398 protein-coding genes, 1 tRNA gene, 1 other RNA gene, 15 pseudogenes and 3 riboswitches (1 of these 418 running past the window's edge) are annotated in these 455,450 nt (G+C 72.0%); of the genes and pseudogenes, 191 read left to right on the forward strand and 224 right to left on the reverse strand.

Going from position 1 to position 455,450, the window contains the following annotated elements:
- Positions 1-96: 96 nt before the first annotated feature.
- On the reverse strand, positions 97-1,050 hold the full coding sequence (locus tag ACIQ1J_RS00835) for a heme o synthase (protein WP_403552931.1): 954 nt from the start codon (positions 1,048-1,050) through the stop codon (positions 97-99).
- Positions 1,051-1,423: 373 nt separating this feature from the next.
- On the opposite strand from ACIQ1J_RS00835, the gene tkt reads away from it, so the two are divergent.
- From tkt to pgl, 5 genes are read left to right on the forward strand one after another with little or no spacing between them, the layout of a single operon-like run.
- A complete protein-coding gene (gene tkt / locus ACIQ1J_RS00840) occupies positions 1,424-3,526 on the forward strand; it encodes a transketolase (RefSeq protein WP_403552933.1) in 2,103 nt (700 codons plus the stop codon).
- Between the two features lie 34 nt (positions 3,527-3,560).
- Positions 3,561-4,679 carry a transaldolase gene (tal, locus tag ACIQ1J_RS00845; RefSeq protein ID WP_403552935.1) on the forward strand — a complete coding sequence of 373 codons (1,119 nt, stop codon included), beginning with the start codon at positions 3,561-3,563 and terminating at the stop codon, positions 4,677-4,679.
- Positions 4,680-4,683: 4 nt separating this feature from the next.
- Complete coding sequence (zwf, locus tag ACIQ1J_RS00850) at positions 4,684-6,207, forward strand: glucose-6-phosphate dehydrogenase (RefSeq protein WP_403552937.1); 1,524 nt, start codon at positions 4,684-4,686, stop codon at positions 6,205-6,207.
- A complete protein-coding gene (gene opcA, locus ACIQ1J_RS00855; RefSeq protein ID WP_403552939.1) occupies positions 6,204-7,259 on the forward strand; it encodes a glucose-6-phosphate dehydrogenase assembly protein OpcA in 1,056 nt (351 codons plus the stop codon). Before zwf ends, opcA begins: the two co-directional genes overlap by 4 nt.
- Positions 7,256-8,038: a 6-phosphogluconolactonase gene (gene pgl, locus ACIQ1J_RS00860; protein WP_403552941.1), complete on the forward strand. Its 783-nt coding sequence runs from the start codon at positions 7,256-7,258 to the stop codon at positions 8,036-8,038. Before opcA ends, pgl begins: the two co-directional genes overlap by 4 nt.
- A 136-nt stretch (positions 8,039-8,174) precedes the next feature.
- On the opposite strand, the gene ACIQ1J_RS00865 is transcribed toward pgl, so the two are convergent.
- The 5 genes from ACIQ1J_RS00865 to ACIQ1J_RS00885 form a co-directional block, all read right to left on the reverse strand.
- Positions 8,175-9,014, reverse strand: a complete 840-nt coding sequence (locus ACIQ1J_RS00865) for a carbohydrate ABC transporter permease (RefSeq protein ID WP_403552943.1) — start codon at positions 9,012-9,014, stop codon at positions 8,175-8,177.
- A gap of 10 nt (positions 9,015-9,024) precedes the next feature.
- A complete protein-coding gene (locus tag ACIQ1J_RS00870) occupies positions 9,025-10,392 on the reverse strand; it encodes a carbohydrate ABC transporter permease (protein ID WP_403552945.1) in 1,368 nt (455 codons plus the stop codon).
- Between the two features lie 6 nt (positions 10,393-10,398).
- On the reverse strand, positions 10,399-11,727 hold the full coding sequence (locus tag ACIQ1J_RS00875) for an ABC transporter substrate-binding protein (RefSeq protein ID WP_403552947.1): 1,329 nt from the start codon (positions 11,725-11,727) through the stop codon (positions 10,399-10,401).
- Between the two features lie 35 nt (positions 11,728-11,762).
- Positions 11,763-13,427, reverse strand: coding sequence for an alpha-amylase family glycosyl hydrolase (locus ACIQ1J_RS00880; RefSeq protein ID WP_403552949.1), 1,665 nt, complete (start codon positions 13,425-13,427; stop codon positions 11,763-11,765).
- A gap of 147 nt (positions 13,428-13,574) precedes the next feature.
- Positions 13,575-14,846, reverse strand: a complete 1,272-nt coding sequence (locus ACIQ1J_RS00885) for an ABC transporter substrate-binding protein (protein WP_403552951.1) — start codon at positions 14,844-14,846, stop codon at positions 13,575-13,577.
- A gap of 160 nt (positions 14,847-15,006) precedes the next feature.
- Here ACIQ1J_RS00885 and ACIQ1J_RS00890 point away from each other — a divergent pair, with 160 nt between their 5' ends.
- Both ACIQ1J_RS00890 and ACIQ1J_RS00895 read left to right on the forward strand, forming a co-directional pair.
- Positions 15,007-15,522 carry a PadR family transcriptional regulator gene (locus ACIQ1J_RS00890; RefSeq protein ID WP_403552953.1) on the forward strand — a complete coding sequence of 172 codons (516 nt, stop codon included), beginning with the start codon at positions 15,007-15,009 and terminating at the stop codon, positions 15,520-15,522.
- Positions 15,523-15,542: 20 nt separating this feature from the next.
- Positions 15,543-16,298, forward strand: a complete 756-nt coding sequence (locus ACIQ1J_RS00895; protein WP_210963224.1) for an ABC transporter ATP-binding protein — start codon at positions 15,543-15,545, stop codon at positions 16,296-16,298.
- Here the strand turns inward: ACIQ1J_RS00895 and ACIQ1J_RS00900 are convergent.
- The gene (locus tag ACIQ1J_RS00900) at positions 16,288-16,452 is read right to left on the reverse strand and encodes a hypothetical protein (protein WP_403552955.1); all 165 of its coding nucleotides are present in this window, start codon (positions 16,450-16,452) and stop codon (positions 16,288-16,290) included. The two genes, ACIQ1J_RS00895 and ACIQ1J_RS00900, sit on opposite strands and share 11 nt — an antisense overlap.
- Before the next feature lie 23 nt (positions 16,453-16,475).
- On the opposite strand from ACIQ1J_RS00900, the gene ACIQ1J_RS00905 reads away from it, so the two are divergent.
- Entirely contained in the window at positions 16,476-19,103 is a 2,628-nt protein-coding gene (locus ACIQ1J_RS00905) for an FtsX-like permease family protein (protein WP_403552957.1), read from the forward strand.
- Between the two features lie 36 nt (positions 19,104-19,139).
- Here the strand turns inward: ACIQ1J_RS00905 and pgi are convergent, their stop codons facing one another.
- The 11 genes from pgi to uvrC all read right to left on the reverse strand — a co-directional run bounded on the left by pgi (position 19,140) and on the right by uvrC (position 33,532).
- Complete coding sequence (gene pgi / locus ACIQ1J_RS00910) at positions 19,140-20,816, reverse strand: glucose-6-phosphate isomerase (RefSeq protein WP_403552959.1); 1,677 nt, start codon at positions 20,814-20,816, stop codon at positions 19,140-19,142.
- 116 nt (positions 20,817-20,932) lie between these two features.
- Entirely contained in the window at positions 20,933-21,268 is a 336-nt protein-coding gene (locus tag ACIQ1J_RS00915; protein ID WP_003976875.1) for an RNA polymerase-binding protein RbpA, read from the reverse strand.
- A gap of 207 nt (positions 21,269-21,475) precedes the next feature.
- On the reverse strand, positions 21,476-21,712 hold the full coding sequence (gene secG, locus ACIQ1J_RS00920; protein ID WP_210963221.1) for a preprotein translocase subunit SecG: 237 nt from the start codon (positions 21,710-21,712) through the stop codon (positions 21,476-21,478).
- Positions 21,713-21,849: 137 nt separating this feature from the next.
- Positions 21,850-22,626, reverse strand: a complete 777-nt coding sequence (gene tpiA / locus ACIQ1J_RS00925) for a triose-phosphate isomerase (RefSeq protein WP_121746420.1) — start codon at positions 22,624-22,626, stop codon at positions 21,850-21,852.
- 5 nt (positions 22,627-22,631) lie between these two features.
- Positions 22,632-23,843 (reverse strand): phosphoglycerate kinase, encoded by a 1,212-nt coding sequence (locus ACIQ1J_RS00930; protein WP_403552962.1) that lies wholly within the window; start codon positions 23,841-23,843, stop codon positions 22,632-22,634.
- Positions 23,844-23,982: 139 nt separating this feature from the next.
- A complete protein-coding gene (gap, locus tag ACIQ1J_RS00935) occupies positions 23,983-24,990 on the reverse strand; it encodes a type I glyceraldehyde-3-phosphate dehydrogenase (protein WP_210963219.1) in 1,008 nt (335 codons plus the stop codon).
- Between the two features lie 227 nt (positions 24,991-25,217).
- Positions 25,218-28,172, reverse strand: coding sequence for a M14 family zinc carboxypeptidase (locus ACIQ1J_RS00940; RefSeq protein ID WP_403552964.1), 2,955 nt, complete (start codon positions 28,170-28,172; stop codon positions 25,218-25,220).
- A 191-nt stretch (positions 28,173-28,363) separates the two neighbouring features.
- Entirely contained in the window at positions 28,364-29,356 is a 993-nt protein-coding gene (gene whiA, locus ACIQ1J_RS00945) for a DNA-binding protein WhiA (protein WP_210963217.1), read from the reverse strand.
- Positions 29,347-30,438: a uridine diphosphate-N-acetylglucosamine-binding protein YvcK gene (yvcK, locus tag ACIQ1J_RS00950; protein WP_403552966.1), complete on the reverse strand. Its 1,092-nt coding sequence runs from the start codon at positions 30,436-30,438 to the stop codon at positions 29,347-29,349. The genes whiA and yvcK overlap by 10 nt, the downstream gene beginning before the upstream one ends.
- Positions 30,435-31,451, reverse strand: a complete 1,017-nt coding sequence (gene rapZ / locus ACIQ1J_RS00955) for an RNase adapter RapZ (RefSeq protein WP_210963215.1) — start codon at positions 31,449-31,451, stop codon at positions 30,435-30,437. Before rapZ ends, yvcK begins: the two co-directional genes overlap by 4 nt.
- Positions 31,448-33,532, reverse strand: a complete 2,085-nt coding sequence (gene uvrC, locus ACIQ1J_RS00960) for an excinuclease ABC subunit UvrC (protein ID WP_403552969.1) — start codon at positions 33,530-33,532, stop codon at positions 31,448-31,450. The genes rapZ and uvrC overlap by 4 nt, the downstream gene beginning before the upstream one ends.
- A gap of 381 nt (positions 33,533-33,913) precedes the next feature.
- Here uvrC and ACIQ1J_RS00965 point away from each other — a divergent pair, with 381 nt between their 5' ends.
- A complete protein-coding gene (locus tag ACIQ1J_RS00965) occupies positions 33,914-34,864 on the forward strand; it encodes a hypothetical protein (protein ID WP_210963213.1) in 951 nt (316 codons plus the stop codon).
- Positions 34,865-35,184: 320 nt separating this feature from the next.
- On the opposite strand, the gene ACIQ1J_RS00970 is transcribed toward ACIQ1J_RS00965, so the two are convergent.
- Complete coding sequence (locus ACIQ1J_RS00970; RefSeq protein ID WP_210963212.1) at positions 35,185-35,610, reverse strand: Rieske (2Fe-2S) protein; 426 nt, start codon at positions 35,608-35,610, stop codon at positions 35,185-35,187.
- A 258-nt stretch (positions 35,611-35,868) separates the two neighbouring features.
- On the opposite strand from ACIQ1J_RS00970, the gene ACIQ1J_RS00975 reads away from it, so the two are divergent.
- From ACIQ1J_RS00975 to ACIQ1J_RS00985, 3 genes and pseudogenes are all read left to right on the forward strand, one after another.
- Positions 35,869-36,933: a LacI family DNA-binding transcriptional regulator gene (locus tag ACIQ1J_RS00975; protein ID WP_403553778.1), complete on the forward strand. Its 1,065-nt coding sequence runs from the start codon at positions 35,869-35,871 to the stop codon at positions 36,931-36,933.
- Entirely contained in the window at positions 36,930-37,838 is a 909-nt protein-coding gene (locus tag ACIQ1J_RS00980; protein ID WP_403552971.1) for a carbohydrate kinase, read from the forward strand. The genes ACIQ1J_RS00975 and ACIQ1J_RS00980 overlap by 4 nt, the downstream gene beginning before the upstream one ends.
- Positions 37,839-37,959: 121 nt before the next feature.
- Positions 37,960-38,472: pseudogene (locus ACIQ1J_RS00985) on the forward strand (YceI family protein); the annotation flags it as partial.
- A gap of 67 nt (positions 38,473-38,539) precedes the next feature.
- On the opposite strand, the gene uvrA reads toward ACIQ1J_RS00985, so the two are convergent.
- A complete protein-coding gene (gene uvrA / locus ACIQ1J_RS00990; RefSeq protein ID WP_403552973.1) occupies positions 38,540-41,581 on the reverse strand; it encodes an excinuclease ABC subunit UvrA in 3,042 nt (1,013 codons plus the stop codon).
- Between the two features lie 223 nt (positions 41,582-41,804).
- Between uvrA and ACIQ1J_RS00995 the strand changes: the two genes are divergently transcribed.
- The 4 genes and pseudogenes from ACIQ1J_RS00995 to ACIQ1J_RS01010 form a co-directional block, all read left to right on the forward strand.
- Positions 41,805-42,491 (forward strand): maleylpyruvate isomerase family mycothiol-dependent enzyme, encoded by a 687-nt coding sequence (locus ACIQ1J_RS00995; RefSeq protein WP_403552975.1) that lies wholly within the window; start codon positions 41,805-41,807, stop codon positions 42,489-42,491.
- 49 nt (positions 42,492-42,540) lie between these two features.
- A complete protein-coding gene (locus tag ACIQ1J_RS01000) occupies positions 42,541-43,194 on the forward strand; it encodes an MBL fold metallo-hydrolase (protein ID WP_210959193.1) in 654 nt (217 codons plus the stop codon).
- A gap of 322 nt (positions 43,195-43,516) precedes the next feature.
- On the forward strand, positions 43,517-43,816 hold the full coding sequence (locus tag ACIQ1J_RS01005) for a DUF6342 family protein (RefSeq protein ID WP_403552977.1): 300 nt from the start codon (positions 43,517-43,519) through the stop codon (positions 43,814-43,816).
- 284 nt (positions 43,817-44,100) lie between these two features.
- Positions 44,101-44,290: pseudogene (locus ACIQ1J_RS01010) on the forward strand (MBL fold metallo-hydrolase); the annotation flags it as partial.
- A gap of 75 nt (positions 44,291-44,365) precedes the next feature.
- Here the strand turns inward: ACIQ1J_RS01010 and aroQ are convergent.
- Positions 44,366-44,839, reverse strand: a complete 474-nt coding sequence (gene aroQ, locus ACIQ1J_RS01015) for a type II 3-dehydroquinate dehydratase (RefSeq protein ID WP_210959185.1) — start codon at positions 44,837-44,839, stop codon at positions 44,366-44,368.
- 104 nt (positions 44,840-44,943) lie between these two features.
- Between aroQ and ACIQ1J_RS01020 the strand changes: the two are divergent.
- Positions 44,944-45,990 (forward strand): annotated as a pseudogene (locus ACIQ1J_RS01020) (S66 peptidase family protein).
- A 372-nt stretch (positions 45,991-46,362) separates the two neighbouring features.
- On the opposite strand, the gene ACIQ1J_RS01025 reads toward ACIQ1J_RS01020, so the two are convergent.
- From ACIQ1J_RS01025 to ACIQ1J_RS01045, 5 genes are all read right to left on the reverse strand, one after another.
- The gene (locus tag ACIQ1J_RS01025) at positions 46,363-47,361 is read right to left on the reverse strand and encodes a TerC/Alx family metal homeostasis membrane protein (protein ID WP_210959183.1); all 999 of its coding nucleotides are present in this window, start codon (positions 47,359-47,361) and stop codon (positions 46,363-46,365) included.
- A 254-nt stretch (positions 47,362-47,615) separates the two neighbouring features.
- Positions 47,616-49,658 carry a TerD family protein gene (locus ACIQ1J_RS01030; protein WP_403552980.1) on the reverse strand — a complete coding sequence of 681 codons (2,043 nt, stop codon included), beginning with the start codon at positions 49,656-49,658 and terminating at the stop codon, positions 47,616-47,618.
- Between the two features lie 92 nt (positions 49,659-49,750).
- Positions 49,751-50,329: a TerD family protein gene (locus ACIQ1J_RS01035; protein WP_121746441.1), complete on the reverse strand. Its 579-nt coding sequence runs from the start codon at positions 50,327-50,329 to the stop codon at positions 49,751-49,753.
- A gap of 140 nt (positions 50,330-50,469) precedes the next feature.
- Positions 50,470-52,614: an excinuclease ABC subunit UvrB gene (gene uvrB / locus ACIQ1J_RS01040; RefSeq protein ID WP_403552983.1), complete on the reverse strand. Its 2,145-nt coding sequence runs from the start codon at positions 52,612-52,614 to the stop codon at positions 50,470-50,472.
- 40 nt (positions 52,615-52,654) lie between these two features.
- The gene (locus ACIQ1J_RS01045) at positions 52,655-53,530 is read right to left on the reverse strand and encodes an MHYT domain-containing protein (protein WP_403552985.1); all 876 of its coding nucleotides are present in this window, start codon (positions 53,528-53,530) and stop codon (positions 52,655-52,657) included.
- Between the two features lie 293 nt (positions 53,531-53,823).
- Here ACIQ1J_RS01045 and ACIQ1J_RS01050 point away from each other — a divergent pair, with 293 nt between their 5' ends.
- Both ACIQ1J_RS01050 and ACIQ1J_RS01055 read left to right on the forward strand, forming a co-directional pair.
- Positions 53,824-54,717, forward strand: coding sequence for a glycerophosphodiester phosphodiesterase (locus tag ACIQ1J_RS01050; protein ID WP_403552987.1), 894 nt, complete (start codon positions 53,824-53,826; stop codon positions 54,715-54,717).
- Positions 54,718-54,796: 79 nt separating this feature from the next.
- Positions 54,797-55,351, forward strand: coding sequence for a methylated-DNA--[protein]-cysteine S-methyltransferase (locus ACIQ1J_RS01055; RefSeq protein ID WP_403552989.1), 555 nt, complete (start codon positions 54,797-54,799; stop codon positions 55,349-55,351).
- A gap of 26 nt (positions 55,352-55,377) precedes the next feature.
- On the opposite strand, the gene ACIQ1J_RS01060 is transcribed toward ACIQ1J_RS01055, so the two are convergent.
- A complete protein-coding gene (locus tag ACIQ1J_RS01060) occupies positions 55,378-55,806 on the reverse strand; it encodes a VOC family protein (RefSeq protein ID WP_403552991.1) in 429 nt (142 codons plus the stop codon).
- Between the two features lie 121 nt (positions 55,807-55,927).
- Between ACIQ1J_RS01060 and ACIQ1J_RS01065 the strand changes: the two genes are divergently transcribed.
- Positions 55,928-56,836, forward strand: a complete 909-nt coding sequence (locus ACIQ1J_RS01065; RefSeq protein ID WP_403552993.1) for a pseudouridine-5'-phosphate glycosidase — start codon at positions 55,928-55,930, stop codon at positions 56,834-56,836.
- Positions 56,833-57,750: a carbohydrate kinase family protein gene (locus tag ACIQ1J_RS01070; RefSeq protein ID WP_403552995.1), complete on the forward strand. Its 918-nt coding sequence runs from the start codon at positions 56,833-56,835 to the stop codon at positions 57,748-57,750. Before ACIQ1J_RS01065 ends, ACIQ1J_RS01070 begins: the two co-directional genes overlap by 4 nt.
- An 80-nt stretch (positions 57,751-57,830) precedes the next feature.
- Here the strand turns inward: ACIQ1J_RS01070 and ACIQ1J_RS01075 are convergent, their stop codons facing one another.
- Positions 57,831-58,625, reverse strand: coding sequence for a methyltransferase (locus tag ACIQ1J_RS01075; protein ID WP_403552997.1), 795 nt, complete (start codon positions 58,623-58,625; stop codon positions 57,831-57,833).
- Positions 58,626-58,858: 233 nt separating this feature from the next.
- Between ACIQ1J_RS01075 and ACIQ1J_RS01080 the strand changes: the two genes are divergently transcribed.
- A complete protein-coding gene (locus ACIQ1J_RS01080; protein WP_403552999.1) occupies positions 58,859-59,986 on the forward strand; it encodes a magnesium and cobalt transport protein CorA in 1,128 nt (375 codons plus the stop codon).
- Between the two features lie 58 nt (positions 59,987-60,044).
- Here ACIQ1J_RS01080 and ACIQ1J_RS01085 read toward each other — a convergent pair whose 3' ends face one another.
- Positions 60,045-60,677 carry a uridine kinase gene (locus ACIQ1J_RS01085; protein WP_403553001.1) on the reverse strand — a complete coding sequence of 211 codons (633 nt, stop codon included), beginning with the start codon at positions 60,675-60,677 and terminating at the stop codon, positions 60,045-60,047.
- A gap of 163 nt (positions 60,678-60,840) precedes the next feature.
- On the opposite strand from ACIQ1J_RS01085, the gene ACIQ1J_RS01090 reads away from it, so the two are divergent.
- A complete protein-coding gene (locus ACIQ1J_RS01090) occupies positions 60,841-61,320 on the forward strand; it encodes a DUF1772 domain-containing protein (RefSeq protein WP_403553003.1) in 480 nt (159 codons plus the stop codon).
- A 166-nt stretch (positions 61,321-61,486) separates the two neighbouring features.
- The gene (locus ACIQ1J_RS01095) at positions 61,487-62,977 is read left to right on the forward strand and encodes a glutamate synthase subunit beta (RefSeq protein WP_403553005.1); all 1,491 of its coding nucleotides are present in this window, start codon (positions 61,487-61,489) and stop codon (positions 62,975-62,977) included.
- 185 nt (positions 62,978-63,162) lie between these two features.
- Here the strand turns inward: ACIQ1J_RS01095 and ACIQ1J_RS01100 are convergent, their stop codons facing one another.
- On the reverse strand, positions 63,163-63,438 hold the full coding sequence (locus ACIQ1J_RS01100; RefSeq protein ID WP_210959159.1) for a DUF397 domain-containing protein: 276 nt from the start codon (positions 63,436-63,438) through the stop codon (positions 63,163-63,165).
- A complete protein-coding gene (locus ACIQ1J_RS01105; protein WP_210959158.1) occupies positions 63,439-64,299 on the reverse strand; it encodes a helix-turn-helix transcriptional regulator in 861 nt (286 codons plus the stop codon).
- A 223-nt stretch (positions 64,300-64,522) separates the two neighbouring features.
- On the opposite strand from ACIQ1J_RS01105, the gene ACIQ1J_RS01110 reads away from it, so the two are divergent.
- The 3 genes from ACIQ1J_RS01110 (at position 64,523) to ACIQ1J_RS01120 (ending at position 67,736) form a co-directional block, all read left to right on the forward strand.
- On the forward strand, positions 64,523-65,170 hold the full coding sequence (locus ACIQ1J_RS01110; protein WP_403553008.1) for an ATP-binding protein: 648 nt from the start codon (positions 64,523-64,525) through the stop codon (positions 65,168-65,170).
- Positions 65,167-65,613: a hypothetical protein gene (locus tag ACIQ1J_RS01115; RefSeq protein ID WP_210959156.1), complete on the forward strand. Its 447-nt coding sequence runs from the start codon at positions 65,167-65,169 to the stop codon at positions 65,611-65,613. Before ACIQ1J_RS01110 ends, ACIQ1J_RS01115 begins: the two co-directional genes overlap by 4 nt.
- A 161-nt stretch (positions 65,614-65,774) precedes the next feature.
- Positions 65,775-67,736: an ABC transporter ATP-binding protein gene (locus tag ACIQ1J_RS01120; RefSeq protein ID WP_403553010.1), complete on the forward strand. Its 1,962-nt coding sequence runs from the start codon at positions 65,775-65,777 to the stop codon at positions 67,734-67,736.
- A gap of 21 nt (positions 67,737-67,757) precedes the next feature.
- Here the strand turns inward: ACIQ1J_RS01120 and ACIQ1J_RS01125 are convergent, their stop codons facing one another.
- From ACIQ1J_RS01125 to ACIQ1J_RS01145, 5 genes are all read right to left on the reverse strand, one after another.
- Positions 67,758-67,943 (reverse strand): hypothetical protein, encoded by a 186-nt coding sequence (locus tag ACIQ1J_RS01125; RefSeq protein WP_121746457.1) that lies wholly within the window; start codon positions 67,941-67,943, stop codon positions 67,758-67,760.
- A 155-nt stretch (positions 67,944-68,098) separates the two neighbouring features.
- Complete coding sequence (locus ACIQ1J_RS01130; protein ID WP_403553012.1) at positions 68,099-68,788, reverse strand: DUF899 domain-containing protein; 690 nt, start codon at positions 68,786-68,788, stop codon at positions 68,099-68,101.
- 166 nt (positions 68,789-68,954) lie between these two features.
- Positions 68,955-70,328 carry an amidohydrolase gene (locus ACIQ1J_RS01135; RefSeq protein WP_403553014.1) on the reverse strand — a complete coding sequence of 458 codons (1,374 nt, stop codon included), beginning with the start codon at positions 70,326-70,328 and terminating at the stop codon, positions 68,955-68,957.
- Positions 70,328-72,370, reverse strand: coding sequence for an FUSC family protein (locus tag ACIQ1J_RS01140; RefSeq protein WP_403553016.1), 2,043 nt, complete (start codon positions 72,368-72,370; stop codon positions 70,328-70,330). The genes ACIQ1J_RS01135 and ACIQ1J_RS01140 overlap by 1 nt, the downstream gene beginning before the upstream one ends.
- 237 nt (positions 72,371-72,607) lie before the next feature.
- Complete coding sequence (locus tag ACIQ1J_RS01145; protein ID WP_403553018.1) at positions 72,608-73,429, reverse strand: nucleotidyltransferase domain-containing protein; 822 nt, start codon at positions 73,427-73,429, stop codon at positions 72,608-72,610.
- Between the two features lie 182 nt (positions 73,430-73,611).
- On the opposite strand from ACIQ1J_RS01145, the gene ACIQ1J_RS01150 reads away from it, so the two are divergent.
- On the forward strand, positions 73,612-74,025 hold the full coding sequence (locus ACIQ1J_RS01150; protein ID WP_403553020.1) for a RidA family protein: 414 nt from the start codon (positions 73,612-73,614) through the stop codon (positions 74,023-74,025).
- The gene (locus tag ACIQ1J_RS01155) at positions 74,022-74,489 is read left to right on the forward strand and encodes a GNAT family N-acetyltransferase (protein ID WP_403553022.1); all 468 of its coding nucleotides are present in this window, start codon (positions 74,022-74,024) and stop codon (positions 74,487-74,489) included. The genes ACIQ1J_RS01150 and ACIQ1J_RS01155 overlap by 4 nt, the downstream gene beginning before the upstream one ends.
- A gap of 213 nt (positions 74,490-74,702) precedes the next feature.
- On the opposite strand, the gene pip is transcribed toward ACIQ1J_RS01155, so the two are convergent.
- Together pip and ACIQ1J_RS01165 are read right to left on the reverse strand one after the other, a co-directional pair.
- Positions 74,703-75,668, reverse strand: coding sequence for a prolyl aminopeptidase (gene pip, locus ACIQ1J_RS01160; RefSeq protein WP_403553024.1), 966 nt, complete (start codon positions 75,666-75,668; stop codon positions 74,703-74,705).
- A gap of 55 nt (positions 75,669-75,723) precedes the next feature.
- Positions 75,724-76,437 carry a uracil-DNA glycosylase gene (locus tag ACIQ1J_RS01165; protein WP_403553027.1) on the reverse strand — a complete coding sequence of 238 codons (714 nt, stop codon included), beginning with the start codon at positions 76,435-76,437 and terminating at the stop codon, positions 75,724-75,726.
- A gap of 167 nt (positions 76,438-76,604) precedes the next feature.
- Between ACIQ1J_RS01165 and ACIQ1J_RS01170 the strand changes: the two genes are divergently transcribed.
- Positions 76,605-77,201 carry an RNA-binding S4 domain-containing protein gene (locus ACIQ1J_RS01170; RefSeq protein WP_403553029.1) on the forward strand — a complete coding sequence of 199 codons (597 nt, stop codon included), beginning with the start codon at positions 76,605-76,607 and terminating at the stop codon, positions 77,199-77,201.
- 22 nt (positions 77,202-77,223) lie between these two features.
- On the opposite strand, the gene ACIQ1J_RS01175 is transcribed toward ACIQ1J_RS01170, so the two are convergent.
- The 3 genes and pseudogenes from ACIQ1J_RS01175 to ACIQ1J_RS01185 form a co-directional block, all read right to left on the reverse strand.
- Entirely contained in the window at positions 77,224-77,703 is a 480-nt protein-coding gene (locus tag ACIQ1J_RS01175; protein ID WP_403553030.1) for a DoxX family protein, read from the reverse strand.
- Between the two features lie 66 nt (positions 77,704-77,769).
- Positions 77,770-78,286 (reverse strand): annotated as a pseudogene (locus ACIQ1J_RS01180) (class I SAM-dependent methyltransferase).
- Positions 78,287-78,376: 90 nt separating this feature from the next.
- The gene (locus ACIQ1J_RS01185) at positions 78,377-79,285 is read right to left on the reverse strand and encodes an acyltransferase domain-containing protein (protein ID WP_403553780.1); all 909 of its coding nucleotides are present in this window, start codon (positions 79,283-79,285) and stop codon (positions 78,377-78,379) included.
- 78 nt (positions 79,286-79,363) lie between these two features.
- Here ACIQ1J_RS01185 and ACIQ1J_RS01190 point away from each other — a divergent pair.
- Positions 79,364-79,622, forward strand: a pseudogene (locus ACIQ1J_RS01190) (DUF6343 family protein).
- Positions 79,623-79,625: 3 nt separating this feature from the next.
- Here ACIQ1J_RS01190 and ACIQ1J_RS01195 read toward each other — a convergent pair.
- From ACIQ1J_RS01195 to rpsA, 4 genes are all read right to left on the reverse strand, one after another.
- The gene (locus ACIQ1J_RS01195) at positions 79,626-80,006 is read right to left on the reverse strand and encodes a tetratricopeptide repeat protein (protein ID WP_210959139.1); all 381 of its coding nucleotides are present in this window, start codon (positions 80,004-80,006) and stop codon (positions 79,626-79,628) included.
- A gap of 101 nt (positions 80,007-80,107) precedes the next feature.
- Positions 80,108-80,713, reverse strand: a complete 606-nt coding sequence (coaE, locus tag ACIQ1J_RS01200; RefSeq protein WP_403553032.1) for a dephospho-CoA kinase — start codon at positions 80,711-80,713, stop codon at positions 80,108-80,110.
- Positions 80,714-80,784: 71 nt separating this feature from the next.
- Entirely contained in the window at positions 80,785-81,723 is a 939-nt protein-coding gene (locus ACIQ1J_RS01205; RefSeq protein ID WP_403553034.1) for a PAC2 family protein, read from the reverse strand.
- Positions 81,724-81,900: 177 nt separating this feature from the next.
- Entirely contained in the window at positions 81,901-83,415 is a 1,515-nt protein-coding gene (gene rpsA, locus ACIQ1J_RS01210; RefSeq protein WP_403553036.1) for a 30S ribosomal protein S1, read from the reverse strand.
- Between the two features lie 225 nt (positions 83,416-83,640).
- Here rpsA and ACIQ1J_RS01215 point away from each other — a divergent pair, with 225 nt between their 5' ends.
- Together ACIQ1J_RS01215 and ACIQ1J_RS01220 are read left to right on the forward strand one after the other, a co-directional pair.
- Positions 83,641-84,621 carry a class I SAM-dependent methyltransferase gene (locus ACIQ1J_RS01215; RefSeq protein WP_403553038.1) on the forward strand — a complete coding sequence of 327 codons (981 nt, stop codon included), beginning with the start codon at positions 83,641-83,643 and terminating at the stop codon, positions 84,619-84,621.
- A gap of 70 nt (positions 84,622-84,691) precedes the next feature.
- Positions 84,692-87,397: an ATP-dependent RNA helicase gene (locus tag ACIQ1J_RS01220; protein WP_403553040.1), complete on the forward strand. Its 2,706-nt coding sequence runs from the start codon at positions 84,692-84,694 to the stop codon at positions 87,395-87,397.
- A gap of 61 nt (positions 87,398-87,458) precedes the next feature.
- Here the strand turns inward: ACIQ1J_RS01220 and ACIQ1J_RS01225 are convergent, their stop codons facing one another.
- Positions 87,459-89,294, reverse strand: a complete 1,836-nt coding sequence (locus tag ACIQ1J_RS01225) for a lytic murein transglycosylase (protein WP_403553042.1) — start codon at positions 89,292-89,294, stop codon at positions 87,459-87,461.
- Positions 89,295-89,547: 253 nt separating this feature from the next.
- Here ACIQ1J_RS01225 and ACIQ1J_RS01230 point away from each other — a divergent pair, with 253 nt between their 5' ends.
- The gene (locus ACIQ1J_RS01230; RefSeq protein ID WP_403553044.1) at positions 89,548-90,399 is read left to right on the forward strand and encodes a DUF4184 family protein; all 852 of its coding nucleotides are present in this window, start codon (positions 89,548-89,550) and stop codon (positions 90,397-90,399) included.
- Here ACIQ1J_RS01230 and ACIQ1J_RS01235 read toward each other — a convergent pair.
- Together ACIQ1J_RS01235 and polA are read right to left on the reverse strand one after the other, a co-directional pair.
- Positions 90,350-90,667 carry a hypothetical protein gene (locus ACIQ1J_RS01235; RefSeq protein ID WP_403553046.1) on the reverse strand — a complete coding sequence of 106 codons (318 nt, stop codon included), beginning with the start codon at positions 90,665-90,667 and terminating at the stop codon, positions 90,350-90,352. The two genes, ACIQ1J_RS01230 and ACIQ1J_RS01235, sit on opposite strands and share 50 nt — an antisense overlap.
- Positions 90,668-90,913: 246 nt before the next feature.
- Positions 90,914-93,640 (reverse strand): DNA polymerase I, encoded by a 2,727-nt coding sequence (polA, locus tag ACIQ1J_RS01240; protein ID WP_403553048.1) that lies wholly within the window; start codon positions 93,638-93,640, stop codon positions 90,914-90,916.
- 317 nt (positions 93,641-93,957) lie between these two features.
- On the opposite strand from polA, the gene ACIQ1J_RS01245 reads away from it, so the two are divergent.
- The 9 genes from ACIQ1J_RS01245 to ACIQ1J_RS01285 all read left to right on the forward strand — a co-directional run bounded on the left by ACIQ1J_RS01245 (position 93,958) and on the right by ACIQ1J_RS01285 (position 104,284).
- Positions 93,958-96,237, forward strand: coding sequence for an FdhF/YdeP family oxidoreductase (locus ACIQ1J_RS01245; RefSeq protein ID WP_403553050.1), 2,280 nt, complete (start codon positions 93,958-93,960; stop codon positions 96,235-96,237).
- Between the two features lie 79 nt (positions 96,238-96,316).
- Positions 96,317-96,805 (forward strand): hotdog fold thioesterase, encoded by a 489-nt coding sequence (locus ACIQ1J_RS01250; protein ID WP_345630633.1) that lies wholly within the window; start codon positions 96,317-96,319, stop codon positions 96,803-96,805.
- A gap of 308 nt (positions 96,806-97,113) precedes the next feature.
- The gene (locus tag ACIQ1J_RS01255; protein ID WP_403553052.1) at positions 97,114-97,632 is read left to right on the forward strand and encodes a hypothetical protein; all 519 of its coding nucleotides are present in this window, start codon (positions 97,114-97,116) and stop codon (positions 97,630-97,632) included.
- Positions 97,629-98,228 (forward strand): Tat pathway signal sequence domain protein, encoded by a 600-nt coding sequence (locus ACIQ1J_RS01260; protein ID WP_403553054.1) that lies wholly within the window; start codon positions 97,629-97,631, stop codon positions 98,226-98,228. Before ACIQ1J_RS01255 ends, ACIQ1J_RS01260 begins: the two co-directional genes overlap by 4 nt.
- 287 nt (positions 98,229-98,515) lie before the next feature.
- On the forward strand, positions 98,516-99,754 hold the full coding sequence (locus tag ACIQ1J_RS01265; RefSeq protein ID WP_403553056.1) for a branched-chain amino acid ABC transporter substrate-binding protein: 1,239 nt from the start codon (positions 98,516-98,518) through the stop codon (positions 99,752-99,754).
- A 120-nt stretch (positions 99,755-99,874) separates the two neighbouring features.
- Positions 99,875-100,807 (forward strand): branched-chain amino acid ABC transporter permease, encoded by a 933-nt coding sequence (locus ACIQ1J_RS01270; protein WP_403553058.1) that lies wholly within the window; start codon positions 99,875-99,877, stop codon positions 100,805-100,807.
- Positions 100,808-100,812: 5 nt separating this feature from the next.
- Positions 100,813-102,636 carry a branched-chain amino acid ABC transporter permease gene (locus tag ACIQ1J_RS01275; protein ID WP_403553060.1) on the forward strand — a complete coding sequence of 608 codons (1,824 nt, stop codon included), beginning with the start codon at positions 100,813-100,815 and terminating at the stop codon, positions 102,634-102,636.
- Positions 102,637-102,641: 5 nt separating this feature from the next.
- Positions 102,642-103,571 (forward strand): ABC transporter ATP-binding protein, encoded by a 930-nt coding sequence (locus tag ACIQ1J_RS01280; RefSeq protein ID WP_403553062.1) that lies wholly within the window; start codon positions 102,642-102,644, stop codon positions 103,569-103,571.
- Positions 103,568-104,284, forward strand: coding sequence for an ABC transporter ATP-binding protein (locus ACIQ1J_RS01285; protein WP_403553064.1), 717 nt, complete (start codon positions 103,568-103,570; stop codon positions 104,282-104,284). The genes ACIQ1J_RS01280 and ACIQ1J_RS01285 overlap by 4 nt, the downstream gene beginning before the upstream one ends.
- A gap of 74 nt (positions 104,285-104,358) precedes the next feature.
- Here ACIQ1J_RS01285 and ACIQ1J_RS01290 read toward each other — a convergent pair whose 3' ends face one another.
- Positions 104,359-105,015, reverse strand: coding sequence for an ANTAR domain-containing response regulator (locus ACIQ1J_RS01290; RefSeq protein WP_210959105.1), 657 nt, complete (start codon positions 105,013-105,015; stop codon positions 104,359-104,361).
- A gap of 101 nt (positions 105,016-105,116) precedes the next feature.
- Between ACIQ1J_RS01290 and ACIQ1J_RS01295 the strand changes: the two genes are divergently transcribed.
- Both ACIQ1J_RS01295 and ACIQ1J_RS01300 read left to right on the forward strand, forming a co-directional pair.
- Positions 105,117-105,191: transfer RNA gene (locus tag ACIQ1J_RS01295), tRNA-Leu, on the forward strand.
- A 106-nt stretch (positions 105,192-105,297) separates the two neighbouring features.
- On the forward strand, positions 105,298-106,074 hold the full coding sequence (locus ACIQ1J_RS01300; protein ID WP_403553066.1) for a transcriptional regulator: 777 nt from the start codon (positions 105,298-105,300) through the stop codon (positions 106,072-106,074).
- Between the two features lie 8 nt (positions 106,075-106,082).
- Here the strand turns inward: ACIQ1J_RS01300 and pyk are convergent, their stop codons facing one another.
- Positions 106,083-107,519 carry a pyruvate kinase gene (gene pyk, locus ACIQ1J_RS01305; protein ID WP_403553068.1) on the reverse strand — a complete coding sequence of 479 codons (1,437 nt, stop codon included), beginning with the start codon at positions 107,517-107,519 and terminating at the stop codon, positions 106,083-106,085.
- Positions 107,520-107,733: 214 nt separating this feature from the next.
- Between pyk and ACIQ1J_RS01310 the strand changes: the two genes are divergently transcribed.
- Complete coding sequence (locus ACIQ1J_RS01310; protein ID WP_403553070.1) at positions 107,734-109,539, forward strand: bifunctional metallophosphatase/5'-nucleotidase; 1,806 nt, start codon at positions 107,734-107,736, stop codon at positions 109,537-109,539.
- A 24-nt stretch (positions 109,540-109,563) separates the two neighbouring features.
- Here the strand turns inward: ACIQ1J_RS01310 and ACIQ1J_RS01315 are convergent, their stop codons facing one another.
- The 5 genes from ACIQ1J_RS01315 to ACIQ1J_RS01335 all read right to left on the reverse strand — a co-directional run bounded on the left by ACIQ1J_RS01315 (position 109,564) and on the right by ACIQ1J_RS01335 (position 116,030).
- Positions 109,564-110,976, reverse strand: coding sequence for a lysine N(6)-hydroxylase/L-ornithine N(5)-oxygenase family protein (locus ACIQ1J_RS01315; protein WP_403553072.1), 1,413 nt, complete (start codon positions 110,974-110,976; stop codon positions 109,564-109,566).
- The gene (locus ACIQ1J_RS01320; RefSeq protein ID WP_403553074.1) at positions 110,973-112,352 is read right to left on the reverse strand and encodes a pyridoxal phosphate-dependent decarboxylase family protein; all 1,380 of its coding nucleotides are present in this window, start codon (positions 112,350-112,352) and stop codon (positions 110,973-110,975) included. The genes ACIQ1J_RS01315 and ACIQ1J_RS01320 overlap by 4 nt, the downstream gene beginning before the upstream one ends.
- A gap of 136 nt (positions 112,353-112,488) precedes the next feature.
- Positions 112,489-114,987, reverse strand: a complete 2,499-nt coding sequence (gene pepN, locus ACIQ1J_RS01325; RefSeq protein ID WP_403553076.1) for an aminopeptidase N — start codon at positions 114,985-114,987, stop codon at positions 112,489-112,491.
- Positions 114,988-115,131: 144 nt separating this feature from the next.
- Entirely contained in the window at positions 115,132-115,494 is a 363-nt protein-coding gene (locus tag ACIQ1J_RS01330) for a chorismate mutase (RefSeq protein WP_403553078.1), read from the reverse strand.
- Positions 115,495-115,538: 44 nt separating this feature from the next.
- Positions 115,539-116,030, reverse strand: coding sequence for a GNAT family N-acetyltransferase (locus tag ACIQ1J_RS01335; RefSeq protein ID WP_403553080.1), 492 nt, complete (start codon positions 116,028-116,030; stop codon positions 115,539-115,541).
- A 138-nt stretch (positions 116,031-116,168) separates the two neighbouring features.
- On the opposite strand from ACIQ1J_RS01335, the gene ACIQ1J_RS01340 reads away from it, so the two are divergent.
- A complete protein-coding gene (locus ACIQ1J_RS01340) occupies positions 116,169-117,068 on the forward strand; it encodes a hypothetical protein (RefSeq protein ID WP_403553082.1) in 900 nt (299 codons plus the stop codon).
- Positions 117,069-117,155: 87 nt separating this feature from the next.
- Positions 117,156-117,791, forward strand: coding sequence for an SIMPL domain-containing protein (locus ACIQ1J_RS01345; RefSeq protein ID WP_210959087.1), 636 nt, complete (start codon positions 117,156-117,158; stop codon positions 117,789-117,791).
- A gap of 148 nt (positions 117,792-117,939) precedes the next feature.
- Here the strand turns inward: ACIQ1J_RS01345 and ACIQ1J_RS01350 are convergent, their stop codons facing one another.
- The gene (locus ACIQ1J_RS01350; RefSeq protein WP_403553084.1) at positions 117,940-118,665 is read right to left on the reverse strand and encodes a vWA domain-containing protein; all 726 of its coding nucleotides are present in this window, start codon (positions 118,663-118,665) and stop codon (positions 117,940-117,942) included.
- A 153-nt stretch (positions 118,666-118,818) separates the two neighbouring features.
- Between ACIQ1J_RS01350 and ACIQ1J_RS01355 the strand changes: the two genes are divergently transcribed.
- Entirely contained in the window at positions 118,819-119,754 is a 936-nt protein-coding gene (locus ACIQ1J_RS01355) for a rhomboid family intramembrane serine protease (RefSeq protein WP_403553086.1), read from the forward strand.
- A 13-nt stretch (positions 119,755-119,767) separates the two neighbouring features.
- Complete coding sequence (locus ACIQ1J_RS01360; protein WP_403553088.1) at positions 119,768-120,670, forward strand: chitosanase; 903 nt, start codon at positions 119,768-119,770, stop codon at positions 120,668-120,670.
- Positions 120,671-120,786: 116 nt separating this feature from the next.
- Here the strand turns inward: ACIQ1J_RS01360 and ACIQ1J_RS01365 are convergent, their stop codons facing one another.
- The 3 genes from ACIQ1J_RS01365 to ACIQ1J_RS01375 all read right to left on the reverse strand — a co-directional run bounded on the left by ACIQ1J_RS01365 (position 120,787) and on the right by ACIQ1J_RS01375 (position 127,946).
- Entirely contained in the window at positions 120,787-122,250 is a 1,464-nt protein-coding gene (locus tag ACIQ1J_RS01365; protein ID WP_337303686.1) for a glutamate synthase subunit beta, read from the reverse strand.
- On the reverse strand, positions 122,243-126,787 hold the full coding sequence (gene gltB / locus ACIQ1J_RS01370; protein WP_403553090.1) for a glutamate synthase large subunit: 4,545 nt from the start codon (positions 126,785-126,787) through the stop codon (positions 122,243-122,245). The genes ACIQ1J_RS01365 and gltB overlap by 8 nt, the downstream gene beginning before the upstream one ends.
- 427 nt (positions 126,788-127,214) lie before the next feature.
- Positions 127,215-127,946, reverse strand: coding sequence for a VIT1/CCC1 transporter family protein (locus tag ACIQ1J_RS01375; RefSeq protein WP_403553092.1), 732 nt, complete (start codon positions 127,944-127,946; stop codon positions 127,215-127,217).
- Positions 127,947-128,180: 234 nt separating this feature from the next.
- Here ACIQ1J_RS01375 and ACIQ1J_RS01380 point away from each other — a divergent pair, with 234 nt between their 5' ends.
- Genes ACIQ1J_RS01380 through ACIQ1J_RS01405 form a run of 6 tightly spaced genes read left to right on the forward strand, consistent with a single transcriptional unit; the run spans position 128,181 to position 135,348 of the window.
- Positions 128,181-129,395, forward strand: a complete 1,215-nt coding sequence (locus ACIQ1J_RS01380) for an ADP-ribosylglycohydrolase family protein (RefSeq protein ID WP_403553094.1) — start codon at positions 128,181-128,183, stop codon at positions 129,393-129,395.
- Positions 129,392-130,771: an ADP-ribosylglycohydrolase family protein gene (locus ACIQ1J_RS01385; RefSeq protein WP_403553096.1), complete on the forward strand. Its 1,380-nt coding sequence runs from the start codon at positions 129,392-129,394 to the stop codon at positions 130,769-130,771. Before ACIQ1J_RS01380 ends, ACIQ1J_RS01385 begins: the two co-directional genes overlap by 4 nt.
- Complete coding sequence (locus ACIQ1J_RS01390) at positions 130,768-131,961, forward strand: ADP-ribosylglycohydrolase family protein (RefSeq protein ID WP_403553098.1); 1,194 nt, start codon at positions 130,768-130,770, stop codon at positions 131,959-131,961. The genes ACIQ1J_RS01385 and ACIQ1J_RS01390 overlap by 4 nt, the downstream gene beginning before the upstream one ends.
- Complete coding sequence (locus ACIQ1J_RS01395) at positions 131,949-133,307, forward strand: ADP-ribosylglycohydrolase family protein (protein ID WP_403553100.1); 1,359 nt, start codon at positions 131,949-131,951, stop codon at positions 133,305-133,307. Before ACIQ1J_RS01390 ends, ACIQ1J_RS01395 begins: the two co-directional genes overlap by 13 nt.
- Positions 133,304-134,527, forward strand: coding sequence for a CaiB/BaiF CoA transferase family protein (locus tag ACIQ1J_RS01400; RefSeq protein ID WP_403553102.1), 1,224 nt, complete (start codon positions 133,304-133,306; stop codon positions 134,525-134,527). The genes ACIQ1J_RS01395 and ACIQ1J_RS01400 overlap by 4 nt, the downstream gene beginning before the upstream one ends.
- Complete coding sequence (locus ACIQ1J_RS01405) at positions 134,524-135,348, forward strand: HpcH/HpaI aldolase/citrate lyase family protein (RefSeq protein ID WP_403553104.1); 825 nt, start codon at positions 134,524-134,526, stop codon at positions 135,346-135,348. The genes ACIQ1J_RS01400 and ACIQ1J_RS01405 overlap by 4 nt, the downstream gene beginning before the upstream one ends.
- 102 nt (positions 135,349-135,450) lie before the next feature.
- Here ACIQ1J_RS01405 and lgt read toward each other — a convergent pair whose 3' ends face one another.
- From lgt to hisI, 11 genes are all read right to left on the reverse strand, one after another.
- On the reverse strand, positions 135,451-136,464 hold the full coding sequence (lgt, locus tag ACIQ1J_RS01410) for a prolipoprotein diacylglyceryl transferase (RefSeq protein WP_403553106.1): 1,014 nt from the start codon (positions 136,462-136,464) through the stop codon (positions 135,451-135,453).
- 126 nt (positions 136,465-136,590) lie between these two features.
- A complete protein-coding gene (locus tag ACIQ1J_RS01415; RefSeq protein ID WP_210959063.1) occupies positions 136,591-137,364 on the reverse strand; it encodes a thioredoxin domain-containing protein in 774 nt (257 codons plus the stop codon).
- A gap of 86 nt (positions 137,365-137,450) precedes the next feature.
- A complete protein-coding gene (trpA, locus tag ACIQ1J_RS01420; protein WP_210959061.1) occupies positions 137,451-138,266 on the reverse strand; it encodes a tryptophan synthase subunit alpha in 816 nt (271 codons plus the stop codon).
- Positions 138,263-139,546 (reverse strand): tryptophan synthase subunit beta, encoded by a 1,284-nt coding sequence (gene trpB / locus ACIQ1J_RS01425; RefSeq protein WP_403553109.1) that lies wholly within the window; start codon positions 139,544-139,546, stop codon positions 138,263-138,265. The genes trpA and trpB overlap by 4 nt, the downstream gene beginning before the upstream one ends.
- 114 nt (positions 139,547-139,660) lie before the next feature.
- Positions 139,661-139,855 (reverse strand): tryptophan biosynthesis modulator TrpM, encoded by a 195-nt coding sequence (gene trpM / locus ACIQ1J_RS01430; protein WP_210959057.1) that lies wholly within the window; start codon positions 139,853-139,855, stop codon positions 139,661-139,663.
- 21 nt (positions 139,856-139,876) lie between these two features.
- Positions 139,877-140,686: an indole-3-glycerol phosphate synthase TrpC gene (trpC, locus tag ACIQ1J_RS01435; RefSeq protein WP_403553112.1), complete on the reverse strand. Its 810-nt coding sequence runs from the start codon at positions 140,684-140,686 to the stop codon at positions 139,877-139,879.
- A gap of 117 nt (positions 140,687-140,803) precedes the next feature.
- A complete protein-coding gene (locus ACIQ1J_RS01440; protein ID WP_403553782.1) occupies positions 140,804-141,262 on the reverse strand; it encodes a DUF2752 domain-containing protein in 459 nt (152 codons plus the stop codon).
- 98 nt (positions 141,263-141,360) lie between these two features.
- On the reverse strand, positions 141,361-141,612 hold the full coding sequence (locus tag ACIQ1J_RS01445) for an HGxxPAAW family protein (protein WP_121746508.1): 252 nt from the start codon (positions 141,610-141,612) through the stop codon (positions 141,361-141,363).
- A gap of 180 nt (positions 141,613-141,792) precedes the next feature.
- The gene (locus ACIQ1J_RS01450) at positions 141,793-142,434 is read right to left on the reverse strand and encodes a TIGR02234 family membrane protein (RefSeq protein ID WP_403553114.1); all 642 of its coding nucleotides are present in this window, start codon (positions 142,432-142,434) and stop codon (positions 141,793-141,795) included.
- A gap of 96 nt (positions 142,435-142,530) precedes the next feature.
- The gene (locus tag ACIQ1J_RS01455; RefSeq protein ID WP_210959245.1) at positions 142,531-144,030 is read right to left on the reverse strand and encodes an anthranilate synthase component I; all 1,500 of its coding nucleotides are present in this window, start codon (positions 144,028-144,030) and stop codon (positions 142,531-142,533) included.
- Between the two features lie 29 nt (positions 144,031-144,059).
- A complete protein-coding gene (gene hisI / locus ACIQ1J_RS01460; protein WP_403553116.1) occupies positions 144,060-144,497 on the reverse strand; it encodes a phosphoribosyl-AMP cyclohydrolase in 438 nt (145 codons plus the stop codon).
- Positions 144,498-144,578: 81 nt separating this feature from the next.
- Here hisI and ACIQ1J_RS01465 point away from each other — a divergent pair, with 81 nt between their 5' ends.
- A complete protein-coding gene (locus ACIQ1J_RS01465) occupies positions 144,579-145,214 on the forward strand; it encodes a TIGR03085 family metal-binding protein (protein WP_210959046.1) in 636 nt (211 codons plus the stop codon).
- Between the two features lie 144 nt (positions 145,215-145,358).
- Here ACIQ1J_RS01465 and ACIQ1J_RS01470 read toward each other — a convergent pair whose 3' ends face one another.
- From ACIQ1J_RS01470 to hisD, 9 genes are all read right to left on the reverse strand, one after another.
- Positions 145,359-146,645, reverse strand: coding sequence for an MFS transporter (locus ACIQ1J_RS01470; protein WP_403553118.1), 1,287 nt, complete (start codon positions 146,643-146,645; stop codon positions 145,359-145,361).
- A 254-nt stretch (positions 146,646-146,899) separates the two neighbouring features.
- Entirely contained in the window at positions 146,900-147,655 is a 756-nt protein-coding gene (gene hisF, locus ACIQ1J_RS01475; RefSeq protein ID WP_403553120.1) for an imidazole glycerol phosphate synthase subunit HisF, read from the reverse strand.
- Complete coding sequence (locus tag ACIQ1J_RS01480) at positions 147,652-148,056, reverse strand: RidA family protein (RefSeq protein ID WP_121746514.1); 405 nt, start codon at positions 148,054-148,056, stop codon at positions 147,652-147,654. Before ACIQ1J_RS01480 ends, hisF begins: the two co-directional genes overlap by 4 nt.
- Positions 148,053-148,778, reverse strand: a complete 726-nt coding sequence (gene priA, locus ACIQ1J_RS01485; RefSeq protein ID WP_210959043.1) for a bifunctional 1-(5-phosphoribosyl)-5-((5-phosphoribosylamino)methylideneamino)imidazole-4-carboxamide isomerase/phosphoribosylanthranilate isomerase PriA — start codon at positions 148,776-148,778, stop codon at positions 148,053-148,055. Before priA ends, ACIQ1J_RS01480 begins: the two co-directional genes overlap by 4 nt.
- A 2-nt stretch (positions 148,779-148,780) precedes the next feature.
- Positions 148,781-149,431: an imidazole glycerol phosphate synthase subunit HisH gene (hisH, locus tag ACIQ1J_RS01490; RefSeq protein WP_403553122.1), complete on the reverse strand. Its 651-nt coding sequence runs from the start codon at positions 149,429-149,431 to the stop codon at positions 148,781-148,783.
- The gene (locus ACIQ1J_RS01495) at positions 149,422-149,586 is read right to left on the reverse strand and encodes a hypothetical protein (RefSeq protein WP_031031034.1); all 165 of its coding nucleotides are present in this window, start codon (positions 149,584-149,586) and stop codon (positions 149,422-149,424) included. Before ACIQ1J_RS01495 ends, hisH begins: the two co-directional genes overlap by 10 nt.
- Positions 149,587-149,590: 4 nt before the next feature.
- A complete protein-coding gene (hisB, locus tag ACIQ1J_RS01500) occupies positions 149,591-150,184 on the reverse strand; it encodes an imidazoleglycerol-phosphate dehydratase HisB (RefSeq protein WP_210959041.1) in 594 nt (197 codons plus the stop codon).
- On the reverse strand, positions 150,181-151,296 hold the full coding sequence (locus ACIQ1J_RS01505) for a histidinol-phosphate transaminase (RefSeq protein WP_403553125.1): 1,116 nt from the start codon (positions 151,294-151,296) through the stop codon (positions 150,181-150,183). The genes hisB and ACIQ1J_RS01505 overlap by 4 nt, the downstream gene beginning before the upstream one ends.
- On the reverse strand, positions 151,293-152,618 hold the full coding sequence (gene hisD, locus ACIQ1J_RS01510; protein ID WP_403553127.1) for a histidinol dehydrogenase: 1,326 nt from the start codon (positions 152,616-152,618) through the stop codon (positions 151,293-151,295). The genes ACIQ1J_RS01505 and hisD overlap by 4 nt, the downstream gene beginning before the upstream one ends.
- A gap of 212 nt (positions 152,619-152,830) precedes the next feature.
- Between hisD and ACIQ1J_RS01515 the strand changes: the two genes are divergently transcribed.
- The 4 genes from ACIQ1J_RS01515 (at position 152,831) to ybaK (ending at position 156,956) form a co-directional block, all read left to right on the forward strand.
- Positions 152,831-154,408, forward strand: a complete 1,578-nt coding sequence (locus tag ACIQ1J_RS01515; RefSeq protein ID WP_403553129.1) for an oxidoreductase — start codon at positions 152,831-152,833, stop codon at positions 154,406-154,408.
- 193 nt (positions 154,409-154,601) lie between these two features.
- Positions 154,602-155,687 carry a hypothetical protein gene (locus ACIQ1J_RS01520; RefSeq protein WP_403553131.1) on the forward strand — a complete coding sequence of 362 codons (1,086 nt, stop codon included), beginning with the start codon at positions 154,602-154,604 and terminating at the stop codon, positions 155,685-155,687.
- A gap of 11 nt (positions 155,688-155,698) precedes the next feature.
- Complete coding sequence (locus ACIQ1J_RS01525) at positions 155,699-156,439, forward strand: LON peptidase substrate-binding domain-containing protein (RefSeq protein ID WP_403553132.1); 741 nt, start codon at positions 155,699-155,701, stop codon at positions 156,437-156,439.
- A 13-nt stretch (positions 156,440-156,452) separates the two neighbouring features.
- Positions 156,453-156,956 carry a Cys-tRNA(Pro) deacylase gene (ybaK, locus tag ACIQ1J_RS01530; RefSeq protein ID WP_403553134.1) on the forward strand — a complete coding sequence of 168 codons (504 nt, stop codon included), beginning with the start codon at positions 156,453-156,455 and terminating at the stop codon, positions 156,954-156,956.
- Positions 156,957-157,323: 367 nt separating this feature from the next.
- Here the strand turns inward: ybaK and ACIQ1J_RS01535 are convergent, their stop codons facing one another.
- The 4 genes from ACIQ1J_RS01535 to ACIQ1J_RS01550 all read right to left on the reverse strand — a co-directional run bounded on the left by ACIQ1J_RS01535 (position 157,324) and on the right by ACIQ1J_RS01550 (position 161,342).
- A complete protein-coding gene (locus ACIQ1J_RS01535; protein WP_403553136.1) occupies positions 157,324-158,031 on the reverse strand; it encodes an AAA family ATPase in 708 nt (235 codons plus the stop codon).
- A gap of 34 nt (positions 158,032-158,065) precedes the next feature.
- On the reverse strand, positions 158,066-158,890 hold the full coding sequence (locus ACIQ1J_RS01540) for an ABC transporter permease (RefSeq protein WP_403553138.1): 825 nt from the start codon (positions 158,888-158,890) through the stop codon (positions 158,066-158,068).
- A gap of 113 nt (positions 158,891-159,003) precedes the next feature.
- A complete protein-coding gene (locus ACIQ1J_RS01545) occupies positions 159,004-159,978 on the reverse strand; it encodes an ABC transporter ATP-binding protein (protein WP_210959239.1) in 975 nt (324 codons plus the stop codon).
- A gap of 143 nt (positions 159,979-160,121) precedes the next feature.
- Positions 160,122-161,342, reverse strand: a complete 1,221-nt coding sequence (locus tag ACIQ1J_RS01550) for an NYN domain-containing protein (RefSeq protein WP_403553140.1) — start codon at positions 161,340-161,342, stop codon at positions 160,122-160,124.
- A 237-nt stretch (positions 161,343-161,579) separates the two neighbouring features.
- On the opposite strand from ACIQ1J_RS01550, the gene ACIQ1J_RS01555 reads away from it, so the two are divergent.
- Positions 161,580-161,744, forward strand: coding sequence for a hypothetical protein (locus ACIQ1J_RS01555; protein ID WP_403553142.1), 165 nt, complete (start codon positions 161,580-161,582; stop codon positions 161,742-161,744).
- A gap of 83 nt (positions 161,745-161,827) precedes the next feature.
- Here the strand turns inward: ACIQ1J_RS01555 and dnaE are convergent, their stop codons facing one another.
- Positions 161,828-165,367, reverse strand: a complete 3,540-nt coding sequence (gene dnaE, locus ACIQ1J_RS01560) for a DNA polymerase III subunit alpha (RefSeq protein WP_403553144.1) — start codon at positions 165,365-165,367, stop codon at positions 161,828-161,830.
- 300 nt (positions 165,368-165,667) lie between these two features.
- Here dnaE and ACIQ1J_RS01565 point away from each other — a divergent pair, with 300 nt between their 5' ends.
- The 4 genes from ACIQ1J_RS01565 (at position 165,668) to ACIQ1J_RS01580 (ending at position 170,459) form a co-directional block, all read left to right on the forward strand.
- The gene (locus ACIQ1J_RS01565; RefSeq protein WP_403553146.1) at positions 165,668-167,005 is read left to right on the forward strand and encodes a DUF2252 domain-containing protein; all 1,338 of its coding nucleotides are present in this window, start codon (positions 165,668-165,670) and stop codon (positions 167,003-167,005) included.
- Positions 167,006-167,091: 86 nt separating this feature from the next.
- The gene (locus ACIQ1J_RS01570; protein WP_403553148.1) at positions 167,092-167,799 is read left to right on the forward strand and encodes a hypothetical protein; all 708 of its coding nucleotides are present in this window, start codon (positions 167,092-167,094) and stop codon (positions 167,797-167,799) included.
- Positions 167,800-167,893: 94 nt separating this feature from the next.
- Complete coding sequence (locus ACIQ1J_RS01575; protein ID WP_403553150.1) at positions 167,894-168,694, forward strand: DsbA family protein; 801 nt, start codon at positions 167,894-167,896, stop codon at positions 168,692-168,694.
- Between the two features lie 79 nt (positions 168,695-168,773).
- Positions 168,774-170,459, forward strand: coding sequence for an alkaline phosphatase D family protein (locus tag ACIQ1J_RS01580; RefSeq protein WP_403553152.1), 1,686 nt, complete (start codon positions 168,774-168,776; stop codon positions 170,457-170,459).
- Here ACIQ1J_RS01580 and ACIQ1J_RS01585 read toward each other — a convergent pair.
- Positions 170,444-171,055, reverse strand: coding sequence for a dienelactone hydrolase family protein (locus tag ACIQ1J_RS01585; RefSeq protein ID WP_403553154.1), 612 nt, complete (start codon positions 171,053-171,055; stop codon positions 170,444-170,446). The two genes, ACIQ1J_RS01580 and ACIQ1J_RS01585, sit on opposite strands and share 16 nt — an antisense overlap.
- Positions 171,056-171,160: 105 nt before the next feature.
- Between ACIQ1J_RS01585 and ACIQ1J_RS01590 the strand changes: the two genes are divergently transcribed.
- The gene (locus tag ACIQ1J_RS01590; RefSeq protein ID WP_210959015.1) at positions 171,161-172,285 is read left to right on the forward strand and encodes a mechanosensitive ion channel family protein; all 1,125 of its coding nucleotides are present in this window, start codon (positions 171,161-171,163) and stop codon (positions 172,283-172,285) included.
- 24 nt (positions 172,286-172,309) lie between these two features.
- Here the strand turns inward: ACIQ1J_RS01590 and ACIQ1J_RS01595 are convergent.
- The 5 genes and pseudogenes from ACIQ1J_RS01595 to ACIQ1J_RS01615 all read right to left on the reverse strand — a co-directional run.
- A pseudogene (locus tag ACIQ1J_RS01595) lies at positions 172,310-172,648 on the reverse strand (Na+/H+ antiporter); the annotation flags it as partial.
- A gap of 17 nt (positions 172,649-172,665) precedes the next feature.
- On the reverse strand, positions 172,666-173,151 hold the full coding sequence (locus tag ACIQ1J_RS01600) for a GNAT family N-acetyltransferase (protein ID WP_403553156.1): 486 nt from the start codon (positions 173,149-173,151) through the stop codon (positions 172,666-172,668).
- Positions 173,148-174,092 (reverse strand): RluA family pseudouridine synthase, encoded by a 945-nt coding sequence (locus tag ACIQ1J_RS01605; RefSeq protein ID WP_403553158.1) that lies wholly within the window; start codon positions 174,090-174,092, stop codon positions 173,148-173,150. Before ACIQ1J_RS01605 ends, ACIQ1J_RS01600 begins: the two co-directional genes overlap by 4 nt.
- A gap of 146 nt (positions 174,093-174,238) precedes the next feature.
- Complete coding sequence (gene lspA / locus ACIQ1J_RS01610) at positions 174,239-174,832, reverse strand: signal peptidase II (RefSeq protein WP_210959012.1); 594 nt, start codon at positions 174,830-174,832, stop codon at positions 174,239-174,241.
- A 68-nt stretch (positions 174,833-174,900) separates the two neighbouring features.
- Positions 174,901-175,710 (reverse strand): TraR/DksA C4-type zinc finger protein, encoded by an 810-nt coding sequence (locus ACIQ1J_RS01615; protein WP_403553160.1) that lies wholly within the window; start codon positions 175,708-175,710, stop codon positions 174,901-174,903.
- A 595-nt stretch (positions 175,711-176,305) separates the two neighbouring features.
- On the opposite strand from ACIQ1J_RS01615, the gene ileS reads away from it, so the two are divergent.
- The gene (gene ileS / locus ACIQ1J_RS01620; RefSeq protein WP_403553162.1) at positions 176,306-179,461 is read left to right on the forward strand and encodes an isoleucine--tRNA ligase; all 3,156 of its coding nucleotides are present in this window, start codon (positions 176,306-176,308) and stop codon (positions 179,459-179,461) included.
- A 345-nt stretch (positions 179,462-179,806) separates the two neighbouring features.
- On the opposite strand, the gene divIVA is transcribed toward ileS, so the two are convergent.
- The 16 genes from divIVA to rsmH all read right to left on the reverse strand — a co-directional run bounded on the left by divIVA (position 179,807) and on the right by rsmH (position 197,769).
- On the reverse strand, positions 179,807-181,015 hold the full coding sequence (gene divIVA, locus ACIQ1J_RS01625; RefSeq protein WP_403553164.1) for an apical growth/hyphal branching protein DivIVA: 1,209 nt from the start codon (positions 181,013-181,015) through the stop codon (positions 179,807-179,809).
- Positions 181,016-181,070: 55 nt separating this feature from the next.
- Complete coding sequence (locus tag ACIQ1J_RS01630) at positions 181,071-181,355, reverse strand: YggT family protein (protein ID WP_007448661.1); 285 nt, start codon at positions 181,353-181,355, stop codon at positions 181,071-181,073.
- A gap of 80 nt (positions 181,356-181,435) precedes the next feature.
- Positions 181,436-182,077, reverse strand: coding sequence for a cell division protein SepF (locus tag ACIQ1J_RS01635; RefSeq protein WP_403553167.1), 642 nt, complete (start codon positions 182,075-182,077; stop codon positions 181,436-181,438).
- 129 nt (positions 182,078-182,206) lie between these two features.
- Positions 182,207-182,926, reverse strand: a complete 720-nt coding sequence (locus ACIQ1J_RS01640; protein WP_403553169.1) for a YggS family pyridoxal phosphate-dependent enzyme — start codon at positions 182,924-182,926, stop codon at positions 182,207-182,209.
- Between the two features lie 6 nt (positions 182,927-182,932).
- Entirely contained in the window at positions 182,933-183,661 is a 729-nt protein-coding gene (gene pgeF, locus ACIQ1J_RS01645) for a peptidoglycan editing factor PgeF (RefSeq protein WP_210959001.1), read from the reverse strand.
- The gene (gene ftsZ, locus ACIQ1J_RS01650; RefSeq protein WP_210958999.1) at positions 183,658-184,866 is read right to left on the reverse strand and encodes a cell division protein FtsZ; all 1,209 of its coding nucleotides are present in this window, start codon (positions 184,864-184,866) and stop codon (positions 183,658-183,660) included. Before ftsZ ends, pgeF begins: the two co-directional genes overlap by 4 nt.
- A gap of 286 nt (positions 184,867-185,152) precedes the next feature.
- Positions 185,153-185,947 carry a cell division protein FtsQ gene (ftsQ, locus tag ACIQ1J_RS01655; RefSeq protein ID WP_403553172.1) on the reverse strand — a complete coding sequence of 265 codons (795 nt, stop codon included), beginning with the start codon at positions 185,945-185,947 and terminating at the stop codon, positions 185,153-185,155.
- 25 nt (positions 185,948-185,972) lie between these two features.
- Positions 185,973-187,067, reverse strand: a complete 1,095-nt coding sequence (gene murG / locus ACIQ1J_RS01660) for an undecaprenyldiphospho-muramoylpentapeptide beta-N-acetylglucosaminyltransferase (protein ID WP_210958995.1) — start codon at positions 187,065-187,067, stop codon at positions 185,973-185,975.
- A 6-nt stretch (positions 187,068-187,073) separates the two neighbouring features.
- A complete protein-coding gene (gene ftsW, locus ACIQ1J_RS01665; protein WP_403553174.1) occupies positions 187,074-188,444 on the reverse strand; it encodes a putative lipid II flippase FtsW in 1,371 nt (456 codons plus the stop codon).
- 76 nt (positions 188,445-188,520) lie between these two features.
- Complete coding sequence (gene murD / locus ACIQ1J_RS01670; RefSeq protein ID WP_403553785.1) at positions 188,521-189,936, reverse strand: UDP-N-acetylmuramoyl-L-alanine--D-glutamate ligase; 1,416 nt, start codon at positions 189,934-189,936, stop codon at positions 188,521-188,523.
- Positions 189,937-189,947: 11 nt separating this feature from the next.
- Entirely contained in the window at positions 189,948-191,039 is a 1,092-nt protein-coding gene (mraY, locus tag ACIQ1J_RS01675; protein ID WP_121746548.1) for a phospho-N-acetylmuramoyl-pentapeptide-transferase, read from the reverse strand.
- Positions 191,039-192,469 (reverse strand): UDP-N-acetylmuramoyl-tripeptide--D-alanyl-D-alanine ligase, encoded by a 1,431-nt coding sequence (gene murF, locus ACIQ1J_RS01680; protein WP_403553176.1) that lies wholly within the window; start codon positions 192,467-192,469, stop codon positions 191,039-191,041. The genes mraY and murF overlap by 1 nt, the downstream gene beginning before the upstream one ends.
- Before the next feature lie 36 nt (positions 192,470-192,505).
- Positions 192,506-194,026, reverse strand: coding sequence for a UDP-N-acetylmuramoyl-L-alanyl-D-glutamate--2,6-diaminopimelate ligase (locus tag ACIQ1J_RS01685; protein WP_403553788.1), 1,521 nt, complete (start codon positions 194,024-194,026; stop codon positions 192,506-192,508).
- A gap of 216 nt (positions 194,027-194,242) precedes the next feature.
- On the reverse strand, positions 194,243-196,207 hold the full coding sequence (locus ACIQ1J_RS01690) for a peptidoglycan D,D-transpeptidase FtsI family protein (RefSeq protein ID WP_403553178.1): 1,965 nt from the start codon (positions 196,205-196,207) through the stop codon (positions 194,243-194,245).
- On the reverse strand, positions 196,204-196,752 hold the full coding sequence (locus tag ACIQ1J_RS01695) for a septum formation initiator family protein (RefSeq protein ID WP_403553180.1): 549 nt from the start codon (positions 196,750-196,752) through the stop codon (positions 196,204-196,206). The genes ACIQ1J_RS01690 and ACIQ1J_RS01695 overlap by 4 nt, the downstream gene beginning before the upstream one ends.
- 60 nt (positions 196,753-196,812) lie before the next feature.
- A complete protein-coding gene (rsmH, locus tag ACIQ1J_RS01700; RefSeq protein WP_403553182.1) occupies positions 196,813-197,769 on the reverse strand; it encodes a 16S rRNA (cytosine(1402)-N(4))-methyltransferase RsmH in 957 nt (318 codons plus the stop codon).
- 428 nt (positions 197,770-198,197) lie between these two features.
- Between rsmH and ACIQ1J_RS01705 the strand changes: the two genes are divergently transcribed.
- From ACIQ1J_RS01705 to ACIQ1J_RS01720, 4 genes are all read left to right on the forward strand, one after another.
- A complete protein-coding gene (locus ACIQ1J_RS01705) occupies positions 198,198-198,746 on the forward strand; it encodes a beta-class carbonic anhydrase (RefSeq protein WP_403553184.1) in 549 nt (182 codons plus the stop codon).
- A gap of 270 nt (positions 198,747-199,016) precedes the next feature.
- A complete protein-coding gene (locus tag ACIQ1J_RS01710; protein WP_403553186.1) occupies positions 199,017-200,090 on the forward strand; it encodes an AAA family ATPase in 1,074 nt (357 codons plus the stop codon).
- Positions 200,090-201,454 carry a DUF58 domain-containing protein gene (locus ACIQ1J_RS01715; RefSeq protein WP_403553188.1) on the forward strand — a complete coding sequence of 455 codons (1,365 nt, stop codon included), beginning with the start codon at positions 200,090-200,092 and terminating at the stop codon, positions 201,452-201,454. Before ACIQ1J_RS01710 ends, ACIQ1J_RS01715 begins: the two co-directional genes overlap by 1 nt.
- Positions 201,455-201,596: 142 nt before the next feature.
- Positions 201,597-203,987 (forward strand): DUF3488 and DUF4129 domain-containing transglutaminase family protein, encoded by a 2,391-nt coding sequence (locus ACIQ1J_RS01720; RefSeq protein WP_403553190.1) that lies wholly within the window; start codon positions 201,597-201,599, stop codon positions 203,985-203,987.
- Positions 203,988-204,216: 229 nt separating this feature from the next.
- Here the strand turns inward: ACIQ1J_RS01720 and ACIQ1J_RS01725 are convergent, their stop codons facing one another.
- The 3 genes and pseudogenes from ACIQ1J_RS01725 to ACIQ1J_RS01735 form a co-directional block, all read right to left on the reverse strand.
- Positions 204,217-204,618: a spore wall synthesis complex protein gene (locus ACIQ1J_RS01725; protein WP_403553192.1), complete on the reverse strand. Its 402-nt coding sequence runs from the start codon at positions 204,616-204,618 to the stop codon at positions 204,217-204,219.
- Between the two features lie 278 nt (positions 204,619-204,896).
- On the reverse strand, positions 204,897-205,724 hold the full coding sequence (locus ACIQ1J_RS01730) for a methyltransferase (protein WP_403553194.1): 828 nt from the start codon (positions 205,722-205,724) through the stop codon (positions 204,897-204,899).
- Positions 205,725-206,160: 436 nt separating this feature from the next.
- Positions 206,161-206,730, reverse strand: a pseudogene (locus tag ACIQ1J_RS01735) (SAV_6107 family HEPN domain-containing protein); the annotation flags it as partial.
- Between the two features lie 234 nt (positions 206,731-206,964).
- Between ACIQ1J_RS01735 and ACIQ1J_RS01740 the strand changes: the two are divergent.
- Positions 206,965-207,594 carry a TetR/AcrR family transcriptional regulator gene (locus ACIQ1J_RS01740; RefSeq protein ID WP_403553196.1) on the forward strand — a complete coding sequence of 210 codons (630 nt, stop codon included), beginning with the start codon at positions 206,965-206,967 and terminating at the stop codon, positions 207,592-207,594.
- 488 nt (positions 207,595-208,082) lie between these two features.
- Positions 208,083-209,582 carry a phytoene desaturase family protein gene (locus ACIQ1J_RS01745; RefSeq protein WP_403553198.1) on the forward strand — a complete coding sequence of 500 codons (1,500 nt, stop codon included), beginning with the start codon at positions 208,083-208,085 and terminating at the stop codon, positions 209,580-209,582.
- Between the two features lie 36 nt (positions 209,583-209,618).
- On the opposite strand, the gene ACIQ1J_RS01750 is transcribed toward ACIQ1J_RS01745, so the two are convergent.
- The 6 genes from ACIQ1J_RS01750 to ACIQ1J_RS01775 all read right to left on the reverse strand — a co-directional run bounded on the left by ACIQ1J_RS01750 (position 209,619) and on the right by ACIQ1J_RS01775 (position 215,018).
- Positions 209,619-210,653, reverse strand: a complete 1,035-nt coding sequence (locus ACIQ1J_RS01750; protein ID WP_403553200.1) for a hypothetical protein — start codon at positions 210,651-210,653, stop codon at positions 209,619-209,621.
- 70 nt (positions 210,654-210,723) lie between these two features.
- Positions 210,724-211,647, reverse strand: a complete 924-nt coding sequence (gene metF / locus ACIQ1J_RS01755) for a methylenetetrahydrofolate reductase [NAD(P)H] (RefSeq protein WP_210958965.1) — start codon at positions 211,645-211,647, stop codon at positions 210,724-210,726.
- A gap of 106 nt (positions 211,648-211,753) precedes the next feature.
- On the reverse strand, positions 211,754-212,410 hold the full coding sequence (gene thiE / locus ACIQ1J_RS01760; protein WP_210958963.1) for a thiamine phosphate synthase: 657 nt from the start codon (positions 212,408-212,410) through the stop codon (positions 211,754-211,756).
- A gap of 490 nt (positions 212,411-212,900) precedes the next feature.
- On the reverse strand, positions 212,901-213,266 hold the full coding sequence (locus tag ACIQ1J_RS01765) for an Rv2175c family DNA-binding protein (protein ID WP_055416498.1): 366 nt from the start codon (positions 213,264-213,266) through the stop codon (positions 212,901-212,903).
- Positions 213,267-213,343: 77 nt separating this feature from the next.
- A complete protein-coding gene (locus ACIQ1J_RS01770; protein WP_403553790.1) occupies positions 213,344-214,558 on the reverse strand; it encodes an NAD(P)/FAD-dependent oxidoreductase in 1,215 nt (404 codons plus the stop codon).
- 109 nt (positions 214,559-214,667) lie between these two features.
- Positions 214,668-215,018: a hypothetical protein gene (locus ACIQ1J_RS01775; RefSeq protein ID WP_403553203.1), complete on the reverse strand. Its 351-nt coding sequence runs from the start codon at positions 215,016-215,018 to the stop codon at positions 214,668-214,670.
- Positions 215,019-215,070: 52 nt separating this feature from the next.
- A riboswitch (TPP riboswitch) is annotated at positions 215,071-215,182 on the forward strand.
- Between ACIQ1J_RS01775 and thiO the strand changes: the two genes are divergently transcribed.
- The 4 genes from thiO to pknB all read left to right on the forward strand — a co-directional run bounded on the left by thiO (position 215,180) and on the right by pknB (position 219,560).
- Positions 215,180-216,412 (forward strand): glycine oxidase ThiO, encoded by a 1,233-nt coding sequence (thiO, locus tag ACIQ1J_RS01780; RefSeq protein ID WP_403553205.1) that lies wholly within the window; start codon positions 215,180-215,182, stop codon positions 216,410-216,412. Its footprint overlaps the riboswitch before it by 3 nt.
- On the forward strand, positions 216,409-216,609 hold the full coding sequence (gene thiS / locus ACIQ1J_RS01785; RefSeq protein ID WP_121746565.1) for a sulfur carrier protein ThiS: 201 nt from the start codon (positions 216,409-216,411) through the stop codon (positions 216,607-216,609). The genes thiO and thiS overlap by 4 nt, the downstream gene beginning before the upstream one ends.
- A 2-nt stretch (positions 216,610-216,611) precedes the next feature.
- The gene (locus tag ACIQ1J_RS01790; RefSeq protein ID WP_403553208.1) at positions 216,612-217,409 is read left to right on the forward strand and encodes a thiazole synthase; all 798 of its coding nucleotides are present in this window, start codon (positions 216,612-216,614) and stop codon (positions 217,407-217,409) included.
- Positions 217,410-217,604: 195 nt separating this feature from the next.
- A complete protein-coding gene (pknB, locus tag ACIQ1J_RS01795) occupies positions 217,605-219,560 on the forward strand; it encodes a Stk1 family PASTA domain-containing Ser/Thr kinase (protein WP_403553210.1) in 1,956 nt (651 codons plus the stop codon).
- A gap of 352 nt (positions 219,561-219,912) precedes the next feature.
- Here pknB and ACIQ1J_RS01800 read toward each other — a convergent pair whose 3' ends face one another.
- A complete protein-coding gene (locus ACIQ1J_RS01800; RefSeq protein ID WP_403553212.1) occupies positions 219,913-220,089 on the reverse strand; it encodes a hypothetical protein in 177 nt (58 codons plus the stop codon).
- Positions 220,090-220,185: 96 nt separating this feature from the next.
- On the opposite strand from ACIQ1J_RS01800, the gene ACIQ1J_RS01805 reads away from it, so the two are divergent.
- On the forward strand, positions 220,186-221,070 hold the full coding sequence (locus ACIQ1J_RS01805) for a deoxyribonuclease IV (RefSeq protein ID WP_403553214.1): 885 nt from the start codon (positions 220,186-220,188) through the stop codon (positions 221,068-221,070).
- Positions 221,071-221,096: 26 nt separating this feature from the next.
- Here the strand turns inward: ACIQ1J_RS01805 and ACIQ1J_RS01810 are convergent, their stop codons facing one another.
- Positions 221,097-221,744 carry a sulfite oxidase-like oxidoreductase gene (locus tag ACIQ1J_RS01810; RefSeq protein ID WP_403553216.1) on the reverse strand — a complete coding sequence of 216 codons (648 nt, stop codon included), beginning with the start codon at positions 221,742-221,744 and terminating at the stop codon, positions 221,097-221,099.
- Positions 221,745-221,936: 192 nt separating this feature from the next.
- Here ACIQ1J_RS01810 and bfr point away from each other — a divergent pair, with 192 nt between their 5' ends.
- Complete coding sequence (bfr, locus tag ACIQ1J_RS01815; RefSeq protein ID WP_121746574.1) at positions 221,937-222,440, forward strand: bacterioferritin; 504 nt, start codon at positions 221,937-221,939, stop codon at positions 222,438-222,440.
- Between the two features lie 36 nt (positions 222,441-222,476).
- Here bfr and ACIQ1J_RS01820 read toward each other — a convergent pair whose 3' ends face one another.
- Positions 222,477-222,710, reverse strand: coding sequence for a bacterioferritin-associated ferredoxin (locus tag ACIQ1J_RS01820; RefSeq protein ID WP_210958947.1), 234 nt, complete (start codon positions 222,708-222,710; stop codon positions 222,477-222,479).
- A gap of 163 nt (positions 222,711-222,873) precedes the next feature.
- On the reverse strand, positions 222,874-224,226 hold the full coding sequence (locus ACIQ1J_RS01825; protein ID WP_403553219.1) for a class II 3-deoxy-7-phosphoheptulonate synthase: 1,353 nt from the start codon (positions 224,224-224,226) through the stop codon (positions 222,874-222,876).
- Positions 224,227-224,512: 286 nt separating this feature from the next.
- Between ACIQ1J_RS01825 and ACIQ1J_RS01830 the strand changes: the two genes are divergently transcribed.
- Positions 224,513-224,569 carry a trp operon leader peptide gene (locus tag ACIQ1J_RS01830; RefSeq protein ID WP_071528813.1) on the forward strand — a complete coding sequence of 19 codons (57 nt, stop codon included), beginning with the start codon at positions 224,513-224,515 and terminating at the stop codon, positions 224,567-224,569.
- A gap of 116 nt (positions 224,570-224,685) precedes the next feature.
- Complete coding sequence (locus ACIQ1J_RS01835; protein WP_403553221.1) at positions 224,686-226,569, forward strand: anthranilate synthase family protein; 1,884 nt, start codon at positions 224,686-224,688, stop codon at positions 226,567-226,569.
- Here ACIQ1J_RS01835 and ACIQ1J_RS01840 read toward each other — a convergent pair.
- The 5 genes from ACIQ1J_RS01840 to ACIQ1J_RS01860 all read right to left on the reverse strand — a co-directional run bounded on the left by ACIQ1J_RS01840 (position 226,521) and on the right by ACIQ1J_RS01860 (position 231,535).
- Positions 226,521-227,516, reverse strand: coding sequence for a 2-hydroxyacid dehydrogenase (locus tag ACIQ1J_RS01840; protein WP_210958941.1), 996 nt, complete (start codon positions 227,514-227,516; stop codon positions 226,521-226,523). The two genes, ACIQ1J_RS01835 and ACIQ1J_RS01840, sit on opposite strands and share 49 nt — an antisense overlap.
- Before the next feature lie 184 nt (positions 227,517-227,700).
- The gene (locus ACIQ1J_RS01845) at positions 227,701-228,729 is read right to left on the reverse strand and encodes a 6-phosphofructokinase (RefSeq protein WP_210958939.1); all 1,029 of its coding nucleotides are present in this window, start codon (positions 228,727-228,729) and stop codon (positions 227,701-227,703) included.
- 52 nt (positions 228,730-228,781) lie between these two features.
- The gene (locus tag ACIQ1J_RS01850; protein ID WP_210958937.1) at positions 228,782-229,459 is read right to left on the reverse strand and encodes a response regulator transcription factor; all 678 of its coding nucleotides are present in this window, start codon (positions 229,457-229,459) and stop codon (positions 228,782-228,784) included.
- The gene (gene macS, locus ACIQ1J_RS01855; protein ID WP_403553224.1) at positions 229,456-230,700 is read right to left on the reverse strand and encodes a MacS family sensor histidine kinase; all 1,245 of its coding nucleotides are present in this window, start codon (positions 230,698-230,700) and stop codon (positions 229,456-229,458) included. Before macS ends, ACIQ1J_RS01850 begins: the two co-directional genes overlap by 4 nt.
- Positions 230,701-230,746: 46 nt before the next feature.
- Positions 230,747-231,535: a lysophospholipid acyltransferase family protein gene (locus tag ACIQ1J_RS01860; RefSeq protein WP_403553792.1), complete on the reverse strand. Its 789-nt coding sequence runs from the start codon at positions 231,533-231,535 to the stop codon at positions 230,747-230,749.
- A 223-nt stretch (positions 231,536-231,758) separates the two neighbouring features.
- Between ACIQ1J_RS01860 and ACIQ1J_RS01865 the strand changes: the two genes are divergently transcribed.
- Both ACIQ1J_RS01865 and ACIQ1J_RS01870 read left to right on the forward strand, forming a co-directional pair.
- Entirely contained in the window at positions 231,759-232,562 is an 804-nt protein-coding gene (locus tag ACIQ1J_RS01865; protein WP_403553226.1) for an alpha/beta hydrolase, read from the forward strand.
- On the forward strand, positions 232,555-233,259 hold the full coding sequence (locus ACIQ1J_RS01870; RefSeq protein WP_403553228.1) for a hypothetical protein: 705 nt from the start codon (positions 232,555-232,557) through the stop codon (positions 233,257-233,259). Before ACIQ1J_RS01865 ends, ACIQ1J_RS01870 begins: the two co-directional genes overlap by 8 nt.
- A 38-nt stretch (positions 233,260-233,297) precedes the next feature.
- On the opposite strand, the gene ACIQ1J_RS01875 is transcribed toward ACIQ1J_RS01870, so the two are convergent.
- From ACIQ1J_RS01875 to ACIQ1J_RS01900, 6 genes are all read right to left on the reverse strand, one after another.
- Complete coding sequence (locus ACIQ1J_RS01875; protein ID WP_403553230.1) at positions 233,298-234,053, reverse strand: endonuclease/exonuclease/phosphatase family protein; 756 nt, start codon at positions 234,051-234,053, stop codon at positions 233,298-233,300.
- Between the two features lie 152 nt (positions 234,054-234,205).
- Positions 234,206-235,159 carry an ROK family glucokinase gene (locus ACIQ1J_RS01880; RefSeq protein ID WP_210958928.1) on the reverse strand — a complete coding sequence of 318 codons (954 nt, stop codon included), beginning with the start codon at positions 235,157-235,159 and terminating at the stop codon, positions 234,206-234,208.
- 54 nt (positions 235,160-235,213) lie between these two features.
- Positions 235,214-235,768 carry a DUF5304 domain-containing protein gene (locus ACIQ1J_RS01885; RefSeq protein ID WP_403553234.1) on the reverse strand — a complete coding sequence of 185 codons (555 nt, stop codon included), beginning with the start codon at positions 235,766-235,768 and terminating at the stop codon, positions 235,214-235,216.
- Between the two features lie 57 nt (positions 235,769-235,825).
- Complete coding sequence (locus ACIQ1J_RS01890) at positions 235,826-237,010, reverse strand: ArsA family ATPase (protein ID WP_403553236.1); 1,185 nt, start codon at positions 237,008-237,010, stop codon at positions 235,826-235,828.
- A 328-nt stretch (positions 237,011-237,338) separates the two neighbouring features.
- The gene (locus ACIQ1J_RS01895; RefSeq protein WP_121746587.1) at positions 237,339-237,773 is read right to left on the reverse strand and encodes an SRPBCC family protein; all 435 of its coding nucleotides are present in this window, start codon (positions 237,771-237,773) and stop codon (positions 237,339-237,341) included.
- A gap of 164 nt (positions 237,774-237,937) precedes the next feature.
- Positions 237,938-238,735 (reverse strand): metallophosphoesterase, encoded by a 798-nt coding sequence (locus tag ACIQ1J_RS01900; protein ID WP_310873764.1) that lies wholly within the window; start codon positions 238,733-238,735, stop codon positions 237,938-237,940.
- Between the two features lie 332 nt (positions 238,736-239,067).
- Here ACIQ1J_RS01900 and ACIQ1J_RS01905 point away from each other — a divergent pair, with 332 nt between their 5' ends.
- The gene (locus ACIQ1J_RS01905; RefSeq protein ID WP_403553239.1) at positions 239,068-240,864 is read left to right on the forward strand and encodes an AMP-dependent synthetase/ligase; all 1,797 of its coding nucleotides are present in this window, start codon (positions 239,068-239,070) and stop codon (positions 240,862-240,864) included.
- Positions 240,865-241,015: 151 nt separating this feature from the next.
- Here the strand turns inward: ACIQ1J_RS01905 and ACIQ1J_RS01910 are convergent, their stop codons facing one another.
- Entirely contained in the window at positions 241,016-242,158 is a 1,143-nt protein-coding gene (locus ACIQ1J_RS01910; protein ID WP_403553241.1) for a glycosyltransferase family 4 protein, read from the reverse strand.
- A 121-nt stretch (positions 242,159-242,279) separates the two neighbouring features.
- On the opposite strand from ACIQ1J_RS01910, the gene ACIQ1J_RS01915 reads away from it, so the two are divergent.
- Positions 242,280-243,518: a glycosyltransferase 87 family protein gene (locus ACIQ1J_RS01915; RefSeq protein WP_403553794.1), complete on the forward strand. Its 1,239-nt coding sequence runs from the start codon at positions 242,280-242,282 to the stop codon at positions 243,516-243,518.
- A 48-nt stretch (positions 243,519-243,566) separates the two neighbouring features.
- Here ACIQ1J_RS01915 and ACIQ1J_RS01920 read toward each other — a convergent pair whose 3' ends face one another.
- From ACIQ1J_RS01920 to ACIQ1J_RS01940, 5 genes are all read right to left on the reverse strand, one after another.
- Positions 243,567-244,760, reverse strand: a complete 1,194-nt coding sequence (locus tag ACIQ1J_RS01920; RefSeq protein WP_403553243.1) for a hypothetical protein — start codon at positions 244,758-244,760, stop codon at positions 243,567-243,569.
- Positions 244,761-244,826: 66 nt separating this feature from the next.
- Positions 244,827-245,840, reverse strand: a complete 1,014-nt coding sequence (locus ACIQ1J_RS01925; RefSeq protein WP_403553245.1) for an NlpC/P60 family protein — start codon at positions 245,838-245,840, stop codon at positions 244,827-244,829.
- Between the two features lie 214 nt (positions 245,841-246,054).
- Positions 246,055-247,098, reverse strand: coding sequence for an NlpC/P60 family protein (locus ACIQ1J_RS01930; RefSeq protein ID WP_403553795.1), 1,044 nt, complete (start codon positions 247,096-247,098; stop codon positions 246,055-246,057).
- Between the two features lie 243 nt (positions 247,099-247,341).
- A complete protein-coding gene (locus ACIQ1J_RS01935; protein WP_403553247.1) occupies positions 247,342-248,685 on the reverse strand; it encodes an NYN domain-containing protein in 1,344 nt (447 codons plus the stop codon).
- Positions 248,686-248,747: 62 nt separating this feature from the next.
- A complete protein-coding gene (locus ACIQ1J_RS01940; RefSeq protein ID WP_043373838.1) occupies positions 248,748-248,987 on the reverse strand; it encodes a hypothetical protein in 240 nt (79 codons plus the stop codon).
- 157 nt (positions 248,988-249,144) lie between these two features.
- Here ACIQ1J_RS01940 and ACIQ1J_RS01945 point away from each other — a divergent pair, with 157 nt between their 5' ends.
- The 7 genes from ACIQ1J_RS01945 to ACIQ1J_RS01975 all read left to right on the forward strand — a co-directional run bounded on the left by ACIQ1J_RS01945 (position 249,145) and on the right by ACIQ1J_RS01975 (position 255,953).
- Entirely contained in the window at positions 249,145-249,918 is a 774-nt protein-coding gene (locus tag ACIQ1J_RS01945; protein ID WP_403553250.1) for a rhomboid family intramembrane serine protease, read from the forward strand.
- Positions 249,915-250,196 carry an Lrp/AsnC family transcriptional regulator gene (locus ACIQ1J_RS01950; protein WP_055416531.1) on the forward strand — a complete coding sequence of 94 codons (282 nt, stop codon included), beginning with the start codon at positions 249,915-249,917 and terminating at the stop codon, positions 250,194-250,196. The genes ACIQ1J_RS01945 and ACIQ1J_RS01950 overlap by 4 nt, the downstream gene beginning before the upstream one ends.
- A 264-nt stretch (positions 250,197-250,460) precedes the next feature.
- The gene (locus ACIQ1J_RS01955; protein WP_403553252.1) at positions 250,461-250,772 is read left to right on the forward strand and encodes a small secreted hydrophilic protein; all 312 of its coding nucleotides are present in this window, start codon (positions 250,461-250,463) and stop codon (positions 250,770-250,772) included.
- Positions 250,702-252,195, forward strand: coding sequence for an ATP-binding protein (locus ACIQ1J_RS01960; RefSeq protein WP_403553254.1), 1,494 nt, complete (start codon positions 250,702-250,704; stop codon positions 252,193-252,195). The genes ACIQ1J_RS01955 and ACIQ1J_RS01960 overlap by 71 nt, the downstream gene beginning before the upstream one ends.
- Positions 252,192-252,854: a response regulator transcription factor gene (locus tag ACIQ1J_RS01965; RefSeq protein ID WP_210958908.1), complete on the forward strand. Its 663-nt coding sequence runs from the start codon at positions 252,192-252,194 to the stop codon at positions 252,852-252,854. Before ACIQ1J_RS01960 ends, ACIQ1J_RS01965 begins: the two co-directional genes overlap by 4 nt.
- Positions 252,855-252,951: 97 nt before the next feature.
- Positions 252,952-254,367, forward strand: coding sequence for an SLC13 family permease (locus ACIQ1J_RS01970; RefSeq protein ID WP_403553257.1), 1,416 nt, complete (start codon positions 252,952-252,954; stop codon positions 254,365-254,367).
- A 317-nt stretch (positions 254,368-254,684) separates the two neighbouring features.
- Positions 254,685-255,953 carry a glycerate kinase gene (locus ACIQ1J_RS01975; RefSeq protein ID WP_403553797.1) on the forward strand — a complete coding sequence of 423 codons (1,269 nt, stop codon included), beginning with the start codon at positions 254,685-254,687 and terminating at the stop codon, positions 255,951-255,953.
- Here ACIQ1J_RS01975 and ACIQ1J_RS01980 read toward each other — a convergent pair.
- The 6 genes from ACIQ1J_RS01980 to ACIQ1J_RS02005 form a co-directional block, all read right to left on the reverse strand.
- Positions 255,842-257,290, reverse strand: a complete 1,449-nt coding sequence (locus ACIQ1J_RS01980) for an aminotransferase class V-fold PLP-dependent enzyme (protein WP_403553259.1) — start codon at positions 257,288-257,290, stop codon at positions 255,842-255,844. The genes ACIQ1J_RS01975 and ACIQ1J_RS01980 overlap by 112 nt on opposite strands.
- 146 nt (positions 257,291-257,436) lie before the next feature.
- Positions 257,437-257,553, reverse strand: a riboswitch (SAM riboswitch).
- 172 nt (positions 257,554-257,725) lie between these two features.
- The gene (gene trpD / locus ACIQ1J_RS01985; RefSeq protein WP_403553261.1) at positions 257,726-258,790 is read right to left on the reverse strand and encodes an anthranilate phosphoribosyltransferase; all 1,065 of its coding nucleotides are present in this window, start codon (positions 258,788-258,790) and stop codon (positions 257,726-257,728) included.
- 131 nt (positions 258,791-258,921) lie between these two features.
- Entirely contained in the window at positions 258,922-260,559 is a 1,638-nt protein-coding gene (locus tag ACIQ1J_RS01990) for a cytochrome bc complex cytochrome b subunit (protein ID WP_210958900.1), read from the reverse strand.
- Positions 260,556-261,620 carry a ubiquinol-cytochrome c reductase iron-sulfur subunit gene (locus tag ACIQ1J_RS01995; RefSeq protein ID WP_210958898.1) on the reverse strand — a complete coding sequence of 355 codons (1,065 nt, stop codon included), beginning with the start codon at positions 261,618-261,620 and terminating at the stop codon, positions 260,556-260,558. The genes ACIQ1J_RS01990 and ACIQ1J_RS01995 overlap by 4 nt, the downstream gene beginning before the upstream one ends.
- Positions 261,617-262,426, reverse strand: a complete 810-nt coding sequence (locus ACIQ1J_RS02000; RefSeq protein WP_210958896.1) for a c-type cytochrome — start codon at positions 262,424-262,426, stop codon at positions 261,617-261,619. The genes ACIQ1J_RS01995 and ACIQ1J_RS02000 overlap by 4 nt, the downstream gene beginning before the upstream one ends.
- Positions 262,427-262,492: 66 nt before the next feature.
- On the reverse strand, positions 262,493-263,113 hold the full coding sequence (locus ACIQ1J_RS02005) for a heme-copper oxidase subunit III (RefSeq protein ID WP_064727486.1): 621 nt from the start codon (positions 263,111-263,113) through the stop codon (positions 262,493-262,495).
- 188 nt (positions 263,114-263,301) lie between these two features.
- Between ACIQ1J_RS02005 and ACIQ1J_RS02010 the strand changes: the two genes are divergently transcribed.
- A complete protein-coding gene (locus ACIQ1J_RS02010; RefSeq protein ID WP_210958894.1) occupies positions 263,302-263,703 on the forward strand; it encodes a hypothetical protein in 402 nt (133 codons plus the stop codon).
- A gap of 18 nt (positions 263,704-263,721) precedes the next feature.
- Here ACIQ1J_RS02010 and ACIQ1J_RS02015 read toward each other — a convergent pair whose 3' ends face one another.
- The 4 genes from ACIQ1J_RS02015 to coxB all read right to left on the reverse strand — a co-directional run bounded on the left by ACIQ1J_RS02015 (position 263,722) and on the right by coxB (position 268,216).
- The gene (locus ACIQ1J_RS02015) at positions 263,722-265,002 is read right to left on the reverse strand and encodes an Ig-like domain-containing protein (RefSeq protein ID WP_403553265.1); all 1,281 of its coding nucleotides are present in this window, start codon (positions 265,000-265,002) and stop codon (positions 263,722-263,724) included.
- Between the two features lie 129 nt (positions 265,003-265,131).
- Entirely contained in the window at positions 265,132-265,530 is a 399-nt protein-coding gene (locus tag ACIQ1J_RS02020; RefSeq protein WP_403553267.1) for a cytochrome c oxidase subunit 4, read from the reverse strand.
- Positions 265,527-267,260 (reverse strand): cytochrome c oxidase subunit I, encoded by a 1,734-nt coding sequence (gene ctaD / locus ACIQ1J_RS02025; protein ID WP_210958888.1) that lies wholly within the window; start codon positions 267,258-267,260, stop codon positions 265,527-265,529. Before ctaD ends, ACIQ1J_RS02020 begins: the two co-directional genes overlap by 4 nt.
- The gene (gene coxB, locus ACIQ1J_RS02030; protein ID WP_210958886.1) at positions 267,257-268,216 is read right to left on the reverse strand and encodes a cytochrome c oxidase subunit II; all 960 of its coding nucleotides are present in this window, start codon (positions 268,214-268,216) and stop codon (positions 267,257-267,259) included. Before coxB ends, ctaD begins: the two co-directional genes overlap by 4 nt.
- A 325-nt stretch (positions 268,217-268,541) precedes the next feature.
- On the opposite strand from coxB, the gene ACIQ1J_RS02035 reads away from it, so the two are divergent.
- On the forward strand, positions 268,542-269,924 hold the full coding sequence (locus tag ACIQ1J_RS02035; RefSeq protein ID WP_403553270.1) for a cysteine desulfurase/sulfurtransferase TusA family protein: 1,383 nt from the start codon (positions 268,542-268,544) through the stop codon (positions 269,922-269,924).
- A 21-nt stretch (positions 269,925-269,945) separates the two neighbouring features.
- Here ACIQ1J_RS02035 and ACIQ1J_RS02040 read toward each other — a convergent pair whose 3' ends face one another.
- Positions 269,946-270,920 carry a carbohydrate kinase family protein gene (locus ACIQ1J_RS02040; protein WP_403553272.1) on the reverse strand — a complete coding sequence of 325 codons (975 nt, stop codon included), beginning with the start codon at positions 270,918-270,920 and terminating at the stop codon, positions 269,946-269,948.
- A gap of 133 nt (positions 270,921-271,053) precedes the next feature.
- On the opposite strand from ACIQ1J_RS02040, the gene ACIQ1J_RS02045 reads away from it, so the two are divergent.
- Together ACIQ1J_RS02045 and ACIQ1J_RS02050 are read left to right on the forward strand one after the other, a co-directional pair.
- Positions 271,054-271,266, forward strand: coding sequence for a hypothetical protein (locus tag ACIQ1J_RS02045; protein WP_121746606.1), 213 nt, complete (start codon positions 271,054-271,056; stop codon positions 271,264-271,266).
- Positions 271,267-271,379: 113 nt separating this feature from the next.
- Positions 271,380-272,912 carry a hypothetical protein gene (locus ACIQ1J_RS02050; protein WP_403553274.1) on the forward strand — a complete coding sequence of 511 codons (1,533 nt, stop codon included), beginning with the start codon at positions 271,380-271,382 and terminating at the stop codon, positions 272,910-272,912.
- Positions 272,913-273,026: 114 nt separating this feature from the next.
- Here the strand turns inward: ACIQ1J_RS02050 and ACIQ1J_RS02055 are convergent, their stop codons facing one another.
- Positions 273,027-273,383, reverse strand: coding sequence for an iron-sulfur cluster assembly accessory protein (locus tag ACIQ1J_RS02055; protein ID WP_053129615.1), 357 nt, complete (start codon positions 273,381-273,383; stop codon positions 273,027-273,029).
- 264 nt (positions 273,384-273,647) lie between these two features.
- On the opposite strand from ACIQ1J_RS02055, the gene nadA reads away from it, so the two are divergent.
- Complete coding sequence (nadA, locus tag ACIQ1J_RS02060; protein ID WP_403553276.1) at positions 273,648-274,832, forward strand: quinolinate synthase NadA; 1,185 nt, start codon at positions 273,648-273,650, stop codon at positions 274,830-274,832.
- Positions 274,833-274,939: 107 nt separating this feature from the next.
- Here nadA and ACIQ1J_RS02065 read toward each other — a convergent pair whose 3' ends face one another.
- The 5 genes from ACIQ1J_RS02065 to ACIQ1J_RS02085 all read right to left on the reverse strand — a co-directional run bounded on the left by ACIQ1J_RS02065 (position 274,940) and on the right by ACIQ1J_RS02085 (position 281,406).
- Positions 274,940-278,059 (reverse strand): efflux RND transporter permease subunit, encoded by a 3,120-nt coding sequence (locus tag ACIQ1J_RS02065; protein WP_403553278.1) that lies wholly within the window; start codon positions 278,057-278,059, stop codon positions 274,940-274,942.
- Positions 278,060-278,215: 156 nt separating this feature from the next.
- Complete coding sequence (locus ACIQ1J_RS02070; RefSeq protein ID WP_121746610.1) at positions 278,216-278,899, reverse strand: response regulator transcription factor; 684 nt, start codon at positions 278,897-278,899, stop codon at positions 278,216-278,218.
- Complete coding sequence (locus ACIQ1J_RS02075) at positions 278,896-280,125, reverse strand: sensor histidine kinase (RefSeq protein ID WP_403553281.1); 1,230 nt, start codon at positions 280,123-280,125, stop codon at positions 278,896-278,898. The genes ACIQ1J_RS02070 and ACIQ1J_RS02075 overlap by 4 nt, the downstream gene beginning before the upstream one ends.
- Before the next feature lie 172 nt (positions 280,126-280,297).
- Positions 280,298-280,582 carry a hypothetical protein gene (locus tag ACIQ1J_RS02080; protein ID WP_210958872.1) on the reverse strand — a complete coding sequence of 95 codons (285 nt, stop codon included), beginning with the start codon at positions 280,580-280,582 and terminating at the stop codon, positions 280,298-280,300.
- 20 nt (positions 280,583-280,602) lie between these two features.
- Complete coding sequence (locus ACIQ1J_RS02085) at positions 280,603-281,406, reverse strand: PspA/IM30 family protein (RefSeq protein ID WP_403553284.1); 804 nt, start codon at positions 281,404-281,406, stop codon at positions 280,603-280,605.
- A gap of 259 nt (positions 281,407-281,665) precedes the next feature.
- Between ACIQ1J_RS02085 and ACIQ1J_RS02090 the strand changes: the two genes are divergently transcribed.
- From ACIQ1J_RS02090 to ACIQ1J_RS02100, 3 genes are all read left to right on the forward strand, one after another.
- Positions 281,666-282,304, forward strand: a complete 639-nt coding sequence (locus tag ACIQ1J_RS02090; protein WP_403553799.1) for a DUF3043 domain-containing protein — start codon at positions 281,666-281,668, stop codon at positions 282,302-282,304.
- 83 nt (positions 282,305-282,387) lie between these two features.
- Positions 282,388-283,089 carry a methyltransferase domain-containing protein gene (locus ACIQ1J_RS02095; RefSeq protein WP_403553286.1) on the forward strand — a complete coding sequence of 234 codons (702 nt, stop codon included), beginning with the start codon at positions 282,388-282,390 and terminating at the stop codon, positions 283,087-283,089.
- Positions 283,090-283,156: 67 nt separating this feature from the next.
- The gene (locus tag ACIQ1J_RS02100) at positions 283,157-284,239 is read left to right on the forward strand and encodes a S1C family serine protease (RefSeq protein WP_403553288.1); all 1,083 of its coding nucleotides are present in this window, start codon (positions 283,157-283,159) and stop codon (positions 284,237-284,239) included.
- A 43-nt stretch (positions 284,240-284,282) separates the two neighbouring features.
- Here ACIQ1J_RS02100 and ACIQ1J_RS02105 read toward each other — a convergent pair whose 3' ends face one another.
- A complete protein-coding gene (locus ACIQ1J_RS02105) occupies positions 284,283-284,519 on the reverse strand; it encodes a hypothetical protein (protein ID WP_210958866.1) in 237 nt (78 codons plus the stop codon).
- Between the two features lie 183 nt (positions 284,520-284,702).
- Between ACIQ1J_RS02105 and ACIQ1J_RS02110 the strand changes: the two genes are divergently transcribed.
- On the forward strand, positions 284,703-285,902 hold the full coding sequence (locus ACIQ1J_RS02110) for a bifunctional adenosylcobinamide kinase/adenosylcobinamide-phosphate guanylyltransferase (protein ID WP_210958864.1): 1,200 nt from the start codon (positions 284,703-284,705) through the stop codon (positions 285,900-285,902).
- Here the strand turns inward: ACIQ1J_RS02110 and ACIQ1J_RS02115 are convergent.
- Entirely contained in the window at positions 285,891-286,643 is a 753-nt protein-coding gene (locus ACIQ1J_RS02115) for a class I SAM-dependent methyltransferase (RefSeq protein WP_210958862.1), read from the reverse strand. The two genes, ACIQ1J_RS02110 and ACIQ1J_RS02115, sit on opposite strands and share 12 nt — an antisense overlap.
- A 161-nt stretch (positions 286,644-286,804) precedes the next feature.
- Between ACIQ1J_RS02115 and cobT the strand changes: the two genes are divergently transcribed.
- Positions 286,805-287,878, forward strand: coding sequence for a nicotinate-nucleotide--dimethylbenzimidazole phosphoribosyltransferase (cobT, locus tag ACIQ1J_RS02120; protein ID WP_403553291.1), 1,074 nt, complete (start codon positions 286,805-286,807; stop codon positions 287,876-287,878).
- 517 nt (positions 287,879-288,395) lie between these two features.
- Here cobT and ACIQ1J_RS02125 read toward each other — a convergent pair.
- Positions 288,396-289,172, reverse strand: coding sequence for a hypothetical protein (locus ACIQ1J_RS02125; RefSeq protein ID WP_403553293.1), 777 nt, complete (start codon positions 289,170-289,172; stop codon positions 288,396-288,398).
- Positions 289,173-289,232: 60 nt separating this feature from the next.
- Here ACIQ1J_RS02125 and ACIQ1J_RS02130 point away from each other — a divergent pair, with 60 nt between their 5' ends.
- Complete coding sequence (locus tag ACIQ1J_RS02130) at positions 289,233-290,015, forward strand: adenosylcobinamide-GDP ribazoletransferase (RefSeq protein WP_403553295.1); 783 nt, start codon at positions 289,233-289,235, stop codon at positions 290,013-290,015.
- 8 nt (positions 290,016-290,023) lie between these two features.
- Here ACIQ1J_RS02130 and ACIQ1J_RS02135 read toward each other — a convergent pair whose 3' ends face one another.
- On the reverse strand, positions 290,024-290,806 hold the full coding sequence (locus ACIQ1J_RS02135) for an endo alpha-1,4 polygalactosaminidase (protein WP_403553297.1): 783 nt from the start codon (positions 290,804-290,806) through the stop codon (positions 290,024-290,026).
- Positions 290,807-291,111: 305 nt separating this feature from the next.
- Between ACIQ1J_RS02135 and ACIQ1J_RS02140 the strand changes: the two genes are divergently transcribed.
- From ACIQ1J_RS02140 to ACIQ1J_RS02170, 7 genes are all read left to right on the forward strand, one after another.
- A complete protein-coding gene (locus tag ACIQ1J_RS02140) occupies positions 291,112-292,650 on the forward strand; it encodes a leucyl aminopeptidase (protein ID WP_403553298.1) in 1,539 nt (512 codons plus the stop codon).
- A gap of 374 nt (positions 292,651-293,024) precedes the next feature.
- Positions 293,025-294,413, forward strand: coding sequence for a dihydrolipoyl dehydrogenase (gene lpdA, locus ACIQ1J_RS02145; protein ID WP_210958850.1), 1,389 nt, complete (start codon positions 293,025-293,027; stop codon positions 294,411-294,413).
- Between the two features lie 63 nt (positions 294,414-294,476).
- Positions 294,477-296,327 (forward strand): 2-oxoglutarate dehydrogenase, E2 component, dihydrolipoamide succinyltransferase, encoded by a 1,851-nt coding sequence (gene sucB / locus ACIQ1J_RS02150; RefSeq protein ID WP_403553300.1) that lies wholly within the window; start codon positions 294,477-294,479, stop codon positions 296,325-296,327.
- Between the two features lie 207 nt (positions 296,328-296,534).
- Positions 296,535-297,158: a GntR family transcriptional regulator gene (locus ACIQ1J_RS02155; RefSeq protein ID WP_121746623.1), complete on the forward strand. Its 624-nt coding sequence runs from the start codon at positions 296,535-296,537 to the stop codon at positions 297,156-297,158.
- Positions 297,159-297,563: 405 nt separating this feature from the next.
- Complete coding sequence (gene aceE / locus ACIQ1J_RS02160) at positions 297,564-300,266, forward strand: pyruvate dehydrogenase (acetyl-transferring), homodimeric type (RefSeq protein WP_403553302.1); 2,703 nt, start codon at positions 297,564-297,566, stop codon at positions 300,264-300,266.
- A gap of 71 nt (positions 300,267-300,337) precedes the next feature.
- A complete protein-coding gene (locus tag ACIQ1J_RS02165) occupies positions 300,338-301,417 on the forward strand; it encodes a helix-turn-helix transcriptional regulator (protein WP_403553304.1) in 1,080 nt (359 codons plus the stop codon).
- A 56-nt stretch (positions 301,418-301,473) separates the two neighbouring features.
- Entirely contained in the window at positions 301,474-301,995 is a 522-nt protein-coding gene (locus ACIQ1J_RS02170) for a DUF4240 domain-containing protein (RefSeq protein WP_210959223.1), read from the forward strand.
- 44 nt (positions 301,996-302,039) lie between these two features.
- On the opposite strand, the gene ACIQ1J_RS02175 is transcribed toward ACIQ1J_RS02170, so the two are convergent.
- Entirely contained in the window at positions 302,040-302,876 is an 837-nt protein-coding gene (locus tag ACIQ1J_RS02175; RefSeq protein WP_403553306.1) for a peptidoglycan recognition protein, read from the reverse strand.
- A 244-nt stretch (positions 302,877-303,120) separates the two neighbouring features.
- Between ACIQ1J_RS02175 and ACIQ1J_RS02180 the strand changes: the two genes are divergently transcribed.
- Positions 303,121-304,305: a MarP family serine protease gene (locus tag ACIQ1J_RS02180; protein ID WP_403553308.1), complete on the forward strand. Its 1,185-nt coding sequence runs from the start codon at positions 303,121-303,123 to the stop codon at positions 304,303-304,305.
- A 3-nt stretch (positions 304,306-304,308) separates the two neighbouring features.
- On the opposite strand, the gene ACIQ1J_RS02185 is transcribed toward ACIQ1J_RS02180, so the two are convergent.
- On the reverse strand, positions 304,309-304,803 hold the full coding sequence (locus tag ACIQ1J_RS02185; RefSeq protein ID WP_210958840.1) for a GNAT family N-acetyltransferase: 495 nt from the start codon (positions 304,801-304,803) through the stop codon (positions 304,309-304,311).
- A gap of 72 nt (positions 304,804-304,875) precedes the next feature.
- Between ACIQ1J_RS02185 and ACIQ1J_RS02190 the strand changes: the two genes are divergently transcribed.
- Positions 304,876-305,793: a TIGR01777 family oxidoreductase gene (locus ACIQ1J_RS02190; protein WP_403553311.1), complete on the forward strand. Its 918-nt coding sequence runs from the start codon at positions 304,876-304,878 to the stop codon at positions 305,791-305,793.
- A 339-nt stretch (positions 305,794-306,132) separates the two neighbouring features.
- The gene (locus ACIQ1J_RS02195; protein WP_403553313.1) at positions 306,133-307,536 is read left to right on the forward strand and encodes an NAD(P)/FAD-dependent oxidoreductase; all 1,404 of its coding nucleotides are present in this window, start codon (positions 306,133-306,135) and stop codon (positions 307,534-307,536) included.
- A 12-nt stretch (positions 307,537-307,548) separates the two neighbouring features.
- Here the strand turns inward: ACIQ1J_RS02195 and ACIQ1J_RS02200 are convergent, their stop codons facing one another.
- On the reverse strand, positions 307,549-309,012 hold the full coding sequence (locus ACIQ1J_RS02200) for a regulator (protein WP_403553315.1): 1,464 nt from the start codon (positions 309,010-309,012) through the stop codon (positions 307,549-307,551).
- A 236-nt stretch (positions 309,013-309,248) separates the two neighbouring features.
- On the opposite strand from ACIQ1J_RS02200, the gene lipB reads away from it, so the two are divergent.
- From lipB to ACIQ1J_RS02220, 4 genes are all read left to right on the forward strand, one after another.
- The gene (gene lipB, locus ACIQ1J_RS02205; RefSeq protein WP_403553317.1) at positions 309,249-310,046 is read left to right on the forward strand and encodes a lipoyl(octanoyl) transferase LipB; all 798 of its coding nucleotides are present in this window, start codon (positions 309,249-309,251) and stop codon (positions 310,044-310,046) included.
- A gap of 170 nt (positions 310,047-310,216) precedes the next feature.
- Complete coding sequence (gene lipA / locus ACIQ1J_RS02210) at positions 310,217-311,170, forward strand: lipoyl synthase (protein ID WP_210958830.1); 954 nt, start codon at positions 310,217-310,219, stop codon at positions 311,168-311,170.
- A gap of 232 nt (positions 311,171-311,402) precedes the next feature.
- Positions 311,403-311,618, forward strand: coding sequence for a hypothetical protein (locus tag ACIQ1J_RS02215; protein ID WP_121746633.1), 216 nt, complete (start codon positions 311,403-311,405; stop codon positions 311,616-311,618).
- A gap of 80 nt (positions 311,619-311,698) precedes the next feature.
- Positions 311,699-312,403, forward strand: coding sequence for a DUF4191 domain-containing protein (locus ACIQ1J_RS02220; RefSeq protein WP_210958828.1), 705 nt, complete (start codon positions 311,699-311,701; stop codon positions 312,401-312,403).
- 201 nt (positions 312,404-312,604) lie between these two features.
- On the opposite strand, the gene ACIQ1J_RS02225 is transcribed toward ACIQ1J_RS02220, so the two are convergent.
- Entirely contained in the window at positions 312,605-313,072 is a 468-nt protein-coding gene (locus tag ACIQ1J_RS02225; RefSeq protein ID WP_403553320.1) for an RDD family protein, read from the reverse strand.
- Between the two features lie 253 nt (positions 313,073-313,325).
- Here ACIQ1J_RS02225 and glnA (ACIQ1J_RS02230) point away from each other — a divergent pair, with 253 nt between their 5' ends.
- The 3 genes and pseudogenes from glnA (ACIQ1J_RS02230) to ACIQ1J_RS02240 form a co-directional block, all read left to right on the forward strand.
- The gene (gene glnA / locus ACIQ1J_RS02230) at positions 313,326-314,735 is read left to right on the forward strand and encodes a type I glutamate--ammonia ligase (protein WP_210958826.1); all 1,410 of its coding nucleotides are present in this window, start codon (positions 313,326-313,328) and stop codon (positions 314,733-314,735) included.
- Between the two features lie 201 nt (positions 314,736-314,936).
- A complete protein-coding gene (locus ACIQ1J_RS02235; protein WP_193776219.1) occupies positions 314,937-315,200 on the forward strand; it encodes a hypothetical protein in 264 nt (87 codons plus the stop codon).
- Positions 315,201-315,293: 93 nt separating this feature from the next.
- A pseudogene (locus ACIQ1J_RS02240) lies at positions 315,294-315,608 on the forward strand (DNA glycosylase AlkZ-like family protein); the annotation flags it as partial.
- 145 nt (positions 315,609-315,753) lie between these two features.
- Here the strand turns inward: ACIQ1J_RS02240 and ACIQ1J_RS02245 are convergent.
- Positions 315,754-316,068: a hypothetical protein gene (locus tag ACIQ1J_RS02245; RefSeq protein ID WP_055417700.1), complete on the reverse strand. Its 315-nt coding sequence runs from the start codon at positions 316,066-316,068 to the stop codon at positions 315,754-315,756.
- Positions 316,069-316,241: 173 nt separating this feature from the next.
- Between ACIQ1J_RS02245 and ACIQ1J_RS02250 the strand changes: the two genes are divergently transcribed.
- The 5 genes from ACIQ1J_RS02250 (at position 316,242) to ACIQ1J_RS02270 (ending at position 322,508) form a co-directional block, all read left to right on the forward strand.
- On the forward strand, positions 316,242-316,601 hold the full coding sequence (locus tag ACIQ1J_RS02250; RefSeq protein WP_403553323.1) for an arsenate reductase family protein: 360 nt from the start codon (positions 316,242-316,244) through the stop codon (positions 316,599-316,601).
- A 590-nt stretch (positions 316,602-317,191) separates the two neighbouring features.
- Positions 317,192-318,223, forward strand: a complete 1,032-nt coding sequence (gene glnII, locus ACIQ1J_RS02255; RefSeq protein ID WP_210958821.1) for a glutamine synthetase — start codon at positions 317,192-317,194, stop codon at positions 318,221-318,223.
- Between the two features lie 719 nt (positions 318,224-318,942).
- Entirely contained in the window at positions 318,943-320,220 is a 1,278-nt protein-coding gene (locus tag ACIQ1J_RS02260; protein ID WP_403553325.1) for a sensor histidine kinase, read from the forward strand.
- Positions 320,205-320,858 carry a response regulator transcription factor gene (locus ACIQ1J_RS02265; protein WP_210958815.1) on the forward strand — a complete coding sequence of 218 codons (654 nt, stop codon included), beginning with the start codon at positions 320,205-320,207 and terminating at the stop codon, positions 320,856-320,858. Before ACIQ1J_RS02260 ends, ACIQ1J_RS02265 begins: the two co-directional genes overlap by 16 nt.
- Before the next feature lie 144 nt (positions 320,859-321,002).
- Positions 321,003-322,508, forward strand: coding sequence for a DUF1996 domain-containing protein (locus ACIQ1J_RS02270; RefSeq protein ID WP_403553328.1), 1,506 nt, complete (start codon positions 321,003-321,005; stop codon positions 322,506-322,508).
- Positions 322,509-322,582: 74 nt separating this feature from the next.
- Here the strand turns inward: ACIQ1J_RS02270 and ACIQ1J_RS02275 are convergent, their stop codons facing one another.
- Complete coding sequence (locus ACIQ1J_RS02275) at positions 322,583-323,032, reverse strand: hypothetical protein (RefSeq protein WP_403553330.1); 450 nt, start codon at positions 323,030-323,032, stop codon at positions 322,583-322,585.
- A 132-nt stretch (positions 323,033-323,164) separates the two neighbouring features.
- Between ACIQ1J_RS02275 and ACIQ1J_RS02280 the strand changes: the two genes are divergently transcribed.
- The 5 genes from ACIQ1J_RS02280 to ACIQ1J_RS02300 all read left to right on the forward strand — a co-directional run bounded on the left by ACIQ1J_RS02280 (position 323,165) and on the right by ACIQ1J_RS02300 (position 327,729).
- Entirely contained in the window at positions 323,165-323,674 is a 510-nt protein-coding gene (locus ACIQ1J_RS02280; RefSeq protein ID WP_403553332.1) for a tetratricopeptide repeat protein, read from the forward strand.
- A gap of 44 nt (positions 323,675-323,718) precedes the next feature.
- On the forward strand, positions 323,719-325,650 hold the full coding sequence (locus ACIQ1J_RS02285; protein ID WP_403553334.1) for a hypothetical protein: 1,932 nt from the start codon (positions 323,719-323,721) through the stop codon (positions 325,648-325,650).
- A 76-nt stretch (positions 325,651-325,726) separates the two neighbouring features.
- On the forward strand, positions 325,727-325,888 hold the full coding sequence (locus ACIQ1J_RS02290; RefSeq protein WP_403553336.1) for a hypothetical protein: 162 nt from the start codon (positions 325,727-325,729) through the stop codon (positions 325,886-325,888).
- Positions 325,889-325,899: 11 nt separating this feature from the next.
- Positions 325,900-326,982, forward strand: coding sequence for a PDR/VanB family oxidoreductase (locus ACIQ1J_RS02295; RefSeq protein WP_403553801.1), 1,083 nt, complete (start codon positions 325,900-325,902; stop codon positions 326,980-326,982).
- Between the two features lie 81 nt (positions 326,983-327,063).
- Positions 327,064-327,729: a TetR/AcrR family transcriptional regulator gene (locus ACIQ1J_RS02300; RefSeq protein ID WP_403553803.1), complete on the forward strand. Its 666-nt coding sequence runs from the start codon at positions 327,064-327,066 to the stop codon at positions 327,727-327,729.
- On the opposite strand, the gene ACIQ1J_RS02305 is transcribed toward ACIQ1J_RS02300, so the two are convergent.
- The 6 genes from ACIQ1J_RS02305 to ACIQ1J_RS02330 all read right to left on the reverse strand — a co-directional run bounded on the left by ACIQ1J_RS02305 (position 327,726) and on the right by ACIQ1J_RS02330 (position 339,171).
- A complete protein-coding gene (locus ACIQ1J_RS02305) occupies positions 327,726-328,082 on the reverse strand; it encodes a 5-carboxymethyl-2-hydroxymuconate Delta-isomerase (RefSeq protein ID WP_403553338.1) in 357 nt (118 codons plus the stop codon). The two genes, ACIQ1J_RS02300 and ACIQ1J_RS02305, sit on opposite strands and share 4 nt — an antisense overlap.
- 65 nt (positions 328,083-328,147) lie before the next feature.
- Complete coding sequence (pulA, locus tag ACIQ1J_RS02310) at positions 328,148-333,565, reverse strand: pullulanase-type alpha-1,6-glucosidase (RefSeq protein WP_403553340.1); 5,418 nt, start codon at positions 333,563-333,565, stop codon at positions 328,148-328,150.
- Positions 333,566-334,055: 490 nt separating this feature from the next.
- Positions 334,056-335,738, reverse strand: coding sequence for a glycoside hydrolase family 13 protein (locus ACIQ1J_RS02315; RefSeq protein WP_403553342.1), 1,683 nt, complete (start codon positions 335,736-335,738; stop codon positions 334,056-334,058).
- Between the two features lie 118 nt (positions 335,739-335,856).
- On the reverse strand, positions 335,857-336,768 hold the full coding sequence (locus ACIQ1J_RS02320; RefSeq protein WP_403553344.1) for a sugar ABC transporter permease: 912 nt from the start codon (positions 336,766-336,768) through the stop codon (positions 335,857-335,859).
- Between the two features lie 13 nt (positions 336,769-336,781).
- Positions 336,782-337,786, reverse strand: coding sequence for a carbohydrate ABC transporter permease (locus ACIQ1J_RS02325; protein ID WP_403553346.1), 1,005 nt, complete (start codon positions 337,784-337,786; stop codon positions 336,782-336,784).
- A gap of 113 nt (positions 337,787-337,899) precedes the next feature.
- Entirely contained in the window at positions 337,900-339,171 is a 1,272-nt protein-coding gene (locus ACIQ1J_RS02330; protein ID WP_403553348.1) for an extracellular solute-binding protein, read from the reverse strand.
- Positions 339,172-339,549: 378 nt separating this feature from the next.
- Here ACIQ1J_RS02330 and ACIQ1J_RS02335 point away from each other — a divergent pair, with 378 nt between their 5' ends.
- Both ACIQ1J_RS02335 and ACIQ1J_RS02340 read left to right on the forward strand, forming a co-directional pair.
- Positions 339,550-340,581 (forward strand): LacI family DNA-binding transcriptional regulator, encoded by a 1,032-nt coding sequence (locus ACIQ1J_RS02335; protein ID WP_403553350.1) that lies wholly within the window; start codon positions 339,550-339,552, stop codon positions 340,579-340,581.
- 94 nt (positions 340,582-340,675) lie between these two features.
- Complete coding sequence (locus tag ACIQ1J_RS02340; protein ID WP_403553352.1) at positions 340,676-341,539, forward strand: phosphatase PAP2 family protein; 864 nt, start codon at positions 340,676-340,678, stop codon at positions 341,537-341,539.
- Between the two features lie 229 nt (positions 341,540-341,768).
- Here the strand turns inward: ACIQ1J_RS02340 and ACIQ1J_RS02345 are convergent, their stop codons facing one another.
- The gene (locus ACIQ1J_RS02345) at positions 341,769-344,774 is read right to left on the reverse strand and encodes a bifunctional [glutamine synthetase] adenylyltransferase/[glutamine synthetase]-adenylyl-L-tyrosine phosphorylase (protein WP_403553354.1); all 3,006 of its coding nucleotides are present in this window, start codon (positions 344,772-344,774) and stop codon (positions 341,769-341,771) included.
- Positions 344,775-344,942: 168 nt separating this feature from the next.
- Between ACIQ1J_RS02345 and ACIQ1J_RS02350 the strand changes: the two genes are divergently transcribed.
- The 3 genes from ACIQ1J_RS02350 to ACIQ1J_RS02360 all read left to right on the forward strand — a co-directional run bounded on the left by ACIQ1J_RS02350 (position 344,943) and on the right by ACIQ1J_RS02360 (position 345,995).
- Positions 344,943-345,206, forward strand: a complete 264-nt coding sequence (locus ACIQ1J_RS02350) for a type II toxin-antitoxin system Phd/YefM family antitoxin (protein ID WP_210958775.1) — start codon at positions 344,943-344,945, stop codon at positions 345,204-345,206.
- Entirely contained in the window at positions 345,203-345,457 is a 255-nt protein-coding gene (locus ACIQ1J_RS02355) for a Txe/YoeB family addiction module toxin (RefSeq protein ID WP_121746670.1), read from the forward strand. The genes ACIQ1J_RS02350 and ACIQ1J_RS02355 overlap by 4 nt, the downstream gene beginning before the upstream one ends.
- Positions 345,458-345,548: 91 nt before the next feature.
- Positions 345,549-345,995: a VOC family protein gene (locus ACIQ1J_RS02360; protein WP_121746671.1), complete on the forward strand. Its 447-nt coding sequence runs from the start codon at positions 345,549-345,551 to the stop codon at positions 345,993-345,995.
- Between the two features lie 19 nt (positions 345,996-346,014).
- Here ACIQ1J_RS02360 and ACIQ1J_RS02365 read toward each other — a convergent pair whose 3' ends face one another.
- The 3 genes from ACIQ1J_RS02365 to ACIQ1J_RS02375 form a co-directional block, all read right to left on the reverse strand.
- Entirely contained in the window at positions 346,015-347,769 is a 1,755-nt protein-coding gene (locus ACIQ1J_RS02365; protein WP_403553357.1) for an NAD+ synthase, read from the reverse strand.
- Positions 347,770-347,831: 62 nt separating this feature from the next.
- Complete coding sequence (locus ACIQ1J_RS02370) at positions 347,832-348,458, reverse strand: DUF305 domain-containing protein (RefSeq protein ID WP_403553359.1); 627 nt, start codon at positions 348,456-348,458, stop codon at positions 347,832-347,834.
- On the reverse strand, positions 348,455-349,123 hold the full coding sequence (locus ACIQ1J_RS02375; protein WP_403553361.1) for a DUF3105 domain-containing protein: 669 nt from the start codon (positions 349,121-349,123) through the stop codon (positions 348,455-348,457). Before ACIQ1J_RS02375 ends, ACIQ1J_RS02370 begins: the two co-directional genes overlap by 4 nt.
- 276 nt (positions 349,124-349,399) lie before the next feature.
- On the opposite strand from ACIQ1J_RS02375, the gene glnA (ACIQ1J_RS02380) reads away from it, so the two are divergent.
- From glnA (ACIQ1J_RS02380) to ACIQ1J_RS02390, 3 genes are all read left to right on the forward strand, one after another.
- On the forward strand, positions 349,400-350,761 hold the full coding sequence (gene glnA, locus ACIQ1J_RS02380; RefSeq protein WP_055416613.1) for a type I glutamate--ammonia ligase: 1,362 nt from the start codon (positions 349,400-349,402) through the stop codon (positions 350,759-350,761).
- A 426-nt stretch (positions 350,762-351,187) separates the two neighbouring features.
- Positions 351,188-351,472 carry a WGxxGxxG family protein gene (locus ACIQ1J_RS02385; RefSeq protein WP_403553363.1) on the forward strand — a complete coding sequence of 95 codons (285 nt, stop codon included), beginning with the start codon at positions 351,188-351,190 and terminating at the stop codon, positions 351,470-351,472.
- A 466-nt stretch (positions 351,473-351,938) separates the two neighbouring features.
- Positions 351,939-352,172 carry a hypothetical protein gene (locus tag ACIQ1J_RS02390; protein WP_403553365.1) on the forward strand — a complete coding sequence of 78 codons (234 nt, stop codon included), beginning with the start codon at positions 351,939-351,941 and terminating at the stop codon, positions 352,170-352,172.
- A gap of 54 nt (positions 352,173-352,226) precedes the next feature.
- On the opposite strand, the gene ACIQ1J_RS02395 is transcribed toward ACIQ1J_RS02390, so the two are convergent.
- From ACIQ1J_RS02395 to ACIQ1J_RS02410, 4 genes are all read right to left on the reverse strand, one after another.
- Positions 352,227-352,433, reverse strand: coding sequence for a DUF397 domain-containing protein (locus tag ACIQ1J_RS02395; RefSeq protein WP_403553367.1), 207 nt, complete (start codon positions 352,431-352,433; stop codon positions 352,227-352,229).
- Complete coding sequence (locus ACIQ1J_RS02400) at positions 352,430-353,281, reverse strand: helix-turn-helix domain-containing protein (RefSeq protein WP_403553369.1); 852 nt, start codon at positions 353,279-353,281, stop codon at positions 352,430-352,432. The genes ACIQ1J_RS02395 and ACIQ1J_RS02400 overlap by 4 nt, the downstream gene beginning before the upstream one ends.
- A 112-nt stretch (positions 353,282-353,393) precedes the next feature.
- The gene (locus ACIQ1J_RS02405) at positions 353,394-354,620 is read right to left on the reverse strand and encodes an MFS transporter (RefSeq protein WP_403553371.1); all 1,227 of its coding nucleotides are present in this window, start codon (positions 354,618-354,620) and stop codon (positions 353,394-353,396) included.
- A gap of 145 nt (positions 354,621-354,765) precedes the next feature.
- On the reverse strand, positions 354,766-355,818 hold the full coding sequence (locus ACIQ1J_RS02410; RefSeq protein ID WP_403553373.1) for an endonuclease/exonuclease/phosphatase family protein: 1,053 nt from the start codon (positions 355,816-355,818) through the stop codon (positions 354,766-354,768).
- 352 nt (positions 355,819-356,170) lie between these two features.
- Here ACIQ1J_RS02410 and panB point away from each other — a divergent pair, with 352 nt between their 5' ends.
- On the forward strand, positions 356,171-357,046 hold the full coding sequence (gene panB, locus ACIQ1J_RS02415; protein ID WP_403553375.1) for a 3-methyl-2-oxobutanoate hydroxymethyltransferase: 876 nt from the start codon (positions 356,171-356,173) through the stop codon (positions 357,044-357,046).
- Between the two features lie 123 nt (positions 357,047-357,169).
- On the opposite strand, the pseudogene ACIQ1J_RS02420 reads toward panB, so the two are convergent.
- Positions 357,170-357,934 (reverse strand): annotated as a pseudogene (locus tag ACIQ1J_RS02420) (BTAD domain-containing putative transcriptional regulator); the annotation flags it as partial.
- Between the two features lie 192 nt (positions 357,935-358,126).
- On the opposite strand from ACIQ1J_RS02420, the gene ACIQ1J_RS02425 reads away from it, so the two are divergent.
- Complete coding sequence (locus ACIQ1J_RS02425; protein ID WP_403553377.1) at positions 358,127-358,924, forward strand: site-2 protease family protein; 798 nt, start codon at positions 358,127-358,129, stop codon at positions 358,922-358,924.
- Here ACIQ1J_RS02425 and ACIQ1J_RS02430 read toward each other — a convergent pair.
- Together ACIQ1J_RS02430 and npdG are read right to left on the reverse strand one after the other, a co-directional pair.
- Positions 358,914-359,105, reverse strand: coding sequence for a hypothetical protein (locus ACIQ1J_RS02430; RefSeq protein WP_210958746.1), 192 nt, complete (start codon positions 359,103-359,105; stop codon positions 358,914-358,916). The two genes, ACIQ1J_RS02425 and ACIQ1J_RS02430, sit on opposite strands and share 11 nt — an antisense overlap.
- 86 nt (positions 359,106-359,191) lie before the next feature.
- Positions 359,192-359,899, reverse strand: coding sequence for an NADPH-dependent F420 reductase (npdG, locus tag ACIQ1J_RS02435; protein ID WP_403553379.1), 708 nt, complete (start codon positions 359,897-359,899; stop codon positions 359,192-359,194).
- 142 nt (positions 359,900-360,041) lie between these two features.
- On the opposite strand from npdG, the gene ACIQ1J_RS02440 reads away from it, so the two are divergent.
- A complete protein-coding gene (locus ACIQ1J_RS02440; protein ID WP_310873669.1) occupies positions 360,042-360,644 on the forward strand; it encodes a hypothetical protein in 603 nt (200 codons plus the stop codon).
- A 63-nt stretch (positions 360,645-360,707) separates the two neighbouring features.
- Here ACIQ1J_RS02440 and ACIQ1J_RS02445 read toward each other — a convergent pair whose 3' ends face one another.
- A complete protein-coding gene (locus ACIQ1J_RS02445; protein WP_403553381.1) occupies positions 360,708-360,941 on the reverse strand; it encodes a hypothetical protein in 234 nt (77 codons plus the stop codon).
- A gap of 58 nt (positions 360,942-360,999) precedes the next feature.
- Between ACIQ1J_RS02445 and map the strand changes: the two genes are divergently transcribed.
- Together map and ACIQ1J_RS02455 are read left to right on the forward strand one after the other, a co-directional pair.
- A complete protein-coding gene (gene map, locus ACIQ1J_RS02450) occupies positions 361,000-361,857 on the forward strand; it encodes a type I methionyl aminopeptidase (protein ID WP_121746690.1) in 858 nt (285 codons plus the stop codon).
- Between the two features lie 129 nt (positions 361,858-361,986).
- Entirely contained in the window at positions 361,987-362,634 is a 648-nt protein-coding gene (locus ACIQ1J_RS02455) for a heme oxygenase (biliverdin-producing) (protein ID WP_403553383.1), read from the forward strand.
- Positions 362,635-362,739: 105 nt separating this feature from the next.
- On the opposite strand, the gene ACIQ1J_RS02460 is transcribed toward ACIQ1J_RS02455, so the two are convergent.
- Both ACIQ1J_RS02460 and ACIQ1J_RS02465 read right to left on the reverse strand, forming a co-directional pair.
- Entirely contained in the window at positions 362,740-362,952 is a 213-nt protein-coding gene (locus ACIQ1J_RS02460) for a hypothetical protein (protein ID WP_210958736.1), read from the reverse strand.
- 90 nt (positions 362,953-363,042) lie between these two features.
- On the reverse strand, positions 363,043-363,726 hold the full coding sequence (locus tag ACIQ1J_RS02465) for a PhzF family phenazine biosynthesis protein (protein WP_403553385.1): 684 nt from the start codon (positions 363,724-363,726) through the stop codon (positions 363,043-363,045).
- Between the two features lie 140 nt (positions 363,727-363,866).
- Here ACIQ1J_RS02465 and ACIQ1J_RS02470 point away from each other — a divergent pair, with 140 nt between their 5' ends.
- A complete protein-coding gene (locus ACIQ1J_RS02470) occupies positions 363,867-364,868 on the forward strand; it encodes a hypothetical protein (protein ID WP_403553387.1) in 1,002 nt (333 codons plus the stop codon).
- 20 nt (positions 364,869-364,888) lie between these two features.
- Here the strand turns inward: ACIQ1J_RS02470 and ACIQ1J_RS02475 are convergent, their stop codons facing one another.
- Both ACIQ1J_RS02475 and ACIQ1J_RS02480 read right to left on the reverse strand, forming a co-directional pair.
- On the reverse strand, positions 364,889-365,620 hold the full coding sequence (locus tag ACIQ1J_RS02475) for a bifunctional DNA primase/polymerase (RefSeq protein ID WP_403553389.1): 732 nt from the start codon (positions 365,618-365,620) through the stop codon (positions 364,889-364,891).
- A gap of 106 nt (positions 365,621-365,726) precedes the next feature.
- Positions 365,727-366,377, reverse strand: coding sequence for a TetR/AcrR family transcriptional regulator (locus tag ACIQ1J_RS02480; protein ID WP_403553391.1), 651 nt, complete (start codon positions 366,375-366,377; stop codon positions 365,727-365,729).
- Between the two features lie 100 nt (positions 366,378-366,477).
- Here ACIQ1J_RS02480 and ACIQ1J_RS02485 point away from each other — a divergent pair, with 100 nt between their 5' ends.
- On the forward strand, positions 366,478-366,687 hold the full coding sequence (locus tag ACIQ1J_RS02485) for a DUF6243 family protein (RefSeq protein ID WP_403553393.1): 210 nt from the start codon (positions 366,478-366,480) through the stop codon (positions 366,685-366,687).
- 34 nt (positions 366,688-366,721) lie between these two features.
- On the opposite strand, the gene ACIQ1J_RS02490 is transcribed toward ACIQ1J_RS02485, so the two are convergent.
- The 3 genes from ACIQ1J_RS02490 to ACIQ1J_RS02500 all read right to left on the reverse strand — a co-directional run bounded on the left by ACIQ1J_RS02490 (position 366,722) and on the right by ACIQ1J_RS02500 (position 370,694).
- Positions 366,722-367,786, reverse strand: a complete 1,065-nt coding sequence (locus ACIQ1J_RS02490) for a small ribosomal subunit Rsm22 family protein (RefSeq protein WP_403553395.1) — start codon at positions 367,784-367,786, stop codon at positions 366,722-366,724.
- Between the two features lie 434 nt (positions 367,787-368,220).
- Complete coding sequence (locus ACIQ1J_RS02495; protein ID WP_403553805.1) at positions 368,221-369,345, reverse strand: serine hydrolase domain-containing protein; 1,125 nt, start codon at positions 369,343-369,345, stop codon at positions 368,221-368,223.
- A gap of 11 nt (positions 369,346-369,356) precedes the next feature.
- Positions 369,357-370,694, reverse strand: coding sequence for a multidrug effflux MFS transporter (locus ACIQ1J_RS02500; protein WP_403553397.1), 1,338 nt, complete (start codon positions 370,692-370,694; stop codon positions 369,357-369,359).
- A gap of 105 nt (positions 370,695-370,799) precedes the next feature.
- Between ACIQ1J_RS02500 and ACIQ1J_RS02505 the strand changes: the two genes are divergently transcribed.
- Complete coding sequence (locus ACIQ1J_RS02505; protein ID WP_403553399.1) at positions 370,800-371,816, forward strand: Gfo/Idh/MocA family protein; 1,017 nt, start codon at positions 370,800-370,802, stop codon at positions 371,814-371,816.
- Here ACIQ1J_RS02505 and ACIQ1J_RS02510 read toward each other — a convergent pair.
- On the reverse strand, positions 371,803-373,455 hold the full coding sequence (locus ACIQ1J_RS02510; RefSeq protein ID WP_403553401.1) for an alkaline phosphatase D family protein: 1,653 nt from the start codon (positions 373,453-373,455) through the stop codon (positions 371,803-371,805). The two genes, ACIQ1J_RS02505 and ACIQ1J_RS02510, sit on opposite strands and share 14 nt — an antisense overlap.
- Before the next feature lie 132 nt (positions 373,456-373,587).
- Here ACIQ1J_RS02510 and ACIQ1J_RS02515 point away from each other — a divergent pair, with 132 nt between their 5' ends.
- On the forward strand, positions 373,588-374,379 hold the full coding sequence (locus tag ACIQ1J_RS02515) for an SDR family oxidoreductase (protein ID WP_403553403.1): 792 nt from the start codon (positions 373,588-373,590) through the stop codon (positions 374,377-374,379).
- Between the two features lie 273 nt (positions 374,380-374,652).
- Here ACIQ1J_RS02515 and ACIQ1J_RS02520 read toward each other — a convergent pair whose 3' ends face one another.
- A complete protein-coding gene (locus tag ACIQ1J_RS02520) occupies positions 374,653-374,979 on the reverse strand; it encodes a nuclear transport factor 2 family protein (RefSeq protein WP_210958711.1) in 327 nt (108 codons plus the stop codon).
- A gap of 120 nt (positions 374,980-375,099) precedes the next feature.
- On the opposite strand from ACIQ1J_RS02520, the gene ACIQ1J_RS02525 reads away from it, so the two are divergent.
- Both ACIQ1J_RS02525 and ACIQ1J_RS02530 read left to right on the forward strand, forming a co-directional pair.
- The gene (locus tag ACIQ1J_RS02525; protein WP_210958709.1) at positions 375,100-375,642 is read left to right on the forward strand and encodes a DoxX family protein; all 543 of its coding nucleotides are present in this window, start codon (positions 375,100-375,102) and stop codon (positions 375,640-375,642) included.
- Positions 375,643-375,686: 44 nt separating this feature from the next.
- On the forward strand, positions 375,687-376,031 hold the full coding sequence (locus ACIQ1J_RS02530) for a MazG-like family protein (protein ID WP_403553405.1): 345 nt from the start codon (positions 375,687-375,689) through the stop codon (positions 376,029-376,031).
- 163 nt (positions 376,032-376,194) lie between these two features.
- Here the strand turns inward: ACIQ1J_RS02530 and ACIQ1J_RS02535 are convergent, their stop codons facing one another.
- Positions 376,195-377,196, reverse strand: a complete 1,002-nt coding sequence (locus ACIQ1J_RS02535) for a polysaccharide deacetylase family protein (RefSeq protein ID WP_403553407.1) — start codon at positions 377,194-377,196, stop codon at positions 376,195-376,197.
- A 34-nt stretch (positions 377,197-377,230) separates the two neighbouring features.
- Positions 377,231-378,244, reverse strand: a complete 1,014-nt coding sequence (locus ACIQ1J_RS02540; RefSeq protein ID WP_403553409.1) for a glycoside hydrolase family 11 protein — start codon at positions 378,242-378,244, stop codon at positions 377,231-377,233.
- A 281-nt stretch (positions 378,245-378,525) separates the two neighbouring features.
- Here ACIQ1J_RS02540 and ACIQ1J_RS02545 point away from each other — a divergent pair.
- Positions 378,526-378,908, forward strand: a pseudogene (locus ACIQ1J_RS02545) (5,10-methylene tetrahydromethanopterin reductase); the annotation flags it as partial.
- Between the two features lie 87 nt (positions 378,909-378,995).
- Here ACIQ1J_RS02545 and ACIQ1J_RS02550 read toward each other — a convergent pair.
- The 10 genes from ACIQ1J_RS02550 to ACIQ1J_RS02595 all read right to left on the reverse strand — a co-directional run bounded on the left by ACIQ1J_RS02550 (position 378,996) and on the right by ACIQ1J_RS02595 (position 393,902).
- Positions 378,996-381,314 (reverse strand): UvrD-helicase domain-containing protein, encoded by a 2,319-nt coding sequence (locus tag ACIQ1J_RS02550; RefSeq protein ID WP_403553411.1) that lies wholly within the window; start codon positions 381,312-381,314, stop codon positions 378,996-378,998.
- On the reverse strand, positions 381,311-388,426 hold the full coding sequence (locus ACIQ1J_RS02555; protein WP_403553413.1) for a DEAD/DEAH box helicase: 7,116 nt from the start codon (positions 388,424-388,426) through the stop codon (positions 381,311-381,313). Before ACIQ1J_RS02555 ends, ACIQ1J_RS02550 begins: the two co-directional genes overlap by 4 nt.
- Before the next feature lie 143 nt (positions 388,427-388,569).
- Positions 388,570-388,716 (reverse strand): hypothetical protein, encoded by a 147-nt coding sequence (locus ACIQ1J_RS02560; protein ID WP_403553415.1) that lies wholly within the window; start codon positions 388,714-388,716, stop codon positions 388,570-388,572.
- A 107-nt stretch (positions 388,717-388,823) separates the two neighbouring features.
- A complete protein-coding gene (locus ACIQ1J_RS02565) occupies positions 388,824-389,357 on the reverse strand; it encodes a hypothetical protein (protein WP_403553417.1) in 534 nt (177 codons plus the stop codon).
- Positions 389,358-389,429: 72 nt separating this feature from the next.
- Positions 389,430-390,200, reverse strand: coding sequence for a hypothetical protein (locus ACIQ1J_RS02570; protein ID WP_403553419.1), 771 nt, complete (start codon positions 390,198-390,200; stop codon positions 389,430-389,432).
- Positions 390,197-390,931, reverse strand: coding sequence for a hypothetical protein (locus tag ACIQ1J_RS02575; RefSeq protein ID WP_403553421.1), 735 nt, complete (start codon positions 390,929-390,931; stop codon positions 390,197-390,199). Before ACIQ1J_RS02575 ends, ACIQ1J_RS02570 begins: the two co-directional genes overlap by 4 nt.
- A 69-nt stretch (positions 390,932-391,000) precedes the next feature.
- Entirely contained in the window at positions 391,001-392,272 is a 1,272-nt protein-coding gene (locus tag ACIQ1J_RS02580) for a putative T7SS-secreted protein (RefSeq protein WP_403553423.1), read from the reverse strand.
- Positions 392,269-392,580, reverse strand: a complete 312-nt coding sequence (locus ACIQ1J_RS02585; RefSeq protein WP_403553425.1) for a hypothetical protein — start codon at positions 392,578-392,580, stop codon at positions 392,269-392,271. The genes ACIQ1J_RS02580 and ACIQ1J_RS02585 overlap by 4 nt, the downstream gene beginning before the upstream one ends.
- Positions 392,581-392,714: 134 nt before the next feature.
- The gene (locus tag ACIQ1J_RS02590) at positions 392,715-393,266 is read right to left on the reverse strand and encodes an ATP-binding protein (RefSeq protein WP_403553427.1); all 552 of its coding nucleotides are present in this window, start codon (positions 393,264-393,266) and stop codon (positions 392,715-392,717) included.
- 336 nt (positions 393,267-393,602) lie between these two features.
- Positions 393,603-393,902 (reverse strand): NIPSNAP family protein, encoded by a 300-nt coding sequence (locus ACIQ1J_RS02595; protein ID WP_403553429.1) that lies wholly within the window; start codon positions 393,900-393,902, stop codon positions 393,603-393,605.
- Positions 393,903-394,165: 263 nt separating this feature from the next.
- On the opposite strand from ACIQ1J_RS02595, the gene ACIQ1J_RS02600 reads away from it, so the two are divergent.
- Positions 394,166-395,080 carry a helix-turn-helix domain-containing protein gene (locus ACIQ1J_RS02600; RefSeq protein WP_403553431.1) on the forward strand — a complete coding sequence of 305 codons (915 nt, stop codon included), beginning with the start codon at positions 394,166-394,168 and terminating at the stop codon, positions 395,078-395,080.
- A complete protein-coding gene (locus ACIQ1J_RS02605) occupies positions 395,077-395,292 on the forward strand; it encodes a DUF397 domain-containing protein (protein WP_403553433.1) in 216 nt (71 codons plus the stop codon). The genes ACIQ1J_RS02600 and ACIQ1J_RS02605 overlap by 4 nt, the downstream gene beginning before the upstream one ends.
- 70 nt (positions 395,293-395,362) lie before the next feature.
- On the opposite strand, the gene ACIQ1J_RS02610 is transcribed toward ACIQ1J_RS02605, so the two are convergent.
- From ACIQ1J_RS02610 to ACIQ1J_RS02625, 4 genes are all read right to left on the reverse strand, one after another.
- Positions 395,363-400,927: an Eco57I restriction-modification methylase domain-containing protein gene (locus ACIQ1J_RS02610; protein WP_403553435.1), complete on the reverse strand. Its 5,565-nt coding sequence runs from the start codon at positions 400,925-400,927 to the stop codon at positions 395,363-395,365.
- Positions 400,928-401,033: 106 nt separating this feature from the next.
- Positions 401,034-404,108, reverse strand: coding sequence for an SNF2-related protein (locus ACIQ1J_RS02615; protein ID WP_403553437.1), 3,075 nt, complete (start codon positions 404,106-404,108; stop codon positions 401,034-401,036).
- Positions 404,109-404,451: 343 nt separating this feature from the next.
- Complete coding sequence (locus ACIQ1J_RS02620; RefSeq protein WP_403553439.1) at positions 404,452-405,846, reverse strand: protein kinase; 1,395 nt, start codon at positions 405,844-405,846, stop codon at positions 404,452-404,454.
- A gap of 317 nt (positions 405,847-406,163) precedes the next feature.
- The gene (locus tag ACIQ1J_RS02625) at positions 406,164-406,592 is read right to left on the reverse strand and encodes a tyrosine-type recombinase/integrase (RefSeq protein WP_403553441.1); all 429 of its coding nucleotides are present in this window, start codon (positions 406,590-406,592) and stop codon (positions 406,164-406,166) included.
- Positions 406,593-406,732: 140 nt separating this feature from the next.
- Between ACIQ1J_RS02625 and ACIQ1J_RS02630 the strand changes: the two genes are divergently transcribed.
- The 5 genes from ACIQ1J_RS02630 (at position 406,733) to ACIQ1J_RS02650 (ending at position 409,485) form a co-directional block, all read left to right on the forward strand.
- On the forward strand, positions 406,733-406,975 hold the full coding sequence (locus tag ACIQ1J_RS02630; RefSeq protein ID WP_403553443.1) for a hypothetical protein: 243 nt from the start codon (positions 406,733-406,735) through the stop codon (positions 406,973-406,975).
- On the forward strand, positions 406,972-407,871 hold the full coding sequence (locus ACIQ1J_RS02635; protein WP_403553445.1) for a NucA/NucB deoxyribonuclease domain-containing protein: 900 nt from the start codon (positions 406,972-406,974) through the stop codon (positions 407,869-407,871). The genes ACIQ1J_RS02630 and ACIQ1J_RS02635 overlap by 4 nt, the downstream gene beginning before the upstream one ends.
- Positions 407,872-407,890: 19 nt before the next feature.
- Positions 407,891-408,418: a hypothetical protein gene (locus ACIQ1J_RS02640; RefSeq protein WP_403553447.1), complete on the forward strand. Its 528-nt coding sequence runs from the start codon at positions 407,891-407,893 to the stop codon at positions 408,416-408,418.
- Positions 408,419-408,586: 168 nt separating this feature from the next.
- Positions 408,587-408,970, forward strand: a complete 384-nt coding sequence (locus tag ACIQ1J_RS02645) for a hypothetical protein (protein ID WP_403553449.1) — start codon at positions 408,587-408,589, stop codon at positions 408,968-408,970.
- Between the two features lie 20 nt (positions 408,971-408,990).
- Positions 408,991-409,485, forward strand: coding sequence for a hypothetical protein (locus ACIQ1J_RS02650; RefSeq protein WP_403553451.1), 495 nt, complete (start codon positions 408,991-408,993; stop codon positions 409,483-409,485).
- Between the two features lie 3 nt (positions 409,486-409,488).
- Here the strand turns inward: ACIQ1J_RS02650 and rnpB are convergent.
- The 3 genes and pseudogenes from rnpB to ACIQ1J_RS02665 all read right to left on the reverse strand — a co-directional run.
- An RNA gene (gene rnpB / locus ACIQ1J_RS02655) (RNase P RNA component class A) lies at positions 409,489-409,890 on the reverse strand.
- Positions 409,891-410,015: 125 nt separating this feature from the next.
- Positions 410,016-410,132, reverse strand: a pseudogene (locus tag ACIQ1J_RS02660) (AraC family ligand binding domain-containing protein); the annotation flags it as partial.
- Positions 410,133-410,193: 61 nt separating this feature from the next.
- Positions 410,194-410,307 (reverse strand): annotated as a pseudogene (locus ACIQ1J_RS02665) (Uma2 family endonuclease); the annotation flags it as partial.
- Positions 410,308-410,432: 125 nt separating this feature from the next.
- On the opposite strand from ACIQ1J_RS02665, the gene ACIQ1J_RS02670 reads away from it, so the two are divergent.
- The 4 genes from ACIQ1J_RS02670 to eda all read left to right on the forward strand — a co-directional run bounded on the left by ACIQ1J_RS02670 (position 410,433) and on the right by eda (position 413,398).
- Positions 410,433-411,194, forward strand: coding sequence for a MerR family transcriptional regulator (locus ACIQ1J_RS02670; RefSeq protein ID WP_403553453.1), 762 nt, complete (start codon positions 410,433-410,435; stop codon positions 411,192-411,194).
- Positions 411,191-411,805, forward strand: a complete 615-nt coding sequence (locus tag ACIQ1J_RS02675; RefSeq protein WP_403553455.1) for a hypothetical protein — start codon at positions 411,191-411,193, stop codon at positions 411,803-411,805. The genes ACIQ1J_RS02670 and ACIQ1J_RS02675 overlap by 4 nt, the downstream gene beginning before the upstream one ends.
- A 59-nt stretch (positions 411,806-411,864) precedes the next feature.
- Positions 411,865-412,647, forward strand: a complete 783-nt coding sequence (gene yaaA, locus ACIQ1J_RS02680) for a peroxide stress protein YaaA (protein WP_403553457.1) — start codon at positions 411,865-411,867, stop codon at positions 412,645-412,647.
- Positions 412,648-412,738: 91 nt separating this feature from the next.
- Positions 412,739-413,398: a bifunctional 4-hydroxy-2-oxoglutarate aldolase/2-dehydro-3-deoxy-phosphogluconate aldolase gene (gene eda / locus ACIQ1J_RS02685; protein WP_403553459.1), complete on the forward strand. Its 660-nt coding sequence runs from the start codon at positions 412,739-412,741 to the stop codon at positions 413,396-413,398.
- On the opposite strand, the gene ACIQ1J_RS02690 is transcribed toward eda, so the two are convergent.
- From ACIQ1J_RS02690 to ACIQ1J_RS02700, 3 genes are read right to left on the reverse strand one after another with little or no spacing between them, the layout of a single operon-like run.
- The gene (locus tag ACIQ1J_RS02690; protein ID WP_403553461.1) at positions 413,373-415,106 is read right to left on the reverse strand and encodes a bifunctional RNase H/acid phosphatase; all 1,734 of its coding nucleotides are present in this window, start codon (positions 415,104-415,106) and stop codon (positions 413,373-413,375) included. The two genes, eda and ACIQ1J_RS02690, sit on opposite strands and share 26 nt — an antisense overlap.
- Before the next feature lie 10 nt (positions 415,107-415,116).
- Positions 415,117-415,860: a zinc ribbon domain-containing protein gene (locus tag ACIQ1J_RS02695; RefSeq protein WP_403553807.1), complete on the reverse strand. Its 744-nt coding sequence runs from the start codon at positions 415,858-415,860 to the stop codon at positions 415,117-415,119.
- Complete coding sequence (locus tag ACIQ1J_RS02700) at positions 415,857-416,723, reverse strand: Nif3-like dinuclear metal center hexameric protein (protein WP_210958697.1); 867 nt, start codon at positions 416,721-416,723, stop codon at positions 415,857-415,859. The genes ACIQ1J_RS02695 and ACIQ1J_RS02700 overlap by 4 nt, the downstream gene beginning before the upstream one ends.
- Positions 416,724-416,923: 200 nt before the next feature.
- On the opposite strand from ACIQ1J_RS02700, the gene ACIQ1J_RS02705 reads away from it, so the two are divergent.
- Entirely contained in the window at positions 416,924-418,090 is a 1,167-nt protein-coding gene (locus ACIQ1J_RS02705) for a hypothetical protein (protein WP_403553464.1), read from the forward strand.
- 97 nt (positions 418,091-418,187) lie between these two features.
- Complete coding sequence (locus ACIQ1J_RS02710; RefSeq protein WP_403553466.1) at positions 418,188-418,355, forward strand: hypothetical protein; 168 nt, start codon at positions 418,188-418,190, stop codon at positions 418,353-418,355.
- Positions 418,356-418,450: 95 nt separating this feature from the next.
- Here the strand turns inward: ACIQ1J_RS02710 and ACIQ1J_RS02715 are convergent, their stop codons facing one another.
- Positions 418,451-419,452, reverse strand: a complete 1,002-nt coding sequence (locus ACIQ1J_RS02715; protein ID WP_403553468.1) for a MaoC/PaaZ C-terminal domain-containing protein — start codon at positions 419,450-419,452, stop codon at positions 418,451-418,453.
- 62 nt (positions 419,453-419,514) lie between these two features.
- Between ACIQ1J_RS02715 and ACIQ1J_RS02720 the strand changes: the two are divergent.
- A pseudogene (locus ACIQ1J_RS02720) lies at positions 419,515-419,805 on the forward strand (response regulator transcription factor); the annotation flags it as partial.
- 63 nt (positions 419,806-419,868) lie between these two features.
- On the opposite strand, the gene ACIQ1J_RS02725 reads toward ACIQ1J_RS02720, so the two are convergent.
- A complete protein-coding gene (locus tag ACIQ1J_RS02725) occupies positions 419,869-421,311 on the reverse strand; it encodes an MFS transporter (RefSeq protein WP_403553470.1) in 1,443 nt (480 codons plus the stop codon).
- 362 nt (positions 421,312-421,673) lie between these two features.
- Here ACIQ1J_RS02725 and ACIQ1J_RS02730 point away from each other — a divergent pair, with 362 nt between their 5' ends.
- The 5 genes from ACIQ1J_RS02730 to ACIQ1J_RS02750 all read left to right on the forward strand — a co-directional run bounded on the left by ACIQ1J_RS02730 (position 421,674) and on the right by ACIQ1J_RS02750 (position 426,838).
- Positions 421,674-423,443 carry an MFS transporter gene (locus ACIQ1J_RS02730; protein ID WP_403553472.1) on the forward strand — a complete coding sequence of 590 codons (1,770 nt, stop codon included), beginning with the start codon at positions 421,674-421,676 and terminating at the stop codon, positions 423,441-423,443.
- A gap of 267 nt (positions 423,444-423,710) precedes the next feature.
- A complete protein-coding gene (locus ACIQ1J_RS02735; RefSeq protein ID WP_403553474.1) occupies positions 423,711-424,361 on the forward strand; it encodes a class I SAM-dependent methyltransferase in 651 nt (216 codons plus the stop codon).
- A 22-nt stretch (positions 424,362-424,383) separates the two neighbouring features.
- Positions 424,384-425,373, forward strand: coding sequence for an N-acetylmuramoyl-L-alanine amidase (locus tag ACIQ1J_RS02740; RefSeq protein ID WP_403553476.1), 990 nt, complete (start codon positions 424,384-424,386; stop codon positions 425,371-425,373).
- 158 nt (positions 425,374-425,531) lie between these two features.
- Positions 425,532-426,422 carry a hypothetical protein gene (locus tag ACIQ1J_RS02745; RefSeq protein ID WP_403553478.1) on the forward strand — a complete coding sequence of 297 codons (891 nt, stop codon included), beginning with the start codon at positions 425,532-425,534 and terminating at the stop codon, positions 426,420-426,422.
- Positions 426,423-426,544: 122 nt separating this feature from the next.
- Positions 426,545-426,838, forward strand: a complete 294-nt coding sequence (locus ACIQ1J_RS02750; RefSeq protein ID WP_210958681.1) for a hypothetical protein — start codon at positions 426,545-426,547, stop codon at positions 426,836-426,838.
- 13 nt (positions 426,839-426,851) lie between these two features.
- Here the strand turns inward: ACIQ1J_RS02750 and ACIQ1J_RS02755 are convergent, their stop codons facing one another.
- Genes ACIQ1J_RS02755 through ACIQ1J_RS02765 form a run of 3 tightly spaced genes read right to left on the reverse strand, consistent with a single transcriptional unit; the run spans position 426,852 to position 430,038 of the window.
- On the reverse strand, positions 426,852-427,922 hold the full coding sequence (locus tag ACIQ1J_RS02755; RefSeq protein WP_403553480.1) for a prenyltransferase: 1,071 nt from the start codon (positions 427,920-427,922) through the stop codon (positions 426,852-426,854).
- Positions 427,919-428,653 carry a class I SAM-dependent methyltransferase gene (locus ACIQ1J_RS02760; RefSeq protein WP_210958677.1) on the reverse strand — a complete coding sequence of 245 codons (735 nt, stop codon included), beginning with the start codon at positions 428,651-428,653 and terminating at the stop codon, positions 427,919-427,921. The genes ACIQ1J_RS02755 and ACIQ1J_RS02760 overlap by 4 nt, the downstream gene beginning before the upstream one ends.
- A complete protein-coding gene (locus ACIQ1J_RS02765) occupies positions 428,647-430,038 on the reverse strand; it encodes a glycosyltransferase family 4 protein (RefSeq protein ID WP_403553482.1) in 1,392 nt (463 codons plus the stop codon). The genes ACIQ1J_RS02760 and ACIQ1J_RS02765 overlap by 7 nt, the downstream gene beginning before the upstream one ends.
- Positions 430,039-430,198: 160 nt before the next feature.
- Here ACIQ1J_RS02765 and ACIQ1J_RS02770 point away from each other — a divergent pair, with 160 nt between their 5' ends.
- From ACIQ1J_RS02770 to ACIQ1J_RS02795, 6 genes are all read left to right on the forward strand, one after another.
- Entirely contained in the window at positions 430,199-430,900 is a 702-nt protein-coding gene (locus ACIQ1J_RS02770; protein WP_403553484.1) for a TetR family transcriptional regulator, read from the forward strand.
- A 30-nt stretch (positions 430,901-430,930) separates the two neighbouring features.
- Positions 430,931-431,024: riboswitch (cobalamin riboswitch) on the forward strand.
- Between the two features lie 129 nt (positions 431,025-431,153).
- A complete protein-coding gene (locus tag ACIQ1J_RS02775; RefSeq protein ID WP_403553486.1) occupies positions 431,154-432,422 on the forward strand; it encodes a prenyltransferase/squalene oxidase repeat-containing protein in 1,269 nt (422 codons plus the stop codon).
- Entirely contained in the window at positions 432,419-433,087 is a 669-nt protein-coding gene (locus ACIQ1J_RS02780; RefSeq protein WP_403553488.1) for an SCO2322 family protein, read from the forward strand. Before ACIQ1J_RS02775 ends, ACIQ1J_RS02780 begins: the two co-directional genes overlap by 4 nt.
- A gap of 103 nt (positions 433,088-433,190) precedes the next feature.
- Positions 433,191-434,369 carry an energy-coupling factor transporter transmembrane component T gene (locus ACIQ1J_RS02785; RefSeq protein ID WP_403553490.1) on the forward strand — a complete coding sequence of 393 codons (1,179 nt, stop codon included), beginning with the start codon at positions 433,191-433,193 and terminating at the stop codon, positions 434,367-434,369.
- On the forward strand, positions 434,366-436,054 hold the full coding sequence (locus tag ACIQ1J_RS02790; RefSeq protein WP_403553492.1) for an ABC transporter ATP-binding protein: 1,689 nt from the start codon (positions 434,366-434,368) through the stop codon (positions 436,052-436,054). The genes ACIQ1J_RS02785 and ACIQ1J_RS02790 overlap by 4 nt, the downstream gene beginning before the upstream one ends.
- The gene (locus ACIQ1J_RS02795; RefSeq protein ID WP_403553494.1) at positions 436,051-436,884 is read left to right on the forward strand and encodes an ECF transporter S component; all 834 of its coding nucleotides are present in this window, start codon (positions 436,051-436,053) and stop codon (positions 436,882-436,884) included. The genes ACIQ1J_RS02790 and ACIQ1J_RS02795 overlap by 4 nt, the downstream gene beginning before the upstream one ends.
- Before the next feature lie 122 nt (positions 436,885-437,006).
- Here the strand turns inward: ACIQ1J_RS02795 and ACIQ1J_RS02800 are convergent, their stop codons facing one another.
- Positions 437,007-437,777: a calcium-binding protein gene (locus tag ACIQ1J_RS02800; protein ID WP_403553496.1), complete on the reverse strand. Its 771-nt coding sequence runs from the start codon at positions 437,775-437,777 to the stop codon at positions 437,007-437,009.
- A 440-nt stretch (positions 437,778-438,217) separates the two neighbouring features.
- Between ACIQ1J_RS02800 and ACIQ1J_RS02805 the strand changes: the two genes are divergently transcribed.
- Positions 438,218-438,823, forward strand: a complete 606-nt coding sequence (locus ACIQ1J_RS02805; RefSeq protein WP_403553498.1) for a lytic polysaccharide monooxygenase — start codon at positions 438,218-438,220, stop codon at positions 438,821-438,823.
- Positions 438,824-438,971: 148 nt separating this feature from the next.
- Here the strand turns inward: ACIQ1J_RS02805 and ACIQ1J_RS02810 are convergent, their stop codons facing one another.
- Positions 438,972-439,973 (reverse strand): GlxA family transcriptional regulator, encoded by a 1,002-nt coding sequence (locus tag ACIQ1J_RS02810; RefSeq protein WP_403553500.1) that lies wholly within the window; start codon positions 439,971-439,973, stop codon positions 438,972-438,974.
- A gap of 146 nt (positions 439,974-440,119) precedes the next feature.
- Between ACIQ1J_RS02810 and ACIQ1J_RS02815 the strand changes: the two genes are divergently transcribed.
- The 3 genes from ACIQ1J_RS02815 to ACIQ1J_RS02825 all read left to right on the forward strand — a co-directional run bounded on the left by ACIQ1J_RS02815 (position 440,120) and on the right by ACIQ1J_RS02825 (position 442,699).
- Positions 440,120-440,710, forward strand: coding sequence for an isochorismatase family protein (locus ACIQ1J_RS02815; RefSeq protein WP_403553502.1), 591 nt, complete (start codon positions 440,120-440,122; stop codon positions 440,708-440,710).
- On the forward strand, positions 440,710-441,438 hold the full coding sequence (locus ACIQ1J_RS02820; protein WP_403553504.1) for a cysteine hydrolase family protein: 729 nt from the start codon (positions 440,710-440,712) through the stop codon (positions 441,436-441,438). The genes ACIQ1J_RS02815 and ACIQ1J_RS02820 overlap by 1 nt, the downstream gene beginning before the upstream one ends.
- A 121-nt stretch (positions 441,439-441,559) precedes the next feature.
- Complete coding sequence (locus ACIQ1J_RS02825; protein ID WP_403553506.1) at positions 441,560-442,699, forward strand: hypothetical protein; 1,140 nt, start codon at positions 441,560-441,562, stop codon at positions 442,697-442,699.
- Here ACIQ1J_RS02825 and ACIQ1J_RS02830 read toward each other — a convergent pair whose 3' ends face one another.
- Complete coding sequence (locus ACIQ1J_RS02830; RefSeq protein ID WP_403553508.1) at positions 442,700-443,179, reverse strand: ATP-binding protein; 480 nt, start codon at positions 443,177-443,179, stop codon at positions 442,700-442,702.
- A gap of 94 nt (positions 443,180-443,273) precedes the next feature.
- Here ACIQ1J_RS02830 and ACIQ1J_RS02835 point away from each other — a divergent pair, with 94 nt between their 5' ends.
- From ACIQ1J_RS02835 to ACIQ1J_RS02865, 7 genes and pseudogenes are all read left to right on the forward strand, one after another.
- Positions 443,274-444,122 carry a helix-turn-helix domain-containing protein gene (locus ACIQ1J_RS02835; RefSeq protein WP_403553510.1) on the forward strand — a complete coding sequence of 283 codons (849 nt, stop codon included), beginning with the start codon at positions 443,274-443,276 and terminating at the stop codon, positions 444,120-444,122.
- On the forward strand, positions 444,082-444,363 hold the full coding sequence (locus ACIQ1J_RS02840; RefSeq protein WP_403553512.1) for a DUF397 domain-containing protein: 282 nt from the start codon (positions 444,082-444,084) through the stop codon (positions 444,361-444,363). Before ACIQ1J_RS02835 ends, ACIQ1J_RS02840 begins: the two co-directional genes overlap by 41 nt.
- Before the next feature lie 252 nt (positions 444,364-444,615).
- A pseudogene (locus ACIQ1J_RS02845) lies at positions 444,616-444,804 on the forward strand (hypothetical protein); the annotation flags it as partial.
- Between the two features lies 1 nt (position 444,805).
- Positions 444,806-444,973 (forward strand): glycoside hydrolase domain-containing protein, encoded by a 168-nt coding sequence (locus tag ACIQ1J_RS02850; protein WP_403553809.1) that lies wholly within the window; start codon positions 444,806-444,808, stop codon positions 444,971-444,973.
- Positions 444,974-445,526: 553 nt separating this feature from the next.
- Positions 445,527-445,973 carry a hypothetical protein gene (locus ACIQ1J_RS02855; RefSeq protein WP_403553514.1) on the forward strand — a complete coding sequence of 149 codons (447 nt, stop codon included), beginning with the start codon at positions 445,527-445,529 and terminating at the stop codon, positions 445,971-445,973.
- Positions 445,974-446,102: 129 nt separating this feature from the next.
- Complete coding sequence (locus ACIQ1J_RS02860) at positions 446,103-446,486, forward strand: hypothetical protein (RefSeq protein WP_403553516.1); 384 nt, start codon at positions 446,103-446,105, stop codon at positions 446,484-446,486.
- 116 nt (positions 446,487-446,602) lie between these two features.
- The gene (locus ACIQ1J_RS02865) at positions 446,603-448,243 is read left to right on the forward strand and encodes a hypothetical protein (RefSeq protein WP_403553518.1); all 1,641 of its coding nucleotides are present in this window, start codon (positions 446,603-446,605) and stop codon (positions 448,241-448,243) included.
- Here ACIQ1J_RS02865 and ACIQ1J_RS02870 read toward each other — a convergent pair.
- Positions 448,197-450,479: a bifunctional glycosyltransferase 87/phosphatase PAP2 family protein gene (locus ACIQ1J_RS02870; RefSeq protein WP_403553520.1), complete on the reverse strand. Its 2,283-nt coding sequence runs from the start codon at positions 450,477-450,479 to the stop codon at positions 448,197-448,199. The two genes, ACIQ1J_RS02865 and ACIQ1J_RS02870, sit on opposite strands and share 47 nt — an antisense overlap.
- Before the next feature lie 455 nt (positions 450,480-450,934).
- Between ACIQ1J_RS02870 and proP the strand changes: the two genes are divergently transcribed.
- From proP to ACIQ1J_RS02885, 3 genes and pseudogenes are all read left to right on the forward strand, one after another.
- A complete protein-coding gene (proP, locus tag ACIQ1J_RS02875) occupies positions 450,935-452,317 on the forward strand; it encodes a glycine betaine/L-proline transporter ProP (protein WP_403553522.1) in 1,383 nt (460 codons plus the stop codon).
- Positions 452,318-452,584: pseudogene (locus ACIQ1J_RS02880) on the forward strand (GNAT family N-acetyltransferase); the annotation flags it as partial.
- Between the two features lie 86 nt (positions 452,585-452,670).
- Positions 452,671-453,342 carry an O-methyltransferase gene (locus tag ACIQ1J_RS02885; protein ID WP_210958641.1) on the forward strand — a complete coding sequence of 224 codons (672 nt, stop codon included), beginning with the start codon at positions 452,671-452,673 and terminating at the stop codon, positions 453,340-453,342.
- 28 nt (positions 453,343-453,370) lie between these two features.
- Here the strand turns inward: ACIQ1J_RS02885 and ACIQ1J_RS02890 are convergent, their stop codons facing one another.
- Complete coding sequence (locus ACIQ1J_RS02890) at positions 453,371-453,763, reverse strand: hypothetical protein (protein ID WP_403553524.1); 393 nt, start codon at positions 453,761-453,763, stop codon at positions 453,371-453,373.
- Positions 453,764-453,857: 94 nt separating this feature from the next.
- Here ACIQ1J_RS02890 and ACIQ1J_RS02895 point away from each other — a divergent pair, with 94 nt between their 5' ends.
- The gene (locus ACIQ1J_RS02895) at positions 453,858-454,265 is read left to right on the forward strand and encodes a DUF1992 domain-containing protein (RefSeq protein ID WP_403553526.1); all 408 of its coding nucleotides are present in this window, start codon (positions 453,858-453,860) and stop codon (positions 454,263-454,265) included.
- Between the two features lie 10 nt (positions 454,266-454,275).
- Here the strand turns inward: ACIQ1J_RS02895 and ACIQ1J_RS02900 are convergent, their stop codons facing one another.
- The gene (locus ACIQ1J_RS02900) at positions 454,276-454,842 is read right to left on the reverse strand and encodes a hypothetical protein (RefSeq protein WP_403553527.1); all 567 of its coding nucleotides are present in this window, start codon (positions 454,840-454,842) and stop codon (positions 454,276-454,278) included.
- Positions 454,843-454,847: 5 nt separating this feature from the next.
- On the reverse strand, positions 454,848-455,450 hold the 3' portion of the coding sequence (locus ACIQ1J_RS02905) for a hypothetical protein (protein WP_403553529.1). Its footprint extends 69 nt past the window's final position; the window shows 603 of its 672 coding nt (coding positions 70-672); its start codon lies off the right edge, out of view; its stop codon occupies positions 454,848-454,850.

The following is a 455,450-nucleotide window of genomic DNA, read 5'->3' on the forward strand; positions in this document are numbered from 1 at the left end:
CATGTTTGCAGCGGCCGGGTATATCGCCGGGCGCCGGGGGGGGTGCGTGGCCTGGGCCCCCCACCCCGCCCGTCGGAGCCTTTTACGAGGAGATGCTCAGCGCAGGAAGGGGTCCACCGCGATCGCCAGGAACAGCACCGACACGTAGGTGATGGACCAGTGGAAGAGCCGCATCTCCTTGAGCTTGCCGCCCGTCGCCTCGGACTTGGCGCGGTTCTGCAGACCGTGTGCCTCCCACAGCCACATGCCGCCGGCCAGCAGGGCAACCGCCGTGTAGAACCAGCCGGTGTAGCCGAGCGGCGTCAGCAGCAGCGACACGACGACCATCACCCAGCTGTAGATGACGATCTGCCGGGCGACGACCTTGTTGGAGGCGATGACCGGGAGCATCGGCACGCCGACGCGCGCGTAGTCCTCCTTGACCTTCATGGACAGCGGCCAGTAGTGCGGCGGCGTCCAGAAGAACATCACCCCGAAGAGGATGACCGGCGCCCAGGACATCGAGTCGGTGACGGCCGACCAGCCGATGAGTACCGGCAGACAGCCGGCGATGCCGCCCCAGACGATGTTCTGCGAGGTGCGGCGCTTGAGGATCATCGTGTAGACGACGACGTAGAAGAGGAGTGCACCGAGCGAGAGCCAGGCCGACAGCCAGTTGACGGTGAGGCCGAACAGCAGCGTCGAGACGATGGCCAGGGCGATGCCGAAGACGAGGCATTCGGCCGGGCTGACCATGCCGGTCACCAGTGGCCGCTGCGAGGTCCGGTCCATCAGCGCGTCGATGTCGCGGTCGATGTACATGTTCAGGGCGTTGGCGCCGCCCGCGGACAGGTAACCGCCGACACAGGTCAGCAGCACCAGCTTCAGGTCCGGAACACCCTGCTCGGCCAGGAACATCACCGGAACGGTGGTGATCAGCAGAAGCTCGATGATCCGCGGTTTGGTCAACGCCACGAACGCCTTGACACGGGCCCCGAACGGCCGGTGACTCGGGCTCTGGCTCGTCCCGATAACCCCCGCAGGACGGGATTCAACGGCCGTCACGCACACCCCTGACAGAGACTCCCAGCAAGCCCGACCGTGTGAAGTGGCGGTAAAGGCTCGCGCGTACCACGCCACTTTAGACGTTGCCCATACCTCGGCCTTCGCGGGGGTGGGGTCGTGTTGAAGAGGGTGCTCCGACGTGCGTTCGGACGGTCGATTGAGCGGTCAGATGAGCGGCTCCGTATTCACTTGCCGAATGCGGTTTCACCCAGTCGACAGGCGGATCCAAGAGAGTCCCGGCAGTCTGGTTTCCAGCGGAAAAACGCACGTACTTACGGGGGTAGGCTCAACAACGGCCGGCCGACTCAGGACGCGCCGGCAGCCGGTGGGCGCCCACGTGCACCGGCATCCGACATGTGGAGAGGAGCCCTGACTCAGGGTGAGCACCAAGCCGACCACCACAGACCTCGAGTGGACCGAACTGGACCAGCGGGCCGTGGACACCGCCCGCGTCCTGGCCGCCGATGCCGTACAGAAGGTTGGCAACGGCCATCCGGGTACGGCGATGAGCCTGGCGCCCGCCGCCTACACCCTCTTCCAGAAGGTGATGCGGCACGACCCCGCCGACGCGGACTGGGTCGGACGCGACCGTTTCGTGCTGTCCGCCGGCCACTCGTCCCTGACCCTCTACACGCAGCTGTACCTGGCCGGCTTCGGCCTGGAGCTGGCGGACCTGGAGTCCTTCCGGACGTGGGGCTCCAAGACCCCGGGCCACCCCGAGTACGGCCACACCACGGGCGTGGAGACGACGACCGGCCCGCTCGGCCAGGGTGTCGCCAACGCGGTGGGCATGGCGATGGCCGCCCGCTACGAGCGCGGCCTGTTCGACCCGGAGGCCGCCGAGGGCGAGTCCCCGTTCGACCACTTCATCTACTGCATCGCCGGTGACGGCTGCCTCCAGGAGGGCATCTCCGCCGAGGCCTCCTCCCTCGCGGGCCACCAGAAGCTCGGCAACCTGGTCCTGCTCTGGGACGACAACCACATCTCGATCGAGGGCGACACCGAGACCGCCGTCTCCGAGGACACCTGCAAGCGCTACGAGGCGTACGGCTGGCACGTGCAGCGCGTCGCCCCGAAGCCCGACGGCGACCTGGACCCGAACGCGCTCTACGACGCGATCGAGGCGGCGAAGCAGGTCACCGACCGGCCGTCCTTCATCGCGATGCGCTCGATCATCGCCTGGCCCGCCCCGAACGCCCAGAACACCGAGGCCGCGCACGGCTCGGCGCTCGGCGACGACGAGGTCGCGGCGACCAAGCGGGTCCTGGGCTTCGACCCGGAGAAGTCCTTCGACGTCTCCGACGAGGTCATCGAGCACACCCGCAAGGCCCTGGAGAAGGGTCGGGCGGCCCGCGCGGTGTGGGAGAAATCCTTCCAGCAGTGGCGGGACAACAACCCCGACCGCGCCGCCGAGTACGAGCGGGTCGCCAAGGGCGAGCTGCCCAAGGGCTGGGAGGAGAAGATCCCGGTCTTCGAGACCGGCAAGGGTGTCGCCACCCGCGCCGCGTCCGGCAAGGTGCTCCAGGCGCTCGGCGCGATCGTCCCCGAGCTGTGGGGCGGCTCCGCCGACCTGGCCGGCTCGAACAACACGACGATCGACAAGACGTCCTCCTTCCTCCCGGCGGACAACCCGCTGCCCGAGGCGGACCCGTACGGCCGCACGATTCACTTCGGCATCCGCGAGCACGCGATGGCCGCCGAGATGAACGGCATCGCGCTGCACGGCAACACCCGCATCTACGGCGGAACGTTCCTGGTCTTCTCCGACTACATGCGCAACGCCGTGCGGCTGTCGGCGCTGATGCACCTGCCGGTGACGTACGTGTGGACGCACGACTCCATCGGTCTGGGCGAGGACGGCCCGACCCACCAGCCCGTCGAGCACCTCGCCGCGCTGCGCGCCATCCCGGGTCTGAACGTGGTCCGCCCGGCGGACGCCAACGAGACGGCCGTCGCCTGGCGCGAGATCCTGCGCCGCTGGACGAAGGAGTTCGGCAAGGGCCAGCCGCACGGTCTGGCGCTGACCCGCCAGGGCGTGCCGACGTACGAGCCGAACGAGGACGCGGCCAAGGGCGGCTACGTGCTGTTCGAGGCGGAAGGGCCCGAAGGGCGGAGCACCGAGGCCGAGGTCGTCCTCATCGCCACCGGTTCCGAGGTGCACGTCGCCGTCGAGGCGCGCGAGCGGCTCCAGGCCGACGGTGTGCCGACCCGCGTGGTGTCCATGCCGTCCGTCGAGTGGTTCGAGCAGCAGGACCAGGGGTACCGGGACAGCGTCCTGCCCCCGTCCGTGAGGGCCCGCGTCGCGGTCGAGGCCGGGATCGGCCTCACCTGGCACAAGTACGTGGGGGACGCCGGCCGCATCGTTTCCCTGGAGCACTTCGGTGCTTCGGCGGACGGCAAGGTGCTCTTCCAGGAGTTCGGCTTCACTGCCGAGAACGTGGCCGCCGCCGCCCGGGAATCGCTGACCGCAGCCCAGCGCTGACGCTCACACACGACACGTAGGAGATGCATTTTCCATGACAGACGCACTCAAGCGCCTCTCCGATGAAGGCGTCGCGATCTGGCTGGACGACCTGTCGCGCAAGCGGATCACGTCCGGCAACCTCGCCGAGCTGATCGACCAGCAGCACGTCGTGGGCGTCACCACCAACCCGACGATCTTCCAGAAGGCGATCGCCCAGGGCGACGGCTACGACCAGCAGCTGTCGGACCTGGCCGCCCGCAAGGTGACCGTCGAAGAGGCCGTCCGGATGATCACCACGGCGGACGTCCGCGACGCCGCCGACATCCTGCGCCCCGTCTTCGACGCCACCGGGGGCAAGGACGGCCGGGTCTCCATCGAGGTCGACCCGCGTCTCGCGCACAACACCAAGGCGACGGTCGCCGAGGCCAAGCAGCTGGCCTGGCTGGTGGACCGGCCGAACACCTTCATCAAGATCCCGGCCACCGAGGCGGGTCTGCCGGCGATCGCCGAGACCATCGGCCTGGGCATCAGCGTCAACGTCACGCTGATCTTCTCGCTGGAGCGCTACCGCCTGGTCATGGACGCCTTCCTGACCGGCCTGGAGAAGGCCAAGGAGCGCGGCCTGGACCTCTCCCGGATCCACTCGGTGGCGTCCTTCTTCGTGTCCCGCGTGGACACCGAGATCAACAAGCGGATCGACGCCCTCGGCACCGACGAGGCCAAGGCGCTGCGCGGCAAGGCCGCCGTCGCCAACGCCCGTCTGGCCTACCAGGCGTACGAGGAGGTCTTCGCCTCCGACCGCTGGGCCGCCCTGGAGAAGGCCGGCGCCAACAAGCAGCGCCCGCTGTGGGCGTCGACCGGTATGAAGGACAAGGCGTACAGCGACACCCTGTACGTCACCGACCTGGTCGCGCCGAACACGGTCAACACCATGCCGGAGGCGACGCTGCTCGCCACCGAGGACCACGGCGAGATCACCGGCAACACCGTCGCCGGCGGCTACGAGCAGGCCCGCGCCGACCTCGACGCGGTCGGGAAGCTCGGGATCGGCTACGACGAGGTGGTCCAGCTGCTGGAGAAGGAGGGCGTCGACAAGTTCGAGGACTCCTGGACGGACCTGCTGAAGTCGACCGAGGCGGAGCTGAAGCGCCTCGCCCCCTCGGAGGGCTAAGACATTGTCAAGCAGCAACCCGCTGCGTGACCCCGCAGACCGACGGCTCCCGCGTATCGCGGGGCCGTCGGGTCTGGTCATTTTCGGCGTCACCGGCGACCTCTCCCGCAAGAAGCTCATGCCCGCCGTGTACGACCTCGCCAACCGGGGTCTGCTGCCGCCGGGCTTCTCGCTCGTCGGTTTCGCCCGCCGCGACTGGGAACACGAGGACTTCGCCCAGGTCGTGCACGACGCCGTCAAGGAACACTCGCGAACCCCCTTCCGTGAGGAGGTCTGGCAGCAGCTCAGCCAGGGCATGCGCTTCGTCCAGGGCACCTTCGACGACGACGAGGCCTTCGAGCGGCTGCGCGGCACCATCGACGAGCTGGACAAGGCACAGGGCACGGGCGGCAACTTCGCCTTCTACCTGTCGGTGCCGCCGAAGTCCTTCCCGGTGGTCATCCAGCAGCTGAAGAAGCACCAGCTGGCCGACCAGTCGAGCGGCTCCTGGCGCCGCGCGGTGATCGAGAAGCCGTTCGGCCACGACCTGAAGTCGGCCGAGGAGCTCAACGGAATCGTCCACGAGGTCTTCGCCCCGGACCAGGTCTTCCGTATCGATCACTACCTGGGCAAGGAGACCGTCCAGAACATCCTGGCGCTCCGCTTCGCCAACACGATGTTCGAGCCGATCTGGAACCGGTCCTACGTCGACCACATCCAGATCACGATGGCCGAGGACATCGGCATCGGCGGCCGGGCCGGCTACTACGACGGCATCGGCGCCGCCCGCGACGTCATCCAGAACCACCTCCTCCAGCTGCTCGCGCTGACCGCGATGGAGGAGCCCGCCTCCTTCGACGCGGACGCGCTGGCGGCGGAGAAGACCAAGGTGCTCGGCGCGGTCCGGCTCCCCAAGGACCTGGGCCGGGACACCGTGCACGCCCAGTACGCGGCGGGCTGGCAGGGCGGCGCGAAGGCCGTCGGCTACCTCGAAGAGGACGGCATCGACCCGAAGTCGAAGACCGACACCTATGCCGCGATCAAGGTCGGCATCGACAACCGCCGCTGGGCGGGCGTCCCCTTCTACCTGCGCACCGGCAAGCGTCTCAGCCGCCGGGTCACCGAGATCGCGGTCGTCTTCCAGCGCGCGCCGCACTCCCCCTTCGACTCCACGGCCACCGAGGAGCTCGGCTCGAACGCGATCGTCGTCCGCGTCCAGCCCGACGAGGGCGTCACCGTCCGCTTCGGCTCCAAGGTGCCGGGCACGTCGATGGAGATCCGGGACGTGTCCATGGACTTCGCGTACGGCGAGTCCTTCACGGAGTCCAGCCCGGAGGCGTACGAGCGCCTCATCCTCGACGTGCTCCTGGGCGACGCCAACCTCTTCCCGCGCACCGAGGAGGTCGAGCTGTCCTGGAAGATCCTCGACCCGATCGAGCAGTACTGGGACGAGCACGGCACTCCGGCCCAGTACCCGGCCGGCACCTGGGGACCCGTCGAGGCGGATCACATGCTCGAACGAGACGGACGGAGCTGGCGCCGCCCATGAAGACGGACCTCACGGACACCACGGCCAGCAAGATCAACAAGGCGCTGGTGCTGGGCCGCCGGGCGATCGGCACCCCGGCCATCGGCATGGTGCTCACCCTGGTCATCGTCACCGACGAGGAGAACGCCTACGACGCGCTGAAGGCCGCGAGCGACGCCGCGCACGAGCATCCCTCGCGCACGCTCGTCGTCATCAAGCGCGTCTCGCGGTCGCCCCGGGACCGAACGAAGTCCCGGCTGGACGCGGAGGTACGGCTCGGCGCCGACGCGGGCACCGGCGAGACGATCGTGCTCCGCCTGTACGGCGACGTCGTCGACCACGCCCAGTCGGTGGTCCTGCCGCTGCTGCTGCCGGACGCGCCGGTCGTGGTGTGGTGGCCGGTGCACGCGCCGCTGGACCCGGCCGGGGACCCGCTGGGCGCCCTGGCCCAGCGCCGGGTCACCGACACCTACGCCTGCGAGGAGCCGGTACGGGAGCTGGCCGCCCGCGCCGACGCCTACACGCCGGGCGACACCGACCTGTCCTGGACCCGCATCACGCCGTGGCGCTCGATGCTCGCGGCGGCCCTGGACCAGGTCGACTGCAAGGTGCAGGCGGTCGAGGTGGAGGGCGAGGAGTACAACCCGAGCTGCGAGCTGCTCGCGATGTGGCTCGCGGACCGGCTGGACGTGCCGGTGAAGCGCACCGCTTCCAACGGACCGGGTCTGACGGCGGTCCGGATGGACACCGACTGCGGCCCGGTCGTCCTGGACCGGGCCGACGGCTCGCTGGCCAACCTGTCCATCCAGGGCCAGCCGGCCCGCGCGGTGGCGCTCAAGCGCCGCGAGACGGCCGAGCTGATCGCGGAGGAGCTGCGGCGCCTCGACCCGGACGACACGTACGCCTCGGCTCTGCGGTACGGGGTGGACCGGCTGAACGCGCCGGACGCCTCGGATGCCTCGAGCAAAGGGGGCGCCGTCGCGGTCCCCGCTCCCGTCGAGACGGCTGCGAAAGCTCCCGCGAAGGAAGCGGCGCAGGAGAAGACCCCGGTGAAGAAGGCGGCGGCGAAGTGAGCACTCCCCAGCTGGTCGTGCACCGTGACAAGGAGCTGATGGCCGAGGCCGCGGCGGCACGGCTGATCACGAGGATCGTGGACGCGCAGGCTTCCCGGGGCAGCGCGTCCGTGGTCCTGACCGGCGGCCGCAACGGCAACGGCCTGCTGGCCGCTGTCGCCAAGTCCCCGGCCCGGGACGCCGTCGACTGGGCCCGTCTGGACCTGTGGTGGGGCGACGAGCGTTTCCTGCCGGAGGGCGACCCGGAGCGCAACGTCACCCAGGCCCGCGAGGCGCTGCTCGACTCGGTGCCGCTGGACCCGAAGCGAGTACACGCGATGCCGGCGTCGGACGGCCCGCACGGTGCGGACGTGGAGGCCGCGGCGGCGGCCTACGCGCGGGAGCTGGCCGGGGCGTCCGTCCCCGAGGACCACGCCGCGGTGCCGTCCTTCGACGTCCTGCTGCTGGGCGTGGGCCCGGACACGCACGTGGCGTCGCTCTTCCCGGAGCACCCGGGCGTACGGGAGACGGAACGCATGGTGATCGGCGTCCACGGCTCCCCGAAACCGCCGCCCACCCGCATCTCCCTGACCCTGCCGGCGATCCGCGCGGCCCGTGAGGTGTGGCTGCTCGCGGCGGGCGAGGACAAGGCGAACGCGGTCGCGATGGCCCTCTCGGGCGCGGGCGAGATCCAGGCCCCGGCGGCCGGCGCACAGGGCCGCGCCCGCACCCTGTGGCTCCTGGACACGACGGCGGCATCGCAGTTGCCGAGATCCCTCTACCCCCCGGCGTCGGCCTGATTCAGCCCGTCCGGCGCTTGCGGACGAGGCCGTTCAGGCCGAAGCGGGGGTCTGGGGCGGCAGCGCCCCCGGGAACGGGAACGGGCAGGGGCGGCGGGGGCGGCGGGGCGAGAACCCTCCCCCGCCGCCCACCCCGTCACTTCACGGACCCCGCCATGACCCCCTGCACGAAGTGCCGCTGGAAGGCGAAGAACACCACCACCGGCACCACCAGCGACAGGAACGCCCCCGGTGCCAGCACATCGATGTTGCTGCCGAACTGCCGGATCTGCGACTGGAGTTCCACCGTCAACGGCTGCGACGAACTGTCCGCGAACAACAGCGCCACCAGCATGTCGTTCCACACCCACAGGAACTGGAAGATGGCGAGGCTGGCGATGGCCGGCTTCCCCACCGGCAGCACCAGCCGCGTGAAGATCCGCCACTCGTCGCCGCCGTCCATCCGCGCGGCCTCCAGCATCTCCTTGGGCATCTCGGCGAAGTAGTTCCGCAGCAGGAACACCGCGAACGGCAGCCCGTACGCCACGTGGAAGAGCACGACACCCGGGATGGTCCCGAACAGGCCCAACTGCCCGAAGAGCTTGGCGACCGGCAGCAGCCCGATCTGCACGGGCACCACCAGCAACGCCACGACCAGCAGGAAGATCGCCTCGCGCCCCGGGAAGTCCAGCCACGCGAAGGCGTACCCGGCGAGCGCCCCGACGACCACGACGAGCAGCGTCGTCGGCACGGAGATCAGAACCGTGTTCCAGAAGGCCTGGGTGATGCCCGAGTTGCCGAGCAGCGCGGAGTAGTTGTCGAGGGACAGCTGCCCGGGGCCGGCGAGCGCCGTCCACCAGCCGCCCTCTGCCGTGTCCTCGGCCGACCGGAGCGAGGACAGGAACAGCCCGGCCAGCGGCGTCATCCACACCAGGCCGATGAGCACGAGGAATGCCTGAACGACCCCGTTGCCCAGATACCGCCGCACGGCGTTCATCGCTTGCTCCTCATCGCTGACTCCTCTTGAAGCGGCGGACGTTGAAGACCATGGCCGGGACGACGAGCAGCAGGAGCAGCACGCCGAGCGCGCTGCCGAGCCCCTGGTTGTTGCCGCCGCCGAACGACACCAGCCACATCTGCGTCGCGAGCACCGTCGCGTCCTCCTGCACGGGGCCGGGCGCGATGATGTAGACGAGGTCGAAGACCTTCATCACGTTGATCACGAGGGTGATGAAGACGACGGTCAGCACCGGTGCCAGCAGCGGCACGGTGATCCGCCGGAAGATCTGCCACTCGTTCGCGCCGTCCATCCGCGCCGCCTCCAGCGCGTCGCGCGGCAGCGACGACAGCCCGGCGCCGATCAGGACCATGGCGAACCCGGTCCAGATCCACAGGTACGCCCCGATGATCGCGGGCGTGACCAGCGCGGGTCCGAGCCAGGAGACGCCCTCGTAGGGCGGGGCGAAGTTCGACGCGGGCAGCTCGACGGCGTACGAGCCCTCGGCCAGGTCCTCGAAGCGGAAGGAGCCGTCGGCCGCTGTGGTCGTGGTGGCGACCGTACGGCCGTCGCGCACGGCCTCGACCGTCATCTCGGGCAGCCCGTTCTCGCGCCGGTCGACCCGGCCCTGCTCCCCTCCCCCTCCCGGCGTGAAGTCCAGGTAGACGACACCGCTCACCTCACCGGCCGCCGCCTCGCGCCCAGCCGCGTCGTACGCGGGCTTCGTGCCGGACGGCAGGTCGTCGGGGAGTACGCCGACCAGGCCGAGCGCCACCGTGTCGCCGGGGGACACGCCCGCACTCGTCCGGTACGACCCGTCCGCCGCCTTGACCAGGCCGCCGCCCTCCTGTCCCTCGCGGGCGCGGGCGCCCGGGTAGGTCGACGTGCCGGCGAAGGCGTCGTGCACGCCGGTCACGGCGGCGTTGAGGACGCCCTTGTCCGGGTCGTGGTCGTAGGCGAGCCGGAAGATGATGCCGGCGGCCAGGAAGGACACCGCCATCGGCATGAAGAGGAGCAGTTTGAAGGCGGTGGCCCAGCGGACCTTCTCGACCAGGACGGCGAGGATCAGGCCGAGGCCGGTCAGCAGCGTGGGGGCGATCACGACCCAGATGGCCGTGTTGCGGACGGCCTTGAGGGTGGCCGGGTCCCTGAACATCTCGGTGTAGTTGTCGCCGCCCACGAAACGGGTGCCCGAGGCGTCGAAGAAGCTGCGCCCGACGGAGAACAGCACGGGGTAGACGACCAGCGCGCCCAGCAGGAGCAGCGCGGGCAGGACGAAGAGCAGGGCGACGGCCGCCCGGCGCCGCCGGGGGCGCCGTACGGGCGCCGGGCCGGGGGCGGTGGGCCAACTCGCCTCTTTCACCAGGGTCGAGGTCATGGCCGGTCAGTCCTTGTAGGCCTTGGCGGCCGCGGTCTCCAGCTGCGCGGCGGTGGCCTTCGGGTCGGACGGGTCGCGCAGGAAGTCCTGGAGGATCTTCCACTCGCCCGTGCCCTTGGTGCCGCCGAAGGCCGCCGGTGCCTGGTCGGACATGTCGAAGCGGACCGAGTCGCCGGCGTCCACGAGGGACTTGGCGGTGGCCCGGCTGACGTCGTTCCCGTAGGAGGCCAGGTCGAGCTTCTTGTTCGGGGAGAGGAAGCCGCCCGCCTCGGCCCACACGGCCGCGGCCTCGGGGGTCGCGAGGTACTCCAGGAGTGCCATGCCGGCCTTGGAGTTCTTGCCGTCCTTCAGGACGACGGCCGCGTCACCGCCGCTGACCACGGGCGCCTCGCCGTCCTCGACCGCGGGGAACGGGAAGAAGTCCGCGTCCTTGCCGATCTCCTTGCCGAACTGGTCCTTGGCGACCCCGGCGACGAAGTCGCCCTCGTAGACCATGCCGGCCTCGGGCTTCGGGCCGAAGACCTTCTCCACCGAGCCCGGGAAGTCGGTGTTCAGGGCGCCCTTCCGGCCGCCCTCGATGAGCTGCTTGTCCTCGAAGAGCTTGCCGAGGGTGGTGAGCGCCTCGACCACGCTCGGGTCGGTCCACTTCAGTTCGTGGGCGGCGAGGGCGTCGTACTTCTCGGGTCCGGCCTGGGAGAGGTAGATGTTCTCGAACCAGTCGGTCAGCGTCCAGCCGTCCTGTCCGGCGACCGAGAAGGCGGCGAGCCCGGAGTCGGAGACGGTCTGCCCGGCCTTCAGCATCTCGTCGTACGTCTTCGGCGGCTCGACCCCGGCCTGGGCGAGGGCGTCGGGGCTGTACCAGACGGTCGACTTGTGGGCGGCCTTGAAGTACAGGCCGTAGAGGGTGCCGTCGACGCTGCCGTACGACTTCCAGACGTTCGCGAGGTTGGCGTCCACGGACTTCTGCGCCGTCCTGGACAACGGCTTCAGCCAGCCCTTGCCGGCGAACTGCTGGAGCACGCCGACCTGCGGGACCATCACGACGTCGGGGGCGTTGCCGCCCTCGATCTTGCTGCCGACGACGGTGGAGACGTTGTCGCCGGTGGAGACGAAGGACGTCGTGGCGCCGGTCTTCTCGGAGAAGGCGTCCAGCACCTTCTGGAAGTTCTCCTGCTCGGTGCCGGACCAGACACCGGCCACGGTGACGGACTGTCCGCCGAGCGCCTTGTCACCGCCGCCGGCCGTGACGGGTCCTGAGCCGCCGCACGCGGTGGCGCCGAGGGCGAGGACGAGGGCGGTGCAGCCGGTGAGCAGAGGGGTGCGTCGTCGCATCATCGTTGATGTCCCTTCGAGAGTCGGGAAAGCAAAGGTCAGAGGTCGGCGATCCACCAGGCGGCGGTGGAGCCGGTCAGTACGCCGGGCGGGCAGGGGCCGCTGGTGAGCAGCGGGGTGCCGGGGACCGGCGCGGGTGCGGGGGCGGTGCCGAAGTTGACGGCGCAGACCAGGCCGTCACCGCGGACGAAGGCCAGGACGCCGGGCGGGGTCTCCAGCCAGCTCAGGGTGCCCTCGCCCAGCTGGGGCAGGCCGCCCCGGAGCTGGAGGCCGTCTCGGTAGAGGTGCCAGAAGGAGCGGGTGTCGGCGAGGGCGCGGTCGGTGGCGTGCTCGGCGAAGTACTCCGGCTGCGGCAGCCAGGGTTTGGCGCTGCCGTCGCCGGAGGTGAAGCCGAACGGGGAGGCCTGTCCCGACCAGGGCAGCGGCACCCGGCAGCCGTCGCGGACGCGGGCGCGGCTGCCGGTGCGGTGGAAGACCGGGTCGGTGAGCACGTCGTCGGGCAGGTCGACGACCTCGGGCAGGCCCAGCTCCTCGCCCTGGTAGATGTACGCGGCACCGGGCAGCGCCAGCATCAGCAGGGCGGCGGCGCGGGCGCGGGCGGTACCGAGGCCGCTGCCGTCGGTGGCGGGTTCGCCGTAGCGGGTGACGGTGCGGACCTGGTCGTGGTTGTTGAGGACCCAGGTGACCGTGGAGCCGGTGCCGGCGATGTCCTGCATGGCCTCGGAGATGACCTTGCGGAAGGCGTCGGGGTCCCAGGGGGCGCCGAGCAGGTCGAAGAAGAAGGCCTGGTGGAGCTCGTCGGGGCGGACGTAGCGGGCGTGCTCGCGGGCGCTGGGGACCGAGACCTCACCGACCAGGAGGCGCTCGCGGCCGTCGCGGTCGGCGTACTCCTCGCACACCGCGCGCCACTGCCGCCACACGTCGTGCACCTCGGGCTGGTTCCAGGCGAGCGGGTTGACCGAGTCGCGGGTGCGGGCGTCGGCCTCCGGGTCCGGGGAGTCGGGCAGTTCGGGGTGCTTGTAGAGGCCGGCGGCCACGTCGATGCGGAAGCCGTCGACGCCCCGGTCGAGCCAGAAGCGGAGTATCCGGTCGAACTCGGCGGCGATCTCGGGGGTGCGCCAGTTCCAGTCCGGCTGCTCGGGCGTGAACATGTGCAGGTACCACTGGCCGGGGCAGCCGTCGGCCTCCGTCACCCGGGTCCAGGCCGGTCCGCCGAACATGGCGTGCCAGTTGTTGGGCGGTTCGTCGCCGTCCGGGCCACGGCCGTCGGCGAAGTGGAAGCGGGCGCGGGCCGGGCTGCCGGGCCCGGCGGCGAGGGCCTCGCGGAACCACGGGTGCTCGCTGGAGCAGTGGTTGGGGACGATGTCCAGCAGCACCCGGATGCCGAGGCGCCGGGCCGCCGCGACCAGCGCGTCGAACTCGTCGAGGTCGCCGAAGAGCGGGTCGACGCCCCGGTAGTCGGCGACGTCGTAGCCGTGGTCGTGCTGCGGCGAGGGGTAGAAGGGGCTCAGCCAGATCCCGTCCACGCCGAGCTTGCGCAGATACGGCAGCCCGGCCCGGACGCCGGCGAGATCGCCGACCCCGTCGCCGGTGCTGTCGAGGAAGCTGCGGACGTAGACCTGGTAGATCACCGCGTCACGCCACCAGTGGTGCCTGTTCACCCCGTAGACCTGTCTGTAGAGCCGCCGTTGTTGTGCATGCATGTTAGGTAGCGGTGTCGCGAGGGTGTCAACGAACAGAACAGAAGCTACTGAGCAGTTGGTAGTTTATATGCCGACTTTTCTCCACAACGAGCACACAGATGAGACGTCGGCGTTACCTAACGAGTAACTAGAGACGCTGGAAAGGGTTCAGCGCCGCGAGATCGCGGCCAGCTCGCGTGCCAGCCGGCGCACCGCCGCCTCGGACGTCTGCCGCCCGGTCATCGCGTCGCGCACGACCGCCTGCACCGCCAGGCTGACCTGGCCGTAGCGCGGGCTCTTGGGGCGCGGCGCGGCGGCGAGCACGCTCTCGCGCAGGGTCGGCAGGTACGGGAACGCCTCGGTGAGTTCGGGATCCTCGTAGAGGTCGGCCCGTACGGGCGGCAGCGCGCCGCGGGTGAGCACCCGGCGCTGGACGCGCTCGCTGGTGAGGTACGCGATGAGACGGGCGGCCGAGTCGGGGTGCCGGGCATGGGCGCCGACGGCCAGGTTGGAGCCGCCGAGGACGCTCGTACCCGGCCCGCCGGGTCCCGGCAGCGGCACGGCGCCGACCTTGCCGGCGACCTTCGAGTCCGCGGCGGAGGCGCCGACGTAGGCGTAGGGCCAGTTGCGCAGGAAGAGCAGGCGGCCGTCCTGGAAGGCCTGCTTGGACTCCTCCTCCTTGTAGGTGAGCGCGTCCTCGGGTATCCAGCCCTCGCGCACCCCGCGCGCCAGGAATCCGATGCCCTCCCGGGCCGCCGCCGAGTCCACGGTGACGCGTTCGCCCTCGTCGCCGAGGATGCTGCCGCCGGCCGAGTAGACGGCCTCGGCGGCGTTGACGGTGAGGCCCTCGTAGGGCAGGAACTGGCCCGCGTAGCCGCCGAGTCCGTGCTTCGGGGCGATGGTCTCGGCGTACCGCTCCAGCTCGGCCCAGGTGCGCGGCGGCGGGACGCCCTCCTCGGCGAGGACGTCCTTGCGGTAGAGGAGGAGGCCCGCGTTGGTGACGTACGGGACGGCGTACAGCCGCCCGTCGTACGTCGCCGTGTCGACGACCGGCGGCAGGAAGGTGTCGAGCGGGAACCGGTCGCGGGGCAGCGGGCGTATCCAGCCCGCCGCGGCGAACTCGGGGGTCCAGTTGACGTCGATGTTGAGGACGTCGAAGCGGTGCCGGTCGCCGTCGCGCAGGTCGGTGGCCATCTGCGCGCGGGTCTCGTCGGCGGAGTCGGGCAGTTCGACGAGGGTGACCTTCTCGTCGGGATGGTCTCGGTTCCAGCCCTCCAGCAGCGGGCCGAGGTAACCCGTGAGGTCACCGGCGGTGGCCAGGGTGAGCGGCCCGCGCCCGCTCGCCGCGCCCTCGCCGGCACGGGCGCCGGAGGCGGCGTAACCGGTCAGGATCACGACGAGGACGAGGAGGCCCCTACCGGCGGCATGGATCCACCGCATAGGTTCCTCCCTGTACGACCTGTACGACCTCGCACGCCGGCCGGCACTCGCGCGCGCACCGGCACCGGGCTTCCTTGCCCGGGTCAGGGGCCATGTATACCTGTTAGGTATGCGCGATACTAGGGCCTGGAGCACATGACTAGAAGGGGAGGACGGCTGAGTGCGCCTGCACCTCCTGGCTCTCCTGGCCCGCGGTCCGGCCCACGGCTACGAGCTGAAGCAGGACCTTGAGCAACTGCTGGGCTCCGCGTACCCTCAGCCGAACGTCGGCCAGATCTACGTCACCCTCGGCCGCCTCGAGAAGACGGGGCTGATCGAGGGCGAGGACATCGAGCAGTCGAGCCGGCCCAACAAGAAGGTCTACCACCTCACCGGCGCCGGGCGCGACGAGCTCCGGGCCTGGTACGAGGAGACGGCGGACGAGCCGCGGGTGCGGGACGAGTTCTTCATGAAGCTCGCCCTGGCCCCGCAGACCGGGCTCGCCGACCAGATCGCCCTCATCAACAAACAGCGGCGGCAGTACCTGAACACCATGCGGCAGCTCTCCAAGCTGGCCGCCGCCGAAGACCGCGACAACCGCGTCGCCCACCTCCTCATCGAGGGCGCGATGCTGCACCTGCAGGCCGACCTCGACTGGCTGGAACGGTGTCAGGAAGAGCTGGAGGAGCTGGAGTGAGTGCTGGCGTGAGTGCTGGCGTGAGTGCCGATCCCGCTCCCGTGCTGCGGGCCGAGGGCCTGGTCAAGACGCATCACGGCGAGGGTGCTCCGGCGCATGCCGTGCGCGGGGTCGACCTGTGTGTGCGGCGGGGCGAGTTCGTGGCGATCACCGGGCCGTCCGGCGCCGGCAAGTCGACGCTGCTGCACCTGCTCGGCGGCCTCCGGCGGCCGGACGCCGGCAGCCTCTGGCTGGACGGCGCGTGCACGGACGCGTACAGCGAGGCGCGCTGGGCGGTCGAGCGCAGGAAGCGCATCGGCATCGTCTTCCAGTTCTTCAACCTCGTCTCCGACCTGTCCGTCGCGGACAACGTCGAGCTGCCCGCCCTGCTCGCCGGACTGCCGCCGAAGCGGGCGCGCGCCGAGCGGGCGGAGCTGCTGGCCGAGCTGGGCCTCGTGGGCAAGGAGCGCAGCATGCCCGGTGAGCTGTCCGGCGGCGAGCAGCAGCGGGTGGCGCTCGCCCGGGCCCTGGTCAACCATCCGCCGCTGCTGCTGGCCGACGAACCCGCGGGCAGCCTGGACAGCAAGGGCACCCGCGAGGTGATGCGGCTGCTGTCCCGCTTCCACCAGCGCGGCCAGACCATCCTGCTGGTCACCCACGACGCCCGGCTCGCGAGCGCCGCGGACCGGGTGATCAGCTTCTTCGACGGGCGCATAGCCGACGACGCCGAACTGGACGCCGGCACGCCGCCGGGCCGCCGTTCCGGGGCGTCCGCCGTGCTGGAACTCAAGGACTGACATGCGGGCGTACGACCACCGCGAGCACCGTGAGCACCGCGAGCACCGCGAGCACCGTGAGCACCGTGAGCACCGCGAGCACCGCGAGCACCGCGAGCACCGCGAGCACCGCGAGCACCGCGAGCACCGCGAGCACCGCGAGCACCGCGAGCACCGCTCACCGGAGGGCTGAGGCCCGTGCGAGCCACCCTGCGCTGGGCCCACTCCGATCTGCGCACGCACCGGGGCGAGGCGCTGTTCCTCGTCCTCGCCACCGCCGGCATCGTCGCCTCGCTGCTGCTGGCCACGGCCCTGTTCGGGTACGCGACCAACCCCTGGCAGCGCGTCTTCACGCAGGCCCGTGGCGCCCACGTCTGGCTGCACACCGACAGCGCCGCCGACACCGGCGAGCTGGCGGGCCTGGCCGGCGTCCAGTCCGTCGCCGGGCCCTACCCCACCGCCGACGCCACCGTCGCCGTACGCGGCACCCGCGCCTCCGTCGAGTTGCGCGGCACCGCCGAGGAACCCGATGTGGGGCGCCCGCTGCTCACCGCCGGGCACTGGCTCGACCCGGCCGACCCCGACGGGGTGGTCCTGGAGAGCCGCCTCGCCCGCGCGCTGCTGGCCCAGCCCGGCGACACCCTCACCCTGCCGGGCGCCGCGCGCACCCTGACGGTGCTGGGCATCGCCGACAGCCCCGAACGCCGCTACCGGCCGGGCGAGCAGCCGGGCCTGGTGTGGGCACCGCCGGCCGCCGTGGCCGACCCGGGCGGCCAGGTGATCGGGCTGCGGCTGACGGACCCCGGGGACACCGACTATGCCGTGCAGCGTGCGGTGACCGTGCTGGGCGCCGGTGCGATCGGGCAGGTATCCACCTGGCAGCAGGCCCGCGCGGAGGCCCAGGGCGACAACCGGCTGCTCGGCCAGGTCCTCGGCCTGTTCGGACTGGGCGCGCTGCTCGCCGCCGGGCTGGCCGTGCACGGGGCGATCGGCACCCGGATCCGCGGCCATCTGAGAGACATCTCCGTCCTGAAGGCGATCGGCTTCACGCCGGGCCAGGTCGTCCGGGTCTTCCTGCTCCAGCACCTCGCCTACGCCCTGCTCGGCGCGGTGGCCGCCGCCGTGCTCACGCAGGCGCTCGGCAGCCTCGTCCCCGGGCGGCTCGGCGACGCGGTCGGCGTGTGGCAGGGGCTGCCCGGGCACACCGTCGCGCTGTTCGCCGTACCGGCGGCCGCGGTGCTGTTCATCGGCGCCACCACCGGGCTCGCTGCCTGGCGGGCGGGCCGGGTGCCGCCGGTTCCGGTGCCGCGCCCGGCGGCGGCGCAGGGCAGCCGGCTGTCCGGCGCGGCACGGAGGGCGCTGGGGCTGCGGGTGCTCAGGGTGCGGGTGCGGGTGCGCGGGCGTGGGGTTCGGGTGCGCGGGCGTAGGGTTCAGGGGCCCGGTGAGCCCAGTGTGTCCGCTGTTTCCACGGCGTCTGGTGTGCCGGGTGTATCCGGGGGGTCCGGTGAAACTGGTGTGCCCGGTGAACCAGGTACGCCCGGCGAAACGGGTGTGCCCGCTGTACCGGGTGCGTCCGGTCAACCGGGTGTGCCCGCGGTGCCGGATGCGTCCGGTCAACCGGGTGTGCCCGCGGTGCCGGATGCGTCCGGTCAACCGGGTGTGCCCGCGGTGCCGGGTGCCACGGCGTCGCCCGGTGTGCGGGAGGTGGAGGTGCGGGTACCGCCCGCGCTCGTCCTCGGCTGGCACAAGGCGTTCACGCGCCGCCCGCGCTCGCTCGCCACGGTCGCCCGCCTCACGCTGCCGCTGCTGCTGATCGTGGTGGCGATGAGCGCGTGGACCACCATCGACCGCTTCCAGAGCCGCCCCGAGCAGCTCGGTCTGCCCACCGCCCTCACCGTCCGCGCCGACGCCGGTCTCGGCGACCGCGGCACTCGCACCCTGCTGGAAGGCGACCCCCAGGTCGCCGCCGCCTACCCGGGCGTCGAGGTGGCCGCCCTGGTGCCGGGCCAGACCGCGACCATCGCGCTGCGCGGGCTCGGCACCCGCGCGGGCCCCTACCCGTACGCCCTGGCCGAGGGCCGCCGCGCGCACGGACCGGACGAGGCGGTGGCGGGGCAGGGACTGCTCGACCTGCTGGAGGTGCGGGTCGGCGACTGGGTGCGGATGACCGTCGGCGACCAGCCGCAGATCCTGCACATCGTGGGCCGCAGCATCGAACCGGAGAACGGGGGCCGGGTCATCTCCACGTCCCTCGACACCCTCCGGGAGAACGACCCGCGGCTGAGTCCGACCCTCTACCAGCTCCGCCTGCACCCCGGCGCCGACCCGGGCGAGGTCGCCGGGCGGCTCGCGGAGGCCGGGCACGGACGGTTCGACGTGCACTCAGTGACGAACCCCGCCGACGGGCTCTCCCCGCTGCGTGGAGTCGTCCTCGGCCTGATCGCCGTCCTCGCCCTCATCGGGCTGATCGAACTGCTCACCGCCATCGGCGGCACCGTCCGGGAGAGCGAACGGGACCTGCTCGCCCTCAAGGCGATCGGCCTGTCCCCACGCCAGATCACCGGCATCACCGTCACGGCCACCGCGTGCACCGCCCTGGCGGCCGTGCTCCTCGCCACCGCTCTCGGGCTGCCGCTCGCGCACTGGCTGATCGACGCCCAGGGCGCCTCCAGCGGCATCGGCGCGGGCATCGCCCAGGCCCCCTCCCCCGTTTTCCTCACCCTGCTGGGCGGGACCGCGGTGCTCGGTGCCGCCGCGCTGGCCGCCGTACCGTCGGCACGGGCGGCCCGGCGCCGCCTCGCGGACACCCTGAGCGCGGTGGCCTGACCGGACGACCGGCCGGGCCACCGTACGCCCCGTCCCTCACTGCCGGCCGCGCAGCTCCCGGTAGGCGGCGACCAGCGCCTTGGTGGAAGCGTCCAGGCCGGGGACCGAGCCCGCCGCGGCAGCGGCTGATGAAAACGTCTCGGTGAGGGCGGGTTCGACGCGCTTGGCGAGCACCTTGCCGAGTTCGACGCCCCACTGGTCGAAGGAGTCGATGTTCCACACCGCGCCCTGGACGAACACCTTGTGCTCGTAGAGGGCGACGAGCTGGCCGAGTACCGACGGGGTCAGCTCACGGGCGAGGATCGTGGTCGTCGGGTGGTTGCCCCGGAACGTCTTGTGCGGGACCAGTTCCTCCGGCACGCCCTCGGCCCGCACCTCGTCCGGCGTCTTGCCGAAGGCGAGCGCCTGGGTCTGCGCGAAGAAGTTCGCCATCAGCAGGTCGTGCTGGGCCTTCAGCTCGTCGCTCAGCTCGGCCACCGGCTCGGCGAAGCCGATGAAGTCCGCCGGGACGAGCTTGGTGCCCTGGTGGATGAGCTGGTAGTAGGCGTGCTGTCCGTTGGTGCCGGGCGTGCCCCAGACGACCGGGCCGGTCTGCCAGTCCACTTCGCGTCCGTCCCGGTCGACGGACTTGCCGTTGGACTCCATGTCGAGCTGCTGGAGGTACGCGGTGAACTTCGACAGGTAGTGCGAGTACGGCAGCACCGCGTGCGACTGGGCGTCGTGGAAGTTGCCGTACCAGATGCCCAACAGGCCCATCAGCAAGGGCACGTTGGACTCCGCGGGGGCGGTGCGGAAGTGCTCGTCGACGAGGTGGAACCCGTCGAGCATCTCGCGGAACCGGTCCGGGCCGATGGCGATCATCAGGGAGAGGCCGATCGCCGAGTCGAACGAGTAGCGGCCGCCGACCCAGTCCCAGAACTCGAACATGTTGGCGGTGTCGATGCCGAAGTCGGCGACCTTACCGGCATTCGTCGACAGGGCGGCGAAGTGCTTGGCGACGGCCTCCTCGTCACCGAGCGCGTTCAGCAGCCAGGTCCGGGCGGAGGTGGCGTTGGTGACCGTCTCGATGGTGGTGAAGGTCTTGGAGGCGATGACGAACAGGGTCTCGGCCGGGTCCAGGTCGCGGGTGGCCTCGTGCAGGTCGGCGCCGTCGACGTTGGAGACGAAACGGACCGTCAGCTCGCGATCGGTGAAGGCGCGCAGCACCTCGTAGGCCATGGCGGGGCCGAGGTCGGAGCCGCCGATGCCGACGTTGACGACGTTCCTGATGCGCTTGCCGGTGTGGCCCTTCCACTGCCCGGAGCGGACGCGGTCGGCGAAGCCGGCCATCCTGTCGAGCACGGCGTGCACCTTGGGGACGACGTTCTCGCCGTCGACCTCGATCACCGCGTCCCGCGGGGCGCGCAGCGCGGTGTGCAGCACCGCCCGGTCCTCGGTGGTGTTGATCCGCTCGCCGCGGAACATGGCGTCGCGCAGCCCGAACACGTCGGTGGCGGCGGCCAACTCCCGCAGCAGCCGCAGGGTCTCGTCGGTGACGAGGTGCTTGGAGTAGTCGACGTACAGGTCTCCCACCCGGAGCGTGCAGCCGGTGCCGCGACCGGGGTCGGCGGCGAACAGCTCTCGCAGCCGCACCTCGCCGAGCTCCTCGCGGTGCTTGGCCAGCGCGGTCCATTCGGGCGTCTGGTTGAGCCTGGTACGGCCGTCTGCGTTCATGTCGGACTTCAGCCTTCTTCCTTCGGTGTCCCAGCTGTCCCGGCTGGTCCAACCTAATTGATCAGCCCGCGAGAAGACTGGCTGACAAAGACGGAAGGGGCTTGAAGGAGGCCGGTCTAGATCTCGCCCCGCAGTTTGGCGAGCGCCTCGGCGAGAATCGCCTCACCGTCCGCGTCGCTGCGGCGCTCGCGCACGTAGGCGAGATGTGTCTTGTAGGGCTCGGTGCGCGGCGGGTCCGGCGGATTGTCCCGGTCCTGTCCGGCGGGGAAACCGCATCGCGGGCAGTCCCAGGTCTCGGGGACCTGTGCGTCGCTCGCGAAGCTCGGCTGCGTCTCGTGTCCGTTGGAGCACCAGAAGGAAATGCGCAGGCGCGGCGCGGACTCGCCACGCTCGGCCTCGCCCATCGGCCCCGCCCCGACCCGGCTTCCCCGGATCGCGTTGCCACTTGCCACGGTCGTAACTCCCTGCGTGATGGTGCCGCAAAGCGAGTCGGCGTTCGCTTCACTGCGAGCGCCTCAGTCTACGTAAGGCCCAACGCGCGTCCAGTGATTGGAGTTACAAGCCCAAGCGCCCAGACGCAAGCCCCATGATAGGCGGCGCCGTGGGGCGCGTACCGGACATGGGGCTTTACGTGCTCGAGTGCGGGGTGTGTCAGTTGTTCAGTTGTTCGCCTTCACCAGCAGGCCGAGCACCATGATGCACGCGAACCACAGCAGACCGACCACCACGGTGATCCGGTCGAGGTTGCGCTCGGCGACCGAGGAGCCGCCGACGGACGACTGCATGCCGCCACCGAACATGTCGGAGAGGCCGCCGCCCTTCCCCTTGTGCATCAGCACCAGCAGCATCAGCAGCAGGCTGAAGACGATCAGGGCGATCGAGAACCCCAAAACCACGGCTGGACCAACTTCCTCGGATTCGGATGAACGACGGGGGCACGGTGACAGCAGGCCACCATGCCCCCGCAAGGGTACGACGTATCGCCGCCGACGCATACTCACCGGTCGACCCGCTGATCGACCTGGTGGGCAGGCTACTGGTCGCGGAAGCGGACGATCTTGACGAACTCGTCCGAGTCCAGCGAGGCACCGCCGACCAGCGCGCCGTCGATGTCGGCCTGCGACATGATCTCGGCGACGTTGCCGGACTTGACCGAGCCGCCGTACTGGATGCGGACCTTGTCGGCCAGCTCCTGCGAGTACAGCTCGGCGACCTTGCCGCGGATGGCCGCGCAGACCTCCTGGGCGTCCTCGGCGCCGCAGACCTTGCCGGTGCCGATGGCCCACACGGGCTCGTAGGCGATCACGACGGTCTCGGCCTGCTCGGCCGGAAGGTCCTTCAGGCCGCCCTCGACCTGCGCGAGGGTGTGGGCGACGTGGTTGCCCGCCTCACGGACGTCCAGCTCCTCGCCGACGCACAGGATCGGGGTGAGACCGTGCTTGTAGGCGGCCTTGACCTTGGCGTTGACCAGCTCGTCGGTCTCGGCGTGGTACTGGCGGCGCTCGGAGTGGCCGATCGCGACGTAGGTGCAGCGCAGCTTGGCCAGCATCGGGCCGGAGATCTCGCCGGTGTAGGCGCCGCCGTCGTGGGCGGAGACGTCCTGGGCGCCGTACTTGATCTTGAGCTTGTCGTGCTCGACCAGGGTCTGCACCGAGCGCAGGTCGGTGAAGGGGACGAGGACGGCGACCTCGACGGCGTCGTAGTCCTTGTCCGCGAGGGCGAAGGCGAGCTTCTGGACGTGGGCGATGGCCTCGAGGTGGTTGAGGTTCATCTTCCAGTTGCCCGCCATCAGCGGCGTGCGGGTGGTCATTGAGGTCAGTCCTCCAGTGCGGCGAGGCCGGGGAGCGTCTTGCCCTCGAGGTATTCGAGGGAGGCGCCGCCGCCGGTCGAGATGTGGCCGAATGCGTTCTCGTCGAAGCCGAGCGTACGGACGGCCGCGGCGGAGTCGCCGCCGCCGACCACGGTGAAGCCCGGGGCGTCGAGGAGGGCCCGGGCGACCGCCTTGGTGCCCTCGGCGTAGTCGGGGTGCTCGAAGACGCCCATGGGGCCGTTCCAGAAGACGGTGGCCGCGTCGGCGAGCTTCGATGCGTACAGCTTGCGGGTCTCGGGACCGATGTCCAGACCCTCCTGGTCGGCCGGGATGGCGTCCGCGGCGACGGTGGCGGGGTTGGCCGGGGCCTTGGTCTTCAGGTCCGGGAACTCGGACGCGACCAGGACGTCGACGGGGAGGACCAGCTCGACGCCGTTCTTCTCCGCGCGCTCCATGTACTCCTCGACCGTCGGGATCTGGTCCTCCTGGAGGAGGGAGATGCCGACCTCGTGGCCCTGGGCCTTGAGGAAGGTGTACGCCATGCCGCCGCCGATGAGGAGCCGGTCGGCCTTGCCGAGCAGCTGGTCGATGACGGCGAGCTTGTCGGAGACCTTGGCGCCGCCGAGGGCGACGACGTACGGGCGCCGGACGTCGTCGGTGAGCTTCCTCAGGACGCCGACCTCGGTGGCGATGAGGTAGCCGGCGTAGTGCGGCAGGCGCTTGGGAAGGTCGAAGACCGAGGCGTGCTTGCGGTGCACCGCGCCGAAGCCGTCGCCGACGTAGACGTCCGCGAGGCCGGCCAGCCGGTCGGCGAAGGCGGCGCGCTCGGTGTCGTCCTTGCTGGTCTCACCCGCGTTGAAGCGCAGGTTCTCGATGACCGCGACCCGGCCGTCGGCGAGGCCGGCGACCGTGGACTGGGCGGCGGTGCCGACCGTGTCCTCGGCGAAGGCGACGTCGGCACCGAGCAGCTCACCGAGGCGGGCGGCGGCCGGGGCGAGGGAGAAGGCCGGGTCCGGGGCGCCCTTGGGGCGGCCCAGGTGCGAGGCGACGATCACGCGCGCGCCCGCGTCGGCCAGGGCCTTGACGGTGGGCACCACGGCGCGGATGCGGCCGTCGTCGGTGATGGTGGTGCCGTCCAGCGGCACGTTGAGGTCGGCGCGGACGAAGACGCGCTTGCCCGCGACGCCTTCGGAGAGCAGTTCGTCGATCGTCTTCAAGAGGGCTCCTGGGTTCTCGTGATCGCTCGTGATCCTACGAGGGCTGGTCGCTGCGGACGCGACGCAGGGCTCGGACAGCGCGGCCTTGCGCTGCCCGAGCCCTGCCACCGCATCGCGGTGCCTGCTGAGTCCGAGTCGATCAGAGCTGGTTGCCGATGAAGACCGTGAGGTCGACGAGGCGGTTCGAGTAGCCCCACTCGTTGTCGTACCAGCCGATGACCTTCACGCTCTTGCCGTCCTGGACCATGGTCAGGGACGAGTCGAAGGTGCAGGACGCCGGGGCGTTGACGATGTCCGAGGAGACGATCGCGTCCTCGGTGTACTCCAGGATGCCCTTGAGCTCGCCCTCGGCGGCCTTCTGGAAGGCGGCGTTGACCTCTTCCTTGGTGACCTCGCGGCTGAGCTCCAGGACGAGGTCGGTGACCGAGCCGGTCGGGACCGGGACGCGCATCGCCATGCCGTCCAGCTTGCCCTTGAGCTGCGGCAGGACCAGCGCGGTGGCCTTGGCGGCACCCGTGGTGGTCGGGATGATGTTCTCCGCGGCGGCACGGGCGCGGCGCAGGTCCTTGTGCGGGAAGTCCAGGATGCGCTGGTCGTTCGTGTACGCGTGCACCGTCGTCATCAGGCCCTTGACGATGCCGAAGTTCTCGTCGAGGACCTTGGCCATCGGCGCCACGCAGTTGGTGGTGCAGGAGGCGTTGGAGATGACGTGGTGGTTCGCCGCGTCGTACTTGTCCTGGTTGACGCCCATCACGATGGTGACGTCCTCGTCCTTGGCCGGGGCCGAGATGAGGACCTTCTTCGCGCCGCCCGCGATGTGCTTCTCGGCGTCGGCCTTCTTGGTGAAGATGCCGGTCGACTCGATGACGATGTCGACACCCAGCTCGCCCCACGGGATGTCGGCGGGGTTGCGCTCGGCGAGGACCTTGACGGTCTTGTCGCCGACGGTGATGGTGTCCTCGGTGTGCGAGACCTCCTGCTTGAGGCGGCCGAGGATGGTGTCGTACTTCAGCAGATGTGCGGTGGTCGCGGTGTCACCCAGGTCGTTGACAGCCACGATCTCGATGTCTGCACCCTGCTCCAGCAGCGCGCGGAAGTAGTTACGACCGATGCGGCCAAAGCCGTTGATGCCTACGCGGATCGTCACGAACCGATCTCCTCGTTGGTACGCCGGCCCGATGTGCCGGCGAGCTGTGTTTGGGATGTCCCCGACCACCTCCGACCCTACCTCTCCGGGGCCTCGGGGGTGACATCGAGACGACCCATACCCGGCAGGGCGGTCCGTACCCGCCAGTAGGGGTACGGACCGCCCTCGGCCACGGGGACCGATCACCCGATTTCGCTACACCGTGTCAGTCCCCAGCGGCCCGGGATTCACTCGTCCAGGGCACGCAGCGCCTGCCGGAGCAGAGCCGCCCGGGCGGCCGGCTCGGTGAGGTGCTCCAGGCCGAAGCCCAGCAGGACGGTGTCGTCCGTGGTGACCGCGCCGTACGTCTGGAACAGGGTCCCGGTGCGGGCCCAGTCCTTCAGGACGGCGGGGCTGCCCGCGGGCGGCCCGGAGACCTCCCAGGCGCCGAGCGCGGTCTCGAAGCCCTCGGTCTCGGTCGCCGTACCGCCGACGACCAGCGAGGCCTCGTCGGCGAGGACGCCGCGTCCGCCGCTGCCGGGGTCGGTGACGTAGGCGATCGACACCTCGACGGACTTCCCGGCGTAGGCGCTCAGGTCGAACTCGACCTGCCGCCAGCCCCCGGAGGAGCCGGTGAGGCTGTTCCACTGCCCGGTGGTGCCGGTCGCGGTGCAGCCGTCGTCGGACAGCGTCAGGTAGCGCTCCAGCCAGGGGTGCTCGCCCATGTAGAACCCGGCCGCGCACTCCGCCGGTACGGCCGTGCCGGTGGCGCCGCCCGTCTCGGGGAGCGTGGTCCAGTCGTCGGCGCCGGTGGTGTGCGCCTCGGCCAGGGCGTGGTCGTAGCCGCTCTCGGTGTCCCACAGCAGCTGGGTGCGGAGCGTGGGCCGGTCGGCGGCGGTGACACCGGTGAGGTCGACGGTGCGGGTGAGCCGCTTGTAGGCGTCGTCGGTGTGGACGGCGGCGGCCATCCACTCGCCCGCGTAGGGCCCGTACGGATTGACGGTGCCGGCGAACTTCCCGGCGCCCGCGCTCGCGAACTGCGGGTAGGTGTCGGTGGGCAGCTGGTCCGAGGTGACGCTGTAGGTTCCGGCGGTGTCCAAGGGGTTGCCGGGGGCGTCGCCGAGTGTGCCGGTGGTTCCGCCGAGCTTGCCGGAACCGGTGAATCCGGTGGCCCCGGGGGTCGAGGTGCGGGTGTAGGCGCCCAGGTAGTACTGGCTGAAGTCGTTGGACATGGTGCCGTCGCCGAGGTCGACGCTGCCGCCGGCCCGCTCACCCGCCTCGATCAGCCTGCCGCCCTCGTTGAGGAAGGCACGCAGCTGGAGCTGGGTGGCGTCGCCGGGCACCGCGGCACCGGTGTGGTGGACGACGGTGTGGAAGTGGTCGAGGACGCCGAGCGCGTCGGGCGCGCCCTGGGTGGCGACGTCCCAGACGGCCGCCCGCCGGCCGTTGGCCTTCAGGGCGTCGACGTACTTCTGGGTCTGCGTGGCCTTCGCGCCCTCCTCGGCGACGACGAGGACGTCCGCGCGGGGCCGCTCGGCGATCGTGTACGTGAAGTGCTCGCTCTCGGTCCGCTTGCCGTGCTTCGTCTCGCCGGCGAACCAGACCTCGACCCGGTCTCCACGGTCGCCGTCCTTGACCTTGGCCCGGTACTCGTCGAAGTAGAGGTTGTCCTCGCCGCCGTACGTCTCGCCGCCCCGCCAGGGCCGCAGTTTCATGTCGTGGACGCGTCCGCCGTTGACGCGGTACTTCAGCTCCTTGTCGCGCACCGACTTGCGTACGACGACGGAGACCTCCTGGTCGGCGCCGCGCGAGTAGGAGGTGGTGAAGGGGGCCGGGGTGAAGTCGGCGGCCTTGAGGCCGACCGCGGAGGACGGCCGGTCGGGGTGGGCGGCGCTCTCGGCGACGGAGAGCGCGAAGGGGATGTTCTTCGCGAACTCCTGCTGGATCAGTTTCTCGTCGTCGGGGAAGTTGAAGCCCGACTGGCAGTCGCCCGCGTTCCACTCGTCGTCGGGGTCCTGCTCGGAGATGGTCTGGCAGGTCGACATCTCCGGGGTGAACATCGCCATGCCGTTGACGTTGGCCGCGTGGCCGTCCGCCTCGCCGTTGGTGGTGTACAGCTCCGAGGAGACCTGCGGGTGGTAGCCGGGGATCGCGGAGTTGTCCGGCGTGCCGGCGAGCGCCTCGTAGAGGACGTCGTCCGGGGTGTTCGTGGCCACCTGCCAGCCGACGCCGTAGAGGAGGAGCTCGGCCGCGGAGTGGTAGTTGATGCCGTAGGTGAAGCCGATCCGCTTCTGGAAGGCGTCCAGGGCCTTGGTCTCGGGCTCGGAGTTCGGGCCGGTGCCCCGGTAGGTCTGGCTGGTGGGGCTGGGGGACGAGCCCTCGTCGTCGTAGCCCCACTTGTAGGCGAAGTTGCGGTTGAGGTCGACGCCGTCGCCGGTGCCGATGGCGCCGTCACCGTTGTTGTCGCGCAGGTTCTTGCGCCACAGGCGGTTGTCGGTGTTCTCGAACGTGTAGTCGTAGCCGTCGGGGTTGGCCGACAGGAGGAACCACAGTTCGGTGGAGTCGACCAGCTTCTTGATCCGCCGGTCCTTGTCGTACTTGTCCAGGTAGTGGTGCATCAGCCGCCGGGTCATCTCCGGGGTGATCCACTCGCGCGCGTGCTGGTTGGACATGTAGAGGACGGAGGGCTTGGAGCCGTCCTTCGACTTCTTCGCGTTCCTGGTGAGCTTGAGCGCGAGGATGTCCTGACCGTTCACCGTCTTGCCGATGGAGACGACCTTGGTGAGGCGGGGGTTCTCCTGCGCGGTCCGCAGGAGCTCCTCCTTGAGGCCGCCGCTGCCGCCGTACGGGCGGAAGACGCCCTCGGCGGCGTCCTCGACGCGCTTCTCGGCGCGGGTGGAGAGGGTGTGCTCCTTGAGGTCGACGCCCTGTTTCTCCAGCTTCCCGGCCTGCTGGTCGGTGAGGTAGACCTCGACGGTGGCCGTCCCCTTGCCGGGGACCTGCTCACCGAGTTCGTGGCCGTCCTGGCCGGCGGCCAGCAGCAGGGGTACCTGCTCCTGGGTCACGTCGGCGCGGAAGACCTTCACCTCGTCGGTGTCCGCGGTCGCGGGGCCGGCGGGTTGTGCCCGGGCGATGGGCGCGAAGCCCGCTCCGCCGATCAGGAGCGCGCCGACGGCGAGGATCGATCTCGCTCTTCGTCTCATGAACCCCCCTAGATGGGGCCTGTCCGACAGGCCTGTGTTCGCCACAGCAGCGAACAGATGCCAGGCTCATGACAGCTCATGATCGAGTCAAGAGCACGGCAAGGACACGCGAAAGCCGGTGCCGGTCACCCAAGCGGGCGCCCGCACCGGCTCGTTGGCGGCCCGTGTGCGGTGGGCCGACGCGCGTTCGGTCAGCCGACGAGGTTGTCGGCCAGCTCCTCCTCGCCGAGGTTGGCGTCCGTGCCGGGAATGCCGAGGTCCGAGGCCCGCTTGTCGGCCATGGCCAGCAGGCGGCGGATGCGGCCGGCGACGGCGTCCTTGGTCAGCGGCGGGTCGGCGAGGGCGCCCAGCTCCTCCAGCGAGGCCTGCTTGTGCTCCATGCGGAGCCGGCCCGCGGCGGCGAGGTGCTCGGGCACGTCGTCGGCGAGGATCTCCAGGGCGCGCTGGACCCGGGCCCCGGCGGCGACGGCCGCGCGGGCCGAGCGGCGCAGGTTGGCGTCGTCGAAGTTGGCGAGGCGGTTGGCGGTGGCGCGGACCTCGCGCCGCAGCCGCCGCTCCTCCCAGGCCAGCACAGCGTCGTGGGCGCCGAGCCGGGTGAGCAGGGCGCCGATCGCGTCGCCGTCGCGGACCACGACCCGGTCCACGCCGCGCACCTCGCGCGCCTTGGCGGGGATCGACAGCCGGCGGGCGGCGCCGACCAGCGCGAGCGCCGCCTCGGGGCCCGGGCAGGTCACCTCCAGGGAGGAGGAGCGGCCGGGCTCGGTGAGTGAGCCGTGCGCCAGGAAGGCTCCGCGCCAGGCTGCCTCGGCGTCGCAGGTGGCCCCCGAGACCACCTGCGGCGGCAGGCCGCGGATCGGGCGGCCGCGGCCGTCCACCAGGCCGGTCTGGCGGGCGAGCTGGTCACCGCCCGCGACCACCCGGACGACGAAACGCGAGCCGCGGCGCAGCCCGCCCGGCGCCATCACGATCAGCTCGGAACTGTGTCCGAAGATCTCCAGGATGTCCTGCTTGAGGCGCCGGGCCGCCCTCGCGATGTCCAGCTCCGCCTCGATCACAATGCGCCCGCTCACCAGGTGGAGGCCGCCGGCGAACCGCAGAATGGCGGATACCTCCGCCTTTCTGCAGCAGGTCCGGGTGACGGGAAGCCGGGAGATCTCGTCCTTCACCGCTGCCGTCATCGCCATGGGCCGATCCTTCCATGCATCCGAAAAATACGGTCGTACGCGGCGGCCAGCAGCTCCGGGTCGTGCCTCGGGGTCCCGTCGGTCCGGGCGACCGGAGCCAGTTCGACAGCGGCGCCGAACCGTTTCGCGGCGTCGGTGAGCGAGTCACGGTCGGGCACGGCGGCCTCGTCGGCCAGCACCACGTCCAGGGCGAGTTTAGGGGCGTGTCGTCCCAAAACCTCCAAATGACGCTGCGGTGAGAAGCCCTCGGTTTCTCCGGGTTGCGGAGCGAGGTTCAAGGAGAGCACCCGGCGGGCCTTCGTCTCGACGAGCGCGTCCAGCAGATCGGGCACGAGCAGGTGCGGGATGACCGAGGAGAACCAGGAGCCGGGGCCGAGCACCACCCAGTCCGCGTCCAGGACGGCGTCGACCGCCTCGGGGACGGCGGGCGGGTCGTTCGGCACCAGGTGGACGGACTGCACCTCGCCGGGCGTGAGCGCCACGGTGGCCTGCCCGCGCACGGTGTCCACCTCGTCGGGACGGTCCGGGTCGTGCCCCCTGACCAGGGCCTGGAGCTCCAGCGGCACGGCGGACATGGGCAGCACCCGTCCGTGGGCGCCGAGCAGCTTGCCGACCAGGTCCAGCGCCTGGACGTGGTCGCCCAGCTGCTCCCACAGGGCGACGATCAGCAGATTGCCGACCGCGTGCTCGTGCAGGTCGCCCTGGGACTGGAAGCGGTGCTGGATGACGCGGGCCCAGGTCTGGCCCCAGTCGTCGTCGCCGCACAGCGCGGCCAGCGCCTTGCGCAGGTCGCCGGGCGGCAGGACGCCCAGCTCGTCACGGAGGCGCCCGCTGGAGCCGCCGTCGTCGGCCACGGTGACGACGGCGGTGAGGTCGCCGGTGATCCGGCGCAGTGCGGCGAGCGAGGCGGACAGGCCCATGCCGCCGCCGAGGGCGACGACCTTGGGCTGGGCGCCCCGGCGGCGCGGCTTGCCGCCGCGCGCCTGTTCGGGCCGGGCGGCGCGGGCTTCGGCGGACCTGCCGCCGCGCCCCTCGGGCACCACCCGGCGCAGCCTGCTCAGCCGCGGAGTACGTCCTGTCATTCCCGTCCCATGTCCCGGTGGACGACCACCGTCTCCACGCCCTCGGCGACGAGCCGGGCGGCGAGCTTCTCCGACATGGCCACGGACCGGTGCTTGCCGCCGGTGCAGCCGACGGCGACGGTCACATAGCGCTTGCCCTCCCGACGGTAGCCTGCGGCGATCATCTGGAGCAGCTCGGTGTAGCGGTCGAGGAACTCCTTGGCCCCCGGCTGGTTGAGGACGTACGAGGACACCTCCTCGTTCAGGCCGGTGAAGGGGCGCAGCTCCGGGACCCAGTGCGGGTTGGGCAGGAAGCGCATGTCCACGACCAGGTCGGCGTCGACCGGGAGGCCGTACTTGAAGCCGAAGGACATGACGGTGGCCCGCAGCTCGGGCTCCTCGTCGCCGGCGAACTGGGCGTCCATCTTGGCGCGCAGCTCGTGCACGTTGAGGCTGGAGGTGTCGATCACCAGGTCGGCGTCGCCGCGCAGCTCACGCAGCAGTTCCCGCTCGGCGGCGATGCCGTCGACGATGCGGCCGTCGCCCTGGAGGGGGTGCGGGCGGCGCACCGACTCGAAGCGGCGCACCAGTGCCTCGTCGGAGGACTCCAGGAAGACGATCCGGCGGGTGACGCCGCGGGAGTCGAGATCCGCGAGGGATTCACGCAGATTGTCGAAGAAGCGCCGGCCGCGGACGTCGACGACGACCGCGATCCGTGCCACGTTGCCCTGGGAGCGGGCGCCGAGCTCCACCATGGTGGGGATCAGCGCGGGCGGGAGGTTGTCGACGACGAACCAGCCCAGGTCCTCCAGACACTTGGCCGCCGTCGAGCGGCCGGCCCCGGACATACCGGAGATGATCACCAGCTCGGGGATGGCCGCCTCGTGCGCCCCGGCTGTTTCCTTGCCCGTACTCACCTGTGCTCCGTCGTCCTGGCGCTGTTCGGAAGCGGCCGTCTGCGGGCCCGTCCCCTCGCCGGTCGTGCCGTGGGCCTGTTCTCGCCCCACTGTGGGCTGTGCCTCGTGCTCGGTCATCTCTCCTGCCCCCGTCGTTCGTCCTGGGTGCCCGCGGTCACGGGCTCCCCAGGGGCATCCGCCGTCGTCTCGGGTGCCCCGTCCTCGTCATCAATGATCTCTCCGGTCGCCGTGTTCACGGCGGGCGCGGCCGGGGTGGCCCGGGCGAGGGCCACGGCCACGGTCTCGGCCGTCTTGCGGCCTATGCCGGGCACCTCGCAGATCTGGTCGATCGTCGCCGACCGCAGCTTCTTCACCGAACCGAAGTGCTTGATCAGCGCCTGCCTGCGGGTCTCCCCGAGGCCCGGCACGTCGTCCAGCGGGCTGGAGCGGAAGCGCTTGGCGCGCTTGGCCCGCTGGTAGGTGATCGCGAAGCGGTGCGCCTCGTCACGGACCCGCTGCAGCAGGTACAGGCCCTCGCTGGTGCGGGGCAGGACGACCGGGTCGTCCTCGCGGGGCAGCCAGACCTCCTCCAGGCGCTTGGCGAGTCCGCAGACGGCGATGTCGTCGATGCCCAACTCGTCCAGGGCCCGCTGCGCCGCCGCGACCTGCGGCTGCCCGCCGTCGACGACGACGAGCTGGGGCGGGTAGGCGAAGCGCTTGGGCCGGCCGTCGTCGTCCTTCAGGGCCGGGCCGTCCGTGAGCTGCTCGCCGCCGCCCGCCTCCGTGCCGTCCTCCCCGTCCGCCCACTCGCCGGTCTTCTCCTTCTCGGCGAGGTAGCGGCGGAAGCGGCGGGTGATGACCTCGTGCATGGAACGGACGTCGTCCTGTCCGGCGAAGCCCTTGATCTGGAACCGGCGGTACTCGCTCTTCCGGGCCAGCCCGTCCTCGAAGACGACCATGGAGGCCACGACGTCGTCGCCCTGGAGGTGCGAGATGTCGTAGCACTCGATCCGGAGCGGGGCGCTGTCCAGGTCGAGGGCGTCGGCGATCTCCTCCAGCGCGCGTGAGCGCGTCGTCAGGTCGGAGGCGCGCTTGGTCTTGTGCAGGACGAGCGCCTGCTGGGCGTTGCGCTGGACGGTCTCCATCAGCGCCTTCTTGTCGCCGCGCTGCGGGATGCGCAGCGACACGCCCGACCCGCGGCGCTCCGTCAGCCACTGCTGGACCGGCTCCACCGGGTCGGGCAGGGCGGGGACCAGGACCTCCTTGGGGACCGCGTCCCCGGTCTCCTCGCCGTACAGCTGCTGGAGGGCGTGCTCGACGAGGGCGCCGGTGGTGATCTCCTCCACCTTGTCCGTGACCCAGCCGCGCTGGCCGCGCACGCGTCCGCCGCGCACGTGGAAGATCTGGACGGCCGCCTCCAGCTCGTCCTCGGCGACCGCGATCAGGTCGGCGTCGGTCGCGTCGGCGAGCACCACCGCGCTCTTCTCCATGGCCTTCCTCAGGGCCCCGATGTCGTCGCGCAGGCGCGCCGCCCGCTCGTACTCCATCTCGTCGGCCGCCTCGGCCATCTGCCGCTCCAGGCGGCGCAGGTAGGTGCCGGTGCGGCCGGCCATGAAGTCGCAGAACTCGTCGGCCAGGTCCCGGTGGTCGTCCGGGGAGATGCGCTCGACGCAGGGCGCCGAGCACTTGCCGATGTAGCCGAGCAGACAGGGGCGGCCGGTCCGGGCGGCGTTCTTGAAGACGCCGGCGGAGCAGGTGCGCACCGGGAAGACGCGCAGCAGGAGGTCGACCGTGTCGCGGATCGCCCAGGCGTGTCCGTACGGCCCGAAATACCGCACGCCCTTCTTCTTGTGGCCGCGCATCACCTGCACGCGCGGGAACTCCTCGTTCATCGTCACCGCGAGGTAGGGGTAGCTCTTGTCGTCGCGGTACTTCACGTTGAACCGGGGGTCGTACTCCTTGATCCAGGAGTACTCCAGCTGCAGCGCCTCGACCTCCGTGGACACCACGGTCCACTCCACGGACGCGGCCGTGGTGACCATGGTGCGGGTGCGGGGGTGAAGGCTCGCCAGGTCCTGGAAGTAGTTCGCCAGGCGCTGGCGCAGGCTCTTCGCCTTTCCGACGTAGATCACCCGGCGGTGCTCGTCGCGGAACCTGTACACCCCCGGGGAGTCCGGGATCTCACCCGGCCTGGGGCGGTAGCTGGAGGGGTCGGCCATGACTCACACCCTACTGGCGGGGGCCGACACTCCGGCGGGGCTGTGGACGACGGGCCGGGGCCCTGTGGACGACCGGAGGAAGGGCCGGAGGCGGAGACGGTCCGGGGCCGTTCGGTCACGCCGAGTGCCCTCGGGGCGGCGGGCCGGTGCGTTCTCGGCCAGGAGCGTGTCGAGGTCGGGCGCCAGGTGTTGTCGGGGCTTGGTCAACACGCTTCAATGCGGGGGGACTCGGGGCCCTGGAGCGCGGCGTACGGACATGTGAAGACCCTCTGTGCCGCAACGGGGGCGGCGGCCCCGACCCATCCCCCCGACGGGTCCTCTGGACGGATCCGCGTCGAACGGTCTGACCAGCCGTTGTGGACTTCACAGAAAGGCCCCTGCATGCCGCACGCCACCCAGCACGCGGACGTCGTCACCGCGGAACTCGACTCGGCCCTGCGCGGCGGCCCCTTCCACGTCGCGCTGCGCGCCGCGATCGCCGCTCGCGGACTGCCGCTGCAGCGCGTGCAGCACCACCTGACGCGCCACGGGGTGAGAGTGGGCGTCACGAGTCTGAGCTACTGGCAGCAGGGCGCCCGGCGGCCGCAGCGCCCGGAGTCGCTGCGGGCCGTGCGGGCGCTGGAGGAGATACTCCAACTGCCCGAGGAGTCACTGATACGCCTGCTGGCCGAGGCCGACGAGGACACCTCGGCCAAGCGGCCCGCGGCCCGTTCCTACCGCTCCTATGTAGAGGCCTCGGGCGTACTCGACCAGCTGCTGGCCGAGCTGGACCATCCGCCGTCGGACGGCGGGGTGTACACCCTCGGGCACCACGAACTCATCCGGGTCGGGCCCCGCCGCGAGCTGGCGGGCCGCGAGTCGCACCACATCGTCCGCGCCCACCGCGACGGCGTCGACCGCTTCGTCGCCGTCCACCAGGGCGACCCGGGATGCACTCCCGCGCGGATGACCGTCCACGCGCTGGAGAACTGCCGTACGGGACGCGTCCGCACCCATCACGACACCGGCGTGCTCGTGACCGAGTTGCTCTTCGACACGCGCCTGCGGGCCGGGGAGACCCACCTCTTCCGGTACGGCGTGGAGGACGGTACGGCGGGGGCTTCGCGCGAATACGTCCGCGGATTCGGTTCGGCGAGCGGACAGTACGCGCTCCAGGTGCGGTTCGACGCCGCGGCCCTGCCGGTGCGCTGCCACCGGTTCACGCAGCACTCGCCGGCGGCACCGCGCGGCGGCCGGCAGGAACTGACCCTCAGCGGGCGGCACCGCTCGGTGCATCTCGTGGAGCCGCGAGTGCGGTCGGGGATGCTGGGGATCGGGTGGGACTGGGAGTGAGCGGGGGGTAGCGGGCGGGGCCCGGGGCGAGCGGAGGGCTGAGGTGATCGGACGGGCCCGGGGTGAGCCGGCGGCCCGGAACGATCGGCAGGGCCTGAGGTGATCGGACGGGGCCCGGGGCGAGCCGGGGGCCCGGAACGATCGGCAGGGCCTGAGGTGATCGGACGGGGCCCGGGGCGAGCCGGGGGCCCGGGAATGACCGGCAGGGCATAGGGCGAGCGGGCGAGGCCCGGGGCGAGCCGGGGCCCGGGAATGACCGGCAGGGCCTGGGGCGAGCGGGCGGGGCCCGGGAATGAGTGGATGGCGTCGGCCCGTGCCGGTCAGATCCCGGGGCTCGCGACGATCCGGCCCTGCTTCACCTCGACCGGCAGTTCGATGAGCGGAGCGGTCGCCGGGGCGTGCAGCACCTCGCCGGTCAGGGCGTCGAATTCGCTGCCGTGGCAGGGGCAGACGAGTTTCGTTCCCTGCAGCTTCTTGATGGGGCAGCCCGCGTGCGTGCAGACCGTGCTGAACGCTTTCAGGGAGCCGTCCTCGGCCCGGCTGACCACCACGTTCGCGTCCCGGTAGAGCTTGGTCGCGCCCGTGGCGACCTCGCCGTCCGTACCGAGGTCGACGGGTGCGGTCGGCCTGGCCGGCGCGGCTCCGTCGTCGCCCGGTGAGCAGGCTGCCGGACCGAGTCCGGCGACAGGCGTGAGGGCCGCCGAGCGCAGGACGGTGCGGCGGCTCGGGACGGTACGGCCGGGCATGCGTTCTCCACTGGTCGGGGGCGTGCAGGGCGACGATATCCGGCGGCCGTGGCCGCGACGGATGGCGGGTGGCGAGTGGCGGGCTGCGGGCTACGGGCTGCGGGTGGCACCGACGCGGTGGTACCGCGCGAAGGTCGCGTAAACGCTTGCGCAAGCGCTTACGCGACCTTCGCGAATGGGGTACGGTCCCGGCCAGTACACGCGGGCGGTCCGCGATCCGGAGACGGACGGATGGCAGTACGGGAAGGGGGCACCCCGATGGCGACCATGGCCGATGTCGCACGCAGCGCCGGGGTCTCCGTGGCGACCGTCTCGCACGTGCTCAACGACACCCGTCCCGTGCTGCCGCGCACCCGCCAGGCGGTGCTGGACGCCATCGAGGAGCTCGGCTACACCCCGAACACCCTCGCCCGCTCCCTGGTGACCTCCCGGACCCGCTCCATCGGGCTCGCGGTGTCGGCGATCAGCAACCCGTATTTCACGGAGATCCTCCAGGGCGTCGAGGCCGCCGCCCTGGAACACGGATACAGCCTGCTCATCGCAGACCCCCACGACGATCCGGGGCACGAGCGCAAGGTCGTCCAGCTACTGCACGAACGACGCGTGGACGGCATGATCGTCGCGCCCTCCGCCGATCCGCGCGACCTCGTCGCCTACCTCGGCCGTCACCGCGTGCCGGCCGTGTTCCTCGACCGGATCCTGGACGTGCCGGAGGGCGGGGAGGCCCCGCGCTTCGACCAGGTGTGCGCCGAGAGCGCCGAGCCGACGACCCGGCTGGTCACCCATCTCTCCGGGCTCGGCCACCGCAGGATCGGGCTGGTCGCGGGCCGGCCGGGGCTCAGCACGACGCGCGAGCGGATCACCGGCTACCGGCACGGCCTCGCCGCCGCCGGACTGCCGTACGACGAACGGCTCCTGGTCCACGGCGACTCCGAGGCGGCCGGCGGGGAACGGGCCGCGGCGGCCCTGCTGTCCCTGGCGGTGCCGCCCACCGCGCTGGTCACCGCCAACAACGCGATGACCATCGGCGCGCTGCGCGCCCTGCGGGACCGCGGTCTGTCCGTGCCCGGTGACCTCGCGCTGTGCTGCTTCGACGATTTCGCCTGGGCCGACCTCTTCTCCCCCGGGCTCACCGCCGTCGCGCAGCCCAGCAGGGAGCTCGGCACCGAGGCCGTGCGCCTGCTGCTGGAACGCCTCGCCGCGCCGGACCGGCCGGTGCGGGCCCTTCGGCTGCCCTGCGCCTTCGTCCACCGCACCTCGTGCGGCTGCCCCGAGCAGCCCCGGCAAGCCTCCGCAAGGGCTCACGAAAGGAATCTCCCGTGATCGTCGTCGCCGGTGAGGCACTGATCGACCTGGTACCGCAGGGCACGGGTGCCCTCGCCGCGCTACGGCCGGCCCTCGGCGGCGGACCGTACAACACGGCCGTCGCGCTGGGCCGACTCGGCTCGCCCGCCGCCTTCTGCTCCCGGGTGTCGCACGACGCCTTCGGCGAGGCGCTGCTGGACCGGCTGCGGGAAACGGGCGTGGACGTCACGCCGGTGCAGCGCGGGGCCGAGCCGACGACGCTCGCCGTGGCCTCGGTGGGCGCGGACGGCTCGGCGGCGTACTCCTTCTATGTGGACGGGACGGCGGACCGGCTGTTCTCGGTGCCCGCCGCGCTGCCGTCCGGAACCCGGGCGGTCTCCTTCGGGACCTGCTCCCTGGTGCTGGAGCCGGGGGCGAGCGCGTACGAGGAACTGCTGCGCGAGACGGCCGCGCGGGGGGTCTTCACGGCTCTGGACCCGAACATCCGGGCCGGGTTGATTCCGGACCCGGACGCCTACCGGGCCCGGTTCAGGAGCTGGCTGCCGTCGGTGTCGCTGCTGAAACTGTCCGCCGAGGACGCCGAGTGGCTGGGCGGCACGCCCCGGGAGTGGCTGGCGGCGGGCCCGGCGGCGGTCGTGATCACCCGGGGCGGTGCGGGACTGACGGCGTACACCCGTGACGGGGGCGAGTACGCCGTGCCGGGCGAGCGGGTCGACGTGGTGGACACGATCGGCGCGGGCGACACGGTGAACGCGGCGCTGCTGCACGGCCTCGCGGTACGGGACGCCCTCGACGACGAGGCCGTGGCCGGTCTGGGGGCGGAGGGCTGGGCGGAACTGCTGGGGTTCGCCGCCCGCGCGGCGGCGGTCACCTGTTCGCGGGCGGGCGCGGAGCCGCCGTACGCCCACGAGGTGGCCGTCTGAGCCGTATCGGCGCGGGCTCCGGGCCCGGGGGTGTGGCTCAGCCCGCCGGCCGTACGGCACGCAGGGCGCCGGGGCGGCGGCCGTCGAGGCGGTCCAGCGCCGCGGCCGCGGCGTCGTCCGCGGGCAGTGGGCGATGGACCCGTTCCACTCCGCCGTGAACTTCACCATCCGCCACCTGGGCATCGCGAAGGTGCGGGGGCGCTTCGGCGGGGTGCGGGCCGAGCTCTTCGTCGGGGAGCGGATCGAGGACGTCCGGGTGTCCGCGACGATCGATCTGGCCTCCATCGACACCGGGAACGCCGACCGGGACGCACACGTACGCGCCTCCGACCTGCTCGACGTGGCCAAGCGGCCGACGATGACCTACCGCTCGACCCGGGTGTGGGGCGAGGGCGAGGACTGGACCATGGCCGGCGAGCTGACGATCGGTCACGCGACCCGCCCGGTGACGCTCGCCGTGGAGTTCGGCGGGCTGGGAGCCATGACCGCCGGCGGCGACGGCCGGCACGCCGGGTTCGAGGCGACGGGTGAGATCCGGCGCAGCGAGTTCGGCCTGGACTTCGCTCCGGGGCTGCTCGGGGAGGTGGTGAAGATCCAGCTCGACATGCAGTTCGTGGAGCCGGCGACCGCCTGAGCGCGTCGGCCGTGTGAACGCCGCGCCGGCCCCACGGGACCGTCCGTGGGGCCGGCGCGGTTTCGGCTCAGGCCTTGCTCGTCCGCGTCGTCTTCTTCGCGGCGGGCTTGGTGGCCTTCGCGGGGGCCTTCTTGGCCGCCTTGGCGGCGGTCTTCTTCGCGGCCGTGCCGGTGACCGACTTGGTGGCGGTCTTCTTGGCGGTGGTCTTGGCCGCCACCGTCTTCGCCGCCTTGCGCGGGGTCTTCACCGTGACCGCGTCGCTGATCCGGTCGGCGCCGAGGACCTCCTGGAGGAACTTGCCGGTGTGGCTGGCGGGAACGCCGGCCACCTGCTCGGGCGTGCCCTCGGCGACCACCAGGCCACCACCGGCGCCGCCCTCGGGGCCCATGTCGACGACCCAGTCGGCGGTCTTGATCACGTCGAGGTTGTGCTCGATGACGATGACCGTGTTGCCCTTGTCGACCAGGCCGGACAGGACGGTCAGCAGCTTGCTGATGTCCTCGAAGTGCAGACCGGTGGTCGGCTCGTCGAGGACGTAGACCGTGCGCCCGGTGGAGCGGCGCTGCAGCTCGCTGGCGAGCTTGACGCGCTGGGCCTCGCCGCCGGACAGGGTGGTCGCGGACTGGCCGAGCCGGACGTAGCCGAGGCCGACGTCCTTCAGCGTCTTCATGTGCCGGGAGATGGCGGGGACCGCCTCGAAGAAGTCGGTCGCCTCCTCGATCGGCATGTTCAGGACGTCGGCGATGGACTTGCCCTTGTAGTGGACCTCCAGGGTCTCCCGGTTGTACCGGGCGCCGTGGCAGACCTCACACGGGACGTAGACGTCCGGCAGGAAGTTCATCTCGATCTTGATCGTGCCGTCGCCCGCGCAGTTCTCGCAGCGGCCGCCCTTGACGTTGAAGGAGAACCGGCCGGGCATGTAGCCGCGGACCTTCGCCTCGGTCGTCTCGGCGAACAGCTTGCGGACGTGGTCGAAGACGCCGGTGTACGTCGCCGGGTTCGATCGCGGGGTGCGGCCGATGGGCGACTGGTCGACGTGGACGACCTTGTCGACGAGGTCGTCGCCGTCCACGCTCGTGTGCCGGCCGGGAACGCTCCGGGCGCCGTTCAGCTCGCGCGCCAGGTGCGTGTACAGGATGTCGTTGACCAGGGTCGACTTGCCGGAGCCCGAGACGCCGGTGACGGCCGTGAACACGCCCAGCGGGAAGGACACGTCGATGTCCTGGAGGTTGTTCTCACGGGCGCCGTGCACGGTGAGCTGCCGGGAGGGGTCGCGCGGGCGCCGGATGTCGGGCAGCGGGATGGCCTTCTTGCCGGACAGGTACAGGCCGGTCTGCGACTCGGCGTTGTCGAGCAGCTCCTTGAGGGAGCCGCTGTGCACGACCTTCCCGCCGTGCTCGCCGGCGCCGGGGCCGATGTCGACGATCCAGTCGGCGACCTTGATGGTGTCCTCGTCGTGCTCGACGACGATGAGGGTGTTGCCCATGTCGCGGAGCCGGACGAGGGTCTCGATCAGCCGGTGGTTGTCGCGCTGGTGCAGGCCGATGGACGGCTCGTCGAGGACGTACAGCACGCCGACGAGTCCGGAGCCGATCTGGGTGGCCAGGCGGATGCGCTGGGCCTCGCCGCCGGAGAGGGTGCCGGCCGCGCGGTTCAGCGAGAGGTAGTCCAGGCCGACGTCGACCAGGAACCGCAGCCGCTCGTTGACCTCCTTCAGCACGCGCTCGGCGATCTTCTTGTCGCGGGCGCTGAGCTTCAGCTCGCCCAGGAAGTCCGCGCAGTCGCTGATGGACATCGCCGAGACCTCGGCGATCGACTTGCCCATGACGGTGACCGCGAGGACGAGCGGCTTCAGGCGGGTGCCCTCACAGGTGGGGCAGGGCACCTCGCGCATGTAGCCCTCGAAGCGCTCGCGGCTGGCGTCGCTCTCGGCCTCGCTGTGCCGGCGCTTGACGAAGGGGATCGCGCCCTCGAAGGCCGTGGTGTACCGGCGCTCGCGTCCGTACCGGTTGCGGTAGCGGACCTCGACCTGGGTCTTGTGGCCGTACAGCAGGGCCTTGCGGGCGCGCAGCGGCAGGCCCGCGAAGGGGATGTCCGTACGGAAGCCCAGGGCGTCCGCCAGGGCACCGATGAGGCGGCCGAAGTAGTCCTTGGTGTGCCCGTGCGACCAGGGGTGGATGGCGCCCTCGTCGAGGGACTTGTCCTCGTCCGGGACGATCAGTTCCGGGTCGACCTCCATGCGGGTGCCGATGCCGGAGCAGTCGGGGCAGGCACCGAAGGGCGAGTTGAAGGAGAAGGAGCGGGGCTCCAGTTCCTCGAAGGACAGGTCGTCGTACGGGCAGTACAGGTGCTCGGAGTACATGCGCTCGCGCTCGGGGTCGTCCTCGGGGAGGTCGACGAAGTCGAGCACGACCATGCCGCCGGAGAGGCCGAGGGCGGTCTCCACGGAGTCGGTGAGGCGGCGCTTGGCGGTGTCCTTCACCGTGAGGCGGTCGACGACCACCTCGATGGTGTGCTTCTCCTGCTTCTTCAGCGTGGGCGGGTTGGAGAGCTGGATGGTCTCGCCGTCGACCCGCGCGCGGGAGTAGCCCTTGGTCTGGAGTTCGGCGAAGAGGTCGACGAACTCGCCCTTGCGCTCGCGCACCAAGGGCGAAAGCACCTGGAAGCGGCTGCCCTCCGGCAGCTCCAGGACCTTGTCGACGATGGCCTGCGGCGACTGGCGCGTGATCGGCCGGGCGCACTGGGGGCAGTGCGGCTTGCCGATGCGGGCGAAGAGCAGGCGCAGGTAGTCGTAGACCTCGGTGATGGTGCCGACCGTGGAGCGAGGGTTGCGCGAGGTCGACTTCTGGTCGATGGAGACCGCCGGGGAGAGGCCCTCGATGAAGTCGACGTCCGGCTTGTCCATCTGGCCGAGGAACTGCCGGGCGTAGGAGGAGAGTGACTCCACGTAGCGCCGCTGGCCCTCGGCGAAGATGGTGTCGAAGGCCAGGGAGGACTTGCCCGACCCGGACAGGCCCGTGAAGACGATGAGCGAGTCACGAGGCAGGTCGAGCGAGACGTTCTTCAGATTGTGCTCGCGCGCGCCACGGACGATGAGACGGTCGGCCACGCCGGTCCGCACCTTTCTTGAGAGAAGTGACAGGGGCGAGGCCCCCGTCTTTCTCAGACTAGGGGGAGCCACTGACAACGCCGGTCGGATTCACCGGTTGCCAACAAACCCCGACTCCCCAGCATGCCCGACGCCGCCTCCGACCATATAGCACGTGCATTCGATTTGCGGGGGTCGTCCATCGTCTTCACCCGAAGGTGTGGCGCGGTCTAGGGTCAGCACCATGATTGATCACGCGCATGACCTGGCGTCTGTACGTGACGCTACCGAGCGGCTGCTCACCGCGGTCGGGAAACTGGACGACGCGTCCGTGACGGAGTCGTCACGGCTTCCGGGCTGGACCCGCGGCCACGTCCTCGCCCACCTCGCCCGTAACGCGGACGCCCTCGTGAACGTCTTCGAAGGACGCACCATGTACGTCTCCGGCGAGGCCCGGGACGCCGACATCGAGCGGGGCGCCCCGCGCCCGCTGGACGCCCAGCTCGCCGACGTCCGAGAGAGCGCTGCCCGGTTGCAGGACGCCTGGGCAGTGCCCGGGGACTGGTCGCGCACGGTGGTGTTGCGCAACGGGATCACCGACTCGGCCTCCCGGGTGCCGTTCCGGCGCTGGGTCGAGGTGGAGCTGCACCACGTGGACCTGGGCATCGGGTACGAGCTGGAGGATCTTCCGGCGGAGTTCACGGAGCGGGAGACCGAATTCCTGGCCGCCCGGTTCGCCGGGCACCCGGACGTGCCGCCCACCCGCCTCACGGACGGCACGCGCGCGTGGAGCACGGGCAGGGGGGCGAGCGCCCCGGAGGTGACCGTCACCGGTCCCCCGGCCGACCTGCTCGGCTGGCTCGCCGGGCGCCGCGAGGGGACCGCGCTGTCGGCGGAGGGCGGCCCGCTGCCGTCACTGCCGCCGCTGTAGCCCGGGACGGCGGCCTGCGGGCCACCTCCCCGGCGCTAGGCTGGCGTACATGACGTACAGCGGACAGGTGCAGGTCGGTGGCCCCGCCGACGTGCACGAGCTCAAGGACCTGATGATCACCAAGGTCGCGGTCGGCCCGATGGACAACAACGCCTATCTGCTGCGCTGCCGGGCCACCGACGAGCAGTTGCTGATCGACGCCGCGAACGACGCGCACTCACTGCTCGGCACGATCGGTGACGGCGGCCTCGCTTCCGTCGTCACCACCCACCGGCACGGCGACCACTGGCAGGCGCTCGCCGACGTCGTCGCGGCCACCGGCGCCCGCACCTACGCGGGCCGGCACGACGCCGAGGGCATCCCGGTGCCGACCGACGTCCCGGTGGACGACGGCGACACGATCCGGGTGGGGCAGGTGGAACTCACCGCGCGCCACCTGGTCGGGCACACTCCGGGCTCCATCGTCGTGGTGTACGACGACCCGCACGGACACCCCCATGTGTTCACCGGGGACTGCCTCTTCCCCGGCGGTCCTGGACGGACAACACAGCCGGAGGAGTTCAACTCCCTGATGGACGGGCTGGAGGCCAAGGTGTTCGGCGCCCTGCCGGACGAGACCTGGGTCTACCCCGGCCACGGCAACGACACCACGCTCGGCGACGAGCGGCCCCACCTGGCGGAGTGGCGCGCGCGAGGCTGGTAGCCACGACACATCCCGCACAGCCGACCGCACCCGTGCGCGTCGGCGTCCGCGAGAACGTCAGGGACGGCCGCGGCCCCGGCACAGCAGGGAGCCCGCACAACCGGACAGATCAGCGAATCCTCGGCTGTCACGGCGATTTCCGGGCGTTTCCTCCCTTGATTGGCTTGAACGCTGATTCAAGACCGTTGGGGCAGAAATCCAGTCACACGCAGAACTTCCAGTGACGGTACATGCGCTATCCGCATAGATTCGGCCATGGTTCGAGCGCCCCGCAGCGGCCCGTGCTGAAGGCCCATTCACCGGTGCTGAAGGGGGAAGTCGCATGGCTGACATCGATCTCGGAGTGGCAACGGATTGGGACGAGGGGGACACGCACGGCCGCGTCAAGCTGCGGCAGAACCAGACCTACCCGAACTCGCCCAAGAAGGACGTGCTCATCAGCTCCCCTGTGAGCATCGAGCTGTCCGTGAACTCGAACTACTCCACCTCGCAGGAGGCGGACAAGATCTACTTCACGACCCATCACGGCTCGAGGAAGAAGATCATCGCGGTGCTCGACTCCGAAGGAAACCTGCACATCGCCGGGCGCCTGATCACCGAGCAGAAGGACCTCCGCTACTAGCGGTTCCCTCCCTCCGCGGCGGGCGGCAAGGCCGCGCCATCAGGTGAAGCGGCCCGTCTCCCACCCGCACAGCGCAAGGGCCCGCACGACCCGAGACCGGTCGCGCGGGCCCTTTCCGTGTCCGGAGATCCGCCGCGGCCTGCACGGCAGCGGGCCCGGCGGTCACTCGCCCTCCGCGACCTCCGGGGCGGGCGCCCGTGGCCCGATTGGTCCGGGTAGGCCAGCTCAGCCAGCCATTGCTACCCCGCCCGTGCTGCCTCGGGCGGAGGTCGACGCGGAAGCGCTTGTTCCCTGGCGGTGTGGGGCGACACGCACGACGATCCGAAGGCGTTCGCGAGCCTGATCCATGATGTCGGTACCAAGGTCTTCGACGTGCTCCCGGACGAGACGTGGATCTACCCCGGGCACGGCAAGGACACCTCGATCGGCGCGGAACGGCCGCATCTGCCGGAGTGGCGCGCACGCGGCCGGTGACTGCCGCGTGCGCCTGCGACGCGTTCACGGGCCGCCGGTCCCCCGGTTCCCGCCGTCGACCGGCGCCCCGGCGTCTCAGGTCCGAGCCTGTCCAGCCCCGGCCAGCGCCGCGATCCGTTCCACACCGAACACGTACCCCTGCACACCGCATCCCGCGATCACCCCGTCGGCGCGCTGCGAGACGTAGGAGTGGTGGCGGAAGGACTCGCGCTGGTGGATGTTGGAGATGTGCACCTCCACCACCGGCAGCCCGTCGCAGGTGTTGAGCGCATCCAGGATCGCGACGGAGGTGTGCGAGTAGGCGGCGGGGTTGATCACGATCCCGCAGTGGTTCAGCCGGGCCTCGTGGATCCAGTCGACGAGTTCGCCCTCGTGGTTGGACTGCCGGAAGTCCACCGTGCCGCCGTGTGCCGTCGCCGCCTTCACGCACAGGGCCTCGACGTCGGCGAGGGTGTCGGAGCCGTAGATCTCCGGCTGACGCTGACCCAGCAGGTTCAGGTTGGGGCCGTTGAGGATCATGATCGGGGCGTTGGCCAGGTTGCGGGGCACGGTTCCTCCGGTCCGTTCGGGGTGCGGCGGCCTTCGCGCGACCGCTGCTCGAACCCCGGTTTATCACGGTGCGCCGATGATCCGGCCGGCCGTACCCTCCGTGCATGACCCCGATCGCGTATCCGCCCAAGCCCTCGCCCGGCGACCGTGTCGCGGTGATATCCCCCTCCTCCGGACTGCCTGGACTCTTCCCGCGCCCCTACGAGTTGGGCCTGGAACGGCTGCGCAAGGAGTACGGCCTGGAGCCGGTGGAGTAACCGGCCACCCGGAAGATGGGCTCGACGCCCGGTGAGCGGGCCGCCGACATCCACGCGGCCTTCGCCGACCCCGGCATCGAGGCCGTGATCGCGTCGATCGGCGGCGACGACCAGATCACCGTGCTGCCGCTGCTGGACCAGGAGCTGATCCGGGCCAATCCGAAGCCGTTCTTCGGCACCAGCGACAACACGAACCTGCTCGCCTACCTGCGCAGCACGGGCATCGTCGGCTACCACGGCGCGAGTGTCATGGTCGAGCTGGGGCGTCCCGGTGCCATGCATCCGCAGACCGCCGACTCCCTGCGCGCGGCGCTGTTCACCTCGGGGCCGTACGAGCTGCGGCCCGCCGAGCGGTGGAACGACGTCAACCGTGACTGGGCCGACCCGGCGACCTTCGACGAGGAACCCGGATCCCGGCCCGGGTCGGGCTGGTCCTGGGTGAACGCCGACCGGGTGGCCGAGGGCCGCAGTTGGGGCGGCTGCCTGGAGATCCTCGCCTGGCTGCTGATGGCCGACCGCGAGATCGCCCGCGACCCGGCGGAGTACGACGGCGGTGTGCTGATCCTGGAGACGTCCGAGGAGATGCCGAGCGCCACGGAGGTCTTCCGCACCCTGCGCAACATGGGCGAGCGCGGGCTGCTCCGCCGCTTCTCCGCGCTGCTGATGGCCCGCCCGAAGACGTGGTCGTTCGAACGTCCCAACAGCCCCGACGAAGCCGCCCGGTACGCGGCGGAGCAGCATGAGGCGGTACTCCGGGCTATGCGGACCTACGCGCCCGAGGCCACGATCGTCTTCGACGTGGATTTCGGCCACACCGATCCGCAGGTCGTCATCCCGTACGGGGGCACCGTACGGGTCGACGGGCCCGACCGGCGCATCACCGTCACGTACTGACCGCTCGCCCCGTCTGCGTCCGCGTGTCTACGGGTTGGCCGCGAGTTCCGGATACGCCGCGGACAGCACCAGGTGGACGCCTCCCCTGCAGGGGCGTGGCACGGCTGATCTGCACGCAGTCGCGTTGCCGCACCGTGAGGGATGCCATGAACAGGCCGTAGATGCGGCGGTCGTCCGAAACCTGATGAGCGCCCTGGGACGGGTGACCCTGCGGAGCTCGTCGCACAGGGCGACGGGCCTCGCGTTCTCTGTCACGCGGGCCGGGCGACCCGTTCAGCCGGCTGCGGTGGCACGCAGGAAGCGGCGGGCGGTTCTTCGCCGCTCGCCGCTCCCGGTGCTGGTCCCCCACCGCACCCGGCCGGGGGTACGTGGTCAGGCCTCGACGCTGTCCTTCGAAGCGTCGTCGTCCTTGGTGACCGCCGCTTCCGCCTCGGCCTTCTTGGAGGCCCGAAGGCTGGTGATCGTAGTGACGATCAGGACGGAGCAGATCACGCCGAGCGAGACCGGGATGCTGATCTCGGGGACGTGGACCCCGGACTCGTGCAGGGCGTGCAGCACCAGCTTGATGCCGATGAAGCCCAGGATCACCGACAGACCGTACGAGAGGTGCACCAGCTTCCGCAGCAGGCCGCCGAGGAGGAAGTACAGCTGACGCAGCCCCATCAGGGCGAACGCGTTGGCCGTGAACACGATGTACGGGTCCTGGGTCAGACCGAAGATCGCCGGGATGGAGTCGAGTGCGAAGAGCACGTCGGTGGTGCCGATCGCGAGCATCACGACCAGCATCGGGGTCATGATGCGCTTGCCGTTCTCCTCGATCCACAGCTTGGTGCCGTGGTACCGGTCGGCGACGCCGAAGCGGCGCTCGGCGGCCTTGAGGAGCTTGTTCTCCTCGAACTCCTCGTCGTCCTCGTCGGCCCGCGCCTCCTGGATGAGCTTCCAGGCGGTGTAGATGAGGAAGGCGCCGAAGATGTAGAAGACCCAGGCGAAGTTGGCGATGATCGCGGCACCCGCCGCGATGAAGACGGCCCTGAGGACCAGGGCTATGAGGACACCGATGAGGAGCACTCGCTGCTGGTACTGCGAGGGCACCGCGAACTTCGCCATGATCAGGATGAAGACGAAGAGGTTGTCCACGCTCAGGGACTTCTCGGTGATGAAGCCCGCGAAGAACTCGCCGGCCGGCTGTCCGCCGCCGAAGACGAGCAGGCCGACTCCGAAGAGGCCCGCGAGGGCGATCCAGACGGCCGTCCAGATCCCGGCTTCCTTGATCGATACGTCGTGCGGCTTGCGGCCGATGAAGAAGTCGGCCCCGATCAGGGCGGCAAGGCCCACGATGGTCAGGACCCACAGGGTCAGGGAAACTTCCACTACTACGCCTCCGGCAGTACGTCACACGGCAAATGTCAGCGTCGTCGCTGCCGGAGGTCTCTTCCACCCGGGTCCGGGACGCAAGACGCGTTCGGAACCCACGGGCCGACGCCCCGGGATCTGGCCTGATCCGTATTGACGGGTACGCCGCACAGACAGGGAGTACTCCCCTCCGTACGGAGGACACTACCCCATTCCCCAAGGGATGGTAAAGAGATTCGCAAATTAAGCTCAAAACACCAGCTCGGAGAGGGTCACCGATCCCACGGACGGCGGGCTGCGGCGACCTGGGTGAGCACCTGCCGGAGCACCTGGCTGCCGGGGGGCACGAGCGCGGGCTCGTACGTCCAGGCATGCCCGACCCACGGGTCGGCGAGGTGGTCGTCGGCCACCGGCGTCAGCCGGAGAAGCGAGCGCCACAGCGGGTCGAGCAACGGCCCGTACCCGGCTGACTCCTCACGGTCGGCGACCATCATCAGGTGGACGCCCACGGCCGCCCCCTCGTCGGCGAGATAGCGGAGCTGGTTCACCGCGCGGTCGTCGAAGCCGTGCGGGAAGTCGTTGACGATCAGGAGCTGCTGGGACGTGTCGAGGCCGGGTGGAAGCGCGTCGGGGGCGCCTCCGCGCAACGCCATCTGTACCAGGTCGACGCGCTGGGTGAGGCGGGAGAGAACGTCCGCCGTCCCGGCGGCTCCCAGGGCGGGCGGGGCCGCGAGCACTCCGGTCTGCACCAGCGGGGCCAGTGCCTGCGCCCCTGATCCGGCCGGGTCGATGACGTGCACGGTGAACTCGCCCGCCGGATAGACGGCGAGCAGCCTCGCCGCGTGCGCGACCGCCGTCTCGAGACCCAGGCGCCGCATCTCGTGCGAGTCGGCGAGCGAACCGTCGAGCGAGGCGGAACGCCCGCTGTCGATCCACAGGCCACGCTCCAGCGGCAACCGGACCAGCAGCGGGATGCGTATGCGGTCCGCCTCGGGGAGATGGAGGTCGCCCAGCCGCACGGCCATGGGGATCTCCATGGGTACGCGGTAGGCGTGCCAGACGGGGTTGTCCCAGCGCGCGTAGGCCGCCGGCAGGGCGGGCTCGACCACATCCGCCTCGGTGGCGAGCTGAGCGATGTCCCGGTCCAGGGCCTCCTGGGCCTGGGACACGAGCTGGGTGTGCCGGGCGCGCGCCACTTCCCGGGCGGCGTCGCCCTGACCGCCGATCCGGTTGCGCGGATCGGACAGGACCTGGTCGAGTTCCTTCTCCATGCGCGAGTCGGCGAAGTCGACGGCGCTGCGGTACGCCGCCGTGGTGCGGGCCAGGTCCTCGAACATGCCCCACACCTGGTTGTAGAGCCGCTCCTCCATGGACCAGCCGGTGGCGTCGCCCGCGACGGGCCGCGCGGGCTGCCCGGGCGCGGCCGGGGGCGCGGTCGGTGGGGGCGGAGGCGGAGCGGCGCCCTGCCGGCGCGGGTGGCTGTAGTCGATCGGGCCGCCGCCGGTGGGCGCGGACGACTGGCCGGCGGCGGAGTCCCCCGCTCCGGCCGGGTACGGCTGGTGTGTGCCGTCGTGCTGTGCGTGAACGCCGGGCGTCCGCGGGACGGACACACCCTGGGCGTCGTACGGGGACACCGGGGGCACGGTGCCGGGGGTGCCCTGGGATGCGGCGGCGCCGTGGTCCGTACCGTGCGCCGGGGTGGCGGCCTGCCGGGAGCGGTTGCCGTCGGCCGTCCGTGCCGGGGGCGCCGGCACCGAACGGGCCAGGCCGCCGGCCACCGCCTCCTGGATGCCGCGGGCGAGTTCACGGGCCTGGGGCAGGCTCTGGTCGGTCAGGAGTTCGGCGAGGCCGCCCGTGTAGCCCTGACCGACGGCGCGCACCTTCCAGGCACCCTGCCGCCGGTAGAGCTCCAGCGCGACGACGGCCGACTCGGCCTCGAGGCCGGTGATGGTGTAACTGGCTACCTCGTCACCGTCGAGGCCCGTGACGGCGACGAAGGGGGCGGCGACGGCCCCGAAGCGGCCCGGTCCCGTCCCGTCGGCGGGCAGGGCGAGCAGCACACTGACGCGGTGCACCGCGTCCGGCACGGCGTCCAGGTCCACCGCGAGACGATGGTCGGCGGCCGCCTGCCGGGAGACCTCGAGACCAGGCAGGGCGGGCGTGCCCGGGTGGGCCACCCATTCCACGCCGTGGACCCTGCCGCTCTCGTCACCAAGCGTCGCTCCGGCGACGATCGGTGTGCCGGCCGAGACCCGGATCTCGAGACGGGTCCGGGGAAGCGGGTGGTTCTGTCCCCGCGTCAGCTCGGCCGTCATCGCCTTCCCCCTGTGTCACTCGGTGCGTCACTCGTGATGTGCCGTGCGCCGACCGGTCCTGCTCACGGGGCCGGCCGCTACCCGCCGGCCCGCTACAGGACCGGCAGGATCGCCGGCATCAGGTCCTGGAAGGTGCGGCCGTTGGCCGGGGAACCGATGGCGGTCATCGCCCAGCCCTGGCCCGCGCGGTGCACCTTCGCCATGATCTGGGCCGTGTAGGCGCCGCCACCGGCCAGCGTGTAGCGGGCGAGCTCCTGGCCGTTGGTCTCGTCGACCAGGCGGCAGAACGCGTTCTGCACTTCCTGGAAGGTCTGGCCCGTGAAGGAGTTCACGGTGAAGACGATCTGGTCGATGTGGACCGGGACGCGCTGCAGGTCGACGAGGATCGCCTCGTCGTCGCCGCCCTGGCCGACACCGCCGACGAGGTTGTCCCCGGTGTGGCGCACCGAGCCGTCGTCGCTCACCAGGTGGCGGAAGAAGACGACGTCGACCGGCTGCTTGTCCGCGAACAGCACGGCGGAGGCGTCCAGGTCGATCTCCCGGGTGCGCGAGCCGAACAGGCCGCGCCGGGGAGCCGCCTGCCAGCCGAGACCCATGCGCACCGACGTCAGGCTGCCGCCGTCGCTCTTCTGCAGACTGATGGCCTGACCCTTGGTCATGTTGACGGTCACGCGCTGATCCCCTCTCGAACTGTCCCCTGTTGCCGCGGACCCGCGGTTGTCCAGAACCCTACGCAGGGACACTGACAACGCCCCACCCAGGTCCGCACTTTGTGTCGGTCTTGCAACACAGCGCGTGCCCGTGCGGGCCATCAGGCCAGACCGGCCTCCTTCATCTGACGCAGCTCCTTCTTCATCTCGGAGACCTCGTCCCGCAGCCGGGCCGCGATCTCGAACTGCAGGCCCGCGGCGGCCGCCCGCATGCGGGTGGTGAGGTCCTCGATCTGTTCGGCGAGCTCCGCCGCGGGGCGGTCGGTCGGCACGGTGCCCTTGCCCTTGCCCTTGCCCTTGGCCGACTTGGCGCCGGCCGCCGCCTGGCCGCCGAGGGCGGGCACGGGGGCCTTGGCGGCCTTGCCGTCCTTCGACTGGCGGTAGCCCGAGCCGAGCAGCTGCTCGGTGTCGATGTCCTCGCGGGCGATCTGCGCGACGATGTCGTTGATCTTCTTGCGGAGCGGCTGAGGGTCGATGCCGTTCGCCTTGTTGAACGCGACCTGCTTCTCGCGGCGGCGGTTGGTCTCGTCGATCGCCCTCTCCATCGCCGGCGTGATCTTGTCGGCGTACATGTGGACCTGACCCGAGACGTTGCGCGCCGCACGGCCGATGGTCTGGATCAGGGAGGTGCCGGAGCGCAGGAAGCCTTCCTTGTCGGCGTCGAGGATCGCCACCAGGGAGACCTCCGGCAGGTCGAGGCCCTCGCGGAGCAGGTTGATGCCGACCAGGACGTCGTACTCGCCGGCGCGCAGCTCACGCAGGAGTTCGACGCGGCGCAGGGTGTCGACGTCGCTGTGCAGGTAGCGGACCTGGATGCCGAGTTCCAGGAAGTAGTCGGTGAGGTCCTCGGCCATCTTCTTGGTGAGCGTGGTGACCAGGACGCGCTCGTCCTTCTCGGTCCGCTTGCGGATCTCGTGCACCAGGTCGTCGATCTGCCCCTCGGTGGGCTTGACGACGACCTCCGGGTCGACGAGGCCGGTGGGGCGGATGATCTGCTCGACGGCGCCGTCCGAGCGGGAGAGCTCGTAGGTGCCCGGGGTCGCCGACAGGTACACGGTCTGTCCGATACGTCCCTGGAACTCCTCCCACTTCAGTGGACGGTTGTCGAGGGCGGAGGGCAGCCGGAAGCCGTGGTCGACCAGGGTCCGCTTGCGGGAGGCGTCGCCCTCGTACATGGCGCCGATCTGCGGGACGGTGACATGCGACTCGTCGATGACGAGCAGGAAGTCGTCCGGGAAGTAGTCCAGCAGGGTGTTCGGCGGGGAACCGGGCAGACGGCCGTCGAAGTGCATGGAGTAGTTCTCGACGCCGGAGCAGGAGCCGATCTGGCGGAGCATCTCGAGGTCGTACGTCGTGCGCATCCGCAGTCGCTGGGCCTCCAGGAGCTTGCCCTGCTTCTCCAGCTCGGTCAGCCGCTCCACCAGCTCCTTCTCGATGTCGTTGACCGCCCGCTCCAGGCGCTCGGGGCCCGCGACGTAGTGGGAGGCGGGAAAGACGTACAGCTGCTGGTCGTCACTGATGATCTCGCCGGTGACCGGGTGGAGCGTGGACAGGGCCTCGATCTCGTCACCGAACATCTCGATGCGGACCGCGAGCTCCTCGTAGACCGGGAAAATCTCGATGGTGTCGCCGCGCACCCGGAAGGTGCCGCGGGCGAACGCCATGTCGTTGCGCGTGTACTGGATGTCCACGAAGCGGCGCAGCAGCTCGTCCCGGTCGTGCTCCTCACCCACCCGGAGCGGGACCATGCGGTCCACGTACTCCTGCGGGGTGCCGAGGCCGTAGATGCAGGAGACGGAGGCGACCACGACGACGTCACGGCGGGTGAGCAGCGAGTTGGTCGCCGAGTGGCGGAGGCGCTCCACCTCCTCGTTGACCGAGGAGTCCTTCTCGATGTAGGTGTCCGACTGCGGGACGTACGCCTCGGGCTGGTAGTAGTCGTAGTACGAGACGAAGTACTCGACGGCGTTGTTGGGCAGCAGCTCGCGGAACTCGTTCGCCAGCTGGGCGGCCAGCGTCTTGTTCGGCGCCATCACGAGGGTGGGGCGCTGGAGCTTCTCGATCATCCACGCGGTGGTGGCGGACTTGCCGGTGCCGGTCGCGCCGAGCAGGACGACGTCCTTCTCGCCTGCTTCGACACGCCGGGCGAGCTCGGCGATGGCCGCCGGCTGGTCGCCGTTCGGCTGGTAGGGGCTGACGACCTCGAAGGGCGCCACCGTGCGTTCGATCTGGGTAACGGGCCGCATGGGTTCCACCGTACGACCCCGCACTGACAACCGGTCCGGATCAGCGGTTCTGCGGGGTTCGGGAACGCCGGACGAGCGGGCGGCGCGCGTGGTGGGCGGGGTGGTGCGGAGGGCGGCACACCGTGCGCGGTGCCTCGGGGTGGGCGGGGACGCCCGGCTTCCGTTCGACGGGGACTTCGGCGGCCCTCCCCGTGACCATCAGCGGGTCGAACATCACCACGACGCCGGCGAGGAGGAGGAAGGCCAGGGGGCCGATGAGCATGGGGGCGAGCAGTTCCGCGGCCGAGCCCCCCGTGGAGGGATCGGCCGTGCCGTGGAGGTGGACCTCGAGGGCGGCCATGCCCGTGTAGTGCATGCCGGTGACGGCCAGCCCCATGACCAGGCTGGCGCCGACGCTCCACAGGAACCCCCGGACCTGTCCGGCCGCCCACACGGCGGCGGTGGCGGCGGCCATGGCTATGACGACGGACACGGCCACGGTGAACGTGTTGTACGTCAGCTGCCCGTCCAGGCGCATCCCGGCCATACCCAGGTAGTGCATCGACGCGATGCCCAGGCCGGTGATCGTGCCGCCGGTGAACAGGGCCGTTCCTCGCGCGCCCCGATAGCCGACGATGAAGATCCCGACGCCCACCATCACGATGGCGACGGCCAGGCTGGCGAAGGTCATCAGCCAGTCGTAGCGGATCGGCGTGTGTTCGATCGTGAACCCCATCATGGCGATGAAGTGCATGGTCCAGATGCCGGAGCCGATCGCCGCCGAGCCGAGCGCGAGCCACGCCGGGCGCCAGGACCGGGTGACCCGCATGGACCTGGTGGTGCAGCGCAGACCGAGGGCACCGCCGAGGCAGGCCATGAGGTAGGCCACCAGCGGTGTGACGAGTCCGTAGCTGAATCCCTCGACCGTGCCTTGCATATGTGCGGCTGCCCTTCCGCCTTCTTGCACCCCGGTTACGTCCCGGAATTTGCCTGATGTGCGCCCCCTCCCAGGACCGCGCGAGCGGTCAGGGTCGAGGCAGAGAGTATGACTCCCACCGGAATGGTCGAACGATTCTCCGGCAAAGAAACACGGCCTTGACCCACTTGTGGGGCCCCGGTGAGCGGAGTTGAGCGACTCCATTCAGCCTGTGGCCATTCTGCACCCCTCTCCCGTTGACTCTCTGGTGTCACAGTGGTGCTGTCCGTGATCGCTCGACGCGAGGAGTACGCATGCACGCGCGCGCAGTTGCCGTCACGACCACCGCGCTCCTGGGAGTCGCCCTGCTCACTCCGCTCTCGCACGCCAGGACCGCCCAGAGCGGGGACGACGGTCCCTCGGTCGTCGCCCACCGGGGCGCCTCGGGGTACGCGCCGGAGAACACGCTGGCCGCCGTCGACAAGGCGGCCGAGATGGGCATCCGCTGGGTGGAAAACGACGTCCAGCGCACCAAGGACGGCGAGCTCGTCGTCCTCCACGACGACACTCTGCGGCGCACGACCGACGTGGAGGAGGTCTTCCCCGACCGCTCGCCCTGGAAGGTGAAGGACTTCACCGCGGCGGAGATCGCGCGGCTGGACGCGGGGAGCTGGTTCGGGTCCGAGTACGCGGGCGCGCGCGTGCCGACGCTGAAGCAGTACGTGGACCGCGTGGAGCACAACCACCAGAAGCTGCTGCTGGAGCTGAAGAACCCCCAGCTGTACCCGGGCATCGAGCAGCAGACCCTCAAGGTCCTCGCCAACGAGGGCTGGCTCGACCGGCGCCATGTGGCCGGCCGACTGGTCGTGCAGAGTTTCAGTGCGGACAGCGTCCGGACCGTCCACGATCTCAAGCCGGCCGTCAAGACCGGGTTCCTCGGCAAGCCGCCGGTGTCGGACCTGCCCGCGTACGCGGAGTTCACCGACCAGATCAACCCCTCGCACGGCTCCCTCTCCAGGAGCTACGTCTCCTCGGTGCACGCGTTCACGGGGCCGCACGGCAGGCCGATGGAGGTCCTCACCTGGACGGTCGACGACGCGGCCACCGCCCGGCGGGTCGCCGGGTACGACGTCGACGGCATCATCACCAACAAGCCCGACGTGGTGCGGGACGCCGTCGGCGAGGACGAGGACTCGGCCGGCCGGTGACCCGGCAGGCCCGGGACAGGGGTCGGTCGCGTCCGCCGCTGTCCCGGGCGTTGTCAGCGGCCGGCCTTACCGTTGGCGCATGGACACCCGTGGGCTGTACGAACGGCAGGTCGTGTGGACCGTGGTCGGCACCGACATCGGTCCGCTGCTGCTGGCCGCCACCCGCGACGGACTGGTCAATGTCGTGTTCCACGCCACCGACGCCGCGCGCGACCGTGCACTCGAAGGGCTCGCCGCCCGGCTGGGCACGGAGCCCGTCGAGGCGCCCGGCTCGCCGCTGCTTTCCGAGGCGACACGGCAGGTGGAGGCATACTTCGGGGGCCGGCGGCGGGACTTCGACCTGCCGCTGGACTGGTCGCTGATCTCGGGCTTCAACCGGGAGGTACTGCGCGAGCTGGCGTCCGGCGTCCCCTACGGCTCGGTCGTCGGGTACGGCGACCTCGCCGACCGGGTCGGCCGGCCGGGCGCCGCACAGGCGGTGGGCATGGCGATGGGGGCCAATCCGCTGCCGGTCGTCGTGCCGTGCCACCGGGTCGTCGAGAGCGACGGCGGCATCGGCGGGTTCGGGGGCGGCGTGGGCACCAAGCGACAGTTGCTCGCGCTCGAGGGCGTGCTGCCCGAGCCGCTGTTCTGAGGTCGGCCGCCCGGGGCCCGGCGCGGCTACTCGTAGTGCCGAGCCTCGAAGATGTTGCCGTCCGGGTCGCCGAAGTAGAAGCTGCGCCGGGCTGGACCTCGGGCGCCGTAGGAGTCGTACGCCAGGTCCGAGACCGGAATGGCCTGCTCTTCAAGTCGGGCGCGCAGGGCCTCGAAGTCGTGCGGTGACAGGGACAGGCAGACGTGGTTGACGGGATGGCCCGCACTGCCGTCGGCGCCGGGGACCACTCGCATGCGTTCCGCCAGGGAGTGTGGCGCCAGGTCGAGGATGGTCTCGTCGTTGAGGCGCACGGAGGGGAAGCTCACGGTCCCCGCGGTGTACTCGGTGACCCGCAGGGGTTCCAGCCCCAGGGCCTTCTCGTAGAAACGGGCGGCGGCGACCGGGTCGCGCACCCAGAGGACGACATGGTCGAGACGTGTCGTGTTGTGCGTCATGGTGCCCAGGCTCGTGGTCTTCCCGGAGGACCGCAAGACTCCTGCTGGGGCCCTTGAGGGGTTTGGCCCGGTCCTCCACCCGCCAGAGATGAGGGAGAACCGACGGACAGGAGGCAGGCGCGTGATGCTGATGGTGTCGGAAGAGGTACGGGCGGCGATCGACGCGCGTCAACCCGTGGTGGCGCTGGAGTCCACGATCATCGCACACGGGCTGCCGCGCCCGCGCAATCTGCTGGTGGCGCGTGACCTGGAGGAGACCGTACGGCAGGAGGGCGCCGTACCGGCGACCATCGCCGTGCTGGACGGGCGTCCCCATGTCGGCCTGGACAAGGAGCAGCTGGAGCGGGTCGCGAACGAGGACGGCATCCGCAAGCTGGGCCACCGCGACCTGCCGCTCGCGGTGGCCGCCGGAGCGAGCGGGGCGACCACCGTCTCGGCGACCGCCCAGCTGGCGGCCCTGGCGGGCGTCCGGGTGTTCGCCACCGGAGGGCTGGGCGGCGTGCACCGGGAGTGGACGGTGACACAGGACGAGTCGGCCGACCTGGGCCTGCTGGCGCGCACCCGCATCACGGTGGTCTGCGCGGGTGTGAAGTCCATCCTGGACGTGCCGGCGACCCTGCAGCGGCTGGAGACGCTGGGTGTCGCGGTGGCCGGTTACGGTACGGACCGCTTCCCCGGCTTCTACCTGTCCGACTCGGGGCATCCGGTGGACTGGACGCTGGACGCCCCGGAGCAGGTGGCGACGGTCATGCGGGCGCAGGACGCGCTCGGTGGGCCGCAGTCCGCGCTCGTGGTCGCCCATCCCGTCCCCGAGGAGGATCAACTCGATCCCGCGCTGCACGCGCGGGTGCTCGCCGACGCCCTGCACGCCTGCGAGGAGGCAGGGGTCACGGGTCAGGCGGTCACGCCGTTCCTGCTCGACTACCTGGTACAGCACACCGACGGGGCTTCGCTGAGCGCCAACCTGGCCGCGGTGCGCGCGAACGTGCGGCTGGCGGCCCGCGTCGCGACGGCCTGGGCCGGGGCATGACCACGGGGCCGCAAGGCGCGCTGCTGGTCGTCGGGGACGTCGTCACGGACGTCGTCGCCCGGCACCGGGGGCCGCTGGCCTCCGGCACGGACACGGCCGCCTCGATCCGCCGACTGCCCGGCGGGGCGGGTGCCAACGTGGCGTGCTGGGCCGCGTACGGAGGGTGCCGGGACGTACGGCTGCTGGGGCGGGTCGGCACCGACGCGGCGGCCTGGCACGAGCGTGAGCTGGTGACCCGTGGCGTGCGTCCTCTTCTGGTCGTCGACGAGGTGGCCCCGACGGGGACGGTGATCTGCCTGGTCGACACGGGTGCCTCGGCTGAGCGGACGTTCCTGACGGACAGCGGGGCGTCGCTGCGGCTCGGGCCCGGCGACTGGTCGGACACGCTGCTCGACGGCGTCGCCCGGCTGCACCTGTCGGGCTACCTCCTGTTCTCGGAGCCGAGCCGTGCCCTGGTGCCGGTCGCCCTGGCCGCGGCACGCGCGCGGGGGGTGCCGGTCAGCCTGGATCCTGCGTCGGCCGGGTTCCTCACCGAGCTGGGCGTCGCCCGTTTCCTGGACCTGGTCGGAGGGGTGGACGTGCTGCTGCCCAGCCGGGACGAGGCGTGCCTGCTCACCGGGCTGCCCGACGCGGCGGACGCCGCGGCCAAGCTGAGCCGGCTTGGCCCGCTGGTGATCGTCAAGCAGGGCGCGGAGGGTGCCCTGGTGGCCCGGTCCGGCACCGTGCGGGCGCGGGTCCCCGCCGACCCTGCGTCGCCGCGGGACAGTACGGGCGCCGGTGACGCCTTCACCGGCGCGTTCCTCGCCGCACTGCTCACGGGCGCGGGGCCCGAGGAGGCGACGGCTGCGGGGTGCCGGGCGGGAGCGCGGGCGGTCGAGCGGGTGGGCGGGAGGCCTCCACGGGCGACGGACTGACCGTAGGCAGATGTGGGGTGGAGAGGGACGCTGCTGTCGGCCGGGGGGTGGACGTCCCGGGGCGGCCGGGGCCCGCTCCCCTACACCTTGCGGCCCCACGCCGAGATCATCGGGGCCGTCGCGAGGTCCATCCTGCCGGACGCGACGTTCGCGAGGTGGCGGTCGATGTCCTCGTGGCCGGCTACCCCGGCGGCGACCAACTGGTCGCGGACCTGACGGACCGTCGCGGACTCCAGGGCGGCGCACGCGGGTGAGGTGACCGGGAAGTAGGCATCGGCCTCCACGTGGCGCAGCCCGGCCTCCCGGAGCAGACGCGGGAGCCGACGGCCGTAGGAGAGGTCGGCGCCGCGATGGGCCAGCAGCTGGCGGAAGCCGTGCCGCAGCCGGTTCGCCAGTTGCTGCTCGGGACCGTGCTCGTCGGGACAGAGCAGGGGCTGCAGCGCGGGGTCGGCGTCCTCGACCAGGAGGCGGCCGCCGGGACGCAGGGCCTTGACCATTGAGTGCAACGCCCTGTCCCGGTCCGGGACATGGACGAGCGCGAGCCGGGCGTGCACCAGGTCGAATCCCTCCCCCGGCGGGTCCTCGGCGCCCACGTCGTGCACGCGCACCTCGACCGGAGGCCGGCCGGCCGGAGCGATTCGAAAGGTGTCGATGTCGGTCGCGAGGACCCGGCCCGTCGGTCCCACCCTCTTGGCGAGCCAGGACACCACCGAGGTGCCTCCGGCCCCGACCTCCCAGCAGCGCCAGCCGGGGCCGGCGCCGAGCGCTTGGAGGTGCCGGAACGTCGTGGGGTCGAAGAGGGTGGCGAAGGCCTCGAAGCGCTCCGCCGCCTCGGCCTGCCGGTTGTCGAGGAGGTATCCGTCGGTTCGCGTCATGCGGCGATCATCCCAGTTGTCCGGCTTGCCCGAAGCAGTCGACGCTCCGGCGCGGCGGCTCTCGGGGATGGCCGGGGCGATGCGCGTCCGCGTCCGAACGCCCTGTCCACAGCCGGGAACAAAGCGGAACGCTCCGTACCCACAGGCTCGTCCGCGGCTGACGCCGGCCTGGCAGACTGGCTCGCCAAGGCGCGGGAAGCACGGCGCGAGGGGACCCACGCGAGGAGACACGGATGACGATGGCAGGGAATCTGCGGAAGGTCACGGGCCTGGGAGGGGTGGGCGGCCTCCGCAAGGCGGCCAGGCTGGCCCGGCGGCGCCCGCGTGTGGACCTGAGCCATCCCGCCCGTTCCCCGCTGGGTTCCTCGGTGGTGAACTGCGTGACCTATCGGGACGGTGTCCGCACTCCCGAGGGCGGTGATCCGGTCGACGCGGTGAAACGGATGCGGGGACACGGGGCCGGTTTCGTCTGGCTCGGCCTGCACGAGCCCACGGACCAGGAGTTCGCGGGTGTCGCGGACCTCTTCGACCTGCACCCGCTGGCGGTCGAGGACGCGATCGAGGCCCACCAGCGCCCCAAGGTGGAGCGGTACGGAGAGACGCTCTTCTCCGTGTTCAAGACGGTCTGCTACGTGGAGCACGAGGAGCTCACCGCCACAAGTGAGGTGGTGGGCACCGGCGAGATCATGGTGTTCGTCGGCCGGGACTTCGTGATCACCGTGCGGCACGGGCGGCACGGCTCGCTGGGGCCGTTGCGGGAAGGGCTGGAGTCCGATCCCGCACAGCTCGCCAAGGGGCCGTCCGCTGTGCTGCACGCGATCGCGGACCACGTGGTGGACGAGTTCCTGAGCGTCATCGAGGCGGTCCAGGCGGACATCGACCAGGTCGAGACGGAAGTGTTCGCGGAGCACGGCGCGCGGGTCGATCCGGGGCGGATCTATCAGCTCAAGCGTGAACTCCTGGAACTGCGGCGGGCAGTGATACCGCTGGGCCGGCCGCTGGAGGAGCTGGCCACACGGCCGGTCCGAGTGGTCGAGCCGGAGATACAGGCCTACTTCCGCGACGTGGCCGACCATCTGCTGCGGGCCACGGAGCAGATCGCGGCGTTCGACGAACTCCTCAACTCCATCCTCCAGGCGCACCTGGCCCGGGTGACGGTCGCGCAGAACGAGGACATGCGGAAGATCACCGCCTGGGCCGCGATCGTCGCGGTGCCCACGATGGTGTGCGGGGTGTACGGCATGAACTTCGACCATATGCCCGAGCTGCGCTGGCGGTACGGCTACGGCCTGGTCATCGGTGTGATAGCCGTCGCGTGCCTGGCACTGCACCGGGGCTTCCGGCGCAACGGCTGGCTCTGACGACGGGCCGGGCCGCTCAGGCCGAGAAGCTCATGGTCTGCCGCGGCACGCCCCCGCGTCAGCCGTTCCACGCGGGATGCCGTGGATCGTCGGCGCGCACGAGGACGTCGGCGGTGCCGGAGGGGTCGGTCTCGTCCTCGTAGCGCTCGAAGGCGGGCAGCGTCCAGTGCTCGGCCTCGGGGGTTCGGCGGCGCAGAGCGCCGGGGCCGAGGACCAGGTGGACACTCAGATCGAGGGGGAACCAGTGGCGCAGCAGGAAGGGGCCGTGCAGCAGCAGGGCGCCGCCGGGTGGGAGGCGGACGTAGGAGCTGCGGGTGGCGCGGTCGGAGACCGGGTCCCACAGGTCGGGCAGCACGCGCCCGTCGCCACCGGGCCCGAGGGGGTCGAAGACCTCGCGCCACAGGGCGCCGGTGTCGTGCCAGCCGTTGTAGTAGGACTCGACGTCCTGATGCCCGTATTCGAGGCGGAGGGAAGCGGGGCGCAGGAAGCCCTCCGCCCCGACGACGAGGGAGGGGCGGCCGCGCACGCGCAGCGCCTCGGAGACCCGCTCGGCGAGGTCGCCGGGGCGGGCTGCCGGGGCAGCGTCGAAGGCGACGCGCGGCCAGGCGCTGCCGTCGGCGGGTTCGAGGTCGAGCAGGCGCTCGGCGAGCAGGTCGCCGAGCCTGTCCCAGGTGATCGCTTCCAGTCGCACCTGCCCATGATGCGTCAGCCGCCGGTCCGCCCGCCTGGACGCTCGCGCATGCGCTCGCGCCGGTGGGCCATGGTCACCGTGGCCGTGCGGAGGTTGACTTGGGGAGATCGATGGCCGACGGTGCCGAGCGGGCATCGACGCGACGGGTGGGAGCTGACGCGACATGACCGACGGACCGTACTTCGTGCTGACAGTGCTGGGCGTGCTCGGGACCGGTCTGACGGCCGGCGCCTTCTGCGCGTTCTCGACCTTCGTCATGCGGGGGCTCGCGGCGCTCCCGCCCGCGCAGGGAGTCGCCGCGATGAACGCGATCAACACGGCCGCGGTGCGGCCTGCCTTCATGCTCGTCTTCCTGGGGACGGCGCTGCTGACCGCGGTGATCGCCGTGGTGACGTTCGTGCGGTGGCCGGACGGAGCCGCGGTGGAGCTGCTGCTGGGCAGCGCGCTGTACCTGTTCGGGTCGTTCGGGGTGACCGCGGCCGCCAACGTGCCGCGCAACACCACGCTGCTCCGGCTGGAGCCGGGTACCGCGGAGGCGACCGCCCAGTGGCCCTCGTACGTGCGCGAGTGGACGGGGTGGAATCACGTACGCACGGCCGCCTCGGCCGCGGCGGCGGTGGCGTACGTGCTGGCCCTCGCCTGATGGACCGCCGCCGCCTCGCCCCGGGGGCGTGCGCCGCCACGGCCGGAACACCGTGGGCGCGGAGCCGTCCGGCGCTCTGCGTGCGGGCGGGGCGGGACGTATCGTGGGCCTGAAGAGCGCCGCCCCACGACGCACGGCCTGCCACCCGCACGCAAGGAAGACGGCCATGGCCGATCCCAAGGGATTCCTGACCACGCCCCGCGAGGAGTGGCCCCGCAGGCCGGCCGAGGAACGGGTCCGGGACTGGCACGAGGTCCACGTGCCGGGGGCGCTGCTGCCGATCATCGACGCCCAGGCCGACCGCTGTATGGACTGCGGCGTCCCCTTCTGCCACGAAGCCTGCCCGCTCGGCAACCTGATCCCGGAGTGGAACGACCTGGTCTCCCGGGCGGACTGGAGGGCGGCGAGCGAGCGGCTGCACGCCACGAACAACTTCCCCGAGTTCACCGGCCGGTTGTGCCCCGCACCGTGCGAGGCCGGCTGTGTGCTCGCCATCAATCAGCCGGCCGTCACCATCAAGAACGTCGAGTGCGCGATCGCCGACAAGGCCTGGGAGGAGGGTTTCACCCCGCCGCGCCCGCCGGACCGGCTGTCCGGGCGGACGGTGGCGGTGGTCGGTTCGGGGCCCACCGGGTTAGCGGCGGCGCAGCAGCTGACCCGGGCCGGGCACACGGTCGCGGTCTACGAGCGGGACGACCGGGTCGGGGGGCTGATGCGGTACGGCATCCCCGAGTTCAAGATGGAGAAACGGCACCTGGAGCGGCGCGTCGACCAGATGCGGGCCGAGGGGACGAAGTTCCGTACGTCGACGGCGGTGGGGCGGGACGTGGCCGCCGGCGAGTTGCGGGCCCGCTACGACGCGGTGGTGGTCGCCACCGGCGCGACCGCGTGGCGGGAACTGGCGGTGCCCGGCCGCGAGCTGGCCGGTGTCCATCAGGCGATGGAGTATCTGCCGCTGGCCAACCGGGTGTGCGAGGGCGACCTGGAAGGCTCCCCGCTGTCGGCCGCCGGCCTGCACGTCGTCATCGTCGGCGGTGGCGACACGGGCGCGGACTGTCTCGGTACCGCGGTGCGGGAGGGGGCCGCGTCCGTGACCCAGCTGGACATCTACGCGCAGCCCGGCGGGGACCGCGACGAGGAGGCCGAGCCCTGGCCGACGTATCCGCGGCTGTACCGGCTGTCGGCCGCGCACGAGGAGGCACGCGACCTGCGGTCCGCGCCGGCGGCGGACGCCGACGCGCGGCTCTTCGCCGCGTCCACGCTCCGGCTCACCGGTGACTCGCAGGGGCATGTGCGGTCGCTGCACCTGGTCGGTGTGGACGCCGGGCGCCGTCCGCTGCCCGGCACCGACCGGTCGCTCCGCGCGGACCTCGTCCTCCTCGCTCTGGGCTTCTCCGGGCCGGACCGGGAGGACGGGCTCGTCGAGGGGCTGGGGCTGGAACTGGAGCCCCGTGGCACGATCGCCCGGGACCGGGGCTTCGCGACCAACGTCCCGGGTGTGTTCGCCGCCGGGGACGCGGCACGAGGGCAGTCGCTGATCGTGTGGGCGATCGCGGAGGGGCGGGCGGTGGCGGCGGCCGTCGACCGCCTTCTGTCGGGCGGCAGCACACGGCTGCCGGCACCGGTCGGCCCGTACGGCCGGCCGATGACGGTCTGAACACACCCACCGCTGCCCGGCCGGTCATCCATCGGATCACGGCGTCCTACCGGTCACGGGTCACGCCCGGGTCACGGCCCGCGTATCAGTGCTCACGAGTGTCGAGTGTTCGCAATAGGTGATCAACTCAGTGCCAAGCAGCTTAAGAACAACAATCAACAGCAACAATCAACAGGGCGGTCGTCTCAGGACAGCAGGAAGTCCGCCTCTCCCGCCTTGGCTCCCTCGATGAAGGCCGTCATCTCGGCGGAGGTGTAGATCAGCGCGGGGCCGTCGGGGTCGGTGGACTGACGTACCGCGATCCGGCCGTCGGAAAGCTTCATCGCTTCCAGGCAGTTGCCCCCGTTGCCGCCGCTCCACGGCTTGTGCCAGCCCTCGCTGCCCAGCTCACGGGCGGGCATGCCGTTGTAGATCCGCTCGCTGCGGGTCCGTGGCGAGCGCTGGGGTTTGATGCGGTTCATTCACAGCTCCTTGCGGAGATCCCGGAGGATCTCCTTCGTGCGATGTGCCGTGGCGGCCTGCGCCGCCATGCGGTCCATGACCTCGAGGTGGGTCGCCACCTCGGCACGCGCGTCGAGGTAGACGGCGCCGGTCAGGTACTCGCTGTAGACCATGTCCGGCAGTTCCGGCATGGCGAATCGGAACAGCACGAAGGGCCCGTACGTGCCCGGGTGCGGCCCGCCTGAGAACGGGGCGACCTGCAGCGTCACATTGGGCAGCTTCGTTGCCTCGAGCAGCCTGTCGATCTGTGCACGCATCACCTCCGGGCCTCCGACGGGGCGGCGCAGCGCGGTCTCGTCCATGACGACCCACAGCCTGGGCGCGTCCTTACGGGTGAGCAGTTCCTGGCGTCGCATGCGCAGGTCGACGTGGCGCTCGATGTCGTCGGGCCGGGTCTGCCCGATGGCTCCCGAGCGGAGCACACCACGCGCGTAGTCCTCGGTCTGCATCAGTCCGGGGACGAAGTGGGGCTCGTAGGAGCGGATCAGGACGGCCGCGCCCTCCAGGCTGACGTACATGGAGAACCAGCCCGGCAGGATGTCGTGGAAGCGCTGCCACCATCCGGGCTTGTTGGCGTCCTCGGCAAGCCGCACGAAGGCGTCGGCCTCGTCGTCTCCGATGCCGTAGGCCTTCAGCAGGAGCTGGAGGTACGGGATCTTGAAGGCGACCTCGGCCATCTCCATGCGGCGGACCGTGGCGGGGGCGACGCGCAGGATGCGGGCGGCTTCCTCGCGCTTGAGACCGGCGCGCTCCCGGAGGTCCAGCAGGCGCCGCCCGAGGACGACCTGGCCGACCGTCGGCGCGGACCGCGGCTCGCTCACCGCCCACCTCCTGAAGAGTCCCGAAGAGTCCCTGTGCCCTTGTGCGGACAGCCCGGCGGCGCCATTCGAAGACCCGTTCGAATGTCTGGGCAGGCATTCGGGGATCTGAAGTGGCGCCGCTCGTCGTGCTGTTGCGAGCAGTGTGCCACGGCCGTCCAGACCGTCACACAGCACTCTGCATTTTTCAGAGTGACTCTTGCCAAGTGTTCACGGCGGGGCGATAGTGGCAAGCGTGATTCCGTCCGCGCCCTTGGGAACAGATGCCACCGCGGGCTCCCTGGGCCTCGGTGCCGCCATGGGAGCCGGCCCTTCGGGGGCCGCCGCTGCCGAGCGCCGGTTCCGTTTCGAGCTGGCCGCACATCCGGGTTCTCCCGCACAGGCCAGACGCCTGACACGGGCCCGGCTGAACGGCTGGTCGGTGTGCGAGGACATCTGCGACACCGCGGCCCTGGTCGTCTCCGAACTGGTGACCAACGCGATCGTGCACACCGCGAGCAGGCACATAGTGTGCGAGCTGCACGACGGCGCCGACCTGGTCCGCATAGCCGTGCGCGACGAGGGTTGCGCTCCCGGCCAGCCCCACCCCTCGGCCGGCCGGCAGCCCGACGACGAACACGGCAGGGGACTGCTTCTCGTGGACGCCCTGTGCGACGCCTGGGGCGCCCATGAGCACGGGCCCGGGCCCGGGCTGCTGGTCTGGGCCGAGCTACCGCGCAAGGCCGACGGGCCGCGCGACCCGTCGGAGCCCCACAACGACCTGGGCTGGGGCGCCCGCCCGAAGCCCGGCCCCGCCGACGGCACGGGTGACGAGGGCGAGGCGGAGGGACGCCGCCGAAAGGCGCGCCGCGGAACGGGGACCGAATGGCTATGAGGGCTGCGTCCGGCATCCGACCGCTCGGTCTGGACACCCTGGTCCGCCTGCAGCGCGGACTGACCACCCACGGAGCGCCTTCCGCGACGCCCCGGCGGCTGCCCGTGCCGGACGGCATGACGGCCCCGCTGGGCTGCGACGCGGTGGCGGTGCCCGCCCGCTTCGGCCCGCTGGTGCTGCCCCGGCTGCCGCGCGTGGGCTGCGTCTACGCCGACGACGCGCACTGGTGGTGGATCGTCCCGTCCGATTCCGACTACGCACTGGAGTGGCCCGCGCCCGCGCGGTACGCCACGGGCGCCGTCGTACCCGACACCCCGGGCCTGCCGGGCCTCATCCACCGCCCGGACGGCACGGTCCCCTACACCCCGCCCATCCCGCTCTACCTGGCACTGTGCCGGCTGACGAACACGACGCCGACGTGGTCGCGGCAGGTGAGCGCATAGGCGCCGCCGCGCCCTCCCGTCCTTCTTCGCTCCCCCGGCTCCGCCCCGCACGCCCCCTTCCGGCTTCCTCCGGCCGGGCGTGCACCCGCGCGCCCCGGCCTCCCCCGTCCACGCCCTGCCCGTAGGCGTCCCGCCCCCGCGATAGTGGCCGTCGGTCCACGATGGGGAGGCAGACGGTGCGCAGGAAGGGCGGCACGGAGGCAGCCGGGGTGTCGGAGTCGGAGCGGCTGCTCTTCGGCGGTCCGCTGCGCTACGACATGGGGTGGAACCAGCACGCCGACGCGTTTCTGGAGCTGGGCTTCCGGGCGATGCTGACCCGGCTGCCGTCCCTGCTGTCGTCCAGCCTCCGGCTCGCCCGGCAGGCCGACCCGCAGGCGGCGCGGACCGTACTGACCGCCGAGGTGGGCCGGGGTCTGGCACAGGCGGTCAGTCTGCTCGCGGTCAACAGCGTGCTGGCCGGACTGATGGCCGCCGGGCCCATCGAGGAACGTCTGCGCGCAGCGGTCCCGGCGCTGGTCACCGTAGCGGCGGTGATGCTGCTCGCGGCGTTGCTGCGGGCGGCCTCCACGTACGCCACCGGACGGCTGGAGCCCAAGGTGGAGCGGGTGGCCACCGAGCGGTACCTGGAGCGGGCGGCGGCCGTGGAGCTGTCCGCGATCGAGGACCACGCCTTCCACAAGCTGCTGGACACCGCCCAGTACGGCGCGGCCTCCGCACGGCGCATGATCATGTACGGCACGCGCGTGGTGAACGCGATGATCTCGCTGATCGCGGCAGCCGGCGTCCTGACCGTGCTGCATCCGGCGCTGCTGCCGCTGCTGGCGACGATGACCCTGCCGAGCGCCTGGAGCGCGCTGACCCTCGCCCGCCGCCGGTACGAGTCGTTCCACGCCTGGGTGCAGCACGAACGCGCGGGGCGGCTGCTGGGCAGTCTGCTCATCGAACCGGCCGCGGCCCCGGAGATCCGGGTGCACGGGGTGGGCCCGTTCCTGCTGCGGCACTTCCGCGCGATGTCGGAGACCGCCGAGGCGGAGCAGGCCCGGCTGGCCCGGCTGGCGGCGCGTACGGGGCTGATCGCGGCGGCGTGGACCGGGCTGGCCACCGCGGCGACGTACGCGACGCTCGGCGGGCTGCTGCTGGGCGGAGCGATGTCCCTGGCGGTGGCGGGGACGGCTGTAATCGCCATCCGCACCGGTTCGCAGAGCCTCGGCACCCTGGTCGTGGAGGTCAACGCGCTCCACGAGGAGGCCCTGTTCGTCGGCGACCTGGAGCGGCTGCACGTGGAGGCGGCCGACCGGGCCATTCCGGTGGGCGGCGCCGCGCTACCGGAGGACCCGAAGGAGATCCGCTTCGAGAACGTCACGTTCCGCTATCCGGGTGACGCCACCCGCCCGGCGCTCGACGACGTGACGCTCTCTCTGCCGCTGGGCCGGATCGTGGCGCTCGTCGGCGAGAACGGCTCGGGCAAGACGACGCTGGTGAAACTGCTCGCCGGGTTGTACACCCCGGACCGGGGCCGCATCACGTGGGACGGCGTCGACGCGGCGACGGCGGACCGGCACGCGCTCGCCGAACGCGTCGCGATGGTGGCGCAGGACTTCAAGCGGTGGCCGTTCACCGCGCGGGTGAACGTCGCGGTGGGGCGCTCCTCGATGCCGCTCGGCGACGACCGGGTGGCCGCGGCGGTCGCCGAGGCCGGGGCCGAGGAGGTGGTCGCGGACCTGCCGCGCGGCCTGGACACCCTGCTGGCCCGCAACTTCAGCGGCGGCCACGAGCTGTCCGGCGGCCAGTGGCAGCGGGTCGGGATCGCCCGCGCGGCGTACCGGCAGGGCCGCATCCTCATCGTGGACGAGCCGACGGCGGCCCTGGACGCCCGGGCCGAGCTGGAGGTCTTCGAGAAGATCCGCGCCCTGGCCGGCAGCGGGCAGACGGTCGTCCTGATCACCCACCGGCTGGCGTCCGTGCGTCACGCCGACCTGGTGCACGTCCTCGATCAGGGCCGGCTCGTGGAGTCCGGGACACCGGACGAGCTGCTGGCCACCGGTGGCGTGTACGCGGAGCTCTACTCCCTCCAGGCGGAACAGTTCACCAGGGCGCCGGTGCCCGCTCCGAAGGCGGGCTGACGTCAGGTCCGCTCCCGTCCGTCAGGCGGCCACGTCACCGGCGGCGTCGCCGGCGCGGACGATGACCAGGAACATGTCCGTGGCGAGGTCCATGACGACCTCGGCGGGCAGGCCCTCCAGACGCCGCGCGTTCGCGAACTCCTCCGCCGGCCAGGAACCACGCGGCCCGCCGGCGGGAAAGCGTTCGAGCACCGTTCGCCCGTTCACCCTGCACCTCCATGTAGCGCTGTACTCGTAGAGTTAAACGCCAACCATGGAGCGATCGCCTCGTGGAGTGATGGTACTGAGACATAGTTGACACTCGTTCACCGCAAAGGGTGAGCGGCGTCTCAGCCGTTCGGCCCCCTTCGCTACGGTGCGTGTCAGTCCTCGTACTCGTCGTGGTAGCGGATTCTCTCGCTCCCCGCAGGCGCACCAAGCGCCGACGCGCGTCCCTCGGGTTTCTCCCACTGCTCCTGCCGGCCGAGAGCGGTCAGGTCGAGCAGGCTGGTGGTCGAGCCGAGTCCGTCGAGGCCGCGTTCGTACGTCGAGTAGGTGTGGAAGACCCGGCCGCGGTCCCGCAGGAAGCAGCTGAGCCCGGGCCGCTCGACCAGCTCGCCCCCGTGTTCGAGGGTCACCTCGAAGTCGGTGTTGAAGTCGCTGACGTACGACGAGTACCAGGGCAGCGACCAGCCCATCCGCGCCTTGAACGGAAGGATCCGCGGGTACGGCGCCCGGGACACGGCCGCGAACGACGTACCGCGCGCCCTCAGGTGCGCGAGGTGTCCGATCTGGTCCAGGAACGCCGAGCAGCTGCGGCAGCCGGCCTCCCACTCGGGCGCGAACATGAAGTGGTGGACGACGAGCTGGTCGCGTCCCTCGAAGAGGTCGAGCAGCGTGGCCTTGCCGTCGCCGCCCTCGAACACGTACTCCTTGTCGACCTCCACCATGGGCAGCCCGCGCCGCTCGGCGTTGAGCGCGTCACGCGCGCGTGTCGCGGCCTTCTCCTTGGCCAGTAACGCCTCGCGCGCCGCGCGCCAGTCCGCGCGGGGGACGATCTCGGGCAACGACATGGGATCCAGCTCCTCCGGTGCGACACACGACGGTCCGTCGGAGGTGCTGACCGACGGGCGGAGCGGAACTCATCGCGGCTCGGGAAGATTCTTTTTCGGAACGCCACCGGAGCGCCGCCGGAACGCCACCGGGACGCCGCCGGCCTCGGTGTTCAGGTGTCGTACGTCAGGCGTCGTACTCCTGGACGCGCCGGCCGTGGCCGCGGTCGGTCAGGGCGGGCAGCCGCTCTCCGAGTTCCCGCACCACCGCGGGGACGTCGAGGGTCAGCAGCTCGCGGTCCCGCATGAGGACGCGCCCGTCGACGATCGTCGTGCGCACGTCCGCGGACCGTGCGCTGTGCACCAGGGTGGCGGCGAGGTCGTGCACGGGCTGGGTGTGCGGGCCGGTGAGGTCGACGAGGACGAGGTCGGCGCGCCGCCCCGGCGCGATGCGGCCGACGGCGTCGCCGAGGCCGACCGCGCGGGCGCTCTGCAGGGTGGCGTGGTGCAGGGCCTGACGTGAGGTCAGCCAGCGGGGGTCGCCCTCGGTGGACTTCTGGATGAGGGAGGTGAGCGCCATCGACTCCCACACGTCCAGGGAGTTGTTGGATGCGGCGCCGTCGGTGGCGAGCCCCACGGGGACGCCGATGTCGCGCAGGGCGCGCACGGGTGTGGTGGTGGGCCAGGCGAACTTGAGGTAGCCGCGTGGCGCGGTCGCCACGGCCGTTCGGCCGCCCGCGCGCGCGAGGAGCGGCAGATCGGTCTCGACGATGCCGGTGCCGTGTGCGATGAGCACGTCGGTGCCGAGGATGCCGGTGCGTTCCAGGGTCTCGATGGGGGTGGCCCCGTGCCGGGCGATGCTGGTGTCGGTCTGGTCGCGGTTCTCGGCGGCGTGGAGGTGCACGGGCAGGCCGTGGTCACGGGCGAGTCCGGCGGTGGCGGCGAGGTCGGCGTCGGTCACGGTGTAGGGGGCGTGCGGGGCGAGGGCGGTCGTGATCCGGCCGTCCGCGGAGCCCCGGTGTCGCAACGCGAACTCCAGCGACGCCTCACGCCCTTCGGGTCCTTGCGAGGAGAAGTACGCCTGGCCCAGCAGCGCCCGCATCCCGCACTCGGCGACCACGGCGGCGACGGCGTCCATGGCGAAGTAGTGGTCCGCGAACGTCGTCACGCCCGCGCGGATCATCTCGGCGCAGGCGAGCCGGGCCCCCAGTTCCACGTCGCGGTCGGTGAGGTTGGACTCGACGGGCCAGACGACGTCGTTGAACCACTCATCGGTGGGCAGATCCTCGGCGAGGCCCCGCAGGGCGACCATCGGCGCGTGCGTATGGCAGTTGATCAGCCCGGGGAGGGCGGCCTGGCCGCGTGCGTCGATGCGGTCGACTGCCGCGATGCCCTGCCCGGCGCCGGCGGTCGTCACGGAGTCGACGACTCCGTCCCGTACGACGACGGCCGCGTCCTCCTGGAAGCCGATCCGCTCCCGTTCGTCGTGCACGAGGACGGTGCAGCCGGTGATGACGAGATCGGCGGGCTTCGCACGGCTCTCATGGGAAGAAGGCGTCATCACGCCAACGTACGGTGCCGCCCCACACGCCCGCGCCGCTCGGCGAGTTCGTCCCGCAGTCCGGCGAGGCGGTCGGTGTGGCGGGGCGTGAGCCGGCCGGTGTCGTCGAGGTGCACGGCGCACGCGGTGGTGGTGTCGACGAGCCGTTCGAGGACGGCGGCGACCTCGTCCGCGCCCTCCGAGTGCCGGGCGAGGGCGGGCAGTTCCGCGGCGGCGAGGGCGATCGCGGCGCGGGCCTCGGCGAGCGTGCGGTACGCCTCGCGGCGCAGTTTCCACCGGGCGGCGCGGTCACCGGACTCGCTCAGTACGTGGGCGAGGTAGGCGTGGGCCGCGGCGTCGGCGACGTCGATCCGGGCACGGATGCCGCCGCCCCGCTGTCCCGGCAGCGGCAGATGCCCGACGACCAGGACGATCGCGCAGGCCAGCAGTGTCTCGCCGATGCGGCTGACGGAGGCCTGCGGTTCGCCGCCGACCATGACCAGCGCGAGGACGAGGACGGTGACGACGGTGGTCTGGGCGGCGAAGTGCCGCGCGGCGACCGGCACCAGGGCACCGCAGAGGGCGACGAGCGCGACGAGCCCTTCCGGCCGCGGCAGCACGGCGGCGAACCCGGCGAAGACGAGCGCCCCCGAAACGGTCCCGGCCGCCCGGCACAGCACCCGGGAGACGAGCGGGCCGAGGTCGGGCTTGACGAGGAAGACGGCGGTGGCGGGCAGCCAGTACCAGTGCTGGTGGGACCCGTACCAGTGGCCGTGGTGCAGTGCCTGGGCGACGGCGGCACTGGCGCCGAAGCACAGGCCGACGCGCAGCCCGTACTCCCGTCCGCCCGCGCCGAGGACGGTGCGGGCCAGGGAGGCGACCGACCGCCTGCGGGTGTGCAGGTCCCGGCCCCTGCCCCGGTCGAAGGCCTCCGCGGCGTGCAGCAGGGCGTCGTCCAGGGCGCGCAGGGCGGGCTCGGTGCGGGTGGGTGCGGGCAACGGTCCCGCGTGGACGCTGCCGCGGACGGCCGCCGCCAACCTCCGGGGCCCCTCCGAGGCCCGCGCGGGGACGGCCTGCTCGGCCCACGCGAGGGCGGTCGCGGCCTCGCCGAGCGGCAACGCGGCGGCGTACTGGGCGTGCAGCCGCCGTTCGGCCGCGGACGAGGCGTAGCGCCGCAGCCGGGGCCCGGCGAGCGCGTCCTGCGCGTGGTCGAGGGCGGCGGTGAGCGCGGCCCGGCGGGCACCGGCCTGCTCTGTGCCGGCCGCGTCCAGGAGCGCGGCCACGGCGTCGTAGACGTCGGCGACGGCCGCCCGCTCCCCGTCGAAGCGGAAGTCGAGGCGGGTGCCGAGACGGGTGCCGAGACGGGTGCCGAGGCGGGAGTCGAGGCGGGTGCCGAGACGGGAGTCGAGACGGGTGCCGAGGCGGGTGCCGAGACGGGTGCCGAGGCGGGTGCCGAGACGGGAATCGAGGCGGGTGCCGAGGCGGGTGCCGAGACGGGAGCCGAGGCGGGAGTCCCCGGTGAGGGAGCCGGGTGTGGGCAGGACGAGCCGCAGCGCGAGCAGCCATCCGGCGCCGGCGAGGAAGGCCAGCACGCTCTGCCACCCGGGCTCGGGCAGCGGCATCCCGGCCCCGACGGCGCTGGTGACCAGCAGTTGCGTCCCGGCCCCGGAGCCCACGGTTCCGGCGGCGCTGACGCCTCCGGCGACCATTCCGAGCCCGGTCAGCACCAGGGTCAGCGGTACGGCTCCGAGGTGCTGCCCGGCGTACGTACCGATGAGCAGCCCGACGGCCCCGGCGAGCGCGGGAACGCCGATGCGCCGCACGGAGGTACGGCGGCTGCCCGGCCGGTCGTTGATGCCGGCCAGCATGGCGGCGATGGCGGCGACAACTCCCAGAGAGGCCCGGTCGGCGAGCACGGCGGCGAGCAGCAGGGGCCCGCCGGCCAGCGCACCCCGGGTCACCGCGCTCCAGGGCACGGGCCCGCGCTGGGCTCTCAGGGCGTGGGCGATCCAGGGCGGAAGCGAGAGGCCGACTCGGCGTGCGGGGCGGACGGTGCGGGACACGGGGCGCGGGGCTCCTGTCGTCTGGTCGAGGGCGGGGGTGAGCCTTCGGGCGACGGTGGCCGGGCTGTGCGGAGTCGGGCGGTGCGGTATGTCTGGCGGTGCGGTGGGACGGTGTGTGGTGCCCACGCTAAGGCGTTTTCCTGGAGGACGGAGGACAAACGTGTTTCGGGGATGTGACGGTCGGCCGGAACGGCGCATCCTTTATGAACGCAATCAGGCCGCGCCTCGTCAACGCGATCAGGCCGTACCTCGTTCCCGCCCCTCGCGGCGGACCTGGCCTCCCCGGGCCCCTTCCACGGCCTCGCACAGGAGTGCCTCGGTGTCCGTGACCGACCGCGCCAGGGCCTCCGGCCCGGGTGTCAGCTCCGCCAGCAGCCCGTCGACCCCTGCGGCCCCGCCCAGCCCGGCCCGTCGCACCACCCCCTTCTCGTTGGTGACCCACTCCCCCCGTGCCGCCAGTACCGCGTGCGCCGTCTGTGTCGCGGCCAGGGCGATCGCGCCGGCGACCTGCGTGACGGCGCCCTTGGGCGCGTGGCCGGCCCTGGCGTGGGCGAGGGTGGCCGTGGCCGCGCCGTGCCAGCGCTCGGGGGCGGTGGCACGGAGGGCCTCGGGGTAGGCGGGGCGGGGCAGTTCGCCGCGCAGCACCTCGTTGATCGCGAGCTCCGCGACCACGAGGTACGTCGGGATGCCCGCGAGGTGGAACATCAGCGGCTCGACGCCGAAGCGTCCCGCCTCGGCCTCCGACACCTCGTGCTCGACCACGTCGAGGTCGCGGTAGTGCAGGTCGACCCGGCGTCCGTCGATCGTCAGCCAGGCGCCTCCGTTGAAGACACCGCCGCCCCATGCGCCGACCTCGGAGACCTCCCCCGCCCAGCCGAGGGCACGGACACCGTCCGGGTCGAAGGCGCCCCGGTAGTAGACGGCCAGGTCCCAGTCGCTGTCGGGCCCGTGGGTGCCCTGGGCCCGGGAGCCGCCGAGGGTCACCGCCCGGACGTCGGGCAGGGCGGCGAGGCGGTCGGCGGTGGTGTCGAGGAAGGCCTGGTCCGTGAGGGAGGGCACTGCTGCGGGCTCCTGACGGGTGGGCGCGGGCACGGGCGGACGCCGGAAGCGTACGTGGGGGCGACCGGCGGCACGAGGCATTGTCAGTGGCTCGCGCTGTCGGTGGAGGGAAAACCGGGTGCGAGGACGAGCCGCGGAACGGACGATCGGGAGGTCGGCGTTTCACCGTCCCAGGAGCCCACGTGATTCAGCGCGCCACCGTGCCGGGCCTTTTCCCGCCGCCCACCTACTCCCATGCCTCCGTCGTCGAGGCCGGGACGAAGCTCGCCTTCCTCGCCGGGTCCGTTCCGCTCGACGCGGAGGGGAAGCTGGTCGGTGAGGGTGATCCCGTCCGGCAGGCCGAGCAGGTGATCGCCAACCTCACCGAGCAGTTGCGCTCCGTGGGGAGCGGGTTGAGGCACGTTCTCTCGACCGACGTGTACGTGGTCAGCGGCGAGACCGCAGCGCTGTCCGCCGTCTGGGAGGTCGTCGAGGCGTCCGGCCTCAGCACGGGCCCGCACTCCTCGACGCTGCTCGGGGTGAGCTGCCTCGGGTACCCGGGTCAGCTGGTGGAGATCACGGCGACGGCGGTCGTGCCGGAGGAGATACGTCCGTGAACCGGGAGGGAGACGGGCCCGTCGTGCTGCGACGGGCGGCGGCCGCCGACGCGCGTGCGGCGGCCGGCGTCTGGCTGGCTTCGTTCACCACCGCGCTGCCGACCGTGGTCCGGCCCCGCGCCGACGAAGAGGTCCTGGACTACTTCGGCCATGTGCTGGTGCCCCTGCGCGAGACGTGGGTGGCGGAGGCGGCCGGCCGCGATGTCGTCGGCGTGATGGTGCTGGAGGAGGGGGAGCTGTCGCAGTTGTACCTCGCCCCGGACTGGCGCGGGCGCGGCATCGGGGACCGGTTCGTCGCGCTCGCCAAGGAACGCAGGCCCGAAGGGCTCTCGCTGTGGACCTTCCAGGTCAACGCGCCCGCGCACCGCTTCTACGAGCGGCACGGCTTCACGGCCGTTCAGTGGACGGACGGCGCCGGCAACGAGGAGCGGGAGCCGGACGTGCGGTACGTGTGGGAGCCGTAGGGCACGGGCGCGGCCGTGGGTGGAACGGCCGGACGCGCCCCACGGCTAGTCAGGCATCGGCGCGCGCGTACCGGCCCGTCAGGCATCGGCGCCCGCGTAGACCCGTCAGGCATCGGCGCCCGCGTAGACCCGTCAGGCATCGGCGCCCGCGTAGACCCATCAGGCATCGGCGCCCGCGTAGACCCATCAGGCATCGGCGCCCGCGTAGACCCGTCAGGCATCGGCGCGCGCGTACCTGTCCGTGGCCGCCACCAGCACGTCGTCACCCATCGTTCCGGCGTCGTGCCCGGCCTCGTCCACGACCACCAGCTCGCTGTCCGGCCAGGCGTGGTGGAGCCGCCAGACGACGCCGAGGAGGTTGCCGAAGTCGAGGCTGCCCTGCACGAGGGTGCCCGGGATGCCCTTCAGCAGGTGCGCGTCCCGCAGGACGACGCCCTCGTCGTTGCCGTCACCGAGGAAGTGGTCGTTGCCCCAGTAGTGGGTGACGGTTCGTGCGAAGCCCATGCGGAACTCCGGGTCCTCGAACCGGGCGACCGAGTGGGGCGGCGCGGGGATGATCGCCGTCTCCCAGTCGGTCCAGGCGCGTGCGGCCCGGGCCCGGACTCCGGCGTCGGGCGACTCCAGCAGCCGGTTGTACGCGGCGGCCGTATCGCCGTCGCGTTCGTCTACTGGCAGTTCGGCGAGGAACCGCTCGTGGGCGTCGGGGAAGAGCTTCCCCAACCCGCGTGTCAGGAGGGCCACTTCGGCGTTGGAGCCGGTCGCCACCCCGGTCAGCACCAGCTCGGTCACCACTCCCGGGTGCGTCTGCGCGTACCGCAGTCCCAGGATGGATCCCCACGACACGCCCCACACCAGCCACCGCTCGATGCCGAGGTGGGCGCGCAGTCGCTCCAGGTCCGCCATGACGTGGGCGGTCGTGTTGACGCTCATGTCGGTCTCGTGGTCGCTCGCCGGAGGGACCGACCGTCCGGCGCCGCGCTGGTCGAGGAGCACGATCCGGTAGGCGGCCGGGTCGAAGTACCGTCTGAGGTTGGGGCTGGTGCGGGACCCCGGCCCTCCGTGCAGCACCAGCGCGGGTTTGCCGCGGGGGTTTCCGCAGGTTTCCCAGTGGACGTGATTGCCGTCACCGACATCGAGCATGCCGTGGTCGTACGGTTCGATCTCCGGATACAGGCCCATCGGGGCACCGTAACGCCGTCGGCCCGGGACGTTCACCCCCTTTACGCCGTGGGCCCTACGCCTTGGGCAGCCCCGCCGTCCCGGCCGCCGTGCGCAGCACGTCCCGGAGCATCTCGGGGGTGAGTCGGCCGGTGAAGGTGTTGCGCTGGCTGACGTGGAAGCAGCCGAATAGACGCAGGCCGGGCCCCTCGGTGGCGTCCAGCGTGACGTGCGCGCCGTGCGCGAAGGCGGGGCGGGGGCGGGGCACCGTCCAGCCCGCCTCGGCGAACGCGGGCAGCGCCGCCTGCCAGCCGAAGGCGCCGAGTACCACCACGGCCCGCAGCGTCGGCCGCAGCAGACCCAGTTCCTGGACGAGCCAGGAGCGGCAGGTGTCGCGTTCGGTGGGGGTGGGCTTGTTGGCGGGCGGGGCGCAGTGCACCGGCGAGGTGACGCGCACGCCGTACAGTTCCAGGCCGTCGTCGGCGGAGACCGCGGTGGGCTGCGAGGCGAGACCCACGTCGTACAACGCCTGGTACAGCACGTCTCCGGAGCGGTCACCGGTGAACATCCGGCCGGTGCGGTTGCCGCCGTGGGCCGCGGGGGCGAGCCCGACGATCAGCAGACGCGCGTCCGGCGGACCGAAGCCCGGCACCGGCCGGCCCCAGTACGTCCAGTCGGCGAAGGCCGCCCGCTTGGTACGGGCCACCTCCGCCCGCCAGTCGACCAGCCTCGGGCAGGCCCGGCACCCCGCGATCCGCTGGTCGAGTACGGAGAGGCCGCTGGTGTCCATGCCTCCACCGTAAGACCACGGGCCCTGGTGCCCGGCTCTCGGCCCCGGCCACCGGCCACCGGCGACCGGCCACCGGCCACCGCGACAGCGCGCGACCACTCCGGGACCGCTCCGGGACCGCGGAAATAGGAGTCCCTCTCGCCCGGCCGAACGGTTAGGGTCGAGCCATGGCTTCCGAGCATGACGAGGGCAGGAACGGTGGGACGGCCGACCCACAGGACACCACCGGGGCCAAGGCCGGCACGAATGCCGACGACGAAACCGACGACAGGATCGACGGTACGGCTGCCGCGGCCCCGCCCCCGGACCCGAAGACCGCCGCCGCGATCGCCGCCGCCGAGGCGGCCGGGCCGCAGAACGGCGGGAGCGTCCGCGTGGACAGCTGGATCTGGGCCGTCCGCCTCGTCAAGACCCGCTCCCTCGGCGCGACCGCCTGCAAGGGCGGCCATGTCCGGGTGAACGGCGAGCGGGTGAAGCCCGCGTACTCACTGCGCGTCGGAGACGAGGTGCGCCTGCGGCACGAGGGCCGGGAACGCGTAGTCGTCGTGAAGCGGCTGATCCGCAAGCGCGTCGGAGCCCCGGTCGCCGTCCAGTGCTACGTCGACAACTCCCCGCCGCCCCCGCCCCGCGAGGCCGTCGCCCCGGCCGGCATCCGCGACCGCGGCGCCGGCCGCCCCACCAAGCGGGACCGTCGCGAGCTGGAACGCCTGCGCGGGCTGGAGGGCCTGAACCAGGCCCGGCGGGATGCCGAGAACAGGCCCTGAACACCCGCACGGCCATGGCCGGTCAGATCCGCCCGCGGCGTGCCGGCCGGAGCAGTTCCCCGTTGTGCCCGCGGCGGGCCCAGGCGACGACCAGGAGCGGCACCAGCAGGATGAGCGGTGTCGCGGCGTTCTCTCCGTCGAAGTAGGTGAGCTGGACGACGAACGCGCCCACCATCAGCGCGCTCAGGGCCGTCGCCGCCACCGACTGCAGCACCGGAATGAACAGGGCGATCGCCCCGGCCAGTTCGAGGACGCCGATGACGTACATCCCCGCGTTGCCCCAGCCCATCTCGGCGAAGGAGTCCGTCGCCGAAGAGTGCGCGACCAGCTTGGGCGCGGCGCTCGCGACGGCGAAGAACAGCGCGAGGAGCACCTGCACCGCCCGTAGGGCGATCCGGGCGCCGCGCCCCCGGGTCGACGTGGCGAGGCTCGCGGAGGTCGCGGAAGCAGTGGCGGCGGTGGAGGCGGTCCCGGAAGCAGTGGTGGCGGTGGTCTCGGACATGAGGGTCTCCTGAGCTGAGCGGTCCGTGATGCAGTCAGGTATTCAGACCGCTCGCCCGCCCGGAACTCATCGCCGATCCCCTACCTCCGGCACGGGAATCGCCCTCACCCACGTCCCGTCGTCGGTCAGATACCGGTCCACGCCGAGTCCTGCCTCCCCCAGGGCCTCCTCGAACTGTTTTTCGGTCAGCGGCCGGGCCCGGAACGTCTGTGTCCATACCGCGTCCGGGAACTCGTACTCCGCGTGCACCGCGTTGACGCCGTCCCCGACCGGCTCCGACGACACGATGCGCACGGTGAAGCCGGTCCAGGTCCTCGATCGGGCCGCATATCGTCCGCGCCCCGCGCACGTGCTCCAGCATCTCGGCGGACTCGTCCACCGCGGTCACGTCGAACCCCCGCTCCAGCAGCGGATGGGTCATGCGCCCCACACCACTGCCCAGCTCCAGGATGCGCGCCCCCTCGGGCACGGCTGCGGCGACGATGTCCGGCTCGGCTCCGGCGGGCAGCCTCGAATAGAGCTCGACCGCGCAGCCGTCGGGCGTGATGGCTCCGGGTCCCGTCCCCTGGTGTCCCTCTCGCATTTTCAGCTCCATGCCCGTCCAACGGGCCGCCTCCGCACACCCGTTCCCACCCGGCAACGGTTCACCCGACCGAGTGAACGGGGCCCACCGTCAGAACGGAAACCAGCCGTGCCCGACGTACCAGTGGCCGCCTGCCCGCAGGTGGTCCCCGACGGCCCGCTCCAGCGAGGTGCGCCGCTGCAGCCCCTCGACCGGCAGGCAGGGATCCCCGAAGACGAAGCGGACAGGTTCCTCGTCGGCTGGCTCGGTGTCCTGGGCCGCCCGGAAGCGTTCCTGGAACCGGACGATGTTGGAGTCGACCGCCAGGTACCGCTTCAGCTGCGGGTCGAGGAGCCAGGAGTGGCACGTCGCGGCACGATACGGCTCTTCGGGAAAGTGCCGGCGGAAGAACTCCCGGGCGAGGCCGAGCGAGCGGTCGCAGGCGGCCGGTGTCAGCGGCCCGCGGTAGTCGGGGACGTGCAGGTTCAAGCGGGGCTCGCCCGGCACCGCGTCCATCCCGGCCGTCCGCAGTACCGGCGCGGTGCGCTGCCCGATCGTGGCCCGTTCGAACTGCAACCGCCCCAGCTGGTACAGCTCTCCGCGGAAGTGGTGCACCAGCCACCGCGGGGCCCGCACTCCGCCCGTGCCGTGCCGTCTGCGGTGGCTCGCCATGTTCCGCCCCAGGTCGGCGAGGGTGTGCCGGGTGATCTCGGCCGGGATGCCGCGCTCCCGGTGGTAGGCGCGGGTGTACGGCAGCGCCGCGACGAACACGTACGCGGCGAAGTACCCGCCCAGCGCCCGGGGAGCCTCGGTCAGCCCCTCCCCGAAGCGCCGCATGTCCTCCGGGTCCGCGTCCGGCTCCCCGAGGTCCCGCACCAGCTCCTGGACACACTCCTCCAGCAGCCGCACCGTTCCGGCATCGCGCGTCACTCCGCCGCGCAGTCCCACCAGTGCGTTGATGTCCTCGTGCGGGACCGCCAGGTCGAGGAGTAGGTCGGGCAGGTCGTCGGCGTCCGGCAGGGCGGGTCGGTTGTGTGGCACGGCTCGTTTCCCCCTCGTCGTCTCCCGGAGTACGTTTTCCACAGGACTGGTGATCCGATGCGTACCGGGAGCGAACCGGCCACCGCGCGCAGTGCCCTGCGGGGCGCTTTTCTGGCTGAGTCTTTGGGGCCTGGCCTGGGCGATCTTCGGGACGGCCGCGTTCGCGCTCGCCGGGCGACCGGGACGGGCCGTCGCGTGCGGAGTGCTGCGGCTCGTCGTCACGGTCGGCCTGACCGGGATCCTCCGGCACATCCGCCAGGGCCCGCACTACCAGCCCGGGCCGGACGTACCGCCGTACCGGCCGCCGAGGAGCTGACCGTCAGGAGTCGAACCGCGCCTGCTGCAGATACTCCGGATTCGGGTCCAGAGCCGCCGCCAGCCGGAAGTGCCGCCGGGCCTGGCCGGGGCAGCCACGGCGCTCATAGGTGCGGGCGAGTGCGAAGTGCGCGAACGCGTTGTCCGGCTCACGCTCCAGGACGATGGTGAACTCCAGCTCGGCCGCTCTCAGTTGTGCCGCCGCGAAGAAGGCACGGGCGCGCAGCAACCGAGCAGCGGTGCTCTCCGGGTGCGCGGCGATGACCCCGTCGAGCAGTTTCACCGCGCCCCGCGGGTCCCGCGCCGCGAGCAGTTGCTCGGCGGCACGGAAGTCGATGACATCCGTCTCCGGAGTACGTCCGGTCGAACCGCTGGTCTCGGGCACGGCAGAGTCCTTCCCTCACTGAAAGGGATCAACGCCCGCGCGGGGACCGCTATTCCTGGGACGGGCGGAGCGACCGGAGCCTTGAGGAGGCGCCAGGGCGCTCAGCGCGGCGCGTGCGCCTTGCGGGTCAGCTCGGCCCACACCGCTGCCACGCGGCGCCGCAGCTCGTCCAGCGGTACGTCGTTGTCGATGACCACGTCCGCGATCTCCCGGCGCTGCTCGCGCGTGGCCTGGGCGGCCATCCGCGCGCGTGCGTCCTGCTCTGGCATGCGGCGCAGCCGTACCAGCCGGTCGAGCTGGGTGGCGGGGTCCGCGTCCACGACGACCACGAGGTCGTACAGCGGTGCCAGGCCGTTCTCCGTGAGCAGCGGAACGTCGTGGACGACGACGGCGTCCTCGGCGGCGGCCTCCTCGAGGGCGCGGGACCGGTCGGCGACCAGGGGGTGCACGATCGAGTTCAGCGCGGCCAGCTTCTCCGGGTCGGCGAACACGATCGAACCGAGCTTCGGCCGGTCCAGGCTGCCGTCCTCGGCCAGTACGCCCTCGCCGAACGCCTCCACGACCGCTGCGAGCCCCGGGGTACCCGGGGCGACGACCTCGCGCGCGATCCGGTCCGCGTCGATCAGTACGGCGCCGTGTTCGACGAGCAGCCGCGACACCTCGCTCTTGCCGGCGCCGATCCCGCCGGTCAGGCCCACCTTCAGCATGAGCGGAAGCCTAGGGCCTCCCGGTTACGGCCGGCCCACCGGCCGGCTCCTACCGCGCCGGCCCAGGGGCGTCAACTGTCACCCTCCCGCTCCGCCAGGAACCGTTCGAACTCGCGGCCGATCTCGTCCGCCGACGGGATCTCGACGGGCTCGGCGAGCATGTTGCCGCGGGTCTCGGCGCCCGCGGCCGCGTCGTACTGGTGCTCCAGGCCCTGGATGAGGGCGGTGAGTTCCTCGTCGCCCTCCTGGATCTGCCGGTCGATCTCCGTCTGGGTGCGGAGGGCGTCCGTGCGCAGGGAGTGCGCGATGCCCGGCAGGACCAGGCCGGTCGCCGCGGTGATCGCCTCCAGGACGGTCAGCGCCGCGTCCGGGTACGGGGAGCGGGCGATGTAGTGCGGGACGTGCGCGGCCACGCCCAGCACCTCGTGGCCGGCCTGCAGGAGCCGGTACTCGACGAGTGCCTCGGCGCTGCCGGGGACCTGCGCCTCCTCGAAGGGGCTGCTGTGGCCCGGCACCAGGTCGGCGCGGTTGCCGTGCGGGGTGATGCCGACGGGGCGGGTGTGCGGGACGCCCATGGGGATGCCGTGGAAGTTGACCGCGAGGCGGACCCCGAGCCGCTCGACGATCTGCCGCACGGCCGCGGCGAAGCGTTCCCATTCGACGTCCGGTTCGGGGCCCGACAGCAGCAGGAACGGGGCCCCGGTGGCGTCCTGGACGACGCGCACCTCGATGGCGGGTTCCTCGTAGTCCGTCCAGGTGTCCCGCTTGAAGGTCAGCAGTGGCCGGCGTGCCCGGTAGTCCACGAGCCGGTCGTGGTCGAAGCGGGCGACGACCTGGTGAGGCAGCGAGTCGAGCACCTGGTCGACGATCTGGTCGCCGGTCTCGCCGGCGTCGATGTATCCGTCGAAGTGGTAGAGCATGATCAGTCCCGCCGACTCCTGGGCGAGTGCCATGTCGACGACGGCCAAGCCCTTCGGCTCCCATGCGTACAAGCCCTGCGGATCAAGCACAGTGACCGCTCCCCTCCTGGTGTTCGTACTGCACAACACGGGTCCCGGCCCGGGCATTCCCCGTCCGCGCCCCGGCCCGGCGTCACCGAACGCGCCGAGGGCCCGCACCCCGGAAAGGGGTGCGGGCCCTCGGTTCACGAGCTAACGCTCGATGAGGAGCTTCTGCTCAGCCCGCGTTCAGCTCTGGCCGCCGGCCAGCTTCTCGCGCAGCGCGGCCAGCGCCTCGTCCGACGCCAGGGCGCCGGAGTTGTCGCCGCCCTCGGAGGAGTACGAGCCACCGCCGCCGCCACCGCCGGCGGAAGCGGCCGGAGCCGCACTCGCGGTGTCGACACCCTCGGCAGCGGCCTTCTCGTCCGCCTCGCGGGACTTGATGACCTGCGCCTGGTGCTGCTCGAAGCGCTGCTGCGCCTCGGCGTACTGGGTCTCCCACACCTCGCGCTGGGTCTCGTAGCCCTCGAGCCAGTCGTTGGTCTCGGGGTCGAAGCCCTCGGGGTAGATGTAGTTGCCCTGGTCGTCGTAGGACGCGGCCATGCCGTACAGGGTCGGGTCGAACTCGACCACCGACGGGTCGGCACCGAAGGCCTCGTTGGCCTGCTTCAGCGAGAGGCTGATGCGACGGCGCTCGAGGTCGATGTCGATGACCTTGACGAAGATCTCGTCGTTGACCTGGACGACCTGCTCCGGGATCTCCACGTGGCGCTCGGCCAGCTCGGAGATGTGGACCAGACCCTCGATGCCCTCGTCCACGCGGACGAACGCACCGAACGGCACCAGCTTCGTGACCTTGCCGGGTACGACCTGGCCGATCTGGTGGGTGCGGGCGAACTGCTGCCAGGGGTCTTCCTGGGTCGCCTTCAGCGACAGGGAGACGCGCTCGCGGTCCATGTCCACGTCGAGGACCTCGACGGTGACTTCCTGGCCGACCTCGACAACCTCGGACGGGTGGTCGATGTGCTTCCAGGAGAGCTCGGAGACGTGGACCAGACCGTCGACGCCACCCAGGTCCACGAAGGCACCGAAGTTGACGATCGAGGAGACGACGCCGGAACGGACCTGACCCTTCTGGAGGGTCGTGAGGAACGTCTGGCGGACCTCGGACTGGGTCTGCTCCAGCCAGGCGCGGCGGGACAGGACCACGTTGTTGCGGTTCTTGTCCAGCTCGATGATCTTCGCCTCGAGCTCCTTGCCCACGTAGGGCTGGAGGTCGCGGACACGGCGCATCTCGACCAGGGAGGCCGGGAGGAAGCCGCGGAGGCCGATGTCGAGGATGAGACCACCCTTGACGACCTCGATGACGGTACCGGTGACGATGCCGTCCTCTTCCTTGATCTTCTCGATGGTGCCCCAGGCACGCTCGTACTGAGCGCGCTTCTTCGAGAGGATCAGGCGGCCTTCCTTGTCCTCCTTCTGGAGAACAAGGGCCTCGATCTCGTCACCGACGGCGACGACCTCGTTAGGGTCGACGTCGTGCTTGATCGAGAGCTCGCGGCTCGGGATGACACCTTCGGTCTTGTAACCGATGTCGAGCAGGACCTCGTCCCGGTCGACCTTCACGATGACGCCGTCGACGATGTCGCCGTCGTTGAAGTACTTGATCGTTTCGTCGATCGCGGCGAGGAAGGCTTCCTCGTTACCGATGTCGTTGACCGCAACCTGCGGGGTGGTGGCGGTGGTCTCGGTGCTGCTCGTCATGTGGGAAAGGGCTCCGGTACGGACATTGAAGTCGTAGGTACTGCTTACGCCGGGAGCCCGTTTCGCTCTGCAGACGCCGGACAGCCAAGGAAGTGTCACCGAAACCAGGGGTGACACCTCGAGAACCGAGGGGACATACAACAGATGCGAGCGCGACCTGCTACGTCTGAGGTGCGCAGGCCCGCAGCGCAACTTGTAGCATACGGGGGCAGCCGGGCAGGGTCAATGCGCGAAGTCGCACACCCGGGGCAGATCGTCGCATACCCGGCACAAAAGCCGTCTCCCGAGGCCACGCGGGCCCACAGCGGCCCCCTTCGTGACACGCGGGACCGGCTGCGTGAAGAGCCGCAGACTAGTACGAGGGAGCCGGTCATCCAAGAGCCCGAAGCGTCCGAGGCGTCCGAAGCCACAGGGGCGGAGCCCGAGGCCACCCGGCGTGCCGCCGGCGTCACGGAGAGCTCCCGAGCCAACCGCGGCTGGTGGGACCGGAACGCGGACGAGTACCAGGTCGAGCACGGCACCTTCCTCGGCGACGACCGCTTCGTCTGGTGTCCGGAGGGCCTGGACGAGGTGGAGGCCGAGCTGCTCGGCCCGGTGGAGGACCTGAAGGGCAAGGACGTCCTGGAGATCGGGGCCGGCGCCGCCCAGTGCTCGCGCTGGCTGACCGCCCAGGGTGCCCGTCCGGTGGCCCTGGACCTCTCCCACCGTCAGCTCCAGCACGCCCTGCGCATCGGCGGCTCGTTTCCCCTGGTCTGTGCCGACGCGACCGTGCTGCCCTTCGCGGACGGCTCCTTCGACCTGGCGTGCTCGGCGTACGGGGCGCTGCCCTTCGTCGCCGACCCGCGGCTGGTGCTGAGGGAGGTGCGCCGGGTGCTGCGGCCCGGCGGCCGCTTCGTCTTCTCCGTCACACACCCGCTGCGCTGGGCGCTCCCGGACGAGCCGGGCCCCGAGGGGCTGACGGTGTCCACCTCCTACTTCGACCGCACGCCGTACGTCGAGCAGGACGACGAGGGCCGCGCGGTGTACGTCGAGCACCACAGGACGCTCGGCGACCGGGTCCGGGACGTGGTGACGTCGGGGTTTAGGCTGGTGGACCTCGTGGAGCCGGAGTGGCCGGACTGGAACACGTCCGAGTGGGGCGGCTGGTCGCCGCTGCGGGGCCACCTGATCCCGGGGACGGCGATCTTCGTGTGCGAGCGCGACTGAGCCGCAGCCGATCTGCCGCGTGTGCACGCGCGCGCGGAGGGTCGTCCCGGCGGCGTACGACACTGGGGGCGTGATCCGTTACGACGCCCTGGACGCCCTGCCCGTACGCGGTGCCCTGCCCGCTCTGCACGAAGCCCTGGAGGGGCACGGCGCGGCGGTGCTGGTCGCGCCGCCGGGCACCGGCAAGACGACGCTGGTGCCGCTCGCGCTGGCCGGGCTGCTGGGCGAGGGACCCGAGCGGCGTGTGGTCGTGGCCGAGCCGCGGCGGATCGCGGCGCGGGCGGCGGCCCGGCGGATGGCGTGGCTGCTGGGCGAGAAGCCCGGCGCGAGCGTCGGGTACACCGTGCGCGGTGAGCGGGTCGTCGGGCGGCACGCGCGCGTGGAGGTCGTCACGACCGGCGTGCTGCTGCAACGGCTCCAGCGGGACCAGGAGCTGACGGGCGTCGACGTGGTGGTGCTCGACGAGTGCCACGAGCGGCATCTGGACGCGGACACGACGGCGGCGTTCCTGTGGGACGTGCGGACGGCGCTGCGGCCCGAGCTGCGTCTGGTGGCCGCGTCGGCCACGACGGACGCGGAGGGCTGGGCCCGGCTGCTGGGCGGGGCACCGGTGATCGAGGCGCGGGGCGTGTCGTGCCCCGTGGAGGTGGTGTGGGCGCCGCCGGCGCGTCCGGTCCGGCCGCCGCACGGGATGCGGGTGGACCCGGTACTGCTCGCGCACGTGGCGTCGGTGGTGCGGCGGGCGCTGGCCGAACGGGACGGGGACGTGCTGTGTTTCCTGCCGGGCGTCGGGGAGATCTCCCGCGTCGCCGGACAACTGGGGGATCTCGGAGGCGTCGACGTGCTCCAAGTGCACGGGCGGGCGCCCGCGGCCGTGCAGGACACGGTCCTGTCCCCCTCGGCACGGCGCCGGGTGGTACTCGCGACCTCGGTGGCCGAGTCGTCTCTGACGGTTCCGGGCGTACGAGTGGTCGTGGACGCGGGACTGGCGCGGGAGCCTCGGGTGGACCACGCGCGCGGGCTGAGCGCCCTGACGACGGTCCGGGCCTCGCGAGCGGCGGCGCGGCAACGGGCGGGCCGGGCCGGGCGTGAGGCGCCGGGGGTGGTCTACCGCTGCTGGGCGGAGGCGGAGGACGCCCGTCTCCCGCGGTTCCCGGCGCCGGAGATCAAGGTGGCCGACCTGACGGCGTTCGCGTTGCAGGCGGCCTGCTGGGGCGACCCGGACGCGTCCGGGCTGGCGCTGCTCGATCCGCCGCCGGGCGGGGCGATGGCGGCGGCCCGGTCGGTGCTGACGGCGGTCGGCGCTGTGGACTCGGCCGGCCGGGCCACCGCGCGGGGCGTACGGCTGGCCCGCCTGGGCCTGCATCCACGGCTGGGGCGGGCGCTGCTCGACGCGGGGGCACCGGGGGCGGTGGCGTCGGGCGCGGGGGTCACCGGCGGGAGCGTCTCCGGCGGAGGCCCCGCAGACGCGGGCTCCCGTCCGGCCGCGTCGTACGCAACCGCGCGGAGTGCCGGAAGTTCGGACAGGGGTGCGTCGGGCATGAACGCCGCCGCCGCGCGGGCCTCGGACGAAGCCCCCTCCCCCGCGCAGACCTCGGGCTCCGGTGCGGGCGGCTCCCGCGCGGTGGCCGAAGTAGTCGCTCTGCTCAGTGAGGCGCCGCCGCGGGAGTACGGGGACGATCTGGTGGCCGCGCTGCGGGCCGCTCGGAGTGGCGGAGATGCCTATGGGACGCGTTGGCGGACCGAGGTGCGGCGGCTGCGGGCCGCCGCGGAGAGCGCCGGCCGGCCGGCGCAGGAGGGCACCGGCGACAGCATCGCGGGACTGGTGGCCGCGCTGGCGTTTCCCGAGCGGGTGGCCAGGAAGGACGGCGGTTCGTACCTGATGGTCTCCGGCACCCGGGCGGAGCTGCCGGAGACGTCGGCGCTGCGCGGGGCGCCGTGGATCGCCGTGGCCGTGGCCGACCGGCCCGTGGGGAGAGGGCACGCGCGCGTGCAGCTCGGGGCGGTCGTCGACGAGGGGACGGCCCGGCTCGCCGCGGGGGCGTTCCTGGAGGTTCGGGACGAGGTGCACTGGGGCGACGGCGACGTCGTCGCCCGGCGTGTCGAACGGCTCGGGGCCGTGGAGCTCACCGTCCGGCCGCTCGCCGGCGCCGACTCCGGTCTCGTACGGAACGCGCTCCTGGAGGGGCTGCGGCAGGAAGGGCTCGCGTTGCTGCGCTGGCCGGCCGGCGCGGACGTGCTGCGCAAGCGGCTCGCCTTCCTGCGGCGGCGGCTCGGTGAGCCCTGGCCGGACGTCTCCGACGACGCGCTGCGCGCGCGTGCGGACGAATGGCTGGAGCCCGAGCTGAGCCGGGCCCGGCGGCGGGCCGACCTGGCGCGGATCGACGCCGGCCAGGCGCTGACCCGGCTGCTGCCCTGGGCCTCCGGAGAGGCGGCGCGGCTCGACGAACTCGCCCCGGAGCGGATCGTCGTCCCCAGTGGGTCCAGGATCCGGATCGACTACGACGACCCGGGCCGGCCTGTCCTCGCCGTGAAGTTGCAGGAGATGTTCGGGCTCCAGCGCTCGCCCGAGGTCGCCGGGGTGCCGCTCCTCGTCCACCTCCTCTCGCCCGCGGGTCGCCCGGCCGCGGTCACCGCCGACCTGGCCTCCTTCTGGAAGGACGGCTACAAGGGCGTACGAGCGGAGTTGCGCGGCCGGTATCCGAAGCATCCGTGGCCCGAGGACCCGGCCACGGCGGAGCCGACGCGACACACGAAGGCGCGCCCCGGGAAGTGATGAGGGGCGCCCGTCCGCTGCGGCGGAGGGGCGCCCTCGGTCGTTCCTGCGCGAGTCGCGCCTACGCGTCCGGGTCGGTCGACGGCTCGGCGGAGGGGCTGGGCGAGGCGTCCGGCGAGGCGTCGCCGGACGGGCTCGGCGACGGCTCCGGCTCGGCCTCGGCCACCTTCAGCTGGACGTTGAGCGTGGCGCCTCCCGCGGTGGTGAGGCGGAGCACGAACGTGCCGGCGGCCTTGTCGGCGTACAGCTTCGGCAGCTTCAGCAGGCCCTTGGCGTCGGTCCTCAGGCCGGTCAGGGTGCGGACGGCCGTGCCGTCCGCGTCCTTGAAGTACGGACCCTCGTCGTTCTCGGTCGGGTCGAGCACCGACTTGATGAGCGTGGCGGTGACAGCGACCTTGTCCGCGGCGGCGCCCTTGTGCGTGGCCTTCACCTCGACCTGGTCCGCGAACTCGCCGCCCGGCGTGCAGGTCAGCGCGGTGTCGTCGGTGCGGGCGAGGACGTCGGCCACGCGCTCGGTGACGGTGGCCTCGTAGTCGAGGCCGGCGACGGTGCGGCCGACGACGGTGGCGCGGACGGTGAACGCGCCGGTCTTCTCACCGGCCACCAGGGCGGGCGCGACGGCCACGCCGGAGGCGTTGGTGGTGACCGCGGCGAACTTGTCGCCGCCGGTGAAGGTGGCGTCGGTGTCGCCCAAAACGGTGAAGCGGATCCGTACCTTGCCGACGGCCTTCCCGGCCTGAGTCTCGGCGCGGGTGCTGATCTTCTTGTCGAACGTGTCGCCCGCGATCGCCGTGAGCCCCGTCGTACCGGCGTTCTCCAGGTGGTGGACCGTGTCCGTGGGGGTCTCGGTCTCCGGCGGAGTCTCCGGGTCGGTCGGGTCGGTCGGGGCGGTCGGGTCGGGGCCCGGGGAGCCCGTGCCGGGAGGCTCGGACTCGTCGGGCGGGGTGGGCTTGTCCGGCTTCTCGGGGCTGGGGCCGGGACTGGGCGTCGTCGCGCCGGGGGCCTGGGGTCCGGTGGCCGCACCCGTTCCGCCGGGCGTGGGACTGGACCCGCCCGGGTCGGTGTCGTCGTCGCTGCGGCCGACGGGCAGCGTGCCGGTGCCGTCCGGGATCTCGTGGGTGCCCTTGCGGTAGTGCTCCAGCCAGGACAGGACCGTGTGCAGGTAGTCCTGCGAGTTGTTGTAGCTGAGGATCGCCCGGTTCAGGTCGGCCTGGACGGACAGGTCCCAGCCGTTGCGGCACAGGTAGTGGGCGGCGGAGAGGGCCGCGTCGTAGATGTTGTTGGGGTCCTCCTTGCCGTCGGCGTTGCCGTCGCGGCCCGCCCAGGCCCAGGTGGAGGGGATGAACTGCATGGGGCCGACGGCGTTGTCGTAGCTGCTGTTGCCGTCGTGGACACCGTTGTCGGTGTCCTTGATGAGCGCGAAGCCGTTGCCGTCGAGCTGCGGGCCGATGATGCGGCTGAGGGTGGTGCCGTCGGCGGTGACGCGACCGCCGCCCGCCTGGCCCGACTCCACCTTGCCGATGGCGGCGAGGAGTTGCCACGGCAGATGGCAGCCGGGCTTGGCCTGGCGCAGCGCCGACTCGGCCTTCTTGTAGGCGTCGAGGACCGTCGCGGGAATGCCCGCCTCGGACGGGCCCCGGGAGGCGGGGGTGCCGATGGTGGGGGCGGGGCTCGGGCTGTCGAGCGGCGGCAGGTCCGTGTAGTACGGCGAGTTGCCGGTGGCGCTCTCCTCGGAGGGCGTGTCGGCCGTCGGCACCTTGTCGGCGGTGGTCTGCCTGCCGTGGGCGTCGGCCGTCACGTTGGGAGCCTGGGACGCGGACAGGGCCGCGACCGCGACCGCCGCGACGGTGGTGGTGACCGCCGCCTTGCGGAGCCTCCTGTCGAAATGCGCCGCCATAGAGTGACCCCTCCCGTGGACGCCCGCGCGCCCGTCTCCGTCTGTCTTCACCGGTCTTCGGCTGTTGTGCCCGCCCGTGGTACCCGCCCTGTTGTGACGATCGGTCCGTGTCGACGGTTGCACCGCAACTTTCCCCGCGCGGTGTTCGTCTGTTCGACCAGTACGCCTGCCGCAGGCGACCCTACGACAACTTGCTTAGCACGGGCACCCGTTCGTGCCCGATATTCACCAGTTGGCCATAACAGGAGTTCTCTTGCCGTTCACCCTCAGTCATGCCGTCGCCGTGCTGCCGGCGGTACGGAGCGACGGTACCGGCCGGGGGCCGCTGGTGCCCGCAGTACTGGTGGCGGGTTCCCTCTCGCCCGACATGACCTACTACGCGGCGAGTTTCCTGTCCGGGGCAATGGAGTTCGGGGACGTCACGCACTCCTTCCCGGGCGTCTTCACGGTCGACGTGATCATCGCCTGGGTGCTGGTGGCGGTGTGGCTGCTGATCCGCGAGCCGCTGGTGGCCCTGCTGCCGCGGGCCGGACAGGGCCGCGCGGCCACCCTGCTGCGCTGCGGGGCGCCACGCGCGCGCGTACGGCCGTCCCTCGTGGCGCGGTGGTACGTGTCGGCGGTGCTGGGGGCGCTGACACACGTGGTGTGGGACGCGTTCACCCACCTCGACCGCTGGGGGACGCGGGTGTTCCCGGTGCTGGGCCGGGAGGTGGCGGGCTCGCCGCTCTACTGGTACCTGCAGTACGGCGGTTCCGCGGTGGCGGCGGTCGTGATCGCCGTGTTCCTGGCGCGCGCAGTACGCCGGACACCCCGGGCCGAACCGCTCGGTGTCCCGGTCCTCCCGGTACGGGACCGGTGGTGGGCCGGGGCGGTGCTGGGCGGCTGTGCGGTGGCCGGAGCTGTGCAGCGGGCTACCCGGTGGTGGGACTACTGGGGAGCCACCGCGAAGCCCTGGGAGCTGATCCCGACGGTGTGCTTCGGGGCGGGCGCGGGGCTCGTCCCGGGCCTGCTGCTGTACGCCGTGGGGGTCAGGGCGTGGCGTCCGGCTCCGGAACTCAGTTCGGCCGGCGTCGATGGGGAGACGAGCCGCCGGATCCCGTACTGAGGGGGTCGGCGGTCGCGACGAACACGGTGAAGGTCCGTGCGGTACGTGACCGCGGCAGCAGGGTGAGGGCCGGCGCCAGGTAGCCGCGGGTCAGGTCGGCCCACAGCCGCCAGGCGGGCGTCTCGCGCGGGGCCGCGGCGGGCGGGTCCCGGTGGACGAGTCTGCGGCGGAGGTCCGCCGCGGTGCACCGCAGGGCCGTCGCGAGGGTGGTGGGGATGCGGCCGGTACTCGCGCCGGGCGCGACGACCGGAACCGGTGGGGGTGGCACGCGGGCGGGTCCGTCTGTGCTTGCCCGTGCCGGTGTCGTCCGGTGGTGGAGCATGCGTATACCCATGCCCCGCATCCTCACGGAGGACGGAGGCGGGGGCGTTTCCGTGAGGGCCACCTGAGTGACGGGCCCCGCTGGACGGGCGGAGGTGCGCGGACGTGGGCCCGGCGGGGCGCCCGTCGATGCCCCGCCCGTACGCACGGCCAAGGCCCACGCCCGGCGCCCCGAGCCCCGGAGCCCCGGAGCCTAGTGCGCCGCCGACTCCCAGTCCGCCCCCGAGCCCACCGAGACGCCCAGGGGGACGCTGAGCTGGACCGCGTTGGCCATTTCACGGCGGACGAGTTCTTCCGCCGCCGCGCGCTCGCCGGGGGCGATCTCCAGGACGATTTCGTCGTGGACCTGGAGCAGCATGCGGGACGTGAGGCCGGCCTCGCGCAGCGCCTTGTCCACGTTGAGCATGGCGATCTTGACGATGTCGGCCGCCGTGCCCTGGATCGGGGCGTTCAGAGCCATGCGCTCGGCCGACTCGCGGCGCTGGCGGTTGTCGCTGTTGAGGTCGGGCAGATAGCGCCGGCGCCCGAAGAGCGTCGCCGTGTAACCAGTCGCCCGTGCCTCGTCGACCACCCGGCGCAGGTAGTCCCGTACGCCCCCGAAGCGCTCGAAATAGGCGTCCATCAGGCCGCGCGCCTCGGCGGCCTCGATGTTCAGCTGCTGGGAGAGGCCGAAGGCCGAGAGTCCGTACGCCAGGCCGTAGGACATCGCCTTGATCTTGCGGCGCATCTCCGCGTCGACCGCGGACTGCTCGACGGAGAAGACCTGCGCGGCGGCGGTGGTGTGCAGGTCCTCGCCCGAGGTGAACGCCTCGGTCAGGCCCTCGTCCTCGGACAGGTGGGCCATCACCCGCAGCTCGATCTGGCTGTAGTCGGCCGTCATCAGGGACTCGAAGCCCTCGCCGACGACGAATCCGCGGCGGATCGCGCGGCCCTCGTCGGTGCGGACCGGGATGTTCTGCAGGTTCGGGTCCGTGGAGGAGAGGCGGCCGGTCGCGGCGACCGTCTGGTTGAACGTGGTGTGGATGCGGCCGTCCGCGGCGATCGTCTTGATCAGGCCTTCCACCGTGACGCGCAGCTTGGCCTGCTCACGGTGCCGGAGCATGATCACCGGCAGTTCGTTGTCGGTCTGGGCGGCCAGCCAGGCCAGAGCGTCGGCGTCGGTGGTGTAGCCGGTCTTGGTCTTCTTGGTCTTGGGGAGGTTCAGCTCGCCGAAGAGGACCTCCTGGAGCTGCTTGGGCGAGCCCAGGTTGAACTCGCGTCCGGCCGCCGCGTGCGCCTCCTTCACCGCCTGCTGCACGGCGCCCGCGAACATCTGCTCCATGGCCTGCAGGTGCTCCCGGTCGGCCGCGATGCCGTGCCGCTCCATGCGGGCCAGCAGCGCGGACGTGGGCAGCTCCATGTCGCGCAGCAGGTCAGCGGCGCCGACGTCCGCCAGGCGGCCCTCGAAGGCCTCGCCCAGGTCGAGGATGGCGCGGGCCTGCACCATCAGCGCCTCGGCCTCGGCACCCTCGTCCGCCCCGAAGGCCAGCTGGCCGTCGGCCGCGGCGGCGGGGGCCAGCTCGCGGTGCAGGTACTCCAGGGACAGCGCGTCCAGGTCGAAGGAGCGGCGGCCCGGCTTGACCAGGTAGGCGGCGAGCGCGGTGTCCATGCCGACGCCGGCGACGCTCCAGCCGTGCTCGGCGAAGACGCGCATCGCGCCCTTGGCATTGTGGAAGACCTTCGGCCGGTCCGCGTCGGACAGCCAGGCCGTGAACGCCGCCTCGTCGGCCTCGTCCGCCTCCGTCGGGTCGAACCAGGCGGCCTTGCCGTCGGGCGCGGCGAGCGCGACCTCGGCGACCGAGCCGGTGCCCAGCGCCCAGGTGTCGACCGTGGCGATACCGAGGGTCTGCGTACCGTGCTCGGCGAGCCAGCCGGCCAGCTCGCCCGTGCCCAGCACCGTGCCGTCCAGCTCGACGCCGTCCGCCACGACCGGCGCGGCCTCGGCCTCCTCGGCCCCCGGGTCGACGGCGTAGAGCCGCTCGCGCAGCGACGGGTTGCGGATCTCCAGGGTGTCCAGGATCACCGCGACGCCCTTGCGGTCGTACGCCGTGCGCTCCAGGCCGGTGACGGCCTTCGGCAGCTCGACCCGACGCTCCAGCTCGGTGAGCCGGCGGTTGAGCTTGACGGACTCCAGGTGGTCGCGGAGGTTCTGCCCCGCCTTGCCCTTGACCTCGTCGACGCGCTCGACCAGGTCGGCGAAGGACCCGAACTGGTTGATCCACTTCGCGGCGGTCTTCTCGCCGACGCCCGGGATGCCCGGGAGGTTGTCGGACGGGTCGCCGCGCAGGGCCGCGAAGTCGGGGTACTGGGCGGGGGTCAGCCCGTACTTCTCGAAGACCTTCTCCGGCGTGAACCGGGTCAGCTCGGAGACGCCCTTGGTCGGATACAGGACCGTGGTGTGCTCGCTGACCAGCTGGAAGGAGTCCCGGTCACCGGTGACGATCAGCACGTCGAAGCCCTCGGCCTCGGCCTGCGTGGCGAGTGTGGCGATGACGTCGTCGGCCTCGAAGCCCTCGACGGCGAAGCGCTGCACGTGCATGGCGTCGAGCAGCTCGCCGATCAGCTCGACCTGGCCCTTGAACTCGTCCGGGGTCTTTGAGCGGTTCGCCTTGTACTCGGTGAACTCCTCGGAGCGCCAGGTCTTGCGGGAGACGTCGAACGCCACCGCGAAGTGCGTGGGCGCCTCGTCACGCAGCGTGTTGGCCAGCATCGACGCGAAGCCGTAGATCGCGTTGGTCGGCTGGCCCGTCGCGGTCGTGAAGTTCTCCGCGGGCAGCGCGAAGAACGCGCGGTAGGCCAGCGAGTGCCCGTCCATGAGCATCAGGCGCGGGCGGGCGCCGCCGGAGGTTTTGTCGGTCTGCTTCGCTGCTGTCTCTGCCACGTCCCCGATCCTGCCACGGACCACTGACACTCGGCCCCGCCCGCACCCTGCCGCGCCCGTACCGGCCCGGTCGCCCGCCGGTGCGGGTCTCCCCCGGCCGTCCCGCCGGTGCGGGTCGGCTCCCCCTGCCGTCCCGCCGGTGCGGGTCCCCCGGCCACCCCGCCGGTGCGGGCCCCGTCATCCCGTGTCGCGGCGACCCTGGGTGCCGGGCGCGAGCATTGCTCCCGGCCGCCGCCCCTCGCCCGGCCTCCGCCGCTGTCACTGGGGCGTGCGAGGATCGGAGACGTACCTCACACGCGTAAGCGAAGGAGCGCGCGATGGCCACCAAGCCGCCCAAGGGTGATCCGGTTCAGGACGCGCCCCAGGTCGCGAAGGTCCAGCACGCGGCGGCCGGCATCCCGGCCATCGGCCACACCCTGCGCATGGCGCAGCGGCAGATGGGCGTGAAGCGGACCGCGCTGACACTGCTGAGCGTCAACCAGAAGGACGGCTTCGACTGCCCGGGCTGCGCCTGGCCGGAGCCGGACCACCGGCACAAGGCGGAATTCTGCGAGAACGGCGCGAAGGCCGTGGCCGAGGAGGCCACCCTGCGCCGGGTCACCCCGGAGTTCTTCGCCGCGCACTCCGTCGCCGACCTCGCGACCCGCAGCGGCTACTGGCTGGGCCAGCAGGGCCGGCTCACGCACCCGGTGTACCTCCCGGAGGGCGGCGAGCACTACGAACCGGTCACCTGGGAACGCGCCTTCGACATCGTGGCGGAGGAGATCGCGGCCCTGGACTCGCCCGACGAGTCCGTCTTCTACACCTCCGGGCGCACCAGCAACGAGGCGGCCTTCCTCTACCAGCTCTTCGCACGCGAGCTCGGCACGAACAACCTGCCGGACTGCTCCAACATGTGCCACGAGTCGTCCGGCTCGGCCCTGTCGGAGACCATCGGCATCGGCAAGGGCAGCGTCCTGCTGGAGGACCTCCACAAGTCCGATCTGATCATCGTGGCCGGCCAGAACCCGGGCACCAACCACCCGCGCATGCTCTCCGCCCTGGAGCGGGCCAAGGCGAACGGCGCGAAGATCATCAGCGTCAACCCGCTGCCCGAGGCCGGCCTGGAGCGCTTCAAGAACCCGCAGACCGCCAAGGGGCTCACCACGGGCGCCGCGCTCACCGACCTGTTCCTGCAGATCCGCCTCGGCGGCGACCAGGCCCTGTTCCGGCTCCTGAACAAGCTGATCCTGGAGACGGAGGGCGCGGTCGACGAGGCCTTCGTCGAGGAACACACGCACGGTTACGAGGAGTTCGCCGAGGCCGCCCGCGCCGCAGACTGGGCCGAGACGCTCACGGCGACCGGCCTCACGCGCGCGGAGATCGGGGAAGCCCTGCGCATGGTGCTCGCCTCGAAGCGCACCATCGTGTGCTGGGCGATGGGTCTGACCCAGCACAAGCACTCCGTGCCCACCATCCGCGAGGTCGTGAACTTCCTTCTCCTGCGCGGCAACATCGGCCGTCCGGGCGCGGGCGTCTGCCCCGTGCGCGGCCACTCCAACGTGCAGGGCGACCGCACGATGGGCATCTTCGAGCGTCCCGCGACCGCCTTCCTGGACGCGCTGGAGAAGGAGTTCGGCTTCGCCCCGCCGCGCGAGCACGGCTACGACGTCGTCCGCGCCATCCGCGCGCTGCGCGACGGCGAGGCGAAGGTCTTCTTCGCCATGGGCGGCAACTTCGTCTCCGCCTCCCCCGACACGGAGGTCACCGAGGCGGCCATGCGCCGCGCCCGCCTGACCGTGCACGTCTCGACGAAACTGAACCGCTCGCACGCCGTCACGGGCGCGCGGGCGCTGATCCTGCCGACCCTCGGCCGTACGGAGCGCGATCTCCAAAGCGGCGGCGAGCAGTTCGTGACCGTCGAGGACTCCATGGGCATGGTGCACGCCTCCCGCGGCCGGCTGGAGCCCGCGAGCCGGCACCTGCTGTCCGAGCCCGCGATCGTGTGCCGGCTGGCGCGCCGGGTGCTCGGCGGGGACAGCCGCACGCCGTGGGAGGAGTTCGAGAAGGACTACGCGACGATCCGCGACCGCATCGGCCGCGTGATCCCGGGCTTCGAGGACTTCAACGCGCGCGTGGCGCACCCCGGGGGCTTCGCCCTCCCCCACGCCCCGCGCGACGAGCGCCGCTTCCCGACGGCCACCGGCAAGGCCAACTTCACGGCCGCGCCGATCGAGTACCCCGAGCTGCCCGAGGGGCGGCTGCTGCTCCAGACACTGCGCTCGCACGACCAGTACAACACCACGATCTACGGTCTGGACGACCGTTACCGGGGCATCAGGAACGGCCGCCGGGTCGTCCTGGTCAACCCGGAGGACGCCCGGAGGCTGGACGTCCCGGACGGTTCGTACGTCGACCTGGTCAGCGAGTGGAAGGACGGGGTGGAGCGGCGGGCGCCCGGCTTCCGTGTCGTGCACTACCCGACGGCCCGGGGCTGCGCGGCGGCGTACTACCCGGAGACCAACGTCCTGGTGCCGCTGGACGCCACCGCGGACACCAGTAACACCCCGGCCAGCAAGTCCGTCGTCGTCCGTCTGGAACAATCGGCGACCGACTGAGCGTTTGCTCAGTCGAGCCGACGGCCACACCGGGACGGTCGGCGACTCAGGCAGACGGAGCTACGAACGGAGCCGGCCCATGGGCGAGCAGCAGCAGGTGCAGTTCCCGCAGGAGGTCATCGACGAGTACGCCGCGCTCGGCGTCGACCTGCCCGCGCTCTTCTCCGCCGGGCACCTCGGGACCCGCATGGGCGTGCAGATCCTCGAGGCGTCGGCCGACCGCGTCGTCGGCACCATGCCGGTGGAGGGCAACACCCAGCCGTACGGGCTGCTGCACGGCGGGGCCTCGGCGGTGCTGGCCGAGACGCTCGGGTCGGTCGGCTCGATGCTGCACGGCGGCAGCACCAAGATCGCGGTCGGGGTCGACCTGAACTGCACCCACCACCGCGGGGCCCGCTCCGGCCTCGTCACCGGCGTGGCCACACCGGTGCACCGGGGCCGGTCGACCGCGACGTACGAGATCGTGATCAGCGACGAGCAGGACCGCCGCGTGTGCACCGCCCGGCTGACCTGCCTGCTGCGGGACGTGAACCCGGGCGACGGGGCGCGGGCCGGCGCGACAGGCTGAGCGGCACGCGGCGGCCGGGGGCCCACTCCCGGCCGCGCAACGCCGCCGGCGTCCGCGCAACGCTGTCGGCGCCCGCGCAACGCCGCCGGCGCCCGCGCAACGCCGCCGGCGCCCGCGCATCAGGCCACGCGTCCCTACCCGGCCACACGTCCCTACCCGGCCACGGGCTCCCGCCACCCACGGCGCTGCTCCCGACCAAGGAATACCGCCCCTCACGGCGCCCCTCCCGGCCACGGACTGCCACCACCCCTTGTGTCGCTCCCGGCCACGGCATTGCTCCCGGGCGCCCGGCGCCCTAGCTTCAGGGCATGGGACGGGGAATGGCCCCCTGGCCGGGGGCGGGGGCTCGGCGGTTCCGGTCCGCGCGCGGACTGCTCGCTCTGGTGCTGACACCGCCGGCCGCCGCCCTGGCGGTCGGCTGCGGCAACTCCGGCGCCGAAAGGCCCGGTCCCGGCGACACCGCCCGACCGGCCGCGTCGGCGCCCGCATCCGCACTCGCACCCGCACCCGCACCCGCACCCAGATCCGCATCCGCGCCCGCATCCACATCCGCACAAGGCAGCCTCTCCCCCGAGGAGTTGTGCACGAGCGCCGTCGGCCACTGGGCACACGAGATACTGGCCGGCAGCACCCCCTACGGCGACTACCAGTCGATGGGACTGTCCAACGCGCAGTACGACATCCTGCGGAAGGTCGTGGACGCCGCACAGGCCGCGAAGCGCGACCAAGGCCCCCGAGCAGCCGGAGAGTTGATCGACCGCCAGGTACGCGACTCCTGCGCCGAGCACTACCGCTCCGGCCCCCCGGGCGACGGCCCGTGGCAGTGAGCGGCACCGGCCCCGTCGAGCCGGGCGAGGGCACCCACGACCGGGGCGGCCCGGACGCTCCCCGGCCACCCACCCGGCACAGTGGACGGCCCGCCCGGTACTACGACCGCCACCGCCGGGCGGTCCTCACCACCGCCGCGGCCGTCATGACCCTGGCGGGCGGCGGCTATCTGTACGCCGGCCGACCGCAGCCTCCTCCCCCGCCCCCGCCGCCACACCCTTCCCAGGCGGTCGACCTCGACTACCTGGACGCGGTGCCCGCCCCCGGCGACGACTTCAGTTTCGCCGTGCGGCTGAGCGTGCGGTCCGGCCCGCCCGTCACCGTGACACGACTCGACCAGCCCTACGCCGGCATCTCGATGACCGCGTCACCCGCCGCGCCTTTCCAGACAAAGGCGCATTCCGCCCGCAAGATCATCGTCACTCTTCGGGTGACGGAATGCGTAAAAGCGCCACGGAACCTCTCCCTCCCTTTCCTGCATGTAACGCTGCGTAATGCGCGCGCAATACAAGCCCACAGTTTCATCCTGGGGACGCACTATGCACAGGACCTCTCCCACGCCCTCGAGGTCGCTTGCGGCAACGATTCCAGGTAATCACCAAAACACCCCAGACGCCTGAACACAGGCGGCCGGTCCTGCAAGTTCTCACCATGCGGACAGGGCGAATCGGATGGAATTCCGCGGTTCTTCCCATCCAGTACCGCTCTGCATTACCCCGTGTCATAACAAGAGCGTCACAGCATGAGTCAGACCCTCCTCCACGTTCCCCACACACGCTTAGAGTCACGGCCAGTCACCGCGCCGTCCGATTGTCACTTCGGCCCAGCGCTCGACTCGGCCGCCTCCACGGGGAAGCGGCTGTGCCAGGGAAAGGACTGATCGTGCGTCAACGTTCGCTCATCGCCATCACCGCCGCTCTGGCGGCGGGAGCACTCACCCTCACCGCCTGCGGCTCGCGCGACGACGACGGCGGCTCGGACTCCGGCAACGGCGGCGGCGGTGGCACCACCGTCGTCATCGGCGTCGACGCCCCGCTGACCGGCGACCTGTCCGCGCTGGGCCTCGGCATCAAGAACTCGGTGGACCTCGCGGCCAAGACCGCCAACAAGGACAAGCACGTCGAGGGCATAACCTTCAAGGTCGAAGCCCTGGACGACCAGGGCCAGCCCTCCGTGGGCCAGCAGAACGCCAGCCAGTTCGTCGCCAACGACGAGGTCCTCGGCGTCGTCGGCCCGCTGAACTCCTCGGTCGGCGAGTCCATGCAGCAGGTCTTCGAGTCCGGCAACATGGCCCTGATCTCCCCGGCCAACACCGGCCCCTCGCTGACCCAGGGCCCCGACTGGCGCACCGAGAAGAAGCGCCCGTTCAAGACCTACTTCCGCACCGCGACCACCGACGCCATCCAGGGTCCGTTCGCCGCGCAGTACGTCTTCAACGACTTCAAGAAGACGAAGGCCTTCGTCATCGACGACAAGAAGACCTACGGCGCGGGCCTCGCCGGCACCTTCACCGACGAGTTCAAGAAGCTCGGCGGCAAGGTCGTCGGAACAGAGCACATCAACCCGGACACCAAGGACTTCTCCGCGGTCGCCACCAAGGTCAAGAACTCGGGCGCCGACGTCGTCTACTACGGCGGCGAATACCCGCAGGCCGGCCCGCTCAGCAAGCAGATCAAGGGCACCGGCGCCAAGATTCCGCTGGTCGGCGGTGACGGAATCTACAGCGCCGACTTCATCAAGCTCGCCGGCGCCGGCGGCACCGGCGACCTGGCCACCTCCGTCGGCGCGCCCGTCGAGGAACTGCCCTCCGCCAAGGAATTCGTCGCCAACTACAAGGCCGGCGGCTACAAGGAGCCCTTCGAGGCCTACGGCGGCTACTCCTACGACTCCGCCTGGGCCATCATCGAGGCCGTCAAGACGGTCGTCGAGAAGAACGACGGCAAGCTCCCCGACGACGCCCGGGGCCAGGTCGTCGAGGCCATGCAGAACGTCTCCTTCGACGGAGTGACCGGCAAGGTCTCCTTCGACGAGTTCGGTGACGCCACGAACAAGCAGCTGACCGTCTACGCCGTCGAGAACGGCGACTGGAAGGCCGTGAAGTCCGGCACCTACACCGGCTGACTCGTCCGACGGGACACCCGCACCACCCAGAGCCGCGCGGGGCGCTTCTTCACAGGCGCCCCGCGCGGACTCACACCCGGCCACATCCGACGAACATCCGAACCTCTCGGAGGACATGCGGTGAACGAACTGCCGCAGCAGCTGGTCAACGGCCTGCTACTGGGATCCATGTACGGGCTGATCGCCATTGGCTACACGATGGTCTACGGCATCGTCCAGCTCATCAACTTCGCCCACGGCGAGATCTTCATGACCGGCGCCTTCGGCGCGCTCACGGTCTACATCTACATCCTGCCCGACGGCACCTCCATGCTGATCGCCCTGCCCCTGATGATCCTCGGCGCAGTGATCGTCTCGGTGACCGTCGCCATCGGGGCTGAACGTTTCGCCTACCGCCCCCTGCGCGGCGGCCCCCGCCTCGCCCCGCTCATCACCGCCATCGGCCTCTCCCTCGCCCTCCAGCAGGCGGTCTGGGCCTGGTACCCCGACGCGAAGTCCGCCCGCACCTTCCCCCAGATCGACGGCGGCCCCTTCCACATCGGCAGCGTCACCCTGCAGACCGGCAGCATCTTCCTCCTCATCGCCGCCCCCGTCAGCATGGCCTTCCTCGGCTACTTCGTCATGAAGACCCGCACCGGACGCGGCATGCAGGCCACCGCCCAGGACCCCGACACCGCCAAACTCATGGGCGTCAACACCGACCGCATCATCGTGATCGCGTTCGCCCTCGGCGCCGTCTTCGCCGCCATCGGCGGAGTCGCCTACGGCCTGGAATACGGCCACGTCGACTTCAAGATGGGCTTCATCCTCGGACTCAAGGCCTTCACCGCGGCCGTCCTCGGCGGCATCGGCAACATCTACGGCGCCATGATCGGCGGTGTCGTCCTCGGCGTCGCCGAAACCCTGGCCACCGCCTACATCGGCGACATCCCCGGCCTCGGCCAGTTCGGCAGCCAGTCCTGGGCAGACGTCTGGGCCTTCATCCTCCTCATCCTTGTGCTGTTGTTCAGGCCACAGGGCCTGCTCGGCGAGCGCGTCGCGGACAGGGCGTGACACCGATGACCACACAAACCACCGAGAAGACCCCGAACACCCCCGCCACCGGCGCGGCGACCGGCCTCATCGGCATCCCACCGCACCTCGGACGCGCCCTCGCCACCGGCGGCGGCCTCCTCACCATCGTCTCCACCTTCCTCGCCTGGACCTGGACCGCCGCCTTCCCCGGCGACCTCACCGTCTACGGCTACCCGGGCGGCCTACAGGTCCTCGTCCTCATCGGCGGCGCCCTCACCACCCTCTTCGGCCTCTCCTCCTACGGCGTCAAAGGCCTCCGCTGGCTCACCCCCGCCGGCGCCGACGCCGCACTGAGGTTCGCCGCACTCGCCACCTTCGCGACCACCTGGTACGCCGTCCTCGCCATCAGCCTCCAGCTCGGCGGCCTGGTCAACCTCGAACCCGGCGCCTACATCGCCGCGATCGTCACCCTCACAACCCTCCTCGGCGCCCTCGCCCTCCCCTTCGAGCGCCCCGCACCCGACCCCATCGACCCCGACGAGACCGGCTGGAGCCTCGCCAAACACCGCGCCGGCCACGGCTGGCAGACCGTCAAAGCCGCCTTCGCCGCCGGCGAGCCCGGCCCCGTACGCGCCCTGCCCTCCTACGCCGAGATCCTCATCATCGTCGCGGTCCTCGCCGTCTGCCTCACCGTCTTCACCTACGGCATCGGCACCGAGTACGACGAACTCTTCGTCGGCTTCCTGATCACGGCCGGATTCGGCTTCGCGGCCGCCCACAAGGCGGGCCTCATCCGCCAGGCCACCCAGATCACCGCACGGCACCAGACCATCACCATCTGGGGCGCCTTCGTCGCCGCCGCGCTGTTCCCCTTCACCCAGACCGACGACCAGTACGCCACCATCGGCGTCTACATCCTGATCTTCGCCACCGTCGCCCTCGGCCTCAACATCGTCGTCGGCCTCGCCGGCCTCCTCGACCTCGGCTACGTCGCCTTCCTCGGCGTCGGCGCCTACGCCGCCGCCCTGGTCTCCGGCTCCCCCAGCTCCCCCTTCGGCGTCCACTTCCCCTTCTGGGCCGCCGTCCTCGTCGGTGCCGCCGCCTCACTCATCTTCGGCGTACTGATCGGCGCCCCCACGCTGCGGCTGCGCGGCGACTACCTCGCCATCGTGACCCTCGGCTTCGGAGAAATCTTCCGCATCGCCGTCCTCAACATGGACGGCACCTCCGGACCCGACATCACCAACGGCTCCAACGGCATCTCCGCCGTACCGGACCTGAAGATCCTCGGATTCGACCTCGGCGCCCGACACGACATCCTCGGCGTCACCATCGGCCGGTTCGCCAACTACTTCTTCCTGATGCTCATCATCACCGCCGTCGTCGTCCTCGTCTTCCGACGCAGCAGCGACTCCCGCATCGGCCGGGCCTGGGTCGCCATCCGCGAGGACGAGACCGCCGCCCTCGCCATGGGCATCAACGGCTTCCGCGTCAAACTGATCGCGTTCGCCGTCGGCGCCGCCCTCGCCGGCCTCGCCGGCACCGTCCAGGCACACGTCACCTACACCGTGACCCCCGAGCAATACCTCTTCGCCGGCACGACACCCCCCAACTCCGCGTTCCTGCTCGCCGCGGTCGTCCTCGGCGGCATGGGCACCATCGGCGGGCCCCTCCTCGGCGCCGCACTGCTCTTCCTCATCCCCAACAAGCTCCAGTTCCTCGGCGACTACCAGCTCCTCGCCTTCGGACTCGCGCTCGTCCTGCTCATGCGGTTCCGACCCGAAGGCCTCATCCCCAACCGGCGCCGCCAACTGGAGTTCCACGACAAGGCCGAAGCGCCCGCAGTCCTCGGCAAGACAGGGGCCTGACCACCATGACCACCGACACCACCACCAAGGACACCACCCCGGGCGCCCCCACCCCCGGCAGCACCGTCCTCGACGCCCGCGGCGTCACCATGCGCTTCGGCGGACTCACCGCCGTCAACGGCGTCGACCTCACCGTCAACAGCGGCGAGATCGTCGGCCTCATCGGCCCCAACGGCGCCGGCAAAACCACCTTCTTCAACTGCCTGACGGGCCTCTACACACCCACCGAGGGCGAAGTCCGCTACAAGGACCAGATACTGCCCGCCAAGTCCTTCAAGGTCACGGCCGCCGGCATCGCCCGAACCTTCCAGAACATCCGCCTCTTCGCCAACATGACCGTCCTGGAAAACGTCCTCGTCGGCCGCCACACCCGCACCAAAGAAGGCTTCTGGTCAGCCGTCCTGCGCGGCCCCGGCTTCCACAGAGCCGAGGCCACCTCCCGCGAACGCGCCACGGAACTACTGGAGTTCGTCGGCCTCGCCGAAAAGGCCGGACACCTCGCACGGAACCTGCCCTACGGCGAACAGCGCAAGCTCGAAATCGCCCGCGCCCTCGCCAGCGAACCCGGCCTGCTCCTCCTGGACGAGCCCACGGCAGGCATGAACCCCCAGGAGACACGCGCCACCGAGGAACTCGTCTTCGCCATCCGAGACCAGGGCACCGCCGTCCTCGTCATCGAGCACGACATGCGCTTCATCTTCAACCTCTGCGACCGCGTCGCCGTCCTCGTACAGGGCGAGAAGCTCATCGAGGGCGACAGCGCGACCGTCCAGGGCGACGAGCGGGTCATCGCCGCCTACCTCGGCGAACCCCTCGCGAACGACCCCGGCGCCGCGGAAGCCGCCGAAGTGGAAGCCGCCGAAGCCCACGCCCAAGCCGAGGCCCAGGCAGACACCACCACGGACACCGCGGCCGGCAAGGAGAACGACCGATGACCGCACTGCTCGAGGTCGAGGACCTCCGCGTCGCCTACGGCAAGATCGAAGCCGTCAAAGGCATCTCCTTCACAGTCGACGCCGGCGAAGTCGTCACCCTCATCGGCACCAACGGCGCCGGCAAGACCACCACCCTGCGCACCCTCTCCGGCCTCCTCAAGCCGGTCGGCGGACAGATCAGGTTCGGCGGCAAGTCACTCAAGAAGGTCCCCGCCCACCAGGTCGTCTCCCTGGGACTCGCCCACTCCCCCGAGGGCCGGCACATCTTCCCCCGCATGACCATCGAGGACAACCTCCGCCTCGGCGCCTTCCTCCGCAACGACAAACCAGGCATCGAGAAGGACATCCAGCGCGCCTACGACCTCTTCCCCATCCTCGGCGAGCGCCGAAAGCAGGCCGCGGGCACCCTCTCCGGCGGCGAACAGCAAATGCTCGCCATGGGCCGCGCCCTCATGTCCCAGCCCAAACTGCTCATGCTCGACGAACCCTCCATGGGCCTCTCACCGATCATGATGCAGAAGATCATGACAACGGTCGCCGAGCTGAAGTCCCAGGGCACCACCATCCTGCTCGTCGAGCAGAACGCCCAGGCCGCCCTCTCCCTCGCCGACCACGGCCACGTCATGGAAGTCGGCAACATCGTCCTGTCCGGCAGCGGACAGGACCTCCTCCACGACGAATCGGTCCGCAAGGCCTACCTCGGCGAGGACTGAGCCGACCAGTCGCACAACGAGGCCCGCGCCCCCGATGGGGACGCGGGCCTCGTACACGCTCCGGGCGCGGGCGCTCAGCCCTTGGACGCCTTCTTCTCCTCAGCGTCCTGAATGACCGCCTCCGCCACCTGCTGCATCGACATCCGCCGGTCCATCGACGTCTTCTGAATCCACCGGAACGCCGCCGGCTCCGTCAGGCCGTACTCCGTCTGCAACACCGACTTCGCCCGGTCCACCAGCTTCCGGGTCTCCAGCCGCAGACTGAGGTCCGCGACCTCCTTCTCCAGCGCCTTCAGCTCCGTGAACCGCGAGACGGCCATCTCGATCGCCGGTACGACGTCACTTTTGCTGAACGGCTTCACCAGATACGCCATCGCACCGGCGTCCCGGGCACGCTCCACCAGGTCGCGCTGCGAGAACGCGGTCAGCATCAGCACCGGCGCGATGCTCTCCTCGGCGATCTTCTCGGCGGCCGAGATGCCGTCCATCTTGGGCATCTTCACGTCGAGGATCACCAGGTCGGGCCTGTGCTCCCGGGCCAGCTCCACGGCCTCCTCACCGTCACCGGCCTCGCCGACGACGGAATACCCCTCCTCCTCCAGCATCTCTTTGAGATCCAGCCGGATCAGGGCCTCGTCCTCGGCGATGACAACACGGGTCGTCAGCGGAGGCACGTGCGACTGGTCGTCTTCGGGCACGTCTACGGGCTGGGGCGACTCGGGGGCGGTCACGTGGGGCTCCTCGTTCGGGGCAGGGGCACTGCTGACAAGAGCCTACCTAGCTGCGGTAAGGTGGACGCGCGGAGGGTGAGGGGAAACCTTCGATTCCGCGGGCCCCGGTAGCCCAATTGGCAGCAGGCAATGGATTCAAAACCCATACAGTGTCGGTTCGAGTCCGACCCGGGGCACTTTTCCTTGTTTTCCAAGGTTACCGTCACCAAGTGGATGTCCACGTTCTCGTGAACATCCACTTTTTACTGTGTGTCGCTGCGGCCATCGCCACAGGATGGCCGCATGTACGACACCAGCACACGCAAGCGGGCACTGGCACTGGTGGCACAAGGACGGAGCCTGAACTCCGTCAGCAAAGAGACCGGCATATCTCACGCCGCCATCCGCTCGTGGCAGACGCGCATCGAGCCTCTGCCACGTATGCGGCAGACCTCCTGCTCACTGTGCGGTCCGACGGCCGATCCGCCTGAAGACAGAGCGGCATACTCCTACCTACTCGGCCTCTATCTCGGCGATGGCTGCATCAGTCCCGGCATGCGCTCGGGCTACTTCCTCCGGATCGCGTGCGCCAATGCGTGGCCCGGCCTCATCAATGCGCGCGCTACCGCCATCGAAGCCGTCAATCCCAGTGGGAAGGCGTACCGAGTCCGAGCCGTCGGATACACCTCTGTGGTCGGCCACAGCGGCCACTGGCCCTGCTTCTTCCCCCAACACGGCCCCGGAAAGAAGCACGACCGCCGGATTGTTCCCGCCCCTTGGCAACAGGCAATCGTCAACGCTCACCCCTGGGACTTCATCCGGGGCCTAGTCCACTCCGACGGCTGCCGTATCACCAACTGGACGACCCGACTCGTCGGCGGTGAGCGCAAGCGTTACGAATACCCTCGGTACCTCGTCACCAACACGTCGACCGACATCGTCAGTCTCTTCACCACCGCCCTCGACCGCGTTGGCGTGGAGTGGAAGTCACTCAAGCAAAGCCGTACGGCCGTCACCATCTCCGTCGCCCGCAAAGCCTCCGTAGCCCTCATGGACGCCCACGTCGGCCCCAAGTACTGACGACGGGCCTATCGGGGACTGTCGTCCTCACCGATGTGGTGCACCCGGACCAAGTTCGTCGTACCGGAGACCCCCGGCGGCGAGCCGGCCGTGATGACCACGACGTCGCCCTTCTCGCAGCGCCCGTAGCGGGTGAGGAGTTCGTCCACCTGGTCGACCATCGCGTCCGTGGAGTCTGCGTGGGGGCCGAGGAAGGTCTCCACGCCCCAGGTCAGGCTGAGCTGTGAGCGTGTCGCCGGCTCGGGGGTGAAGGCGAGCAGCGGGATGGGCGAGCGGTAGCGGGAGAGGCGGCGGACGGTGTCGCCGGACTGGGTGAAGGCGACCAGGTACTTCGCGCCGAGGAAGTCGCCGATCTCCGCTGCCGCGCGGGCGACGGCGCCGCCCTGGGTGCGGGGTTTGTTGCGCTCGGTCAGCGGGGGCAGGCCCTTGGCGAGGATGTCCTCCTCGGCCGCCTCGACGATCTTGGCCATGGTGCGCACGGTGTCGGTGGCGTGTTTGCCGACGCTGGTCTCGCCGGACAGCATGACGGCGTCCGTGCCGTCGATGACGGCGTTGGCGACGTCGGAGGCCTCGGCGCGGGTGGGCCGGGCGTTGTCGATCATGGAGTCGAGCATCTGGGTGGCGACGATGACGGGTTTGGCGTTGCGCTTGGCGAGTTTGATGGCGCGCTTTTGGACGATGGGGACCTGTTCGAGGGGCATTTCGACGCCGAGGTCGCCGCGGGCGACCATGATGCCGTCGAAGGCGGCGACGATGTCCTCGATGTTCTCGACGGCCTGTGGTTTCTCGACCTTGGCGATGACGGGGAGGCGGCGGCCCTCTTCGTCCATGATGCGGTGGACGTCGAGGACGTCGCGTCCGCTGCGGACGAAGGAGAGGGCGATGGTGTCGAAGCCGTTGCGCAGTGCCCAGCGCAGGTCGTCCTCGTCCTTCTTGGAGAGGGCGGGGACGGACACGGCGACGCCGGGGAGGTTGAGGCCCTTGTGGTCGGAGACCATGCCGCCCTCGATCACCGTCGTACGCACCCTGGGGCCGTCGACGTCGGTGACCTCCAGGCAGACCTTGCCGTCGTCGACGAGGATGCGTTCGCCGGGGGTGACGTCGGTGGCGAGGCCGGCGTAGGTGGTGCCGCAGGTGTGGCGGTCGCCGTGGGCGCCTTCTTCGACGGTGATGGTGAAGGTGTCGCCGCGTTCGAGGAGTACGGGGCCTTCGGTGAAGTGGCCGAGCCGGATCTTCGGGCCCTGAAGGTCGGCGAGGGTGCCGACGCTGCGGCCGGTTTCGTCGGACGCCTTTCGGACTCGGTGGTAGCGCTCTTCGTGTTCGGCGTGGGTGCCGTGGCTGAAGTTGAAGCGGGCGATGTCCATGCCGGCGTCGACCAGGTCTTTGATCTGGTCGTATGTGTCGGTGGCGGGCCCAAGAGTGCAGACGATCTTTGCTCGGCGCATGGGTCGAGCCTATGACTTACCGACCGGTAGCGAATTGGCCACGCATGACCACTCAACCAGCTTTCGGTAAAGGGTTATTGACAAGTGTTGAATTGTGCGCCGGGCCGCTCCGATGAGCATTCGAGTCGGCTCTCACCCTTGACAGGCGCCATGTTCAGGACAGAATCTACGCGCGTCGCCAATGATGGGCACGGGTCACCGAGGAGAGTCAGCCATGCCGTTGAACCGCCGGAAGTTCCTGAGCAGGTCCGCCGTGACGGGGGCGGGTGTCGCGCTGGCCGGCGCGGCGGCGGCTCCGGCGGCCGGGGCGGCCCCCGCGCACCGGGGCCGCGGGAAGCCGAAGCGGTACGCGCTGACGGTGCTGGGCACCACCGACCTGCACGGGCACGTCTTCAACTGGGACTACTTCAAGGACGCCGAGCACGCGGACGCGGCGGGCAACGCCCAGGGCCTGGCCCGTGTCTCCACACTGGTGAACCAGGTCCGTGAGGAGAAGGGCCGCCGCAACACGCTGCTGCTGGACGCGGGCGACACCATCCAGGGCACCCCGCTGACGTACTACTACGCGAAGGTCGACCCGATCACCGCCGAGGGCGGCCCGGTGCATCCGATGGCGCAGGCGATGAACGAGATCGGGTACGACGCGGTGGCGCTCGGCAATCACGAGTTCAACTACGGCATCGAGACGCTGCGGAAGTTCGAGGAGCAGTGCGATTTTCCGCTGCTCGGGGCGAACGCGGTGGACGCGAAGACGCTGAAGCCGGCGTTCCCGCCGTACTTCATGAAGACGTTCCGGGTGAAGGGCGCGCCGCCGGTGAAGGTGGCGGTGCTGGGGTTGACCAATCCTGGCATCGCGATCTGGGACAAGGCGTATGTGCAGGGGAAGCTGGCGTTCCCCGGTCTTGAGGAGCAGGCGGCGAAGTGGGTGCCGAAGCTGCGTTCGATGGGTGCGGACGTGGTGGTGGTGTCGGCGCATTCCGGGTCGTCGGGCACGTCGTCCTACGGTGATCAGGTCCCGTACGTGGAGAACGCGGCGGCCAATGTGGCCAGGCAGGTGCCGGGCATCGACGCGATCCTCGTGGGGCACGCGCACACGGAGATCGCGGAGCTGAAGGTGGTGAACGAGGAGACCGGGAAGACGGTCGTGCTGTCGGAGCCGCTGTGCTACGCCGAGCGGCTCACCCTCTTCGACTTCGAGCTGGTCTTCGAGCGGGGCCACTGGCGGGTGGAGTCGGTCAAGGCGTCGCTTCGGAACTCGAACACCGTCGGGGACGATCCCCGGATCACGAAGCTGCTCACGGACGAGCACGCGAAGGTCGTGGCGTACGTGAACCAGGTGGTCGGCACGGCCACCGAGACGTTGACGACGGTGGAGGCGCGCTACAAGGACGCGCCGATCATCGACCTGATCACCAAGGTCCAGGAGGACGTGGTCAGGGAGGCGCTGGCGGGTACGGAGTACGCGTCGCTGCCGGTGCTGGCGCAGGCGTCGCCCTTCTCGCGGACGTCCGCGATCCCGGCCGGGGACGTGACGATCCGGGACCTGTCGAGTCTGTACGTGTACGACAACACCCTGGTGGCCAAGCTGATGACGGGTGCCCAGTTGCGGGCGTACCTGGAGTACTCGGCGGAGTACTACGTCCGTACGGCGGCCGGCGCGCCGGTGGACGTGGACGAGCTGACCAACGCGGGCGGCCGCCCGGATTACAACTACGACTACGTGTCGGGGCTGACGTACGAGATCGACATCGCGCGGGCTGCCGGTTCGCGGGTCAGGAATCTCACGTATGCCGGGGCTCCACTGGACGACGCGCGGCAGTTCGTGCTGGCGGTGAACAACTACCGGGCCAACGGCGGTGGTGCGTTCCCGCATGTGGCGTCGGCCAGGGAGTTGTGGGCGGAGTCGACGGAGATCCGTACGCGGATCGCCGAGTGGGTGACGGCGAAGGGTGTGCTGGATCCGGAGGACTTCGCTTCCGTCGGCTGGTCGTTGACGCGGGATGGTGTGCCGGTGTTCTGAGTCCGTCTTTCGGCCGGGGCGGCCTCAGATTCCGTCCGCCAGCGGGGTGAGCGTCCGGTGTCGGCGCGCGGCCGGGATCCGGGGTTGTCCGTGTTCGAGGCCGAAGGTGGTGAAGGCGGTGCGGCCGGGCAGCGGGTAGGGCTCCTGTCCGGTCAGGTCGTTGAGGATGGTCGCGCTGCGCCAGGCGGCGAGGCCGAGGTCGGGGGCGCCGACTCCGTGGGTGTGTGTTTCGGCGTTCTGGACGTAGACCCGGCCGGTGACGGAGGGGTCGAGGACGAGGCGGAAGCGTTCGTCGACGCGGGGGCGTTCGTGGTTGTCGCGCCGCATGTAGGGGTCGAGTCCGGCGAGGACGCGGCCGAGGGGGCGTTCGCGGTAGCCGGTGGCGAGGACGACGGCGCCGGTGGTGAGGCGGGTGCGGGTCTGCTGCTGGGCGTGTTCGAGGTGCAGTTCGACTTTGGTGGTGGAGATGCGGCCGGCGGTGCGGACGTGGACGCCGGGGGTGAGGACGGTGTCGGGCCAGCCGCCGTCGAGGGTGCGCCGGTAGAGCTCGTCGTGGATGGCGGCGGTGGTGTCGGCGTCGATGCCCTTGTGGAGTTGCCATTGGGAGGCGACGAGCCGGTCGCGGGCGGGTTCGGTCAGGCCGTGGAAGTAGCGGGTGTAGTCGGGGGTGAAGTGCTCCAGGCCGAGTTTGGAGTACTCCATGGGTGCGAAGGCCTCGGTGCGGCCGAGCCAGTGCAGCTTCTCCCGGCCGGGGGGCCGGTGGCGGAGCAGGTCGAGGAAGATCTCCGCGCCGGACTGGCCGGTGCCGATGACGGTGATGTGTTCGGCGGCGAGGAGTGTCTCGCGGTGGTCGAGGTAGTCGGCGGCGTGGACGACGGGGACGCCGGGGGCGTCGACGAGGGGTCTGAGCGGGTCGGGGACGTGGGGCTCGGTGCCGACGCCGAGGACGACGTTGCGGGTGTGTGTGCGGCCGAGGGCTGCGGCTTCTCCGTCGGTGTCGAGTTGGGTGTAGTCGACTTCGAAGAGGTCGCGTTCGGGGTTCCAGCGGACGGCGTCGACCTGGTGGTGGAAGTGGAGGGTGGGGAGGTTTTCGGCGACCCAGCGGCAGTACGCGTCGTATTCGGCGCGCTGGATGTGGAAGCGTTCGGCGAAGTAGAAGGGGAAGAGGCGTTCTCGGGCCCGGAGGTGGTTGAGGAAGGTCCAGGGGCTGGCCGGGTCGGCGAGGGTGACCAGGTCGGCGAGGAAGGGCACTTGGACGCGTGCGCCGTCGATGAGCAGGCCGGGGTGCCAGTGGAAGGCGGGGCGCTGGTCGTAGAAGGCGGTGTCGAGGCCGGTGAGGGGGTCGGCGAGCGCGGCGAGGGAGAGGTTGAAGGGGCCGATGCCGATGCCGACGAGGTCGCGGGGGGTGTCGGGCGCGGGGTGCGGGGTGGTGTTCATTGCGGGGCGGGTCCTTCCGGGGGGTTTTCCGCACGGGTTACGAGGGTCAGGAGGGTGGCCAGGTCGTCGGGCCGGGTGTGGGGGTTGAGCAGGGTCGCCTTGAGCCAGAGCCGGCCGTCGGCGCGGGCGCGGCCGAGGACGGCGCCGCCGGTGGTGAGCAGGGTGCGGCGTACGGCGGCGACGGCTTCGTCGGTGGCGTGGGCGGGCCGGAAGAGCACGGTGCTGATGGTGGGCGGGGCGTGCAGTTCGAAGCCGGGGTGGTCGTGGACGAGGGCGGCGAACCGTTCGGCGAGCAGGCAGACGTCGTCGACGAGTGCGCCGAGGCCGCTGCGTCCCAGGGTTTTGAGGGTGACGGCGATCTTGAGGATGTCGGGGCGGCGGCTGGTGCGCGGGGAGCGGCCGAGGAGGTCGGGGAGCCCGGCGTCGGTGTCGTCGTCGGCGTTGAGGTAGTGGGCGCGGTGGTGGAGCGCGGTGAGGTCGGTGGCGTCCGCGACGGTGAGGAGGCCGGCGGCGATCGGCTGCCAGCCGAGTTTGTGCAGGTCGAGGGCGACGGTGTGGGCGGCGTCCAGTCCGGCCAGTTTGGGGCGGTGGCGGTCGCTGAGGAGGAGGCCTCCGCCGTAGGCGGCGTCCACGTGCAGGCGGGCGTCGTGGGCGGCGCAGCGGTCGGCGATTTCGGGCAGGGGGTCGATGAGTCCGGCGTCGGTGGTGCCGGCGGTGGCGACGACGAGGTGTGGTCCGGGGACCTGGGTGAGGGCTTCGTCGAGGGCGGCGGGGTCGAGGGTGCCGGCGGGGGCGGGGACGACGACGGGTTCGGGCAGGCCAAGGAGCCAGGCTGCGCGGGGCACCGAGTGGTGGGCGTTGGCTCCGTGGATGAGCCGCAGGCCCGCGCCGTGCGCTTCGCGGGCGAGCAGGACGGCGAGTTGGTTGGACTCGGTGCCGCCGGTGGTGACGACGGCGTCGGTGGCGCCGGCCTGGCGGGCCAGGGTGCGGGTGACGAGGGTTTCCAGCGCGGAGGCGGCGGGTGCCTGGTCCCAGGAGTCGAGGGACGGGTTGAGGACGCTCGCGGCCAGGTCGGCTGCGGTGGCGACGGCGAGGGGCGGGCCGTGCAGGTGGGCGGCGCACAGTGGGTGGGCGGGGTCGGCGGCGCCCTCGGCGAGGGCGGTGACCAGGACGCGGAGCGCCTCGGGTTCGCCGAGTCGGGGCAGGATTTCGCCGGCCGCGTCGGCCACCCGGGCGGTGACGGCGTCGGGGCCGCCCGCTGGCAGTGGTCCTGCGCGGGTGGCGGCGCCGGTGCGCAGCGCGTCGAGCACGGTGTCGAGCAGGGGTCGCAGGGCGTCGGGGCCGTGCGGGCCCGAGGCGAGGGGCGGCAGGCCCATGGCTGTCCTCCGGGCGTGGGGACGAGGGAGTTCCAGCTTGTACGCGGATGAGCGCGTACGCCCGGACAGCCCAAGATCACAACCCGAAAGGGGTATCCCGCGGCCGGCCACCGGTCGGGGGCCGGCCGCGTCCGGGTCAGTGCGTGTCCGCTTCCCGTACTCGCAGGGCGCGGGCCAGGTCGTCGAGTTGGTCGGCGAGCTTGCGGCGCAGGGCGGGGATCGGGTCGGCGTCGTTGAGGCAGTCCTGGCCGAGGCGCAGGTTGTCGGCGTCGACGGCGTGGGCGGGGAAGGCCCAGCGGCCGGCGGCGTCGGCGATGGCGGGGCCGCGGCGGGCGGCGACGGCGACCGCCTCGGCGTAGTAGCGCGGTACGTAGTCCCGTACGAGGTCGGCCTGTTCGGGCTGCCAGAAGCCCTGGGCGGTGGCGGTGAAGAGGTAGTTGGAGAGGTCGTCGGTGGCGAACATGGCTTCCCAGGCGCGGCTCTTGGCCTCGGGGTCGGGCAGTGCGGCGCGGCAGCGGGCGGCGCCTTCCTGGCCGGTGGCGCTCGGGTCGCGTTCGAGTTCGGCGGTGATGGCCCTCTCGTCCGTGGCGCCGAGGACGGAGAGGCGGGTGAGGATGCGCCAGCGCAGTTCGGGGTCGAGTTCGGGGCCGCCGGGGACGGTGCCGTCGGCGAGCCAGGCGGCGATGGTGTGGGGGTGGGCGGCGGTGGCGATGCGGTGGCGTACGGCGATGAGGCGCAGGCCGGGGTGGTCGCCGTCCTCGGTGCGGCGGATGAGGTCGCGGCACAGGTCGGTGAGGGTGGTGAGGGCGGCGGGTCGCTGTTCGGGGGTGACGTAGCGGTCGGCGGCCTGGGCGGAGGCGAAGGCGAGGACGCCGTCGACGAGGGCGAGGTCGGTCTCGTACGGGAGGTGGGTGCGGGCGACGTCGAGGTAGGCGCGGGCGGGGAGTTCGCCGTCGCGGACGGCGTCGCGCAGGGCGTTCCAGACGACGGCGCGGGTGAGCGGGTCGGGCAGGCCGGACAGGCCGGTGCGCAGGGCTTCGAAGGACTCGGTGTCGAAGCGGATCTTGGCGTAGCTCAGGTCGCCGTCGTTGAGGACGACGAGGGCGGGGCGCTTGCCGATGGGCCGGGGTTCGGTCCGGGGTACGTCGAGGTCGAGGCGTTCGCGCAGGGTGAGCCGGCCCTCGTCGGTGAGGTCCTGGTCGTAGAGGCCGACGGCGATGCGGTGGGGCCGGGTGCCGGTGCGGTCGACCGTGAGTGCGCGGCTGCCGTTTTCGCCGGTGACGCGCGGGGCGAGGGTGTCGACGCCGGTGGTGCGCAGCCAGGCGTCGGCCCAGGCGTGGACGTCGCGGTCGGTGGCGGCGGCGAGGGAGTCGATGAAGTCGGCGAGGGTGGCGTTGGCGAACTTGTGCCTCTCGAAGTGGGTGTTGATGCCGGCGAGGAAGTCCTTCTCGCCGAGCCAGGCGACGAGTTGCCGCAGGGCGGAGGCGCCCTTGGCGTAGGAGATGCCGTCGAAGTTGAGGAGGGCGGAGGCGGTGTCCTCGACGTTCTCGGGGGCGACGGGGTGGGTGGTGGGGCGCTGGTCGGCGTCGTAGCCCCAGGGCTTGCGGGTGACGCCGAAGTCGGTCCAGGTCTCGGTGAAGCGGGTGGCCTCGGCGGTGGTCTGGTAGCCCATGTACTCGGCGAAGGACTCGTTCAGCCAGATGTCGTCCCACCACCGGAGGGTGACGAGGTCGCCGAACCACATGTGGGCCATCTCGTGGGCGATGACCATGGCGCGGGTCTGCCGCTGGGTGTCGGTGACGGCGGACCGGAAGACGAACTCGTCGCGGAAGGTGACCAGGCCCGGGTTCTCCATGGCGCCGGCGTTGAACTCGGGGACGAACGCCTGGTCGTAGGAGTCGAAGGGGTAGGGCTCGGTGAACTTCTCGTGGTAGCGGTCGTAGCAGCCGCGGGTGACTTCGAACAGCTCTTCGGCGTCGGTGTCCAGGTGGGGGGCGAGGGAGCGGCGGCAGTGGATGCCGAAGGGCAGGCCGCGGTGTTCGGTGCGCACGGAGTGCCAGGGGCCTGCGGCGACGGCGACGAGGTAGGTGGAGATCGGCGGTGTGGTGGCGGCCTTCCAGTGGCCTTCGCCGGTGTGTTCGGTGACGCCGTTGGAGAGGACGGTCCAGCCCTGGGGCGCCGTGACGGTCAGGTCGAAGACGGCCTTGAGGTCGGGCTGGTCGAAGGCGGCGAAGACGCGCTGGACGTCGTCCAGGAACAGCTGCGTGTAGACGTAGGTCTCGCCGTCGGCGGGGTCGGTGAAGCGGTGCATGCCCTCGCCGGTGCTGGAGTAGCGCATGGCCGCCTCGACGCGCAGCTCGTGCTCGCCGGGGGTGAGGTTCTTCAGCGCCAGCCGGTTCTCGTCGAGGGTGTCCGGGTCGAGGGGGTGTCCGTCCAGGGTGGCGGTGCGCAGCTCGGCGGGCTTGACCTCGACGAAGGTGTCCGTGGTGTCCGTGTCGCCGCGGACGGTGAACCGGATGACGGTGCGGGAGTCGAAGGTCTCGTCCCCACCGGTCAGATCGAGGTCGATCGCGTAGTGGTGGACGTCGAGGAGCCGGGCACGGGTCTGCGCTTCGTCGCGCGTCAGTACGGACATGCACGACATGCTGCCTGATGCCGTCGGCAGCGCACAGCGGCGGATCGGTACGCGGATTATGTCCGGTCCGTACGAGGCCGCCGCGCCCCCGGCGTGCGCCCCCGTGGGCGAGGGGCGCGGGGACTGTCGGGACCCGGCCGGGACTCAGCCGGAGGCCGGGGCCGTGCCGTTGCCGTCTCCGTTGCCGTTGCTCTCCGCGATGCGCTCGTGGTGGTGGATCACTTCGGCGATGATGAAGTTCAGGAACTTCTCGGCGAACGCCGGGTCCAGCTTGGCGCTCTCGGCGAGGGCCCGCAGCCGGGCGATCTGCTTCGCCTCACGCGCCGGATCGGCGGGCGGCAGCTGGTGCCCGGCTTTGAGGTGGCCGACCTGCTGGGTGCACTTGAAGCGCTCGGCGAGCATGTGGACGACGGCCGCGTCGATGTTGTCGATGCTGTCCCGCAGCCGGGCCAGTTCCTCGCGGACGGCGGGGTCGACGGCACCGGTACCGGTGTGGCTGGTGGTCATGGGCGCCAACCCTACGGGCGGGCCCCGGGCTGTCGCAGTCCGTCTCAGGCCCCGAGAACGCCGCCGGTGCCACCCACCCCGATCCGCTTGTGGAAGTACACGTCCTCGTGTCCGCCGGGCACGCCCTCGTGTCCGCCGGGCACGCCCTCGACGCGGCCCCGCTCCCGGAAACCGAGCCTCGGGTAGAAGCCGGGCGCCTGGAAGGTGTGTGTGGACACGATCATGTCGCTGCAGCCGCGCCGGACCGCCTCCTCCCCCGCCCGCATCAGCCGGCTCCCCCAGTCGGCCTGCCGCTGCTCCTCGCACACCCACAGCACGTCCACGGAGGCGAGGGTGGACCAGGTCCAGGCGGTGAGCCCGCCGGCCAGGGCGCCCGGCGCGTCGGTGACGCGCACGGTGAGGGGTTGGGTCCGCGCGCCGCCGGCGGCCGCGGTGTTGAAGGCGGTCAGCTCGTCGTCGGGCCGCTGTTCCAGGTCGTCGTCCGCGCCACCCGCGCGCGGGGTGGCGGCGGCGACTGAGTGCTGTTCGCTGGTCACGGTTCCGGATCGTGCCGTGGGCCGGAGCGCGGGGCGAACGGTTTGTGCGGGCGCCGCGCGGGGAGGGCTCGGCGCTGCTCGTACGGCGGTCCTCCTCGTACAGTGGGAGAAGGGTTCAGGCGTCTTGGGGGTTCAGGCGTGGCGAACGGCGGACCGGTCGAGCACGGTTACCCGCACCTGGAGACGGTGCGGGCCGCCGTCACGGCGCTCTACAAGCGGCTGTCCTACGACACCGTGCAGACGTTCTCGGCCAGCGTGGCCCCGGCCGACGTGGCGTTCTGCGACACCGACGACCTGTACCTGGGCACCCAGCGGGTGGCCCGCGAACTGGTGCGTCACTACCGTCTCCCCGACGCCCGGATGATCGTCTCCTTCCGGGAGATGACGCACGCGGCGAGTGTCGAGCTGGCGGCGGGGCCCGAGTACTTCATCGAGCTGAACGACCGTTTCCGCACTCATCGCCGGGACATCGGCGCGGCCCTCGCGCACGAGGTGATGCACGTGTATCTGCACCGCCTCGACCTGTCCTTCCCCGGCACCCGGGACAACGAGATCCTCACCGACACCGCGACGACGTACTTGGGCGCCGGCTGGCTGCTGCTCGACGCCTACCGGGAGGACTCGGCGTCGTCGCAGAAGCTCGGATATCTGACGCCGGAGGAGTTCGGCTACGTCCTGGCCAAGCGGGCGCTGGTCTTCGGTGAGGACCCGTCGGTGTGGTTCACCAGTCCGCAGGCCTACACGGCGTACGTCAAGGGCATGGCCAGGGCCCGCCGGGACGAGCAGCAGCCGCCGCTCACCGCGGCCGGCTGGGCGGGCCGTCGCCGCTACGCCCGGGACCGCCGCCACGCGCAGGACCCGCGTGCCGTCCCCGTTCCTCCGGCGGAGGGCCCGTACTCCTTCACGCCGGGCGGGCGCGAGCCGCTGCGGGTGTCGTTCCCCTGTCCGACCTGTCATCAGCGGATCAGGGTGCCGGTACGGGGGCGGGTACGGGCGCGGTGCGGGCTGTGCCGGACGGTGCTGGAGTGCGACACGTAGACCGGCACGTGGGCCGGCACATGGACCGGCACGTGGGCCGGCACGTGGGCCGGCACATGGACCGGCGAACGGTGCTTCAATGCGCGCATGACGGAGACGATCAGGGAGCCCTGGGGGCTCAGTGTGTTCGGTGCGGGCAGTGTGCGGGTCGAACCGCAACTGGTGCGGGTGAAGCTGGCGGTGGACGTGCTGGAGCCTTCGCCGGACGGGGCCTTCCAGGAGGCGGGGACGGCCGTGACACGGCTGCGCGAGGTGCTGCGCCGGCACGGGATACCGGACACCTCGGTCTCGGGCTCCCGGCTCACGCTCAGTTCGGAGTACAACGGCTACGGCGGTGAGCGGACGTTCGCCGGCTACCGCTGCCAGGCCTCGTACTCCGTGGAGACCGGTGCGCTGGACGACCTCCAGCGGCTGATCGTGGACGCGGTCGAGGCGGGCGCGCACCGCATCGACAGCGTCGAGTTCGACGTGCACGACAAGCCGGCGATGCGCGACGAGGCCCGCCGCAGGGCCGTGGCCGCCGCGCGGCGCAAGGCCGACGTGTACACGGAGGCGGCGGGTGTGCGGCTGGGTCCGGTGGTGCACATCCAGGACGTGGACGCCGAGTCCTTCGTCCAGTACCGCGGTCACGGCGGCGGGGGCGGCGGCTCGGCCGGGGACCTGGCACCGGGGATGGTGGAGGTGTCGGCGGGTGTGGTGCTGGGATTCGCGCTGAGCCGCTGAGCCGCCCGGCCCGCCGGCCCGACGGCCCCCGCCGACCCCGCTGAACGCCGGCCCGCCGACCCCACTGAACGCCGGCCCGCCGACCCCACTGAACGCCGGCCCGCCGGCCCCCGCCGCACTCACTGACCGCCGGGCCGCCGGCCCTGTCTCAGGCAGGCCGCACGATGCCCTGCGCCCGCGCGGCCACCAGCCACTTGGGGAACTCGCCCACCAGTCGGTCGTACAGCTCGGCGTCGGTCGCCTTCCGCGGGTCGCGGCCCGCGTGGAAGAACCCGGCGTTGTCGACGACCCGTTTGCCCGGCACCGCCAGCTCGTCGAGCTTGCGCAGGTACTCGAACTGGCGGCTGCCCGGGTCGCCGAACCCGACGAACTGCCAGAACAGCGGCAGCGGCGCCGCCTTGCACAGGTACCGCTCCGCGGCGAGCCGGTTGACCGGGCCGCCGTCGGTCTGGAAGACGACCAGGGCGGGGTGGCGGGCGCCGCTGTCGAGGTAGTGGTCGATCACGGCGTCCATGGCCAGGTGGTAGCTGGTCCTGCCCATGTGCCCGAGGCCGGCCACGATCCGCTCGATCCGGCCTTGGTGGTCGGCGAGCGCGATCTCCGTGACGGCGTCGACGTCCGTGGAGAAGAACACCACCGGCACGGTGCCGTCGTCGTCGAGGTGTGCGGACAGCCCGAGCACCCGGTCGGCGAGCGCCTGCACGCTGCCGTCCTTGTAGTACGGCTTCATCGAACCGGAGTAGTCGACGACGAGGTAGACCGCCGCCCGTGTCCGCTCCAGCCCGTGCTTGGCCAGCGACACCCCGGCGCTCCTGTACGGACCGACCAGCGCCGGCGCGGTCTCCCGCAGCTTGGTGAGACTGATCGCGGCCATGCGGACTCCCCCCGTCACCCCGTACGTACGGCATCTGGCTGCCGAGGTTACGGCACGGCGCACCCCGCCTCTCAGCTCATCCACAGGCATTCGCTATTTTGTTCGCCGCCGTCCCCACCGGCTCATCGTCCGTCCCGTCCCGAGGAGCCGGCCGTGGATTCCGAGTCCACCGTCACCACCTGCTACCGCCATCCCGCGGTGGAGTGCCACGTCCGCTGCATCCGCTGTGAGCGCTTCATCTGCCCGGACTGCATGCGCGAGGCGTCCGTGGGCCATCACTGCCCCGAGTGCGTGAAGGAGGCGGCGCGGTCGCTCCGGCAGGCCCGGACGCTCGTCGGCGGGCGGGTGTCGACGACGCCCGTGGTGACGTACGTCCTGTTCGGTCTCAACGTCCTCGCGTATCTGGCGGAGGTGGTGCGGCCGGAGATCGTGGACCGGTTCGCCATGGTCGGCGCGCGGCTGGTCGGCCCGGACGGCGGCTACTACGCCGGCGACGGCCCCCGCTTCGTCTTCGGGCCGGTTCGGGTGGAGGGCGTCGCCGGGGGCGAGTGGGAGCGGTTGCTCACCGGCGCCTTCCTCCACGTCTCGCCGTTCGAGGGGACGTTCGGGATCCTGCACATCACGATGAACATGATCGCGTTGTGGCAGCTGGGGCGGGTGGTGGAGCTGATGCTCGGCCGGGTCCGTTTCGCCGTCCTGTACCTGCTGTCGGCGCTGGGCGGCTCCGTCCTGCAGCTGGTGTTCGACGACCCCTGGCAGTCCTCCGTCGGGGCGTCGGGCGCGGTCTTCGGCGTGGCGGCCGCGTACTACGTCCTGCACCGCCGGCTGGGCGCGGACATGACCTCGGTCAACCGTTTCATGGGGTTGCTGCTGCTGTGGCTGGTGGTGTCCGCCGGGCTCACCTCCTGGCAGGGCCATCTCGGCGGCCTGCTGGTGGGCGGCGCGCTGGCCCTGGCGTACGCCTACGCTCCCCGGGGCGGGCGCCGGGTGGCGGTCCAGGTGGGCGCGTGCGCGGGGCTGGTGGTGCTGCTGGCGGTGACGGCGGCGGTCAAGGTGTCGGAACTGACAGGCGGAGGTCTTCCCCTATGAGAGGTGTTCCCCGATGAAACGTGCCGGTGTGCTGCTCCTCGCGGCCGTTCCCGTGATCGCCACGGGGGTGTACTTCGTGATGCCGGCGGACTCGGCCGACGCCCCGGTGACGCCGCCCGTGGCCACCACCCAGTCGTCCCGCGAGGACGCCAAGAGCCGGGCGGAGGAGGAGCGGGAGGCGGACGACGCGCTGATCGCCGGCCTGCCGCCGGGGCTCGCCGCCCCCGCGAAGAAGGAGCTGGCCCAGCAGCTGGTGTCCAGCGCCGAGAGCTCGACGACCAAGTGGCGCACCTCCTACGGCACGATCGACGACCTCGGCGACGGGTGCGGCTACACGGCGGGCATCATCGGCTTCTGCACGGGCACGCACGATCTGCTCACGCTGGTCGAGCGCTACACGAAGTCCTACCCGGACAACGGCCTGGCGGAGTACCTGCCCGCCCTGCGCGAGGTCGACGGCAGCGACTCCCACGAGGGCCTGGACCCCGGTTTCACGGCCGCCTGGCAGGCGGAGGCGGAACTCCCGGCGTTCCGTGCGGCCCAGGAGGAGGAGCGCGACCGCGTCTACTTCGAACCGGCGGTCCGCCTGGCCAAGCTGGACGGTCTCGGCACGCTGGGGCAGTTCGTCTACTTCGACGCGATGGTCTTCCACGGCCCCGACACGGACGCCGAGGGCTTCTACGGGCTGCGTGAGCGGGCCATGCGCGAGGCGAGGACGCCGGGGCGGGGCGGCGCCGAGAAGGCCTACCTGAAGACCTTCCTGGACGTCCGCCGGGACGCCATGCGGGCGAAGCGTCCGGGCATCGACACCTCCCGCGTGGACACGGCGCAGCGCCGGTTCCTGGAGGCCGGGAACATGAAGCTGGACACGCCGCTGGTGTGGGAGATGTACGGGGACACGTACCGGCTGCCGTAGCGACTGCCGTAGGCGCGGATGCGACGGCGCCTGCCCTGTGTCCGGTCGGGGACGGGGCAGGCGCCATCAGTGTTCCGCACGCCTTTGTGCGGGACGTTCTTCGGTTGTTCCGTCCGTCAGACCGCGAGGGCGCGGTCCGTCGGGCGGATCGGGGCCGGCAGTTCGCTGGCTCCGGTCAGGAAGCTGTCGGCGCCGCGGGCGGCCGAGCGGCCCTCCGCGATCGCCCAGACGATGAGCGACTGGCCGCGGCCGGCGTCACCGGCGACGAACACACCCGGCACGTTGGTCTGGAAGTCGGCGTCCCGGGCGATGTTACCGCGTTCGTCGAGCTCCAGGCCGAACTGGTCGACCAGGCCGTTCTCCCGGTCGGTGCCGGTGAAGCCCATGGCGAGGGTGACCAGCTGGGCCGGGATCTTGCGCTCGGTGCCCGGCTTCGGGGTGAGCTTGCCGTCGATGAACTCGACCTCGCTCATGTGCAGCCACTGGACGTTGCCGTCCTCGTCGCCCTCGAAGTGGGTGGTGGAGACGGCGTAGACCCGCTCGCCGCCCTCCTCGTGGGCCGAGGTGACCTTGTAGAGCATCGGGAAGGTCGGCCACGGCTGGCGCACCGCGTCCCGCTCCTCGCCCGGCCGGGGCATGATCTCCAGCTGGGTGACGGAGGCCGCGCCCTGGCGGTGGGCGGTGCCCACGCAGTCGGCGCCGGTGTCGCCGCCGCCGATGACGACGACGTGCTTGCCCTCGGCCGTGATCGGCGGGGCGACGTAGTCACCCTCCTGGACCTTGTTGGCCAGGGGCAGGTACTCCATGGCCTGGTAGATGCCCTTGAGCTCGCGGCCGGGGGCCGGCAGGTCGCGGGCGGTGGTGGCGCCGGCGGCGATGACCACGGCGTCGTAGCGCTTCTTGAGGTCGGTGGCCTTGAGGTCGCGGCCGATCTCGACGCCGGTGCGGAAGCGGGTGCCCTCCGCGCGCATCTGCTCGATACGGCGGTTGATGTGCCGCTTCTCCATCTTGAACTCGGGGATGCCGTACCGCAGGAGGCCTCCGATGCGGTCCGCCCGCTCGTAGACGGCGACCGTGTGGCCGGCCCGGGTCAGCTGCTGGGCGGCGGCGAGACCCGCCGGGCCCGAGCCGATGACGGCGACGGTCTTGCCGGACAGGCGCTCGGGGATCTGCGGGGCGACGTCCCCGGTCTCCCACGCCTTGTCAATGATCGAGACCTCGACGTTCTTGATGGTGACCGGCGGCTGGTTGATGCCGAGCACGCACGCGGACTCGCACGGAGCCGGGCACAGGCGGCCGGTGAACTCCGGGAAGTTGTTGGTGGCGTGCAGGCGCTCCTGCGCGGCCGACCAGTCCTCGCGGTAGGCGTAGTCGTTCCACTCGGGGATCAGGTTCCCGAGCGGGCAGCCGTTGTGGCAGAACGGGATGCCGCAGTCCATGCACCGGCTGGCCTGCTTGCTGATGATCGGCAGCAGGGAGCCGGGGACGTAGACCTCGTTCCAGTCCTTGACGCGCTCCTCGACGGGGCGGGTCTTGGCGACCTCGCGTCCGTGGTTCAGGAAGCCCTTGGGATCAGCCATTGGTCGCCGCCTCCATCATCTTCTCGGTGGTCTCGGTCTCGGAGAGACCGGCTCGCTCGGCGGCGTCCTTGGCGGCGAGCACTGCCTTGTACGTGCTGGGGATGATCTTGCTGAAGCGCTCCACGGCGGCGGGCCAGTCGGCGAGCAGCTTCTCGGCGACGGTGGAGGCCGTCTCCTCCCGGTGCCGGCGCACCACGTCGTGCAGCCACTGCTTGTCGGTTTCGTCGAGGGCCTCGATCGCGCCCACGTTGCCGGCGTTGACGTTGTCGCGGTCGAGGTCGATGACGTAGGCGACGCCGCCGGACATGCCGGCCGCGAAGTTGCGCCCGGTCTCGCCGAGGACGACCGCGTGGCCGCCGGTCATGTACTCGCAGCCGTGGTCGCCGACGCCCTCGGAGACGACCAGCGCGCCGGAGTTGCGGACGCAGAAGCGCTCGCCGACCTTGCCGCGCAGGAACATCTCGCCGCCGGTGGCGCCGTAGCCGATGGTGTTGCCGGCGATGGTGGAGTACTCGGCGAGGTGGTCGGCGCCCCGGTCGGGGCGGACGATCACCCGGCCGCCGGAGAGGCCCTTGCCGACGTAGTCGTTGGCGTCGCCCTCCAGGCGCAGCGTGATGCCGCGCGGGACGAAGGCGCCGAAGGACTGGCCGGCGGAGCCGGTGAAGGTGATGTCGACGGTGTCGTCGGGCAGGCCCGCGCCGCCGAACTTCTTGGTCACCTCGTGGCCGAGCATGGTGCCGACCGTGCGGTTGATGTTGCGGATCGCGACCTGGGCGCGCACCGGCGCGACGTCGGTGGCGTCGGAGGCGGCCAGCGCGTCCGACGCCAGCTTGATCAGCTGGTTGTCGAGCGCCTTCTCCAGGCCGTGGTCCTGCTCGACGGCCCGGTGGCGCACCGCGCCCTCGGGCAGCGCGGGCACGTGGAACAGCGGCTCCAGGTCGAGGCCCTGCGCCTTCCAGTGGTTCACGGCGCGGGTGACGTCGAGGGTCTCGGCGTGGCCGACGGCCTCCTCGATGGAGCGGAAGCCCAGTTCGGCGAGGATCTCGCGGACCTCCTCGGCGATGAACCGGAAGAAGTTCACGATGTACTCGGCCTTGCCGGAGAACCGGTCGCGCAGCGTCGGGTTCTGGGTGGCGATGCCGACCGGGCAGGTGTCCAGGTGGCAGACGCGCATCATGACGCAGCCGGAGACGACGAGCGGCGCGGTCGCGAAACCGAACTCCTCGGCGCCGAGGAGCGCGGCGATGACGACGTCCCGGCCGGTCTTGAGCTGGCCGTCGGTCTGCACGACGATCCGGTCGCGCAGGCCGTTGAGCAGCAGGGTCTGCTGGGTCTCGGCGAGGCCCAGCTCCCAGGGACCGCCCGCGTGCTTGAGCGAGGTGAGCGGGGAGGCGCCGGTGCCGCCGTCGTGGCCGGAGATGAGGACGACGTCCGCGTGCGCCTTGGAGACACCCGCCGCGACCGTGCCGACGCCGACCTCGGAGACCAGCTTGACGTGAATCCGCGCCTGCGGGTTCGCGTTCTTCAGGTCGTGGATCAGCTGAGCGAGGTCCTCGATGGAGTAGATGTCGTGGTGCGGCGGCGGGGAGATCAGGCCGACGCCGGGGGTGGAGTGCCGGGTCTTGGCGACCCAGGGGTACACCTTGTGGCCGGGCAGCTGGCCGCCCTCGCCGGGCTTGGCGCCCTGGGCCATCTTGATCTGGATGTCGTCCGCGTTGACCAGGTACTCGGACGTGACGCCGAAGCGGCCGGAGGCGACCTGCTTGATCGAGGAGCGGCGTGCCGGGTCGTACAGGCGCTCCGGGTCCTCGCCGCCCTCACCGGTGTTGGACTTGCCGCCCAGCTGGTTCATGGCGATGGCGAGGGTCTCGTGCGCCTCCTGGGAGATGGAGCCGTACGACATGGCGCCGGTGGAGAAGCGCTTGACGATCTCGGAGGCGGGCTCGACCTCGTCGACGGAGATCGGCCGGCGGTCGCTCTTGAAGCCGAAGAGCCCGCGGAGCGTCATGAGCCGCTCGGACTGCTCGTTCACCCGCTCGGTGTACTTCTTGAAGGTGTCGTACTTGCCGGAGCGCGTGGAGTGCTGGAGGCGGAAGACCGTCTCCGGGTCGAACAGGTGCGGCTCGCCCTCACGGCGCCACTGGTACTCGCCGCCGATGTCCAGGGCGCGGTGGGCGGGCGCGATGCCGCTGGCCGGGTACGCCTTGGCGTGGCGGGCTGCGACCTCCTTGGCGATGACGTCGATGCCGACGCCGCCGATCTTGGTGGCCGTGCCGTTGAAGTACTTGGCGACGAATGCCTCGTCGAGGCCGACGGCCTCGAAGACCTGGGCGCCGCGGTAGGAGGCGACGGTGGAGATGCCCATCTTGGACATGACCTTGAGGACGCCCTTGCCGAGGGCGTAGATCAGGTTGCGGATGGCCTGCTCGGGCTCGCCGTCGACGGACTGGAGGAAGGTGCCCGCGCGGACCAGGTCCTCGACGGACTCCATGGCCAGGTACGGGTTGACCGCGGCGGCGCCGTAGCCGATGAGCAGGGCGACGTGGTGGACCTCGCGGACGTCGCCGGCCTCGACCAGCAGGCCCACCTGGGTGCGCTGCTTGGTGCGGATGAGGTGGTGGTGGACGGCCGCGGTGAGCAGCAGCGAGGGGATCGGGGCGTGCTCGGCGTCCGAGTGGCGGTCGGACAGGACGATCAGCCGGGCGCCGTTCTCGATGGCGGCGTCGGCCTCGGCGCAGATCTCCTCTATGCGCGCGGCGAGCGCGTCGCCGCCGCCGTGCACCCGGTAGAGACCGGAGAGGGTCGCGGCCTTGAAGCCGGGCATGTCGCCGTCGGCGTTGATGTGGATGAGCTTGGCCAGCTCGTCGTTGTCGATGACCGGGAAGGGCAGCAGGACGCTGCGGCAGGAGGCGGCCGTCGGGTCCAGCAGGTTGCCCTGCGGGCCCAGGGAGCTGCGCAGGGAGGTGACCAGTTCCTCGCGGATCGCGTCCAGCGGCGGGTTGGTGACCTGTGCGAACAGCTGGGTGAAGTAGTCGAAGAGCAGCCGGGGGCGCTCGGAGAGCGCGGCGATCGGCGAGTCGGTGCCCATGGAGCCGATCGGCTCGGCACCGGCCTTGGCCATCGGTGCGACGATGACGCGCAGTTCCTCCTCGGTGTACCCGAAGGTCTGCTGGCGTCGGGTGACCGAGGCGTGGGTGTGCACGATGTGCTCGCGCTCGGGCAGGTCGGACAGCTCGATCTCGCCGGCCTCGATCCACTCGGCGTACGGCTTCTCCGCCGCGAGCTGGGCCTTGACCTCGTCGTCCTCGATGATGCGGTGCTCGGCGGTGTCCACGAGGAACATGCGGCCGGGCTGGAGGCGGCCCTTGCGGACGACCTTGGCCGGGTCGATGTCCAGGACGCCGACCTCGGAGCCGAGGACGACGAGGCCGTCGTCGGTGACCCAGTAGCGGCCGGGGCGCAGACCGTTGCGGTCGAGCACGGCGCCGACCTGGGTGCCGTCGGTGAAGGTGACGCAGGCGGGGCCGTCCCAGGGCTCCATCGTCGTGGAGTGGAACTGGTAGAAGGCGCGCCGGGCGGGGTCCATGGAGTCGTGGTTCTCCCACGCCTCCGGGATCATCATCAGCACGGAGTGCGGCAGCGAGCGCCCGCCGAGGTGCAGCAGCTCCAGGACCTCGTCGAAGGAGGCGGAGTCGGAGGCGTCCGGCGTGCAGATCGGGAAGAGCCGCTCCAGGTCCGGGGAGGAGCCGAACAGACCGGAGGCGAGCTGGGACTCGCGGGCGACCATCCAGTTGCGGTTGCCCTTGACCGTGTTGATCTCGCCGTTGTGCGCGACGAAGCGGTACGGGTGGGCGAGCGGCCAGGCCGGGAAGGTGTTCGTCGAGAACCGGGAGTGCACGAGCGCGATCGCGGAGGCGAAGCGGCGGTCGGACAGGTCCGGGAAGAAGGGCTCCAGCTGGCCGGTGGTCAGCATGCCCTTGTAGACGATGGTCCGCGCGGACAGCGACGGGAAGTAGACGGCGGCCTCGCGCTCGGCGCGCTTGCGCAGCACGAAGGCGCGGCGGTCGAGGGCGATGCCCTGCGACTCGCCGTCGGCCACGAAGATCTGGCGGAAGACCGGCATGGTCGAGCGGGCGGTGGCGCCCAGCAACTGCGGGGCGACCGGGACCTCGCGCCAGCCGAGGACGGTGAGGCCCTCCTCGGTCGCGATCGCCTCGATCCGCGAGACGGCGTCCTCGGTGCCGTCCACCGGCAGGAAGGCGATACCGACGGCGTACGCCCCGGCCTCGGGCAGTTCGAATCCGGCCACCTCGCGGAGGAAGGCGTCCGGCACCTGGGAGAGGATGCCCGCGCCGTCGCCCGAGTCGGGCTCGGAGCCGGTGGCACCCCGGTGCTCGAGGTTGCGCAGCACGGTGAGTGCCTGGTCGACCAGGGTGTGGGACGCCTCGCCGGTCAGAGTGGCGACGAAACCGACGCCACAGGCGTCGTGCTCGTTGCGGGGGTCGTACATACCCTGCGCAGCAGGGCGAGCATCCATGAAGGACCGGTTCTGGCCATTCGCGGAATGCTGGGACGGCTGGCGCGGCGTACGCATCGGCTCTCCCGTCGTCGTCATCTGGCATGTGCAAGTTGCCGAGGGACGACGTTGGCCCTCTGCTTGAGTGCAAAATTTCGTGCAGGTTACATGATGGAGTGGTTCTCGGGAACCGGGATAATCCGTTCCAACATGCGGACACCGGGGGTCCGCGGCGGGGTGCCGCACCCGGCGGTGGAAGCTATGGAGACCGCAGCGGACAGATCGATGCCCGCCGGCCCGGGGCACGGAGGGAGCTTCGTCGCTCACTCCGCCGATGCGCGGCGGGCCTCATTGCCCACAGCGCTTACGGCTCATGCCCGGGGATCACACACTCGAAACCAGCGAGTAACGGCTACCTATGCGGTCCGACGCATAAGTTCGAGCCGGGCTATCCTACGGCCGTTCCGAACAGGCCGCCCAGGACGTACGTCACACCGGCCGCCGCACCACCGAGGGCGAGCTGGCGCAGTCCGCTGTACCACCAGCTGCGCGCCGTCACCTTGGCCACCACCGCGCCGCACAGGAACAGCCCGGCCAGCGCGAGCACCACCGCGGGCCACAGCGCAGTGGCGCCGAGCAGGAACGGCAGGACGGGCAGCAGGGCGCCCAGCGCGAACGAACCGAACGACGACACGGCCGCGACCGACGGCGAGGGCAGGTCGCCGGGGTCGATGCCCAGCTCCTCGCGGGCGTGTATCTCCAGGGCCTGCTCCGGGTCACGGGACAGCTGCCGGGCCACCTCGCGCGCGAGTCCCGGCTCCACGCCCCGCGCCTCGTAGAGCGCGGCCAGCTCGGCCTCCTCGTCCGCCGGGTGCTTCTTCAGCTCCCGGCGCTCCACGTCCAGCTCGGCCTCGACGAGCTCGCGCTGCGAGGCGACGGAGGTGTACTCGCCGGCGGCCATGGAGAAGGCGCCGGCGGCGAGTCCGGCGAGCCCGCTGATCACCACGGTCTGCTGACTCGCCGTGCCGCCCGCGACACCGGTCATCAGGGCGAGGTTGGAGACCAGGCCGTCCATGGCGCCGAAGACGGCGGGGCGCAGCCAGCCGCCGTTCACGTCGCGGTGGGTGTGGTTGTCGCGGTGCGCCTCGTGCAGCGGCGCCTCGGTCTCGATGATGGCCATGAGAGTTCCCCCGGGGAAGCTAGTTTGGACCTGGTCTACTTCTCGACAACAACCAATCTACGCCGATCATTTCCGCCTCGCCAGCAAGGAAAGGCTGGGCTTACCAGCGGCTTTACCCTTGTGCGCTCATCCGTGATCTTGACTGCCCACATGTCGACCGGGTGACGCTGAGCCCTGTGAGGCTGCGCGGCACACCCACCGGGGACAGATGCGCAAAGGGAGAGGAGCGGCCGCATGGCATCCACCGCCTGCATTCCCCCGGTCCCCGCGCCCGGTGACGCCGTCGGGCTCCGCGAACGGGCCCGGGGCGCACTGCTGGGACTGGCCGTCGGCGACGCCCTCGGGGCGCCGGCCGAGAACATGAAGCCCTCCGAGATCCGCGCCCGCTGGGGCCGCATCACGGGATACGTGGCCAGGAAGCCGGCCGGCACCGACGACACCGAGTACGCGATCTTCTCGGGCCTGCTGCTGGCCCGGTACGGCTCCGCGCTCACCCCCGCCCATGTCGAGACGGCCTGGCACGAGTGGATCGCGGACCGGGAGGAGGGTCCCTTCCGGGGCGCGGGCTTCAGCGAACGCGGCACCCTGGAGAACCTGCGCCGGGGCCTCGCCGCCCCCATCTCCGCGCAGCACCGCCACGCCTGGAGCGACGGGCTGGCCATGCGGGCCGCCCCCTACGGCGTCTTCGCGGCGGGCCGTCCCGCCGAGGCGGCCCGGCTGGTGGCGATCGACGGCTCGGTCAGCCACGAGGGCGAGGGCATCTACGGCGGCCAGGCGGTGGCGGCGGGAGTCGCGGCGGCGATGGCGGGGGCACCGACCGTCGCGGTCGTCGCCTCCGCCCTGGCCGTCGTACCGGACGACTCCTGGACGGCCCGCTGCCTGCGCCGCGCGATGACGGCGGCCCACCGCGGCGAACGCGCCGTCCGCTCCGCGGTGGTCATCGGCGGCTACCCCTGGACCGACCTGGCGCCCGAGGCGGTCGCCCTCGCCTTCGGCGCGTACGCGGCGGCCGACGGCGACTTCACGGACGCGGTGCTGACGGCCGTCAACATGGGCCGCGACGCCGACACCACGGCAGCGGTGGCCGGCGCCCTGGCCGGCGCGACCCAAGGAGCCGCCGCCATCCCCGCCGAGTGGGCATCGGCCATCGGCCCGGCCCGCGGCAGCTGCCTGCCGGCGATGGCCGGACACCACGTGCTGGAGGTGGCGGACCTGCTGACGCGGGGGGCGGAGGAGGCGCTGCGCGGTGCGGAGGAGGCGCAGCGCGGTGCGGAGGCGGGGACGCGCGGTGCGGAGGCGGGGACGCGGAGGACGGAACCGGTGACGCGGAGTGGGGGGACGGGAGCGCCGAGCCCGGAACCGGCAACACGAAGCGCGGACACGAAGACGCCCAGCCCGGAACCGGCAACGCATATGGACCGCGACGAGCCCACGGGGGTGACGCCGTGAGCCGGGCACGTCCCGGCGGTGAGGAACCCGCCACCACGGCGTACGTCGCACCGCCCGGCGCGCCGGAGGAGCCCGCGCCCACCGGCAGCGGGCACCGGCCGGGTCCCGAGCCCGCCGCCCCGCCCCGCACCGCGCCATGGGGCGAAGCCACCGCGCCACCCGGCTCCGGGCCCGAGGCTGCCGCCCCGCCCCGCCCGGCACCGCGACCCGACCGCATCGAGGGGCTCCTCCTCGGGCTCGCCGCGGGAGACGCCGCCGGCTGGCCCGCCGCCCGGCACCGGGCCGCCCGGATGCCCGAGTGGACGCGCCGCCTCACCCGCGAGCTGGACACCTTCGCCGAGCAGAACGCGACCACCACCCTCCCCGTCCCCATCGCCCTGAACCAGCCCCCTGAGCCGCTGCGCCTCGGCCCGTCCGACGACGCCGAGTGGGCGGCGTTCGCGGCGGAGGCGGTGCTGCGGGCCGGCGACGACAGCGCGCTCGGGGACCTGAGCCGGGAACGCCGGATGCGGGCGGCGATCGACCTGACCTGGAACGCCGTCGCCAGTGAGGTGGCCGCGGCGACGGAACGGGCACCGGAGGCCGAGTCGGCGGTACTGCCGCTGCGGGCCCGCATCTCGGTACGGGCCGGGCTCGGCAACCTCGCCACCGGCCTGCGCCCGCCCGCCACCGGCCACGACAACCCGCACTACTTCGACGACGCCGCCTGCGTCCGGGCCTGCGTCCTCGCCGTCGCCCACCCCGGCGACCCGCGGCCCGCCGCCGACCTCGCCGAGTTCGACGCCCGCTACACCCAGGACGGCGACGGCGTGCACGGCGCGCGGGCCATGGCGGCGGCCGTGGCGTGCGCTCTCGACGGCGCGGACGTGCGCACCTGCGTGGACGCCGCGCTCGCCGAACTTCCCGGAGAGACGGAGATCGGCCGCAATGCCCGCCAGGCACTGGCCCTGGCGGCGGACGCCGAGAGCACCTTCGCTCTCGTGCCGCTGCTGGAGCACCAGATCGTCGACCACGTCTACAGCTACGGCATCGCCGCCGCCGAGACCGTCCCGGTCGCCCTCGCCCTGGCCACCGCCGCCCGGGGCCGCATCGCGGAGGCCGTACCGGCGGCGGCCTGTCTGTCGAGGGTCGCCGACTCCGCTCCCGCGCTGACGGGCGCCCTCACCGGTGCGCTGGGCGGCGGCACGTCGATCCCCGCGTCCTGGCGGGAGACCTGCCGCACCCTCCCCGGCTGCGTACTGCCCCGTCTCACCGGCACCGACCTGGTCGAACTCGCCGGACTCCTGCACGCCACGCAACCGTCCCGACGCGAAGAACGCGAAGAACGCGAAGGACCCGAAGGACGGAAAGGACGAGAAGGGCGACACGCGACATGAGGACACCCGGCACAGCGGCGAACGGCACAGTGGAGAAGGCCACGCCGACCCTTCAGGAGCGCATCACCGGCGCCCTCGTCGGCGCGGCCGTCGGTGACGCGCTCGGCGGCCCGGTCGAGGGCTACTCCCCCGAGCAGATCCTCGAACGCCACGGCGGCCGCGTCCACGGCGTCGTCGGCCCCTGGAACGGCGACGCCTGGCGCACCGCCCGCCCCATCGCCCCGTACCACAAGGGTGACGGCCACGTCACCGACGACACCCTGATGACCCACGCGCTGGTCCGGGTGTACGGCACGGTCCGCGACCACCTCGACGCCTACTCGGTCTCCGAGCACCTGGTTCCGGACCTGATCACGAACCCGCGCTGGATCCCGGAGCTGGAGGCCGAGGCGCTCCCGCTCCAACGGGTCTTCCTGGCGGAGAAGTGGCTCGCCGCCAGGATCCACTACGGCCACGTGGACCCCCGCGAGGCGGGCACCGGCAACATCGTCAACTGCGGCGCCGCGATGTACATGGCCCCGGTCGGCCTGGTCAACGCCGCCCACCCGGCGGGCGCCTACGCCGAGGCGCTGGACGTCGCCGGCGCACACCAGTCGTCGTACGGCCGTGAGGCGGCGGGTGTCCTCGCGGCGGCGGTGGCCGCGGCGTGCGCGCCGGGGGCGACGCCGGACTCGGTGGTGTCGGCCTGTCTGTCCCTGGCGAAGGACGGCACCCGCGCGGCGATCGAGGCGGTATGCGAAGTGGCCTCCCGGTACTCGGACTTCGAGTCGGCGCTCGCGCCGCTGCGGGAGGCGGTGGCCCCCTACGACACGGTGGGCCCCGACTACCGCGCGCCCTCACTGGCCGCACGCCGCCCGTCCCGCGTGCACGCGATCGAGGAACTGCCCGTCGCCCTCGGCATGTTACTCGTCTCCGGAGGCGACTACCGGCACGCGGTCCTCGGCGCGGTGAACTACGGCCGGGACTGCGACTCCATCGCCACGATGGCGGGCGCGCTGGCCGGTGCGCTGAGTTCGCCGGTCCCGGAGGACTGGGCGAAGACGGTCGCGGAGGCGAGCCGGCTGGACCTCTGGGAACCGGCCGCGACGCTCACCGCCGTGGCCCGGGAGGTCTTCGAGCGCGATGTGGCGCGACGCCGCCTCCACGAGCGGGCGTTCACCGCGATCGGAGGCGCGGGATGCTCCGACTGACCTGGGTCCAGCCCGAGGACCTGATCGGCCACGAACTTCGCCAGGCGGCGCAGGACGGCCGCGACCCGTCGGCGATCGCGGCTCGCTGGAGGGCGGCAGGCGGCCGCGAGGCCCCCGCCCGAGCAGGCACGTCCACGCAGCCGGCCTCCCCCCGCCTCCGCCTGCTGGCGGAGGACCTGCTGGACGGACTGGCCGACCTGCCGAGCCCGCTGACGGACCAGGAACCGACCGAACTGGACCGGATCGAGGCCCTGTGCCCCGACTGGCCCGCCCCCCGGCCCGAAGCCGTGCTCCCCGCCCGTCTGGAAGCGGCCTGGCTCGGCCGTGCCGCCGGCTGCCTCCTCGGCAAGCCCGTCGAGAAGCTCCCCCTGACCGGCGTCCGCCTCCTCGCCAAAGCCGCCGGCAACTGGCCCCCGACCGCCTACTTCACCGCCCGGGGCCTCCCCGCGGGCCTCACCGCCACGTACCCCTGGAACCGCCGCTCCGCGCCGACCTCCCTCGCCGAGAACATCGACGGCATGCCCGAGGACGACGACCTCAACTACCCCCTGCTCGGCCTCCTGCTCCTCCAGCGACACGGCAGGACCTTCACCACCGCCGACGTCGCCCGCGTCTGGCTCGACGAGCTGCCCGCAGGCCGCACCTTCACCGCCGAACGCCTCGCCTACCGCAACCTCCTCACCGGCCTCGAACCCCCGCACACCGCCCGCCACCGCAACCCCTTCCGCGAGTGGATCGGCGCCCTGATCCGCGCCGACGTGCACGGCTGGACCAACCCCGGCGACCCGGCCGCCGCCGCCGAGCAGGCGCACCGCGACGCGACCCTCACCCACACCGCCAACGGCGTCTACGCGGCGATGTTCGCGGCGGCCGTCATCGCCACCGCCGCCACCGGCACCCACGACGTCCACGCCTGTCTGCGCACCGGCCTCGCGGTCGTACCGCCCGGGTCCCGCCTCGCCGAAGCCGTCCGCCACGGCGTCCACCTCGCCGAAACCCACGCCGACTTCGACACCGTCGTGGACGCGCTCCACGCCCGCCACTCCCCCACCCACCACTGGGTCCACGCCGTCCCCAACACCGCCCTGCTCGCCGCGGCCCTCACCCACGCGGACGGCGACTTCACCGGCTCGGTCTCCCGTGCCGTGTCGGGAGGCTGGGACACCGACTCCAACGGCGCCACCGCCGGCAGCGTCGCCGGTCTCCTGGCCGGTTCCCCCGCCGCCCTGCCCGAGCACTGGACGGCCCCCCTGAAGAACCGCCTGGCCACCTCGGTGGGCGACTTCGACGGCACCGGCTTCGACACCCTCGCCCACCTCACCCACAGGGAGGCCACCCGCCCATGACCGTGCCCCCGCCCGTCGTGCCCCCCGCCCCCGTCCACGCCCCGCTGACCGGCCTGCGCGTCCTCGACCTCGCCACCCTCTTCGCGGGCCCGCTCGCGGCCACCATGCTCGGCGACTTCGGTGCCGAGGTCGTCAAGGTCGAGCACCCCGACCGGCCCGACCCCTCCCGGGGCCACGGCCCGTCCAAGGACGGCATCGGCCTGTGGTGGAAGCTGCTGGGCCGCAACAAGCGCACGATCACCCTGGACCTGTCCAAGTCCGCCGGCCGCACCACCCTGCTGCGCCTCGCCGCCACCGCGGACGTCGTCATCGAGAACTTCCGCCCCGGCACCCTGGAGAAGTGGGACCTGGGCTGGGACGAGCTGTCCGCCGTCAACCCGCGCCTGGTCCTCACCCGGGTCACCGGCTTCGGCCAGTTCGGCCCGTACGCGCGCCGCCCCGGCTTCGGCACGCTCGCCGAGGCCATGAGCGGCTTCGCCGCGATGACCGGCGAACCGGACGCGCCCCCGACACTGCCGCCGTTCGGCCTCGCGGACTCGATCGCCGCCCTGGCGACGGCGTACGCCGTGATGACCGCGCTCGCCGCGCGGGAGCGCACCGGCGAGGGACAGGTCGTCGACATGGCGATCATCGAGCCGATCCTGACCGTGCTGGGCCCTCAGCCGACCTGGTACGACCAGCTCGGCCACGTGCAGCCGCGCACCGGCAACCGCTCCCAGAACAACGCCCCGCGCAACACCTACCGCACCGCCGACGGCACCTGGGTCGCCGTCTCCACCTCGGCCCAGTCGGTCGCCGAGCGCGTGATGCGCCTGGTGGGCCGCCCGGAGCTGATCGACGAGCCCTGGTTCGGGTCCGGCGCCGAGCGGGCCCGGCACTCCGACGTGCTCGACGCGGCGGTCGGCGACTGGATCGCCCGGCACAGCCGCGCCGACGTCCTCGCCGCCTTCGAAAAGGCCGAGGCCGCGGTCGCCCCGGTCCAGGACGTACGGGACGTGATGGCCGACCCGCAGTACCAGGCCCTCGACACGGTCACCACCGTCGACGATCCCGAGCTGGGTCCGCTGCGCATGCAGAACGTCCTCTTCCGGCTCTCCGCGACCCCCGGCGCGATCCGCTGGGCGGGCCGCCCGCACGGCGCGGACACCGAAGAGGTGCTGACCGAGCTGGGCCTGACCCCGGCGGATGTGAAGGAGCTGCGCGAGGAGGGCGTCGTATGACCGCACCCCCGCTGACCTGGCTGTACGCCCCCGGGGACCGGCCGCGGGTGGTCGCGAAGGCGCTGGCCGCCGGCGCCGACGTCGTCGTGATCGACCTGGAGGACGCGGTCGCCCCGGACCGCAAGGAGTACGCCCGCGAGGCCACCGCCGAGCTGCTCACCGAGCCGCAGCCGGTGCCGGTCCACGTCCGCGTCAACGCCCTGGACGGGCCGTTCGCCGCGGCGGACCTGGCGGCGCTGGCCGCGCTGCCGGGACTGTCCGGGCTGCGCCTGCCCAAGGTCGCGTCCCCGGAGCAGATCACCGGCGTCGCGGCGGCGACCGGCGGGCCGCCCCTGTACGCGCTCCTGGAGACGGCCCTGGGCGTGGAGCGCGCGTACCGGATCGCCGCGGCCCATCCGTCACTGCGCGGCATCGCCCTCGGCGAGGCCGACCTCCGGGCCGACCTGGGCGTACGCGGTGACGCGGGCCTGGACTGGTCCCGCTCGCGCGTGGTCGTGGCCGCGCGGGCGGCGGGGCTGGCGCCGCCGTCGCAGACGGTGCATCCGGACACCCGGGACCTGGAGGGCCTGGCCGCCTCCTGTGCCCACGGCCGGGCCCTGGGCTTCCTCGGCCGGGCCGCGATCCACCCCCGCCAGCTGCCGATCATCGAGCGGGCGTACCTGCCGACCGAACGGGAGCTGGAGGAGGCGGAGACGATCGTCAAGGCGGCCACCGCGCAGCCGGGCGCACTGGCGTTGCCGGACGGGCGGTTCGTCGACGCGGCGGTGGTGGCGACGGCCCAGCGGACCCTGTCACTGGCCCGGCGGCCCGCCCTGTCCTGACACGGGCGTCCGGACACAGGCGTCCCGACACAGGCGTCCCGACACAGGCCGAGGGCGCCCGGAGAGTTCCGGGCGCCCTCGGCGACGTGCGGCGGCGGGCCGTCAGCCCTTCTTGGCCGAGTCGGCCCCGTCCTTCACGTCCTTCACGTCCTTCGCGCCCTCAACGGTGCCGTCGTCACCGGCGTCCTTGTCGCCTACGGCGCCCTCGGAATCCGTGGAGCCCTTGGAGTCCTTGGATGCCTCGGCCTCGGCGTCCGTGTCCCCCTTCGCGTCGTCCCCGGCGTCACCGTCCGAGGACTCCGCGCTCGGCTCGACCACGGCCTCCCGGCCCGGCCGCATCCGCGCCGAGAGCACCATGTACACCACGGCCAGCAGGAACACGAAGAGCGCGGTCCAGTTGTTCAGCCGCAGACCGAGGATGTGGTGGGCGTCGTCGACGCGCAGGTACTCGATCCAGAACCGGCCCGCGCAGTACGCGGCGACGTACAGCGCGAACGCCCGCCCGTGGCCCAGGCCGAAGCGGCGGTCGGCCCAGATGACGAGCAGGGCCACGCCGATGCACCACAGCGACTCGTACAGGAAGGTCGGGTGGTACGTGCCGGGCACCCGTCCGTCGGCCGACGAGGTGATCTCCACGGCCCAGGGCAGGTCGGTGGCCTTGCCGTAGAGCTCCTGGTTGAACCAGTTGCCCCAGCGGCCGATGGCCTGGGCGAGGGCGATGCCGGGGGCGACGGCGTCGGCGTACGCGGGCATCGGGACGCCCCGGCGGCGGGCGCCGATCCACGCGCCCACCGCGCCGAACGCGATCGCGCCCCAGATGCCGAGACCGCCCTCCCAGATCTTGAAGGCGTCGACCCAGTCACGGCCCTCGCTGAAGTACAGCTGGTAGTCCGTGATCACGTGGTAGAGCCGGCCGCCGATCAGGCCGAAGGGAACGGCCCAGACCGCGATGTCGGCCACCGTGCCGGGCCGCCCGCCCCGGGCGATCCAGCGCTTGTTGCCGAGCCAGACGGCGACGAAGACGCCGATGATGATGCAGAACGCGTAGCCGCGCAGCGGGATGGGACCGAGGTGCAGCACCCCGCTGGACGGGCTGGGAATGAAGGCAAGTTCCATGGCAGGGTCGACGCTACCGTGTCGGACGGTACCCGCGACGGGCAGCCCGGCTACGGGTCCGTAACGGGCGGACGGAAGGAGCACCGCGCGGACACCCCCGCGAGCGCTCCGCCGCCCACCGCCGCGCTACTTGTTGGCGTCCTGCACCAGCTGCTTCAGCTTCGCCGGTGTCATGGAGCGGTCCTGGTAGATGTTCTTGCCGTCCAGCAGCACGGTCGGCGTGCCGCTGAAGCCGCCGCTGCGGAAGGCCTCGTTGGACTTCTCCACCCAGCTGTTGTGCTTGCCGCCCTCGACGCACTCCTGGAAGAGCGCGGTGTCGAGGCCGTCGACCTTGCCCGCCAGGTCGATCAGCTTGTTCTCGTCGGCGAACGCGTCGTCGGTCTCCGCCGGCTGGTTGGTGAACAGCACGTCGTGGTACGGCGTGAACCTGCCCGCGTCCTGGGCGCAGGCGGCGGCGTTGGCCGACTTGCGGGAGCCGGTGCCGCCCATGTTCCCGTCGATGATCGTCGCCAGGTGGTACTCGACCTTGAGCTGCCCGGCTTCGGTGAGCTCGTGGATCGTGTCCCGGTACGCCAGCTCGAAGGCCTTGCAGGCCGGGCAGCGGAAGTCCTCCCAGACGACGAGCGTCGACTTGGCGCTCTCCTCGCCGACCGGGATCGCGAGGCTGTCCTTGCCCTGCGCGCCCGAGGGCGCCACGATCGGGCCGGCCGACTCGCTGCCGTCGTCCTTGCCCGCGTTGGCGGCGACCACGCCGATCACCGCCGCGAGGCCCAGGACGCAGACCACGCTCGCCCCGACGATCAGCGCACGCCGGCGCTTGTCCTTGGACTTCTGCTTCTCGCGCTCGGCCGCCAGCTTCTGACGGGCGGTGCGCTTTCCCTCTCGGTTCTTCTCGCTCACACCCCGCAGAACGAACCGGGGAGGCGCAGCGCGCCTCCCCGGTCCCAGGTCCACCCGTACGAGGGACCTGTGTCACGTGCCTGTCGTCACGCCTGTCCGCGCACGCCCTTCGCCAGGTCGGCGGCGAGCGTGCGGACGCCCTCCAGGCCGGCCGCGTCGTCCGGGGCGTCCAGCATGCGCTTGACGAACGCCGAGCCGACGATCACGCCGTCGGCGAAGCCGGCCACCTCGGCGGCCTGTGCCGCGTTGGAGACGCCGAGCCCGACGCAGACGGGGATGCCGGTGGTGGCGCGGGTGCGTCGCACCAGGTCCTCGGCCTGCGCGCCGACCGACTCGCGGGTGCCGGTGACGCCCATGAGGGAGGCGGCGTAGACGAAGCCGCTGCCGGCCGCGGTGATCTCGGCGAGCCGCGCGTCCTTGCTGCTGGGCGCGACCACGAAGACGGTGGCGAGCCCGTGCTTGTCGGCGTGCTCCCGCCACAGCGCCGACTCCTGGACCGGCAGGTCGGGCAGGATGCAGCCGGCGCCGCCCGCCTCGGCCAGTTCGGCGGTGAAGCGCTCGACGCCGTAGCGGTCGATGGGGTTCCAGTACGTCATGACGAGGATCGGCTTGCCGGTGGCCGCGTGGGCCTCCCGGACGGTGCGCATCACGTCGGCGATGCGCACGCCGCCGCGCAGGGCGATGTCGTCGGCGGTCTGGATGACCGGGCCGTCGAGGACGGGGTCGCTGTGCGGCAGACCCACCTCGACGACGTCGGCGCCGCCGTCGAGCGCGGCCTTGATCGCCTCGATGCCGCCGTCCACGGTCGGGAATCCGGCCGGGAGGTAGGCGATGAGGGCGGAGCGGCCCTCGGCCTTCGCGGCGGCGAGGGTGTCGTTCAGCAGCTGTACGTTCCCGCTCACTTGGCGTCCCCCTCGATCTCGGCGGTGCCGGCCTCGTCGGCGGCGACCTCGGCGTCGGTGTCGTAGAGCCCGAAGTATCGGGCGGCGGTGTCCATGTCCTTGTCACCGCGGCCGGACAGGTTGACGACGATCAGCCCGTCCTTGCCCAGCTCCTTGCCGACCTCCAGGGCGCCGGCCAGCGCGTGGGCGCTCTCGATGGCCGGGATGATGCCCTCGGTGCGCGACAGCATGCGCAGTGCCCGCATGGCGGCGTCGTCGGTCACCGCGCGGTACTCGCCGCGGCCGGAGTCCTTGAGGTAGCTGTGCTCGGGGCCGATGCCGGGGTAGTCGAGCCCCGCCGAGATCGAGTACGGCTCGGTGATCTGGCCCTCGTCGTCCTGGAGGACGTAGGACCGGGAACCGTGCAGGATGCCGGGCTCGCCCGCGGTCAGGGTGGCCGCGTGCTCGCCGCTCTCGATGCCGTGCCCGGCGGGCTCGCAGCCGATGAGGCGGACGTCCGCGTCGGGGATGAAGGCGTGGAAGAGGCCGATGGCGTTGGAGCCGCCGCCGACGCAGGCGATCGCGGCGTCGGGAAGGCGTCCGGCCTGCTCCAGCAGCTGGCGGCGGGCCTCGACGCCGATGACGCGGTGGAAGTCGCGCACCATCGCCGGGAACGGGTGCGGGCCGGCGACGGTGCCGAACAGGTAGTGGGTGCGGTCCACGTTGGCGACCCAGTCGCGGAAGGCCTCGTTGATCGCGTCCTTGAGCGTGCGGCTGCCGGACTTCACGGCGATGACCTCGGCGCCGAGCATGCGCATGCGGGCCACGTTGAGCGCCTGGCGGCGGGTGTCGATCTCGCCCATGTAGATGGTGCAGTCGAGGCCGAAGAGGGCGCAGGCCGTCGCCGTCGCCACGCCGTGCTGGCCGGCGCCGGTCTCCGCGATGACCCGGGTCTTGCCCATGCGCTTGGTCAGCAGGGCCTGCCCGAGCACGTTGTTGATCTTGTGGGAGCCGGTGTGGTTGAGGTCCTCGCGCTTGAGGAAGACGCGGGCGCCGCCCGCTTCCGCGGCGAAACGGGGGACCTCGGTGAGCGAGGACGGGCGGCCCGTGTAGTGGACCAGCAGGTCGTCGAGCTCACGGGCGAACTCGGGGTCCGACTTGGCCTTGTCGTACTCGACGGCCACCTCGTCGACCGCCGCGACGAGGGCCTCCGGGATGAACTTGCCGCCGAACGCCCCGAAGTAACCTTCGACGGTGGGGACTTGGCCCTCCGGGTCGGGGATGAAGAAGTTGCTGGGCATGCGTGAACCTCACGGTGAGTGTCTGGTGTGGGCACGTTCGCCGTGGGGGCGGGGGTGGTCAGACCGCTACGGGCCGTCGCTGGTCGCTCGCGCCCACGCGACGGAGTCGCAGATTCAGTACAGCCCCGCGCCCCTGACGGAGCGCTTGAGCCATCGCATGCCGTTGACCTGACCCGGCTCGTCGCCGATCACGTACCGCACCCGGCGGCCGTGCACCCGGCGGGCGGGCGCGCGGCAGCCTCGGGGCCGGCAGCCGCGCGCGAGGCGGGCGTACGGGTCCCGGGCGGCCGGGGTGAGCGGGAAAGTCATCGGGAGCAAGCCTACCGGGGGTCAGCCGCGCCCGTGCCGCAGTGCCGGGTGTTCGCCGGCGGCCACCAGGTCGGACACGGCCGTCTTGGGGTCGCGGCCGGTGACCAGGGACTCGCCGACCAGGACTGCGTCGGCGCCCTCGTTGGCGTAGGCGATGAGGTCGTGCGGGCCGCGGACGCCGGACTCGGCGACCTTGACGATGTGCGCCGGGATCTCCGGGGCGACCCGCTCGAACGTGCCGCGGTCGACCTCCAGCGTCTTCAGGTTGCGCGCGTTGACGCCGACGATCCTGGCGCCGGCGTCCACCGCGCGCTCGACCTCGTCCTCGTCGTGCACCTCGACGAGCGGGGTGAGTCCGATGGACTCGGCGCGCTCGATCAGCGACTCCAGCGCCGGCTGCTCGAGGGCCGCGACGATCAGCAGCACGAGGTCGGCGCCGTGCGCGCGGGCCTCCCACAGCTGGTACGAGGTGACGATGAAGTCCTTGCGCAGCACGGGGATGTCCACGCGCGAGCGGACCGAGTCCAGGTCGGCCAGCGAGCCGCCGAAGCGGCGCTCCTCGGTGAGGACGGAGATGACGGCGGCGCCGCCCGCCTCGTAGTCCGCGGCGAGACCGGCGGGGTCGGCGATGGCGGCCAGCGCGCCCTTGGACGGGCTGGAGCGCTTGACCTCGCAGATGACCTTGACGCCGTCGCCGCGCAGCGCGGACACGCCGTCCTTGGCGGGGCGAGCCTTGGCCGCGCGCTCCTTGAGCTCGTCGAGGCTGACGCGCGCCTGCCGCTCCGCGAGGTCGGCACGGACTCCGTCGATGATCTCGTCGAGCACACTCACGCGAGCGGCCCCCTTTCAGACGGCGAAATGTGTGGTCACTGTGATGGTATCCGGAGCAGGACGACGGGCCCGCATCCGGTTGACGCAGGTCCCACTACCTGGACATTCGCCAGGTGATCAAGGGAGGAGCCAGCCACCGAACGGCAGGTTCCGGACAACCGTGAAGACCAGCAGCAACGCCCCCAGCGTCCACAGGTGGACCGGGCCGAGTTCGACCCGCAGGGGCCGGCCGCGCGCCACGCGGATCACCCAGACGGTCCACAGCACGGCGAAGCCCAGATAGCCGAGGACGGCCGGAGCGTTGGCCTGCACCGCGGTCAGCAGGTCCCCGTGGACGAACGCGTGGGCGCTGCGCAGACCGCCGCAGCCGGGGCAGTACACGCCGGTGAAGCGCAGCAGGGGGCAGACGGGGTAGTGGCCGGGTTCGTTGGGGTCGACGCTCCCGACGTACGCGAAGGCGCCGACGACGGCCGCGAGCACGCCGGCGGGAACGGCCAGGCCCGGGAGGGAGGGCGCGCCCCGCGTCACGGTCCTGTTCTGCGTCGGCTTCCCGGTCTCGGCGTCCACGCACCGCATTCTGCCCCCGCCGGGCCGCACGCGCACGTGAGGGGCGGTCCCGGCACCCTCGTGCCGGTCCGCCCCTCGGGAGGTGCCGTTGACCGCCGTGCCCGGTCTCAGCCCTTGGCGCCGGCCGGCTCGCGCTCGCCGGCGACCTGGTGCACGGGGTGGTTCTGCTTCGGCTGGCCGAGGCCCATCATGCGCATGATGCCGCCCACGGCACCGCCGAGGAGCACGACCACCATGCCGGCCCAGAAGCCCAACGGCTGGGCCGCCACCATGAACACGCCCGCGATGCAGAAACCGATGAAGGCGATGATGACACCCGTCCACGCGGCCGGGGTGTGACCGTGGCTGCTGCCCGACATTGCTTGCTCCTCGTTGCTGTTGTGCCAAGTCTGAGCAGGACGCTCGCGCCCATTGTCCCGCACGGGCGCGCGCGGTGTGAGCGGGGGTACTCCCCACCCGCCACGCGCGCGTGACGGCCGTCGGGCCCGGAGCGCGTGTCACGCCGGCGGGTGCCCGCGTGCGCGCGGGTGAACCGCGGGTCAGGCGCCGGTCGGGTCCTCGCCGCGGTCGAGGGCCTTCCAGAGGTCCTCGGGGCGGTCCGGGTCGACGGTCTGCGGCTTGCGGCGCGGTCGCGGGGTGCCGTCGCGCTCGTAGCGGCCGGACATCGCGGGCCACAGGCGGCCGTAGCGCAGGGCGAGCAGCCCGGCCAGCAGGAGGAGGGCGCCGCCCACGGCCGCGACGTACGGCCAGGCGGTGTGGGAGAGGACGTCCACGGTGGCCGAGGTGTCGCCGGCGGCCTTCGCGGCCTGGTCGTCCAGGGCGGAGCTGTCGGAGGCGCCGGCCAGGGCCGCGGCGACGGTGCCCGCGCCGCTCAGCGCGAGCAGGGCGGCGACGGCGAACCGGCCCGCGCGGCGGACGGCGAAGACGGCGACGAGCGCGGCGAGGCCCACTATGGCGAGCGCCGCGGGTACGCCCGTGACGTCGCTGCCCCTGGCGGTCAGGGGAAACGCGCCGCCGGCCAGCGTCGCGGTGCCCTCCGCCCACTCCTGCCGGGTGGCGAGCAGGGCGACGGCCGCGCCGAGCGCGCCGCACAGCAGGGCGGCGGCGAGGCTCCGGCGGCCGGCCCGGGCGGGTCCTGCGGCTGGGGTACGGGGGTGAGGAACGGCTGTCACGTACTCCACTATCACCCGAACCCCGGGCGAACCGTCACCCGGGGTTCGGATTGGCGGGCGTGAGATCCGCCCCACCGCCCCGGCCTGTGCGGCTGCCGGATCGCCCTACCGCCCCAGCCGGTTGGCCGTGTGCACCGCCCGCAGCACCGCCGCCGCCTTGTTGCGGCACTCGGTGTCCTCGGCGACCGGGTCGGAGTCGGCGACGACGCCGGCGCCGGCCTGCACGTAGGCGGTGCCGTCGCGCAGCAGCGCGGTGCGGATGGCGATGGCGGTGTCGGAGTCGCCCGCGAAGTCGAGGTAGCCGACGCAGCCGCCGTACAGGCCGCGCCGGGACGGTTCGAGTTCGTCGATGATCTGCAGGGCGCGCGGCTTGGGCGCGCCGGAGAGGGTGCCGGCCGGGAAGCAGGCGGTGAGGACGTCGAAGGCGGTGCGGTCCGGGGCGACGCGGCCGGTGACCGTCGAGACGATGTGCATGACGTGCGAGTACCGCTCTACGGACATGAAGTCGACGACCTCGACGGAGCCGGGTTCGCAGACCCGTCCCAGGTCGTTGCGGCCGAGGTCGACGAGCATCAGGTGCTCGGCGCGCTCCTTGGGGTCGGCGAGCAGTTCGTCGGCGAGGGCCTGGTCCTCCTGCGGGGTGGCGCCGCGGGGGCGGGTGCCGGCGATGGGGTGGACCATGGCCCGCCCGTCCTCGACCTTGACCAGGGCCTCGGGGGACGATCCGACGACGTCGAAGCCGTCGAGGCGGAGCAGGTACATGTACGGCGAGGGGTTGGTGGCCCGCAGCACCCGGTACACGTCCAGGGCGCTCGCCGTGCACGGCGTCTCGAAGCGCTGCGAGGGGACGACCTGAAAGGCCTCGCCCGCGCGGATGCGCTCCTTGATGTCCTCGACGGCCTCCTGGAAGTCGGGGCCGCCCCACAGAGCGGTGTACTCGGGCAGCTCGGACGGCGGCAGCGCGGCCGGGGGCTGGGCCACCGCGCGCGAGAGGTCGGCCTCCATGGCGTCCAGGCGGGCCACCGCGTCGGCGTAGGCCTCCTCGACGCCCGTTTCGAGGTCGTTGTGGTTGATCGCGTTGGCGATCAGCAGGACCGAGCCCTCCCAGTGGTCCATGACGGCGAGGTCGCTGGTGAGCAGCATGGTCAGCTCGGGGAGCTTCAGGTCGTCGCGCTCCCCGGGGCCGACCTTCTCCAGGCGGCGCACGATGTCGTAGCCGAGGTAGCCGACCATGCCGCCGGTGAAGGGCGGCAGGCCCAGGTCGTGGGCGAGGTCGCGCGGGGTGTGCAGGGCCTCGACGGTGGCGCGCAGGGCGGCGAGCGGGTCGCCGTCGGTGGGGACGCCGACGGGCGGGGTGCCCTGCCAGTGGGCCTCGCCGTCCTTCTCGGTGAGGGTGGCGGCGCTGCGGACACCGACGAAGGAGTACCGGGACCATTGGAACGCTGTGCGGCCGTTCTCGGCGGACTCCAGCAGGAAGGTGCCGGGGCGTTCGGCGGCGAGCTTGCGGTAGAGGGCTACCGGGGTGTCGCCGTCGGCGAGGAGTTTGCGGCTGACCGGGATCACCCGGCGGTCGGCGGCCAGCTTCCGGAAGGTGTCGAGGTCCATGACGTCCATGTCGTCCATATCGGCAGACCCTACTGATCCGCGCCGGACGCGCCGGAGCCCGCGCCGTCGGCCTCGTCCGTCTCGTCCGTCTCGCCCGTCTCGTCCGTGAGGAGCACGTCGGCGTCGAAGCAGGTGCGCGCGCCGGTGTGGCAGGCGGCGCCGACCTGGTCGACCTTGACCAGGACGGTGTCGGCGTCGCAGTCCAGGGCGACGGACTTCACCCACTGGAAGTGCCCGGAGGTGTCGCCCTTGACCCAGTACTCCTGACGGCTGCGCGACCAGTAGGTGCAGCGTCCCGTCGTCAGGGTGCGGTGCAGTGCCTCGTCGTCCATCCAGCCGAGCATCAGCACCTCCCCGGTGTCGTACTGCTGGGCGATGGCGGGCAGGAGGCCGTCGGCGCCGCGCTTGAGGCGGTCGGCGATCTCCGGGGCGAGCGGGCTGGGCCGCCGGGGGGAGCTGCTGGTCATGCGCCCATTGTGCCGCGCGGGGCGGACACGCCCCGGGCCTGTCCATTGGGCGGACCCGGCCGGCCGCCGTAGGCTGACTGCATGTCGACTTTCGCCAAGCGTGAACGACTTCTGCTCGCGGACCTGTTGGAGACGGCGGGTCCGGACGCCCCGACCTTGTGCGACGGCTGGCGGACCCGTGACCTCGCCGCGCACGTGGTGGTGCGCGAGCGCCGGCCGGACGCCGCCGGGGGCACCCTGATCAAGCAGCTGGCGTCCCGGCTCGACCGGGTGATGGAGGAGTACGGCGCCAAGCCGTACGAGGAGCTGCTCCAGCTGATCCGCACCGGCCCGCCCCGATTCTCCCCCTTCCAGCTCAAGCAGGTCGACGAGGCGGCGAACACGGTGGAGTTCTACGTCCACACCGAGGACGTGCGCCGCGCTCAGCCGGACTGGTCGCCGCGCGAGCTGGACCCGGTCTTCCAGGACGGCCTGTGGTCCCGCCTGGAGCGCACCGCCCGCCTGATGGGCCGCGGCATCCCGACGGGCCTGGTGCTGCGCCGCCCGAACGGCCAGACGACGGTCGCCCACCGGGGTACGCCGGTGGTGACCGCGACCGGCGAGCCGTCCGAGCTGCTGCTGTTCGCCTACGGGCGGCAGAGCGCCGCGAAGGTGGAGCTGGAGGGCGAGAAGGACGCGATCGCGCGGCTGCACGAGACGAAGCAGCTGGGAATCTGAGGCAACCCGCCCCGGCTTCCCGGGCGGCAGCCCGGGAAGCCGGGGCGGGTTGCCCGGGAGGCAGCCCGGGAAGCCGGGGCCCGGAGGCCGGGCCGACAGCCCGGGAAGCCGGGGCCCGGAGGCCGGGCCGACAGCCCTGGGCCCCTACCCCGGCAGTTCGGCCCGCCGTACGCCCGGCGCGCACAGGGCGACGACCCCGCCGAGCGCGCAGACACCGGCGCTGACGGCGAAGACCGGGCCGGTGCCCCAGACGCCGATGGCGGCGGCGGACAGCGGCATGCTCAGCGGCGCGATGCCCAGGCTGACGATTCCGCCGACCGCGGTGACGCGCCCCAGGTAGGCGGGCTCGGCCTGGGTCTGCAGCAGGGCCCCGCACATGGCACCGCTGAGCCCCGTGAGCAGCCCGACGACCACCGCGGTGCCGACGGCCACGGGGAGGCCGGGGGCCTGCGCCAGGGCGCCGATCGCGGCCGCGCCGGGGATGATGGCACCGGCGGCGACACACCCGGCCCGCGGCAGGCGCCCCCGCACGGTGAGCAGCAGGGCGGCGACTCCGGCCCCCGTGCCGAATCCGGCGAGCACCCAGCCCATCCCGGCCGCGCCCCAGCCGCGTTCGTCCGCGAGCAGGGTCAGGCCTACGTTGAGGGGGCCGACGAAGCCGAGGTCGCCGAGGGCGATGGCCACCATCAGCGGGCCGAGGACGCGGTGCCGGCGGATGTAGCGGAGCCCGCCCACCACGTCCCGCCACGCGGTGGCCTCCCCCGCGGCGGGGGCGCCGGTCGCTTCGTCGGGCGGCAGCTCGCTCATCCGTACGGAGATCAGCAGCGGCACCGACACGGCGATCAGCAGCCCCGCGAGCGCGAAGGCCGCCGCCGCGCCGCCGACCGCCACGCCGAGCCCGCCGAGCGGTGCGCCCACGACGGCGGCGAAGCGCACGGCGAGGCCGCGCATGCCCTGGACGCGGGCGAGCTGGTCCTTGCCGGTGATGCGGGCCGGCAGCGCCCCGACGGCGGGCAGGAAGAGGGCGTCGACCGTGCCGAAGACGACCGCGAGCAGGGCGAGGAGCCACAGCCCCGGGTCGGTCACGAAGAGGAGCGCGGCAACCGCCAGCACCGTGGCGCACCGTACGGCGTCGCTGCCGATGACGACCTTGCGCGGCCCGAACCGGTCGGCGACCACCCCGCCGCCGAGCATGAGCAGCGCACGGGGCACCGCGCTGACGGCGGTGACGAGGCCGGCCTGCGCCGGGGTGCCGTTCTGCACGGCGGCCCAGGACAGCGCGAGGTAGAAGACCATGTCGCCGACCATGGAGGCGGTGTAGGCGGCGACCCAGCGCAGCACGTTGGCGTCGCGGTGGGCGGGCGCGGCGGTGGTGGCGGTGGCGGTCCGGGGTATGCCCGTGTCCGGCACGGACGTGGTCCCCTCAGACACGGAACGGGAACCCGTACACGTGCAACTTTCCTTTCCTAAAGGGCCGAGCCTCGCTCCTGACGCCTGACCTGCACACTTTCGATGAGTGCGTCGTGCGCGAGCCGCTCGACGGCGACACCGCGCTCCCGGGCCTCCGCTCGCAGCTCGGCCAGCTCTTCCGCGGGGAACTCGATCGTGATCGCAGTCGTACGGGCACGATAGAAGCGGATCCCGCACGCGATCCCACAGCCACCGCCAAAGGACGACGCCCCGGACTAGCGAACGGCGTGCCCCGCCCCCCGCAGCGTCTCCTTCACCTCTCCGATTCGCAGGTCGCCGAAGTGGAAGACGGACGCCGCCAGGACCGCGTCCGCGCCCGCCTCGACGGCCGGGGGGAAGTCGGCGAGGCGGCCCGCGCCGCCGGAGGCGATGACCGGGACGGTCACGTGCTTGCGGACCGCTTCGATCATCTCCAGGTCGTAGCCGTCCTTCGTGCCGTCCGCGTCCATCGAGTTCAGCAGGATCTCCCCCGCGCCCAGTTCGGCGGCGCGGTGCGCCCACTCCACCGCGTCGATGCCGGTGCCGCGCCGGCCGCCGTGGGTGGTCACCTCGAAGGTGCCGGCCTCGGTGCGGCGCGCGTCGACCGACAGGACGAGGACCTGGCGGCCGAAGCGCTCGGCGATCTCGCGGATCAGGTCGGGGCGGGCGATGGCGGCCGTGTTCACGCCCACCTTGTCCGCACCGGCCCGCAGCAGCTTGTCGACGTCGTCGGCGGTGCGCACGCCGCCGCCGACGGTCAGCGGGATGAACACCTGCTCGGCGGTGCGGCGCACCACGTCGTACGTCGTCTCGCGGTCGCCCGACGAGGCGGTGATGTCCAGGAACGTCAGCTCGTCGGCGCCCTCGGTGTCGTACACCTTGGCCATCTCGACGGGGTCACCCGCGTCGCGCAGGTTCTGGAAGTTGACGCCCTTGACGACCCGGCCGTTGTCCACGTCCAGGCAGGGGATGACTCGGACCGCCAGGGTCATGAATCCACGGCTCCTCTATACGCTTCCACTTCGACTGACACCAGGACCCGCGAGTCGATGAAGCCCTGCACGACCAGCAGGGTCGTGACCGGGCGTACCGAGTCGAACAGCTCCTTGTGGGCGCGGCCCACCGCGTCGACATCGCGCGAATGCGCCAGGCACACACGGGTCCGGATCACGGACTCGATGCCGAGTCCGAACTCACCGATCGCCTCGACCGCGGAGGCGAAGGCGACCTTGGTCTGTTCGTACGGGTCGCCCTCGCCGTACAGCATGTCGCCCTTAAAGGCGGTGGTGCCCGCCACGATGACACGATCACCCGCCGCCACGGCCCGTGCGAAACCGAAGGACTCTTCCCAGGGACTTCCGCTCTGCACGCGCCGTACGGCTTCGGATGTCATGACGACACAGCCTCCAAGGCTTCTTCCAGGGTGAACGCCTTCGCGTACAGGGCCTTCCCGACGATGGCCCCCTCGACACCGGCCGGGACGAGACCGGCGATCGCGCGGAGGTCGTCCAGGGACGACACGCCGCCCGACGCCACGACCGGGCGGTCGGTGGCCGCGCAGACGTTCTTCAGGAGCTCCAGGTTGGGGCCCTGGAGGGTGCCGTCCTTGGCGATGTCGGTGACGACGTACCGGGCGCAGCCCTCCTTGTCGAGGCGGGCCAGCGTCTCGTAGAGGTCGCCGCCGTCCCGGGTCCAGCCCCGGCCCCGGAGCGTGGTGCCTCGTACGTCCAGACCGACCGCGATCTTGTCGCCGTGCTCGGCGATGACCTTGGCGACCCACTCGGGGGTCTCCAGGGCGGCCGTGCCGAGGTTCACGCGCCTGCAGCCGGTGGCGAGCGCGGCGGCGAGGGTGTCGTCGTCGCGGATGCCGCCGGACAGCTCCACCTTGATGTCCATGGCCTTCGCGACCTCGGCGATCAGCTCGCGGTTGTCCCCGGTGCCGAACGCGGCGTCCAGGTCGACGAGGTGCAGCCACTCGGCGCCGGAGCGCTGCCAGGCGAGGGCGGCCTCCAGCGGCGAGCCGTAGGAGGTCTCGGTGCCGGACTCGCCGTGCACGAGGCGGACGGCCTGGCCGTCGCGGACGTCGACGGCGGGGAGGAGTTCGAGCTTGCTCATCTCTACAGGGTCTCGATCCAGTTGGTGAGGAGCTGGGCTCCGGCGTCGCCGGACTTCTCGGGGTGGAACTGGGTGGCCCACAGGGCGCCGTTCTCCACGGCCGCCACGAACGGCTTGCCGTGCGTGGACCAGGTGACCTTGGGAGCGGCGATCAGCGGGTTGTGCGACTCCTGGGTCCAGTCGTGGACGGCGTAGGAGTGCACGAAGTAGAAGCGGGCGTCCGCGTCGAGGCCGGCGAAGAGCTGGGAGTCGGCCGGGGCCTCGACCGTGTTCCAGCCCATGTGCGGCACGATGTCGGCCCGGAGCGGTCCGACCGTGCCGGGCCACTCGTCCAGGCCCTCGGCCTCCACGTCGTGCTCGATGCCGCGCGCGAACAGGATCTGCATGCCGACGCAGATGCCCATCACCGGGCGCCCGCCGGACAGCCGGCGGTCGACGACCCAGTCGCCGCGCGCGGCCTTCAGGCCGTCCATGCAGGCGGCGAAGGCGCCGACACCCGGCACCAGCAGCCCGTCGGCGTTCATGGCCTTGTCGTAGTCACCGGTGATCTCGACGTCGGCTCCCGCGCGCGCGAGGGCACGCTCGGCGGAGCGGACGTTGCCGAAGCCGTAGTCGAAGACGACGACCCGCTTGGCGGTGGCGGTCAATTCCACACCTCCAGCCTCAGCACACCCGCGAAGAGGCACATCGCGGCGCCGATGGAGAGCAGCACGATCAGGCCCTTGGGCATCTGCTGCTTCGCGAAGGAGTAGATGCCGCCGAGGAAGAAGAGGCCGACGACGATCAGTGCGGTGGACGTACCGTTCATGGGTTTACAGCGCGCCCTTCGTGGAAGGCAGGATGCCGACGGCGCGCGGGTCGCGCTCCGAGGCGTAGCGCAGGGCCCGGGCCAGCGCCTTGAACTGGCACTCCACGATGTGGTGCGCGTTGCGCCCGTACGGCACGTGCACGTGCAGCGCGATCTGCGCCTGGGCGACGAAGGACTCCAGGATGTGCCGGGTCATCGTCGTGTCGTACTCGCCGATCATCGGCGCCATCTTCTCGGGCTCGGTGTGCACGAGGTAGGGGCGGCCGGACAGGTCGACGGTGACCTGGGCGAGGGACTCGTCCAGCGGGACCGTGCAGTTGCCGAAGCGGTAGATGCCCACCTTGTCGCCGAGGGCCTGCTTGAAGGCGGCGCCCAGCGCGAGGGCGGTGTCCTCGATGGTGTGGTGGGAGTCGATGTGCAGGTCGCCGTCGGTCTTCACGGTCAGGTCGAACAGACCGTGCCGCCCGAGCTGGTCGAGCATGTGGTCGTAGAAGCCGACGCCGGTGGCGATGTCGGTCTTGCCGGTGCCGTCGAGGTCGATCTCGACGAGGACCGAGGTCTCCTTGGTGGTGCGCTCCACGCGCCCGACGCGGCTCATCCGCTCTGCTCCTGTTCCTTCTTCAGTTCGCGTACCGCATCGAGGAACGCGTCGTTCTCCTCCGGAGTGCCCGCGGTCACCCGCAGCCAGCCCGGCACGCCGTTGTCCCGGACCAGGACGCCCCGGTCGAGGATCTTCCGCCAGACCTCATGGGAGTCCGCGAACCGCCCGAACTGGACGAAGTTCGCGTCGGACTCGGTCACCTCGTAGCCGATGGCGCGCAGTTCGGCGACGAGTCGGTCCCGCTCGGTCTTCAGCTGCTCGACGTACTTGAGCAGCGTGCCGGTGTGCTCCAGGGCGGCCAGCGCGGTCGCCTGGGTGACGGCCGACAGGTGGTAGGGCAACCGTACGAGCTGGACGGCGTCGACGACGGCCGGGTGCGCGGCGAGGTAGCCCAGGCGCAGGCCCGCCGCGCCGAACGCCTTCGACATCGTGCGGGAGACGACGAGGTTCGGCCGCCCCTCCAGCAGCGACAGCAGGGAGGCGCCGTGGCTGAACTCGATGTAGGCCTCGTCCACGACGACCATCGACGGCTTGGAGCTCTGCGCCGCCTCGTAGAGCGCGAGGACCGTCTCGGCCGGGACCGCGTTGCCGGTGGGGTTGTTGGGAGTGGTGACGAAGACGACGTCCGGGCGGTGCTCGGCCACGGCCCGCTCGGCCGCGGGCACGTCGATGGTGAAGTCGTCGTGGCGCGGGCCGGAGATCCAGCCCGTGCCGGTGCCGCGCGCGATGAGGCCGTGCATCGAGTACGACGGCTCGAAGCCGATCGCGGTGCGGCCCGGCCCGCCGAAGGCCTGCAGCAGTTGCTGGATGACCTCGTTGGAGCCGTTGGCCGCCCAGACGTTGCGCACGTCCACGGCGTACCCGGAGGTCTCCGTCAGGTACTCGGCGAGCCTGGTGCGCAGCTCGACCGCGTCCCGGTCCGGGTAGCGGTTGAGGTCGCGGGCGGCCTCGCGGACCCGCTCGGTGATCCGTTCGACCAGCGCCTCGGGCAGCGGGTAGGGGTTCTCGTTGGTGTTCAGCCGTACGGGCACGTCCAGCTGGGGCGCGCCGTAGGGGGACTTGCCGCGCAGCTCGTCCCGTACGGGGAGATCGTCGATTCCGAACGTCACTTGCTCTCCGGGACCTTCCACTCGAACCTCGCCTTGATCGCCGCGCCGTGCGCGGGCAGGTCCTCCGCCTCCGCCAGCGTCACCACGTGGTGCGCGACCTCGGCGAGGGCGTCCCGCGTGTAGTCGACGATGTGGATGCCGCGCAGGAAGGACTGCACCGACAGGCCCGAGGAGTGGCAGGCACAGCCACCGGTGGGCAGGACGTGGTTGGACCCGGCCGCGTAGTCGCCGAGCGAGACGGGCGCCCAGGGGCCGACGAAGATCGCCCCGGCGTTCTTCACGCGGTCGGCGACGGCGGCGGCGTCGGCGGTCTGGATCTCCAGGTGCTCGGCGCCGTAGGCGTCGACCACGCGCAGGCCCTCGGCCAGGCCGTCGACCAGGACGATCGCGGACTGGCGGCCGGCGAGGGCCGGGCGGATGCGGTCCTCGACGTGCTTGGTGGCCTCGACCTGGGGCTGGAGTTCCTTCTCCACCGCGTCCGCGAGCTCCACGGAGTCGGTGACCAGGACGGCGGCCGCCAGCGGGTCGTGCTCGGCCTGGCTGATCAGGTCGGAGGCGACGTGCACCGGATCGGCCGTGGCGTCGGCGAGGACCGCGATCTCGGTCGGGCCGGCCTCGGCGTCGATGCCGATCCTTCCGGTGAAGTAGCGCTTGGCGGCGGCGACCCAGATGTTGCCGGGGCCGGTGACCATGTTGGCGGGCGGGCAGGACTCGGTGCCGTACGCGAACATCGCGACGGCGGTGGCGCCGCCGGCCGCGTACACCTCGTCGACGCCGAGCAGGGCGCAGGCGGCGAGGATCGTCGGATGCGGCAGGCCGTGGAACTCCGCCTGCGCCGGGGAGGCGAGCGCGATCGACTCGACGCCGGCCTCCTGCGCGGGCACCACGTTCATGATCACGGATGACGGGTAGACCGAGCGCCCGCCGGGCGCGTACAGGCCGACCCGCTCGACCGGCACCCACTTCTCGGTGACCGAGCCGCCGGGCACCACCTGGGTGGTGCGGGTCGTACGGCGCTGCTCGCGGTGGACGAGACGGGCGCGGCGGATGGACTCCTCCAGGGCCGCGCGCACGGCCGGGTCGAGCTCCTCCAGCGCGCGCGTGAGCGCGGCGGCCGGTACCCGGACCTGGTCGAGCCGGACACCGTCGAACCGCTCGGCGAAGTCGATCAGCGCCGCGTCGCCACGATGATGCACGTCCTCGCAGATCGGACGCACCTTCTCCAGGGCGACCGAGACGTCGAAGTCGGCTCGGGGCAGCAGGTCGCGCAGGGCGGGGCCCTCGGGGAGGTCGTCGCCGCGCAGATCGATTCGGGAGATCACGGAACCAATTCTCTCAGACCCGCGTCGGACATCGTTCGCGCGTATCAATGGCTGATACAGAACGCGACGGGCCGTCGCGGCCACGGCGGGACATCGGCGACCCGCCGCCAAGTTCGTGGTCACTTTGAGTGTTCGGAAGGTCACCCAGTGGGCATGAACGGTTGTACGAAGAGTGAGCGACCGACGAGTAGTTGGGGAGGGAGTGAAGCGCCGTGACCGAGGGGGCCGGCCACCGTGACGGAGAGCTGCCGGACGACCTGACCGCCGCCGAGGCAGGCATGTGGCAGGCCTTCCGCAACGGCAGTGTGTACGACCTGAGCAGCGGGGACGCGCTCGTCGACGACCCGCACGGCGGGCAGCCCTGGGGACCGGAGCGGGCGGTGCGGGCCCGCATCGTGTGCTGGCTGCTTCTCGACGGTCCGCCCGCGCTCGCGGGCCGGGTGTCCTCGCTGCAGCTGGTGGGCGTGCGGATCAGCGACACGTTGGACCTCGCGGGCGGCACGGTGGTGCCCTACGTCGAGTTGCGGGGCTGCCGCTTCGAGCGGGAGGTCCTGCTGCCGGAGAGCCGCTTCACGACCGTACGGCTGGTGGACTGCTACGTGCCCCGGCTGGAGGCGGCCCGGCTGCACACCGAGGGTGACCTGCACCTGCCGCGCTCCCGTTTCCCCGGCGGAATCCGCCTCACCGACGCACGGATAGGCACCGACCTGCTGCTCAACCAGGCCATCGTGCACCGCGACCGCAGTGGCCGTTCCATCGCCGCGGACGGCATGACCGTCGGGCAGGACCTCCAGGCCGAGATGCTGGAGTCGTACGGCGAGGTGAGCCTGCGCAGCGCCCAGGTCGGCGTCTCGCTGAGCCTGCGCGGCGCCCGGCTCCTCAACCCGTACACGCGGCACGCGCTGAACGCCCCGCAGCTGACCGTCGAGCGCACGCTGTACCTGACGCCGGCGGGCCTGGGCAGCCCGCTGCTGCGGGGCACGACTCCGGCGCAGGGGACGCGGATCCAGCGGTTCGAGTGCGAGGGCGGGATGCGGCTGGACGACGGGCGGTTCGGCGACGCCGTCGACTTCGAGCACGCCCGGTTCACGTTCACCGACGACCAGGAGCTGTCGCTGCGCCGCGTGCAGACGCCCGAGCTGCGGTTCCTGGGCCAGCGGCCGGCGCGCGGCCGGGTCGTGCTGTCGGGGGCGCGGGTGGTCAACCTGATGGACCGGGCGGACAGCTGGCCGGGTCCGGGCCGGCTGCACATGGGCGGCTTCACCTACGAGAACCTGGTGCCGCGGGGTCCCTTCCCGCTGGAGAAGCGGCTGCGGTGGGTGGGCGCCGCGACCGCCGAGTACAACCCGGAGCCGTACGAACGGCTCGCCGCCGTGCTGCGGGCGGGCGGTGAGGACGAGGATGCCCGCGAGGTACTGCTCGCCAAGCACCGCCGGCGCCGCGAGAGCCTGCCGATCGCCGCGAAGCTGGTGGGATACGCGCAGGACTGGACGGTCGCCTACGGCTACCGGCCGGGCCGGGCGGCGGTGTGGATGGCGGTGCTGTGGGCGGCCGGCTCGGTCGCCTTCGCACGCGCCGACCCGCCACCGCTGAAGAGCGGCGAGCATCCGGACTGGAACCCCGCCCTCTTCGCCCTCGACCTGCTACTGCCGGTCATCGAGCTCGGCCAGGTCGGCTACTGGCGGCTGCACGACGGCTGGCAGTGGCTGTCGACGGCCCTGATCCTGCTGGGCTGGATCCTGGCGACGACGGTCGCGGCGGGAGCGACGCGGCTGCTCCGGCGGCACTGACTGCCCTGGGGCGGCGCGGCTTCCCTCACGGGCAGGGCGGCTTCCCCCTCACGGGCAGGGCGGCTTCCCCTCACGGGCAGCGCGGCTTCCCCTCACGGGCAGCGCGGCTTCCCCTCGTGGGCAGTGCGGCCCTCGCCCGCACGCGCACGCGCACCCCGTGAATTCGGCACAGGCGGCGCGGGTGGGAACACAAATGGCCGAAGGCGAAGCCGAGTCGCACAACCATCACGAACCGTCGGCCGTCGTACTGGCCATGCTGCGCGCGTTTCTCCGGATTGCGGCCCGGGCCCGCTCCCGGACGTCACGGCCCGCCCAAGACGACGACGTGCTCCTCGACGCCCCCGACGACCGCCTCGCCCCCGCCCTGGTCGCGGCGGCCCAGGGCGAGTACGCCCCCGCGGCCGGCCTCCTCACCGAGACCCGTGAGGACGCCGACTGGGAGTACCGCGACCGCTACGCGACCCGGCTGGCCGCCTTCGCCCGCTCACGCGCCGAGTGGCTCGAGAACTGGCGCGCCACCGCCCCGGACGACCCCGACGCCCTGCTGATCTCGGCCCGTCTGACGGTGGACCGTCACTGGGACTCACCGGCCCGCACCGAACTGCTGCGCCAGATCACCCCCGCGGTCACCGCCGTCGCCGAGGCCGCCGGACGCGACCCGGTGCCCTGGCGGACCGCACTGGACGCGGCGAGGGGCGCACGCGCCGGACACGCCGAGTTCGAGCGGCTGTGGGCGCAGGCGGTCCGCCGCTCCCCGCACCACTACGGCTGCCACGTCGCCGCCCTGGAGTACCTGGCCGCCGCCTCGCCCGCCGCCCACCGCGAGTGCCTGGACTTCGCCGAGACGGCGGCGCAGGACGCGCCCGAGGACGCGCTTGTACGGGCGCTGCCGGTACGAGCGGCCTTCACCTGTCTGACCACGGACGACGCCGGCGACGCGGCCGGTGTGCACCGGGCCCGCCTGGACGCGGCGGCGGACCGCGCGATCACCCTCTCGGCGGCCCACCCGGCGGCCGACCCGTGGCCGGCGGAGCTGCGGAACCTCCTGGCGTACGTACTGGTACGCCTGGAGCGCCACCAGGACGCGGCGGAACAACTGCGTCTGACCGGCCCGTACGTCACGTCCTTCCCCTGGGCCCGGGACACGGAGGATCCCCTCGGCCGCTTCCTCCAGGTGCGCGCGGACGTCCGCGCGGCGGTGGCCTCCGGGTCCGGGGCGACGGGTTCAGGTCATCCACGAAGTGGGCACGGCGGTCGCGTCCGCCCCGGCGACCATTAGGCTTCTGCGTCGTGACCACCGTCCGGCTTCCCCTCTTCCCCCTGAACGCGGTTCTGTTCCCGGGGCTGGTGCTCCCGCTCAACATCTTCGAGGAGCGCTATCGCGCCATGATGCGCGAGTTGCTGAAGACCCCCGAGGACGAACCGCGCCGGTTCGCCGTCGTCGCGATCCGGGACGGCTACGAGGTCGCCCGGACCGAGCCCGGCCTGCCCGACCCGGCGACGACGCTGGAGCGCGGGCCGGCGGCCGGGTTCGGCACCGACCCGGTCGAGGCGTTCCACAAGGTGGGCTGCATCGCGGACGCGGCGACGGTCCGCGAACGCGCCGACGGCACCTTCGAGGCGCTGGCGACCGGCACGAACCGGGTGCGGCTGCTCTCGGTGGAGGCCTCGGGCCCCTTCCTGACGGCCGAGCTGGAGCCGCTGGCCGAGGAACCCGGCGACGAGGCGGGGGCGCTGGCCGAGGGGGTGCTGCGGTCCTTCCGCCAGTACCAGAAGCGGCTTGCGGGGGCACGCGAGCGGTCACTGACGACGGGCGCCGAACTGCCGGACGAGCCGGGCGTGGTCTCCTACCTGGTCGCCGCCGCGATGATGCTGGACACACCGACCAAGCAGCGTCTGCTCCAGGCCCCGGACACGGCGTCCCGCCTCCGGGACGAGCTGAAACTCCTTCGCGCCGAGACGGCCATCCTCCGTACGCTGCCGTCCCTGCCCGCGTCGGAGCTGACGCGCGGCCCGACGAGTCTCAACTGAGGTACCGGCCCGCATGGCGAAGAAGTCCAAGAAGCAGCAGCAGTCCGGTGGCACCCCGGCGACGGTGGCGCTCGCGGCGGCCGGCGTGACGTACGCGGTCCACGCGTACGACCACGACCCCGCCCACCCGTCCTACGGCGAGGAGGCGGCCGAGGCGATGGGCGTCTCGCCGGAGCGGGTCTTCAAGACGCTGGTGGCGGACATCGACGGCGCGCTGACGGTCGCCGTGGTCCCGGTGGCGGGCCGGCTGGACCTGAAGTCGCTGGCTGCCGCGGTCGGCGGCAAGCGCGCGGCGATGGCCGACCCGGCCCTGGCCGAGCGCATCACGGGCTACGTGCGGGGCGGAATCTCGCCCCTGGGCCAGCGCAAGAGGCTCCCGACGGTGTTGGACGCGTCCGCCTCGGGCCACGCCACGATCCGCGTCTCTGCGGGACGCCGCGGCCTGGAGGTGGAACTCGCTCCCGAGGACCTGGCCAAGCTCACGAACGCGGTCCTCGCCCCGATCGGCCGCGCTTAGCCCCTCGACGGGCGCCCATTTCTCGGCTAATCAGACGGAGCATGTCGAAGAGAACCCGCAAACGCAGGTGGCGCATCAAGAAGCGCAGGGCCAACCACGGCCGCCGCCCCGCCTAGGGGGTCGTGCGGGTCTTGCCGGGGTCGCCGGGCAGGGACGCCCATCTGCGGCGTCGTCGTCGGCGGCCAGGGCTCTGTCCTGTCGCCCTCCTCCGCCTCGCAGCCGCACGCACCAGACCCCGCCCAGGCCAGCCGCACGCACCAGACCCCGCCCAGGCCAGCCGCACGCACCAGACCCCGCCCGGGTCAGCCGCACGGCACCGCTGTCCGGAGCCGGCCTGATCCACACGACACCCCCGGCCGGGGAGGGGCTACGCCGACTTCTCCCCGTACGGCCCCGCCGGATACCGCTGAGGCGCGGGCCAGGGGTCGGGCTCCGGGTCCCGGGGCCCGAACAGACCCGTCAGTCCCAGGTGAACCACCAGCGCCGCCACCGACCAGGCCAGCAAGGCCCCCTTGGCCCCCAGCTTCAGCGGCGCGGAGAACGTCACTCCCTTGCCGACGTCCTTCGCGTGGGCGATCACGTCCTGCGCGGGCCCCAGCCACACGCCGACCCGCCACGCCAGCAGCGACCCGAGCAGCCCGCCGACGCCCAGCGCCACCACCAGCGGCACACCGCCGCGCCGCCGCAGCAGGAAGACGACCACCGCGCTGAGTGCTCCGAACGCCAGCGCGAGCAGGGTGAACGTGCCGTCGACGCCGACCGCGTGCTCGCTCTCGGACTCCTTGAGGTAGACGACCCACTCGTCGCCGACCAGATCCCCGACCAGCGGCACGCTCGGCGCCAGCTTCCACCACAGCACGCCCAGCAGCACGCCTGAGACCGCCACCGCCACCACGGTCACGGCGGCCTGACGCACTTCGGTCAACATCCCGGGGCCGTCCTGTTCGCCGTGGTGGTCGTACGTGGCGCCGGACGCGGCGCCCACCGCGTGCGCGCCGACGGGCGGAGGCACGGGCCCGCCCTGGTACGACGAGCGTTCGTTCGGGGGCGGTGGCGGAGTCAGAGGTGCGGTCACCCCGCCATCGTGCCAAACCCGCCTGTGCGGCGCGTCACCGGACGGCGGCCCGGCGGTACGCCCAGGTGGCGACGGCCAGCGAGATCACCCCGACCACGGCGCACACCGCGAGGTCACCGAGGACGAAGGCCCAGTCGGGCCGGTCGCCGAACGTACGCGCGAGGGCCTCTACTCCGTACGTGGAGGGCAGCAGGTCCCGCGCCAGGCGCACCGCTTCCGGCATCCGCTCCGCGGGCAGCACACCCAGCAGCAGCGCCGCCGACATGCCCAGCTGGCCGAGCAGCGTGGCGAACTCCGGCCGCGGCGCGAGCAGGCCCAGCGCCGCGCCCAGCCCGGCGAGCGCGGCGCCGGCCAGCGGGATCACGGCCACCAGCACCCACAGATGCGTCATCGGCAGTCCGAACAGCAGGCACCCGAACACCGCCGTCACCACGGTCCCCGGCACGGTGAAGGACGCGTACGCGCCCGCCGCGCCCAGCACCACCGCGGCCGGCGGCACCGGCAGCGTCGCGTAGTGGTCGAGGCCGCCGCTCGCGCGCAGCTGGCCGAAGTACTGGGCGAGGAGGTTCAGCGCGACGAAGGCCACGACGAGCACCGCCGACCCGGCGACCACGGCCTGCGCCTCACCGCCGCCGTCCACCACCCCGCGCATCAGGATCATGATGCCGATCGACTGGAAGGTGGCCACGAAGAGCAGCGGGATGCGCGCGACCCGCGCCCGGGACAGCTGCGCCCGGTACACGGCCACCAGGGAGGGCCACAGCCGCGCCTTGGGGCCGAGCTCGGCCGCGCCGACGGGGCCCTGCTCCTCGACGGCCAGGGCACCGCCCGGCAGGACATCGGCGGGTACGACACTCACGTCGCGCTGCTCCCCTTCGGTCGGGTCGTTCGAAGCGGTCGCCCTGACGGGTTTCGAAGCGGTCGCCCTGACGGGTACGGATGCGGCGGCCGGTGTGCTCACCGTTCGTGTGCTCAAGCCCTCACCAGTCCCTGTCGCGCGGCGCCGCCCAGCGCCAGGTACACGTCCTCCAGGCTCGGCGTGGCGAGGGTGAAGTCGTCCAGGGCGGCGAAGGCGGCGCCGCCGGTGACGGTGGCGACGACCGCGCGGGCCTCCTCGGGGGCGAGCCGCAGCGTCCAGCGGCGCCCCGACTCGGTGGCACGGTCGCGCAGGGCGGCGACCTCGGGCACGTTCAGCGGGGCCGTCTCGCGCCACACCAGGTCGACGCGGACCTCTCCGGCGACCTTCTCCTTGAGCCCGGAGGGCGTGTCGCAGGCGATCACCCGCCCGCGGTCGAGGACGGCGACCCGGTCCAGCACGGTCTCGGCCTCGATGACGTTGTGGGTGACCAGCAGGACGGTGGTGCCGTGCTCGGCACGCCGCCGGTCGACGGCCGCCCACACCGCGCGCCGGGCCACCGGGTCCATGCCGGTGGTCGGCTCGTCCAGGACGAGCAGCGAGCGCTCCCCCACCAGCACGGCGGCGAAGCAGGCCAGCCGGCGCTGCCCACCGGAGAGCTTCTTGATCGGGCGGGCGGCGAGCGGGGTCAGGCCCAGCTCGTCGAGGACGGCGTCCCGCTCGGCGCGCGCCTGCCGCACCTCCAGACCGCGCAGCCGTGCGGTGGTCTCGGCGGCGAGCGACACGGTCAGCTCGTCCAGGGCACTGGACTCCTGCCCGAGGTAGGCGAGGATCCGCGCGGCCCGCTCCGGGTGGCGCACGATGTCGTGCCCGAGGATCTGCACGCTGCCGCGGTCGGGCCGCATCAGCCCGGTGAGCTGGCGTACGAGGGTGGACTTGCCGGCGCCGTTCGGCCCGAGCAGTCCGAAGATCTCACCGCGGCGGATCTCCAGGGTCACGTCGTCGGTGGCCCGCACCTCGGGAGTGGCGGGAACGCCGCGCCTGCCGCGTACCGCCGGATAGGTCTTGGTCAGTCCGCGCACCACGCACACGGCATCGCCACCGGGTCGAAGTGCCTGTGCCGCGCGCGTACTCACAAGGGACGAGACTACGGGGTCCGTCCCTCCGCCCCGCCCTCGGGTCCGCCCATAAGTGTCGATTCAGCCGGGGAAAGCCGGGGAGAGGCCGGAGCGTCTCACTCCGCCGCCGGGGTGCGCTCGGTCGCCGTCCGCACATCGATCTCCCGCCAGAACCCGGCCCGGATCGCGTACCGGTCGTGCTCGTCGATCTGGTCGTCCTTGTGGGCCAGCAACCCGAAGCGGGCCGCGTAGCGCAGCAGCTCCCCGTCGACGCGGTGCGGGATGCGCGGGTACATCCCGGAGAGCTTCTGCAGGTGGCCGTGGTCGCCGAGGCGCTCCAGCCAGCGTCGGGCGAAGACCTGCCCCACCTCGTACGGGTCGCCGCCGACCGTGGTGATGTCCTCCTCGCGGTCGGCCCAGCGCTGCTCGGCCGTGGTCAGCTGGGCCAGCGTCGGCAGCGAGACGGCCTCGGGCGGCTCGGCGCCGGACCGGTCGACCCAGCCTTTGTCGGACGACCAGCGCAGGGTCGCGGTCGGGGGGTGCGGGGCGGGGTGGGCGGCTCCGGGCGCGCGCAGGGCGGCGAGGTCCTTGGGGGTGGGGACGCCCTTGGCGGGCGGTACGCGCTCCTCGGTGCCGTTGCGGGCGGCGGCGCCGGTCGCGGTGGGGTGCTCCGGCTCCTGGGCGGGCCGTTCGGTGGCCGCGGAGAGGGCGGACTCGGGCAGCGGTGCGGAGAGGATCGCGGCGATCTCGGGGCGGGGCACGGGCGGTGGCGCGCAGATGCCGCCGAGTTCCTTGGCGCGTACGGCCTTGGTGATCCACGCCCGGTCCAGCACACGCCGCTCGTCGGCCTCGGCGACCAGGTCCTCGGACTGGTTGTAGTCGCCGTCGGCGGCCTGCACGGCCCACAGGTGGACGGCGACGCCGTGCTCCTTGGCGGCCATCATGCCCGGCAGCAGGTCGCCGTCGCCGGTCACCAGGACGACGTCGGAGCAGGCGCGGTTGCGGGCCAGCTCGGTCAGTTCGGCGTGCATGGCGGCGTCCACGCCCTTCTGCGCCCAGCGGCCGTCACTGCGTGTGAGGGCGCCGAGCCGGACAGTGACCCGGGGCATGACGCGCAGACGGCGGTGTTCGGGCTGCGGGACGCGATCGGGGGCGCCGTCGAACCAGTAGATGCGCAGCAGGGGCTGCTGCGTGTCGGACTCGGCGCGATCGCGAAGCCCCTGGATGAGGGCGGCGTGATCGACGGTGATGCGCGAGCGTGAGGGCTCCCCGGCAAGAAGACTGGCGGCGGCCCCCAGCAGATACCCGGCGTCCACCAGGACGATGCAGCGGTCCACGCGATCCACCCTCTTTCCGGGAGGTTTGCTTCGGGCTTCCTTCGAGTCTGCCCGACCACGCGGAGGTTAACGGCCGGAACTCGATCTTCGGCGTGGCGTTTCCGCACGAGCCGCCCGTCCCCGCCACCCCGACGAGCCGCGTCACGGACGGTAATTGCCCGATATGCGTTCTTTGTTGGCCTATGTGACTCTGGTTCCGGTCCTGGCCCCTAGATCCCCCACAGGAGGTAGATCACCATGGCCAAGAACAAGAACAGCCGTGATCGTAAGCAGCCCCAGGCCGAGCGCGCCCAGCAGACCGCCGAGCCGTCCGTGATGGAGCGCGAGGAGCAGCACGGCCCGCAGCTGACGCCCGGCGACGTCGCCTCCCGCAAGCGGCAGAAGCGCTTCGGCCACAACTGACGTCCGCGAACCGGGCCGCTGCGGCCTCGCGGACACGAGGGGCGCACCCGGCACCGGGCGCGCCCCTGTCTCGTTCCGCCCGCTCAGCCCGCCAGACAGGACGGCCCGAGGAGCACCTTCAGGTCGCCGAACAGGGCCGGGTCGGGCTTCACCCGGTGCCGGTCCAGGCGCAGCACCGTCGTCTTCCTCGGCCCCTGGAGCTTGATCCGCACCTCGCTGTCGCCGCGGTGGTGCGTGAGGATCTCGCCGAGGCGGCTGACCATAGGCGGAGTGACCCTGGTGGCCGGGATGGTGAGGACCACGGGCGCGTTGGTGCCGGCGTTGGACAGGTCGGGGACCATCAGCTCCATCGCGACCAGCCGCGGCACGTCCTCCCGCTTGTCCAGGCGCCCCTTGACGAACACCACGGCGTCCTCCACGAGTTGGGTGGACACCAGCTGGTACGTCGCCGGGAAGAACATGCACTCGATGGAGCCCGCCAGGTCCTCGACGGTGGCGATGGCCCACGCGTTGCCCTGCTTGGTCATCTTGCGCTGGAGGCCCGAGATGATGCCGCCGATGGTGACGACCGCGCCGTCACCGAAGTCACCGCCGGTGAGCTGGGAGATACCCGCGTCGGCCTTGTCGGACAGCACGTGCTCCAGGCCGAAGAGCGGGTGGTCGGAGACGTAGAGACCGAGCATCTCCCGCTCCTGGGCGAGCAGATAGGTCTTGTCCCACTCGTCCTCGCCGAAGACGACGTCGAGTCCGAAGCCGGGCTCGTCGGTCGCCTCCTCGCCCATGCCCCCGAAGAGGTCGAACTGGCCCTCGGCCTCCTTGCGTTTGACCGCGACCACGTTGTCGATCATCGGCTCGTACTGCGCGGTGAGGCCCTTGCGGGTGTGCCCCATCTCGTCGAAGGCGCCGGCCTTGATCAGCGACTCCGTCGTCCGCTTGTTGCAGACGACCGCCTCCACCTTGTCCAGGTAGTCGGGGAAGGAGGCGTACTTCCCCTTGGCCTTGCGGCACCTGATGATCGACTCGACGACGTTGGTGCCGACGTTGCGGACGGCGGAGAGGCCGAAGAGGATCACGTCGTCGCCCTGCGCGGCGAAGTTCGACATGGACTCGTTGACGTTGGGCGGCAGGACCTTGATGCCCATGCGCCGGCACTCGTTCAGGTAGACGGCCGACTTGTCCTTGTCGTCCTTGACCGAGGTGAGCAGGGCGGCCATGTACTCGGCGGGGTGGTTCGCCTTGAGGTACGCCGTCCAGTACGACACGAGTCCGTACGCGGCCGAGTGCGCCTTGTTGAAGGCGTAGCCGGCGAAGGGGACCAGCACGTCCCACAGGGCCTGGATGGCCTCGTCGCTGTAGCCCTTCTTGCGGGCGCCCTCCTGGAAGAGGACGAAGTTCTTCGCCAGTTCGTCGGGCTTCTTCTTGCCCATCACGCGGCGGAGGATGTCGGCCTCGCCGAGCGAGTAGCCCGCGATGATCTGGGCGGCCTTCTGCACCTGCTCCTGGTAGACGATCAGGCCGTGGGTGACCGCGAGGACCTCCTGGAGGGGTTCCTCCAGCTCCTTGTGGATCGGCGTGATCTCCTGGAGGCCGTTCTTGCGCAGCGCGTAGTTGGTGTGCGAGTCCATGCCCATGGGGCCGGGACGGTAGAGCGCGGAGACGGCGGAGATGTCTTCGAAGTTGTCGGGCTTCATCAGCCGCAGCAGCGAGCGCATCGGTCCGCCGTCGAACTGGAAGACGCCGAGCGTGTCGCCGCGCTGGAGCAGGTCGAAGGTCGTCGGGTCGTCCAGCGGCAGCGACAGCAGGTCGAGGTCGACGCCCTTGTTGGACTTCACCATCTTGACGGCGTCGTCCATGATCGTGAGGTTGCGCAGGCCGAGGAAGTCCATCTTCAGCAGGCCGAGCGACTCGCACTGCGGGTAGTCCCACTGCGTGATGGTCACGCCGTCGGTGTGCCGCACCCAGATCGGGGCGTGGTCGACGATGGGCTCGCTGGACATGATCACGCCGGCCGCGTGCACGCCCATCTGCCGGACCAGGCCCTCGACGCCCTTGGCGGTGTCGATGACCTTCTTCACGTCCGGCTCGTTCTCGTACATCGAGCGGATCTCGCCGGCCTCGCTGTACCGCGGGTGCGTCGGGTCCGTGATGCCGTTGAGGTCGATGCCCTTGCCGAGGACGTCGGCGGGCATGGCCTTGGTGAGCCGGTCGCCCATCGCGTAGGGGTAGCCCAGCACGCGCGCGGAGTCCTTGATGGCGTTCTTCGCCTTGATCTTGCCGTACGTGCCGATCATGGCGACCTTGTCGGCGCCGTACTTCTCCGTCACGTACCTGATCACCTCGACGCGCCTGCGCTCGTCGAAGTCGATGTCGACGTCGGGCATGGAGACGCGCTCGGGGTTGAGGAACCGCTCGAAGATCAGGCCGTGCGGGATCGGGTCGAGGTCGGTGATGCCCATGGCGTACGCCACGATCGAGCCGGCCGCGGAGCCTCGGCCGGGGCCGACCGCGATGCCCTGGTTCTTGGCCCACATGATGAAGTCGGCGACCACGAGGAAGTAGCCCGGGAACCCCATCTGGATGATGACGTCCATCTCGTACTCGGCCTGCTTCTGGCGGTCCTCCGGGACGCCGCCCGGGAAGCGGCGCTCCATGCCGCGGCGGACCTCCTCCTGGAACCAGGTGACCTCGGTGAAGCCGTCGGGGATGTCGAACTTCGGCATGAGGTCGCGCTTCTCGAACATGCCGTCGACGTCGATCATCTCGGCGATCAGGCGCGTGTTGGCGCAGCCCTCCTGCCAGGCGTCGGAGGAGTCGATGGCGTACATCTCGTCCGTCGACTTCAGGTAGTAGCCGGTGCCGTCGAACCGGAAGCGGTCCGGGTCGGAGAGGTTCTTGCCGGTCTGGATGCACAGCAGGGCGTCGTGGGCGGTCGCCTCGTGCGCGTACGTGTAGTGCGAGTCGTTCGTCACCAGCGGCGGGATGCCGAGCTTCCTGCCGATCTCCAGCAGACCGTCGCGGACCCGGTGCTCGATCTCGATGCCGTGGTCCATCAGCTCCAGGAAGTAACGGTCCTTGCCGAAGATGTCCTGGTAGTCGGCGGCCGCCTGGAGGGCCTCGTCGAAGTGGCCGAGGCGCAGCCGGGTCTGCACCTCGCCGGAGGGGCAGCCGGTGGAGGCGACGATCCCCTCGGACCACTGGGAGATCGTCTCCTTGTCCATCCGGGGCCACTTCTGCAGCCAGCCCTCGGCGTACGCGTCGGAGGAGAGACGGAAGAGGTTGTGCAGGCCGGTCTTGTTGGTCGCCCACATCGTCTTGTGGGTGTAACCACCCGAACCGGAGACGTCGTCCCGCTTCTGGTGCGGCTGGCCCCACTGGATCTTGCGCTTGTTGCGGCGGGACTCGGGGGCGACGTACGCCTCGATGCCGATGATCGGCGTGACCCCGGCCTTCTTCGCGGAGTGGAAGAAGTCGTACGCACCGTGCAGGTTGCCGTGGTCGGACATGGCGATGTGCGTCATGCCCATCTCATTGCAGGCGTCGAACATGTCCTTCAGCCGCGCGGCACCGTCCAGCAGCGAGTACTGGGTGTGGACGTGCAGGTGCGTGAACGGCGGCTTGGACACGTGCGGCCTCCAAATCAGGGCTTTGGCAAATCAGGGCTTTGGCGCGAAGCGCCTCGTTGAGGGGCGGTGGTCGGGCGACGGAAGGGCTGTGGGCTACGGGCTGCGGTCAGTCCGGGGGTCAGCGTCGAAGTCTATGCCTCGCCACTGACACTCCGAGGGCTTCCCCGCGTACCTTCGGGGGGCGGGTCCGCGTGTCGGGGCGGCCCCCGGGCGCGGGCACTCCCGCACCCCTTCGAACGTTGGTCCGACTGGAGATCCGCTCCGCTCGTCACGCACCACCCGCACCAGGAGGCACCAGGCATGTCGGTCCCGCAGCTCAACGAGGAGCGCGGCGAGGAGATCCTCGCCGTCTTCGACACCGCCTTCGGCCAGCTGCTGGCCGCGGATCCGGCGGCGTTCCGCGTGAAGTTCCGGAAGATGGCGGCCTCGGCCTTCGCGTTCTACCGCGGCACCGCATGCCTCTTTTACCACGATTTGACCGTGGCCCAGGAGTCCGGGGCGCGGAGCGGCGGCCCGTACCTGGACGACCGGACCTCCCGGGTCTGGATCCACGGCGACCTGCACGCGGAGAACTTCGGCACGTACATGGACTCGACCGGCCGGCTGATCTTCAACGTCAACGACTTCGACGAGGCCTACGTCGGCCCCTTCACCTGGGACCTCAAGCGCTTCGCCGCCTCCATCGCGCTGATCGGGTACGCGAAGGCGTTCAGCGACGAGCAGATCACCGAGCTGGTGCGGGTGTACGCGGGCGCGTACCGCGAGCGGATCCACGCCCTGGCCACCGGCGCCAAGAGCGACGAGGTGCCGCCGTTCACGCTGGACACCGCGGACGGGCCGCTGCTGGGCGCGCTGCGCGTGGCCCGCTCCCTGACCCGCTTCGGGCTGCTGGAGTCGATGACGGAGATCCGTGACTTCGAACGCCGCTTCGCCCCCGGCGGCGGCTCCATCGAGCTGGACGCGGCCACGCGCTACAAGGTGCTCGCGGCCTTCGACGGCTACCTGGAGACGCTCCCGGAGTCGTCCCTGGCCCGCCCCGACTCCTACCGCGTCAAGGACGTCGTCGGCCGCCGGGGCATCGGCATCGGCTCGGCCGGCCTGCCCTCGTACAACATCCTCCTGGAGGGCAACAGCGACGCCCTGGAGAACGACGTCGTGATCTATATCAAGCAGGCCCAGACCCCGGCGGTCTCCCGGTACATCACCGACGAGGCGATCCGGGACTACTTCCAGCACGAGGGCCACCGCACGGTGATCTCCCAGCGCGCCCTCCAGGCGCACGCCGACCCGTGGCTGGGCTGGACCGAGCTGGACGGCTCGGGCCAGCTGGTCGCGGAGGTCTCGCCGTACGCCGTCGACCTGGACTGGGGCGACATCGACGACCCGGAGGAGATCGCCGAGGTCGTCGCCGATCTGGGCCGGGCCACGGCCACGATGCACGCGGCGGCGGACGACCAGTCCGGGGAGTCCCTGGTGCCCTTCTCCACCGAGCGGGCCATCGACGCGGCGATCGCGGCGGACGAGGAGGGTTTCGCACCCCTGCTGGTCGACTTCGCGCACCGGTACGGCGCACGAGCGCGTGCCGACCACCAGACCTTCGTCGACCTGTTCCGCAACGGCCGGATCCCGGGTCTGTGACCATTCCGGTTCGGTAACCGTCGCCCCTCTCACAGGAACCCTTTAGGGGTCCCTTACCGGACCCCATGACACACTCTCCTATCGCTATGGACATATCCGGAAGCCCGCTCAGAGCCGTACGCGCGGCGCTGTTCACGGCACTCGTCGTGACGCTCAGCACCGCGTCGCACGTGCTGCTGTCCGGGGTTCCGCTGCCGCTGCCCACGGTGGCCGCCGTCGGCGCCGCCGTGTTCCTGATCGCGTACGCCCTGGCCGGGCGGCGCGAGCGCGGCTTCGGGCGGATCGCCGCCCTGCTGATCCCGCTGGAGCTGGCCGCCGACACGGTCTTCACCACCGGCCAGCACGTCTGTTACGGGCGGGCGGGCGGCCCGGTCGCGGGCCCCCTGCGCTCCGTCGGCTTCGACGTGCTGTGCGGCGACGGGACCGGCGTCCACGCCGGCGTCGCCGTCCCGCTGACCCGGGTGACCGGCGCCGAGACCGACCGGCTGGCGACCGTGCTCGCCGACTCCGACCCGGCGACCGCCTGGCTGCTGCTCGGCGCGCACGTGGGCGTCGGCCTGCTGGCGGCGGCCTGGCTGCGGCGCGGCGAGCGCGCGCTGGCCCAGTTGCTGAGCGCGGTGGCCGCGACGACCTTCCGGCCGCTGCTGCTCGCCGTCGCGGCCGTGAGCGTGCGCCGGGCCCCGGCGGTGCGCCGCCCGGCGGCCCCGGCCCGCCGCACCACCGGCGCCCGCGAGCGGATCCTCACGCACTCCCTTGGGCGGCGCGGACCGCCGTGCTCGGCCGCCTTCGTGTGACACACCACCGATCGTGTGACGCACCACCGAGCACCGGCAGTCCCCATACGTATCCGCACACCCCCGTGTGCGCGTCCCCGGAGAGATCATCACCATGAGCAAGCGGAACAGCCAGGCGGCGAAGTCGGCGGCCCGTGAGCGCCTGCGCCAGGAGCGCGAGCGCCAGGCCAAGCGCGACAAGGTCAAGCGGCAGGCCATCGTGGCCGCCTCCATCGTCGGCGTGCTGGCGATAGCCGGCGGCATCAGCTACGCCGTCGTGCAGATGAACGAGCCCTCGAAGTGGGAGAAGGCCGCCGACGCCGAGGTGACGGCCCCGGCCAACACCTCCGGCAAGAACGGCACCACGGTCACCCTCGGCGAGTCCAGGAGCGACAACGTCGTCCACCTCTACGAGGACCCGCGCTGCCCGGGCTGCGCCTCCTTCGAGCAGGGCATCGGCGAGGCCGTCAACAAGGGCATGGAGGACGGCACCTACAAGCTCTCCTTCACCATCGGCACCTTCCTCGACGGGAACCTCGGCGGCGAGGGCTCGAAGAACGCGCTCAGCGCGCTCGGTGCCGCGCTGAACGTGAGCCCCGAGGCGTTCATCGACTACAAGACGGCGCTGTACTCGGCCGAGTACCACCCGCAGGAGTCGACCGACGAGTTCGCCAAGGACGACTACCTGATCAAGGTGGCGAACTCGGTCGACGCCCTGAAGAACAACAAGAAGTTCCAGGACGCCGTCGAGAAGGGCACCTACGACGCCTGGGCGATGAAGATGGGCGATTCCTTCCAGAAGGCCGAGGGCGTCGAGTCGACGCCGACCGTCAAGATCAACGACAAGGTGATCGAGACCCCGGGCACCGACGCCGAGTGGCAGAAGGCGCTCAAGGACGCGGGCGTCACCAAGTAGCGAAGAACGGCGAACGGGCGGGCGAAACTTTGGCGAGTTCGCCCACCCGTTCGCTTACCGATCAGTAATCTGATCGTCCGTGACCAGTCGACACAGATCATCCGAGAGCACCTTCCCGTCGTCCGCCGACGGCGCGAACACCCGCACCCCGAGCCGCCGTACGGTCGTCAAGGCCGCGGCGGCCGGCGCCGTTCTGGCCGCCCCGCTCGCGGCGGCGCTGCCCGCCGGCGCCGCCGGCGCCGCCCCCGCCTTCCTGCACGGCGTCGCCTCCGGCGATCCGCTGCCCGACGGCGTCCTGCTGTGGACCCGGGTGACCCCGACGCCCGAGGCGATACCGGGCTCGGGCCTCGGCCCGGACACCGAGGTGAGCTGGGTCGTCGCCCTGGACAAGGCGTTCACGAACGTCGTCGCCAAGGGGTCCACCACGGCGACGGCCGCCTCCGACCACACCGTCAAGGCGGACATCCGAGGGCTCGCGCCCGCCACCAACTACTGGTTCCGTTTCTCCGCCGGTCCCACCGACTCCCCCGCCGCCCGCACCCGCACCGCCCCCGCGGCCGACGCCGCCGTCCGGGGCCTGCGCTTCGGCGTGGTCTCCTGCGCCAACTGGGAGGCCGGCCACTTCTCGTCGTACCGGCATCTCGCGGCCCGCGGCGACCTGGACGCCTGGCTGCATCTGGGCGACTACATCTACGAGTACGGCACCGGCGAGTACGGCACCCGCGACACCGTCGTACGGCCGCACGCGCCCGCCCACGAGATCCTCACCCTCGCCGACTACCGCGTCCGGCACGGCCGGTACAAGACCGACCCCGACCTCCAGGCGCTGCACGCCGCGGCGCCGGTCGTGGCGATCTGGGACGACCACGAGATCGCCAACGACACCTGGTCGGGCGGCGCCGAGAACCACACCGAGGGCGCCGAGGGCACCTGGGCGGCGCGTCAGGCCGCCGCCAAGCGGGCCTACTTCGAGTGGATGCCGGTCCGTCCCGCGATCGCCGGCACCACCTACCGCAGGCTGCGCTTCGGCAAGCTGGCCGACCTGTCGCTGCTGGACCTGCGTTCCTTCCGCTCGCAGCAGGTGGCGCTCGGCGACGGCGAGGTCGACGACCCGGAGCGCACCCTCACCGGCCGCGCCCAGCTCGACTGGCTCAAGGCGGGGCTGACCTCCTCCGACACCACCTGGCGACTGATCGGCAACTCGGTGATGATCTCGCCGTTCGCCGTCGGCTCGATCCCCGCCGAGCTGCTGAAGCCGCTCGCCGAGCTGCTCGGCCTGCCCAAGGAGGGCATCGCCCTCAACACCGACCAGTGGGACGGGTACACCGACGACCGCCGGGAACTGCTGGCGCACCTGCGCGCGAACGCCATCCGCAACACGGTGTTCCTGACCGGCGACATCCACATGGCGTGGGCCAACGACGTGCCGCACAACGCCGCCACGTACCCGCTGTCCGCCTCCGCCGCCACGGAGTTCGTCGTCACCTCGGTGACCTCCGACAACCTCGACGACATCGTGAAGGTCCCCGAGGGCACGGTCTCGGCGATCGCTGCGCCGGTCATCCGGGCGGCGAACCGGCACGTCCACTGGGTCGACACCGACCGGCACGGCTACGGCGTGCTGGACATCACCGCGGACCGGACGCAGATGGACTACTACGTCGTCTCCGACCGCACCGACCCGGACGCCACGTCGAAGTGGGCCCGTTCGTACCGCACGCGCAGCGGCACCCAGCGGGTCGAGCGCGTCTACGCGCCGGTCTGACCCCCGTCGCCGGGAGCGTCCGCCTCCTGGAGCGAGTCGAGGAAGCCGAGCGCCACCCGCCAGGTGGCCTCGGCGGCCTCCTCGTCGTGGTCCGGCAGGCCGGGGTCGGTGTAGAGGTGGCCGGCCCCCGCGTACCGGTACACCTCGACATCGGCGCCGATCCGGCCCATCTGGAGATACCAGGCGCTGAGCCAGTCGTCCGTCTCGAAGGCGTCCGGCTCCGCGACGTGCAGCTGGACCGGCAGGTCGTCGACCGAGGCGTTGGCCGCGATGTCCGAGGTGCCGTGCAGGAGCAGCAGCCCGCGGGAGCGGTGGTCGCCGAGGGCGAGGGTCTGGGCGATGGAGGCGCCGAGTGAGAACCCGGCGTACACCAGCCCCCGCTCGGAATAGGGGGCGGCGGCCAGCACGGCCCGCTTCAGCAACTCCTCCTTGCCGATCTCCTCCTGGTGGGCCATGCCCTCCTCGACCGTGTCGAACGTCCGGCCCTCGAAGAGGTCCGGGGTCCACACCTGGTGCCCGGCTTCGCGCAGCCGGTCGGCGGCCTGCCGCACCGCGGGCCTCGGGCCAAGGGTCGAGTGAAAGAGCACGATGTTCATGAGGCCATGGTGCCAGCCTGGTCCGACAACACGGTGCGCGGCGTTGACCGGGACGGGACGGAAGTCACACGTTCACCGCGCGGCGGGTGCGGTTAGGTTCGAGGGATGGAGACCATACTCCGCCCCCTGATCGTGGTCGGCGGCTCAGTCCTGTTGACCCTGGTCATCGGCTGGGCCACCGACCTGCTGCTGCGCAAGGCCGACGGACGGCACCCCGAGACGCCCCTGTGGGGGCTCCTGCGCCGTGCCCGCATCCCCTACCAGCTCCTTTTGTGTTCGGCGCTGCTGAGAGGGTCGTACGTCGAGGCACAGGTGTTCCCCGACCACCGGGAGGGGGTCGGCCGGACGCTCACGCTGGTGCTGATCGGCTCGGCGGCCTGGATGGTGATCCGGATCGCCGCGGCGATCGTCGAGACCTCGTACTCCCGTTACGCCCACGCCCACGCCGAGCGGAACCCGGCCCGGGTACGGCGGGTGCGTACGCAGGTGTCGCTGATCATGCGGGTGGTCTCGGCGGTCGTCGGCGTGGTCGCCGTGTCGTCGATGCTGCTGACGTTCCCCGCGATGCAGGCGGCGGGCGCCTCGCTGCTGGCCTCGGCCGGCATCCTCGGCATCGTCGCCGGTGTGGCCGCCCAGTCCACGCTCAGCAACATGTTCGCCGGTTTCCAGATCGCCTTCGGCGACATGGTGCGCATGGGCGACACGGTCGTGGTGGACGGGGAGTGGGGCACCGTCGAGGAGATCACGCTCACCTTCCTGACCGTGCGCACCTGGGACGAGCGCCGGATCACCATGCCGGTGTCGTACTTCACGTCCAAGCCGTTCGAGAACTGGTCGCGCGGCACCCCGCAGATGACCGGCACCGTCTTCTGGCACCTCGACCACTCGGCCCCGCTGGAGCCGATGCGCGAGCGGCTGCGCGACATCCTGCGCGAGTGCCCGGCCTGGGACGGCCGCGACTACAACCTGACCGTCACCGACACCACCCCGAACACCATGCAGGTGCGGGCCCTGGTGACGGCGAAGGACGCGGACGACATCTGGACGGTCCGGGTCACGGTCCGCGAGGGAATGATCCGCTGGCTCGCCGACGAGCACCCGTACGCCCTGCCGCGGGTGAACACGACGGACGCGGTGCTGCGCCCGTCCCGCGACGGCTTCCAGCGCCCCCGCCGCTCCCCCGACGGAGCCCCGCGCCGCTTCCCGGAACAGCCGTCCAAGAGCCTGTGACCACGAGGCCGTGCGCGGCCCGCCTCAGCGCAGGCTGCGCACGTCCAGTTGGCGCAGCACCCGGTCCACGATCTCCGGGGTGGCTCCGGGTTCACTGCGCGCGGCCGGCACCTCGTGGCGCGCGGCGCTCATCATCTCGCCCTGGATGCGGCGGATCCGCTTCAGCCGCCGGGCCCGCTGCTCCCGCGCCTCGCGCCGCTCCTCGTCGCCGACGTCGGGGCTGATCCGCATTCCGACGTCGAAGGCCCGCCGCAGCATCTGCTCGGACAGTTCCTCCGGGAGTTCCTCGACCGACTCGATCTCCCTGAGCCGCTGCTTCGCCGCCTTCGCCGCCCGTACGGCCAGCTCCTTCTCGTACTCCTTGCTTTCGGCGCCTTCGCCTACAGGGCGCGCCGCATCGCGCGGTGGGGAATCCCGGCGTCGGGGAACTCGGGTCCGTACGCCTCGTACCCCAGTAGCTCGTAGAAGCCCAGGGCGTGGGTCTGCGCGTGCAGGTCCACCGCGGTGAGTCCACGCGCGCGTGCGGCGTCCTCGACGGCCCGCACCAGCGCGGCCCCGACACCCGCTCCGCGGGCCCGCGCGGTCACCGCGAGCCGGCCGAGCGAGCCGACGGCCGGGTCGCCGTCGCCGTTCTTCGCCGCGGCGGCCTCGCCGTGCAGCAGCCGGCCGGTGCCCAGGGGTACACCGTCCACCCGGACCGCCAGGACATGCACGGCGTCGGCGTCGTAGGAGTCGTACTCGATGTCCTCGGGGACCTTCTGCTCGACCACGAAGACGTCCTTGCGCACCGCGAAGCACGCCTCCCGGTCACCGGGATCCTCGGCCACCCGCACCACGTACGAGAGCGCCCGGTGCGGGCCACTCATCCGTAGGTCTCCTCGCGGACCAGGTCCAGGGCCTGCTGGAGGTCGTCGGGGTAGTCGCTGGCGTACTCGACCCACTGCCCGTCGCCGGGGTGCTCGAAGCCGAGCCGTACGGCGTGCAGCCACTGGCGGGTCAGGCGCAGCCGCTTGGCGAGCGTGGGATCGGCGCCGTAGGTCAGGTCGCCGACGCAGGGGTGGCGGTGGGCGGCCATGTGGACGCGGATCTGGTGGGTGCGGCCGGTCTCCAGCTTCACGTCGAGCAGGGAGGCGGCGCGGAATGCCTCGATGAGGTCGTAGTGCGTGACGGAGGGCTTGCCCTCGGCGGTGACGGCCCACTTGTAGTCGTGCTGGGGGTGGCGGCCGATGGGGGCGTCGATGGTGCCGCTGGTCGGGTCGGGGTGGCCCTGCACGAGCGTGTGGTAGCGCTTGTCGACCGTGCGCTCCTTGAACTGGCGCTTGAGCGAGGTGTACGCCCGCTCCGACTTCGCCACCGCCATCAGGCCGGACGTGCCCACGTCGAGGCGGTGCACGATGCCCTGCCGCTCGGCGGCGCCGGACGTGGAGATGCGGTACCCGGCGGCGGCCAGTCCGCCGATGACCGTCGGTCCGCTCCAGCCGGGCGAGGGGTGGGCGGCGACGCCGACCGGCTTGACGATCACGACCACGTCGGCGTCGTCGTGCACGATCTCCATGCCCTCGACGGGCTCGGCGACCACCTGCACGGGCGCGGGCGCCTGCGGCATCTCGACCTCGAGCCAGGCGCCGCCGTGGACGCGCTCGGACTTGCCGACCACCGATCCGTCGACCTGCACCTTGCCCGCCGCGGCGAGCTCCGCGGCCTTGGTACGGGAGAAGCCGAACATGCGGGAGATGGCGGCGTCGACGCGCTCGCCCTCCAGGCCGTCCGGCACGGGCAGGGTACGGATCTCGGGAATCGTGCTCACCCGTCGAGTATGCCGGACGGGCCGGACACTCCCGACCGCGCGGGCGGTCGCTGTGGACGGTCCGGCCATTGTGGACGGTCGGTCATTGTGGACGGTCAGTCCTTGTGGACGGTCAGTCCTTGTGGACGGTCAGTCCTTGTGGACGGTCAGTCCTTGTGGACGGTCCCGTCCGGGTCGAGGCCCCGGAAGGAGAGGATGACGATCAGGATGCCGCCGCAGACGATCGCCGAGTCGGCGAGGTTGAAGACGGCGAAGTGCTTGGGCGCGATGAAGTCCACGACCGCGCCCTCGAAGACACCGGGCGCACGGAAGATCCGGTCGGTGAGGTTGCCGAGGGCGCCGCCGAGCAGCATGCCGAGCGCGATCGCCCAGGGCAGGCTGTACAGCTTGCGCGCGAGGCGGGCGATCACCACGATGACGGCCGCCGCGATCACCGTGAAGATCACGGTGAAGGCCTCGCCGAAGCCGAAGGCCGCGCCCGCGTTGCGGATCGCCACGAACCGCAGCCAGTCCCCGACGACCTCGATGGGCTCCTGGTGCTCCAGCTTGGCGACCACGATCATCTTGCTGACCAGGTCGAGGGCGTAAGCGAACGCGGCCACCGCGAACAGCACGGCGATACGCCGCTTGCCCCTGGGGCGCTCCGGGGGCTGCTCCTGCTCGGCGTCGGGCCGCTCCTGCCCGCCCCCCGCCGCTTCCGGGGTGTCCGGCGTACCGATGATGCGCTCCGCCTCTGCCACGTGAGTCCCTCAGCCTAGGTACCTGACTGAGGACGAGGGTACGGCACGCCTTCCGTCCCGGCCGCTGATCAGTACCGTCGCTCCTGCTTCTGCTTGCACTCGACGCACAGGGTGGCCCTCGGGAAGGCCTGCATGCGTGCCTTGCCGATGGGGTTGCCGCAGTTCTCGCACAGGCCGTAGGTGCCCGCGTCCAGGCGTTCCAGGGCGCGCTCGGTCTGGGTGAGCACCTCGCGCGCGGTGGCGGCCAGCGCCAGTTCGTGCTCGCGCGTGATGTTCTTGCTGCCGGTGTCCGCCTCGTCGTCGCCGGCACCGTCCCCGGAGTCCCGCATCATGCCCTGCAGGGACCGCTCCGAGGAGTCGATCTCGGTGCGCAGCCGGTCGGCCTCGGACTGCAGCTCCCCACGTGCCTCCTCGACCTCTTGCGGGGTCCAGGGTTCCTCGCCGGGGCGTACCGCGAGGTCGCCGGGGTCCGCGGCGCCGCGGGCCTTGGGAACGGCGGTCTTGGCCGCCGTGGCCGTGCCAGGAGTCTTCTTCGCAACCACCGTCGTGGCTCCCGTCTGCTCCGCGGCCTCGGCCGCGCCCACTTTCTTGGCCGTGCTCTTCTTCGCCGTGCTCTTCTTGGCCGCGGTCTTCTTGGCCGCGGTCTTCTTGGCCGCGGTCTTCTTGGCCGTGGCCGTGCTCTTCTTGGCCGGGGTCTTCCTGGCCGGGGTCTTCTTGGCCGTGGCCGTGCTCTTCTTGGCCGCGGTCTTCCTGGCCGCGGTCTTCTCCGCGGTGGTGCTCTCGTCTTCGGTGCTCTTCTTCGCGGCCGTCGTCTTCCTGGCAGCGGACTTCTTCCCAGTCGCCTCCGACTGCTCTCCGGCGGTCTTCTTCGCCACCATGGCCGCGGCCCCTTCACATATTGTGATCTTGCGCGCGAATCGTGCTGGGACGATAAATCGACTTGGGCCCCGCGGCAACGGGGCACGCCGCCCGATTCGCCCGCCCACCGTGCGCCGCGCGGCGAGCATGCATGCGTTGTGCCCAGCTCCCCGCCCGGTAATCCGCCGGGCCGGCCCCCTGCCGGACGCACCGGGAGCCGAATGCACGGCCGCGGCATTCGGGTCACGCCGGACCGCGAGGAGGCCGTAGGGCGCCCCCGCTCCACCCGGCGCCAAAACCGGTCGGCCGCTGTCCGCTCGGCGCCGTACACTGGGCGCAGCGAAAAGCGTGGATGGGGACGAGTAGCGGCGTAAGCGGCCCAGAGCGACCCGGGGACGGTGTGAGCCCGGGGGCAAGGCGCGACGTGAAGATCACCCCGGAGCCGCCGGAAGAAAGCCGTGACGGAAAGGCCACGGCGAGTAGAACCGGCTCGCGACCCCAATGAGGGGGCTCACCGGCGCACACGACGCACCGGGAAGCCAAGGAGGGTGGTACCGCGGGAGCACGGCTCTCGTCCCTCCGACGGAAGGCAGCACGTCCGCCGGAGGAAGCTCGTTGAATACGCAGCCGCAGTACCGCCAGGTGCCCGCCCAGGTCGACCTGCCCGCGCTCGAACACGCGGTGCTCGACTTCTGGCGCGAGCAGAAGATCTTCGCCAAGAGCCTGGAGCAGTCCGAGGGCCGCCCCGAGTGGGTGTTCTACGAGGGCCCGCCCACCGCGAACGGCATGCCGGGCGCCCACCACATCGAGGCCCGCGTCTTCAAGGACGTCTTCCCCCGCTTCCGCACCATGCGCGGATACCACGTGGGCCGCAAGGCCGGCTGGGACTGCCACGGCCTGCCGGTCGAGCTGGCGGTGGAGAAGGAGCTGGGCTTCTCCGGCAAGCAGGACATCGAGGCGTACGGCATCGCCGAGTTCAACGCCAAGTGCCGCGAATCGGTGACCCGCCACACCGACGCCTTCGAGGAGCTCACGACCCGCATGGGTTACTGGGCCGACCTCCAGGACCCGTACCGCACGATGGACCCCGAGTACATCGAGTCCGTCTGGTGGTCGCTGAAGGAGATCTTCGACAAGGGCCTGCTGGTCCAGGACCACCGCGTCGCCCCCTGGTGCCCCCGCTGCGGCACCGGCCTGTCCGACCACGAGCTGGCGCAGGGCTACGAGACGGTCGTCGACCCGTCCGTCTTCGTGCGCTTCCCGCTGACCTCCGGCCCGCTGGCCGGCGAGGCCGCGCTCCTGATCTGGACGACCACGCCCTGGACCCTGGTGTCCAACACGGCGGTCGCCGCGCACCCCGAGGTCACCTACGTCGTCGCCACGAAGGGCCCGGAAGGTACGGAGAAGCTCGTCGTCGCCGAGCCGCTGGTCGGCAAGGCCCTCGGCGAGGGCTGGGAGACCACCGGCCAGTCCTTCACCGGTGCCGAAATGGAGCGCTGGACGTACCAGCGCCCCTTCGAGCTGGTCGACTTCCCCGAGCCCGCCCACTTCGTGGTGAACGCCGACTACGTCACCACCGAGGACGGCACCGGTCTGGTCCACCAGTCCCCCGCCTTCGGTGAGGACGACCTCAAGGTCTGCCGCGCCTACGGCCTGCCCGTGGTCAACCCGGTCCGCCCGGACGGCACCTTCGAGGAGGGCCTCCCGCTGGTCGGCGGCGTCTTCTTCAAGAAGGCCGACGAGCAGCTGACGGAGGACCTGGACGCCCGGGGCCTGCTCTTCAAGCACATCCCGTACGAGCACAGCTACCCGCACTGCTGGCGCTGCCACACCGCGCTGCTGTACTACGCGCAGCCGTCCTGGTACATCCGCACCACGGCCGTCAAGGAACGCCTCCTCCAGGAGAACGAGAAGACCAACTGGTTCCCGGACTCGGTCAAGCACGGCCGGTACGGCGACTGGCTGAACAACAACATCGACTGGGCGCTCTCCCGCAACCGCTACTGGGGCACCCCGCTGCCGATCTGGCGCTGCGAGGACGACCACCTCACGGTGGCGGGCTCCCGCGCCGAACTGACCGAGCTGACCGGCACCGACCAGTCCGCCCTGGACCCGCACCGCCCGTACATCGACAAGGTCACCTTCGCGTGCCCGCAGGACGGGTGCGGCAAGACCGCCACACGCGTTCCGGAGGTCATCGACGCCTGGTACGACTCGGGCTCGATGCCGTTCGCGCAGTGGGGCTACCCGCACAAGAACAAGGAGTTGTTCGAGAGCCGGTACCCGGCGCAGTTCATCTCCGAGGCCATCGACCAGACCCGCGGCTGGTTCTACACGCTGATGGCGGTCGGCACCCTGGTCTTCGACAAGTCGAGTTACGAGAACGTCGTCTGCCTCGGCCACATCCTCGCCGAGGACGGCCGCAAGATGTCCAAGCACCTGGGCAACACACTGGACCCGGTCCCCCTCATGGACCGGCACGGCGCGGACGCGGTCCGCTGGTTCATGGCGGCCGGCGGCTCCCCGTGGGCGGCCCGGCGGGTCGGTCACGGCACCATCCAGGAGGTCGTCCGCAAGACGCTCCTCACGTACTGGAACACGGTCGCCTTCCAGGCCCTGTACGCCCGCACCACGGGCTGGTCCCCGAGCGAGGCCGACCCGGCGCCCGCCGACCGCCCGGTCCTGGACCGCTGGCTGCTCTCCGAGCTGCACGCGCTCACCGACCAGGTCACGCAGGCGCTGGACGCCTACGACACCCAGCGCGCCGGCAAGCTGCTGTCCGCGTTCGTCGACGACCTGTCCAACTGGTACGTACGCCGCTCCCGCCGCCGCTTCTGGCAGGGCGACAAGGCGGCACTGCGCACACTGCACGAGGTCGTCGAGACGGTCACCAAGCTCATGGCCCCGCTGACCCCGTTCATCACCGAGCGGGTCTGGCAGGACCTGGTCGTGCCGGTCACCCCGGGCGCTCCCGAGTCGGTGCACCTGTCCTCGTGGCCGGAGGCGGACCTGTCGGCGATCGACCCGGAGCTGTCGAAGCAGATGGTGCTGGTCCGCCGCCTGGTCGAACTGGGCCGTGCCACCCGCGCGGAGTCGGGCGTCAAGACCCGCCAGCCGCTCAGCCGCGCGCTGATCGCCGTGTCGGGCTTCGACACGCTCTCCCCCGAGCTGCACTCGCAGATCACGGAGGAGCTGAACGTCGAGTCGCTCGCGTCGCTGAGCGAGGTCGGCGGCAGCCTGGTCGACACGACGGCGAAGGCCAACTTCCGTGCGCTGGGCAAGCGGTTCGGCAAGCGCGTCCAGGACGTCGCGAAGGCCGTCGCGAACACGGACGCCGCGGCGCTCTCCCTCGCCCTGCGCGAGGGCACGGCCTCGGTGGAGGCCGACGGCGAGACGATCGCCCTCGCCCCCGACGAGGTGATCATCACGGAGACGCCGCGCGAGGGCTGGTCGGTCGCCTCCGACTCGGGCGCGACGGTGGCGCTGGACCTGGAGATCACGGAGGAGCTGCGCCGGGCCGGTCTCGCCCGGGACGCGATCCGCCTGATCCAGGAGGCCCGCAAGAACAGCGGCCTCGACGTCGCCGACCGGATCGCGCTGCGGTGGACGGCCGCGGACGAGGCGACCGTCGACGCGCTGAGCGGGCACAGCGCCCTGATCGCGGAGGAGGTCCTCGCCACGGACTTCGCCCAGGGCGAGGCCGACGACGCGTACGGGGAGCCGTTCACGGACGAGGGCCTGTCCCTGACGTTCCGCCTGCGCAAGCAGTAGCTGACCGCGAGAGGCCCGGTCTCCTGGAGGGGAGACCGGGCCTCTCGTCATCCCACCGCAGCTGCGGGCAGTCGTGCCTCCCCCAGTATCCGAACGGCCTGGGAGGTACCCCCGGGGGCGGCACGGGTGGGCGGTGGGGGCACCTCCCGCTCACGGGGCCCCCGCGAGCGAAGACGAGGGAGAAGCCGAGCGTGGGGGAGGCCCCAGCCGGCGCCGGGCCGCGCACCCCACCCCGGCCACCAACGCCCCGCACCCGGCACCGCGCACGACAAAAGGGCGGGCCCCGGGTCAGAAACCCGGGGCCCGCCCTGAACGCTGCCGACGGCTACGCCGTACTACCGTTCGTCAGTTGTCGTCCTCGTCGATCAGGAACCCGCGCATCGGCGAGGGCGCCTGCCCCATCGGCGACGGCCCCTGCGGCCGCACCGGAGCCATCGGCTGGGTCATCGCCGGCGACATCTGCTGCTGACCGCCGTAGGACGGACCGTTCTGGCTCGGACCGCTGCCCATCGACTGGTTGCCGCCGTAAGACGGCGCACTCGCGCCGGCCGGAGCCATCGAGGGCGCCGGGGACGGCGGCAGGGAGGCCGTGGCGGGCGTACGCGGCGGGGCGAGCGAGTCGTCCGCCTGGGTCTCCAGCTGACGCAGCTGCGACTCCAGGTACGACTTCAGTCGCGTCCGGTACTCGCGCTCGAAGCCACGCAGGTCCTCGACCTTGCGCTCCAGCGTGGCGCGGGCGGACTCCAGGGAGCCCATCGCGACGCGGTGCTTCTCCTGCGCGTCCCGCTCCAGGGCGTCGGCCTTGGCACGGGCGTCCCGCTCCAGACCCTCGGCACGCGAACGCGCCTCGCCGACGATCTTGTTGGCCTCGGAACGAGCCTCGGCGATCGCCTGGTCGGCGGTCTGCTGGGCCAGCGAGAGGACACGGGCGGCACTGTCGCCACCGGGGCCGCCCTGACCGGGCATGCCGGGGCCACCGGGACCCTGCGGGCCGCCCATGGGCCCACCCATCGGACCGGGGCCCATCTGACCCTGCATCGGACCGTGGCCACCCTGGCCCATCGGCCCGGGACCCTGACCCATCGGGCCGGGACCCTGCGGGCCACCCTGACCGCCGGGACCGGCGGGCAGCTGCGGAGCACCGCTGGGCAGCTGGGGCGGGCCACCCATGGGGCCACCCATCTGCTGCTGCGGCGGGCCCGATATGCCGGCGGGCACCGGAGCGCCGGGACCTCGCATGCCCTGCTGCGGCATGCCCTGCTGCTGCTGCGGGTGCTGCTGATGCTGTGGCGGCTGCTGATGCTGCTGTTGCTGCTGCTGTTGCTGCTGGTCCTGCGGCGGTTCCGGAGGCTTGCGCATGTTCTGCTGGTTCTGCGCAGCCGCGCGCGTCGCCGCGGCCAGTTTGGCGCGCAGGTCCTCGTTCTCGCGGAGCAGTCGGGTCAGTTCGGCTTCGACCTCGTCGAGGAAGGCATCGACCTCGTCCTCGTCATAGCCTTCTCGGAGGCGGACGGTCGTGAACTGCTTGTTCCGCACGTCCTCGGGGGTCAACGGCATCTCTTCACCTCAACGTTGTCGTCGGCATTCGGCAAGCCCGTATCTCTCACATCGATCACAGCCGGCTCACGATCGAGATCAGGATGTAGACGATGATCATCAGTACGAAGAAGGACAGGTCGAGCGCCACGCCCCCGAGACGCAGCGGCGGAATGAACCGCCGCAGAAGCTTCAACGGTGGATCGGTGACAGTGTAGGTGGCCTCCAGAACGACCACCATCGCCTTGCCGGGTTGCCACGAGCGGGCGAACTGGAAGACGTAATCCATGACCAACCGGAAGATGAGCACGATGAGGAAGCACATCAGCGCGATGTAGACGACATCCAGGACCACGCTCATGACCTGTGCTTCCCTCTCCCCTGACCATCTCTCGGACCCGTTGTCGGGTCCGCGTTCTTGCTCTGTACCGGTGGTGCGTCTCAGCTCTGGTTGAAGAACCCGCCCTCTGCGATGCGGGCCTTGTCCTCCGCCGTGACATCGACGTTAGCAGGAGACAGCAGGAACACCTTCTGCGTCACCCGCTCGATACTGCCGTGAAGACCAAACACCAAACCGGCCGCAAAGTCGACAAGTCGCTTCGCGTCTGTGTCATCCATCTCAGTGAGATTCATGATCACCGGCGTGCCCTCACGGAAGTGTTCCCCGATGGTACGGGCCTCGTTGTAGGTCCGAGGGTGAAGTGTGGTGATCCGGTAGGGCTCTCGTTCGGACACGACCTTGGGCATGATGACCGGTGCGCTCTTTTCCAGGCTTGCGCGTTCTTGTGTGATGGATGCCACGGGCGCGATACGCGCCGGGCGACCCGATTCCGCCGCGAGCGAAGCGGCCCGGGGCACCGGCTCGCGCGGCGCGGGCGGTTGTACGACTCGTACCTCTTCGCCCCTTAGAGGCTGATGTGAACCGTGCGACTGGTGCGCCGGTTCGTGCCGCCGGTGGTCCCGCTCGGGCTCCGGGTCCAGTTCCGGTTCGAAGTCGTCATCGGGGTCGAACCCCCGGCCGTCGTACCCATCGTCCTCCACGAGGCCGAGGTAGACCGCCATCTTGCGCATCGCGCCGGCCATGCTCTGAGTCCTCCGCTCTGTGGTGGATCGGCTGACGACTGCCAATTGCCTGCGATCCACGAGGTCGTTGCGTCCACCTTTCGGCGGTAATGACCATATTTTCTGCTGTGGTCCGACTTCTTGGCGACGTTACCCGAGCCTGGGTCGGACTCCGAGTACCGCAGTACCGACGCGCACATGTGTCGCTCCGGCGGCCACGGCCTGTTCGAGGTCCGCACTCATTCCTGCGGAGACCATGTTCGCAGCCGGATGGGTTCGGCGCACGTAGGTCGACAAATCCATGAGGTGCTCGAACGCCGCCTCCTGGCGTCCCGCGAACTCGCCGGTGAGCGGGGCCACGGTCATCAGTCCGTCGAGCCGCAGCCCCTCGGACCGGGCGACCAGGCCGGCCAACTCCTCGATTCCCGCGGGCGAGACGCCACCGCGGTCACCGCGCGCGTTCTCCCCCGCGTCGAGCGCGACCTGGAGGAGGCAGCCCACCTCGCGCCCCGCCCGCACGGCCTCCTTCGACAGGGCCGTGACGAGCCTGGCCCGGTCGACCGACTGCACGACATCCGCGTAACCGACCACGGACCGCACCTTGTTGGTCTGCAACTGGCCGACGAAATGCCACGAAAGCGGCAGATCCGAGCACGCCGCGGCCTTCGGTGCCGCGTCCTGGTCACGGTTCTCGGCGACGTGGCGCACACCGAGTTCGGAGAGAATCCGCACATCGTCCGCCGGGTAGGTCTTGGTGACCACGATGAGGGTCACCTCGTCGCGGCGGCGGCCGGCGGCCTCGCACGCCGCGGCGATGCGCTCCTCCACTTTCGCCAGATTCTCGGCGAGTTCCTGCTTACGGTCCGTCATGCCCCATCAGTCCAGCCAGACATAGCCCGCGAGCCGCCCGGTGGTGCGGTCGCGTCGGTACGAGAAGTGGTCCTTCGACTCCCGGGTACACACCGGCGACTGCGCCCGGTCGCGCACCCCGAGGCGTTCGAGCTGCGCGTGCACCCCGGCACCCACGTCGACCGCCGGTGTGCCCCAGCTCGTCACCGCGTACGCCGCCGGTTCGACCGCGGCCACCTCGGCGCGCATCCCCTCGGGCATCTCATAGCACCGGCCGCACACGGCGGGCCCGGTGCGGGCGGTGATCCGGGTGGGGTCCGCGCCGAGTGCGGTCATGGCCCGTACGGCGGCGGGGACGACCCCGGCGACCAGGCCGGGCCGGCCCGCGTGGGCCGCGCCGGCGACGCCGGCGACGGGGTCGGCGAGCAGGACGGGCACGCAGTCGGCGGTGAGGACGGCGAGGGCGAGGCCGCGTTCGGCGGTGACGACCGCGTCGACCCGCGGGGCCGGGCGGTCCCCCCAGGGTCCGTCGGCCTCGGCGACGTCGGCCCCGTGCACCTGGTTCATCCAGACCACCCGGGCCGGGTCGATGCCCAGCGACTTGGCCGCCAGCTCCCGGTTGGCCGTCACGGCGCCGGGGTCGTCGCCGACCGCGCCGCCGAGGTTGAGCTCCTCGTACGGAACGGCGCTCACTCCGCCCCACCTGTCGGTGAAGCCGAAGTGCGCGCCGTTCACGGTGTCGCGCTGTCCTATCACTTCAGGAAGTCCGGCACGTCCAGTTCCTCGGCCGCGCTGTCCGAGTAGGTCCTCGACGGCGGGACCGGCGGCGGGGAGACCGGCGGCAGGTCACTGACCGGCTCCTGCACGGGCGCCGGCTCCGGCTCCTCCTTCGGCTTGACGCTGCCGAGCGAGCCGAAGGACGGACGGCTCTCGGTCTGCCGTGCCGGGGTGGGCTCCTCGCGCTTGCCCGAGGTGGAGGAGCCGAGGACGTTGTCCCGCTGCTTGGACGGCGGCTGGCCCCCGTCGAAGCCGGCCGCGATCACGGTGACCCGGACCTCGTCGCCCAGGGCGTCGTCGATGACCGCGCCGAAGATGATGTTGGCCTCGGGGTGGGCGGCCTCGCTGACCAGTTGGGCGGCCTCGTTGATCTCGAACAGGCCGAGGTCGGAGCCGCCGGAGATGGAGAGCAGCACGCCCCGGGCGCCGTCGATGGACGCCTCGAGCAGCGGCGAGGAGATCGCCATCTCGGCGGCGGCCACCGCGCGGTCGTCGCCGCGGGCGGAGCCGATGCCCATCAGGGCCGAACCGGCCTCGGACATGACCGACTTCACGTCGGCGAAGTCGAGGTTGATCAGGCCGGGCGTGGTGATGAGGTCGGTGATGCCCTGGACACCGGAGAGCAGGACCTGGTCGGCGGACTTGAACGCGTCGAGCACGCTGACCTGGCGGTCGGAGATGGACAGCAGCCGGTCGTTGGGGATGACGATGAGGGTGTCGACCTCTTCGCGGAGCTCGGCGATGCCGTCCTCGGCCTGGTTGGCCCGGCGCCGTCCCTCGAAGGTAAAGGGGCGGGTGACCACGCCGATGGTGAGGGCGCCGAGCGAGCGGGCGATGTTGGCCACGACGGGCGCGCCGCCGGTGCCGGTGCCGCCGCCTTCTCCGGCTGTCACGAAGACCATGTCGGCCCCCTTGAGGACCTCCTCGATCTCCTCGCGGTGGTCCTCGGCGGCCTTGCGGCCGACGGCCGGGTTGGCTCCGGCGCCGAGTCCGCGGGTGAGTTCGCGGCCGACGTCGAGCTTGACGTCGGCGTCGCTCATCAACAGAGCTTGCGCGTCGGTGTTGATGGCGATGAACTCGACGCCCTTGAGACCGACCTCGATCATCCGGTTGATGGCATTGACACCACCGCCGCCGACACCGATGACTTTGATGACTGCGAGGTAGTTCTGCGGTGCTGCCACGTCGAAGGCCTCTCGCCTCGAGTTACGTGTCGTCGAATCGCCGGAGCACTGTGCCCCGCGACCCGGCGACTGATGCCGAATGGGACGGTCCGTAGTGCCGACCCGAACCCTAACGCTGAAGTTTAGGGTTACCAGTGTGTCTGTTCCTTGAAGTCTTCTGAACAGGACACTAAGTCGACAAGTGGCGCACGTTCAACGAACACGCCGAACCTCCCGTTTTTCTTTTCACCCTATGTGATCAGCCGTAGCGCTGCCCAACCAGGGTGCTGGCCTGCACATATACCCGTCAACTCCTCGATGACGCGGGGGCGGTGGGGGCACTCACGTCGAAGTGCCGCGCATCGGGCGCCGCTTTCATCAGCGCGGTGAGCGCTCGCGCTTTCCGCACCCCCTGCTCACCGCTCCCCCACGCCACGGTCCGGTCGCCGCTCAACTCCAGCGAGATGTCGTCGTAGGACCGGACCTTGACGGTCCGGGTGTCCCGGGCGACCGCGGTCGGCAGACGGCCGGCCACCCGCACCGCCTCCCGCACCAGGCGGTCCTCGTCGAAGCGGCGCAGGCTCGCCGCGGCGGAGCCGGACCCGGCGGGTTCGAATTCCAGCTCGGGAACGCCTTTCTGGGCCCGGGAAACCGTGGCGAAACGGACGCCTTCATCGTCCACTTCCACGAACTTTCGGCCCTTTTGCACAATCAGAACCGGGGTGCGCTCCGTCACTTTCAGTCCGATTCCGTGCGGCCAGGAACGTTCCACACCGACCTCGTCGATACGGGGCAATTTCCGGCGCAGCCGCGCCTCGACCGCCTCGGTGTCCACGGAGATCAGCGGGTCCCCGACGGGCACGTCGGCCGCCTCGCGCACCTGAGCGGGCGTCAGTACGCGAGTACCGGAGACCGACACGCGTTCCACCCGCGTCCAGTTCGAGCCGTGGAGGAGCCAGACGGTCCCGCCCGCCACGAGCACGAGAGCGACGATCAGAATGATGATCGTACGAAGACGGGGCGGGCCGAACCGGCGCGCACGGGGCGGGCCGGACGACTCCTGCTGGCGTTCACCGCGCTCGGCGGTGCTCGGTCCGGCCACGCTCCCTGCCTTCCGTCATCCCTGACTAGCGGTGCGCACGGGCGGCGATCGCCTCGTACACCATGCCGACGAGGAGGTCGTCGGCATCCCGGCGGCCGAACTCGGCGGCGGCGCGGGACATCTCGTACAGCCGGTGCGGGTCGGCGAGCACGGGGAGGACGTTGTGCTGCAGCCACTCGGGCGTCAGTTCCGCGTCGTCGACCAGCAGTCCGCCGCCGGCCTTGACCACCGGCTGCGCGTTGAGCCGCTGTTCGCCGTTGCCGATGGGCAGCGGGACGTAGGCGGCCGGGAGCCCGACGGCGGAGAGTTCGGCGACGGTCATCGCGCCCGCACGGCAGAGCATCATGTCGGCCGCGGCGTACGCGAGGTCCATCCGGTCCAGGTAACTTACCGGGATGTACGGGGGCATCCCCGGCATCTGGTGCACCTGCGGCAGTTCATTCTTGGGCCCGACCGCGTGCAGGATCTGGATGCCCGCCTGCTGGAGCCAGGGCGCGACCTGCTGGACCACCTCGTTGAGGCGGCGGGCGCCCTGCGAGCCACCGGTGACCAGCAGCGTGGGCAGGTTGGGGTCGAGCCCGAACATCGCGCGGGCCTCGGGACGGGCGGCGGCCCGGTCCAGCGTCGCGATGGAGCGGCGCAGCGGGATGCCGATGTAGCGGGAGTTGCGCAGCTTGCTGTCGGGGGTGGAGACGGCGACCTGCGCGGCGTACCGCGAGCCGATCTTGTTGGCCAGGCCGGGGCGGGCGTTGGCCTCGTGGACGACGATCGGCACGCCGAGCCGCTTGGCCGCCAGGTAGGCGGGCAGGGCGACGTAGCCGCCGAAGCCGGCCACGGCGTCCGCCTTGGTTCGTTCCAGGATCTGCTCGGCCGCCTTGATGGTGCCGCGCAGCCGGCCCGGGACGGTGATCAGCTCGGGGGTGGGCTTGCGCGGCAGCGGTACGGCCGGGATCAGCGCCAGTTCGTACCCGCGCTCGGGTACGAGGCGGGTCTCGAGGCCGCGTTCCGTGCCCAGGGCCGTGATCCCCACGGTCGGATCCTGCCTGCGCAGGGCGTCCGCGAGGGCGAGCGCGGGCTCGATGTGGCCCGCGGTTCCTCCGCCGGCGAGTACGACATGCACCGAAATTCACCGCTCTCCGGACGAACGCGCCGCCGAGGCGCGCCGTCGCATCGTGTTCCAACTCCGTGGGCTCCGCTTGGACCCGGTGCCCCCGGTCCCCCGCTTTCTACCAAAGCGAGGTTGCCGCAGCGCGAGCGCCGCCCGCGCACCGGGCTCGTCGCGGGCGAAGGCGATGAGCAGTCCGATGGCGAACATGGTCGGCAACAGGGCGGAACCCCCGTAGGAGAACAGCGGGAGGGGGACACCGGCGATCGGCAGCAGCCCGAGGACCGCACCGATGTTGATCACGGCCTGGGCCGTGATCCAGGTGGTCACGCCTCCCGCGGCATACCTCACGAAGGGGTCCTCCGTGCGTCCGGCCACGCGGATACCCGCATAGCCTAGAGCCGCGAAGAGGGCGAGCACCGACAGCGTCCCCGCCAGGCCCAGTTCCTCACCGGTGACGGCGAAGATGAAGTCGGTGTGCGCTTCCGGGAGTTGGCCCCATTTCTCCACACTGGCACCGAGCCCGGAACCGAACAGTCCGCCCGAGGCCAGGGCGTAGATGCCGTGCACCGCCTGCCAGCAGGAGTCGCCGGGGCCCGGGTCGGTGGCGCCGATGCAGTTCAGCCGGGCCATGCGGTTGGGGCTGGTCCTGATGAGGATGAAGCCGAGCAGCACGGCGACCGACAGCACGCCGGCGAACAGCCGCGTGGGCGCGCCCGCCAGCCACAGCAGGCCGAACAGGATCGCCGTCAGGATGATCGCCGTACCCATGTCGCCGCCGAGCATGATGAGCCCGAGCAGCATGAAGGCGGCCGGCACCAGGGGCACCAGCATGTGCTTCCACTGGGTCAGCAGTTTCTTGTCCTGCTTGCGGGCCAGCAGGTCCGCGCCCCACAGCACCAGGGCCAGCTTGCCGAACTCGCTGGGCTGGATCTGGAAGGAGCCACCCAGCGCGATCCAGTTCTGGTTGCCGTTGACCGCCATCCCTATCCCCGGCACCTGCACCAGGATCATCAGGAAGACGGCACCGGCGAGGATCGGGTAGGCCAGCGCCCGGTGCAGCTTCACCGGCATCTTCATGGCGGCCATGAGCAGTCCGGCGCCGATCAGCGCCGCGAGGGCCTGCTTGCGGAAGAAGTACGACCCGGGCAGCGAGAGCTGGAGCGCGGTGATCTGGGAGGCCGAGTAGACCATCACCAGGCCGAGCACGGTGATCAGCGCGCTGCCGCCGAAGATCAGGTAGTACGCGGTCAGCGGCCGGTCCCAGGCGCGGCGCAGACGCAGGTACGGGCGGAGCACGGGGTTCTCGTGCGGCGGCCTCGGTGCGGGGGGTCGTTTGGCGGCCCGCTGCACGGGCGGACGTCCGGTACGGCTCTGGGGACTACCGGGCATCGCTGCCTCCGCTGTACGTCGGCATGGACCGTCCCACGCGTCCTCCCGAGGTCGCCCGGCGCAGGAGGCGGCCGGGTCAGGCGCCGAGTTCGCGAACGGCCTGTGCGAACGCGTCACCGCGCTTGTTGTAGTTGGTGAACATATCCATGGAGGCACAGGCCGGGGCCAGCAGCACCGTGTCGCCGGGCCGGGCGAGTCGCTGGGCCTCCTGGACGGCCTGGAGCATCGCACCAGTGTCGGTCCGGTCGAGGTCGACCACGGGTACTTCGGGGGCGTGTCGCGCCAGGGCTTCGCGGATCAGGGCGCGGTCGGCGCCGATGAGGACGGCACCGCGCAGGCGCTTCGCCGCTCCCGTGACCAGCTCGTCGAAGGTCGCGCCCTTGGCCAGCCCGCCGGCGATCCAGACGATCGACTCGTACGCCGCCAAGGAGGCCTCGGTGGCGTGGGTGTTGGTGGCCTTGGAGTCGTCCACGTACGCCACACCGTCGACGTCGGCGACGTGCGCGATGCGGTGGGCGTCGGGCGTGAAGGCCCGCAGTCCGTCCCGTACGGCCGCGGCGGGGACGCCGAAGGCGCGGGCGAGGGCGGCGGCGGCAAGGGCGTTGGCGATGTTGTGCGGGGCCGGCGGGTTGACGTCGGAGACCTCGGCGAGTTCCTGGGCGTTCTTCTGCCGGTCCTCGACGAAGGCGCGGTCGACCAGGATGTCCTCCACGACGCCGAGTTGACCCGGTGCCGGAGTGCCGAGGGTGAAGCCGACGGCCCGGCAGCCCTCCTCGACGTCGGCCTCGCGGACCAGGTCCTCGGTGGCCTTGTCGGCGACGTTGTAGACGCAGGCCACGGTGTTGCCCTCGTAGACGCGGCCCTTGTCGGCGGCGTACGCCTCCATGGAGCCGTGCCAGTCGAGGTGGTCGGGGGCGAGGTTGAGGACGGTGGCCGAGTGGGCGCGCAGGGAGGGCGCCCAGTGGAGCTGGTAGCTGGACAGCTCCACGGCCAGGACGTCGTACTCCGTCTCGCCGGTGACCGCGTCCAGCAGGGAGACGCCGATGTTGCCTACGGCGGCGGTGCGCAGGCCGGCGGCCTTCAGGACCGACGCCAGCATCTGGACGGTGGTGGTCTTGCCGTTGGTGCCGGTGACCGCGAGCCAGGGTGCGGCTTTCCTGCCGTCCCGGCCGCGCAGGCGCCAGGCCAGCTCGACGTCGCCCCAGACGGGGACGCCGGCCTCCCCGGCGGCCGTGAACAGCGGCTTGGTGGGCTTCCAGCCGGGCGCGGTGACGATCAGCTCGGTGCCGTCGGGCAGCGTGTCCCCGTCGCCGAGGCGCACGGTGACGCCGAGCGGCTCCAGCTCGGCCGCCTGCGCCCGCGCGCGCTCGTCGTCGCCGTCGTTGACGACGGTCACGCGCGCGCCGAGGCCGTGCAGGACCTTGGCGGCCGGGACACCGGAGACGCCGAGGCCGGCGACGGTGACGTGCTTGCCCTGGAAGTCGAAAGGCACCGAGGAGGAGGTCACTTGTCCGCTGCCCATCCCGCGTAGAAGAGGCCCAGTCCGACGATCACACAGATGCCCTGGATGATCCAGAAACGGACCACGACAAGGACCTCGGACCAGCCTTTGAGTTCGAAGTGGTGCTGGAGTGGCGCCATCCGGAAGACCCGCTTCCCGGTGAGGCGGAAGGAGCCGACCTGGATGACCACCGACATGGTGATCAGGACGAACAGGCCGCCGAGGATGGCCATCAGCAGCTCGGTGCGCGAGCAGATCGCCAGACCCGCCAGCACACCGCCGAGCGCGAGCGAACCGGTGTCGCCCATGAAGATCTTGGCCGGCGAGGTGTTCCACCACAGGAAGCCGAGACACGCGCCCATCAGGGCGGAGGCGACCACCGCGAGGTCGAGGGGGTCTCTCACCTCGTAACAGGCGCCCGGATTGGTCAGAGTCAGCGCGTTGGCGCAGGACTCCTGGAACTGCCAGACGCCGATGAAGGTGTAGGCGCCGAAGACCAGGACGGAGGCGCCGGTGGCCAGACCGTCCAGACCGTCGGTCAGGTTCACGCCGTTCGACATCGCGAGGATCATGAACAGCGCCCAGATGACGAACAGCACCGGGCCGATCGACCAGCCGAAGTCGGTGATGAACGACAGCTTCGTGGACGCCGGGGTGTTGCCGCGGTTGTCCGCGAACTGGAGCGAGAGCACCGCGAAGCCGATGCCGACGATCAGCTGGCCGGCCATCTTCGCCTTGGCCCGCAGGCCCAGCGAGCGCCTCTTGACGATCTTGATGTAGTCGTCGAGGAAGCCGACCAGGCCCATGCCCACCATCAGGCCGAGCACCAGCAGGCCCGAGAAGGTCGGCCCCGCGTCCGCCTCCGGGTCCAGGTAGCTGGTGATCACCTTGGCCAGGAAGTAGGCGGCGACCGTCGCGAAGATGAAGGCGATACCGCCCATGGTCGGCGTACCGCGCTTGCTGGCGTGCTCGCGCGGGCCGTCGTCTCGGATGTACTGGCCGTAGCCCTTGCGGGCCAGCAGCTTGATCAGCAGCGGGGTGCCGACCAGCGTCAGGAAGAGGCCAATGACTCCCGCGAACAGGATCTGCTTCATCATCGGGCGGCAACCTCACCCTCGGCGCCGGTCTCCAGCAGCGCCGTCGCGACGCTCTCCAGACCCACCGAACGGGACGCCTTCACGAGCACGACGTCCCCCGGGCGCAGCTCGCTGCGCAACAGGTCGACCGCCGCCTGTGCGTCGGACACGTGCACCGACTCCTCACCCCACGAACCCTCGTTATATGCGCCCAGTTGCAGCCATTGGGCTTCCCTGCCCCCGACCGCGACGAGCTTGCTGACGTTGAGCCGGACGGCGAGCCGCCCGACCGCGTCGTGCTCGGCGAGCGCCTCGTCCCCGAGCTCGGCCATCTTGCCGAGCACCGCCCACGTACGGCCCCCCTTTGCCTGTGAGGCTTTACCCATGGCGACGAGCGCACGCAGCGCGGCCTTCATGGACTCGGGGTTCGCGTTGTAGGCGTCGTTGACGACCGTCACGCCGTCCGGGCGCTCGGTGACCTCCATCCGCCAGCGGGAGAGGGAGCCCGCCTCGGAGAGCGCGGTGGCGATCTCGTCTGCGGACATGCCCAACTCGTGGGCGACGGCGGCCGCGGCGAGCGCGTTCGACACGTGGTGCTCACCGTACAGGCGCATGGTCACATCGCTTGCACCGGAGGGTGTGTGAAGCCTGAACGAGGGCTGTCCGCTGTCCGTGAGTCGCACGTTCTCACCGCGAACGTCCGCTTCGTCGGACTCTCCGAAAAGGATCACCTTCGCCTTCGTTCGGGATGCCATGGCCCGTACGAGGGGGTCGTCCGCGTTGAGGATCGCGGCGCCGCCCGCCTCGGCCGGCGGCAGCGCCTCGACGAGTTCGCCCTTGGCCTGGGCGATCTGCTCCCGGCCGCCGAACTCGCCGATGTGCGCGGAGCCGACGTTGAGGACGAGGCCGATCTTCGGCGGGGTCAGCTCGCAGAGGTAGCGGATGTGGCCGATGCCGCGGGCGCCCATCTCCAGGACGAGGAACCTGGTCTCCTCGGTGGCGGTGAGCGCGGTGAGCGGCAGCCCGACCTCGTTGTTCATGGAACCCGGCGTGAAGACCGTGGGCGCCTTGCGGCGCAGCACCTGGGCGATGAGGTCCTTGGTGCTGGTCTTGCCGGCGGACCCGGTGAGGGCCACGAGGGTGGTGCCGAGGCGCCGTACGACGTGGCGGGCGAGGGCGCCGAGGGCGGCCTGGACGTCGTCCACGACGATCGCGGGCACGCCGACGGGGCGGGAGCCGAGCACGGCCACCGCACCCGCCTCGACGACCGCCGGCGCGAAGTCGTGGCCGTCCACCCGCTCGCCCACGAAGGCGACGAAGAGGCTGCCGGGCCCCGCTTCCCGCGAGTCCCGGACGACCGGCCCGGTGACCTGCGCGGACGCGTCCGGTATGTCGTGCATCCGCCCGCCGACGACTTCTGCGATCTCGGCGAGAGAGAGGGTGATCACAAGTTCTTCCCCTGGATCAGCTGGATCATCGGGATTTCATCCCTGGGTCTTCTGGATGGCTTCGCGAAGCACCTGGCGGTCGTCGAAGGGACGGACCACCCCGGCGATGTCCTGGCCCTGCTCGTGGCCCTTGCCCGCCACCAGCACGGTGTCGCCGGGCTCGGCCCGGGCGACGGCGGCGGCGATCGCGGCGGCCCGGTCCTCGAAGACCTGGACCTCGCCGCGCTCGTGCGCGGGCACGGACGCCGCGCCCTGGAGCATGGTGGCGAGGATCGCGAGGGGGTCCTCGGAGCGGGGGTTGTCGGAGGTCAGTACGGCGGTGTCGGCGAACCGGGCCACGGCGGCGCCCATCGGCTCCCGCTTGGTGGTGTCCCGGTCGCCGCCGCAGCCGAGCACGGCGTGCAGCTTGCCCTCGGTGACCTTGCGGAGCGCCCGGAGAACGGACTCGACCGCGTCGGTCTTGTGGGCGTAGTCGACCACCGCGAAGTACGGCTGGCCCTCGTCCACGCGCTCCAGGCGGCCCGGCACCCCCGGCACCGCGGCGACACCGTCGGCGGCCGTGTGCGGGTCGAGGCCGGCGGCGGCGAGGGCGACGATCGCGGCGAGGGTGTTCGCCACGTTGAACGGGCCGGCCAGCGGCGACTTGGCGGCGATCCGCTCACCCTTCGGCCCGAGCACGGTGAACGTCGAGTCCAGCGGGCCGACCTCGACCTCGTCGGCGCGCCAGTCGGCGTCGGGGTGACCCTCGGCGGAGTAGGTGACGACCGGGACGGTGGCCTCGTTCGCGAGGCGGCGCCCGTACTCGTCGTCGACGTTGACCACGCCGAACCTGCTGCGTTCCGGCGTGAAGAGCTGTGCCTTCGCCTGGAAGTAGTCCTCCATGCCGGAGTGGAACTCCATGTGCTCCGGGCTGAGGTTGGTGAAGACCGCGATGTCGAAGACGCAGGCGTCGACCCGGCCGAGCACCAGGGCGTGGCTGGAGACCTCCATGGCGACCGCGTCGGTGCCGCGCTCGCGCATCACCGCGAACAGTGCCTGGAGGTCGGTGGCCTCGGGCGTGGTGCGCTCGGACTTGATGCGCTCGTCACCGATGCGCATCTCGACCGTGCCGATGAGCCCGGTGGACTTCGCGGTGCGCAGGCCGCCTTCGACGAGGTAGGCGGTGGTGGTCTTGCCGGAGGTGCCGGTGATGCCGATCTGGAGGAGGTCGCGGCCGGGGTGGCCGTAGATCGTGGCCGCCAGATCGCCCATCCGCGCGCGTGGGTCGTCGACGACGAGCGCCGGCAGTCCGGCGGCGGCCACGCGCTCCGCGCCGGCCGGGTCGGTCAGCACCGCGGCGGCGCCGAGGCCGGCGGCCTGGGTGGCGAAGTCGGCACCGTGGAGACGGGCTCCGGGCAGGGCGGCGTACAGGTCACCGGGGCGGACGGCGCGCGAGTCATGGGTGATGCCCGTGACTTCGGCGGTGCTGTCCGGCGCGGTGACACCCAGCTGGTCGGCGAGTTCCGCGAGGGGTGTGGCGGAGATCCGCACCGGCCTGGGCGGTCCCGGGTAGGTCACGGGGTGGCCCTTCTGGGTGGTTTGGGACTGATCAGCGTGTGGCACGGCGGTGAGCGTACCGGGCGTACCCGCTTCCGGGCGAAGTGAGGTTGAGGGACCGTTCTGGTTCCCGGGATCGGGGGTGATCGTTGTCACGGGTGGTTCCTGGTGGCTCGGTACTGAATCGGCGCTGGCTCGGTACTGGCTCGCTGCTGGTCGGGGTCTGCTCGGTCCTCGTCAGGGTTTGAAGGTCACCGGGAGGTTCGCGGGGGCGGCCCCGGTCGGCGGGACCTGAAGGGTCTTCAGGGCGAACTCCATGACCTGCTTGTAGATGGGGCCGCAGATCTGGCCGCCGAAGTAACTGCCCTCGGTGGCGTTCTGGATGGCGCAGTAGACGGTGACGCGGGGCTTGTCGGCGGGGGCGAACCCGGCGAACGACGAGGTGTACCCCTTGTACATGCCGGTGGCCGGATCCACCCGGTTGGCCGTGCCCGTCTTGCCCGCGACGCGGTAGCCGGGGATGCGGGCCTTGGTGCCGGTGCCTTCCTCGTCGTCGACGACGGACTCCAGCATCTGCGAGAGGGTCTTCGCCGTCTTCTCGCTGATCACGCGGGTCTTCTTGGGCTCGGGAGCCGGGGTGAAGCGCCCGTCGTCCTCCTCGGTGCCGCGCACGAGCGTGGGTTCGGCGCGGACGCCGCCGTTGGCGATGGTCGAGTACACGGAGGCCGCCTGCAAGGCGTTCACGGAGACGCCCTGGCCGAAGGGAATCGTGTACTGCTGCGAGGTCGACCACTGGTCGGGCGGCGCGAGGATTCCCTTGGTCTCACCGGGGAAGCCGAGCCCGCTGTAGCCGCCGAGGCCGAACTTGCGCAGGTAGGAGTGGAGCACCTTGTTGGCCTCCTCCTGGGTCTTGCCGAGCTCGCCGGTGGCCATGATGGTGCCGATGTTGCTGGACTTGGCGAGCACGCCGTTGAGCGTGAGGTACCAGGTGGGGTGGTCGATGTCGTCCTTGAAGAGCCGGTCGCCGCGCTTGAGCCGGTTCGGGATGGTGAGGTGGGTCATCGGAGTGGCGGCCTTCTCCTCCAGCACGGCCGCCATCGACATCACCTTGGCGGTGGAGCCGGGTTCGAAGGCGTCCTGGAGGGCCGCGTTGCCCAGCGCGTCCGGGTCGGCCCGGGCCAGGTCGCCCGGGTCGAAACCGGGCGAGTTGGCCATGGCGAGGATCTCGCCGGTGGCCGTGTCCTGGACGATGACGTAGCCGCTGTCCGCCTTGGACTCCTCCACCTGCCGGCTGATGGCGTGCTGGGCGGCCCACTGGATGTCGCGGTCGATGGTGAGTTCGACGTCGCTGCCGGGGACGGCGGGCGTCTCGGTGGAGCCGGCGGTGGGTACCTGGCGGCCGCCGGACTGCGCGTAGCGGATCTCGCCGTCCTTGCCGGCCAGGGTCTCGTTCAGCTGCCGCTCCAGGCCGCCGCCGCCCTTGCCGTCCGCGCCGACCCAGCCGAGGACGCCGGCGGCGAGGTCGCCGCCCGGGTACACGCGCTTGCTGCTGGGATCGGCGAAGACGCCCGCGAGGACGTTGACCACGGACTTGTCCGTCTCCGCCTTCTTGGTCAGCGCGGTCTTCAGGTCCTTGATCTGGTTCCAGACCTGCGGGGTCTGCCGGCGGGCGAGGCGGACGTAGCGCAGCTCCTTGTTCTTCGGGCGGAGCACGTCGGCCAGGTCCTGCTGGTCCTCGCCGATGATGGGCGCGAGGAGCGCCGCCGCCTGCTCGGGACCGTCGCCGACCTTCAGCTGCTCCCGGGTGAACATCGTGGGGTCGGCGGTGATGTCGTAGGCGTCCACGGTGCTCGCGAGGGCGACGCCGTTGCGGTCGGTGATCCCGCCGCGCTCGGCGGGCAGCGTGTGCACGACGTAGCGGTTCTGCTCGGCCTTGGCGGCGTACGTGCCGGCGTCGACGGCCTGCACCTGGAGGAGCCGTACGACGAAGGCGGACATCACCAGGGTCAGGGCCAGGCCGATCAGGCGCAGGCGCGGGCGGGGGCTGCCCAGCCGGATGGCGCGGGCCGCGGAGCGGGGCGGGCCCGGCCGGCGGGCGGGCCGGGCGCCGGGGCCGGGCTGCCGCCGGCCGCCGGGGCGGACGGGCCTCGCGGGTCCGGGCACGCGGCGGCGCGGCGGTTCCCTGTCGGACACTTCCGTCACCTGCCGGGAGTCGGGGTCGGGGTGGTCGCCGCCGCCGGCGTGGGGGTCGCGGCCGTGGTGGCCGCGGTGCCGGGAGTGGGGGCCGGGTCGGGCGGCTCGGTACCGGCGGCGGAGACGCCGCCGGTGGCTGCGGTCAGCGCCTCGGGGGCGAGGACCAGCGGGGCGGAGGCGGCCGTGGGCGCGGGACTGGGCGAGCCCTTCACGGTGCCGTCGGGGGCGAGGAAGGCGGGATCGCCACCGGGCACCATGCCCAGCTCGCGGGCGCGGCGCTGGAGGGCGCGGGGAGCGGAGTAGGCGTCGATGTCCCGCTGGAGCGCCTGCTCCTCGTCGGTGAGCTCCTTCGTCCTCTGTTTCAGGTCGTCCAGCTGGAAGGAGCCCTCGCTCAGGGCGGAGTTCAGCACCAGGAGGCCGATGAGGCCGCCGCCCAGGAGGACGACCACGAGGAGGACGAACGGCGCCCGGGCCGCCTGGCCGCGTGCGCCGCCCGGCGGGAGCAACTGGGCGAGCCGGGCCGCCCGCCCCTTCAGTTCGGGTTTCCTACTCACGCGCCCTCCCCTCGGCCCGGGTGGACCGTCCGCACCCGTGCCTGGCCTGCCTCGCTCGGTTCACCCGATGGACTCCCTGATGCGCTGGGCGCCGCGCAGCCGTGCCGGTGCCGCCCGCCGGTTCTCGGCGATCTCCTCCTCGGTGGGAAGTTCGGCACCGCGCGTGAGCAGCTTGAGCCGTGGCGCGTAGCGTTCGGGGACCACCGGCAGCCCGGGCGGCGCGGTGTTGGCGGCGCCGGCCGCGAACACCTGTTTGACCAGCCGGTCCTCCAGCGAGTGGTAGGACAGCACGGCGATCCGGCCGCCCACGCCGAGGGTCTCGACTGCGGCCGGGATCGCCCGCTCAAGGACGGACAGCTCGCCGTTGACCTCGATGCGCAGCGCCTGGAAGGTCCGCTTGGCCGGGTTGCCGCCGGTGCGCTTGGCGGCCTGCGGCAGGGCGGCCCGGATCAGCTCCACGAGACGCGCGCTGTTGCCGAACGGCTCCTTCTCGCGCTCGCGCACGACCGCTGAGACGATCCGCTTGGCCTGCTTCTCCTCGCCGTAGGCCCGCAGGATGCGGACGAGTTCGCCCGGCGGGTAGGTGTTGAGGACCTCGGCGGCGCTCATGCCGGTCGTCTGGTCCATGCGCATGTCGAGCGGGGCGTCCTGGGCGTAGGCGAAGCCGCGGTCCGCCTCGTCGAGCTGCATGGAGGAGACGCCGAGGTCGAACAACACGCCCTGGACGCGCGGGACGCCGAGCCGGTCGAGTACGTCGGGCAGCTCGTCGTAGACGGCGTGCACCAGGGTGGCGCGCTCCCCGTACGGGGCGAGCCGCTCGCCGGACAGGCGCAGGGCCTCCTTGTCCCGGTCGAGGGCGACGAGCCGGACCTCGGGGAAGCGTTCGAGGAGCGCCTCGCTGTGCCCGCCGAGTCCGAGCGTGCAGTCGACGACCACGGCGCCCGGTTCCTGGAGGGCGGGCGCCAGCAGGTCCAGGCACCGCTGGAGCATCACCGGGACGTGTCGACTCTGGCTCAAGTGGGGCGGCCTCTCAGGTCCGGCGCGGCGTCACGCACCGCCGGGTCCCCTCCCGCTCGCTCGTGAAGGGGAGGCCTGCCGGCGCCAAAAGCGTCGGCCGGCCGGGAGCGGGAGGAGGCCGAGCCGTACGTACGCGCCGCGCACGTGGGGAGATCTGGCGGGACGTCGCCCAGGTCTCCGGGGATTTCAGTCCAGCAGGGAGAGCCTCGCCTCCCGCTTCGCGTCACTTTAGTCCACCCTGTCGCCCGGTCAATCAACCGGCCTGCGCGTCGCGGACGGCGGCGGACACGAATCGGGGCGGGGCGGTACTTCACTCGTGCGGAGGCACCCAAAAGGGTCTGTGGAGTGGCTCACAACAGGGTTCGATGGCGTTCTTTGTCCCGCTTCACAGCGAGCCCGGCACAAAGGTGACCAGTAACGTCATGGTTATGACGACTTCTGCATCGGTTCCCGCGGACTCCGGGTCCGGCACGACCGGCACCGGCACCACCGTCGACGAGCTCGTCGAGGCGAACGCACGCTACGCCGCCGAGTTCTCCGACGCCGAACTGGCGGGCCGCCCCGCTCTCCAGACCGCCATCGTGGCCTGCATGGACGCGCGCCTGGACGTGACCGCGGCGCTCGGCCTGCGCAACGGCGACTGCCACGTCATCCGCAACGCGGGCGGTGCCGTGACCGACGACGTGATCCGCTCCCTCACCATCAGCCAGCGGGCGCTCGGCACCCGCAGCGTGGTGCTCGTCCACCACACGGCGTGCGGCATGGAGACCCTCACCGAGGAGTTCCGGCACGAGCTGGAGCTGGAGGTCGGCCAGCGCCCCGCCTGGGCGGTCGAGTCCTTCCGGGACGTCGACCAGGACGTACGGCAGTCCGTCGAGCGGGTCCGGACCTCGCCCTTCCTCCCGCACACGGACGACGTGCGCGGCTTCGTCTACGACGTGAAGACGGGCCGGCTCCGTGAGGTCGACACCGCCTGATCCGGCCGCCCGCCCCGATGATCCCGCCCTGGTGATCCCGTCGCGCGAGCACCGCAAAGGCCGTAAGGCCCGACATATCGCGGCCAGTTGTCCACAGGCGAGTGACACGAATCGGTAACGGCAGCAAGAATGCGGGAAGTGGTGTCGTGCGGAACTTTTTCCGCACGGTGTCCGTGATTCGGGGTGGGCCGGTCCGCGGTGGGTGGCCGTCCCGGCAAGTTGGGGTACCCCCGCTTCTCAGGGAGCGGGGGAAAGGCCGAGGAGGGCCGGGTGACGACCTATGACGATCAGGCGAGCCATGGGGGCGCCGCCGCGCGAGCGTATTCGAGCGTGGGGGATGATCTGACCGCTGTGGTCGAGCGGGTACGCGGTTCGGTGGAGAGCGTGATCGAGGGGAAACCCGAGGTCGTACGGCTCTCGCTGACCGTGCTGCTCGCCGAGGGCCACCTGCTGATCGAGGACGTCCCGGGGGTCGGCAAGACCATGCTGGCCAAGGCGCTGGCGCGGTCCATCGACTGTTCCGTGCGCCGGATCCAGTTCACCCCGGACCTGCTGCCCTCGGACATCACCGGCGTGTCCATCTGGGACCAGCAGCGCCGGGACTTCGAGTTCAAGCCCGGCGCGATCTTCGCGCAGGTGGTGATCGGCGACGAGATCAACCGCGCCTCCCCGAAGACGCAGTCCGCGCTGCTCGAGTCGATGGAGGAGCGTCAGGTCACCATCGACGGCCAGACCTACGAGCTGCCCAGCCCCTTCATGGTGGTGGCGACGCAGAACCCGGTCGAGATGGAGGGCACCTACCCGCTGCCGGAAGCCCAGCGCGACCGCTTCATGGCGCGGGTCTCCATCGGCTATCCCAGCCCGGACGCCGAGCTGCAGATGCTCGACGTGCACGGCGGGGTGAACCCACTGGACGACCTGCAGCCGGTGGCGCACGCGCACGAGATCCTGAAGCTGATCGAGGCGGTCCGGGGCGTCCACGTCGCCGACCCGGTCCGGCGGTACGCCGTGGACCTGGTCGCCGCCACGCGCACCCACCCCGACCTCAGACTCGGCGCCTCGCCGCGCGCCACGCTGCATCTGCTGCGCGCGGCGAAGGCGTCCGCCGCCCTGAGCGGCCGGGAGTACGCGCTGCCGGACGACGTGCAGGCCCTCGCGGTCGCCGTCCTGGCCCACCGCCTGCTGCCCACCGCCCAGGCCCAGCTCAACCGCCGCACCGCCGAGCAGGTCGTCCAGGAGATCCTGCAGCGCACACCGGTGCCCGCGGCACCCCAGCAGCAGACGGGCATCGGCGCGGGCCGCGGCGCGTCCGCGTACGGTCAGCAACCGCCGCGGAGGCTGTGATGGACACCGGGGGGACGGACCGGTCGGACGACGACCGGGGTGAGGGCGGCGGTTTCCGCACCGCCCTGACCGGTCTGACCACCCGCGGACGGTCCTTCCTGGCCGCCGGCATCGCCGCCGCGGTCTGCGCCTACGTCCTCGGGCAGAGCGACCTGCTCCGCGTCGGCCTGCTGCTGAGCGTGCTGCCGCTGGTCTGCGCGACCCTGCTCTACCGCACTCGCTACCGCGTGGCGGGCAGCCGCCGGCTCTCCCCCGGGCGGGTACCCGCGGGCAGCGAGGCCCGGGTGCATCTGCGCATCGACAACGTCTCGCGGCTCCCCACCGGTCTGCTGATGCTCCAGGACCGAGTGCCCTACGTGCTCGGACCGCGCCCCCGCTTCGTACTCGACCGGGTGGAGCCGGGCGGCCGCCGCGAGGTGTCCTACCGGGTCCGTTCCGACCTGCGCGGCCGCTATCCGCTGGGCCCCCTCCAACTGCGCCTGACCGACCCGTTCGGGCTGTGCGAGCTGACCCGCTCCTTCTCGACGTACGACACCCTGACCGTGATCCCGCGCGTGGAAGCGCTGCCGCCGGTGCGGCTGAGCGGGGAGGCACGAGGGTACGGCGAGGGGCGGCAGCGCTCTCTCGCGCTGGCGGGCGAGGACGACGTGATCCCGCGCGGTTACCGCTACGGCGACGACCTGCGCCGCGTGCACTGGCGCTCCACCGCCCGCTACGGCGAGCTGATGGTGCGCCGCGAGGAGCAGCCGCAGCGCGCCCGGTGCACGGTGCTGCTGGACACCCGGGTCGTGGCCTATGAGGGCGCCGGCCCGGACTCGGCCTTCGAGTGGGCGGTGTCGGGCACCGCTTCCGTGCTGGTGCACATGCTGGAGCGGGGCTTCTCCGTCCGGCTGCTCACCGGCAGCGGCGACTCGGTGCCCGGCGAGGGCTCCGACGGCTTCGCGGGCGCGAGCCAGGGCACGGCCGACGCGGCCGGGCTGATGATGGACACCCTCGCGGTGATCGACCACTCCGACGGCACGGGCCTGTCCCGGGCGTACGACGTGCTGCGCGGCGGGAACGAGGGGCTGCTTGTGGCGTTCTTCGGCGACCTGGACGAGGAGCAGGCCACGGTGGCCGCCAAGATGCGGCAGCGCAGCGGCGGTGCCGTCGCCTTCGTCCTGGACAGCGAGACCTGGGCACGGGAACCGGCGGACGTGCCCGGCCCGTTGGACAGGAGCGAGGAACGGTTGCGGATGCTGCGCGAGGCGGGCTGGACCGCCGTGAGCGTGCCGCGGGGCACCACCCTGGAGGAGATGTGGCGCCTGTCGGACCACGAACGCACCGGCCTCGCGGCGGCGAGCGGCGGGGAGGGCACGCGATGAGCGGGCGGGCGCGGCCGGCGCGGTACACGGGGGAGGCGGCCGGGCCCCGACGACCCGCGCGGCAGACGGGCCACGAGCACACCCGGCAGGCGGACCACCCGCACACCCGCCCCGCGGCGGTCACGGGCCGGGAGGACACGCGATGAGCGGGCGGGCGCGGCTGGCGCTGTGTGCGTGGGCGGCGACGCTGATGGCGGCGTGCGCGCTGCTGCCCCTGGTCGACCCGGCCACGTGGATCCTGCAGACCGCGCTGCTGCTGGCGGTCCAGTCCGCGGTGGGCGCGGCGGCGCGCCGGGTGCCGCTGGCCCGGCCGCTGACCGTCGCCGCGCAGGCCGTGGTCACGCTGGTGCTCCTGACCCTGGTCTTCGCCCGGCAGCACGCCCCCGCCGGGCTGATTCCCGGCCCGCAGGCCTTCCAGCGCTTCGCCGACCTGCTGCAACAGGGCGGCGACGACATCGCGCGGTACGCGATCCCGGCGCCGCTGGAGTCCGACGGCATCCGGCTGATGCTGGTCGGCGGTGTCCTGGTGATCGGCCTGCTGGTGGACACCCTCGCGGTGACCTTCCGCAGCGCCGCCCCGGCCGGGCTGCCGCTGCTCGCGCTGTACTCGGTGGCCGCCGGGCTTTCCGAGGGCGGCACCGACTGGCTGTGGTTCCTGGTCGCGGCGACCGGCTACCTGATGCTGCTCCTGGCCGAAGGACGTGACCGGCTCTCGCAGTGGGGCCGGGTCTTCGGCGGCGCGCCACGCACCCCGGGCGGTGAGCAGGACGGCGTGGTCGCTCCCGTCCGCACCGGGCGGCGCATCGGCGCGTTCGCGCTGGGCATCGCCCTGGTGGTGCCGCTCGCCCTGCCCGCGATGAACGGCGGACTGCTGGACAGCGCCAGGACGGGCGTCGGTTCCGGGACCGGGGGCGGCGGCACGATCTCCGCGGTGAACCCGCTGGTCTCGCTGCGCGACAGTCTCAACGTCGACGAGAACCGGCAGGTCCTCTCCGTCGAGACCGACTCCGACGACATGTCGAACCTGTACCTGCGCATCGTGTCCCTGGACGACTTCGACGGCACCACGTGGAAGCCGTCCAAGCGGAACATCACCGCCGTGCCGGACGGCACGTTCCCCACACCGATCGGCCTCGGCCCCGAAACCAAGCGCACGCAGACCCGCACCACCATCTCGGCCGCGGACTGGTACGCCCAGGACTGGCTGCCGATGCCGTACCCACCGAGCGGCGTGCGGATCGCGGGGAACTGGCGCTACGAACCCGTCGGCATGACGCTGGTCGGCGACCACGGGCAGAACACGCGCGGGCTCACGTACGAGGTGCGGAGCCTGAACGTGCAGCCGACGGCGGACCAGCTCGCCGCCGCACCGCAGCCGTCGGCGGCGCTGAAGCGGGAGTACACCGAGCTGCCGGACTCGCTGCCCGATGTGGTCTCCCGGGTCGCCCGCCAGGTGACCGCCGGCGCGGCGAATCCCTACGAGCAGGCGGTCGAGCTCCAGGAGTACTTCGCGATCAACGGCGGTTTCGAGTACGACACCCAGGTCAAGGTCGGCAGCGGCTCGCAGGCGATCGCCCGCTTCCTGGAGGACAAACAGGGCTTCTGTGTCCACTTCTCCTTCGCCATGGCGGCGATGGCCCGCTCGCTGGGCATTCCGGCCCGGGTGGCCGTCGGCTTCGCGCCGGGCTCCCCGCAGGCCGACGGCTCGGTCTCGGTGGGGCTGCGGGACGCGCACGCCTGGCCCGAGGTGTACTTCGAGGGCGTGGGCTGGACCCGCTTCGAGCCGACGCCGACCCGTGGCTCGACCCCGTCGTACACCGTGACGGAGGCGCCGGGCAGCTCGGTGCCGGACCCCGCGCTGCCGTCCCGGAACGCCGAGACGGAGCCGTCGGCGGCGCCCTCGGCGAGCGAGAGCTGCACGGCCCAGGACAAGAAGCTGGGCGCCTGCGCCGGCGAGTCCGCGGCGGCCGTGCCGGTCACCGGTGGAGACGGGCCGAAGTGGTATGCGGTACTGGCGTGGGCCGCGGGTGGGCTCGCGGTGCTGCTGATCCCGTTGGCGCCGTTGCTGTGGCGGCTGCGTACCCGGTCGGTACGGCTGGGGGCGCACGGCCGCACGGAGGCGGACGCGGGTCCGCACACCCTGGCGGTCTGGCGGGAGCTGACGGATACGGCATGGGACTTCGGGATCATGCCGGAGGAGTCGCAGACACCACGCAAGGCGGCGGCCCGGATCGTCCGGCTCGGGCAGCTCGACCCGACGGCGGCTGCGGCGGTGCACCGGGTGGCGGACGCGGTGGAGCAGGTGCTCTACGCGCCACGGCCCCGCCTGACTGCCGGTCTCACCGAGGACGTCCACCGGGCGAGCGCCGGTCTACGGGACACCGTCAGCCGCGGCACACGGCTGCGTGCGCTGCTCGCCCCGCGTTCGACCGTACGGGTGGCCTGGGCGGTGTCGGCCCGGTGGGCTGCCCTGAAACAGCGGGCAGCGGCGGCCCGCCCGACGCTGCGGAAGGCGTCGGGACAGCAGGGCTGAAACGGCGGCGCGGGGAGTCGGCCTGGGCGGGGGCGCCTGGGCCGGCCGGCCTTGCTTCCGGGATCTGGGGCCCGGAAGCACTCGGGATCTGGGGCCCGGAGCACCCGGCTCTGGGCTCCGAGTGGGTCGGGCCCGCGTCCCGGGCGTGCGTGGGCACGCGTGAGGGGGTGACCACCCGGTCGGTGGTCACCCCCTCACGCAGATGTCCTGATGAGTGGCGGCTCGGGCGCTACTGGCCGCCCTGCTGCTCATCCCTGCGCCGTTGCCAGCGCTCGTCGATGCGGTCCATCATGGAGCGCTTCTGCCGTGGCTGACGGCGCCCCTCCGGTCCGGCAGCGGCATCCGGCTGCTCGCCCGGCTTCGGCGCCTTGCGCCAGCCGGTCACGGCGAGGACCGCGCAGCCCAGCATGACGAGGAAGCCCACCACACTGAGCCAGACCTGCTGGGCGACCATACCGGCCATGAGGAGCGCAATACCTACGAGGAAGCCCGCGACCGCCTGGTAGACCCGTCGCCGGGTGTACGTACGCAGCCCGCTTCCCTCGAGCGCTGTCGCGAACTTGGGATCTTCGGCGTACAGCGCTCGCTCCATCTGCTCGAGCATGCGCTGCTCGTGCTCCGAGAGCGGCACGGAGTCCTCCTCATCGTGCAGTCGCCGGGGCGACCCGGGGGGGTCCCTTCAGGATAGGCAGGGAATCGCCCCCGTGAAACCCGCCCCTCTACGCCAATTGGCCAACCGGTCTCCGTCATGGCCGTGCCGGCTCGCTGAAGTTCACATTCCCCAGCGGCCGACCCGTCATGCCGGGCGGTCTCCCTCGATCATACGGCGACTGGCCCCCGTTCGGGGGGCCTGTGGCGTACTCCATCTGCAGTCGCGTCCCTGATCAGGGCCTTACCCCACCAGGTGACTCAAGCCTCCTGGGCCCCTCGTGTCTCACCGAGCACGTGAAGCTGTGTGGCCACGGAGTGGAACGCGGCGAGTTCGGCCGCCGCGGCCTCCAGCTTCAGCAGCGCGTCCATGGCGCCGGGCTCCGTGTCCACCAGTACTCCCGGGACGAGGTCGGCGAAGACCCGCACGCCGTGCACGGCGCCGATCCGCAGCCCCGCGGCCTCGACCAGTCCGCTGAGCTGTTCGGCGGTGAACCGGCGCGGTACGGGGTCACCCGTGCCCCAGCGGCCGTCCGGGTCGTCGAGGGCCTGCCTGGCCTCCGTGAAGTGGCCGGCGAGGGCGCGCGCGAGCACGGCCCCGCCGAGCCCCGCGGCGAGCAGGCTGAGGACGCCCTCGGTGCGCAGGGCGGCCACCACGTTGCGGATGCCGTCCGCGGGGTCGTCCACGTACTCCAGGACGCCGTGGCACAGCACCACGTCGTAGCCGCCGCGCTCGACCACGTCGAAGAGGCCGTGGGCGTCTCCCTGGACGCCCCGCACCCGGTCGGCGACGTCGGCCTCGGCGGCGCGGCGCTCCAGGGCGAACAGGGCGTTGGGGCTCGGGTCGACGACGGTGACGCGGTGGCCGAGGCGGGCCACGGGCACCGCGAAGTTGCCGCTGCCGCCCCCGGTGTCCAGGACGTCCAGCGCCTGGCGGCCGGTGGCCTTGACCCGGCGGTCGAGGGCGTCCTGGAGGACGTCCCAGACCACGGCGGTACGAAGGGCGGCTCGGGAACGCGAGGGCTCGGAGCGCGGCGACGCCGTTTGCGGACGGGGTTGGGAGACGGGCGGGCGCATCGGGTCCGACACGGCAGTTGACTCCTCGGCGCGGCACCGCCTCGGGCACGGGCGGAGCGAACGGGCTGCCGCCCCGGCCCGGGTGCGGGAAGGGGCAGGCTTCAGGCGCCTCCCACCCTATTGCCTCCGGTACGCCGACCGGTCACCCCGTGCCACCGACCCCGCACGTGCCCGCGGGCCCTGTCCGGAGGCTCACCCCCCGGAGGCGCCCGGCGGGCCGGGGCCGGCGCGCTCAGCCCGCGTCCGGCAGCTCATGGCCCACGCGGTCCCCGCCCGACCGCCCCCTGCCCGGACGGTCGAAGTCCGGACGGTCGAAGTCCGGACGGTCGACGCCATGGCGGCCGGAATCGGGACCGGACTCGGAGCGCACGGAATCAGGACGGCCGGCGTCGGAACGCCCGGAACCGAGACGCCCGGAACCGGGGCGCACGGAGTCGGGACCGTCGGCGTCGGAGCGGCCCGGCGCGAGGGCGCCTGGGGCGGCGTGGTCCGGGGCCGGGTGGCCCGTGTCGGCGCGGGGCTGGGGCAGGACCGGCTGGAGGACCAGCATCCGCTCCACGAGGCGCAGGAACATCGCCACGTCGCGTATCAGGTCGTCGGCGTCCCGGCGGTTGGCCGCGCCCTCGATGCCCGCCTCGGCCCGTGCCCGGCGCCGGGCGCCCGAGGCGAACAGCGCGCTCCAGTCGGAGAGCTCGGGCGCGATCTCGGGGAGCACTTCCCAGGCGCTGCGGATACGGGCCCGGGCCCGCGGGGTGGTCTCGGGGCGGCCTCGCGCGGCGAGCACCGCGGCGGCGGTGCGCAGGGCGGCCAGATGGGCCGTCGCGTAGCGCTCGTTCGGTGTCTCGAGGACGGTGGCCTCCTCCAGTCCGGCCCGGGCCTGGGCGAGCAGGTCGAGGGCGGCGGGCGGTGCGGTCGTCCGGCGGAGCACGGGGTGCACGTCGCTCGCCGGGCCGGTCAGTGAGGGTGCAGGGCCGGCTGCGCGGCGCCGCCGGGCGGCGGCTGCTGACGAGTGGGCCATGACGATCCTCCTGTCGTCTCCGTGACGGCACGCTCTGCTACGAGGTGCCGTATGTGCCCATAGTGAGGTATGCCACTGACAATCCGTTCTGACCTGGGCTTTTGCTTCGATCGTAGGTTCGGGTCGGCTACTTGCCCCGACCGGTCGGCGCACCGCGTCCGGCCGGCCGCACCCGGAGCGGAGCCGTGCACCCTGCGGTGACACCCCCAGGAGGAGTGCTGTGACAATCGGTGCATGGAAAGCAGCAGCGCCACCTCGCAGGGCAGCAGCCGCCGCGAGGCCACCCGGCAGAAGCTCTACGAGGCGGCCGTCACCCTCATCGCCGAGCAGGGCTTCTCCGCCACCACCGTGGACGAGATCGCCGAACGCGCCGGGGTCGCGAAGGGCACGGTCTACTACAACTTCGCCAGCAAGTCCGTCCTCTTCGAGGAGCTGCTGCGCCATGGTGTCGGGCTCCTCACCGCGTCGCTGCGCCAGGCGTCGGAGCGGACGGCGCGGGAGGGCCGCGGCCGGGTCGCCGCCCTGGACGCGATGATCCGCGCGGGGCTCGTCTTCATCGACCGCTACCCGGCCTTCACCCAGCTGTACGTGGCCGAGCTGTGGCGTACCAACCGGGCCTGGCAGTCCACGCTGCTGGTGGTCCGGCAGGAGGCCGTCGCGGTCGTGGAGGGCGTGCTGCGCGAGGGCGTGCGGAGCGGTGAGTTCAGCGAGGAGATCGACGTGCCGCTGACCGCAGCCGCACTGGTGGGCATGGTCCTGGTGGCCGCGCTGGACTGGAAGTCGTTCCAGCCGGAACGCTCCCTCGACGACGTGCACTCGGCCCTGTCGCGGCTGCTTCAGGGACGCGTGAGCGGCCGCCCCTGAGACCCCGCGTGCCGCCGGCCGGGCACGAAGGCGCCGGTCCGTGGTGGCCGCGTCCCCCGCGGGCCACCGTCGGACCGGCGCCTTCTCCTGCTCCCCCGTACGTCCCCCCGTTGGAACCCCCGTTCTCGGTCGTTCCCCCGGGTCCCCCCGTGCCTCGCTCCCGCCGACCGCGGCCGGCGGAAGGAGCGGATCGCGGGCCCGGTTCCGTTCCGGCGCCCCGTGTCGCCGGTTCCGGAGCCGTGCCCTTCTCCGTGCCTCCACTCTCTCGTCAACGCGGGCAGGGTCCCATCCGCGTGCGTACTCATCCGGGCGGCTAGGTACGGGTACTCAGTCGTGCGCACCCCGGCTCACGGCAGCGCGTGCCCGGCCGGTCACCCGCGCGCCCGTCGTGGTACTCAGGCCGGCCCCGTCACCGGCCGTTCCCGCAGGTGCACGGCCCGGCGGCCCCTGGGACCGCATCGTCGGCGGCGGCGGATAAAGTCCCTGGCATGGCACGGATTGCGGTGATCGGCGCCGGGATGGGCGCGATGGCGGCCGCGGCCCGGCTGGCCGTCGCGGGCCACCGGGTGGCGGTGTACGAGCGGACCGGGACGTACGGCGGAGCCCTGCGCCGCGTCGAGCGGGACGGCTTCTCCTTCGACACCGGTCCCGGTGTGCTGCCGCTGCCCGCGGTCTGGCGCGATCTGTTCGTCAAGACCGGCAAGGAGCCGCTGGAGTCCTGTGTCGAGCTGGTCCAGGTCGACCCGTCGTCACGGCACGTGTTCGCGGACGGGACGGAGGTGTCGCTGCCGAACGCCTCGCGGGCGGGCGTCGTCGCCGCCCTGGACGAGGCACTCGGCTCGACCGCCGCGCGGCGCTGGGGCGACTTCCTGGTGCGGGCCCGGGAGACCTGGGACCGGACGCGCCGCCCGCTCCTCGAAGAGCCGCTGTGGCCGAACTGGAAGGTGCTCGCCGAGCGCGAGCCCTATCCCGCGGTCCCGCACAAGCGGCTCCTGCGCACCCGGCGGGCCGGCACGCTCGCCGAGGTCGGCGCCTGGGAGCTGCGGGACGCCCGGCTCGCCGCCCTCCTGGAGAGCCACGCGCTCGCGTACGGCCTGGACCCCCGGACCGCCCCGGCGAACAGCGCCGTCCTGCCGTACATGGAGTACGCCTTCGGTGTGTGGTACGTGCGCGGCGGCGGTCTGCGGGAGCTGGCGCGGGCGGTGTACGAACGGTGCCTGGCCCGCCGGGTCGAGTTCCACTTCGGCGCCGAGGTCACGGGGATCGTCGAGAAGGACGGCCGGGTGGCGGGCGTGCGGCTGGCCGATGGCGTGGTGGCCGGGGCGGAGTTCGTGGTCGCCGGTGTGGCGCCCGGTGTGCTGGACCGCCTCTGCGGCGGGTCGGCGGTGCGGAGCGACGGCGAGGTGCCGCCGCGGCACGGTGGAGCGAGCCGGCTCTCGGTGCTGCTGGCGCTGCGGGGCGGCCGTCCGGAGGGCGCCGCGCACCGGACGGTGGTGCACGCGCCGGACCGCGAGGCCGAGTTGGAGGCGCTGTTCGGCCCGGCACCCGGCCTGCCCGCGCAACCGACCGTCACGGTCCTGCGTCCCGAGGACCCGGCGCTGGTCCCGGACCCGGACCACGAGGCGGTCACCCTGACCTCGGTGGTGCCCGCGGGCAGCGCAGCGGACACCGGGGACCACGCCGAGCGCCTCGTCGAGGCCGCGGAGCGTGCGGTACCGGGTCTGCGCGACCGTCTCCTGTGGCACGAGGTGCGCGCCCCGGCCGATGCCGCGGCGGACACCGGGGTGGCGGGCGGCGCGGTTCCGGTGCCGGCGCTGGCGGGGGCAGGCGGACGGCTGCTGCACCCGGCGAACGGCACGCGCGTGGGCGGGCTGTTCACGGTCGGCGGCTGGTCCCACCCCGGCGGGGGGCTGCCGCACGCGGGAATGTCGGGCGCGCTGGTCGCCGGGCTGATCGTGGAGGGACCGGAGTTCCGGGGCTCCCAGTGAGCGGCAGGGGCCGGCCATCGGGCCCCTGAGACAGCGTCAGAAGCGGTACTGCTCGTCGTAGCCCTGACCCTGGTCCTGCGTCTGGCCGTTGCCCTGGTACGGATACGTCTGCTCCGGCGGGAGTTCGCCCCCGTAGGGGTCGTCGGTGCTGCGCTGCTGCGGCACCCACACCCCGCCGGCCGGGGTCTCGCCGCCGGGCGTGCCGGTGGCGTACTGGTCCTGCGCGTAGCCCTGCTGGCCGTACTGCTGTCCGCCGGTCGTGTCGTAGGAGCCGGTGTCGTACGACGCCCCGCCGTAGGTGTGGGTGCCGATGTACGGGTCGGAGTAGGCGGCGTACTGCTGCTGGCCGCCGGTGTCGTAGCCGTACCCCTGCTGCCCGTAGCCCGAGTAGTCGTAGGCGTATGACTGATCGGCGCCCTGCGCGGCCGCGGCCGGTGCCTGCTGGTCCTGGGCGTAGCCGGCGTCGGCGTACACGCCGTACGAGCCGGTGTCGTCCGGCATGGGCTGCGGCTCGTGGACGGCGGTGGTCTCCGCGGCCGGGGGGTCGGCGGGGCGGGCCGGGGTGAAGACGTCGTCGCGGTCGTAGTCGTCACGGTCGTAGTCGTCACGGCCGTAGTCGTCACGGCCGTAGTCGTCACGGCCGTACGCGTCGCCGCCGTAGGGCGGACCGTCCTGACCGGACGCGTGGCCCTGCGCACGGTCGTCGTAGACGTCGTGGTCGCCCCGGCCGCCCTCGGCCGCCTCGAGCCCGGCGACCTCCAACGTCGGTGCCTGGCGGCCCCGTTCGGGACGGCCGCGCCTGCCGACGAGGCTCGCCGGGGCGTTGACCGCCCACCCGGCCTCGAAGCCGCGGCGGAACGACAGCGTGACGTAGGTCTGGCCGACGGCGAACGCGGCCGTCCCCAGCCCGATGACGATCACGTTCGACATGAGCACACCGGCCACGACACCGACGAAGCCGCCGAAGGCGAGCAGCCGCCAGCGCAGCCGCGCCTTGTACTGCAGCAGCACCTCACCGAGCAGCCACAGCGCGACGACGCCGAACGCGATGTAGAGGACCGTCCAGCCCATGTACGCCCCTCTCCCAGTGGCCGACACGCAGTGGCCGTTACGCAGTGTGTCGCAAATATGTGCGGCCGGTCTAGGCCCGCGGTGGGTGGTGCAGGCCCAGGTTCTCGTAGATTTCCAGGGTCGCCGTGGAGTTGTTGAGCGTGATGAAGTGCAGTCCGGGGACGCCCTCGGCCAGCAGCCGCGCGCAGAACTCCGTGGCGAACTCGATGCCAATGGAGCGTACAGCGGTCGGATCGTCCTTTGCTGTGAGGATCCGCTCTTTCAGCTCGGCCGGGAACGAGGCGTTGCTGAGCTTTGGCAACCTCTCCAGCATCTTCACACTGGTCACCGGCATGACCTCGGGGATGACCGGGGTCTCGCAGCCGGCCGCGGCGACCCGGTCGCGCAGGCGCAGGTAGGACTCGGGCTGGAAGAACATCTGCGTGATCGCGTAGTCGGCGCCGGCCCGGCACTTGTCGACGAAGTGCCGCACGTCCGTGTCCCAGTCGGCGGAGCGCGGGTGCATCTCGGGGAAGGCCGCGACGCCGACGCAGAAGTCACCCGACTCCTTGATGAGGCGGACCAGTTCGGCGGCGTAGGTCAGGCCCTCGGGGTGGGCGATCCAGTCGGCCGTCGGGTCGCCGGGCGGGTCGCCGCGCACGGCCAGCATGTTGCGGATCCCGGCGTCGGCGTACTGGCCGATGATGTTGCGCAGCTCGGCGACGGAGTGGTCGACGGCCGTGAGGTGTGCCACCGGGGTCAGTGTCGTGTCGGCGACGATCTGCTGGGTCTCCTTGACCGTCCCCGCGCGCGTGGAACCACCCGCGCCGTAGGTGACGGAGACGAAGTCGGGGGCGACCGCCTCCACCCGCCGCAGCGCGCTCCACAGGTTCCTCTCGCCCTTGGCCGTCTTCGGCGCGGAGAACTCGAACGAGTACGTCGTCTTGCCGGACGCGAGCATGTCGCGCACGGTGCGTGCGCGATCAGTCCTGGTGGATGCGGTTCCGAGGGCCATACGGGCAGGTTAGCCAGGGGGCGGCGGTCACCCAACCGGATGCGGGATATTTGTCCGCATTGTCGAGTTGTTGTCCACCCCTTGGACACATGCCACCGGCACCCGCCTATGCCTGCCGCAGTCGCTTCGTGAACTCGGCAGCGGCGGCGCCCGGATCGTCCGCCGCGGTGATCGCCCGGACGACCACGACGCGCCGGGCACCGGCCTCCAGCACCTCGTCGAGGTTGCCGAGGTCGATGCCGCCGATGGCGAACCAGGGGCGGTCCGTGCCGAGTGCGGCCGTGTGCCGTACCAGGTCGAGGCCGGGTGCGTGGCGGCCGGGCTTGGTGGGGGTCGGCCAGCACGGGCCGGTGCAGAAGTAGTCCACGCCGTCCTGGACGGCGGCAGCGGCGGCCTCGGAACCGGCGTGCGTGGAGCGGCCGACGAGGACGGCGTCGCCGAGGATCGCGCGGGCGGCGGGCACCGGGAGGTCGCCCTGCCCGAGGTGCAGCACGTCGGCGCGGGCGGCGTGGGCGACGTCCGCCCGGTCGTTGACCGCGAGGAGCTTGCCGTGCCGGGCGCAGGCGTCGGCGAAGACCTCGAGGTGCTCCAGCTCCTCCCCCGCCTCCATGCCCTTGTCGCGCAGCTGCACGATGTCGACGCCGCCCGCCAGCACCGCGTCGAGGAACTCGGGCAGGTCGCCCTGGCTGCGGCGGGCGTCCGTGCACAGGTAGAGCCGGGCGTCGGCGAGCCGGGCGCGGGCGGTCGCTGCGGTGTCGGGCATGCGGATGTCCCCCAGGTCGGTGGCGTGGGCCCGCGGCGGACCCCGCGGCCTTGGCTTGTGTCCCGAGGATACGGAGCGTGCCTCGCCACCGTCGCCTCGCGGCCCACCGGCACGGAGAGGCCGCCGCCCCCGGCCCCGGAATCAGAAGTCCGCCGCTCCCGAGAGCCGCGGACTCCCCCTCGTGCCACCGTCGCCTCGCGGCCCACCGGCACGGAGAGGCCGCCCCCGGCCCCGGAACCAGGAGGCCGCCGCTCCCGAGAGCCGCGGACTCCCCCTCGTGCCACCGTCGCCTCGCGGCCCACCGGCACGGAGAGGCCGCCGCTCCCGGCCACCGGAACCGGGAGAGCGCCGCTCCCGGTGGCCGCGGACTCCCCCTCGGCCCCGAGAAACACGGCGGCGGCGGGTCGCCGCCGTGGCGTACGGGACCGCGGGCCGTCGTGGCCGCCGGGGGCCGTTGCTCGCGGCCCGAACGCCGGGCGGGTCTGTCAGGTCAGACGGCGAGCGCCTGGGCGCGGCGCTTCACCTCCGTGCCGCGATTCTCGCTCAGCGCCTGGGCGGGCGTCCCGGGCAGGGTCTCGTCGGGCGTGAAGAGCCACTCCAGCATCTCCTCGGCGGTGAAGCCGTCGTCCCGCAGCAGCGTCAGGGTCCCGACCAGGCCCTTGACGACCTTGTCCTCGTCGATGAAGGCCGCGGGGATGTGCAGCGCGCGGTTCTCACCGCGCCGTACGGCGATGAGCTGGCCTTCCTTGATCAGCTGGCGTACGCGGGTCACCTCGACGCCGAGCATCTCGGCGATGTCGGGGACGGTGAGCCAGGCAGGCACGAGAGCATCGATCTTTGCGTCAATCTCGGTCACGTCCCAAGCCTGCCATCTGGCACTGACAGTCGGAAACCAGACCCGTCCGACCCGGGTCGCCGCACCCGGGCGGAGGGCTACGCCGCCGCCGCCTTCAGCGGCCTCGCCGGGTCGGCCAGCAGCCGCGGGTCCATCGTCGTGCCGGCCTGGATCACGCGTCTGCCCTGGGCCAGGTCCCGGGGACGGCCCACCGCCAGCAGGGCGACCAGGCGGTCCTCGCGCAGCCAGCAGACCGTCCAGGCGGGGCCCGACGGGTCGCCGCGCCACAGGGTGGTGTCGGTGGCCGTGTGATGACCGGCGTACTGGACGAAGCGGCCGAACTGCTCGGACCAGAAGTACGGCACCGGGTCGTAGGCCACCGGGGCCTCACCGACGGCGGCGCCGATGATGTTGGCGGCGACCGTGCGCGGGCCCTGGAGGGCGTTGTCCCAGTGGTGCACCAGGAGCCGCTCGCCGTAGCGGCCGGACGGGAAGGAGGCACAGTCGCCGACCGCGTAGACGTCCGGGACGGAGGTGCGCAGGCGGTCGTCGGCCAGGACGTCGCCGTGCGCGCCGAGGTCGATCCCGGAACCGGCGAGCCAGGCGGTGGCGGGCCGGGCTCCGATGCCGACGACGACCGCGCCGGCGGGCAGCCGCGAGCCGTCGTCGAGGACGACGACGTGGCCGGGCGCGCCGGGTCCGCCGGGCTTCCCGGGACCGCCCGTCTCGACGCGCTCCACGCGCGCGTGGGTGCGCAGTACGGCGCCCGAGTCGGCGTACCAGCCGGTCATCGGCGCGGCGACCTCGGCGGGCAGAGCGCCGGCGAGGGGCCGGCCGGCGGCCTCCACGACGGTCACGGCGCAGCCCGCCTCCCGCGCGGCGGTGGCGAACTCGGCGCCGATCCAGCCCGCGCCGACGACCACGATGTCGTGCTGCCGGGCGAGCACCGGCCGCAGCCGTTCGGCGTCGTCCAGGGTGCGCAGCAGGTGCACTCCGGGCACGCCCTGCGCACCGGGCAGCCGGATCGGTTCGGCGCCGGTCGCGAGGACGAGGAGGTCGTACGGCACAGGTCCGTCGGAGGTGTCCAGGACGTGCGCGCGGGGGCGGACGCCCAGGGCCTCGCAGCCGAGCCGCAGGCTGATGCCGAGCGCCTGGAAGTCGACGTCGAAGGCGGAGCCCTCGGCCGTGCCGAGCAGGACGGCCTTGGACAGCGGGGGACGGTCGTACGGCTGGTGCGGCTCCGCGCCGATCAGGGTCACGGTGCCGGTGAAGCCCTGCTCCCGCAGGGCGACCGCGGTCTGCACGCCCGCCATGCCGGCGCCCACCACGACCACGCGGCGCTCCGCGTCCGCTCCCCGTTCCCGGGTCTGCTCCTGCGTCTGCTCGCTCACCTGATCACCTTAGACACCGGCACCTGGTCGGTCAGTGCCCGTGCGCGGTGACCTGCTCCACAACGCTCGTCCCGCTGCCCCGCTGCGACTCCCACTCCCAGGCCTCGTCCAGGCGCACCCGCCCGTCCGGCAGCTCGGCGACGGTCGACACGCAGTGTCCCGACGACGTGCTTCCGTCGGTCTTGAGCTGCACGTACCGGAAGTCGAGGCGGTCGCCCTCCCTGGTGCCCACCAGCCGCCCCCGGACGACGTCACCGCCCGCGTACTCGGCCCATACGGCGCCGTCCTGCTCGTGATAGGTGAAGCGGGTGCGCGTACCCACCTGGCCGGGCGCCTGGTCGGCGACGGGGGCGAGAACGAGACCGTCGAGTGAACGCGCCACGGGCGGAGGCTCCCTTACGAGTGCGATGTGCTGCGGGCTAGGGTGGCCAACGTAAAGCACTCGCGGGAGCCCGGACGCACCGGGCTGAGAGGGAGGCTGGCGGCCTCCGACCGTACGAACCTGATCCGGGTCATGCCGGCGAAGGGAGGGGCTGGACGCCCATGTCGTCACCACCGACTTCCGCTTCCGTGTCCGGAGCCGCCGCGAGGCCCGCGTCGTCGCGTACGCCGGACGTCCTCGTCGTCGGCGGCGGGATCATCGGCCTGGTCACTGCCTGGCGGGCCGCGCAGCGCGGGCTCGCCACGGCTCTCGTGGACCCCGAGCCGGGCGGTGGGGCCGCCCAGGTGGCCGCCGGGATGCTGGCCGCCGTGACGGAGCTGCACTACGGCGAGCAGACGCTGCTCGCGCTGAACCTCGCCTCGGCCCGCCGCTACCCGGAATTCGCGGCCGAGCTGGCCGACCTGACGGGCCACGACCTCGGTTACCGCCGGTGCGGCACCCTCGCCGTCGCGCTGGACGCCGACGACCGGGCCCACCTGCGGGAACTGCACGCGCTCCAGCAGCGGTCGGGCCTGGAGTCCGAGTGGCTGTCGGGGCGCGAGTGCCGGCGCCTGGAGCCGATGCTCGCGCCGGGCGTGCGCGGGGGCCTGCGGGTGGACGGCGACCACCAGATCGACCCCCGCCGCCTCGCCGGCGCGCTGGTGGCCGCCTGCGAGCGCGCGGGCGTCGTCTTCCACCGGGTGTGGGCCGACCGGCTCACCGTCGGGCGCGGCGGCGAGCGGGCCACGGGTGTCGTCACGGCCGACGGCACCGCGCTGGAGGCCGGGCAGGTGGTACTGGCCTCAGGCAGCCTGAGCGGGCGGTTCACGGGCGTCCCCGAGGACGTGCTGCCGCCGGTGCGGCCCGTGAAGGGGCAGGTGCTGCGGCTGACGATGCCGCGGACGCACGGGCCGCTGCTGAACCGGACGGTGCGTGCCGTGGTGCGCGGCAACCCCCTCTACCTGGTGCCCCGGGAGAGCGGCGAGCTGGTCGTCGGCGCCACCAGCGAGGAGCTGGGCTGGGACACGACGGTGACCGCGGGCGGCGTCTACGAGTTGCTGCGCGACGCCCACGAGCTGGTCCCCGGCATCACCGAGCTGCCTCTGGTGGAGACCCGGGCGGGCCTGCGCCCCGGGTCCCCGGACAACGCCCCGCTGCTCGGCCCGACCGGGCTGGCGGGCCTGCTGCTCGCCACCGGGCACTTCCGCAACGGCGTCCTGCTCACCCCGGTCACCGGCGACGCCATGGCACACGTCCTGACCACCGGGGAGCTGCCGGCGGAGGCCCGCCCCTTCACCCCCCGGCGCTTCGGCGCCGCTCCCGCACTCCAGCGACTCTCGGAGCAGCCCGCATGAACATCTCCGTCAACGGCGAGCCGCGCCAGGTGGCTCCCGGCACGGCCCTGGACGCCCTGGTGGGCACGCTCACCGCGGCGCCGTCCGGTGTGGCCGCCGCCCTGAACGAAACCGTCGTCCCGCGCGCGCAGTGGCCCGCCACCGCGCTGGCCGACGGCGACCGCGTCGAAGTCCTCACCGCCGTCCAAGGAGGCTGACCATGGCCGACGATCCCTTCGTCCTCGGCGGTACGTCCTACGGGTCCCGCCTGATCATGGGCACCGGCGGGGCGCCCAGCCTCGACGTGCTGGAGCGCGCACTCGTGGCCTCCGGGACCGAGCTGACGACCGTCGCGATGCGGCGCGTCAACGCCTCGGTGCACGGGTCCGTGCTGTCGGTGCTCGAGAAGCTCGGCATCCGGGTGCTGCCGAACACGGCCGGCTGCTTCACCGCCGGGGAGGCCGTCCTCACCGCCCGCCTCGCGCGCGAGGCCCTCGGCACCGACCTCGTGAAGCTGGAGGTCATCGCCGACGAGCGCACCCTGCTGCCGGACCCGATCGAGCTGCTGGACGCGGCGGAGACGCTGGTCGACGACGGGTTCACGGTGCTGCCGTACACGAACGACGACCCGGTCCTGGCGCGGAAGCTGGAGGACGTCGGGTGCGCCGCGATCATGCCGCTCGGTTCGCCGATCGGGTCGGGGCTGGGCATCCGCAACCCGCACAACTTCGAGCTGATCGCGGAGCACGCGGGTGTGCCGGTGATCCTGGACGCGGGGGCCGGTACGGCGTCGGACGTGGCGCTGGCGATGGAGCTGGGGTGTGCGGGTGTGATGCTCGCCTCGGCGGTGACGCGGGCGCAGGAGCCGGTGCTGATGGCGGAGGGGATGCGGTTCGCCGTGGAGGCGGGGCGCTGTGCGCGGCGGGCGGGGCGGATTCCGCGGCGGCGGTTCGCCGAGGCGTCGTCTCCCGCGGAGGGCCTCGCGGCGCTGGATCCGGAGCGGCCCGCTTTTCAGTAGTCCCGGGTTGTCCTGGCGTTTCGTCTCCCACCCACGCGCCGCCCGTTTCCAGTCGGACAAGTGGGCCTCGCCCGCGGGGGTACGTCGCCGTCGGCGGCCGGCCGTGCGTGGGAAGCGTCACAGGTGCGCTGCAGTACCGCACCCGATCGTCGGCGACGACGCCGGGTGTCCGTGGTGGCTCGTAGACTCACCTGCGTGGACACGACCCTTCAGGACCCTCTCGTCGGGCAGGTGCTCGACGGCCGGTACCGCGTCGAGGCGCGGATCGCGGTGGGCGGGATGGCCACGGTCTACCGGGCCGTGGACACCCGCCTGGACCGCGTGCTCGCGCTGAAGGTGATGCACCCGACGCTCGCGACCGACGCCACCTTCGTGGAGCGGTTCATCCGCGAGGCGAAGTCGGTGGCCCGGCTCGACCACCCCAACGTCGTACAGGTGTTCGACCAGGGGGCCGAGGGGGCGTACGTCTACCTGGCCATGGAGTACATCGCCGGCTGCACCCTGCGTGACGTGCTGCGCGAGCGCGGGGCGCTGCGGCCGCGGGCCGCGCTGGACATCCTGGAGCCGGTGCTGGCCGCGCTCGGCGCCGCGCACCGGGCCGGATTCGTGCACCGGGACATGAAGCCGGAGAACGTCCTGATAGGCGACGACGGCCGGGTCAAGGTCGCCGACTTCGGCCTGGTCCGGGCCGTGGACACGGTCACCAGCACCACCGGCTCCGTCCTCGGCACCGTCTCGTACCTGGCGCCCGAGCAGATCGAACACGGCACCGCCGACCCCAGGGTCGACGTGTACGCCTGCGGCGTCGTCCTGTACGAGATGCTGACCGGCGGCAAGCCGCACGACGGGGACTCCCCCGCCCAGGTGCTCTACAAGCACCTGCACGAGGACGTGCCGCCGCCGTCGGCCGCCGTGCCGGGGATGGCGTACGAGCTGGACGAGCTGGTCGCCTCGGCGACCGCGCGCAACCCGGAGATCCGGCCGCACGACGCCGTGGCGCTGCTCTCGCAGGCCCGCCAGGCGCGCGGGGCGCTGAGCGCGGACCAGCTGGACGCGGTGCCACCGCAGGCGCTCGCCGCGGAGCACGACAACGCCGAGGACCGCACGAGCGTGATCCCGCGCGCGCTGACAATGCCCCGGCCGCTGCCCGTCGACGAGGACGAGGCCGGCGGCCACGGTGGCGCCGGGTTCCCCGCGGACGGGATCCACCGCACCAGCCGGCTGGCGGCTCCCCCGCCGGCGCCGCCCCGGCGCCGGCGGCCGGAGCTGCGGCGCGGCCCGCTGACGATCGTCGTGGCCGTACTGCTGGTGCTCGGCGTCGGCACGGGCGTCTGGTACATCAACTCCGGCCAGTTCACCAAGGTGCCGCCGCTGCTGTCCAAGACCGAGGCGCAGGCCCGGGACCGGCTGGAGGACTCCGGGCTGGACGCAGGCACGGTCCGGCACGCTTACAGCGACACCGTGGAGCGCGGCAAGGTCATCAGCACCGACCCCGGAGTGGGCACCCGCATCCGGAAGAACGACTCCGTGTCGTTCACGATCTCCGACGGCCCCGACACCGTGAAGCTGCCGGACGTCCAGGGCTACAAGCTGGACCGGGCCCGGACCGTGCTGAAGGACGAGGGGCTGGAGCCGGGCATGGTGACCCGGGCGTTCAGCGACGAGGTCCCCAAGGGCTTCGTGATCTCCACGAAGCCGAAGACGGGCACCACGGTGCGCTCGGGCTCGGCGGTCGCCCTGGTCGTCAGCAAGGGCAGCCCGATCGACGTCCCGGACGTCACCGGCGACGACCTGGCCGACGCGCGGGCCGAGCTGACGGAGGCCGGCCTGAAGGTGAAGGTCGCCGAGGAGCAGGTGAACTCCGAGTACGACAGGGGTCAGGTCGCCCGGCAGACGCCTGACCGGGGCAGCCGCGCCGCCGAGGGCGACACGGTGACGCTCACGGTGTCCAAGGGCCCCGAGATGATCGAGGTCCCGGACGTGGTCGGCGACAGCGTGGACGACGCCAAGCGGACGCTGAAGGACGCCGGCTTCCAGGTGGACGAGGACCGCGGCCTGCTCGGGCTGTTCGGCGACACGGTGAAGGACCAGTCGGTCGACGGCGGGGACACGGCTCCCAAGGGGTCGACCGTCACCATCACGATCCGCTGACGAGGCGGCCCGCCGGCCGGAGAGCGGGCGGGGCCGGCCGGCGCACACCGCGAGCGGTCGACCAAGCCGAACAAGTGGTCAACCAGCCCCGCATCAAAGGCTCTTGCCCTCTCTGTTTCCCACAGCGGGGACCGCTACTGTGCGGCTCCGCAGACGGTCGGGGGGAGGGCGTCCGGGGGCGGACCCGGTGGTGCGGACGGCCGTCACCGACGGCTGGCAGGTGAGCATCCTCGGCCCCGCCGGGAACCCGGTCGGCGGAGGGGTCTTCGTCCCGCCCCGCTCCGTTCTGACCTGCGCCCATGTCGGGACGTCGGCCAGGGGCGGACGTCTTGGCACGACCCGCGCGCGACCGTCACGGTGACCGCCGGCAGCGGACTGAAGCGAGGACCTCGCCGAGCTCTTCCCGGGCACGCCGGACCACCGTGCTTCCGTCGACCGATATCTCCTGGAGGCCGTACACGTCCTCGTCGACGGGTTCGCCCAGGACCCGGCCGCCGTTCGGCAGCGCGAAGCCTACGACGTCCCCCATGCGCACCCTCGCCTGGGCTCGGCAGCGCCGGTGCGGTGGTGCGGTCGTACCCTGGTCCGGGGTCCGCCCACACGTCCTGGCATCCTTGGTCCGGTCATGAGTACCGCGTCTTCTTCCTCCCGTATGCCGCGCAACCCCGTCGGCGGTCACGTCCCCGTGGCCGGCGGCCTGCACTCCGTGGGCCTGTCCTACGCCCGTGAGCTGAAGGCGGAGGCCGTGCAGGTCTTCGTCGCCAATCCGCGCGGCTGGGCCACGCCGGCCGGCAACCCGAAGCAGGACGAGGCCTTCCGGGATGCCTGCGCGGCCGGGTCGCTCCCCGCCTACGTGCACGCCCCTTACCTGATCAACTTCGGTTCGCACACCGAGGCGACGGTGGAGCGGTCGGTGGAGTCGCTGCGCCACTCGCTGCGGCGCGGGCGGGCGATCGGCGCGCTCGGCGTGGTCGTGCACACCGGCAGCGCGACCGGCGGCCGGGAGCGGTCGGTGGCGCTGAAGCAGGTACGGGAGTACCTGCTGCCGCTGCTCGACGAGCTCACCCACGACGACGACCCGTACCTGCTGCTGGAGTCGACCGCCGGTCAGGGCGCCTCCCTGTGCTCGCGCACCTGGGACTTCGGGCCGTACTTCGAGGCGCTGGACGCCCACCCGAAGCTCGGCGTGTGCCTGGACACCTGCCACATCTTCGCGGCGGGCCACGACCTGACCGGCCCGTCCGGCATGCACCAGACCCTCGACCTGCTGGTGGACACGGTCGGCGAGGGCCGGCTCAAGCTGATCCACGCCAACGACTCCAAGGACGTGGCCGGGGCCCACAAGGACCGGCACGAGAACATCGGCGCCGGTCACATCGGCGAGGACCCGTTCCGGGCGCTGATGACCCACCCCGCGACCGAGGGCGTGCCGCTGGTCATCGAGACACCGGGCGGCAAGGAGGGGCACGCGGCGGACGTGGAGCGGCTGAAGAAGCTCCGCGACGGCTGACCCGCGGGGCCGTGCCGTGCGGGAGGTCAGAGCCCGGGGCCGTCCCCGGGCTCCTCCTGGTAGGAGTAGCGCTGCTCCTGCCACGGGTCGCCGATGTTGTGGTAGCCGCGTTCCTCCCAGAAGCCGCGGCGGTCGGCGGTCATGTACTCGATGCCGCGGACCCATTTCGGGCCCTTCCAGGCGTACAGGTGCGGGACCACCAGCCGGAGCGGGAAGCCGTGCTCGGCGGTGAGCAGCTCGCCGTCCTTGTGGGTGGCGAAAAGGGTGCGTTCGGCGGCGAAGTCGGACAGCCGCAGGTTCGAGCTGAAGCCGTACTCCGCCCACACCATCACATGGGTGACGGCGGGCGCGGGCGGGGCGAGGTCCAGGATCGTGGCGGCCGGAACGCCGCCCCACTCGGAGCCGAGCATGCTGAACTTCGTGACGCAGTGCAGGTCGGCGACGACCGTGGTGTACGGCAGGGCGGTGAACTCGTCATGGGTCCAGCCGTGCTTGTCGCCGTCGGCGGTGGTGCCGAAGACCCGGAACTCCCAGCGCTCGGGGCGGAACTTGGGGACCGGGCCGTAGTGCGTGACCGGCCAGCCGCGCTGCAGCCGCTGTCCCGGTGGGAGCTCGAACCGCGACGCTCCTTCCGGACCGCCTTCTCCCGATTCGTTTCCCGCCGGCTGACCCATGCCTCCATCCTGACAGACCCGGACCGATGCCCCTGACCCGCCCCGCTTACATTCGGGCAAACATGCACAAGCACCGACAATCACGACTAAGCCTGCACTTGCTTACTAAGTCGAGACTTACTGGACGATCTTCGATGCCGGTGCAATCATGCGGCGCAACACGCCAGTTCCCGTTCGAAGGAGCGTCAAGCGATGCAGGGCGACCCCGAGGTCATCGAGTTCCTCAATGAGCAGCTGACCGCCGAGCTCACGGCGATCAACCAGTACTTCCTGCACGCGAAGCTGCAGGACCACAAGGGCTGGACCAAGCTCGCGAAGTACACGCGCGCGGAGTCCTTCGACGAGATGCGCCACGCGGAGGTGCTCACCGACCGCATCCTGCTCCTGGACGGCCTGCCGAACTACCAGCGGCTCTTCCACGTGCGGGTCGGCCAGAGCGTGACCGAGATGTTCCAGGCCGACCGGGAGATCGAGGTCGAGGCGATCGACCGGCTGCGCCGCGGCATCGAGGTGATGCGGGCCAAGAACGACATCACGTCGGCCAACGTCTTCGAGGCGATCCTCGCCGACGAGGAGCACCACATCGACTACCTGGAGACGCAGCTCGACCTGATCGAGAAGCTGGGCGAGTCGCTCTACCTGTCGACGGTCATCGAGCAGGTCCAGCCGGACTCGTCCGGCCCCGGCTCGCTGTAGTCGGGCCGCTCGCCGCAGCCGGGCCGCTCGCTTGGACTAGGCCGCTTCCGGGAGCTCCACGAGGACCGGTTCCTTCTGGTCGGCCAGTTGCCGGCGGGGGCAGGCGCCGCGGCCGAGCAGCGCCTGGATGCGCCGCACGCAGCCGCCGCAGTCGGTGCCGGCCTTGCAGGCGGAGGCGATCTGCCGGGGCGTGCAGGCGCCGGCTTCCGCGTGGCCCTTCACCTGTTCCTCGGTGACACCGAAGCAGCTGCAGACGAACACGCGGTTCACCTCCCGAGCGGGGTACAAGGCCTGCCGTACCGACGACCGGAAGGCCCGGCTGGTCGGTGAGGCAAACCTAACCTTACCCACCACGCAAGGTCGGCAAAAGTGGAGGGGGCGCGGATCGTGTGTGACCCGCGCCCCATTCACCGCCCCCAGCGGGGGCCGACCGTCACTGGTCCCGGTACATCTCCGCCACCAGGAAGGCCAGGTCGAGCGACTGGCTGCGGTTGAGCCGCGGGTCGCAGGCCGTCTCGTAGCGCTGGTGCAGGTCGTCGACGAAGATCTCGTCGCCGCCGCCCACGCACTCGGTGACGTCGTCGCCGGTCAGCTCCACGTGGATGCCGCCCGGGTGGGTGCCGAGCGACTTGTGGACCTCGAAGAAGCCCTTGACCTCGTCGAGCACGTCGTCGAAGCGGCGGGTCTTGTGGCCGGAGGCCGCCTCGTAGGTGTTGCCGTGCATCGGGTCGGTGATCCAGGCGACGGTCGCGCCGGACGCGGTGACCTTCTCCACCAGCTCGGGGAGCTTGTCGCGGACCTTGTCCGCGCCCATGCGGACGATGAAGGTCAGCCGGCCCGGCTCACGCTCCGGGTCCAGGCGCTCGATGTACTGGAGCGCCTCCTCGGCCGTCGTCGTCGGGCCGAGCTTGATGCCGATCGGGTTGCGGATGCGCGAGGCGAACTCGATGTGCGCGTGGTCCAGCTGCCGGGTGCGCTCACCGATCCACACCATGTGCCCGGAGACGTCGTACAGCTGCCCGGTGCGCGAGTCGACGCGGGTGAGCGCCGACTCGTAGTCGAGCAGCAGCGCCTCGTGCGAGGAGAAGAACTCGACGGTCTTGAACTCCTCCGGGTCCGTGCCGCAGGCGTGCATGAAGTTCAGCGCCTGGTCGATCTCCCGGGCGAGCTGCTCGTAGCGCTGGCCGGAGGGCGAGGACTTCACGAAGTCCTGGTTCCAGGCGTGCACCTGGCGCAGGTCGGCGTAGCCGCCGGTGGTGAAGGCGCGCACCAGGTTCAGCGTGGACGCCGACGCGTGGTACATGCGCTTGAGCCGCTCGGGGTCCGGGATCCGGGCCGCTTCGGTGAAGTCGAAGCCGTTGACGGAGTCGCCGCGGTAGGTCGGCAGCGTCACGCCGTCGCGGGTCTCGGTCGGCTTCGAGCGCGGCTTGGAGTACTGGCCGGCGATGCGGCCGACCTTCACCACGGGCACGGAGGCGGCGTACGTGAGGACGGCGCCCATCTGGAGCAGCGTCTTCAGCTTGTTGCGGATGTGGTCCGCGGACACGGCGTCGAAGGCCTCGGCGCAGTCGCCGCCCTGGAGGAGGAACGCCTCTCCCTTGGCGACGGCCGCCATCCGGGCGCGCAGCTGGTCGCACTCGCCCGCGAAGACGAGCGGCGGATACGACTCGAGGTCCGCGATCACTGCGCGCAGAGCCTCGGTGTCGGGGTACTCGGGCTGCTGCGCCGCGGGCAGGTCTCGCCAGGTGTTGCCGGCGCTCGGGCCGGTCTTAGCGTTCACGGTCACCCCTCAACCCTACGGGGTCCCGTCATCCGGTTTTCGTACGGCTCGACAGGTGAGACGGCGCCCCGGTGCGGGCGGCGGGGCGGCGGGGGTTGGTCGCCTCACGCGCCTTCGAAGTTCGAACCACGGACGTCTCACATCCATACCGCGCGCATTGCCTGAGCCGGAGCAGGATCGGCGGCGGCCGGAACACGTACGACATGATCGCCCGACGCCGTTCGGCGCCGTTGCACGTGCCGGGATTCGGGACGTGCCGCGGCGCCGCGGGCGATGCGCTAAGGTCGGCCGCATGTTCGCGCATTCGACCCAGAACTGGTGGTGGACCGCTCATCCGGCGGCCCACTGACTGCGCGTGACGAAAGACTTCGCGAAGGCCGCCCGAGGGGCGGCCTTCGGTGTTTTCGCGACCGGGCCGTTCCTCCCACCGAGAGTCTCGACGAGAGACCGAGAGGGACACCGATCATGACATCGCTCGACGGCCTCCTGGCCGACCCCCGCCCGTTCGCCCTGCTCCGCCGCCGCACCCCGGGCCGTGATCACGACACCGTGGAACTGCTGCTCGGCCCGGTGACGGAGCACGACAGACTCGCGGGCCTGCCCGACGAAGGGCTGGCGCTCGTCCCCTTCCGGCAGATCCGCGAGCGCGGCTTCGACGTCCGCGACGACGGCACACCCCTGCTGGTGCTGACCCCCGAGGAGCGGCACGACATCCCGCTGGCCGACGCCCTCGCCGCCCTCCCCGCGCACGACGTCCGCGTCGAGGGCGGCGGCTTCAACGTCGGCGACGAGGAGTACGCGGAGATCGTCGGGCGCGTGCTGGACGAGGAGATCGGGGGCGGCGAGGGCGCCAACTTCGTGATCCGGCGGACGTACGAGGGGCGGGTCCCGGGGTTCGGGCGGGCCGACGCGCTGGCACTGTTCCGGCGGCTGCTGGAGGGCGAGCGGGGCGCGTACTGGACGTTCGTGGTGCACACCGGGGACCGGACGCTGGTCGGGGCCAGCCCCGAGGTGCACGTGCGGATGTCCGGCGGCACGGTCGTCATGAACCCGATCAGCGGGACGTACCGCTACCCCGCCGAGGGCCCGACCCCCGAGCACCTGCTCCGCTTCCTCGCCGACGGCAAGGAGATCGAGGAGTTGTCGATGGTGGTCGACGAGGAGCTCAAGATGATGTGCACCGTCGGCGACATGGGCGGCGTGGTCGTCGGGCCGCGGCTGAAGGAGATGGCGCACCTCGCGCACACCGAGTACGAACTGCGCGGCCGCTCCTCACTGGACGCGCGGGAGGTACTGAAGGAAACGATGTTCGCGGCGACGGTCACCGGGTCGCCGGTGCAGAACGCCTGCCGGGTCATCCAGCGGCACGAGGCCGGCGGGCGCGGCTACTACGCGGGCGCGCTGGCACTGCTCGGGCGGGATTCCGGCGGCGCCCAGACGCTCGACTCCCCCATCCTCATCCGTACCGCCGACATCGACGCCGCCGGACGGCTGCGGGTGCCGGTCGGCGCCACGCTGGTGCGGGGCTCGGACCCGGCGGGCGAGGTCGCGGAGACCCACGCCAAGGCGGCCGGGGTGCTGGCGGCGCTGGGCGTACGTCCGTCCCGGCCGCGCGCGGAGGCCGGGCGGCCGAAGCTGGCCGACGACCCGCGCGTGCGGGCGGCGCTGGACGGGCGCCGGGCCTCGCTGGCGCCGTTCTGGCTGCGGATGCAGGAACCGTCGGACTCGCTGGAGGGGCATGCCCTGGTCGTCGACGCGGAGGACACCTTCACGGCGATGCTCGCGCACCTGCTGCGTTCCTCGGGGCTCACCGTGAGTGTGCGGCGCCACGACGAGCCGGGGCTGCGCGAGGCGGTGCTCGGGCACGAGGGCCCGGTGGTGCTGGGGCCCGGCCCGGGTGATCCGGCCGACCCCGCCGATCCCAAGATGCGCTCCCTGCGCGCCCTGACCGCCGAAGTGGTCCGGGGGAACCGGCACGGTGTCCTCGGCGTCTGCCTCGGGCACGAGCTGATCGCGGCGGAGCTGGGGCTGGACACCGTCCGCAAGGAGGTGCCGTACCAGGGGGCGCAGACGGAGATCGACCTGTTCGGGCGGCGCGAGACCGTCGGCTTCTACAACAGCTTCACCGCGCGCTGCGACGACGAGACCGCCGCGGAGCTGGCCGCGCACGGGGTGGAGGTCAGCCGCGCCGACAACGGCGAGGTGCACGCGCTGCGCGCCGCGAGGTTTGCGTCGGTGCAGTTCCACCCGGAGTCCGTGCTGACGCTGAACGGCGCCGCGATCGTGCGGGAGCTGGCCGGTCAGCTGCGCGGCACGAGCACGTTCTCCGAGCGGCGGCCCTCCCGGTAGTCGAGGACGTTCTGCACCGTGGCGTCGACGATCTGGCCGACGGCGTCCTCGGTGTAGTAGGCCTGGTGCGAGGTGACCAGGACGTTCGGGAAGGTGACGAGGCGGGCCAGGGTGTCGTCGGCGATGGCCTCCAGGGACTTGTCGAGGAAGAACAGGCCCGCCTCCGCCTCGTACACGTCCAGGCCCACGCCGGTGAAGCGGCCCGCGCGCAGCTCGCCGACGAGCGCGGCGGTGTCGATCAGGCCGCCGCGGCTGGAGTTGACCAGGACGGCGTCGTCCCGCATCGACTTCAGGGCGGCCCCGTCGATCAGGTGCCGGGTCTCCGCCATCAGCGGGAGGTGCAGGGTGACCAGGTCGGACTGGGCGAGCAGCTCGTCCTTGGGGACGTAGCGCATGCCCAGCTCCATGCAGGCGGGGTTCTCGGCGACGTCCCAGCCGAGCAGCCGCATGCCGAAGCCGTGGGCGATCCGGGCGAAGGCCTCGCCGATCTTGCCGGTGCCGAGGACGCCGGCGGTGCGGCCGTGCATGTCCCGGCCCATGAGCCCGTGCAGGCGGAAGTCGAAGTCCCGGGTGCGGGTGGAGGCACGCACGATACGGCGGTTGACGGCCATGGCGAGGGTCCAGGCGAACTCGGCGACCGAGTACGGGGAGTAGTACGACACCCGGGCGACGGTCACGCCGAGCCGCCCCGCCGTGTCCAGGTCGATGTTGTTGAAGCCGGTGGAGCGTTGGGCCACCATCCGGGTGCCGCCGGCCGCGAGGATCTCCAGGACGCCCGCGCCGAGGTCGGCGTTGACGGACGTGGAGACGATCTCGTGGCCGGCCGCGATGGGGGCGGTGTCCTCGTTGAGGAAGACGTCGAGGCAGCGGATCTCGTGGTGGCCGTGGAAGGCCCGCTCGATCAGCGGCTTCTCGTCGGCCTGGACGCCGAAGGCCAGGATCTCCATGACCGCTCCCGTTCTGCTGGGCTCCGGGCTGCTGCTGGGCTCCGGGCCGAATATACGGCGCCGCGCCCGGAACCGCCGGTCAGCGGCCAGCCGCCAGCCGTCAGCCGTCAGCGGCCAGCGGCCAGCCGTCAGCGGCCAACGGCCAACGGCCAACGGCCAACGGTCAGCGGTCAGCGGTCAGCGGTCAGCCGAAGAAGACACCGACCTCCTCGTACAGTTTCGGGTCGACCGTCTTCAGCCGGGCCGTGGCGTCCGCGATCGGGACGCGGACGATGTCCGTGCCGCGCAGGGCGACCATCTTGCCGAAGTCCCCGTCCCGGACGCAGTCGACGGCGTGCAGACCGAACCGGGTGGCGAGCCAGCGGTCGAAGGCGCTGGGGGTGCCGCCGCGCTGGACATGCCCGAGGACGGTGGTCCGGGCCTCGTTCCCGGTGCGTTTCTCGATCTCCTTCGCCAGCCACTCGCCCACTCCCGACAGCCGGACGTGCCCGTAGGAGTCCAGCGACTGGTCCTTGAGCACCATGTCGCCGTCGCGCGGCATCGCCCCCTCGGCGACGACGACGATCGGGGCGTACGAGGCCCGGAACCGCGAGGTCACCCAGGCGCAGACCTGCTCGGTGTCGAAGCGCTGCTCGGGGATGAGGATGACGTTGGCGCCGCCGGCCAGGCCGGAGTGGAGCGCGATCCAGCCGGCGTGCCGGCCCATGACCTCCACGACCAGCACGCGCATGTGGGACTCGGCGGTCGTGTGCAGCCGGTCGATGGCCTCGGTGGCGATGCCGACGGCCGTGTCGAAGCCGAAGGTGTAGTCGGTGGCGGACAGGTCGTTGTCGATCGTCTTCGGCACGCCGACGCACGGCACGCCGTACTCGTCCGCGAGGCGGGTGGCGACGCCCAGGGTGTCCTCGCCGCCGATGGTGATGAGCGCCTCGACGCCGAGCTTGGCGAGGTTCTCCTTGATGCGCCGGATGCCGTGCTCGTGCTGGAGCGGATTGGTGCGCGAGGAGCCGAGGACGGTGCCGCCCCGGGGCAGGATGCCGCGGACGGCCGGGATGTCGAGGCGGACGGTGTCGCCCTCCAGCGGACCGCGCCAGCCGTCCCGGAAGCCGACGAAGTCGTAGCCGTACTCCTGCACGCCCTTGCGGACGACGGCCCGGATGACGGCGTTGAGCCCGGGGCAGTCGCCGCCTCCGGTCAGTACTCCGACCTTCATCACGTAACCCCTTTGCCACGGTGGGTGGTTGGGGCCACTGTCCCGCGAGGGGTCAGGCGTCGTCCAGACCCCGTTCTATCGCGTACCGCACCAGCTCCACGCGGTTGTGCAGTTGGAGCTTGCCCAGGGTGTTCTGGACGTGGTTCTGCACGGTGCGGTGGGAGATGACGAGGCGCTCGGCGATCTGCTTGTAACTCAGGCCCTTGGCGACCAGGCGCAGCACCTCGGTCTCACGGTCGGTGAGCCGGGGCGCCCCGGGCTCGCCGGTCTCCGCGGCCGGGGCCGGTTCGGAGGCGAGGCGGCGGTACTCGCCGAGGACCAGCCCGGCCAGTCCCGGGGTGAAGACCGGGTCGCCGAGGGCCGTGCGGCGCACCGCGTCCTGCAACTCCTCGGTGGAGGCCGACTTCAGCAGGTATCCGGTCGCGCCGGACTTCACCGCCTCCAGCACGTCGGCGTGCTCCCCGCTCGCGGAGAGTACGAGGACGCGCAGCTTCGGGTCGGCGCCGACGACCTCCTTGCAGACCTGGACGCCGGGCTTGCCGGGCAGGTTGAGGTCGAGCACGAGGACGTCGGGCGCGGCGGCCCGGGCACGGCGCACCGCCTGGTCGCCGTCGCCGGCGGTGGCGACCACGTCGAAGCCGGACTCGGCCAGGTCCCGGGCGACGGCGTCGCGCCACATCGGGTGGTCGTCGACCACCATGACCTTGATCGGTTCCTGTCGCTCGGTCATCGGTCTGCCGCCTTCCCCCGCGCGGTGGTGCTGGTTTCCTGAGCTGCCTTGGGTGCCTTCAGTTCGACCTCGGTGCCCTGACCGGGCACCGAGACCAGCTCGGCCGTGCCGCCGAGTTCGCGCAGCCGGCCCCGGATGGACAGGGCCACGCCGAGGCGCCCCTCGCCCTCGGCCTCGGCGAGCCGCCCCTCCGGGATGCCGGGCCCCTCGTCGCGGACGGTGACGATCACCTCGTCCGGCTCGTCCTCGACCAGGATCCACGCGCGCGCCTGCTCACCGACGTGCTTGCGGACGTTGTCCAGGGCGGTGCCCACGGCGGCCGCCATCTCCCGTGCCGCGCGGGGGGCCAGCAGGACCGGCGCGCCCGGTTCGGCGAGGTTCACGAGGGAACCGGCGTACGGGGCGAGCAGGGCGCGCAGGTCGACGGGGCCGTCGGGATCGTCCCGCTCCGGTTCCTCCACCGCGCGTACGAGGGCGCCCTCGGCGGCGTCCTCCGACACCCGGGAGACGGGCACCAGACCGCCCGAGACCAACGTGCGCAGCGCCACCTCCTGCTCACCGGCCATCCGGCCCAGCTCGGCCGCCTCGCCACCGATGACGGCGCCGCGCCGCTGCACCATCGCCAGCACCTGGAGCACGCTGTCGTGGATGTCCCGGGCGAGCCGCTCCCGCTCCCTGGTCGCCGCCTCGATCTCCAGGGCGCGGGCGAGGGTGCGCTCGGAGGCGCGGGCGACCTCGACGACGTAGCCGATGGCGATGGCGGCGACCCAGACGAGGATGACGTTGTGGACGGTGTCGCGGGCGGGGCTGCCGCGTTCGACCAGGTTGGCGACGGCGACGAGGGTGGAGGCGACGGCCGCCCAGCGCCAGCCGCCCTTGATGGCGAAGGCCAGGACGGAACCGGCGGTCCATATCGACGGCAGGGTCGGGCCGCCGTCCATGACCCGTTCGTGGGCGTCGGCGAACGGCGTGAGCAGGATGCCGGTCAGCGCGATGGTGAGGTCGGCGGCGAGGAACCGCTTGGTGCAGCCGGCCGCGCCCGCGACCTTGGGAAGGGTCGCCAGGGTCCAGACGAAGAGGACGGCGTAGTAGGCGACGGCGAGCCAGGGGCGGGCGAAGCCGGAGTAGGCGGTCGTGAAGAACCCGATCGCGTACAGCATGGTGAGCACGCGGTAGCCGGCGAGCGCGCGCCACAGCGGCTGCTCGACCGACATCCTCATGACTCTCTCGCGCCTGGCCATGTCCCCCCGTCCCCGGCCCGTACGGTGCGCTCCCTGTCCCCGGCCGCTACCGGTCGTCGGCGGACCGCTCCCGCTCGGCCGCCGCCTTCTCCTTGGCGGTCTGTTCCTTCTCCGCCTGGGCGAGCGCGGCCTTCGCGGCCCTGCCCGCCTCCTTCTCGGCCTTCGCCGCCTCCGCGATCTGCCGCTTCATGGCGGTCGCGTACATGTCGACGTACTCCTGGCCGGAGAGTTTCATGATCTCGTACATGACCTCGTCGGTCACCGCGCGGAGTACGAAGCGGTCGTGCTCCATGCCCTGGTAGCGGGTGAAGTCCAGGGGCTTGCCGATACGGATGCCGGGCCGCATCAGCTTCGGCATCACCTGGCCGGGCGGCTGGATCTTCTCGGTGTCGATCATGGCGACCGGGACGACGGGCGCGCCGGTGGCGAGCGCCACGCGCGCGAGGCCGCCCGGCTTGCCCCGGTAGAGGCGGCCGTCCGGGGAGCGGGTGCCCTCGGGGTAGATGCCGAACAGCTCGCCCCGCTCCAGTACCTCCATGCCGCTCTTGATGGCGGCCTCGCCCGCACCGCGTGCCCCGGAGCGGTCCACGGGCAGCTGGCCGACCCCTTTGAAGAAGGCGGCCGTCAGCCTTCCCTTGACCCCTGGGGTGTTGAAGTACTCGGCCTTGGCGATGAAGGTCACCTTGCGGTCGAGGACGGCCGGCAGGAAGAACGAGTCGGAGAACGACAGGTGGTTGCTCGCCAGAATGGCGGGGCCGTCGGCCGGAATGTGCTCCAGGCCTTCCACCCAGGGCCGGAAGGCGAGCTTCAGCGAACCCCCGACGGTGACCTTCATCGCGCCGTACAACAAGCGAGTGCCTCCTGTGTCTGTGGGTCAGACCCTATCCCGGGGCACCGTCAATGGCCCCGACGGCCCTGGTCGGTGTCAGTGCGGTCGCGTACGGTGAAGTACCCGCAAGTACCGCACCCGCGCTTACGGCGCCCCGCACATACCCCACCCGCATGTACCGCACCCGCCGTGCCGGCTGTGCCGGCCCCTGACGACAGGAGACCGAGACGTGCCGGTCCTGCCCGGAGCCGAGCCGTTCCGCCACGAGGGCGGTGAGGTCGGCGTCCTCCTCTGCCACGGCTTCACCGGTTCCCCGCAGTCACTGCGCCCGTGGGCCCAGTACCTCGCCGCACGTGGTCTGACCGTCGCGCTGCCGCTGCTGCCCGGGCACGGCACGCGCTGGCAGGACATGCAGGTCACGGGCTGGCAGGACTGGTACGCGGAGGTGGACCGCGAGCTGCGTGCCCTGCGCGAGCGTTGCGCGCGCGTCTTCGTGGCCGGCCTGTCCATGGGCGGCGCGCTCGCCCTGCGGCTCGCCGCCAAGCACGGGGACGCGGTCTCGGGCGTCGTGGTGGTCAACCCGGCGAACCGGATGCACGGCGTGGCCCAGCACGCCCTTCCCGTCCTGCGCCATCTGCTGCCCGCGACGAAGGGCATCGCCAGCGACATCGCCAAGCCGCTCAGCTCGGAGCTGGGGTACGACAAGGTGCCGCTGCACGCGGCGCACTCGCTGCGTGCGTTCTTCCGTCTCACCGACGGCGACCTGCCGCAGGTGACCCAGCCGCTGCTGTTGCTGCGCAGTCCGCAGGACCATGTGGTGCCGCCGGCCGACTCGGCCCGCATCCTCGGCCGGGTGTCGTCGACGGACGTCACGGAGATCCTGCTGGAACAGAGCTACCACGTGGCGACGTTGGACCACGATGCGGACCGGATCTTCGCGGAGAGCGTCGCGTTCATCGGCCGGCTCGCGCCCGGTTCCGTCGGGGAGCCGGAGCCCGGTCTCGGCAAGGAAGGGACGGCCGCAGGTGGCTGAGCACGACTCCGACCGCGAGGACCGCGAGGAGCGCGAGGACCGCGAGGAGCACGGGGAGCGCGGGGAGCACGGGGAGCGGGACCTGGAGCGGGAGCGGGAGCACCGCGAGGGACGGGAGCGCGCGCCGGACCGCGCGGCGCCCGAGGAACAAGGGGTGCCCGTCGACGAGGACGCCGTCTGGGCCGCGATCGTCGCCGGGTACGGGGACGAGCCGCCGGACCCGCCGGGCGCGAAGCCGTTCAAGTCGGTGGAGGACCTGGCGCTGCTGGAGCCGGAGACCAACGACGACGAGCCCGAGCCGGACCGTCCCGCGGCGGACCGCCCGGCCTCCTCCCGGCCCCTGGGCGGCTCCGTGGCGTTCGCCCCGGGTGTCGGCCCGCGCGACCACTCCCTGGCCGAGCCCTCGGACGGCGATCCGGGCAAGGACGACGGTCTCGGCGAGGACGAGGAGGGTCACTTCGTACCGCCCGAGCCGCCCCCGCTTCCCGAAAGCGACCCCACCGCGAAGTTCGCCTGGCTGGGCGTGCTCGGCGGTCCGGTGCTGCTCCTGCTGGCGGTGGTGCTCGGCTGGGACATGACCTGGTGGCTGCAGACCCTCAGCATCGGCGGCTTCCTCGGCGGCTTCGCCACGCTGGTCATGCGGATGCGGACGGGCGACGAGGACGACGACGATCCGGGGCGGGGCGCGGTGGTCTAGCTGGGGGGATCGACCCGCAGGATCGCGCACGCGGCTCGTCAGCTCGCGGACGCGGCGGGTACGCGGAGGGCGGTCAGGACCGGGAGGTGGTCCGTGGCAGCCCTCAGATCGTCCTCGGCCACGCCGGGAAGCCCCAGCGGTACGCCGCAGCCCAGTACCTCGATGCCCTCCGTGACGAAGACCGCGTCGATGCGCCGGTCGGGGCCGGTGGCGGAGAAGGTGTACTCACTGCCCCAGGGCTCGGCCGTCCAGCAGTCCCGCAGGCCGTCGCCGAGCCGCCGGAAGGTGCGGCCGCCGGGGCGCTCGTTCAGGTCGCCGCCCGCCACGGCGTGCGTCACGCCCAGGCCGGCGAGCCGGTCGAGGAGCAGGCCGGCCTGCTCGTACCGCTCGTCCGCCTCCAGTGACAGGTGGCAGCTCAGGACGCCGAGGCGGGCCCCGCCGATGCGGACCACGGCGGTGGCCAGGCCGCGGCGGTGCCGGCCTGGACTGAGCGGGAGCAGCACGTCCTCGGTGCGCTCGGCGGTGGCCCGCAGGGAGCACAGCAGCGCGGGGCCGGCGGCGGGGGCGCCGCCGGAGAGGAGGACCAGCCCGGACGCGTCGGCGAGGCGGGTGAGCTTCTTGCGCCAGCGGAAGAAGCGGGGGGCCTCCTGGAGGAGGACGAGGTCCGGGGCGCAGGCGGCGATGACCCTGGCGAGGGCGTCGGTGTCGTCGCGCATCGAGCGGATGTTGTAGCTGAGGACCCGGATGACGGCGGAACCGTCGGGTTCGGTGCGGGAGTTGGGGAGCGGCTCCATGTGGATCAATGTACGCCCAACAGCTCGGGGCGCGGGGACCGTGGGCGACTGCCGGTTCGTCGTGGCTCGTCGCGCCCGCGGGGCGGAGCCCCAGATGGGCTCCGCCCCGCGTCCCTGACGCTGGCGCAGTGTCCGGCACCAGAAGGTGCTCGTCACATGATCGGGTCGGGCTCCCGGGCCAGGTCGGCCGCGCCCACCAGGCCGGCCTTGTTGCCGAGCCGGGCGGCGACCACGTCGGCCACCGGGCGCCAGTTGCCGCCGACCAGCCACCGCTTGTACGACTTGCGGATCGGGTCGAGGACCAGGTCGCCCTCGTCGGAGAGGCCGCCGCCGACGATGAAGGCGGACGGGTCGAAGAGGGAGGCCAGGTCGGCGAGTCCGGCGCCGGCCCAGCGGGCCAGTTCGCGGTAGGAGTCGACGGCGACCGGGCAGCCCTGGCGGGCGGCGACCGAGATGTGCTTGCCCTCGATGCCGTCCGGGGTGCCGTCGCCGAGCGCGAGCAGCACCTCGGCGCGCTCGGGGGTGGCGTTGGCGCGCTGCTTGGCGTAGCGCACGAGGGCGCGGCCGGAGGCGTACTGCTCCCAGCAGCCCTGGGAGCCGCAGCCGCACAGCAGGCCGTCCGGCACCATGCGGATGTGGCCGAACTCGGCGGCCACGCCGAAGTGGCCGCGGCGCAGCTTGTTGCCGATGATGATGCCGCCGCCGAGGCCGGTGCCGAGGGTGATGCAGATGACGTTGCGGTGGCCCTTGCCGCCACCGAACTTGTACTCGCCCCAGGCCGCGGCGTTGGCGTCGTTCTCCACGACGACCGGGAGGCCGACGCGGGCTTCGACCTTCTCCTTGAGCGGCTCCTGGCGCCAGTCGATGTTGGGCGCGAAGTAGACCGTGGAACGCTGCCGGTTGACGTAACCGGCGGCGCCGATGCCGACGCCGACGATCTCGTGTCCCACGCGGGCGCCTTCCACCGCTGAGGCGATGGCGTCCACGATGGCCTCGGGCGTGGTGGGGGTCGGCACCTTGTGGGTCGAGAGGATGTTGCCTTCCTCGTCGACCACGCCGGCCGCGATCTTCGTGCCGCCGATGTCGACGCCGATGGTGAGTCCCATGAATCCCTCAGTTCGGTCGAGCCCCGCTAGGGCCAACCGTACCCGAGGGCGGTGTCAGTCCAAGTCGATGCGCTGGCCCGGGCCGGTGCCCTCGTCGCCGTCGTCGCGTCCGGTGTCGCTTCCGTCGTCACGCGGTTCGTCCAGGTCACGGGGGCCGCGGGGGTCGTCCCCGGGGGCCCCGGTGGTCCCGGTGGTCCAGCGGCGCTCCTGGTTCTCGACGGCGGAGCGGTAGGCGGCGAGGAGTTCGCCGCCGGCGGCCGCGAGGTGGTCGAAGACGTCCGGGTTGCGCTCGATGACCGGCTCGACGGCGGCCTTGGCCTGCTGGACGACCTGCCGGACCACCTGCTGGGCGGCCGGTCCGGCGACCTGGCCGAGCAGCGGGGACTGGAGGCCGGACAGCTTGTCGGCGACGGTGTCGACGAGGCGGCGCAGCTCCTCGGCGGCCGAGCCGGGCGGCGGCCCGTACTCGGCCCGGCGGCGGGCCTTCTCCGCCTCCAGGTCCTCGGCGCACGCCGTCGCCCAGGCGTCGGCGTCGGCCGGTCGTGTTTCGCCGGCCCCGTCGGCCTCGTCGGGGCGAGGGGCCTCGGACGGGGGGAGCTCTTCGCTCATGACGGACTCCTGACTACGGTTCGTCCTTACGACGTTACCCGAACGGGTGCGGCGCGTTCAGCGGCTCCGCGGCCACAGTCTCGGGTCCGGCGCGAACCGGACGGCTAGCGTGCCCTCCCGCAGGGCGGCCCCTTCGACCGTGCAGCGGCGCAGCGCGGACGGCAGCGGGACGATCCGGCGGAACGGCCCGGCGGTGACGACCAGTTCGTCACCGCGGCGGACCAGGTCGAGTCCGTCGCGGGTGGCACCGGGCAACGGGATGTGCCAGACCAGCACGCCGTCGTCGGCCAGCCGGTCGGTGACGGGCCACTCGACCGGGGGGACGTCCCGGTTGACGTCCGGCGCGTCGAGCGCCGCGAGGTCGTCCCCGCCGCGCGGGTCCCGTCCGAGGTGGGTGACGGTGCGGACGTCGTACGCGCCCTGCCACTCCTCCAGCGTCTTGCGCTGCTGGGCGAGGGGGCCGACGAGCCAGCTGTCCGCCGGGGTGTCCTCGGGCAGGACTCGGTTGGCGACCAGCAGGTCGGTGCGCAGGCCCCGCAGGGCCAGGCCGAGGGTGGTGGAGCGGACGGCGTCGGCACCGGCCGGGCCCGGCTCGGCGACCAGCCGTACGACGGTGTTCCGGTCGGCGACGACGGCCTCGGCGGCGGCGAGTTCCAGGTCCCAGCGGGCGGCGGCCTCGTACAGCGCCTCGGCGGGCATGGGGACGCCGGCGAGCCGGCCGAGGACGGGGCGCAGGGCGCGGGCCGCCTGCCGCTCGGGCGGGAGGAGACGGCGCAGGTAGCGGCGCAGTTCCTCGGGCAGGGCGAGCAGCGCGAGGGCGCGCGGCGCGGGCGGGAGGTCGACGACGAGGAGTTCGTGGCGATCGGGGCCCTCGGCGAGGGCGGCGTCGCGCAGGGCACGCAGCAGCGCGAGTTCGTCGGCGCCGGGCAGGGGGGTGAGTTCCTCGGGGTCGAGGCGGCCGGCGCCGAGGAGGTCGAGCGCGGAGGCGGCACGGTCCTGGAGGGCGGCGAGGTCGTCCCGGAACCCCTTCGCGGCGTCGGGCCGCCAGGCGGTGAGGCGGGGTTCGACGGTGATCGGTGCGGGGCCGCCCGCGGGCATCCCGAGCACGGCGCCGAGGGTGTCGTCGCGGTCGGCGCCGAGGAGCAGGGTGCGGGTGCCCTGCCGGGCGGCGGCGAGCGCGGTGGCGGCGGCGACGGTGGTACGGCCACTGCCGCCGGGGCCCGTGATCAGGATGGTGCGCATGGGGGTGAACGGTACCGGTGCCTCGGCGGCGCGGGGTGCGGGTGCCGGGGGTGCGCAGCCCGGCGTCCTGGGCACCGCACGGCATGGCGCAGCCCGGCGTTGCGGGGTGCCTCCCCCACTCTCGGCTTCTCCACCACGCCCGACTTCGCTCGCGCGGGGACCCCCATGGGCGGGAGACCCCCACGGGCGGGAGACCCCCACGGGCGGGAGGAGCCCCCACCGGCCCACCCGTGCCGCCCGGGGGGGGACCTCCCGCCCAGGCCGTTCAGGCACTCCCCGCCGGACTCGACCCCGGCCGGCCCGCCGGGGGAGGCACGACTGCCCGCAGCTAGGCCGACTCCACTCGCTTCTTCAGGCCGGCCAGGGCGCGGTCGATGATGACCTTCTCGGCCTTGCGCTTGATCATGCCCAGCATCGGGATCTTGACGTCGACCGTGAGCCGGTAGGTGACCTCCGTGCCCGTGCCGGCCGGGCGGAGCAGGTAGGAGCCGTCCAGGGAGCGCAGCATCTGGGACTTCACCAGCGTCCAGGACACCTCGTGCTCGCCGGTCCAGGTGTACCCCAGCGTCTGGTCGTCCTTGATCGCCCCGGCGTCCATGACGAGTCGGACCTGCTCGGCACGCCCCTGCGCGTCGGTCGCGAGGACCTGCGCCTCCTTCACCTCACCGGTCCAGTCCGGGTAGCGGGCGAAGTCGGCGATCACCGCCATGACGTCGGCCGGTGCCGCCTCGATCGTGATGCTCGAGCTGGTGTGTTCCGCCATCGCTGTGGCTCCTCCAGATGCGGGCCGGTACTGAGGGTCGTCATGCGCCGGGTCGTCGTGCACCCGTGGCGCGCACGTGTGTGCCGCGTGAAGGCTATCGCGCACGGGCGGCGCGAATGTCACCACCTACTGCGCAGGTCCGGCCGCCGGGACGCCGCCCCGGCTCACCACTCCAGCGCCCACGGCCGCCCCGTCGACGCGAAGTGCCCGACGTTCACGCACTCCGTCGCCCCGATCCGCATCCGCCGCACCAGCGGCTGGTGGACGTGCCCGAACAGGGCGTAGCGGGGACGGGTGCGGCGGATCGCGTCCAGCAGCGCGCGGCTGCCCCGTTCGAAGCGCCGCGCCACCGTGTCGTAGACCAGCTCCGGCACCTCCGGCGGGATGTGCGTGCACAGTACGTCCACCTCGCCGACGGCCTCGATCTTCGCGGCGTACTCCTCGTCACTGATCTCGTACGGCGTGCGCATCGGGGTGCGCAGGCCGCCGCCGACGAAGCCGAAGACGCGGCCGCCGATCTCCACCCGTTCGCCGTCGAGCACGGTGGTGCCGGGGCCTGCGTACTCACGCCACAGGGGCGGCATGTCGACGTTGCCGTAGGTGGCGTAGGTCGGGGTGGGGAAGGCGGCGAACAGCTCGGCGTACTGCTTGCGCACCGCCCCCTCGATCAGCTCTCGCCGGTCCCCGCCGACGCCGGCCCAGAGCCGCGCCCCGAACTCCCGTGCCTCGGCGAAGCGGCGGGCGGTGCGCAGTTCGACGATGCGGTCGGCGTTCGCGGCGCCGAACAGGTCGGGGAAGATGCCGCGCGTGTGGTCGGCGTAGTCGAGGAAGAGAACCAGGTCGCCGAGGCAGATCAGGGCGTCGGCGCCCTCGCCGGCCCTGGCCAGGTCGCGGGCGTTGCCATGGACGTCGCTGACCACATGGACGCGTGTCCTCGTGTTACCGGGCGGTGTGGGTGCCATGGCGATCAAGCGTAAGCAGCGCGTGGCTCTCGTGAACAGTGGCGATCGGACCTGCGGTTACTGGCTGGTCGGTTGATCCGTCGACTACTGTGCGCAAAGGAAACCCCATCCGTGTGACGCAGCGAACATCTCGCGGGGACCCCCTGTCGGAGAAGCCATACCGACGGGTAACGTCCGGGCAGTCCAGTCGTGCTCTGGTTTTCAACATGTGAATCGGCATGTGATCCAACATGTGATCAGCGTGTGATCTCCCGAGCACTTGCCCGAGCCTTGGACCGCACCGTCGCATCGCACAACGTCGTGGCGCCGGCGCCTTATGAGGAGCAGCAGTTTTGCGCGAGTTCAGCCTTCCGGCTTTGTACGAGGTCCCTGCGGACGGAAACCTGACCGACGTCGTCCGCAGAAACGCCGCGCAGCACCCGGACGTCGCCGTCATCTCCCGCAAGGTGGCCGGCGCGTGGCAGGACGTGGCCGCCCGCGATTTCCTCGCCGAGGTGCAGACCGCCGCCAAGGGCCTCATCGCCTCCGGGGTCCAGCCGGGCGACCGGGTCGGCCTGATGTCCCGTACGCGCTACGAGTGGACCCTGCTGGACTTCGCGATCTGGTGCGCGGGCGCGGTCACCGTGCCGGTGTACGAGACCAGCTCGTCCGAGCAGGTGCAGTGGATCCTCAGCGACTCGGGGGCCACGGCGTGCGTCGTGGAGTCGGCCGGGCACGCCGCCACCGTCGAGTCGGTGCGCGAGCAGCTGCCCGCCCTCAAGCACGTCTGGCAGATCGACTCCGGGGCCGTGGAGGAGCTGGGGCGCCTGGGCCAGGACGTCACGGACCGGGCCGTCGAGGAGCGCGGCTCGATCGCGAAGGCCGACGACCCCGCGACCATCGTCTACACCTCCGGCACCACCGGCCGCCCCAAGGGCTGCGTGCTCACCCACCGCAGCTTCTTCGCCGAGTGCGGCAACGTCGTCGAACGCCTGCGTCCCCTCTTCCGCACGGGCGAGTGCTCCGTCCTCCTCTTCCTCCCGCTCGCCCACGTCTTCGGCCGCCTCGTCCAGGTCGCGCCGATGATCGCGCCGATCAAGCTGGGCTGCGTCCCGGACATCAAGGACCTCACCGACGAGCTGGCCGCGTTCCGGCCCACACTGATCCTCGGTGTGCCGCGCGTCTTCGAGAAGGTCTACAACTCGGCGCGCGCCAAGGCGCAGGCCGACGGCAAGGGCAAGATCTTCGACAAGGCCGCCGACACGGCGATCGCCTACAGCAAGGCCCTGGACGCCCCCTCGGGCCCGTCCGTCGGCCTGAAGATCAAGCACAAGGTCTTCGACAAGCTCGTCTACGGCAAGCTCCGCACGGTCCTCGGCGGACGCGGCGAGTACGCCATCTCCGGCGGCGCCCCGCTCGGCGAACGCCTCGGTCACTTCTTCCGCGGCATCGGCTTCACGGTCCTGGAGGGCTACGGCCTGACCGAGTCCTGCGCGGCCACCGCCTTCAACCCCTGGGACCGGCAGAAGATCGGCACGGTCGGCCAGCCGCTGCCCGGCTCCGTGGTGCGCATCGCGGACGACGGGGAGGTGCTGCTGCACGGCGAGCACCTGTTCAAGGAGTACTGGAACAACCCGGGCGCGACCGCCGAGGCACTGGCCGACGGCTGGTTCCACACCGGCGACATCGGCACCCTCGACGAGGACGGCTACCTCTCGATCACCGGGCGCAAGAAGGAGATCATCGTCACCGCCGGCGGCAAGAACGTCGCCCCGGCCGTCATAGAGGACCGCATCCGCGCGCACGCGCTGGTCGCGGAGTGCATGGTGGTCGGCGACGGGCGGCCGTTCGTGGGCGCGCTGGTCACCATCGACGAGGAGTTCCTCGGCCGCTGGTGCGCGGACAACGGCAAGCCGGCCGGTTCGACGGCGGCGTCGCTGCGGGAGGACCCGGATCTGCTCGCCACGATCCAGTCGGCGATCGACGACGGCAACTCGGCGGTGTCCAAGGCGGAGTCGGTGCGCAAGTTCCGGGTGCTGGAGGCCCAGTTCACGGAGGACTCGGGGCACTTGACGCCTTCGCTGAAGCTGAAGCGGAGTGTCGTGGCCAGGGATTACGTGGACGAGATCGAGGCGATCTACTCCAAGTAGGGGCGCCTGTCGGGGTGCCCCCTGATCGCTTCGGGCGGGTGCGGGTGCGGGTGCGTCGTGGCTTGCCGCGCCCACGCGGCGGAGCCGCACCATGACACAGCACCGCGCCCCTGAGCGGCGTATCCTGCCCGGCGTCCCGAAGGCATCCCCGCTACAGCAGCGCCTTCAGGTGCTCCGCGAGCAGGTCCCATCGCCACTTCTCCTCGACCCAGGCCCGGCCGCGCTCGCCCATGCGGCGGCGCAGTCCGGGGTCGGCGAGGAGCGTGACGACGCGGTCGGCGGTCTGGTGCTCGTCGCCGCCGCGCACCACCCACCCCGTCTCGCCGTCCAGTACCGCGTCCGGCGCACCGCCCGAGTCGCCCGCGACCACGGGCAGGCCGGTCGCGGAGGCCTCCAGGTAGACGATGCCGAGGCCCTCGACGTCGAGGCCGCCCCGCCGGGTCCGGCACGGCATGGCGAAGACGTCCCCGGCGCCGTAGTGCGCGGGCAGCTCGGACCAGGGGACGGCGCCGGTGAAGTGGACGGAGGCGGCGACGCCGGTCCCGGCGGCGAGGCGGCGCAGGTCCTTCTCGTAGGGGCCGCCGCCGACGATCAGCAGTACGGCGTCCGGCTCGGCGGCCAGGATGCGGGGCATCGCCCGGATCAGGGTGTCCTGGCCCTTGCGCGGCACCAGCCGCGAGACGCAGACCACGACCGGCCGTTCGGTGAGTCCCAGCCGGGCCCGCACCTCCTCGCCACCGCTGCCCGGGTGGAAGGTCTTCTCGTCGACGCCGGGCGGCAGCTGCACCATCCGCGCGGCGGCGCCCGGGGTGAGCGCGCCCGCGATCCGCGAGCGCGTGTACTCGCCGAGGTAGGTGATCGTGTCCGTGGACTCCCCGATCCGGCGCAGCAGTTGCCGGGCGGCGGGCAGCTGGGCCCACCCGGCCTCGTGGCCGTGGGTGGTGGCGACGAGCCGCTCGGCCCCCGCCCTCCGGAGCGCCGGCGCCATCAGCCCGAGGGGCGCCGCCGCCCCGAACCACACCGACGTGCACCCGTGCTCGCGCAGCAGCCGGACGGCCGTACGGGTCGCGCCCGGCGTCGGGAGCAGCATCGTCGTGCGGTCGCGCACGACGGTGAAGGGCTGCTCGGCGTCGAAGGCGGCGGTGGCCTCGGCGCCCTCGCGGCCGCGCTTCCAGGTGGAGGCGTGGACGACCAGCCGCTCGGGGTCCAGCCGTAGCGCCATGTTGTGCAGGAAGGCCTGGATGCCGCCCGGGCGGGGCGGGAAGTCGTTCGTCACGATCAAGGTCTTGCGCACGCCGCCGACCCTACCGAACCCGCCGCGCGGGCCGCGGGCCCGGCCGGCCCCCGGTGGCACACGCACAGGTGTCCGGGTCATCATGGCCGCGGAGCACGGTACGCGGACGGGCAGGGAGCACGTGGAGACCACGGACGCGAGGCGGCCGGCGGCGCGGCTGCTGACGGCCTGGGCCGCCACGCGGCTGGTGCTGCTGCTCTTCGTGCTGAAGGTGCTGGTCTTCCCCGGTCCGGACGTCACCGGCGACGTGTCCGTGATCTACCGGGACTGGTACGACGTCCTGCGTACCGGAACGTTTCCGCTGGACGACGTCACCTGGCAGTACCCGCCCGCGGCGGCCTTCGCCATCCTCTCCCCCGCGCTGCTGCCCTTCCTGGAGTACGCGACGGCCTTCTTCGTCCTGGCCTGTGCGGCGGACCTGGCCGTCCTCGCGCTGCTGTGGCGCGCGGGGCGCGGTTCCGGGCGCTCGCCGCGCGGGGCGTGGGTGTGGGTGGCGGGCGTTCCGCTGCTCGGTCCGACGGTGTACGCCCGCTACGACGTGATGGTCACCGCCGTCGCGGTGGCGGCGCTGCTCGCCGCCGGCCGGCACCCGCGCGTGGCGGGGGTCCTGGCCGCGCTCGGGGCGCTGCTGAAGGTGTGGCCCGCGCTGGTCCTCCTCGGGATGCGCGGGCGGGCGCCGTGGGCCGCGGCGGCGCTCGGCGGGGCCGGTCTGGCGGCGCTGTTCGCGGTGACGATGCCGGGGGCGTTCGCGTTCCTGACGTTCCAGCGGGACCGGGGCACCGAGGTGGAGTCGCTGGGCGCGCTGGTCTTCCACGTCGCCCGGCACTTCGGCTGGGACGGCGAGGTGCTGCTCAACTACGGCTCGGTCGAGTTCCTCGGCCCGTACGTGGGCGCGGTGAGCACGGTCGCCCTCGCCCTGACCGCCCTGGCCTTCGGCTGGCTGCTGCTGTGGCGGCTGGCGGCCTCGCGCTTCGCGGCGCACACGGCGGCGGACGCGGCCTTCGTGGCGGTGCTGATGTTCACGGTCACCAGCCGGGTGATCAGTCCGCAGTACATGGTGTGGCTGATCGGCGTCGCCGCGGTCTGCCGGTGCTTTCGCGCGAGCCGCATGCGGGTACCGGTCGCCCTGGTCCTGGCGGCGAGCCTGGTGACGGTGCTGGAGTTCCCGGTCTGGTTCGCGCAGGTCGTCGCGAGCGATCCGCTCGGCATCGCGCTGCTCGTCGTCCGCAACGGCCTGCTGGTCGCCGCGGCGCTCCTCGCGGCCCGCGCCCTGTGGCGCGACACGGCGCCGCGCGGGAATCCCGTACCGGCGCCGCCGACCCGCGCCGCCCGCACCGGCCAGGCGCCGGCCCCGTCCTGAGCGGACGGCGTCCGCACGGACCCGTGAGGCGACGAGAGCGAAGCGCCCTCAGTCGAACTCCGCCCGCAGATACTCCCGCCACCGTGCCGTGAACTCCTCCGGCGTCGTCGCGAGCACCTCGTCCATCGCGTCCTCGACCGCGCCCGCGCGCTTCTCGTGCCCGCCCACGGCGCGGTAGAAGGCGTCCAGGCGGTCCTCGCCCCACTGGTCGGCGATCATGCGGCAGGCCAGCCAGCCGCCCTCGTAGGCGCGGGCCAGTTCGTCCGCGTCGGCGGTGAAGCCGAAGTCCTCGTCGGTGGGGAGACTCGCGGGCACGCGGCCCTCGGCGACCGCGCCGGCCATCTCGGGGGCGGCCTCGGCGGGGGCGCGGTCGCCGTCGCGGTAGCCGACCCAGTCCGCGTAACCCTCGGACAGCCACAGCGGGGTGGCGGCGGTGGTGTCGGCGCGGGTGGCGACGTGGGTGGTCTCGTGGGTGAGCACGACCTGTTTGCCCAGGTCGCCGAGGAGCCCGTACGCGTCGGGATTGACGATGATCCGGTCCGCCGGCGCCCGCTCCCGGCCGCCCGTCTCGCCGGTGGTGACCGCCGCGATGCCCCGGTAGGAGGAGGCGGGCGAGCCGAGCAGGCCCGCCATCCCCTCCAGCGACTTCGGGACGAGTACGACGACCCGGCGGGCCCAGTCGCCGTCCCAGGCGTCCGACACCGCCGGCACCGCCCGGTCGGCGAGGTCGGCGTAGCGGCGCAGCGCCCCGGTGGACTGCCCGACGCCGAGCACGAGGCCGTGCGTGCCCCGGACGACCTCGACCGCGCCCTGGTCCCACGGCTGCTGGCCGGACCGCTCCGCGGGCCGGTCGGAGTCGACGGTCCACCGCCCGTCCGCTCCGTCCCGGCTCAGCCGCACGGTGCGGCCGGTGGCGACGGGGCCCCGGTCGTGGCCCTCGATGCGGTAGCGCAGCTCGACGTCGGCGGTGGCGGTGTCGCCGGTGCGGTCCACGCCGGTCACGCGGTACGACCAGGCGGCCAGCGGCACCTCACCCAGGTTGTCGAAGCCGGCTCCGGTGCCCGTACGCGTGTAGGCGGCCCGGTCGTGGTCGAGGACGGCTTCCGCACGCCGGTCCAGTACCCGCTGCACCTCGGCCGGGACGGGGTCGGCGGCGGCGCGGCCGCCGCAGGCCACGAGGGAGACGAGCAGCAGGCACAGCGCCACCACCGAGGAACCCGACACCCGCCTTCGACCAGCCACCTCCCGATCGTACGGGCGGCCGGCCGGCGGGGGCAGCGGGCGCAGCGACCGCAAGGGCCGCGAGGGTCAGACCCGGGTGACCGAGGAGACCGGCATCATGCCGACCGGGTCGCTGCGCACGGGGGCGCCGGGGTAGGGCGCGTGGATCACCTGGCCGTTGCCGACGTACATGCCGATGTGGCTGGCGTCGTCGCGGTAGGCGACCAGGTCGCCGGGCCGGGCCTGGGCCAGGGACACCCGCTGCCCGGCACCGGACTGCGCCTGCGAGGTACGCGGCAGCCCGACCCCGGCCTGCGCGTACGACCACTGGGTCAGGCCCGAGCAGTCGAATCCGGTGGGCCCGTTGGCGCCCCAGACGTAGGGCTTGCCGAGGGCGGAGCGGGCCGCGGCGACGGCGGCCGCCGCGCGGCCGGAGACGGGGCCGGCGTCACCCGGGGCGGGCAGGTCGGTACGGCCGGAGCGGGAGCCGCGGTCGTCGGCGGCGCGTTCGCCGTCCGGAAGGGAGTTGAGCAGTTCCCTGGCCTTCGCGAGCTTTCGCTCCACGGTCTTCTTGTGGGCGGCGACGGCCTTGCGGCCCTTCTCCAGCTCGGTGAGCTTCCGGCCTGCCTCGGCGCGGTCCTGGGCGAGGTCGCGCATGGCTCCCTGGAGTTCCCTGAGTTCACCGGCCTGGTGGCTGGTGATCCGGTCGAGCACGGAGGCCTTGTCCAGGTAGTCGTCCGGGTCGGCGGAGAGCAGCAGCGCCAGCGACGGGTCGATGCCGCCGGAGCGGTACTGGGCGCCGGCCAGCGAACCGAGCGCGTCCCGCATGGTGTTGATCCGCTCCTGCTGCCTGGCGATCGAGTCCTGCGCGGTGCTGACCTCCTCGCGCAGGGCGTCGGTGCGCGCGTCGGCCTTGTTGTAGGCCTCGGTCGCCTGCTCCGCCTCCGCGTAGAGCCGGTCCACCTCCGCCCGCCGGTCGTCGTGCGGGGTGGCCGTGGCCGGTACGGCACCCAGGGCCGCGGCGGCGACGGAAAGCAGGCCGACGGCGGCGGTGGCGCCGCGGTCGAGCCCGGTTGGTGCAAGGCGGCGATGGAACCCCACGGGAAGCCGCACTCCTTCCGCTGGCGGACAGGGAAACGCGGCAGACAGTAACCCCGTGACGGGGCACCGGCCAACGACCTCGAAGGCGCGCGCAGCACGACGCCCCGCCGCTGACGCAGGTCATCGGCGGGGCGGAGGTCAGAAGGCCGTACCGTGATTCGCCCGAACGGGCGGCATCGCGAGGGCGGCTGAAGGGTTTACGGGAGGCGGCGGTTCAGACCCGCACGCCGAACATGAACGGGCCGCCGATGGTGTTCATCGACTCGTAGCGGACGACCGTGCCGGTGCGCGGCGCGTGCAGGACCTGGCCGTTGCCGGCGTAGAGGCCGACGTGGTGCAGGTCGTTGAAGAAGAAGACCAGGTCGCCGACCTGGAGGTCGCTCATCGAGGAGATGCGGGTGCCCGCGCCGGTCTGCGCCTCGGAGGTGCGCGGGATGCCGACGCCGGCCTGGGCGTAGGCCCAGGAGGTCAGGCCCGAGCAGTCGAAGGAGGAGGGGCCGGTGGCGCCGTAGACGTAGGGCGTGCCGATCTTGCTCTGGGCGGCGGCGAAGGCGGCGGCGGCCCGGCCGGAGGCGGGCTTCCCGCTACCGCCGGTCAGGACCTCGCGCTCGCTGCTGCGGGTGGCGCGCTGCTCCTCGGCGGCGAGGGCGGCCTTCTCCGTCGCGGTGAGCGTGTTGAGCAGCTTCTGCGCGGAGGAGAGCTTGCCCTGGACTTCCTTCTTCTTCTTGCCCAGTTCGGTGCGGGTGGAGGCGAGGTCCTTGAGCTTCTCGGTGGCCTCGGAGCGCTGCTGGGCGAGGTCGCGCTGCTTGTCCTGGATCTTCTTCAGCGCCTCGACCTGCTGACCGCTCAGCTGGTCCAGGGTGGAGGCCTTGTCCAGGTAGTCGTCCGGGTCGGCGGACAGGAACAGCTGGAGGGAGGGGTCTATCCCACCGGAGCGGTACTGGGCGCTGGCCATCGAACCGAGGCCGTCGCGCAGCTCGTTGAGCTCCTCCTGGCCGCGGGCGACGTTGTCCTGGATGGTGGAGATCTCCTTCTGGAGCTTCTCCTGCTTCTCCTTGGCGCCGTTGTACTTCTCGGTGGCCTGTTCGGCCTCCGTGTAGAGCTTGTCGACCTTGGCCTTGACCTCGTCCTTGCTCGGCTTCTCACTCGGAGCGGCATTGGCGGCCTGCGAGCTGAGAGCGACGGCGGCGGCGGCAGCGGTGGTGAGCACGGTCACGCGCGTGCGGCTCGGCTGCTTGGGACGACGGTGGGACGCCACGGAGACGAGCTCCTTCTTGAGAGGGATCACCCGTGCGAGGGTTCGATGGCTGACCCTAGTGACCCACTCGTGATCAGTTCAAATCCTCCGCCGAAATATCCCGGTTACGCACCGCATTCTTTGCCACAACTCACCTGCAGTTACCTTCACTTGACGCTACGTTGCGTGACGGTTCCGTCAATTCGGGCATAGAACACCTACGTTGCGGTTGCCACGAAAGTGAAGCAGGAGGTCGGCGCGGAGCTAGGAGAGCCGCTTGAGGAGCACCGCGGACGCCACCGGTCGTGCGCCGGCGCGCGCCACGCCGTCGGCGACCTCGCGGTCGGTGGAGACGACGATGACGGGCCGGCCCGGCGGCTCGGCCCGCACCATCTGGCGGATCAGCTCGTCGGCCGTGACCCCGGGCTTGGAGAACAGCACCCGCACCCCGCGCGGCGGCGCGAGCAGCACCGGTGCCACCAGTTCGGCCCCGTCGAAGACGCAGGTCATCTCGGCACCGGTCTGCGCGGCGAGCTGGGAGAGCTGGCCGAGGAGCCTGAGCCGCTGCTTCTCCAGCGGCATCTGCGGATAGCCGGTCTTGGTGACGTTGTAGCCGTCGACGACCAGGTGCGCCTGGGGCAGCGCGAGCAGCTGGTCGAGGATGGCGGGGTCGTTCTCGGACAGGGCGCGGGCGGCGATGTCCTTGGGCGTCATCCGGCCGGGTTCGACCGCGTCCACCGTCTCGGCGGGCCGCACCGACACCGGGGGCAGCGCGAGTTCCCGGCGCAGCCCCTGCGTGGCGTCCAGCAGGGTGTCCAGCAGCAGCCGCACCCGCATGTCCTCGACGCTGCGCCCCTCACGGGCCGCCTTGCGGGTGGCTTCCAGGGCGGCCTCCGCCTCCGCGAGCCGGGTCTTGAGCCGCCGGCTCTCGCTGTCGGCGGCGGAGACCTGTGCGTGCCCCTCGGCGCGGACCGCGTCCATCTCGGCCCGGACCTTGCGCAGCGCCGCCTCGCCGCGCTTGACGTCGCTGAGGGCCGAGCGCAGCTTGCGGTGCAGCGACTCGGACTCCTTCTTCGCCGCGTCCAGCTCGGCGCGCAGCCGCTCGGTCTCGGCCCTGGTGTGCTCCCGGGCCCGGGCCAGCTCCTCGTGCAGCCGCTCCAGCTCCGCGCGGCTCTCCTCGTCGGCGCGCTCGGCGTCCGCGCGCTGCGCCTCCTCGCCGGCGGCGGTCACCAGCTTCACCCAGCCGTGCGGGCGCAGCACGTAGGCCGCGGCCGCCACGTCGAGCGGGTCCGCGGCGGGCGGCGGGGAGGCGGCCTCCAGGGCCCCAGCCAGTTCCGGCTGGGTCTCTCTGAGCTTCTCGCCGATGCGCTGACGGAACAGGGGGTCGGCCTCCACGGCGGCGGCCATGGCGTTGCCGGCGAACTTGGCCCTGCGGTTCGGGGCGAACCGGGCGTACTGTCTCAGCTGGGCCGGCAGTTCGCCGAGGGTGAGTCCGCCGAAGCCCTCGGACACGATCTGCACGACCCTGCGGCGCACGCCGTCGGGCAGCGGCCGGTCGAGCACCTCGGCGGTGCCGTCGCCCGGCTCCCCGCCATGTGTCTCCACCATCCGTCACCCCAATGCCTCTGCGTGACCCCGTGCGGGATCACCTCATGCGGGGGCCGCTCCGGTCAGGAGGCGGCACCCGGCCTGTCCACGAGTTCCACCTGGTCCACGGCGTTGCACCAGCGGCACCGCACCGACTCGATGGTCTCACTGAGCACCTCGCGCTCCTCGACCTTCGGCTCACCGGCCAGATCGAGGTGCACGTACTCGACGACCTTCGAGGCCCGGGTCACGTCGAAGCGGGTGAGGTTGCCGCAGAGGGTGCAGCGCCACCGCGTCGTCTCGGTCGGCAGGGGAACCGTCATCGTGGCTGTTCGCTCTCTTCCAGTGTCGGTGCCGCGCCGGGCTCCCCCGGTGCGTGTGGCTCGTAACCCTACGGCCTGGCGGGTACCCGACGCCCGCGTGTCCACGGCGGCGAGGCGGTCCGGGTAGTCGCGTCCCGCTACGTCATGCTTTGTATCCATGATCCGTAGTTGGAGCACGGCAGCTCTCACCAGGTCGGTGAAGACGGTCAGAACACCGGGCACGCCCCGCACGAGCCGGGGCCGGTCGGCACCGGTGACGTACGGGCTGATCACCCTGTGCTGTCTGCTGTTCCTGGTCAGCCCGGCGGCGGGCCTCAATCCGGTGTACGGCACCGGCGACGAACTGCTCGCCGCGCAGCGCGCCTACTTCCGGCGCTGGGGCGTGATCCCCGCAGAACTGTTCGAGGACTCCCCCGGATCGGCGCTCACCCCCGCCACGGCGCTGTTCGTCCACGGCAGCTGGGTGCACCTGCTGGGCAACATGCTCTTCCTCTACGTCTTCGGCGCGATGACCGAGGAACGGATGGGCAGACTCCAGTTCGCCCTGTTCTACCTCGGCTGCGGCTACCTGGCCCTGCTCGGTTACGCGGGGGCCAACGCCCACTCCCAGCAGTCACTGGTGGGCGCCTCGGGGGCCATCTCCGCGATCCTCGGCGCGTTCCTCTTCCTCTTCCCGCGCGCCCGGGTGACCAGCCTCCTGCCCTTCCTCTTCTTCCTGCCGCTGCGCTTTCCGGCCTGGATCGTCCTGCCCTTCTGGGCCGGCCTCCAGTGGACGGCGGCGGGGCGGGCCGGCGACGGACCGGGGGTGGCGTACCTCGCGCACCTGGTCGGCTTCGGGCTGGGCTTCGTCTTCGCCTGGGTGCGGTTCGGGCGTGCGACTAGAGTGCAGAGTGTTCCAGTGGCGGCTTCCGAGGGAGACAAACAGCCGTGATCAGCGCGATCGTCCTCATCAAGACCAGCGTGGACCGGATCCCCGAGATCGCGGAGCAGATCGCCGCGCTGGAGAACGTCAGCGAGGTCTTCTCCGTCACCGGCACCTACGACCTGATCGCCATGGTGCGGGTGAACGAGCACGAGGACCTGGCTGAGGTCATCCCCGGCCGGATCAGCAAGATCCCTGGCGTGGAGGGCACGGACACGCACGTGGCGTTCCGGACGTACTCGCAGCACGACCTGGAGGCGGCGTTCGCCATCGGGCTCGACAACTAGGCGGTGTCGTTCGGATCATGCCGGGATCGCGGGGGCCGGCACGCACATCTGCCGCGTTGTCGTCGGTTGCCAGGGCTCCGCCCTGCCGCCCTCCCCGCCTCTCAGCCGCACGCACCGGACCCCGCTCGGGTCAGCCGCAAGGCACCGTTGCCGGAGCCGACCTGATCCGGACGACACCCCCTGGCGTCCGGCGAGGACGCCGATGAAGAGTTCTTCATCCCGGACTCATCCGGGACGCGGGGTGGCGGGCGCAGGATCAGGGGCATGGTCTTCTCACGCCGGATGGCGGCCCTGGCGGCCGTCGTCCTGATCCCGCTCGGCATCGCGGCGACCAGCTTCGCCCTCACCGACAGTCCGCAGGAACCCAGGGTCCCGGCCAAGGTGGAGCTGGAGAGCGGCTCCCCCACCCCGACTCCCACCTCTTCCTCCTCCTCGCCCGGGCCGACGCCCGGCGACCAGGTGGTGACCCGGCCACCGGTGACCGACAGCGCTCCGGATGACGACGATGACGACGACCGAGGCAACGACGCCGGAGACGACCGGGGCGCCGACGACGGAGCCGGCGACGACGGCTGACCGCGAGCGCCGCCGGATCTCGGCCCGGGTCCGCATCCTGCTCTGGCTGCTGCTCGTGATGGCGGTCGCCCTCGCCTCGGTGGCCGCGACCACCCGCTCGATCCTGCTGCGCGACACCGACCAGCGGATCAACGGGCTGCTCGCCCAGGAGGCCGGCGAGTTCGCCAACTTCGAGGAGCAGGGCTTCGATCCGGAGACCGGCCGCCCGTTCACCGACCCGGAGCGGCTGCTCAAGGTCTTCCTGGAGCGGCAGTACGCCGACCTGGACGAGGAACTGGTCGGCCTGGTGGGCGCGGTGGGCAGCAGGCCCACGCAGATCATCCAGCAGCGCGAGATCCCGGTCGGCCTGCCCCTGCACAAGGACGCCGACGCCAGGCGCCGCGTCTACGCCTCCCCGGACTCCACCGGCACCCTGGAGCGGCCGGAGGGGGACATCCGCTGGGCCAAGGTCACCGTCGCCCGGTACGGCGGCGAACCGGCGGCCGCCTTCGTGGTCGCCTTCCATCCCGGGCGGGAACAGGCCCGCGCGAACGAGGTGTTCCGCGTCCTGCTCGCCATCTCCGGCGTCGCCCTGCTGATGACGACCGGCATCGCCTGGGTGGTCGCGGGCCGGATCCTCAAACCGGTACGGCTGGTGCGCACCACGGCCGCGCAGCTCACCGAGCAGGACCTGACCCGGCGCATCCCCGTGCACGGCCACGACGACGTGGCCGCGCTCGCCGAGACGTTCAACGCCATGCTGGACCGGCTGGAACGCGCCTTCGCCACCCAGCGCCGGTTCGTCGACGACGCGAGCCACGAACTGCGCACCCCGATCACCATCGTGCGCGGCCACCTGGAGCTGATGGGCGACGACCCGGCCGAACGCGAGGAGACCGTCCGCCTCGTCACCGAGGAACTGGACCGGATGAGCCGCATCGTCGAGGACCTGCTGCTCCTCGCCAAGGCCGAACGCCCCGACTTCGTCACCCCCGAGCCGGTCCAGCTCGCCGAACTCACCGCCGACGTCTACGTCAAGGCCCGCACCCTCGGCGACCGGGAGTGGGTGCTGGACGGGGTCGCCGACCGCGAGGCCCAGCTGGACCCCCAGCGCATCACCCAGGCCATGGTGCAGCTCGCGCAGAACGCCGTGCAGCACACCACCACCGGCCAGACCATCCGCATCGGCTCCCGCGCCGACGGCACCCGTATCGAGCTGTACGTCGCCGACTCCGGGCCCGGGGTCCAGCCGCAGGACGCAGAGGTCGTCTTCGAGCGGTTCCGGCGCGGCACGGCCCGGCGCGGTGTGCGCGGAACGGGCGCCGGGCTCGGGCTGTCGATCGTCAAGGCGATCGCCGAGGGCCACGGCGGCCGGGTCGGCCTGCGCGCCACCGAGGGCGGCGGCGCCACCTTCGTACTCACTCTGGAAGAGGCACGTCCATGAACCGCATCCTCATCGTCGAGGACGAGGAGCGCATCGCCTCCTTCGTCGAGAAGGGCCTGCGCGCCAACGGCTTCACCACCACCGCCGTCGCCGACGGCGACGCCGCCTGCGAGTACGCCCTCACCGGCGGCTTCGACCTGGTCGTCCTGGACATCGGACTGCCCGGCCGGGACGGCTTCACGGTCCTGCGCGAGCTGCGCGAGTCCCGGGTGACGACCCCGGTGATCGTGCTGACCGCCCGGGACTCCGTACGGGACACGGTGGCCGGCCTGGAGGGCGGCGCCGACGACTGGATGACCAAGCCGTTCCGCTTCGAGGAACTGCTCGCCCGGGTACGACTGCGGCTGCGTACGGCGGCCAGGGCACCGGAGGTGACGGTGCTCAGGTCCGGCGACCTCTCCCTGGACCTGCGGACCCGCCGCGCCCGTGCCGCGCAGCGGACCGTGGACCTGACGGCGCGTGAGTTCGTGCTGCTGGAGCTGTTCCTGCGGCATCCGGGACAGGTCCTGTCGCGGGAGCAGATCCTCTCCCACGTGTGGGGCTACGACTTCGACCCCGGCTCCAACATCGTGGACGTCTACGTGCGGGCGCTGCGCAAGAAGCTGGGGGCGCAACGGGTGGAGACGGTACGGGGCATGGGGTACCGGCTGCCGGGCTGACGCACCCGGCCCACCGACGGGCCGACCGGTTTTTGTGTGAAGTTTCCTTCATGTCGGACTCATTGAGGGCTCACCGCCCGGGAGAACCCTCGACGACGTGACGTTGAACCTCCGCCTGGCGGCGGCCCTCTGCGTGGCGCTGTCCCTGTGCGCGCTGCTCGCGGTACCCGCGAACTTCCCCGCCCTCGGCGGTGACGCGCGCCTCACCCTCGCCGTGTTCGCGCTGGCCACCTGCGCCTGGATCGGCACGCCGATCGACGACACGTACATCGCGCTGGGCGCCGGACTCGCGCTGACCGCGACCGGCGTGATCAGCAGCGACACCCTCTTCGGCACCCTCGGCGACGACACGGTGTGGCTGCTGATCTGCGCCTTCGTGCTGGCGGCGGCGGTGGCCCGGACCGGGCTCGCGGGGCGGGCGGCGGCGTTCCTGGTCGGCGGGGCGCGCAGCGTGCGGCAGTTGGTGCATCTGACGACGGCCGCGCTGGTCGTGACGGCGTTCGCGGTGCCGGCCACGTCGGGCCGGGCGGCGCTGGCGCTGCCGGTGTTCCTGGCCCTCGCCAAGGCCCTGGCCGACCGGAAGCGACTGGTCGTGATGCTCGCGCTGCTGTTCCCGACCGTGATCCTGCTGTCGGCGGTGGCGACCCTGATCGGCGCGGGCGCGCATCTGATCACCGTGTCGGTGCTGTGGGAGGCGACCGGCGACCGGATCGGGTTCACCCAGTGGCTGCTGCTCGGCCTGCCGCTGGCGGTGGCCTCCTCCCATCTGGCCGCCGAGACGGTGCTGTTGACGACGACCCGGCGCGCGGACCGCGAGGGCCCGGTCCGTATCACCGCCGAGGAGATACAGCGGCACACCGAGAGTCCGGTCACCGGTCCCTGGACGCAGGCGGAGAAGCGCTGCGCCGCGCTGCTGGCCACGGTGGTGGCCCTGTGGTGCAGCGAGCCCCTGCACCATGTGTCGCCCGCGGTGGTGGCGCTGATCGGGGCGGTCGTCGCCTCCTCCCCCGCGCTCGGCACGGTGCGGCTCAAGGACGCGCTGAAGACCGTGCCCTGGTCGCTGCTGCTGTTCATGGCGGCGACCATGGCGATGGGTGTCGCGCTCGCCGACTCCGGCGCGGCGAAATGGCTGGTGTCGGGGCTGCCCGCGCACGTCGCGCCGGCCGTCTTCCTCGGGGGCGTGGTGGCGGTGAGCACGGCGGCCCACCTGGTCCTCCAGTCCCGCTCGGCCCGCTCCTCCGTCCTGGTCCCGCTGGTGATCGCCGCGGCCGTGGGCGTCGGGGTCAACCCGGTCGCCGCCGCGCTCGCCTCCACCGCCGCCGCCGGTTTCTGCCACACGCTCCCGGCCTCCGCCAAGCCGGTCACGCTCTTCTCCGACATCCCCGGCACCCCCACCTACACCCCACGCGACCTCCTGCGGCTGTCCGCCTTCCTGGCACCGCTGACCGCCGCCCTCGTGCTGTTCTTCGCCGCCGCCGTCTGGCCGCTGCTCGGCGTACCCGTGACCCGTTGAAGGAGCCCGCCATGTCCGCCACGTCCTCCATGCCCGCCGTGTCTTCCGTACCCGCCGCGTCCTCCGTGCCCGCCGCGTCCTCCGTACCCGCCGCGCCTTCCGTACCCGCCGCGCCTTCCGTACCCGCCACGTCCTCCGTACCCGCCACGTCCTCCGTACCCGCCGCGCCCTCCGTACCCGCCACGCCCTCCGAACCCGCCACGCCCTCCGAACCCGCCACGTCCTCCGTACCCGCCGTACCCGCCACGTCCTCCGTACCCGCCGCGCCCGCCGTACCCGCCGCGCCCTCCGTACCCGCCGCGCCCGCCATGCCCGCCATGCCCTCGCTGCTGAACCGTGTCGTCGTGGCTCCCAGCGGCTTCAAGGAGTCCCTGTCCGCGCAGGCCGCCGCCGACGCCATCACCGAGGGTGTCCGCCGGGTCCTGCCGGACGCCGAGATCGACCGCATCCCGCTGGTGGACGGCGGCGAGGGCACGGCCGTCGCGCTGGCCGCCGCGACCGGCGGGCGGCTGGTGGCGCTGGCCGCCACCGGCCCGGTCGGCGAACCCGTCGGCACGCACTTCGCGCTGCTCGGCGCCCGGGACACGGCGGTGGTGGAGATGGCGGCCGTCGCGGGCCTCTCCCTGGTCCCCCGCGCCCTGCGCGACCCGGGCGCCACGACGACGTACGGCGTCGGCGAGCTGATCCGCGCCGCGCTGGACACCGGGGTGCGGCGCATCCTGGTCGGCTGCGGCGACTCGGGTACGTCGGACGGTGGCGCGGGCGCGCTCCAGGCACTCGGGGCCCGGCTGCTGGACGCGGACGGCTTCGAACTCCCGCCCGGCGGCCGGGAGCTGAGCCGCCTCGCCCGCGTCGACCCGTCCGGCCTCGACGCCCGGCTGAAGGACACCGAGCTGCTCGTCGCCTGCAATCCGTTCAACGTGCTGTGCGGCGATCGGGGCGTGGCCCGGGTGTTCGGCCCGCAGAAGGGGGCGACGCCCGCGCAGGTCGAGGAGTTGTCGGCCGGGCTGGAGAACTGGGCGCGTGTCCTGACCCGGGACCTCGGTGTCATCGGCACCGACCTGCGCCACGGCCCCGGTACCGGCGCCTCCGGCGGGCTGGGCTCTGGGCTCGCCGCCGTCGGCGGCCGGCTGCTGCCCCGCTTCGACGTGCTCCTCGGCCACCTCGACCTGGACGCCCGCCTCGCCCGCGCCGACCTGGTACTCACCGCCGAGGGCGCCCTGGACCACCAGACGCCGCGCGGCAAGGTCCCGGCCGAGGTCGCCCGCCGCGCCAAGCTCCACGGCCGTCCCGTCCTCGCCCTGGCCGGCACGCTCGGCGAGGGCGCGCACGAGGTGCCGGGGGTGGACGCCTGCCACGGCATCATGCCGGCGCCGATGGCCCTGGCGGACGCGCTGCTGCGCGCCGCCGAACTCCTCACGGACGCCACGGAGCGGGCGCTGCGGATGATCCTGCTGGGGTCGCGGCTGCCGGGTCAGGCGCCGGTGCCGGCGGCCGCGGTGCCGGCGGCGGCGGCCGCGGTGCCGGCGGCCGCGGTGCCGGCGGCGGACGGGTCGGGCACGCAACGCCCGTCCTCGGCCCGGTAGTTCCACCGGGCGCCCTCGTTCACCAGCTCCTTGACGGCGTTCACGAACCGCTCGACGTGCTCGTCCGGAGTGCCCGCGCCGAAGCTCACGCGGATGGCGTTGAGGGACTTCTCCCCCGGCGCCGCCTCGGGGGCGCCGCACTCGCCCTGCGCCTGTGGGGCGCTGCCGAGCAGGGTGCGCACCAGCGGGTGCGCGCAGAACAGGCCGTCACGCACCCCGATGCCGTACTCGGCGGAGAGCGCGGCGGCGAAGTGCGAGCTGTTCCAGCCCTCGACGACGAAGGACAGCACGCCGACGCGAGAGGCGTCGTCGCCGAAGAGGGAGAGGATCCGCACCTCGGGCACCTCGGCGAGCCCGTCCCGCACCTTCCCGATCAGGTACTCCTCGCGGGCGACCAGCGCGTCGAACCCGGCCTCGGTGAGGGCCTTGCAGGCGGAGGCGATCGCGTAGGCGCCGATGACGTTGGGCGACCCGGCCTCGTGCCGCGCGGCGCTGTCGTGCCACTCCACCTCCACGCCGCCGCCGGCGCGCCGGGTGACCCTGCGGCTGGCGCCGCCGCCGGCGAGGTACGGCTCCGCCCGGCGCAGCCAGTCCGCCCGGCCGGCCAGCACACCGGAGCCGAAGGGGGCGTACAGCTTGTGCCCGGAGAAGGCGACCCAGTCGACGTCCAGGTCGGCCACGGAAACGGGGTGGTGCGGGGCGAGCTGCGCGGCGTCCAGGACGATCCGGGCGCCGTGCGCGTGCGCCGCGGCGGCCAGTTCACGCACCGGCCACAGCTCGCCGGTGACGTTGGAGGCGCCGGTGACACAGACCAGGGCGGGCCCGTAGGGCTCGCGGGCGGCGAGGGCGCGCTCCAGGGTCTCGACGGCCTGCGCCGGGGTGCGCGGGGCGTCCAGGTAGGTCACGTCGGCGCCCCTCCCCCTACGCCCTGCGGCGTGGGGGGTCCCCCAGGGCAGCAGCGAGGCGTGGTGCTCGGTCTCGAAGACGAAGACCCGGCAGCCGGCGGGCAGCGCGGCGGCGAGCAGGTTGAGGGAGTCGGTGGTGGACCGGGTGAACACGACCTGGTCCCCGTCCCGGCATCCGAGGAACTCGGCGACGGTCTCCCGGGCGTTCTCGAACAGGTCGGTCGACAGCTGCGACAGGTACCCGGCCCCGCGGTGCACGCTGCCGTAGTAGGGGGCGTAGGCCGCCACGTCGTCCCAGACCCGCTGGAGCGCGGGCGCGCTGGCGGCGTAGTCGAGCGCGGCGTAGGTGACCTCCCCGCCGGTGACGAGCGGGACGGTGACATCGCGGCCGAGAACGGGCAGCGGGGTGGCGACAGCGGTGGGTACGGACATGGCGGACTCCCGTGAGGACCAGCGCGAGGACGGGCGCTGTGAAAGAGAAGAAGAAGGTGTGCGGAGGCGGGGCTCTGCGGCCCTATCGCATTCGCTGGTTCACGGGAGACTCCCTCGGACGACCCAGGACCCCTGGTTTCGCGAGGGGTCCGCGCTTGCCGTGAACCTTGCTGTCCACGGCCTGGTCTTCACCCGGGGCACCCCGCCACGGACGGAGGGTTGCCGGACAGTCGGCCGGGGCCTCATGACTGTCACTCATGACCTGACGAAAAACCTAGGGAAAAGATCGACGCCCCGCAACCCGAGTCCGGATCGCGGGACGCACGTCACACCACGGGGCCCAGGGGGTGTCGTTCGGATCCTGCCGGGGTCGCGGGGCCAGTCGCAAGGCGCCGCTGCCCGGAGCCGGCCCGATCCGAACGTCACCCGTGAGCGCTACGCGTGGCTCGCGGCCACCCAGCGGTCCAGGGCGCCCTTGGCGGCTCCCGAGTCGATCGCCTCGGCCGCCCGGTCCATGCCGGCCCTGATCTGCTCGGCCAGTGGTTCCTCGCCGGGCTCCAGGGCCACCAGGGCGGCCGCCGAGTTCAGCAGCACCGCGTCCCGTACGGGGCCCGTCTCCCCGGCCAGCAGGCGGCGGGCGACGTCGGCGTTGTAGGAGGCGTCGGCGCCGCGCAGCGCCTGGACCGGCACGAGTTCGAGGCCGACGTCCCGCGGGTCGAAGGTCTCCTCGGTCACCCGGCCGTCCCGCACGACCCACACCCGGGAGGTGGCCGTCGTGGTCAGCTCGTCGAGGCCGTCGTCGCCCCGGAAGACCAGGGACGAGTGGCCGCGTTCGGCGAAGACACCGGCGATGATCGGCGCCATCCGGGCATGGGCGACCCCGATCGCCTGGGCCTTCACCCTGGCGGGGTTGGTCAGCGGACCCAGGAAGTTGAACACGGTGCGGATGCCCAGCTGACCGCGCGCCGCCGCCACATGGCGCAGCGCCGGGTGGAACTTCACGGCGAAGCAGAAGGTGATGCCGGCCTCCTCGGCGACCTCCGCCACCCGCTTCGGCGTCAGCTCCAGGTTGACCCCGAGCTTCTCCAGGACGTCGGAGGCCCCGGACGCCGAGGAGGCGGCCCGGTTGCCGTGCTTGACGACCTTGGCGCCGGTACCGGCCACGACGATCGCCGACATGGTGGAGATGTTGACCGTCTTGGCGCCGTCGCCGCCGGTGCCGACGATGTCGACCGTCTCCCCCGGCACCTCGATCACGTTGGCGTGGGCGTACATGGTGCGGACGAGGCCGGAGATCTCCTCGACGGTCTCGCCCTTGGACCTGAGCGCCACCGCGAAGCCCGCGATCTGGGCGTCGGTCGCCTCGCCGCGCATGATCACGTCCAGCGCCCAGGCGGTGTCGTCCGCGGAGAGGTCCCGGCCGTCCAGGAGTCCGTTCAGCAGGGCGGGCCAGGAGCGGCCCGCCGCGGTGTCGCCTCCAGCGGGGGTCACAGCGCTCATGAGCCGCTCCTGAATCGTGTGTATCGCGGAAAGGGAGTGTGGTCCCACCCTATCCAGCCCCGGGCACGGCGAAGGGCCCCGTCCGCGGAACGGACGGGGCCCTTCGACCGTGGTGTGGCGACGCTGGAGGGTCAGTGGTGGCCGTGGCCGCTCGTGATCTCCTTGTACTCCTCGGCGGTCGGCTTCGGAATCTGCGACTCCTCGCCGTAGTAGCCCTTGCTCAGCTTGGCGCGGAGCTTCTCCGTGCGCTTCACCTTGCGCCGGACGCCGTTCTCGTCGACCTCCGGGCCGATCTCGGCCGGCTTGTACTGCTCGTGCGCGGTGAGCGTGTGCAGCTGCTCCTGGCTGAGCGGCTCGTGCACCTCGATGAACTCACCGTGCGGCAGGCGCTTGATGATGCCCGACTCGCGGCCGTGCAGCACCTTGTCCTTGTCCCGGCGCTGGAGGCCGAGGCAGATCCGCTTGGTGACGATGAACGCGACGACCGGGGCGACGAAGAACCCGATGCGGACGAACCAGGTGATCGCGTTGATCGACAGGTGGAAGTGCGTGGCCCACAGGTCGTTGCCGCCGCCGATCAGCAGCACCATGTACCAGGTGATCCAGGCGACACCGAAGGCGGTCCGGGTCGGGGCGTTGCGCGGGCGGTCCAGGATGTGGTGCTCGCGCTTGTCGCCGGTGACCCAGGACTCGATGAACGGGTAGACCGCGATCGCGACCAGGACCAGCGGGAAGATCATCAGCGGGACGAACACGCCCAGGACGAGCGTGTGACCCCAGAAGTTGATCTCCCAGCCCGGCATCACACGGATCAGGCCCTCGGAGAAGCCCATGTACCAGTCGGGCTGGGCTCCGGTGGAGACCATGTCCGGCCGGTAGGGGCCGATGGCCCAGATCGGGTTGATCGTGGCGATGGCCGAGATGGCGGCGATCACACCGAAGACCAGGAAGAAGAAGCCTCCGGCCTTGGCCATGTACACCGGCAGCAACGGCATGCCGACGACGTTCTTGTTGGTCTTGCCGGGACCCGCGAACTGCGTGTGCTTGTGGTAGAAGACCAGGATCAGGTGGGCGACCACCAGGCCGAGCATGATGCCCGGCAGCAGCAGGATGTGGATCGAGTAGAACCGGGCCACGAAGTCGTGGCCGGGGAACTCCCCGCCGAAGAGGAAGAACGAGATGTACGTGCCGACGATCGGCACGGACAGGATCGCGCCCTCCATGAAGCGGATACCGGTGCCCGAGAGCAGGTCGTCCGGCAGCGAGTAGCCGGTGAAGCCGGTGAACATGCCGAGGACGAACAGCAGGAAGCCGAACAGCCAGTTGATCTCACGCGGCTTGCGGAACGCGCCGGTGAAGAAGACGCGCATCATGTGCACGAACATGCCGGCGAGGAAGATCAGCGCCGCCCAGTGGTGGATCTGCCGGATGAGCAGACCACCGCGGACGTCGAAGCTGATGTCCAGCGTCGAGGCGTACGCCTCACTCATCAGCTGGCCCTGCAGCGGCACGTACGAGCCGTGGTACGCGACCTCGTTCATCGAGGGGTGGAAGAACAGCGTCAGGTACACACCCGTGAGGATGATGATGATGAAGCTGTAGAGGCAGACCTCACCCAGCATGAACGACCAGTGGTCGGGGAAGATCTTGCGCATGTTGGCCTTGGCCAGGGAGTAGATCCCCAGCCGGCCGTCGGCCCAGTCGGCGACGCGCTCGCCGGCCGGTGCCTTCCCGCGAGAGCGGGGGGCTTCGTTGGCTGTAGTGCTCATCCGCGCTCCCAGAAGGCAGGACCGACGGGCTCTTCGAAGTCGCCGAGCGCTTCGAGGTAACCCTCGTCGTTCACGCCGATGCGCAGCTGCGGCAGGGCGTGACCGGCGGGACCGAAGATCACCCGGGCGCCGTCGGCAAGGTCGAAGGTGGACTGGTGGCAGGGGCAGAGCGCGTGGTGCGTCTGCTGCTCGTACAGGGAGATCGGGCAACCGACATGGGTGCAGATCTTCGAGTACGCCACGATGCCCTCGTGCGACCACTCGAGTTCGCGCTTGTCCTTGATGGCCTCCGGCTCCAGCCGGATGATCATCAGGGCCGCCTTGGCGATCTCGGTCATGAACTCCTCGTCGTGCTCCTCCAGGCCCTCGGGCATGGCGAAGGTGAGGGAGCCCACCGCGACGTCCGAGGGACGCAGCGGCTCGTGGGTGTTCATGTTGACGAGCAGCTTGCCCTTGGACCACAGGGTGTGGCGGAGCTTGGTGCCGGGCAGCGGGCCGAGGTCGCGCAGCAGGACGACACCGGAGAGCGGCACCAGCGTGAGCGCGCCCAGCATCGTGTTGCGGATCAGCTTGCGGCGCCCGATCACGGACTCCTTGGCACCCTGCTTGAAGTCCGCGTGGACCTTGGCACGGGTCTCCGGGTCGGCCTCGATCGGGTGACGCTCGTCGGCGACCTCCTCGTCGGACATCAGGGTCCGGGCCCAGTGGACCGCGCCGGCGCCGATCGCGAACAGCGCGACGCCGAGCGTCATGCCGAGCGCGAAGTTCAGCGCACTGATGTGGCCGAGCGGGAAGATGTAGACCGACTTGTCGACCGGGATCGTCACGAACGAGGCGATGAAACCGACCGTGGCCAGCATCGACAGCGTGAACAGCAGGGCGACCGTGCGCTCGGACCGCTTGGCGGCCCGCTCGTCGGTGTCCTGGATCCGGTGCTCGTGGGGCGGCAGTCCCGGGTCGGCGAACGGGTTCTGGTCGTCCGCGGTGCGCACCGAGCGGTGCCCGTGCGGGGCGTCCTGCTCAGCGGGCAGGTTCTCTTCTGGAATGTCTTGGCTACTCATGACTTCTTGGCCTTTGCGGTCCGAGCGGCGACCCAGACGGCGACGGCGATCAGGGCGCCCAGTCCGAACACCCAGGCGAACAGACCTTCACTGACCGGACCCAGTCCGCCGAGGCTGAGGCCACCGGGCTCAACGGTGTCGTCGCTGTTGACCGCGTCCAGGTAGGCGATGATGTCCTTCTTGTTCTGCTCCGACATCGAGCCGTCGGGGAAGGAGGGCATGTTCTGCGGGCCGGTCAGCATGGCCTCGTAGATGTGCTTCGGGTCGACGTCCTCGAGGCTCGGCGCGTACTTGCCGTGCGTCAGGGCGCCGCCCTTGCCGGTGAAGTTGTGGCACTGCGCGCAGTTGTTGCGGAACAGCTCACCGCCCTTGGCGATGTCCGCACCCTCCGGGCCGTACTTCTCCTCCGACGGGATGGCCGGACCGGCGCCCAGCGAGGCGATGTAGGCGGCCAGCTGGTCGATCTCGGCCTGCGAGTAGACGACCGGCTTTTCCGGGACCTGCGCGCCCGGCTGCTGGGCCGGCATACGGCCGGTGCCCACCTGGAAGTCGACGGCCGCGGCGCCGACGCCGACCAGGCTCGGACCGTCGGTGGTGCCCTGACCCCCGGTGCCGTGGCAACTGGCGCAGCCGACGGCGTAGAGCTTCTTGCCCTCGTCGATGGCGAGGGACTGGGCGGTTTCATCGGCCTGCGCCTTGTCCGCGGGTGCGAACACGGCGTACAGCCCCCCTGTGCATGCCAGCGCGAGGAGTAGGACGACGAGCGCCGCCAGCGGGTGGCGTCGTCGTGCGGAGAGCTTTTTCACGGATTACCCCGGTGTCAGGATCTTCTGCGTCGATGCTTCTGGTATTGAGGCGGGTGCGCGCCGCGACTACTTGATCATGTAGATCGTGGCGAAGAGGCCGATCCAGACGACATCGACGAAGTGCCAGTAATAGGACACGACAATGGCCGCGGTCGCCTGCTCGTGAGTGAACCTCCGGGCCGCGTAGGTGCGGCCGAGGACCAGCAGGAAGGCGATGAGGCCGCCCGTCACGTGCAGTCCGTGGAAGCCGGTGGTCAGGTAGAACGCCGAGCCGTACGGGTCCGACGAGAGCGAGAGGCCCTCGTGCTTGACCAGCTCGGTGTACTCGAACACCTGACCGCCGATGAAGATCGCACCCATGACGAAGGTGACGATGAACCACATCCGGAGCTTCTTCACGTCACCGCGCTCGGCCGCGAACACGCCGAGCTGGCAGGTGAGGGAGGAGAGCACCAGGATCGTGGTGTTCGTCGCGGAGAACGGGAAGTTCAGCGCGTCGGCCTTCTCGGACCAGAAGTCCGGGCCGGTCACCGATCGCAGGGTGAAGTACATCGCGAAGAGGGCCGCGAAGAACATCAGCTCGGAACTCAACCAGATGATGGTTCCGACGCTGGTGAGGTTCGGTCGATTGACCGACGGGTGCGCGTGCCCGGTTTCTACTGTCGTTGCTGTCGCCACGACCGACATTATGTCGGTCGCTTATCCCGCCCTCACCCCGGGGGGTGCCGTTCGGAGTGTCCGCCCCGTCTGTACTGCCCGTATGGCCCATCGAACGGCCCGTCGAAGCCGTGTCCGAACCAGTGTTGACGAGGAGTTCGGAGGAGTAGCATCCGGCGCAACGGGCTACGACTGTTTCACTGCGTATCGGAGGAAGCATGCAGCCGACCGCCACGGTGCTGGTCTACAGCGACAACTCCAACACCCGCGAGCAGGTGCGGCTGGCGACCGGTCGCCGGCCGGCTCCGGACGTGCCCGTGGTCGAGTTCCTGGAGTGCGCCACCCCGGCCGCCGCGATCAAGGAGCTGGACAAGGGCGGGATCGACGTCTGCGTCTTCGACGGCGAGGCGGTGCCCATGGGGGGCATGGGACTGTGCCGCCAGATCAAGGACGAGGTCTTCCAGTGCCCGCCGGTGCTGCTGCTCATCGCCCGGCCGCAGGACGCGTGGCTGGCGACGTGGAGCCGCGCGGAGGCGGCTGTGACGCTGCCGGTGGAGCCGGTCGAGTTCGCGGGCGCGCTGGCCGCGCTGCTGCGGCAGAAGCGGCTGCAGGGCGTTTAGGGGCGCCCGCCGGGCGCCTCACACCACCGTCGGCCGCAGCCGTGCCGCCTCCTGGGTGTTCGGGGCGCTGCCGGTGCCGCCGGTCAGGGCGCTGCCCGTGCGCCACTTGTTCCAGTCGAGGTTCCAGTCGCCGAAGCCGTTGCCGAAGGGTTCCATCGTCTCGCCCTCGGAGTTGACCACCTGGACGAGGTCGCCCTCCTGGACGACGCCGAAGAACCACTCGGCGTTGGCGGTGCTCATGCCGACGCAGCCGTGGCTGACGTTGGCCAGGCCCTGGGAGCCGACCGACCAGGGGGCGGCGTGCACGTACTCGCCGCTCCAGGTGACCCGGGTGGCGAAGTACACGGGCAGGTCGTACGACTCCGAGGAGCCCTCGGCGATGCCGACGGTGCTGCTGCGCATACGTACGAAGGGTTCCTTGCCCAGGACGACCTTGACGCCGTTGCGGGTCTCGAAGCCGGGCTTGCCCGAGGTGACGGGGACCTGCTTGATCTCCTCGCCGTCCCGGTAGACCGTCAGCGTGTGCGCGGCGGCGTCGGTGACGGCCACGACGTGGTCGTCCGTGGTGATCGTCAGGGGCTTGGCGGTGCCGCCCCACATCCGGTCGCCGATCTTGATGCCGTCGAGGGTGCTGCGGACCTGGACGGTGGCGTGGGCGGGCCAGTACTCCTTGGGCCGGTAGTGCAGCTTCTTGTCGTCCACCCAGTGCCAGGCGCCCTCCACGGCCGGCGTGGAGTCCACCTTCAGGGCGCGTTCCACTATGGCCCGCTGGGCCGGGTCCGCGACCGGCTGGCTCAGTTCCGCGGTGACGGGCTGGCCGACGCCGTACGCGCCCGCCTTGGGCCCGAAGGAGACGCCCAGGGTCTTCTTGGAGCTGGGCAGGCCGGTCTCGAAGGTGAGGACCTTGCGGCCGGGCGCGCCGTCGCCGTCCTCGGTGCTCACCCGGACCGTGTAGCCGGCGCCCGCGGCCAGCGGTGAGGTGCTGTGCCAGCGGGATCCGTCCGCGGCGAGTTCGCCCGCCACGTAGCGGCCCGTCGCGTCCACGGCCGTGACGTCCGTGATGCGCCCGCCGGCGCCCTCGGCGACGACCTCCAGGGGTTTGTCGGGGTCGGCCTTCTTTCCGGCGTCCGTGGGGCCGCTGAAGGAGATCTGGCCGGCCGCGTCGTAGGGCGAGGCGGACAGCGGGTTGTCGTCGTCGCCGCTGCTGCAGGCGGTGACGGACGCGCCGAGGGCCATCACCAGCAGGGTGCAGCCGACGACCGTACGCCCCCGCGCCTGGAAGTGAACCGTGTCGCTCATGACCTCACGCTAGAGAGCCACGTCAGCGGCGGCACGGTGGGTAACCCGGACGAGTGAGTCGGATACGGCATACGAAGGAGCCCGGACGCTCCTGACGGAGTGTCCGGGCCCCTTGGCGCTCGGCGCGTGCTACTGGGTGCGGCTCTCACCGCGGTAGTACTCGAAGACCCAGCCGAACAGACCCACGAGAAGGACCGGTGCCGAGAAGTACATGATCCACCAGCCGACCGCCACGCCCAGGAAGGCGAGCGCTCCGCCGAACCCGAGCGCCAGCGGCTGCCAGCTGTGCGGGCTGAAGAACCCGATCTCGCCGGCGTCGTCCGCGACGTCCGCTTCCTTGTCGTCCTGCGCACCGACGTCGACCCGCTTGGCCGTGAAGGCCAGGTAGAAGCCGATCATGATGGCCAGGCCGAAGGCCAGGAAGAGGGCCGTGGTGCCGACCGGCTCCATCGACCAGTAGCCGTAGACGATCGCGACGGCCAGGATGAAGACGCTCAGCCAGATGAAGAGCTGTCCCTGGATCTTCACTTCCCGGCCTCCTTGCCGCCGGCGAGGGTCTTCTCACCGTGGCCGACGTTCTCGAGCTGGTCGATCGCCGAGACCTCCGGGTGGTGCAGGTCGAAGGCGGGGGATTCACTGCGGATGCGCGGCAGCGTGAGGAAGTTGTGCCGCGGCGGCGGGCAGGAGGTCGCCCACTCCAGCGAACGGCCGTAGCCCCACGGGTCGTCGACGTTGACCGGCTTGCCGTACTTGGCCGTCTTCCAGACGTTGTAGAAGAACGGCAGCATCGACATGCCGAGCAGGAACGAGCTGATCGTCGAGATCGTGTTCAGGGCGGTGAAGCCGTCGGCCGCCAGGTAGTCGGCGTACCGGCGCGGCATGCCCTCGGCACCCAGCCAGTGCTGGACCAGGAAGGTGCCGTGGAAGCCGATGAACAGCGTCCAGAAGGTGATCTTGCCGAGGCGCTCGTCCAGCAGCTTGCCGGTGAACTTCGGCCACCAGAAGTGGAAGCCGGCGAACATCGCGAACACCACGGTGCCGAACACCACGTAGTGGAAGTGCGCCACCACGAAGTACGAGTCCGAGACGTGGAAGTCCAGCGGCGGCGAGGCCAGGATGACACCGGTCAGACCACCGAAGAGGAAGGTGATCAGGAAGCCGGTGGACCACAGCATCGGCGTCTCGAAGCTGAGTGATCCCTTCCACATGGTGCCGATCCAGTTGAAGAACTTCACACCGGTCGGGACCGCGATCAGGAAGGTCATGAAGGAGAAGAACGGCAGCAGCACGCCGCCCGTGACGTACATGTGGTGGGCCCACACCGTCACCGACAGACCGGCGATCGCGATCGTCGCGGCGATCAGACCCATGTAGCCGAAGATCGGCTTGCGGGAGAAGACCGGGATGATCTCACTGACGATGCCGAAGAACGGCAACGCGATGATGTACACCTCCGGATGCCCGAAGAACCAGAACAAGTGCTGCCACAGCAACGCTCCGCCGTTGGCCGAGTCGAAGATGTGCGCACCGAACTTGCGGTCCGCCTCCAGCGCGAACAGGGCCGCGGCCAGCACCGGGAAGGCCAGCAGGACCAGCACACCGGTCAGCAGCACGTTCCAGGTGAAGATCGGCATGCGGAACATGGTCATGCCCGGGGCGCGCATGCAGATGATCGTGGTGATGAAGTTGACCGAGCCGAGGATGGTGCCGAAGCCGGAGAAGGCCAGACCCATGATCCACAGGTCACCGCCGATACCCGGCGAGTGCACCGCGTCGGACAGCGGCGAGTAGGCGAACCAGCCGAAGTCGGCCGCGCCCTGCGGGGTCAGGAACCCGCCCACCGCGATCGTCGAGCCGAACAGGTACAGCCAGTAGGCGAACATGTTCAGCCGCGGGAAGGCCACGTCCGGCGCGCCGATCTGCAGCGGCATGATCCAGTTCGCGAAGCCCGCGAACAGCGGCGTCGCGAACATCAGCAGCATGATCGTGCCGTGCATCGTGAACGCCTGGTTGAACTGCTCGTTCGACATGATCTGCAGACCCGGACGGGCCAGCTCGGCGCGCATGAACAGCGCCATCACGCCGCCGATCACGAAGAACGCGAACGACGTCACCAGATACAGCGTGCCGATCGTCTTGTGGTCGGTGGTCGTCAGCCACTTCACCACGACCTCGCCACGCCTCTGGCGCCGGACCGGCAGTTCGTCCTCGTAGTGGGACCCTGCCGCGGCACCCTGGGGTTCGTTGAGGATGCTCACAGGTTGTTCGTCTCCCGGTTCTTCTCGTGGCTCGTCTGCTCGATGCCCGCGGGAACGTAACCGGTCTGCCCCTTCTTCACGAGGTCCTGGAGGTGCTGCTCGTAGCGCTCCGGGGAGACGACCTTCACGTTGAACAGCATCCGGGAGTGGTCGACGCCGCACAGCTCGGCGCACTTGCCGAGGAAGGTGCCCTCCTTGTTGGGGGTCACCTCGAAGGCATTGGTGTGGCCCGGAATGACGTCCTGCTTCATGAGGAACGGCACCACCCAGAAGGAGTGGATGACGTCACGCGAGGTCAGGACGAAGCGGACCGTCTTGCCCTTGGGGAGCCAGAGGGTCGGGCCGGGGTTGCCGGTCTGCGGGTTCTCCGTGCCGGGGACACCGCAGTCGTAGGTGCCGCCGGCGTTCGCCGGGAAGTCCTCCTTGAACCGGTCCGGGATCGCGGCCAGTTCCTTGGAGGTCTTGGCGTCGCCGGTGGAACCGTCGACGCTCTCGACGTAGTTGAAGCACCAGCTCCACTGGAAGCCGACCACGTTGACCGTGACGTCGGGCTTCTTCTTGAGGCTCATGAGCTCGGACTCGTCACGTGCGGTGAAGTAGAACAGCACCGAGACGATGACGAGCGGAACAATGGTGTACAGCGCCTCGATGGGCAGGTTGTACCTGTTCTGCGGAGGAACTTCGACCTTGGTGCGGGTGCGCCGGTGGAAGAAGCAACTCCACAGGATCAGGCCCCACACCAGCACGCCGGTGGCCAGCGCGGCTGCCCAGGAGCCCTGCCACAGGGAGAGGATCCGCGGAGCCTCTTCAGTGGTTGGGGTGGGCATGCCGAGGCGGGGGAAGTCCTCGTATGTGCAACCGGTGGCGGTCGCCAGGACCAGGCCCGCGGTCAGTGCCTGCAGCAGCTTCCGCCGCATCGGGCGCCGCGGCGAGCGGTCGGAGCCGTTGGGACTCACGTAGCGCCTTCCCGAGAGTCTCGCCCGCGCTGTTCGGCTGCGGCCTTCTCGCTGGTCGGTCGCCGCCCTGCGTCGGGCAGGGGTTTGATGTTTATGCGGACCAAACCCTAGCCGACGCCCTCCGGGGGGTCGCGGGGAGGGTGGCATACGCGCCGGGGGGCACCCTGAAAGGGTGGGACGGGGGCGCCTACGGCGGTGGGAACCGGGGGTCCGTCGGCGGCTGACGGCGCATTGGGGCTGGTCGGGCCCGCGCGGCGGAGCCGCACGTGCCACGGGCCCGCGCCCCTGGTCGGCACTCTTCCGCCGGACGTCATAGCGTTGCCGTGTGGGCTACTTCGATGCTGCTTCCGCTGCTCCCCTTCATCCCGTCGCCCGGCAGGCGCTGTTGGCCTCCCTCGATGAGGGGTGGGCCGATCCCGCTCGGCTCTACCGGGAAGGGCGGCGGGCCCGGATGCTGCTCGACGCCGCCCGGGAGGCGGCCGCCGAGGCCGTGGGATGTCGGGCGGACGAGCTGGTATTCACCCCCTCGGGGACGCGGGCGGTGCATTCGGGGGTCGCGGGAGCGCTGGCCGGACGTCGGCGCGCCGGAGCCCACCTGATCGTGTCAGCGGTCGAACACTCCTCCGTATTGCATGCGGCCGAAGTACACGAGGCCGGCGGCGGGACGGTCACGCAGGTGCCCGTGGACCGGACGGGGGCGGTGGACCCGACGGCGTACGGGGCCGCCCTGCGCGGCGACACCGCGCTGGCCTGCCTCCAGTCGGCCAACCACGAGGTGGGCACCGAGCAGCCGGTGGCGGAGGTCGCCGAGGTCTGCCGGACGGCGGGCGTGCCGCTGCTGGTGGACGCGGCGCAGTCGCTGGGGTGGGGGAAGGTGCCGGGCGACTGGTCCGTGCTCACGGCCAGTGCCCACAAGTGGGGCGGGCCGTCCGGGGTCGGGTTGCTCGTCGTACGGAAAGGGGCCCGGTTCGCGCCGCAGGGCCCCGGGGACGAGCGGGAGTCGGGGCGGGCGCCCGGTTTCGAGAATCTCCCGGCGATCGTGGCGGCGGCCGCGTCGCTGCGGGCGGTGCGGGCCGAGGCGGCCGAGGAGGCGGCCCGGCTGCGGGAGCTGACGGAGCGGATCCGGGCGCGGGTGCCGGATCTGGTGCCGGACGTGGAGGTGGTCGGCGATCCGGTGCACAGGCTGCCCGGCACCGTCACCTTCTCGTGTCTCTACGTCGACGGGGAGGCTCTGCTGCACGAACTGGACCGTGCCGGGTTCTCGGTCTCCTCCGGGTCGTCCTGCACGAGCAGCACCCTGATGCCGAGCCACGTCCTGAAGGCGATGGGGGTGCTCAGCGAGGGCAACGTCCGGGTGTCGCTGCCGCCGGGGACGCCGCCCGAGGACGTCGAGCGGTTCCTGGAGGTGCTGCCGGGCACGGTGGCCGCGGTGCGGGAGAGGCTGGGCGCGCCTGCGGCCACTCGGGCCGCCCCCGAGAGCGGGGGCGGCCTCGTCGTGGACGCGATCGGCCGGCGCTGCCCCGTCCCGGTGATCGAGCTGGCCAAGGTCATCGGCGACGTGCCCGTCGGGGGCACGGTCCGTGTCCTGTCCGACGACGAGGCGGCCCGCCTGGACATCCCGGCGTGGTGCGAGATGCGGGGACAGGAGTACGTGGGCGAGGAGCCGGCGGAGAGGGGAACGGCTTACCTGGTCCGCCGGTCGGCCTGAACGGCGCCCTCACCCGGCGGCTCAGCCCAGGTGGGCCTGGACCTCCTCCGCAGCCTCGTCCCCGTACGCCTTGGTGAACCGCTCCATGAAGTGCCCGCGGCGCAGCTGGTACTCCTGCGTCCCCACCGTCTCGATGACGAGCGTCGCCAGCATGCAGCCCACCTGCGCCGCCCGCTCCAGCGGCACCCCCCACGCCAGCCCCGACAGGAACCCCGCGCGGAAGGCGTCGCCCACGCCGGTCGGGTCGGCCTTGCGCTCCTCGTCCGGGACGCCGACCTCGACGGTCGGCCCGCCGACCCGCTCGATGCGGACGCCCCGCGCGCCGAGGGTGGTGACGCGGTGGCCGACGCGGCCGAGGATCTCCTCGTCCGTCCAGCCGGTCTTGGTCTCGATCAGCCCCTTCTCGTACTCGTTGGAGAAGAGGTAGGTCGCCCCGTCCAGCAGTATCCGGATCTCGTCGCCGTTCATCCGGGCGATCTGCTGGGAGAAGTCGGCGGCGAAGGGGATCGACCGGGCGCGGCACTCCTCGGTGTGCCGGAGCATCGCTTCCGGGTCGTCGGCGCCGATGGAGACCAGGTCGAGACCGCCGACCCGGTCGGCGACGGTCTTCAGCTCGATGAGGCGGGCCTCGCTCATCGCGCCCGTGTAGAACGAGCCGATCTGGTTGTGGTCGGCGTCGGTGGTGCAGACGAAGCGGGCGGTGTGCAGGGTCTCGGAGATGCGCACCGAGCCGGTGTCGACGCCGTGCCGGTCCAGCCAGGCCCGGTACTCGTCGAAGTCCGAGCCGGCCGCGCCGACCAGGATCGGCCTGGTGCCGAGCTGGCCCATGCCGAAGGCGATGTTCGCGGCGACGCCGCCCCGGCGTACGTCGAGCTGGTCGACCAGGAAGGATAGCGAGACCGTGTGCAGTTGGTCCGCGACGAGCTGGTCGGCGAAGCGGCCGGGGAAGGTCATGAGGTGGTCGGTGGCGATGGAGCCGGTGACTGCGATGCGCACGGCGTGGACTCTCTCCTGAAGGGGAGGCGGGTTGACTGTTCACGCTACCCGGGAGAGCCCCGGGTCCGAAGCAGGCAAAACTACCCGGTAGTACAACTTTCTTCACGGTCCGGGACGTGCCTACGGTTCTGTTATGACGAACCTGACGAGGACCGCCGACCCCGCCCCGGCCGACCTGGACGGCGACCTGGCGTCGCTGCGCGGCGACTGCGCCCGGATGGCCCCGCGCTGGGAGGCGCCGGCCCACGCCGCCACCCGTCCCGTCCCCGTCTCCCTCATCCACGGCGTGCGGGTGCCCCGGACGTCGGCACGGCTGCTGGACGCGATGTCGGACTACGGGGACTGAGGTCCCTGCGGCGACTCCGGGGCCGTTCGGGCGGCGCCTGACGTCGCCGGGAACCGGATCCTCCCCCACCGCGTCCCATCGCTGTCCCCAGTAACAGCCGAAGGAGCGATGCGGTGAACACCGAGCGACCCGACAACGACGACGCCGACGCCGCCGACGAGGCCGGCACCGGGCGTCCCGCGCGGCGGCGTCCCCGGGCGGTCGCCGTCGCCTCCGTCGCCGCCGCCGTGCTGTTGGCCGGGACCGGCGGCGCCTATCTGGCCACGTCCGCCGCCGGCGACGGCCCGGACGGCGGTACGGCCTCCGGGGCGTCCGGCGACGACACTCCCCCGCCGCTCGCCCTGGACGACCACGGGGCGCCGTCCGGAAGCGGCGGTACGAACGGCATCGCACCCGGTGAGCCCAACCCGTACGGCGTCACCTACCGCGCCGACGGCTCGCTGCCCGACGGCCCCGGCTCGGCGCCCGTGTACCGGGCGAAGGGCGAGGTCACCGAGGCGGAGGTGGCCCGGCTGGCCGAGGCGCTCGGGGTCGACGGGGCGCCGCGCGCGCAGGGCGAGGCGTGGAAGGTCGGCAGCGCCAACGACGGTGCGGGTCCACTGCTGACGGTGAACACGCAGGCCCCGGGCACCTGGACCTTCCACCGCTACACGCCCGGTACCGACAACTGCAAGAAGGGCGCCGCGTGCGAGGGCCCGTCCGCCGACGGGAGCCCGGTGAGCGAGGCGGCCGCGAAGAAGGCGGCGGCGCCGGTGCTGAAGGCGCTGGGCCAGGACGACGCCAAGCTGGACGCGGGCCAGCTCATGGGCGCCCGGCGGGCCGTGAACGCCGAACCCGAGGTCGGCGGGCTGCCCACGTACGGCTGGACGACCGGTGTGGTCGTCGGCGCGCAGGGCGATGTGGTCGGCGGCAGCGGTCAGGTGAAGGCGCCGGTCAAGGGGGACACGTATCCCGTCCTGGGCGCGGAGGAAACGCTGGCGCTGCTGAACGCGCCGGGCGGCGGCTCCGGCGCCGGCATCGGGGGCTGCGCGAGCCCCGTACCGCATCAGGACGGCGCGGACACGCCCTGCGAGCCGCCGGCGGGCACTCCGGAGAAGCCGGAGAAGCCGCAGCAGCCGGAGAAGCAGACGATCACGGTCGAGGACGCGGTGTTCGGGCTGGCCGCGCACCCGGTGCGGGGGCGGCAGACGCTGGTGCCGTCGTGGCTGTTCGAGGTGCGGGCGCCGGGCACGGGGGACGCCTTCACGATGACGTATCCGGCGGTCGACCCGAAGTACCTGACCTCCGCGGCCCCCGCCTCACCGTCCCCGGCCCCGTCCGACGAGCCGCCCTCGGCGCCGGGTGAGCCCCGCGACGTCGAGGTGAGCGGCTACACGGCCGCGGGCGGGGAGCTGACCGCGCACTTCACGGGCGGGGTGTGCTCCGACTACGAGGCGAAGGCGAAGGAGAGCGCGGGCGAGGTGACCGTCACGGTGACCGAGACCCCGCATCCGGAGAAGGTCTGCATCCTGATCGCCAAGGAGTACGAGCGGACGGTGCCGCTCGACGAGCCGCTCGGCGACCGGACGGTCGTGGGCCCGGACGGCGAGGAGATCCCGCTGCACAAGCCGGGCGCGCGGCTCCCGGCGCCGTCCGGGGGCCGGTGACGGCGATCCCGTGCGCGGGCAGGCAAGAGGGCGGCGGCCCGGGGTCGGTCCCGGGCCGCCGCCCTCTTACGACTGTGGCGTGTCCGCGGCGCGGCATGATCCGCCGGACAGGCTCTAGCTGAAGGAGTCGCCGCAGGCGCAGGAGCCCGTCGCGTTCGGGTTGTCGATCGTGAAGCCCTGCTTCTCGATCGTGTCCACGAAGTCGATGGTGGCGCCGCCCAGGTACGGGGCGCTCATGCGGTCGGTGGTGACCTTGACGCCGTCGAAGTCCTTCACCACGTCGCCGTCGAGCGAGCGTTCGTCGAAGAAGAGCTGGTAGCGCAGGCCGGAGCAGCCGCCGGGCTGGACGGCGACGCGCAGCGCCAGATCCTCACGGCCTTCCTGGTCGAGCAGGGCCTTCACCTTGGCCGCGGCGGCGTCGGTCAGGATGATGCCGTCGGTGACGGTGGTGGTCTCGTCCGATACGGACATCTACATCTCTCCAAGGTTGTACGGAGACTGCTTGCCGACGGTTCCAACCGGCGGGGGCGCGGATTCATTCCGGGCGGGGCCCGTGTCTTCGTCCTCGGCCTTCCCTTCATGCTCGCACACGCGTCGGGCGGCGGACAGCGGCTGTGGACGGCGGTCCGGACACCGGGATTCACGTCACACCGACACTATGGGCATCGTCAAACTGACGTGAACCGGTTATGATATATAGCGTCAGTTAGACGAAAAGTAGAAAGGGTAGGTGTCGTGACCACCGCCCAAACCCAGGAGCTCGACGTACAGCCGTCGCCCCTCGCTCTGCTGCTGCTCGGCCGCGAGGCCGACCCGAGCAGCGAGCGCGGCGTGGAGTGCCCCGGCGACCTGCCCTCGCCCTCCGACCCGGACCTGGTCGCGCGCGCCCGCGCGGCCAAGGAGAAGCTCGGGGACAAGGTCTTCGTGCTCGGTCACCACTACCAGCGCGACGAGGTCATCCAGTTCGCCGACGTCACGGGTGACTCCTTCAAGCTGGCCCGCGACGCGGCCGCGCGCCCGGAGGCCGAGTACATCGTCTTCTGCGGTGTGCACTTCATGGCGGAGTCGGCCGACATCCTGACCTCCGGCGAGCAGAAGGTGGTCCTGCCCGACCTGGCCGCCGGCTGCTCCATGGCGGACATGGCCACCGCCGAGCAGGTCGCCGAGTGCTGGGACGTGCTGACCGAGGCCGGCATCGCCGAGCAGGTCGTGCCCGTCTCGTACATGAACTCGTCCGCGGACATCAAGGCGTTCACGGGCAAGCACGGCGGCACCATCTGCACGTCGTCCAACGCCGAGCGGGCCCTGGAATGGGCCTTCGAGCAGGGCGAGAAGGTGCTGTTCCTGCCCGACCAGCACCTGGGCCGCAACACCGCGGTGCGGGACATGGGCATGTCCCTGGAGGACTGCGTCCTCTACAACCCGCACAAGCCGAACGGCGGGCTGACCACCGAGGAGCTGCGTGCCGCGAAGATGATCCTTTGGCGGGGTCACTGCTCGGTGCACGGCCGCTTCAGCCTCGACTCGGTGAACGACGTGCGTGAGCGCATACCGGGCGTCAACGTCCTGGTGCACCCCGAGTGCCGGCACGAGGTCGTCGCGGCGGCGGACCACGTCGGCTCGACCGAGTACATCATCAAGGCCCTGGAGGCGGCCCCGGCCGGTTCCAAGTGGGCCATCGGCACCGAGCTGAACCTGGTCCGACGGCTGGCGAACCGTTTCGCCGCCGAGGACAAGGAGATCGTCTTCCTCGACAAGACGGTCTGCTTCTGCTCGACCATGAACCGCATCGACCTGCCGCACCTGGTCTGGGCGCTGGAGTCGCTCGCCGAGGGCAACCTCGTCAACCGCATCGAGGTGGACCAGGAGACGGAGGCGTTCGCGAAGCTGGCGCTGGAGCGGATGCTCGCCCTGCCGTAGGGGGCGGTTTCCCACCAACCCGTCCGTGCGGGGTGTGCCGAACGGCTCAGGTCCCGCCCGACCACCTTCGGTGGCGGGCGGGACCTGAGCCGTTTCTTCTCGCGGACTCAGACCTTCGCCGTCTCCGGCTCGTCCGAAGCCGCGGGCTGCGACGGCACGTCGCCGCCCTTCTTCGCCGCCTTCTTCTTCGCGCGCCGCTCCTTGCGCAGTTCCAGCGTCGCGTAGAGCGTCGGGACCAGCAGCAGGGTCAGCAGGGTCGACGTGATCAGGCCGCCGATCACCACCACGGCCAGCGGCTGGGCGATGAAGCCGCCCTCGCCGGTGACGCCCAGCGCCATCGGGAGCAGGGCGAAGATCGTTGCCAGGGCCGTCATCAGGATGGGCCGCAGACGGTGCCGGCCGCCCTCGATCACCGCTTCGACGACGCCGTAGCCCTGCCCCCGGTACTGGTTGATCAGGTCGATCAGCACGATCGCGTTGGTGACCACGATGCCGATCAGCATCAGCATGCCGATCATCGCCGGGACGCCCATCGGGGTGCCCGTCGCCAGCAGCAGGCCGATCGCGCCGGTCGCCGCGAACGGGATCGACACCAGCAGGATCAGCGGCTGGGCCAGCGACCGGAAGGTGCCGACCAGCAGCATGAACACGATCGCGATCGCCGCGAGCATGGCCAGGCCCAGGTTGGCGAACGCCTCGTCCTGGTCGGCGGTGACGCCGCCGATCTCGGCCGTGGCACCGGCCGGCAGGTCCAGGCCGTTGATCTCCGACTGGAGTTCCGTGCCCACCGCGCCGGTGTTGTCACCGGTCGGCTTGGCCGTGATGGTCGCCGCACGCTGCCCGTCGATGCGGGTCATCGACACCGGGCCGTCCACCAGCTCGACCGTGGCGATGTCGCCGAGCTTCGCCGGGCCCAGGTTCAGGGCCTTCAGCTGGGCCAGCGTCCCGGCCGGCCGGGCCGACCTGATCACGACGTCACGCTCGGTGTCGTCGAGGACCGCCTTGGCGGCCGGGGTGCCGCGCACCGCCTGGGCGACGGCCGCGCCGAGCGTCTGGTCGGTGAACCCGGCCCCGGCGGCCTTCGCGTTGGCCTTGACCGAGATGCGCGGCACGCTCTGCGCCAGGTCGCTGGTGACGTCGGTGACGTCGTCGAGCCCGGCGACCGTCCTGCGGACCTTCTCGGAGGCGTCGCGGAGCACCTGCGCGTCGGCGGCCTTGACCACGACGCTCAGGTCCTGGCTGCCGAAGCCGTCACCGGCGGCGACCGTGGTGGTCCCGATGCCGTCCAGCTTCGCGAGCCCGTCCTCGATGTGGTCCTGGACGTCCTCGGCGGATGCCGAGTCCTCCAGCATCAGCTGGTACGAGGCCTGGTTGGTGTCCGTGCCGCCGCCGAAGGCGGCCATGAAGCCGGACGAGCCGATGGTGACCTGGTAGTCCTTGACACCCTCGGTGTCGCCGAGCAGGTTCTCGACCTTCTCGGCCTGGGCGTTGGTCGCGGCCAGGCTGGTGCCGGGCTTCAGCTCCTGCTTGATGCTGAGGACCTTCTGCTCGCCCTGGTCGAAGAAGTTCGTCTTCAGCAGCGGCGCCATGGCGAACGTGCCGATCAGCACGACGACCGCGATGGCCACGCTGGTCAGGCGGCGGCGGGTGGCGAAGCGCAGGACGGGGACGTAGAAGCGCTGGAGGCGGCTCTTCGCCTCCTTCTCCTCGGCCAGCCGGCGCGCCTCGTCCGCGTCCTCGGGGGTGCCCTTGGGCGGGCGCAGGAACCAGTACGACAGGACCGGGACGACGGTCAGCGACACCAGCAGGGAGGCCAGCAGCGCGGCGGTCACGGTCAGGCTGAAGGAGCCGAACAGCTCACCGACCATGCCGCCGACCAGGCCGATCGGCAGGAACACGGCCACCGTGGTGAGCGTCGAGGAGGTGACCGCCCCGGCGACCTCGCGGACGGCCTTGAGGATGGCCTCCTGGCGCTCCTCGCCGTAGCCGAGGTGCCGCTTGATGTTCTCCAGGACCACGATCGAGTCGTCGACGACCCGGCCGATGGCGATGGTGAGCGCGCCCAGCGTCAGCATGTTCAGCGACAGGTCGCGCGTCCACAGGACGATCAGCGCCAGCACCACCGACAGCGGGATCGAGACCGCCGTGACCAGGGTGGAGCGGATCGACGCCAGGAAGACCAGGATGACCAGGACGGCGAAGAGCAGACCGAGCCCGCCCTCCGTGGTCAGACCCGAGATGGCCTTGGACACCGCCGGGCCCTGGTCGCTGACGACGGTGAGCGTCGCGACGGAGCCGAGCTGCTCGCGCAGGTCGGGGAGCGCCTCCTCGACGGCGTCCGAGATCGCGACCGCGCTGCCGTCGTGGTCCATCGTGACGGCGACGGAGAGACTCGGCTCGCCGTTGGTACGGGTCAGGGAGTCGGCCTTGGCCTCCTCCTCCTTGACGGTGGCGAGGTCACCGAGGCGGACGGGCCTGTCGACGCCCTCGCCGGTGACCATCACGTCCTGGATCTGCTTCAGCGACGTGAAGCCGCCGCCGACCTGGACGGTGCGGTTGGCGCCGGCCTCGTCGAAGGAGCCCGCGGGGACGGTCGCGCCGCCGGCCTGGAGGGACTGGGCGAGGGCCTGCGGGCCCACGCCCGCCCCGGCCAGCTTCGCCTGGTCGGGCGTGACGGTGACCTGCACGTCCCGGACGCCGTCGACCACGACCTGGGCGACGCCGTCGATGTCCTTCAGCTCCGAGACGACCGTCTTGTCGAGCTGGTCGGCCAGTGCCTGCTGGTCCTTGTCGGAGGTGACGGCGAGGACGACGGTGGGGATGTCGTCCGTCGAGCCGGAGATGACCTGCGGATCCACGTCGTCCGGGAGCTGGGCGCGGGCCCGGTTGACGGCCTGCTGGACGTCGGCGACGAGCTGCTGGGTGCCGTTGCCGTAGTCGAAGGACGCCATGATGACGGCGTTGCCCTCACTGGCCGTCGCGGTGATGCCGGAGATCCCGTCGACGGCTTCGAGGCTGTCCTCGATCGGTTCGACGACCTGCTTCTCGACCACGTCCGGCGAGGCACCCTGGTACGGCGCCAGCACGGACACCATGGGCAGTTCGATGGTGGGCAGCAGCTGCTGCTTGAGCTGGGGGATGGCGATCGCGCCGAAGACGAGCGCGACGATCGACATCAGGCCTATCAGGGCCCGTTGCGCGAGGCTGAACCTCGACAGCCAGGACATGGATCAGGGTCTCTCTTCTGTGGCCGAGCGGAGGGGACGGGGCACATCTGTACGCCCACCCCAACACCCTGGTCCATGAGTGCCCCCGGTTCCCTAGGCCCCAGGTCCACTTCCTTATGCGGCGCATACTCCCGCCGCAGTACACCGGGGCGGAGGTCACTCCACCCTTGGACGTACCAGCCCGGATTCGTACGCGATGACGACCAGCTGAGCCCGGTCGCGGGCGCCCAGCTTGGCCATGGCCCGGTTGACGTGCGTCTTCACGGTGAGCGGGCTGACCTCCAGCCGCTCGGCGATCTCGTCGTTGGAGAGCCCGCCGGCGACCTGGACCAGCACCTCACGCTCGCGCACGGTCAGCGTCTCCAGCCGCTCGGCGCGGGCCGGGTCGCGGTCCTCGCCCGCCGTGCCCTCCTGGGCGAGGAAGCGGGCGATCAGCCCCTTGGTGGCGGTCGGGGACAGCAGCGCCTCGCCGCCGGCCGCGACGCGGATGGCGCTGAGCAGTTCCTCGGGTTCGGAGCCCTTGCCGAGGAAGCCGGAGGCGCCCGCGCGCAGCGACTGCACCACGTAGTCGTCGACCTCGAAGGTGGTCAGTATGACCACGCGGACATGGGCGAGGGACGGGTCGGCGCTGATCATGCGGGTGGCTGCGAGGCCGTCGGTGCCGGGCATCCGGATGTCCATGAGCACCACGTCGGCCCGCTGCTCGGCGGCCAGCCGGGCCGCCTCCGCGCCGTCGGACGCCTCCCCCACCACCTCCATGTCGGGCTCGGAGTCGACCAGCACCCGGAAGGCGCTGCGCAGCAACGCCTGGTCGTCGGCGAGCAGGACACGGATCGTCATACGGGGCCCTCCGCGGCATCGGTGCGGTTTCTGACCGGAAGGATCGCATGGACCCGGAAACCGCCTCCGTAGCGGGGACCGGTGGTGAGGGTGCCGCTCACGGCGGTGACCCGCTCCCGCATCCCGATCAGGCCGTGGCCGCCGCCGTCGGCGGGGGCCCCGGGGGCCTCGCCCTCGCCGGCGCCGTCGTCCAGCACGGTGACCTCGATGTTCGGCCCCACCCGCACGACGCTGACCTCGGCCTTCGCCCGCGTCCCCGCGTGCTTCTGCACGTTGGTCAGCGCCTCCTGGATGATGCGGTAGGCGGCCAGGTCGACGGCGGTGGGCCGGTCGGTGCCCTGGTCGGTGCGGGCCACCTCGACGTGCAGTCCGGCGTGGTGGAAGGTGGCGACGAGTTCGCCGAGGCGGTCCAGGCCGGGAGCGGGTTCGGTCGGCGCCTTGGGATCGCCGGACTGGCGGAGCAGGCCGACGGTGGCGCGCAGCTCGCCCAGCGCGGATCGGCTGGCCTCCCGTACGTGGGCGAGGGCCTCCTTGGCCTGGTCGGGCCGCTTGTCCATGACATGGGCGGCGACCCCCGCCTGGACGTTGACCAGGGCGATGTGGTGGGCGACCACGTCGTGCAGGTCGCGGGCGATGCGCAGCCGCTCCTCGGCGACCCGGCGGCGGGCCTCCTCCTCCCGGGTGCGCTCGGCCTTCTCGGCCCGGTCGCGGATGGCCTGGACGAAGGCACGCCGGCTGCGGACCGCGTCCCCGGCGGTGGCGCCGATGCCGGTCCAGGCGAAGACGGCGAGGTTCTCCTGCGCGTACCAGGGCAGGGGTCCGGCGAGCATGGCGGCGCCGGTCAGCACCGTCATGGTGAGCAGGCCGACCCGCCAGGTGGTGGAACGGTCGGTGGACGCGGCGACGGTGAAGAGGGCGACGACGGCGGACATGACGACGGGCGCGCGGGGGTCGCCGGTGACGCTCTCGACGACGGAGACACCGCCGGTGACCGCGAGGACCATCAGTGGGGCGCGGCGGCGGAAGACGAGCGCCGCGGCGCCGACGGCTATGAGGGCCAGACTGAGTACGTCGGGGGTGCGCAGTCCCCAGCTGACGCCCTCGGGGCCGTGCGGGTCCACGAAGGAGCCGGCGACCATGCACACCAGGACGGCCGCGGCGATGGCCGCGTCCAGGGCGGAGGGGTGGGCGCCGATGGTGCAGCGGGCGCGGGCGAGGGTGCTCACGGCGATTCACGGTAGCCGGAGTGGGCGTCGGTCCGGATCGCACCCGGCGTGCGGTGGCCCCCGACCCGGGGGCTGCGCCCCCGGGCCCCCGCGATCGGCCTGGACGGCCTCGTCCTCGAACGCCGGACGGGCTGAAGGTGCCGGACGGGCTGGACGTACCGACCGGTGTCCGTCAGGAGCCCCCTGGGATCAGGCCGTCGTCGCTCAGCAGCTCCCGGACCTCCTCCAGGGTGGCGTCCGGGGACGGGAGGATGAGGTCGGACGGCTCCAGGAAGTCGTCCGGGACGGGCTCGCCCAGTTCGCGGACCTTGGCCAGGAGGGCCTGGAGGGTCGCGCGGAAACCGGGGCCGTCACCGTGCTCCATTTCGTCCAGGAGCTCGTCGTCCAGCTTGTTCAGCTCGGTGAGACGGCCGTCGGCCAGCGTGAGCTGTCCCTCCCCCATGATCCGTACGATCATGTCGCCCTCCTAGGCGTGGGCTACTGCTTGTCGAAGCGCGGGGTGTCCTGCGGCTGCTGCTGGGGCTGCGTCTGGCCCTGGTCCTGGCCGCCCTCGATGGCCTGCCGGTCGGAGGTGCTGCCCCCGGACAGTTCGGCCTTCATGCGCTGCAGTTCCAGCTCTACATCCGTACCACCGGAGAGCCGGTCCAGCTCGGCCTGGATGTCGTCCTTTTGCATGCCGGACTGGTCGTCCAGGGCGCCGGAGGCGAGCAGTTCGTCGATGGCGCCGGCCCGGGCCTGGAGCTGGGCGGTCTTGTCCTCGGCCCGCTGGATGGCCAGGCCCACGTCGCCCATCTCCTCGGAGATGCCGGAGAAGGCCTCGCCGATGCGGGTCTGCGCCTGGGCGGCCGTGTAGGTGGCCTTGATGGTCTCCTTCTTCGTGCGGAAGGCGTCCACCTTGGCCTGGAGGCGTTGGGCCGCCAGGGTGAGCTTCTCCTCCTCGCCCTGGAGGGTGGCGTGCTGCGTCTCCAGGTCGGTGACCTGCTGCTGGAGCGCGGCGCGCCGGGAGAGCGCCTCGCGGGCCAGGTCCTCACGGCCCAGCGCGAGCGCCTTGCGGCCCTGGTCCTCCAGCTTGGACGACTGGGACTGGAGCTGATTGAGCTGCAGCTCCAGTCGCTTGCGGCTGGTCGCCACGTCGGCGACGCCGCGGCGCACCTTCTGGAGCAGCTCCAGCTGTTTCTGGTACGAGTAATCGAGGGTCTCGCGCGGGTCCTCGGCCCGGTCAAGGGCCTTATTGGCCTTCGCGCGGAAGATCATCCCCATACGCTTCATGACACCGCTCATGGGCTTCGCGCGCCCCCTTCTGACCGACTCCAGCTCCAGCGACTGCAACAGAACCCACAGTACGGGCCCTGCATCCATTACCGCACTGTTCGGGGACGGATGCGCTCATCCCCAAGGACGACTGCGTGCGCTCCCGGTCCGGCGTAGGGAGTAGGTGCTCCCCGGGGTTGTCCGGAATGACCCGGTGCCCTGGGGTGTACGCAACGTCCCCTCTGTCCACTTACAGACGATCGGCGTTGCCGGATCGTTCCCCACCGGACTGGGGTCCATACCCCGGCACCCCGTACCCTTGGGTTTTGTGTTCCGTAGCCGTGCCAAGGAAGAGAAGGCACCGAGCCTCGTCAAGACGCCGGTGACCGACTCCAGTCAGCCCCGTGACCCGCAGGCCCCCAAGGGAAGGCCGACGCCCAAGCGCAGTGCGGCCCAGTCCCAGCGCCGCAGCGTCGCCAACACTCCGATGACGCGCAAGGACGCCGCCAAGCGTCAGCGCGAGGAGCGCCGGACCGCGCTGGCGCGCCAGCGCGAGGCGCTGGCGAAGGGGGACGAGCGGTACCTGCCGGCCCGTGACAAGGGTCCGGTCCGCAAGTTCGCGCGCGACTTCATCGACTCGCGGTTCAACATCGCGGAGTACTTCCTGCCGATGGCCGTGGTCATCCTCGTGCTGAGCATGATCCGGGTGGCCTCGCTGCAGAACGTGGCGCTGCTGCTGTGGCTGGTCGTGATCGTGATGATCGTGCTGGACTCGATCGTCACCGGCTTCCGGCTGAAGAAGCGTCTCGCCGAGCGCTTCCCGGACGAGCGCCGGCGCGGCGCGGTCGCCTACGCGCTGATGCGCTCCCTCCAGATGCGCCGGCTCCGGCTGCCCAAGCCTCAGGTCAAGCGCGGGGAGCGGCCCTGAGCACGACGCCGTTCGCCGACGGCGCGGCCGACGCCTGGTCGGCCGTTCCCGGTGGTCTGCGGGACGTCGTACGGCAGGAGCTGGTGGCCCGGCAGCTGGACGAGCAGATAGCCGGGCGGTTCCCGGTCGGCAAGCGGCTGCGGGTGCTCGACGTCGGTATGGGCCGGGGCGCCCGCTCGCTTCGGCTGGCACGGGCCGGGCACCAGGTGACCGGCATCGAGCGGGACGCCGCGATGATCGCCGCGGCGCGCGACGCCCTGGCCGGCCAGCCCGAGGGCATCCGGGAGCGGATGCGGATCGTGGAGGGCGACGGCCGGGACACCGGCGTGCACTTCCTGCCGGGCAGCTTCGACGTGGTGCTGTGCCACGGCGTGCTCATGTACGTCGAGGAGCCCGACCCGCTGCTCGCCGGGCTGGCCCGGATGCTCGCCCCGGGCGGACTGCTGTCGCTCCTGGTGCGCAACGCCGACGCGCTCGCGATGCGCCCCGGCCTGCGCGGTGATTGGGCCGACGCCCTGGCCGCCTTCGACACCACCGTCTGTCGTGACGGTCTCGGCACGGAGGTCCGCGCGGACCGGCCGGCGACGCTGACGGCCAAGCTCGCGAGCATCGGCGCCCCGCTGCACACCTGGTACGGCGTCCGGGTCTTCACGGACACGGCCCCCGACGACGCCCGGGTCCCGGACGGTCTCGAAACGCTGCTGGCCGCCGAGGAACGGGCCGGACGGACGGACCCGTACCGCCAGATCGCCGCGCTGCTTCATCTGTGCGGGGTGCGGGGGTAGTACCGCGCTCCGCCCGTTCGGGGGTTCCCGGGGGGCCGCTTCTCCGGTGCGCGGTGAGACTCGGGGCATGGACGCCTCCCGTACCCGTGTGCCACGGCTGCTGGGCCCGCTCGCCGTGCCGGCCTGCTCCCTGCTGCTCGTCGCCGGCTGCTCCGGCGACGGGTCCGCTCCGGGCTCGCGGAGCGGGCGGGAGGGCGACACGGCACAGGCCGCGGCGCCGCGCGCGGCCAACGATCTGCAGGCCGACTACGAGCGGGTGATCAACGACGTGCTCCCGTCGGTCGTGCAGATCCAGGCGGGCGACTCCCTGGGGTCGGGGGTCGTGTACGACGGCGGGGGACACGTCGTCACGAACGCGCACGTCGTCGGTGACACCAGGTCCTTCCGGGTGACGACCGCCCGCAACGGGGACACGCTGGCCGCGGAACTCGTCTCCTCCTACCCCGAGCAGGATCTCGCCGTCATCAAGCTGGACAAGGTGCCCGACGGCATGGAGGCGGCGCGCTTCGGGGACTCCTCGAAGGTCGGGGTCGGGCAGATCGTGCTGGCGATGGGCTCGCCGCTCGGGCTGTCCTCCAGCGTGACGCAGGGCATCGTCTCGGCGACCGGACGGACCGTCACCGAGGGCCGCGGCGGGGGCGGTACGGGCGCGACCATCGGCAACATGGTGCAGACGTCCGCGGCCATCAACCCCGGCAACAGCGGTGGCGCCCTGGTGAACCTCGACAGCCAGGTGATCGGCATCCCGACGCTGGCCGCGACCGACCCGGGCATGAGCGACAGCGCGGCGCCCGGGATCGGGTTCGCCATCCCGGCGTCGATGGTGAGGACGGTCGCCGACCAGATCATCGAGGACGGGCGGGTCACCGACTCGGGCCGGGCTGCGCTCGGCGTGACCGCGCGTACGGTCGTCGACGACGGCTACCGGCCCGCGGGCGTGGCCGTCGTCGAGGTCACCGACGGCGGGGCCGCCGACGAGGCGGGGCTGCGGCCCGGGGACGTCATCGTCCGGCTGGGCGACACGGACATCACCACCATCACCTCGCTGGCCGAGGCGCTGGCGCCGATGCAGCCGGGCGACCGGGCGAAGGTGACGTACACCCGCGACGGCGACGAGCGCACCGCCGAGGTGACGCTGGGCGAGCAGTGACGGAGGCGGGGCCGGTCCGGTCCGGACCGCCCCCGCCCGCAGGTCAGGCCTCCGGTTCCGCGGCCGCTTCGGCCTCTTCGGCGTGCAGGCTCATCGGGCCGTAGATCTCGGTGCCGTCCTCGAACAGCCGCACCTGGTCGGTCCCGCCCTCCTTGAGGTCCTTCCAGTACTCACCGATCCAGGACTCGGCGTCCCCTTGCGTGGTGAACTCCTCGGGCTGCACCGCGGGCTGGACCTCCGTCCCGCCGGCCGTCTCGAACCGCCACGTCCATGCCGCCATGTACGCCTCCAAGATGTGAGCACAAGCAGAGCGCAAGCCGGATCTTGGTCCGGCCTCCGACCGCAGCCTATGCGCTGAGCCGGGCGCGCCGTAGAAGGCCGGGGGGACGGGAACCGGGGCCACCCGCGCCCCATAGGGGGTCTCGGGCGCGCACGTCGCCGGGTGACCGGGGAAAATCGGGGCGTGGACGTGACTCTGCTCGGCTCCGGTGCCCCCGCGGGACTCCCCCGCCCCGACTGTCCCTGCGCGGCCTGTGCCGCCGCGCAGGGCACGAACGCGCGCGCGGCGACCGCGCTGCTGGTGGACGGGGCGCTGCTGCTCGACCTGACGCCCGGCGCCGCGTTCGCCGCCGCACGCGCCGGGCGCTCCCTGACCGGCGTCCGGCAGGTGCTGCTGTCGCACCCGCACGACGGGCCCGCCGTGGAGGTGCCGGCCGGGCTGCCGCAGCCGGGGCGGGTGCCGGACGGGCGGGAACTGGCGCTGCTGACCGGGCACCGGGTGCGGGCGGTGGCGATGGACGCGCCGGGCACCGGGTACGCCGTGACCGGTCCGGACGGGCAGCGGCTGCTGTATCTGCCGCCGGGCGGGGCGCCGGCCGGTCTGGAGGAGCCCGCCGACTCCTACGACCTGGTCGTCGCGGACGTCGTGGGGCGGCCGGACGCGCTGGCGAAGCTGCGGGCGGTGGGCGCGGCGGGGCCGACGACGGACGTCGTGACCGTCCACCTGGACCACGACGTGCCGCCGGGCCCGGAACTGGACCGGCGGCTCGCGGCGGCCGGAGCGCGGGCCGTGCCGGACGGGACGACGCTGGTGGTCGGCTCCTACGAGGACGTGCCCGACGTACCGCGACGCACCCTCGTTCTGGGCGGGGCCCGGTCGGGCAAGTCGGTGGAGGCCGAGCGACGGCTGGAGGCGTTCCCCGACGTGCTCTACGTCGCGACCGGAGGCTCCCGCAACGGGGACACCGAGTGGGCGGCGCGGGTCTGCGCCCACCGGGAGCGGCGGCCGGGCTCGTGGCGCACCGCCGAGACGTGCGACCTGGTGCCGCTGCTGAAGGACGACGGGCCGGCGCTGCTCGTCGACTGTCTGTCGCTGTGGCTGACGGACGCGATGGACGCCGTCGGGGCGTGGGACGACGCGGAGTGGGCGGACGGCGGCGAACGGGCCCTGCGGGACCGGGTGCGGGAGCTGACGGAGGCGGTGCGCGCCACCCGCCGCACGCTCGTCGCGGTCTCGAACGAGGTGGGCTCGGGCATCGTGCCCGCCACCGCCTCGGGCCGCCGCTACCGGGACGAACTCGGGCGGCTCAACGCGGCGTTCGCGGCCGAGTGCGAGCAGGTGCTTCTGGTGGTCGCGGGCCAGGCACTGCTGCTACGGGGCTGAGGCGTCCTTGCGCGCGATGACGCGGTGCGTTCGCAGGCCGGTGAGCACCGTGCAGCCCTGGGCCACCAGTTCGGCGCGCAGGCCCGCCGGGTGCGAGGTGCCGGGCAGGGCGAACAGGCGGCGCGGGTCCGTCACGTCGACGAGCAGATGGCCGCCGGGGCGGAGCACGTGGAGGGCGGCGCGCAGTTCGGCGCGGGGGTCCGGGACGCGTTCCAACTGCTGGAAGAGGCTCACCACGTCGTAGCGGGCGCGCAGCCGGGCCGCGATGTGCGGGTCCGTCAGCCGGCCGACGAACGCCTCCTCGACGCGCTCGACCGCGCGGGCACGCAGGACCCGGTGGGTGGGGTCCAGGCCGTCGAAGGAAGTGTACGGGAAGTACGCGCGCGCCGTGCGCGGGAAGTCGGCGTCGCCGGTGCCCACGTCGAGCCAGCTCTCGGGGTCGGGGCGGCGGCGGAGCATCGCCCGGGCGGCCAGGCCGTGTCTCAGCCGGACCCCGGCCCGGACCAGCGGGTGCTCGGGTCCGGGCGTGAGCGGGGGGTTGCGGAATACGTGCCGGCAGTCCAGGCAGCGTTCGAGGACGGACCGGCCGGGGCCGGCCCGGCGCGGGTCCTCGCGGCGCGGGCGGACGCGCAGCCGCCGGGAGCCGCACCAGGGGCAGTCCGCACGGTGCGGCCCGTACCGGGGCACCGGAGGCACCCGGGGTACGGGAGGCGGCACCGAGGGGGCGGAGGGTGCGGTCATGGGCGGCTCCCGACGCGAGACGAGGACACAGCAGGACGGCATACGATAATTACTGCGAAACGTTACGTAGGTGATCCCGTTCCGGGGCGCAACGACGCAGCTCGGGCGCGGTGCGCACGGGCCCGCCATCGCGGTCTCCGGCGGCCGGTACTGTTCGACGAATGAGCTCGCTGAATCTCGACGACTTCACCGATCTGATCGAGCGCCCCGACGGCGGGGTGCGCCGCGACGCCGAGGCGCGCCGGGAGCGTCAGGTCGTGCCGCCCGGATCACTGGGCCGCCTGGACGACCTGGGCGAGTGGCTGGCCTCGGCGCAGTCCGCCGTACCGGTGCGGCCGATCGAACGGCCCCGGGTGGTGCTGTTCGCCGGTGACCACAAGGTGGCCGAGCTGGGCGTCTCGGCGCGGCCCGCGGGCGGCGCCGGCGAGCTGGTGCGCGAGGTCCTGGAGGGCGGCCGGCCCGTGTCCGTGCTCGCCCGGCGCCTCGGCGTGCCGGTGCGGGTCGTCGACATGGCCCTGGACTGCGAGCCGGAGACGCTGCCGGCCGACGTCGTGCGGCACCGGGTGCGGCGCGGCGGCGGGCGCATCGACATCGAGGACGCGCTGACCCTGGAGGAGGCCGGGGCCGCCTTCCGGGCCGGGATGGCGGTGGCCGACGAGGAGGCCGACTCCGGCACGGACCTGGTGGTGCTGGGCGATGTGAGCGTGGGCGGGACCACGGCGGCGGGCGTGCTGGTCGCCGCGCTGTGCGGGACCGACGCGTCGGTCGTCACCGGGCGGGGCGGGCTGGCGATCGACGACCTGGCCTGGATGCGCAAGTGCGCGGCGATCCGCGACGCGCTGCGCCGCGCCCGGCCGGTGCTCGGGGACCAGTTGCAGCTGCTCGCGACCGTGGGCGGTGCCGACCTCGCCGCGATGACGGGCTTCCTGCTGCAGAGCGCGGTGCGGAAGACGCCGGTGATCCTGGACGGCGTCGTGACGGTCGCCTGCGCGCTGGTCGGGCAGCGGGTCGCCTTCCGGGCACCCGACTGGTGGCTGGCCTCCCACGACAGCGGGGAGCCGGGCCAGGCCAAGGCGCTGGACCGGATGGCCCTGGAGCCGCTGCTGTCCCAGGGCGTGACGGTGGGCGAGGGCGCGGGGGGCCTGCTGGCACTGCCGCTGGTCCAGGCCGCGGCGGCGCTGGCGGCGGAGCTGCCGGAGGTCTCCGACGGTGAGGTGGCGGTCGCGGCGGAGTGAGCCGGCGGCAGCGGCTCGTCCGGCGTGAGTGAGGCGGGGTCGGCGGACCGGCGTTCGCGGGGTGCCCCGGGCTGGGGACGGGCCGGGAGCGAGTCGCACGGCCCGGCGCCACGGAGTGCCCGGCGTGGGCGCGCGCCGGGAGCGAATCACGCAGCCCGGCACCACGCAGTGCCCGCCGGCGGCGCGGGCCAGGGGTGGGTCACGCAGCCCGGCACCACGGAACACCCGCCCCCGGCGCGGGCCAGGAGTCAGCCACGCAACCCGGCACCACGGAGTGCCCGCCCCCGGCGCGGGCCAGGAGTCAGCCACGCAACCCGGCACCACGGAGTGCCGCTGCGCCCACCCGTGCCACCCCAGCGGCACGACTGCCCGCAGCTGCACGAGGCGGCGGCGACTGCCCGCAGCTGCACGAGGCGGCGGCGACTGCCCGCAGCTGCACGAGGCGGCGGCGACTGCCCGCAGCTACGACAGAACGCGCTCCCGCACCCCCACCCACCCCCACAGGCCACCGCAGGCATCACCGGCGGTCCGGGTCCGGGTCCGGGGCCGAGGCCAGGTCCGGGTCCGGGCGGCCGCCGATCCAGTCCTGGAAGGCGCGGCGGGGCCCGGACCAGCGCCGGTCGTGGTGGTAGGCCCGCAGGCGGGCCCTGGCACGGGCGCGCGGGCGGCGGCCGTAGAAGCGGCGGGCCCAGAGCGAGTCCGGGCGGGCCAGGCGGACCGCGCCGATCAGAGCGACAAGGGGGACGATCACCCCGAAGACCGCGAGACGGGCCTTGCCCTTGGCCAGGGCGAGGAGGGAGAAGAAGAAGTTCCCCGCGACGGTCGCGATGATGTTGGCGCGGCCCTGCAACTCGTCCTCGGACATGCCGTCGACGCCGAACGGCGTGAATCCGGCGAGCAACAGTCCGACAAGGGCCGCGGTGACCGCCACGACCTCCACGCTCTGCCGCCCCGCCTCGGTCCAGTAGACGTCGTCGAGGTGCAGGATCAGCGCGAACTCGTCCAGGACGAGGCCCGCCCCGACACCGAAGACCACCGCCGCGAGGGCGGAGCCGAACCCGTGCCGGCCCCCCGCGACCGCGCCGAAGCCTCCGACGACGGTGAGGACGATCCCCGGGACGACGTGGTGGATGTGCACGCCGCCCGCCTTGACGTTGCCGAAGGGGCCCTTGCCGGCCCGGATGAGCCGGGTGATGACCCGGGTGATCACGAACGTCAGGACGAAGGCCGCCAGGGCGAGGAGCAGCGGCAGCTTGCCCGGTTCCATGATGTTGCGCTGCCACCAATCTCCCATATGCGAACTTTATCCCCAGCCCGCGCCGGTGCCCTGGTGACCGCCGGGTAGTCTGCGCCGGTGCTCAGGACCCCCTCCCCCGACGGCCTCCGCTTCGCCTTCGGCACCCTCACCGTGTTCCCGGTCAAGGTGACCCGCTGGGACCGGGAAGCGGCGCGCGGCGGCATGCTGTGCGCGCCGCTGGCCGGACTGGCCGTCGGCCTCCTCGCCGCGGCGGCCGGGCTCCTGCTGCTGTTCCTGGGCGCGGGAAGCCTGCTCGCCGCGGTCGCCACGGCCGCCGTACCCGCGGTGCTGACGCGCGGCCTGCACCTGGACGGACTGGCCGACACCGCGGACGGGCTCGGCAGCGGGAAGCCCGCCGAGGACGCGCTGCGGATCATGAAGCAGTCGGACATCGGGCCGTTCGGCGTACTCGCCCTCGTGTTCGTGCTGTTCGCCCAGGTGGCCGCGCTGGCCCAGGCCTACGACGGGTCCTGGGCGCGGGGCGCGCTCGCCGCCGTGGTCTCGGCGACCGCCGCCCGGCTGGCGCTCTCGCTCGCCGCCCGGTCCGGGGTGCCCGCCGCCCGCCCGGAGGGTCTGGGCGCGGCGGTCGCCGGAGTGGTGCCGGCGGGTGGCGCGACGGCGGTCACCGCCATCGTCACGGCGGCCGGGGCGGCGGCGGGCGCACTCCTCGGGCCGTACGACGCGGTCCGTACGGCGCTCGCCGTGCTGTGCGCCGTAGCCGTCGCCGAACTGCTGCTGCGGCACTGCGTCCGCCGCTTCGGCGGGGTCACCGGCGACGTCTTCGGCGGGGTCGCGGAGACGGCGGCCACCACCGCGCTCGTGGTGCTGGTCCTCGGCTGAGCCCGGGCTCAGCAGGCCTCGCGCCACACCCCCAGTTCGTACTTCTTCAGCATCGAACTCAGCCTCAGCTCACGGGACTCGGCGCAGAAGCCGTCGGTCGGCAGCTCGTACTCGACGTGGAAGACCGCTTTGTCCGCGTCGATGAACGGCTGGTTGTCGGCGCACTCGCCGTACTGGGCGCACTGCTCGTTGACCGCGAAGTCGAAGTCGCCCACCAGCTCGGGGATCTGGTCCAGGTCGTTCTTCAGCCCGACGGCCATGCCCCGGTCGTGGGCGAGCTTCGCGATCAGCCGGTTGTAGCGGAGCTGGTCGTCGGCGGTGAGCGGGAAACCGGTCTCGTTCTTGTAGCCGTCCATGTTGTCCGGCTCGACCGCGTCGAAGCCCTTCTCGCGGCACATGTCGATGCGCTCGGCCATCAGCGGCTCCAGGACGTCCGCCGCGCGGATGTCCAGCCAGCGCTCCCCCTCCCAGCCGTTCCCCTTGCCCAGCACCGACTTGGGGAACTTCTCCGCGTCGGGGCGGAAGTCCTCCCAGGCGCCGGTGGACAGGTAGCAGATGACCTTGCGGCCGTCGTCGTGCAGCGCGGCCACGGTGGACCCGGTGTGGTCGAACCCGTCTATGTCGTAGACCGGTACGTCGACGGACGTGTCGAGCCTGCCGCTGAGCTGCCACTGCCAGGCGGTGCCGGGCCGGGGCTGCCAGCGGTCGCCGGCTTCCGGCTCGTCGTCGGGGGACGACGAGCAGCCCGCGAGGAGCAGGAGAAGGGCTATCGACAGGACCGGGCGTCTCACGGGGCGTGCTCCATGGTGTGGGGTGGCGCGGTGGCGTACCCCAGGAATGATCTCCCATCCCGGAAACCGAGCGGGAAACCACGGTCCGTGGGAGACCGCGCCCACTGGGAAACCGCGCCCCGGGCGGGAATCCGCGGCCCCGCGGGAGGGAGCGGAGCCGGGCGCGAGCGTAGGCTCGTGCCGGGTGTTTGCCTGCCCGGGTAAAGACCGCATCGCAGGAGGGATCTAGGGTCGGTTGTCGGGCCCGGTCGACCCACCCGCATTCGGCCATACAAGACTTCATACGGAAGCGAGAATTCACCACCGTGACTGCTCTCACTCTCTCCACCGCCGCGGCGCCCGGCCTGCGGGCCGACGCGATCGTGATCGGTGTCGCCAAGAACGCCAAGGGCCTGGTCGTCGCACCGGGCGCGGAGGCCGTGGACAAGGCGTACGACGGCCGGCTCGCCGGCGTCCTGGAGACCCTCGGTGCCACCGGCGCCGAGGGCGAGGTGACGAAGCTGCCCGCTCCGTCCGGCTTCAAGGCGCCCGTCGTGGTGGCGGTGGGCCTGGGCTCCGAGCCCGAGAAGGACGCCGGTTTCGACGCCGAGGCACTGCGCAGGGCCGCCGGCGTGGCCGCCCGCGCCCTGGCCGGCGCCAAGAAGGCCGCCTTCGCCCTCCCGCTCGCCGAGGCCGCCGACGCCGGCGTCGTCGGCGAGGGCGTGCTGCTCGGCGCGTACTCCTTCGACGTCTACAAGGAGTCGGGCCGTCAGGGACAGGACGCCGCCAAGGCCAAGAACGGCAAGGCCCCGCTGGCCGAGGCCGCGCTGCTCGGCGGCAAGCCCCGGGACAAGGCGTACAAGGCGGCGATCGAGCGTGCCGTCGCCGTCTCCGAGGAGCTGAACCGCGCCCGCGACCTGGTCAACACCCCGCCGAACGAGCTCGACCCCGAGGCGTTCGCGGCGGTCGCGCAGGCCGCCGCGAAGGAGCACGGCATCAAGGCGCAGGTGCTCGACGAGAAGGCGCTCGCCAAGGGCGGTTACGGCGGCATCCTCGGCGTCGGCGCCGGCTCGGCCGCCGGGCCGCGACTGGTGAAGCTGTCGTACACCTCGTCCAAGGCGACGAAGTCGCTCGCCTTCGTCGGCAAGGGCATCACCTACGACTCGGGCGGCATCTCGCTGAAGCCGGCCGGGCACAACGAGACGATGAAGTGCGACATGGCCGGTGCCGCCGCCGTGTTCGCCGCGGTCGTCGCCGCCGCGCGCCTCGGCCTGGAGGTCAACGTGACCGGCTGGCTGGCGCTGGCCGAGAACATGCCGTCGGGCTCGGCGACCCGCCCGGGCGACGTGCTGCGCATGTACAGCGGCAAGACGGTGGAGGTGCTCAACACCGACGCCGAGGGCCGGCTCGTGCTGGCCGACGCGCTGTGGGCGGCCTCGCAGGAGAAGCCGGACGCGATCATCGACGTGGCGACCCTCACCGGCGCGATGATGCTGGCGCTGGGCAGCCGGACGTACGGGGTCATGGCGAACGACGACGCGTTCCGCGCGGCGGTGCACGAGGCCGCGGAAGAGGTCGGCGAGCCGGCCTGGCCGATGCCGCTGCCCGAGCACCTGCGCAAGGGCATGGACTCGGCGACCGCCGACATCGCCAACATGGGTGAGCGGATGGGCGGCGGCCTGGTGGCCGGCCTGTTCCTGCGCGAGTTCGTCGGCGAGGGCATCACCTGGGCGCACCTGGACATCGCGGGTCCGGCGTTCAACGAGGGCGGACCGTTCGGGTACACGCCCAAGGGCGGGACCGGGACGGCCGTGCGGACGCTGGTGCGGGTCGCGGAGCTGACGGCTGCGGGCGATCTGGGCTAGGGCTCCCGAGAGCTCGGGGGTGCGGGTGATTCGGCGGCCGCGCGTCCGTTGTGGCTGGTCGCGGGGTTCCCCGTGCCCCTGGCGGCGTCGCCCTCCGTCGGTGGCCGACTGGCCCGGCCGGTCGCGCCCACGCGGCGGAGCCGCGGATCGAACACGGCCCCGCGCCCCTGGCGGCACCGCCCCACCGTCCCCCGCCGGGTGAACGTGGGACGTCTCACACACCGGCCCCACGTCTCGTCCGCCCCCTACAAGTGCGAAGATGGGGCTCGGCAGGACAGGGCCCACCTCAAGGGCCGAGAACAAAGAGCGGCCGGACACCAGCCGCCGACCGGTCACTGGAGACCGGCGTGGCGCACATGCATGGAGGACGTGACGTGGCGAACGACGCCAGCACTGTTTTCGACCTAGTGATCCTCGGCGGCGGCAGCGGTGGTTACGCCGCGGCGCTGCGCGGGGCACAGCTGGGCCTGGACGTCGCCCTGATCGAGAAGGGCAAGGTCGGCGGTACCTGCCTGCACAACGGCTGCATCCCCACCAAGGCCCTGCTGCACGCGGGCGAGATCGCCGACCAGGCCCGCGAGAGCGAGCAGTTCGGTGTGAAGGCCACCTTCGAGGGCATCGACATGGCGGCCGTCCACAAGTACAAGGACGACGTGATCTCGGGCCTGTACAAGGGCCTGCAGGGTCTGATCGCCTCGCGCAAGGTGACCTACATCGAGGGCGAGGGACGGCTGTCCTCGCCGACCTCCGTCGATGTGAACGGTCAGCGCGTCCAGGGCCGCCACGTCCTGCTGGCGACCGGCTCCGTGCCGAAGTCGCTGCCGGGCCTGGAGATCGACGGCAACCGGATCATCTCTTCCGACCACGCCCTCACGCTGGACCGCGTGCCGAAGTCCGCGATCGTCCTGGGCGGCGGCGTCATCGGCGTCGAGTTCGCCTCCGCGTGGAAGTCCTTCGGCACCGACGTCACGATCATCGAGGGCCTCAAGCACCTCGTACCGGTCGAGGACGAGAACAGCTCGAAGCTGCTGGAGCGCGCCTTCCGCAAGCGGGGCATCAAGTTCAACCTGGGCACCTTCTTCGAGAAGGCCGAGTACACCCAGGACGGCGTCAAGGTCACCCTCGCCGACGGCAAGGAGTTCGAGGCCGAGGTCCTGCTCGTCGCCATCGGCCGCGGCCCGGTCTCGCAGGGCCTGGGCTACGAGGAGGCCGGGGTCGCCATGGACCGCGGCTACGTCCTGGTCGACGAGTACATGCGGACCAACGTCCCGACCGTCTCCGCCGTCGGTGACCTCGTGCCGACCCTCCAGCTCGCGCACGTCGGCTTCGCCGAGGGCATGCTGGTGGCTGAGCGGCTCGCCGGCCTGAAGACCGTCCCGGTCGACTACGACGGTGTGCCGCGGGTGACGTACTGCCACCCGGAGGTCGCCTCCGTCGGCATCACCGAGGCCAAGGCCAAGGAGATCTACGGTGCGGACAAGGTCGTCGCCCTGAAGTACAACCTGGCGGGCAACGGCAAGAGCAAGATCCTGAAGACCGCGGGTGAGATCAAGCTCGTCCAGGTCAAGGACGGTGCCGTGGTCGGCGTCCACATGGTCGGCGACCGTATGGGCGAGCAGGTCGGCGAAGCCCAGCTGATCTACAACTGGGAGGCGCTGCCGGCCGAGGTGGCCCAGCTCGTCCACGCCCACCCGACGCAGAACGAGGCGCTCGGCGAGGCCCACCTGGCGCTGGCCGGCAAGCCCCTGCACTCCCACGACTGACCTCCCTCGGTCATTGGGCGCGACGACACAGACTTCCGCAATTCGTAAGGAGCAACCGAAACCATGGCGGTTTCCGTAACCCTTCCGGCGCTCGGCGAGAGCGTCACCGAGGGCACCGTCACCCGTTGGCTGAAGGCCGAGGGTGAGCGCGTCGAGGCCGACGAGCCGTTGCTCGAGGTCTCGACCGACAAGGTCGACACCGAGATCCCGGCCCCCGCCTCCGGCGTGCTGTCCTCCATCAAGGTCGCCGAGGACGAGACCGTCGAGGTCGGCGCCGAGCTGGCGCTGATCGACGACGGTTCCGGCGCCCCGGCGGCCGAGGAGGCCCCGGCCGCCGAGCAGGCCCCGCAGGCCGAGCAGGTCGCCGAGCCGGCCCCCGAGCCCGCCCCGGCCGCCCCCTCCACCGAGCAGACCGCCCCGGCGCCCGCTCCCAGCGCCGACGCCGCCGCCGGCGGCGGTTCCGCCGAGGGCACGGACGTGGTCCTGCCCGCGCTCGGCGAGTCCGTCACCGAGGGCACCGTCACCCGCTGGCTGAAGTCGGTCGGCGACTCGGTCGAGGCCGACGAGCCGCTGCTGGAGGTGTCCACCGACAAGGTCGACACCGAGATCCCGGCGCCCGCCTCCGGCACCCTGCTGGAGATCGTGGTCGGCGAGGACGAGACCGCCGAGGTCGGCGCCAAGCTCGCCGTCATCGGCGAGGCGGGTGCTGCTCCGGCCCCCGCCCCGGCCCAGGAGGCCCCGGCCGCCCCCGCGCAGCCCGAGCCCGCCCAGGCCGCCCCCGCGCAGCCCGAGCCCGCCCAGGCCCCGGCTCCGCAGCAGGCCGCCCCGGCCCAGCAGGCCCCCGCCGCTCCGGCGCCGCAGGCCCCCTCGGCCCCGGCTCCGCAGCAGCAGACCGCCCCGGCGCCCGACCCGGCTCCGTCCGCCCCGGCGCCCGCGCCGGCCCCGGCCGCCGCTCCGGCCGCCCCGGCCGCCGCCCAGCCGGTGGACGACGGCGCCTACGTCACCCCGCTGGTGCGCAAGCTCGCCGCCGAGAACGGCGTCGACCTGTCCACCGTCAAGGGCACCGGCGTCGGCGGCCGCATCCGCAAGCAGGACGTCGCCGCCGCCGCCGAGGCAGCCAAGGCCGCCGCTCCGGCTCCGGCCGCCGCTGCCGCGCCCGCCGCGAAGAAGGCCCCCGCCCTGGAGGCCTCCCCGCTGCGTGGCCAGACCGTCAAGATGCCGCGCATCCGCAAGGTCATCGGCGACAACATGGTCAAGGCGCTGCACGAGCAGGCCCAGCTGTCGTCGGTCGTCGAGGTCGACGTCACCCGCCTGATGAAGCTGCGCGCCCGTGCCAAGGACGCGTTCGCGGCCCGGGAGGGCGTCAAGCTCTCGCCGATGCCGTTCTTCGTCAAGGCCGCGGCCCAGGCGCTGAAGGCGCACGCGCCGATCAACGCCAAGATCAACGAGGCCGAGGGGACCATCACCTACTTCGACACCGAGAACGTCGGTATCGCGGTGGACTCCGAGAAGGGCCTGATGACCCCGGTCATCAAGAACGCCGGTGACCTCAACCTGGCCGGCATCGCCAAGGCGACCGCCGACCTGGCGGGCAAGGTGCGGGCCAGCAAGATCAGCCCGGACGAGCTGGCGGGCGCGACCTTCACCATCAGCAACACCGGTTCGCGCGGCGCGCTGTTCGACACGATCATCGTGCCGCCGGGCCAGGTCGCCATCCTCGGCATCGGCGCCACGGTCAAGCGCCCCGCCGTCATCGAGACGGAGGAGGGCACGTCCATCGGCGTCCGCGACATGACGTACCTGACCCTGTCCTACGACCACCGTCTGGTGGACGGCGCCGACGCCGCCCGTTACCTGACGGCGGTCAAGGCGATCCTGGAGGCGGGCGAGTTCGAGGTCGAGCTCGGCCTGTAACCCGCTGCCAGTGGGCCTGTACGGTGCCCCCGCCCGGAGCTCTCCGGGCGGGGGCACCGTCGCGTTTCGGCGGCGGCACGCTGTGTAAGTCTCGTCTCACCTGCGTAAAAGCGCCCCCGTGCGCCCTTCCCGCCCGCCGCGTCGGCCGTATTGTCTAAGCGTCAAACGCCCCAGGGGGCCGAAGGGGCCCCTCCCGAAGGAGCTCTCATGACCGCGCCCGTCGTCCACTCGCTGCGCGAACAGATCCGCGAGCACATCCTGGAAGGGATCATCAGCGGGCGCTGGCAGCCGGGCGAGCGGATCGTGGAGCGGCGGATCGCCACCGAGCTGGAGGTCAGCCAGACCCCGGTCCGGGAGGCGCTGCGCGAGCTGGAGTCGCTGCGGCTGATCGAGTCGGCGCCGAACAAGGGCGTGCGGGTACGCAATCTGACCGCCGCCGACCTCGAGGAGAGCTACCCGGTCCGGGCCGGCCTGGAGGCGATCGCCGCGGAGCTGGCGGCGGACCGGCTCGCCGAGGACTGCTCGGCCCTCGAACCGCACGTCGCCGCGCTGTACGCGGCCGACCGGGTGTCCGACGGGACGGCCCAGGTGCGGCACACGGTCGGCTTCCACCGGGAGCTGGTGCGGGCCGCGGGCAACTCGGTGCTGCTGCACACGTGGGAGGGGCTGGGCATCGAGGTGTTCACGGCGCTGTCGATACGGTGGCTGGGGACGGTGCAGCAGTCGTACGCGGAGGAGCACGAGGAGCTGGTCGCGGCGTTCCGTCGCCGGGATCCCCGTATCGCGGACCTGGTCAAGGCCCACGTCCTGGGCTGCGCCCCGCGCGCCTAGGTCTTCGCCCCCACCGTCCCTGCCCCTCCCGTCCCTGGAGGCTCCGCCGCCAGATCCCCGTTCGCGCAGTTCCCCGCGCCCCCTGAAAGGGGCGCGGGGAACTGCGCGAACAACCACAGCGCACCCCCACCCGCCACACCCCCGAACCACCCGAGCTCTACGGCGCTCACCTGCACAAACACTCACCAGCACCGGTCACTCCGTGCCATCGCCGAAGGCACCCCGTGCCGACTTTCTCGTAATCGAGAGGTTTTGCCCCCCAACCCTTTGATCGATCATCGATCAGGGAGTTACAGTCACCGACGGGCTTGCACCCAAGCCCAGCGCCCTGTCCTGCCAAAGACCTAGGGCACCCCCGAACCCTTGACGATGAGGGAACCCCCTTCGACTGAGGAAGGCGGCGACATGACCGACCCCAAAGCCATCCAGCCGAGCGAGCTCGACCAGCTCCCGGACCGCGACCCGGAGGAGACCGCCGAATGGCAGGCCTCCCTGGACGCCGTTACCAAGGCGGCCGGGCCGCACCGTGCCGCGTACCTGATGCGCCGCACACTGGAGCGCGCCGAGGGCGCCGGCATCGCGCTGCCGAAGCTCCTCGAGACGGACTACGTCAACTCCATCCCGACCGCCGACGAGCCCGCCGTGGACGGCGACGAGGCGCTGGAGCAGCGGATCACCGCCTGGAACCGCTGGAACGCGGCGGCGATGGTCACCCGCGGCAGCAAGCACGGCGTCGGCGGCCACATCGCCACCTTCGCCTCCGCGGCCTGGCTCTACGAGACCGGCTTCAACCACTTCTTCAAGGGCAAGGAGGGTGACGGCTCAGGCGACCAGCTCTACATCCAGGGCCACGCCTCCCCCGGCATCTACGCCCGCGCCTTCCTCGACGGCCGGCTGGGCGAGGAGCAGCTGGACAACTTCCGCCGCGAGGCCGGCGGGAACGGTCTGCCGTCCTACCCGCACCCGCGCCGACTGCCCTGGCTGTGGGAGTTCCCCACGGTGTCGATGGGCCTGGGGCCGATCTCCGCGATCTACCAGGCGCGGTTCAACCGCTACCTGACCAGCCGCGGCATCAAGGACCTGACCAACTCCCACGTGTGGGCGTTCCTCGGCGACGGCGAGATGGACGAGCCGGAGTCCACCACCGCGCTCACCCTCGCGTCCCGCGAGGGCCTGGACAACCTGACCTTCGTCATCAACTGCAACCTGCAGCGACTCGACGGTCCGGTCCGCGCCAACTTCAAGATCGTGCAGGAGCTGGAGGCCCAGTTCCGCGGCGCCGGCTGGAACGTCGTGAAGTCGCTGTGGGGCACGGCGTGGGACGAGCTGTTCCAGCTCGACACCGACGGCGCGCTCGTACGCCGCCTGCGCGAGGTACCCGACGCGCAGGTGCAGACGTACCAGACGCGCGACGCCGCCTACATCCGCGAGGACTTCTTCGGCAAGGACCCGCAGCTCGCCGAGATGGCGAAGCTGCTGTCCGACGACAAGATCCTCGAGTGTTTCCACTACTCGCGCGGCGGCCACGAGTCCCGCAAGGTCTACGCCGCCTACCGGGCCGCGCTCGCCCACAAGGGCGCGCCGACCGTGATCCTGGCCCAGACGGTCAAGGGCCACACCCTCGGCACCGGCTTCGCGTCCAAGAACGCCAACCACCAGATGAAGAAGCTCTCGGTGGACGAGTTCAAGGACATGCGCGACCTGCTCGGTCTGCCGATCAAGGACAGCGACTTCGTCGACGGCGTGGTCCCCTACGGCCACCCGGGCGCCGACTCCCCCGAGGTCCGCTACCTCCAGGAGCGCCGCGCCGCCCTCGGCGGTCCGGCTCCGGCCCGCCGCGTGCACCCGGTCGCGCCGCTGCCCGCGCCCGCCGAGAAGGCGTTCACGTCCTTCGACAAGGGCTCCGGTTCGCAGAACGTGGCCACCACCATGGCCTTCGTCCGCCTGGTCAAGGACCTGGTCCGCGACAAGGAGACGGGCAAGCGCTGGGTGCCGATCGTCCCCGACGAGGCGCGCACCTTCGGCATGGAGAGCCTCTTCCCGTCCCTGGGCATCTACTCGCCCAAGGGCCAGACGTACGAGCCGGTCGACCGCGACCAGCTGATGTACTACAAGGAGGCCGAGAACGGCCAGATCCTCAACGAGGGGATCACCGAGGCCGGCTCGATGGCCGACTTCATCGCCGCCTCGACGTCGTACGCGACGCACGGCGAGACGATGATCCCGTTCTACATCTTCTACTCGATGTTCGGCTGGCAGCGCACGGCCGACCAGATGTGGCAGCTCGGCGACCAGCTCGGCCGCGGCTTCCTGGTCGGCGCGACGGCCGGCCGGACCACGCTGACCGGTGAGGGCCTCCAGCACGCGGACGGTCACTCCCCCGCCATCGCGGCGACCAACCCGGCGTCGCTGACGTACGACCCGGCGTTCGCGTACGAGGTCGCGGCGATCGTCAAGGACGGTCTGCGCCGGATGTACGGCGAGGCGGCCCCCGGCGAGGACCCGAACGTCTTCTACTACCTGACCGTCTACAACGAGCCGATGCCGCAGCCGGCCAAGCCGTCCGCCGCCGGTGTGGACGAGGGCATCGTCAAGGGTCTGTACCGCTTCAACACGGCGGAGTCGGCGGGCCTGGCCCCGGCCGCCAACGCCCCGCGCATCCAGCTCCTCGGCTCCGGCACGGCGATCCACTGGGCGCTCAAGGCGCAGAAGCTGCTCGCCGAGGAGTGGGGCGTGTCCGCCGACGTGTGGTCCGCGACCTCCTGGACGGAGCTGCGCCGGGACGCGATGGAGGCCGACGCGGCACTGCTGCGCGGCGAGGAGCGGATCCCGTACGTCCGCCAGGCGCTCCAGGGCGCCGAGGGCCCGGTCCTCGCGGTCTCCGACTACATGCGCCAGGTCCCGGACCAGATCGCGCAGTGGGTCGAGCAGGACTGGTCCTCGCTGGGCGCCGACGGCTTCGGCCTGTCGGACACCCGTGAGGCCGCCCGCCGCCACTTCGGCGTCGACGCCGAGTCCATCGTGGTCGCGGCACTGGCCCAGCTCGCGGGACGCGGCGAGGTCAAGGCGACGGCCGTGAAGGAGGCGCGCGAGCGCTACGGCCTGTAAGGGCCGGCATGAGCTGACAGGAGGCCCCCGCCCCGGCGGGGGCCTCCCGCGTTCTCCTGCATGATGTGGGCATGCGCGCTGCCCGCCTCATCAAGATGGTGCTGCTCCTCCAGTCCCGCCCGGCCATGACCGCCGCGGAGCTGGCCGAGGAACTGGAGGTGTCGGAGCGGACCGTGACGCGGGACGCGCAGGCGCTGTCGGAGGCGGGCGTACCCGTGTACGCGGAGCGGGGCCGGGCCGGGGGCTACCGGCTGATCGGCGGGTACCGCACCAGGCTGACCGGACTGGCGCGGGGCGAGGCCGAGGCGCTGTTCCTGTCCGGGGTGCCGGGGGCGCTGCGCGAGATGGGCCTGGAGGACGCGGCGTCGGCGGCCCGCCTGAAGGTGTCGGCCGCCCTGCTCCCCTCTCTTCGGGACGCCTCCCGCACGGCGGCGCAGCGGTTCCACCTGGACGCGCCGAACTGGTTCCGGGAGCCCCGAACGCCCGAGCTGCTGCCGGCGGTCGCGGACGCGGTCTGGGACGACCGGACCGTCGCCGCGCGCTACCGGCGCGGGGAGGACGAGGTCGTCCGGGAGCTGGAGCCGTACGGGCTCGTGCTGAAGGCGGGCGTCTGGTATCTGTGCGCGAGGGTCGCGCGGGCGGCGGGCGGCGGGGCCTTCCGCGTCTACCGCATCGACCGGTTCACGGCGGTGGACGCGGGCGAGGAGCGCTTCGCGCGGGACGGCGACTTCGACCTGCCCACGTTCTGGGCGGAGCGGGCGGAGCAGTTCGCGCGGTCGATCCTGCGGTCGGAGGTCGTGGTGCGGCTGTCGGCGGAGGGCGTGCGCGGGCTGCCGTACGTCCTCGACGCGCGGTCCGCCCGGGAGGCGCTGGAGGCCGCGGACGCGCCGGACGCGCACGGGTGGGTGACGGTGACGCTGCCGGTGGAGTCCGAGGAGGTCGCGCACACCCAGCTGAGGGGGCTGGGGCCGGAGGTGGAGGTGCTGGCGCCCGAGGCGCTGCGGGAGCGGTTCGCCCGGGAAGCGCGGCGACTGGCCGGGTTGTACGGCGCCGGGACGTCCGGGGACGGGACGGACGGGATGTACGGCGACGGCGCGTCCGGGGACGGGACGGACGGGATGTACGGCGACGCCCACCAGGCCGGCACATAACGATCCGCTCCACTCCACGTGCGTACCACCCCTCCAGGACCGATGCTGGACCCGTGATGGACGAGACGGAGTTCTGGGAGCTGATCGACGCCACCCGGCAGGGTGCCGACGGCGATCCCGAGGACCAGGCCGACCTGCTCGTGGAGCGGCTCCTCGGGATGGACCCGGACCTGGTACTCGACTTCGCCCGCCATTTCGAGGCCCGCTACAACCGCGCCTGCACCTGGGACCTGTGGGGCGCCGCGTGGGTGCTGCTCGGCGGTGCCAGCGACGACGCCTTCGACTACTTCCGGTGCTGGCTGATCGGCCAGGGCCGCGAGGTGTACGAGGGCGCGGTGCACGAGCCCGACTCGCTCGCCGAGCTGCTGGACGACTTCGACGAGGAACTGGACGGCGACGGTGAGGAACTCGGTTACGCGGCCGATGAGGCCTACGAGCAGCTCACCGGCACCGTCGCTCCCGACCTCGGCATCGCGCCCGCGCCCGTGGAGCCGCTGGGCACCGCGATCGACCTGGAGAACGACCGGGCCGTCGCCGAGCGGTTCCCGCGCCTGTGGGAGCGGTTCGGCCAGGACTGACGGCCCGCCTCCGGTCCGCCGGCCCAACCGGCTCGGCGCGGGTGTCAGCCGGCCCGGTCCTGGAGCCGCGCCGCCCGGTCCCTGATGTCCGGAAGACGGGCGGTGAGGGCCGCGCCCGGGCAGTTGGTCTGGTAGCCGTCGTCGTGGCCCGCGACGGCGGGCAGGGTGGCGAGGGCACCGACGGCGTACCGGCTGAGGCCGTTGCTGGAGACCAGGCTGGCCTTCCCGCGCGGGTCGGTGTCGGTGCGGCCGAGTTTCCAGGCGGCCAGCGCGGCGATCGCGTCGGTCAGCGCGTCGGGCACGGGCACGCCCGCGGTGAAGGTGCCGAGGGCGGCGATGCCGGTGGTGCGGTGGTTGAAGCCCTGGGTGTGGGCGCCGGTGACGGGCCGGTCGATGCCGCCCGCGCGGCCCTCGTAGATGGTGCCGCAGCGGTCGACGACGAAGTTGTAGCCGATGTCGTCCCAGTCCCGGGCGCCGGTCTGGCCCGTGTAGACACCGCGGAGGATGGCCGGCACGTCGGCGCAGTCGTAGCCGTTCGGCGTGTCCGTGTGGTGGACGAAGACGGCGAGGATCTTGTCGTCGTAGCGCGGGGGCGGCTGCGCGCGGGCGGCGTCGCCCAGCCAGGCCGACCGGGGCACGACGGGCGGCCGGGGCGCGGCGTGCCGGTCGGCGGCGGCCGGCCGGGCGTGCGTCGTGGCGGCCCGCTCCACACCGCTCGCGCACAGCGCCAGCGCGGCGACGGCGGCCAGACCGGGCAGGCAGCCGAGCAGCACCCGTACCGCGCCCGGCATGCGGGCGACGGCACCCCGTACGCGGGCCGCGCCCGGTACGGGAAGCGCACGCCGTTCCCGGGCCTCGCGCGGTCCTCGGAAGACACGCATGGTCCCACTGTCCGGCGGATCCGCTCCATCCGCGATGTGTGCTGTGCCACCCGGTGGAACCATCGTCCTGGTCCAGGACGTTTTCCGGTTGATCGCACACACTCGCGGTCACTCGCACACCCGTCGACGCGCACGGGTGGCGGGTTTTCGGACAGCCGCGCGTCCCAGGCTGACCACCGGGCCCGTCCGGCACGTACTCAGGGTCCGGGGGTCCGCAGAGGGTCCGGACGGAAAGGCGGCTCGCGTGGACCTGCTCGACATCCTGCTGGCGCTGGTGGTGCTGGCCTACGCCGCGGCCGGCTACCGGCGCGGCCTGGTGGCCGGTTGTGTCTCGCTGGCCGGTTTCGTGGGCGGTGCGGCGCTCGGCGTGTGGAGCCTGCCGTGGGTGATGGATCTGGTGGCGCCGGGTTCGACGGCGGCGACGGTGACCGCCGTGGTCACGGTGCTGCTGCCGGCGGTGGTGTGCCACGAACTGGCGGGGCGGCTCGCGCTGCGGCTGCGCCGGGAGCTGGACGCGGGGCCGCTCAGGGTGGCCGACGGGGTCGGCGGGGCAGTGGCCAACGCGGCGGCCGCGCTGGTCGTGGCGTGGGTGGCGGCGAGCGTCCTGGCGGCGTCCTCCTCCTCGCTGCTCACCTCGGCGATCCGGGACTCGACGCTGCTGGGCGCGGTGCAGCGGGCGATGCCTGACACCACGCCGGCGTGGTTCTCCGGGGCGACGTCCGCGCTGACCGAGGCGGGTTTCCCGCAGGTCTTCAACCCCTTCGAGAACGAGTCGACCGCCGAGGTCGCCGAGCCCTCCGGCGACAGCGTCACGGCGGCGGCCACCAACGCGGCCAAGCTCAGCACGGTCAAGGTCGAGGGCGTCGCCGGGACCCGGGGCCGGGAGGGCAGCGGCTTCGTCTACGCGCCGGAGCACGTGATGACCAACGCCCACGTGGTGGCCGGCGTCGACGACCCGGGCGTGCGGGTCGGCGGGGTGGGTCCGTCGTACGCGGCCCGGGTGGTGCTGTTCGACCCGGGCAAGGACGTGGCCGTGCTGTACGTCCCGGACCTGTCCGCGCCCGTCCTGCGGTTCGACGACGACGCGGGGCGCGGCGATCCCGCGGTGGTCGCGGGCTACCCGCAGGACGGCGACCTGGACCTGCGGGCGGCGACGGTGGCGAACCGGATACGGGCGACCGGCCAGAACATCTACAGCGACGCGAACGTCACCCGGGAGATCTACTCGATCCGCTCCACGGTCCGCCCCGGCAACTCCGGCGGCCCCCTGCTGACCACCGACGGCCGGGTGTACGGCGTGGTCTTCGCCCGCTCCACCTCCGACGCCCGGACCGGTTACGTGCTGACGGCGGACGAGGTGGCCGACGAGGCGCGGCGCGCGGCGCAGGCGACGGAGGCGGTGGACACCGGCGAGCCGGTCACGTCGTGAGCGTCAGGGGCCGGTCAGGGACCGGCCCATCAGCACGTCGTCGACGTACTCGCCGCCGAGGTGGAACTCCTCCGGCTGCACGCCCTCCACGACGAAGCCCTCGGACTCGTAGAGCTTGCGGGCCGCGGTGTTGTGGCCGAGGACCCGCAGGGTGATGCGCCGGGCGCCCAGGCGGCGGGCCTCCTGCACGGCGGCCCGGACGAGGGCGCGGCCGGCGCCGTTGCCGCGGGCCGCGTCGGAGACGGCGAGGCCGCGGATCTGGCGCACGTGGGAGTTGGAGGCCAGTTCCGTGGGGAAGCCGAGGCGGACGTAGCCGACGACGGCGCCGTCGAGCTCGGCCACCAGGTGGTCGGCGGGGCCCGAACGCTCGCTGAAGAAGGCCTGGTCCGGTTCCGGCGGAGGCGAGACGGCGTGCTGGTAGGACCAGGTTTGGCGGTCGAGCAGGCGCAATGGCTGCTCGTCGTCGGATCTGGCCCGGCGTATGTGCGGAGCTGGCATGACGGTCACTGTACGACGCCGGGCCGGAGAGCGGTCCGGGGTTTTTCCAGGGGCACGCGGCAGGATGGGCGCATGGACGATGGACGCAAGGACAGGGGACGTTCCCGCGTCGCGGTGGCCGGTGCGTCCGGTCTCATCGGCGGCGCACTGGTGCGGTCCCTGACCGCGGACGGGCACGACGTGGTGCGCCTGGTGCGACACGTGCCCCGGAACGCGGACGAGGTCCGGTGGGACCCCGAGGGCGGACGTGTGGACGCGGCCGGGCTCGACGGGTGCGACGCTGTGGTCAATCTGGCCGGGGCCGGGGTGGGCGACCGCCGCTGGACGGACGCGTACAAGACGCGCATCCGCAGCAGCCGGGTGCACGGCACGGCGGCGCTCGCGGAGGCCGTCGCCTCGCTGGAGCGGCCTCCGCGCGTCTTCGTGAACGGCAGCGCGATGGGCTTCTACGGGGAGACCGGCGACCGTGCCGTCGACGAGAGCGCGCCCGCGGGCGAGGGTTTCCTGCCGTCCCTGTGTGTGGAGTGGGAGGCCGCGGCGGCCCCGGCCCGGGAGGCGGGCGTACGGACGGTGTTCGTGCGGACCGGGCTGGTCGTCGCCCGCGGGGGCGGGGCCTGGGGGCGGCTCTTCCCGCTCTTCCGGGCGGGGCTCGGCGGGCGGCTGGGCGACGGGTCCCAGTACTGGTCCTTCGTGGCACTGCACGACGAAGTGGCGGCGATCCGGCACCTGCTGGACCGCGATGACCTGTCCGGCCCCTTCAATCTGACCGCCCCGCACCCGCTGACGAACCGTGAGATCACCGAGGCCATGGGGCGCGTACTACGGCGCCCGACCCCGTTCGCGGTGCCCGCCCCCGTCCTGCGCGCGGCGCTCGGCGAAATGGCCGGCGACGTCCTGGGCAGCGCCCGGGTCCTCCCGGCCCGCCTGCTGGACTCGGGTTTCCGCTTCGCGTTCCCGGAGATCGACGGGGCGATCCGGGCAGCGCTGTGAGGGGCGGGCGGGGTGGGTGGGGTGGGTGGGTCGGGGCGGGGCGGGGTAGGTCGGGGTAGGTCGGGGTAGGGCCCCGCACGCTGCCGCGCACCACGGCGCCTCCGCAGCCGCCGTCTCCGCTTCCCTGCCCCCGCAGCTTCCCGAGACCGTTGCGCCGATCGCGTGACGACCTCTTGAGGCCATACCGCGCCCGTATGCGACCGTCGTGCGACCGTGCTCTGTCTCCGCGCGACTCCCCTTGACCGTTTCCGGCCCTAACCTCGACTCGAACTCGGGTATCCCACAAGCCGGTTGGGGGCATGACGTCTCCAGCGGCCGCGCAACCTCGAGGAGGGGCACGTGCTTGAGCCCGCGTACCAGGCGGACGTCGTCGTCGTGGGGGCCGGGATCGCCGGACTCGCCGCGGCGCATCGGCTGACCGGCGCAGGAGTGGCGACCACGGTCCTGGAGGCCGCCCATGGCGTGGGCGGCCGGATGGCGACCGAGAAGGTCGACGGCTTCCGGCTCGACAGAATCGGACAGCTGCTGTCCACGGCGTATCCCGAACTGCGCCGCACCCCCGGGCTCGACGGCCTCGCGCTGCTGCCCTTCGCCCCCGGCGTGCTGCTGCACAGCGAGGGCCGCCACCACCGCGCGGGCGCCCCGGGGGGCGCGCGGGGCGCAAGGAGCGCACTCCACGCGGTGCGCGCCCTAGCAAGCGCCCCCCGGTCCGTGCCCGCGCCCCGGCGCCCGGCCAACGCGCCCCGAGCGTCCGGCGGTCCCGCGCTCGTGCCCCGCACCCGGGCGGGCGCCCCGCTCGGCACCGCCGTCGACCAGGCCCGGCTCGGTGCCGCGCTGACCCGTCTGGGGAGCACCCCGGTCGAACGGCTGCTGGCCCGCCCGGAGCTGCCCGCCGCCCAGGCCCTCGCGGTGCGCGGGCTGCCGGCCCGCACGATCGACGGCTTCCTGCGCCCGCTGCTCGCCGCCCTGCTGTGCGACCCGGATCTCACGACCTCCAGCCGGTGCGCCGACCTCGCGCTGCGCGCCTTCGCCGGCGGGCGGCTCGGGCTGCCCGAGGGCGGCGCCGAGGCGCTGCCGGAGCTGCTGACGCGGGCGCTGCCGCCCGGCACCGTGCACACCGGCGTCCGGGTCACGTCGGTCGCCACCAACGCCGTGGCCACCGCGGAGCACGGCGTCATCCGCTGCCGGGCCGTGCTGGTGGCGACCGACGCCCGCGCCGCGGCCGAGCTGCTGCCGGGGCTGCGCGTGCCGGACTTCCATCCGGTGACGGTCGTGCACCACACGACCGGCGAACCGCCGGCGACCGGCGCCTCCCTGCTGCTGGACGCGGACCGCGGCGGCCCGGTCGCCCACACGGCCGTGGTCAGCCACGTGGACCCGTCCCGCGCGCCGGCCGGACGCGCCCTCGTCTCCTCGACGGTCCTCGGCCCTCCCCCGCCCGAAGTCGACACGGCCGTACGCATTCACCTGTCCCGCCTCTACGGCACCCCGACCACCCGCTGGGAGACCCTCGCCGTGCACCACACGCCCGAGGCGGTGCCCGCGATGCGCGCCCCGCACGACCTGCGCCGGCCGGTACGGCTGCTGGCCGGCCTGTACGTGTGCGGCGACCACCGCGACACCAGCACCGTCCAGGGCGCGCTGCACTCGGGCCACCGGGCGTCCGCGGCGATCCTGACGGACCTGGGGGCGGGCCGGCCGATGCACAGCGCCGACCCCCTGCCGACGGCCCGAGCCGCCTGACGCGCGCCCCGGCTACCCCAGTGCCGCCACCTTGTCCCGGTATCCCCGTACCGGCGCGGCGTCCCGGTACGGCTCCAGGCGCCGTTCGAAGTCGCGTACGTACTCCGTCGCGCGCACCGACCGCATCTCGGCCGCCTGCCCGGCCGCCTCGGCGGCCAGCTGGCAGGCCTGGTCGAGTTCGCCGAGGCCGAGGCGGGCGGTGGCGAGGACGATCCGGCAGAACAGCCGGCTACGGGCGTAGACGGGGGCGCGCAGTTGCAGCGAGCGTTCCGCGTGCTGGGCGGCGGCGCGGAACTGCTGCAGATCGCGGTGGCAGTGCCCGAACTCGTCGGCGAGCTGCGCCTCGTCGAAGAAGCGCGCCCAGTGCGGCACCTCGTCGCCCGGCCTGGCGGTCTCCAGCGCGCGCTCGGCCCTGACCAGCGAGGCGGTGCAGGCCCGCACTTCGCCGAGCAGACCGTGCGCCCGCGCCTCGGCTGCGTGCAGGAGCGTCTGCACGACCGGCGGCGCGGAGGTCCCCACCCCCTGCTGCGCCACCCGCGCGAGTTGTACGGCCTCCCGCCCGTGGCCCAGGTAGACGGCCTGGCGGCTCATGGTGACCAGCACGTACGAGCCGTACGCCCGGTCGCCGGCCGCCTGCGACAGCCGCAGCGCCTGCACGAAGTAGCGCTGGGCGAGGCCGTGCGCGGCGATGTCGTACGAGGTCCAGCCCGCGAGCCGGGTCAGGTCGGCGGCGGCGGCGAACAGCCGGCGGCCGGTCTGCTCGCCGTAGGTGCCGCGCAGCATCGGTTCCAGTTCGTGCTCCAGGTAGCGCACGAGGGCCTGGCGGGCGTGTCCGCCGCCGTACCGGTCGTCCAGGCTGCGGAACAGCTCGCCGACCGAGCGCAGCGCGGCGAGGTCGCCGCCGGTGACCTTCTGGCCCGGCCCGCGATCGGCCGGGGCCCGCCGGCGGGACGGGTCGAGCGGGACGGGGATCCTGGGGGCCGCCGCGCGGCCCTGCGCGGGGATGCGCACGGGCACCTCGACGCGGGCCACCTTCTCGTCTGCGCGGCCGATCAGCCAGTCCCGGCTGGGCACGACGAGGCCCGCCGGGGTGAAGGCGATCTTGCGCAGTTCGGCGTGGCTGCCGGAGTCCTTGCGCCACAGCCCGCCGACGATGTCGACTGCCTCGTCCGGGGAGGCGGCGAACTCCAGCCCCGCGTAGACGGGGGCGCAGGCGTCCAGGCCCAGGTCCTGGGCGGTCAGGCGGCGGCCCAGACGCCGGGTGAAGACCTCGGCGATCAGGGCCGGGGTGGTACCGCGGGGCTGCTGGCCGCGCAACCACCGGGTGACGGACGTCTTGTCGTATCTCAGGTCCAGGCCGTGCTCGAGTCCGAGCTGGTCGACGCGACGCGCGAGACCCGCGTTGGAGAACCCCGCTTCGGCGATGAGCGCGGCGAGCTGGCGGTTGGGGGTGCGCTGCGCGGGTCGTTCCGTCATGGTGCGGTGCGGTCTCCTGCCTTCCGGGCCGTTCGATGTGCCCGGAGCGCCTGTGAGCAGCCCTTACGGCCTCGTGAACGGCGCGAATGTAGCGGAGAGTGAGCACCCGATCGCACACTTTCAGCGGTATTCATCCGATCGTGTGAGGATTGCCCGCCCGGCTGACGAGGGCCGGGCGGTCGTACAGTGGCGTGGGCACGGTTCGTGCCTTACGACCTTCCAGGGAGGCACTTGCCGTGAGTGAGCTGCGGTTCGTCCGAATGGGGTTCGGTGCCGAACGCGTCGAGTACCAGGAGGCGTGGGACGAGCAGCGCCGGGTGCACGCCGCGCGGTTCGCCGACGAGGTCCCCGACACGGTGCTGCTCCTCGAGCACCCGCCGGTCTACACCGCCGGCCGGCGCACCGAGGACAGCGAGCGTCCGCTGGACGGCACGCCGGTCGTCGACGTGGACCGCGGCGGCAAGATCACCTGGCACGGTCCGGGCCAGCTGGTGGGCTACCCGATCCAGAAGCTCCCGCGCCCGGTGGACGTGGTGGCGCACGTGCGGCGGCTGGAGGAGGCCCTGATCCGCACCTGCGCGGAGTTCGGCCTGGAGACCACCCGGGTCGAGGGCCGCAGCGGGGTGTGGGTGCTGGGCGACCCACTCGATCGGCGCCCGGCGCTCGGCGGGCTGTCCCTGGACTTCGACCCCCGGCTGACCGACGAGGAGTTCGACCCGCGGATGAACGGGCCCGAGTACGCCCCGTCCAACGCCGGCCAGCGCCGCGAGGACCGCAAGATCGCCGCGATCGGCATCCGGGTCGCCAAGGGCGTCACCATGCACGGCTTCGCTATGAACGTGAACCCCGACAACAAGTGGTTCGACAGGATCATCCCCTGCGGCATCCGCGACGCGGGCGTCGCCTCGCTCGCGAACGAGCTGGGCCGGGACATCACCATCGAGGAAGTACTGCCGGTGGCCGAGCGCCACCTGCGCGACGTCCTGGAGAACGCGGAACCGAAGCCGAGGGTGGTCGAGAAGACACCGGCCTGAATCCCGCGCGGCATAAAACAAGCCCGTCCGGCGTTTGAGGACGAGGCCGTTCAGGCCGGAGCGGGGGCCCGGAGGCGGCAGCCCCCGGCAGGGCCAGCACCAACGCCGACCAACAAATCAACGGGCGTACCCTGGGGCACGCCGAAGAATCAAACGCTAGGGAGCCGGTCGTGTCCGCAGTCGCACCCGACGGACGCAAGATGCTGCGCCTGGAGGTCCGCAACAGCCAGACCCCCATCGAGCGCAAGCCCGAGTGGATCAAGACCCGGGCGAAAATGGGCCCCGAGTACACCAAGATGCAGAACCTCGTGAAGAGCGAGGGCCTGCACACCGTCTGCCAGGAAGCCGGCTGCCCCAACATCTACGAGTGCTGGGAGGACCGCGAGGCGACCTTCCTCATCGGCGGCGACCAGTGCACCCGGCGCTGCGACTTCTGCCAGATCGACACCGGCAAGCCCGAGGCGCTCGACCGCGACGAGCCGCGCCGGGTCGGCGAGTCCGTGGTCACCATGGACCTGAACTACGCGACCATCACCGGCGTCGCGCGTGACGACCTGCCGGACGGCGGTGCGTGGCTGTACGCCGAGACGGTGCGCCAGATCCACCAGCAGACGGCGGAGCGCGCGGACGGCCGCACCAAGGTCGAGCTGCTGGCCCCCGACTTCAACGCGGTGCCGGAGCTCCTCCAGGAGGTCTTCGCCTCCCGCCCCGAGGTCTTCGCGCACAACGTCGAGACGGTTCCCCGCATCTTCAAGCGCATCCGCCCCGGCTTCCGCTACGAGCGCTCCCTGAAGGTCATCACCGAGGCCCGCGACTACGGTCTGGTCACCAAGTCCAACCTGATCCTCGGCATGGGTGAGACGCGCGAGGAGATCAGCGAGGCGCTGAAGCAGCTGCACGAGGCCGGCTGCGAGCTGATCACCATCACGCAGTACCTGCGCCCGTCGGTGCGCCACCACCCCGTGGAGCGCTGGGTCAAGCCGCAGGAGTTCGTCGAGCTGCAGCAGGAGGCCGAGCAGATCGGTTTCTCCGGCGTGATGTCGGGCCCGCTGGTGCGCTCCTCGTACCGGGCCGGACGGCTCTACCGGATGGCGATGGAGCAGCGTAACTCCACCACCGTGTGAATTCACGCACAAGTCACTACTCGCCAGTAATGGCCGATACGCCGCGGTCCCGACCGTCCTCGCAGATGAGGACACCGGTCGGGGCCGCGACGCCGTTCCGGCCCCCGGCATCGCGGCTTCATGTCCGTTTGACCGGGGGGTCACGCCCTGGTAACACCAATCAGTGACCCTGAAATCACAGCACGTACACCCGTCTCCGTGCCCGGAGCCCTACCGAGGGGGGACCTCCACGATGCAGGCCGCGCCCGTTCGCGCCACCGCCGTTCGCGCCACCGCCATCCCGTCGTTCACCACCGCGCTGCGGGCCGTCGAGTCGCTGCTGATGAGCAGCGGTCAGCGCACCGCCCGGCGCAACGCCTGGACCTCCGTCCTGGAAGACCGCCGCCGCGCCAAGGACCGGATCGAGACGGAGCGCGTGCTGCGGCAGTCCGTCGCCGGCCGCCCCTGATTCCGGTCCCGCCGCCGTCCCGTCTCCCGCGCCCGGCACTGCCGTCGTCGGCGCTTTCGGGGACACGTAGACTTCGTGCCATGGCGAGGAAGGAACCTGCAGCGGACGCTGCGAATCCCGGGCGACTGAAGCAGATCGCTCTGACCTACAAGATGACCCGCAAGGCCGACAAGAAGATCGGTCTTGTACTCGCGGGTGTCGGCATCGTCGTTTTCGGTGTCCTCCTCGCGATCGGTTTCCTGATCGGTCACCCCATCTACGCAGGCATCCTGGGCGTGCTGCTCGCCTTCCTCGCGACGGCGATCGTCTTCGGACGCCGGGCCGAGCGGGCGGCCTTCGGCCAGATGGAAGGACAGCCCGGCGCCGCGGCGGCCGTGCTGGACAACATCGGCCGGGGCTGGACGACCACCCCCGCGGTGGCGATGAACCGGAACCAGGACGTGGTGCACCGCGCGGTCGGCAAGGCCGGCATCGTGCTGGTCGCGGAGGGCAACCCGAACCGGGTGAAGTCCCTGCTCGCCGCCGAGAAGCGGAAGATGAACCGCATCGTCGCCGACGTGCCCGTGCACGACCTGGTCGTGGGCACCGGCGAGGGCCAGGTCGAGCTGAAGAAGCTGCGCACGACCATGCTCAAGCTCCCCCGCGTCCTGAGCGGCCCGCAGGTCACCGTGACCAACGACCGGCTGCGCGCCCTGGGCGACCTGATGAGCAACATGCCGCTGCCCAAGGGCCCGATGCCGAAGGGCATGCGCATGCCCCGGGGCGGCAACCCCAGGCAGCGCTGACCCCGCAGGACTTCGAGACGCCGGTACGGCGATGGGGGGCGCCCGGATCACTCCGGGCGCCCCCCATCGCCGTACCGTACGCGTCGCGTCACACCGTACGAGTGGCTCACACCGTACGAGTGGCGCCGGATCCGTACGGGTCACGTCGGATCCGGACGCCGCGTCGGATCCGTACGGGTCGCGTCAGATCCGTACAGGTCGTCAGATCCGCACTTCCACGGTGCGCGCCAGCCGGTCGTGCAGGCCGCGGCCGTCGCGGTCCCAGATCAGCGCCGGGAGGGCCACGCACAGCAGGGCCGTGCGCAGCAGGCCGCGCAGGGGGCTCGGGCGGCCAGTGCCCAGGTCCAGCACGCGCAGGCCGAAGAGGCGCTTGCCCGGGGTGAAGCCGACCGTGCCGACGGTCAGCACGCCCAGTACGAAGAAGATCAGCAGCGCCCAGTTGCCGGTCGCCTGGTCGTAGCCGTCCGTGATCAGGCCGTATGCGATCAGGAGGCACAGGGCCCAGTCGACTGCCAGGGCGCCGATCCGCCTGCCCGGACGGGCGATCGCGCCCGGTCCCTCCTCGGGCAGACCGAGCTGCTCACCCCGGTATCCGAGATCGCCGCCGGCCCCTTCGATGGCCGCGCGCGGCCCGGAAAGCCACGATCCGATTGCTTGCCTGTTGTCCACCCGTCCACGGTACTGCGCCCGTATATGACCGGCGGACGGAGGGTGGCCGCGAAGGCCGCGGGCCGGTGTACGGCCGGGTGTGGCGGGCCGGGACGAGGTCTACGCTGGAACGGAGCCGGTTAACTTCTGTGAAACAAATGGGTCACGCCCGAGAAATCACCCGTCCCTAGGGTCGAGGAAGCGTGTGCCACCCGCACTGGCCGCACGAACGATCTACCACCCCGGCGGGACGGTCGGGAGTAGGAGGAGCTGGATGTTCCAGAACGCCGACGAGGCCAAGAAGTACATCGCCGACGAGGACGTCAAGTTCGTCGACGTCCGGTTCTGCGACCTGCCGGGCGTCATGCAGCACTTCACGTTGCCCGCCGCCGCGTTCGACCCCGATGACGAGCAGGCCTTCGACGGATCCTCGATCCGCGGCTTCCAGGCCATCCACGAGTCGGACATGTCCCTGCGCCCCGACCTGTCCACCGCGCGCGTCGACCCCTTCCGCCGGGACAAGACCCTCAACATCAACTTCTTCATCCACGACCCGATCACGGGCGAGCAGTACTCCCGCGACCCGCGGAACGTGGCGAAGAAGGCCGAGGCGTACCTGGCCTCCACGGGCATCGCCGACACGGCGTTCTTCGGCCCGGAGGCGGAGTTCTACGTCTTCGACTCGGTGCGGTTCGCCACCAGGGAGAACGAGTCCTTCTACCACATCGACTCCGAGGCCGGCGCCTGGAACACCGGCGCCCTGGAGGACAACCGCGGTTACAAGGTCCGCTACAAGGGCGGCTACTTCCCGGTCCCGCCGGTCGACCACTTCGCCGACCTGCGCGCCGAGATCTCCCTGGAGCTGGAGCGGTCCGGCCTCCAGGTCGAGCGACAGCACCACGAGGTGGGCACCGCCGGCCAGGCGGAGATCAACTACAGGTTCAACACGCTGCTCGCCGCGGCCGACGACCTCCAGCTCTTCAAGTACATCGTGAAGAACGTGGCGTGGAAGAACGGCAAGACGGCGACCTTCATGCCGAAGCCGATCTTCGGCGACAACGGCTCGGGCATGCACGTCCACCAGTCGCTGTGGACGGGCGGCGAGCCGCTCTTCTACGACGAGCAGGGCTACGCCGGCCTGTCCGACACCGCCCGTTACTACATCGGCGGCATCCTCAAGCACGCCCCGTCGCTGCTGGCCTTCACCAACCCGACGGTGAACTCCTACCACCGCCTGGTGCCGGGCTTCGAGGCGCCGGTGAACCTGGTGTACTCGCAGCGCAACCGCTCGGCCGCGATGCGTATCCCGATCACGGGCTCGAACCCGAAGGCCAAGCGCGTCGAGTTCCGCGCCCCGGACGCCTCCGGCAACCCGTACCTGGCCTTCTCGGCCCTGCTCCTCGCGGGCCTGGACGGCATCAAGAACAAGATCGAGCCGGCCGAGCCGATCGACAAGGACCTCTACGAGCTGGCTCCCGAGGAGCACGCGAACGTGGCGCAGGTCCCGACCTCCCTCGGCGCGGTCCTGGACCGCCTGGAGGCCGACCACGAGTTCCTCCTCCAGGGCGACGTCTTCACGCCGGACCTGATCGAGACGTGGATCGACTTCAAGCGCGCGAACGAGATCGCGCCGCTGCAGCTGCGTCCGCACCCGCACGAGTTCGAGATGTACTTCGACGTGTGATCGACGCCCGGGTCGGCTCAGGCCGGCCCGGGTCGTCCGGCGCCCCCGTCTCCTGCTCGTCAGGGACGGGGGCGCCGTCGTTGTCAGCCGGCTCGTTGGCTCGTTGGCTCGTTGGCCGAAAAGCTTCACAGGGGAGAACGGGCCCAGGATCATGTCTACTGACACGATTGTTCGAGTCAGGGGACGGGGAGAGGGCCGGACATGTCCGAGCGGGACGACGAAGAACGCGAGTTCGACATCAAGTGGGCGGACGGTGCCGAGCACAAGGAACCCTCCGCACGCGCCAGGATGCTCGCCGCGCGCTGGAAGGAGAACCCGCCCGGACCGGTGCCCTTCCGCGCCGACCCCGAGCACGTGGGCCGCTCCGGACGCCGGTCGTCGTGGGTGTCCACCGCCGTGGTGCTGGGCTGCGTGGCCGCGCTGATCGTCCTGCTCGGCTACGCCAACTTCCGGGCGTCCTACTAGGGCGCTCACCGGGCCGTCCGGCCCGGGACTGTCAGTGGCGTCGGGCAGGATGGCCTCACCGGGGCGCGACGTCACGGGCGGCTGGAGGCCGGTATGGGTGACGGGCGGCGGCACATCGGGTCGGCGGAGCGGCGGCACCGGCTCGCGCTGCGGCAGCGGCTGGCGGAGTCGTCCCGGGCGGGGAGCCCGGAGGAGGCCGCCGGTTCGCTGGTCGCGCTGCACGGCACGGACCCCGCGACGGTGCACCTGGCCGTGGGCGCCCGGCTCGCGGACGCGACGAAGAGCGTGGGCGGGACGGAGCGGGCGCTGTACGAGGACCGGTCGCTGGTCCGGATGCACGGCATGCGGCACACCGTCTTCGTGTTCCCGAGGCCGGGAGTCCCAGCCCGTCCGGCGTTCGAGGACGAGGCCGTTCAGGCCGATGCGGGAGCCTGGGGGCGGCAGCCCCCAGGGGCGGCAGCCCCCAGGGGCGGCAGCCCCCAGGGGCGGCAGCCCCCAGGGGCGGCGACCGGACGCAGGGCACCGCGAAACGAACGGCACCCCGCGTCCCCGCTCACCGCGAGTACCGCATCAACGCCCGCACCATGTGGCACGTCGTGTCCGACGGCGGGTGGACGCCGATCGTCTCCGCAGCGCTCCGTATCCTCTCGTTGCGCGCCTGGTTCGGCAGGTAGACGCCGGAGTCGAGCAGGGCGATGGCGAGCCGCATCGCCTTGAGCCGGCGGTTGTGCGTGACGTACCACTCGCGGGGACGGCCCGCCGGCAGCGGACGCTTCTCCACGGGTTCGTAGGGCAGGTCGAGCAGGACGGGCCGCTTGGCGGTGGACTGGGTGGGCAAGGGCTTCGGCTTCAGTGCGGCAGCGGGCACGGGCATCCTCCTGTCGCGGTCAGGGCGCCGTCCGGACCTCCCGGCGACACCCTCGAACACTGCTTCTATTTTACCGCCCACCACTGACAAAAGCCCCTGGCCACAAGGGCTTTCGGGGTCGCTGTGGCGCACGGGACGAACGGGTTTTCGCGCCCTCGGGCTACGGTGTCGGCATGGAGATCTGGATCAACCCGGCCTGTTCGAAGTGCCGCAGCGCGGTCAGCCTGCTCGACGCCGAGGGCGCCGACTACACCGTCCGCCGCTACCTGGAGGACGTACCGGGCGAGGAGGAGATCCGCGAGGTGCTCACCCGTCTCGGCCTGGAGCCGTGGGACATCACCCGCACCCAGGAGGCCGCGGCCAAGGAACTGGGCCTGAAGGACTGGGCCCGTGACGAGGCGTCACGCGCTCGCTGGGTCGCCGCGCTCGCCGAGCACCCGAAGCTGATCCAGCGGCCGATCATCACGGCGGACGACGGAACGGCCGTCGTGGGCCGCACCGATGAGGCGGTTCGGGACGCTCTGTCCCGTTAGGCAACGCCTTGTCGGGCGCCGGGACTCGGGGCCGGCCGCGCTGTCACCCTGCGCCGCCATGACCCACGATGATCAAGGATCGCCGCACGGACCGTCTCGCCGACCGGCGTGCTGCGGCCGGGGGCGCCGATCAGGCCGACCGCGTGGAGGCGGTGGGTGCGGGGCAGTTCACCGGCCCGGGCGTACCAGGAGGCCGAGGTCGCCGCACAGCCACCGGGGAGGACGCCGCACAGCCACCGAGGAAGAGGCCGAGGAGGCCGCACAGCCACCGAGGAAGAGGGCGAGTGGCGGGCCGTCGGCCGGGCCGGTCACGGGGTCGTGCGTCACGCCGAAGGGCGCGGGTACGGTCACCGGCTCGGGTCACGTCGGCCACCTGGCCGGCGGGAGGCGGCGGCCGGGGACGGGCGGGAGTCGTGACGGGATCGGTGAGGGACGCGCCACACCGGTACCAGGTAACACGGGGTTCACATATGGGCAACGGACGGGAAATCGCCTGTTGGCACGCTGCTCCGCAGTAGACGCGACGCCCCGGTTGCCCGGCGCCGCAGCACCCGCAGTGCGCCCAGACCCACCCCGAAGGATGTGTCCCCGTGACCTTCAAGGCCGAGTACATCTGGATCGACGGCACCGAGCCGACGGCCAAGCTCCGTTCCAAGACGAAGATCATCACGGACGCCCCCGCGGGCCTGGACGCCCTGCCGATCTGGGGCTTCGACGGCTCTTCCACCAACCAGGCCGAGGGCAGCTCCTCGGACTGCGTGCTCAAGCCGGTCTTCTCCTGCCCCGACCCGATCCGCGGCGGCGACGACATCCTGGTGCTGTGCGAGGTCCTCGACACGGACATGACCCCGCACCCCAGCAACACCCGCGCCGCGCTGGCCGAGCTCTCCGAGCGCTTCGCCGCGCAGGAGCCGGTCTTCGGCATCGAGCAGGAGTACACCTTCTTCAAGGGCGCCCGCCCGCTCGGCTTCCCCGAGGGCGGCTTCCCGGCCGCGCAGGGCGGCTACTACTGCGGTGTCGGCTCGGACGAGATCTTCGGCCGTGACGTCGTCGAGGCGCACCTGGAGAACTGCCTGAAGGCGGGCCTGGGCATCTCCGGCATCAACGCCGAGGTCATGCCGGGCCAGTGGGAGTTCCAGGTCGGCCCGCTGGCGCCGCTGGAGGTCTCCGACCAGCTGTGGGTGGCCCGCTGGCTGCTCTACCGCACGGCCGAGGACTTCGAGGTCTCCGCCACCCTCGACCCCAAGCCGGTCAAGGGCGACTGGAACGGCGCGGGCGCGCACACCAACTTCTCCACCAAGGCGATGCGCGAGGGCTACGACGCGATCATCACCGCCGCCGAGTCGCTCGGTGAGGGCTCCAAGCCGATGGACCACGTCAAGAACTACGGCGCCGGCATCGACGACCGCCTCACCGGCCTGCACGAGACCGCCCCGTGGAACGAGTACTCCTACGGCGTCTCCGACCGCGGTGCCTCGGTCCGCATCCCGTGGCAGGTCGAGAAGGACGGCAAGGGCTACATCGAGGACCGCCGTCCGAACGCCAACGTCGACCCGTACGTGGTGACCCGCCTGCTGGTGGACACCTGCTGCACGGCGCTGGAGAAGGCCGGCCAGGTCTGAATCCGGCCCCGCCCCGCTTCGCCCGGAGGGGCGTCCACCGCGACGGTGGACGCCCCTCCGCGTTGCCCGCGAACCGCGCGGTGATCGCGTTGTCAGTGGTACGTGACATCGGGCCTCCCCGTCAGCACGACGACTTCGACCGGGTGTGTTGCCGCGCGACGACCGCGCCGGCCCGCCAGAGAGCCGTACATCCAGGCCCTCGGCCGGCGCGCACGACGTACGTCTCCGCGACGCGCCCGGTCACGAACTCGCGCCCGTCGCCCCTCCCGACGAACCCTCGCGCGAAAGAGCTGACGTCTCATGGCGACTCCCCGTTCCCTGTCCACCGGCGCCCTCGACTCCCCCGCCCCGGCCACCGGCCCCCGAGACCATTTTGGCCGCCGGCGCCGAGCCGTGGGGGCAACTGCCCGTGTGGACGCCGCCGGGCCCGCGACCTGCACGACGCCCTGCACAGCGCGGACGTGTCCCGAGCGCTGGCGACGGGCCTGCGCCGCCGGCCGGCCGGCGCCACCGTCGCCGACACCTGGGCCTGGCTGCGGGGCATCGGCGGCACGGCGCCCCGGCGCCCGGACCGGCCGCCGGTCGGCTGGACCCCGAGACGGAGGCGCAGGTGCTCGCCGCCGACCGGAGCGGGCCCCGCGAAGGTGTACCTGACACCACCCCCTGACCGGGGGGTCCGGCCCAGTGACCCGAACCGCCGCCTCGGCGAGACTGACGGCATGGACATCGAGACGAAGAGCGACGACCGGCGCACCGACCGGACGACACGGACCCGAGGTGTGGCACTGTCGGCCGTGCGGGGGCTGGCACTGACACCGATCTCCCTGGTCGGCTCGGTGCTGTTCTTCTGCCTGACCATCGTCTCCGTCTCCCTCGTCCCGATCGGGATCGGCCTCGTCACCACTCCGTGGGTGCTCACGGGCGTGCGGGCGTTCGCGGACTGGCGCCGGCTGCTCGCCGCAGAGTGGGGCGGGGTGCGGATCCAGCGGGCGTACCGGCCGCTGCCCGCGAACGCCAATCCGTGGGCGCGCACTTTCGGCATGCTCGGCGACCCGGCGACCTGGCGGGACTTCGTGTGGCTGCCGGTCGACATGACGGCGGGCACCGTCACCGCGCTGCTGGCCTTCGTGCTGCCGCTGTACCCGCTGGAGGGGTTCGCGATCGCGGCCGGCCTGTGGCGGGTCATGCCCGACGGGTACTGGTACGGCTTCGTCCGGGTCACCGACCAGACCTCGGCCTTCTACGCCGCGGGCCTCGGCGCCGTGCTCCTCCTCGTCACGCTCTGGCTCACCCCTCGCATGCTGCACGCCCACTTCCGGCTCACCGGCGCGGTCCTCGGCTCCGGCCAGGGCCAACTCGCCGAGCGGGTACGCGTACTGACCGAGACCCGCCGTGACGCCGTGGACACCTCCGCCGCCGAACTGCGCCGCATCGAGCGCGACCTGCACGACGGGGCGCAGGCCCGGCTGGTCGCCATGGGCATGGACCTGGGCACCATCGAGGCCCTGCTGGAGAAGAACCCGGAGAAGGCCAGGGAACTGCTCGCGCAGGCCCGCCAGTCCTCCGCCGACGCCCTGACCGAACTGCGTGAACTCGTACGCGGCATCCACCCGCCGGTGCTCGCCGAACGCGGCCTGGGCGACGCGGTACGGGCCCTGGCACTGCGGCTGCCCGTCACCGTCGAGGTCGAGGTGGACCTGCCCGGCCGTGCGGAGGCACCCGTGGAGTCGGCCGGGTACTTCGCGGTCAGTGAGATCCTCACCAACGCCGTGAAGCACTCCGGCGCCGACCGGATCTGGATCGACATGCACCACACCGAGGGATATCTGCGCGTCGCCGTCACCGACAACGGCAAGGGCGGAGCGGTGATCGGAGCGGGGTCGGGGCTGGCCGGGGTGGAGCGCCGACTCGGTACATTCGACGGCGTCCTGGCCGTCAGCTCGCCCGCCGGCGGTCCCACCATGGTCACCATGGAGATCCCTTGCGCGTTGTCCTAGCCGAAGACCTGTTCCTGCTGCGGGACGGCCTGGTCCGGCTCCTGGAGGCCCACGACTTCGAGATCGCCGCGGCCGTCGAGACCGGCCCCGAGCTGTCCCGGGCGCTGGCCGAACTGGAGCCGGACGTCGCCGTGGTCGACGTACGCCTGCCGCCCACGCTGACCGACGAGGGCCTGCAGTGCGCGCTGGAGGCCCGTCGCAAGCGGCCGGGGCTGCCGGTCCTGGTCCTCTCCCAGCACGTGGAGCAGTTGTACGCGCGTGAGCTGCTCGCCGACGGCAGTGGCGGGGTGGGGTACCTGCTCAAGGACCGGGTCTTCGACGCGGAGCAGTTCGTGGACGCCGTGCGGCGGGTCGCGGCGGGCGGTACGGCGATGGACCCGCAGGTCATCCAGCAACTGCTCACCCGGCGTGCGGCGGAGGACCGGCCGCTGGAACGGCTGACGCCCCGGGAGCGGGAGGTGCTGGAGCTGATGGCGCAGGGCCGTACCAACGCGGCGATCGCCGGCAAGCTCGTCGTCACGGAGCGGGCGATCGCGAAACACACGGCGAACATCTTCGCGAAGCTGAGCCTCGAGGTGTCGGACGACGACAACCGGCGTGTACTGGCGGTTCTGGCGTATCTGGACCGCGGCCGCTGACCCCGTCGCCGGCCCCACCCGTCCCACAGGACCCAGCAATTTCCGAGACGACTGAACACCCTCGGAGCGGCTCCCGTAGTTAAGGGAGCCGCTTCACTCCTGTCGGGCGCCCTCGATGCCCCGCAAGGAAGTCAGAGGAGTTCCATGGGACGCAACACAAGAAAACGCCGTACGCCGCTGGCCACCAAGGTCGTAGCCGGGGCGGCGGCCCTGGCGGTCGGCGGGGGCGGGCTGGTCTGGGCCAACTTCTACGCCTCGGCGCACGAGGAGAATCCGGCGCACAACCGGACGAGGTCAGCGGGTGCCGAGATCGCCACGATCCAGTGCCCCGACGTCGGGCAGAACCTGCGGGACGTGCCGAAGGGCGCACGCGCCGGTGTCGACCAGGAGCTGGCCAAGCTCGACAAGCAGATCACCGAGGCGTACGCCCGCCTCGCGTCGACCCGCCGGGACCAGGCGGGAGACGCCGGGTTCGTCCAGAACGCGATTCTCGGTCCGCTGAAGTCCAAGCGGACCGCGGCCCTCGACCGCATCGGGATCAACATCCGGCGGGTCGGGGGCAGTGCTCCCGACGGGCTGGACCGCTTCGCCGAGTGCAAGGGAATGGTGGCCGACCAGCCCGACGGCGGCGACGACGGCAACGGCCAGGACGGCCAGGACAACGGTGACCAGAACAACGGTGACCAGGACAACGGCCAGAACCAGGGCGACAACGGCAACGGGGCCGCGGGTCCCTTCGCCGATGACTTCGTCGACATCAACGACGTCCGGCCAAACTCCCGGGATCTGGAGAACGGGCTGGCCGCCAACGGGGAGGACGGGTCCACGGGTTCCTTCACCACGAACTGCGGTGTCAACAAGAACAACCTGTTCAACAGCGACAACCTGATCGTGGCCCCGGGCGTCGACAACGGCGCGCACCACACGCACGACTACGTCGGCAACCAGGACAACGACGCCTTCTCCAGCGACGAGGACCTGGCGGGCGCCGAGACGTCGTGCCAGAACCAGGGCGACAAGTCCACCTACTACTGGCCGGTGCTCCGTCTCCAGGACGGCACCCAGGAGTTCGACGCGGGTGACCTGGGTGGTGGCGCCGAGGGCAACGTCGGCAAGATCCTCAAGGCCGCACAGGCGGAGATCAAGTTCGTGGGCAACCAGCGGAGCGACGTCGTCGCGATGCCCAGGTTCCTGCGCATCATCACCGGTGACGCCAAGGCCTTCACCAACGGTGTCGCCAACGCCAACAGCTCGTTCAGCTGTACCGGCTTCGAGGACAGGCAGGTGACGGACAAGTACGTGCTCTGCCCGGAGGGCAGCCAGGTCGTGCGCACGTCCAACTTCCAGAGCTGCTGGGACGGCCAGAACATCGACAGCGCCAACCACCGCGACCACGTGGCCTTCGTCCAGCAGGACGGCAGCTGCCCGAACGGCTTCCAGGCCATTCCCCAGCTGCAGGTCCGTCTGGTGTACGACGTGCCCACCCCGGCCGTCGAGAACGGTCAGGTGCAGAACCCGTACGCCGTGGACGGCTTCCCCGAGCAGTTGCACAAGCCGATCACCGATCACAACGACTTCATCAACGTCATGGACGATGGCCTGATGAACGAGGTGGTCGACTGCATCAACAGCGGCGAGGACTGCCAGTAGTCCACGCGGCGCCCCGCCGAGAGGGCCGGTGACGGAAACCCGTCACCGGCCCTCTCCGCCGTGCCGGCGTCCGGTCAGCCGCCGTGACCGCCGTGACCGCCGCTCTCACCGTCGCCGGCCGAGTGCGTGCCGCCGCCGTGCTGCGTACCCTGCTCCAGGGTTCCGCCGAGCCGGCCGCGCAGGTCCGCCACGACGTCCTGATGGCCGACGGCGACCCATTTGCGGCCGACGAGGTAGTAACCGCCGTAGTCCTTGGCCGTGTTGATCCACTCCCGCTGGCCGCGGTCGGTGGAGAAGGTGGCGAGCACGTACTTCTCGTCGCCCTTCTCGCAGAGCGCCTGGCGGATGGTGTCGGCGTCGGTCTGCATGTTCGGGGCGCACTTCGCCTCGGCGGCCAGGTGCTCCAGGCTGCCGGTCGCCGTCTCGGGCACGGCCGCCTCGCCGTCCCCGTCGGATCCGCAGCCGGTCAGCGCCAGTACCGCCGCCGCTCCGGCCAGCGCGAGCATCGGTCGGGTCAGCCTCATGTGTTCCTCCGGTCCGTTCCGGCGACATGCCGCACGGAGCCCCGGCGAGGGCTCTCGTCATCGATACGGCCGCGAGGCGCGAAGTACTCAGCGATCCTGGTGCCCCGAGCACGCCCGTGCCAGAGTGGCGCCGTGGACCAGGACTGGGAAGACCGAGTGACCGCCGCGTGGGCGACGTTCGACGACCACGCCGAGGACGACGCCGCCGCCTTCCGCGCGGTGATCGACGGCCTCGCCGACGAGCTGCCCGCGGACAGTCCCCTCGGCCTGTTCGAGCGGGCCTGCGCCTGGGACTCCACGGGCCACTCCGACCGGGCCGTGCCGCTGTACCGCGAGGCGCTGGCGCGCGGCCTGGGCGAGGTCAGCGGCTACAAGGGCCGCCGGGCGAAGATCCAGCTCTCCAGCTCCCTGCGGAACACCGGGCACCCGGAGGAGGGCGTCAAGCTGCTGTCGCCCGAACTGCTCGCGCCGTCCGACGAGTTGGACGACGCGGTACGGGCCACGCTCGCGCTCTGCCTGTCGAGCATGGGCCGCGACCGTGAGGGCCTGTCGCTGGCGCTCGGCGCGCTCGCACCCCATCTGCCGCGCTACCAGCGTTCGATGGCCGCCTACGCGCGGCGGCTGGTGGAGCCCGAGGATTGATCCGGGCACGGTGACCAACCACCGATTCGCTCGTTCTGCTGAACGTGCAGTCACAGGATGTCGCCCCGCGCCCCGCACCGTCCTCAGCCTCCTCGGCCGACCCGGTCGTCGACGTCGAGCAGGCCGAGGCCGCGCTCGTCGAGCACTATCCGCGCCTGGTCCGGCTCGCCTACCTGGTGCTGCCACCACGCCTCGGCCGGAGCCGCCGCGTCCTGACCGCGCACGCCCTCACCCAGCGCGCGCTGCCCCGGAACCGGACGACGACACCCGTGATCCCGGCCCAGTCGACCGGCCGCGGAGTCGACCCCGGCTACGCCCTGGTCCGGCTGCGGGTCGTCCGTACGGCGCTGGAGGCGGGCCTGCCGCTCAGGCGGCTCGCCTGGCCCAAGCGCTCCCAGCTGCCGCCGCTGCTGCCCCAGGTGCGGGGGCTCAAGCTCTTCCCGCGCTCCGGCGGCGCCGACGAACTCGCCCTCGACCAGCGGCTCTCCGCCCTCTCCGCGCCGGGCCGGGCGGCCTACGTGCTGCGGGGCCTGGAGAAGCTCCCCGACGACGACGTACGGCAGCTGCTCGGAGCCGCCGGGGTGGCCGACGCGGACGCCGCGCTGCGGGAGGCCGACGAGGTAGCCGGCCAGTACGCGCTGCTCGGCTCCCCCGAGTTCGACCCCTGCTCGCTCCAGGCCCGCCCGACCGACCTGATGCGCCGCCGGCAGCACACGAAGGCGGCACTGGCCGCCGGGGCGGCCCTGGCGGTGTGCGGGGCGCTGCTGGGGTTGCCCGGTGAGGGCTGGGGGCCGGACGGCGCCGCCGCCCCGCCGTACGCGCGGAACCCGGCGGCCGAGGCCGCCCTCGACCCCGGCAGGCTGACGAAGGTCGCCGCCGCCGCGTGGGAGACGTCCGCGCGCACCGACTTCTCGGTGTGGCCGGCCCGCGGTGACCTCACCGGCGACGAGGAGCTGCTGCGGCGCGCCCTCGCCGTCTGGGCCCGGCCCGGCGAGGAGGTGGGGGTCTCGGCGACACCGGGCACCCCGACCGGCGGTCCGTCCGGCCCGCCCCAGCTGCTGTACGCCGGGACCGTCGACAGCGCGCGCGTGGTGATCCTGCACGACGGTCTGCGCATCGCCAGGTACGCCGAGCCGAAGGACGGCACTGCCGGGGCCGCCCTGGACTTCGCGCGCACCGACGGCGCCGGCCGGGCCGAGGCGAACGCCGTGGTCCTGGGCCGGGCCGACGGCAACGTCCGCTACCTGACGGCGCCCTGGGTGACAAAGGCGGCCGGGCGGGACCTCACCGACCCGGACGCCGGCGCCCGGGACCTGACGCTGACCGACGGCGTGACCTCGCCGGTGGGCAGCCCCGTGCAGCAGCAGTCGGGGGCGTGCGCGTCCTGGCACGTGCTGGAGCTGACCGACGGCTCCGACACCCGCCTGGTGACCGACCTCGGCGAGCTGGTTCCGGCCCGCCTCACCACCGGGCGCCCCGGTTCGGCGAAGGACGCCTCCGGCGCCGAGGCGCTGGGCACCTGGGCGCCGTACGCCTGCTCGCTGGGCGCGGTGCGGGGGCAGGGCGTGCGGTCGGTGAACGCCTGGCAGTTCGCGACGCAGCCGCTGCCGGATTCCAGCGGGTCGGCCGCGTGGGTGTGCACCCGGGCCGAGACCTGGCGGGGTGACGGGGCCCGGGTGATGGCCCAGTTCCGGACGCCGGGCGGGGCGCAGGGCGCGGTGGCGGCGAAGGCACAGGGCGTGCCTGCCTGCGGCGAGCGCGACCCGCACGTGCTGGCCGGGGTGCTGTGGAAGTCGGAGGGCGGGCACTGGTACCTGCTCGCCGCCGGCGGCCGCGACACGAAGTCGGTCGAGGCGACGGGCGGGATCAGCGACTCCGCCGACGGCAACCTGCTGACGGCGAAGGCCGAGCAGGGCGCGCAGGCCGAGCTGAAGGGCACCCTGGAGAACGGCCGGAAGATCGGCGGACTTCGCTAGGGCCTAGCTGACACCAGCGTCAACAAGTATTCGCACGAGGGTTCCCCGGAGTCCTACCCGTCAGTACATTGACGCCATGTCTAACAAGGCCATGTCTCATGCGCATGTCCCGCTCCGGGCGCGGAAGGTGTCCTTCGCCTGGGAGGAGTCGACCGAGCAGGCCGTGGCCTACCTCGCCGCCTCACCTGCGGCAGTCGCCGCTGACGCCGCCGAGAAGTCGCGGGAGGAAGCCGCGTGAAGCCCAAGCCGATGACCCTGGTGCTCGCGGCCGGTGCCGCGCTCGTCGTCCGCCGGGCGCTGCGGCGCCGTATCCGGGCCGCGCCGCTGTGGCCGATGCCCGCGCTGGACCCGCCGGTCTCCGGGCGGCCCAGCCCGCGCGCGATGGCGCTGCTGGTCACCGCGCACGAGCGGATAGCCGACGGGGCGGTCCGGATCCGTCTGGAGGGACACGATCTGCCGCGCTGGGAACCGGGCGCCCACCTGGACCTGGTGCTGCCGTCGGGTCTTGTGCGGCAGTACTCGCTGTGCGGCGACCCGGAGGACACCTCGTCGTACACCGTCGTCACGCGGCTGGTCGAGGACGGGAGGGGCGGCTCGCGCGAGGTGCACGAGCAGGTGCGGGAGGGCGTGGAGCTGGAGGTGCGCGGCCCGCGCAACCGCTTCCCGCTGGTCGACGCCCCCGCCTACGCCTTCGTCGCCGGCGGCATCGGCATCACGCCCCTCCTGCCCATGCTGCGGGCCCTGCCGGAGGCCGCCGAGTGGCGGCTGCTGTACGGCGGGCGGACGCGGGCCTCGATGCCGTTCCTGGAGGAGATCGAGAAGCTGGACCCGGGCCGTGAGCGAAGCGAGACGGGGGTGGCCCCGGCCGAAGGCCGCGGGAGGGTCACCGTCGTCGCCGAGGACGAGGACGGGCGCCCGGGGCTCGACGTCTTCCTGGCGGACCTTCCCGAGGGCACGGCGGTGTACTGCTGCGGCCCGGAGGGCCTGATGGCGGCCGTCGAGGAACGCCTCCCGGAGGGCACGGCGCTGCACCTGGAGCGCTTCGCGCCGCGTACGGCGGCCGGTGGCGACGGGGAGTTCGAGGTCGAGCTGCACCGCAGCGGGCGCATGCTCACCGTGGACGGGGACACCTCGGTGCTGGCCGCCGTGCGCGCCGAGCTGCCGAACACCCCGTACTCCTGTGAGCAGGGCTGGTGCGGAACCTGTCAACAGAAGGTGCTGGAGGGCGAGATCGATCACCGGGACGAGTTGCTGACCGACTCGGAGCGCGGCGACTCGATGCTCATCTGCGTGTCCCGCGCCCGGGGGAAGCGGCTCGTGCTGGACATGTGAACACCTGCGCCCGGTCCGGCCCGTTCAGGGGCCGGATTCGATCGGTAAGGTGTTCGTATGACTACCGGGGTACGCCGCAGAATGGGCGTCGAGGAGCGGCGGCAGCAGTTGATCGGCGTCGCGCTCGATCTGTTCAGCCGCCGCTCGCCCGACGAGGTCTCCATCGACGAGATAGCGTCGGCGGCGGGCATCTCGCGCCCGCTGGTCTACCACTACTTCCCCGGCAAACTCAGCCTGTACGAGGCCGCGTTGCAGCGCGCCTCGGACGATCTGGCGGCCCGGTTCGTGGAGCCGCACGGAGGCCCGCTGGGCGCGCGGCTGCTGCGGGTGATGGGCCGCTACTTCGACTTCGTCGACGAGCACGGCCCCGGCTTCTCGGCCCTGATGCGCGGTGGTCCGGCGGTCGGCTCGTCCACGACCAACGCACTCGTGGACTCCGTACGGCAGGCCGCGTATGTCCAGATCCTTTCGCACCTGGACGTCTCCGATCCCCCCGCGCGCCTGGAACTGGTCGTCCGTTCCTGGATCTCGCTCGCCGAGTCGACGGCGCTGATCTGGCTGGACGGGCGCCGCATCCCGCGCGCCGAGCTGGAGGTCCAGCTCGTGCACGACTTCGCCGCGCTGACGGCGGTGAGCGCCGCCCGCGACGAGGAGATGGGCGCCCTGCTGCGCCGCGTCATCGAGGACGAGCCGGCCGACGGCCCCTTCGGGGACCTGGTCGGCCGGCTCGTCGGTCTGGCCGGTTAGCTCTCGAACTTCCGGTACGACGGGTCCAGGTCGCGGACCTCGGCGGAGGCGTGCAGGGCGAGGCCGTCGCCCGGCTTCACGTGCTGCCGGAGCAGTTCCAGGACGGCCTCGGTGAGCCGGACCTTGGTCTCTTCGGTGCGGCCCGCGAGCAGCCCCAGGGTGACGTGCACGACGGCGTGCCCCTCGGTGTCCGCGCCGACCGTGGTGTCCTCGCCGCGCCGGAACTGCGTCTTGCACGCCGGCGGCTTGGCCGCCGCTATCTCGACGACGGCGGTGTGCAGCGCCCGCGCGAACGCGGGCCGGTCGAAGTCGTCCGCGAGCTGGGCGGAGTAGTCGACGGTGATCTGCGGCATGAGCCCTCCCGTTGCGTGAACAGCAGGGCTCACCCTAACCGCAGACCACCGCCGTCCTACGCCCGTCAGCCGGTGCGCTCGAAGACGGCGACCGTACGGCCCGGGACGGTGAACGTGCCGGTTCCGGCCGCGTACGCGGACTTCTTCACCACCGGGTCCGCGCCCGCCGTCTGCACCGGATGCAGCCGGTAGCCGGTACCGGCCGACGCCTCGATCCGCTGCTCCCGCTGTTGCGGGGTGGCGTTGAAGACGACCACGAGGTCACCGAGGAGCATGGTGATCACGCCGGGCGTCTCGTCCTTCCCGGAGAGCGGGAAGGAGAGCCGGGACCGTACCCGCTCCGCCGTGGCGAGGGAGAAGTCCTGCTCGCTCGTACGGATCCTCAGCAGGTCCCGGTACGCCGCCGAGGCGCCCGTGATCTGCGGGCAGCCGACCTCGACCGTGCCGAGCAGGGGCTTGGCGTACGGCCACTTGTCCTCGTTGTCGGCGGCCGGGGGCAGGCCGCGGCCGAAGCCGTTGCCGGCGGCGCAGTTCCAGTGGATGGCGTTGAACCAGTCGCCGCTGTCGTAGGAGTTGCGGTCCAGCGACTTGGAGCGCAGCAGGTCGGTGCCGGCCTGGGAGAGAGCCGGTCCCTGCGAGAGGGAGGCGGTCGCCATGGCGAGAACCTGCATCCGGGCCCTGTCGTCGGCGCTCACGGTCGCCGGCAGCTTGAAGGCGAGCGCGTCGAAGAGGGACTCGTTGTCGTGCGCGTCGGCGTAGGCGAGGGCGTCGCCCGGGGCCTCGGCGTATCCGGCGGGGGCGCCGTTGTAGTCGACCTCGGAGCCCTTGACCTCCTTGCCGTCGGTGTCCGTGAAGGTGTAGTCGGCGAGGTTGCCGGTGAGGCCGACCTTGATCAGGTCCTGGTAGTGCAGCAGGCGGGCCTTCTGCTCGGCCCCGGTGCCGTTGGCCGCCGAGCCGTTGGGCTCGGTGAACAGGCCCGAGGCGAAGCCCTGGACTCCGGGGTCCTCGTCGAAGGGGCCGCCGCCGCGCACGGCGTCGCGGGCGCGGTCGGAGAAGGTCGCGATGCCGGTACCGGCCATGTTCTTCTGGGTGGCCTGCGTGAAGCGGGCGTCGTCGGCGACCTCGCCGAAGTTCCAGCCCTCGCCGTACAGGATGATCTTCCTGCCGTCGACGCCGTCCTTCTTGAGGGTCAGCGCGTCGAGGGCCTTGCGCACGGCGAGGATGTTGGCCTTCGGGTGGTGCCCCATGAGGTCGAAGCGGAAGCCGTCGACCTTGTACTCCTTGGCCCAGGTGACGACCGAGTCGACGACCAGCTTGCCCATCATGGCGTTCTCGGTGGCGGTGCCCGCGCAGCAGGTGCTGTTCGCCACCGAGCCGTCGGCGAGGAGCCGCTGGTAGTAGCCGGGGACGATCCGGTCGAGGACGCTGGTCTTCGCCTGGCCGCTCGCCGCGGTGTGGTTGTAGACGACGTCCATGACGACGCGCAGGCCGTCCTCGTTGAGCGCCTTGACCATCTCGCGGAACTCGACCGTGCGGGCGGTGCCGTCCGGGTCGGTGGCGTAGGAGCCCTCGGGGACCGTGTAGTGGTACGGGTCGTAGCCCCAGTTGTAGGCGTCCTCGGCGGCGGCCTTCGCCACACACTCCTGCTGCTTGCCGGAGTCGGCGGGGAGGGCTGCGAGGTCGCAGTCGACGGTGGCCTGGTCGGACTTCTTCTCGGGGATGGTGGCGATGTCGAAGGCCGGCAGGAGGTGGACGTACGACGTGCCCGACTCCGCGAGCTCGCGCAGGTGCTCGGAGCCGTCGCTGTCCTTGTCGGTGAAGGCGAGGTAGGTGCCCTTGTGGTCCGCGTCCGCCGTCCGGTCCGCGACCGAGAAGTCGCGGATGTGCAGTTCCTGGATCCGGGCGTCCCTGAGCGGCACGGCCTCGGGCTTGTCGTAGCCGTGCCAGCCGCGCGGGGCGAGGGAGCGGTCGCCCAGGTCGGCGACGAGGCTGCGCTCGGAGTCGGTGGTCAGGGCGAGGGAGTAGGGGTCGGTGACCTTGTTGGTGACGACCTTCCCGGCCTCGGGTGCCCACACCTTCACGGCGTAGCGGTAGGCCTTGTCCTTCCAGGAGCGCGGGCCGCGCACGGACCAGACGCCGGTGTCGTCGTCGCGCCGCATGCGGACCGTGCGGTCACCGATCTCCAGCTTCACGTCCTGTGCGGTCGGCGCCCACACGGAAAGGGTGGGGCGGCCGCGGCGGAAGACGGGGCCGAGGTCGGCCTTCGTCGCGTCGGCCGCGTACAGGTCGTCCAGAACGCCGCCGATCTGCACGCCCGTCGCCGCGAGCACGGCGCCGTTGGCGGCGCGCTGGGCGGCGACGACCTGGCCGCGCAGGGCCTCGCGCACCCGGTCGCGGTCGCGCGGGTCGACGGACCAGGCGGTGTACTCCGCCAGGTGCGGGAACTCCGCCTTCTGTACGTCGGTGAGGGTGGTCTCGGCAAGGCGGAGCCAGGTGGTCTCGTCGTCGCCGGTCAGGGTGCCGTCCTCGGCCTTGACCGCGCCGGTGCGGGAGGCGAGCAGCTGGGTGGAGGCGGCGCCCTCGGAGCCGTTCCAGGCGACGGTGTCCCGGTCGATCCAGACCGCCTTGGAGGTGGTGAGGTCGACGGCCGCCGCCGAACCGGCCGGCTGCGGCAGCAGGTACTTCTCCTCGCCGCTCAGCAGCCACACCTCGTGACCGTTGGCCTTGAGGTCCAGGGCCTGGTCGGTGGGCAGGTCCTTCTCGTCGCCCGTGTGGACGATGTAGCCGAGACCGGTGGCACCCTCGGTGAGCGGTACCTCGAAGACCGCGCCGTAGGAGTCGGTCTGCACCGGCATCAGGGGCTTCGACCAGTCGGTGGGGCTCGCGGCGCCGCCCCAGACGTGCAGTCCCCAGCCGTCGTAGTTCCCGTCGGCGCGGTGGTAGTGGAGGACGGCCTTGGTGGTGTCCTGGGCGGGGTGGTCGGGCCGCTCCGTGGCGGCCGGCTCCCTGCCCTGCTCGATCCACACCTCGCCGGTCCGCGTGACGTCGATGGTGCGGTCGGCGGCTACGTCCTTGTTGCCGTCCTTGTCGACGACCAGGAAACTGACGTCACTCGCGCCGGGCTTGAGCTTGACGTAGGCGAAGGCTCCGTAGGCGTCACGGCCGGTGAAGGCGTGGCTGTCGGGCCAGGTGGTCGCCTCGCCGTCGGCGAGGTCGCCCCAGGCGTACAGGCCCCAGTCCGTGTAGTTCCCGTCGTCCCGCTTGTAGTGGACGATCGCGTAGTCGCGGGAGGCGGCGGTGGGCGGCTGCTCGTCGGGCGGGGTGCCGGTCGCCGAGGCGGCCGTGGTGCTCGCGGTGCGGCCCGCCGAGTCGACGACGACCGCCTTGTAGCGCAGGGCGGTGCCGGCCGGGGTGTCCTCGCCGATGGTGTGGGTGACCTTGTAGGGGGCGTGGTCGGCGGAGCCGAGGGTGCGCCACTTGCCGTCGCCGGTCTGGGCGGCGAAGACGACGCGGTTCAGCTGCCCGCCGGTGACGTCGGCCGTCAGCTCGACGGTGCCGGTGGCGCCGGGCCCGGGGGCGGTGAGGGTGAGGGCCGGCTCGGTGGCGGGCTCGGCGAGCCGGCCGGCGGCCTTGAGGACGATGGCGGACCCGGCGGGGACGGTGACGGTGACCTTCTTGTCGGCGCCGGACCGCACGGTGGCGTCGGTGCCGTAGAGGCCGCGGAACGTCATGCCGGCCGAGCCGGTCGCGAAGGTCGCGGTGTTCGCCTCGTCGGCGTTGTTGAAGGCGACGACGTACTCGGTGCCGCGTTCGGCGTCGGTGCGGGAGACGGCGTAGACGCCGGCGCCGTCGGCCGCGTGGCGCTCGGTCTGGACGCCGTCGGCGAGGGCCGGGTGCGCCTTGCGGAGCTTGGCGAGAGCGCTGATCTGCTGGTAGAGCGGTGCTCGCGTGTCGTAGGCGGCGTCGGCGTGGGTGCGTTCCGTGCCGAGCTGGTCGTCGTCCAGGTAGTCGGCGGTGCGGGAGGCGAACATCGGCTGGCGGGCGTCCTTGTCGCCGCCCGCGCCGGTGAAGCCCTGCTCGTCGCCGTAGTAGATCACCGGGTTGCCCCGGCTGAGGAACATCAGCTCGTTGGCGAGCTTGTCCTTCTTCAGCAGTTCGGCGTCGGTGGCCTTCGGGTTGTCCTGCTTGAGGAAGGTGCCGAAGCGGCCCATGTCGTGGTTGCCGAGGAAGGTGACCTGCTCGTAGGCGTTGGCCTTGTCGGTCGTGTACTTCCAGTCGTCACCGAAGACGGCCGCGAGCTTCCTGGCGCTGCCGCCCTGGGAGGCGTACGCGCGGGCCGCGTCCTGGAAGGGGAAGTCCAGCGTGGAGTCCAGGCGGCCCCGGGTGACGTACGGGGAGGTGACGGAGGTGTCGGCGGAGTAGACCTCGCCGAACATGAAGAAGTCGTCCCGGCCCTTCTTCGCCGCGTAGGCGTCGAGCGCGGTCGCCCACTGGGTCCAGAACTCCATGTTGACGTGCTTGACCGTGTCGATGCGGAAGCCGTCGATGGCGAAGTCCTCGACCCAGCGCCGGTAGATCTTCTCCATGCCGTCGACGACCTCGGGCCGTTCGGTCCACAGGTCGTCGAGGCCGGAGAAGTCGCCGTAGGTGGCGGACTCGCCGGCCCAGGTGGAGTCACCGCGGTTGTGGTACATCGCCGGGTCGTTGAGCCACTTCGGGACCTTGAGGTCCTTCTTGGCGGCGGGCACGACCGGCGTACGCGGGAAGGAGCCGGCGTCCACGCGCGGGAACCGGCGGTCGCCCTGCGCGTAATCGGCGTCGTCGAAGGGCTCGCCGTCCTTGGTCAGGTACGGGAAGGCGCCCTTGGAGAGGTAGTCGTAGGACTTCTCCTCGTAGTCGACGACGTCGGCGGTGTGGTTGGTGATGACGTCGAAGAAGACCTTCATGCCCTTGGCGTGCGCCTTGGAGATCAGGTTCTTGAGGTCCTGGTTGGTGCCGAAGTGCGGGTCGACCCGGGTGAAGTCGGTGATCCAGTAGCCGTGGTAGCCGGCGGAGGCGTTCTCCCCGGTCCCCTGCACGGGCTGGTTCTCGAAGAGGGGCGCCATCCAGATGGAGGTGGTGCCCAGGCCCTTGATGTAGTCGAGCTTCTCGGTCAGGCCCTTGAGGTCGCCGCCCTGGTAGAAGCCCTTGTCGGTGGGGTCGTAGCCGGTGGCGAGCCGGGTGCCGGTCAGGCCGCCCCGGTCGTTGCGGGTGTCGCCGTTGGCGAAGCGGTCCGGCAGGACGAAGTAGAACTGCTCGCGGGTGAGGTCGTGCCGGGCGTCGGCCTTCGCGAGCCTGGCGTCCGACGGGGGCGCGGGCGGGGCGTCGGCCCGCGCGGCGAGGGGCTGGACGAGCGCTGCGGCGAGCGCGGCCGCGGTGACTGCCGCGACCCGTCTGGCGTGGGCGGTGCGGCGCGTCGGGGGCGCCACCCATCTCCGTATCACAGGCGTGAACTCCTTGTGCTTGCGGCTCGTTGGGTCCGACCCCGGCGAGACGGTAGCGCTCACGCAAGACTTGCGGCAAGAGTTGTGAAAGGGACGGCAAGAACTTTCACAACCCTTCGGGTGGCCGCTCGGGTTACCGGGCCGCGGATGTCGACGGCCCGCCACCCGAAAGGGCGGCGGGCCGTGGGAAGTTGCCTGGAGGATTTACGACCGCTGGCTGCGCTGGAGCGCCTCGGCGGCCCTGCGCCGGTCGTCGGCCAGCACGTCGACCGGCGTCCCGGCGCCCTCCGACGGCGTGGGGTACGCCTGGCCGACGCCCATTTCGGCCTTGAGCTGGGTCAGGGCGGCCGCGGCCCGGGAGCCGAAGACTCCGTCGATGCCGCCACCGCCGTAGCCCCTGCGGTACGGACCCGACTGGATGAACCCCCGGGAGCAGGGGCGGCGGGCCCTCGTGGACGCCCGTACGCCGGTGCGCCGGGCCGGCGGTCCGTCAGCCGGTCGTCCACCACACCGTGGTGTCCGCCGGCACCTTCGCCTCGCCGGCCGCCTCGGTCACCTCGCCGCTGGCCAGCAGCACCCGCCCGTACGCGGGCATCGGCACCGACTCGCCCGTGGTGTTGGCGACGCACACGAACTCGCCGCGCCGGAAGGCGACGACGCCCTCGGGCGCGCGCAGCCACTCGACGGCGTCGCCCGCACCCAGGCCGGCCTGCTCGCGGCGTACGGCCAGCGCGGCGCGGTACAGCTCCAGGGTCGAGCCGGGCTCGCCGGTCTGCGCCTCGACGCTCAGCTCGCCCCAGCCCGCCGGCTGCGGCAGCCAGCTGCCGCCGTCGCCGAAACCGTACGACGACCCCGTGCGCGTCCAGGGGATCGGCACCCGGCAGCCGTCGCGGAAGCCGTCCTGGCCCGCGCCCCGGAAGTACGCCGGGTCCTGGCGCACCTCGTCCGGCAGGTCGACGACGTCCGGCAGGCCCAGCTCCTCGCCCTGGTAGACGTAGGCCGAGCCGGGCAGCGCCAGCATCAGCAGGGTCGCCGCGCGCGCCCTGCGCAGGCCCAGTTCGCGGTCGCCGGCCAGGCGGATCTGGGTGCCGAGGCCGGGCGGGTTGGCGAAGCGGGTGGCGTGCCGGGTGACGTCGTGGTTGGAGAGGACCCAGGTGGCCGGGGCGCCGACCGGGCGCATGGCGTCCAGCGTGCGGTCGATGACCGTGCGCAGTTCCGCCGCGTCCCAGTGGGTGCCGAGGTACTGGAAGTTGAAGGCCTGGTGCAGCTCGTCGGGGCGGACGTAGTTCGCGGTGCGCTCGACGGTGGGGGTCCACGCCTCGGCGACGAAGATCCGCTCACCGGAGTACTCGTCCAGGATGAGCCGCCACTGGCGGTAGATGTCGTGGACACCGTCCTGGTCGAAGAACGGCATGACATCGTTGCCCAGCAGCTTCAGCTGCTCGTGTGATCCAAGGTCGGGCAGGCCCTCGGCCTTCACCATGCCGTGCGCGACGTCGATCCGGAAGCCGTCGACGCCCATGTCCAGCCAGAACCGCAGGATGGAGCGGAACTCGTCGCTGACGGCCGGGTGCTCCCAGTTGAAGTCGGGCTGCTCGGGGGCGAACAGGTGCAGGTACCACTCCCCCGGCGTGCCGTCGGGCTCGGTGACCCGGGTCCAGGCGGGGCCGCCGAAGATGGACTCCCAGTCGTTGGGCGGCAGTTCGCCGTTCTCACCCTTGCCGGGGCGGAAGTGGTAGCGGTCGCGCGACGGCGAGCCGGGGCCCTCGGCGAGGGCGCGCCTGAACCACTCGTACTGGTCGGAGGAGTGGTTCGGGACCAGGTCGACGATGACGCGCAGGTCCAGCGCGTGGGCGTCGCGGATCAGCGCGTCGGCGTCCAGCAGGGTGCCGAACATGGGGTCGACGGCCCGGTAGTCGGCGACGTCGTAGCCGGCGTCGGCCTGCGGCGAGGCGTAGAAGGGGCTGAGCCACACGGCGTCCACGCCCAGGTCGCGCAGGTACGGCAGGCGGGTGCGGACACCCTCCAGGTCTCCCATGCCGTCGCCGTTGCTGTCGGCGAAGCTGCGCGGATACACCTGGTAGATGACCGCGTCCCGCCACCAGTCGTGGCGCCCTGCGACGGTGGCGACGGCGGAGGCGGAGGCCGGTGCGGCGGAGTGCTGCTGGCTCATGTCGTCCTTGTGATGTGACGGATCTGGGGTCATGGAGGCACGGGTCGGGACGAGGCGGCCGGCCGCGGTGCAGCGGGGTCGGATGGGCACCGCGGCCGGACGTTTTCCCGGCGGGGCGTCAGCCCTTCGTGCCGCCGGCGGTGAGGCCGGTCACCAGGTTCTTCTGCACCAGGTAGAAGAACGCGGAGACGGGTATCGCGACGAGTACGGCGGTGGCCGCCATCAGGTGGCGCTGCGCGTCGTGCTCGCTGACGAAGCTCTGCAGGCCGACGGCGAAGGTGTACTTCGTGTCGCTCAGCATGAACGTCGAGGCGAAGGCGACCTCGCCGAAAGCGGTGATGAAGCTGTAGAAGCCGGCGACCGCGAGGCCCGGCCGGGCGAGCGGCAGGATCAGCCGGAAGAAGGTGCCGAACGGGCTCAGCCCGTCGACGCGCCCGGCCTCGTCGATCTCGAACGGGATGGTGTCGAAGTAGCCCTTGAGCAGCCACGCGCAGTACGGCACCGCGGTCGAGCAGTAGACGAGGACCAGGCCGAGGTAGCTGTCGACGAGCTGGAGCTCGGACAGGATCTGGTACATCGGCACGATCAGTACGGCGATGGGGAACATCTGGGTGACCAGCAGCACCCACATCAGCTTCTTGTAGCCGGGGAAGCGCATCCGCGAGACCGCGTAGCCGGTGGTGGCGGCGACCATGACGCCGATGACCGTGGTCCCCAGCGAGACGATCAGCGAGCTCTTCAGCCAGTCGAAGAACTGCGTGTGCTGGAGCACGAACGCGTAGTTGTCGAAGGTCATCTTCGACCAGATGCGCTCGGGGTGCAGGTAGTCGTTCTGGTCCGGGCCGAGCGACAGGTAGACCAGCCAGGCGACCGGGAAGAGCGCGATGAGGCTCGCGACGGACAGGACGCCGTGGGAGGCGAGGGACGCGGCGCGGCTGCGTTCGCCGCGGCCGCGCACCCGGCGCGGCGGCTCGGTGGACGCGTCGGCCTGCTCCGCCGGGGCCTTGGTGGGCGCGGTTGTGGTACTCATGGCGGCTCCTGCCTCAGTTCGCGAGCTGCTGCTCATTGCGGTTCAGCCAGCGGCGGTAGAAGGAGGTGAAGACGATCAGGATGGCCAGCAGCAGGATGCCGTAGGCCGCGGACTGCGCGAAGTCGCGCGGCTGCTGCCCGAAACCGAGCTGGTAGGCCCAGGTGACGAGGATCTGCGCCTCGGGAGCGGTGTTGCCGAACAGCAGGAAGATCACGGCGAACTGGTTGAAGGTCCAGATGATGCCGAGCAGGACGACCGTGGAGCTGACGGACCGCAGACCGGGGAGAGTGACGTGGCGGAAACGCTGCCAGGCGTTCGCGCCGTCCATCTCGGAGGCCTCGTACAGGGTGTTGTCGATGGACTGCAGGCCGCCGAGGAGCGAGACCATCATGAACGGCACACCGCACCAGGTGTTCACCATGATCGCGGAGAACCGCTGCCAGAAGGTGTCCTCCAGCCACGCGGGGGTCGGCAGGTGCAGCCAGTCCAGGGCGGAGTTGACGATGCCGGCGTCGGCGAGCATGAAGCGCCAGCCGAAGACGGTGACGAAGGTGGGCACGGCCCACGGCAGGACCAGGATCAGCCGGTAGAAGGTGCGGCCGCGCAGCTTCTGGTTGAGCAGCAGGGCCAGACCGAGGCCGATGAAGAAGTGCAGGCCGACGCAGACCGCCGTCCACACGATGGTCCAGATGAAGTGCGACCAGAAGCGGTCGTACGCCGTGGGGCCCCACAGGATGTCGGCGTAGTTGTCCAGGCCGACGAACTCGTAGGTGGCCTCGATCTCGTTGACGCCGATCGTGCGCCCGGTGTTGAGGCTGTTGGCGTCGGTGAGGGTGAGGTAGAGGCCGTAACCCAGCGGGTACAGCACGAGGACGCCGATCACGACGGCCACCGGCGCGATCATGGCGTAGGCGTACCAGTGCTTCTGGTAGCCGTCTTTCAGACGCCGGCCAAGGCCGGGCCGCGGGGTGCGGTCACCGCGGCGCTTGCCGGTCGCGCGGTCGATGGCGACTGTCATGGTTCGACACCTTCGGGAGCATCAGGACGAGCGGAACGTCAGGGGGTGCGGCGCTCGGTGCGGTGGCCGCCGGGTCCCTCCCCTCCGGTCGGGGACCCGGCGGCCACCCGGACTCACTTGCTGAAGTCCGGCACCAGCTTGGCGATCGCGGTCTCGGCGTCGCCCAGCCCCTCGTCCAGGGACTTCTTGCCGCCGGCGATCTGGGGCAGCTCGTCGTCGAGCGGGGTCCACAGGGAGCTGTACTCCGGCAGGGCCGGGCGCGGCTGGGCGGCGGGCAGGACCGTCTGGAAGCCGGCGATGCCCGGGTCGGCCTTGACCTCGGCGGTGTAGGCGTCGTCGCGGGTCGGCAGCGTGGAGTTCTTCAGGGCGACGGTCTCCTGGGACTTCGCCGAGGTCATGAACTTCACGAACTTCAGCGACGCCTGCTGGTGTGCCTTGTCCGAGCCGGCGTACACCGACAGGTTGTGGCCGCCGGTCGGGGCGCCCGCCTTGCCGGTGGAGCCGGCCGGGACGGTGGCGATGCCGAGGTTGTTCTTGTCCTTGAAGGCGGAGCCCTTGTAGAAGTTGGTGATCTCCCACGGGCCCTGGACGATCGAGGCGACCTTGCCGCTGACGAACGCCTCCTGGATGTGGGCGTAGGCGTCGGCGGTGACGTCGGCCTTGTGCAGGCCCTTGCCCTCGAAGAGGCTCAGCCAGGTGCCGTACGCCTTCTTCGCCTCGGGCGAGTCGACGGTGATCTTCTTGCCCTCGGCGTCGACCGTGTCGGTGCCCTCGCCGTACAGGAACGGCTGCGCGTAGTACCCGGCCGTGGAGGCCCAGTAGCCGTCGGTGCCGGTCTTGTCCTTGATGGTGGCGGCGGCCTTCTTCAGGTCGTCCCAGGTCTTGGGGGCCTCGACGCCGGCCTTCTCGAAGAGTGCCTTGTTGTAGACGAAGGCGAGGGTGTCGGTGACCAGCGGGACGCCGTAGGTCTTGCCCTCGTACCCGGCCTGCTCGATCAGGTTGGGCTGGAACTCGTCCTGCTCGGCGAGGGCCTCGGTGCCGTCCAGCGGCAGGAAGAAGCCCTTCTTGGCGAAGGCGGGGGTCCAGCCGACCTCGGCACGCAGCACGTCGGGGGCGCCCTTGGAACCGGCGGCGGTGTCGAACTTGTTCTGCGCCTGGTCGAAGGGGACGTTGACGTAGTTGACCTTGACGTCCTTGTTGGCGGCCTCGAACTCCTTGACCAGGGCCTTGTAGGTCGGCGCCTCGTTGGTCGCGTTCGAGGTGTCCCAGTACGTGATGGTGACCGGTCCGCCCGACTCGCTGTCGCTGTCGCCGTCCCCGCCGCACGCCGTCGCCGCGAGGGCGAGGGACGCCACCAGAGCGGTGGCCGCTATGCCACGCCGCATGAGTTCTCCTTGAGGGTGAAAGCCCGTGTGGTGCAGGGTGCGGGCCCGTCCGCCGCTCCTGCCGACACCGACCGCGTCCTTGCCGCCGTCGGGCGACGTGAACGTAACAGCGTTGAAAGCGGCGCGAAAGTGCTTGCAGCAAAAAAGTGCAAGAGATCTCCGAAGTTATCCGTGCGTGACCTCCTGGCGACCGTCATGAGACGCTTGTTTACAGGGGCCGAGCGGTATCGGGCCGGTTGTGCAAGACTCTGCAAGCTCTTGCCGCCACTTTCTCGAGGGAGCGCGATGACGCAGCAGCCCGCGCCGGGCCGTCCAACAGGCCGTGCACGGCGCCCCATCGGTGTGCAGGGTGGCGGCCGACAGGTACAGTCCACCCCTGTGACCACACGGCTTGCCGACATCGCCGCCCAGGCGGGGGTGAGCGAAGCGACGGTCAGCCGCGTCCTCAACGGGAAGCCGGGCGTCGCCGCCACCACCCGAGAGTCCGTACTCGCCGCCCTCGACGTCCTGGGCTACGAACGCCCCGTGCGGCTGCGGCAGCGCAGCGAGGGCCTGGTCGGCCTGATCACGCCGGAGCTGGAGAACCCGATATTCCCGGCGCTGGCCCAGGTCATCGGCCAGGCGCTGACGCGTCAGGGCTACACGCCGGTCCTCGCCACCCAGACCCCGGGCGGTTCCACGGAGGACGAGCTGACGGAGATGCTGGTCGACCGCGGGGTCGCCGGCATCATCTACGTCTCCGGCCTGCACGCCGACACCACCGCCGACATGCAGCGCTACGAACGGCTGCGCGCCCAGGGCGTGCCCTTCGTCCTCGTCGACGGTTTCTCGTCGAAGGTGCAGGCGCCGTTCATCTCGCCCGACGACCGCGCCGCGATGAGCCTCGCGGTCACGCACCTCGTCTCGCTCGGCCACACCCGCATCGGGCTGGCCCTCGGCCCGAAGCGGTTCGTGCCGGTGCAGCGCAAGATCGAGGGCTTCGTCCGCACCATCCAGGACCAACTGGATCTGAGTGCCGAGACCGTGGAGACGGATCTCGTCCAGCACTCCCTTTACACCCTGGAGGGCGGCCAGGCGGCGGCCACCGCTCTCATCGAGCGGAACTGCACGGCGGTGGTCTGCGCCAGCGACATGATGGCGCTGGGCGCGATACGGGCGGCCCGGCAGCGGGGCCTGGAGGTGCCCAGGGACTTCTCGGTCGTCGGCTTCGACGACTCGCCGCTGATCGCCTTCACCGACCCGCCGCTGACGACCGTCCGCAAGCCGGTCCCGGCGATGGGGCAGGCAGCGGTGCGCACGCTGCTGGAGGAGATCGGCGGGACGCCCGCGCCGCACAGTGAGTTCGTGTTCATGCCGGAGCTGGTGGTACGCGGCTCGACGGCGTCGGCGCCGGGCGAGCGCAACCGGTAGCCCCGCCGCCTCCTCCGCGAGGTGGCCGGATGCGGCCCGGATCCGACCGGGGGATGATCGGTGGGAGAGGGCTTTTCTGGCAGACTTCATGCCTATGGGTGACGCGACCGTGAGGACTTCGGAACGCCTGGAAAAGGGCGCTCCGCACCCCGTCACGGAGGAGACGGGGCGGGGCCCGCTGCGCCGGCTCCGCGCACCGCGCCGACCCCGGCTGTGGTTCGAGATCCTGCTGATCGCCGTCAGTTACTGGACGTACTCCCTCGTCCGGAACGCGGTACCGGAGCAGCGGACGCAGGCACTGCGCAACGCCGACTGGATCTGGCGCGTCGAGCAGCAGCTCGGCATCGCCGTCGAGCAGTCCGTCAACCATGCCGTGAACTCGGTGACTTGGCTGGTCGTCGGCATGAACTACTACTACGCCACGCTGCACTTCGTGGTGACCCTGGGTGTGCTGGTGTGGCTGTACCGCGGCCATCCCGGTCGGTACGCGGCGACCCGGCTCGTGCTCTTCGCGACGACGGGCGTCGCCCTGGTCGGTTACTACCTGTATCCGCTCGCCCCGCCCCGTCTGATGAACGGCGGGCACTTCATCGACACGGTGATGGTCCACGAGACGTGGGGCTCCATGGCGTCCGGCGACCTGAAGAACATGTCGAACCAGTACGCGGCGATGCCCTCGATGCACATCGGGTGGTCGGTGTGGTGCGGGCTGACCGTCTTCGCGCTGGCTTCCGTGCCGTGGGTGCGGGTGCTGGGGCTGGTGTATCCGGCGCTGACCCTGGTCGTGATCGTCGCCACCGCCAACCACTTCTGGCTGGACGCGGTGGGCGGGGTGCTGTGTCTGGGGTTCGGGTACCTGGTGGCGGCGGCCTGGTACGGGGCGTTGCCGCATGCGCTGCCGCGGGTTGCGCCGGGGCCGGTGGAGCGGCGGGGGGCGTGGTTGCCCACGCGTGCGTGACGCCTGCCCGCGTTGACGCCGGGGCGGGCGCTGCGCGGCCCGGCGGTGCGGGGTGCCTCCTCCACAGCCCACCCGTACCGCCTGGGGGTACCTCCGAGGCCGTTCAGGCACTGGGGAGGCGCGACCGCCCGCAGCGGTATGGCGCGTACGCCTGCCCGGCGCGACTGCCCGCAGCGGTATGGCGCGTACGCCTGCCCGGCGCGACCGCCCGGCAGCTACCGCGTCGCGGCTACGCGTAGAACAGGTCCTCCACCACCGCCCGGGCCCGGCGGGCCGTGCGGCGGTACTCGTCGAGCATGTCGCCCGCGTGGCCCGGACCGTGGCCCAGGTAGCGGCCCACCGCCGCCAGCTCCCGGGGGTCGGTCGGGAAGGTGTCGGCGGCCCGGCCTCGCACCAGCATCACCGCGTTGCGCACGCGCGTCGCCAGTACCCACGCCTCGTCGAGTGTCCCGGCGTTCTCCGCCGAGATGAGCCCGGCGTCGCAGGCGGCGGACAGGGCCTGGCGCGTCCGGGTGGTGCGCAGCCCCCGCTCCGCGTGCCCGTGCCGCAGCTGGATCAGCTGCACGGTCCACTCCACGTCGGACAGCCCGCCCGGCCCCAGTTTGGCGTGCAGCTTGGGGTCGGCGCCGCGCGGCAGCCGCTCGGACTCCATCCGGGCCTTGAGCCGCCGGATCTCCCGTACGGCGTCCTCCCCGAGCCCGTCCGCCGGGTACCGCAGCGGGTCGACCAGCTCGGTGAACCGGCGCCCCAGATCCGCGTCGCCGGCGACGAACTCGGCCCGCAGCAGCGCGTGCCGCTCCCACACCAGCGACCAGCGCCGGTAGTAGGCCTCGTACGACTTCAGGGTCCGCACCAGCGGGCCGGACTTGCCCTCGGGACGCAGGTCCGCGTCGATCAGGAGGGGCGGGTCGGCGCTGGGGACCTGGAGCAGGCGGCGCATCTCGGAGACGACCTTGTTCGCCGCGTCCGACGCCACCCGTTCTTCGACCCCGTCGCGCGGCTCGTGCACGAAGAGCACGTCCGCGTCCGAGCCGTAGCCCAGCTCGTGCCCGCCGAACCGGCCCATGCCGATGATCGCGAACCGGGTCGGCAGCGTGTCGCCCCAGCCCTCCCGCACGACGGCCCGGAGGGTGCCCGCCAGGGTCGCCGCCGTCAGGTCGGACACGGCGCCGCCGACCAGGTCCACCAGGGCGCCCTGGTCGGCCTCGACGGGCTGCGCCTCGGTGCCGTAGGAACCGACGATGTCCGCGGCGGCCGTACGGAACAGCTCCCGGCGCCGGACCCCGCGCGCCGCCGTGACCGCCTGCACCGCGCCGTCGGCCCGGCGGACCGCGGCGAGTGTCTCCTGCTCCAGCTGTAGCCGCCCGCGCGGCGCCAGCCCGCCGGCGTTGCCGTCCCCGAGCAGTGCCACGGCCTCGGGCGCCCGCATCAGCAGGTCGGGGGCGAGCCGCCCGGCGGAGAGCACCCGGGCGAGGTTCTCGGCCGCGGCGCCCTCGTCCCGCAGCAGCCGCAGGTACCAGGGCGTCGTGCCGAGCGCGTCGGAGACCTTGCGGAAGTTGAGCAGGCCGGTGTCCGGGTCGGCCGAGTCGGCGAACCAGCCGAGCAGCACGGGCAGCAGGGTCCGCTGGATGGCCGCCTTGCGGGTGACGCCGGACGCCAGCGCCTCCAGGTGCCGGAGCGCGGCGGCCGGGTCCGCGTACCCGAGGGCGACCATCCGCTCCCGCGCCGCCTCGGGGCTCAGCCGGGCCTCGCCGGGCGCCAGCTGGGCCACGGCGTCGAGCAGCGGCCGGTAGAACAGCTTCTCGTGCAGCCGGCGTACGACGGACGCGTGCCGCCGCCACGCGCGCAGCAGCCCGGCGACCGGGTCGGTGCGCAGGCCGAGGGAGCGGCCGAGGCGCCGCAGGTCGGCCTCGTCCTCGGGGACGAGGTGGGTGCGCCGCAGCCGGTGGAGCTGGATGCGGTGCTCCATGGAACGCAGGAAGCGGTACGCCTCGTCGAGCTGGGCGGCGTCCGCCCGGCCCACGTACCCGCCCGCGGCGAGGGACTCCAGCGCGTCCAGCGTCGTACCGCTGTGCAGGGACGTGTCCGACCGCCCGTGCACCAGCTGGAGCAGCTGGACGGCGAACTCGACGTCCCTGAGCCCGCCCGGACCCAGCTTCAGCTGCCGGTCGACCTCGGCGACGGGGATGGTCTCCACCACCCGGCGGCGCATCTTCTGCACGTCCGGGACGAAGTTCTCGCGGTCGGCGGCCTGCCACACCAGCGGCTGGAGGGCGGCCACGTACTCGGCGCCGAGGCCGGGGTCGCCGGCCACCGGGCGGGCCTTGAGCAGTGCCTGGAACTCCCAGGTCTTGGCCCAGCGCTGGTAGTAGGCGAGGTGGCTGCTGAGGGTGCGCACCAGCGGGCCGTTGCGTCCCTCCGGGCGGAGGTTGGCGTCGACGGGCCAGATGGAGCCCTCGACGGTGGTTTCGGAGCAGATCCGCATCAGGTGCGAGGCGAGCGCGGTCGCGGCCCGCATCGCCCTGGCCTCGTCGGCCGCTCCGTCGGCGCCTTCGGCGGGCTCGCCGACGAAGATCACGTCCACGTCCGAGACGTAGTTCAGCTCGTGTCCGCCGCACTTGCCCATCGCGATCACCGCGAGCCGGCACAGCGCCGCGTCCTCGGGCGCGGCGGCCTCGGCGAGGGCGAGGGCGGCGCGCAGCGTGGCGGTGGCGAGGTCGGCCAGCTCGGCGGCGGTCTCGGCGACGTCGATGGTGCCGCACACGTCGCGGGCGGCGATGGACAGCAGGCAGCGCCGGTAGGCGACGCGCAGGGAGACGGGGTCGGTGGCCTCGGCGAGGCCGCGCTCGAACTCCGCCACCCCGCGGTGCAGGTCCCGCGGCTCGTAGGTGACCAGGGCCTGCCAGTCGCCGGCGTGCCGGGCGAGGTGGTCGGCCAGCGCCTCGGAGGCGCCGAGCACACCGAGGAGACGGTCGCGCAGCGGCTTGGCCGCTATCAGGGTGTCCAGCAGCTCCTGGCGGGCGGTGGGCTCGGGCTGCGCCTCCAGGAGCCGGACCAGTCCGTGCAGGGCGAGGTCCGGGTCGGCGGTGGCGCCCAGCGCCTCCAGCAGGACCGGGTCGTCGCGGACCCCGGCCAGCTCCACGCCGTCCAGCAGCCGCTCGGCGGCCGAGGGATCGGTGAAGCCGTGCCGCAGCAGCCGCGTGAAGGTACTGCTCCTGCGCCCCGGCGCCGTCATCTCGGCCTCCTGTCGGACCTGTGGGATCAAGGTCGTACGGCCTGAGCGTAACCGGGGAGCGGCGCGGGGGCGCCGGGGCGTACCGCTCTCGCTCCCGGTTCCCGGCTTCCGGTGGACCACTCCGCACTCGTACGATATCTTGTACAAGCCGTGAAGGGAGGCACCCGTATGTCCATTACCGCAAGCGAAGCCCGTCAGAACCTGTTCCCCCTGATAGAGCAGGTCAACGAGGACCATGCCCCGGTGCACATCACCTCCCGGAAGGGCAACGCCGTGCTCATGTCCGAGGAGGACTTCACGGCCTGGACGGAGACGGTGCATCTCCTGCGTTCTCCCAAGAACGCCCGCCGCCTGCTCGACTCCATCGCCGAGGCCCAGTCCGGCGGCGCACGGCGGCGCGAGCTGATCGATCCGGACGCGGAGCGCACGTGAAGATCACTTTCACGTCGCACGGCTGGGAGGACTACGTCCACTGGGCCGAGAGCGACCGGAAGGTGACCAAGCGGATCAACAGACTGATCACCGACATCACACGTGACCCGTTCAAGGGCATCGGCAAGCCGGAACCCCTGAAGGGCGACCTGTCGGGCTACTGGTCACGCCGCATCGACGACACGCACCGCCTGGTGTACAAGCCCGCCGATGGCGTCCTGGTCATCGTGCAGGCGCGGTACCACTACTGACGGATACGCACTGACGGATACGCACAGACGGACACCGACAGAACCGACATCACGACATCGTGCTCGACAAGGACGCCGAAGGAGCCGTGCCATGGACTTCACGCTCGAAGTGATCCCGCTGCCCGTGACCGACATCGACCGGTCCCGGGACTTCTACCGGGACAAGGTCGGCTTCCACGTCGACATCGACCAGGAGGTCATGCCGGGCATGCGCATCGTCCAGCTGACGCCGCCCGGCTCGGGCTGCTCCATCGCCCTCGGCGAGGCCATCTGGGACATGGCCCAGGGCCAGACCACGCCGGCCCCCGGCTCGTACCAGGGACTCCAGCTGTGCGTCACCGACATCAAGGCGGCCCACGCGGAGCTGGTGGGGCGCGGCCTGGAGGTCTCCGAGCCGGTGCAGTACGCCCCGGACGACGGCGCCACGTTCATGTACTTCAAGGACCCGGACGGCAACGGCTGGGCGGTCCAGGAGTACCGCCGCCGGGCGACGGAGCCGCTGCACCAGCTGCTGGCGGACCAGAAGCGGCAGGGCTAGGAGAGCCGGTCCTTCGGGATCAGTCGGTCTCCCGCCACCGGTTGGTGATCGGGAGCCGGCGGTCCTTGCCGAAGCCCTTCGGCGAGATCTTGGTGCCCGGCGGGTACTGGCGCCGCTTGTACTCCGCGGTGTCGACCATGCGCAGCGTCCTCGTCACCAGCTCGCGGTCGTACCCGGCGGCCACGATCTCGTCCGCGCCCCGGTCCCGGTCGACGTACAGCTCGAGGATCGCGTCCAGCACCGGGTAGTCCGGCAGCGAGTCCGTGTCGACCTGGTCCGGGCGCAGCTCCGCGCTCGGCGGCTTGGTGATCGAGTTCTCGGGGATCGGCGGGGTCCGGCCACGGTCCCCGGCCGACCGGTTGCGCCACTCGGCGAGGCGGAAGACGGACGTCTTGTACACGTCCTTGATGGGCCCGTACCCGCCGACCGAGTCGCCGTACAGCGTGGAGTACCCCACCGCCAGTTCCGACTTGTTGCCGGGCGCGAGCACGAGGTGGCCCTCCTGGTTGGAGATGGCCATCAGCAGCGTCCCGCGCAGCCGCGACTGGAGGTTCTCCTCCGCCAGTCCGGTCAGGTCCAGCGCCCCCATGTACGCGTCGAACATCGGCTCGATCGCCACGGTGCGGTAGTTCAGTCCGGTGCGCCGCGCCAGCTCCGCCGCGTCGTCCCGGGAGTGCCCGGAGGAGTACTTGGACGGCATCGAGACGCCGTACACGTTCTCCGCGCCGACCGCGTCGCAGGCGATCGCCGCGACCAGCGCGGAGTCGATGCCTCCGGACAGTCCGACCAGCACCGAGCGGAAGCCGTTCTTCGCGACGTACGCCCGCAGTCCGGCGACGAGCGCCGAGTAGACCTCCTCGTCGTCGCCGAGGCGCTCCGCGTGCCCGCCGGACGGCTCCGGCGGGTAGGCCGGCACCGGCTCCTCGGACAGCACGACCCGGTCGACGCGCAGGCCGTCGTCCACCACGCCGGTCGGCGCGTCCGCCTCGGCGGCCGGCAGGTCCAGGTCGACGACCACGCAGTCCTCGGAGAACTGCGGCGCCCGCGCCACGACCTTCCCGTCCCGGTCTACCACGATCGAGTCGCCGTCGAAGACCAGCTCGTCCTGCCCGCCGGTCGTCGCGAGGTAGGCGGTCGTGCAGCCGGCCTCCCGGGCGCGCCCGCGCACCAGTTCCAGCCGCGTGTCGTCCTTGTCGCGCTCGTACGGCGAGGCGTTGACGGAGAGCAGCAGCCCGGCCCGCGCCGAGCGCGCGGCCGGCACCCGGCCGCCGTCCTGCCACAGGTCCTCGCAGATGGCCAGCGCCACGTCGACGCCGCGCACCCGCACCACCGGCAGGGTGTCGCCGGGCACGAAGTAGCGGAACTCGTCGAAGACGCCGTAGTTGGGCAGGTGGTGCTTGGCGAAGCTCAGCGCCACCTCGCCGCCGTACAGCACGGCCGCCGCGTTCTGCGGGGCGCCGGCCGGCTGGCCGTACTTCGGCTGGGCGGTGGCGGAGCGGTCGAGGTAGCCGACGACCACCGGCAGCGCGCCGAAGCCCTCCCGCGCCAGACGCGCCGCCAGCGAGCGCAGGGCCGCGCGGGACGCCTCCACGAAGGACGGCCTGAGCGCCAGGTCCTCGACGGGATACCCGGTCAGGACCATCTCCGGGAACGCCACCAGGTGCGCTCCCCGCTCGGCCGAGTGCCGGGTCCAGCGGACGACCGACTCCGCGTTCGAGGCGATGTCGCCGACACACGAGTCGATCTGGTTGAGGGCGAGTCGTAGTTGAGGCACGCGCACAGTCTAATCGTCAGAACGACGCGATGGGGTGGCGTGCCGGTACCCGTCTCATGTCCTCATGTCCGCGGCTTCGCGCCCCGCTCCGCCAGCAGGTCCGCCATCAGCCGGATCTCCGACTCCTGGGACGCCACCATCCCCTGCGCCAGCCGCCTCTCCACCCCGACCGCGCACCTGTCGGCGCACCCCTGGGCCATGTGGACGCCGCCCTTGTGATGCTCGGTCATGAGCTGGAGGTAGTAGACCTCCGCCCGCTTCCCGTCGAGCGTGGCCAGTCTCTCCATCTCGGCGTCGGTGGCCATCCCCGGCATCAGCGAGCCCTCCCCCGCCGACGGCATGTCGCCCATGCCCATCCAGCTCATCGGCGGGTCGGACGACACCTTCGGCAACCCCCACAGGTCCAGCCAGCCGATCATCATGCCGCGCTGGTTGGCCTGGGTCTGCGCGATGTCGTACGCGAGGCGCCGCACCTCCTCGTCCTTCGTGCGGTCGCGCACGATGTACGACATCTCCACGGCCTGCTGGTGGTGCACCGACATGTCCCGCGCGAAGCCGGCGTCCGCGGAGTCGGCCGTCGGGACCCGGCCCGCGCCGTCGTCCCCGGCGACGGCGTAGGTGATGCCGCCGGCCGCGACGAGGGCCGCGGCGGCGGCCCCCGCGATCCAGCCGGCCCGTTTCGGTGTCACTGCGACAGACCGTTCGTGCAGGCGGCACCTGGCTCCGGGGTCTGCTCGCCCTGCACGAACCTCTCGAAGAACTTGTCCACGTTCGGGTCGTCGGCGCCCGTCACCGTGCGCTGGTGGCCCCAGGCGGTGAGCATGATCGGGTCCTTCTGCTTGTCGTCCGGGCTCATCAGCGAGTACGGCGTCTTCCTCACCTTCGCCGCCAGCTTCTCCACGTCGGCCTCGGGCGCCTTGTCGGTGTACGTCACCCAGACTGCGCCGTGCTCCAGCGAGTGCACGGCGTTCTCGTTCTCCAGCGGCTCGGTGTAGACGTCGCCGTTGCAGTTCATCCAGACCTGGTTGTGGTCGCCGCCGACCGGGGGCTCGGCCGGGTAGGAGACCTTCTTGGCGACGTGGTTGCGGGCCAGGTCGCCCTTCCAGGTCCGCACCCCGTCCGACCCGGCGACGAACTTGCCGGAGGTCTTGCCGTCCGACGCCGTGGCATCGTCGGAGTCGCCGGACTGCGACCGGACGAGGACGACTCCGCCGACGACGAGACCGGCGACGACCACGGCGCTGACCGCGATGGTGAGGATCCGGTTCCGGCGGTCGCGGGCCTCCTCGGCGCGCCGCATCTCGGCTATGCGTGTCTGTCGCGCCGTGTTGCTGCTCTTCTTGGCGGAACCCATGGGGTGTGCCCTTCTGGGAAAAGGGGGGCGGTGGAGTCCGCTGATCGTAATGGCGGAGGAGGGCTGAATCGTAGGGAGATCACAGGATCCGTCGCGGTGGGAACCCAGGAATGGCCCGATCGAACAGGCGGCCTCTACGCTGCGGGGAGAGCCGGTGGGCCGACCGAGGCCCGCAACGCGTACGAAACCGTGCTGTGGTGTGATGCTCAGGTGCAGGGCCGCCTCCCGCCGTACCGGAGACAGGCGGCCTGACCAGCGAGGATGGGGAAGCGGAAGATGGACAAGCAGCAGGAGTTCGTGATCCGGACGCTGGAGGAGCGCGACATCCGGTTCGTACGCCTGTGGTTCACGGACGTACTGGGCTTCCTCAAGTCCGTCGCCGTGGCCCCGGCCGAGCTGGAGCAGGCCTTCGACGAGGGCATCGGCTTCGACGGCTCCGCGATCGAGGGCTTCGCCCGGGTCTACGAGTCCGACATGATCGCCAAGCCGGACCCCTCCACCTTCCAGGTCCTGCCCTGGCGCGCGGAGGCCCCCGGCACGGCCCGCATGTTCTGCGACATCCTCATGCCGGACGGTTCCCCGTCCTTCGCCGACCCGCGCTACGTCCTCAAGCGCGCCCTGGCCCGCACCTCCGACCTGGGCTTCACCTTCTACACCCACCCGGAGATCGAGTTCTTCCTGCTGAAGGACAAGCCCGTCGACGGCACGGTCCCCACCCCCGCCGACAACTCCGGGTACTTCGACCACACCCCGCAGAACATCGGCATGGACTTCCGCCGCCAGGCGATCACCATGCTGGAGTCGATGGGTATCTCGGTCGAGTTCTCCCACCACGAGGGCGCCCCCGGCCAGCAGGAGATCGACCTCCGCTACGCCGACGCGCTCTCCACGGCCGACAACATCATGACCTTCCGCCTGGTCATGAAGCAGGTCGCGCTGGAGCAGGGCCTCCAGGCCACCTTCATGCCGAAGCCGTTCTCGGAGTACCCGGGCTCGGGCATGCACTCGCACCTGTCGTTGTTCGAAGGCGACCGCAACGCCTTCTACGAGTCCGGCGCCGAGTACCAGCTCTCCAAGGTCGGCCGCTCCTTCATCGCGGGCCTGCTGCGGCACGCGGCGGAGATCTCGGCGGTCACCAACCAGTGGGTGAACAGCTACAAGCGCATCTGGGGCGGCTCCGAGCGCACGGCGGGCGCCGGCGGCGAGGCCCCCTCGTACATCTGCTGGGGCCACAACAACCGCTCGGCCCTGGTCCGCGTCCCCATGTACAAGCCCGGCAAGACCGGTTCGGCCCGCGTCGAGGTCCGCTCCATCGACTCCGGCGCCAACCCGTACCTGACCTACGCCGTCCTCCTCGCCGCCGGCCTCAAGGGCATCGAGGAGGGCTACGAACTCCCGCCGGGCGCCGAGGACGACGTGTGGGCCCTGTCCGACTCGGAACGCCGCGCGCTGGGCATCGAGCCCCTCCCCCAGAACCTCGGCGAGGCCCTCGCCCTGATGGAACGCAGCGACCTGGTCGCCGAGACCCTCGGCGAGCACGTCTTCGACTTCTTCCTCCGCAACAAGCGGCAGGAGTGGGAGGAGTACCGCTCCCAGGTGACGGCGTTCGAGCTGCGGAAGAGCCTGCCGGTGCTGTAGGGATCGTCGGAGCAGGTTTCCCGCTGATACCGGCGGACGGGCCGGCGGTCACGGATCGCCGGCCTCCTGGCGTCCCACTGGTCCCGGGCCGTCTCCGGGCCGTCTCCGGGCCGTCTCCGGGCCGTCTCCGGGCCGTCTCCGGGCCGTACGTCGGAGCTGCCACCCGGACGCACTCACCAGGGCCCTTCGGGCAGGCCTGAGCTGCCACGTCCCTCACGTCTCCCCGTGAGCAGGCCGAGCGTCGAAGTGGTCGGGAGTCACCCGATCAGCCGATCGCCCCGCAGGCCGCAGCCCCCGTAAAGCCAGGCTCGAACGCGCTGCCTGATGAGCTGTCCCCGGCCTGCCCGAGTTGCACGACTCCGCGGAATCACGCGATATGGGCACAGGACCCCGTCCGGGGTCGTTTCAGGAGGAACTATGCGTCGCATGACTATCGGTGCTCTTCTGACCGCCGCCCTTCTCGCAGGGCCGGCTGCGGTCACGGCGGAAGCACAGACGCCGGTGGCGACCCAGGCAACCACCGTGCAGGCCGCCCAGAACCAGGCGCAGGACGATGACAGCAAGGACGACAGCGACGGCGGATGGGGCCTGTGGGGGCTCGCCGGTCTTCTGGGTCTGCTCGGGCTCATTCCCCGTCGCGGCAAGACACACGACACGGCACCCCGTCGCGGCACGGGGACCGGCGGCGCGCACCCGGAAGACCGTATCTGAGTGATACGCCCTGTCCGACAAGGCCGAGGCGTACCGCCGCCACCGAGGGGTTCTGGTGGCGGCGGTACGCCTGTCGCCTTCTCCGCGGTGTTACTCCGCCGGGCCTGACAACGGCTTCCATACCGGTCCGGGAACTCCCTCGGACCTGCACACCGTTCATCGCACCGTCGCAGAAGAAGGGCATGACGGCGGCGGACGGGGCCGACTGCGCGTGTCCCGGCCCGGAAAGGGCCTGCTACCGGCGGAAAACGTGAAGGCAGCGGGCTCTTTTCCCGACCGAATCCGCACATGGTGAAACAGCCCGCCCACCGGACAGCCCCGTGAACGGCCCGCCCGTGGCGGGGCCGTTCACCAGCGTGCTTTGATCGGGTCCCGGCACGCCGGTGACCGCTCCGGATCCCCCACTCCGACACTCGACCGGCCTGCCGTCCCCCTCGCACTCGTCCCCACGAAAGGGAGGCTCACCATGAACCTCGTGCCCCAGATCGAAACGGCCGAAATCTCCGACGCGGACCTGGACCAGGTGTCCGGCGGCCACATCGGTGTCGACGCCGGCGCGGCCGTCATAACGGCCGGTGGCTCGGTCGGCGCCGGTCTCTACGCGGAGGCCGGACCGTTCGCCCTCGGTGCCGGTCTCGGCGGCTCCGCGTCGCTCAGCGGCGCCACGGCGCAGGGCCACGCGCACACGACCATGGCCTGAGCCGCACGGCTGACGCGCGCGTGATGAGCCCCGGACCATTGCGTCCGGGGCTCATCACTTGCCGGTGCCCGCCACGAACGCGGCCCACATGGCCGGCGCCATGGCCAGGCGGGGGCCGTCGGGGTGCTTGGAGTCGCGGACGTGGATGGTGGCGGGGGTTATCGCGACCTCGACGCAGTCGCTCGGGTTGCTGGTGTCGCTGTAGCTGCTCTTGAACCAGGCCAGGTCGGCGAGGTCTCCGGATGCGTCCTTACGGCTCATGTCTCCCCCAGCAGTTGTTCGATGAAGGCCACTGACTCCCGGGCGGACAGTGCCTCGGCCCGGATACTGCCATAGCGCAGTTCGAGGATGCGCAGCTGCCGGGGGTCGGTGACGGGCCGGCCGCCGAACTCGTCGTCGGCCCGGCCGACCGCCGTGCCGTCCTCGAACTTGAGCACCTGCATCCGCCCACCTCCCGGATGGTCACCGCGAGACGTCGGCATCACCTGGATCTCCACGTGCCGCAATCGCCCGACCTCCAGCAGGTGTTCGAGCTGCCGACGCAGAACCATCATGCCTCCGACAGGGCGTCTGAGGGTCGCCTCCTCCTGGACGAAGCTGAGTTCCGGGGCCGGGGCCCGTTCGAACATCGACTTGCGGCCCATACGCGCGGCGACGGCGTTCGCCACCTCGTCCTCGGTGAGGGCCGGCCGTCGCCTGCCGAGCAGTGCGCGCGCGTACTCCTCGGTCTGGAGAAGCCCGTGCAGGCTGTAACTGCCGTACGAGAGCGATTCGACCGCCCGGGACTCCATCTTTGCCAGATCCCGCACCTGCTTGGGGTACCGGACCTTCTTCACGTCCTCCCAGGCCGCGGCGATGAGACCACCCGCCCGCAGCACCTGGTCCGCCTTCTCCAGGTACTCCCGCCGGGGGATCCGCTTCCCGCCCTCGACCTTGTAGACGAGGTCCTCCCCGTATCCGGCGGCCACGCCGAAGTCGCCCGCCCGCATCCCCACCGCCTCGCGGCGCAGCTTCAGCTGCCGCCCCACGGTGGTGAGGACGGCCACGCCCCACTCGTCGTCCGGGTCGACCTCCCAACCCGGCTCGTCCGCCTCGCCGTTCACCGACATCCGCACCCCTCCGCCGTACGCGTCGCATCGTGACGTGCGTCACGGTAGACGGACGGCCGACGCCACGGTGGCGGGATGCGGCCCCCGTCACCCCGTCGTGGGGGCGCGGTCCTCAGCGGCGCGCCGTCTCCACGGTCTCCGGCACGTGCCCGGCGACCACACGTTCCCGCCCGGTGACCGGAGCGGCGGCGGCTCGCCGCCGGTCCACGGCGTAGGCCGCGCCCGCGACGCCCAGGCCGAGGACCGCCAGCCCCGCGCCCGCCGTCGCCGGGGACGTGGCGCCGAAGCCCGCCGCGAGGGCGAGGCCGCCGATCCAGGCGCCGCCGGCGTTGGCGAGGTTGAAGGCGGCCTGGTTGGCCGAGGAGGCCAGGGAGGGGGCCGCGGCGGCCTTCTCCATGACCATCAGCTGGAGCGGGGAGCCGGTGACGAAGGCGGCCATGCCGAGCAGGGCCACCGCTGCGGCGGCGCTGACCTCCGTGCGCATCAGGAGCGGGAAGAGGGCGAGGACCACGACCAGCGAGGCGAGGCCGCCGAAGAGGGTGCCCCGCAGGGAGTGGTCGGCCAGGCGGCCGCCCAGCAGGTTGCCCGCGGTGGCGCCGACTCCGAAGAGGGCCAGCAGCAGCGTCACGCTCGCCTCGGCGAATCCGGCGGCGTCCGTGAGCATCGGGGTGATGTAGCTGTACGCGGAGAAGAGCGCGCCGAAGCCCGCGACGGTCGTGCCGAGCGCCAGCCAGACGGGGACGGAGCGCAGGGCGGCCAGTTCGCCGCGCAGGCCGGTGGCGGGGGCGGGGGCGTGGTCGCGGGGGATCAGGGCGACGAGCGCCGCTATCGCCGCGACGCCGATCGCGCTCACGCCGAGGAAGGTCGCCCGCCAGCCGAGCTGCTGGCCCATGGCGGTGGCGGCGGGCACGCCGACGATGTTGGCGACGGTCAGGCCCAGGAACATCAGGGAGACGGAGCGGGCCCTGCGTTCCGGCGCGACCATGCCGGTGGCGACCACCGCGCCGACGCCGAAGAAGGCGCCGTGCGGCAGGCCGCTGACGAAGCGGGCGGCGAGGAGGGAGACCTCGCCGGGGGCGAACGCCGACAGCGCGTTTCCGAGCACGAACAACGCCATCAGGGCGATGAGAACCGCGCGGCGGGACATCCGCGCGGTCGCCGCGGCGAGCAGCGGTGCCCCGATGACGACGCCGAGCGCGTAGGCCGAGACCAGGTGGCCCGCGGCGGGGATCGAGATGTGCAGGTCGTCCGCGACTTCGGGCAGCAGGCCCATCATCACGAACTCGGTGGTACCGATGCCGAAGGCGCCCACGGCAAGGGCGAGCAGGGCCAGGGGCATGAAGGGTCTCGCCTTTCGAGAGCGGAGGTGCGTACGGGACTTCTTCGCTATGTTCCCGTACGGAACAAAGCCTCTCAGGCCGAGTATTCCGTGAGGTGACGCGTGGGTTTCCGGCAGCCGCCCATACGGGGCTGACCAGGGACTTTCAGGACGCCGTTGTGTCGACCCTCACACGCGCGGCGATCGGGAGGTGGTCGCTGCCGGTCGCCGGGAGGGTCCAGCTGGTCGTCGGTTCCACACCGCTCACCAGGATCTGGTCGATGCGGGCCATCGGGAAGGACGCCGGCCAGCTGAAGCCGAAGCCGTCGCCCACGGCGCCCTGCGGGGAGCGCATCTGGGAGGTGATCGCGGTGAGCGCGCGGTCGTTCATGGTGCCGTTGAGGTCGCCGAGCAGGATCTTGCGGGGCAGCTTCTCGTCGGCGATGGCCTCTCCGAGGGCCTCGGCGCTCTTGTCCCGCTGCCGGGCGGTGAAACCGGCCTCCAGCTTCACCCGTACGGAGGGCAGGTGGGCGACGTACACCGCGACCGGCCCGGACGGGGTGGCGACGGTGGCGCGCATCGCCCGCTTCCAGCCCAGCTGGATGTCGACCGCCTTGACGCCGCCGAGCGGGTACTTGCTCCACAGCCCGACGGTGCCGACGACCGCGTGATGGGGGTACTTCGCCGCGAGCGCCTTCTCGTACGTCGGTACGGCGGACGCCTTCAGTTCCTCCAGGGCCATCACGTCCGCGCCGGCGGCGGCCACGGCGCGGGCGGTACCGGCCGGGTCGGCGTTGTCGGCGTTGACGTTGTGCGTGGCCACCGTGAGGTCGCCGCCGGAGCCGGTCTTGTCGAAGAGCAGGCCGCCGAAGAGGTTGAACCACACGAAAACCGGCAGCAGGAGCGCGATCAGCGCCGTCGCCGACTTGCGGGCCAGGGCGATCACCAGGAGCACCGGGACCAGCAGGCCGAACCACGGCAGGAAGGTCTCCGTGAGGCTGCCGAGGTTGCCGATGGCGTTCGGGATGCGCGAGTGGCCCGCCATGACGACGGCCAGGACGACGGCCACCGCGGCGGTGACCAGACCCCGGCGCCAGATCCGCGGGTCGCCGCGCCAGCCGGTGACCGCCCGGTCGAACAGGCGCCGAATCCGGGGCTCCCGGCGCTCGGGCCCCGAGCCGCCGCCGTCCGTCTCCGTCATGTACGCCTGCTGCGCCATACCGTCGCCTCACAACCTGCCGTGCAACACCGTCGCCCCCTGTGACTCAGCACCCTAGGGGATGATCGGTTCCGAACCCGCCGTCCCGTGACGGCCGTACTGGCACGAGGACGTACGAGTCGGCGTCCGGAGTTCCGAACAACGCCGGCACGGGCCGCTCTGTGACACAACGAGCACATTCGCCCCCTCCCACGCACCAGACCCCGCCCGGGTCAGCCGCAAGCCACCGGCACCCGGAGCCGGCCCCCTCCGGACGACACCCCCTAGCCGCCGGGACGCACGAGGTGCCACCATGGAGGGGATCCGGGGACACCGTCAGGGTGCCTCGAGATGACATGAAGGAGCCGTTGCCATGACGCAGCTTTCGGCTGCCCCGACGCCTCAGCGCCAGCCCTCCGACGGGAGCAAGGCGCTGTACGGGGGCAAGAGCAACCGTCGCATCACCGTCCGGGACATCGCCGCCGCCAAGGAGCGCGGCGAGAAGTGGCCCATGCTCACCGCCTACGACGCGATGACCGCGTCCGTCTTCGACGAGGCCGGCATCCCGGTCATGCTCGTCGGCGACTCCGCGGGCAACTGCCACCTCGGCTACGACACGACCGTGCCCGTCACGCTGGACGAGATGACGATGCTCTCGGCCGCGGTCGTCCGGGGCACCAGCCGCGCCCTGATCGTCGGCGACCTGCCCTTCGGTTCCTACCAGGAGGGCCCGGTGCAGGCGCTGCGCTCGGCGACCCGGCTGGTGAAGGAGGCGGGGGTCGGGGCGGTCAAGCTGGAGGGCGGTGAGCGGTCGCACGAGCAGATCCGGCTGCTCGTCGAGTCCGGCATCCCCGTGATGGCGCACATCGGCCTCACCCCGCAGTCCGTCAACGCCATGGGCTACCGCGTGCAGGGCCGGGGCGAGGAGGCGGCCCAGCAGCTGCTGCGCGACGCCAAGGCGGTGCAGGACGCGGGCGCCTTCGCGGTCGTCCTGGAGCTGGTGCCGGCCGAGCTGGCCGCCGAGGTGACGCGGACGCTGCACATCCCGACGGTCGGTATCGGCGCGGGTCCGCAGACGGACGCGCAGGTGCTGGTGTGGACCGACATGCTCGGGCTGACCGGCGGCCGGATGCCGAAGTTCGTCAAGCAGTACGCCGACCTGCGCCAGGTCATCGGCGGCGCGGCGAAGGCGTTCGCCGAGGACGTCGTCGGCGGAACGTTCCCGCAGGAGGAGCACTCCGTCCACTGAGCCACCGCGGTACGACACCGGCCCCGGGGGGCTTCGCCCCCACCTTCCTGCGCCCGAACCGGCGCCGCTCTCGCGGAGCTGGTTGCTCGCCGTCGTGGTTCCTCAATCGACGGTTGCGGTGCTCGCCGGCGTCGCGGGCGTCGCGGGCGTCGCGGGCGTCGCGGGATTGAGCAGTTCCCCGTGCAGCGCCCGTAGTTCGGGTCCCGGGTCGGTGCCGAGCCGGTCCGCGAGCAGCCGGCGTACGGCGTCGTAGGCGGCCAGCGCCTCGGCGGTGCGGCCGGTGTCGCGCAGGGCGCGCAGTCGCAGGGCCTGGAGGGGTTCGTCCAGGGGGCGGCCGTCGCACAGCGCGGTCAGCTCGGGCAGGGAGTGCTCGGCCTGTCCGAGGTCGAGGGCGGCGGTGTGGCGGGCGCGCAGGACGTCCAGGTGCCGCATCTCCCAGCGGGCCGCCTCGGCGGTGCGGTCGGGCAGGTCGGCGAGTGCGGGGCCGTGCCACAGGGCGAGGGCGTCGTCGAGGAGGACCGCCGCCTTGCCGGGATCGCCGTCGGCCAGGGCGCGGGTGCCCTCGCCGGCCAGCCGGTCGAAGCGGTGCAGGTCGACGTCGTCGGGGGCGGCGGCGAGCCGGTAACCGCCGTCGGCCGAGGCGACGGCGCCCGCGCCGAGCGTCCGGCGCAGCCGCCCGACCAGGGCCTGCAGGGCACCCGGCGCGTCGGCGGGCGGGGCGCCGTCCCACACCTCCTGCACCAGCAGGCCCGCGGGCACGGTGCGGCCGGGCCTGATGGCGAGCACGGTCAGCAGCGCGCGCAGCCGCGCCCCGCCGAGCGGGACGGCCGTGCCGTCGGGGCGGAGTACCTGGGTGGTGCCGAGGATGCGATAGCGCACAGGGCCCATTGTCCCCGCTGTCGTCGGAGCCGGTCACGGGGTTTTGACGGCGCGGCGCGCGGGCCGGGGTCAAAGCCCCCGCAACGCGGCCCCGCCTTCCCTGGAACCTCCCGCCACCCGCGAGACGTTTCCCCGGGGCGCCCGGTACGGTCGGGCAGTCCCCGCAGGTCCCGCCGCACGCCCGAAAGCCCAGGGAGCCCCATGAGCACCGCCACCGCCCGCCCCAGTGACCGGCGGATCAGTCCGGTGTTCCTAGGGATCGTCGCCGTCGCCGCGGTCACGGGCTGGGCCGCCTGGACCGGGTTCGCCGAGCAGCCGGGCCTGGCCGTGTTCCTGTTCGTGACGGCCGCGTGGGTCGTGTCGCTGTGCCTGCACGAGTACGCGCACGCCCGCACCGCGCTGCACAGCGGCGACATCTCGGTCGGCGCGAAGGGCTATCTCACGCTGAACCCGGTCAAGTACACGCACGCGCTGCTGAGCATCGTGCTGCCGGTGCTGTTCGTGATCATGGGCGGGATCGGCCTGCCGGGCGGTGCCGTCTTCATCGAGCGCGGGCGGATCCGGGGACGCTGGCGGCACAGCCTGATCTCGGCCGCGGGCCCGCTGACGAACGTCCTGTTCGCCGTGGTGTGCACGGCCCCGTTCTGGCTGGACGCGCTGGACGGCGTGCCGCGCGACTTCCGGATCGCACTGGCCTTCCTCGCGCTGCTCCAGGTCACGGCGGCGATCCTGAACTTCCTGCCGGTGCCCGGCCTGGACGGCTACGGGGTGATCGAGCCGTGGCTGTCGTACAACGTGCGGCGGCAGGTGGAGCCGCTCGCGCCGTTCGGGCTGCTGATCGTGTTCGCGCTGCTGTGGATCCCGGCCGTCAACGGCGTGTTCTTCGACGCGGTCGACGCGCTCCTGCGCGGCCTCGGCATCGGCGAGCTCGACACGTACTGCGGCTTCGAGCTGTACCGCTTCTGGCAGACGGACCAGCTCTGCTCGGTCAGCCCGTGACCGACGTGGAGCGGCGGGCGTCCCTGCCGCGCTTGACGTAGTACCAGCACATGTTGGACGACAGCCCCGACAGCAGCACCCACACGACGCCGATCAGCACGCTGCCCCGCACGAAGGAGACGACGGCGGCGGCCACGGCGAGCACGCAGACGGCCAGGGCGTAGAGGGCGAGGCGGGGCATGGTGCGGACTCCTGTCGGGGGACACGGCGGGCACTTCGGGTGCCGTGTCGCGGTCTGGCTTGCACCCACCAGTGTCCCCCATCGCCTCACACGTCGGTGACGCGGAGCCCGGCGTGTGCCTTGTAGCGGCGGTTGACGGAGATCAGGTTGGCGACCAGCGACTCGACCTGGTGGGCGCCTCGCAGCCGCCCGGCGAAGACGCCGCGCATGCCGGGGATGCGCCCGGCGAGGGCCTGGACGATCTCCACGTCGGCGCGGGCCTCGCCCAGCACCATGACGTCGGTGTCGATCTCGTCGATCTCCGGGTCCTGGAGGAGGACGGCGGACAGGTGGTGGAAGGCGGCCGTGACCCGGCTGTCCGGGAGCAGGGCGGCGGCCTGCTCGGCGGCGCTGCCCTCCTCGGGCTTGAGCGCGTAGGCGCCCTGCTTGTCGAAGCCGAGCGGGTTGACGCAGTCGACGACGAGCTTGCCGGACAGTTCCTCGCGCAGGGATTCGAGGGTCTTGCCGTGGCCGTCCCACGGCACGGCGACGATCACGACGTCGCTGCGGCGGGCGGTCTCGGCGTTGTCGGCGCCCTCGACGCCGTGCCCGATCTCCTCGGCGGCGGCCTCGGCGCGCTCGGCGGCGCGCGAGCCGACGATCACCTGCTGGCCTGCCTTGGCGAGGCGGTACGCGAGGCCCTTGCCCTGGGGTCCGGTGCCGCCGAGCACGCCGACGACCAGCCCGGAGACGTCGGGCAGGTCCCAGGGGTCCTTGGCGGGGGCCTTCTGTGCAGCACTGTCGGTAGAGGTCATGGGCCGACCCTACGTCCGTCCCGACCGCCGGACGGGATCAGGTCCCGCCCAGCGCCGAGGCGTTCCCCGGCCGTCCCCGGGTCGGGCGAATCCGGGGCGAATCCCGGGCCGCGCGGGCCGGGTTGCGGCAGGATGCGGGCCCATGGACGCCGTACGGGTCGCGCTGCTGCGGGAAGTGCTAGCCGGTACCGAGTGGCTTGGCGCCACCCGGAGGTTCGCGGGGGCGCTGCGGGGCTCCGTGGTCCCGCACGGGGGCGGGCTGCTGCTCGTGGGTACCGCCGAGTACGAGCCCTGGCATCTGGCGGCGCACCTGGTGGACGAGGCGGCCTGGTCGGGGACGCCGGAGCTGGCTCCCACGCTCGTACGGCACGACGCGCGTCCTTCGGACCCGGCGCATCTGGCGGTGGGTCCGGGTCGGCTGGCGGCGGCCCGGCGCGGGGAGACGCTGCTCGTGGTGACGCCCGACGACCCCGGCGCCCCGCTGCTGGAACGGGTGCACGACGCCCGCCGGGCCGGCGCGACGGTCCTTGCGCTGGGCACCGGCGAGCGGGAGCTGACGGCGATGGCGCACGAGACGCTGACCGTGCCGGACGGCGCCGAGCTGGACCTGGACACGGTGCAGCACCTGGTCAGCGCGGCGGCCGGGGAGAACGCGGTGCCGCCGCCCCGGGGCCGCCGCCGCTTCAGGGACCGCCTGTCCCGGCTGGCCGACCACCTGACGGCCCCGCCGCCCTCCGGCTGGTAGTCCCCGCCCCCGCGTCCGCGCGCAGGGCAGCTACCGCCGCGGTGACCGTGGCGCGATGGCCCGTCAGTCCTCTTCCGCTCGGCCCGCGGCGGAGGGGCCGTGCCACTTGGGGTCGTTCTCCCACTCGAGGTTGCGCTCGCGGGCGGTCTGCATCGCGTGCTCGGCCTCCGTGCGGGAGGCGTACGGTCCGAAGCGGTCCTTTCCCGGGCAGTCCGGGCCCTCCTCGACCTTCTGGTGCTCCAGGCAGTAGTACCACTCGCCCGGTTTTCCGACCGTGCGCTTCTTGAACAGGGCCATGACCGGCTCCTTTCGCCAGGGACATGCTCTCTTATGCCCGCTGGTTAGACTCACTGACATGTCTGGCCAGTCGCTGCTCGTACCAGGGGAGCTGTCTCCCACCCGTTCCGTACCCGGAAACATCCGCCGGCCCGAATACGTGGGCAAACCCGCGCCGACGCCGTACACCGGGCCGGAGGTGCAGACGCCCGAGACGATCGAGGCGATGCGCGTGGCCGGGCGGATCGCGGCGCGGGCCATGGAGGAGGCCGCGAAGCTGATCGCGCCCGGCGTGACGACGGACGAGCTGGACCGGGTGGCGCACGAGTACATGTGCGACCACGGCGCCTACCCCTCGACGCTGGGCTACCGCGGTTTCCCCAAGTCCCTGTGCAGCTCGGTCAACGAGGTCATCTGCCACGGCATCCCCGACTCCACGGTGCTGCGCGACGGTGACATCGTCAACCTCGACGTGACGGCGTACATCGGCGGCGTGCACGGCGACAACAACGCGACCTACCTGGTCGGCGACGTGGACGAGGAGAGCCGGCTGCTGGTCGAGCGGACCCGCGAGTCCCTCGCCCGCGCGATCAAGGCGGTCAGGCCGGGCCGGCAGATCAACATCATCGGCCGGGTCATCGAGTCGTACGCGAAGCGGTTCGGGTACGGGGTGGTGCGGGACTTCACCGGCCACGGGATCAACTCGTCGTTCCACTCGGGGCTCATCGTCCCGCACTACGACAGCCCGCACGCCACCACCGTCATCCAGCCCGGGATGACCTTCACGATCGAGCCGATGCTGACGCTCGGCACGCACGAGTACGACATGTGGGACGACGGCTGGACGGTCGTGACAAAGGACCGCAGGCGGACGGCGCAGTTCGAGCACACGCTCGTGGTGACCGATTCCGGGGCCGAGATCCTGACCCTTCCGTAGCCCCACCACGCCCTTCACGGCCCGCTCTCCCCGGAGGGCGGGCCGTTTCGTGTCCGGGTACGCTTTTTACCGACAGGACGTCGGAAAGACTATTGACTTAGGTAAGCCTAACTATAGAAGATCGGCCCCATGGACTCCTTCTCGACCCTCATCCGCACGGCCTCCCACGAGCAGCACGTGGAGGCGGAGACCTCCACCTTCATGAGCGACCTGCTCGGCGGCCGACTCGGCGTCGACGCGTACGCGCGCTACACCGAGCAGCTGTGGTTCGTCTACGAGGCCTTGGAGGGCGGGGCCGGGCGGCTGGCGTCGGACCCGGTGGCCGGGCCGTTCGTCCGGCCTGAGCTGATGCGGCTGGCCTCGCTGGAGCGGGACCTGGCGCACCTGCGCGGTCCGGGCTGGCGCACGGGGCTGACCGCCCTGCCCGCGACCGAGGAGTACGCGGCCCGGGTGCGCGAGTGCGCCGAGCGCTGGCCGGCCGGGTACGTCGCCCACCACTACACGCGCTACCTCGGCGACCTGTCCGGCGGGCAGATCATCCGCGACAGGGCGGAGCGGACGTGGGGCTTCGCCAGGAAGGGCGACGGGGTCCGCTTCTACGTCTTCGAGGAGATCACCAACCCGGCCGCGTTCAAGCGCGAGTACCGCGAACTGCTGGACGGCATCCACGCGGACGACCTGGCGAAGCAGCGGGTCGTCGCCGAGTGCAGGCGGGCCTTCGCCCTGAACACGGCGGTCTTCCGGGGGCTGGGCGAGGAGTTCCCGCTGTCGGCCTGAGCGGCGTTCGTGATGAGCGGCCCGGTCCGGACGGACGGTCGTGGACGCACCGGTCCCCCTCGGCCGCCGTGGCCGAGGGGGACCGGAGCGAACGGCCCGCCGGCCTCAGTTGTCGATGTCGTAGTCGTCGCTGCGGCAGTTGATGCCGCCGAAGTACAGGTCACCGGTGCTGGGCGTGGTGATGGCCCCGAAGTACGGGCTGCAGGTGGCGTCCTCGTCACCGTGCAGCGGGCCGTCGAAGGCGGTGGCGGTCGCGGCGCCGCCGGCCGTCATGGCGGCGGTCAGCAGGACGGTGGCGAGGGCGGAGCGGATGCGCATGGAGTGCCTCTCACGTGAGGGAACGGTCAGGCGAGAGGTAACCCCTCGCGCTCGCCCGCACACGCGGTTCCACCCGTACGGGTGCACCCGTCACCGGTCCAGGCGTACCCGTCCGCCGATCTCGATCCACCCTTCGGGCTGCGGCGCCGTCAGGATCTGCGAGCCGGCCCCCTGGGTGATGTTGAGCGCCCGGCCCAGCCGCTCGGTCAGCAGCAGCGCCGCGGCGCCCGTCGCCTCGTCCTCGTCGATACCGTCACCGCGCCCCGGGAAGGCACGCGCCCGGACGCGCCCCGCCGGCTCGTCCTCCCAGGCCCAGACGTAGATCCTCCCCCGGACTTCGTCCGGGGGGACCCCCATCTCGCTTCGCTCGCCCAGTGGCGGCACCGGCAGGTCGTCGACCTCGGCGGCGGTGGCGTACTGCCGCAGGGTGCGCGGCGGGGCCCACTCGGGGCGGGCCTCGATCCAGCTGAACTCGCCGTCCAGGCGGGTGCCCGTCACCCCGGCCGGGGTGACGAGTTCGGGCACGTCGAGCAGCCAGGCCGTGCCGACGCAGGGGTGGCCGGCGAACGGCAGGCGCAGGGTGGGCGTGTAGATGTCGACGACGCCGCGCTCGGGATCGTCGACGAAGACGGTCTCGCTGAAGCCCAGCTTCGCGGCGAGTTCCTGCCGCTCGGCGGGGCCCGGCAGTACGGAGCCGTCCCGGACGACGCCGAGCTCCTTGCCGTATCCGCCGTTCGGCGCGCAGAAGACGCGCAGTACGTCGTAGTCGGTCACCGGAGCATTCAAGCACCGCTCGCCGGCCCCCCGCTCACCTGCGCTGACCAGGCGCCGCCGCCTTCCTGCGACCTGATCCGCCGGACAGGCCCCCGCCCCGGTAGGGTTCGCCTCCGGGAAGGGGAAGGTGAAGGAACCTCATGACCAGGGATCGCGGCCCTCGTTGGCCCCGCAGGCTTGACCGGAGCGCGCTGATAGCCGCCTCGGCGACCGCTTTGTCGTTGACGGCGAGCGGATGCGTGGTGGTGCACGGCGAGCGCGAGGTGCTCCCGTCGACCACGCGGGCCGAGGCCGCGAAGGCGCTCCAGCAGTTCACCTCCGCCTACAACGCGGCCGACAAGGCGTACGACCCCTCCCTGGACGCCGAACACACCACCGGCGCCCTCGGCGCCATCGACTCGGCGCGGCTGGAGGCGGGCCGGGCCAACAACCCGGACGGCAACCCGTCGCACACTCCGCTGAAGCTGACGGACGCGAAGTTCACGATCCCGAAGAAGGCGGGCTGGCCTCGCTGGTTCGTCGCGGACACCAAGGCCAACAAGGGCGGCGACGCCCGCTGGCTGCTGGTCTTCACCCGCGACGGCCTGGAGGAGACCTGGCAGACGGCGTACCTGACGCTGGTCGCGCCCGACAAGGTGCCCGAGTTCACGACCGACCGGGACGGCTGGGCCGAGGCCGTCCCCGCGGACTCCACCGACCTGGCCGTTCCGCCGGCCGACCTGAGCAAGGACTACACGACGTACCTGAAGGACGGCGGGAAGACCTTCGCGGACGGCGCCCACACCAGTTCCTGGCGGGAGTTGCGGAAGAAGCGGTCGATCCGTCCCGGCCTGGTCACGCAGTACATCGACGAGCCGCTGACGAACGGCGACTACGCGCCGCTGGCGCTGCGCACGGAGGACGGCGGGGCGCTGGTGTTCTTCACCACGCGGCACTTCGAGAAACAGACCTCGGCGCAAGGCTCGTCGGTGCCGACGCCGAGCAAGGACGTACTGGCGCTGACGGACGGCGAGATCAAGCAGTCGCTGACGATGGAGTTCGTCTCCAACGGGATCGCGCTCGACCCGGCGCGGGGCGCGGGGGACGGAGAGGTGTCGGTCCTGGGGCGGGTCCAGGGTCTCACGTCGGCGAAGGGCGAGTAGCGGCAGGTGGCCGTGCTCGCTCAGCGGCGCGAGGGCCAGGCCGTGCCCGCGTGGTCGCTCTCCTCGCCGATGTGCCGGGCACAGGCGTCGGTGAGGATCTCCAGCAGGGTCAACGGGTCCGGCAGCGGATGCTCCGGGCCGCGTACCCAGTGCACCGTCCGGTCCTCGCCGGGCAGGCGGGCGGGCGGCACGAGGACGTAGGAGCCGCGGCAGTGCCAGCGCAGGCCCGGATGCTCGTCCATCGTCTCGGGGTGACAGTCCAGCTCGCAGGGCCACCACTCGTCCTCCTCCTCGGGGGTGCCCCGGGTGAGGGTGAACAGCAGCATGCGGCCGTCGTCGCTCTCGGCGACCGGGCCGACCTCGATACCGGCGTCGAGCAGGCGCCGGAGCGCCTCGCGACCGGCCTGGAGGGGGACGTCGAGGACGTCGTGCACCATGCCGGTCGCGGTGATGAAGTTGGCCTCGGGCTGGTGGCGGGCCCAGCGCTCGATCTGCGCGCGGTCGGTGGTGGACTGGGTCTGCCAGGCGAACGACACGGGGTGCCGGGCGGGGGTGGGACAGCCGACGCGGTCGCACGAGCAGCGGTATCCGGCCGGGTGCGCGGCGGGCGCCAGGGGCAGTCCCGCATCGGCGGCGGCGAGCAGCAGGTCTTCCCGGCCACCGTCACCGGTGGCTTCCTTGGGGCGGCGTCCGCGCAGCCACTGGGAGATTTTGCCCTGCAGGCCGCTCCGACCGCCGAACTCCGCGCTCATCTATCCCCTTCGCCTCGCCGTCGTGCGCACCAGCATGCCCTATGGTCGCACCATTCGGCGCTTCGGGGTCGGGAAGGGACAAACTCCCCTGGTCAGGCTTCTTTGGTCATCGCGGAGCGAGTCCGTGGAGCGCGTAGTCGACGAGCGTGTCGGTGTAGGCGTGGGAGATGGGCCCGGTGTGCTGCAGCCAGCGCTGGGCGAGCGGGGAGACGAAGAGTTCCAGTCCGATGCGCGGGTCGATGTCCGGTCGCACGTGACCGGCGCCCTGGGCGGCGCGCAGCCGGTCGGCGTGGAGCTGGAGCGACGGCTCCAGGAGCCTGGTGACGAACTCCCGGCCGAGCTGTTCGTTGACGACGCCCTCCGCGGCCAGGGCGCGGTAGGGGGCCTCGAACTTCGGATCGCGCAGTTCGTCGACGGTGGCACGCAGCACGGCCTTGAGATCGGCGGCGAGGTCACCGGTGTCCGGGATGGCGTACGCCTCCTCGCCGGCGGCCTGCACGGCCCGCTCGCCCAGGTCGAGGAAGGCCTCCAGCAGTACGTCGGCCTTCGCGGTCCACCAGCGGTAGATCGTCTGCTTGCCGACACCGGCGCGGGCGGCGATGCCCTCGATGGTGGTCTTGGGGTAGCCGACCTCGGCGACGAGGGCGAGAGCGGCGTCGTAGATGGCCTGGCGGGACCGTTGACTGCGACGGGTGGCGTCGGGGTGCGGCCTGTCGGGCGCGGGAGTCGGGGCGTGGGCTGGTTTCTGAGCGGCCATGGCCCGAATTTACCAGGTTGACAAGACGGTACGTCTCGCCGAGAGTGGACTTCGACAAGCGACGAGACGCAACGTCTCGTATTACCGGGAGGGAAACGCCATGACCCGAGGGGGAACCGGAGACATGCTGGGCGTCGGCGGCACGCGCCGGAAGCTCGGCCGCAACGCCCTGCGCGGCAGCGACCGCAACGGCCGGATCGGCGGCGGACCGGACCCGCGGAGCCGGAAACGGGAACTGCTGCGCAAGCTCCAGGAACGGCAGCGGCGGCAGACACCGGAAGGCGAGCCCGCGAGCGACGAGGCGTCGTGAGCGGGACGACGCGCCGCGAGCGGGACGAACGCCGCTACCGCGCAGGCGGATCGGTCTCCGGCTCCGGCTCCGGCTCCGGCTCCGGCTCCGGCTCCGGCTCCGGCTCCGGCTCCGGCTCCGGCGGGGGCCAGACGTCCCCCCAGTCCGCGTCGCGGGCGGCCTTGTACAGGTCGCCGTGGCGCTTGGTGACCGTCCGGCGGCGAAGCTGCTCGTCGGGCTCGCACAGGTCGAGCAGTACCTGCCCCTTGCGGATCTGCGGACGCCGGATCACCCGGGAGGGGGCGGGGTCGACCGGGAACCGGGTGGCGGCGACATAGCTGAACTTCTCGTCCTCGTAGGCGAGGGAGCCGCCCTTGACCTGGCGGTGCAGGGAGGAACGGCTGACCCGCGCCGCGAAGTGGCACCAGTCCGTGCCGGGGACGATGGGGCAGGCGGCGCTGTGCGGGCAGGGGGCGGCGACCCGGAACCCGGCGGAGAGCAGCCGGTCGCGGGCCTCGATGACCCGGGCGTACCCGTCCGGGGTGCCGGCCTCCACGATCACGACGGCCTGCGCGGCGGAGGCGGCGGCGTCGACGAGGGCGGCGCGGTCGGCGCCGGTCAGCTCGTTCAGCACGTAGGAGACGGTGACGAGATCAGTGCTCTCGACCGTGAGCGCCGCTCCGATCCGAGAGCGCTGCCAACGTACGTCGCGCAGGGCCGGGTGGGCGGCGGCGATCTCCCGGCCGAGGGCCAGCGCGGGCTCGGCCCAGTCGAGCACGGTCACCGGACGAACGCCGCCCCAGGTGGCACTGGCGGCCCAGGTGGCCGCGCCGGTCCCGCCACCGACGTCGACATGGCTCCCGGGCACCCACCCCGGCACGGCGTCCGCGAACGCCGCCAGCGCCGACCGCACCGCCGCGAAGGTCGCCGGCATGCGGTACGCGGCATAGGCGACGACGTCCGCGCGGTCCCGCAGGATCGGGGCGTCGGTCGGGGTGGCCCCGCGATAGGTGGCGATCAGCCGCTCAACGGCCTGCGCGGCCTGCCGGGGCGGCAGCCCGTCGACCAGGTCGGCGAGGGCGGCGCGCAGGGTGTCGGCGGGGGTGGCGGGGTCGTTCACCCGGCGATTCTACGGGGCGGGCCGGGTGGGGTGGCGGTGTGCGGGCGCGCTGCGGGGTGCCCGGCGCGGGTAGGAGCCGGAGGCGGGTGTCGCGGCCTGGCGGTGCGGGGCGCCTCCCCCACGCTCGGCTCCTCCCCCACGCTCGGCTCCTCCCCACGCCCGGCTCCTCCCCACGCCCGGCTCCTCCCCACGCCCGGCTCCTCCCCACGCCCGGCTCCTCCCCACGCCCGGCTCCTCCCCACGCCCGGCCCCTCCCCACGCCCGGCTCCTCCCCACGCCCGGCTCCTCCCCACGCCCGGCTCCTCCCCACGCCCGGCTTCGCTTGCGCGGGGGAAACCCCATGAGCGGGAGGTGCCCCCACCGCCCGCGCGACCCGCACCCCCACCGAACCCGCACAGGCCGCCGCAGGCATCGCGCCCGCACCCGCACCCCGCTCAGATCTCCCGCACCGCCCGCACTGCCCGCGCCACCCGCGTCCCCAGCGCCGCCCGGGGCCCGTTGTCCGGGGCGCGGCGGCGCGGATGGACCGTGTTGGCGAGGAGGACCGCGAACGTGTCCGTCGCCCGGTCGAGGACGAGCATCGTGCCCGTGAACCCGGTGTGCCCGGCCGCCCCCCGCCCCGCCAGCCCGCCCATGAACCACGGCTGGTCCAGGACGAACCCGAGCCCCGGATCGGTCAGGAGCAGTTCCACGAAATCGGGCCCGAGGATCCGCGCCGGCCCGTGAGAGCCGCCCGCCAGCAGCGCACGGCAGAAGACCGCGAGGTCCCGCCCCGTCGAGAAGAGTCCCGCGTGGCCGGCCACCCCGCCCAGCGCCCACGCGTTCTCGTCGTGGACGACGCCCCGCAGCATCCCCCGGTCCGCCTTGGCCCACGGCCTGCGCTGGTCCTCCGTCGCCGCCGCCCCCGGGCACGGCCCGAAGTGTGTCGCCGTCATGCCCAGCGGCCGGGTGATCCCGTCGTGGACGAGGACGTCGAGGCCACGGCCGGTGACGCGTTCCAGGACCTGCTGGAGGAGCAGCATGTTCAGGTCCGAGTAGCAGTACGTGCCGGGCACCCCCACCGGCGGCTCCGCCCGCAGCCGTCGCAGTCGTTCCTCGTCGTCGGCGCAGTCGTACAGCGGGAGTTCGGGCCGCAGCCCGGAGGTGTGGGTGAGCAGCTGCCGCACCGTGACGCCGTGCGCGGCGGCGGCCCGGAAGTCCGGCAGGTACGCCCCGACCTTCGCGTCGATGCCGAGCGTGCCCCGCTCGATCTGCTGCACGGCGGCGACCGCCGTGAACACCTTCGTGAGGGACGCCAGGTCGAAGGGCGTGCCGACGGTCATCGGCACCCGGGAGCGCGCGGGCAGTTCCACGCCCGTGTCGGTGCGCGGATCGTAGGACGCGTAGCGCACGGCCCAGCCCGCCGCCTCCTCGACGGCGAGCACGGGTCCGCGTCCGACGGCCACCACGGCGCCCGCCGCCCAGGGCCGCTCGCCGGTGGTGAGGTCGTGCACCTCTTCGACGACACGGCTGAGCTGCCCGGGGTCGAGTCCGGCCCGCTCCGGGGTGTCGTTGCGCAGTCTCGGCACGCTCAGCTGTCTTCTCCCTCGCCCGTCGTCCGTTCCGTGACAGGACGACACATCCCCACCAGGAAGGCGAGTGCCACCAGCGCCGACGCCAGCTGGACCACGGCCATCGGCAGTGCGGTGTCCTCCCCCGCGATCCCGACGAGCGGGGAGGCGATGGCCCCGATGAGGAAGGAGGACGTGCCGAGCAGCGCGGAGGCGGAGCCGGCGGACTTCTTGACCCGCATCAGGGCGAGCGCCTGGGTGTTGGGCATGCTGATGCCCATCGCGGACATCAGCACGAACAGCGCGGCGGCGACCGGTACGAGGCCGACCTCGCCGAAGACGCCCAGGGTCATCAGCAGCAGGGCGGTCGCGGCGGCGATGACGATGAGGAGCCCGAGCCCCAGCACCCGGTCCAGCCGGGCCCGTCCGACCAGGACCTTGCCGTTGATCTGCCCGACGACGATCAGGCCGATCGAGTTGAGGCCGAACAGCAGGCTGAACGTCTGCGGGGAGGCGCCGTAGATCTCCTGGATGACGAACGGGGACGCCGAGATGTAGGCGAACAGCGAGGCGAAGGTGAAGCCGCCCGCGAGCATGTACCCGGTGAAGGCGCGGTCGGCGAGCAGCCCGCGCATCGCGCGCAGGGTGTCGCCGACCCCGCCCGCGTGCCGCTCCTCCTCCGGGAGCGTCTCGGGCAGCTTGGCCCACACGACGACGCCCAGCACCACCCCGACCACGGTGAGCACGACGAACACACCCCGCCAGTCCGTCACCCGCAGGATCTGCCCGCCGATGAGCGGCGCGACGACCGGCGCGACCCCGGAGATCAGCATGAGCGTGGAGAAGAAGCGGGCCATGGCCACACCGTCGTACAGGTCCCGGACGACGGCACGGGCGATGACGATCGCGGCGGCGCCCGCGAGTCCCTGCGCCAGCCGGAAGGCGACGAGGAGTTCGACGGTGGGCGCGAGCGCGCACAGGACGGTGGCGACGACGTAGAGGGCGAGACCCGCCAGGAGCGGGCGGCGGCGGCCCCACCTGTCGCTCATCGGTCCGACCACGAGCTGGCCGAGCGCCATGCCGGCCAGGCACGCGGTGAGCGTGAGCTGGACGGTCGCGGCGGGCGCGTGGAGGGACCGGGTGACCTCCGGGAGCGCTGGGAGGTACATGTCCATCGCCAGCGGCGGCGTGGCGGTCAGGCCGCCGAGGATGAGTGTGACGAGCAGGCCGGTGCGGCGGGTGGCGCGCAGCGAGCGGGCGGCCGGTCCCGTTTCGGGTCCGGCCGCCTGTGCGGGCTTCGAGGTCTTCAGTGTGGTGTCCGGTGACGTGTGCGGTATGGACGGCCCGCGCTCGGGCATGTGCCCCTCCCTCTTCGACTGATCCGCCACCTATGCTCTCAGCTCGTACGGACTTGAACGAACAGACTCGAACAACCTGAGCGAGGGTGGGGCAGGGTGTCAGCGGTGACCGGGCAGAAGGTGCGCTGGGGGATTCTGGCGACCGGTGGGATGGCGGCGACGTTCACGGCGGATCTGGTCGATCTGCCGGACGCGGAGGTCGTGGCGGTGGCCTCGCGGACGGAGGCGTCGGCGAAGGCGTTCGCGGAGCGGTTCGGGATACCGCGGGCGTACGGCGACTGGGAGACACTGGCGCGGGACGAGGACGTCGACGTGGTGTACGTCGCCACGCCGCACTCGGCGCACCGGACGGCCGCCGGCCTGTGCCTCGAGGCGGGGCGGAACGTGCTGTGCGAGAAGCCGTTCACGCTGAACGCGCGCGAGGCGGCGGAACTGGTCGCGCTCGCCCGGCAGGGCGGCCGCTTCCTGATGGAAGCGATGTGGATGTACTGCAACCCGCTGGTACGGCGGCTGAAGTCACTGGTCGACGACGGCGCGATCGGCGAGGTCCGCAGCGTGCAGGCGGACTTCGGGCTGGCGGGCCCCTTCCCGCCCGCGCACCGTCTCCGCGACCCCGCGCAGGGCGGCGGTGCGCTGCTCGACCTGGGTGTGTACCCGGTGTCGTTCGCCCAGCTGCTGCTCGGTGAGCCGTCGGACATCGTGGCGCGAGCGGTGCTCTCCGACGAGGGCGTCGATCTCCAGACGGGTGCACTGCTCTCCTACGAGAGCGGCGCTCTCGCCTCGGTGCACTGCTCCATCACCGGCGGTACGCCCAACTCCGCCTCGGTCACCGGCTCCAAGGGCCGCATCGACGTCCCGTACGGCTTCTTCTTCCCGGACCACTTCGTGCTGCACCGGGACGGCCAGGACCCGCAGGAGTTCCGGGCCGACCCTGGCGACGGCCCCCGGGCCAGCCTCAAGCACGAGGCCCGGGAGGTGATGCGCGCCCTGCGCGCCGGTGAGACCGAGTCCCCGCTGGTCCCGCTCGACGGCACCCTGGCCGTGATGCGGACGCTCGACGCGATCCGGGACCACGTCGGCGTCCGCTACCCCGGCGAGGAGCGTGCGGTCACGCCGGCTTGAGGCCCTGCTCCCCCACCTCCGTCACGAAGGACCCGGCGGTCGTCAGCGGCGCGCCCTGCGTGGTCACGTGGGACACGGTCTTGAAGTCGGCGCGCGCCGACTTCCGGCCGAGTGACACGGTCGCGTAGCCGCGCCGCCCGTTGAAGAACTTCAGGTGCGGGTTGGCGGCCATGAGGGTGTCCCAGTTGGACGGCTTCTCCGAGCCGTCGCGCCCGCTGGTGACGGAGGTGGTCACGATCTCGGTGCCCACGGTCCGGGAGTCCGGGTCGGAGAAGTCGCGCTTGATGTCGAAGCCGTAGGAGACGTGCACGTCGCCGGTGAGGACCATGAGGTTCTCGACGCCGGCGGCCTGCGCGCCGGCCAGCACCCGCTCGCGGGAGGCCGGGTAGCCGTCCCAGGAGTCCATGGAGACCCTGGACGGCGTGGTGGTCATGTTGTACCGCTGCGAGAAGGTGACCTGCTGGGGCACCACGTTCCACAGGGCGTCCGACCGGTGCCAGCCGTTGATCAGCCAGCGTTCCTGGGCGTCGCCGGTCAGCGTGCGGCTCGGGTCCTCGGACTCGGGGCCGGGGAACTGCCAGCCGTCGCCGTAGGCCTGGTCGGAGCGGTACTGGCGGGTGTCGAGCACGTCGAACTGGGCGAGGCGGCCCCAGTGCAGGCGGCGGTAGAGCTTCAGGTCGGCGCCGTCGGGCAGCTGCGGGCGGCGCAGCGGCATGTTCTCCCAGTAGGCCCGGTAGGCGGCGGCCCGGCGGATGAGGAACTCCTCCGGCGGGACGCTGTTCTCCGGCGTCCCGCCGGCGTAGTTGTTCTCGGTCTCGTGGTCGTCCCAGGTGACGACGAACGGGTGCGCGGCGTGCGCGGCCCGCAGGTCGGGGTCCGACTTGTAGAGGGCGTACCGCAGGCGGTAGTCCTCCAGGGTCACCGTCTCGCGCTCGAACAGGGAGGGCAGGGTGCCGGCCGGGTAGGCGCGCCGGCCGGCGACGTCGTCGACGGCGTACTCGTAGAGGTAGTCGCCGAGGTGGAAGACGACGTCCACGTCCTCCTGGGCCAGGTGCTTGTACGCGGTGTAGTAGCCCTCGTCGTACTTCTGGCAGGAGACCACGCCGAAGGTGAGGTCGGCGACCCGGCTGCGTTGCGCGGGCGCGGTGCGGGTGCGGCCGGCCGGGCTGACCCAGGGGCCGGCGCGGAAGCGGTAGTAGTAGACGTGGCCGGGGGCGAGGTGGTCGACCTCGACGTGCACGGTGTGGTGGAACTCGGGGTGGGCGGTGGCCTTGCCCCGTCTGACGACGCGGCGGAACCGTTCGTCGAGGGCGAGTTCCCAGCCCACGTCGACGCGTTTGGCGGGCAGACCGCTGTCGGCCTGGTACGGGGCGGGGGCCAGGCGCGTCCACAGCAGGACGGAGTCGGACTGCGGGTCGCCGGAGGCGACGCCGAGCGTGAAGGGGTCGTCGGTGAGCCGGGCCGCGTCGAGTTCGGCGGCGCTCGCGGTGCCGGCGGCCGGCAGGTTCACGGAGAAGGCGAGCGCGGCGGCGGCGCCCGTGACGGTCAGGAAGCGGCGGCGGCCCAGGTGGCGGGCGACGGCGCGGAGTTCGGGCGCGTGCGAGGGCTGGGACTGGGCCTGGTGGTTCGCGGGTGTCATCCGTTCCTCCCCATGCAGTGGTTGCATAGGGCATTCGAATGGCCGGGGACGACCCTGGCTTGGCGCGAACATGACGACCCCATGTCGGACGGATGAGATCCGCATGATCCGCCACGCGTACGCTGCCGACTCATGAACACCGTGAGAACCGCCGGCGAGGAAAACGTCGGCGCACAGAAAGTGGCCGTCGTCACGGGCGCCGGATCCGGCATCGGCCGGGCGGTCGCCGTCGAACTGCTGGCGGCCGGCTGGTCGGTGGCCCTCGCCGGCCGGCGCGTCGAGACGCTGGAGGAGACGGCCGCTCAGGCCCCCGCGGGCGGCGCGTCGGCACTCCCCGTCCGCGCCGACGTGTCACGCCCCGAGGACGTGGCGGCCCTGTTCGACGCCGTGCGCGACCGCTTCGGCCGGCTGGACCTGCTGTTCAACAACGCCGGGACGTTCGGCCCGGGCGGCGTGCCGGTCGAGGAGCTGCCCTACGAGGCCTGGCGGCACGTGGTGGACACCAACCTCAACGGCGCGTTCCTGTGCGCGCAGGCGGCGTACCGGCAGATGAAGGAGCAGGAGCCGCAGGGCGGCCGGATCATCAACAACGGCTCGGTCTCGGCCCACACGCCGCGCCCGCACTCGGTGGCGTACACGGCGACCAAGCACGCGCTGACGGGCCTGACCAAGTCACTGTCGCTGGACGGCCGCCCCTACGGCATCGCGGTCGGCCAGATCGACATCGGCAACGCGGCGACCGACATGACGGCCGACATGCAGACCGGCGCGCTCCAGGCCAACGGGGAGACGGCACCCGAGCCCGTGATGGACGTCGCCGACGTGGCGCGCACGGTGCGGCACATGGCGGAGCTGCCGCTGGAGGCGAACGTGCAGTTCGCGACGGTCATGGCGACGGCGATGCCGTACGTGGGGCGCGGCTGAGCCCGGCGGCCGGGCCCACCGCGTCGATTCACACAATCGGAATATAAGAGTCCGCGGTATTGCTGCCGGTGACGGACGTATGCTCAACTCTCCTTCACGAGAGCTTCACACTTGGGGCGTTGGCTTTCCGTAGCGCTCAGGGCGATCCGCAGGCCATACCGAGGGGGAGGCGGCAGCCGTCCCGCCGCACCGGCCGGGGGTGGACCCCGCGTGGGACCGCGGGATACACACCGGTGGGCGGAACGGCTGCCGCGCAGATCACACGAGTACGCGCTACGCCTGCCCGGTCTCGAACCGCGCGATCCGGCCCTCCTCGTTCACGGTGAAGTCCCACCGCGTACGCATCTCACCCCAGGTGTCGTTGCTGTAGCGGGCGATGAGGACACGACCGCCGTTCGACTCGTTGTCGACCTCCATGTGGCCGTGGGAGGAGAAGATCTCCTGGTCGATCCACTGGCCGAGGTCCCGGTCGTCCCCGTCGTCGGCCATGGTGGCGTCCGGGGCGAGCAGCGAGAGGAATGCCTCGCGGTCGTGGGCGTTGACGGCGGCGACGAAGGCGCGGACGGCCGGGTCGCTGAGTCGCGTGGTCTGAATCGTCATGGCGGCAGCGTCACACCGGCTCCGCGCCCCCGCCACCCGAACGGCGCCCGTGGCGGGCCCGCGCGGCGCGGGCGGGCGACGGTGGGGAGGTGAGCCGCCACCACCTGCTGGGGAGTCGACGTGAACTGTACTGACCGGCGTGATCTCGGGCTGCTGCTGCTCCGCCTGGGTACCGGCGGCGTCCTGGCCGCGCACGGTGCGCAGAAACTGCTCGGCTGGTTCGGTGGCGGCGGCATCGCGGGCACCGGCCAGGCCATGGAGGCCATGGGCTACACGCCGGGCCGGGCCAGCGCCACCGCGGCCGGCCTCGCGGAGGCGGGCGGCGGAACACTGCTGGCACTGGGGCTGGCCACCCCGGCGGCGGGCGCGGCGGCGGCCGGCGCGATGGTGGGCGCCGCGGCGGTGCACGCCCCGAACGGCTTCTTCGCCCAGGCCGGCGGCTACGAGTACGCGGTCTCCCTCGGCCTGACCGCCGCCGGCCTCGCCGTCACGGGCCCCGGCCGCCTCTCGCTGGACCACGCGCTGGGCCACGCGGTCAACCGGAACTGGATGGTCCCGGCCGCCCTGGCGGCGACGGCCGCGGCCACGGCGGTCGTGGTGGGAGCCCGGAACAAGCGGGTACGGAAGGCGGCGGAGGGTGAGCAGGAACCCCTGTTCGACTGACGCACCGGTCCTGACCGGCCCGCCCTCCGTGGCAGGCTGCCCGCATGAGCGACGACCGCGGCGGCACGCCCCCCGACCTCTGGAACACCGTCGACGACCTGTGGAAGCGGCTGGAGGCCGACCAGCCCGTCGGCGGCAGGGAGGGCCTCCTGCTGCGCATGCTGAAGCTGTCCGAAGAGGTCGGCGAGGTGTCCGAGGCGGTGATCGGCGCGACCGGCCAGAACCCCCGCAAGGGCATCACCCACACGTGGGACGACGTCGAGGCGGAGCTGTGCGACGTCGTGATCACGGCGCTGGTGGCCCTGCGGACGCTGACGCCCCAGGCGCGGGAGGTGTTCGCGCGGCACCTGGCACGGGTGGCGGGGCGGTCGCTGTCGCCCCGTGCGTGAGCCCGGCACGTGGGCCCGGCACGTGAGCCCGCTGCGTGGGCCCGGCACGTGAGCCCGCTGCGTGGGCCCGGTGCGTGGGTCCGGTGTGTGAGGTGCTGAGGTACCGGGCCCGGGGACGCCCCGGGCCCGGGGCGTCCCCGGGCCCGGACACCCGCGGTGCCGGTCAGCCCGCGATGCAGGAGACCGTCGGCCAGGTCCAGTTGCCGTTGGCCTGGATGGTGGCACCCCAGTTGCTGCCGCTGCCGTTCGACTTGGCGGTCAGCGTCTGCGCGCCGGGATAGCTCGCGTCGACGTTCCAGGTGGACATGACCTTCGCCGGAGACGGCACGTTCATCGTCACGGTCCAGTCACTCGCCCCGCTCACCGAGACGCCGAGGTTGTACCGGTCCCCCCACCGCTGCCCGGCGGACAGCGTCGCGGTGCACCCACCGCCACCGCCGTCGCCACCACCACCGCCACCACCGCCGTCGCCACTCCCGTCGGGAGCGACGGCACGTCCGGTCTGCGGTGAGATCATGCCGGTGCACAGCCCCTTGCTCGCCAGCGTCTGCGCGATGCGGGGTACGGCCGCGAGGGTGTTGGCCGGCCAGTCGTGCATGAGGACGACCTGGCCGTTGCCCAGCCGGGAGACGGCCTGCACGATCGCGTCGGTACTGGCGTTGTTCCAGTCCTGCGAGTCGACGTCCCAGATCACCTCGGTCAGCCCGTACTTGGCCTCGACCGACCGCAGGGTCGCGTTGGTCTCGCCGTACGGCGGGCGGAACAGCTTGGGCGTACCGCCACCGGCGCTCGCGATGGCCTGCTGGGTCCGGGAGATCTCGGAGTCCATCTGCGACTGGCTGAGCTGGGTCATGTGGGGGTGGGTGTAACTGTGGTTGGCGACCCACATGCCGGCGTCGACCTGGGCCCGGACGAGGGACGGGTTCTGGGCCGCGTACTGGCCCTGGTTGAACATGGTGGCCCGCAGCCCGTTCTGCTTGAGCGCGTTGAGCAGGGCCTGGGTGTTGCCGGAGGGGCCGTCGTCGAAGGTGAGTCCGACGTAGCCGTTGCAGGCGGCGGCCCGCGCGGGGGCGGCGTCGGCTGCGACGGTACCCGCCGCGGCCAGCGCGGCGACGGCCAAGCCGGTGACCGTGGAACGTAACCCGGGACGGATTCTGCTACGCATACGAGTAAGTCCTCCTCACTCCTAGTGCCGGGGCTCAGCCGGCGCTGCAGGAGACGCTCGGCCAGGTCCAGTTGCCGTTGGCCTGGATGGTGGCACCCCAGTTGTTGCCGCTGCCGTTGGACTTGGCGGTCAGCGTCTGCGCGCCGGGATAGCTCGCGTCGACGTTCCAGGTGGACATGACCTTCGCCGGAGACGGCACGTTCATCGTCACGGTCCAGTCACTCGCCCCGCTCACCGAGACGTCGAGGTTGTACCGGTCCCCCCACTTCTCCCCGGCGGACACCGTCGCGGCGCAGCCGCCGCCGCCGCCGCCGCCGCCGCCACCGCCACCGCCGCCGCCGCCACCGCCCGTGCCGCCGACGGTGATGTTGGAGCTGCCGCTGCTCTGGTAGCCCTCGGTGGCCATGATCATGTAGTAGCTGAAGTTGCCCAGCGGCATCCCGGCCCGCGACCACGCGTCGAAGTGGTTGCCGGTGGTGATGGTGCCACCGGTCCGCTTGGACTGCCGCACGCTCCAGTACTGGTCGAAGGTGCGGGTGCCCTCGACGGAGGGCGCGTTGTAGCGGGTCGTCTTGTAGATGTCGTAGGTGCCGCCGTCGGTGGTGACGGTGCCCTTGTACTCGCCCGTGGGCCGGTAGGTGCCCCAGTTGTCGACGATGTAGTACTCGACGAGCGGGTTCGACGTCCACCCGTAGAGGGTCAGGTACGCGTTGCCGGACGGGTTGAAGGTGCCCGAGTACTGCACGGTCCGGCGTCCGCCGTTGCTCCAGCCCTTGCCCGCGACGAAGTTGCCGGTGTTGCGCCAGGAGGTGCTGTACTGGCCGCCGGACCCCATGTCCATGGAGACGGTGCCCTGGCTGTCGGTCCAGAACGAGTAGTAGTAGCCGTTGTTGGTGCCCTCCTGGTTGGTCGTGACGACCGTGCCGGCGTGGGCGGTGCCCGGCAGCATCAGCGCGGCCAGGGCGGCCAGCGCGAGGGCCCACGCACTTCTGACGAGCAGTGTGACGGCGCCGCTTCTGCGACGCCCGGGTCGGACGAGCACGTTCATGGCGGGTGCTTCCTCTCCGTGAGGGTTCCGTGGGGGTGCGACAACGGCGCCAGTGTTGGGCCGCACTCGTCGGGCGTCAACAGTTTCGGTAGAAGTTTCGAAACCTTCGGCACGCGCAATAACACCGAAGGAGGGGAAAACTCGCTGCCCAACCACCTATTCCCCGCCGACAGACCACTCCACGCGCGACCCGTGCGCGACCCGTCCGACCTATAGATCAGAAAGCACAAGAGAGAGGGTCGAAACTTTCGATTGCGCGCGGGCGCGCGGGCGGCGCCGCGCTGATGCTCGGCGCGATGCGCGGGCCGAAGTCCTTCGAGGCGGCCGGTGAGCTGTCGGACGGCTGCCACCACGCCCTGAGCTACACCCGCGAGGCCTACGACTACCCCGTGCGGCACATCCGGGCGGGCGCGGAGCGCGCCGGCACGGACTGGCGTTCCCTGGACTCGGTGCCTGGGTGGTCTCCGCGACCGGCCGGCCCACCCGAGGAGTGCCTGGCGAGGATCGAGTGGAACATCGCTCCCAGCGGCGTGAACCACATGATCTGTGCCATCACCGACCGGGCCTGGTGAGGGCGTTCACGGGGCGGGACCTCCTGGGGGCGGCGGATGTGGACACGCAGTCGCGGCTCATCGCCGAGCGGGTGGTGCCGGCGTTCGCCTGAGTCGGCGGACTGACGGCGGCGGAACGGCGGTGGTTCGGCCACCGCCCCCGCGTCGGTCGAAAGCAGCGCACAACGGTGCCACCACGGTCAGGCGGCCGCCGATCCGGAAGACCCGGACGGCGGTCCCTCCTGCCTGAGCAGGTCCGTGGCACGGTGAGCGGTTCGGTCCGCGTCGGGCGGGAGGAAACGGCTGGCCCGGCCGCTCCAGGTGACGACGAGTTCGTCGCGGGCGCGGGTGGCGGCGACGAACACCAGGGAGCGGGCGCGCTGCTCCTCCTGACGGTAGCGGTCCGGGTCGGCGTCCCGGTACTGCTCGATGCGCTGGTGGGGAACCTGCCCCTCGCCGACCGACGTCAGGAAGACGCGCTGGAACTCCAGGCCCTTGAAACGGTGCATCGTACCGATGCGCACCGCGTCCGCGTCCGACCGCACCCCGTCCCTGCCGAGCTCCACGACCGGCAGATCGAACTCTCTCAGGAGAACGTTGGCGAACTCCTGCGCCGCGCCTCCGTCCGGAACACTGACGGCCATCGCAGAGTACGCCGTGCCGTGCAGTTCGCGGCGTTCCTTGATGAGGGTCGCCACGGCCCTCATCTCGGTCAGCCGGTCGGGGGCACGCCAGAACTGGGGAGTGAGTCCGGTCAGCACCGACCGGTAGCCGTCGAGGGTGTCGGTCCCGGTGTCGAGGTCGTCGAAGGGGGCGCCCTGGATCAGTCGGTTGGCGCTGCCGAGGATCTGGCGGGTGGTGCGGTAGTTGAGGGTGAGGCGGCGGGACGCCCGGCCGCGGATCTCGATGCCCTGGTGGCTGAGCACCACTCGGCTGCCGTAGATGCGCTGGTGGGCGTCTCCGGCGAGGAAGAGGTCGTCCGGTCCTCGGCGGACCATCGCGCGCAGCATGCGCCAGTGTGAGGCGGACAGGTCCTGTGCCTCGTCGACCACGATGTGCTGATAGCGGGGCCTGAGCCACATGCCGCTGCCCGCCTCCCGGTGGACGAGGTCGCGCCCCTGCTGCTCCTCCTCCTTGTAGCGGGCCTGCTCCTCGGTACGGGCCATGCGGTGCTGTTCGAGTTCGGCCGCCCGGTCGGCGATGAGCGCGTACGTCGTCCGCCGCGGCGCGACGTCCAGATGGGCCCTGTACGCCTGCACGAGTTGCCACACGTCGTGACGCTGGGCGGTGCTGATGCGCGGGCGGCCCGAGCGGCCGACGCGTCGGTAGGTGTCCCAGGCGCCGCACCGGTTCGCGAGGACGACGTGCTTGAACTCGGCGTCCAGGAAGTCGGCGTCGTACGCGAGCAGGCCGGTCTCGACGCGCACGGTGTGCCACAGGTTCATCGCCGCGTCGTCGTCGAGTGGCCGGCCCAGCTCCCGCCGGGACTCCTGGACGATCTCCAGGGCGAGTGCGTCGACGGACTTGACGTCGACCCGGCGCAGCAGTTCGTCGCCACCCAGTTGACGCAGGCGCTGCTCGAGTTCCCGGGCGAGGTTGGTGTTGTACGTGGTGAGCAGCACGGCACGGGAGTGGCCGGGCGGCAGCCGGTCGACGAGATGGCGTACCCGGTGCAGCGCGACGACCGTCTTGCCGGTGCCGGGGCCCCCGGTCACCTTCGCCGAGCCCTTGAAGTCGCCGGTGGCCAAGCGGTGCTGCTCGGGGTGGAGGAACAGGCGCCAGGCGTCGAAACTGCGGCCCAGCGCGCCGAGGACGGCGTCGTCGTCGGTCTCCGCCTGGGAGACCGCGCGCCGGGCCGCCCGGGCCCAGTCGCGGGGGTCGACCCGCTCGTCGGCGCGCCACTTGTCCGTGATGTGGCGCCGTACCTCCTCCGGGTCCGCGCGGTCGCGCAGGGCCAGGAGGACGTCGCGGGTGAGTTCCGGAAGGTTGTGGGTGAGGAGCTTGTCGAACTGCTCCTGCGAGGTGACCTCACGGAGGGTCGGCAGCAGGGAGGGGACGACGCCGAGGTCGAGGAGGGTCCGGTCGTCGTACCGGGCGAAGAGGGGGGTGGCCCGGTCCCGCAGGGAGACCACGGTGGCGTCGGCCTCGCTCTGGTCGACGACTTCCACGGCACCCGAGACCGGGTTGATCTCCACGGTGAGGCGGGCGAGTTCGTCGCGTGCCCGTGGTCCGTCACGGACGGCGAGGACGCGCATCTCGTCCCCGCCGTCGGTCGACAGGAGCAGGACCACGCAGCGGGCGTCGGGGTGGGCGAGATACAGGTCGCCGTTGTCGCCCGCCTCGCGGAGCGGGGACAGGCGCAGGGCCCGGTTGGTGCGGTCGGCGCGCAGCCGGTGGACGAAGTCCCCCACCGCGTCCGCCACGGCCCCGTCCCGGCGTTCCAGGTCGCCGTGCGCCTGGCGGCCCACCTGCACCCGCGTCCTGACCCGGTTCCCCGGTCGTCCCGCCCCGTAGCTCATCGTGCGCCCCCCTCCTCGCCCAGCAACCGGGCGAGTTCCTCCACGTCCCAGTCGTCCGGCGCGCGCACCTGCCAGCCGGCCGACGCGCACTGCGCCATGTACTCCGCGTCCTCGGCGTCCTCGGCCAGGACGATTCCGATCCTAGGCCCGGGCCAGGCGAGTTCGACCGTCCGGGAGACGCCGTCGACGTCCCAGGTCGCCCTGCCCGCCGGGACGTTCCCGCGAGCGGCCAGGCGTGCGGCGAGCCCGGCGACGTCCGGGTCGCCCCACTTCGTCAGTTCGCCGAGGGTCAGTTCCCAGGCCGTTCGTTCCAGGGGGGTCATGTCGTTCACCGGCTCCAGGGCGCCGGAGACCGTCGCGCGTCGGGGCTGTCCGTCCGGTCCGGCTTCCCCGTCCGGTCCGGCTTCCCCGTCCGGCCGGGCCTCGTGGTCGTCGGCGAGATCCAGCCCGGTCCCCGGGGTGTCGTCGCGCAGTGCGGGAAGCAGTCCGCCGGCGGGCCCGGCCGCGGCGGCGAGCAGTGCGGCGTCGAAGGTGTCGAGCGTGGTGCGGGCGAGGGCGAGTCCGTCGGCCGTGCCCTCGCCCGTGGGGTCGAGGAACTGGATGATGTTGCCCCAGCACAGCCAGGCCTTCCAGCGGCGCCGGTGGTCGTCCCGGTCGCCCTCGACGGCGTCCGGGCGGTCGTCGAGGACGGCGAGCGCGCTCCACCGCATTCCCCTGCCGTCGGCGCGCCGGGCGCCGGCGACGACGAGAGGCAGTCCCGAGCCGTCCTGGAAGGGCAGCAGTTTGAGCCCCTGCCCCGAGACGGCCGGTGCGGGCTCGCCGCGTACCGCGGCGTTGATCCATCCGACGGCGGCGTGGGGGTCCGCGTCGACGAGTTCCGTTCTCCGCAGGGAGGCCGGCGCGCTGACGGCGAGCTGGGCGAGCTGCTGCCACCGGTTCGGCCGCGGGTCGCGCAGGAATCCGAGGAGCGAGGGGATGGCTCCGTTGAACAGCAGCCTGTCCACTTCGGAGGGGTCGCGCCGGGCCTTGCGCCACTGTTCGCGCACCAGGGCACCGGGGCCCGCCGCGGACGTCACGTCGTAGGGCGGCCAGGCCGCGTCGGCCGCGCGGCCCGCGATGACGGCGTCGAGCGGGTCGGCCGGGGCGTCGGGGTCCCGGTCGGGTTCGCCCTTGAGGGCGCGGTCCCAGGCCGCTACGTCGTCCCAGGTGATCTGCCAGACGAGTATCCCGTCGGCGCGCAGCCGGGCGCGCTTGGCCGCGTCGGCGGCGATGCGGTTGGTCCGGGAGGAGGCGTGCCAGCGGTAGCCGTCCAGGTATACGGCGATCGGCAGGGGCGGCGCCCCGTCACCGGCGGTGTCTCCGGCCACGGGCCGGAACAGCAGGTCCGGGCGGGTGCGGTAGCCGTGCAGGTCCTTCTGGGCGACGACCTCCCAGTGGACCGGACCGCCGCCCGGCCGCGTGAGGGTGAACTGCTTGCCGTTCCCGCCGGTGGGGGTGGTGGCGTGGTCGGCCGCGTCAGCGTTGCCCGGGATCTCCAGCCAGCGGTCGAGGCATTCGATGAACCGGCGCTCCAGGTCGCTCTCCGCCTGGTCGGCGAAGCGGAGGCCGGCGTCGGCGGCGTCCTTGCGCACGTCCCATCCGCTGCTCCCGTCGGAGCCCAGCAGGCTGTCCAGCATCCACAGCGCCTCTTGCCGGTCGAGGTCCTTGTAGTCCCGCTCCGGGGCGTATCCGAGCAGGCACCGGTGGCAGGCCCGGCGGGAGGTCTTCCCGCAGGGGCACTTCCGCAGTTCCTCCTGGGCGGCGGCGAGTACGGCCCGGAACTCCTCGCCCTCGCGGTCGACGAGGCGTTGCAGGTAGCCGGTGCCGCCGGGCAGCGCGTCGTACAGGACGAGGTAGTTGCGGGTGAGGCCGGTCTCCCGGTCGGGCTCGGTGGCGGGGGCCGAGCGGATGTGGGCGGGGTCGCCGCCGTAGCGCTGGGCCAGGCCGAGGTGGAGGGCGGCGGAGAAGGAGGCGAGACGCTCGGGGACGTTCAGCGTGGCGGCCGGCAGCAGGATGCGCAGGGCCTCCGTGCGGTGCTCGGTGGCGGTGATGACCGGTACGTCCTCCGGCCTGGCCTGCTTGTCGCGGCGCCTGGTGGGGCACCACGGCCGGTGGTGTGCCAGCTCGACCCGGCCGAGCAGGGACTGGCTGAGCGCGTCCTGGGCGGGCCCGTGGCCGGGCTCGCGGTCGGTGGCGCCGCCGCAGCGCGGGCAGACCGTGAAGCCGGTGATGGCCACCTCGGTGCCGGCGAAGAGGGTGTCGTTGCGCCTGCCGTGGCGGCTCTTGCCGAGGTTGAAGCGGCGGATGACCGCCTCGCGGACGTGGTCCACGCCGAAGGTGGTCTTCTGGTGCCGCCAGGTCTGCTTGATGTCGGCGGGGTCGATGTCGACGGCGGTGACGGTCGTGTACGGGGTGCGGGTACGGCTGTCGTGGTCGTCGACGATGCGCGCGTCGTCCCGCTTGTCGTGGGCGGTGACCTTGCGGGGGACGACCACCCGGTGCAGGGCGCCTCGCCCGCCGATGCCCGGACCGCCGCAGCGGGGGCAGGGCGAGGTGTCCTGTTCGGCGTGCTCGCCGCCCCGGACGTGGCCGCACTCCTTGCACACGCGCCACGTCCGCAGCCCGACGGGCAGGCCGTCGGTGGAGTCCTGCGGGGTCGGGCCGAGGTCGAAGCCGTCGACGACGTGCCGGTAGCCGCGCACGTAGTAGGCGTTGCCGGGGGCGAGTTCGGTGAGGGCGGCCTCGGCGGGCCGGTCGTACGTGCGCGGCTCGTTGCTCCAGCGCGTTTTGCCGGGCTCGGCCTTGTCCGTGGACGCCGACGACCGCGCCCTGCGCGCCGGCTCCTTGTAGCTGAGCTGGGCCTCCAGGCGCACACCGTCCTCGACGAGGCTGTAGTTGGGCAGCAGACCGTGTTCGACGAGGAACCCCTGCGCGTCGGCCTGCCCCATCCCCTGGAGGATCTTCGAGACGCCCGCCGCCTCGCGGACCAGGTTGCGCTTCTCGCGTGCCTCGTCCTCCACGGCCTCCTGGAGTGAGTCGGCCGCGTCGTTGATCAGGGCGCGGCGCCTGACGAGTTCGGCGCGTTCGTCGTCCCAGGCCTGCTTGGCGCGGTTCAGCTCGTCGGCCAGCTTGTGTTCGGCGTAGCGCCGCAGTGTCTTGCGGGCGTCGCGGGAGACGCCGGAGCCGGGGACCTGGTCGATCTCGGGGAACAGGCGCAGGAACTCGTCGGCGAGGTCCGTGCGCCCCGCCACCGCCTTGTGGAAGTGGGTCAGCCAGCCGGTGCGGCCGACGAGCTGGGTCACCCGGTCCGGCAGCGGCGGCACCCCCTCCAGGCCGCCGCGGGCCGCACGGTCGATCAGGTACGCGGTGTACTGGCGGCACAGCAGCTCACCGGCGGAGAGGAAGCACCCGGGCGGGAGGATGGGGCCGGCGATGAGGTTCTCGGGTTCGGCGAGGTGGTACAGCGCGCGGGGGCTGGTGTCGGCCAGGGTCACCATGAACGCGTTGCCGGTGGCGCGGCCCGCCCGGCCGACGCGCTGGACGTAGCCGGCGGTGGACGGCGGCAGGGAGGCCAGGACGACCGCCTCCAACTGGCCGATGTCGATGCCGAGTTCGAGCGTCGGCGTGCACGACAGGACGTTGGGGTCGGTGTGCCGCAGGCCGAGCCGGAAGCCCTTCTCCACCTCCTCGCGCTCCTTGCGCGTGAGGACACCGGTGTGCTCGGCCGCGACCACGCTGTACGGGTCGGCCTCCCGGTACAGGCGCCGGTAGTAGTCGGAGCGGTAGTCGCGGGCCGCCCGGCCGCCCGCCTCGCCGGAGGGCCGGGTGAGCGAGCCCTCGCAGCGTTTGAGCGGGCAGCGGGTGCCGTGCCAGACCGCGGCCCGCCGCGGCGGCACGGTCTGCGTCCAGCCGCACTCGGGGCAGGTGAGGGCGGCGAGCCCGGTCTGCTCGTCGTCCAGGGGGTGTACCCGGATGTGCCCGGGGGTCAGTCCGTACACGCCGTGTGCCTGCTGCTTGTCGGCCGGGGTGGTGCGGCGGCGGGCGAGGGCGCCGATGCGGTCGTCGGCGAGTGCGGCGAAGAGGTCCGCCAGGTAGGCGCCCGCCGTCTCCCGGTCCAGGTCGAGGCAGCGCTGGGTGAAGTCGACGTACCAACTGTCCCGGGTGTCCACCCGCTCGAACTCGGTGCGTTGGCCGCGGGCGCCGACGAGGACGAAGGCGGGGGCTTCGGAGCTGCGGCCGAACAGCGGCATGCCGGGCTCGCGGCCGTTGGAGACGAAGTGCCGGCTGCGGCCCTCGTCGTCGATGAACTTGTCCAGCCACCTGTGGTGGATGCCGCCGATCTGGCGGACGTGTTCGAGGAGTCCGCGCACATAGCCCTCGAAGTAGCGCGGGCGCTCCGGGCTCCCCTCGGCCGGAATGACGGCCCGGGGTCCTCCGGTCCCGTCGGCGCCGTCCGCCCGCGCCGGAGCCTCGTCCACCGGCAGGGCCCCGGGCACGGCCACGGGCAGGAGCTTTTCCAGGTGGACCCGGTAAAGGGATTCCGCCGCGTCGGCCGCCGCCCGCGGGTCGGGCAGGTGGACCTCGGCGGCGACGGTGCGGGTGAGTTCCAGGGTGCGGCCCAGCCGGGAGTGGAGGCCGAACTCCAGGAGAGTGTTGAAGGCGAGGCGCTCGCCGACCAGCTCCCAGGTGGACTCCGGGATGCGCTTCTTGCCCGCCAGCAGGCGCTTGACGCGGTCCACGTCGTGCAGGTCGGGCGGTACGACGGAGGCGAGGAGCCGTTGTTCCGGGACGGCGGCCCGGCTGATCAGGGAGGAGATCAGCTCGTTCAGCGGGACGCCGTCGGCGGCGAACTCCGGTCCGCCTCGGACGCGTTCGGTGAGCTGCTCGTGGACGAGGGAGCGCAGCGAGAACTTCCAGGAGCGGCTGGCGACGAATCCCGCGCGGTGGGCCGCGTCCTGCACCGAGTCGTTGAAGATCAGCGTCTTGCGCCGGTCGCGCTTGTGCTCGTCCTCGCTCGGCAGCTCGCCGCCCGTGAACAACTGGGTGACGACGACGGAGGCGAGCGGGGCGACACCGGCACCGAGGTAGCGGATGCCCTGGGCCTGGCCGCAGGCCGGGCAGCGGTCCTGCTTGGTGTGGTCGGCCTGTTCCTGGTTGTCGAACCAGGTCCACACGTACACGCCGTTCTCGGGCGCCGGGGCGGTCCGGCCGTCGCCGAGCGCGACCTCGTCCGGGTCGAGTCTGCGCAGCGCCTTGCCGTTGTCCTCCAGGACCAGCAGGGTCGCGTCGTGCGCCGCGCCCCGGCGGGCGCGCCGGGCCGCACGGCTGGCCCGCACGGCGCGGGCCTGCTCGGCCGCCTCCGCCGGGGTGGCGGCGATCATCGCCCGCACCCGGCCCTTGGCGGCGCCGCCGGTCACACTGGCGCGGTAGATCTCGTCCGGCGCGTGCACGAGGTTCTGCGGGTTGCGGTCGGGGCAGATCGCGGCCCAGCCGGAGCGTCCGCAGTGCCGGCAGTAGGCGGCGGGGAGCCGTCCGAAGCGCTGGACGTGCCGTCGCCGCTCCGTCTGCGCGGCGACGGCCGGTGCCCGCCGCCCGGCGTCCGTGCCGCGCCCCTGACCGGCCCCGGCAGCGGCTTCGGCGCCGGACGTCGTCCTGGCGCCGCCGAGGGCGGCCTGGTCGGCGTCCGACCAGGAGAACACCGGCTGGGGCGCCACGAACCGCAGCACGCGCGACAGCGACCGCAGCCACAGATGGGTCTCCACGAGGAGCAGGGGCCGTTCCTTGTCCGCGGGCGCCTCGGGGGCGCGGGCCACCGAGATGAGCGCCACGAAGCGCGCCAGGGCCGCGGCCGCCTGCTCCGGTTCCCGGACGGCCGCGGCCCGCCACGCCGACGTGGCCGGGAACGCCTCCAGGATTCCGGTGGGTGTGAGGGGCTCGTCCTTCGCGGCCAGCAGCGCGTGCGTGAGGGGGTGGGCCAGCAGCCGCCTGCCCAGTTCGCGCGGATCGGCCGTGTCGCAGCCCACGGTCGCCCGCGCCACGGCATCCAGGCCACCGGCCGTGCGCGCCGGATCGGGCAGGCCGGCCAGCTCGGCCGGTGACGGCAGGGGCAGCGAGTGGTCGACGGGTGACAGGAACTCATCTGCCTCGCGTCGGTCCTCCCCCACCACCGCGTCGTCCGGGAACCGGGTGCCGAAGACCTGGGAGGCCACGTGCAGCATGGCGTCGGGTCCGCCCGCCGCGCCGCCGGACCCGAGGGTCGCGGAGGTCGCCACCGGGCAGACGGAACCGAGCGGCCGCCCCTCCCCGCCGGCTCCGGCCACGGCCGCGAGCCGCCGCAGCAGCATCGCCACGTCGGTGCCCTGCGCGCCGTCGTACGTGTGGAACTCGTCGATCACCACGTACGCCAGGTCGGCGTCCCGCCACAGGGAGGCGTCCTGCTGCCGCTGGAGCAGCAGGTCCAGCATCTTGTAGTTGGTGATCAGGATGTCCGGCGGATTGCGGCGGATCTCCGCACGGTCCACCATGACCCGCTTGTACGGCGCGGTACCGCGCGACGACGCCTGGCCGATGTACAGCCCGGCCGTCACCTCCCCGAGCCGGCCGTCCTCCAGGTGGTCGCCGAGCCGGTCCGCCTGGTCGCCCGCGAGGGCGTTCATCGGGTACAGCAGTACGGCCTTGATGCCCTGCTTGCCGGCTTCCCTCTCCCGACGGCAGTGATCGAGTACGGGGATCAGGAAGGACTCCGTCTTCCCGGAGCCGGTGCCGGTCGTCACCAGCGTGGGCCGGGGCCGGTGCCCGTCCTTGCTGGTCAGCCGGGCGAACGCCTCGGCCTGGTGCGCGTACGGGGGCGGGAAGTCCGCCGGGTACCAGTCCAGGTGGCGCTGCCAGCCGTCCGCCGCCGTCCGGAAGGGCCGTCTGATTCTCAGATACGGTCCCCGGAAGAGCCCGTCGGCCGGGTCGGTGAGGAAGTCCTCCAGCGCGTCCTGGGTGTCGGGTTCGGCCAGCGCGAAGGTCGTCGTCAGGTACTCGACCGTGGTGTCGCGCAGTGTCTGCGCGGCGAGTGTGGGTCTCATGACGCGCTGCCGCCCCCGTATTGCCGTGATCCGTCCCGCGAGCCGACCGCCGCGGACGGCACGAAACGGCCGCCGGGGCGATCGGAATCGATCACGTTCCACTCTACGGGTGAGGTCCGACAGCCCCGCCGGGTTCGGGGGAATCAGGGCCCGAGGTCGATGAGGCGCACGGGCTGCCCTCTCCACGCTTCGGGCTCGGTGGTGGCGATCACCGCGCCGCTCGGCCGCTCGGCCGTCGGCTCGGCGGCGTACCGGGTGTGGGCCGGGGCCCAGGAGGTCTCACCGGCCACGGCGAGCACGGCGGACAGGTCCAGTCAGCCAGCCTGTTTCATGCCGCCGCGCGACTGATCACCAACGGGCCGGAGGGGCCTGCGGTGACGGCGGCGCGGGCCGGCCATCACTTTGTGCCGGGCCCCTGTGCCCCGGCGTGCCGGTTCCCGCGCAGACCGAGGCAGGCCGCGCGGAGCACGCACGCGGTGAAGACGACGTCGGCTCCGGCCGCCGACCAGACCCACCTGGCGACGCGGGGCGCACTCCAGCTGGGCGGCACCTCACCTTCGGGGTCGAAGAACACCCGGACCCGGTCTCCGACTCGCGCGCCACGACAGCCACCGGCCGGGCCCGCGAAGTGAGTGCCGTCGCTCCCACGCAACTCACAGGTCGAGTTGACCCTGGTCTGCTCCCTCGACGTCACGACGGCGTCGATCCACTCGCCGCGCTGTTGCAGGGCCCGGTCCTGGATCAGCAACAGACCGAGGACGAAGAGTCCCGCGGCGGAGAGAAGGAACACCAGCGCCAGGGCCATCCGCTGACCGGTGTGCACCGCGACCAACCACAACAGCCCGAGGGCCCCCGCAAGGCCGGGGAGCACGAGCCAGCGGCCGATGACGCCGGAGAGCATGGCGCCGTCGAGAGCGGCCAGGACGGCCACGCACGCATAGAAGCGCGGCGCCGGGTGCCGCCGTTCAAGCCTGTCGAGCCACTGGGGGCCTGCCATCACCACCTACCACCGCGCGGGGACGACCGGCCAGGTCTTCTCCTCCGACACCCTCGCCCGGGCTTCCCGCAGTGCCCACGCGTAGTGCCGCACCCCCTTGCCCACACCCCAGAGGCCGGCGGTCGCGATCACCACGCCCGCGCCGGCCACGCCCACCTGGGCGCAGGCACCGCCGTCGCCCTGGCCGAGGTCTCCCGTCAGGGCGACGAGCACCAGGACCGCACCGGCCAGAAGCGGTGCGACGGGCGCCATCATCCACACGAGCGCCTTCCCGGACAGGAACACCAGGTACCGGCGCCCGTCCAGCGGAACGGTGTTCTTCCAGGGCTGCCCCGCCCGCATCAGGTCCCACGTGGAGGCGAGCGGCTGCGGGATGTCCCCCGGCGGGAGGGAGCGAGCCGGGTGCAGGCGGTCGAGCTCCGACCACGCCTCCAGCAGCCTCTGCGCGGCACGGCCCCGCCGCACCACGCGTACGAACGCCGCGGCGGCCGCTCCCGCGGCGAGGAGCGAGACGACCACGAGCACGACGGCCACCAGCAGTTCCGCGCCCTCGGGACCGTCGAGACCGAGGTACCAGCCGAGCCCCACCCACGCGAGGAGCCAGCCTCCCGCGATCACCGCCGTGGCCAGCCAGGCCCACAGCATGCTCCGCAGGGCCATACCGCGCCGAGCCAGGACGTCCGTCGCCGCGGCGCGGGCGGTCAGGAGGGCTGCGCGGTCGTACCAGATCAGTGTCCGCGGGTCCGGGGGGAGGCCCGGCGGATTTCCCGGGTTCATGACGACGCACCGTCCTCGGCGGGTTCAGGGTCTTCGAGAAAGGTCGACTTTCCTGCGATGAGGGCCACGATGCTCGCCATCGCCAGCACTTGTTCGGCGTCCAGGCAGGTACCCACGACCAGGAGTCCACGGCCGCCGCCGGGCGGGCAGGCCAGGCAGACGGCGAGTCCGAGCTTCGCCAGGGGGCGGGCCGCCCCCGCCCCGCCGCCCTCGCCCACGCCCGCCTCGGCCTTCGCGGCTTCCGGGAAGAGTTCCGTCCTGTCTGCCGAGTGCACCTCCGGCTGGGAGATGATCCCCATGCCGATCCCCATCTCGGTGGGGAAGGATTCGGTGTACACCTGCCGCCCCCGCAGTTCCTGCCCGAATCGCCGCGCGAGCACCTCCCCGAGGTTCACGTCCTGGTTGGCCGCGGGCACCTCGACGACTCCCGCGCTGATCTGCCACACGGCCCTGCCGTACTCGCCTTCGGGCACCGCGACGACGCCGTGGGTGATCACGCCCTGGTTCAGGAGGACCCGCCGCCAGGCCATCAGCGCGTCGGTGTAGGCCTGGCGCGGGCCGATGGCCTTGTGCGGGTAGCTGCGATTGACCAGGTCGGCGCAGCGCGCCCGTGCGGCCTCCTCGTCGTGACCGTCGGCGAGCAGGTCGAACCAGTCGGTCGGCGCGTACAGCAGGACGGAACCGAGCGGGTCCCGCAGTGCGGAGACGTCGAGGGGCGGGGAGACAGTCATGTCAGGCCATTCTGAACGTGCGGTCGATGGGCACCTGCGTCCGGGCCCGGCGGCCGGCCACGGGCGAGGTCACTTCTCATCCCTGAGAGGCGCGGGCGTGAGGGCGTCGGGCCACACGTCGTCGCCCGGTCCCTTCGTCTGGTCGCCCGGGGCGACGTACTTCCCGAGGTCCCACATCAGCTGAGCCCCTCCGCCGGGCCCGAGGGCCGCGGTGTTGGCGCCCCAGTTGGCGCCGAACTGGGCGACCTTCAGTCCGAACTCGGCCCCTTCCAGGACATGGCCGGGCTGGGTGAGAACCCCCCGGAAGAAGCCGTAGGGCGAGGCTCCCGCCATCTTGCCCAGCTGACTGCCGAGACGGTAGGCGCCGAACCCGAAGGTCAGCGCGGCGGCGTCCGCGAGCACCGTCGGGTCCGTGAGCGCGTCGACGAAGCTTCCCGACTCTCCGACCTTCTGGAGGTAGTGGGACCCGAGTGCGACGGCACCGAGTATCAGTGCGGGTGCGGCCAGGAACTGCAGCCCGGGGACGAGGGAGAGCAGGCCGAGCACGGTGCTGGCGAAACCGGCGACGTTGCCGATGACCTCGAAGACCCAGGCGTACTCCTTGAGGAAGCCCTTGATGTCGTCGAGGATCGTTTCGCCCAGTTCGGCGGCCATCTTCGCGAAGTCCGCAATGGCCTCACCGATCTTGTCCCAGATGCCCGGCTCGTTGGGCGCGATGTCCATCGCGTGCTTGAGCCGGTCGGCGACCGCCCCGCCTTCCTCGACGTAACGTTCCCGCAGCCGCTCGGCCCGGCCGCGTATCGCCTCCAGGTCGGCGTTGGCCGTATGGAGCGACTTCTCCCTACCGCTGCGCTCGGCCTCCTGCCGTTCCCGCTTCGCCTTCTCCTCGTGCGTCTGGTCGCGCAGCCGCTCGGCGAAGCCGGGTTCGGGAGGCATGCGGTCCAGCTCGCGCTGGAGGCCGGCTGCCTTGTCCTTGGCGTCCTGCGCCTCGCTCTCCAGCTTCTCGGCGTACATCTGACGCTCGCGCATGTACTGCGCCCAGTCGTCCAGGGCCCGACCGGCATCGGTGAACGAGTCGCGTGCGTCGTTGACCTTGGGCCGGAAGTCGTCGTGGAACTGCTCACGGAACGCCTCGGCGGCCTTGCCCTTCCACTCCCCGCGGCCCGTACCGTTGAGGACCTGGGCGATGTCGTGCAGCGTCTTTCCCGTCCTTACGACGATCTCCGCCACGCGCGCGGCGTCCATCTGGTTGCCAGGGCAGGGACAGAATCCGATCGCCGGGAAGCGGGCGTCGGCGGCCGGGTCAGGACGCAACCAGCCCGGCTGCGAGTAGTCCGTCACGACTTCCCGCCCTTAGCGGACCTGGCCTTCTCCAGCTCCCGCGCGAACTCCTCGTCGGTCTCCTCGAAGGTCTTCTTGATCTGCCCCAGTGCCTTCGCCGCGGACTTCGAGAACTTCGACATCTGCTTGATCCCGTACGACCACTCGTCGCCGAAGTCGTCCATGCGCTTGGCGAGCTTGAAGACGCCCATCGCGGCGCCGTCGACCTCGTCCATCTCACGGCACGGCGCCGCCATCACCTCGTGGATGTCACGGATGTCCTTCTGCGTCCGTTCAAGCATCTCGTAGTCGATGTACAGGTCGCCCATGAATCCCCCGTTACTGCTGTCACTACTGCTTCACTCGCGCGAACCAACGCTATACAGCGGGAACATGGGGCGGCCAGGCGGGGGCCCGTCAAGATCGTTCTTCTGACTGTCCGAAACCGGACGGCTCCAACCGATCAGTGCTGAGTAACGGTCACAGCCGGGAACTCGCACTCGGCCCAGACGGTCTTGCCAGGGCCATCGGGGCGCGGATGCCAGTCCCAGCGGGTGGCGAGGCCGGCGACCAGGAGGAGGCCCCGGCCCGACTCGGCCACTTCCGGGGCGGGGGCGGTGGCTCCCGGCCGGGGTGGGACGCGCTCGCCCCGGGTGTCCGTGACTTCCGCACGGGCGGTCGTGGAGCGGGCGTCGGCGTGCAGGTGGAGGCGGAGGTGGAAGTCCCGGCCGGGGACGTGGCCGTGCACGACGGCGTTCGCGGTCAGTTCGGCGACGATCAGCACGATCGCGTCGTGCGCGTCGCTGCCGTACGGGATCCCCCAGGCGTCGAGACGCACGGCCGCCAGGCGGCGGGCGAGGCGGGCGCCGCGCGGCGTGGAGGTGAAGCGCATCTCGAAGGTGCGCTGCGCCGTCGCCGCCGACGATGCGCCCGGGTTGTCGACCAGGTGGTGCCTGAGGGCGATGAGCTGAGTGGGGTTGGGGGTGCCGGTGGCGCCGGTGGGCTTGCTCGTCATACCCACCAAGGTTCACGTCGGTCGCGCAGCGTGACCAGTGGTGACGCACCGACGCGGGCCGCTGTACGCGCGGTGCCTCCCCGGGTACAAGGCGCGTGGCGTGACGGCGGGGCAGGGCACCCCCGCCGCAGGTCTGCCCGCGCGGCCGACCGACCCGCACGCCGCTGCCGAAGGCCGCCGTGCGGGACGTGGTGACGGGGCGCCGTGCCGAGGCGCCGAAGGGACACGAGGGGCGGGTGCGCGCCGTGACCTGGTCACCGGACGGCCGCCATGGCGCGACCCGGCCGGACGACCGGAGCGGCGGGCAGTGCCTGCTGCATGCGGATGCGGCAGGCGTCAGTAACGCCGCTCGACCGTACGGTCCTCCGTGCGCACGAGGTAGTCGTCCGGGTCGAGGCCCATCGCCTCGCGCTCGGGCGACGCCCAGTACCTCGCGTTGCGCGCCGCGAAGGTCTCGGGGCCCTCATAGGAGATCAGCCAGACGAACTGGTTGCGCTCCAGGTCGACCCAGGCGCCGCCGATCTCGAAACCCAGATCCAGTCTCAACGGCACGATGTCGTTGCGCCATCGCTGCACCCACTCGTCGAGCAGACCGTCCTTGACGGTGTACGTACGCAACTGCGTGGTCCTGGGCATCGAGCGCGCTCCCGTTCGTGTGGATACGACCGGCAGGCCGCCCGGGGAACCACCCGACCGTGCCGGTCAGGGGCGACGTGCCGGGGGCGGGCGGTGTCGGTGGACTTGCTCATCACGGCCACCACCACACCACCGACCGCGTAGCGTGACCGGTATGTGACGCACCGACGTGGCCGGTTGTACGCGCGGTGCCTCCACGAGTACGAAGCGCGCGGCGTGACGGCGTTCCCAGCGGGGGCGTTGGGCCAGGGAGGCGGTGTTCGATGACGGAGCGTACGGGTTCGGGCGGCGGGGACGGCGGGGCGGCGGTCGTGAGTGTCGGGGACGGCTGGGAGAGCGGCGACGACGGCAGCGGTGACGGGCGGCGCCCCGAGGACGGGGCCGGGAAGGGCGTGGTCGCCGCGTTCGGGCAGACCATGAAGACGCTGCGGCTGCGGGAGGGGCTGGACCGGGGGGAGTTCGGCAGCCGGATCGGGTATTCGGCGTCGACGGTCGCGTCGTTCGAGCAGGGACGGAGGATCCCGTCGCCCAGGACCATCGACCAGGCGGACGAGGTGCTGGGGGCGGGCGGGTTGCTTTGCCTGTGGAAGGAGGAGGTGGAGCGGGCTCAGTATCCCGTCTTCTTCCAGGGGATGGCGGTGCTGGAGAAGGAGGCCGTTGAGCTGCTCTCGTACGACACCCTCGTGGTCAAGGGTTTGCTTCAGACGGAGGAGTACATGAGAGCGCTGCTGGCAATGCGGCGCCCCGTCCTGGACGCGGAGACCATTGAGCAACGGGTGGCGGCGCGCCTGGCCCGGCAGGAAATTTTCGATCGCTGGCCCGCGCCATTGCTGAGTTTCGTGATGGATGAGTCGGTGCTGCGGCGGCCGTACGGTGGGGAGGGGGTTCTACGCGGGCAGTTGGAGCACCTGCTGCTGACGGGCCAGAAGCCGAACGTCGTGATCCAGATCATGCCCCTCTCTTGCGAGGAGAGTGCGGGCGTGGACGGGCCTTACACGATCGTCACGCGCAAAGACGGGATGAGGTTCGTCTACGCCGAGGCCCAAGGAACCAGCACCCTCCAGACTGACCCGGAACAGACGACTCTCGCCGCCGCCCGTTATGGGATCATCCGATCACAGGCTCTCACTTCACGAGAGTCACTGGAGTTCATCGAAGGGTTGTTGGGATCGCTATGAACAACGCTGAGTCCTCGACCGCCGCGTCCGGCTTCGCCTGGTTCAAGAGCAGCTACAGCGGAGCCGAGGGCGGCGATTGTGTAGAGGTCGCGGCCGATACCGTAGTTGTGCACGTCCGGGACTCCAAGGCCGCCGCTGGCCCCGTCATCGCGATGTCGCGTGACGCGTGGGCGGGGTTCGTCGGGTTGGCCACGACGGAACGGCGCGTCTGACGCTCGTACGGTCGCGAGAGCCCTGCCGGTACTTTTCGGACGGCAGGGCTCTCGTGGTGTCGGAGCCTGATCAGCTACCCGTGTCGCCCGGTGCCCAGCCGGCCTCACGCAGGCGCCGCGTGAACTCGGCGTGGGCGGCGCGCATCTCGGCCTTGCGGTTGGCTCGGTAGAGGGGGCCGGTGTAGCCGTCCGGGACCGCGTACTCCTCCGGGAATGCCTCCGGCTTGCTCAGTTGCTTCCATGCCTCCTTGGGCTGGCCGTACCCGTACTGCTGGTGTGCCTTGGCGATACGGCGGCCCGTGGCGTCGAACCACATGTTCTCCTCGTACTGCTGGAGTACGGGGAACCTGGCGTCGTACATGGCCACCAGCTCGTCGGCGCTGATGCCTAGCCAGACGGCGACGAGAGCGTCGATCTCGACGAGGGCGGCCCGGCGGGTGAACTCCGTGCGGAGGGGGGTGTCGCGGGTCCAGGTGGCGGTGACGCCCTCAGCGAGTGGGGGCGTGCCGTCGGGCCAGATTGCCGAGGTGGCCCAGGTGTCATGCGCCCAGGCAGAGTCGTACAGCTCCTCCCAGAGGGGAGCGTAGGCGTTGGTCTGGCAGTTGAGGCGGAGGGTGCGGAGGAGGAGGGCCGACTCCAGCGGGTGGTTAGCTGTCGGCGCGGGCATGACGTCTGCCTCGCCCTTTTGAAGGTCGGACCGGCCTGTGGCGCGTAGGAAGTAGTCCAACGGCAGCGAAGCCCAGAAGCCCGCCGTCAGTGCAGTTTCCCGGGTTGTCGGCAGCACTGTGCTGTGCATCATGTGGACGTGGGCGGCGCCGGGCGGGATCAGGGCGGCGAAGAGGCTGCGCTCCGTGTTCGAGGCGATTTGCCGACGCCACGCCAGGCGGAAGAAGCGGGAGTACGGGCGGGCAGCCCACCCACGAAGAACCTCTTCTTGCTCGTCCCCGTCCTCGGTCAGCGTCTGCAGAGCATCCAATGCGCGTTCGTCGTTCCGCAGCGCTGTGAGCAGTTCCCAGTCCGCCCAGGTACGCCGGGCGAGCGCGTTGTAATAGTCGAGGACTGAGCACGCAGGGGCACGTTGGTAGTTTGTACGCGGTACCGCGTCGACCGGCAGATTCTGGTGATCCCAGGGCTCGTAGTCCCGCATGCTCTTCGAACCGCCCACCGGCGGCTGCTTGTGGTACGGCGTGGCAACGTTAATCAGTGGCCCCTGAAGAATCACGTCTCGCCAGGTGTGGACAGGCCCCGGGGTCCAGGTGAAGTAGCCCGCAGAGCGATCGTTCTTCTCATCGAATCCACGACTGATACGCGGCCCCAAAGCCGCAAGACGGTGCGGCCACTTCGCGAGGGCCCTGATAGCCGACTCCTCCGCCCGCGTCACGGGGTACAGGAGCTTGGCCTGCTCGACGGGCGGCGGGTTCTCCTCGCCCGCCAACGCACGCCACTCGCGAAGACGCTCTTCGTTGACCATGACGATTCGGTCCCGATGCGGACGCAGGTCCCACTTCCCTCCGTCCTTCACTCCCGGTACCGGCCCCTCGCCTTCGTGCCGCACGGACTTGACCAACACGCTCGGGTGCAAGAGCCAACTCATGTGCTGGAAACGAATGTCCTGGTCCTTGCCGTACACGTTGACGCTGAAGTGACTGCTATTGCCCACCGGGTTGGCGAAGATCAGCAGCTCATTGGTGAAGTCCGCGTGGAATCGCAGGTGCCGATAGGCCGCCTTCCGCAGCGCCCCTTCTTTCGCCCCCGTCAGGTGCGTGGACGGATGAATCAGCCCAGCAGTCCCCCGCTCACCGACGGCCCTCCACCCCAGCAACATGAACGCCCGATACAGATCCGGCTGCGTCCCCACCAGTTCGGGATACGTGTCGACCGATGCCAGGAACCCGGACACCCCAGCATGGTCCGCCAGCTCGCCCAGGAACGTCGGCCGTACCCCCGGCCACGCCATGACCTCGGCCTTGCGCTCGTCCCAAGCCTCGTTGCTCGGCTTGTCCGCCAGCTCGAACCACGGCTCGAACTCGGCGAGGACGCCGCTCTCCTTCCACTCCTGCTTGACCCACGGCGGATTCCCCACCATCAGGTCGAAGCCACCCTCCGCGAACACATGCGCGAAGTCCAGCTCCCAGTGGAAGAAGCCCCGTTCCTCGGCGATCCGCTCGACCGTCTCGTACCAGGGGAACGTCCACCCGAGGTCCGCCGGCTTGGCCCAGGCCGTGGCCTCGGTCATCTTCTCGTCGAGTTCGCGTTCCTTGTCGTCGAGCTCTTCCAGGCTCCGGACGCCCTCGAAGGACAGCAGCGAGATCTGCCGTCCCTCCTCCCCCGTATCCACGTCCACCCGCCCGACGACGGCCTCGGCGAACTCGATCCAGTCCTTGAGGGACTTCAGCGCGACCCGGCGCCGGGAGTCGCCCTTGCGCAGGGTCGTACGGTCCTCACCCTCCACCCGGTACTCGAACTCGTCCGAGCCGTCCAGCAGGCCGATCTCCTCCAGCGGCCAGAACCACAGCGCGCACCACGCGTTCATGAGCTGCTGTAGGCGCCAGTAGGGGGTCCCCGGGCGGTGCAGCGCTTCCAGAACCGCGTCCCGGTCCATCGGCGCCGCACCCTCAGCGTCCCGCCTGTCCTGCGGGACAGCCGCACCCCACACGTCCACGTGCCGCGAGATCTCCCGCTCGGACAGCGCCAGCCGCATCACGACGAGGTCCCACAGGTACTCGACGCGCCGGGCGAGCCTGATCAGCCGTCCGGTCTCGGTCGCCGCCCCGGGCTCCCCGTCATCGTCCACCGAAGCCGAAGCCGAAGCCGCGGTCGAGGTCGAAACGGAGGCCGCCGCCGGAGCCGCCGCCCCGCCCAGCGAAGGCTGCTCCCAGATCTCCAGCCCGAGGTCGAAAGCCCCCTGCCCCAGCCCGGCGTCGTCCGTCTCCGCCGCCAGTTGCTCCGCCGTCGGCGCCGCCTTCTTCTTCGGCGCCGCCCGCTTCGGCTCGCCCTTGGGGTTCCGCCGCATCGCCGAGCGCCACTTGCGCATGGCCTCGACCAGCCCGGGCTCCAGCCAGTCGACGACGTCGCCGTCGACCACAGCCTTCACCGTCTCCTCCGCCGTGCCCTTCTTCAGGGTGCGCAGGCCGACCTTCTCGCCGATCGAACCCCAGCCCATCGCGGGCAGCAGGAACTGGTGCACCTCGCGCCCCTTGAGCCGCTCGCCCAGCGGAACGTGCCGGGGCCGCTGCGGGGCCTTCGCCGTCAGCCAGCCGCCCTTGGAGAGGCTGTTGCCGGGGTAGACCTTGCGCGCGGCGCCGACGAGGGAGTTGCCCCGGTGGAGGTGGAGGCCGTACCAGGGGGCCTTCATGCCCCGGTACATGGTGTTCAGCCACAGGGAGATCTCCGCCAGCTCGACGGCCGTCTCGTTCAGGTCGACGCCGTACGCGTTGTGCAGGGCGATGTACGCCTTCACCTTCTGCAGTTCGCGCTGGTAGTCCTCGGGGTCGATGTCGACGCCGCGCTCGCGCTGGGCGAGCCGCAGGTACAGCTCGGCGAGCTGGTTGACGGCCTCGTTGAGGAACGCGCCGGAGCCGAGGGCCGGTTCGCACACGCGCCAGCGCAGTACGTCGGCCGCGTTGACCCAGGCCTTCTCCGGCTCCTTGGGGTCGACGTCGCCCTTCTCGTCGAGGCGGAAGCGCAGGGTCTGCTCGACCGTGGCCTGGGTGAGGGACTCCGGCGTGTAGTAGGAGGCGCTGGTCTGGCGGTCGCGGCCGGCAAGGCGGTAGACGTAGGTGCCGACCTTGCGCGGGACCGGTACGCGCTCGTTGGTCTGGGGGTTCAGCTCCGTGGCGACGAAGACGCTGTCGTCGGGGCCGTCCGGGTAGCGGCCGGAGCGGACCTGGCTCGCCCGGATCAGCCAGGAGCCGCCGCTCGGGTCACCGCCCTTGGCGACCTCGTACAGCGGTTCGTCGGCGATGAAACCGGTGTACGACATCAGGCCCTCGTACACCGCGCCGAGGTGGTTGATGCTGAGGTTGGCGTACGAGATGAAGCCGCCGCGTCCGCCGCGCCCCTTGCCCTCCACGACGGTCAGGTTGCGCAGCACCTGGTGCAGGACCTTGTTGCGCAGGCGCAGGTCGAGGCGGCGGGCGCCGTCGCGGGCCGTGCCGTCGGGGTCGGTGTCGTCGGGGTGGGTGATCACCTGGTCGACGAGCTTTATGGAGGCCGGGTCGAAGAGGCGGGACCTGAGGGCCTCGATGCGTACGCCCTCGTAGCCGTCGTCCTCGGACAGCCCCGCCGCCTCCGCGTCGTCGTGTGCTGCCTCGCCCGCGCCCGGTACGGCCGCCTCCCGGGAGGTGATCGTGTCCGCCACCGGGTGGCCGGTGAAGACCTTCTCGAAGAGCAGGGCGAGGGAGTCGTGGAAGTGGTGGCGGTCGCGGGAGGTGCTGGACAGCTTCTCCTGGACGGCGAGTTCGCGCAGGCGGGCGACGCTGTAACCCTGGACGTACTCCTCGCTCCTCATCGGGAGGATGTCCAGCTCGGGGCGGGCCTCGGCGTACAGGAGGAAGAGGATGCGGTACAGGTAGCGCAGGGACTCCTTGGTGAGGAGGTGCGGGAGCGCGCCGCGCTCGGCGAGTGGGCCGGGCAGCCACTCGGGGAGGTCGTCGTGGGTGACGCCCCGCTTCGCCGCGAGTTCCAGGACCTCGTTGGCGATGAGCTGGACCGACGCCTTCAGGCCCTCGCGCAGGTCGTTGGTGACGCCCACCGAGTGGTCGCGGGACTCGGCCACCAGACGGGAGACGTCGTCGTCCCCGCCGTCCTCGGCCGGGCGCAGGGACGGTGCGCCGAACAGGGCGGCGAACACGTCCAGTTCGCCGGCGCTCGCGCCCTTGAGTCCCTTGCGGGGCAGGGCGACCTCCAGGCTGACCGCGAGATGGCGTCCGCGCGCGTAGTTCTCGCGGTCGGCGAGGACCATGACGCCGCCGAAGAGGAGGAGCGCGTAGCGGGGGGCGTTGTCGGCGGCGAGCAGCCAGGCGGCGAGGTCGGTGACCGTGGTGAGGGTCTTGCCGGAGGCCACGCGGACGGGCACCGGCAGGCGGTTGGCGGAGCCGTCGCCGCGCGTGTCCGCGATGTCGTCGGCGAAGCCGCCGGCCAGGACGGCGACACCGGGCTCGCTGTGGGCCACGGGCACCGCCACGGGACCGGCGGCGCCGTGGACGGTGAGGTGGCCGGGGCGGGGGGTGAAGCCGAGGGCCTCGAGGACGCGGACGTGCCAGGCGTGCAGGCCCGCGCGCCACTCCTCCTCCGGGCTGTCGCCGTACGCGCGCGGGGCGGGCTGCGGCCGGAAGGCGGGCGGCTCGTCCGTGCCGGTGTGGGTCTTCAGCGCCTCGGTCGCCGTCCGCTGGGCGGTGACGGCCTCCGGGTCGGGCAGGACGTTGTACTTCTCCGCCTCGCCGCCCACGCCGAGCCGGACGTCGAGGTAGGGGGCGGTGAGGTCCCGCAGCCCCTGCCGGGGCGTGGGGCGGCCGTGGCGCTCCTCGGCCGCCCACTCCTTGAGGCGGCCGGTCCTCAGTTGCTTGGGCAGGATCTCGTCCAGGTAGAAGGACGGGAAGTACTCACCCTCGTTGACCAGAGCGTCGAACTTCACGCTTGCTGCTCCTGCCGGCTCGCTTCAGGGACGGGACGCACGGGATTCGCGGGATGCACCGCACGCATCGGATGCTGTGCGTGCACGGAATTCGAGGGGCGGGCGGTCATGCGCTCGGCTCCAGGACGGCGAGGACCCGCACCATCGGGTCGCCGGCCGTGCGCAGCCGGGCCGCGGCCTTCTCCAGGTTTTCGGCGGCCCGCTCCCGGGCGGTGTGTCCGCCGGTGAAGCCGGGCAGCTTCTGCTCCAGCCACTGGCCGACCCTCGTCTCGTACTCGCGCAGCGGACGGTCGATGTGCTCCTCCGCCTCCTGCCGTCGCCGGTCCATCTCGCGGCGGGTGGCGGCGACGGCGGCCTCGACGTACTGCTGGAGCGCGGCCGGGTCGCCCTCGGCGAAGTGGTCCGGCATGGCGGGGCCCAGGCCGAGTTCGGCGAGCAGGGGCCGGGTCAGTTCCCGGACCCGGGGCTCCGCTCCGGCCCGGTCCAGCCGGTCGACGGCCAGCCAGGCCACGACCGTCGGGCGGCCGTCCCGGTTGGACCAGACGCCCTGGGTGAGGAAGACCGGCTCCGGTACGCGGGCGCGGTCCACCTGGACGACGAGGGCCTGCTGACGGCCCAGTTGGACGAGGACCTTGTCGGTGATCCACTCCAGGACGGGGTGCAGTTCGCCGACGTAGTGGGCGTCCGGCCACAGCGACACGGAGTCCGCGTCCTCCCGGGCCCGGCGCAGGGAGTCGGCCGCGTCCTCGCGGCTGAAGGTGAGCTTCATACGGCGCGTGATGCCGTGGTCGCGCAGGTAGCCGGCGGGCAGCACGTCGAGCCGGTCGGCGAGGTCCTCGGGGGTGTCGAAGCTGAGGTCGGTGCCCTGCACGGTGGTGTCCAGGCGGAACGCCTCCAGGTCGGCGAGCTCCTCCAGGCCGGCGAGGACGTAGTCACGGCGGTCCGTGAACAGGCGCAGTTCCTCGACGACCCGGACCGGGGCGTGGCCGTGGCCGTGGCCGTGGCCCGCGGTGCTCCCGGCCGGGGCGCCGGGGCCCGGCTCCGGGGCGTCGGGGGTGTCCGGGGTGTCGTCGAAGTCGAAGCCGAAGTCGAAGTCCGACTCGTCGTCGTACGGGTCCGTGCCCGTGCCGAACTCGGCGTTCAGCCGCTGGGCGAGCGGCAGATCCGCGGTGAACCCGTCGTCCAGGGAGTCCAGGGCGTCGAGGGAGTCCGCGGAGACGGTCTGCAGCCCGTCCACGGCCGGCTGGGGTGCCTCTCCGCGGAAGAGCGCCTCCATGACACGCTTCTCCTCCTTGTCGCCGTCGTTGTCCTTCGTCGCCGCCTCCACGGCGCCGAGGACCGCGTGCACCCGTTCCTCGCGGGCGAGGACCTTCTCGGCGATGTCCGTGTCGTCCAGCGCGCCCTCGACCGCCGACTCGAGGATCATCGCGCGGAACTGAGGCGGCCTGGTCTGCCCGTACCGGTCGATGCGGCCGTTGCGCTGCTCGACCCTGATCAGGCTCCAGGGCAGGTCCCAGTGGATGAGGTGGTGGCACTGCCGGTGCAGGTTGACGCCCTCGGAGGCGCCGTCGCCGGTGAGGAGCAGCCGCACGTCGCTGCCCGCGCGGGCGAACTCGTCGACGTACTCCATCTGCACCCGGTCGGAGATGCCGGCGCCGCTGTACATGACCTTGACCGCGGCCCTCGCGTCGTCCTCGGCCTGCCAGCCGAGCAGGGGCGGGAGGACCTCGCCCAGCCAGTCGAGGGTCTCGCGGCGCTCGGAGAAGACGACCGCGCGGGTGGGACTGCCCGCCTTCACGCCGATGCGGCGCAGTTCGTCGACCAGCCCCGCCAGCTTGGAGGCGGCGGCCGGCACGCCGTCCCCGGCGCCCGCGCGCTCGATCGCCCGCGCCAGCTCCAGCAGGCGCAGCAGGGAGGCGGCCTCGGGTGTGCTCGGGGCGACGCCGGCCGGCGGCTCGTCGGTGACGCGGTGCCGCTCGGGGAGCACGTGCCCGGTCCGGGTCAGCCGCTGACGGACCGTCGCGAACAGGGCGCGGTGCGAGGACAGGAAGGACTTGAGCAGGACGTACGGGAAGAGCCGGTCCTCCGCCTGGGCCTGCCGCTCGCGCTGCTTCAGCCAGTGCTCGGCCAGCTCCCGGAAGACCTCCTCCTCCAGGGCGTTCGCCCGGCACCGCACGGGGTGGGAGCCGCCGCGCGGCGCCCAGTGGTCCTTGAGCTGCTCCGCGACCTCGGCGCTGACCTTGGTGCGGCGCAGCATGAGGTGTTCCAGCTCCTCCGCCCTCGGACGGCTCGGGTCCTCGACCGCCATGGGGTCGAGGAGGCGGATCAGACCGGTGAAGGCGGGCATCTCGCCGTTGTGCGGGGTGGCGCTCGCCAGGATCAGCGCGTCGGTGCGTTCGGCGAGGAGGTCGGCGAGGGCACGGCGGTCGCTGCCCTGGTTGATCAGGTTGTGGGACTCGTCGATGACGACCGCGTCCCAGTGGATGTGCTCCAGCCACGGGCGGTAGCGCCGGGGGTTCTTGAGCGTGTCCATGGAGATGATCACGCGCTTGTAGTACGTGAACGGGTTGCGGCCCGCGGGGATCTTCCGCTCGATCCGGGCGATGCCCGCGCTGTCGAGCCGGACCAGCGGCAGGGAGAACCGCGTCCACATCTCGTGCTGGAACTGTTCGAGGACGGGCGCGGGTGTGACGACGAGGATGCGCTCGCCCCGGCCGCGCCGGATCAGTTCGCCGAGCAGCACCCCGATCTCCAGGGTCTTGCCGAGTCCGACCACGTCGCCGATCAGCAGCCGGGGCCGCAGCGGGTTCGCCAGCGCCTTCTCCGCGGGGCGCAACTGGTAGTCCATGCGGTCCAGGAGGAACCCGTCGGTCAACGCCAGGCGCCGCTCCCGCTGGGGCAGGGGCGTCTTGCGCAGCACGGCCTCCAGGAAGAGGCGGCTGCGGCGGAAATGGGGCGAGCCGTCGGGGATGAGCCTGGTGTTCTCGGGGCGCAGGACGCGGGGCCGGTCCATCGTGGGGGCGAGGAACCGGGCTTCCTGTCCGCGTACGAGGTCGGAGGCGCCGACGGCCTCGATCAGGAACTCGCCGGGGCGTACCTGCCTGCTGTTGCGGACCATCCACTCCTCGTCCCGTACCTCGATCACCGTGCCGGCGGGCGGCGGTCCGTCGGGTGCAGGCATGAAGGGGTCCTTCCGGGTCGTGCGGGGCGTGGTCGAGAGTAGCGCCGTGGTGGTGGGTGACGGACGGCCGCGTGCGGGTTCGGGCGGGCGGTCGTGGCCGGGCGGGCGGCTGGGGCGGGGCGGGTGGTCGTGGCAGGGCGGGCGGCGAGGGCGGGACGGGCGGTCGTGGCCGGGCGGGCGGTCGTGGCCGGGCGGGCGGTCGTGGCCGGGCGGGCGGTCGTGGCCGGACGGGCGGTCGTGGCCGGGCGGGCGGCTGCGAGCGGGTGGGCGGGCGGGCGGGCCCGCTGTCGCTATGCGGTCCCCGCCCGGGCCGGCCGGCCCGTGATCACCGGTCGGCCCGCGCTCACAGGTCCCCGCGGTGCGCGTACCGCTCGCGGATGCGGGCCGCGACGTTCCGCGCGGCCCGGGGAGCGGACTGCGAGGTACTCGAAGCGGTGGCGGCCGGCTCCTCCGTGGCGTCGCGGGGGCGCGGCGGCGGGAGCGGGTAGCTCGTGGGTGCGGGCCCCGGGACTCCGGAGGGCCCGGCCTGCGGTGCCGGTGCCACGGGCGGGGCCGGGTCGGGGTCGACGAGCGTCGGCGGATGACCGCCGGGTGCGTGCGGGCCGCCGGGTGCGTCCGGGCCGTCGGTGGCGTCCGCGGCCCACTCGATCTCGTCCGTGTCCACGATGCCGTAGAAGCCGGGGGCGTCCTCCGCCCAGGGCGCGTCCGGCGCGTCCCCCCGGTCGACGGCGTGCTGCGCGAGCTCCTGGACGGCGGGGTCCGCGTGGTCGGCGAGGGCCCGCTGCGGCAGCTCCGGGGTGAGCCCCGCCTCGGCGACGCGGGCCCGGAGCTGGGCCGTGGCGGCTTCGAGCGTCAGACCGGCGTCGGCGAGCAAGGTGAACAGGCTCTCCTGTACACCGTCGAGATCCGGCCGCTGGGAGGGACTGGCGACGAGCACCTGGGCCAGCAGCGGAAGGAAGGCCAGATCGACGCCGTCCCACTTGGGCGGTGACATCAGCGGCATGACGGGATACGGCGGCCTGCCCGTCAGCGCGAAGAAGAGAGTGGCTCCGAGGGCGTACACATCGGCGGGTTCCTCGACGTGCTTGGTGTCCCTGAGCTGCTCGACGGGCATGTAGGGGCGCGTGCCCATGAGGTCGCCGGTCCGGGTGAGCGCCTGGCTGGACTGCCGTTCGGACAGCACCGCCAGGCCGAAGTCCAGCACCACCGGGCCGTCCGGGCCGAGCACGACGTTGCTGGGCTTGAGGTCGCGGTGCAGCAGCTTCGTCCCGTGGATGGCGCGCAGGGCGTCCACCAGGGCCAGCCCGAGCGCCGCGTACGGTCCGACGCCGAGCGGACCGGACTCCTTCACCAGGACCTGTAGGGAGGGACCCGCGACGTAGTCCATGGCGAACCACGGCTCGGCGGCCTCCGGATCGGCCCCGCGCAGCGCCGGAACCCGGTCGCTGACGACCGAGCGGACGGCGTCGACCTCACGCGCGAACCGCTCACGGGCCTGCGGCTGGTGGTCCAGCAGCCGCGGCAGGATCATCTTGACCACCACGAGGCCGGCCGGATCGGCCTCCTGGTCGTGATCGGGCTCGATCAGGCGGTAGGCGGCGGCCATCTCGTCGGGGAGGCGCTCCAGGGGGATCCTGCGCGCCAGATAGGCGACGCCCATGCCGCCCGCACCGAGCCGGGCGAGCAGTTCGAACGGCCCCACCACACGCGGGTCGGCCTCGGTGTCCAGCGGCTCCATCGGCGCTCCCGTACCCCCACGCTCTCGTCACGGCCTTCACCTCGGCCACACTGCCGTCGGCCAGTCTACGGGCTGTGGCGAAACGCACACGGACGGCTGAGAAGCACCACCCGGACGACCCGAAGTACGGTTGCCGCGCTGGCCGTTGGCCGGCGCTGCTACAGGGTCGCGGCACCTGATCATGTGCCGTGTACGTACGGGGAGGAGCGGCAGACGAGTCGGGCTGTACGCCGGGTTCTGTTCCGCTCAGGGAGCGATCACGCTCTGACCTGCATGTTTGCGGGCATCCGGCGGCTGGTTCAGCCCTCTGGGACTTCTCAGGGACTTTCGGCCGAGTCCGTGAACCAGGCCTCGATGGCGGACAGTCCCCGGGCACCGGCCTGCGGCATGAAGTGCGTGTATGTCCGGAGCGTGAACGCCGGGTCGGAGTGCCCCATCCACTTCGCGAGCGAGACGATCGACTCACCGGCTTCGAGCATCACCGAGGCGTACGTGTGACGCAACACATGGAAGCCGTGCTCGCGACTCGGCTCCCATACACGCGACGGCTTCTCGCCCGGCTGCCGCTCAGGCAGCGGCGGGATAACTCCCACTTCGGCGAGCGCGGGCTTCCAAGCCTTGGTGTCCCAAGTCGTGCGGTTGATCGGGCCGCGCCGCCCCGTGTAGACGAGCAGCCGGACCGTCACCTTGCGCCGGTCGTCGCGTGCGAGGTCGGGCTCCTCGGGATCCAGCCACGGCAGGGTCACTTCGATGGGTTCGAAATGCTCCTGATGCGTGAGGATCCGCTTCGCGATCGCCTGGGGCAGAGGCGCGTCGCGTTCCTTGCCCCCCCCTTGGGCGGACCGAAGTACAGCTGCGACTTGTACATGAGGATCTGCCTCTCCACGTGCACGAAGCCGTCACGGACATCGTCTGGGCTGAAGCCGAACACCTCACCCTGCCGGAGTCCGCACCCGACCCCGAGGTCGACCGTGATCCGATACCGGGCGGCCAGCGCCTCCCGTACGGCGTCGACACGGTCCTGCTCCCAGGCGCGAGCCTTGCGCTCCGGCTTCTTCGGCGGCTTGATCGAGCTGTTGCCCTTGCAGCTGCCAGAAGCGTCCCTTCGATCTGGTCCTGCGGGACGTGAGGGGCACTACCACGCTCGGCCGCCTCAAGTTCGACCAATGGGTCCTCGGCTTCGCCTACGACGGCAGCCGGCGCGTCGACTATGTCTCCAGCATCGAGAACATATGGGTCCAGCCGATACCCACCGAGGACGCCACGAAGTGGCGGATCGGCCAGCACTTCCACCACAGCGTCAACGCATCCAGCAGCGATGCGGACCCGCAGGTGACCGCGCCGCAGACCGTGAACCGTGAGGAACTGCTCGGCGTGTGGGACACCCAGCCCCACTGGAGCCTCACCTACACCTCCCCGGACAAGGGCGCACTGTTCGACCAGGGCAACCAGCAGCGCGTCTTCTTGACCGTCGCGATGGACCTGAGTGCCAGCTCCCCCAACTCCGCCCCCTTCACGGGGGGAAGCAACGTCTACAACTCGAGCGTCCGCTACGACTACGCCGGACCGGTCGCGGGCAAGCACAAGGGCACCGTCTTCACCAAGGCCCGTGTGGAACTCGTGATGAGCCAGAGGGACCCGGCGGTCAACGAAAGCGCCATGCACATCTACGACGCCCTGAACCGCCCCGAGCGCACCTTCCCCTCCTGGCCGCCCGGAAAGAGCGTCCCGGGATCGAAGGAACCCCTGCGCCGAGTCGTCGATCCGAAGAAGATCGAAGACAATCGCAAGAAGTCCCTCAAGGAATGCAAGAAGGTCTGGGGCGACTACGCCGGCAGCGGCCTGGAGTGCGACGAGTACCCCTTCGCCTCGACCAAGGAGGGGTCCACCAAGGGCGACAACCGCTTCTCCGTCCGGCTGATCGACGGCAAGGACAACCGCAAGGGCGGAGAGCGCCTCAACGAGATGTACACCCTCAACCGCGTCCTGGACGACGACCCCTTCTACGTGAAGATCACCAACTAGCAGGAAGACACCACTGACCATGGCGCTTCTCGCCGAACACAACGTCACCGCCACCCCCGGCCGCCGCGTGCTGGAGGTCTACGACGCGGACGCCTACCTCGGCGACGAAGCAGCCATGGACGCCGCGGAGACACAGGTGGTGGCCGGCAACGGCTACCACCTGTACCTCCTCAGCCTGCAACCGGACATGAAAGTCCAGATGGCGATCCGCATCTGGGACACACCACCCGCCCCGCCCGCCGAGGCCGAAGGCCACACCGAGGTCAGCCTCGAATCCGAAACAGGCATCCTGGTCATCGGCCAACTCGACCGCGGACCCGCCGACGAGATCACCCTCCCCCGCCCCGGCGTCTACGAAGGCCACGCCTGGTGGCAGAACCGCCAAGCAGCAGCTGACTACTACAACACCACCCTCGACCGGCTCACCGACGACTCCCCCGAAGACCAGCTCACCGAAGCCTGGAACAACTGCCCCGTCACCGAACGCTACGTCCTCGACCTGGCCTACACCCGCGAACCCGAAGCCACCGACGACGATGATCAATAGAAGGGGCTCTTCTTCGGCGCCCTCGCGTATGTTCAGAGGTCGACGGACACCGACAACGAGAGTGTCCGTCGTCACCGACTCCGGACGGCTTCCCTCTCTGTCAGCCTTGGGTGAGACATCCCGCTCTGTCGGGTTGCCTGAGAGGGCGCGACAGGAGAATCACCCCTTATGACCAGCACCGAACCCGTCGGGTCCGACCCGGCGCCGAGGCCGAAGCGCCGCACTTTTACCTCGGAATACAAGCTGCGGATCGTCGCCGAGTACGACGCGGCGCCCAGGAACGAGAAGGGCGCGGTCCTGCGCCGGGAACGGCTCTACCACTCGCATGTCAAGGAGTGGCGGGCCGCCCGGGATGCCGGGGCCCTGGAGAACCTGGTCGACCGGCGGACGAGCCCGGCCCGTGCGAAGAAGTCCGCCGCGGAGGTGGAGAACGAGAAGCTGCGGCAGCAGGTGGCGCGGCTGGAGAAGGACCTGGCCCGGAACCAGGCTGCTCCCGAGGTGATGGGAAAAGCTTCCGCGCTCTTGGAAATGATCTCCGAGAGCGCGGACTGAAGCCTGCCGTCGGCCCCGTCGTGGACGAGGCATTCACCGATGTCCAGGACCAGCTGGGCGTCTCGGCCGCGTGCCGGCTGACCGGCCGCTCCCGAGCCACCCACTACCGCAGTCTCAAGCCCCCGACGGTCCGCGCACCCCGCTCCCAGGTGCAGGTGCAGCCCTCGGCCCTGACGGGCCAGGAGCGGGCCGCGGTACTGGAGTTGATGAACGGCGACGAGTACGCCGAGATGGCGCCCGCGCAGATCTGGGCCCGCGAGCTGGACGCCGGGCGCTATCACTGCTCGATCTCGTCGATGTACAGGATCCTGCGCGAGCAGGGTCAGTCCGGTGAGCGCCGGCGGCAGGCCGCCCACCCGGCCAGGGCGGTGCCCGAGCTGGTCGCCACAGGGCCCTCGCAGGTGTTCACCTGGGACATCACCAAGGCGGCCGGACCGGCCAAGGGCGTCTGGTATCACGCCTACGTGGCCTCCGTCCCAGATCAGAGGCCCTTTCCCAGGCAAAGCCGCAGGTAGCGGCAGACGAGTCGGGCTGTACGCCGGGTTCTGTTCCGGTGGGTCCTCGCGGGCCCGCCGGCGACGGCCATCCATCTAGGACCGGCGTTGCCACCGGTCTCGTGCGGTCTACCCGCGGACTCGGGCGGGCAGCCCTCGTACGTCCGCGCAGAGACACCGGGGTGTCTCCTTTTGACCTTGCTCCGGGTGGGGTTTACCTAGCTGCCCAGGTCGCCCTGGGCACTGGTGGTCTCTTACACCACCGTTTCACCCTTACCCGGCGCCGAAGCGCCGGGCGGTCTGCTTTCTGTGGCACTGTCCCGCGGGTCACCCCGGGTGGCCGTTAGCCATCACCCTGCCCTGTGGAGCCCGGACGTTCCTCGGGAAGTCCCGCAAGGGACTCCACGCGGCCGCCCGCCCGGCTCGTCTGCCGTGTGGACCATGGTACCGGGCGTGCGCGCCGGCTCGGGCCCGTGGCCGCCGTGGCCAGCACCGAGCCGGCCAGGATCAGGGCGGAGGCGGCGATGACGCCGGGTGTCAGGGTCTCGTGCGATCGATCCCGGGCCCGAGTGGATGTGCCCGCCCCGGTGGGCGATGGCCTCCAGGCCGCCGACGGTGACGCCGACCGTGAACTCGTCGCGGGCGTGCGGGGCGTAGACGTGGCGGTCGGTGGGGGCACCTCCCGCGCGAGCGTAGCCGAGCGTGGGGGAGGGCGGTGAGGAGGTCGAGGGGCGGGCCGTGGGCGAGGAACCCCTCCAGCAGGACCTCCGCCTGCGTCAGCGGCTCGTGGGCCATGGCAGTCATGTCACGCCCCTCCTTCGGTCGCTCGCCAGACTGGGACACCGGCTGATCACCTGTCCGAGAGATCGGGAACCGTTCCCTCGATCGTGGCACACGATCACGCCGACCGTCAGAAGCCGGACCGGCGCGCTTGACCCTGTCGCAACGTCAACGTTTCTACTGAGGTCATGCGGATCGGAGAACTCGCCGACACCGTCGGCGTCACCACGCGGACCGTGCGGCACTACCACCACCAGGGCCTGCTGCCCGAGCCGGAACGGCTGGCCAACGGCTATCGGACGTACACCCTGCGGCATGTCGTCGTGCTGGCGCGGATCCGTCGGCTGACCGAGCTGGGGCTCGGTCTGGCGGAGGTGCGGGACGTGCTCGTGGACGAGGCCGGGAAGGATCTGGCCGAGGTGCTGGCGGAACTGGACGCGGATCTCGCGCGGCAGGAGGCGGCGATCCGGGAGCGTCGGGCGCGGCTGCGGGCGCTGCTGGAGGCGGAGGGCGGGTTGCCGGCCGAGGGGCCGGTCTCGCCGGAGCTGGCGGAGTTGTTCGCCGGAATGGGGGACGTCTCCGGCTCGCCGATGGCCCTTCGGGACCGGGAGATGCTGGCGTTGCTGGAGAGCACGATGGCACCGGAGGACCGGGAAGGGCTGCTGGCCGCGTTGCGCGGTGCCCTGGGTTCGCCGGAGGCGGTGGCGCGGGCCCATGCCGCGTACGCGCTGCTCGACGAGCTGGCGGACACCGGCGCCGACGATCCGCGGGTGGCGGAGACGGCCCGGGTGCTCGCCGAGTGCCTGCCCGCCGAGCTGTTGCCCGAGGAGGACGTCGTACTGGACTCCGGTGGCGGTTTCCTGGGCGCCCTGTACGCCGATTTCGCGCCCGGGCAGGCGGAGGCGATCCGGCAGGCCATGGAGATCGCGTCGAGGGGGCGGCGGTCGTGAGGGGGCCGTCGTTCGTCACCGTCCCGTACCTCCTGGTGCGGCACGAGCTGCGGCTGCTGGCGAGTCTGTGGCTGTGGGCGGCGCGGCGGACCGACGGGGCGGCGGCCGGCGGATCGGCCTTCGGGTACGCGCGAGGGCAGGGCGCGATGATGTCCGGCTTCGCGTTCGTGTGCGTGATCGAGACCGTGATGATGTCCGTGCTGCTGCGGGACTGGCCCACCGTGCACCACGTGGTGCTGGTGCTGGACGTGTACACCGTCGTCTTCGTCATCGGGCTGCACGCCGCGTCCGTGGTCCGTCCGCACGTCCTGGACCCGGGCGGCGGCACGCTGCGGATCCGCCGGGCCGCGCACGTCGACGTACGGATACCGCTGGAGCGGATCGCCTCCGTGCGCCGCGAGCTGCGGACCACGCACGAGCGGGTGGACGGGGAACTCGATCTCGCCGTCGGGGCCCAGACCTCCGTGACGGTCCGTCTCGCCGAGCCCGTCGCCCACGTCACCTTCCTCGGGCGGCGGCGCGAGGTGCGCGTCGTGCGCTGCCACGCCGACGACCCCGGCGCTCTCGTACGGGCCGTCGAGCGGGCGCGGGAGGGGCACGCCGTACCCTGACCAGGAGCCTTGGAGCTCAGTAGCTCAGTAGCTCAGGAGCTCGGAGTGAAGGAGTACGTGTGCTTGTCCTGCTGCCGCCGTCCGAGGGGAAGGCCGCGTCCGGCCGGGGCGCCCCGCTGAAGCCGGAGTCGCTGTCCCTGCCGGGGCTCACCGCGGCCCGGGAAACCGTGCTCGGTGAACTGGTCGAGCTGTGCGCCGGTGACGAGGAGAAGGCGCGCGAGGTGCTCGGGCTCAGCGAGGGGCTGCGCGGCGAGGTCGCCAAGAACACGGAGCTGCGGACGGCGGGTGCGCGTCCGGCCGGGGAGATCTACACCGGTGTGCTGTACGACGCCCTGGACCTGGCCTCGCTGGACCCGGCCGCCAAGAAGCGGGCCGCCCGCTCGCTGCTGGTGTTCTCGGGGCTCTGGGGCGCGGTGCGGGTGACCGACCGGATTCCCTCCTACCGGTGCTCGATGGGCGTGAAGCTTCCCGCCCTCGGGGCGCTGGGGGCTTACTGGCGGACGCCGATGGCCGAGGTGCTGCCCGAGGCGGCCGGGGACCGGCTGGTGCTGGACCTGCGTTCGTCGGCGTACGCGGCCGCGTGGAAGCCGAAGGGGAAGGTCGCCGGGCGGACGGCGACCGTGCGGGTGCTGCACGCGCCGACCCGCAAGGTGGTCAGCCACTTCAACAAGGCGACCAAGGGGCGGATCGTACGCGGCCTGCTGGCGTCCGGGACCGCGCCCGAGGGTCCGGCGGAGCTGGTGGAGGCGCTGCGGGACCTGGGGTACGAGGTGGAGGCCGAGGCGCCCGCGAAGGCGGGGAAGCCGTGGTCGCTGGACGTGCTGGTGGCGGACATCCACTGAGCGGATCGGAGCATTCGTTGCGCGCGTTGCATGGGTTGCATGGGTTGCAACGGTCATTGCGCAGACTGCTCTGCGACGGCACGATGAAGCCATGAGCTCACCGCTGCCCCCCTCTCCCGCCGCCTCGGTCCTGGACCTCGCCCCCGTCGTGCCCGTGGTGGTCGTCGACGACCTCGCCGACGCCGTGCCGCTCGCCCGCGCGCTCGTCGCCGGCGGGCTGCCCGCGATCGAGGTGACGCTGCGGACGCCGGTCGCGCTCGACGCGATCCGCGCGATCGCCGGTGAGGTGCCGGGCGCGGTCGTCGGCGCGGGCACGGTCATCACGCCGGGGCAGGTGGGGGACGTCGTCGCGGCCGGGGCGCGGTTTCTGGTGAGTCCCGGGTGGACGGACGTACTGCTGGAGGCGATGCGCGCGTCCGGGGTGCCGTTCCTGCCGGGGGTGTCGACCACCTCGGAGGTGGTGGCGCTGCTGGAGCGCGGGGTGCGGGAGATGAAGTTCTTCCCGGCCGAGGCCGCGGGCGGCACCGCCTACCTCAAGGCCCTCGCCGCCCCGCTGCCGCAGGCCCGCTTCTGCCCGACCGGCGGCATCACGCCGGGCTCGGCGCCGGAGTACCTGGCGCTGCCCAACGTCGGCTGTGTCGGGGGCAGTTGGATGCTCCCGAAGGACGCGGTGGCCGACCGTGACTGGGGGCGCGTGGAGCGGCTCGCCCGCGAGGCGGCGGGGCTCAGCGCAGGTGGGACGTGTCGTTGAACAGGCGGACACTGGCGCCGCCGTCCGCGTAGTACGCCACCGCCGACAGCGACGCCGCCGACAGTTCCATGCGGAACAGCGACTCGGGCGGGGCGCCCAGGGCCAGCCGTACGAACGTCTTGATCGGCGTCACGTGGGAGACCAGCAGCACCGTGCGGCCGGCGTAGGCCGCGGCCAGCTTGTCCCGGGTCGCGGCGACCCGCGCGCCGGTCGCCGCGAAACTCTCGCCGCCGCCGGTCGGCTCCGCGTCCGGGGAGGACAGCCAGGCGTCCAGGTCGTCGGGGTACCGCTCGCGCGCCTCGGCGAAGGTCAGCCCCTCCCAGGCGCCGAAGTCGGTCTCCCGCAGGCCCTCCTCGACCGCCACCTCCAGGCCCAGGCGGGCGGCGACGATGCCGGCGGTCTCGCGGGTGCGGGCCAGGGGTGAGGCGACGACCGCCTGGATCGTGCCGCGCCGGGCCAGGCTCGCGGCGACCTTCTCGGCCTGCTCCCGGCCGACGGACGACAGGGACGGGTCGCTGCCGCCGCTTCCGGAGAACCGCTTCTGCGGAGTGAGGGGCGTCTCGCCGTGCCGGAGCAGGACGAAGGTGGCGGGTGCGCCCATGTCGGGCGGCCCCCAGCCGGGCGAGGCCACGGTCTTCGCGGCCCGCACGTCGGCGTCGGCCGCGGCGTCGGCGGAGGGGCGCGGGGCAACGGCGGTCTCGGGGCCGGGGCCCGTCCGTGGCGAGGCCGCGGTCGTCGCGGCCCGCACGTCGGCGTCGGCCGCGGTGCCGGTGTCGGCGGAAGGGCTCGGGGCAACGGCGGTCTCGGGGGCTGTCCGGGCCGACTGGGCGATGCGTTCGCCCACGGCGGCACCGTCACCGGAGCCGGAGGCTCCTCGCTCCGCGTCCGGCTCCGCGCCCGGCTCCGTCTCCGTGCCCGGCTCCGTCTCCGTGCCCGGCTCTGCGCCCGGCTCTGCGCCCGGCCCCGCGTCCGGCTCCGTGCCCGGCTCCCTCTCCGTGTCCGGCTCTGCGCCCGGCCCCGCGTCCGGCTCTGCGCCCGGCCCCGCGTCCGGCTCTGCGCCCGGCTCCGTGCCTGGCTCCGTGCCCGGCTCCCTCTCCGTGTCCGGCTCTGCGCCCGGCCCCGCGTCCGGCTCCGTGCCCGGCTCCCTCTCCGTGTCCGGCTCTGCGCCCGGACCCGGCACCGCGCCGGGCTCCCCGTCAGCCGCGGCCCGGGCGTCGCCCGCGTCCAGCTCCGCCGTCGACAGGGACGGCGACCACTGCTCGCCGCGCGCCCCCGCGTCCATCGCCTCGTTGGCCAGACGGTCGGCGTGCTTGTTGCTCGCGCGGGGGATCCACTCGTACGTCACCCGACCCGGCGGGAAGACGCGCGCCGCCTCGGCCGCCAGCGGCTTCATGTCCGGGTGCTTGATCTTCCAGCGGCCCGACATCTGCTCGACGACGAGCTTGGAGTCCATGCGCACGTGGACGGCCGCGTCCGGGTCCAGCTCCCTCGCCGCGCGCAGGCCGGCCAGCAGGCCCCGGTACTCGGCGACGTTGTTCGTGACGACCCCGAGGTACTCGGCGGCCTCGGCCAGGGTCTCCCCCGTCGCCGCGTCCAGCACCACGGCCCCGTAGCCCGCGGGCCCCGGGTTGCCCCGCGACCCGCCGTCGGCCTCGACGACGAACTCCCGTACCGGACCGGCCGCCGAAGCCGTCACCGCAGCTGCCACCGAAACCGCCCTACAGCCCGGAGTCGGCCGTACGCACCAGGATGCGGCGGCAGTTCTCGCAGCGGACGACCGTGTCGGGCGCCGCCGAGCGGATCTCGCTCAGCTCGGTGATCGCCAGCTCCTGGCGGCAGCCCTGGCAGCTGCGCTGGTACAGCTTGGCCGCGCCGACGCCGCCCTGCTGCTCGCGCAGCTTGCCGTAGAGCTTGAGCAGGTCGTCGGGGACCGAACCCGCGATGACCTCGCGCTCCTTGGTGACCGAGGCCGCGTCGCGGTCCAGCTCCTCGACGGCCGCGTCCCGGCGCGCGGCGGCGTCGTCGAGCTTGCCCTGCACCGCGCCGACCCGCTCGGTCAGCTCGGCGGCCCGTTCCTGCGCGGACTCGCGGCGCTCCATCACCTCCAGGACGACGTCCTCGAGGTCGCCCTGCCGCTTGGCGAGGGAGGCGATCTCGCGCTGGAGGTTCTCCAGGTCCTTGGGGGAGGTGACGGCGCCCGAGTCGAGGCGCTGCTGGTCGCGGCCGGCGCGCTGGCGCACCTGGTCCACGTCCTGCTCGGCCTTGGTCTGCTCGCGGGCGCAGTCGCTCTCCTCGGTCTGCGCGGCCACGAGCAGGTCGCGCAGCTGCGTGAGGTCCTTGGTCAGCGACTCGATCTCGGCGTGCTCGGGCAGGGACCGGCGCTTGTGCGCGAGCTGCTGGAGCCGCACGTCGAGGCCCTGGAGGTCGAGGAGTCGGATCTGATCGGCGGGCGCGGCTTTCAGTTGGGGGCTCCCATTGTGTCGGAGGTCGGGGCGGACGCCGCGTGGGCGGTCCAGGGGTCGGTGACCGTCTTGGAGACGTGGACCCGGAGGTCCCAGCCGTGCCGGTCGGAGATCTCGTCGAGCTGGGCCGCGCCCAGCTCGCACCAGGGCCACTCGGTGGCCCAGTGCGCCGCGTCGAGCAGCGCGAGGGGACTGTGGGCGCGATCCGCGGTGAACTCCGAGACGGGGTGGTGGCGCAGGTCCGCGGTGAGGAACGCGTCGACGCCGGCCGCCCGTACGTGGTCGAAGAGGCTGTCGCCGGAGCCGCCGCTGACGGCGACCGTGCGGACGGTCGCCTCCGGGTCACCGGCGACGCGGATGCCCTGCGCGGTGGCGGGCAGCCGCTCGGCGGCGCGGGCGGCCAGCTCGCGGACGGTCAGCGGGTGTTCCGGTTCGCACACCCGGCCCAGGCCCCGGCGGCCCGCGGGGTCGGCCGGGTCCGGCACGAGGGGGCGTACGACGCGGAGGCCGAGGGCGCCCGCCAGCGCGTCGGAGACGCCCGGGTCGGCGGTGTCGGCGTTGGTGTGGGCGACGTGCAGCGCGATGTCGTTCCTGATGAGCGTGTGCACCACGCGGCCCTTGAAGGTGGACGCCGCGACCGTCGTCGTTCCGCGCAGGTACAGCGGGTGGTGGGTGACGAGCAGGTCGGCACCCAGCTTCACCGCCTCGTCGACGACCTCCTGGACGGGGTCTACGGCGAACAGGACCCGGGAGACCTGCTGGCCGGGCTCGCCCACGACGGTGCCGACCGCGTCCCAGGACTCGGCCCGCTCGGCGGGCCACAGGTTCTCCAGCGCGGCGATGACTTCTGACAGACGGGGCACGCAGGCAAGGCTACCTGGCTGATCTGTGCCGTTGTACCCGCGGCGGGCTCCCGTCGCCGCCCCCCGCTCCGGCACAGCACACACCCCGCCGCTCCCTCAGCCGAATCGTTCCTGTGCCACACGTACGTGTGATGGCTACGACGGCCGGTCCCCCGCCCGTGCGTGCGAAAACTACCTTCGTCGCCGGAGGTGACCGAACGATGACAGTCTGTGCGATCGAGCCTTTGGCGGGCCCCGGGAACGGCGGCCCCCCGCGGGCGGGCTGCAGCATCACCGCGGAGGGCGCCTACGCCGCGCGCCTCGCCCCGAGCGGAGACTCCTGGTTCCCGGAGCGCTGGACCCTGGACGGTCCCGAGCCGTACGCGGTGCCGCTGCCCGGCAACCAGCCGGAGGAGCCCGGCACCGAGGTGCAGCCGATGGGCGACGGGCGGGTCCTGGTCCACCGCGTCGCGGCCGGGCGGCACCTCTTCGCGCTGCTGTACCCGACCGGGCCCGGCACCGGTGAGCTGCCACTCGGCGCGGTGGAGTGCCCCGAGGACACCACCGTGCTGCGGCTGCTGCCGCCGGTCCCGGGCGGCGAGCGGGCGTACGCCCTGGCCGTCGGCCCGCGGGCGACGGTGCTGTGGCAGGTCGCGGGCGGCGCCTTCGGGCCCGAGCGGCTCGCCGAGATCCCCGGCCGCTGCTCGGGCGGGGCCTGGCTGGACCGCACCGGCCGGATACTGGCCGTCGACCGGGAGACCGGGGGCCGCACCAAGGCGGTCGTGGTGGACCTGGAGCGGGGCGGCGAGGTGTCCCCGCTGCTGCAGATCGCCGCGGACAGCGACGACCGGATACTGCTGGCCGATCCGGACAGCGGGCTGGTACTGATCCGCTCGGACGCGCCCTCGCCGGGACAGGGCCGGCTCGGCTGGGGGGTGCTGGGCAGCACACTGCCGGTGCGCTTCCCGGAGTGTCTGCGACTGCCGGACTGCGTCGTGACGCCGTTCGCGATCCAGCCCGGCCAGGCGCTGACGCCGGAGCGCTGCGCGGTGGCGCTGCGCGTGGACGGCGCGTTCGGCAGCCGGCTCGGGGTGTGGCGGCCCGCCGAGCGGCGGGTGCGTCACCTGCCGGCCCCCGAGGGGTGGTTGACGGGCGCCGGGCTGTGGACCGCGGACGGGGAGCTGCGGCTGCCGTGCTCGACACCGCGGTCGCCGTGCGGCGTGGCGCGGCTGGGCGCACCCGACGCGGGCGGCGAGCGGGCGAAGGATGCGGAGGAAACGGCTCCGCACGAGCCCGGCGAACCCGGGGAGACGGACACTCCGACGCCCGCTCCGCAGCGTCCCGTACCCCTGCAACAGGCCCCGCTGGCACGGCTTGTAACGAAGTAGTGCCGGTTCGCGTGGCCGCCTGGATCCGGGCCGAGGTGTGCCGGTTACACTCGCCCGGCTGTAGGAAAGATCATGTTGACGGGGTGAATTCCTTCCGATGAACGACGCCAGCACGACCCAGCCGATACAGGCCGACGGTGCCGACGTTCGCGAGACCGACACCGGCCACGGCCGGCACCGAGGACCGGTCTCCAGTCAGGACGGCGCGGCGACTCCACGGGGCCGCCACCGCAAGCCGGCCGTAGTGTCCGAGACGGCGGCCTGACGGCACGTCGAGAGGCACGGCAGAGGCACCCGAAGCAAGTAGCAGGCAAGCGGCTCCGGCCCCGTTCGTCACTGCGACGGACGGGGCCGATGTCGTCATCCGTAGCGGACGACGGTGTCGGCGAGGACGGGGGCGTCGTCCCGCTCGACGGCGCTCACGGCCACCCGCACGGAGCCTCCGCCGCCGGGCACCGGGCCGCCGGCGCCCGCGACCGAACCGCCGACGCCCGCGACCGAACCGCCGTCGCCCTCGACCGAACCGCCGACGCCCTCGACCGAGCCGCCGCCCTCCCCCGCCGGGCTCCCGCCGTCCGGCGCCGCGGACCGCCACATGCGCACCCGCTGCGTCTCACCCGGGTACCCGACCCCGGCGAACCGCGTGCGGTACTCGCGCACCCGGGTCACGTCACCGTCCAGCAGCGTGTCGACGACCGCCTTGAGCGTGCCGCCGTAGGTGCACAGCCCGTGCAGGACGGGCCGGTCGAAGCCGGCGCGCGCCGCGAACTCCGGGTCGGCGTGCAGGGGGTTCCAGTCGCCGCAGAGCCGGTAGAGCAGGGCCTGGTCCTCGCGTACGGGGCGCTCGACCACGTGGTCGGGCGGCTCGGCGGGCTGCGGCGCCGGGCGCCCGGACGGTCCCCGCACACCGCCCCACCCGCCCTCCCCGCGTACGAAGATCTCGGCCTCGTCGGTCCACAGCGGCCCGTCCGCGTCGGTGACCTCGGTGCGCAGGACGAGGACGGCCGCCGTGCCCTTGTCGTACGCGGCGACGATGCGGGAGGCGGCGCTCGCCCGTCCCCGCACCGGGACGGTCCGGTGCAGGCGCAGGTGCTGTCCGCCGTGCAGGACGTGCGCGAGATCGACGTCGACGCCGGGCATGGCCAGGCCGCCGATGACGCCCGGGGGGCCGCCGCCCGCGACCGTCGCGAAGCTCGGCAGGACGTGCAGCCGGGATTCCAGGGTGTAGCGCAGCTCGCGGGGGTCGGCGGCGGGGAGACCGGCGCCGATGCCGAGGTGGTAGAGCTGGACGTCCTTGTGGTCCCACGCGATCTCGCGGACGCGGGGCGCGGCGGCGAGCGCCTCGGCCGCGTCGATCGGCATGACCCTCCCCGGTACCGGCACCATGGACAGCCACGACCGTACGGGACGCCGCCCGCTCATGCGGCCCCGTGGAGGAGCCGGCCGGCACGATCCGCCGGGTGCCGGCCGGCGAGACGGTCGTCGGCCCCGCACTGGCCGCCGCCGCGCTCAGTGCGGGCCCCAGCCCGCTCACCGCCCGTGAATGCGACGTGCTCAGGGCGTCCGCGGACGGCGCGACCGTCGCGGACATCGCCGCGGCCCTGCACCTGTCGGAGTCCACGGTCCGCAACTACCTCTCGGCGGCCATCGGCAAGACCGCCACCCGCAACCGCACGGAGGCGCTCCGCGAGGCACGAAGGCAGGGGTGGCTCTGAGGCCGCCGCCGGCCAAAGCGTGCGTGCGTACGTGCGGGATGGGTCGGGGCGGGCGGGCCGCGGCTACCCCCGTAGTCCGCGCTTCGTCCGCTCCCCCGCCGGCAGCCACACCCGCATCAGCACCGCCCCGGCGACCAGCACCGCCGCCGCCGTACGGAACACCAGCGCGTACCCGTCCGTCAGCTCCTCCGGTCCGGCGCCCTCTCCCCCGGCCCGTGCCGCCGCGATCGTCGACATCACGGCGAGTCCCAGCGAACCGCCCATCGTCCGGGAGGTGTTGACCAGCCCGGAGACCAGTCCGGCGTCCCCGGCCGCCGCACCCGAGATGGCCAGCGACGCCAGCGGGGTCGCCGCCAGCCCCGCGCCCAGCATCATCAGTACCCCGGGAATCATGATCGCGGTCACGTACCCGCCGTCCGCGGTCATCGTCGACTGCCAGCCGAAGCCGACGGCCGCCACGAGCGTGCCCAGCACGGCCACGTTCCGCGCCCCGATCACCGGCATGAACCGCGGCGCCGCCTTCGAACCGAGTACGACCGCGAGCGAGCTGGGCACGAGGGCGAGACCGGCCTCCAGCGGGGAGTAGCCCAGCACGTTCTGCGCGTACAGCGTCATGAAGAACCACATGGCGAACATCGACGAGCCGGACACCAGCATCGCCACGTTCGCCGACGCCACCGAACGCAGCCGCAGCAGCCCGAGCGGCATCAGCGGCGCCGCCGTCCGCGCCTCGACGAGCAGGAACAGCGCGAGCAGCGCGAGCCCGGCGAGCAGCGGCACCAGCGTCGCCGTCGCGGCCCACCCCTCGGACTCGGTCTGCGAGATGCCGTAGGCCAGGGTGGCCAGGCCGGCGGTGACCAGGAGCGCGCCGGGCAGGTCCAGGCGCCGTCGTTCACCGGCCCGGCTCTCGGTCAGCCACAGCACGGCGCCGGCCAGCACCACCGCGCCCACCGGCACGTTGATCAGCAGCACCCAGCGCCACGACAGCCCGTCCACCAGGACGCCGCCCACCAGGCCGCCCGCGGCGCCGCCGCCCGCGCCCACCGCGGTCCAGGTCGCGATCGCCCGGGCCCGCGCCGCGCCCTCCGGCACCGCCGCGGTCAGGATCGTCAGGGTCGAGGGTGCGAGCACCGCCGCTCCCAGTCCCTGCACGGCCCGCGCGGCCAGCAGCTGCCAGCCCTCCTGGGCGAGTCCGCCGCCCAGCGAGGCCAGCGTGAACAGTCCGAGCCCGACCAGGAACATCCGCTTGCGCCCGTACAGGTCGCCGGCCCGCCCGCCGAGCAGCATGAAGCCCGCGAAGGCGATGGCGTAGGCGTTGACCACCCACTGGAGTCCCTGCGCACTCAGTCCGAGGTCGGCCCGCATCGACGGCAGGGCGACGTTGACGACGGACACGTCGAGTACGACCAGGAACTGTCCGGCGCACGCGAGCGCCACGACCAGCCAGGTGGGTGGCGTGCGGCGCGGGGATATTCGGGCGGTGGCGGTGCCGGTGGCTTCGAGCATGGGTGTCATGGTCTCAACCCGGAGGCGCCCCTTGCATCGGTATTTGGTCCCCGGACGGTCCTAGGTCTCCGGTCGGTCTCCGGTCGGTCTCCGGCCGCGTGGGCCCCGGTCGGTCTCCGGTCGCTGGGTCTCCGATCGCGTGGGTCTCCGGTCGGTCTCCGGTCGCTGGGTCTCCGATCGCGTGGGCCTCCGGTCGGTCTCCGGTCCTTGGCTCGGCCGTCTCCCCAAGGAAAGGTCAAGAATTCGTTAGGGGCTCGAAGCAACGGAATAGTTGCCCCGGCGCACGAGGTTCAGCCTGCACACACCTCGCATCGCACATCCGCACCGCATTCGCCGGCTCCCCGGCCTGGAGGCCTCACCCCATGTCCCACACGACGACCGACGAGCCCGCCCGGAAAGCGAGCGGGACCACCGTCCCGGTGCTCGCCTTCGCGGGCATCGTCGTCGCGGTGATGCAGACCCTGCTCGTCCCGGTCATCAAGGACCTGCCGAAACTCCTGGACACCACACCGGGCAACGCGACCTGGGTACTGACCTCGACGCTGCTGTCCGGAGCCGTCGCCACGCCGATCATGGGCCGGCTCGGCGACCTCTTCGGCAAGCGCCGCATGCTGATCGCCAGCCTGTCGGTGATGGTGGTGGGCGCCCTGGTCAGCGCGTTCACCGACACCCTGCTCCCGATGATCGTCGGCCGTACCCTCCAGGGCTTCGCGATGGGCGCGATACCCCTCGGCATCGGCCTGATGCGCGACATGCTGCCCCGCGAGCGGCTCGGCTCGGCGATGGCCCTGATGAGTTCCTCGATCGGCGTCGGCGGCGGCCTGGCGCTGCCCGCCGCGGCCCTGGTCGCACAGCACACCGACTGGCACGCCCTGTTCTACGGCGCCGCCGGCCTCGGCGTCCTCGCCATCGCCCTGACCCTGCTGGTCGTACCGGAGTCCCCGCTGCGCGCCAAGGGCTCCTTCGACCTGCCGGGCGCGCTCGGGCTGGCGGCCGGTCTGGTCCTCTTCCTCCTGCCGATCACCAAGGGCAGCGACTGGGGCTGGTCGTCGCCCACCACGCTCGGCCTGTTCGCCGCCGCCGTCGTGGTCCTGCTCCTGTGGGGCCTGATGGAGCTGCGCGTCAAGGCTCCGCTGGTCGACCTGCGCACCACGGCCCGCCGCGAGGTGCTGCTCACCAACCTGGCCTCGATCATGGTCGGTGTCTCCTTCTACGTCATCTCGCTCGTCCTGCCGCAGCTCCTCCAGCTGCCCTCCGAGACCGGCTACGGCCTCGGTCAGTCGATGGTCGTCGCGGGCCTGTGCGTGGCCCCGCTGGGCCTGACGATGATGTTCACCGCGCCGGTGTACGCCCGCCTGTCCGCCCGCTACGGCCCGCGCACCACCCTGATCCTCGGCCTGGTGATCATCGGGATCGGCTACGCCGGCGGCCTCGGCCTGATGAGCGCCGCCTGGCAGACCGTCGTCACCTCGGTGCTGATCGGCGCGGGCATCGGCCTCGCCTACTCCTCGCTGCCCGCGCTGATCATCGGCGCGGTCCCGGCCTCGGAGACGGGCGCGGCCAACGGCCTCAACACCCTGATGCGGTCCATCGGTACGTCGGTGTCCAGCGCCGTCATCGGCATGGTGCTCGCCAGCTCCGCGAACGACGTCGGCGGTGTCGCCGTCCCCACCATGGACGGCTTCCGCGTCTCCTTCCTGATCGCGACCGCCGCGGTCGCCGTCGGCCTGGCGCTGGCCTTCTTCCTCCCCCGCCGCCGCCCGGCGACGACCACGCAGCTGCGCGCGAGCAGCGAGGAGGACGCCAACCTGGCCCGCGCCGAACTGGCACTGGCCGGGGAGAGCCCGGCCGGGGAGGCGCCGCGCGGTTTCCGCGGTCGGGTACTGGCCGCCGACGGCGCACCCGTCGCCCGTGCCAAGGTCACGCTGATCGACCGGCACGGCCGCCAGGCGGGCGCGACCCTCTCCGCCGGGGACGGCAGCTACGCCCTCGCCGTCCCCGCCGAGGGCCCGTACGTCCTGGCCGCCCGTGCCGCCGGCCACGGCCCGCTCGCCCACTCGGCCACCCACCCCGGCGCGGACCGCCCGGTCGACCTGGACCTGGCCCTGCCGGGCGAGACGGTCTCCGCCTGACCCGTACCGTCCCAGCTCCCGCACCCCCTGTCGCACCGCGCGGCGGGGGGTGCGGCAGCATGGAGCGCCGGCACACCCGCACCACGGCACACCCGCACACCCGCACACCCGCACACCCGCACACCCGCACCACGACACACCCGCACCACGACACACCCCACACCTGCACACCTGCACACCTGCACACCCGCACACCCGCACACCCGCACACCCGCACACCCGCACACCTGCACACCTGCACACCTGCACCACCGAAAGGACCCTCGCATGTCCGCGGCACCCGCGCCCGACATCCTCGCCGCCTTCGAGGCCGCGAAGGGGTTCATGCCCGCGCACGAGGGCCTCGCCCTGTACGCGGCGGCCGTGGAGGCCGGCGGGCTCGGGCTGCCGCTGCTCGAGGTCGGCACCTACTGCGGGCGCTCCACCGTCCTGCTCGCCGACGCGGCCCGCGGGGCCGGGGTGACCGCGCTCACCGTCGACCACCACCGGGGCAGCGAGGAGCAGCAGCCGGGCTGGGAGTACCACGACCCGGAGACGGTCGACCCGGAGCTGGGCGTGATGGACACCCTGCCCGCCTTCCGCCGCACCCTCCACCGGGCCGGCCTGGAGGAGCACGTGGTGGCCCTCGTCGGCCGCTCGCCCCGGGTCGCGTCGGCCTGGAACGCGCCGCTCGGCCTCGTCTTCGTCGACGGCGGCCACACCGACGAGCACGCGAACGCCGACTACGAGGGCTGGGCACCGCACGTGGCCGACGGCGGCCTGCTGGTCATCCACGACGTCTTCCCGGACCCGGCCGACGAGTTCACCGGCCAGGCCCCGTACCGCGTCTACCTCCGGGCTCTCGCGTCCGGCGCGTTCACCGAGGTCTCCGTGACCGACTCGCTGCGCGTCCTGCGGCGAACGGGCCCGGGGATCTGAGGGCGCGGTCTAGAGTCGCTGCGTGTCGTACACAGGCCCGGATTTCGATCCTCCCCAGCCCCGCCGTTCCCCGCTGCGCCGCCCGCTGACCGTGGCGATCGCCGCGCTCGTGCCCGGGGCGCTGCTCGGGTGGGGCGTGTACGCGGCGGTCGGCGGCTCGGACGACGGCGGGAGCGGTGCGGACCGCGCGGGCGGCGTGCGGACGTCGCAACCGCCGTCCTCCAGTGGTCCCGCGGCTCCCACCGACGACGCCAAGAGGCCCACGGGCACCTCCCCCTCGGCGACCACGGCCAAGCCCTCCCCCTCGAACTCGAAGTCCGCACTCCCCGCGGCGTCCGGCCCCCTCAAGGGCAAGGTCGTCGTCATCGACCCGGGCCACAACCCCGGCAACTTCCAGCACCCCTCCGAGATCAACCGCAAGGTGAACGTCGGCACGCACTGGAAGGAGTGCGACACGACGGGCACGGCCACCAACGCGGGCTGGCCCGAGGCGAATTTCACCCTGGACGTGGCCCGCCGGCTGCGCACACTCCTGGAGGAGCAGGGCGCCACGGTGAAGCTGACGCAGGACGACGACCGTTCCTACGGACCGTGCGTGGACGAGCGGGCCCGGATCGGCAACGAGGCGGAGGCCGACGCCGCGCTCTCGATCCACGCCGACGGATCGGGCAGCGGCAACCGCGGCTTCCACGTGATCCTGCCGGGGCCGGTCCGGGACGGCGAGGCCGACACCCGGGCCATCGTCGGCCCGTCCGCCGAACTGGGGCAGCGCATCGCGGGCAACTTCGTGCGGGCCACGGGCAGCGCGCCCTCCAACTACGTTGGTGGCGGCACCGGTCTCGTCACGCGCACGGACCTGGGCGGTCTCAATCTGTCAACGGTCCCGAAGGTGTTCATCGAGTGCGGCAACATGCGCGACAGCAAGGACGCGGCGCTGCTGACCAGTGGTGCCTGGCGGCAGAAAGCGGCGCAAGGGATGTCTGAGGGAATCGTGAGTTTCCTGCGCGGGTAGCGATCAGCGCTCGGATCCCTGCGGACAGCCCCGACGTGCGGACGATAGTGTCGTCCGCACGATGAGGGGCCACCCCCGCGCTTCACTCCGGAACCTGACGGCGACATGGTGACAGCGACGCCTCTACCGACGACGAGACGACCTACGAAGGACCTGAAGTGAATATCCGCTCCCTCACTCGAGGCGACGGCGTGGTGATCGGAGCAGCGGTGTTGCTGTTCATCGCGTCGTTCCTCGACATCTACGCGTTCGACGGTGCTCCGGACAGCGCCGAAATCCCCAGCCTGTGGGGCAGTGGGCCGGTCGTGCTCGGTGTGGTCCTGGCGGGCATCATCGGCGCGGCGCTGATCATCGTGGCCCGCGCCCTGCCGCAGCCCAAGAAGGTGGCGGGCCTCGACCTCGGCCAGTTCGGCGTCGCGTTCACGGTCTTCGCCGCCTGGAGCGCGCTCGGCAACATCTTCGACCCCGCCGGCGCCTTCGACGGCGACGGGGGCCTGACCGACGACCTCGGTGCGGGCATGGGCCTGATCCTCGCGCTCGTCGCCACGCTCGTCATGGCCGCCGCGGCCATCGCCACCCCGCTGGTCCCGGCCCTCAAGGGCTCCCTGATCCCGGCCGCCCGCCCGGCCGCTCCGCAGCCCTACGGCGGCCAGCCCCAGGGTGGTTACGGCTACCCGGGTGCCCAGCAGCAGCCGTACGGCGGCCAGCCGGGGCAGGCCGGCCCCGGTCAGCCCGGTCAGCCGGGCCCGTCCTTCGGCGGCCAGCAGCAGCCGGGCCAGCCGCAGCCGGGTCAGCCGCAGGCCCCGCAGCCGCAGCCGCAGCCGCAGCAGGCGCAGGCTCAGCCGGCCGGGGACTTCTCGCCGTTCTGGTTCGCCGTGCCGGTGCCGCGTCCGCTGTTCGCGGAGGACGGCTCCCCCACGCCGATCGCCGAGCTGGCGCCGGGCACCTGGTACCTGGCCGTCGAGCAGCGCGGCGCCAACCTGGTCGCCCAGACGCAGGACGGCCGCCGCGGCGTACTGCAGGACACCTCGGGCATCCAGCGCGGCTGACCGCGCCGGTCCGCCCGTTTCACGTCAACGGCCCCTCGCCCACCGGTACTTCCGGGCGAGGGGCCGTCGGCGTAGGTATGAGCCGTAGGTTTCAAACAGGCATCCGGGGCCAGACGGAAGGCATGTCCCCTCGAAGTCGCAGTGGTTCCAACTCCGCCGGGACGGCCGTCGCGGTGATCGCGGACATCATGGCCGTCATCCTCGGACTGTGGATCCTGATGTATCTGTTGGACGCGAACCGGGCCAACGACCTGGTGCAGTTCGTCCATGACGCGGCCAACTGGCTGGCCGGCTGGTCACGAGACCTGTTCACCTTCGACGAGGCCTGGGCCCGGGTGGTGGCCGGCTACGGACTGGCAGCCGTGGTCTACCTCTTCATCGGCCACGCCATCGCCAACCGCCTCGGCCGGCGCTGACGCCTCGCGGCGGCTAGACGCAGCAGTCCGGGTCGAGGCCCTTCGGCAGGCGGTCGCCTGAGAAGACCTGGCAGGTGGCCTCGTGGCCGCCGAGCGCGGCGACGGCGAGGAGCAGCGAGCCGGCCGTCCAGGCGGTCAGCTCGCGCGGCCAGATCGCCTCGTCCTCGAAGACGTAGCCGGTCCAGTACAGGCCGCTGTCCGGGTCCCGCAGGTGCTGGATCGACTGGAGGATCTCCAGGGCGTGGTCGGACTCGCCCACCGCCCACAGGGCGAGGGCCAGTTCGGCCGACTCGCCGCCGGTCACCCACGGGTTGGGGACGACGCAGCGCACGCCGAGGCCCGGGACGACGAAGCGGTCCCAGCTCTCGACGATGCGGGATTTGGCCTCGGTGCCGGTCAGCGCGCCGCCCAGCACGGGGTAGTACCAGTCCATCGAGTAGCGGCCCTTGTCCAGGAACCGCTCCGGGTGGCGGCGGATGGCGTGCCGCAGCGCGCCCGCCGCCAGCTCCCAGTCGGGCTGCGGCTCTTCGCGCTGCTCGGCGATGGCGAGCGCGCAGCGCAGCGCGTGGTGGATCGAGGAGCTGCCGGTGAGCAGCGCGTCCGTGGTGTCCGTGCCGTCGTCGTCGCGCCGCCAGCCGATCTGCCCGCCGGGCTGCTGGAGGCGCAGTACGAACTCGACCGCCGCGTGGACGACGGGCCACATCCGGTCGAGGAACGTGTCGTCGCCGGTGGCGAGGTGGTGGTGCCAGACGCCCACGGCGACGTAGGCGACGAAGTTGGTCTCCCGGCCGCGGTCGGTGACGTCGGCGAAGTCGCCGTCGGCGTAGGCGGCGTACCAGGAGCCGTCCCGGTTCTGGTGCCGGGCCAGCCACTCGTACGCCCGCTCGGCGGCCTCGTGCTCGCCGGCCGCGTCCAGGGCCATGGCCGACTCGACGTGGTCCCACGGGTCGAGGTGGTGTCCGCGGAACCACGGGATCGCGCCGTCCTCGCGCTGCACGGCGAGGATGCCTCGGACGGTGGCGGCCGCCTCGGCGTCGGTGAGGACGCCGGGCAGGACCAGGTGTTCGGTGCGGGACGTGGTCACGCGGCGTCCACCCGCGGGAGGTGGGGCTTGGTCGCGTACGCCACGAAACTCTTTCCGATCAGCGGGTTCAGCGCCTGCTCGGCGACCCTCGTCGCCAGCGGCTTCTTCATGATGTCCCAGACCAGCAGCTTGTGGTACGCCCGCACCGGCAGCGCCTTGTCGTTGTCGACGCCGAAGGCGCACTTCAGCCACCAGTACGGCGAGTGCAGCGCGTGCGCGTGGTGGGTGCCGTAGGGCCGCAGGCCCGCCTCGCGGATCCGGTCGAGGAGCTGGTCCGCCCGGTAGATGCGGATGTGGCCGCCCTCGACCTCGTGGTAGGCGTCGGAGAGCGTCCAGCAGACCTTCTCGGGGCCGTAGCGCGGCACGGTGATCGCGATGCGTCCGCCGGGCTTGAGGACACGGACCATCTCGGCGAGGACGCCCTTGTCGTCGGGGATGTGCTCCATCACCTCGGAGATGATGACGACGTCGAAGGACCCGTCCGGGAAGGGCAGGGCCAGCGCGTCGCCCTCCATGGCGGTGGCGGTGGCACCGGCCGGGGCCTCACCGGCCTCCTTCATCGCCGCGAACCACTTGGCGACCTCTCGGATCTCCTCGGCGTTCTGGTCCAGCGCGACGACCCGGGCGCCGCGCCGGTAGCACTCGAACGCGTGCCGGCCGGCACCGCAGCCGAGGTCCAGCACGCGGTCGCCCGGGGCGAGCGGGAACCGGGAGAAGTCGACGGTCAGCACGTGGCCCTGCTTTCGGGGTAGACGCCGGTGTCACTGGTCGCACTGGTCGGGGCCGCGGGAACGGCCCGCGGGGTGGTCGGGGAGGAGTGGCCGATGGCCTCGCGGTAGCGGGCGGCCGTCCCCTCGGCGGCCCGGGCCCAGGTGAAGTGCCGCAGCACGCGCTCGCGTCCGGCCGCGCCGAGCCGGGCCCTCAGTTCACGGTCGCCGAGCAGCCGGTCCAGTCCGGCGGCCAGCGCTCCCGCGTCACCCGGCGGCACCGCGAGGCAGGTCTCCCCGTCGGGTCCGGCGACCTCCGGGACGGCGCCGCCGGTCGTGGCGAGCAGCGCCGTGCCCGTCGCCATGGCCTCGGCGGCCGGCAGCGAGAACCCCTCGTACAGCGACGGCACGCACGCGACCTCGGCCGAACGCACGAGAGCGACCAGCTCGGCGTCCGAGATGCCCTTGACGAACTCGACGGCGCCTTCGAGGCCGTACCGCTCGATCGTCTGGGCGACGGGGCCCTCGGCGGGCCGCTTGCCGACGACGACGAGGTGGGCCCGGGGGTGCTCGACGCGTGCCTTCGCCAGCGCCTCGACGAGGAAGACCAGGCCCTTGAGCGGCACGTCCGCGCTGGACGTGGTCACGATCCGGCCCGGCACCCGCGGCACCGACGGGTCGGGCGAGAACAGGTCGGTGTCGGCGCCGATGTGGACGACGTGGATGCGGTCGTCCCGTACGCCGAGGTGGTCGATGATCTCCTGCCGGGAGGTGCCGGAGACGGTGAGCACGGACGGCAGGCGGCGCGCGACGCGCTTCTGCATGCGGGTGAAGGCGTACCAACGGCGCACGGAGTACCGGCGCTTGCGGCTGTCGGCGGCGTCGAGTTCGAGTTGCCGGTCGACGGTGATGGGGTGGTGGATGGTGGTGACGAGGGGTGCGCCGACGTCGCCGAGCAGCCCGTAGCCGAGGGTCTGGTTGTCGTGGACCACGTCGAAGTCGCCGCGGCGGGCGCGCAGATGGCGGCGGGCGCGCAGCGAGAACGTCAGGGGTTCCGGGAAACCGCCGGTCCACATCGTGCCGACCTCGAGCGCGTCGATCCAGTCGCGGTACTCGCCGCGCTTCGGGGTGCGGAAGGGATCGGGGTGGCGGTAGAGGTCGAGGCTGGGCAGCTCGGTGAGGGACAGCCGCTCGTCGTGGCCCTCGTCGAGGACGGGATAGGGCTGGGCGCCGACGACCTCGACGCGGTGGCCGAGGCGGGCCAGTTCGCGGGAGAGGTGGCGGACGTAGACGCCCTGGCCGCCGCAGAACGGGTTTCCCTTGTAGGTGAGGAGTGCGATGCGGAGCGGTCGCAAGCCGTCGGCGGCGGGCTCCGGACGGGGACCCGCCCCACTGGCCTCAGCGGTCACTCCGGGCCCCCTTCTCACTGCGCCGTCCCGCGACATTACGCCGGGACGTTAATCTAGAACAAGTTTCAGACTTGATCGTTCGGAGGGTCCGAATCTACCGGCAGGTAGGGGCGCTGTGACGAGTGGATCAGGTGATTCACGCCACGGCAACGGGGAGAAGGTGGCCAAGGTGGACGACCCGGGAACGGAAGCCTCCGGTACTTCCGGTACGACCGGCCCCGCGCGCCGCTCCGCCGTCGCACCGCCCCTCACCGAGCGGCAGCGGGAGCGCCGCCGACGCATCCTGCGGGCGACCGCCCGACTGGCCTGCCGGGGCGGCTTCGAGGCGGTGCAGATGCGCGAGGTCGCCGAGTCGTCGCAGGTCGCCCTCGGCACCTTGTACCGCTACTTCCCGTCCAAGGTCCATCTGCTGGTCGCCACCATGCACGACCAGTTGGAGCGGCTGCACGGCACCCTGCGCAAGAGCCCGCCGGCCGGCGAGACGGCCGCCGACCGGGTCGCCCAGACCCTGATGCGGGCCTTCGGCGCGCTGCAGCGCGAACCCCGGCTGGCCGAGGCGATGGCCCGGGCCCTGACCTTCGCCGGCCGCGGCGTCTCCCCGGAGGTCGACCAGGTCTCCCGCCAGACCACGGCGATCATCCTGGACGCGATGGGCGGCCTGGAGAACCCCACCCCCGAGCAGCTCTCCGCCATCCGCGTCATCGAGCACACCTGGCTCTCGACCCTGATCACCTGGCTCGCCGGCCGCGCCTCCATCGCCCAGGTGCGGGTGGACATCGAGACGGTGTGCCGGCTGATCGACGTGACGGAGGCCGGGGCCCGCGGGCAGGCGCCCCGGGGCGGCCCCGTTGCCTCCGGGTAAAGTGGCGGCGTCGCCATCACGCCCGTACGGGGGGAAGCCGGTGCAATTCCGGCGCTGACCCGCAACCGTGAGCCGTCCACCGAGGCCCCCTGAGGACCTGCCCGGGCGGTGAGCCGGACTGCCCCGCGCGGACGTGACCGGCTCACGTGCCCGGCACCCGCCGGCGCACGGGCACCGTCGAGGCATACGGGGCCGAGCCGCCGGGGGTGCCCCGTGCTGCCCGGCCCCGCACAGGGAAAGGCACCCGCCGCTCATGAACGTCCGCCGTCGCAGCAGCGCCGCGGCCCTCGCCGCCATAGCCGTGATCGGCGCCGCCGCCGCGCCCGCGGCCGCCGCCGATCCGTCGTCCTCCCCGTCCGCGTCCGCCCCGTCCGCGCCCGAGTCCTCCGGGCTGTACGGCACGGCCGACCCCCAGTACGACGGCGTCTGGCGCCAGTCCCTCGCCCTGCTCGCGCAGGACACGGTGGGCGTGGTCCCCTCGCCGAAGGCCGTCGGCTGGCTCACCGGCCAGCAGTGCGACAACGGCGCCTTCGCCCCGTACCGCGCCGACCCCGCCAAGGCGTGCGACGCCAAGACGACGGTCGACACCAACAACACGGCCGCCGCCGTCCAGGCGCTGTGGGCCGTCGGCGGGCACGGTGACGTCGTCGAGTCCGCCCTCACCTGGCTGAAGTCCGTACAGAACAAGGACGGCGGCTGGGGCTACACCCCCGGCGGCCCCAGCGACGCCAACTCCACGTCCATCGTCATCGGCGCCCTGACCGCCACGGGCAGCGAGCCCGAGCAGGTCGTGAAGGACGGCAAGTCCCCGTACGACGCCCTGCTGACGTTCGCCCTGCCCTGCGCCGAGGACAAGGGCGCGGGCGCCTTCGCCTTCCAGCCCGACGAGGACGGCAAGCTGCTCGCCAACGCGGACGCGACCGCGGCCGGTGTCCTCGGCGCGCTCGGCAAGGGCCTGGTCACCGGGGCCGGCAAGGCGGCGGGCGACGCCACCTGCACCGACGCGAAGAAGCCGACCCGCGAGCAGGCCGCCGCGAACGGTGCCGCCCACCTCGCCGAGGCCGTCGCCGAGGACGGTCACCTCAAGTCGGCCCTCGGCGGCTCCGCCGACCAGCCCGACTACGGCAACACCGCCGACGCGGTCGTCGCGCTCGCCGCGCAGGGCGGTGCGGAGAAGGCCGCCAAGCCGCTGGCCTGGCTGCAGAAGAACGCCGCGAAGTGGACCGAGCAGAGCGGCCCGGCCGCCTACGCCCAGCTGATCTTCGCCGCCCACGCCGCGGGCACCGACCCGCGCGCCTTCGGCGGCACGGACCTGGTGGCAGAGCTGAACGCGACGGGGCCGAGCCCGCAGGGGGGCGAGGCCAAGGACAGCGCGACCGTGGGCGCCGAGGACGCAGCGCAGGAGAACGACGACAAGGACGACTCCGGCTTCGGCGTCTGGTGGTTCGTCGGCGTCTGCCTGGTCTTCGGTATCGGCATCGGTTTCCTGCTGAGCGGCCGCAACAAGAAGCAGCAGCAGTGACCCGCCGCGTCGTTCTCCTCTTCCTGGCCGCGTTCCTGCTGATCGGGAGCGCGGGCCAGGCGCAGGCCGCCGGTTACCGCTACTGGTCCTTCTGGGACCGCGACGGCGACCGCTGGGTCTACGCCACCCAGGGCCCGTCCCTCGTCCGCCCCTCCGACGGTGACGTCCAGGGCTTCCGCTTCGCGGTGAGCGAGAACTCGGACGACGCGGCCCAGCCGCGCGGCGCCGCGGACTTCGCGTCGATCTGCGCGAAGACACCGGCCGAGGCCGGCAGCAAACGCGTCGCCCTCGTCCTCGACTTCGGCACGGCGTCCGACGCCCCGTCCGGCGAGACCCCGCCGGCCCCGCGCACGGCCTGCGCCCAGGTCTCCCCCGACGCGACGACCGCCGACGCCCTTGCCGCCGTGGCGGGCCCACTGCGCTACAACACCAACGCCCTGCTGTGCGGGATCGCGGGCTACCCGCAGTCGGGGTGCGGGGAGCAGGTCGCGCAGCAGGGAAAGGAGAAGGACGACTCGACGGCGCCCACCGCGGCCCCGGGCCAGAAGGACACGTCGGACGACGACGGCCCCGCGGTCGGCCTCTACGCGGGCGTCGCCATCGTGGCAGCCCTGGCCGGAGCAGCGACCTGGCAGGCGAGGCGGCGCAGGAATGCCACCGACTGATCCCGCGGGCAAGCAGTCTGCGGGCACCCGCCCCACACCACACCAGCCGACAGACACCCGCCCCACACCACCCCAGCCGGCGGGCAGTCGTGCCGCTGGGGCGATGGGGGTCCCCCCGCTCGAGCCGAGCCGGGAGCGGGGGAGGGTGGGCGCAGGCGGCACCCGGCAAGCGCCGGCGAGCGTCCCCACCCCCCGCCACCGCCCCGGGACCCTCCACCCCGGCGCCTGGTGGCTCTGGGCGCTGGCCCTCGGCACCGCCGCCACCCGCACCACCAACCCCCTCCTCCTCGCCCTCCTCATAGCCGTCTCCGCCTACGTGGTGACCACCCGCCGCCCCCACGCCCCCTGGTCCCGCTCCTACGGCGCCTTCGTCAAGCTCGCCCTCGCCGTCCTCCTCATCCGCCTCCTCTTCACCATCGTCCTCGGCTCCCCCATCCCCGGCACCCACACCCTCGTCACCCTCCCCGAAGTCCCCCTCCCCGACTGGGCGCAGGGCATCCGCCTCGGCGGCCGGGTCACCGCCGAGGGCCTCACCTTCGCCCTGTACGACGCGATGAAGCTGGCCACCCTCCTCATCTGCGTAGGCGCCGCGAACGCCCTCGCCAACCCCTCCCGCCTCCTCAAGTCCCTCCCCGGCGCCCTGTACGAGATGGGCGTGGCCGTCGTCGTCGCCCTCACCTTCGCCCCGAACCTCATCGCCGACGTCCAGCGCCTGCGCGCCGCCCGGCGTCTGCGCGGCCGCCCCGACAAGGGCGTACGGGGACTGCTCCAGGTCGGGCTTCCGGTGCTGGAGGGCGCCCTGGAGCGTTCCGTCGCCCTCGCCGCCGCGATGGACGCCCGCGGCTACGGCCGTACCGCCCAGGTCCCCGCCCCGGTGCGCCGTACCACCGCCGCCCTCACCCTGGGCGGCCTGCTCGGCGTCTGCGCGGGGACGTACGGGCTGCTGACCGCCGCGGGCGGCACGTACGGCATCCCCGTCCTCCTGGCCGGCGTCGCCGCCGCGCTCGCGGGCCTGTGGCTCGGCGGCCGCAGGACGGTCCGCACCCGCTACCGCCCGGACCGCTGGGGCGCCCGCGCCTGGCTGGTCACCGCCTCCGGCGCGGCCGTCGCGGCGCTGATGTTCCTCGCCGCCGCCCGCGACCCGGCGGCACTGCGTCCGGGCGTGGTCCCGCTGGTCGCGCCGTCCCTCCCCCTGTGGCCGGCGGCAGCCGTACTGATCGGCCTGCTCCCGGCGTTCATCACCCCCGCCCCCCACCCCGTACCCGTCAGGGAGCCGTCGTGATCCGCTTCGAGGATGTCTCCGTGACGTACGACGGAGTGGCCGAACCCACCGTCCGGGGCGTCGACTTCGAAGTCCCGGAGGGCGAACTCGTCCTCCTCGCCGGCCCGTCCGGCGTCGGCAAGTCCACGGTCCTCGGCGCGGTCGGCGGCCTCGTGCCGCACTTCACCGGCGGCACGCTGAGCGGCCGGGTCACGGTGGCCGGCCGCGACACCCGCACCCACAAGCCGCGCGAACTCGCCGACGTCGTCGGCACGGTCGGCCAGGATCCGCTCTCCCACTTCGTGACGGACACCGTCGAGGACGAGCTCGCCTACGGCATGGAGTCCCTCGGCCTGGCCCCGGACGTGATGCGCCGCCGCGTCGAGGAGACCCTCGACCTGCTGGGCCTGTCCGACCTGCGCGGCCGCCCCATCGCCACGCTCTCCGGCGGCCAGCGGCAGCGGGTCGCGATCGGCTCGGTCCTCACCCCGCACCCGCGGGTACTGGTCCTGGACGAGCCGACCTCCGCGCTCGACCCCGCCGCCGCGGAGGAGGTCCTGGCCGTCCTCCAGCGCCTCGTCCACGACCTCGGCACGACGGTCCTGATGGCCGAGCACCGCCTGGAGCGCGTCATCCAGTACGCCGACCAGGTCGTCCTGCTCCCGTCCCCGGGCGCGGCGCCGCTCCTCGGGCCTCCGGCGGACGTGATGGCCGTGTCCCCGGTGTACCCGCCGGTGGTGGGCCTGGGCAGGCTGGCGGGCTGGTCCCCGCTGCCGCTGACGATCCGCGACGCCCGCCGCCGCGCGGCCCCGCTGCGGGACCGGCTGGCCGGCCGGGAGATCCCGGACCACACGCCGCGGGCCGCCACGCTCCCGCCCCTCCCCGCCCCGCGGCCCACCGCCTCCCGTTGGCGGCGCCGCGCGAAGTCCCCGGAGCCGGCCGCCGCCCCCTGCCCGTACGCCGCCGAGGTCCGCTCCCTCGCCGTCCGCCGGGACCGGATCCAGGCGCTGCGCGACGTCGACCTGACCGTCTCCCCCGGCGAGACCGTCGCCCTGATGGGCCGCAACGGCGCCGGAAAGTCCACCCTCCTCTCCGCGCTCGTCGGCCTCGTCGAACCGTCCGCCGGTTCGGTACGCGCGGGCGACGCCGTACCGCACCGCACGGCCCCCCGCGACCTGGTGCGCCGGGTCGGCCTGGTCCCGCAGGAGCCGCGCGACCTGCTGTACGCCGACACGGTCGCCGCCGAGTGCGCGGCCGCCGACCGGGACGCGGAGGCGGCCGAGGGCACCTGCCGCGCCCTGCTCACCGAGTTGCTCCCCGGCGTCACCGACGACACCCACCCCCGCGACCTCTCCGAGGGCCAGCGCCTCACCCTCGCCCTGTCCGTCGTACTCACCGCCCGCCCGCCCCTGCTCCTCCTGGACGAGCCGACGCGCGGCCTGGACTACGCGGCGAAGGCCCGGCTGGCGGGCATCCTGCGCGCTCTGGCCGCCGAGGGGCACGCGATCGTGCTGGCCACGCACGACGTGGAGCTGGCCGCCGAGCTGGCCCACCGGGTCGTGCTGCTCGCCGAGGGCGAGGTGATCGCCGACGGTCCGGCGGCGGACGTGGTGGTGGCCTCGCCGTCCTTCGCACCGCAGGTCGCCAAGGTGCTGGCGCCACGGAAGTGGCTGACCGTCGCACAGGTCCGGGAGGCGCTGGCATGACCGGTCCCCGACGTGATCGCCAGGCCCGCGCCGTCCGCCTCGGCCCCCGTTCCGTCGCCGCTCTCCTCCTGGTCAGCGCGGTGGGCGTGGCCGGCTTCGGCTGGCCCTTCCTGGCTCCGCCGGACGCCTCGCTGAACGCGCACGCCCAGGACGCGCCGTGGCTGTTCGCCGGCCTGCTGGTGCTGCTGGTGGCCGTGGTGGCGGCGACGATCTCGGAGTCGGGCCTCGGCCCCAAGGCGGTGGCGATGCTCGGCGTCCTGGCGGCCGTGGGCGCGGCACTGCGGCCCATCGGTGCGGGCACCGCCGGCCTGGAGCCGATGTTCTTCCTCATGGTCCTCAGCGGCCGGGTGCTCGGCCCGGGCTTCGGCTTCGTCCTCGGCTCGGTCACGATGTTCGCGTCCGCGCTGCTCACGGGCGGGGTGGGCCCGTGGATGCCGTTCCAGATGCTGGCGATGGGCTGGTTCACGATGGGCGCGGGGCTGCTGCCCTTCCCCGACCGCCTGCGCGGACGCCCGGAACTGCTCATGCTCGCCGCGTACGGCTTCCTGGCCGCGTTCGCCTACGGCACGGTGATGAACCTGGCGGGCTGGACCTTCATGAACACGCTCGCCTCGGACATCGCCTTCGACCCGGACGCGCCGATCCCCGACAACCTGGCCCGCTTCCTCGCCTACTGCCTGGCCACGTCCCTCGGCTGGGACGGCGGCCGCGCCGCCGTGACGGTCGTGCTGACCCTCGCGCTCGGCACCCCGGTCCTGAAGGCACTGCGCCGGGCCACCCGCCGGGCGGCCTTCGAGGCGCCGGTCACGTTCGAGCGGCCGGCGAGGTGAGCCGCCCCACGTGACCGAGGGCGCCGACTGCGGCGGCACCCCGCCCGCGACGCCGATCGCGCCGCGGGGCAGGGCCTTCGTGCGGAGCGGCGCGCTCACGGGAGGACGTGCGCCGGGTGCGCCTACGGGAGGACGATGTCGCGGCCCGGCCCGCCTTCGACGGTGTCCTTTCCGGGGCCGCCACCGACGAGGTCGTCGCCGCCTTCGCCGTGCAGCATGTCGTCGCCGGGGCCGCCGAGAACGATGTCGCGGCCGTCCCCGCCCATGGCATGGTCGTCGCCGGAGCCGGCGTACACGGTGTCGTCGCCGCCGTAGCCCTCGATCATGTCGTCGCCCGCGCCACCCCACATCCGCTGGTCGTCGCCGTCACCCATGAGGTGGTCCATGCCGTCGCCGCCGTGCAGCACGGCGGGCCCCATGACCATGTCGTTCCCGTCGCCGCCCAGCACCGTGCGTGCCGTGTGGGCATGCAGTTCGTCGTCACCGGAGCCGCCGCTGACGGTGCCGACCCCGGGAGTGAAGGCGGCGACCGTATCGTCGCCGTCGCCGAGGTGGATGTCGATCCGGTCGGGACGGGGGCCCTCGGCGGGCAGTTCGCAGACGACGGCGGTGGTGTCCTCGGCTGAGGAGTACGCGCAATGGCCGCCCGGTTCGAGCGGGACCACGTCGCGGAAGCCGATCCGCTGGATGCCGTCGCTGGTGTACATGAAGAAGACGCTGAGGTCGTTGGTGTGGCCCGCGGCGGCCGTGAAGACGATCGACTGGGTCTCCCAGTCGGCTCCGACGCGGGACTTCGCCTCGGCGGCGCTCGCGGCGGTCGCCGGGTCGAGGGCGAGACCGGCAGTGCACAGGGCCACGACGAACGCGCCGACGGCGGTTCGGTTTCGGTTCATGGAACCTCATCTCGATGGAGTGACGGTTGACCGAACGGCTTGCGTGGTGCTGGCGGGGACTCGGCCGTAAAGGCGGTCTCCTCCGCCGGCCCGAAGATGCAGGCCCGCGAACTGACGCGGCGTCATGGTAGACCGTTGCCCCTCCGGAGGCGATGGGTGGGACTCGACGGCAAGGAGTGGTTCCGGAGTCGCCGCGGGAAGGGCCGACCGCCCGAGTCCGGCAAGGGCACCGGCTCCCGCACCAGGGCGGATTCCCCGACCGCGACCCACCGCTGTGATCAAGTTTGTCTGTTTCATTGACATTTCACTGAGGAGTCGTCACTTTGGGAGCGCTCCCACTACAGCCTTACCTCTGGAAGGAGTCCCCCCACATGCGCACAACGAGTCCGTTAACCGGGCGTTCGCGGTCGGCCCTCCGCCGGCCTCTCCAGGCGCTCGTCATGCTGTTCGCCGTGGTCTTCGGCGCACTGGCCTGGTCGACCCCCGCCCAGGCCCACGGCACCATCGTCGGTCCCGCCACCCGCGCGTACCAGTGCTGGAAGACGTGGGGCAGCAACCACACGAACCCGGCCATGCAGACCCAGGACCCCATGTGCTGGCAGGCCTTCCAGGCCAACGCCGACACCATGTGGAACTGGATGAGCGCCCTCCGCGACGGCCTCGGTGGCCAGTTCCAGGCGAAGACCCCCGACGGGACGCTCTGCAGCAACAACCTCGCGAGGAACGCCAGTCTGAACAAGCCCGGCCAGTGGAAGACCACCAACGTCGGCAGCAACTTCTCGGTGCAGCTGTACGACCAGGCGTCCCACGGTGCCGACTACTTCAAGGTCTATGTGAGCAAGCAGGGCTTCGACCCCAAGACCCAGACCCTGGGCTGGGGCAACCTCGACTTCATCACGCAGACCGGCCGCTTCGCCCCGGCGCAGAACATCACCTTCCCCGTCCAGACTTCCGGGTACACCGGACACCACGTGGTGTTCGTGATCTGGCAGGCCTCGCACCTCGACCAGGCGTACATGTGGTGCAGCGACGTGAACTTCGGCTGAGCCGAGGAGCGCCGCGCACGGCACCGGCCTTCGCCGGGCGCCGGTGACCCGCCCGCCCGGCAGACCGAGCCCCGTCGGGGCAGGGGCCCCTCGGCCACCTGCCCCGACGGGGCTCCCGAGCTCGGCGTTCCGTGCCCGGGAACCCACCTCAGGCGAGGAGGGTCCGGAACCGGCGCCGGTACTCGGTCGGTGTCGTGTCAAGTCGGCGGCGGAAGGCCCGGACCAGGGTGTCGACGGTGCCGAAACCGCAGGCGGAGGCGATCCTCTCCAAGGTCGCGTCGGTGGATTCGAGCTGGTGGCGCGCCACCTCGACGCGGGCCGACTCGATGTAGGCGTGCGGGGTCGTGCCGAGTTCGGTCTTGAAGATCCGGGTGAGCTGCCGGTCGCTGACGTGGGCGCACGCGGCGAGGTCGGCGACGGTGAGCGGTTCGGCGATGTTGCGCATGATGTGGTGGCGCAGGTCCTCGATGCGCCGGGTCGTCGAGACCTGCTCCAGCGGGACACTGAACTGACTCTGTCCGCTGGGCCGCTTCAGGTACATCACGAGCTGTCGGGCGACCCGCAGCGCCACCTCCTCGCCGAGGTCGTCGGCGATGAGGGCGAGTGAGAGGTCGAGGCAGGCGCTGATGCCCGCGCCGGTCCACACGTCGCCTTCCCGGATGAAGATCGGGTCGGCGTCGACCTCGACGGCCGGATGGTCCTCGGCGAGTTGCCGCGCGGTCGACCAGTGGGTGGTGGCGCGCTTGCCGTCGAGGAGTCCGGCGGCGGCGAGGATGTGCGCGCCGACGCAGACGGACGTGACCCTCCGGGTCCGGTCGGCGAGCTGCCGCACCCGCTCCACCACGGCGGGGTCGGTGAGCGGGTGCACGCGGCGCTGGTCGTCCACCTCCACGGCGCCGGGCACGATCAGGGTGTCGATGCTCCGCGCCGAGGGTGCGGACAGCTCGTCGAAGGTCGTGTCGGGCAGGACCCGGACCCCGGCGCCGGTGGTGACCGGTGCCATGGTCTCGGCGACGAGGACCACGTCGTAGCCCGCCGCCTCCTCCGTCTCGCGCCGGGCGAGGGAGAACACCTCCGGTGGGCCGGTGACGTCGAGCAGATCGACGCCTTCGAAGAGGACTATGACGATCAGTCGTCCGACGATGCTCAAGTGACCCCCCACGCTCGGCAACAGCCATGTCGGTATCTGCATGTTAGACGACATTGCCGACACCCGGCGGTGGGCCATAGCGTCATGGGCACAGGCCACCGCACCGGTGAACCGCCCCTCCCGACAAGCACGTTAGGCGACTTCCCATGCCCAGAACGACGCTGCGCCGGCTCAACGGCTTCGACGACACCCCCGCGAAGCTCGCCGAGTCCACCCTGATCCTGGTCGACTACCAGAACACCTACACGACCGGCGTCATGGAACTGGACGGCTGGCAGGCCGCGCTCGACGCCGCCGCCCAACTGCTGGCACGGGCCCGTCAGGAGGGCACCCGGGTCGTCCACGTCGTCAACGACGGCGGCGAGGGCACCCCGTACGACGTCCGCGCCGAGATCGGCGCCATCCACCCGAGCGTCGCACCGGCCGACGGCGAGCCCGTCGTCGTCAAGAAGGTGCCGAACGCCTTCGTCGGTACGGACCTGGCCGAGCACATCGACGCCGCCGGCCACGGCGACCTGGTCATCGCCGGGTTCATGACGCACATGTGCGTGGCCTTCACCGCCCAGGGCGCCTTCCTGCGCGGCAACCGCCCGACCGTCGTGGCCGACGCCTGCGCCACCCGCGCGCTGCCCGTCGCGGGCCTGGAGCTGGACGCCCGGCAGGTCCACAACAGCGCCCTCGCCACCATCGCCGACCTGTACGGGGTCGTCGTCCCGTCCCTGAAGGAGATCTCCTGATGAAGCTGCTGCGCCCGGCCGTCGCCCTCGCCACCGCCGCCGTCCTCTCGGCCACCGTCGCCGCGTGCGGCGGAAGTTCCGAGGCCGCCACCTCCGAGGACAAGCCGTCGGCCGCCACCACGGCCACCGCCGAGAAGAACGTCGCGAAGGACACGACGACCCTGCGGCAGCTCAACAAGTTCAGCGAGACCCCGGCCACGCTCTCCGACGCCACACTCATCATGGTCGACTACCAGAACACCTATACCGAGGGCGTGATGGAACTCGACGGCTGGAAGCCGGCCGTGGCCAACGCCGAGGCCCTGCTGAAGCGGGCCCGCGAGGCGGGTACGCCGGTCATCCACATCGTCGACAAGGGCTACGACCTGAAGTCGGAGGCGGGCCGGATCATCCCGGCGCTCAAGCCGGCCAAGGGCGAGCCCGTCGTCGAGAAGAGCGTCCCCAACGCCTTCCACGGCACCGATCTCGCCGAGCAGGTCAAGAAGGCCGGGAACAAGAACGTCATCGTCGCCGGGTTCATGACCAACATGTGCACCCTGTTCACCGCCCAGGGCGCGTTCCTCAACGGCAACGCACCGACCGTGGTCGCCGACGCCTCCGCGACCCGGCCGCTGCCGCTGAAGGGCGACCCGGACGGCATTCCCGCGCAGCAGGTCCACGAGGCCGCCCTCGCCACGGTCCAGGACCTCTACGGAGTCGTGGTCCCGTCGCAGAAGTCCCTGTCCTGAGAGCCTGACTCCCCCTCAGCCCCACTCTGAGATCCCCCCACCCCGAACTCCCCCCACGCCGTTTCCCCCCCCACATCGCCAAAAGGCACTTTCGCTCACCACAGAAAGCAGAAAACGGGGCATGGCAACACGTAGAGGATTTCTGGGTACCGCGTCGGCCGTCGGGGCGGCAACGCTCTTCACCGGCCAGCAGGCCTCCACCGCCTCGGCGGCGACCGCGGGAATCACCGCGACCGACGAGAAGGCGGCACGCGACGCGATACGCGCCGTCAACACGAGAATGCGCGCGAACTACGCGACCCTCAAGAGCGAACTGACGACGCAGCTCAGTCCGGTCGTCGTCGTCTCGAACAACGCGGTCGGCGGACGCTTCACCCTCATCAGCAATGGCAAGCAGGTCGAGACCGTCGACCCGGTCCCGGAGTACTTCGAGCTCGCCAAGTCGATCGCCCACGTTCCCCTGGGGATCTTTTCGGTGATCGCCGCCTACCTCAGCGACCAGGTCCCCAACATCCCCAACGCGGACCGCATCGACCCGCACGACCTGGACATGGTCGTCACCAAGGCACCGGGCGACAAGGGCTGGATCACCCCGCTGAACGCCTTCAAGACCACGCTCCAGACGGCGCACACGAAGCTCGGCACCGCGAATCTCCCCCTGGACCTGGAGAATTCCTGCGACAAGATCCTGAGTGAGGCCGTCAAGTTCATCGACGCGTCGGTCGCGGCCCAGTCGTTCGACATGGTGTCGTTCAACCGGTTCGCGGCCACCGTCTACCCGTCCATCCGCGTCAACATGACCTTCGCCGCCACCGCGCAGATCACCGGCATCGAAGGACTCATGAAGCGCTGGCGCACACTGATCGGCGAGAAGGCGTGGAGCGACCTCTACGTCACCGTGCTGTCGATCTGGACCACGGCCGAGCTGAACCAGGCGTCCATCATCATCCGCCGCACCATGAACCAGGCGAAGGTGGACACCCACCTGATCGACCTGCCGACCGTGGAGACCCCCTCGGACCCGGTCTTCGTGGCCCTGGACAACCTCGCCCGCATCGTCCAGGACAACGTCGCCGCCGAGATGGTCTTCAACACCGATCTCAAGGTCGCCGACGCCCTCAAGGGCAAGGAGGACCTGCTCTCCGACGAGATCCTCCAGCAGATCGGCGGAACGGCGCCCACCGCCAGGACCGCCGCCTTCGGTAAGGCGGCGGCGACGGCCGGCGCCTGCCCGATCACCGGTCGCACCGCGGCGGTGTGATCACCGGGCATCCCCCGCTTCCGGGGCGGGGGATGCCCCTCCGGGCTGCCCGGCAGCGTCCTCGCACTCGAACCACACCGTCTTGCCGCCCCCGGGCCCGGGGGCCACACCCCACTTGCCCACCACCGCGTCCAGCAGCACCAGCCCCCGCCCGCCTTCGGCGTCGTCGTCAGGCACCTCGCCGGCCAGGACCGGAAGTCGTGGACTGCCGTCCGCCACCTCCACCCGGACCCCGCCCCCGCCGGCCTGCCGCAGCAACAGCAGCGTGCAGCGGCGGTCCGGGACGTGGCGTACGACGTTGGCCAGCAGCTCGGTGACGCCGAGTTCGACGGCGTCGGCCAGCTCGGTGAGGTCCCAGTCGCGCAGGTACGAGCGGACGATCCGCCGGACGTGCCGCGCCGAGTGGGCGCCGGCGGTGAAGCTCATCCGGTACTGATCCGGGCGGTGGCCCACGAGGACCGAGGGAAAGTATTCGTTCACGGCACGAGCCTGACGTCGGACGACTACCGTGGGCTACGGAACGGATACAACCGGTCCCGCGGTGGACCGAGTCGGCGCGAGAGGGGCTCTCCGCATGACCCACGTCAACGTCCTCGACCCGGGCGCCTCGCCGCTCGACTACTACGGCTTCGAGCTGCGCCGCCATCGGGAAGCGGCCGGGCTGACCCAGCGCCAGCTCGGCGACATCGTCAACTACACCGGCTCGCTGGTCGGCCAGATCGAGACGGCGCGGAAGCTGCCGACGCCGGAGTTCAGCGAGCGTGTCGACGCGGCGCTGGGGACGGGCGGGTTGCTGTCGCGGCTGGTCGCGCTGGTGATGCGCAGCCAGCAACCGGCGTGGTTTCAACAGGTGGCCGAGTTGGAGGTGCGAGCCACTGAGATCTACTCATTCGATACGCACATGATCCATGGCCTCCTGCAAACCAGGGCGTACGCGCGTGCCGTCCTGGGGGCGCTGGACCAGAGCAGACTCGACGACCGCACCGCCGTCCGGGTCGCGCGCCAGAAGATCTTCGAGAAGGAGAAGGTGCCGATCTTCTGGGCTGTGCTCAGCGAGTCCGCGCTGTACCAGGAGATGGGCGACCGGAGGACCATGCGGGAGCAACTCGCCCACTTGTTGGCCTTTGAGGACAACCCGCGGATCAACATTCAGATCCTGCCCTTCTCGGCGGGAGCGCACGCGGGGCTGCAAGGCTCGTTCGACGTCTACCGCTTCGCGGACGACCCGCCCATCATCTACACCGAGGGCTACGGCAGCGGGCACCCGACCGCCAATCCGGACACCGTCGTGGACTGCTCACTCCGATACGATCATCTCCAGGCATCCGCACTCTCCCTCAGAGATTCGGCGGAGCTGATCCGGCGCTTGATGGAGGAACGCTATGGAGAGCAACACGCTTCTGACGGGGGCCCAGTGGCGTAAGTCCAGCTATAGCGGCGACCAAGGCGGCCAGTGCGTCGAGTGCGCGCCGCTCGGCCCGCTGGCGTGGCGCAAGTCCTCGTACAGCGGCGACCAGGGCGGCGACTGCCTCGAAGTCGCCGAACTCCCCCGTCACACCACCGTCGCCGTCCGCGACTCCAAGACCCCGGCGGGACCGGTCCTCACCCTCGCCCCCGCCGCCTTCGCGGCCTTCGTCGGCTGGGCCTCCGCCGGGACGCGATGACCGCGCCGCCGGCGCTGCCGCTCAGCCGGTGACCAGCGTTTTTGCGCCAACCATGCGCCGGCCTCTGCAACGTGTGATCTCTGTGTGTCTAAAGTGTGCGGGCCTCAAGGCACTTGGATCAGGCCGATCCCCTGACACACGACCGCGGCGGGCAGTCATCACCCCTGCCCGGCCGAGGCCGGGTCGGGCACGGTCCCGGGCTCGGTGACGGCCGCCCTCCGCCCGAGAGGGAGCCGGCCCACGGCTGACGAAATGGTGCGCGCGGCGCAGCAGTTCATCAACACCACCTATGACAACGGCGCCAAGCTGGGCATATCGAAGCTCGACGAGAACGGCCAGACCAGCTGGACCGTCATGTACGCCCTCACCCGTGCCCTCCAGTACGAACTCGGCATATCCGGCCTGTCGAACAACTTCGGCCCCGGGACACTCTCCACACTCCATGCGCTGCTTCCCCATCTACCAGACCTTCGGCCGGGGCGCGGCCGACTTCAGCTACCCCCTGGGGCGCGCCGCGGGCCAGGCCGCGATCAACGCAGCCCTCGACCACGGGTTCAAATCGGGGACCAGGATTGCTTCGAGCGGACCGTCACCGCGCACGACGACCTGATCACCGAGCTGTCCAACCGGCACAACATGCGCAAGGCGCTCATCCAGACGACCGCCTACTGGGAGATGCGGCACATCTCCCCGGACGACGAGTTGGCCTGGGCCGCCGTCATCACGGCGTTCAACACGACCAGGCAGTACATCAGGGACACCTCCACCGGCATCGCCAAGCAGCGGGCGGTCACCCTCATCGGCGCCTGGAACCACGCGCTCGACAAGGGCTACGGGTCGGGTCAGCCGCGCCGGGACGTGTCGGTCGACGAGGACAAGTACAACGCGTGGAAGCAGGCGTACGACAGCGAGACGTACGCCCTCACCAGCGTCGCGCTGATCCACCGCTGGGACATCGACGGCAAGCCCGGCGGCGACGACGACTCACCGGCCCTGCGCCAGCCGACCCTGGGATACACGGACCAGGAGATCTACGAGGTCCTGCGCCGGTACCAGGGCCCCGGTGACGTCGCCTATGAGGAAGCCAAGAAGAGAATGGGGCTCTACTACGTGATGGAGAAGTACAACTCCATCTCACGCAACCTCTGACAGGAGTACGGCACATGTCAGGCGACGAGCCCTACACCGAGCACGTGGGGGCCATCCTGGTCCTGCTGATCCTGGCCGGTCTCATCACCGTGGTGTGGCTGACGGTCCGTGTGATCACCGGCCTGGTGCGCTCCCGCAGGAACGGCGCGACGCTCCTCGGCCCGGCGGCCGTACTGGCATGGGACGCGGCGGTCGGCATGTACACCTGGGGGCTTCTTCACCTGCTCTTCTTCGACGACCACGCCCAGGCCCAGGCCTGCGAGAAGGCCGTCGAGGGCAAGGTCGCCGGGTACGAACCGACCTTCGTGCCACTGCACTTCGGCTGCCGGGCCGGTGACGGGCGGGTGGTCGAGGCGGTCATCCCGTCCTACGTCAACCCCGCGACCGTACTGCTCGGAATCTGCGCTCTCGTCCTGACCTGGCTCGTCATCGCACACCACAAGAAGGGCACCCACACGTGACCACCCCTCTGTCCCGCCGCCACATACTGCGCCGTGCCGCCTTCCTGGCCGCGGGCACCGTTGTCGGCACTCAACTGCTCTCCTCGCCCGCCCTGGCGCGACCCGAGGGCCCGGAGCCCGAAAAGCTCCGTGCTGGTCCACGTGATCCGCCGCTTCCACTACGAGATCGACGAACTGCGCCGGGACGACGTGACCGGCTGGCGCCACCCCTCGAAGGTGCGCAAGGGCATGGCCGAGTCGAACCAGGCGTCCGGTACGGCGGTGCAGGTCCGGCCCGGCTCCTACCCGTCCGGAGTGCGAGGCGGCTACTTCCCACAGCAGTTGGCGGTGGTCCGGGACATCCTCGCCGAGTGCGAGGGCGTGGTTCGCTGGGGCGGCGACGACAAGCACCCGGACGAAGCGCTGTTCTACATCGACGTCGAGCCCGGCGACGGCAGGCTGCCGGAGCTGGCGGAGAAGATCGCCGACTGGGACTGGACTCCCGGCAAGGGCGCTGGTTCCGGCTCCGCCTGACGACAGGCCCTGGCGGAATGATCCGGCCGGGACCCGGTCAACGTTTCTGTTCGAATTATCGTCTTCGCACGTGCCCCCGCCGTGCACCCCGATGACGCCGAACGGAAACCCCGACCGTGGTCCCTGCCGCACTGACGACCGTCCCCCGCCCCGAACGGCGCCGGGAGAGACGCCCGGGCGATGTCCTGCGCGCCTTCGGGCACCGGCATCGCGTGCCCCTGCTCGCCACGCTGCCCACCATCCCGCTCTACGCGGTGTGGTGGGTCTTTCTCGCCACCGGCGGGGGCGACCTCGCCGCGCAGGAGGCATGGGCCGACTTCGTCTCGCGGCACGGCGCATCGGCGTACGGGCTGTTCTGGTACGGCGGGACGCACACCGTCAACTACAGCGTGATCTCGCCGTACCTGATGGCCGCACTCGGTGTGCGCACGGTCACCGTGGTGTCCGGGCTGGCCGCCTCCTGGCTGGCGGCCGTGCTGATCATGCGGACCGGAGTGCGCAGGCCGCTGTGGCCCGCCCTGCTCGCCTCCCTCGCCCTGTGGTGCAACGCCGCCTCGGGCCGTACTACCTTCGCGCTCGGCGTCGCCTTCGGGCTGGCCGCCTGCGTGGTGCTGGTCCGGGAGCGGCGGCTCGGCCTCGCCGCCGGGTACGCGGCCCTGGCCACCATGGCGTCACCGGTGGCCGGGCTGTACCTGGCGGTCGTGGGGGCCGGGCACCTGCTCGTACGGGACCGGTGGCGCGCCCTGGTCCTCCTCGTGCCGCCCGCCGCGGTCGTCGGGCTGACCACGCTGCTGTTCCCCTTCACCGGCGAGCAGCCGATGCCGGCGGCCCGAATATGGCCGCCGGTCGTGCTCGGCCTCGCCGTCACCGCGCTGGCCCCGCGTACCTGGCGGGTCGCCCGGTGGAGCGGGGCCGTGTACGCGGCCGGCACCGTACTGACGTACCTCATAGCCTCCTCCGTCGGCACGAACGTCGAGCGGTTCGCCGAGTACTTCGCACCCCCAGTGCTGCTCGCGGCCCTGCTCAGCACGGACCGGACACGGCGGATCGCTCGCGATCTGCTGATCGTCGCCCTCGTCTTCTCCGTCGGATGGACGGGGAAGAAGACCGCCGACGATCTGAAGGAGTACACCGTGGTGCCGGCCTGGGCCACCGAGACGGACGGCGTCGTGCGGGCACTGGACGGGCTCGGGGCCGACCGCACGCGGGTGGAGGCCGTACCGGCCCGCGACCACCGCGAGGCGGCCGGGCTCGCGCCGCACGTCAATCTGGCCCGTGGCTGGAACCGGCAGCTCGACGTGGAACGCGCCCGCCTCTTCTACGACGGCACCTTCTCCGCGGCCACCTACCGGGAGTGGCTGGACCGCTGGGCGGTCGGCTTCGTCGTCCTGCCGCTCGGCAAGCCGGACGGGCCCGCCAGGGAGGAGGCACGGCTCGTACGGGACGACGGCCTGCGGCCCGAGTGGCTGGAGCCCGTCTGGCAGGACGAGCACTGGCGGGTGTACCGGGTGCGGGACGCCGTACCGCTCGTCTCCGAGCCCGGCACCGTCGTGACGACCACCAGCGCCGACCTGGTGCTCCGCGTGGACCGGCCCGGCCCGGTGACCGTGCGGGTCGCCTGGTCGCCGTGGCTGCGGGCCGACGGCGGGTGCCTCACCCAGGACGGCGAGTTCACCCGCCTGACCGTCGACGCGCCGGGCGAGTACCGGATCAGCGGCCGGTACGGTCCTTCGCCGGGGCCGGCGGGTCGCTGCTGATCCCCTCGGCGGGCGGGGCGTTGTCCTCGGCCGGGGGCGGGGCGGGGGCGGGGATGGCGTTCGCGGCCGGGAGGATGTCCTTGGCCGGGGCGGTGTCCTCGGCCGGGGTGCCCTTGGCCCGGGCGGTGTCCTTGGCCGGGGCGGTGCCCTTGTCCGGGGCGGTGTCCTCGGCCGGGGCGGTGTCCTCGGCCGGGGCGGTGCCCTCGGCCGGGGCGGTGCCCTTGGTCCCGGTCGCGGTGGCCATCCGCGCCCTCGGCCCCTGGAACAGGTACGCCAGGCCGAAGCCCGCCACGACCACGGCCGCGCCGCCCACCGCGTCCAGGATCCAGTGGTTGCCGGTCGCCACGATCGCCGCGACGGTGAAGAGGGGGTGGAGGAGGCCGAGGGCCTTCATCCACATCTTCGGAGCGACGATCGCGATCGCCAGCCCGCACCACAGCGACCAGCCGAAGTGCAGCGACGGCATCGCCGCGTACTGGTTGGTGAGGGCCGTCAGCGTGCCGTAGTCGGGCTTCGAGAAGTCCTGCACCCCGTGGACGGTGTCGATGATCCCGTACCCCGGCATCAGACGCGGCGGCGCCAGCGGGTAGAGCCAGAAACCGACCAGGGCCAGCAGTGTGGCGAAGCCGAGGGACGCGCGGGCCCAGCGGTAGTCGACCGGGCGGCGCCAGTACAGGACGCCGAGGACGGCCAGCGGGACGATGAAGTGGAACGACGTGTAGTAGAAGTCGAAGAAGTCCCGCAGCCAGCCGATCCTCACCACCGCGTGGTTGATCGCGTGCTCGATGTCGATGTGCAGGAAGCGTTCGATGTCGAGGATCTGCCGGCCGTGCTCCTCCGCCCGGGCCCGGCCCGCCGAGTTGCTGCCGCCGGTCGCCGCGAGGCGGACCTGGGAGTAGGCGGCGTAGGTGACCCGGATGAGGAGAAGCTCCAGAAGGAGGTTGGGGCGGGTGCGGACCCGGCGCAGGAACGGCAGCAGGGGAACGTGCTTGAAGCGGGCCGGGACCGGGGGCGCGTAGCTCGTCGGGACCGGCGTGTCGAAGTACGGCGAGGTGCGGGACAGGAACGGCACGGCGACGGCGGCGGCCAGCGCCGCGAGGAGTACGACGTTGTCGCGCAGGGGGTACAGGGCCGCCATGTTCGGCAGGATCATCTTCGCGGGCAGCGTCATCACCAGGACGACGGCGACCGGCCACACCAGCCGGTCGGAGGCGCGCTTGCCGACCCGGCCGACGAGCGCGGGCAGCACCCACAGCAGCTGGTGCTGCCAGGTGGCCGGCGACACCACGACCGCCGCGCAGCCGGTGATGGCGACCGCGAGCAGCAGCTGGCCGTCGCGTGCGTAGCGCACGGCCCGGCGCAGGGCGAGGACGGCGACGGCCGCGCCGAGCAGGAGGAAGAGGGCGGTCTCCAGGGGCCCGGAGAAGCCGAGTCGCAGCAGGACGCCGTGCAGCGACTGGTTGGCGAGGTCGTCGGCCTCGCCGCCCAGGCCCACACCGGCCATGTGGTGCACCCAGTAGGTGTAGGAGTCCTGCGCCATGGCCGCCCAGGCGACGGCGGTGCAGGCGAGGAACGTGACACCGGTGGACACGGCGGCCCGTCCGCGGTCGGTGAACCACAGCAGGGGGACGAAGAGGAGCACGGTCGGCTGGAAGGCGGCGGCGACGCCGATCAGCGCGCCGCCGATCCGGTCGCCGTGTTCGCCGCGGACGGCGAAGCAGCCCAGCAGGACGAGGAGGACCGGGATGATGCTGGTCTGGCCGAGCCACAGCGCGTTGCGCACCGGCAGCGACACCATCAGCAGGCTGACGGCCACGGGCGCCGCCAGCAGTGCCGTACGGCGGCCCACCGGCTTCGGCAGGGCACGGGCGGCGACCAGGCCGAGGGCCACGACGAGCAGCAGCGAGCCGAAGGTCCAGCCCCAGCCGAGCGCCTGTTCGGCGGCGCGGGTGAACGGCTTGAGGACCAGGCCGACGAAGGGCGTGCCGGTGAACTGCGTGGACTCGTAGAGGGACCCCTCCACGTGCAGGACGCCGTGCTCGCCGACCCAGGTCTCCAGGTCCGTCAGGCGTTCCCCGCTCGGGGTGGAGAGGACCGTGGCCAGCTGCCGTACGGCGAGGACGGCGGCGACCAGCCACAAACCGAGGCGCGCGACCCGCAGCCGTGCTCTGGTCGCTTCGACGGCCGGGCCTCCGAAGGCCTCCCCCGGTCGCCCACTGTGCTCCGCATTAGCCACGCCTCGTCGGCCTCCGCCCCGTTCGTACCGCGCCCGTGTACGCGATGTGTTGTCCTTGCGAACCCTATGAGGCTCGCACCACCCCCGGGGGGAGACGCAGGCAACCCCCGTTCCACCTGACCGCCGCCCGCTTTTCGCCCCGTCTTTTCCCGACCGCCCGGCCGTTTGTTCGGACGACGATAGTGCGGGAGCGGTGTCGACGCCTCCCGCGGGAGCGAGAAGGATCACAGGTCACGAGGGAGGAGCGCGCTCCGTGGGGTGCGGATTTCCCTGCGTGCACGCCCTTTCCGTGCACTGTGCAACGAAAAGCATACCGGGCGTAAGCGGCGCATCAGCGCCTATGGTCGCTTTTCTGCCCGTGGCCGAGTGCCGCGGGCTTCTTTCCGGCCCGGCGACAGCGCCGCCGTGCGGGTCGTGGCGTCCCCGTCCCCGTCGAAAGGTAGGCGAGCGAAGCTTTGTCGGCTGCCCACGTCGCCACTCACCCGTCCCGCACGCCCCCCGCGCCCCCGTCACGCGCCGCCGGCGCACCCACCGTCACCGACCCCGCGCTCGTCAGGCGTGCCGTGAAGGCGGCGGCGCTCGGCAACGCGATGGAGTGGTTCGACTTCGGCGTCTACAGCTACATCGCCGTGACGCTGGGCAAGGTCTTCTTCCCGTCGGGCAACCCGACCGCCCAGCTGCTCTCCACGTTCGGCGCCTTCGCGGCGGCGTTCCTGGTCCGCCCGCTCGGCGGCATGGTCTTCGGGCCGCTCGGCGACCGGGTCGGACGGCAGAAGGTCCTCGCCCTCACGATGATCATGATGGCGGCGGGTACGTTCGCCATCGGGCTCATCCCCTCGTACGCGACGATCGGCGTCTGGGCGCCGGTCCTGCTGCTTCTCGCGCGGCTGGTGCAGGGGTTCTCCACCGGGGGCGAGTACGCGGGCGCGTCCACCTTCATCGCCGAGTACGCGCCGGACAAGCGGCGCGGGTTCCTGGGGAGCTGGCTGGAGTTCGGCACGCTGGCCGGGTACATCGGCGGTGCGGGTCTGGTGACCCTGATGACGGCGCTGCTGTCCGACGGCGACCTGACGTCCTGGGGTTGGCGGATTCCCTTCCTGATCGCCGGGCCGATGGGCATCATCGGGCTGTATCTGCGGATGCGGCTGGAGGAGACGCCGGCGTTCGCCGCCGAACTCGACAAGGCGGAGGCCACGCGGCCGAAGGTACCGCTGCGGGACATGATCACCGGTCAGTGGCGGGCGCTGCTGCTCTGCGTCGGCCTGGTGCTGGTCTTCAACGTCACCGACTACATGCTGCTGTCGTACATGCCGAGCTACCTGACGAGCGAGCTGAAGTACGACGAGACGCACGGCCTGCTGGTCGTACTGGCCGTGATGGCCCTGATGATGGTCGTCCAGCCGTTCGCCGGCGCGCTGACCGACCGGGTCGGCCGGCGGCCGGTGATCGCGGCGGGCTGCGCGGGCTTCCTGCTCCTCTCCGTCCCCGCGCTGCTGCTGATCCGCGAGGGCAGCCTGCTGGCGGTGGGGCTGGGCATGGCCGCGCTCGGACTGCTGCTGGTCTGCTTCACCGCGTCGATGCCGTCCGCGCTGCCGGCGCTGTTCCCGACGCGGGTGCGGTACGGCTCGCTGTCGATCGGCTTCAACGTGTCCGTGTCCCTGTTCGGCGGGACGACTCCGCTGGTGGTGACGGCGCTGATCGGGGCGACGGGCGACATGATGATGCCCGCGTACTACATGATGGCCGCGGCCGTGATCGGCGGCGTCGCGGTGTGGTTCATGTCGGAGTCCGCCGGACGCCCACTGCCCGGCTCGGCACCGGCGGCCGACGGGCGTTAGGCGCCGGTCCACCACGTGCACTGGCTCGTCGTGTCGCGGCAGGCCCGGGCGAGCGGCGTCGGCCGTGAACTGATGCGGGACGCGATGCGCAGGTGGGTGCGGGGGCCGGCCGACATCGAGGTGGTCACCTTCGGTGCCGCCCACCCCGGCGCTGCGGAGAGCGGCGCACGCGTCTTCTACGAGCGTCTCGGCTTCACCCCCGCCGAAACCCTCGCCCCGGGTCCGGAAGGCGGCCCCCGCCAGCTCTTCCGCCGCGCCGTCGGCTGAAATCACCCTGCCCCGGCAGGCCGCCCGGCTATCTTCGTTAGCACACCTACTTAGAAAAGCTAACGACGCACACGGGAGGCCCCGCCATGAGCGACTCGCAGCTCTGGGACGACGTCGACGCCTACTTCACCACCCACCTCGCACCCGGCGACGAGGCCCTGGAGGCGGCCCTGCGGGAGAGCGACGCCGCCGGGCTGCCGCAGGTGAACGTCACCGCCGCCCAGGGCAAGTTCCTCCAGCTCCTCGCCCGGATCCAGGGCGCCCGCAGCATCCTGGAGATCGGCACCCTCGGCGGCTACAGCACCATCTGGCTGGCCCGCGCGCTGCCCGCCGACGGCCGCCTGGTCACCCTGGAGTACAGCGCCCGGCACGCCGAGGTCGCCACCCGCAACATCGCCCGCGCCGGCCTCGACGCCCTCGTCGACGTACGCGTGGGTCCCGCCCTGGAGTCGCTGCCGAAGCTCGCCGACGACAACCCGCCGCCCTTCGACCTGGTCTTCATCGACGCCGACAAGGGCAACAACCCCCACTACCTGGAGTGGGCCCTGAAACTGACCAGCACCGGCAGCCTGATCGTCGTCGACAACGTGGTGCGCGGCGGCCGCGTGGCCGACGCCGGCGACACCGCCGACGACGTACGCGGCACCCGCGCCGCCATCGAGCTGATCGGCAGCCACCCGCGGCTCAGCGGTACGGCCGTCCAGACGGTCGGCAGCAAGGGGTACGACGGGTTCGCGCTGGCCCGGGTGCTGGCCTGAAGGCCGGCCCGAGGACGAGCGCGGGATCTCACACCTCGTGGTAGAAGCCCACGTTGACGCTGCGCGGCTCAGCGCGGTCCTGGATCACTATCTCGCCGCTGCCGCCCCTCGGCAGCGGCACGGTGCCGCCGTAGGCCAGGGGCCGCGCGTGTCCGCCGACGGTGAGCCGGACCTCGCAGGAGGGGTCCGGCTGCGAGCCCCGCAGCCAGGTCAGCTGCCACGTGCCGTCGGGACCGCACCGGAACTCGAGATGGACCCGGGAGACGAAGAGCCAGTCGTCCGGCGTCGACAGCCGGCACCCGGACTTGTCCCGGCCGACCCGCAGCACCGCGCCGGGCTCGCTGGGCGCGTCGGCCATCTGCAGGCCGGCCGTCGCACCCGCGTCGGCCGCGGTGACGGCGGCCATGGTGAGTTCGAGCACGTGCGCTCCTTCGCAGACCTCATGACGTCCGTCGTTGGCTGTCGCCGCCGAATGATAGATCGGCCAGTGGCGCGGTGTCCGGCACAATGGGGTCATGACCGAGCGAAAGCCACCCGGCGTCGACTTCGAGTCCTGGGTCGACAAACAGATTCGTGACGCGGACGCGCGCGGCGAGTTCGCGGAACTGCCCGGCGCGGGCAAGCCCCTGCCGAGCGAGTTGGACAGCGCCTACGACGAACTGTGGTGGGTCAAGCGGAAGATGGCCCGCGAGGGCTTCTCCGTGCTGCCGCCCACCCTGGCCCTGCGCAAGGAGGCGGAGGACGCCCTGGAGGCGGCGGCGAACGCCCCGTCGGAGCCGGTGGTCCGCCGCATCGTCGAGGAGATCAACGTCAAGATCCGCGACATGATGTTCAAGCCACCACCCGGCCCCCCGCTGGGACTGAAGCCCTACGACGTCGAAGAGGTCGTACGGCAGTGGCGGGAGCGCCGGGCGGAGCGGTGACGCCCGTGGTTCACAGGCGCATCAGACGGTCCGCCAGCTCACGGTAGTCCCGCAGGGCCAGGCGGAGTTGTTCGGTGTCGGTGCTCGTGGCGCGGTCGTCGCCGCCGGTGTCCTGCCAGGACGCGCGCAGCGTACGGCGGCGGTGCGTCACGGCGTCCGTGAAGCGGGCGGTGATCTCCTCCAGGACGCGGTCGGCCTCCTCGACCGAGGCACGCGGCGCGTCGACGAAGTCGGCCACCGCGTGCTGGAGCCGCTGCCCGAGCTTGTCCCACTCCTCGGGCGGGAGGAGCGTGCCCCCGTGGGCGGCCTGGGTGGTGGTGCCTTCGTGCCGGGCCGGGGACGTGGTGCTCTCGTGCCGGGCCGGGGTGGTGGTGCTCTCGTGCCGGGCCGGGGTGGTGGTGTCCAGCACGGGGGTGGTCTCGGCGCGGGTGCCTGCGGCGTGGTCGGCGCGAGCGGCTGGAGCCGGGTACGCCTCGTCCGTCCGGCCGGTGCCCAGGGCCGTCTCGCCGTGGGTGTCGGGTGTCTGCCTGTCCCGCTCGGCGGGGATGCCGCCGGGCTGCCGGGTCGCATCGGACATGTGCCTCAACTCTCCTTCGGCTGGCGCTTGCTGAACGACCAGGAGTGGTGCGGACGGGTGTGGGCGGTCGCGGATCCGTCGCCGCCCGTTCCGGCCCGGTGGCGGCCGGCGTCGTGACGGTCCGGGCGTACCAGGTCCTCGAACAGCGCACGGGCCTCGACCATGGACTCGCGCATCTCTTCCGTCCCCGCGCCGCTGTCCTGCGCGCCGTCCACTCGCGCGTGCGTCACGCGGTGCACGCGCCGGTAGCCGTCGACGTGGTGGGCGTGGTGCACGGACAGCGCCGCGAGCTGTTCCTCGTACTGCCCGCCGTCCGGGAAGCCCCGGGCGCCGGCCAGCTCCGCGAGCAGCCGGTCCGCATCGCCGACCGCCTCGCGCGGAGAGTCGACGAAGCGCTCCTGGGCCGCGGTCCAGCGCGCCTCGAAGCTCTCGCGCTCGGCCGGGTCCAGCGGCCTCTGATGCAGTGACCCGTGCCGTTCCACGCGCTCGGCGAGTTCGCGCTCGGCGGCCTTGGTGTCGCCGTCGTGCCGGGCCAGGGCCCGGTCGTATTCGGGCCCGAAGCGCCGCTTCAGGCTTCCGCCGTGCTGGGGGCCCCGCGCGCGCAGGGC

The sequence above is a fragment of the Streptomyces sp. NPDC097107 genome, from assembly GCF_044762405.1.
Taxonomy (GTDB): Bacteria; Actinomycetota; Actinomycetes; order Streptomycetales; family Streptomycetaceae; genus Streptomyces; species Streptomyces thinghirensis.

Bases quoted from the DNA above. Each gene is read 5' to 3' on its own strand.
- tal (WP_403552935.1), top strand. From the start codon at position 3,561: ATGACAGACGCACTCAAGCGCCTCTCCGATGAAGGCGTCGCGATCTGG.
- opcA (WP_403552939.1), top strand. From the start codon at position 6,204: ATGAAGACGGACCTCACGGACACCACGGCCAGCAAGATCAACAAGGCG.
- ACIQ1J_RS00865 (WP_403552943.1), bottom strand. From the start codon at position 9,014: ATGAACGCCGTGCGGCGGTATCTGGGCAACGGGGTCGTTCAGGCATTC.
- ACIQ1J_RS00870 (WP_403552945.1), bottom strand. From the start codon at position 10,392: ATGACCTCGACCCTGGTGAAAGAGGCGAGTTGGCCCACCGCCCCCGGC.
- ACIQ1J_RS00875 (WP_403552947.1), bottom strand. From the start codon at position 11,727: ATGATGCGACGACGCACCCCTCTGCTCACCGGCTGCACCGCCCTCGTC.
- ACIQ1J_RS00880 (WP_403552949.1), bottom strand. From the start codon at position 13,427: ATGCATGCACAACAACGGCGGCTCTACAGACAGGTCTACGGGGTGAAC.
- ACIQ1J_RS00885 (WP_403552951.1), bottom strand. From the start codon at position 14,846: ATGCGGTGGATCCATGCCGCCGGTAGGGGCCTCCTCGTCCTCGTCGTG.
- pgi (WP_403552959.1), bottom strand. From the start codon at position 20,816: ATGAACGCAGACGGCCGTACCAGGCTCAACCAGACGCCCGAATGGACC.
- tpiA (WP_121746420.1), bottom strand. From the start codon at position 22,626: ATGACCACCCGCACGCCGCTGATGGCGGGCAACTGGAAGATGAACCTC.
- ACIQ1J_RS00940 (WP_403552964.1), bottom strand. From the start codon at position 28,172: ATGAGACGAAGAGCGAGATCGATCCTCGCCGTCGGCGCGCTCCTGATC.
- whiA (WP_210963217.1), bottom strand. From the start codon at position 29,356: ATGGCGATGACGGCAGCGGTGAAGGACGAGATCTCCCGGCTTCCCGTC.
- yvcK (WP_403552966.1), bottom strand. From the start codon at position 30,438: ATGACAGGACGTACTCCGCGGCTGAGCAGGCTGCGCCGGGTGGTGCCC.
- rapZ (WP_210963215.1), bottom strand. From the start codon at position 31,451: ATGACCGAGCACGAGGCACAGCCCACAGTGGGGCGAGAACAGGCCCAC.
- uvrC (WP_403552969.1), bottom strand. From the start codon at position 33,532: ATGGCCGACCCCTCCAGCTACCGCCCCAGGCCGGGTGAGATCCCGGAC.
- ACIQ1J_RS00965 (WP_210963213.1), top strand. From the start codon at position 33,914: ATGCCGCACGCCACCCAGCACGCGGACGTCGTCACCGCGGAACTCGAC.
- ACIQ1J_RS00970 (WP_210963212.1), bottom strand. From the start codon at position 35,610: ATGCCCGGCCGTACCGTCCCGAGCCGCCGCACCGTCCTGCGCTCGGCG.
- ACIQ1J_RS00975 (WP_403553778.1), top strand. From the start codon at position 35,869: ATGGCGACCATGGCCGATGTCGCACGCAGCGCCGGGGTCTCCGTGGCG.
- ACIQ1J_RS00995 (WP_403552975.1), top strand. From the start codon at position 41,805: ATGATTGATCACGCGCATGACCTGGCGTCTGTACGTGACGCTACCGAG.
- ACIQ1J_RS01000 (WP_210959193.1), top strand. From the start codon at position 42,541: ATGACGTACAGCGGACAGGTGCAGGTCGGTGGCCCCGCCGACGTGCAC.
- ACIQ1J_RS01005 (WP_403552977.1), top strand. From the start codon at position 43,517: ATGGCTGACATCGATCTCGGAGTGGCAACGGATTGGGACGAGGGGGAC.
- ACIQ1J_RS01030 (WP_403552980.1), bottom strand. From the start codon at position 49,658: ATGACGGCCGAGCTGACGCGGGGACAGAACCACCCGCTTCCCCGGACC.
- uvrB (WP_403552983.1), bottom strand. From the start codon at position 52,614: ATGCGGCCCGTTACCCAGATCGAACGCACGGTGGCGCCCTTCGAGGTC.
- ACIQ1J_RS01045 (WP_403552985.1), bottom strand. From the start codon at position 53,530: ATGCAAGGCACGGTCGAGGGATTCAGCTACGGACTCGTCACACCGCTG.
- ACIQ1J_RS01050 (WP_403552987.1), top strand. From the start codon at position 53,824: ATGCACGCGCGCGCAGTTGCCGTCACGACCACCGCGCTCCTGGGAGTC.
- ACIQ1J_RS01055 (WP_403552989.1), top strand. From the start codon at position 54,797: ATGGACACCCGTGGGCTGTACGAACGGCAGGTCGTGTGGACCGTGGTC.
- ACIQ1J_RS01060 (WP_403552991.1), bottom strand. From the start codon at position 55,806: ATGACGCACAACACGACACGTCTCGACCATGTCGTCCTCTGGGTGCGC.
- ACIQ1J_RS01070 (WP_403552995.1), top strand. From the start codon at position 56,833: ATGACCACGGGGCCGCAAGGCGCGCTGCTGGTCGTCGGGGACGTCGTC.
- ACIQ1J_RS01075 (WP_403552997.1), bottom strand. From the start codon at position 58,625: ATGACGCGAACCGACGGATACCTCCTCGACAACCGGCAGGCCGAGGCG.
- ACIQ1J_RS01080 (WP_403552999.1), top strand. From the start codon at position 58,859: ATGACGATGGCAGGGAATCTGCGGAAGGTCACGGGCCTGGGAGGGGTG.
- ACIQ1J_RS01090 (WP_403553003.1), top strand. From the start codon at position 60,841: ATGACCGACGGACCGTACTTCGTGCTGACAGTGCTGGGCGTGCTCGGG.
- ACIQ1J_RS01095 (WP_403553005.1), top strand. From the start codon at position 61,487: ATGGCCGATCCCAAGGGATTCCTGACCACGCCCCGCGAGGAGTGGCCC.
- ACIQ1J_RS01100 (WP_210959159.1), bottom strand. From the start codon at position 63,438: ATGAACCGCATCAAACCCCAGCGCTCGCCACGGACCCGCAGCGAGCGG.
- ACIQ1J_RS01115 (WP_210959156.1), top strand. From the start codon at position 65,167: ATGAGGGCTGCGTCCGGCATCCGACCGCTCGGTCTGGACACCCTGGTC.
- ACIQ1J_RS01120 (WP_403553010.1), top strand. From the start codon at position 65,775: ATGGGGAGGCAGACGGTGCGCAGGAAGGGCGGCACGGAGGCAGCCGGG.
- ACIQ1J_RS01130 (WP_403553012.1), bottom strand. From the start codon at position 68,788: ATGTCGTTGCCCGAGATCGTCCCCCGCGCGGACTGGCGCGCGGCGCGC.
- ACIQ1J_RS01135 (WP_403553014.1), bottom strand. From the start codon at position 70,328: ATGACGCCTTCTTCCCATGAGAGCCGTGCGAAGCCCGCCGATCTCGTC.
- pip (WP_403553024.1), bottom strand. From the start codon at position 75,668: ATGGGCCTGTATCCGGAGATCGAACCGTACGACCACGGCATGCTCGAT.
- ACIQ1J_RS01165 (WP_403553027.1), bottom strand. From the start codon at position 76,437: ATGGACACCAGCGGCCTCTCCGTACTCGACCAGCGGATCGCGGGGTGC.
- ACIQ1J_RS01170 (WP_403553029.1), top strand. From the start codon at position 76,605: ATGGCTTCCGAGCATGACGAGGGCAGGAACGGTGGGACGGCCGACCCA.
- ACIQ1J_RS01175 (WP_403553030.1), bottom strand. From the start codon at position 77,703: ATGTCCGAGACCACCGCCACCACTGCTTCCGGGACCGCCTCCACCGCC.
- coaE (WP_403553032.1), bottom strand. From the start codon at position 80,713: ATGCTGAAGGTGGGCCTGACCGGCGGGATCGGCGCCGGCAAGAGCGAG.
- rpsA (WP_403553036.1), bottom strand. From the start codon at position 83,415: ATGACGAGCAGCACCGAGACCACCGCCACCACCCCGCAGGTTGCGGTC.
- ACIQ1J_RS01215 (WP_403553038.1), top strand. From the start codon at position 83,641: ATGCGCGAAGTCGCACACCCGGGGCAGATCGTCGCATACCCGGCACAA.
- ACIQ1J_RS01225 (WP_403553042.1), bottom strand. From the start codon at position 89,294: ATGGCGGCGCATTTCGACAGGAGGCTCCGCAAGGCGGCGGTCACCACC.
- ACIQ1J_RS01245 (WP_403553050.1), top strand. From the start codon at position 93,958: ATGGCCACCAAGCCGCCCAAGGGTGATCCGGTTCAGGACGCGCCCCAG.
- ACIQ1J_RS01250 (WP_345630633.1), top strand. From the start codon at position 96,317: ATGGGCGAGCAGCAGCAGGTGCAGTTCCCGCAGGAGGTCATCGACGAG.
- ACIQ1J_RS01255 (WP_403553052.1), top strand. From the start codon at position 97,114: ATGGGACGGGGAATGGCCCCCTGGCCGGGGGCGGGGGCTCGGCGGTTC.
- ACIQ1J_RS01275 (WP_403553060.1), top strand. From the start codon at position 100,813: ATGACCACACAAACCACCGAGAAGACCCCGAACACCCCCGCCACCGGC.
- ACIQ1J_RS01280 (WP_403553062.1), top strand. From the start codon at position 102,642: ATGACCACCGACACCACCACCAAGGACACCACCCCGGGCGCCCCCACC.
- ACIQ1J_RS01285 (WP_403553064.1), top strand. From the start codon at position 103,568: ATGACCGCACTGCTCGAGGTCGAGGACCTCCGCGTCGCCTACGGCAAG.
- ACIQ1J_RS01300 (WP_403553066.1), top strand. From the start codon at position 105,298: ATGTACGACACCAGCACACGCAAGCGGGCACTGGCACTGGTGGCACAA.
- pyk (WP_403553068.1), bottom strand. From the start codon at position 107,519: ATGCGCCGAGCAAAGATCGTCTGCACTCTTGGGCCCGCCACCGACACA.
- ACIQ1J_RS01310 (WP_403553070.1), top strand. From the start codon at position 107,734: ATGCCGTTGAACCGCCGGAAGTTCCTGAGCAGGTCCGCCGTGACGGGG.
- ACIQ1J_RS01315 (WP_403553072.1), bottom strand. From the start codon at position 110,976: ATGAACACCACCCCGCACCCCGCGCCCGACACCCCCCGCGACCTCGTC.
- ACIQ1J_RS01320 (WP_403553074.1), bottom strand. From the start codon at position 112,352: ATGGGCCTGCCGCCCCTCGCCTCGGGCCCGCACGGCCCCGACGCCCTG.
- pepN (WP_403553076.1), bottom strand. From the start codon at position 114,987: ATGTCCGTACTGACGCGCGACGAAGCGCAGACCCGTGCCCGGCTCCTC.
- ACIQ1J_RS01330 (WP_403553078.1), bottom strand. From the start codon at position 115,494: ATGACCACCAGCCACACCGGTACCGGTGCCGTCGACCCCGCCGTCCGC.
- ACIQ1J_RS01345 (WP_210959087.1), top strand. From the start codon at position 117,156: ATGACGGAGACGATCAGGGAGCCCTGGGGGCTCAGTGTGTTCGGTGCG.
- ACIQ1J_RS01350 (WP_403553084.1), bottom strand. From the start codon at position 118,665: ATGGCCGCGATCAGTCTCACCAAGCTGCGGGAGACCGCGCCGGCGCTG.
- ACIQ1J_RS01360 (WP_403553088.1), top strand. From the start codon at position 119,768: ATGAAACGTGCCGGTGTGCTGCTCCTCGCGGCCGTTCCCGTGATCGCC.
- ACIQ1J_RS01365 (WP_337303686.1), bottom strand. From the start codon at position 122,250: ATGGCTGATCCCAAGGGCTTCCTGAACCACGGACGCGAGGTCGCCAAG.
- gltB (WP_403553090.1), bottom strand. From the start codon at position 126,787: ATGGATGCTCGCCCTGCTGCGCAGGGTATGTACGACCCCCGCAACGAG.
- ACIQ1J_RS01375 (WP_403553092.1), bottom strand. From the start codon at position 127,946: ATGGCCATCATCGAGACCGAGGCGCCGCTGCACGAGGCGCACCGCGAC.
- ACIQ1J_RS01380 (WP_403553094.1), top strand. From the start codon at position 128,181: ATGGCATCCACCGCCTGCATTCCCCCGGTCCCCGCGCCCGGTGACGCC.
- ACIQ1J_RS01390 (WP_403553098.1), top strand. From the start codon at position 130,768: ATGAGGACACCCGGCACAGCGGCGAACGGCACAGTGGAGAAGGCCACG.
- ACIQ1J_RS01395 (WP_403553100.1), top strand. From the start codon at position 131,949: ATGCTCCGACTGACCTGGGTCCAGCCCGAGGACCTGATCGGCCACGAA.
- ACIQ1J_RS01400 (WP_403553102.1), top strand. From the start codon at position 133,304: ATGACCGTGCCCCCGCCCGTCGTGCCCCCCGCCCCCGTCCACGCCCCG.
- ACIQ1J_RS01405 (WP_403553104.1), top strand. From the start codon at position 134,524: ATGACCGCACCCCCGCTGACCTGGCTGTACGCCCCCGGGGACCGGCCG.
- lgt (WP_403553106.1), bottom strand. From the start codon at position 136,464: ATGGAACTTGCCTTCATTCCCAGCCCGTCCAGCGGGGTGCTGCACCTC.
- trpB (WP_403553109.1), bottom strand. From the start codon at position 139,546: ATGCCCAGCAACTTCTTCATCCCCGACCCGGAGGGCCAAGTCCCCACC.
- trpM (WP_210959057.1), bottom strand. From the start codon at position 139,855: ATGACTTTCCCGCTCACCCCGGCCGCCCGGGACCCGTACGCCCGCCTC.
- ACIQ1J_RS01440 (WP_403553782.1), bottom strand. From the start codon at position 141,262: ATGCGGTGCGTGGACGCCGAGACCGGGAAGCCGACGCAGAACAGGACC.
- ACIQ1J_RS01445 (WP_121746508.1), bottom strand. From the start codon at position 141,612: ATGTCGGGCAGCAGCCACGGTCACACCCCGGCCGCGTGGACGGGTGTC.
- ACIQ1J_RS01455 (WP_210959245.1), bottom strand. From the start codon at position 144,030: ATGGACCTCGACACCTTCCGGAAGCTGGCCGCCGACCGCCGGGTGATC.
- hisI (WP_403553116.1), bottom strand. From the start codon at position 144,497: ATGACCAGCAGCTCCCCCCGGCGGCCCAGCCCGCTCGCCCCGGAGATC.
- ACIQ1J_RS01465 (WP_210959046.1), top strand. From the start codon at position 144,579: ATGTCGACTTTCGCCAAGCGTGAACGACTTCTGCTCGCGGACCTGTTG.
- hisF (WP_403553120.1), bottom strand. From the start codon at position 147,655: ATGACCCTGGCGGTCCGAGTCATCCCCTGCCTGGACGTGGACAACGGC.
- ACIQ1J_RS01480 (WP_121746514.1), bottom strand. From the start codon at position 148,056: ATGACATCCGAAGCCGTACGGCGCGTGCAGAGCGGAAGTCCCTGGGAA.
- priA (WP_210959043.1), bottom strand. From the start codon at position 148,778: ATGAGCAAGCTCGAACTCCTCCCCGCCGTCGACGTCCGCGACGGCCAG.
- ACIQ1J_RS01495 (WP_031031034.1), bottom strand. From the start codon at position 149,586: ATGAACGGTACGTCCACCGCACTGATCGTCGTCGGCCTCTTCTTCCTC.
- hisB (WP_210959041.1), bottom strand. From the start codon at position 150,184: ATGAGCCGCGTCGGGCGCGTGGAGCGCACCACCAAGGAGACCTCGGTC.
- ACIQ1J_RS01520 (WP_403553131.1), top strand. From the start codon at position 154,602: ATGGCCGAAGGCGAAGCCGAGTCGCACAACCATCACGAACCGTCGGCC.
- ybaK (WP_403553134.1), top strand. From the start codon at position 156,453: ATGGCGAAGAAGTCCAAGAAGCAGCAGCAGTCCGGTGGCACCCCGGCG.
- ACIQ1J_RS01555 (WP_403553142.1), top strand. From the start codon at position 161,580: ATGGCCAAGAACAAGAACAGCCGTGATCGTAAGCAGCCCCAGGCCGAG.
- ACIQ1J_RS01565 (WP_403553146.1), top strand. From the start codon at position 165,668: ATGTCGGTCCCGCAGCTCAACGAGGAGCGCGGCGAGGAGATCCTCGCC.
- ACIQ1J_RS01570 (WP_403553148.1), top strand. From the start codon at position 167,092: ATGGACATATCCGGAAGCCCGCTCAGAGCCGTACGCGCGGCGCTGTTC.
- ACIQ1J_RS01575 (WP_403553150.1), top strand. From the start codon at position 167,894: ATGAGCAAGCGGAACAGCCAGGCGGCGAAGTCGGCGGCCCGTGAGCGC.
- ACIQ1J_RS01585 (WP_403553154.1), bottom strand. From the start codon at position 171,055: ATGAACATCGTGCTCTTTCACTCGACCCTTGGCCCGAGGCCCGCGGTG.
- ACIQ1J_RS01590 (WP_210959015.1), top strand. From the start codon at position 171,161: ATGGAGACCATACTCCGCCCCCTGATCGTGGTCGGCGGCTCAGTCCTG.
- ACIQ1J_RS01600 (WP_403553156.1), bottom strand. From the start codon at position 173,151: ATGAGTGGCCCGCACCGGGCGCTCTCGTACGTGGTGCGGGTGGCCGAG.
- ACIQ1J_RS01615 (WP_403553160.1), bottom strand. From the start codon at position 175,710: ATGGTGGCGAAGAAGACCGCCGGAGAGCAGTCGGAGGCGACTGGGAAG.
- divIVA (WP_403553164.1), bottom strand. From the start codon at position 181,015: ATGCCGTTGACCCCCGAGGACGTGCGGAACAAGCAGTTCACGACCGTC.
- ACIQ1J_RS01630 (WP_007448661.1), bottom strand. From the start codon at position 181,355: ATGAGCGTGGTCCTGGATGTCGTCTACATCGCGCTGATGTGCTTCCTC.
- ACIQ1J_RS01635 (WP_403553167.1), bottom strand. From the start codon at position 182,077: ATGGCCGGCGCGATGCGCAAGATGGCGGTCTACCTCGGCCTCGTGGAG.
- ACIQ1J_RS01640 (WP_403553169.1), bottom strand. From the start codon at position 182,926: ATGACGGACCGTAAGCAGGAACTCGCCGAGAATCTGGCGAAAGTGGAG.
- ftsW (WP_403553174.1), bottom strand. From the start codon at position 188,444: ATGCCCGGTAGTCCCCAGAGCCGTACCGGACGTCCGCCCGTGCAGCGG.
- mraY (WP_121746548.1), bottom strand. From the start codon at position 191,039: ATGAAGCAGATCCTGTTCGCGGGAGTCATTGGCCTCTTCCTGACGCTG.
- ACIQ1J_RS01705 (WP_403553184.1), top strand. From the start codon at position 198,198: ATGACGACTTCTGCATCGGTTCCCGCGGACTCCGGGTCCGGCACGACC.
- ACIQ1J_RS01715 (WP_403553188.1), top strand. From the start codon at position 200,090: ATGGACACCGGGGGGACGGACCGGTCGGACGACGACCGGGGTGAGGGC.
- ACIQ1J_RS01720 (WP_403553190.1), top strand. From the start codon at position 201,597: ATGAGCGGGCGGGCGCGGCTGGCGCTGTGTGCGTGGGCGGCGACGCTG.
- ACIQ1J_RS01740 (WP_403553196.1), top strand. From the start codon at position 206,965: ATGGAAAGCAGCAGCGCCACCTCGCAGGGCAGCAGCCGCCGCGAGGCC.
- ACIQ1J_RS01745 (WP_403553198.1), top strand. From the start codon at position 208,083: ATGGCACGGATTGCGGTGATCGGCGCCGGGATGGGCGCGATGGCGGCC.
- ACIQ1J_RS01750 (WP_403553200.1), bottom strand. From the start codon at position 210,653: ATGGGCTGGACGGTCCTCTACATCGCGTTCGGCGTCGTCGCGCTGTGG.
- metF (WP_210958965.1), bottom strand. From the start codon at position 211,647: ATGGCCCTCGGAACCGCATCCACCAGGACTGATCGCGCACGCACCGTG.
- thiE (WP_210958963.1), bottom strand. From the start codon at position 212,410: ATGCCCGACACCGCAGCGACCGCCCGCGCCCGGCTCGCCGACGCCCGG.
- ACIQ1J_RS01770 (WP_403553790.1), bottom strand. From the start codon at position 214,558: ATGGCGGGCGTGCAGACCGCGGTCGCCCTGCGGGAGCAGGGCTTCACC.
- thiO (WP_403553205.1), top strand. From the start codon at position 215,180: ATGTCGTCACCACCGACTTCCGCTTCCGTGTCCGGAGCCGCCGCGAGG.
- thiS (WP_121746565.1), top strand. From the start codon at position 216,409: ATGAACATCTCCGTCAACGGCGAGCCGCGCCAGGTGGCTCCCGGCACG.
- ACIQ1J_RS01790 (WP_403553208.1), top strand. From the start codon at position 216,612: ATGGCCGACGATCCCTTCGTCCTCGGCGGTACGTCCTACGGGTCCCGC.
- ACIQ1J_RS01800 (WP_403553212.1), bottom strand. From the start codon at position 220,089: ATGGGGGACGTCGTAGGCTTCGCGCTGCCGAACGGCGGCCGGGTCCTG.
- ACIQ1J_RS01805 (WP_403553214.1), top strand. From the start codon at position 220,186: ATGAGTACCGCGTCTTCTTCCTCCCGTATGCCGCGCAACCCCGTCGGC.
- ACIQ1J_RS01810 (WP_403553216.1), bottom strand. From the start codon at position 221,744: ATGGGTCAGCCGGCGGGAAACGAATCGGGAGAAGGCGGTCCGGAAGGA.
- bfr (WP_121746574.1), top strand. From the start codon at position 221,937: ATGCAGGGCGACCCCGAGGTCATCGAGTTCCTCAATGAGCAGCTGACC.
- ACIQ1J_RS01835 (WP_403553221.1), top strand. From the start codon at position 224,686: ATGACATCGCTCGACGGCCTCCTGGCCGACCCCCGCCCGTTCGCCCTG.
- ACIQ1J_RS01840 (WP_210958941.1), bottom strand. From the start codon at position 227,516: ATGGAGATCCTGGCCTTCGGCGTCCAGGCCGACGAGAAGCCGCTGATC.
- ACIQ1J_RS01845 (WP_210958939.1), bottom strand. From the start codon at position 228,729: ATGAAGGTCGGAGTACTGACCGGAGGCGGCGACTGCCCCGGGCTCAAC.
- ACIQ1J_RS01850 (WP_210958937.1), bottom strand. From the start codon at position 229,459: ATGACCGAGCGACAGGAACCGATCAAGGTCATGGTGGTCGACGACCAC.
- macS (WP_403553224.1), bottom strand. From the start codon at position 230,700: ATGGCCAGGCGCGAGAGAGTCATGAGGATGTCGGTCGAGCAGCCGCTG.
- ACIQ1J_RS01860 (WP_403553792.1), bottom strand. From the start codon at position 231,535: ATGAAGGTCACCGTCGGGGGTTCGCTGAAGCTCGCCTTCCGGCCCTGG.
- ACIQ1J_RS01875 (WP_403553230.1), bottom strand. From the start codon at position 234,053: ATGGAGCCGCTCCCCAACTCCCGCACCGAACCCGACGGTTCCGCCGTC.
- ACIQ1J_RS01880 (WP_210958928.1), bottom strand. From the start codon at position 235,159: ATGGGACTCACCATCGGCGTCGACATCGGCGGCACGAAGATCGCGGCC.
- ACIQ1J_RS01885 (WP_403553234.1), bottom strand. From the start codon at position 235,768: ATGAGCGAAGAGCTCCCCCCGTCCGAGGCCCCTCGCCCCGACGAGGCC.
- ACIQ1J_RS01890 (WP_403553236.1), bottom strand. From the start codon at position 237,010: ATGCGCACCATCCTGATCACGGGCCCCGGCGGCAGTGGCCGTACCACC.
- ACIQ1J_RS01895 (WP_121746587.1), bottom strand. From the start codon at position 237,773: ATGGCGGAACACACCAGCTCGAGCATCACGATCGAGGCGGCACCGGCC.
- ACIQ1J_RS01900 (WP_310873764.1), bottom strand. From the start codon at position 238,735: ATGGCACCCACACCGCCCGGTAACACGAGGACACGCGTCCATGTGGTC.
- ACIQ1J_RS01935 (WP_403553247.1), bottom strand. From the start codon at position 248,685: ATGGTGGAGACACATGGCGGGGAGCCGGGCGACGGCACCGCCGAGGTG.
- ACIQ1J_RS01940 (WP_043373838.1), bottom strand. From the start codon at position 248,987: ATGACGGTTCCCCTGCCGACCGAGACGACGCGGTGGCGCTGCACCCTC.
- ACIQ1J_RS01945 (WP_403553250.1), top strand. From the start codon at position 249,145: ATGATCCGTAGTTGGAGCACGGCAGCTCTCACCAGGTCGGTGAAGACG.
- ACIQ1J_RS01955 (WP_403553252.1), top strand. From the start codon at position 250,461: ATGGTCTTCTCACGCCGGATGGCGGCCCTGGCGGCCGTCGTCCTGATC.
- ACIQ1J_RS01960 (WP_403553254.1), top strand. From the start codon at position 250,702: ATGACGACGACCGAGGCAACGACGCCGGAGACGACCGGGGCGCCGACG.
- ACIQ1J_RS01965 (WP_210958908.1), top strand. From the start codon at position 252,192: ATGAACCGCATCCTCATCGTCGAGGACGAGGAGCGCATCGCCTCCTTC.
- ACIQ1J_RS01975 (WP_403553797.1), top strand. From the start codon at position 254,685: ATGCCCTCGCTGCTGAACCGTGTCGTCGTGGCTCCCAGCGGCTTCAAG.
- ACIQ1J_RS01980 (WP_403553259.1), bottom strand. From the start codon at position 257,290: ATGTCCGTACCCACCGCTGTCGCCACCCCGCTGCCCGTTCTCGGCCGC.
- trpD (WP_403553261.1), bottom strand. From the start codon at position 258,790: ATGAGCGCTGTGACCCCCGCTGGAGGCGACACCGCGGCGGGCCGCTCC.
- ACIQ1J_RS01990 (WP_210958900.1), bottom strand. From the start codon at position 260,559: ATGAGCACTACAGCCAACGAAGCCCCCCGCTCTCGCGGGAAGGCACCG.
- ACIQ1J_RS01995 (WP_210958898.1), bottom strand. From the start codon at position 261,620: ATGAGTAGCCAAGACATTCCAGAAGAGAACCTGCCCGCTGAGCAGGAC.
- ACIQ1J_RS02005 (WP_064727486.1), bottom strand. From the start codon at position 263,113: ATGTCGGTCGTGGCGACAGCAACGACAGTAGAAACCGGGCACGCGCAC.
- ACIQ1J_RS02010 (WP_210958894.1), top strand. From the start codon at position 263,302: ATGCAGCCGACCGCCACGGTGCTGGTCTACAGCGACAACTCCAACACC.
- ACIQ1J_RS02015 (WP_403553265.1), bottom strand. From the start codon at position 265,002: ATGAGCGACACGGTTCACTTCCAGGCGCGGGGGCGTACGGTCGTCGGC.
- ACIQ1J_RS02045 (WP_121746606.1), top strand. From the start codon at position 271,054: ATGACGAACCTGACGAGGACCGCCGACCCCGCCCCGGCCGACCTGGAC.
- ACIQ1J_RS02055 (WP_053129615.1), bottom strand. From the start codon at position 273,383: ATGTCCGTATCGGACGAGACCACCACCGTCACCGACGGCATCATCCTG.
- ACIQ1J_RS02065 (WP_403553278.1), bottom strand. From the start codon at position 278,059: ATGTCCTGGCTGTCGAGGTTCAGCCTCGCGCAACGGGCCCTGATAGGC.
- ACIQ1J_RS02070 (WP_121746610.1), bottom strand. From the start codon at position 278,899: ATGACGATCCGTGTCCTGCTCGCCGACGACCAGGCGTTGCTGCGCAGC.
- ACIQ1J_RS02080 (WP_210958872.1), bottom strand. From the start codon at position 280,582: ATGATCGTACGGATCATGGGGGAGGGACAGCTCACGCTGGCCGACGGC.
- ACIQ1J_RS02085 (WP_403553284.1), bottom strand. From the start codon at position 281,406: ATGAGCGGTGTCATGAAGCGTATGGGGATGATCTTCCGCGCGAAGGCC.
- ACIQ1J_RS02100 (WP_403553288.1), top strand. From the start codon at position 283,157: ATGGACGCCTCCCGTACCCGTGTGCCACGGCTGCTGGGCCCGCTCGCC.
- ACIQ1J_RS02105 (WP_210958866.1), bottom strand. From the start codon at position 284,519: ATGGCGGCATGGACGTGGCGGTTCGAGACGGCCGGCGGGACGGAGGTC.
- ACIQ1J_RS02115 (WP_210958862.1), bottom strand. From the start codon at position 286,643: ATGACCGCACCCTCCGCCCCCTCGGTGCCGCCTCCCGTACCCCGGGTG.
- cobT (WP_403553291.1), top strand. From the start codon at position 286,805: ATGAGCTCGCTGAATCTCGACGACTTCACCGATCTGATCGAGCGCCCC.
- ACIQ1J_RS02125 (WP_403553293.1), bottom strand. From the start codon at position 289,172: ATGGGAGATTGGTGGCAGCGCAACATCATGGAACCGGGCAAGCTGCCG.
- sucB (WP_403553300.1), top strand. From the start codon at position 294,477: ATGGCGGTTTCCGTAACCCTTCCGGCGCTCGGCGAGAGCGTCACCGAG.
- ACIQ1J_RS02155 (WP_121746623.1), top strand. From the start codon at position 296,535: ATGACCGCGCCCGTCGTCCACTCGCTGCGCGAACAGATCCGCGAGCAC.
- aceE (WP_403553302.1), top strand. From the start codon at position 297,564: ATGACCGACCCCAAAGCCATCCAGCCGAGCGAGCTCGACCAGCTCCCG.
- ACIQ1J_RS02165 (WP_403553304.1), top strand. From the start codon at position 300,338: ATGCGCGCTGCCCGCCTCATCAAGATGGTGCTGCTCCTCCAGTCCCGC.
- ACIQ1J_RS02170 (WP_210959223.1), top strand. From the start codon at position 301,474: ATGGACGAGACGGAGTTCTGGGAGCTGATCGACGCCACCCGGCAGGGT.
- ACIQ1J_RS02175 (WP_403553306.1), bottom strand. From the start codon at position 302,876: ATGCGTGTCTTCCGAGGACCGCGCGAGGCCCGGGAACGGCGTGCGCTT.
- ACIQ1J_RS02185 (WP_210958840.1), bottom strand. From the start codon at position 304,803: ATGCCAGCTCCGCACATACGCCGGGCCAGATCCGACGACGAGCAGCCA.
- ACIQ1J_RS02190 (WP_403553311.1), top strand. From the start codon at position 304,876: ATGGACGATGGACGCAAGGACAGGGGACGTTCCCGCGTCGCGGTGGCC.
- ACIQ1J_RS02200 (WP_403553315.1), bottom strand. From the start codon at position 309,012: ATGACGGAACGACCCGCGCAGCGCACCCCCAACCGCCAGCTCGCCGCG.
- ACIQ1J_RS02215 (WP_121746633.1), top strand. From the start codon at position 311,403: ATGCAGGCCGCGCCCGTTCGCGCCACCGCCGTTCGCGCCACCGCCATC.
- ACIQ1J_RS02220 (WP_210958828.1), top strand. From the start codon at position 311,699: ATGGCGAGGAAGGAACCTGCAGCGGACGCTGCGAATCCCGGGCGACTG.
- glnA (WP_210958826.1), top strand. From the start codon at position 313,326: ATGTTCCAGAACGCCGACGAGGCCAAGAAGTACATCGCCGACGAGGAC.
- ACIQ1J_RS02235 (WP_193776219.1), top strand. From the start codon at position 314,937: ATGTCCGAGCGGGACGACGAAGAACGCGAGTTCGACATCAAGTGGGCG.
- ACIQ1J_RS02250 (WP_403553323.1), top strand. From the start codon at position 316,242: ATGGAGATCTGGATCAACCCGGCCTGTTCGAAGTGCCGCAGCGCGGTC.
- ACIQ1J_RS02260 (WP_403553325.1), top strand. From the start codon at position 318,943: ATGGACATCGAGACGAAGAGCGACGACCGGCGCACCGACCGGACGACA.
- ACIQ1J_RS02270 (WP_403553328.1), top strand. From the start codon at position 321,003: ATGGGACGCAACACAAGAAAACGCCGTACGCCGCTGGCCACCAAGGTC.
- ACIQ1J_RS02275 (WP_403553330.1), bottom strand. From the start codon at position 323,032: ATGAGGCTGACCCGACCGATGCTCGCGCTGGCCGGAGCGGCGGCGGTA.
- ACIQ1J_RS02290 (WP_403553336.1), top strand. From the start codon at position 325,727: ATGTCTAACAAGGCCATGTCTCATGCGCATGTCCCGCTCCGGGCGCGG.
- ACIQ1J_RS02295 (WP_403553801.1), top strand. From the start codon at position 325,900: ATGACCCTGGTGCTCGCGGCCGGTGCCGCGCTCGTCGTCCGCCGGGCG.
- ACIQ1J_RS02300 (WP_403553803.1), top strand. From the start codon at position 327,064: ATGGGCGTCGAGGAGCGGCGGCAGCAGTTGATCGGCGTCGCGCTCGAT.
- ACIQ1J_RS02305 (WP_403553338.1), bottom strand. From the start codon at position 328,082: ATGCCGCAGATCACCGTCGACTACTCCGCCCAGCTCGCGGACGACTTC.
- ACIQ1J_RS02315 (WP_403553342.1), bottom strand. From the start codon at position 335,738: ATGAGCCAGCAGCACTCCGCCGCACCGGCCTCCGCCTCCGCCGTCGCC.
- ACIQ1J_RS02320 (WP_403553344.1), bottom strand. From the start codon at position 336,768: ATGAGTACCACAACCGCGCCCACCAAGGCCCCGGCGGAGCAGGCCGAC.
- ACIQ1J_RS02325 (WP_403553346.1), bottom strand. From the start codon at position 337,786: ATGACAGTCGCCATCGACCGCGCGACCGGCAAGCGCCGCGGTGACCGC.
- ACIQ1J_RS02330 (WP_403553348.1), bottom strand. From the start codon at position 339,171: ATGCGGCGTGGCATAGCGGCCACCGCTCTGGTGGCGTCCCTCGCCCTC.
- ACIQ1J_RS02340 (WP_403553352.1), top strand. From the start codon at position 340,676: ATGGGTGACGCGACCGTGAGGACTTCGGAACGCCTGGAAAAGGGCGCT.
- ACIQ1J_RS02345 (WP_403553354.1), bottom strand. From the start codon at position 344,774: ATGACGGCGCCGGGGCGCAGGAGCAGTACCTTCACGCGGCTGCTGCGG.
- ACIQ1J_RS02350 (WP_210958775.1), top strand. From the start codon at position 344,943: ATGTCCATTACCGCAAGCGAAGCCCGTCAGAACCTGTTCCCCCTGATA.
- ACIQ1J_RS02360 (WP_121746671.1), top strand. From the start codon at position 345,549: ATGGACTTCACGCTCGAAGTGATCCCGCTGCCCGTGACCGACATCGAC.
- ACIQ1J_RS02375 (WP_403553361.1), bottom strand. From the start codon at position 349,123: ATGGGTTCCGCCAAGAAGAGCAGCAACACGGCGCGACAGACACGCATA.
- glnA (WP_055416613.1), top strand. From the start codon at position 349,400: ATGGACAAGCAGCAGGAGTTCGTGATCCGGACGCTGGAGGAGCGCGAC.
- ACIQ1J_RS02385 (WP_403553363.1), top strand. From the start codon at position 351,188: ATGACTATCGGTGCTCTTCTGACCGCCGCCCTTCTCGCAGGGCCGGCT.
- ACIQ1J_RS02390 (WP_403553365.1), top strand. From the start codon at position 351,939: ATGAACCTCGTGCCCCAGATCGAAACGGCCGAAATCTCCGACGCGGAC.
- ACIQ1J_RS02395 (WP_403553367.1), bottom strand. From the start codon at position 352,433: ATGAGCCGTAAGGACGCATCCGGAGACCTCGCCGACCTGGCCTGGTTC.
- ACIQ1J_RS02400 (WP_403553369.1), bottom strand. From the start codon at position 353,281: ATGTCGGTGAACGGCGAGGCGGACGAGCCGGGTTGGGAGGTCGACCCG.
- ACIQ1J_RS02405 (WP_403553371.1), bottom strand. From the start codon at position 354,620: ATGCCCCTGGCCCTGCTCGCCCTTGCCGTGGGCGCCTTCGGCATCGGT.
- ACIQ1J_RS02410 (WP_403553373.1), bottom strand. From the start codon at position 355,818: ATGGCGCAGCAGGCGTACATGACGGAGACGGACGGCGGCGGCTCGGGG.
- panB (WP_403553375.1), top strand. From the start codon at position 356,171: ATGACGCAGCTTTCGGCTGCCCCGACGCCTCAGCGCCAGCCCTCCGAC.
- ACIQ1J_RS02425 (WP_403553377.1), top strand. From the start codon at position 358,127: ATGAGCACCGCCACCGCCCGCCCCAGTGACCGGCGGATCAGTCCGGTG.
- ACIQ1J_RS02430 (WP_210958746.1), bottom strand. From the start codon at position 359,105: ATGCCCCGCCTCGCCCTCTACGCCCTGGCCGTCTGCGTGCTCGCCGTG.
- npdG (WP_403553379.1), bottom strand. From the start codon at position 359,899: ATGACCTCTACCGACAGTGCTGCACAGAAGGCCCCCGCCAAGGACCCC.
- ACIQ1J_RS02440 (WP_310873669.1), top strand. From the start codon at position 360,042: ATGGACGCCGTACGGGTCGCGCTGCTGCGGGAAGTGCTAGCCGGTACC.
- ACIQ1J_RS02445 (WP_403553381.1), bottom strand. From the start codon at position 360,941: ATGGCCCTGTTCAAGAAGCGCACGGTCGGAAAACCGGGCGAGTGGTAC.
- map (WP_121746690.1), top strand. From the start codon at position 361,000: ATGTCTGGCCAGTCGCTGCTCGTACCAGGGGAGCTGTCTCCCACCCGT.
- ACIQ1J_RS02455 (WP_403553383.1), top strand. From the start codon at position 361,987: ATGGACTCCTTCTCGACCCTCATCCGCACGGCCTCCCACGAGCAGCAC.
- ACIQ1J_RS02460 (WP_210958736.1), bottom strand. From the start codon at position 362,952: ATGCGCATCCGCTCCGCCCTCGCCACCGTCCTGCTGACCGCCGCCATG.
- ACIQ1J_RS02470 (WP_403553387.1), top strand. From the start codon at position 363,867: ATGACCAGGGATCGCGGCCCTCGTTGGCCCCGCAGGCTTGACCGGAGC.
- ACIQ1J_RS02475 (WP_403553389.1), bottom strand. From the start codon at position 365,620: ATGAGCGCGGAGTTCGGCGGTCGGAGCGGCCTGCAGGGCAAAATCTCC.
- ACIQ1J_RS02480 (WP_403553391.1), bottom strand. From the start codon at position 366,377: ATGGCCGCTCAGAAACCAGCCCACGCCCCGACTCCCGCGCCCGACAGG.
- ACIQ1J_RS02485 (WP_403553393.1), top strand. From the start codon at position 366,478: ATGACCCGAGGGGGAACCGGAGACATGCTGGGCGTCGGCGGCACGCGC.
- ACIQ1J_RS02500 (WP_403553397.1), bottom strand. From the start codon at position 370,694: ATGCCCGAGCGCGGGCCGTCCATACCGCACACGTCACCGGACACCACA.
- ACIQ1J_RS02510 (WP_403553401.1), bottom strand. From the start codon at position 373,455: ATGACACCCGCGAACCACCAGGCCCAGTCCCAGCCCTCGCACGCGCCC.
- ACIQ1J_RS02515 (WP_403553403.1), top strand. From the start codon at position 373,588: ATGAACACCGTGAGAACCGCCGGCGAGGAAAACGTCGGCGCACAGAAA.
- ACIQ1J_RS02520 (WP_210958711.1), bottom strand. From the start codon at position 374,979: ATGACGATTCAGACCACGCGACTCAGCGACCCGGCCGTCCGCGCCTTC.
- ACIQ1J_RS02530 (WP_403553405.1), top strand. From the start codon at position 375,687: ATGAGCGACGACCGCGGCGGCACGCCCCCCGACCTCTGGAACACCGTC.
- ACIQ1J_RS02535 (WP_403553407.1), bottom strand. From the start codon at position 377,196: ATGCGTAGCAGAATCCGTCCCGGGTTACGTTCCACGGTCACCGGCTTG.
- ACIQ1J_RS02540 (WP_403553409.1), bottom strand. From the start codon at position 378,244: ATGAACGTGCTCGTCCGACCCGGGCGTCGCAGAAGCGGCGCCGTCACA.
- ACIQ1J_RS02550 (WP_403553411.1), bottom strand. From the start codon at position 381,314: ATGAGCTACGGGGCGGGACGACCGGGGAACCGGGTCAGGACGCGGGTG.
- ACIQ1J_RS02555 (WP_403553413.1), bottom strand. From the start codon at position 388,426: ATGAGACCCACACTCGCCGCGCAGACACTGCGCGACACCACGGTCGAG.
- ACIQ1J_RS02570 (WP_403553419.1), bottom strand. From the start codon at position 390,200: ATGAACCCGGGAAATCCGCCGGGCCTCCCCCCGGACCCGCGGACACTG.
- ACIQ1J_RS02575 (WP_403553421.1), bottom strand. From the start codon at position 390,931: ATGACTGTCTCCCCGCCCCTCGACGTCTCCGCACTGCGGGACCCGCTC.
- ACIQ1J_RS02585 (WP_403553425.1), bottom strand. From the start codon at position 392,580: ATGGGCGACCTGTACATCGACTACGAGATGCTTGAACGGACGCAGAAG.
- ACIQ1J_RS02590 (WP_403553427.1), bottom strand. From the start codon at position 393,266: ATGACGAGCAAGCCCACCGGCGCCACCGGCACCCCCAACCCCACTCAG.
- ACIQ1J_RS02595 (WP_403553429.1), bottom strand. From the start codon at position 393,902: ATGCCCAGGACCACGCAGTTGCGTACGTACACCGTCAAGGACGGTCTG.
- ACIQ1J_RS02600 (WP_403553431.1), top strand. From the start codon at position 394,166: ATGACGGAGCGTACGGGTTCGGGCGGCGGGGACGGCGGGGCGGCGGTC.
- ACIQ1J_RS02605 (WP_403553433.1), top strand. From the start codon at position 395,077: ATGAACAACGCTGAGTCCTCGACCGCCGCGTCCGGCTTCGCCTGGTTC.
- ACIQ1J_RS02615 (WP_403553437.1), bottom strand. From the start codon at position 404,108: ATGCCTGCACCCGACGGACCGCCGCCCGCCGGCACGGTGATCGAGGTA.
- ACIQ1J_RS02620 (WP_403553439.1), bottom strand. From the start codon at position 405,846: ATGGAGCCGCTGGACACCGAGGCCGACCCGCGTGTGGTGGGGCCGTTC.
- ACIQ1J_RS02640 (WP_403553447.1), top strand. From the start codon at position 407,891: ATGGCGCTTCTCGCCGAACACAACGTCACCGCCACCCCCGGCCGCCGC.
- ACIQ1J_RS02645 (WP_403553449.1), top strand. From the start codon at position 408,587: ATGACCAGCACCGAACCCGTCGGGTCCGACCCGGCGCCGAGGCCGAAG.
- ACIQ1J_RS02670 (WP_403553453.1), top strand. From the start codon at position 410,433: ATGCGGATCGGAGAACTCGCCGACACCGTCGGCGTCACCACGCGGACC.
- eda (WP_403553459.1), top strand. From the start codon at position 412,739: ATGAGCTCACCGCTGCCCCCCTCTCCCGCCGCCTCGGTCCTGGACCTC.
- ACIQ1J_RS02705 (WP_403553464.1), top strand. From the start codon at position 416,924: ATGACAGTCTGTGCGATCGAGCCTTTGGCGGGCCCCGGGAACGGCGGC.
- ACIQ1J_RS02710 (WP_403553466.1), top strand. From the start codon at position 418,188: ATGAACGACGCCAGCACGACCCAGCCGATACAGGCCGACGGTGCCGAC.
- ACIQ1J_RS02715 (WP_403553468.1), bottom strand. From the start codon at position 419,452: ATGCCGATCGACGCGGCCGAGGCGCTCGCCGCCGCGCCCCGCGTCCGC.
- ACIQ1J_RS02725 (WP_403553470.1), bottom strand. From the start codon at position 421,311: ATGCTCGAAGCCACCGGCACCGCCACCGCCCGAATATCCCCGCGCCGC.
- ACIQ1J_RS02730 (WP_403553472.1), top strand. From the start codon at position 421,674: ATGTCCCACACGACGACCGACGAGCCCGCCCGGAAAGCGAGCGGGACC.
- ACIQ1J_RS02735 (WP_403553474.1), top strand. From the start codon at position 423,711: ATGTCCGCGGCACCCGCGCCCGACATCCTCGCCGCCTTCGAGGCCGCG.
- ACIQ1J_RS02750 (WP_210958681.1), top strand. From the start codon at position 426,545: ATGTCCCCTCGAAGTCGCAGTGGTTCCAACTCCGCCGGGACGGCCGTC.
- ACIQ1J_RS02775 (WP_403553486.1), top strand. From the start codon at position 431,154: ATGAACGTCCGCCGTCGCAGCAGCGCCGCGGCCCTCGCCGCCATAGCC.
- ACIQ1J_RS02785 (WP_403553490.1), top strand. From the start codon at position 433,191: ATGGGGGTCCCCCCGCTCGAGCCGAGCCGGGAGCGGGGGAGGGTGGGC.
- ACIQ1J_RS02795 (WP_403553494.1), top strand. From the start codon at position 436,051: ATGACCGGTCCCCGACGTGATCGCCAGGCCCGCGCCGTCCGCCTCGGC.
- ACIQ1J_RS02800 (WP_403553496.1), bottom strand. From the start codon at position 437,777: ATGAACCGAAACCGAACCGCCGTCGGCGCGTTCGTCGTGGCCCTGTGC.
- ACIQ1J_RS02805 (WP_403553498.1), top strand. From the start codon at position 438,218: ATGCTGTTCGCCGTGGTCTTCGGCGCACTGGCCTGGTCGACCCCCGCC.
- ACIQ1J_RS02815 (WP_403553502.1), top strand. From the start codon at position 440,120: ATGCCCAGAACGACGCTGCGCCGGCTCAACGGCTTCGACGACACCCCC.
- ACIQ1J_RS02820 (WP_403553504.1), top strand. From the start codon at position 440,710: ATGAAGCTGCTGCGCCCGGCCGTCGCCCTCGCCACCGCCGCCGTCCTC.
- ACIQ1J_RS02825 (WP_403553506.1), top strand. From the start codon at position 441,560: ATGGCAACACGTAGAGGATTTCTGGGTACCGCGTCGGCCGTCGGGGCG.
- ACIQ1J_RS02835 (WP_403553510.1), top strand. From the start codon at position 443,274: ATGACCCACGTCAACGTCCTCGACCCGGGCGCCTCGCCGCTCGACTAC.
- ACIQ1J_RS02840 (WP_403553512.1), top strand. From the start codon at position 444,082: ATGGAGAGCAACACGCTTCTGACGGGGGCCCAGTGGCGTAAGTCCAGC.
- ACIQ1J_RS02850 (WP_403553809.1), top strand. From the start codon at position 444,806: ATGCGCTGCTTCCCCATCTACCAGACCTTCGGCCGGGGCGCGGCCGAC.
- ACIQ1J_RS02855 (WP_403553514.1), top strand. From the start codon at position 445,527: ATGTCAGGCGACGAGCCCTACACCGAGCACGTGGGGGCCATCCTGGTC.
- ACIQ1J_RS02885 (WP_210958641.1), top strand. From the start codon at position 452,671: ATGAGCGACTCGCAGCTCTGGGACGACGTCGACGCCTACTTCACCACC.
- ACIQ1J_RS02895 (WP_403553526.1), top strand. From the start codon at position 453,858: ATGACCGAGCGAAAGCCACCCGGCGTCGACTTCGAGTCCTGGGTCGAC.
- ACIQ1J_RS02900 (WP_403553527.1), bottom strand. From the start codon at position 454,842: ATGTCCGATGCGACCCGGCAGCCCGGCGGCATCCCCGCCGAGCGGGAC.